The 399541-nt window shown below is 38.2% G+C and carries 361 protein-coding genes, 5 tRNA genes, 1 other RNA gene, 2 pseudogenes and 1 riboswitch; of the genes and pseudogenes, 148 read left to right on the top strand and 221 right to left on the bottom strand.

Translation table 11 applies throughout. The annotated features are described in order from the left end of the window. Positions 1–527 precede the first annotated feature (527 nt). Positions 528–1175 carry a porin family protein gene (locus tag HA632_RS12535; RefSeq protein ID WP_176307534.1) on the top strand — a complete coding sequence of 216 codons (648 nt, stop codon included), beginning with the start codon at positions 528–530 and terminating at the stop codon, positions 1173–1175. 53 nt (positions 1176–1228) lie between these two features. Here HA632_RS12535 and purL read toward each other — a convergent pair whose 3' ends face one another. Both purL and HA632_RS12525 read right to left on the bottom strand, forming a co-directional pair. Beyond that, positions 1229–4906 (bottom strand): phosphoribosylformylglycinamidine synthase, encoded by a 3678-nt coding sequence (gene purL / locus HA632_RS12530; protein WP_176307533.1) that lies wholly within the window; start codon positions 4904–4906, stop codon positions 1229–1231. Positions 4907–4981: 75 nt separating this feature from the next. After that, on the bottom strand, positions 4982–6523 hold the full coding sequence (locus HA632_RS12525; protein ID WP_176307532.1) for a hypothetical protein: 1542 nt from the start codon (positions 6521–6523) through the stop codon (positions 4982–4984). 207 nt (positions 6524–6730) lie between these two features. On the opposite strand from HA632_RS12525, the gene HA632_RS12520 reads away from it, so the two are divergent. The 4 genes from HA632_RS12520 (at position 6731) to HA632_RS12505 (ending at position 9126) form a co-directional block, all read left to right on the top strand. Continuing rightward, positions 6731–7156, top strand: coding sequence for a PaaI family thioesterase (locus HA632_RS12520; RefSeq protein ID WP_176307531.1), 426 nt, complete (start codon positions 6731–6733; stop codon positions 7154–7156). Then, positions 7153–8217 (top strand): isochorismate synthase, encoded by a 1065-nt coding sequence (locus tag HA632_RS12515; protein WP_176307530.1) that lies wholly within the window; start codon positions 7153–7155, stop codon positions 8215–8217. Before HA632_RS12520 ends, HA632_RS12515 begins: the two co-directional genes overlap by 4 nt. A gap of 30 nt (positions 8218–8247) precedes the next feature. Further along, positions 8248–8964, top strand: a complete 717-nt coding sequence (bshB1, locus tag HA632_RS12510) for a bacillithiol biosynthesis deacetylase BshB1 (RefSeq protein ID WP_176307529.1) — start codon at positions 8248–8250, stop codon at positions 8962–8964. An 86-nt stretch (positions 8965–9050) separates the two neighbouring features. Then, positions 9051–9126: transfer RNA gene (locus HA632_RS12505), tRNA-His, on the top strand. A 60-nt stretch (positions 9127–9186) separates the two neighbouring features. On the opposite strand, the gene HA632_RS12500 is transcribed toward HA632_RS12505, so the two are convergent. Both HA632_RS12500 and HA632_RS12495 read right to left on the bottom strand, forming a co-directional pair. Continuing rightward, a complete protein-coding gene (locus tag HA632_RS12500; RefSeq protein ID WP_317174606.1) occupies positions 9187–10218 on the bottom strand; it encodes a M28 family metallopeptidase in 1032 nt (343 codons plus the stop codon). A gap of 5 nt (positions 10219–10223) precedes the next feature. Next, the gene (locus HA632_RS12495; protein ID WP_176307527.1) at positions 10224–11312 is read right to left on the bottom strand and encodes a DUF3667 domain-containing protein; all 1089 of its coding nucleotides are present in this window, start codon (positions 11310–11312) and stop codon (positions 10224–10226) included. A 71-nt stretch (positions 11313–11383) separates the two neighbouring features. Between HA632_RS12495 and HA632_RS12490 the strand changes: the two genes are divergently transcribed. The 3 genes from HA632_RS12490 to HA632_RS12480 are packed head-to-tail and all read left to right on the top strand — an operon-like array spanning position 11384 to position 13309. Next, positions 11384–11839: a DUF1801 domain-containing protein gene (locus HA632_RS12490; RefSeq protein ID WP_176307526.1), complete on the top strand. Its 456-nt coding sequence runs from the start codon at positions 11384–11386 to the stop codon at positions 11837–11839. A 3-nt stretch (positions 11840–11842) separates the two neighbouring features. Beyond that, positions 11843–12343, top strand: a complete 501-nt coding sequence (locus HA632_RS12485; RefSeq protein WP_176307525.1) for a GNAT family N-acetyltransferase — start codon at positions 11843–11845, stop codon at positions 12341–12343. Between the two features lie 9 nt (positions 12344–12352). After that, positions 12353–13309: an ion channel gene (locus tag HA632_RS12480; RefSeq protein ID WP_176307524.1), complete on the top strand. Its 957-nt coding sequence runs from the start codon at positions 12353–12355 to the stop codon at positions 13307–13309. A 31-nt stretch (positions 13310–13340) separates the two neighbouring features. Here HA632_RS12480 and HA632_RS12475 read toward each other — a convergent pair whose 3' ends face one another. Together HA632_RS12475 and HA632_RS12470 are read right to left on the bottom strand one after the other, a co-directional pair. Continuing rightward, entirely contained in the window at positions 13341–13880 is a 540-nt protein-coding gene (locus HA632_RS12475) for a YceI family protein (RefSeq protein ID WP_176307523.1), read from the bottom strand. A 9-nt stretch (positions 13881–13889) separates the two neighbouring features. After that, on the bottom strand, positions 13890–14258 hold the full coding sequence (locus tag HA632_RS12470; RefSeq protein ID WP_176307522.1) for a hypothetical protein: 369 nt from the start codon (positions 14256–14258) through the stop codon (positions 13890–13892). A 78-nt stretch (positions 14259–14336) separates the two neighbouring features. Between HA632_RS12470 and HA632_RS12465 the strand changes: the two genes are divergently transcribed. Continuing rightward, entirely contained in the window at positions 14337–14726 is a 390-nt protein-coding gene (locus HA632_RS12465) for a hypothetical protein (RefSeq protein ID WP_176307521.1), read from the top strand. Between the two features lie 38 nt (positions 14727–14764). Beyond that, positions 14765–15604: a DUF5777 family beta-barrel protein gene (locus HA632_RS12460; RefSeq protein ID WP_176307520.1), complete on the top strand. Its 840-nt coding sequence runs from the start codon at positions 14765–14767 to the stop codon at positions 15602–15604. A 76-nt stretch (positions 15605–15680) separates the two neighbouring features. On the opposite strand, the gene HA632_RS12455 is transcribed toward HA632_RS12460, so the two are convergent. From HA632_RS12455 to rmuC, 4 genes are all read right to left on the bottom strand, one after another. Then, entirely contained in the window at positions 15681–17735 is a 2055-nt protein-coding gene (locus HA632_RS12455; protein ID WP_176307519.1) for a CRTAC1 family protein, read from the bottom strand. A gap of 34 nt (positions 17736–17769) precedes the next feature. Next, positions 17770–18894: a hypothetical protein gene (locus HA632_RS12450; RefSeq protein WP_176307518.1), complete on the bottom strand. Its 1125-nt coding sequence runs from the start codon at positions 18892–18894 to the stop codon at positions 17770–17772. A gap of 112 nt (positions 18895–19006) precedes the next feature. Continuing rightward, positions 19007–19555 carry an acyl-CoA thioesterase gene (locus HA632_RS12445; protein WP_176307517.1) on the bottom strand — a complete coding sequence of 183 codons (549 nt, stop codon included), beginning with the start codon at positions 19553–19555 and terminating at the stop codon, positions 19007–19009. Further along, positions 19548–20870 (bottom strand): DNA recombination protein RmuC, encoded by a 1323-nt coding sequence (gene rmuC, locus HA632_RS12440; RefSeq protein WP_176307516.1) that lies wholly within the window; start codon positions 20868–20870, stop codon positions 19548–19550. Before rmuC ends, HA632_RS12445 begins: the two co-directional genes overlap by 8 nt. Positions 20871–21019: 149 nt before the next feature. Between rmuC and HA632_RS12435 the strand changes: the two genes are divergently transcribed. From HA632_RS12435 to HA632_RS12425, 3 genes are all read left to right on the top strand, one after another. Then, positions 21020–21973, top strand: coding sequence for a DUF4476 domain-containing protein (locus tag HA632_RS12435; protein WP_176307515.1), 954 nt, complete (start codon positions 21020–21022; stop codon positions 21971–21973). A gap of 72 nt (positions 21974–22045) precedes the next feature. Continuing rightward, positions 22046–22609 (top strand): pseudouridine synthase, encoded by a 564-nt coding sequence (locus tag HA632_RS12430; RefSeq protein WP_176307514.1) that lies wholly within the window; start codon positions 22046–22048, stop codon positions 22607–22609. Positions 22610–22644: 35 nt separating this feature from the next. After that, the gene (locus HA632_RS12425) at positions 22645–23106 is read left to right on the top strand and encodes a tRNA (cytidine(34)-2'-O)-methyltransferase (protein WP_176307513.1); all 462 of its coding nucleotides are present in this window, start codon (positions 22645–22647) and stop codon (positions 23104–23106) included. 11 nt (positions 23107–23117) lie between these two features. Here the strand turns inward: HA632_RS12425 and HA632_RS12420 are convergent, their stop codons facing one another. The 3 genes from HA632_RS12420 to HA632_RS12410 all read right to left on the bottom strand — a co-directional run bounded on the left by HA632_RS12420 (position 23118) and on the right by HA632_RS12410 (position 26097). Next, entirely contained in the window at positions 23118–23903 is a 786-nt protein-coding gene (locus tag HA632_RS12420) for an ABC transporter ATP-binding protein (RefSeq protein ID WP_176307512.1), read from the bottom strand. After that, the gene (locus HA632_RS12415; protein ID WP_228778791.1) at positions 23904–24893 is read right to left on the bottom strand and encodes an iron ABC transporter permease; all 990 of its coding nucleotides are present in this window, start codon (positions 24891–24893) and stop codon (positions 23904–23906) included. Positions 24894–24960: 67 nt separating this feature from the next. Next, a complete protein-coding gene (locus tag HA632_RS12410) occupies positions 24961–26097 on the bottom strand; it encodes an ABC transporter substrate-binding protein (protein ID WP_176307510.1) in 1137 nt (378 codons plus the stop codon). A 262-nt stretch (positions 26098–26359) separates the two neighbouring features. Continuing rightward, a riboswitch (cobalamin riboswitch) is annotated at positions 26360–26558 on the top strand. An 81-nt stretch (positions 26559–26639) separates the two neighbouring features. Here HA632_RS12410 and HA632_RS12405 point away from each other — a divergent pair. Together HA632_RS12405 and HA632_RS12400 are read left to right on the top strand one after the other, a co-directional pair. After that, on the top strand, positions 26640–28592 hold the full coding sequence (locus HA632_RS12405) for a TonB-dependent siderophore receptor (protein WP_228778784.1): 1953 nt from the start codon (positions 26640–26642) through the stop codon (positions 28590–28592). A gap of 162 nt (positions 28593–28754) precedes the next feature. Beyond that, positions 28755–28910, top strand: coding sequence for a hypothetical protein (locus HA632_RS12400; protein WP_176307509.1), 156 nt, complete (start codon positions 28755–28757; stop codon positions 28908–28910). Between the two features lie 8 nt (positions 28911–28918). On the opposite strand, the gene HA632_RS12395 is transcribed toward HA632_RS12400, so the two are convergent. Continuing rightward, on the bottom strand, positions 28919–30343 hold the full coding sequence (locus tag HA632_RS12395; RefSeq protein WP_176307508.1) for a S41 family peptidase: 1425 nt from the start codon (positions 30341–30343) through the stop codon (positions 28919–28921). 121 nt (positions 30344–30464) lie between these two features. Here HA632_RS12395 and HA632_RS12390 point away from each other — a divergent pair, with 121 nt between their 5' ends. The 4 genes from HA632_RS12390 to HA632_RS12375 are packed head-to-tail and all read left to right on the top strand — an operon-like array spanning position 30465 to position 32512. After that, positions 30465–30974 carry an RNA polymerase sigma factor gene (locus tag HA632_RS12390; protein ID WP_176307507.1) on the top strand — a complete coding sequence of 170 codons (510 nt, stop codon included), beginning with the start codon at positions 30465–30467 and terminating at the stop codon, positions 30972–30974. Beyond that, complete coding sequence (locus tag HA632_RS12385) at positions 30961–31407, top strand: hypothetical protein (protein ID WP_176307506.1); 447 nt, start codon at positions 30961–30963, stop codon at positions 31405–31407. Before HA632_RS12390 ends, HA632_RS12385 begins: the two co-directional genes overlap by 14 nt. A 16-nt stretch (positions 31408–31423) precedes the next feature. Continuing rightward, positions 31424–31972 carry a DUF4252 domain-containing protein gene (locus HA632_RS12380; protein WP_176307505.1) on the top strand — a complete coding sequence of 183 codons (549 nt, stop codon included), beginning with the start codon at positions 31424–31426 and terminating at the stop codon, positions 31970–31972. A 3-nt stretch (positions 31973–31975) separates the two neighbouring features. Further along, the gene (locus tag HA632_RS12375; protein WP_176307504.1) at positions 31976–32512 is read left to right on the top strand and encodes a DUF4252 domain-containing protein; all 537 of its coding nucleotides are present in this window, start codon (positions 31976–31978) and stop codon (positions 32510–32512) included. Between the two features lie 54 nt (positions 32513–32566). Here the strand turns inward: HA632_RS12375 and HA632_RS12370 are convergent, their stop codons facing one another. The 7 genes from HA632_RS12370 to HA632_RS12340 form a co-directional block, all read right to left on the bottom strand. Further along, on the bottom strand, positions 32567–33010 hold the full coding sequence (locus HA632_RS12370; protein ID WP_176307503.1) for a sterol desaturase family protein: 444 nt from the start codon (positions 33008–33010) through the stop codon (positions 32567–32569). A gap of 4 nt (positions 33011–33014) precedes the next feature. Continuing rightward, positions 33015–33854 carry a phytoene/squalene synthase family protein gene (locus HA632_RS12365; protein ID WP_176307502.1) on the bottom strand — a complete coding sequence of 280 codons (840 nt, stop codon included), beginning with the start codon at positions 33852–33854 and terminating at the stop codon, positions 33015–33017. Positions 33855–33865: 11 nt separating this feature from the next. After that, positions 33866–35326, bottom strand: coding sequence for an NAD(P)/FAD-dependent oxidoreductase (locus HA632_RS12360; protein WP_176307501.1), 1461 nt, complete (start codon positions 35324–35326; stop codon positions 33866–33868). A 50-nt stretch (positions 35327–35376) separates the two neighbouring features. Then, positions 35377–36273: a MerR family transcriptional regulator gene (locus HA632_RS12355; protein WP_176307500.1), complete on the bottom strand. Its 897-nt coding sequence runs from the start codon at positions 36271–36273 to the stop codon at positions 35377–35379. A gap of 224 nt (positions 36274–36497) precedes the next feature. Then, positions 36498–36579: transfer RNA gene (locus HA632_RS12350), tRNA-Leu, on the bottom strand. Between the two features lie 40 nt (positions 36580–36619). Further along, positions 36620–36692, bottom strand: a tRNA-Lys gene (locus HA632_RS12345). A 26-nt stretch (positions 36693–36718) separates the two neighbouring features. After that, a tRNA-Lys gene (locus HA632_RS12340) sits at positions 36719–36791 on the bottom strand. A gap of 127 nt (positions 36792–36918) precedes the next feature. On the opposite strand from HA632_RS12340, the gene HA632_RS12335 reads away from it, so the two are divergent. Then, a complete protein-coding gene (locus HA632_RS12335; RefSeq protein WP_176307499.1) occupies positions 36919–37437 on the top strand; it encodes a shikimate kinase in 519 nt (172 codons plus the stop codon). Here HA632_RS12335 and HA632_RS12330 read toward each other — a convergent pair. Beyond that, on the bottom strand, positions 37429–37926 hold the full coding sequence (locus tag HA632_RS12330) for a phosphoribosyltransferase domain-containing protein (protein ID WP_176307498.1): 498 nt from the start codon (positions 37924–37926) through the stop codon (positions 37429–37431). The genes HA632_RS12335 and HA632_RS12330 overlap by 9 nt on opposite strands. Before the next feature lie 381 nt (positions 37927–38307). Between HA632_RS12330 and HA632_RS12325 the strand changes: the two genes are divergently transcribed. From HA632_RS12325 to HA632_RS12315, 3 genes are all read left to right on the top strand, one after another. Continuing rightward, a complete protein-coding gene (locus HA632_RS12325) occupies positions 38308–44160 on the top strand; it encodes a fibronectin type III domain-containing protein (RefSeq protein WP_176307497.1) in 5853 nt (1950 codons plus the stop codon). Positions 44161–44975: 815 nt separating this feature from the next. Then, positions 44976–50360: a T9SS sorting signal type C domain-containing protein gene (locus HA632_RS12320; protein WP_176307496.1), complete on the top strand. Its 5385-nt coding sequence runs from the start codon at positions 44976–44978 to the stop codon at positions 50358–50360. A gap of 231 nt (positions 50361–50591) precedes the next feature. Continuing rightward, positions 50592–59156 carry a GEVED domain-containing protein gene (locus HA632_RS12315; protein WP_176307495.1) on the top strand — a complete coding sequence of 2855 codons (8565 nt, stop codon included), beginning with the start codon at positions 50592–50594 and terminating at the stop codon, positions 59154–59156. 172 nt (positions 59157–59328) lie between these two features. On the opposite strand, the gene HA632_RS12310 is transcribed toward HA632_RS12315, so the two are convergent. Then, a complete protein-coding gene (locus tag HA632_RS12310) occupies positions 59329–59712 on the bottom strand; it encodes an RNA-binding S4 domain-containing protein (RefSeq protein ID WP_176307494.1) in 384 nt (127 codons plus the stop codon). Between the two features lie 79 nt (positions 59713–59791). Here HA632_RS12310 and HA632_RS12305 point away from each other — a divergent pair, with 79 nt between their 5' ends. Next, the gene (locus HA632_RS12305; RefSeq protein WP_176307493.1) at positions 59792–60802 is read left to right on the top strand and encodes an FKBP-type peptidyl-prolyl cis-trans isomerase; all 1011 of its coding nucleotides are present in this window, start codon (positions 59792–59794) and stop codon (positions 60800–60802) included. A gap of 67 nt (positions 60803–60869) precedes the next feature. Here the strand turns inward: HA632_RS12305 and HA632_RS12300 are convergent, their stop codons facing one another. Continuing rightward, positions 60870–61823, bottom strand: a complete 954-nt coding sequence (locus HA632_RS12300) for a transketolase family protein (protein WP_176307492.1) — start codon at positions 61821–61823, stop codon at positions 60870–60872. Between the two features lie 38 nt (positions 61824–61861). Further along, a complete protein-coding gene (locus HA632_RS12295) occupies positions 61862–62707 on the bottom strand; it encodes a transketolase (RefSeq protein ID WP_176307491.1) in 846 nt (281 codons plus the stop codon). A gap of 232 nt (positions 62708–62939) precedes the next feature. On the opposite strand from HA632_RS12295, the gene HA632_RS12290 reads away from it, so the two are divergent. From HA632_RS12290 to HA632_RS12250, 9 genes are all read left to right on the top strand, one after another. Beyond that, on the top strand, positions 62940–63344 hold the full coding sequence (locus HA632_RS12290; RefSeq protein WP_176307490.1) for a response regulator: 405 nt from the start codon (positions 62940–62942) through the stop codon (positions 63342–63344). A gap of 187 nt (positions 63345–63531) precedes the next feature. Then, the gene (locus tag HA632_RS12285) at positions 63532–63741 is read left to right on the top strand and encodes a hypothetical protein (RefSeq protein WP_176307489.1); all 210 of its coding nucleotides are present in this window, start codon (positions 63532–63534) and stop codon (positions 63739–63741) included. A 164-nt stretch (positions 63742–63905) separates the two neighbouring features. Next, a complete protein-coding gene (locus tag HA632_RS12280; RefSeq protein WP_176307488.1) occupies positions 63906–65570 on the top strand; it encodes a T9SS type A sorting domain-containing protein in 1665 nt (554 codons plus the stop codon). A 366-nt stretch (positions 65571–65936) separates the two neighbouring features. Then, positions 65937–67067, top strand: a complete 1131-nt coding sequence (gene tgt / locus HA632_RS12275) for a tRNA guanosine(34) transglycosylase Tgt (protein ID WP_176307487.1) — start codon at positions 65937–65939, stop codon at positions 67065–67067. 79 nt (positions 67068–67146) lie between these two features. Then, a complete protein-coding gene (locus HA632_RS12270) occupies positions 67147–68232 on the top strand; it encodes an LptF/LptG family permease (protein WP_176307486.1) in 1086 nt (361 codons plus the stop codon). Continuing rightward, on the top strand, positions 68219–69148 hold the full coding sequence (locus tag HA632_RS12265) for a DMT family transporter (protein WP_176307485.1): 930 nt from the start codon (positions 68219–68221) through the stop codon (positions 69146–69148). The genes HA632_RS12270 and HA632_RS12265 overlap by 14 nt, the downstream gene beginning before the upstream one ends. A 107-nt stretch (positions 69149–69255) precedes the next feature. After that, on the top strand, positions 69256–70209 hold the full coding sequence (locus HA632_RS12260; protein WP_176307484.1) for an acetyl-CoA carboxylase carboxyltransferase subunit alpha: 954 nt from the start codon (positions 69256–69258) through the stop codon (positions 70207–70209). 140 nt (positions 70210–70349) lie between these two features. Further along, positions 70350–71897 (top strand): replicative DNA helicase, encoded by a 1548-nt coding sequence (gene dnaB / locus HA632_RS12255; protein ID WP_176307483.1) that lies wholly within the window; start codon positions 70350–70352, stop codon positions 71895–71897. Positions 71898–71985: 88 nt separating this feature from the next. Beyond that, complete coding sequence (locus tag HA632_RS12250) at positions 71986–73245, top strand: asparagine synthetase B (protein ID WP_176307482.1); 1260 nt, start codon at positions 71986–71988, stop codon at positions 73243–73245. 181 nt (positions 73246–73426) lie between these two features. On the opposite strand, the gene HA632_RS12245 is transcribed toward HA632_RS12250, so the two are convergent. The 8 genes from HA632_RS12245 to HA632_RS12210 form a co-directional block, all read right to left on the bottom strand. Continuing rightward, complete coding sequence (locus tag HA632_RS12245) at positions 73427–75559, bottom strand: DPP IV N-terminal domain-containing protein (protein WP_176307481.1); 2133 nt, start codon at positions 75557–75559, stop codon at positions 73427–73429. Positions 75560–75616: 57 nt separating this feature from the next. Further along, the gene (locus HA632_RS12240; RefSeq protein WP_176307480.1) at positions 75617–76078 is read right to left on the bottom strand and encodes a DinB family protein; all 462 of its coding nucleotides are present in this window, start codon (positions 76076–76078) and stop codon (positions 75617–75619) included. A 157-nt stretch (positions 76079–76235) separates the two neighbouring features. Continuing rightward, positions 76236–77396: a GAF domain-containing protein gene (locus HA632_RS12235; protein ID WP_176307479.1), complete on the bottom strand. Its 1161-nt coding sequence runs from the start codon at positions 77394–77396 to the stop codon at positions 76236–76238. Positions 77397–77733: 337 nt separating this feature from the next. Further along, positions 77734–80358 (bottom strand): cyanophycin synthetase, encoded by a 2625-nt coding sequence (gene cphA, locus HA632_RS12230; RefSeq protein ID WP_176307478.1) that lies wholly within the window; start codon positions 80356–80358, stop codon positions 77734–77736. Positions 80359–80754: 396 nt separating this feature from the next. After that, on the bottom strand, positions 80755–81600 hold the full coding sequence (locus HA632_RS12225; protein WP_176307477.1) for an alpha/beta fold hydrolase: 846 nt from the start codon (positions 81598–81600) through the stop codon (positions 80755–80757). 31 nt (positions 81601–81631) lie between these two features. After that, positions 81632–82411: a zinc ribbon domain-containing protein gene (locus HA632_RS12220; protein WP_176307476.1), complete on the bottom strand. Its 780-nt coding sequence runs from the start codon at positions 82409–82411 to the stop codon at positions 81632–81634. Between the two features lie 3 nt (positions 82412–82414). Next, on the bottom strand, positions 82415–83509 hold the full coding sequence (locus HA632_RS12215; RefSeq protein WP_176307475.1) for a Nif3-like dinuclear metal center hexameric protein: 1095 nt from the start codon (positions 83507–83509) through the stop codon (positions 82415–82417). Between the two features lie 24 nt (positions 83510–83533). Further along, positions 83534–84103 (bottom strand): hypothetical protein, encoded by a 570-nt coding sequence (locus HA632_RS12210; RefSeq protein ID WP_176307474.1) that lies wholly within the window; start codon positions 84101–84103, stop codon positions 83534–83536. Positions 84104–84160: 57 nt separating this feature from the next. Between HA632_RS12210 and lpxK the strand changes: the two genes are divergently transcribed. After that, a complete protein-coding gene (gene lpxK, locus HA632_RS12205; protein WP_176307473.1) occupies positions 84161–85180 on the top strand; it encodes a tetraacyldisaccharide 4'-kinase in 1020 nt (339 codons plus the stop codon). After that, on the top strand, positions 85152–85964 hold the full coding sequence (locus HA632_RS12200; RefSeq protein WP_176307472.1) for a purine-nucleoside phosphorylase: 813 nt from the start codon (positions 85152–85154) through the stop codon (positions 85962–85964). The genes lpxK and HA632_RS12200 overlap by 29 nt, the downstream gene beginning before the upstream one ends. On the opposite strand, the gene HA632_RS12195 is transcribed toward HA632_RS12200, so the two are convergent. From HA632_RS12195 to HA632_RS12170, 6 genes are all read right to left on the bottom strand, one after another. Further along, positions 85961–88129, bottom strand: a complete 2169-nt coding sequence (locus HA632_RS12195) for an ATP-binding protein (protein WP_176307471.1) — start codon at positions 88127–88129, stop codon at positions 85961–85963. The genes HA632_RS12200 and HA632_RS12195 overlap by 4 nt on opposite strands. A 46-nt stretch (positions 88130–88175) precedes the next feature. Continuing rightward, entirely contained in the window at positions 88176–89171 is a 996-nt protein-coding gene (gene gap / locus HA632_RS12190; protein ID WP_176307470.1) for a type I glyceraldehyde-3-phosphate dehydrogenase, read from the bottom strand. Next, positions 89164–90039 carry a cation diffusion facilitator family transporter gene (locus HA632_RS12185; RefSeq protein WP_176307469.1) on the bottom strand — a complete coding sequence of 292 codons (876 nt, stop codon included), beginning with the start codon at positions 90037–90039 and terminating at the stop codon, positions 89164–89166. The genes gap and HA632_RS12185 overlap by 8 nt, the downstream gene beginning before the upstream one ends. A 6-nt stretch (positions 90040–90045) precedes the next feature. Further along, positions 90046–90915 (bottom strand): lipoyl synthase, encoded by an 870-nt coding sequence (lipA, locus tag HA632_RS12180; protein ID WP_176307468.1) that lies wholly within the window; start codon positions 90913–90915, stop codon positions 90046–90048. A gap of 93 nt (positions 90916–91008) precedes the next feature. Then, complete coding sequence (locus HA632_RS12175) at positions 91009–91506, bottom strand: hypothetical protein (protein WP_176307467.1); 498 nt, start codon at positions 91504–91506, stop codon at positions 91009–91011. Between the two features lie 25 nt (positions 91507–91531). After that, positions 91532–92776, bottom strand: coding sequence for an MFS transporter (locus tag HA632_RS12170; protein ID WP_176307466.1), 1245 nt, complete (start codon positions 92774–92776; stop codon positions 91532–91534). Positions 92777–92920: 144 nt separating this feature from the next. Between HA632_RS12170 and ygiD the strand changes: the two genes are divergently transcribed. Beyond that, positions 92921–93799, top strand: a complete 879-nt coding sequence (gene ygiD, locus HA632_RS12165) for a 4,5-DOPA dioxygenase extradiol (RefSeq protein ID WP_176307465.1) — start codon at positions 92921–92923, stop codon at positions 93797–93799. Between the two features lie 34 nt (positions 93800–93833). Here ygiD and HA632_RS12160 read toward each other — a convergent pair whose 3' ends face one another. Then, on the bottom strand, positions 93834–94925 hold the full coding sequence (locus HA632_RS12160) for a C1 family peptidase (RefSeq protein WP_176307464.1): 1092 nt from the start codon (positions 94923–94925) through the stop codon (positions 93834–93836). 125 nt (positions 94926–95050) lie between these two features. Between HA632_RS12160 and HA632_RS12155 the strand changes: the two genes are divergently transcribed. From HA632_RS12155 to HA632_RS12125, 7 genes are all read left to right on the top strand, one after another. Then, positions 95051–95893, top strand: a complete 843-nt coding sequence (locus HA632_RS12155; RefSeq protein WP_176307463.1) for a 1,4-dihydroxy-2-naphthoyl-CoA synthase — start codon at positions 95051–95053, stop codon at positions 95891–95893. 75 nt (positions 95894–95968) lie between these two features. Further along, positions 95969–96484: a PH domain-containing protein gene (locus HA632_RS12150; RefSeq protein WP_176307462.1), complete on the top strand. Its 516-nt coding sequence runs from the start codon at positions 95969–95971 to the stop codon at positions 96482–96484. After that, positions 96484–97986 (top strand): PH domain-containing protein, encoded by a 1503-nt coding sequence (locus tag HA632_RS12145; protein WP_176307461.1) that lies wholly within the window; start codon positions 96484–96486, stop codon positions 97984–97986. The genes HA632_RS12150 and HA632_RS12145 overlap by 1 nt, the downstream gene beginning before the upstream one ends. Positions 97987–98002: 16 nt before the next feature. Then, positions 98003–98926 carry a 1,4-dihydroxy-2-naphthoate octaprenyltransferase gene (gene menA / locus HA632_RS12140; protein WP_176307460.1) on the top strand — a complete coding sequence of 308 codons (924 nt, stop codon included), beginning with the start codon at positions 98003–98005 and terminating at the stop codon, positions 98924–98926. Between the two features lie 15 nt (positions 98927–98941). Next, positions 98942–99619 carry a metal-dependent hydrolase gene (locus tag HA632_RS12135; protein WP_176307459.1) on the top strand — a complete coding sequence of 226 codons (678 nt, stop codon included), beginning with the start codon at positions 98942–98944 and terminating at the stop codon, positions 99617–99619. Between the two features lie 68 nt (positions 99620–99687). Then, positions 99688–100887, top strand: a complete 1200-nt coding sequence (locus HA632_RS12130) for a hypothetical protein (RefSeq protein WP_176307458.1) — start codon at positions 99688–99690, stop codon at positions 100885–100887. Positions 100888–100890: 3 nt separating this feature from the next. After that, positions 100891–101937 carry an o-succinylbenzoate synthase gene (locus HA632_RS12125; protein WP_176307457.1) on the top strand — a complete coding sequence of 349 codons (1047 nt, stop codon included), beginning with the start codon at positions 100891–100893 and terminating at the stop codon, positions 101935–101937. A 43-nt stretch (positions 101938–101980) separates the two neighbouring features. Here HA632_RS12125 and creD read toward each other — a convergent pair whose 3' ends face one another. From creD to HA632_RS12095, 6 genes are read right to left on the bottom strand one after another with little or no spacing between them, the layout of a single operon-like run. Beyond that, on the bottom strand, positions 101981–103336 hold the full coding sequence (creD, locus tag HA632_RS12120; protein ID WP_176307456.1) for a cell envelope integrity protein CreD: 1356 nt from the start codon (positions 103334–103336) through the stop codon (positions 101981–101983). Positions 103337–103350: 14 nt separating this feature from the next. Then, positions 103351–103674 carry a hypothetical protein gene (locus tag HA632_RS12115; protein WP_176307455.1) on the bottom strand — a complete coding sequence of 108 codons (324 nt, stop codon included), beginning with the start codon at positions 103672–103674 and terminating at the stop codon, positions 103351–103353. Further along, positions 103655–104332, bottom strand: a complete 678-nt coding sequence (locus HA632_RS12110) for a DUF1361 domain-containing protein (RefSeq protein ID WP_176307454.1) — start codon at positions 104330–104332, stop codon at positions 103655–103657. The genes HA632_RS12115 and HA632_RS12110 overlap by 20 nt, the downstream gene beginning before the upstream one ends. A 1-nt stretch (position 104333) precedes the next feature. Beyond that, on the bottom strand, positions 104334–104789 hold the full coding sequence (locus HA632_RS12105) for a Coq4 family protein (RefSeq protein WP_176307453.1): 456 nt from the start codon (positions 104787–104789) through the stop codon (positions 104334–104336). A gap of 46 nt (positions 104790–104835) precedes the next feature. After that, positions 104836–105132, bottom strand: coding sequence for a transcriptional regulator (locus HA632_RS12100; protein ID WP_176307452.1), 297 nt, complete (start codon positions 105130–105132; stop codon positions 104836–104838). 4 nt (positions 105133–105136) lie between these two features. Continuing rightward, positions 105137–105745 (bottom strand): hypothetical protein, encoded by a 609-nt coding sequence (locus HA632_RS12095; protein ID WP_176307451.1) that lies wholly within the window; start codon positions 105743–105745, stop codon positions 105137–105139. A gap of 86 nt (positions 105746–105831) precedes the next feature. Here HA632_RS12095 and HA632_RS12090 point away from each other — a divergent pair, with 86 nt between their 5' ends. Continuing rightward, on the top strand, positions 105832–107205 hold the full coding sequence (locus HA632_RS12090) for a M28 family peptidase (protein WP_176307450.1): 1374 nt from the start codon (positions 105832–105834) through the stop codon (positions 107203–107205). A gap of 257 nt (positions 107206–107462) precedes the next feature. After that, positions 107463–107813, top strand: a complete 351-nt coding sequence (locus HA632_RS12085) for a DUF1801 domain-containing protein (RefSeq protein WP_176307449.1) — start codon at positions 107463–107465, stop codon at positions 107811–107813. Positions 107814–107850: 37 nt separating this feature from the next. Here HA632_RS12085 and HA632_RS12080 read toward each other — a convergent pair whose 3' ends face one another. The 5 genes from HA632_RS12080 to HA632_RS12060 all read right to left on the bottom strand — a co-directional run bounded on the left by HA632_RS12080 (position 107851) and on the right by HA632_RS12060 (position 117529). Further along, complete coding sequence (locus tag HA632_RS12080) at positions 107851–114753, bottom strand: gliding motility-associated C-terminal domain-containing protein (protein ID WP_176307448.1); 6903 nt, start codon at positions 114751–114753, stop codon at positions 107851–107853. A gap of 33 nt (positions 114754–114786) precedes the next feature. Beyond that, entirely contained in the window at positions 114787–115605 is an 819-nt protein-coding gene (locus HA632_RS12075; RefSeq protein ID WP_176307799.1) for a hypothetical protein, read from the bottom strand. Positions 115606–115652: 47 nt separating this feature from the next. Then, positions 115653–116471 carry a 3-deoxy-8-phosphooctulonate synthase gene (kdsA, locus tag HA632_RS12070; protein ID WP_176307447.1) on the bottom strand — a complete coding sequence of 273 codons (819 nt, stop codon included), beginning with the start codon at positions 116469–116471 and terminating at the stop codon, positions 115653–115655. A 69-nt stretch (positions 116472–116540) separates the two neighbouring features. Then, positions 116541–116996 (bottom strand): 2-dehydro-3-deoxyphosphooctonate aldolase, encoded by a 456-nt coding sequence (locus tag HA632_RS12065; protein WP_176307446.1) that lies wholly within the window; start codon positions 116994–116996, stop codon positions 116541–116543. Positions 116997–117037: 41 nt separating this feature from the next. Next, positions 117038–117529 (bottom strand): DUF4199 domain-containing protein, encoded by a 492-nt coding sequence (locus HA632_RS12060; protein ID WP_176307445.1) that lies wholly within the window; start codon positions 117527–117529, stop codon positions 117038–117040. Positions 117530–117624: 95 nt separating this feature from the next. Between HA632_RS12060 and HA632_RS12055 the strand changes: the two genes are divergently transcribed. The 3 genes from HA632_RS12055 to HA632_RS12045 all read left to right on the top strand — a co-directional run bounded on the left by HA632_RS12055 (position 117625) and on the right by HA632_RS12045 (position 121788). Beyond that, on the top strand, positions 117625–118182 hold the full coding sequence (locus HA632_RS12055; RefSeq protein WP_176307444.1) for a YeeE/YedE family protein: 558 nt from the start codon (positions 117625–117627) through the stop codon (positions 118180–118182). A gap of 3 nt (positions 118183–118185) precedes the next feature. Further along, positions 118186–118599, top strand: coding sequence for a DUF6691 family protein (locus tag HA632_RS12050; RefSeq protein ID WP_176307443.1), 414 nt, complete (start codon positions 118186–118188; stop codon positions 118597–118599). A 363-nt stretch (positions 118600–118962) separates the two neighbouring features. Continuing rightward, positions 118963–121788 carry a T9SS sorting signal type C domain-containing protein gene (locus tag HA632_RS12045; RefSeq protein WP_176307442.1) on the top strand — a complete coding sequence of 942 codons (2826 nt, stop codon included), beginning with the start codon at positions 118963–118965 and terminating at the stop codon, positions 121786–121788. A gap of 75 nt (positions 121789–121863) precedes the next feature. Here HA632_RS12045 and HA632_RS12040 read toward each other — a convergent pair whose 3' ends face one another. After that, positions 121864–122544: a Crp/Fnr family transcriptional regulator gene (locus HA632_RS12040; protein WP_176307441.1), complete on the bottom strand. Its 681-nt coding sequence runs from the start codon at positions 122542–122544 to the stop codon at positions 121864–121866. A gap of 103 nt (positions 122545–122647) precedes the next feature. Here HA632_RS12040 and HA632_RS12035 point away from each other — a divergent pair, with 103 nt between their 5' ends. The 9 genes from HA632_RS12035 (at position 122648) to HA632_RS11995 (ending at position 131578) form a co-directional block, all read left to right on the top strand. Next, complete coding sequence (locus HA632_RS12035) at positions 122648–125023, top strand: heavy metal translocating P-type ATPase metal-binding domain-containing protein (protein WP_176307440.1); 2376 nt, start codon at positions 122648–122650, stop codon at positions 125021–125023. Between the two features lie 73 nt (positions 125024–125096). Continuing rightward, complete coding sequence (gene ccoS / locus HA632_RS12030) at positions 125097–125291, top strand: cbb3-type cytochrome oxidase assembly protein CcoS (protein WP_121313422.1); 195 nt, start codon at positions 125097–125099, stop codon at positions 125289–125291. A 2-nt stretch (positions 125292–125293) separates the two neighbouring features. Further along, positions 125294–127465, top strand: a complete 2172-nt coding sequence (ccoN, locus tag HA632_RS12025; protein WP_176307439.1) for a cytochrome-c oxidase, cbb3-type subunit I — start codon at positions 125294–125296, stop codon at positions 127463–127465. Positions 127466–127470: 5 nt separating this feature from the next. Continuing rightward, complete coding sequence (locus HA632_RS12020; RefSeq protein WP_176307438.1) at positions 127471–127638, top strand: CcoQ/FixQ family Cbb3-type cytochrome c oxidase assembly chaperone; 168 nt, start codon at positions 127471–127473, stop codon at positions 127636–127638. Between the two features lie 24 nt (positions 127639–127662). Next, complete coding sequence (locus HA632_RS12015) at positions 127663–128601, top strand: cbb3-type cytochrome c oxidase N-terminal domain-containing protein (RefSeq protein ID WP_176307437.1); 939 nt, start codon at positions 127663–127665, stop codon at positions 128599–128601. Positions 128602–128677: 76 nt separating this feature from the next. Next, complete coding sequence (gene ccoG, locus HA632_RS12010; RefSeq protein WP_176307436.1) at positions 128678–130099, top strand: cytochrome c oxidase accessory protein CcoG; 1422 nt, start codon at positions 128678–128680, stop codon at positions 130097–130099. 12 nt (positions 130100–130111) lie between these two features. Then, positions 130112–130558: a FixH family protein gene (locus HA632_RS12005; protein WP_176307435.1), complete on the top strand. Its 447-nt coding sequence runs from the start codon at positions 130112–130114 to the stop codon at positions 130556–130558. 20 nt (positions 130559–130578) lie between these two features. Next, the gene (locus HA632_RS12000) at positions 130579–131280 is read left to right on the top strand and encodes a sulfite exporter TauE/SafE family protein (protein ID WP_176307434.1); all 702 of its coding nucleotides are present in this window, start codon (positions 130579–130581) and stop codon (positions 131278–131280) included. 67 nt (positions 131281–131347) lie between these two features. Continuing rightward, entirely contained in the window at positions 131348–131578 is a 231-nt protein-coding gene (locus HA632_RS11995; RefSeq protein WP_176307433.1) for a YdcH family protein, read from the top strand. Between the two features lie 306 nt (positions 131579–131884). On the opposite strand, the gene HA632_RS13920 is transcribed toward HA632_RS11995, so the two are convergent. The 14 genes from HA632_RS13920 to HA632_RS11930 form a co-directional block, all read right to left on the bottom strand. Then, positions 131885–132265 (bottom strand): hypothetical protein, encoded by a 381-nt coding sequence (locus HA632_RS13920; RefSeq protein ID WP_217902857.1) that lies wholly within the window; start codon positions 132263–132265, stop codon positions 131885–131887. Positions 132266–132269: 4 nt separating this feature from the next. Continuing rightward, entirely contained in the window at positions 132270–132566 is a 297-nt protein-coding gene (locus HA632_RS11990; RefSeq protein ID WP_176307432.1) for a hypothetical protein, read from the bottom strand. After that, positions 132567–133028 (bottom strand): hypothetical protein, encoded by a 462-nt coding sequence (locus HA632_RS11985; protein WP_176307431.1) that lies wholly within the window; start codon positions 133026–133028, stop codon positions 132567–132569. A gap of 155 nt (positions 133029–133183) precedes the next feature. After that, entirely contained in the window at positions 133184–134011 is an 828-nt protein-coding gene (locus HA632_RS11980) for a hypothetical protein (RefSeq protein WP_176307430.1), read from the bottom strand. Between the two features lie 296 nt (positions 134012–134307). Beyond that, positions 134308–135027, bottom strand: coding sequence for a LytTR family DNA-binding domain-containing protein (locus tag HA632_RS11975; RefSeq protein ID WP_176307429.1), 720 nt, complete (start codon positions 135025–135027; stop codon positions 134308–134310). 11 nt (positions 135028–135038) lie between these two features. Beyond that, complete coding sequence (locus HA632_RS11970) at positions 135039–135356, bottom strand: Hpt domain-containing protein (protein ID WP_176307428.1); 318 nt, start codon at positions 135354–135356, stop codon at positions 135039–135041. Further along, complete coding sequence (locus HA632_RS11965; RefSeq protein ID WP_176307427.1) at positions 135343–138045, bottom strand: PAS domain-containing protein; 2703 nt, start codon at positions 138043–138045, stop codon at positions 135343–135345. The genes HA632_RS11970 and HA632_RS11965 overlap by 14 nt, the downstream gene beginning before the upstream one ends. A 2-nt stretch (positions 138046–138047) precedes the next feature. After that, a complete protein-coding gene (locus HA632_RS11960) occupies positions 138048–138593 on the bottom strand; it encodes a heme NO-binding domain-containing protein (protein WP_176307426.1) in 546 nt (181 codons plus the stop codon). Between the two features lie 4 nt (positions 138594–138597). Continuing rightward, positions 138598–139011, bottom strand: coding sequence for a response regulator (locus tag HA632_RS11955; protein ID WP_176307425.1), 414 nt, complete (start codon positions 139009–139011; stop codon positions 138598–138600). A 232-nt stretch (positions 139012–139243) separates the two neighbouring features. Then, positions 139244–139975, bottom strand: a complete 732-nt coding sequence (locus HA632_RS11950; protein ID WP_217902856.1) for a sulfite exporter TauE/SafE family protein — start codon at positions 139973–139975, stop codon at positions 139244–139246. A 75-nt stretch (positions 139976–140050) separates the two neighbouring features. Beyond that, positions 140051–140434, bottom strand: a complete 384-nt coding sequence (locus HA632_RS11945; protein WP_217902855.1) for a hypothetical protein — start codon at positions 140432–140434, stop codon at positions 140051–140053. After that, positions 140425–140892: a DUF1572 domain-containing protein gene (locus tag HA632_RS11940; RefSeq protein WP_176307424.1), complete on the bottom strand. Its 468-nt coding sequence runs from the start codon at positions 140890–140892 to the stop codon at positions 140425–140427. Before HA632_RS11940 ends, HA632_RS11945 begins: the two co-directional genes overlap by 10 nt. A 122-nt stretch (positions 140893–141014) precedes the next feature. After that, the gene (gene hemN, locus HA632_RS11935; protein WP_176307423.1) at positions 141015–142379 is read right to left on the bottom strand and encodes an oxygen-independent coproporphyrinogen III oxidase; all 1365 of its coding nucleotides are present in this window, start codon (positions 142377–142379) and stop codon (positions 141015–141017) included. 71 nt (positions 142380–142450) lie between these two features. Next, on the bottom strand, positions 142451–143995 hold the full coding sequence (locus HA632_RS11930; RefSeq protein WP_176307422.1) for a T9SS type A sorting domain-containing protein: 1545 nt from the start codon (positions 143993–143995) through the stop codon (positions 142451–142453). Between the two features lie 233 nt (positions 143996–144228). Between HA632_RS11930 and HA632_RS11925 the strand changes: the two genes are divergently transcribed. Further along, positions 144229–147270, top strand: a complete 3042-nt coding sequence (locus HA632_RS11925) for a choice-of-anchor I family protein (protein ID WP_176307421.1) — start codon at positions 144229–144231, stop codon at positions 147268–147270. Positions 147271–147473: 203 nt separating this feature from the next. Here HA632_RS11925 and HA632_RS14090 read toward each other — a convergent pair whose 3' ends face one another. From HA632_RS14090 to HA632_RS11895, 6 genes are all read right to left on the bottom strand, one after another. Then, positions 147474–148241 carry a T9SS type A sorting domain-containing protein gene (locus HA632_RS14090; protein ID WP_176307420.1) on the bottom strand — a complete coding sequence of 256 codons (768 nt, stop codon included), beginning with the start codon at positions 148239–148241 and terminating at the stop codon, positions 147474–147476. Between the two features lies 1 nt (position 148242). Next, positions 148243–148641 carry a hypothetical protein gene (locus tag HA632_RS11915; protein ID WP_176307419.1) on the bottom strand — a complete coding sequence of 133 codons (399 nt, stop codon included), beginning with the start codon at positions 148639–148641 and terminating at the stop codon, positions 148243–148245. 25 nt (positions 148642–148666) lie between these two features. After that, positions 148667–149026 carry a hypothetical protein gene (locus HA632_RS11910; RefSeq protein ID WP_176307418.1) on the bottom strand — a complete coding sequence of 120 codons (360 nt, stop codon included), beginning with the start codon at positions 149024–149026 and terminating at the stop codon, positions 148667–148669. A 592-nt stretch (positions 149027–149618) separates the two neighbouring features. Continuing rightward, on the bottom strand, positions 149619–150500 hold the full coding sequence (locus HA632_RS11905; RefSeq protein ID WP_176307417.1) for a pirin family protein: 882 nt from the start codon (positions 150498–150500) through the stop codon (positions 149619–149621). A gap of 107 nt (positions 150501–150607) precedes the next feature. After that, on the bottom strand, positions 150608–151138 hold the full coding sequence (locus HA632_RS11900) for a YceI family protein (RefSeq protein WP_176307416.1): 531 nt from the start codon (positions 151136–151138) through the stop codon (positions 150608–150610). A gap of 941 nt (positions 151139–152079) precedes the next feature. Beyond that, positions 152080–152271 carry a cold-shock protein gene (locus tag HA632_RS11895; RefSeq protein WP_176307415.1) on the bottom strand — a complete coding sequence of 64 codons (192 nt, stop codon included), beginning with the start codon at positions 152269–152271 and terminating at the stop codon, positions 152080–152082. A gap of 271 nt (positions 152272–152542) precedes the next feature. Here HA632_RS11895 and HA632_RS11890 point away from each other — a divergent pair, with 271 nt between their 5' ends. Beyond that, positions 152543–152785, top strand: a complete 243-nt coding sequence (locus HA632_RS11890) for a hypothetical protein (RefSeq protein ID WP_176307414.1) — start codon at positions 152543–152545, stop codon at positions 152783–152785. 66 nt (positions 152786–152851) lie between these two features. Here the strand turns inward: HA632_RS11890 and HA632_RS11885 are convergent, their stop codons facing one another. The 12 genes from HA632_RS11885 to HA632_RS11830 all read right to left on the bottom strand — a co-directional run bounded on the left by HA632_RS11885 (position 152852) and on the right by HA632_RS11830 (position 168470). Further along, entirely contained in the window at positions 152852–153451 is a 600-nt protein-coding gene (locus tag HA632_RS11885; protein WP_176307413.1) for an RDD family protein, read from the bottom strand. 619 nt (positions 153452–154070) lie between these two features. After that, on the bottom strand, positions 154071–154907 hold the full coding sequence (locus HA632_RS11880) for a tetratricopeptide repeat protein (RefSeq protein ID WP_176307412.1): 837 nt from the start codon (positions 154905–154907) through the stop codon (positions 154071–154073). A 187-nt stretch (positions 154908–155094) separates the two neighbouring features. Continuing rightward, positions 155095–155877: a hypothetical protein gene (locus tag HA632_RS11875; protein WP_176307411.1), complete on the bottom strand. Its 783-nt coding sequence runs from the start codon at positions 155875–155877 to the stop codon at positions 155095–155097. Positions 155878–155914: 37 nt separating this feature from the next. Next, a complete protein-coding gene (locus tag HA632_RS11870) occupies positions 155915–156523 on the bottom strand; it encodes an RDD family protein (RefSeq protein WP_176307410.1) in 609 nt (202 codons plus the stop codon). Positions 156524–156659: 136 nt separating this feature from the next. Beyond that, positions 156660–157355 carry an endonuclease domain-containing protein gene (locus HA632_RS11865; protein ID WP_176307409.1) on the bottom strand — a complete coding sequence of 232 codons (696 nt, stop codon included), beginning with the start codon at positions 157353–157355 and terminating at the stop codon, positions 156660–156662. A gap of 121 nt (positions 157356–157476) precedes the next feature. After that, on the bottom strand, positions 157477–158958 hold the full coding sequence (locus HA632_RS11860) for a class I SAM-dependent DNA methyltransferase (protein ID WP_176307408.1): 1482 nt from the start codon (positions 158956–158958) through the stop codon (positions 157477–157479). Then, positions 158955–162332 (bottom strand): SMEK domain-containing protein, encoded by a 3378-nt coding sequence (locus HA632_RS11855; protein WP_176307407.1) that lies wholly within the window; start codon positions 162330–162332, stop codon positions 158955–158957. The genes HA632_RS11860 and HA632_RS11855 overlap by 4 nt, the downstream gene beginning before the upstream one ends. A gap of 53 nt (positions 162333–162385) precedes the next feature. Then, a complete protein-coding gene (locus tag HA632_RS11850; protein ID WP_176307406.1) occupies positions 162386–162835 on the bottom strand; it encodes a GIY-YIG nuclease family protein in 450 nt (149 codons plus the stop codon). 10 nt (positions 162836–162845) lie between these two features. Beyond that, positions 162846–164021 carry a restriction endonuclease subunit S gene (locus tag HA632_RS11845; protein WP_217902854.1) on the bottom strand — a complete coding sequence of 392 codons (1176 nt, stop codon included), beginning with the start codon at positions 164019–164021 and terminating at the stop codon, positions 162846–162848. Between the two features lies 1 nt (position 164022). Continuing rightward, complete coding sequence (locus HA632_RS11840; protein WP_176307404.1) at positions 164023–164763, bottom strand: DUF5131 family protein; 741 nt, start codon at positions 164761–164763, stop codon at positions 164023–164025. A gap of 1 nt (position 164764) precedes the next feature. Further along, positions 164765–165670, bottom strand: coding sequence for a three-Cys-motif partner protein TcmP (tcmP, locus tag HA632_RS11835; protein WP_176307403.1), 906 nt, complete (start codon positions 165668–165670; stop codon positions 164765–164767). 13 nt (positions 165671–165683) lie between these two features. After that, entirely contained in the window at positions 165684–168470 is a 2787-nt protein-coding gene (locus HA632_RS11830) for a DEAD/DEAH box helicase family protein (protein WP_176307402.1), read from the bottom strand. 552 nt (positions 168471–169022) lie between these two features. Here HA632_RS11830 and HA632_RS11825 point away from each other — a divergent pair. The 4 genes from HA632_RS11825 to HA632_RS11810 all read left to right on the top strand — a co-directional run bounded on the left by HA632_RS11825 (position 169023) and on the right by HA632_RS11810 (position 171771). Next, on the top strand, positions 169023–169580 hold the full coding sequence (locus HA632_RS11825; protein ID WP_176307401.1) for a hypothetical protein: 558 nt from the start codon (positions 169023–169025) through the stop codon (positions 169578–169580). Between the two features lie 125 nt (positions 169581–169705). Continuing rightward, complete coding sequence (locus HA632_RS11820) at positions 169706–170122, top strand: hypothetical protein (RefSeq protein ID WP_176307400.1); 417 nt, start codon at positions 169706–169708, stop codon at positions 170120–170122. A 71-nt stretch (positions 170123–170193) separates the two neighbouring features. Continuing rightward, a complete protein-coding gene (locus HA632_RS11815; protein WP_176307399.1) occupies positions 170194–170778 on the top strand; it encodes a helix-turn-helix transcriptional regulator in 585 nt (194 codons plus the stop codon). Positions 170779–171480: 702 nt separating this feature from the next. Beyond that, positions 171481–171771 carry a GIY-YIG nuclease family protein gene (locus tag HA632_RS11810; RefSeq protein WP_176307398.1) on the top strand — a complete coding sequence of 97 codons (291 nt, stop codon included), beginning with the start codon at positions 171481–171483 and terminating at the stop codon, positions 171769–171771. A gap of 952 nt (positions 171772–172723) precedes the next feature. Here the strand turns inward: HA632_RS11810 and HA632_RS11805 are convergent. Next, positions 172724–173569, bottom strand: coding sequence for a hypothetical protein (locus HA632_RS11805; protein WP_176307397.1), 846 nt, complete (start codon positions 173567–173569; stop codon positions 172724–172726). Positions 173570–173905: 336 nt separating this feature from the next. On the opposite strand from HA632_RS11805, the gene HA632_RS11800 reads away from it, so the two are divergent. From HA632_RS11800 to HA632_RS11715, 18 genes are all read left to right on the top strand, one after another. After that, positions 173906–174070 carry a hypothetical protein gene (locus HA632_RS11800; RefSeq protein ID WP_171221863.1) on the top strand — a complete coding sequence of 55 codons (165 nt, stop codon included), beginning with the start codon at positions 173906–173908 and terminating at the stop codon, positions 174068–174070. A gap of 50 nt (positions 174071–174120) precedes the next feature. Beyond that, positions 174121–175767: a hypothetical protein gene (locus tag HA632_RS11795; protein WP_176307396.1), complete on the top strand. Its 1647-nt coding sequence runs from the start codon at positions 174121–174123 to the stop codon at positions 175765–175767. A gap of 2 nt (positions 175768–175769) precedes the next feature. Next, positions 175770–176438, top strand: coding sequence for a response regulator (locus tag HA632_RS11790; RefSeq protein ID WP_176307395.1), 669 nt, complete (start codon positions 175770–175772; stop codon positions 176436–176438). 127 nt (positions 176439–176565) lie between these two features. After that, the gene (locus HA632_RS14085; protein ID WP_176307394.1) at positions 176566–176781 is read left to right on the top strand and encodes an HTH domain-containing protein; all 216 of its coding nucleotides are present in this window, start codon (positions 176566–176568) and stop codon (positions 176779–176781) included. A 116-nt stretch (positions 176782–176897) separates the two neighbouring features. Beyond that, a complete protein-coding gene (locus HA632_RS11780; protein WP_176307393.1) occupies positions 176898–184430 on the top strand; it encodes a PKD-like domain-containing protein in 7533 nt (2510 codons plus the stop codon). An 11-nt stretch (positions 184431–184441) separates the two neighbouring features. Further along, a complete protein-coding gene (locus HA632_RS11775; RefSeq protein ID WP_176307392.1) occupies positions 184442–185473 on the top strand; it encodes a PorP/SprF family type IX secretion system membrane protein in 1032 nt (343 codons plus the stop codon). A 116-nt stretch (positions 185474–185589) separates the two neighbouring features. Next, positions 185590–186390: a hypothetical protein gene (locus tag HA632_RS11770; protein ID WP_176307391.1), complete on the top strand. Its 801-nt coding sequence runs from the start codon at positions 185590–185592 to the stop codon at positions 186388–186390. A gap of 7 nt (positions 186391–186397) precedes the next feature. After that, positions 186398–186700 (top strand): HNH endonuclease signature motif containing protein, encoded by a 303-nt coding sequence (locus HA632_RS11765; protein ID WP_176307390.1) that lies wholly within the window; start codon positions 186398–186400, stop codon positions 186698–186700. A gap of 149 nt (positions 186701–186849) precedes the next feature. Next, positions 186850–187095, top strand: a complete 246-nt coding sequence (locus HA632_RS14080) for a DUF4236 domain-containing protein (RefSeq protein WP_176307796.1) — start codon at positions 186850–186852, stop codon at positions 187093–187095. Position 187096: 1 nt separating this feature from the next. Next, on the top strand, positions 187097–187813 hold the full coding sequence (locus HA632_RS11755; RefSeq protein WP_176307389.1) for a VWA domain-containing protein: 717 nt from the start codon (positions 187097–187099) through the stop codon (positions 187811–187813). A 4-nt stretch (positions 187814–187817) separates the two neighbouring features. Further along, the gene (locus HA632_RS11750) at positions 187818–188669 is read left to right on the top strand and encodes a PP2C family serine/threonine-protein phosphatase (protein WP_176307388.1); all 852 of its coding nucleotides are present in this window, start codon (positions 187818–187820) and stop codon (positions 188667–188669) included. Next, complete coding sequence (locus tag HA632_RS11745) at positions 188662–190074, top strand: hypothetical protein (protein WP_176307387.1); 1413 nt, start codon at positions 188662–188664, stop codon at positions 190072–190074. Before HA632_RS11750 ends, HA632_RS11745 begins: the two co-directional genes overlap by 8 nt. Continuing rightward, a complete protein-coding gene (locus HA632_RS11740) occupies positions 190043–191905 on the top strand; it encodes a DUF4407 domain-containing protein (protein ID WP_176307386.1) in 1863 nt (620 codons plus the stop codon). Before HA632_RS11745 ends, HA632_RS11740 begins: the two co-directional genes overlap by 32 nt. After that, a complete protein-coding gene (locus HA632_RS14075; protein WP_176307385.1) occupies positions 191905–192078 on the top strand; it encodes a DUF4236 domain-containing protein in 174 nt (57 codons plus the stop codon). Before HA632_RS11740 ends, HA632_RS14075 begins: the two co-directional genes overlap by 1 nt. A gap of 8 nt (positions 192079–192086) precedes the next feature. Continuing rightward, entirely contained in the window at positions 192087–192389 is a 303-nt protein-coding gene (locus HA632_RS11730) for a DUF6804 family protein (protein WP_176307384.1), read from the top strand. Beyond that, the gene (locus HA632_RS11725) at positions 192386–193195 is read left to right on the top strand and encodes an endonuclease/exonuclease/phosphatase family protein (RefSeq protein WP_176307383.1); all 810 of its coding nucleotides are present in this window, start codon (positions 192386–192388) and stop codon (positions 193193–193195) included. Before HA632_RS11730 ends, HA632_RS11725 begins: the two co-directional genes overlap by 4 nt. A gap of 10 nt (positions 193196–193205) precedes the next feature. Further along, positions 193206–193610: a hypothetical protein gene (locus HA632_RS11720; RefSeq protein WP_217902852.1), complete on the top strand. Its 405-nt coding sequence runs from the start codon at positions 193206–193208 to the stop codon at positions 193608–193610. A 35-nt stretch (positions 193611–193645) separates the two neighbouring features. Then, positions 193646–193858 carry a hypothetical protein gene (locus HA632_RS11715; protein WP_176307382.1) on the top strand — a complete coding sequence of 71 codons (213 nt, stop codon included), beginning with the start codon at positions 193646–193648 and terminating at the stop codon, positions 193856–193858. 249 nt (positions 193859–194107) lie between these two features. Here HA632_RS11715 and HA632_RS11710 read toward each other — a convergent pair whose 3' ends face one another. The 9 genes and pseudogenes from HA632_RS11710 to tpx all read right to left on the bottom strand — a co-directional run bounded on the left by HA632_RS11710 (position 194108) and on the right by tpx (position 205096). Continuing rightward, positions 194108–194509: a response regulator gene (locus HA632_RS11710; RefSeq protein WP_217902851.1), complete on the bottom strand. Its 402-nt coding sequence runs from the start codon at positions 194507–194509 to the stop codon at positions 194108–194110. Beyond that, on the bottom strand, positions 194506–197082 hold the full coding sequence (locus HA632_RS11705; protein WP_176307381.1) for a PAS domain S-box protein: 2577 nt from the start codon (positions 197080–197082) through the stop codon (positions 194506–194508). The genes HA632_RS11710 and HA632_RS11705 overlap by 4 nt, the downstream gene beginning before the upstream one ends. 690 nt (positions 197083–197772) lie before the next feature. Then, positions 197773–197857: transfer RNA gene (locus HA632_RS11700), tRNA-Ser, on the bottom strand. Between the two features lie 170 nt (positions 197858–198027). After that, positions 198028–199164, bottom strand: coding sequence for a 3,4-dihydroxy-2-butanone-4-phosphate synthase (gene ribB / locus HA632_RS11695; RefSeq protein ID WP_176307380.1), 1137 nt, complete (start codon positions 199162–199164; stop codon positions 198028–198030). Between the two features lie 506 nt (positions 199165–199670). Then, positions 199671–201050, bottom strand: a pseudogene (locus HA632_RS11690) (LptF/LptG family permease); the annotation flags it as partial. A 7-nt stretch (positions 201051–201057) separates the two neighbouring features. Then, positions 201058–201699 carry an outer membrane lipoprotein carrier protein LolA gene (locus HA632_RS11685; protein WP_176307378.1) on the bottom strand — a complete coding sequence of 214 codons (642 nt, stop codon included), beginning with the start codon at positions 201697–201699 and terminating at the stop codon, positions 201058–201060. Between the two features lies 1 nt (position 201700). Continuing rightward, positions 201701–204172, bottom strand: coding sequence for a DNA translocase FtsK (locus HA632_RS11680; protein ID WP_176307377.1), 2472 nt, complete (start codon positions 204170–204172; stop codon positions 201701–201703). Between the two features lie 43 nt (positions 204173–204215). Continuing rightward, positions 204216–204590, bottom strand: a complete 375-nt coding sequence (locus HA632_RS11675; RefSeq protein ID WP_176307376.1) for a diacylglycerol kinase family protein — start codon at positions 204588–204590, stop codon at positions 204216–204218. 8 nt (positions 204591–204598) lie between these two features. Next, positions 204599–205096, bottom strand: a complete 498-nt coding sequence (gene tpx / locus HA632_RS11670) for a thiol peroxidase (protein ID WP_176307375.1) — start codon at positions 205094–205096, stop codon at positions 204599–204601. 156 nt (positions 205097–205252) lie between these two features. On the opposite strand from tpx, the gene HA632_RS11665 reads away from it, so the two are divergent. The 6 genes from HA632_RS11665 (at position 205253) to HA632_RS11640 (ending at position 210053) form a co-directional block, all read left to right on the top strand. Then, positions 205253–205576 (top strand): helix-turn-helix transcriptional regulator, encoded by a 324-nt coding sequence (locus tag HA632_RS11665; protein WP_176307374.1) that lies wholly within the window; start codon positions 205253–205255, stop codon positions 205574–205576. 90 nt (positions 205577–205666) lie between these two features. Then, on the top strand, positions 205667–206143 hold the full coding sequence (locus tag HA632_RS11660; protein ID WP_176307373.1) for a DUF6428 family protein: 477 nt from the start codon (positions 205667–205669) through the stop codon (positions 206141–206143). Positions 206144–206162: 19 nt separating this feature from the next. Further along, on the top strand, positions 206163–207203 hold the full coding sequence (arsB, locus tag HA632_RS11655; RefSeq protein WP_176307372.1) for an ACR3 family arsenite efflux transporter: 1041 nt from the start codon (positions 206163–206165) through the stop codon (positions 207201–207203). Between the two features lie 5 nt (positions 207204–207208). Further along, positions 207209–207820 (top strand): class I SAM-dependent methyltransferase, encoded by a 612-nt coding sequence (locus tag HA632_RS11650; protein WP_176307371.1) that lies wholly within the window; start codon positions 207209–207211, stop codon positions 207818–207820. A 2-nt stretch (positions 207821–207822) separates the two neighbouring features. Next, complete coding sequence (locus HA632_RS11645) at positions 207823–208245, top strand: arsenate reductase ArsC (protein ID WP_176307370.1); 423 nt, start codon at positions 207823–207825, stop codon at positions 208243–208245. Between the two features lie 83 nt (positions 208246–208328). Further along, complete coding sequence (locus tag HA632_RS11640; protein WP_176307369.1) at positions 208329–210053, top strand: M48 family metallopeptidase; 1725 nt, start codon at positions 208329–208331, stop codon at positions 210051–210053. A 49-nt stretch (positions 210054–210102) separates the two neighbouring features. Here HA632_RS11640 and lpdA (HA632_RS11635) read toward each other — a convergent pair whose 3' ends face one another. Next, the gene (lpdA, locus tag HA632_RS11635; RefSeq protein WP_176307368.1) at positions 210103–211506 is read right to left on the bottom strand and encodes a dihydrolipoyl dehydrogenase; all 1404 of its coding nucleotides are present in this window, start codon (positions 211504–211506) and stop codon (positions 210103–210105) included. A 101-nt stretch (positions 211507–211607) separates the two neighbouring features. After that, on the bottom strand, positions 211608–212060 hold the full coding sequence (locus HA632_RS11630) for an Lrp/AsnC family transcriptional regulator (RefSeq protein WP_176307367.1): 453 nt from the start codon (positions 212058–212060) through the stop codon (positions 211608–211610). A gap of 184 nt (positions 212061–212244) precedes the next feature. On the opposite strand from HA632_RS11630, the gene HA632_RS11625 reads away from it, so the two are divergent. Continuing rightward, a complete protein-coding gene (locus HA632_RS11625) occupies positions 212245–213495 on the top strand; it encodes an aminotransferase class I/II-fold pyridoxal phosphate-dependent enzyme (RefSeq protein WP_176307366.1) in 1251 nt (416 codons plus the stop codon). Between the two features lie 67 nt (positions 213496–213562). On the opposite strand, the gene HA632_RS11620 is transcribed toward HA632_RS11625, so the two are convergent. From HA632_RS11620 to HA632_RS11605, 4 genes are read right to left on the bottom strand one after another with little or no spacing between them, the layout of a single operon-like run. Then, positions 213563–214006, bottom strand: a complete 444-nt coding sequence (locus HA632_RS11620) for an SRPBCC domain-containing protein (protein WP_176307365.1) — start codon at positions 214004–214006, stop codon at positions 213563–213565. A 1-nt stretch (position 214007) separates the two neighbouring features. Next, positions 214008–214463 (bottom strand): SRPBCC family protein, encoded by a 456-nt coding sequence (locus HA632_RS11615; RefSeq protein ID WP_176307364.1) that lies wholly within the window; start codon positions 214461–214463, stop codon positions 214008–214010. Positions 214464–214470: 7 nt separating this feature from the next. Beyond that, positions 214471–214926, bottom strand: coding sequence for an SRPBCC domain-containing protein (locus HA632_RS11610; RefSeq protein WP_176307363.1), 456 nt, complete (start codon positions 214924–214926; stop codon positions 214471–214473). Next, positions 214910–215245 (bottom strand): helix-turn-helix transcriptional regulator, encoded by a 336-nt coding sequence (locus tag HA632_RS11605; RefSeq protein WP_176307362.1) that lies wholly within the window; start codon positions 215243–215245, stop codon positions 214910–214912. The genes HA632_RS11610 and HA632_RS11605 overlap by 17 nt, the downstream gene beginning before the upstream one ends. A 197-nt stretch (positions 215246–215442) precedes the next feature. On the opposite strand from HA632_RS11605, the gene HA632_RS11600 reads away from it, so the two are divergent. Then, positions 215443–216792 (top strand): M28 family peptidase, encoded by a 1350-nt coding sequence (locus HA632_RS11600; RefSeq protein ID WP_176307361.1) that lies wholly within the window; start codon positions 215443–215445, stop codon positions 216790–216792. A gap of 3 nt (positions 216793–216795) precedes the next feature. On the opposite strand, the gene HA632_RS11595 is transcribed toward HA632_RS11600, so the two are convergent. Beyond that, the gene (locus HA632_RS11595; RefSeq protein ID WP_176307360.1) at positions 216796–217821 is read right to left on the bottom strand and encodes a hypothetical protein; all 1026 of its coding nucleotides are present in this window, start codon (positions 217819–217821) and stop codon (positions 216796–216798) included. Between the two features lie 232 nt (positions 217822–218053). On the opposite strand from HA632_RS11595, the gene HA632_RS11590 reads away from it, so the two are divergent. The 4 genes from HA632_RS11590 (at position 218054) to HA632_RS11575 (ending at position 222101) form a co-directional block, all read left to right on the top strand. Next, a complete protein-coding gene (locus HA632_RS11590; protein ID WP_176307359.1) occupies positions 218054–218326 on the top strand; it encodes a DUF4242 domain-containing protein in 273 nt (90 codons plus the stop codon). 92 nt (positions 218327–218418) lie between these two features. Further along, positions 218419–219453 carry a hypothetical protein gene (locus HA632_RS11585; RefSeq protein WP_176307358.1) on the top strand — a complete coding sequence of 345 codons (1035 nt, stop codon included), beginning with the start codon at positions 218419–218421 and terminating at the stop codon, positions 219451–219453. Positions 219454–219455: 2 nt separating this feature from the next. Further along, the gene (locus HA632_RS11580) at positions 219456–220871 is read left to right on the top strand and encodes an MBOAT family protein (protein WP_176307357.1); all 1416 of its coding nucleotides are present in this window, start codon (positions 219456–219458) and stop codon (positions 220869–220871) included. 129 nt (positions 220872–221000) lie between these two features. Then, entirely contained in the window at positions 221001–222101 is a 1101-nt protein-coding gene (locus tag HA632_RS11575; RefSeq protein WP_217902850.1) for a VIT1/CCC1 transporter family protein, read from the top strand. Between the two features lie 234 nt (positions 222102–222335). On the opposite strand, the gene HA632_RS11570 is transcribed toward HA632_RS11575, so the two are convergent. From HA632_RS11570 to HA632_RS11510, 13 genes are all read right to left on the bottom strand, one after another. Further along, complete coding sequence (locus HA632_RS11570; protein ID WP_176307356.1) at positions 222336–222749, bottom strand: OsmC family protein; 414 nt, start codon at positions 222747–222749, stop codon at positions 222336–222338. Between the two features lie 75 nt (positions 222750–222824). Beyond that, positions 222825–223070, bottom strand: coding sequence for a 4a-hydroxytetrahydrobiopterin dehydratase (locus HA632_RS11565; RefSeq protein WP_176307355.1), 246 nt, complete (start codon positions 223068–223070; stop codon positions 222825–222827). Between the two features lie 217 nt (positions 223071–223287). Continuing rightward, the gene (locus HA632_RS11560; protein WP_303396487.1) at positions 223288–224037 is read right to left on the bottom strand and encodes an Asp/Glu racemase; all 750 of its coding nucleotides are present in this window, start codon (positions 224035–224037) and stop codon (positions 223288–223290) included. A 225-nt stretch (positions 224038–224262) separates the two neighbouring features. Beyond that, positions 224263–225177 carry a fumarylacetoacetate hydrolase family protein gene (locus tag HA632_RS11555; RefSeq protein WP_176307354.1) on the bottom strand — a complete coding sequence of 305 codons (915 nt, stop codon included), beginning with the start codon at positions 225175–225177 and terminating at the stop codon, positions 224263–224265. 37 nt (positions 225178–225214) lie between these two features. Beyond that, entirely contained in the window at positions 225215–226330 is a 1116-nt protein-coding gene (locus tag HA632_RS11550; RefSeq protein ID WP_176307353.1) for a cupin domain-containing protein, read from the bottom strand. 10 nt (positions 226331–226340) lie between these two features. Further along, a complete protein-coding gene (locus HA632_RS11545; protein ID WP_176307352.1) occupies positions 226341–227321 on the bottom strand; it encodes a carbon-nitrogen hydrolase family protein in 981 nt (326 codons plus the stop codon). A gap of 10 nt (positions 227322–227331) precedes the next feature. Then, complete coding sequence (locus tag HA632_RS11540; RefSeq protein ID WP_176307351.1) at positions 227332–227757, bottom strand: thioesterase family protein; 426 nt, start codon at positions 227755–227757, stop codon at positions 227332–227334. Positions 227758–227799: 42 nt separating this feature from the next. Further along, a complete protein-coding gene (locus tag HA632_RS11535; RefSeq protein ID WP_176307350.1) occupies positions 227800–229389 on the bottom strand; it encodes an AMP-binding protein in 1590 nt (529 codons plus the stop codon). A 42-nt stretch (positions 229390–229431) separates the two neighbouring features. Then, entirely contained in the window at positions 229432–231732 is a 2301-nt protein-coding gene (locus tag HA632_RS11530) for a bifunctional salicylyl-CoA 5-hydroxylase/oxidoreductase (protein WP_176307349.1), read from the bottom strand. A gap of 123 nt (positions 231733–231855) precedes the next feature. Next, on the bottom strand, positions 231856–232461 hold the full coding sequence (locus HA632_RS11525; RefSeq protein ID WP_176307348.1) for a flavin reductase family protein: 606 nt from the start codon (positions 232459–232461) through the stop codon (positions 231856–231858). A gap of 167 nt (positions 232462–232628) precedes the next feature. Continuing rightward, positions 232629–233285 carry a DUF2238 domain-containing protein gene (locus tag HA632_RS11520; RefSeq protein WP_176307347.1) on the bottom strand — a complete coding sequence of 219 codons (657 nt, stop codon included), beginning with the start codon at positions 233283–233285 and terminating at the stop codon, positions 232629–232631. Between the two features lie 115 nt (positions 233286–233400). Beyond that, positions 233401–234774 (bottom strand): T9SS type A sorting domain-containing protein, encoded by a 1374-nt coding sequence (locus tag HA632_RS11515; protein ID WP_176307346.1) that lies wholly within the window; start codon positions 234772–234774, stop codon positions 233401–233403. 142 nt (positions 234775–234916) lie between these two features. Further along, positions 234917–235603, bottom strand: coding sequence for a T9SS type A sorting domain-containing protein (locus HA632_RS11510; protein ID WP_176307345.1), 687 nt, complete (start codon positions 235601–235603; stop codon positions 234917–234919). Between the two features lie 498 nt (positions 235604–236101). On the opposite strand from HA632_RS11510, the gene HA632_RS11505 reads away from it, so the two are divergent. The 16 genes from HA632_RS11505 (at position 236102) to HA632_RS11430 (ending at position 252552) form a co-directional block, all read left to right on the top strand. Beyond that, on the top strand, positions 236102–236521 hold the full coding sequence (locus tag HA632_RS11505) for a helix-turn-helix domain-containing protein (protein ID WP_176307344.1): 420 nt from the start codon (positions 236102–236104) through the stop codon (positions 236519–236521). Positions 236522–236619: 98 nt separating this feature from the next. Then, positions 236620–237879 (top strand): DcaP family trimeric outer membrane transporter, encoded by a 1260-nt coding sequence (locus HA632_RS11500; RefSeq protein WP_176307343.1) that lies wholly within the window; start codon positions 236620–236622, stop codon positions 237877–237879. Between the two features lie 21 nt (positions 237880–237900). Beyond that, a complete protein-coding gene (locus HA632_RS11495; protein ID WP_176307342.1) occupies positions 237901–239439 on the top strand; it encodes an MFS transporter in 1539 nt (512 codons plus the stop codon). 10 nt (positions 239440–239449) lie between these two features. Beyond that, complete coding sequence (locus HA632_RS11490; RefSeq protein ID WP_176307341.1) at positions 239450–239665, top strand: DUF6814 family protein; 216 nt, start codon at positions 239450–239452, stop codon at positions 239663–239665. A 74-nt stretch (positions 239666–239739) separates the two neighbouring features. Next, a complete protein-coding gene (locus HA632_RS11485) occupies positions 239740–239934 on the top strand; it encodes a hypothetical protein (protein WP_176307340.1) in 195 nt (64 codons plus the stop codon). Beyond that, entirely contained in the window at positions 239927–242620 is a 2694-nt protein-coding gene (locus tag HA632_RS11480; protein WP_176307339.1) for an ATP-binding protein, read from the top strand. Before HA632_RS11485 ends, HA632_RS11480 begins: the two co-directional genes overlap by 8 nt. After that, complete coding sequence (locus HA632_RS11475) at positions 242617–242982, top strand: response regulator transcription factor (protein WP_176307338.1); 366 nt, start codon at positions 242617–242619, stop codon at positions 242980–242982. Before HA632_RS11480 ends, HA632_RS11475 begins: the two co-directional genes overlap by 4 nt. 81 nt (positions 242983–243063) lie before the next feature. Next, positions 243064–244959 (top strand): acetate--CoA ligase, encoded by a 1896-nt coding sequence (locus tag HA632_RS11470; protein ID WP_176307337.1) that lies wholly within the window; start codon positions 243064–243066, stop codon positions 244957–244959. Between the two features lie 165 nt (positions 244960–245124). Then, positions 245125–247032, top strand: a complete 1908-nt coding sequence (acs, locus tag HA632_RS11465) for an acetate--CoA ligase (RefSeq protein ID WP_176307336.1) — start codon at positions 245125–245127, stop codon at positions 247030–247032. A 113-nt stretch (positions 247033–247145) separates the two neighbouring features. Then, positions 247146–248276, top strand: coding sequence for an NAD(P)/FAD-dependent oxidoreductase (locus HA632_RS11460; RefSeq protein WP_176307335.1), 1131 nt, complete (start codon positions 247146–247148; stop codon positions 248274–248276). Further along, positions 248277–248993 carry a methyltransferase domain-containing protein gene (locus tag HA632_RS11455; RefSeq protein WP_176307334.1) on the top strand — a complete coding sequence of 239 codons (717 nt, stop codon included), beginning with the start codon at positions 248277–248279 and terminating at the stop codon, positions 248991–248993. A gap of 48 nt (positions 248994–249041) precedes the next feature. After that, on the top strand, positions 249042–250094 hold the full coding sequence (locus HA632_RS11450; protein WP_176307333.1) for a type III polyketide synthase: 1053 nt from the start codon (positions 249042–249044) through the stop codon (positions 250092–250094). Positions 250095–250097: 3 nt separating this feature from the next. Further along, positions 250098–250529 (top strand): 3-hydroxyacyl-ACP dehydratase FabZ family protein, encoded by a 432-nt coding sequence (locus HA632_RS11445; RefSeq protein WP_176307332.1) that lies wholly within the window; start codon positions 250098–250100, stop codon positions 250527–250529. 1 nt (position 250530) lies between these two features. Then, positions 250531–251808 carry a beta-ketoacyl synthase gene (locus HA632_RS11440; RefSeq protein WP_176307331.1) on the top strand — a complete coding sequence of 426 codons (1278 nt, stop codon included), beginning with the start codon at positions 250531–250533 and terminating at the stop codon, positions 251806–251808. Next, complete coding sequence (locus HA632_RS11435; protein WP_176307330.1) at positions 251801–252055, top strand: acyl carrier protein; 255 nt, start codon at positions 251801–251803, stop codon at positions 252053–252055. The genes HA632_RS11440 and HA632_RS11435 overlap by 8 nt, the downstream gene beginning before the upstream one ends. Beyond that, positions 252052–252552 (top strand): 4'-phosphopantetheinyl transferase superfamily protein, encoded by a 501-nt coding sequence (locus HA632_RS11430; RefSeq protein ID WP_176307329.1) that lies wholly within the window; start codon positions 252052–252054, stop codon positions 252550–252552. Before HA632_RS11435 ends, HA632_RS11430 begins: the two co-directional genes overlap by 4 nt. On the opposite strand, the gene HA632_RS11425 is transcribed toward HA632_RS11430, so the two are convergent. The 10 genes from HA632_RS11425 to HA632_RS11380 all read right to left on the bottom strand — a co-directional run bounded on the left by HA632_RS11425 (position 252547) and on the right by HA632_RS11380 (position 261194). Next, complete coding sequence (locus HA632_RS11425; protein WP_176307328.1) at positions 252547–253221, bottom strand: SGNH/GDSL hydrolase family protein; 675 nt, start codon at positions 253219–253221, stop codon at positions 252547–252549. The genes HA632_RS11430 and HA632_RS11425 overlap by 6 nt on opposite strands. A 117-nt stretch (positions 253222–253338) precedes the next feature. Continuing rightward, the gene (locus tag HA632_RS11420) at positions 253339–254868 is read right to left on the bottom strand and encodes a flotillin family protein (RefSeq protein ID WP_176307327.1); all 1530 of its coding nucleotides are present in this window, start codon (positions 254866–254868) and stop codon (positions 253339–253341) included. A gap of 11 nt (positions 254869–254879) precedes the next feature. Then, the gene (locus tag HA632_RS11415; RefSeq protein ID WP_176307326.1) at positions 254880–255446 is read right to left on the bottom strand and encodes an NfeD family protein; all 567 of its coding nucleotides are present in this window, start codon (positions 255444–255446) and stop codon (positions 254880–254882) included. Positions 255447–255530: 84 nt separating this feature from the next. Next, positions 255531–257237, bottom strand: coding sequence for a WG repeat-containing protein (locus HA632_RS11410; RefSeq protein ID WP_176307325.1), 1707 nt, complete (start codon positions 257235–257237; stop codon positions 255531–255533). 53 nt (positions 257238–257290) lie between these two features. Beyond that, a complete protein-coding gene (locus HA632_RS11405; protein WP_176307324.1) occupies positions 257291–257683 on the bottom strand; it encodes a DUF1801 domain-containing protein in 393 nt (130 codons plus the stop codon). 79 nt (positions 257684–257762) lie between these two features. Further along, on the bottom strand, positions 257763–258311 hold the full coding sequence (locus HA632_RS11400) for a DUF4199 domain-containing protein (protein WP_176307323.1): 549 nt from the start codon (positions 258309–258311) through the stop codon (positions 257763–257765). Positions 258312–258391: 80 nt separating this feature from the next. Next, complete coding sequence (locus tag HA632_RS11395) at positions 258392–258952, bottom strand: response regulator transcription factor (protein ID WP_255166385.1); 561 nt, start codon at positions 258950–258952, stop codon at positions 258392–258394. 22 nt (positions 258953–258974) lie between these two features. Continuing rightward, positions 258975–259820, bottom strand: a complete 846-nt coding sequence (locus HA632_RS11390; RefSeq protein WP_176307322.1) for a L,D-transpeptidase — start codon at positions 259818–259820, stop codon at positions 258975–258977. 77 nt (positions 259821–259897) lie between these two features. Further along, positions 259898–260314 (bottom strand): DUF5004 domain-containing protein, encoded by a 417-nt coding sequence (locus HA632_RS11385; RefSeq protein ID WP_176307321.1) that lies wholly within the window; start codon positions 260312–260314, stop codon positions 259898–259900. 154 nt (positions 260315–260468) lie between these two features. Next, the gene (locus tag HA632_RS11380) at positions 260469–261194 is read right to left on the bottom strand and encodes a hypothetical protein (protein WP_176307320.1); all 726 of its coding nucleotides are present in this window, start codon (positions 261192–261194) and stop codon (positions 260469–260471) included. Between the two features lie 177 nt (positions 261195–261371). Here HA632_RS11380 and HA632_RS11375 point away from each other — a divergent pair, with 177 nt between their 5' ends. Beyond that, positions 261372–261794 carry a hypothetical protein gene (locus tag HA632_RS11375; protein WP_176307319.1) on the top strand — a complete coding sequence of 141 codons (423 nt, stop codon included), beginning with the start codon at positions 261372–261374 and terminating at the stop codon, positions 261792–261794. A gap of 20 nt (positions 261795–261814) precedes the next feature. Here the strand turns inward: HA632_RS11375 and HA632_RS11370 are convergent, their stop codons facing one another. The 8 genes from HA632_RS11370 to clpB all read right to left on the bottom strand — a co-directional run bounded on the left by HA632_RS11370 (position 261815) and on the right by clpB (position 268436). Beyond that, positions 261815–262609, bottom strand: coding sequence for a hypothetical protein (locus HA632_RS11370; protein ID WP_176307318.1), 795 nt, complete (start codon positions 262607–262609; stop codon positions 261815–261817). Between the two features lie 136 nt (positions 262610–262745). Next, positions 262746–263660, bottom strand: coding sequence for a YihY/virulence factor BrkB family protein (locus tag HA632_RS11365; protein ID WP_176307317.1), 915 nt, complete (start codon positions 263658–263660; stop codon positions 262746–262748). Positions 263661–263678: 18 nt separating this feature from the next. Continuing rightward, entirely contained in the window at positions 263679–264062 is a 384-nt protein-coding gene (locus tag HA632_RS11360; protein WP_176307316.1) for a hypothetical protein, read from the bottom strand. Beyond that, on the bottom strand, positions 264059–264412 hold the full coding sequence (locus HA632_RS11355) for a hypothetical protein (RefSeq protein WP_176307315.1): 354 nt from the start codon (positions 264410–264412) through the stop codon (positions 264059–264061). The genes HA632_RS11360 and HA632_RS11355 overlap by 4 nt, the downstream gene beginning before the upstream one ends. Positions 264413–264423: 11 nt before the next feature. Next, positions 264424–264714 (bottom strand): YtxH domain-containing protein, encoded by a 291-nt coding sequence (locus HA632_RS11350; RefSeq protein WP_176307314.1) that lies wholly within the window; start codon positions 264712–264714, stop codon positions 264424–264426. Positions 264715–264910: 196 nt separating this feature from the next. Continuing rightward, complete coding sequence (locus HA632_RS11345) at positions 264911–265459, bottom strand: ferritin-like domain-containing protein (RefSeq protein ID WP_176307313.1); 549 nt, start codon at positions 265457–265459, stop codon at positions 264911–264913. Between the two features lie 5 nt (positions 265460–265464). Continuing rightward, the gene (locus tag HA632_RS11340; RefSeq protein WP_176307312.1) at positions 265465–265605 is read right to left on the bottom strand and encodes a hypothetical protein; all 141 of its coding nucleotides are present in this window, start codon (positions 265603–265605) and stop codon (positions 265465–265467) included. A 221-nt stretch (positions 265606–265826) separates the two neighbouring features. After that, positions 265827–268436 (bottom strand): ATP-dependent chaperone ClpB, encoded by a 2610-nt coding sequence (gene clpB, locus HA632_RS11335; protein WP_176307311.1) that lies wholly within the window; start codon positions 268434–268436, stop codon positions 265827–265829. 211 nt (positions 268437–268647) lie between these two features. Between clpB and ytxJ the strand changes: the two genes are divergently transcribed. Beyond that, complete coding sequence (gene ytxJ / locus HA632_RS11330) at positions 268648–269034, top strand: bacillithiol system redox-active protein YtxJ (RefSeq protein ID WP_176307310.1); 387 nt, start codon at positions 268648–268650, stop codon at positions 269032–269034. Between the two features lie 31 nt (positions 269035–269065). On the opposite strand, the gene HA632_RS11325 is transcribed toward ytxJ, so the two are convergent. From HA632_RS11325 to thrA, 5 genes are all read right to left on the bottom strand, one after another. Next, on the bottom strand, positions 269066–270250 hold the full coding sequence (locus HA632_RS11325) for a hypothetical protein (protein ID WP_176307309.1): 1185 nt from the start codon (positions 270248–270250) through the stop codon (positions 269066–269068). A gap of 70 nt (positions 270251–270320) precedes the next feature. After that, positions 270321–271085, bottom strand: coding sequence for a hypothetical protein (locus HA632_RS11320; protein ID WP_176307308.1), 765 nt, complete (start codon positions 271083–271085; stop codon positions 270321–270323). A gap of 8 nt (positions 271086–271093) precedes the next feature. Then, positions 271094–272380, bottom strand: a complete 1287-nt coding sequence (thrC, locus tag HA632_RS11315; RefSeq protein ID WP_176307307.1) for a threonine synthase — start codon at positions 272378–272380, stop codon at positions 271094–271096. A gap of 52 nt (positions 272381–272432) precedes the next feature. Beyond that, positions 272433–273359 (bottom strand): homoserine kinase, encoded by a 927-nt coding sequence (locus tag HA632_RS11310; RefSeq protein ID WP_176307306.1) that lies wholly within the window; start codon positions 273357–273359, stop codon positions 272433–272435. An 84-nt stretch (positions 273360–273443) separates the two neighbouring features. Further along, complete coding sequence (gene thrA, locus HA632_RS11305; RefSeq protein WP_176307305.1) at positions 273444–275891, bottom strand: bifunctional aspartate kinase/homoserine dehydrogenase I; 2448 nt, start codon at positions 275889–275891, stop codon at positions 273444–273446. A 401-nt stretch (positions 275892–276292) separates the two neighbouring features. Here thrA and hutH point away from each other — a divergent pair, with 401 nt between their 5' ends. After that, positions 276293–277795, top strand: a complete 1503-nt coding sequence (gene hutH, locus HA632_RS11300) for a histidine ammonia-lyase (protein WP_176307304.1) — start codon at positions 276293–276295, stop codon at positions 277793–277795. 21 nt (positions 277796–277816) lie between these two features. On the opposite strand, the gene HA632_RS11295 is transcribed toward hutH, so the two are convergent. The 5 genes from HA632_RS11295 to HA632_RS11275 form a co-directional block, all read right to left on the bottom strand. After that, positions 277817–278215 (bottom strand): cupin domain-containing protein, encoded by a 399-nt coding sequence (locus HA632_RS11295; RefSeq protein WP_176307303.1) that lies wholly within the window; start codon positions 278213–278215, stop codon positions 277817–277819. Between the two features lie 137 nt (positions 278216–278352). Next, the gene (locus HA632_RS11290; protein WP_176307302.1) at positions 278353–278712 is read right to left on the bottom strand and encodes a DUF1304 domain-containing protein; all 360 of its coding nucleotides are present in this window, start codon (positions 278710–278712) and stop codon (positions 278353–278355) included. Then, on the bottom strand, positions 278709–279296 hold the full coding sequence (locus HA632_RS11285; RefSeq protein WP_176307301.1) for a TMEM175 family protein: 588 nt from the start codon (positions 279294–279296) through the stop codon (positions 278709–278711). The genes HA632_RS11290 and HA632_RS11285 overlap by 4 nt, the downstream gene beginning before the upstream one ends. 17 nt (positions 279297–279313) lie before the next feature. Beyond that, positions 279314–280681 (bottom strand): 30S ribosomal protein S6--L-glutamate ligase, encoded by a 1368-nt coding sequence (rimK, locus tag HA632_RS11280; protein ID WP_176307300.1) that lies wholly within the window; start codon positions 280679–280681, stop codon positions 279314–279316. Positions 280682–280774: 93 nt separating this feature from the next. After that, positions 280775–283318, bottom strand: coding sequence for an ATP-dependent Clp protease ATP-binding subunit (locus HA632_RS11275; RefSeq protein ID WP_176307299.1), 2544 nt, complete (start codon positions 283316–283318; stop codon positions 280775–280777). Positions 283319–283770: 452 nt separating this feature from the next. Between HA632_RS11275 and HA632_RS11270 the strand changes: the two genes are divergently transcribed. The 5 genes from HA632_RS11270 to HA632_RS11250 all read left to right on the top strand — a co-directional run bounded on the left by HA632_RS11270 (position 283771) and on the right by HA632_RS11250 (position 292670). Further along, on the top strand, positions 283771–284445 hold the full coding sequence (locus HA632_RS11270) for an outer membrane beta-barrel protein (protein ID WP_176307298.1): 675 nt from the start codon (positions 283771–283773) through the stop codon (positions 284443–284445). 85 nt (positions 284446–284530) lie between these two features. Beyond that, on the top strand, positions 284531–285133 hold the full coding sequence (locus HA632_RS11265; RefSeq protein ID WP_176307297.1) for a hypothetical protein: 603 nt from the start codon (positions 284531–284533) through the stop codon (positions 285131–285133). Positions 285134–285212: 79 nt separating this feature from the next. Beyond that, entirely contained in the window at positions 285213–288533 is a 3321-nt protein-coding gene (locus HA632_RS11260; protein WP_176307296.1) for a T9SS type A sorting domain-containing protein, read from the top strand. Between the two features lie 236 nt (positions 288534–288769). Then, a complete protein-coding gene (gyrA, locus tag HA632_RS11255) occupies positions 288770–291340 on the top strand; it encodes a DNA gyrase subunit A (RefSeq protein ID WP_176307295.1) in 2571 nt (856 codons plus the stop codon). Positions 291341–291356: 16 nt separating this feature from the next. Beyond that, positions 291357–292670, top strand: a complete 1314-nt coding sequence (locus HA632_RS11250; RefSeq protein ID WP_176307294.1) for a lipopolysaccharide assembly protein LapB — start codon at positions 291357–291359, stop codon at positions 292668–292670. 73 nt (positions 292671–292743) lie between these two features. Here HA632_RS11250 and lpdA (HA632_RS11245) read toward each other — a convergent pair whose 3' ends face one another. The 9 genes from lpdA (HA632_RS11245) to truA are packed head-to-tail and all read right to left on the bottom strand — an operon-like array spanning position 292744 to position 302156. Continuing rightward, the gene (gene lpdA, locus HA632_RS11245) at positions 292744–294132 is read right to left on the bottom strand and encodes a dihydrolipoyl dehydrogenase (RefSeq protein ID WP_176307293.1); all 1389 of its coding nucleotides are present in this window, start codon (positions 294130–294132) and stop codon (positions 292744–292746) included. 38 nt (positions 294133–294170) lie between these two features. Beyond that, entirely contained in the window at positions 294171–295112 is a 942-nt protein-coding gene (locus HA632_RS11240; protein ID WP_176307292.1) for a hypothetical protein, read from the bottom strand. Next, the gene (locus tag HA632_RS11235; protein WP_176307291.1) at positions 295113–296564 is read right to left on the bottom strand and encodes an MBOAT family protein; all 1452 of its coding nucleotides are present in this window, start codon (positions 296562–296564) and stop codon (positions 295113–295115) included. Positions 296565–296572: 8 nt separating this feature from the next. Further along, the gene (locus HA632_RS11230) at positions 296573–297295 is read right to left on the bottom strand and encodes an SDR family NAD(P)-dependent oxidoreductase (protein WP_176307290.1); all 723 of its coding nucleotides are present in this window, start codon (positions 297293–297295) and stop codon (positions 296573–296575) included. Continuing rightward, complete coding sequence (locus HA632_RS11225; protein WP_176307289.1) at positions 297292–297684, bottom strand: MaoC/PaaZ C-terminal domain-containing protein; 393 nt, start codon at positions 297682–297684, stop codon at positions 297292–297294. The genes HA632_RS11230 and HA632_RS11225 overlap by 4 nt, the downstream gene beginning before the upstream one ends. Next, entirely contained in the window at positions 297684–297926 is a 243-nt protein-coding gene (locus HA632_RS11220) for an acyl carrier protein (protein ID WP_171221690.1), read from the bottom strand. The genes HA632_RS11225 and HA632_RS11220 overlap by 1 nt, the downstream gene beginning before the upstream one ends. A 4-nt stretch (positions 297927–297930) precedes the next feature. Continuing rightward, entirely contained in the window at positions 297931–299652 is a 1722-nt protein-coding gene (locus HA632_RS11215; protein WP_176307288.1) for an HAD family hydrolase, read from the bottom strand. Positions 299653–299659: 7 nt separating this feature from the next. Further along, positions 299660–301417: an ABC transporter ATP-binding protein gene (locus HA632_RS11210; protein ID WP_176307287.1), complete on the bottom strand. Its 1758-nt coding sequence runs from the start codon at positions 301415–301417 to the stop codon at positions 299660–299662. Position 301418: 1 nt separating this feature from the next. Further along, on the bottom strand, positions 301419–302156 hold the full coding sequence (gene truA, locus HA632_RS11205; protein WP_176307286.1) for a tRNA pseudouridine(38-40) synthase TruA: 738 nt from the start codon (positions 302154–302156) through the stop codon (positions 301419–301421). Positions 302157–302283: 127 nt separating this feature from the next. Here truA and HA632_RS11200 point away from each other — a divergent pair, with 127 nt between their 5' ends. Next, complete coding sequence (locus tag HA632_RS11200) at positions 302284–302778, top strand: metallophosphoesterase (protein WP_176307285.1); 495 nt, start codon at positions 302284–302286, stop codon at positions 302776–302778. A 342-nt stretch (positions 302779–303120) separates the two neighbouring features. On the opposite strand, the gene HA632_RS11195 is transcribed toward HA632_RS11200, so the two are convergent. Then, positions 303121–303531 (bottom strand): DUF4293 family protein, encoded by a 411-nt coding sequence (locus tag HA632_RS11195; RefSeq protein ID WP_176307790.1) that lies wholly within the window; start codon positions 303529–303531, stop codon positions 303121–303123. A 183-nt stretch (positions 303532–303714) separates the two neighbouring features. On the opposite strand from HA632_RS11195, the gene rho reads away from it, so the two are divergent. The 3 genes from rho to dnaK all read left to right on the top strand — a co-directional run bounded on the left by rho (position 303715) and on the right by dnaK (position 308194). Further along, on the top strand, positions 303715–305463 hold the full coding sequence (gene rho / locus HA632_RS11190; RefSeq protein WP_176307284.1) for a transcription termination factor Rho: 1749 nt from the start codon (positions 303715–303717) through the stop codon (positions 305461–305463). Positions 305464–305560: 97 nt separating this feature from the next. Further along, the gene (locus HA632_RS11185; protein WP_176307283.1) at positions 305561–306121 is read left to right on the top strand and encodes a hypothetical protein; all 561 of its coding nucleotides are present in this window, start codon (positions 305561–305563) and stop codon (positions 306119–306121) included. Between the two features lie 186 nt (positions 306122–306307). Then, entirely contained in the window at positions 306308–308194 is a 1887-nt protein-coding gene (gene dnaK / locus HA632_RS11180) for a molecular chaperone DnaK (RefSeq protein ID WP_176307282.1), read from the top strand. Between the two features lie 55 nt (positions 308195–308249). On the opposite strand, the gene HA632_RS11175 is transcribed toward dnaK, so the two are convergent. Continuing rightward, positions 308250–309158: a Brp/Blh family beta-carotene 15,15'-dioxygenase gene (locus tag HA632_RS11175; protein ID WP_176307281.1), complete on the bottom strand. Its 909-nt coding sequence runs from the start codon at positions 309156–309158 to the stop codon at positions 308250–308252. A 114-nt stretch (positions 309159–309272) separates the two neighbouring features. Here HA632_RS11175 and HA632_RS11170 point away from each other — a divergent pair, with 114 nt between their 5' ends. Both HA632_RS11170 and HA632_RS11165 read left to right on the top strand, forming a co-directional pair. Next, positions 309273–309998 (top strand): bacteriorhodopsin-like, encoded by a 726-nt coding sequence (locus HA632_RS11170; protein WP_176307280.1) that lies wholly within the window; start codon positions 309273–309275, stop codon positions 309996–309998. Positions 309999–310117: 119 nt separating this feature from the next. After that, positions 310118–310699: a hypothetical protein gene (locus tag HA632_RS11165; protein ID WP_176307279.1), complete on the top strand. Its 582-nt coding sequence runs from the start codon at positions 310118–310120 to the stop codon at positions 310697–310699. 36 nt (positions 310700–310735) lie between these two features. Here the strand turns inward: HA632_RS11165 and HA632_RS11160 are convergent, their stop codons facing one another. Next, on the bottom strand, positions 310736–311407 hold the full coding sequence (locus HA632_RS11160; RefSeq protein WP_176307278.1) for a carboxypeptidase-like regulatory domain-containing protein: 672 nt from the start codon (positions 311405–311407) through the stop codon (positions 310736–310738). A 63-nt stretch (positions 311408–311470) separates the two neighbouring features. Further along, the gene (locus tag HA632_RS11155; protein ID WP_176307277.1) at positions 311471–312517 is read right to left on the bottom strand and encodes a glutaminyl-peptide cyclotransferase; all 1047 of its coding nucleotides are present in this window, start codon (positions 312515–312517) and stop codon (positions 311471–311473) included. A gap of 85 nt (positions 312518–312602) precedes the next feature. Between HA632_RS11155 and ffs the strand changes: the two genes are divergently transcribed. The 4 genes from ffs to fsa all read left to right on the top strand — a co-directional run bounded on the left by ffs (position 312603) and on the right by fsa (position 315438). Then, an RNA gene (gene ffs / locus HA632_RS11150) (signal recognition particle sRNA small type) lies at positions 312603–312701 on the top strand. 51 nt (positions 312702–312752) lie between these two features. Beyond that, positions 312753–313751, top strand: a complete 999-nt coding sequence (locus HA632_RS11145; protein WP_176307276.1) for an enolase C-terminal domain-like protein — start codon at positions 312753–312755, stop codon at positions 313749–313751. Positions 313752–313790: 39 nt separating this feature from the next. Further along, the gene (locus HA632_RS11140) at positions 313791–314600 is read left to right on the top strand and encodes an SDR family oxidoreductase (protein WP_176307275.1); all 810 of its coding nucleotides are present in this window, start codon (positions 313791–313793) and stop codon (positions 314598–314600) included. Positions 314601–314781: 181 nt separating this feature from the next. Further along, positions 314782–315438, top strand: a complete 657-nt coding sequence (gene fsa / locus HA632_RS11135; protein WP_176307274.1) for a fructose-6-phosphate aldolase — start codon at positions 314782–314784, stop codon at positions 315436–315438. Between the two features lie 90 nt (positions 315439–315528). Here fsa and HA632_RS11130 read toward each other — a convergent pair whose 3' ends face one another. From HA632_RS11130 to HA632_RS11115, 4 genes are all read right to left on the bottom strand, one after another. Further along, the gene (locus tag HA632_RS11130) at positions 315529–316938 is read right to left on the bottom strand and encodes a thioredoxin-like domain-containing protein (protein WP_176307789.1); all 1410 of its coding nucleotides are present in this window, start codon (positions 316936–316938) and stop codon (positions 315529–315531) included. 66 nt (positions 316939–317004) lie between these two features. Next, complete coding sequence (locus HA632_RS11125) at positions 317005–317196, bottom strand: hypothetical protein (protein ID WP_176307273.1); 192 nt, start codon at positions 317194–317196, stop codon at positions 317005–317007. A 245-nt stretch (positions 317197–317441) separates the two neighbouring features. Next, positions 317442–318830 carry a radical SAM protein gene (locus HA632_RS11120; RefSeq protein ID WP_176307272.1) on the bottom strand — a complete coding sequence of 463 codons (1389 nt, stop codon included), beginning with the start codon at positions 318828–318830 and terminating at the stop codon, positions 317442–317444. After that, the gene (locus tag HA632_RS11115) at positions 318820–319557 is read right to left on the bottom strand and encodes a prolipoprotein diacylglyceryl transferase (RefSeq protein WP_176307271.1); all 738 of its coding nucleotides are present in this window, start codon (positions 319555–319557) and stop codon (positions 318820–318822) included. Before HA632_RS11115 ends, HA632_RS11120 begins: the two co-directional genes overlap by 11 nt. A 124-nt stretch (positions 319558–319681) precedes the next feature. Between HA632_RS11115 and HA632_RS11110 the strand changes: the two genes are divergently transcribed. After that, complete coding sequence (locus HA632_RS11110) at positions 319682–321301, top strand: ABC-F family ATP-binding cassette domain-containing protein (protein WP_176307270.1); 1620 nt, start codon at positions 319682–319684, stop codon at positions 321299–321301. Positions 321302–321502: 201 nt separating this feature from the next. Here the strand turns inward: HA632_RS11110 and HA632_RS11105 are convergent, their stop codons facing one another. The 6 genes from HA632_RS11105 to HA632_RS11080 all read right to left on the bottom strand — a co-directional run bounded on the left by HA632_RS11105 (position 321503) and on the right by HA632_RS11080 (position 330536). Next, entirely contained in the window at positions 321503–323497 is a 1995-nt protein-coding gene (locus HA632_RS11105) for a helix-turn-helix domain-containing protein (RefSeq protein WP_176307269.1), read from the bottom strand. Between the two features lie 248 nt (positions 323498–323745). Further along, entirely contained in the window at positions 323746–324672 is a 927-nt protein-coding gene (locus HA632_RS11100; protein WP_176307268.1) for a hypothetical protein, read from the bottom strand. Between the two features lie 691 nt (positions 324673–325363). Next, positions 325364–327409, bottom strand: coding sequence for a M48 family metallopeptidase (locus HA632_RS11095; protein WP_176307267.1), 2046 nt, complete (start codon positions 327407–327409; stop codon positions 325364–325366). 122 nt (positions 327410–327531) lie between these two features. Beyond that, a complete protein-coding gene (locus HA632_RS11090) occupies positions 327532–328557 on the bottom strand; it encodes an alpha/beta fold hydrolase (protein ID WP_176307266.1) in 1026 nt (341 codons plus the stop codon). Positions 328558–328596: 39 nt separating this feature from the next. After that, on the bottom strand, positions 328597–329988 hold the full coding sequence (locus HA632_RS11085; protein ID WP_176307265.1) for a serine hydrolase: 1392 nt from the start codon (positions 329986–329988) through the stop codon (positions 328597–328599). A 65-nt stretch (positions 329989–330053) separates the two neighbouring features. After that, on the bottom strand, positions 330054–330536 hold the full coding sequence (locus HA632_RS11080) for a glycine zipper family protein (RefSeq protein ID WP_176307264.1): 483 nt from the start codon (positions 330534–330536) through the stop codon (positions 330054–330056). A gap of 459 nt (positions 330537–330995) precedes the next feature. On the opposite strand from HA632_RS11080, the gene pyrR reads away from it, so the two are divergent. Next, a complete protein-coding gene (pyrR, locus tag HA632_RS11075) occupies positions 330996–331529 on the top strand; it encodes a bifunctional pyr operon transcriptional regulator/uracil phosphoribosyltransferase PyrR (protein ID WP_176307263.1) in 534 nt (177 codons plus the stop codon). Between the two features lie 75 nt (positions 331530–331604). Then, a complete protein-coding gene (locus tag HA632_RS11070; protein ID WP_171221662.1) occupies positions 331605–332534 on the top strand; it encodes an aspartate carbamoyltransferase catalytic subunit in 930 nt (309 codons plus the stop codon). Between the two features lie 30 nt (positions 332535–332564). Here the strand turns inward: HA632_RS11070 and HA632_RS11065 are convergent, their stop codons facing one another. The 3 genes from HA632_RS11065 to HA632_RS11055 form a co-directional block, all read right to left on the bottom strand. Continuing rightward, on the bottom strand, positions 332565–334808 hold the full coding sequence (locus HA632_RS11065) for a DUF349 domain-containing protein (RefSeq protein ID WP_176307262.1): 2244 nt from the start codon (positions 334806–334808) through the stop codon (positions 332565–332567). Between the two features lie 182 nt (positions 334809–334990). Continuing rightward, entirely contained in the window at positions 334991–336070 is a 1080-nt protein-coding gene (locus tag HA632_RS11060) for an endonuclease (RefSeq protein ID WP_176307261.1), read from the bottom strand. 5 nt (positions 336071–336075) lie between these two features. After that, entirely contained in the window at positions 336076–337296 is a 1221-nt protein-coding gene (locus tag HA632_RS11055) for an RsmB/NOP family class I SAM-dependent RNA methyltransferase (RefSeq protein ID WP_176307260.1), read from the bottom strand. Between the two features lie 120 nt (positions 337297–337416). Here HA632_RS11055 and HA632_RS11050 point away from each other — a divergent pair, with 120 nt between their 5' ends. Beyond that, a complete protein-coding gene (locus HA632_RS11050; RefSeq protein ID WP_176307259.1) occupies positions 337417–338586 on the top strand; it encodes a T9SS type A sorting domain-containing protein in 1170 nt (389 codons plus the stop codon). Here the strand turns inward: HA632_RS11050 and HA632_RS11045 are convergent. After that, positions 338576–340564, bottom strand: coding sequence for a KUP/HAK/KT family potassium transporter (locus tag HA632_RS11045; RefSeq protein WP_176307258.1), 1989 nt, complete (start codon positions 340562–340564; stop codon positions 338576–338578). The two genes, HA632_RS11050 and HA632_RS11045, sit on opposite strands and share 11 nt — an antisense overlap. Before the next feature lie 130 nt (positions 340565–340694). Further along, positions 340695–341978 (bottom strand): hypothetical protein, encoded by a 1284-nt coding sequence (locus tag HA632_RS11040; protein WP_176307257.1) that lies wholly within the window; start codon positions 341976–341978, stop codon positions 340695–340697. 135 nt (positions 341979–342113) lie between these two features. Between HA632_RS11040 and HA632_RS11035 the strand changes: the two genes are divergently transcribed. Then, entirely contained in the window at positions 342114–343157 is a 1044-nt protein-coding gene (locus HA632_RS11035) for an oxidoreductase (RefSeq protein ID WP_176307256.1), read from the top strand. Positions 343158–343183: 26 nt separating this feature from the next. Here the strand turns inward: HA632_RS11035 and HA632_RS11030 are convergent, their stop codons facing one another. The 4 genes from HA632_RS11030 to HA632_RS11015 all read right to left on the bottom strand — a co-directional run bounded on the left by HA632_RS11030 (position 343184) and on the right by HA632_RS11015 (position 345803). Further along, on the bottom strand, positions 343184–343645 hold the full coding sequence (locus tag HA632_RS11030; RefSeq protein WP_176307255.1) for a sensor of ECF-type sigma factor: 462 nt from the start codon (positions 343643–343645) through the stop codon (positions 343184–343186). A 3-nt stretch (positions 343646–343648) separates the two neighbouring features. Beyond that, a complete protein-coding gene (locus HA632_RS11025; protein WP_176307254.1) occupies positions 343649–344062 on the bottom strand; it encodes a hypothetical protein in 414 nt (137 codons plus the stop codon). 30 nt (positions 344063–344092) lie between these two features. Continuing rightward, positions 344093–344635, bottom strand: coding sequence for an RNA polymerase sigma factor (locus HA632_RS11020; protein WP_176307253.1), 543 nt, complete (start codon positions 344633–344635; stop codon positions 344093–344095). 61 nt (positions 344636–344696) lie between these two features. Then, entirely contained in the window at positions 344697–345803 is a 1107-nt protein-coding gene (locus HA632_RS11015; protein WP_176307252.1) for a GyrI-like domain-containing protein, read from the bottom strand. Between the two features lie 94 nt (positions 345804–345897). Here HA632_RS11015 and HA632_RS11010 point away from each other — a divergent pair, with 94 nt between their 5' ends. Further along, positions 345898–347505, top strand: coding sequence for a class I SAM-dependent methyltransferase (locus tag HA632_RS11010; protein ID WP_176307251.1), 1608 nt, complete (start codon positions 345898–345900; stop codon positions 347503–347505). A 1-nt stretch (position 347506) separates the two neighbouring features. Here the strand turns inward: HA632_RS11010 and HA632_RS11005 are convergent, their stop codons facing one another. Continuing rightward, on the bottom strand, positions 347507–347695 hold the full coding sequence (locus HA632_RS11005) for a hypothetical protein (RefSeq protein ID WP_176307250.1): 189 nt from the start codon (positions 347693–347695) through the stop codon (positions 347507–347509). 78 nt (positions 347696–347773) lie between these two features. Here HA632_RS11005 and HA632_RS11000 point away from each other — a divergent pair, with 78 nt between their 5' ends. Continuing rightward, the gene (locus HA632_RS11000; RefSeq protein ID WP_176307249.1) at positions 347774–348157 is read left to right on the top strand and encodes a nucleoside triphosphate pyrophosphohydrolase family protein; all 384 of its coding nucleotides are present in this window, start codon (positions 347774–347776) and stop codon (positions 348155–348157) included. 1 nt (position 348158) lies between these two features. On the opposite strand, the gene HA632_RS10995 is transcribed toward HA632_RS11000, so the two are convergent. Together HA632_RS10995 and HA632_RS10990 are read right to left on the bottom strand one after the other, a co-directional pair. Further along, positions 348159–348737, bottom strand: a complete 579-nt coding sequence (locus HA632_RS10995; protein WP_176307248.1) for a hypothetical protein — start codon at positions 348735–348737, stop codon at positions 348159–348161. Between the two features lie 183 nt (positions 348738–348920). Continuing rightward, entirely contained in the window at positions 348921–349988 is a 1068-nt protein-coding gene (locus HA632_RS10990; protein WP_176307247.1) for a branched-chain amino acid aminotransferase, read from the bottom strand. A 279-nt stretch (positions 349989–350267) separates the two neighbouring features. On the opposite strand from HA632_RS10990, the gene HA632_RS10985 reads away from it, so the two are divergent. From HA632_RS10985 to HA632_RS10965, 5 genes are all read left to right on the top strand, one after another. Further along, a complete protein-coding gene (locus HA632_RS10985) occupies positions 350268–350768 on the top strand; it encodes a DUF4920 domain-containing protein (protein WP_176307246.1) in 501 nt (166 codons plus the stop codon). A 6-nt stretch (positions 350769–350774) separates the two neighbouring features. Then, the gene (locus HA632_RS10980; RefSeq protein WP_176307245.1) at positions 350775–351233 is read left to right on the top strand and encodes a hypothetical protein; all 459 of its coding nucleotides are present in this window, start codon (positions 350775–350777) and stop codon (positions 351231–351233) included. Positions 351234–351235: 2 nt separating this feature from the next. Further along, positions 351236–351901 carry a tRNA (5-methylaminomethyl-2-thiouridine)(34)-methyltransferase MnmD gene (gene mnmD / locus HA632_RS10975; protein ID WP_176307244.1) on the top strand — a complete coding sequence of 222 codons (666 nt, stop codon included), beginning with the start codon at positions 351236–351238 and terminating at the stop codon, positions 351899–351901. A 126-nt stretch (positions 351902–352027) separates the two neighbouring features. Continuing rightward, positions 352028–352222, top strand: coding sequence for a hypothetical protein (locus HA632_RS10970; RefSeq protein ID WP_176307243.1), 195 nt, complete (start codon positions 352028–352030; stop codon positions 352220–352222). Between the two features lie 210 nt (positions 352223–352432). After that, positions 352433–352627 carry a hypothetical protein gene (locus HA632_RS10965; protein WP_171221641.1) on the top strand — a complete coding sequence of 65 codons (195 nt, stop codon included), beginning with the start codon at positions 352433–352435 and terminating at the stop codon, positions 352625–352627. 35 nt (positions 352628–352662) lie between these two features. Here HA632_RS10965 and HA632_RS10960 read toward each other — a convergent pair whose 3' ends face one another. Next, positions 352663–353604: a LysR substrate-binding domain-containing protein gene (locus HA632_RS10960; RefSeq protein WP_176307242.1), complete on the bottom strand. Its 942-nt coding sequence runs from the start codon at positions 353602–353604 to the stop codon at positions 352663–352665. Between the two features lie 149 nt (positions 353605–353753). On the opposite strand from HA632_RS10960, the gene HA632_RS10955 reads away from it, so the two are divergent. The 4 genes from HA632_RS10955 to can all read left to right on the top strand — a co-directional run bounded on the left by HA632_RS10955 (position 353754) and on the right by can (position 357158). Further along, positions 353754–354038, top strand: coding sequence for a hypothetical protein (locus HA632_RS10955; protein WP_176307241.1), 285 nt, complete (start codon positions 353754–353756; stop codon positions 354036–354038). Positions 354039–354097: 59 nt separating this feature from the next. After that, positions 354098–355735, top strand: a complete 1638-nt coding sequence (locus tag HA632_RS10950; RefSeq protein ID WP_176307240.1) for a SulP family inorganic anion transporter — start codon at positions 354098–354100, stop codon at positions 355733–355735. Positions 355736–355747: 12 nt separating this feature from the next. Then, positions 355748–356431, top strand: a complete 684-nt coding sequence (locus HA632_RS10945) for a carbonic anhydrase family protein (protein WP_176307239.1) — start codon at positions 355748–355750, stop codon at positions 356429–356431. 85 nt (positions 356432–356516) lie between these two features. Next, the gene (gene can, locus HA632_RS10940) at positions 356517–357158 is read left to right on the top strand and encodes a carbonate dehydratase (RefSeq protein WP_176307238.1); all 642 of its coding nucleotides are present in this window, start codon (positions 356517–356519) and stop codon (positions 357156–357158) included. Between the two features lie 55 nt (positions 357159–357213). Here the strand turns inward: can and HA632_RS10935 are convergent, their stop codons facing one another. The 11 genes from HA632_RS10935 to HA632_RS10885 form a co-directional block, all read right to left on the bottom strand. Then, complete coding sequence (locus tag HA632_RS10935; protein ID WP_176307237.1) at positions 357214–358410, bottom strand: LETM1-related biofilm-associated protein; 1197 nt, start codon at positions 358408–358410, stop codon at positions 357214–357216. Positions 358411–358480: 70 nt separating this feature from the next. Beyond that, the gene (locus HA632_RS10930; RefSeq protein WP_228778781.1) at positions 358481–359056 is read right to left on the bottom strand and encodes a YdeI family protein; all 576 of its coding nucleotides are present in this window, start codon (positions 359054–359056) and stop codon (positions 358481–358483) included. Between the two features lie 6 nt (positions 359057–359062). Beyond that, positions 359063–359590 (bottom strand): superoxide dismutase family protein, encoded by a 528-nt coding sequence (locus HA632_RS10925; protein ID WP_176307236.1) that lies wholly within the window; start codon positions 359588–359590, stop codon positions 359063–359065. A gap of 71 nt (positions 359591–359661) precedes the next feature. Next, on the bottom strand, positions 359662–360186 hold the full coding sequence (locus tag HA632_RS10920) for a hypothetical protein (protein ID WP_176307235.1): 525 nt from the start codon (positions 360184–360186) through the stop codon (positions 359662–359664). Positions 360187–360300: 114 nt separating this feature from the next. After that, positions 360301–360699 (bottom strand): response regulator, encoded by a 399-nt coding sequence (locus HA632_RS10915; protein WP_176307234.1) that lies wholly within the window; start codon positions 360697–360699, stop codon positions 360301–360303. After that, on the bottom strand, positions 360696–362207 hold the full coding sequence (locus HA632_RS10910; RefSeq protein ID WP_176307233.1) for a PAS domain-containing sensor histidine kinase: 1512 nt from the start codon (positions 362205–362207) through the stop codon (positions 360696–360698). The genes HA632_RS10915 and HA632_RS10910 overlap by 4 nt, the downstream gene beginning before the upstream one ends. 442 nt (positions 362208–362649) lie before the next feature. Continuing rightward, complete coding sequence (locus tag HA632_RS10905) at positions 362650–364440, bottom strand: acyl-CoA dehydrogenase family protein (protein WP_176307232.1); 1791 nt, start codon at positions 364438–364440, stop codon at positions 362650–362652. A gap of 134 nt (positions 364441–364574) precedes the next feature. Continuing rightward, a complete protein-coding gene (locus HA632_RS10900) occupies positions 364575–365756 on the bottom strand; it encodes an acetyl-CoA C-acyltransferase (RefSeq protein WP_176307231.1) in 1182 nt (393 codons plus the stop codon). Between the two features lie 53 nt (positions 365757–365809). Then, positions 365810–366163 (bottom strand): four helix bundle protein, encoded by a 354-nt coding sequence (locus HA632_RS10895; RefSeq protein ID WP_176307230.1) that lies wholly within the window; start codon positions 366161–366163, stop codon positions 365810–365812. 37 nt (positions 366164–366200) lie between these two features. Further along, the gene (locus HA632_RS10890; protein WP_176307229.1) at positions 366201–368591 is read right to left on the bottom strand and encodes a 3-hydroxyacyl-CoA dehydrogenase/enoyl-CoA hydratase family protein; all 2391 of its coding nucleotides are present in this window, start codon (positions 368589–368591) and stop codon (positions 366201–366203) included. 96 nt (positions 368592–368687) lie between these two features. Then, positions 368688–369119, bottom strand: a complete 432-nt coding sequence (locus tag HA632_RS10885; protein ID WP_176307228.1) for a MarR family winged helix-turn-helix transcriptional regulator — start codon at positions 369117–369119, stop codon at positions 368688–368690. A gap of 255 nt (positions 369120–369374) precedes the next feature. Here HA632_RS10885 and HA632_RS10880 point away from each other — a divergent pair, with 255 nt between their 5' ends. Further along, a complete protein-coding gene (locus HA632_RS10880; protein ID WP_176307227.1) occupies positions 369375–371171 on the top strand; it encodes a glycoside hydrolase family 13 protein in 1797 nt (598 codons plus the stop codon). Positions 371172–371619: 448 nt separating this feature from the next. Then, complete coding sequence (locus tag HA632_RS10875; RefSeq protein WP_176307226.1) at positions 371620–371910, top strand: helix-turn-helix domain-containing protein; 291 nt, start codon at positions 371620–371622, stop codon at positions 371908–371910. Positions 371911–372205: 295 nt separating this feature from the next. On the opposite strand, the gene HA632_RS10870 is transcribed toward HA632_RS10875, so the two are convergent. The 3 genes from HA632_RS10870 to HA632_RS10860 form a co-directional block, all read right to left on the bottom strand. Beyond that, complete coding sequence (locus tag HA632_RS10870) at positions 372206–372895, bottom strand: hypothetical protein (RefSeq protein ID WP_176307225.1); 690 nt, start codon at positions 372893–372895, stop codon at positions 372206–372208. Between the two features lie 3 nt (positions 372896–372898). Beyond that, on the bottom strand, positions 372899–373669 hold the full coding sequence (locus HA632_RS10865; RefSeq protein ID WP_176307224.1) for a carbonic anhydrase: 771 nt from the start codon (positions 373667–373669) through the stop codon (positions 372899–372901). A 704-nt stretch (positions 373670–374373) separates the two neighbouring features. Continuing rightward, a complete protein-coding gene (locus HA632_RS10860) occupies positions 374374–374871 on the bottom strand; it encodes a YcxB family protein (RefSeq protein ID WP_176307223.1) in 498 nt (165 codons plus the stop codon). Positions 374872–375411: 540 nt separating this feature from the next. Between HA632_RS10860 and HA632_RS10855 the strand changes: the two genes are divergently transcribed. Beyond that, a complete protein-coding gene (locus HA632_RS10855) occupies positions 375412–376053 on the top strand; it encodes a DUF6266 family protein (RefSeq protein ID WP_176307222.1) in 642 nt (213 codons plus the stop codon). Positions 376054–376193: 140 nt separating this feature from the next. Then, the gene (locus HA632_RS10850; protein WP_176307221.1) at positions 376194–376544 is read left to right on the top strand and encodes a four helix bundle protein; all 351 of its coding nucleotides are present in this window, start codon (positions 376194–376196) and stop codon (positions 376542–376544) included. Between the two features lie 275 nt (positions 376545–376819). Here HA632_RS10850 and HA632_RS10845 read toward each other — a convergent pair whose 3' ends face one another. From HA632_RS10845 to HA632_RS10705, 29 genes are all read right to left on the bottom strand, one after another. Next, positions 376820–377389: a DUF4256 domain-containing protein gene (locus HA632_RS10845; protein ID WP_176307220.1), complete on the bottom strand. Its 570-nt coding sequence runs from the start codon at positions 377387–377389 to the stop codon at positions 376820–376822. A 6-nt stretch (positions 377390–377395) separates the two neighbouring features. Next, a complete protein-coding gene (locus tag HA632_RS10840) occupies positions 377396–377821 on the bottom strand; it encodes a DUF1801 domain-containing protein (RefSeq protein ID WP_176307219.1) in 426 nt (141 codons plus the stop codon). A 14-nt stretch (positions 377822–377835) separates the two neighbouring features. Beyond that, positions 377836–378453: a peptidylprolyl isomerase gene (locus HA632_RS10835; RefSeq protein WP_176307218.1), complete on the bottom strand. Its 618-nt coding sequence runs from the start codon at positions 378451–378453 to the stop codon at positions 377836–377838. A gap of 132 nt (positions 378454–378585) precedes the next feature. Next, positions 378586–378756: a hypothetical protein gene (locus HA632_RS10830; protein ID WP_176307217.1), complete on the bottom strand. Its 171-nt coding sequence runs from the start codon at positions 378754–378756 to the stop codon at positions 378586–378588. Between the two features lie 7 nt (positions 378757–378763). Then, positions 378764–379057 (bottom strand): hypothetical protein, encoded by a 294-nt coding sequence (locus HA632_RS10825; protein WP_176307216.1) that lies wholly within the window; start codon positions 379055–379057, stop codon positions 378764–378766. Between the two features lie 9 nt (positions 379058–379066). After that, positions 379067–379417, bottom strand: a complete 351-nt coding sequence (locus HA632_RS10820) for a hypothetical protein (RefSeq protein WP_176307215.1) — start codon at positions 379415–379417, stop codon at positions 379067–379069. A gap of 25 nt (positions 379418–379442) precedes the next feature. Continuing rightward, a complete protein-coding gene (locus HA632_RS10815) occupies positions 379443–379682 on the bottom strand; it encodes a YtxH domain-containing protein (protein WP_176307214.1) in 240 nt (79 codons plus the stop codon). A 22-nt stretch (positions 379683–379704) separates the two neighbouring features. Next, positions 379705–379857 (bottom strand): lmo0937 family membrane protein, encoded by a 153-nt coding sequence (locus HA632_RS10810; RefSeq protein WP_176307213.1) that lies wholly within the window; start codon positions 379855–379857, stop codon positions 379705–379707. A 115-nt stretch (positions 379858–379972) separates the two neighbouring features. Beyond that, positions 379973–380395 (bottom strand): low affinity iron permease family protein, encoded by a 423-nt coding sequence (locus tag HA632_RS10805; protein ID WP_176307212.1) that lies wholly within the window; start codon positions 380393–380395, stop codon positions 379973–379975. Further along, positions 380392–380772, bottom strand: coding sequence for a hypothetical protein (locus HA632_RS10800; RefSeq protein ID WP_176307211.1), 381 nt, complete (start codon positions 380770–380772; stop codon positions 380392–380394). Before HA632_RS10800 ends, HA632_RS10805 begins: the two co-directional genes overlap by 4 nt. 14 nt (positions 380773–380786) lie before the next feature. Continuing rightward, positions 380787–380993: a hypothetical protein gene (locus tag HA632_RS10795; protein WP_176307210.1), complete on the bottom strand. Its 207-nt coding sequence runs from the start codon at positions 380991–380993 to the stop codon at positions 380787–380789. A 266-nt stretch (positions 380994–381259) separates the two neighbouring features. After that, positions 381260–382030 (bottom strand): DUF4382 domain-containing protein, encoded by a 771-nt coding sequence (locus tag HA632_RS10790; protein WP_176307209.1) that lies wholly within the window; start codon positions 382028–382030, stop codon positions 381260–381262. 109 nt (positions 382031–382139) lie between these two features. Beyond that, positions 382140–382886 (bottom strand): MlaD family protein, encoded by a 747-nt coding sequence (locus HA632_RS10785; RefSeq protein ID WP_176307208.1) that lies wholly within the window; start codon positions 382884–382886, stop codon positions 382140–382142. Positions 382887–382901: 15 nt separating this feature from the next. Then, on the bottom strand, positions 382902–383639 hold the full coding sequence (locus HA632_RS10780; RefSeq protein ID WP_176307207.1) for an ABC transporter ATP-binding protein: 738 nt from the start codon (positions 383637–383639) through the stop codon (positions 382902–382904). 4 nt (positions 383640–383643) lie between these two features. Then, the gene (locus tag HA632_RS10775; protein WP_176307206.1) at positions 383644–384402 is read right to left on the bottom strand and encodes an ABC transporter permease; all 759 of its coding nucleotides are present in this window, start codon (positions 384400–384402) and stop codon (positions 383644–383646) included. Between the two features lie 11 nt (positions 384403–384413). Next, complete coding sequence (locus HA632_RS10770; RefSeq protein WP_176307205.1) at positions 384414–384887, bottom strand: Dps family protein; 474 nt, start codon at positions 384885–384887, stop codon at positions 384414–384416. 26 nt (positions 384888–384913) lie between these two features. Continuing rightward, positions 384914–385063 (bottom strand): hypothetical protein, encoded by a 150-nt coding sequence (locus HA632_RS10765; protein ID WP_176307204.1) that lies wholly within the window; start codon positions 385061–385063, stop codon positions 384914–384916. A gap of 12 nt (positions 385064–385075) precedes the next feature. Next, on the bottom strand, positions 385076–387397 hold the full coding sequence (locus HA632_RS10760) for a glycosyltransferase (RefSeq protein ID WP_176307203.1): 2322 nt from the start codon (positions 387395–387397) through the stop codon (positions 385076–385078). A 1-nt stretch (position 387398) separates the two neighbouring features. Further along, complete coding sequence (locus HA632_RS10755; protein ID WP_176307202.1) at positions 387399–388433, bottom strand: pesticidal protein Cry7Aa; 1035 nt, start codon at positions 388431–388433, stop codon at positions 387399–387401. A 16-nt stretch (positions 388434–388449) separates the two neighbouring features. Further along, positions 388450–388770: a hypothetical protein gene (locus HA632_RS10750; RefSeq protein WP_176307201.1), complete on the bottom strand. Its 321-nt coding sequence runs from the start codon at positions 388768–388770 to the stop codon at positions 388450–388452. A 183-nt stretch (positions 388771–388953) separates the two neighbouring features. Further along, complete coding sequence (locus tag HA632_RS10745; protein WP_176307200.1) at positions 388954–390408, bottom strand: OmpA family protein; 1455 nt, start codon at positions 390406–390408, stop codon at positions 388954–388956. A gap of 220 nt (positions 390409–390628) precedes the next feature. Beyond that, positions 390629–390967, bottom strand: a complete 339-nt coding sequence (locus HA632_RS10740; RefSeq protein WP_176307199.1) for a hypothetical protein — start codon at positions 390965–390967, stop codon at positions 390629–390631. A 22-nt stretch (positions 390968–390989) separates the two neighbouring features. After that, a complete protein-coding gene (locus HA632_RS10735) occupies positions 390990–391376 on the bottom strand; it encodes a hypothetical protein (protein ID WP_176307198.1) in 387 nt (128 codons plus the stop codon). Between the two features lie 142 nt (positions 391377–391518). Next, on the bottom strand, positions 391519–391953 hold the full coding sequence (locus HA632_RS10730) for a response regulator (protein ID WP_176307197.1): 435 nt from the start codon (positions 391951–391953) through the stop codon (positions 391519–391521). Between the two features lie 3 nt (positions 391954–391956). Beyond that, entirely contained in the window at positions 391957–394680 is a 2724-nt protein-coding gene (locus HA632_RS10725) for a PAS domain S-box protein (protein ID WP_176307196.1), read from the bottom strand. A gap of 11 nt (positions 394681–394691) precedes the next feature. Further along, entirely contained in the window at positions 394692–395243 is a 552-nt protein-coding gene (locus HA632_RS10720) for an AraC family transcriptional regulator (RefSeq protein ID WP_176307787.1), read from the bottom strand. Positions 395244–395346: 103 nt separating this feature from the next. Then, entirely contained in the window at positions 395347–395907 is a 561-nt protein-coding gene (locus HA632_RS10715; RefSeq protein ID WP_176307195.1) for an AraC family transcriptional regulator, read from the bottom strand. Between the two features lie 94 nt (positions 395908–396001). Then, the gene (locus HA632_RS10710; protein ID WP_176307194.1) at positions 396002–396343 is read right to left on the bottom strand and encodes a cupin domain-containing protein; all 342 of its coding nucleotides are present in this window, start codon (positions 396341–396343) and stop codon (positions 396002–396004) included. A 171-nt stretch (positions 396344–396514) separates the two neighbouring features. Then, the gene (locus HA632_RS10705) at positions 396515–396709 is read right to left on the bottom strand and encodes a hypothetical protein (protein ID WP_176307193.1); all 195 of its coding nucleotides are present in this window, start codon (positions 396707–396709) and stop codon (positions 396515–396517) included. A 367-nt stretch (positions 396710–397076) separates the two neighbouring features. Here HA632_RS10705 and HA632_RS10700 point away from each other — a divergent pair. Further along, a pseudogene (locus HA632_RS10700) lies at positions 397077–399541 on the top strand (SprB repeat-containing protein); the annotation flags it as partial.

Raw genomic sequence — 399541 nt, 5'->3', positions numbered from 1 at the left:
CTGTCTTTTAGACAGGCTTTCTTGTTTTTAAGCGGTGCGGCGCAGTCGCAGGCTCGTGTCGCCGCCTTTTTTTTGAAACCCTGTTCATTTATTTGGACAGGGTTTTTTGTTTTAAATGCTCTTCGATAAGCTCAGGGTGACATTGTGCAACTAGATTGTTATTTGCTTGAAGGAGTAAGTTTTCTGATTGCAGTAAGGCATTTTTTTGTACCCGTTATCGGAATGTTGAAGAGAGTTTTCTTTTTGTAGTTCCTTGCGTGAGGGATAGGAGCGGCATCCTTTTGATGGTTTGTCGATGTGTTTCTTTTTAGGATAATGCTCTTAACCATCAAAAGATATAGCGGATAGCCCGGCCCCATTTCATAGGCTCTAGGCTGGGCAAGGGGCACGCCATAATTATGTAAATCATTAGCATAGTTCTGTAAGGAGTATTCAAAGGGTAATGGCGAAATTTACCGTATTGTTATTCTTTTAAACAGAAAATTAATGGAAGTAAATTTTACTTATAAATTTAAATTATTAGAACTATGAAAAGAGTAATTATGGTAATCGCAATGATTACGCTATCAACAACGGGTGCTTTGGCACAAACAGACGAGAAGACAGGAACTGATAACCGTTCTGAAATATCTGTAGGGATAAAAGGAGGTGTCAACTTATCGAATGTATATGACTCTGAAGGGGATGATTTTGTAGCAGATTCTAAAGTGGGTTTTGTACTTGGAGGTTTTGTTTCAATTCCTTTGGGACGGTATTTTGGGCTTCAACCTGAGGTTTTATTTTCTCAAAAGGGTTTCAAGTCTTCAGGAACATTTTTAGGAAGTACTTACGAAATGACCAGAACGTCTAACTATATAGATGTACCACTTTTGGTTTCATTTAGACCGGTTGAGAGTGTTTCTATTTTATTCGGACCTCAGTTTTCTTATTTAACCAAGCAAAAAGATGACTTTGAAGGCGGTACTATTTCGGCTACGCAGGAAGAAGAATTCAGCAATGCCAATCTTCGCAAAAACACTTTTGGTTTAACCGGTGGCGTAGATTTTAATGTTGATCGAATGGTTATTGGTTTGAGAGCCGGTTGGGATGTAAAGAACAATAACGGTGACGGAACTTCGGATACACCGCGATATAAAAATATGTGGTACCAAGCCACGATTGGATACAGATTTTAGAAAGATGATTAATACAAATGAAAAAGCTCCTGAATTTTAGGAGCTTTTTTTATTTATCTGTTTTCAATCCATTCTCTGGCATTGACAAAGGCTTCAATCCATGGCGAAACTTCGTCTTTTTTATCACCAGGATAATATGCCCAATTCCATGGGAAAGTAGAACGCTCGATGTGAGGCATCATCACCAAATGTCTTCCGGTTTTGTCACACAGCATCGCCGTGTTATAATCGGAACCGTTTGGATTGGCAGGATAGCCCTCGTAAGCATATTTGGCTACGATGTTATACTGACTTTCTTCATAAGGCAAATGGAATTTTCCTTCACCATGTGAAACCCAAACACCCAGTGTAGCTCCGGCAAGTGTTTTTAGCATTACCGAATGGTTTTCTTGTACTTTAACCGAAGTAAAAATGCTTTCGTGTTTGTGCGAATCATTGTGTTTCATTTTACCGTGCACTTCGTGTTCCGGATTGATGACTTCTAATTCCATGAACAATTGACAGCCGTTGCAAATTCCGACAGATAAAGTGTCTTCGCGTTTTAGGAAATTCTTTAAAGCGGTGTTGGCTTTTTCATTGTATAAAAACGCTCCGGCCCAACCTTTGGCAGAACCCAAAACATCGGAATTAGAAAAACCACCGACAGCTCCAATAAATTGTATGTCTTCCAGTGTTTCTCTACCAGAGATCAAATCGGTCATGTGAACGTCTTTCACATCAAATCCGGCCAAGTACATCGCATTCGCCATTTCACGCTCAGAATTGCTTCCTTTTTCGCGGATGATGGCTGCTTTCGGACGTGGTTTGCTATTGTCGATTACCGGTTTTAAACCTGTAAAATGACTTGGGAATTGATAGTGTAAAGCTTGTTGGCTGTAATTGTTAAAACGCTCTCTAGCCGTATTGTTTTTGGTTTGTTTTTGGTCTAACAAATATGAAGTTTCAAACCAAACGTCTCTTAAAGCACGAATGTCAAGCACTAAATCTTCAATAGTCAATGATTCTGAATCCTGAACTTGTCCTATTTTGAAGTATTCAATTCCTTCTAAAGCTTTTTCGAATGTAGCGTCGTCTTTGGCTTGCAATACCAATCCGATGTTTTCAGCGAATAGGATTTTGACCAAATTATTTTCTTCCAATGAAGAGAAATCGATTTTGGCTCCTAAATGATTATCGGCAAAACACATTTCCAACAAAGTCGTAATCAAACCACCGCTTCCGATATCATGTCCGGCAACGATTTGTCGGTCTTTGATTAAATCCTGAATGGTGTTGAAGGCTTTTTTGAAGAAAGCCGAGTCTTTAATGGTCGGTGTTTCTGAACCAATTTTATTTTGGGTTTGGGCAAATGAACTTCCGCCCAATTTAAATTCGTCTTGCGACAAATTGATATAATAAATCGAACCGCCATTTCTTTGCAGCACCGGCTCAACGACTTTAGTAATATTGGAACAATTTCCGGCCGCCGAAATAATGACCGTTCCCGGTGCAATCACTTCATCGTTCGGGTATTTCTGCTTCATGGATAGCGAATCTTTTCCGGTGGGAATGTTGATGCCTAATTCGATAGCAAAATCAGAACAAGCCTGAACCGCTTCGTACAAACGGGCATCTTCACCTTCGTTTTTACAAGCCCACATCCAGTTGGCTGACAACGAAACGCTTTTCAAGTTGTCTTTTAACGGCGCAAAAATAATATTGGATAACGCTTCGGCAATGGCGTTTCTGCTTCCGGCTTTCGGATCGATTAAAGCCGAAATAGGAGCGTGACCGATGGAAGTGGCAATTCCTTCTTTTCCGTTGAAATCCAACGCCATTACACCAACATTATTTAAAGGCAACTGTAATGGTCCGGCGCATTGTTGTTTGGCAACTCTTCCGCCTACGCAACGATCCACTTTATTGGTCAACCAATCTTTACAAGCTACCGCTTCTAATTTCAAGACATCTCTTAAATAATCTTGGATGTAATCGCTGCTATATTCTAAATCGGTGTAATTTCTATCGATGGTTTTATCCGCCATGATGGTTTTTGGCGAACTGCCAAACATGTCTTCCAAGGCGAAATCCATTGGTTTGGCACCGGTTGTTTTGCTTTCAAAAGTGAAGCGTTGATTATCGGTTACTTCACCAACTTGATACATCGGAGAACGTTCTCTATCGGCAATGCGTTGTAACGTATCAATATCTTTTTGACCAATGACCAATCCCATTCTTTCCTGAGATTCGTTGCCAATGATTTCTTTAGCAGAAAGCGTTGGATCACCTACTGGCAATTTATCTAAATCAATCAAACCACCGGTTTCTTCCACCAATTCGGAAAGACAATTTAAATGTCCGCCCGCGCCGTGATCGTGAATAGAAACAATCGGATTGTTATCACTTTCTACCAAACCGCGAATGGCATTTGCCGCGCGTTTTTGCATTTCAGGGTTGGAACGTTGGATGGCATTTAATTCAATTCCCGAACCAAAAGCACCCGTGTCAGCTGAGGAAACAGCAGCACCACCCATTCCGATTCGGTAATTTTCACCACCAAGGATTACGATTTTATCTCCGGATGTCGGTCTCTTTTTGATGGATTGATCTAATTTTCCGTAACCAATGCCGCCTGCTTGCATGATGACTTTGTCGTAACCGAGCTTTCTGTTTAGCTTCGCTCCGTTCGACGTTGCCTCGGGTTCTTCTTCGTGTTCAAAAGTCAGAATAGAACCTGTGATTAACGGTTGCCCAAACTTATTCCCGAAATCAGAAGCACCATTGGAAGCTTTGATTAAAATATCCATTGGGGTTTGGTACAACCATTGTCGCTCGTTCATTCCGTTTTCCCAATCGCGATTGGCTGCCAAACGAGAATATGCGGTCATGTAAACAGCAGTTCCGGCTAAGGGTAACGAACCTTGTCCGCCAGCCAATCTATCTCTGATTTCTCCACCCGAACCGGTGGCAGCACCATTGAATGGTTCTACGGTTGTTGGGAAATTATGGGTTTCCGCTTTTAAGGAAATCACCGAATCAAATTCTTTGGTTTCGTAGAAATCAGGCTTGTCGGCACTTTTGGGTGCGAATTGGGTAACTTTTGGACCTTTGACAAAAGCTACGTTATCTTTATAAGCCGAAACAATATCGTTTGGATTTTCGGCTGATGTTTTTTTGATAAGTTTGAATAATGAAGTTTCTTTTTCTTCGCCATCAATGACAAAAGTCCCGTTGAAGATTTTGTGACGACAGTGTTCTGAATTGGCTTGCGAGAAACCAAACACTTCTGAATCAGTCAATTTGCGGCCAATTTTGAGTGCTACTCCATTTAAATAATCAACCTCTTCAGCGCTTAAAGCCAAACCCTCTTGTTGGTTGTAAGCGGCAATGTCCTCAATTTCTAAAATCGGTTCCGGTTCGATATTAATGGTGAAAATATCTTGGGTTAATTCGCTGTATTTTTGCGAAAGCATTGGGTCGAAATCGGTAAATTTTTCGGTTACTTTTTCGAATTCTTCAATTCTGATGATGCCTTCGATGCCCATGTTTTGGGTAATTTCAACGGCATTGGTACTCCAAGGGGTTACCATGGCGGCACGTGGACCAACAAAAAAATCCGTCAGTACGGATTTTTCTATTTTATGTGCGTTGGCAAAAAGCCAGTTTAATTTTGAGATAGTTTCTGCCGAAAGTTCGTTTTGCGCTTGTACGGCAAAAACAGTAGTACTTTCGTTTCCGAAGAAATGAATCATTGTGTTTTTATTAGTTGTTGTTGTAGGTGCAAATTTAGGCTAAAAAAACGAAACCTAAAATCAGTTTTGAAAAAATTAATCCTCCGGAAATACAATTGAATTGTAGGCTCCTAAATCGAACACACCATTGCGTGGATTTCCTAAAATATCATTCGGAACGCCTACGTCTACTCCAAAGTTTTTAGCGTCCGAATCGGCTCCGATAAATAGTTTGTTGTTATAAATATCTAAGAAATCAGGCGTGCCGTTTCTGATTATTTCATTGGTATCGTTTAAGAAAGCATAATCGGGATTGTTGGTAAACTGATTGTTAACGTTGTTGAATTTAATTTGGCACTTGCTGAAAATTGGTGCAGTCCAATTGGTTTCCGGACTAATCGTACTTTTGTCTAAAAACAATTCAATTTGATTGGACCCAAAAATAATACAGTTGTAAAAATTGGCTTGTTCCAAATCGAAAGCCACTTGCTGGTTGGTCGTATTGTCGGTGTAATAATTGTCAATTCTAACTGCCAATTGCCGGGAACTCGACCAATTGTTGTTAAAAGTGCAGTGTTTGAATTCATAACTTCCGCCAAGCGTACACGCCAAAGCATACTGTCCGGCAGTGTTGATTACTAAGTTTTCGCCATATATTTTAGCTGTTTTAGCATAAATTCCCATATTCGAACAATCATAAATTTGACTGTTTTTGATGGTCGTGGTGGTGCCGTCATTGTGGTCGATTAATAAACCAACTACGGCGTTTTTCAACGTCAAATGTTCGATGTAATTATTGGTACTGCCATCGGTCAGCCATATCGTTCCCCATTGTCCGGGAACGTCTGAGAAACCGGGTTCTAATCGATCGCCTTCAAAGATGATTTCGTTTTCCAAAGCTTCTGTAGTAGATAATTGACCGTTGACTCTTAATGAACCGCCATTGCCAACAATCAAACCTGATTCAGCATGAAAATGGACTCTTGCTCCCGGTTGAACATTGAGCGTCTTTCCGGTAGGAACTGCGGCATATCCATAGATAACATATGGTTTGTCATTGCCCCAAACATATTCATTGCCGTTAACAGGGTCATTTTCATCCAAGAAAAAACCATAAACTTCTTCATCACCTATTGGCAAAGTTTCAGTGGTACCATCATCAAATCGCCTTGGATATAAGAAATAAGCGTCTTGTATTAAAGTCACCAAATCCACATCCTGAACTTCTCCATTCCCATGACGGAATTCAATAACATCGGTGTATAAAAAATCCGTCGGATTGGCTAAAGCTACATCAGAAGTCACTTCTATGAAAATGTACAAACTGTCTTTGGCTAATAATTCGACATTGTGAAACACGCGGTTGTTTTCGCCTATCATACCATCAACGGTCATACGGTATTTGGATGCTTGACCACGGCCCAATTGGATGGTGGGAATGCTAATATCTTTATCACTTTTATTATACACTTTCAAAGTATAAGTACTCGAACCAATGTTGGTGAAAACCGTATCTAAATAAACCGTGTCTTTGGAAAAAGTCAAATCGCCGGTACTGGGTTCGAATTGAAAGTCTTCACGACAAGAACTCACGGAGATGGCCAAACCAACAATGAAAAGGATAATAATATTGCGCATGTATGTTGAATTTTTACTTTGTACCGTTCGACCTTATGGTCTCGGGTGGTAAATGTAGGTATTAATTTGAAAATTTGAAATTTGAGATTTGAAATTCTATGTAGGAATAACGTAAAAAATGAGGTTTTAGTATGACTGATTTTTAAAAGTGAAGTTTTGATTTGTTTTCCTTATGCCAAATAAGTAGTATTTTTACAAAAAAAAGCTATGTCCTTTGATAAAGAAAAAGTACTCCAATTATGCAACGAATGGTGTAACAACACTTTGATGCAAACCTTAGAAATAGAATATATCGATGCCGGTGAAGGTTATTTAACTGCTAAAATGCCGGTGAATTCCAGAGTGCACCAACCGATGGGATTGTTGCATGGTGGCGCTACGGTAGCCTTAGCCGAAAGTGTCGGAAGCGCAGCTTCGTTAATGTTCATCAATACCGATAAGCAAGAAGTGCGTGGGATTGAAATATCTGCCAATCATTTGAAAAGCAAGCGTGAAGGCATAGTGTATTGTACCGCCAGAATTATTCACCAAGGGAGAAGTATTCATCTTTGGGAAATAAAAATCACAGATGAGCACGACAAACTCATCTCGCTTTGTAAGTTGACCAATATGATTTTACCCAGAAGATCATGACCGATTTATTCATCAAAGTCAAAACACACCAAGAACAGCAATTGCCTTTTGTGTTGTATGCAAAACCCAATTCGGATAGAATGGTGGGATTGTTCCAAAAGAACGATCATCTGTATTTTCTGGAGGATTATGCTGCAAAAGGATTTGTTTTTGCGCCTTTTGATGGCGACTTGATTCCGTTTGTTCCTCAAAAGCAATCGGATGTTTATGTGGAAAAGATTATTCTAACCGATTATGTAGTAGCCAATACCATTTCTCAAGAGATTGATGAAACCGCTAAAATAGTGTTCGAGAATTTGGTGCAAAGAGGAATTGAGGCAATAGTTAAAGGTACTTTTGAAAAAGTGGTGCTGTCCCGAAAGGAAGAAGTGCTTTTGAGACAATTTGATTTGGAAACCGTATTCAAGAAGTTAATTGCTTTTTATCCGACGGCTTTTAAATATTGTTTTTTTCATCCCAAAATTGGTTTGTGGATGGGAGCCACACCGGAACAGTTTCTCAAAATCAATCGAAGAGCATTGCAAACTGTTGCCTTGGCGGGAACGCAAATAGCAACCAATGCGGAGAATGTCATTTGGCCCCAAAAAGAAACCGAAGAACAACGATTGGTGACCGAATTTATTACCACCAATTTACAGGATAAAGTCAGTGAAATGACAGTTTCCAGTCCGTATTCTGTGAAAGCCGGAAATTTGTGGCATATCAAAACCGATATTTCGGCTACTGCCAAATCCAAAAAAGCAATAGCCAACATCATTTCGGCTTTGCATCCCACTTCGGCGGTTTGCGGTTTGCCCAAAGAAACGGCTAAGGATTTTATTCTTAAAAATGAAAACTACGAACGCGAATATTACTCCGGTTTTTTAGGCGAACTAAATATTGATTTGACCACGTTCCGAACCGAGCAATCCGATTTGTTTGTCAATTTGCGTTGCATGAAAATTGTTGGCGATACAGCAGTACTTTTTATCGGTTGCGGCATCACCAAAGACAGTGTTCCCGAGGATGAATTCCGGGAAACGGTGAATAAATCTATGACAATGAGAAAATCTATAGTGTAAGTTGTATTTTTGTCACTTCAAAATAACAGTATGAAACTAGATATAGTAGCTTTCGGAGCGCATCCCGATGATGTAGAATTGGGTTGCAGCGGTACCATCGCCAAAGAAGTTTCCCGCGGAAAAAAAGTCGGCATCATCGATTTGACCCGTGGTGAACTCGGAACCCGTGGTTCGGTAGAAATCAGAAATAAGGAATCCCAATTGGCAGCGGAGATACTCGGCATTTCCGTTCGTGAGAACTTAGACATGCGCGATGGTTTTTTTGTCAATGATGAAGCCCATCAAATGGAAATCATCAAGAGATTGCGAAAATACCGTCCGGAGATAGTGATTTGCAACGCTATTGAAGACCGACACATTGATCATGCAAAAGGCAGCAAGCTGGTTTCGGATGCATGCTTTTTATCGGGATTGAGAAGGATTGAAACCACACATGAAGGTGTTGTGCAAGAAGCATGGCGACCAAAAGTAGTGTACCATTATATCCAATGGAAAAATATTGAACCCGATTTTGTAGTGGATATAACCGATTTTATAACGCAAAAAACCCAATCGATATTGGCTTACAGTTCGCAGTTTTATTCTGAAAACTCCAACGAGCCCATTACGCCAATTGCAACTAAAAACTTTTTAGAAAGCATCAATTACCGCTCTCAGGACTTTGGAAGATTGGTTGGGGTAGAATATGCCGAAGGTTTCACCACTGAAAGGTATGTGGCAGTCAATAGCTTATCGGATTTGATTTAAAAAAATAAAAAGAATGTTTGCAAAAGATAACTTTTGCAGTATATTTGCACTCGCAAAAGAAGCTACGGCTTTGTAAAGCAGTACATGGTGATTGTAGCTCAGTTGGTTAGAGCGTCGGATTGTGGTTCCGAAGGTCGCGGGTTCGAGACCCGTCTTTCACCCAAAATTATAAAGCCTCCAGATAATGGAGGCTTTTTTTGTTTGTATAACTAACGAGGTTTACTACTTATCCTTCTTATCCACTACTAATTTTTTATGCCTGTTGGCAATTTCCCAAGCAATAGCAAAAGCATATTGCGTTCTTTTAGTTAGTGCATCAAATTCTATTTTGCTTACATCATCTCCGGGTTTGTGGTAATCGGCATGCGTGCCGTTGAACAAAAATACTGACGGGATTCCGTTTTTGGCAAAGTTGTAATGGTCAGAACGATAGTAAAAACGATTAGGGTCATTTTTATCGTTGTATTTGTAATCAATGGTAAGATTGATGTATTCTTTGTTTACGCTTTCGCAAATGTTGTAAAGGTCAGAAGATAAATAATCGGAACCAATTACGTACACATAATTATTACTGTCTTTATGAAAATCATCGCGACGACCAATCATGTCAATATTGACATCGGCTACGGTATTTTTTAAAGGGAATAATGGATTTTCCGAATAGTAACGCGAACCGTGCAAACCGTGTTCTTCACCCGTTACGTGTAAGATTAGGATAGAACGCTTTGGTCCGTGACCTTCGTTTTTGGCCTTTTGAAAAGCTACGGCCATTTCCATCAAAGCCACAGTGCCCGAACCGTCATCATCGGCACCGTTGTATACTTGTCCGTTTTTAACACCAACATGGTCATAGTGAGCAGAAATTACCACTATTTCATTAGGTTTTTCCGAACCTTCGATATAGGCCCAAATGTTCTCCGAATCGGGTAGGTTTTCATTTCTTTTGGCATTTAAAAAGGCAGCCGGAATGGGTTGGTAGTAATCTTTAGCTCCTTTCGGAAAAGATACGCCATGGCTTTTGTAAAAGTCAATCATGTATTGTCCCGCTTTCTTTTGTCCGGCGCTACCGGTTTCTCGCCCTTCCATTTCGTCAGAAGCTATGTAAGTCAGATTCGTGCGCAAACGCTCCGTCGAAATAGAATTGATGTACGTATTGACCACCGTTTTTTTATCGGACTTTGGGCTATTTGATTTTTGAGCGTTACAGCCTGTAAATAACGCAATGAGTAGTGACAGTGTAATTATTTTTTTAATCATAGTTAATGAATGTTAATAAATGAAAAGAAGAAAAGTCCAATCAATATAAATGTTAGAATAATCAGATTGATAAAAAAGATAAAGATACCTTTGATTATGGTTTTAAACCTACTTTGTTCATAAAATCGGTGGTGTGCCGGGAAAAAATAATAAAGCATATACACAATAATCACCGAGTCAACGATATAAACGATAGTGTTTAAAACCCAATGATTACCGAGCATTCCGATAAAGAAATTGAACAACTCGAGAATTAAGGAAGCTAATAATAAAAAGGAAAAGTAATGCAAGGTGAAAATGCCGTGGTCAAAATAGTACCATCGTTTTTTACTTTGAAACAACCAAAGCACAAATGCAAACAAAGGCATGTAAATAAATAAAGCTTTGGGGATGTTTCGGGTAAAGGATTCCATTAACTTTTCATAAACCTCTTCTTTAGTTTTTCCTTTTTTAACCAACAAGATTTTTTTGTTGATCCAATACTCCCAATCAGAAAGTTTTTCATCGGCTTTGCCAAATTTTTGAATCGAGTCTAAATGTTCCACCGAACGGTAACCAAAATTCATATAATCGCTCGCGTCATCGCTTTCCTCTCGTTGACTCACTGCTTTTTGCAACGAATCGGCAGCTTTCTTATCGATATAACCCTTTTTTTCCATATTGGCTATCCATTTCTTTTTTTCGAGATTGTCCTCTGTTTTTGCAATGGGGTCAGTAGTTATGGCTTGCTCTTTGGCTGCGGTTTGGCTTACTTCAACAATTTCCTCACTTGGATTGTCTGGAATAATAGAAATCAAAAAGAAGGTTACAAAACTGATAAAAATATAAAGACGAATAGGAGCTAAGTAAGACATTCGCTTGCCCGAAAGATATTCTTTGGTTAACGCCGAAGGCTTAAAAATCAAGTTTCGGATGGTTTTCCAAAACGAGTTTTCGTAATGGGTTAAGTCTTCAAAAAAATGAATAAATAACTGAACAAAAGTTTTACGGGTATCGGTGTTTTCCTGACCGCAATTGGGACAGAATCGGTTTTCAACAACGTGTCGGCAATTTAAGCACGTTTTGTCTTTTCTTAGCGGATTATTGGACATAACTTTGTAATACTATTCAATACGTAAATCTATAAAATTATTTCTATTTTTGAGAAACAAAATCTAAAACCATGCAATCTAAAGCACTGACTGTCGATGATTATATAAACGAATTGCCATCGGACCGAAAAGAAGTAATTCAAAAACTCCGAAAAGCCATCAATGACAACTTGCCGAAAGGTTTTCAAGAATCAATGGGCTACGGCATGATGGGCTATTGTGTGCCGCATTCTATTTACCCAAACGGTTACCATTGCAATCCCAAAGATCCGCTGCCGTTCATGGGGATGGCTTCGCAAAAAAACTTCGTGGCTTTTTACCACATGGGTATTTATGCCGATAAAAATTTGCACGATTGGTTTGTGGCCGAATACACTAAGCGCTGTAAATACAAACTCGATATGGGAAAAAGCTGTGTGCGTTTCAAAAAGTTTGATGACATCCCGTATGATTTGATAGCCGAATTGACACAAAAAATTTCCGTAGAAGATTGGATTAATACCTACGAATCTGCATTAAAGAGATAATCAATGATCGTTATCGAAAATAATTCAGACACCAATTTTACTGATATCAGAGCGATAGCCGAAGAAGTTTGGCCCAAAACGTACGGAACCATCTTAAGTGAGCAACAACTCAAGTATATGATGGAAATGATGTACAGCGTGGCTTCGCTTCAAACTCAAGCGAATGAAAAACAGCATCATTTTATTGTGGCCAAAGAAAACAATAGAGCAGTAGGTTTTGCATCTTATGAATTTGATTGTAACCAAACCAGCAAAACCAAGATTCACAAAATTTATGTCCTGTCAACCCAACAAGGGAAAGGCATCGGAAACCTTTTGTTGGATTATATTGCCAAGGAAGCTAAAAAGCACAACAACATGGCGTTGTTTCTGAATGTCAACAAATACAATACGGCGCAAGATTTTTATAAAAAACTGGGGTTTGAAATTACAAAAGAAGAAGTAATCGACATCGGCAAAGGCTATGTAATGGACGATTATGTGATGGAAAAAAAGGTAAATTAAATAGCAAGAATGGCATTTTTAAAGAAAATCAACAAAAAAGCCAAAACCGATAGCAATACCGGATTTGGTACCAACGCAACCAGTTATGGCGGTCGATTTATTACCAAAAACGGAAACGCCAATGTAAAGAAAACTGGCATTGGCTTTTTTGACAGCATCAGTTGGTACCATACCATGGTCAACATTCCGCGCTGGAAATTCATGTTGATTATAGTGTTGTTTTATTTTGTGGTGAATTTTTGTTTTGCCAGTTTGTACTATATGATAGGTGTAGAGCATTTAAAAGGTATCATTGCCACTAAACCTTTGGATAAATTTGGACAAGCTTTTTTCTTTAGTATCCAAACCTATACAACCGTTGGTTACGGACATATTAGTCCGAGTGGTTTTTTAACTAGTTTTTTAGCGGCAGTAGAGGCCTTGTTTGGTTTGCTGAGTTTTGCCATTGCTACCGGTTTGTTTTACGGAAGATTCAGTATGCCAAAAGCTTTTTTAATGTTTTCCCAAAATGCTTTAATAGCGCCGTTTGGCAGTGGAACCGCCTTGATGATTCGACTTTCGCCGTATAAAAACACCAATCTAACCGATGCTGAAGCCAAAATGACTTTGGGAATGACCGTGGAAGAAAACGGAAAGTTGATTAATAAATTCTACAATCTAGATTTGGAATTGGCCAAAATAAACGCCTTGACTTTGAGTTGGACTTTGGTGCATCCTATTACAGAAAATAGTCCGTTCTATAATCTAACAGAAGAAGATTATAGAAATACCAATGGTGAAATCCTCGTATATCTCAAAGTTTTTGATGATATGTTTAGCACAACCGTAGTCAAAAGAACTTCTTATTCTTTTAAAGAAATAATTTTTGGAGCCAAATTTCTACCAATGTTTTCCAGAAGCAATGATGACAACAGAACGTTGTTGCACCTTGATAAATTGGATTTGTATGAAAAAGTAATTTTATAAAAAAAATCCCCTGAGCAATCAGGGGATTTTTTTATTTTAGTGTAAAATCTAAATTCACAGCGACCTTTTTAGTTAATTTCTTGCTGACGACACTCGGAATTTCAATATCAAAATCATCAGTGTTGACGGTGAAATTGGAGTCGATTTCTACTCCGGCATCGGTTTTCTTGATTTTTGCGGTTATTGTAATGTCTTTGGTTTTTCCGTGCAATTCCAGTTTACCTTTTATGGTGTAATCTTTAGCCGTTGCAGTGAGTTTGCTTAAGTCGAAACCATCTATCTTTCCTTTAAAAGTAGCTTTCGGATATTTATCACTTTCGACATAATTTTCGTTGAAATGTTCTTCCATCAATGCCACTTTAAAGCGAAATCCCTTCATTAGTGCCAAGCTGGCAATTTCTCCCGTAGCCGGATTAAGAATACAAGTAACCGATTCGTTTTTAGCTTTTACTTCTTCAAAAGCCGGTACCGAAGCTTCGAAAGTAATTTTTCCGGTTTTGGTTACCAACTTGGTCTGGGCAACACTTTGCAGAGTGACCATTAACAAACTGTAAAAAAATATTTTTTTCATAGCAAATACTTATTCGTTTAATCCTTGTGCATTCCAAGCAAACACCTGGTCTATAACCGCTTGCGGTAAACGGGTTCCGCCATTTGGCATCATGCCCGGCTCACCTTGTGCTCGGGATATTCTGTCTAACAATCCTCTGTTTTGAACCGCATCCTTAACATTTTCGTATGTGGTTAAAGACATTGGCGCACCGTTTATGGGTGTAGCGGCATGACAAGAGATACAATTGTTATCGATAATACTTTTTACAGTATTGGTATAAGTTACTTCGTCAAGACCGTCAATGCCTGATAAATCATCAGAAGAATCATTGGAACAACTACTGACAAGAACTGTGCCGATAGCAAAAACTGAAATTAAGAGGATATTCTTTTTCATGATTTTAATTTTTTTTCAATAAATTTAATAAATAAAATGACTTAAGTTTACATTACATAATTATAAATTAACGTTTTTATGAAGAAAAAGGTTTTTATTTTAGCACTTATTATATTGGTAGTTGGCTTTGGTACGTACAAATACATTTACCAAGACCATAGAGATATAGCCTCTGAAGAAGCTAATTTCACGACCACTGTTCAGGATATTTTTACTTCTTTTACGGATAACGACAGTTTAGCAAACGCCAAATATTTAGACAAAACAGTAGCTTTACGCGGCAAAATTTCCAATATTGATGTAGCCAATAAAATTATCACGGTGGATGAAAAGTTGTCTGCCCGTTTTGCCGGCAAACTCCCTGAAAATATTAAAGCCCAAGATTCGATTAATTTAAAAGGACGTTTGGTGGGTTTTGATGATTTACTTGAAGAAATTCAGATGGACCAATGCACCGTGGTCGAATAATACTAAAAAAAATTGTTTAAAAATGTAACTATCAAACTATGAAAAAAGCTTTATTAATGTTTTTGTTTCCCTTGAGCGTTCTGGCTCAAGATGATTTGTTAAATGAAATAGATACCGTTGCAACCGGAAAGAGCAAAGTAGAGGCGGCCTTTAAGGGATTAAAGATTGTCAATATCGAATCTACTAAGTTGGCTGCCAAAGGGGATTTGTATTTTATAGTTGCCCACCGATTCGGTTCGGTAAAAGACGGTTTTGAGGGTTTCTACGGATTGGATAATGCGGTCACCCAATTAAAATTTGTATACGGACTCAATGAATGGTTTACCATCAGTGGCGCGAGAAGTGAAATTGCCTATGACTTTTCGGGTAAGTTTTTGCTCAAATCCCAAGAAACCAATGGATTTCCTTTTGCTATCGCAGGGTTTACCAGTTTGACCATCAACAATACACTAAAGGAAAGTCTTTATCCCGAAATGAAATTCGACAACCGATTGACTTATGTAACACAACTTTTAGTTTCAAGAAAGTTTAACAACAATTTGTCTTTGGAATTGGCGCCTACCTATTTTCACGAAAATTTTGTGATTGATGACAATCAAGATAACAGTCAATATGCTATCGGAATGGGCGGCAGGTATAAGTTTGCTAAGCGTTGGTCTTTAAATGTTGATTATGCGGCTCATTTAAACCGTTCAAGCAGTTCTCCGTTTCGCGATCCTCTTTCTATCGGGGTTGATTTAGAAACCGGAGGACACGTATTCCAAATGCATTTTAGCAATTCTCAAGGAATGCATGAAGCTGGATTTTTAGGGAGTACAGCAGGTGATTGGGGTAAAGGAGATGTTTACTTCGGATTTAATTTGTTGAGAGTGTTCTAAAATAACCAACTGCAATAAATAAAAAGTCCTCTTGTTATAAACGAGAGGACTTTTTTTATGAATAAGGATTAGTGATTTATTCTTTCACGAATTTTTGAGAATAATCTTTTCCTTGTGAGTCTTTCAACATTAAGATGTAAGTTCCGGTGGCCAATTGGTCTACAGTAATGGTTTGGTTTTGAACACCACTTTGTTGAACCATTCTACCATTCAAATCAAATATTTGAGCTGAAGTAAATTCCACAGGATTGGCAGTATTTATGGTGATGTTTATGTTGTTTTTAACCGGGTTAGGATACACGGTGAATACAGAGTTCTCAAAAGAATTTGTGCCTAATGTGGCACCTTCCAATGCAAACAATAATTGATTAGGAGTAACATTGTTGTAAGTGTCAACAATTCCCGAAGGCCATCTGATGATTACTTGGTCAATTACTGTGGCAGTTCCAATACCGAAATGAACATTAAGAGTGCTCATATATCTGAAACCTTCTCCACTTCGAACATCTCTGATTTGTTTACCCCAAGCGCCGTAGATTTCAACTCTGGCACCAATTCCGTTTCGGTTACTTTGAACTCCTTGGAAAGCCAATTTTATCCAATTGTTATTGTTTGGAACAGCATAACGAATAGTACTTCCGTTTTGAATGTCTAAGAAACCATCATTATTCAAATCTCCGATTGCTCCTACACTGATATTTGTGTAAGATATAGGAGCAAAAGTATTATTACCTTGGTTGAACATGATTTTGTTTCCACCACCTAAAACATCTACTTTACCATCGTTATCAAAATCGTAAGATACATTGTCAATGTTGGTTGAAGTATTAGTATCCCAACCTGAACCGGAGGTAATGTTTGTAAATAAACTTAAGGTATTGGTAGTTTCAAAATTGTTTCTGAAAAATTTGTGAGTACCTGAACTGGCTGTAATGATGATATCCATATCACCATCGTTGTCAAAATCAGCGATTCCTGATGACCAAGTTTGTATTGGAGTAATATTTATTCCGGTTTCAGCAGAAACGTTAGTATATACATTGCCTCCATCATATCTAAACATTTGACATGGTGGACCTGAACATTTTGAGATAAACACATCGGTATCTCCATCATTATCAAAGTCAGTGAATAAAGTTGAATAATTTCCGCCTCCTGAACTTAAGTTCATGGCTCCCGCTGTTGTATTTGATTGGTAATAAGTTAAATTACCTGCTCCGTCATTAAGATAGTATACGTTTGGCGCAATATCGTGACAAGAAAATAAGTCTAAATTACCATCATCATTCAAGTCGGCAAAGTTTGTTCTTTGGCAGAAAATATATTGGCCCGGCGTAATACTAGTGTATCCCGTACCAGCGTTTGAACGCCAAATAGAAATACCACTTCCGTTTCCTAAAATCAAATCATTAAAACCGTCTCGGTTATAATCACCGGCCGCCAAACTCCAGTTAGGCATTAAACTAGTTCCTGTAATTGGATAATCTGTTACAGTCAAAGTGCCTCCGGCTCCTTGGTAGTGTACTCTTAAATTATTGTTACTAACACCAACAATGTCATCTAAATTGTCTCCATTCATATCAACTATACAAATGTTGTATCCACTATTTATGGTGTTGATATTTTGGCTTGTATACGTAATTGGAGTTACCGGAGTAACCACAATAGGAGCTTCCGATAATTGGAAGGTAAACCCATTGTTATTTGCAGTAGTTAACCAGCGGTTATCCCAAGCGATGTAGTAAGTGGTACCGGCAGTAGCATTGAATACATCTACTGAAGAATAATTAGAACCACCATCATCATCTCCTCCAAAACAAGTCAAAGCCGCACAAGTTCCTGTGTAAATGTGGAATCGCGTATCAACTCTGGGTGTATTTTGAGCGATGTCTGTTGTTATGGTAACTGTATAGTTTTGAGTTGGGGTATAAGCATACCATTCTCCGGCCGGAACACGATTGGTCGTCGGAACAGCATCACCACCTTCACAAGGCGTAGGAACTTGCGTTCCGTTTATTGGTCCAACCACATGTAAACCAGCGGTAATCGGTAGTGCCGAAGCACAAGTGTCTTGCGCTTTTGTAAATTGAGCCACAAAAAGCAAGGCAATAATTAGAGTAATTTTTTTCATTATTGATAGTTTAGTTGATTTATTAATTTTTTATTTACGGACAAGAAGTGAGGGAATTAATCCATTCTTCTATAAGCGCAACGCCTTCTTCATGTATCAGTGTTCTACCGTGAAGCGGCATTCTGTATGATTCTTCAGTGGTGTTGATTCGATAATATAACATTGATCGATCAACATTTCCCGGTTTGATAATAGAGCTATAGGCCGTCGGAAAATCCTGCATGTCTGCAGTAGGAACGCAAACACCCATATTGGCATGACCATTAGCACTTCCGGTTTCACTGTAAGCAAATCGCATAGGTCGGTAATCACAATGTCTGTCCTGTGCATGACAATGTGCACAGTTGATGTCAAAATAGGCACGAACTCTGGATTCCAAAGGTTTAGAAGTATCATCATAATTAACCACGGTATTCGCTGCGCTTGGGAAAGTAAAATTATCCTCCAAGTAGCCTTGCTCAATCCATTTGGTCAATTGGTTTTTGGAAACAGAACCGTAATTGTAATTGTAATTTAAATTTTGAGGTTTGATACCAATAGGGATATAAGTAGTCACCTCACCACCCGGTATTTCAACTCTTTGCTTATGGCATACGATGCATTGTACTTCCGAAGGAATTCTGTAATTCACATTTCGAATGACATTGTTTTCATCTTTCCAGCTGATAGGAGTATAACTTCCGGCCAAATCTAAGAAAGCTTCGGTCTGTTCAGCATTCCAAACATAATCAGCAAAAATCCATCCTGAATCTTTGCGAATCATGATGCGGGTTTCAATTATTTTGGTGACATTTTCAGGTTGTACATTGTCGTAGTAGAAGTTTTTAATCAAAACGGCACCAACCGGTAAGTTTAAAATTTTAGCATCCCCATCAAATGTTGCTTTTTGACCCGGTGGCATCCAAACAAATCTCTTTTTGTGTGCGTAATCACTAAAAAGCACACTTGAAGGTTCGTATGGAATAACGTTTAAAGCCGGAACCAAATCCTTCATTTCGCCTTCAAAAAATTTATAATCCGATAATTTAGGATAAGGAACTTGTGTCAAGTCTACCACAACCGGAGAGACAGGCGTATATTCATCATCTTTGTCGGAACAAGAGGTAAAAACGGATATAATTAAAATAAGGACAAATGCTTGTATGTAATTCTTTTTCATTATGATTTTTTAAATGCAAACCAAAAATAATAAAAATTTTATAATAACCTATTAATTATCCAATTAGTCCCAAATATTTTTTAATTTTAATAAGAATAGTTCAAGTTTTATTTTAAAATGCTAACAACTTTACATGGTAATTCTTGAGTTTCTCAATGGCTTCTTCCGATTTGTAATCAAATATTTCTTCGTGTTGGTTTTTGTCTTTTTTGAGGGCAATCATTTTAATACAATTGCAAAAACGTCTGACTTCATCATCATTAGCTAAAATCAATCCCGGAACGGCAATGTTGTGACCGTTTTTGTCTTTGGCAACCATCGTAAAGTAACTCGAATTGCAATGTTTGACCACGCCGGTTTGAATGTTTTCAGCTTCTACACGTATGCCGACAATCATCGAACTTTTGCCTACATAATTCACACTGGCTTTCATAGTAACCAATTCACCTACTTCAATAGGATTGAGAAAATCAACAGTATCTACCGAAGCTGTAACGCAGTAATGACCGGAGAATTTCGAAGCACAAGCAAACGCAATTTGGTCGAGCAAAGACAAAATATAACCACCGTGAATTTTACCGCTGAAATTGGTGTGTGAGGGCAACATCAATTCGGCTATCGTAATTTTGGATGCTGCTACAGATTTGAATTCGCTATTCATCTTTTTCGGCTCGGGTTAAGATATTTTCGGGTAATGCTTTTTTGGCTTTGGCACCCATTTTTTTCAATTTTTCGACACTGGTCACTAAGTTTCCTTTACCATCTACTAATTTGTTCATCGCACCTTGGTACTCGACTTTGGCTTCGTCCATTTTCTTGCCAATTTTAACCAAGTCACCCACAAAACCTTCAAATTTGTCATACAAAGCTCCGGCTTGTCGGGCAATTTCCAAAGCGTTTTCCTGTTGTTTTTGATTGGTCCACATGCTGTCGATGGTTCGCAAAGTGGCCAAAAGGGTAGAAGGCGTAACAATTACGATGTTCTTTTCAAAAGCTTTGTTGTAAAGCGATGTGTCTTCATTGAGCGCCAAGGCAAATGCGGATTCAATGGGGATAAATAACAACACAAAATCCGGACTTTCCATTTGGTACAAATCCTGGTAATTTTTCTCGCTCAATTGGTCTACGTGTCTTTTGATAGCAATGACGTGCTCTTTTAGAAATTGGGCTTTTTCGGAATCTTCCTCGGCATTGATATAACGCTCATAAGCCGTTAAGGCTACTTTGGAGTCAACTACCATTTTTTTGCCGTCCGGTAAATTAATGACCACATCGGGAAACACGCGATTACCTTCTTCGGTTACAAAACTTTGCTGTACTTCATATTCGCGCCCTTTTTCCAATCCGGATTTTTCAAGGACACGTTCCAAAATCAATTCTCCCCAATTGCCTTGCATTTTGCTGTCGCCTTTTAAGGCTTTGGTTAAATTCAAAGTTTCTTTGCTCATCTGTTCATTCATCTCACGCAAACCCAAGATTTGTTGACGCAAAGCTGCATGATAATCAATACTTTCTTTGTGTGTGTCTTCTACTTTCTTTTCAAACAATTGAATTTTGTCTTGAAGCGGCGTTAAAATGTTTTTGAGGTTTTCCTTGTTTTGCTCCGTGAATTTTACGGTTTTTTCCTCTAAGATTTTGTTGGCCAAATTTTCAAATTCTTTGGTAAACTTTTCTTGTAGTTTTTCGACTTCTTCTTTTTGCTCTTTGTTTCGTTCCCAAAGATTCTCAAAATCGGTCTCTTTTTTCGACAGTTGAATGGCTAAGGCTTCTTTTTCGGTACGGATATTTTCGCGTTCCTGTGCGGTTTGATTAACTTGATTTTTCAGTTGTTCAATTTGTTGCAGCAAACCGTTGATTTTTTCTTCCAATGAAGCTTTGTCCGATTTTGATTGGGCAGAGAATAGTGTTTTGCCAAGGAAAATTCCAATGGCTAAGGCGATGACAAAGGCGAGGATAATCATAAAACTGTCGTTCATAAATTTTAAAAATAAGAGTCTAAATATACACAGATTTAACTTAAATAAGAGCTGTCTTTTGAAAAATGTTTTTATCTTGGCACCGTTTTTGAAAGAGCCCAATTAAAAGAACAATAAATTATTACAACCAATTTTTAAAGCTTAAAATTATGATTAAAAAAATTACTCTATTAGTGCTTGTGTTGATTTCGGCTTCAACTTTTGCACAATTAAACGGTCCGGTTGGGCATTTGACCATTTTCTCTGAAGACGGTGATAAATTTACTTTAATCCTCAATGGAGAAGTGATTAATGATGTGCCGCAAACCAATTTAAGGGTGGAAGATTTAAACCAACCTTATTACAATGCCAAAATCAGATTTGAAGACAAATCCTTGATGGATATTTCAAAGAATAATTTGATGCTTACCGATGTAGACGGCATTTTTTCTGATGTAACGTATAAAATCAAAAGAGACAAAAACAACAAAACCAAGATGAAACTCAACTATTTTTCATCTATTCCGGTTCGTCCTGATTTTATTCCGCCATCTAATGTACACGTAATCCATTACGGACAGCCAAGACCGGCACCGGTAGTTGTGCAACAAACCACGACAGGTATTGCCCAAACTACCACAACTACCACCACTCAAACCGGTGGAGCTACTATGGGTGTTGGCGTAAATGTAGGCGGAGTTAATATGGGCATTACCATAAATGATTCAATGGGCGGTGGTTCAGTAACTCAAACGACCACAACGACCACAACGCAAGTAGGCGGAACAAGACCGGTTGACGTAATTGAGCCGGTAAGAGGTTGTAACGGAAGAACTTGTATGACTTCAGGTAATTTCAATGCCGCTTTAGCAACTATTAAAAAACAAAGTTTTGAAGATACCCGTTTGAAAACAGCCAAACAAGTGATTACAGCCAATTGTTTGAATGTGGATCAAATCATCCAAATTGCCAATACCTTTAATTTTGAAGACAACAAATTGGATTTTGCTAAATATGCATACGATTATTGTATTGAGCCAAGAAATTATTTCAAACTCAACGGTATATTCTCTTTCAGCAGCAATGTAGATGAATTGTCAGATTACGTACAAAGCAGACAATAATTTATTTTAAACATAATCAAGAAAGACTGTCCTTTTCGGATGGTCTTTTTTTATTTTTGCCAAAATCGTTTTATGAACCATCACTTCTTAATTCACAAGCCACACGGTTATTTGAGCCAATTTATTTACGAAAAAAAGCGACACAAAAAGCTGCTCGGTGAACTGTACGTTTTTCCCGAAGGCACTATGGCTATCGGTCGTTTGGATGAAGATTCCGAAGGCTTGCTTTTATTGACGACCGATGGTATGATGAGCGAAATGGTGAGAAGCAAAACCATTGAGAAAGAATACTACGCCCAAGTAGACGGATTGATCACACCGGAAGCCATTGAACAACTAAAAAAAGGCGTCGAAATTGGTTTCAAAGGCATTCGCTACACCACCAAGAATTGTAAAGCCAAACACATTACCGAATTGCCCGATGCCATCGGCGAAGGCAGAAGAATTCGAGACGAACGCCACGGACCAACCAGTTGGGTTTCGATCACATTAACCGAAGGCAAATTCCGTCAGGTGCGAAAAATGACCGCTGCGGTGGGATTTCCAACTTTGAGATTGGTGAGAATCCGCATCGGAAATATATCTTTGCAACTCAAGGCCGGAGAAGTGTTGGAAGTCGATAAGTTCAACGTCTAACTATCTAAGAAGTCTAACAATCTAACAATCTGAAAATGCTTAATATAGTTCTTGTCGAACCAGAAATCCCCAACAACACCGGAAATATTGGCCGTTTGAGTGTCGGAACCCAAAGTCGGTTGCATCTCGTTCATCCGTTCGGATTTGAAATCAATGATAAAAACTTAAAGCGTTCGGGTTTGGATTATTGGGTGCATCTAGATGTTACAGAATACCAAAATGTAGCCGAATGGGTAGCTCAAATTAAGGATAAATCAAGAGTGTTTCTGATGAGTTCACATGCTTCGAAATCCATCTATGAAGCCGAATTTCAGGATGAAGATTGGTTGGTTTTTGGTAAAGAAAGCGTTGGACTCGGCCAAGAAGTTTTGGCCCAATTCGAAAACCATTTGACCATACCCATGTCAAATTTAATTCGCAGTTATAACATTGCCAATTCTGTTGCTTTTGTAGTCGGCGAAGCGAAAAGACAAATATCAGTGAGCAGTGGTCAGTAGCTAGTACTCCGTTAAGAAATCACAAACTTTCCTTTTTCACCATCAAAAGTGATAGAATCATCTTGGAAAAGCGAACTGAAAACACCTTGCGTAATGAGGTTACAAGGTTGGTCTTGCACCACATTTTCTTCTGTCATGACAATCATTTCATCACTCAATTGAATTGCCAAATCAATATCGTGCGTAGAGAATAAAATGCATTTATCGGTTTCTTGAGACAGTTTTTTTAACAGTTTAAATACCGAGACTTTGTGCAGTAAATCCAAATGCGTTGTGGGTTCATCCAATATAATCAGAGGTGTGTCTTGTGCCAAAGCCCTTGCGATTAACACAATCTGTAACTGTCCGTCACTGATTTCGTGGTGTTTTTTGGCCGCCAAATGTTCGATATGCGTAAGCGCAATAGCTTGATTGATTTTTTCATAATCTTCCCGCGAAAGATTGCCCAACCAATTGGTGTAGGGTTGCCTTCCCAAAGCAATTAATTCAAAAACTGTGAGGTTGCTTTGCGGTAATTTTTCGGTGAGCACCAAGCTTAAATTTTGCGCCAATTCCGAAGACTGATAATCCCGTATGTTTTTTTCGTTAAGAAAGACAGTACCTTTTAAAGGTTTTTGAAGGCCGGTTAACGTTCGCAACAATGTAGATTTCCCAATTCCATTAGCGCCAACCAAAGAAATCAGTTGTCCGGCAGCCAAATTCAAATTCAGATTTTCGGCAATGGCATGATCTTCCTTTTTGGAATGGTATCCAATACTCAAACTGGTTGTGGTTACTATGCTTTTTTTGACGTTCATTTAAGACAGACTTTTTTTTCTGACAATCAACCAAATTACTACCGGTGCACCAATGATAGAAGTTATGGCATTAATAGGCAATGTAAAATCAAAGCCCGGCATTTGTGAAATCGTATCACAAAATAACATAATAATGGCACCAATTACTATGGTACTCAAAAATAAAACTCGGTGATTGCTGGTTTGAAATATCAGTTTCGACAAATGAGGCACCGCTAAGCCCACAAAAGCAATCGGTCCGGCAAAAGCAGTAATGCTTCCGGCCAGAATGCTCGTAGACAATATGATTAAGTAACGCGTTTTCTTGAGGTTCAAGCCCATGCTTCTGGCGTAATTTTCACCCAATAGCAAGGCGTCTAAAGCTTTTAAAGTCAGCAAACTTAAAACCAAACCGATGACTACCGATAAGCTGAGTAAGCTTATATTTTGCCAAGACAAATTGCCAAGACTTCCCATTGACCAAAAGGTGTATTTCTGCAATTGTTCCGCCGTACTGAAATAACTAAACACACTCACTATCGCTCCGGTAAAACTGCTGAACATTAAGCCGACAATTAATATCGACATCGTATCACGCAGTCGTTGGGAAACAATTAAAATCATCAACAAAACCAATAAACTTCCCATACACGAAGCCAAGATGATACCGTAAGAAGACAATAAGAACTGCGAAAAAACCGCAGGAAGCAATCCGGCACCAAGTATCACAAAAGCCACACCTAAACTTGAACCTGAACTCAAACCCAAAACATAAGGTCCGGCCAACGGATTTCGGAATAAGGTTTGCATCAACAAACCACTAACAGACAAGCCAATCCCGACTAAAATTGCGGTGATTGCTTTGGGCAACCTGAAATTGACAATGATGTATTCCCAAGTTTCTTTTTCGGCCACACCGCCAAACAAACTTTTAAAAACTTCCTTTACCGGAATCGCCACTTGGCCAAAGGAAATGTTTAATAGCAAGGCCAATAACAATGTCAATGACAAAAAGGTAAAGAGAAAAGTATTTCGATTGTTGGTTTTCAAATCTGTGATAATCTGTGAAATCTGAGTTTTATTTTAATTTTTCAAAAAAGAAAGTTTGGTAACTCGGCAACAATTCAGGATGTAAAATCTTGACAATGTCTTTCAACACTATATCCGGTCGGTTGGGTGCCAATTCATAATATAAAATCCCGCCGGTTTTTCCTTTTTTTCCGCTAAACGAATATACATTTTTATTTTTAAAAGCGGTAAACTGTGCATAGTGCGGATTCCTATCGGTCATTTCTTTTAATGAAGAAAATTGTCCCGAGGTAATCCAAATATCGGCATTTTTGGCTTTTTCAAAAACCGCTTCAAATGATAGTGACAAACTGCCTGTACCGCTTGTTGCTGCCCATAGATAGTCGCCTTTGGCTTCTTTTAAAAATAAACTTCCCCAGCTGGTTCCTTTGGGCAAATACCAACGGTCTTCAAACATATCACCGGCCAAAATAGTAGGTGTATAGGTGGCATTTTTGGCAATCTCTATGGTTTTTAAATAGTCTTTTTCAATTTTACTAAAGAGTTCATCGGCTTCTTTTTGTTTGCCGTACAAAGCACCAAAAAACTTAATCCATTCGGCTTTGCCTAGTGGCGTTTCTTCGTTCCAATCGCCGTTGAGCATGATTTTCAAACCGCTTTTTTGCAAATTATCCAAAGTCGGATTGTTGTTGTCAATACCGTAACCGATAATCACATCGGGTTGTAAATTGAGAATGACTTCGGTGTTTAAATCGTGGTTGTTTCCCAATTCTTTTACTTTTCCGGCTTCAATTCTGGCTCTCACTTTTTCGGAAGAAATGTAATCTAAATGCGGAAATCCAACCAATGAATTAACTTCATCCAACATTTCCAACGAAGGAATATGAGTGGTTGAGGTCACTACAATATTTTTTATCGGAACCGAAATAATTGTATTTTGCTTTAAGTTGTCGGGAATAATTCCGTTTTTCTCTTTAAGAACGTAAGTATAAGTCTTGGTGGCTTTCGGCCAAGGGTTTTGGACTTTCACAACCGTGTAGCCGTCATAATTTTGGACGGAAAAACCTTTGGCATATTGCACGGTATTTTCTACCGCTGCGGTCGGTGCCGTGTTCGTTTCGTTTTTGCATCCCGTTAGTATGATACAAAAGAGTGCCGACAATAGAACGTTGAAAAAGCTTTTCATGAAAATGTTTTTGCAAAAGTATAAGATTGTGACTTATTATTATCACTCTTGTAACATTTGATGCAAAACCTAACAGCAAGAGATTGTACATTTACTCAAAAATAGAGTCATGAGAGACAGTTCCAATACTTTTATGTACATCGTTGGCGGAATTATTTTACTTCACTTTTTAGTGGGATTTATTTGGTTGATAGTCAAGTTCTCCAAGAAAAAAGACAAATAATTTCTCGGTGTTCTTGTAGAAGTTTCTTTTATTCCTTTACCTTTGTTCCCGAATTAAGGTTGCGATTTGTGTTTTTCAAATCGCATTAAAAGGGAATTTGGTTCAAATCCAAAGCTGTTCCCGCAACTGTAAGCTATCAAGCTTGTTGTTATCTGCAAAACCATTGTTCCGATATCGGAATGAGAAGGTCAACAACAAGACGCAAGCCAGGAGACCTGCCTATTTCATCGAGTAACAAACTTTCGGGACAAAAGGTTTGGGTATGGGTAAATTCTATGCTTTTCTCCCAAGATTATCAAATTATTGTTGAATTTTAAAAATGAAAAAAACAGTTAGAGCAGTAGCTATTTTGGCTATGCTGAACACTTGTGCTTATGCGCAAGAGCAGGATTCTACCAAAGTGAATTCCTTAAAAGAAGTGGTAATATCCGATACCAAATTTGCACAAAGCAAAGAGAAATCAGGAAAAGTAATCGAAGTCATTTCGGCCAAAGAATTGGAGAAAAAGTCGGGGCAAAGTTTGGCCACAGTCTTATCCCAAGTAACGGGAGTTGAAATCAACGGCAACCAATCGGCCAACGGCAAAAACTTAGGCTACTACATTCGCGGCGGAAAAAACAGACAAGTCTTGATTCTCATTGACGGTATTCCGGTTACGGATGCATCAGGGATTAGCTTAGAGTATGATTTGCGATTGCTGCCGGTTGAACAAGTGGAAAGCATCGAGGTGATGAAAGGCGCGGCGAGTACTTTGTATGGAACGGGCGCGGCCACAGGCGTAATCAATATTACTTTAAAAAAGGCATCTAAGAAAGCCATTGAAGGTAATGCTTATGTCAATATTGGCTCCAATAATACTTCGGACAATAAAAAATACAACGGTCAAGATTTTAACCAAGGAATTTCAGTAAACGGAAGCTACAAGAAAGTCAATTACTTCGCCGGTTTCAACAGTACCGAAACCGGAAATATCTCCCAAATTGCTTCTCCAGATGAGTCTGTAAAGTATGAAGAAGATAGATTCTCCAGACAAAATGCCATGGCCAAATTGGGGTTCAAAGCTACTAATAGACTGACTTTAGATTTTTTTGGAAATTATGACAGATTAAAAAACGGTTACGACTTAACCTTTGACAACACCGGTTTTAATGACACCAATATCAATACTACCACTTCAGAGCAAGTTCGTTTTGGATTCTCCCCGAAATTCAAATACAACAAAGGCGAATTTGTTCTGAATTCCGGTTTTACCAAAATTGCCCGTGATTATAATGAGTACAACAGTTTTACAACGGCAACGGATTATTCCTTATATGAATCGCGTAGTGTAGTGGTTGATGCCGTTAACAAATACAGCTTCTCCAACGAGTTTGCCTTGATTATGGGTGTAAATTACCAATTCAATGATATGTTGAGCGAAACGCCTTATGGCAATATCGATAACAAAACCACGAAGTTCAATATTGTAGATGGTTACACCACTTTTGTGTACAATCTTGACTTTGGACTGAATATCAACACCGGTATTCGATTAAACAATCATAGTGCTTATGGCAATAATTTGGTGGCCAATTTTAATCCTTCGTTCAATTTTAAAACCAAAATTCCTTTCAAAGTGTTGGCTTCTTATAGCACTGCCTATATCACACCAAGTTTGTACCAATTGTATTCTGAATATGGTAACACCGATTTAACTCCAGAAAAAAACACGACAATCGAAGCCGGTTTTGAAACGCAATTGTTTAATAAAAAAGTAAAGTTTGACGCCGTAGCTTTTTACCGCGACCAAACTAATTCGTTTGATTTCTTTTTCGATTCAAACACCTTTGAAGCTTATTATATAAACATTAATGGCACCAACAAAGCCAAAGGAGTAGAAACCGAATTGACTTTTGAGGTAATGGATAAATTAAGGGTAAATGCAAACTATACGTTCACGCAGGTTGATAAAGCGTTAGACCGATTGATTCCAAAGCACAAAGTCAATACCGGATTGGATTTTCAGCCAACGCCGAGAACTTTATTCAATGTAAACTACCAGTATTTTGATGCGAGAAACGATGCGTTTTTTGACGGAAATACTTTCGGAACAAGCTTTGTAAAATTGGATTCTTACCAATTGGTTAATGCTTTGGCAAAATATGAATTAATTAAAAACCGCTTAACCGTTTTTGGTTCGGTGACCAATATATTAAACGAAGAATTCGTGGAAAACATCGGTTACTCCACCCGTGGAAGAAATTTCAAGTTGGGGTTAAACATTGTTTTGTAATTGTGTTGAAAAAGGCTAATCGAAAAGATTAGCCTTTTTTTGAGTCTGAAGTCTTTTATCGAGCAATTTCAGATATTAAAATTGTATAACATTAAACTATAAACGTGTAAGGATTAAACGTTTAGGATGAAGTAAATTTACGGTACTTAAAAATGATTGATCATGAAAAATTTATTCAACCTCCGTACAATTTTATTAGTGTTTGTAACATTATTATTGTTTTCATGCGGCTCAAGCTACTATGCGAATCACGGAACCGCTTCTGACAGAACCGGTACTAATGGTGCCACAAATGGCAACGGGAAAGTACCGAGATAATTTCAGAATTAGTTTTTTCTGTTTAAAGATGTACCTTTATTTTCCACATACATCTCACTTCGTAACGGATTAATCGCTTTGGCATCGGTAAAGTCGCGCTCTATTACACTTGGTACTTGAGGTGCTCGTCTACCACTGGCAATGATTTGATTGATGGCAGTGTTAAGCAAAGGTTCGTTAGCGTCTCCCAAAATCCCTAAGTTAGCCATATTTTCCGGTTGTAAAGTGGTTGGAGCAATCCCCGATGTGTAATCGCCAAAACCGTTTTTGTCTACAATTTTCAACACTATAGGCTGCATAGCATATTTGTGAGCCGGATTAACATTTTGCTTGGCAAAGGTCGGAGAGTCGTATAAAGTCACCGAACCCACATTTTTCCCGGTGGTAATGTCGCCAATTTGTACTACAGTGATGTAAGGTTTCAAACAATTAATTACCAATTCGCTGGCAGAAGCAGAAGATTTGGTCGTCAGTATATAAACTTTGTTGAGGTTTAAACTGTTCAAACCACCTATAAAGTTGTTCGTTAAAGTCTGTGGATTGTTGTCTTCAAAATAGGATTGTGCTTTGGCGTTCCATTGTTGTTTGGCAAATAATTGTCCGGTGAATTGTCCGGTAATCATACTGGCTAACTTGGTTGCGGTACTCACCGAACCACCTGAATTGTATCGCAAATCAAGCACCAAATCGGTTACATTTTGGGATTGGAAACTACCAAAAGCGGCATTCAATTGACTGTCAAAATTCGGATAAAACCCGTTGTACATCAAGTAACCTATGTTATGCGCACCTTGGGGAATTACAGTACTGAATAAGATTGGATTTTCAGCCAATTCGGTTTTAGTCAACGTCACCGATTCTCCGTTTGGCGTAATATTCCCACCGTCATAATCGGCTAAGTTTACCGTATAAGTGTCATTGGCTAAAAGCGTTCGATAATTGTCGATGGTCAATGGTGTTCCGTTGATAGCATAAAAAATATCTCCTCGGTTTATGGGTTTAGTGGCGGCATCAGAGTTAGGAATTATATAGCGAACCCAACCGTAAATATCGGTAGTACTGCCCGATTTATAACGCAAACCATAATCCATACCGTTATTCAATGTGTTTCCCGAAAGAATACCTTCTAATACATCATAGTCGCTGTAAATAACACTAAATCGGTCAATAGTGTTGTCAACACGCAAAGCGTTAAAAAGCGTAGTGGGATTATCAAATCCTTTTAAAAAATCATTCAATTCACTTTGTGTAGCAAATCGATTATCGGCTAAATCGGGCACATCTTCTTGCCACAAATAGTACAAATTCATTCCTTTCCATACAAAATCATTCACCTGTAAACCACTCGGAACCGGATTGTCATCCATGTCCTCGCAAGCAAATGGAATGGTAAAGAGGAATAATAGTAAAACACATTTTAATAAATTCTTCATAGCAGCTTTTTATTTAATAAACGTAAATTTACTAAGTTTAGATTAATAATTGAAATTTGTTTGTAACAAATAAAATGTTAGGTCGTCTTGACCATATAACCGCTAACCAAGTTAAGTTAGAATGAACCAAAATGAGTTTATGCAACTGGTAAATCCTTTTAAGGATAAAATCTTTCGAATGGCCAAGCGATTGCTGGTCAGTACGGAAGAAGCCGAAGATGCTACTCAGGAAGTTTTAGTGAAATTGTGGAATAAGAACGAGAACTTAGACGAATACAAAAGTGTTGAAGCTGTGGCGATGACAATGACTAAGAATTATTGTTTAGACCAGTTAAAATCGAAACGGGCGAGTAATATGAAGATTGTGCACAACAACTTTACCGACAGAGAAGCCGGTTTGCAGCAAAAAGTAGAAGACAGAGACACTTGGAATTGGGTAGAAAAAATAATGAATGACTTGCCCGAACAACAAAAACTAATTGTTCAAATGCGTGACATTGAAGAAATGGAGTTTGAAGAAATAGGCAAAGTGTTAGAAATGAACGAGTCTGCAATACGTACGGCTCTCTCAAGAGCACGAAAAACGATAAGAGAAACCATGATAAAAACACACCATTATGGCATTGGATAGAATAGAAAAATTAATAGATAAGTACTTCGAAGCAGAAACCACCATAGCCGAAGAAAAAGAGTTGAAAGACTACTTTGCTTCTTCAGATGTTGCGCAGCATCTGGAACAATACAAACCTATATTCGGTTATGTTACACAAGCAAAACAAGAACAGTTTACCGCAACGATTCCATTAAACACTAAGAAGCGCAAAAGCGCAGTCTGGCTATCAGTTGCAGCGTCTGTGGCAGTTTTATTGAGTGTTGGTTGGTTTGCTTTTAATCATTATAATCAACCTGTATCAGAAGATTTAGGCACTTATGATGATCCTGAGGTGGCATTCAGAGAAACGCAAAAAGCTTTGGCTTTGATTTCAGAAAGTGTCAACAAAGGCATAGGAAGTATGAGTTATATCAATGAATATGAACAATCAAAAAACAAAATTTTTAAATAAAAAAAATCAAGAAATCATGAAGAATTTAATCTTAACATTAGTATTATTAGTATCAGCAAACACCCTTATGGCCCAATCGGTTTTTGATAAGTTCGAAGACCAAGAAAAAATTAAAGCTGTAATTGTCAATAAAAAAATGTTCTCCTTGTTGAGCAAAATGGAGGTAAAAGACAAAGAAACCCAACAGTATGTCAATCTCATTAAAAAATTAGACAACCTTAAAGTATTTGTGACCAATAGTGATTTAAAAGCCGGTGAAATGAAAGCCACTGCCGATAAATACCTTAAAACGGCTTCTATGGAAGAGTTAATGCGTGTAAACGAAGGCGGAAAGAGCGTAAAAATTTATGTAAAGTCGGGCGCTACAGACTCTCAAGTAAAAGAGTTATTGATGTTTATTGACGGTAGCGGAAAAGAAGAAACCGTTTTGATGTCATTGACCGGAGATTTCGATTTGAATGAACTTTCGGTGTTGACTGATAAAATGAGTTTGCCGGGTGGCGATGATTTAAAAAAAGCCTCTAAAGGAAGCAAAGGATCAAAAGGACCAAAAGGCTCAAAATAAGAAATGATGAAACTAATCTATCTCATCGCAATGTCGGCTTCTTTGATGCTGCTGGGTTGCAATAGTGAACCAAGTCTCCAAAAGTATTTTGTAGAGAATTCAGAAAAGAAAGATTTTGTAGCATTAGACGTCTCTCCGAGTATCATCAATGTGGACAAAGCTAAGTTGACGCCGGAACAAAAAACCGCTTTGGCATCTTTTGATAAAATGAACATTCTGGCTTTCAAATTAGATGGTAAAAACCAAGCGTTGTACCAAGCCGAAAGTCAAAAGCTGACCAAAATTTTAAAAGGCGAAGACTACCAACAACTTATGAAAATTGGAGAAGGAAACGATGCTGCTTCTATTAGTTTTGTAGGCGATGAAGATGATATAGATGAGTTTGTCCTGTTTGCCAAAAGAAAAGAAAATGGTTTTGCCGTAGTCCGAATTTTAGGCGACGATATGAATCCGAATAACATCATGAATATGTTGTCTATACTCAAATCAGCCAACATTGACATGGAGCAATTAAAACCGTTAGAAGGTTTGATAAAATAAAAAAAGTCCCGTTTAGGGACTTTTTTTTATGCATAGAGGCGGAATTTATCCGGCTTATTTTTTGAAATATTTAAAAGGTACTACCAACATTCCGAAGCATTCTCCATCTTCCTTACCGATGTGTTTGTGGTGCATTTTGTGTGCTCTTCTTACCGCTTTCGCATAGCGATTGTTCGCATTTCTAAACAATTTAAATCTTTGGTGAATAAAGATGTCATGCACCGTAAAATAAGCCAATCCATAGGCAAAGATGCCTAAGCCAATAGCCAAACCAATTTCGAGTATGTCATTCTGCCAAAGTAAAAAGAAACCAACACTCACTACAGCATAAAAAATAAAGAAGGCATCATTGCGTTCAAACCAAGAGTCGTGGTCTTTTTTGTGGTGATCGGCATGTAAGTTCCAAAGAAAACCGTGCATAATGTATTTGTGGCTAAACCAAGCCATGAATTCCATGATGCAAAAAGTGACGATAAAAACTAGAATATGTAGGAGCATAATATTATAATAAATTTAAACGGTAATTGACATAACATTTGGCAAGCAGTCCGAATTTTTCATAATCAGGTACGCGGATTCGGGTGTTTTTGATTTCCATAGAAGGGGTTTTCTTCAATTTTGAAAGCAATTTTTTGTAATATACATAAGCGGTATAAACGCCAAATTTAGCTTCTAAAGGCAACTTTAAAATACCTTGAAATCCGGCTTCAAAATCGGCTTCAATTTCTTTAATGATTTCATTTTTGGATTGTTCATCCAATTTAGACAAATCGGTATTGGGAAAATAGGTTCGATTCAAATCTTCGTAATCGGCTTTCAAATCGCGCAGGAAATTTACCTTCTGAAAAGCAGAACCCAATCTCATTGCAGAATGTTCCAATTCATTGAATCTAGTGTCATCGCCTTTGACAAATACTTTAAGACACATCAAACCCACTACATCAGCTGAACCATAGATGTATTCGTTGTACTCTTCATAGGATTTATAATGGGTTTTGTGTAAATCCAATTTCATACTTTTCATAAAAGCCGCTATCATGCTGTGAGGTATATCATATTGATGAACAGTATGCTGAAAAGAATTCAACACCGGATTCAAACTGATTTTGTTTTCCAACGCATTGGCCAAATCCTTTTCAAATTGATCAAAAAGTACTTCTTTGTTGTAATCGTGAAAAGTGTCCACAATTTCATCGGCAAAGCGAACAAATCCATAAATGTTATAAATATCCTGTCGAATGCTGGGTGCCAACATCTTTACAGCAGCCGAAAAAGACGTGCTGTAAGACTTAGTCACATTTCTGCTGCAATCGAATGATACGGTGTCAAAAGTTGATTTCATAAATACAATAATTATAGATTTTTGGCAATAAGTTCGGAAACCAGTTTTCCGGAAATCAGCGAAGGCGGTACGCCCGGACCGGGAACTGTTAATTGTCCGGTAAAATAAAGGTTTTTAACCTTTTTACTTTTCAATTTGGGTCTTAAAAAAGCGGTTTGCAATAAGGTATTGGCTAACCCGTATGCATTCCCTTTATACGAATTATAGTCTTTAATGAAATCATTTACACAAAAGGATTCTTTAAAGATAACATTATTTTTTACTGATTGCTGTGTCAGGTTTTCAAAACGGGTAATTATTTTGTCAAAATACAGATTTCTCAGTTCGGGGGTGTCTTTAAGCCCCGGAGCCAATGGAATTAAAAAGATTCCGGCTTCCTTACCTAATGGGGCAGCATTCTCGTCTGTTTTAGAAGGGAAGCTGGCATAAAATAAGGGCTCTTTCGGCCATTGAGGTTTATCGTAAATAGCAGCTGCGTGGAGGTCAAAGTCAACATCAAAAAACAAAGAATGGTGTTCGGTTTTGGCAATCTTCTTATCAAAGCCAACATAAAATAGGAGTGAAGAAGGGGCAAAAGTGCGTTTCTCCCAATATTTTTCCGAATAGACGCGATATTTTTCCTCCAACAAAGTTTCTGAATGATGGTAATCGGCACCACTCAAAATCACATCGCCTTTAACAATTTCGCCATTAACTACAATCGCTGTAGCCGAGCCGTTTTCGACCACAATCTTTTCAATATTGGCATTGGTATGGATAACCACACCAAGTTCTTGGGCTAATTTTTCCATGGCTAAAATAACGCTGTACATTCCGTTTTTCGGATGCCAAGTGCCCAAACCAAAATCCGCAAAATTCATAAAACTGTAAAATGACGGGGTGTCCGAGGGCTTGGCTCCAAGGAAAAGTACGGGGAATTCCAGTATTTGGATTAGCTTGGTATTGGTAAATCGACGGCGAATATCTTTGGAAATATTGCCAAAAAACTGATTGACTTTCTTAGCCGTCTCTAAGGTTACCAATTCTAATGGGGAAACTCCCGGACGATAAACTAGGTCTTTGATGGCGATATCATAATTGCTCTGCGCTTCTTTCATAAAAGCGGCCAATTTTTGACCACTGCCTTTTTCAATATGTTCAAAGGTGTTAATTATTTCGGGAAGATTGTCGGCTATGGTAACGTATTCATTTACCCCAAAATACACCTGATAGGCAGGCGAAAGTTTGATAAGGTCATAATAGTCACTAGTCTTTTTGCCAAAGTCAGCAAAAAACCGATCAAATACATCGGGCATCCAATACCAAGTTGGGCCAATGTCAAAAGTAAAGCCTTCTTTTTTTAGTTGTCTGGCTCTTCCACCAATAGTTGGATTTTTTTCATAAACAGTAACCCCATGTCCTTGTTGGGCAAGATAACAGGCTGCTGCCAATGAGGAAAATCCCGAACCGATAATTTTAATTTCTTTTTTCATATTTTGTTTAACAAAAGTATTAAAAAGTTAAACAATAAAAAAAGATTTCTTTATATAAATTCAACTAATTCTTTTATGGAACTAAAGGTAGTCGTTTTTTGGTTGATTAATTTGGGGTCTATGTGTTCAATCATTCTACCAATAAGCCACAAGTTAGACGATTCCTCTAATATTACTTCATTCAAAGTTTTAATATAAGGGTTGATTTCGTTTTTGTTGGGTTCTACCGTTGTATAACAAATGTAGGTGATGTTGTCAAAGTAACGCTTCATGTCTTTCAAACTATCCGTCGGTACACTTTCTCCAAGATAAATGGTTTTGTAACCTTGACTTAAAATTTCATAATTCAAATACATTAAGCCCAATTCGTGTATCTCATTCATAGGCAAATACAAAACAAAAACTCGGTCGGTTTGCGTTGGCTCTTGTACTTGTACTTTTTCAGTGTTAGTGAGTAATTTCTGTTTGATCAGATAAGAAATAAAATGTTCATGCGCAGGACTAATCGTGTCGGTTTGCCATAGTAAGCCAATTTCACTAATCAAAGGAATAAAAACTTCATAAAATACTTCACGGAATGATTTTTCTGATAATAACTTATTGTAAGTTGAAAAAAACAAAGAGTGGTCAAAGTTCATCATGGCCATTTTGAAGGCACTTATCGCATGATGCTTAGCACTTTTTTCTGAAATGATTTCGTTAACTAATTGTGGGATTCTTTCTGATGATAGTTTCGAAATCTTGGATATTTTATATCCGTAATTGTGTAATAAAGTAATGTTTAGCAGTTTCTGCAGGTTAAGCAAGTCGTACATGCGAATGTTGGTTTCTGTTCGCATAGGTTCTAAAACATTGTACCGTTTTTCCCAAATTCGAATCGTATGTGCTTTAATACCTGAAAGGTTTTCCAGATCTTTTATACTAAAAACACTCTTAACATTGTTCATCTTTTACTTAAATTAGTTAAACAAAATTAGTAAAATAACTTTACGAATGTCTTTTTTTGAAATAAACTTTAAAAAAAAGAGCAAACTCAATTGAATTTGCTCTTTTTTAGTGACCACGATGGGGTTAGCTTCGCTGTTCCCACAAAGCTCCGCTTTGAGAATTCTTTAAATAAAAAAAACACTCAAGCAAGCTTGGTGTTTTTTTTATTTAAAGAATTCATTCGTGACCACGATGGGATTCGAACCCACACGTCCTGCGACACCACCCCCTCAAGATGGCGAGTCTACCAATTTCTCCACGTGGCCTAAAACAAAAAAAGTCAAACAATAGTTGTTCGACTTTTTGTGACCCGACTGGGGCTCGAACCCAGGACCCCAACATTAAAAGTGTTGTGCTCTACCAACTGAGCTATCGAGTCTTTAGCCTCAAATAAAAGAAAAATAGTGACCCGACTGGGGCTCGAACCCAGGACCCCAACATTAAAAGTGTTGTGCTCTACCAACTGAGCTATCGAGTCTTTTTCTTTTCTTGAATGCGGGTGCAAATATAAGACCTTATTATTTATATTTCAAAGCAATTTTATTATAAATTTGCCTTTTTTTAGGAATGGGTCTTAATGGCTTAATTTATAAGGTTTTATTGCGATGCAGAAAATTATTTTAGTAGGGTATATGGCAGTCGGAAAGTCTACCATCGGCAAAATCTTAGCTGAAAAAAGACAGATGAAGTGGGTAGATTTAGACAAAATAATCGAAAACAACGCAAACCTTTCCATAGCAGACATTTTTGCACTCAAAGGGGAAATTTATTTCAGAAAACAAGAACACCTCGAGTTTGAAAAATTGATAAATACTCAGGAGAATCTTGTCATTAGTACCGGTGGCGGTACGCCTTGTTATGCGAACAATCATTTGTTGCTCAATGGAGATGAAGTGGTTTCAATTTACCTTAATGCTACGATTGACCAACTTTACCTCCGACTTAAAAACAATACTGCAGAAAGACCTTTAGTAGCCAATCAAACCGAAGAAGAACTCAAAGAATTTATCGCCAAAAATCTGTTTGACCGAAGCTACTACTACAATCAGGCGACTTTTAAAATAAATACCGACGGTAAAACGCCCGAAGCCATAGCAGCTGAAATCGAAGCCTTACTAAACTAAGTAAGCATAGTTGTTGTTGGTCTCAAACACCAAATGCACGTGCTCTTTCGATGAGGTGGAAAGCGAAATGCCTTTAAAGTCGGCTTTGACCGGATATTTTTTGTGGTTTCGGTCGATTAAAACTACGGTTTTGAATTTCTTAATTGGTACCTCCAAAAAATGTTTTACTCCATAAACCAAAGTGGTTCCCGAGTTCAGTACGTCATCTACCAAAACTAAGTTTTTCTCACTGTAAGCTTCCTTGGCAATAGAAGTTGTAATCGGATTAAACGGTTGCTGTTTATCTATTTTTACCTCACACAAAACAATTTTGATGTCGGAGATATGGTTTAAAACAGCACTGATTTTTTCAGCCAAAATATACCCGTTGTTGGCTATGCCGGCCAATACAATTTCTTGTTCGTCGGCAAAAGTTTCGTATATCTGATAAGCAATACGTCTTATTTTGTGTTCTATTTCCTGATGCTGAAGAATGATATTTTGCCCCATGGTATTATTTTTTTCAAAGATAGAAAACACTTTGTTTTTTTAGGAACTTTATTTTTGAAATTAAGCGCGATGAAATTTATATTTAAATTTCCCGCGACTAAGCCTAATCGACAAGCGGTTGATTTGCGCCGATTAATTAATAATTAGTGGTTATTTGTCGATTATATAAGAATTGTATGAGTATGATATTGTGAGACATCGATACTTTTTAACAGTTTGACGATTTATTTCAAAAATTAGATTTATAAACTTTTTTTTTTAAACTTTTCATATAAATTTACTGATTCCTGAAATGGTAAAATCTCTTTAATTATTTAAAATCAAACAATTAAAACGGAGGTTTCGCCTTTCAAAAATATAGCCTTGAATCAAAACATGTATATGAATACCAACAGTAACAAAGAAAACATTTTCTCTGTAAAAAAGCAGTTATGTGCTTTTTTTACAGCAATGCTTCTTGTGCTGATGTCAATGTCAGGTCATGCCCAAGTTAGCACTTATGGTTTTACTGAAGCGGTTGGGACTTATACAGCACTTACTGCGCCAACGGTTGCTTATACTGTTCCTTGGGACGACCATACTTCAGGTGCGGCACACCAAGCCAATATCGGTTTTAATTTTACTTATAACGGTCTTACACAAACCCAATGTTATATTAGTCCTAACGGTTTTATCTCCTTTGGAGTGCAACCACTGCCAAACACTTATTTACCCTTAAGTGTAGCAACTGTTTTTACCGGTGGCGGAACAATAAGTGCTCTGGGAATGGACTTAATCTCAACTACCGATGATATCGTTTACAAAACCATTGGTAGTGCACCCAACAGAATTTTTGTAGTGCAATGGACCAATGTGCGCAGAAAAGCCCTCACCGGAAACTTCAATTTTCAAATCCGATTGTTAGAAACCTCAAATACAATTGAACTCTCCTATGGTGTTTGTGCACCCGATGACACTACAGTGCTCAATACGCAAATAGGTATAAGAGGCGCAACCAATGACTTTTTACAAGGTGAGGTTAATAACAGATTGCAAACCGGTACCAATGCCAATAGTACTTGGTTGGGAAAAACAACAGTGGGAATTGCTAACTCAAGTACGGTAAGAACGAGTGTTACAGAATATCCCAATAGCGGATTAAAATATACTTATACTCCATCGGCGCCTTGTGTGACTCCAACCGGAACTCCAGCGGCTTTCGTCGTAGGAAGTACGGCCGTCAATGCGACTACTTTTTTAGGAAACAGCTTTACTGCAGCAAGTCCGGCACCTACCAATTATTTGGTGCTGAGAAGTACAGTCAATGTACCGCCTACCAATATCGAAGTGCCCAACCGAACGTATTGGGCGGTCAATAATGTAATAGCCGGAACCTATACTGTGGTGAGTGTTTCAAATGCAACCACTTTTAACCAATCGGCTTTAACTTCGAATACTACTTATTATTACTGGGTTATCCCTTATAATGCCGGTTGTCTCGGTGGCCCTTATTACAATCTAAGTAATATGATTACCACCTCTAAAACCACTTGTATTGCTGCACCAACAGGAGTCAATGCTTCAACCATAGAAGGAAATTCTTTTACCGCTTCTTGGTTATCGGTTGCCGGGGCTACTAACTATTTAATTGATGTTTCAACCAATATTGGTTTTACAGCCATATTACCGGCATACAACGGGGTTTCTACCGGATTAACTACCGATTTTGTAGTGTCAGGATTGAATCCGCTTACTACTTATTATTTTAGGGTTCGTGCCGTTGGAATTTCCTGCTCTATCAATAGTACAGTTGTTACGGTAGCGACCCCATGCGGTGCTTTTTCGATTCCTTACTTCCAAAATTTTGATACTACTCCTGTCAATACCCTTCCCACTTGTTTTGTGATAACTGATGACAATGAAGATGGAGTATATTGGAAAGTACAAAATACTTCCTCGGCTTCCAATCCAAATTCAATGCACTTGGCTACCAACAATATTGAAGATAGTGATGATTGGTTTTTTACAGCCGGATTGAATTTAACCGCCGGAGTTACTTACCGTTTGCGATTTAAATACAACACATTGAGTGCCGGTTCTTATGCCGAAAACTTAAGAGTTCGTTTAGGAACTGGACAATCAGAAGCTGCAATGAACAATACCATCTTGGATTTGTCGAGCATCATCAATACCGTTTACCAAACTGCCACCGTCGATTTTACACCGGTAACTAACAATATTTTTTATATTGGTTTTCAGGGGTATAGTTTTGCCAGCCAAAGCAAAATAATGGTCGACGATATCAGTGTAATCGTGTCACCAACTTGTTTTGAACCGACCAATTTGATTGTAACTTCCGTTGGAAGTACCACGGCCGGGATTTCTTGGAATGCTTCTTCTCCGGAACCAAGCAACGGTTACGAATATTATGTAAGTACCTCTAATGCTACTCCTGGTGGTTCAGTAACCCCAACGGGTTCAGTAGGTGTAGGCATCACTACTGCTACCATTACCGGTTTAACTCCTGCTACCTTATATTATGTGTGGGTTCGAGGAAAATGTAATGGTACTGACCGAAGTGTATGGAGCAATATTGAAACTTTCAGTACCGATTGTGCCACGCCAACCTCATTGACCGTAACCAATGGAACGCTTTGTGGTGGTGGTTCTACGACTTTAAATGCTGTGGGAGCTCCGGGTTCTACTATAGAATGGTATGCTGAGGCTACCGGAGAAACACTTTTATACACCGGCAGCAATTATGTAACCCCAACATTATTTGCCTCGACTACTTATTATGCCCAATCAAGAGCACCGGGCGGATTGGTTTTGGCCGGACCTATTTCACCACTATTACATGGCGGTGCTTTGGGATTACAGCAAACACCTACGTTTATCAGTTTCAATGTGTCGGCAGCCACGACTTTACAATCTTTTGATATTTATCCGCAAACGTCAGGACAAAGCGGTCAGATTGTGATTAGAAATGCTTCGAATGTGCAAATTGCTACTTATAATTTTGTTACCACGGTTTCAGGCGGAAGCACCCCGCAAACGATAAACTTAGCGCTTAATTTAGCCCAAGGCAATTACTTTGTTTATTTCAATACTTTACCGGCTGCCGGATTGGTAGTAAATATCGACAGTGCTTCTTATCCTTATACTTCTTCTATTGCGAATATCGTTGGAAACGGATTTGACAATACTTTTTACTTGTATGCTTACAATTGGAAGTTTTCTAATATTTGTCGCTCTTTATTAACTCCGGTAACGGCAACAGTAACCACAGCACCTGCCATCTCTTTCAGCAGTACTTCGTCTATTATTTGTAAAGGAGAAACTACCGGTTTGGTTACCGTAAGCGGAGCGGCTTCCTATAATAACTTTACCTGGAATACTTCCACCGGATTATCAGGATCTATAGCGGCCGGATTTGCCTTCCAACCGATAACTACCACTACTTATAATTTAACCGCTTCACAAACTTCGGGTAGCTTGTGTACTTCGGTGATTTCTCATACGGTAACGGTGAAGCCCGAACCACCGGCTATCAGCATAGTTCCGTCTTCAGCGACCATTTGTGAAGGCGCAATACAATCTTTAACCGGTAGCTTAGCGGCTGCCACGCCGGTAACCATCTACAGTGAAAACTTTAATAGTGGGACCGATAACTGGATTAAAACCAATGCTTCAACGGGAGGGGTAGTAGCCAATGCCGCTTGGACGTTGCGAACCAGTGTTTACACTTATACCAGCTCTTATTGGAATATTAATGTGAGCAGTAACGATGCTTCTAAGTTTTATTTTTCCAATTCAGATGCGCAGGGAAGTCCGGGTACCAACAGAACGCTGACTTATCTTCAATCACCGGCTATTAGTTTGGTTGGTTATACCACGGCTACCTTGAATTTTTACCATTACCTAAGATACATTGGCGGAAACAAAGCCAGGGTTGAAGTGTCTATCGATGGCGGTAATACTTGGGCGATACTCAGAAGTTTCTTGGCAACCCAAGGAACAGCTTCTAATTTCTCGAATGCAACAGTTGTCATGAACAGTTATGTGGGCAATGCAGATGTTAGAATCCGATTTTTATACGAAGCTACCTGGGATTACGGTTGGGCCATTGACAACGTAAAAATCAGCGGTAATTTGGCGGCTGAAGTTACTTGGGATCCGCCTACAGGATTGTATTTCAATGCCGGAGCTACGGATCCTTATGTTTCAGGAACCCCTACCGGTACCATTTATGCCAAACCTGCCGCAACTACGGTTTATACCGGAAGTGTAGTAGGCGCCAACGGTTGTTCGGCGAGTGCTACTTCAACCATAACAGTTTTATCGGCCCCGGCCCCGGGAATTTTATCGAGTGACCAAATTGTTTGCGCCAATTGGGCAGCCAACGATCTTACCTTAGCCGGTGCAGGCGCATCCATCATTCGATGGGAATATGCTACCAATGCTGCTTTTACAACAGGACTTACCACTATTGCCAATACCAGTACCACCCTTACCGCGGCACAGATAGGCTCCTTTACCGGAAATCGGTATTATCGTGCGGTAGTACAATCCGGAAGCTGTCCTGTGGTTTATTCTAATGGGGTTTTTGTCGGATTCCCTTCAACTACTTGGAATGGCTCGTCTTGGAGCAGTGGCGTGCCTAACATTAGTACCAAGGCCATTTTCAACGGAAATTATACATCAACAGGCAACCTGAGCGTTTGTTCAGTTGAGGTACTTTCGGGGAATGTAATTATCAATTCGGGGCATACTTTAACCGCTCAAAATGATGTGAAAGTAACCGGTGGTACCTTGACTTTCCAAAACAATGCCAGCTTGGTACAGGTGAATAACCTTAACAATACCGGAGCACAATTTGCCAATACCGGAAACATTACTTATAAAAGAAACAGTACACCGGTTAAAATTTTTGATTATATCTATTGGTCAACACCGGTAAGTCCGCAAACCTTATTGGATTTCTCTCCTGATTCGCCTTTGTTCTTCTACTTTGATGCGGCTGCCGGCAATTGGGCTTATGCCAATACCACAGCGCCAATGGTTCCCGGAAAAGGCTATTTGATTAGAGCACCCGAAAATGCGCCTTTCAACGAAACGACGCCTAATACTTTTGCCGGTTCTTTTATTGGAGTTCCTAATACCGGTAATGTTACCATTCCTGTTGTAGGCGGTGCCAATCAGTTTAACTTATTTGGCAATCCGTATCCGAGTGCCTTGAGCGCCGATTTGTTTTTGTCGGATGTTGATAATGTGCCTTTGATTGATGCGACTATTTATTTGTGGACACACAATACACCGATAGCCAACGGCAATTATAACGCGGCTGACTATGCCGTTTACAATTATTCCGGTGGCGTAGGAACGGGCACGGCTGCGCCAAATGTAGGACTGAACAACAGTGTACCTAACGGTAAGATAGCTTCCGGACAAGGATTCTTTGTCAAAGGATTGTCTTCGGGGAATCTTAGTTTTAAAAACAGCATGCGATTGGTGGGCAATAACGACCAATTCTTCAGAATGAATACTCCTCCGGCAAACCATACGGCTAACACCTTGGAACGCCACCGTTTTTGGTTGGATATTTTTAATGAGGAAGGTGCTTTCAAACAATTGCTGATTGCTTATGTTGAAAATGCTACGAATACCGGTATGGACCGTGGTTTCGACGGTGAAATGGTCGACATAGGAAATGCAGTAACGCTATATGCCACTCAGGAAGACAAAAAATTATCAATACAAGGTCGTGCTTTGCCGTTTGCTGTATCAGATGTGATTCCGGTAGGGTATAAATCTTTGGCGGCTGGTACTTATACCGTTAAGTTGTCCAATTTTGACGGTTTGTTTGACCAACAGAACATTTACTTAGAAGATACTTTATTAAACGTGATCCACAACTTAAAACAAAGTGATTACACCTTTACCACCGAAGCCGGTACTTTTGACAATCGCTTTAGCGTGGTCTTTACCGATGCGAGTTTGGGAGTAAATGGCCCAACTTTCAACGCCAATCAAGTGGTGGTTTACAAAAACACCGACCATAACTTTGTGATTCTAAGCGGAAACCAACCGATGCAATCTGTTAAGGTTTTTGATATTCGTGGGCGACTCTTATTGGAACAAAACAATATTAACGCAACACAAACTGTGGTTAGTGGTGGCTTGGCTAATGAAGTGCTATTGCTTCAAATTACTACCGTAAACGGTGAAGTAGTGACCAAGAAAGTCATTCGATAAAAAGACAGAACACCCGCAACTCGGAACCGGCAACAAACTGCTACAACCTTATTCTTACAGTTTCTTCTACAACTTAACTTATTATTGGTTGGCGCAAGAGTGTGTCAAAATAATGCGGTTTGAAAATTTGACACAAAAAATGTGTCAAAATATTTTTCTGTAAAATTTGACACGAAAAAGGGCGTGAAAGTATTTTTTTTGAAAAATTTCATAAAGGGTATGATAAAGGTTTTTTAAAACAAATGTCACCACTCTCAATAGGGCAACAGTAGCTTTTTTTAGTATTTTTTGGTACGAATTGTAAATCCGAGCTTTTGGTTTGGCTATAGTTACAGGTAACTGTTTTTATTTCAGTTTTTTATGGGAAGGATTTGGGTTTTTTAAGTTATTGTTACCACGGTTTACCTTCTCTTAACCTTAGAAGGTTAAAAAATCGTAAGGTATTTTTACATAAAATGCAGACAATTACTTAAAAGAAGTTACAACTTATTAACAATTGTTGCAAAGTATTGACAATTTGTTAATTTAGCGCACCCGAATTTCCCAAAAAGTACTAAGTTTGAACTAGTCAATATTAAGATTTGTTTAACAAATTGTACTACTTTTTTTATTTTTAGTGCTGTGTTTTTACCGATGACCGCTTAATGCCTATCATTGGTCGATTGTATTGACCCTTTATCGAAAAACATGTTTTTTTGGTAAAGACAATGTTAATAGAATGTTTAATATGATGTAATTTTAACATCTTAACCGTAGGGTAACCTTATAATTAAAGGTTACACTATATAATGACAATACCACAAAAAACAACCACTATGGGAAAAACTTTACTTAATGCCTCGGGTAATGCGATTTTATTAAAAACTACTGCTTCTTTCCGATACCTACTGCTAGTCTTGACTTTTTGGTTGGGGGTTTTTCAAGAAACCAACGCGCAATGTATTGGCCCTTATCAAGGGTTTGAGAGTGTGCCTTCATCGGTAGCAATAATGCAAGCAAATGGTTGGACTTTTGCGGGAACAACCAACTTTGTACACAATACAACTACGACTTTGGTAAGAAGTGGAATTTATAGTTTAAGACAGCCTACTAACAGTACGTCAAATGCTTCGGTTACTTCGCCGGTAATAATGACGCCGAGTTCCTTTTCTTTCTATATCAAAGGAGCTACCACTGGTACAACTCTTTATAATTTTGAATTTTCGGATGATGGTGGAACCACTTGGTATGCTATTACAAACGGAACCAACAATGTAACCACTGCATTAAATACAATTAGTGTAACCGGTGTGTTACCATCAATGAATACTACTTGGCAAGAGGTAAAGGTTACAGCCGCTTTTCCTGCTACTGCTCTAGGGTATAAATTTAGAGTAACTGATACCAGAATAAATCCAACAAATGGGGCTGTTTGTTTAGATGATTTTGCATGGACTTCTTCCGTAGCTTCTCAAAATAATATAATAATACCTGCTTTGAATAATGCCACGGCTTGTCCTGTTACTTTAGATGTAACCCGTACATACTATTTGTATGACGTTGGTGGTGAATCAGATAATTATTCAAATACTCAAGCAAATAGTATTTATTTTACACCATCTAATACCACTTACAAAATAAAAGCAACTTACGAAACTTTTGGTACTGAAGCTACTAATGATTATCTACAATTGTTTACTGACAACACTTATGCTACTCAAATAAGTGGGATGAATTTTTCCGGTACAACTGTTCCCTCTACTTATACTTCGGTTGATACAAATGGTGCTTTATTTTATAAATTTACTTCAAACGGTACAGTTTCAAGTACAGGTTTCAGAATTAAATTGGAATGTGTGAACTGTCCGGCACCCACTACATTAGCGTTTGCCGCTACCGGCAGCATTTCTCATGACAGTGCCTATTTGACTTGGGCAGGTTCGGCGAGTAACTATGATATTTACCACAGCACTTCTAATACGGCGCCTACTTCGGGTACAACGCCTACGGCTACCAGTGCTACTACTTCGGCTACCGTAACCGGTTTGTCGGCTTCTACCACTTATTATTTCTGGGTACGTTCCAATTGTGGTGGTAGTACCAGTACTTGGATTGGGCCCATTTCGGCTACTTCATTGTGTACACCGCAAAGTGTGGTGTATTTAGAAAACTTCAATGGTTTAGTAGGAGGGGTTTTGCCGACATGTACTTTTACAGACGGTGCTTTCCAATCAAACTCTGTTAATGGTAATATTTTTAGTAATGGTGTAGGAGATAGTTTCTTTACCCAAGGGGTAACTTTAACCGCGGGTACTTTATACCGTATTACTTATGACTATTCAACCAACTTGAATGGCTACGCCAGTTTGGAGGTCAATATAGGGCGTCCAACGAACAACACAGCAGCTACTGTTTCTAATATCAGCCAGCAGATTGCTTACAACGGCTTTTTCTCGGTGATTAACTCTAATATTGTGAACTATACCCCATCGGTAACCGGAACGTATTATTTGCGTTTCTTCGTAGATGATATTGAAGACACCGGCTTAAATAACGTTCAGTTAAACCTTGACAACATCCGTATTGAGGTAGAAACTTGTTTGCCGCCTACTTATCCGGGTTCACCGGTAACGGGGATTACGGATTTTGGCGCTACTTTAAACTGGAATGCCCCGGCCACCGGAGCTCCTTCAAACGGTTATGCTTATTTTATTTCAACTTCCAATACCCCGCCAAGTTATAACGACGCAGGAACAGGAACGGTAACGTCCAATAGCATTACGTTCTCTACATTATCACCTAACACTACTTATTATGTGTGGGTTCGTGCCAATTGTGGGGCGCAAATCAGTATCTGGTCAACCAACTTTGCCACTTTTACCACTACGAACCTTACTACTCCAACCACCATCAGAATCTCTGACCTTACCACACCGTACAACGTAACTTGTGGTTCTAATATTACTTTTACGGATAGCGGTGGAACCGGTGGAAATTATGCCAATAACGAGAGAACAGGGAATCCGACGTATGCACCTTATTCGTATACTTTCAGACCGGTAACTCCGGGAGCCAAGTTGATGGTAATCTTCAACTCCTTTGCAACCGAAAACAACTGGGATGGTTTAATGATTTACAGCGGACAATCTTCTGCCGGTACTTTGATGCCATCAGGTAGAGCCGCAGGATTCTTGCCGCAAACCTGTCCGGCCGATGCTTGGTCGGGAACAACCTCACCGGGTAGTATTTTATCAACAGCAGCAGACGGTTCATTGACTTTTGAATTCCGTTCAGACAGTTCGGTTTTAGGAGCCGGTTGGACAGCCTCTATTGTTTGTGTAACCAATGTACCTACCATCACCGGATTTACACCTACTGATAATGCTTGTGTGAGCGGTACAACCGTAGTAATTACAGGAACCAACTTTACAGGAATTACAGGTGTTTTCTTTGGAGGTGCTTCGGCTACTTACACCGTGAACAGTACTACTCAAATTACAGCCACTTTACCGGCAGGAGCTACTACCGGAAAAATAAGAATAACTACCAGTGTATTGTCGGTTAGCAGTGCTACAGACTTTACCGTTTTAGGGCCGGCACCGGTAACTACAGGAGCTTCTATCTGTACCGGAGGCGCAGGAACTATTTCAAGCTCAACGGTTTGTGACGGTTACAGCAATGCAGTAACGAGTATTGCAGGTTCTTGGACAGGAGGAAGTCCTCAGGCTCCTAGACCTTTCAGTTCTACAAATTCACCAACTTGTGGTTTTTCAACAATCAATCAAATTTATACTACGGTTAACTTTCAAGTAAGTGTTACCGGTTCTTATACTTTTGATTTCTCTAGTCCGCTTACCATAGATGCTATGGGATACATTACTACAGGAGCATTTACTGCAGGTAGTTGTGCTACCGGTACTTTTGTGATAGGAGATGACGACTCAGGAGCAGGTTTATACCCAAGAATGACGGTTACCTTAACCGCGGGTGTTACTTATACTTTATACACTACTTTCTACTCAGGAAGTACAGCCACTTCTTTTACTTGGAGCGTGACACCACCTTCGGGAGGAAGTGTATTGTTGTTCCAAAATTCTCAAGTACAATGGTATACTGCCGCTTCAGGAGGTTCTCCAATTGGCACAGGCAGTCCGTTCAATCCGGTGGGTGCAGCAGGCTCTGGCTTAGCCAATACCAGCACACCGGGAACATGGACTTACTATGCCGCTTGTTCTTCTAATCCAACTTGTAGAACCGCTACTACCTTTGTAATTGGAGGTGCCGTAGCCGGAACCGCTTCAAGTGACCAAAATGTTTGTTCAGGAGTTGCAGCCGATTTAACCTTAACGGGTAATACCGGTTCGGTTGTGAAATGGCAGTATGCCAGTGACCTTGCGTTTACCGTAGGCGTTACCGATATCGCTGCGAGTGCTTCTACAACGTTGACTTCAGCCCAAATAGGTACTTTCACCGGCGCTCGTTACTTTAGAGCTGTAGTGAACTTGGCCGGTTGTTCTGATGTTTATTCTAATGTGATAACCATTACATTCAACAAAGCGGTTTGGAATGGTTCGGCTTGGTCAAATGGTACCGGTCCGACTTCCACAATCGGAGCTGATTTCCAAGGAAACTATACTTCTTCGGTTCATGCCAGTGCTACTTCGGGTAACTTATCCGCTTGTAGTGTGACGGTAACCAGTGGTGCGGTCTTATTCGACGTGGGAACTTTAACTGTACAAAATGCGGTAGTAGTTTCGGGCGGAACGCTAACTTTTGAAAACAACGCCAGTTTGTATCAAGTAGTAGATGTTGCCAATGCACCGGGTGTTTATTCGGGAGGTAACTCAGGAAATATAACTTACAAAAGAACCACTACGGGTATTCGTCAGTTTGACTATACTTATTGGTCAACTCCGGTAAATCCGCAAACTTTGGTAAACGTTTCTCCCAATACGCCATTTGATGCTTACTATTATTATGATGCCAGTGCCAACAACTGGGCTTATATTTCATCTGCCTCTTTGATGGATGTGGGTAAAGGATACATTATCCGTGCGCCGTATGATTATGATATCAATACACCGGCAACCTATACTGCTTCTTTCTATGGTACACCGAATAACGGTACTATGACAACGCCTATCGTGGGTGGTGCAGCTCAAATGAACTTAATTGGAAATCCATTCACCAGTGCTTTATCGGCCAGTGCTTTTATATTAGACCCGGCCAATGCCAATTTGAACGGAACGCTTTATTTCTGGACACACAATACACCAATCAATGCGACTTACCAATATACCGGAAGTGATTATGCGATTTACAACCTTGTGGGTGGTACCAGTGCCGCTACCAATGCCGGTTTCGGTGGAGGAGGAAGTAATGCAGTGCCTTTAGGGTATATTGCTTCGGGTCAAGGATTCTTTATCAAAGGATTCTCGAGCGGAACCGCTACTTTCAAAAACAGTATGCGTGCGGCCGGTAACAACAGTCAGTTCTACAGATTGTCGCCAAACACGGCCAACAATACAGAAGCAGAATTGAACTTAGAGAAACACAGATATTGGTTAGACATTACCAATACCGAAGGGGCTTACAAACAAGCTTTGATAGGTTATGTTGAGTCGGCTACCAATGGTATTGATCGTTTGTTTGACGGAGAAATGGTAGATATCGGAAATGCGATTACCCTTTACACTATTGTTGACAATACCAAGTTGAGCATCCAAGGAAAACAATTGGCCTTTGATGTGAATGAAATGATTCCTTTGGGATACAAATCAACCATCAACAGTACTTATACGATTAGTCTTCCTGATTTTGACGGTTTATTTGCCTCACAAAACATTTATTTAGAAGACACGCTTTTAAATGTCATTCATGACCTTAAAGCAGCACCTTATACTTTTGCCACTGAAAGCGGAACCTTTGACAATCGCTTTAGAATTCGTTACACAACCAATGCATTAGGAACCAACAATCCGGTATTCAACCAGAATTCGGTGGTGGTTTTCCAGAACAATGCAGGATTGAATATTAACTCGGGAACCGAAAACATGGTAAATGTGACCATTTACGATGTAAGAGGCCGAGAACTTGCTTCCCAAAAGCAAATAGGTAACACAACAACTGTGTTTACCACTTTACCTACTACCCAACAAGTATTACTTGTTAAAATTGAAGGAGAAAACGGTGGAATTGTAACCAAGAAAGTGGTTTACTAATCCCATTAAAATAGATACCTAACTGTTTTTAGTATAAACGGTTAGGTATTTTTTTGTCTCAAATACTTTTATTCTTTTATTGGCCTGTCCGTTTTCTGTAAGAAAATTGGAAGTCGTCGTTTTGTTTGAGCGATGATAAGATACCTTTAATCGATTAAGAAGGTTATTATTTCACAATTAATTAACATTTTATATACATTCACATTTCTTATTAACCCAATTTTATAAATTATGATTAACAACTACACTAACTTGAGTTCAGGTTCACGAACATGGCTCAAAAGACAAACACCGGATGTAGTTGGGAACGCTCCCAACACAGATGGATTGTTTAAACGGTTCTGGGTTTTGAGTCTTATTATTTTATCTGTGTTTACAGGATTTAGTTCTTATGCACAGGTAAATTATTCTCAAAACTTTAATACCGATGCTGGTTCATTTACCGGAGGTTTTACCAGATTTACGGGAGCAACCGCCTGTGGTGGTTCCGGTGGAGCTATGAGGCGAAATTTATACTCTGGTGTCACCACTGGAGAATTGATTTCACCAAACATTGGTACGGCTAATGGAACATCGGCGCATATCATTACTTATGATTACAAAGCCGCAACATGGAGTGCCAATACATCAGGTACAAACCCATGGGGATCATTTGTTGTTCAGTATGGTTCTTCTGCTGCAGGTCCTTGGACTAATATTGCAACGGTGAGTCAAGAAACTCAGAATGGTTCTTGTATCAGTAAGTCGCATACATTTACACCTCCTGCAGGAAGTTTGTTTATTCGTTTTTCTGCTACTTGGTCGTCGGGAGATTATTATTTAAATTTCGACAACATAGCTGTTACTTTGGTACCAACTACACCTCCGTCTTGTACGACAGGATTGCTTCCGGCAACCGGAGCAACACAAATCGCCAGAAATCCAGCTTTGAGTTGGAATAACTTACTTGGTGTTACTGGATATAAAGTATATTTTGGTACTTCTCCTTCACCGGGATTAGCAGCAACTGTTTCAGGATCATCCTATTCTCCTCCAGTTTTAGCAGCTAATACTACTTATTATTGGAAAGTGGTTCCTACTAACGATAATGGTGATGCAGTAGATTGTGTTGAACAATCTTTTACAACAGGAAGTGGTTTTACATATTGTTCTGCCGTTCCAACTTCAATGGATAATAATGGTATTACTAATGTCCAGTTTGAAACCTTTAGTAATCCAAATGTTTCTCCACTGACTTATCAGGATTTTAGGGCTTTGACTCCGGCAACATTGTTAAGAACTTTAACTGTGCCTATAACGGTAAGTTTGGCTACAGGATATACTTATAATGTTAGAGTCTTTATTGATTATAATCAAGATGGTGACTTTAATGATGCGAATGAAAATAATCTTATTGGTTTATCTTCAAATGCTAATCCTACATCAATATCTGGAAACTTAATTATTCCTGCTGATGCTGTTTTAGGCAATACCGTAATGAGAATCGTTGCTACAGATAATGATACTTCTAATGATCCTTGTTATTCTTCTTCTTATGGAAATGTAGAGGATTATACGGTTAACATTGCGCAACCGGTTTTATGTGAAAACACTCCCAATGCAGGAGTGGCCAGTATATCTCAAAGTACTGGATGTGCAGGTGGCTCTTTAAGTTTATCGGCTACAGGTGTATCAGGGGGAGCTTTAGGTCTTTCTTACAAATGGCAGTCTTCTCCGGATGATGTTGTTTGGACAGATATCCCAACAGCTACAAATTTAAATTTTACGGTTCCAACATCTACAGCGGGAACTACCTATTATAGATTATTTACGAGCTGTTCTTACAGTGGTTTATCAAATTTTTCAAACTCAGTGAGCTTCAACGGTCTTTCTTGTGGTTCAAATATTGTTCCTGCTTCAGGAAATACCTTAGTTGATTGTGGTACCAATACCTTTATTTATGATAATGGTGGATCTTCAGCTGACTATGCCAATAACACCAATGGTTATTTGGTGTTGGATAACTCAGGTACAGGGGTAATTACCTTATCAGGTAATGTATTGGGTATGGAGTCTTGTTGTGATGACATTTACATTTATAGTGGTGTTGGAACAGGAGGAACACTTTTGGCTAATTATACAACAGCCGGTGCTATTACGCCTATAGTTTCTGCACCTGGTCAACCAATTACTATTCAGTTTACCTCTGATACTAGTGCAGTTGGGCCCGGATTTGCTTTTCAAGCGGTTTATACCGGTACTTGTTTAACTTGTACAATTCCGGTGGCCGGAACGGCAAGTGCAGCTACTGCCACTTATTGTAACTCAGGCGCAACTACAATTGCTGCAACAGGTTATTCAGAAGGAACCGGAACAAGATACCAATGGGAATCTTCTACCGACAACTTTGCTACTCCTGGTGTTGCCATAGGTTCAGTTTCCAACAGTTATGCTAATTTATCTACAGGAACTTTAACAACGACTACTTCGTATCGTTTAAAAGTATTTTGTATTGCTAACCCAGGTGATGTGTCATATTCATCTGTGGCTACAGTAACAATCAACTTCCCTGGTACAATTGCTCCTATAACTGGTGCTGGAATTTGTGCCGGTCAATCAGCAACTTTGACTGCTGTCTCTGCGGGTGCCTTATCATTTGCCTGGACTGCTTCGGGAGGTTATACCAATACAGGAAGCTCAATTACGGTTAGTCCTGCTGTTACAACTACTTATACAGTAACAGCTACGTACGCTAATAACTGTACTGCTACAGAAAATGTAACAGTAACTATTATAGATACTCCTTCAGCTATCACAGTAACTCCTGTTGGTTTGACCAACTCAACCATTTGTAGCGGTAGTAATTTAAGATTAAATGCTACAGGGGGTAATTACAACAGTACTTATTTTAGTGATAATTTTGATGCTGCTTCATCTCAATTTACGGCAGCTACTCTTTCAGGAACTTCTACTACGACTGCTGAATTAAATACAACTTACCAATCACAAGGTTCAGGCTCTGTTTTATTTAATACAACAGGAACAAACGCTGCGGCAACTTACAGTTTAAATTCAAATGTGAATTTGGTTGGTGCTACTGCAGCTACTTTAACTTTCTCTCACATAGCTTCTATGGAGGGTAATTTTACGGCTTATGATTTTGGTTATGTTGAATATTCTTCTGATGGAGGAGCCACTTGGACTACTTTTACATCTGCTAACTATACAGGTGCAGCCAATAGTGCTTACTTTAGTGGAAGTGATGTAAGATTTTCAACTTTGAGTTACTCAGATTGGAACACTGCATTAACTGGTACCAATGCACCGAACAATTCGCTTTGGAAATCAGAGACGTTCAGTATTCCTGCAGCTGCGTTAACTAGTCAATTTAAATTACGTTTCCGTTATACTACTGATGTTTCAGCTAACTGGTTAGGTTGGTTTATTGATAATGTTAAAATCAGTGCTAATGGAAATGTTCAATATTCTTGGACTGCATCTCCTGCAACTCCATTGTTTACAGATGTAGCATTGTCTAATGTTTATAATCCGGCAACAGATTTTGCTCCAACAGTATATGCTCAACCCAATACAGCTACTCAATTTACTGTAAATGTTTCTTCAGGGTCTTGTAGTAATTCAGGAAGTACTACTGTGAATGTGAATGAGTTACCGTCTTTTTCGGTAAATCCAATCACTATTTGTGAAGGTACTACAGGAACTTTGACCGCTATTTCAGCTGGAAGTAATTCATACAGTTGGACACCGGTTGGTGGAGGTGCTACTTTAACGGGTACTTCTGTTATGGTAAGCCCAAGTGAAACTACGACTTATAATGTAACAGCTACCAGTAACACTACAGTACCGGCTTGTTCTAGTACACAACAAGTTACTGTAACCGTAAATGAGCCTGGAACTATTGTATCAGGAACAGCGTCAAGAACAGTTTCTCCGGGTCAGTTGACTACTTTTGAAGTGGTAACTACCGGTTTAGTTACTTACCAATGGCAATTGAACGACAATGTTAACGGATGGCAAAATATCTTAGCAGCTAACCCTGATTATTCAGGAGAAGACACTGCTGTATTAAGTATTCAAAATATTACTTTAGGATTTGATACTTACCAATACAGATGTTTGGTTACCGGTTTGGCACCATGTGCTACCTTAACACCAATCGAAGCCATCTTAAATGTAACCAATACAGGTTTCGCAACACAACCTGCAGATGTAAACCTTTGTGGTGCTTCTAGTACTTCATTCAGTATTGTAACAACAGGTGATGAGCCTTACAATGTACAATGGCAAATGAGTACCGATGGAGGAGCCAGCTTTAATGACATTTTTGACGGTCCGGATGCTTCTGGTTTAACCTTCTCAGGAGCTAATGAGTTTAGCCCTAAAACGTTATTCGTTTCCGGAATCACTACAGATCATGACGGATACCAATTCAAATGTCAATTAGACTTCTTCTTAGATAGTGGAATTGCTACTTTAACAGTAAATACTCCGGTATCTTTAACCAATAACTTCTCAACAACTCCGGTTGTAAGATGTAGTTCGCCTAGTGCAGCTGCCACTTCTTTCGGAATCTCAACTTCAGGTTCTGTTGAGGATGTTGAATGGAAATATGCTACTTCAGCAAGTGGTCCTTGGAACACTATTGCTGCAGGTACTCCTGTTGGTGCTTCTTATTCAGGAGCTGGTTCAAATACTTTATCAGTAACAACTACTGCAGCTACGCCTGTAGGAAACTATTACTATAAAGCCTTTGTAACCGGTGCAGGTTCTGGAGCTGACAAATGTGCTGATGCTGAGTCAGCTATAGCTACTATATCCGTAGTTAATCCAACAATTACAGTGTCTCCGAGTTCAACAGTTTATTGTACTCCTGGTCCGGCCGTTACTTTAACAGCAGGTGGAAGTGATATCAATAATTACACTTGGACTGCTAGTGGTTTCACTACTACTACAGGAACTTCAATTGCGGTTACGCCTTCAGCGGCTACAACTTATACTGTAACCGGAACTAATTCTAATGGTTGTACCAATACAGCACAAGCTACAGTAACTGTAGGGGGTGCATTCACTGCTTCAGCAAGTGCATCTGCAGCTACGGTATGTCCGGGAACACCAGTTACCTTAACGGGTACTTCTGCATTAATTAATCTTGTGCCGACTCCAATGCCGGTAGGAAGTTATACGTTTGAGAGCACTACAGATACTTATTCTTCAATAGTAGGTGGAGTAGGAACAACAGCTGTGAGTTTATCATCAATGGATGATTCGATTTCAGCTACTCAAACCTTGCCTTTTACCTTTAATTTTGGTGGTAATAACTTTACAACTTTTAAAATTAATTCTAATGGTTGGATTCAATTAGGTGCAACTTCTACATCAACAACCAATTACAGCTCATTGAGTGGAAGTGATAACAATATTATCGCAGCTTTCAACAGAGATTTGGATGGTAATAATACCACTTCAACTAGTTATTATGTACAAACAACAGGTGCGGTTGGAAGTAGAATTACTAAAATCCAATGGACAAACATTAGAAGTTATTCTTCAACAGCAAGTCCTGCAACAGGGAATGTTCAAATATGGTTGTATGAAGGAACCAATAGAGTAGAAATACGCTATGGAAGCTTTACAGTAAACTCGGCGAGAACTTCAACAGGTATTACTTGTCAAGTTGGTTTAAGAGGAGCTAGTTCTGCTGCAGCTAACGTAAAATCTTTGAGCAATACAGGATCATGGGCTACACCAACAGTAGGAACAAGTAGTTCTTCAACGGTAGCTTTGGGTAATTTTGCTTCTCCAATTTTACCGGATAATGGAAGAGTTTATCGTTTCAGTCCATTAGGTAACGGAACGTCAACTTATACTTATGCTTGGTCATCAGTTCCGGCTGGATTTACTGCAAATACTGCAGTGGCAACGGTGAATCCTTCAGTTAACAGCACCTATAATGTTGTTGTGACTTCAAGTACAGGTTGTACAGCTACAGCTTCTACTTCAGTTGTTGTTGATTCAACGCCACCGGTAATCACAACTTCTCCGGTAGCTACACAACAATTATGTCAAGGGACAACTGCTACCTTTACTGTTGCTGCAACGAGCGCAACTGCTCTAACATACCAATGGTTTAAAGATGGTTCTCCGTTAGTAAATGGTTCTGGAATATCTGGTGTAACTACAGCTACATTAACTATAACAGGAACAACTCCTGCAAGTTCAGGAAGTTATACGGTAGCAGTGACCAACTGTTCTACTGTAACTAGTGGAGCTTCTGTATTAACTGTATATCCTACACCTACGGCTGTAGCACCTGCTGCTCAAACGTACTGTATCGATGCTGTTGTGCCGGCTACACCTTTAACAGGAACACCAAGTGGTGTAACCTTCAACATTAGTGGAGGTGCTGCTTTAGGATTGGCTAATCAAACAGGTGTTACTGCAATTCCATCGTTTACACCAACAGCTAGTGGGACGGCAACAATTTCTATCACACCGGTAGCTAATGGTTGTTCAGGTACTGCGGTTACTTATATTTTAAAAATTAACCCGCTACCAGCAGCTCCTGCAATATCATCTAATTCACCTATCTGTCAAGGTAGCGCTTTAGATTTTGCTTCTACAGTGGCGCTTCAACAAGGATATTCATTGAATAGTAACAGTAATGTTCCTTTCATAGATATCAATGCTACTGGAGTATCTGTTGGAACTCTTGGAGATGATACGGAACACAATATTACAATTCCTACCTTTACTTTCAACGGTACACCTTATACTACCGCTAGAATTGGTACCAACGGATTAATAGTATTTGGTTCTACTTCTGGAGAAGTATCTTTATCAAATGGAACTTTACCAAGTACTGCTAACACGGCAGGTAATACTTTCTTGGCACCTTTCTGGGATGATTTAGATATCCAAACTGGAGCAACATGTAAAACCCAAACAGTAGGTAATTTACATATCATACAGTTTACTACCATGGCTCACGATGCCTTTACAACTGGTTCAATTACATTCCAAGTTCAATTGAATTTGACAACAGGAGTAATTAATTTTGTTTATCAGGATGTAATCTTTGGTAGCAGTACTTATGATTCTGGAGCTTCTGCAACTATAGGTGTTCAATACAACAGTAGTTCAGCTCTTCAGTATTCTTCAAATACAGCTAGTTTAATTAATGGACAAAGCTTAACGTTTACACCGGCAGCTTATTCTTATGCATGGTCAGGACCAAACGGATTTACTTCTGCGCTTCCTAACCCAAGTATTGCTAATGCTACACCGGCTGCAACAGGAGACTATACGTTAGAAATTACGAATATGAACGGTTGTAAATCAAGCTCAACTATTGCAGCAGTAGTTCACCCTACGCCAACGGTGGTTGCGCCTGCCAACCAAACATACTATACTGGTTTCGCAACTGCTGCCATTCCGTTAGTAGGTACGCCTTCAAATGTTACTTTCAACATTAGTGGTGGTGCTGCTTCAGGATTGGCCGATGTGAATGGTGTTACAGCTATCCCTTCGTTCATCCCAACGGCTATCCCTTCAACGGTAACGATTACACCGGTTGCTAATGGATGTACAGGAGTTCCTGTGACTTTCCAAATTTCATTTGTTCCGGTTGTAGTTAACATCGAATCTAATGTTTGTGGAAGTATCAATAATGGTTTGAACAATCAAATCAATTGTACTAACATCAGCATCCCGGGTTATACAACAACAGGTTACCAATTTGAAGTGACCAATATGTCTACTGGTGAAGTATCAATTGTATTCAGCAGTCAACACCACTTTAAATTAACCGATGCCAGCAACTATTCTTACGGTACTACTTTCTCTATTAGAGTAGCGGTAGTATTAGATGGTAATGTTCAAGGCTACTACGGTTCTACTTGTTCACTTACAACGACTCAAGTTAGAACTACTAAAGTAATTACTTCTCAATGTGGAGCCACTTTAGTATTCATTAATTCAACTATTAATGCAAACACTGTAAGTTCAACTAACTTATACAGATTTAGAGTAGCATTAGCCAGCGCACCAACAGTTACTTACTTAGTAGAGCGCACAGTGCCTAACTTTAAATTGACCGATGTAATAGGTTTACCTATTCAATTCGATACAGAATACTTAGTTGATGTACAAGTACGTGTTAAATTAGCAGGCTTCGAAGCTTGGTCACAATACGGAGAGCGTTGTTCAGTGTTTACACCGGAAGCGCCTGTATCTTCACTTGTTGATGCTCAATGTGAGGATTTCCAAGTGACTTCAGATACTCAATTGATCAATGCAATTTCTTTCCCTGGAGCAACAGCTTACCGTTTCAGATTAACTGGTTACGATGAGTTTGGAGATGTTAACTATACACAAATTGTAACTAGCACATTGCCTTACTTTACTTTAAGTATGTTTACAGGATTAACACCTGGTATAACTTACACTGTTGGAGTATCTTTGGAATTGTTCGGAGTTTACACCGAATACGGAAAAGATTGTACAATCATCACTCCGGTTCCGGCAAGACAAGCTTCAACTACTGTTGTTGAACCATTCAAAGCTACTGCTTACCCTAACCCGTTTGCAGCTAACTTTATGATTGATGTTAAAACAAGCAGTACTTCAGTAATTGCTATTAAAGTTTACGACATGGTAGGTAGATTAGTTGAGCAGAGAACTGCTACAGTTACCGAATTGGACAAAGCGCCAATAGGTACTAACTATCCGTCTGGAGTTTACAACGTAGTTGTGACTCAAGATGAAACAGTGCAAACTGTTCGTGTAGTTAAACGATAAATAACAAATAACTAAAATGAAAAACCCATCAAGTAATTGATGGGTTTTTTTATTTTCATCCCAATGGGCTATAACTACAAATAAAGTATAATAATATTTTTGGCCAATCACAATCCAAATTAATTGGCGAATCTGTGGTCTAATCAATTCTGCAACAGAGATAAAAAACCTTTTATTCTGCTTCATCCTCAACGTCAAACTCGAAATCCTCTAAATCCCTACGGTCTTTTTTAGTAGGTCTTCCGGTGCCCGTTTTGCGATAATGCTCTTTGGATAGTTTTAATAATTCCAAATGGGCAAAAACCTCAGGAGGTGTTTCATCTTTGCGGTAAATGTCTACTAATTTGGCGCCTACACGATTTGCAGGGATGTCCAATACCGATATCGTATAAGTAATTTGGTCTTTTCGGAAAGTGATTTTATCCATGGGAAAAACCTCTCGCGAAGCCTTAGCCACTTGTCCGTTTACCGTGATTTGATTTTTCCGACAGGCTTCGGTTACCATGTTTCTGGTTTTGTAATAACGAACACACCATAAATATTTGTCAACTCTCATTTTTTTTCCAAAATCAACGTTAAATAGTTTACAAAAATAAATCAATATTGTATCTTGCGTGCTCAAAAATCAAACAAAAATGAATATTTTTTTTAAAACTATAGTTTGCTTTTCCTTAGCGCTACTAGTAGTTTCCTGCTCTAAAGATGATAATAATACTGAGCCTCTTCGCGATTATGCAACACAGTATGAAGCAGATTTGGATAAGATTGAAGAGTTTTTACAAACACACTATATCACCGTTGTTGATAATCCCGGTGGACAAGATGATCAAAGCGTTACCTTTACTAAAATACCTGCCGGAGGAACCCAAACGTCAATTTGGAATAGCCCCGATCTGGTAACCGATTTTACGGTAGATGCCAATGATATCACCTACAAACTTTATTATTTAAAATTAAGAGGTCATATAGACAGACAGTCAGCGACACCTCCTACAGACGCTGAATTGGCCAAAACACCTTGCAATGTAGACAGGGTTTTGTCTTCTTATGTGGGGCAATATCTTTATACGGCAAAAGAAACGGTAGATGGTGTTGAAGTTGATGTTCTGAAGTTAAAACAGTTTGAAGAGAGTGTAAACCCTCAGAGCTTTTTAACATTGTCTTCTACCATTAGAGGTTGGGGTGAAGTTTTCCCTAGATTCAAAGCCGGAGGTTATACCGAAAACCCGGATGGTACAGTATCGTACTCCGATTTTGGTGCCGGTATAATGTTTCTTCCGTCAGGTTTAGGGTATTATGCCAGTAGCTCTACCACAATTCCCGCTTATTCCCCGCTAATTTTTTCTTTCAAATTATATGAAATTCAAAGAGTAGACAATGACGGAGATGGGATTTATTCTTTCTACGAAGATTTAAACAGTGATGGGTATGTTAGAGTTTTAGCAGAAGGAGTAACCAATATTGATGATACTGACGGAGACGGTGTTCCCGATTTCTTAGACATTGATGATGATGGCGACTTTTTTATCACCAAAGAAGAAATCAAAAACCCTTTGACCGGTATGGCCTATCCATTTAATGATATTCCTGTTTGTGCAACTGATGGCAACAAAAAAGTACATTTGAGTGCCGTTTGTCACCCATAAGCAAAACTGATATAAATAAAAAAGTCCCGATTTGCATCGGGACTTTTTTTATAATCAAGAGTGAAATTTATTTTCTTTTAATCACTTTCTCAACGGCAGCCACAATGGCTTGGTTGTTCAATTGGTATTTTTCCATCAATTGTTCCGGAGTACCACTTTCACCAAAGCTGTCATTCACCGCAACAAACTCTTGTGGTGTAGGGTGATTCAAGGCCAAAACTCTGGCAACGCTTTCTCCTAAACCACCTAAAAAGTTGTGCTCTTCAGCGGTAACAATACAACCGGTTTTAGCTACTGATTTTAAAATGGCTTCATCATCCAAAGGTTTAATCGTATGAATGTTGATTACTTCAGCCGAAATTCCTTTAGCTTCTAAAGCTTCTGCAGCAATTAAAGCTTCCCAAACTAAGTGTCCTGTGGCAACAATCGTCACGTCAGTTCCTTCGTTTAGCATAATCGCTTTCCCTATAACAAATGGTTCGTCAGCAGGAGTGAAGTTAGGCACTACCGGACGTCCAAAACGCAAATAAGCCGGACCATGGTGGTCAGCCAAAGCAATAGTAGCGGCTTTGGTTTGGTTGTAATCACAAGTATTGATAACAGTCATGCCCGGTAACATTTTCATCAAACCGATGTCCTCTAAGATTTGGTGAGTGGCACCATCTTCTCCCAAAGTCAATCCGGCATGCGAAGCACATATCTTCACATTCTTATCTGAATAGGCTACTGATTGACGAATTTGGTCATAAACTCTTCCGGTAGAGAAATTGGCAAAAGTTCCTGTAAAAGGAATTTTTCCGCCGATGGTCAAACCGGCAGCAATACCAATCATATTAGCCTCGGCAATTCCTATTTGGAAAAAACGTTCCGGATGGTTCTTTTTAAAGTCGTCAAACTTTAACGAACCGATTAAGTCCGCACAAAGTGCTACTACATTTTCATTCTTTTGTCCCAGTTCGGTCATGCCTGCGCCAAAACCTGAACGGGTATCTTTACTTCCTGTATTTGTATATTTTTTCATAAAAGTCTTAATTCTTAATACTCACGTCTTCTTACTGATTAATAATCTCCTAAAGTCTCTGCATTTTGCGCCAATCCGATAGCTAACTGATCGTTGTTTGGTGCTTTCCCGTGCCAAGCGTGAGTGTGCATCATAAAATCAACACCGTTACCCATCACCGTGTGTAATAAAACACAAACCGGTTTTCCTTTACCGGTTCTGCTTTTAGCATCTTCCATTCCGGCGATGATTGCTTCAATGTTATTGCCTTCTTTGATTTCCAGTACATCCCAGTCAAAAGCTTCAAACTTGGCTTTTAAATTGCCCATGTTCAATACCTCGTCAGTAGAACCATCAATTTGTTGGCCGTTATAATCTACGGTTGCAATTAAATTGTCTACTTTCTTAGCAGAAGCATACATGATAGCTTCCCAGTTTTGACCCTCTTGTAATTCTCCATCACCGTGTAGTGAATAGATAAGATTAGAGTCATTGTTCAATTTTTTGGCTTGCGCTGCTCCTATGGCTACTGACAATCCTTGTCCTAAAGAACCCGAAGCGATTCTTACACCCGGTAATTGGTCATGAGTCGTTGGATGTCCTTGCAAACGCGTGTTCAACTTTCTGAAGGTAGCCAATTCTGACACAGGGAAATAACCCGTGCGGGCCAAAACACTGTAATAAACAGGAGAAATGTGACCATTCGATAAGAAGAATAAATCCTCACCGATGCCATTCATTTCAAATTGAGGGTTTCTTTTCAGTAAGTGTTGGTATAACACCGTGAAAAATTCGGCACAGCCCAATGAACCACCCGGATGTCCCGAGTTTACAGCATGTACCATACGCAAAATGTCTCTGCGAACTTGTGTTGTGAAATCTTGTAAATGTTGTGTGTTAGACATTATAAATAGATATAAATTATTGGGCTCAAAAGTAATTCTATTTTTTGCAAGCCGCAAAAGTTTTATAAATTAGTTATCAAAGGGTTATTAATAATAAATTTAAACACACTAACTTAGCATATAGTACCAAAATAAATAGGGTTTTTAGGTTGAAATTCTATAAAAAAACAAAATTATTATGTAACGCTGCTTTTTTGATTTTCAAGTAGTTTTATAAAAAATCTATTAGGCTATGGAAAAATCACAAACTATCTTCTATTTAGACGACGATGATGAGGATTTAGACTTCTTTAAAGAAGTGGCAGAAGAATTGGGGCACAAGGTTCGAGGCTTCTCCGAAGGGAGAATCATGCTCTTGGTACTCGAGACTGATATGCAAAAACCCGACATCATTTTTTTAGACGTACACATGCCCATCCTTAATGGTCAGGAAATCTTAGAAATTATCAAAAAATCGGATACACTCAAAAAAATACCCATAGTAATGGTTTCGGGTGCTTATCCCAAAAAACTGGTCAAACACTTCAACGACTTAGGGGTTAATTATTTAATGAAAAAACACCATGTTCGCGATTATAAAGAAGCTTTGGAAGAAGTGCTTAATGCCCATTTGACCAACTGTAAAGCCTCGTCTTAAAAAGACTTAATACATTAACCAATTTCAAACCGTTATTGCTAAGCAACCTCGAAGGGATTCGGGGTTGCTTTTTTTATTAATGTGGTAATCCTGTAAAAGCGATACAGAATTGTAAAACACCTGATGACCGGTTTAGACTTACTTTTACTAAGCTACAATTCATGTATCCCATTAAAATTGCATTAAGATGAAAAAGAACCAAAAGGCGGGTGCAACTCACCCGGAGAATGAAACCAAAGGACAAACGCAAAGCAAGTATGATTCCCATTCTGAAGAAATGCCACGCCAAAAAGAGATTGTAAATGACAACGCAAATCCGGATAGAGTCTCTCACAGCAACACTGAAGAGTATTTGGATAAATTGCCGGTTGATCAAAAAAAAACACCTAAGCCTTAGTTTACAATGACTCAATTGAAATTAATAGATTGGTCTTAATAATGGTTTTTATTTGATTTAAGTGTTGTTCGTAGATATTATTGTTAAACTACTACTGATATTTGTATTTTTCTACTGATTAATTGTAAATTAGACCGCAAATTAATCTAACTACTTAATAAATTATGAAAAAAACACTACTATTTGCTATTGCTATTGCCGGCTTTTTAACGGTTTTTCAAAAAACTACCGCACAAAATTTACAAACAATTCCCATTCAAAGTGGTTTTAATGCCGATGTTATTGCCAATGGCGTAGGAACAGCGGTATCTTCTACTAATAATGATGTTGATGGCGTGAATTATGCTTTTATTTCAAGAGATTTTCAATTAACCTCAGGAAGCACTCCATTAACTTATGGATTGCCTGTAAACGGATTGGTGAATAGTGCAGTAGCCTCGCCTGCCGGACTAAGCTATCAATTGGCCTCTTATAGTGGTAATAACGCATTGCGTCTTCAAAATGTTAGTGATTCAGGAACTTTGTTGTTTGCCAATCCTTTAGCAGCAGTTAATTTATATATGTTGGCTACTGGCGGTAGCGGAGCGTGTACTGTAAATGTAACCGTTAACTTTGCCGATGCTACTACCGAAGCCTTTACAAATATTAGTATTTCTGACTGGTACGGCGGAGCTAATTTTGCCATTCAAGGTATCGGAAGAATCAATCGAAACAATGATGTTTTGGAAACCGGTGGCGGAACAAATCCTAGACTTTATCAGATTCCTTTAGCTATAAATGTGGCCAATCAAGCCAAACTTATTGAAAGTGTTACCGTTACCAAAGTGTCAGGAGGAATTCCTAATGTTTTTGGTTTTTCTGCGGATGCTTATACCAGCTGTTCCGGACCAAGTAACATTACTTTTATCTCTTCTAATGATGGAGGTACTTTTAACTGGACAGCACCCACAAGCGCACCATCCTCAGGATATCATTATTATTATAGCAGTTCTTCAACACCTCCAACAGCTTCAACCACTCCAACAGGTACTGTTGGCGCCGGGGTAACCACGGTAACACTTACAGGGCTAAACTTGGGAGAAACTTATTATTTCTGGGTTAGATCTGATTGTGGAACTGTACAAGGTTTTTGGCAAATGAAAATGTTTACGACCGGGCAAATGGAAGCTACTTACACCACCGGAGATATTAATACAGAGTATTCTACCGGACCTACACTAACTAGTACAACGGCATGTCCGGGGACATTAACCATAAATGTTCCGGCAGGCTTTCAAATTGCCTCAACCAATGTGTCTTATGCCATGAGTACAGCAAGCAATGGTTGGATGAGTGAGCAAAGATCTCTTTTGGTATGTACAACCAACAATACGTCAGAAGCAGCAATCTCTTCCGGGGTAGGTGGTACAACAGGAACTTATGCTTATAACAGAACAGGATTAACCCTTGCAAATGGCCTTACAGGGAATGTTACTTTTGACCTAAGAGCTTGGAGAACCTATGGAGGATCTGGCTGTAATGCGACTTATAACAAAGTGGATAATAACACTTGGAAAATAACAGTCACGTTGACACAAGCTTTATCTACTGTTGATGTAGCTGAGCAAAAAATTAAAATATATCCTGTGCCATTTAAAGATATGATTCACCTTGAAAATGCGGAAGGAGTAAAAACCATTTTCGTTTCTGAAGCAACCGGTAAGTTGGTTAAAATTATCGAACAACCGCTACAAGATATTTATCTGGGTGATTTAAACTCGGGACTATACATTCTTACACTGACCATGCAGGATGGTAGTACACAATATACTAAAACAATTAAGCAGTAATATTTACAAAAAAATGGGTCAGTAATGACCCATTTTTTTATAACAGTCGATTGAGAAGAACAGAAACCGCACCCGTGAGTAAGAACACAACACTACGAAGTAAAGACAAAACGCATAAGGTAAACTAAAACCACTACTATACAATCTCAATCATTATTTTTGGACTCCTCAAAGGTATGGATAGTGTATGGATAGTGTATGAAAATAGCATGAATAATGCAAAGTCTAAATAAGTATAAAAAGGGAAAGGAATTATACTTTCGCCATTCAAGAATGCACAGGTTCTATATTAGTGTTAAATAAAATCATAATTCACAATCCACAATTCACAATTCTTTTATCTTTGCCGACTGATTAAAGAAACAAATGAAATTTGATTTACTAGCCAAAGATCCCAATTCAAGCGCCCGTGCCGGTAGTATTACCACCGACCACGGTGTAATCGAAACCCCAATATTTATGCCTGTTGGTACAGTAGCATCAGTAAAAGGAGTACACCAACGCGAACTAAAAGAAGAAATCAACCCTGATATTATTCTCGGGAATACCTACCATTTATACCTTCGTCCACAAACCGATATTCTTGAAAAAGCAGGCGGTTTGCACAAATTCATGAATTGGGATAGAAATATCTTAACGGATAGTGGCGGTTACCAAGTGTACTCGCTTTCGGCCAATAGAAAAATCAAAGAAGAAGGAGTTAAATTCAAGTCGCATATCGATGGTTCCTACCATGTCTTTACACCCGAAAACGTAATGGAAATTCAGCGTACCATTGGTGCCGATATCATTATGGCTTTTGATGAATGTACGCCTTATCCATGTGATTACAGATATGCGCAACGCTCAATGCATATGACCCATCGTTGGTTGGATCGTTGCATCAATCATTTGGAAAAATTGCCATTTAAATATGGTTACGAACAAACCTTCTTTCCCATAGTCCAAGGAAGTACTTATAAAGATTTACGCCAACAATCGGCTGAATATATTGCCAATGCCGGAGCACAAGGTAACGCTATTGGTGGTTTATCAGTGGGTGAACCGGCCGAGGAAATGTACGCCATGACCGAAGTGGTTACCGCTATTTTACCCCAAGACAAACCAAGGTATTTAATGGGAGTAGGAACACCAATTAATATATTGGAAAACATAGCTTTGGGTATAGATATGTTTGATTGTGTGATGCCAACTCGTAATGCTCGAAACGGGATGTTATTCACCGCTAACGGAACAATCAATATCAAAAATAAAAAGTGGGAAGCCGATTTCTCTCCGATAGATGAAATGGGAATCACTTTTGTCGATACCGAATATACCAAAGCTTATTTGCGTCACTTGTTTGCAGCCAATGAATACCTTGGTAAACAAATTGCCACCATTCACAATTTAGGCTTCTATATGTGGTTGGTTCGTGAAGCCAGAAAGCATATCTTAGCCGGAGATTTCAGAACTTGGAAAGAAATGATGGTAAAACAAATGAGCCAACGATTATAGGTGATTCGTGGATATGGTCATTCGGTTATTTGTAAGATGGATACGAATAACCAAATAACCAAATAACCAAATTAACATTATGTTAAAAATAATTGACAAATACATCCTCAAGCGATATTTAGCCACATTCTCGGTAATGTTGCTCATGTTTATTCCTATCGGAATCGTGATTGATGTTTCAGAGAAAGTCAACCGAATGATTGAAAACCAAGCGCCTTTCAAAGAAATTGCCTGGTATTATCTTGACTTTACCATTTATTTTGCCAATTTATTATTTCCCATTTTTCTTTTCCTGTCGGTGATTTGGTTTACCTCAAAACTGGCCAACAATACCGAAATCATAGCCATTTTAAGTTCCGGAATTTCCTTTACAAGATTCATGAGGCCTTATATTGTTGGCGCCACTATCGTTTCTTTTTTCGCTTTGATAATGAGCGTTTATTTGGTGCCAAATGCCAGTGCCGGATTTAAGAATTTCAGGTACAAATACCTTATCGGCAACGGTCAAAACGAAATGCGCGATAACTCGGATGTGTTCCGCCAAATCAGCAAAGACGAATACTTGTTTGTCAGCGGTTTTAATGAAAACAGCCAAATGGCTTTCAATTTCTCTATGGAAAAATTTGAAGGAGACAAATTGAAATACAAATTAATCGCCAGCCGAATCAAATGGAATGAAAAAACCAAAAACTATACACTCTTTAGTTACAGCAAAAGAAAAGTAGGAGAGTTTGGCGACATCATTGAACGCGGAGAAAGAAAAGATACCATCTTCAATTTTGATTTAGAAGATTTAACCCCTTTGGTCTATATCGCAGAAACTTTGCCTTTAAACGATTTGCATAAGTTTATCGACAAAGAAAAAGCCCGTGGTTCCTCCAACATCAACACTTATTTGGTAGTGTTATACAAAAAGTACAGTATACCGGTTTCAGCCTTTATCTTGACCATTATAGCGGTAGCGGTTTCGGCCATGAAAAGGCGTGGCGGAATGGGTGCCAATTTGGCTATCGGAATCGTCTTAGCCTTTGCTTTTGTCTTTTTAGATAAAGTTTTTGGCGTACTCGCCGAGAAGTCAACTGCGCCTCCATTGATAGCGGTTTGGACACCAAATATTGTTTTCGGACTTCTAGCGATCTACCTTTTAAGAAATGCCAAGCGATAATATAAAAAGCTATTTACACCTTCATTTGATTGTGTTCATTTGGGGATTCACAGCCGTATTGGGTGCCTTAATTACACTTGATGCGTTGCCGTTAGTATGGTTCCGGATGCTTTTTGCTGTGGGCTTTATCGCCATTTATATTTATTATAAAAAGTTGCCGTTAAAAGTGCCGATAAAGACACTGATGCAGTTTCTTTTCTCCGGACTAATCATTGCCTTACATTGGTTTACCTTTTTTCATGCCATTAAAATTTCAAATGTGTCCATTACTTTGGCTTGTCTTTCCACCGGTGCTTTATTTGCCTCTATATTAGAACCTGTTTTATACGGTAAAAAAATTGTTTGGTACGAATTGCTTTCCGGCCTTGTTGCCATAATCGGATTGTATTTTGTGGCTGTCTCTGCCGATACCGGAACCGAAGGATTGCTGGATGCTATTTTTAATGGTGGTAATAAATTTTTATTTGGAATCGGATTTGCTTTGATTTCTGCCTTTCTGTCCGCTTTGTTTTCGGTAATCAACAGTCGATTGGTTAAATCTTATGACGCCACTGTAATCTCTTTTTACGAACTCAGCGGTGGCGTAGTTTTTTTCTCTTTTCTGTTGTTGTTCTTCGGAAGTTTTACACCTGAATTCTTTCAGCTTTCTGCCAAAGATTTACTGTATTTATTGGTTTTAAGCTCGGTTTGTACCGCATATGCTTTTATTGCTTCAACCGCTGTGATGAAGTTTTTAAGTCCGTATACTGTTATGCTCACGATTAATTTGGAACCCATTTACGGCATTATTTTGGCCGTATTGATCTTCGAAGAAAAAGAGAAAATGAGTTTCGAATTCTACGTTGGAGCTGCAATTATCTTATTGACGGTGCTGCTCAATGCCATCATAAAAAGCCGAGAGAAGAAATTGAGTTAAGACCAAACAATGGTTCATTTTTGTTTAAAACTAATCCGAAAGATTTGCTTTTTATCACAATTTAAAATTTTATATTTGCTATTCGATTAAACAAAACAAACAACCCTATGGAATATTTAGATTTTGAACTTCCCATCAAGGAATTAGAAGATCAACTCGATAAATGTCAATTAATTGGTGCTGAATCTAATGTAGACGTGACCAATACTTGTAAACAGATTGAAAAAAAATTAGAGGAAACCAAAAGGAAAATCTACAAAAATCTAACGGCTTGGCAACGTGTACAATTGTCTCGTCATCCTAACAGACCTTATACTTTAGAACATATAACCAACCTTACCAAAGGAACTTTCTTAGAAATGTTTGGAGACAGAAACTTCAAAGATGACAAAGCCATGGTAGGTGGTTTAGGAAAAATTGACGGCCAATCGTTTATGTTAATCGGTCAACAAAAAGGAATCAATACCAAAATGCGCCAGTTGCGTAATTTCGGAATGGCCAGTCCTGAAGGTTATCGTAAAGCCTTGCGCTTGATGAAAATGGCAGAAAAATTCAATCTTCCTGTAGTAACGCTTATTGATACTCCGGGAGCATATCCAGGATTGGAAGCAGAAGAACGCGGTCAGGGAGAAGCCATCGCCAGAAATATTTTGGAAATGGTGCGTTTAAAAGTGCCGATTATCTGTGTAATTATAGGTGAAGGTGCATCCGGTGGCGCTTTAGGAATAGGCGTTGGAGATAGGGTTTTAATGATGGAAAACACGTGGTATTCCGTTATTTCTCCGGAATCTTGTTCGTCAATCCTATGGAAAAGCTGGGAATACAAAGAACAAGCGGCCGAAGCCTTGAAATTGACTTCATCCGATATGAAAAAAATGAAACTAGTCGATGACGTAATCCCGGAACCACTTGGAGGCGCTCATTACGATAAAGAAACTACCTTCAAAACCGTTGAACAGTATATCATGAAAGCTTTTAATGAGTTGAAAGATTTATCAACAGAAGAATTAGTTGCGCAGAGGATGGACAAATACAGCAAAATGGGCGAATATAAAGAGTAAATCTTACAAAACATATCTTAAATCCGAAGCCCTATGGTTTCGGATTTTTTTTTGGTTATCAACAAAAAACACAAACTTATAAACAATGGTTTTGAATAACTCAATTCCATAATTTTTACAAAAAGAGCTACTTTCGTCTTATGGAAAATCTCAGAAATATTAACCCTATCAAAGTAGATAAAACTACAATTATCAATTTAGAAAAAGGAAAACTCCCGCCACAAGCGATGGATTTGGAGGAAGCGGTATTGGGCGCGATGATGATTGATAAAAAAGGTGTTGATGAGGTCATTGATATTCTCCAACCCGATGCCTTTTACAAAGACGCTCACAAACACATTTTTGAAGCTATTTTTCAGTTATTCACAGATTCTCAACCTATTGACTTGTTAACAGTTTCAGCTCAGCTTAAAAAGAACGGAAAGTTGGATTTGGCCGGTGGTGATTTTTACTTAATTCAGCTCACGCAAAAGATATCTTCGTCAGCGCACATTGAGTTCCACTCGAGAATTATTTTGCAGAAATACATCCAACGCAGCTTAATCAAAATCTCTTCCGAGATTATCGAAGAATCCTATGACGAATCGACCGATGTATTTGATTTGTTGGACAAAGCCGAATCCAAATTATACGAAGTAACGCAAGGCAATATCAAACGAAGCTCAGAAACAGCCCAAAGTTTGGTCATCCAAGCCAAAAAAAGAATCGAAGAAATCGCCAATAAAGAAGGTTTAAGCGGAATCGCAACCGGTTTCGAAAAACTGGATAAAGTCACTTCCGGTTGGCAACCTTCGGATTTAATCATCATCGCGGCTCGTCCGGGTATGGGTAAAACCGCTTTCGTATTATCGATGGCGCGTAATATGGCCATTGACTTTGGCCATCCGGTGGCCTTGTTTTCTTTGGAGATGTCCTCGGTACAGTTGATCACGCGTTTGATTTCCTCGGAAACCGGTTTGTCTTCAGAAAAACTGAGAACCGGAAAATTAGAAAAACACGAATGGGAGCAACTGTCTACCAAAGTAAAAGACTTAGAAAAAGCCCCATTGTATATTGATGATACGCCATCGCTTTCCATCTTCGATTTAAGAGCCAAAGCAAGACGTCTGTCGTCTCAACACGGCATCAAGATGATTATAGTCGACTACCTTCAATTGATGACCGCAGGTGGCAGCAATGGCAAAGGCGGCGGAAATCGTGAGCAGGAAATCTCCACCATTTCCAGAAACTTAAAAGCTTTGGCCAAAGAGTTGGAAGTGCCGGTAATTGCGTTATCACAGTTATCCCGTGCCGTAGAAACCCGTGGTTCGAGTAAAAGACCTTTATTATCCGACTTGCGTGAATCCGGTGCCATCGAGCAAGATGCCGATATCGTATCGTTTATTTACCGTCCGGAATACTACAAAATTGACGAATGGGATGATGATGAACAATCACCAACTGCCGGTCAGGCCGAGTTTATCATCGCCAAACACCGTAACGGTTCGTTAGAAAATATCCGTCTGAAATTCATCGGAAACCTCGGTAAGTTCGACAACTTAGAAGAATACGGCGGCGGATTTGATGATTTGCCTTCGAAAATGAACCACGATGACAATCCGTTTATGACGAAGAATTTGCCTTCACCTAATGAAGCTTTCGGTAGCAATATTAACCGAGATGACGACGATAGTGATGTGCCGTTTTAATAATATATAATCCCGATTAATCTCGGGATTTTTTTTTATGATTATCTTCACAGTAAATCTGTTATCTTTGGGTAAAATATTGCCACAAATGTTTAAAAAGTCATTCTATATTTTTCTCTTGTTGCTTTCCTTTTCCGTTAAGGCCAATTTCTTATTGTTGCCCATGGATGAAGTGGCGCAGAAGAATCATCTCAAAGCCTACGGGATTACTTATTGGGCTTTAGACAAACAATACAAAGCGAGTTGGTTGCTCAACTACCGCGGCGGTTCTTTTTTATTGCCTGATGCAGCCGAAATTCGCAAAGAATGTCAAATTAGAGGCGTGAGTTTTGAAGTCCTTTCGGATGGAGAAATGCAATCGATTTTAGAAGAAATTTCAAGTCCGTCTCAAAATATGGAAACGGTGGTTTTAGAAAAAGCACCCAAAATTGCGGTCTATTCGCCACCGGGAAAACAACCTTGGGACGATGCCGTAACGATGGTGTTGACGTATGCCGAGATTCCGTTTAAAGTGGTTTATGACGAAGAAGTCTTGAGCGACCAGTTAATTTTATACGATTGGTTACACTTGCATCACGAAGATTTCACCGGTCAATACGGTAAATTTTACGGTGCTTACCGAAATGCACCTTGGTACATCGAGCAAAAGAAAGAAGCCGAAGCTTTGGCGGCCAAATTGGGTTATCCCAAAGTTTCTCAAGAAAAATTGGCGGTGGCCAAAAAAATACGCGACTTCGTGATTGGTGGCGGTTTTATGTTTGCCATGTGCTCGGCTACGGATAGTTTTGATATTGCGCTTGCTGCCGAAGGCGTTGACATTTGTGAGCCAATGTTTGACGGCGACAACAGCGATGCCAATTACCAATCCCAAATAGATTACAATAAAACGTTTGCCTTTAAGAATTTTATTTTAGACCGGAAACCGGAACACTATGAATTCTCGGATATCGATATGACGGAGAAACGCCGTATTCCGTTTGAAAAAGATTATTTCACCTTAATGGAGTTTTCTGCCAAATGGGATGTGATTCCGAGTATGTTGTGCCAAAACCACACGCAATTGGTGAAAGGTTTTATGGGACAAACGACTTCATTTGACAGCAATTTGATTAAATCCAATGTGTTGACGTTGGGTAAAAACGAATTAAATGATGAAGCGCGTTACATTCACGGCCAAAAAGGAAAAGGCTTCTTTACCTTTTACGGAGGTCACGATCCGGAAGATTACCAACATAGAGTAGGCGATGAGCCAACAGTTCTCGACTTGCATCCAACGTCACCTGGTTTCCGTTTGATTTTGAATAATGTTTTATTTCCGGCGGCGAGAAAGAAACCACAGAAAACGTAAAGGTTTTAATTTCCAAATAAAAAAATCCCAAACCTGCCTGCCGGCAGGTTCCAATGATTATTGTTCAGGTTTGGGATTTTTTAGCCCCGATTGAAGCGGCATCCTTTTTCGTGTTCTCGATACGCGGTTGTCACCGCACTCGAACTGACGAAAAAGATATAGCGGAAAGCGGGATTAGCTCCTACTTATTATTATCAATCACGTAGTTCAATACTTTTTCAATCAAATGCACGCGGTCTTTTCCGATAACATTGTGTTTGTGCATAGGGTAAGGAAAATAATCCACCTGTTTGCCCGTTTCGACAAACTTTTTGACTAAAGACAAATTGTGTTGTTCTACCACCACATCATCATTGGTTCCGTGAATTAAAAGCAATTTTCCTTTTAGATTTTTGACATAATTGTACACGGTGTTTTCTTCAAATCCTTTAGGATTTTCAGCAGGTGTATCCATATAGCGTTCGCCATACATTACTTCATACCATTTCCAATCGATTACCGGTCCGCCGGCAACGCCTACTTTAAACGTATCGGCTTTGCGCAACATTAAAGACGTCGTCATGAATCCGCCGTAGCTCCAACCGTGAACCGCCAAGCGATTGCCATCAACATAAGGAAGCGATTTTAAATAATCAACCCCTTTTAACTGGTCGTCCATTTCGTGGGTTCCTAATTTTCCATGGATGATGCTTTCAAAAGCAAAACCTCTGTTGTCAGAACCTCTGTTATCTAGGGTGAAAACCAAATAGCCTTGTTCGGCCATCCAATACATCCATAAATTAGCGCCGTCCAAGTAAGAATTGGTAATCATTTGCGCATGTGGTCCGCCGTAAACGTATACTAAAACCGGATATTTTTTGTTTGGGTCAAAGTTACTCGGCTTAATCAAACGCGTGTATAAATCAGTGGTTCCGTCCGCAGACTTGATGGTTTTGATTTCGGCAGAACCGATTTCGTAACCTTCGTATTTGTTTTTGCTCACCAAAAGCGTTTTGGCTTTCAAACCTTTGTCATACAACAAGGATTTAGATGGTGTATCGTGATTGGAGAATTCGTCAAAGAACCAATTCCCATCGGCACTCGGAATCACATTGTGAACCCCTTGGTCTTTGGTAATTAAAGTTTGTTTGCCTTTTAAATCCACTTTGTAAACCAGCATGTTGGTTGGATTTGGACCGGTGGCTTTGAAATAAATCTCTGTTCCGGCAGTATTGGTGCCAATGATATCGCGAACCACGAATGGGTTATTGGTCAATTGCTTAATTAATTTTCCTTCGATAGTGTAGTAGTATAAGTTAGGGAAACCGTCTTTTTCGCTAAACCAAACAAAGTTGTTGGATTTGGCATTCGGAAAGAAGGCTTCGTGTTCGGGCTCAACCCAACGCGGGTTTTTTTCATTCAAAATAGTTCTCACGAAAGCACCGGTTGTGGCGTCATACACATTCAAATTCATATCATTCTGACCGCGATTCAACTCGGCTATCAAAACATATTTTTCGTCCGGTGTCCAAGATAAGTTGGTTAAGTAGTCGTCTTGGTTGCCTCTTGGTGTGATGAAAACGGTTTTCTGGGTAGCCAAATGGTAAATCCCAACGCGAGGTTTTTCGCTTTTTTGCCCAATCATCGGGTATTTGATATTGACTAATTTTCCCGGAGTTTCGTTGATGTCTAATAAAGGATAATCGGCTACTTCGGTTTCGTCTTTTTGGTAGAATGCCAAATAAGAAGCTTTTGGTGACCAGAAAATACCGTTGCTAATTCCGAATTCATTTCGAGCTATCGACTGTCCGGATACGATACCTTTATTGGTTTCGTTGGTTACCGAAATTTTTTCTCCTTTACTGTTTAGAAAGAACAGATTGTTTTCTTCCGTGAAAGCCAAGTTCACTTTATTGCTGTCAAATGTTGTGTTTTCGGCAGTTTCCGGTGCTTGCAAAGTTAGTTTTCCGGTTTTGGTGGTTAGGTTGTAGCTATAATACTTACCATTTTCAGTGACCATAACGGTATTGGCATCTATCCATTGTAAACCAAAGAAGTTCTTGAGTTTGGTGCCCAAAGCGGAGTTGATATCAGCCAAAGTAACCAATTCTGCAGCGGTATCGTTTGTTGTAGAAGCCGACTTCATTTTGGTCCAACTATCGGTGTAGAATACGTATTTATTGGTGTTTGGAATCCACTGAAAACCGGTTAAGCCATCGGCTCTAAAAGCACGGCCTTGTTGTAAAACCGATTCCTCTAACGTTAATTTTTTTAATTGGGCTTGTGTTGTAAAAGCCACGAATAAGCTAACGAAAAGTATAATCTTTTTATTCATGAAGTAAAGTTTTTGTTGGCCGTAAATGTATAAAAAAAGGACAATCTTTTTTGAATATTATCCTTTGTTTATGATGTCGTTAACGATTTTTAAATGATGCTTGGTGTGCAATTTCAGAAACCAAATAGTAGTTTTCAGATTTAAATCACCAAAAAACGGATGGGTGAAATAACTGTTCGGATGAAGGTTTTGAATCTCGGCAACGCCTGTTCGGGCTTGTTTCAATTTAGATTCCAATTCTTCGATTGTGGCCACGTCTACCGGTTTGACGGATTTTGGGACTCTGACTTTTCCTCTTGGGATTTTGTTGGTGATTTGAATATATAGGCGAATCCATTTAAATTTCCATTTGTAATTTTCGGGATTGGAGTTTTTCAAATGGGCTATAACGCCATTGATGACTAATAAACTATGGTCCAATTGCCAACCGACGGTAGCCTGTGAAATTACAGGATTTGTTTTTTCATGATGAGCAATATGGCTTTCGATTTGGTTTAGGAGTTCGTGTAGCTGTTTCAAATGGATATAATTTATTTTAAATGTACAAAATAACAATAGCTGGTGATATTAAAAGTTTAAGTACCATAGCCATTAATGCCGGGAAAAGAAGAATATAAAACCATCTTCTTTGATTCATTTTGCAAATGATGGTCATTGTTAATAGATAATGGGTGTTTTAATTGGTTCGGATTATGTTGCTTTTTGGTTTACCGGCTTTAGGTAAGTCACGGGTGTGACCGGATAATAATTTGTTTTTAATTATGTACACCTGATTAATTTTTCGGGTAAAATCATCCAATTCATCGGATACCATTTTGAGGTAAGTGGCATATTCTTTAAATAAAACTTCATCAAGTTTCTTTTCGTCCGACATGCATTTGGTTAGCCCTATTAGAGAAGAAATTGGTCTTCTTAAAACATGAGAAATGTCAAATAGGATTTGTTCAATTGTTTTTTCGTATTCAATCAGATTAGTAATGTTTTGTATGGTTCCATACCAAATTACTTTTCCCTTTTTTTCGGTTTCAGGAATCGCCTTTAGCATATGCCATTCGGTTTCATTTTCTTTGTTTTTTACCCGATAGGCAATATTCCACTCGCTTAAATTTTTATATGAATTATCCAGACTTTCTTTTACGAAAGGCAAATCTTCCGGTGAGATGATATCGAATAGCAGTTTAGGTCTTTTTTTTAAAGCGCTCACTTTCAAATCAGGATGAAGGACTTTTATCCCTTTACTCAAAAAATCAAAAGACAAATCACCTTCTTTATTACGATGCAGCTGAAAAATAACACATGGTGCTTCATCGGTAAGTTTTTTCAATCTTAAAGCACTGAGTTCTAAATTGTCTTTTTGTAGTAGAATTAATTTTCGCGCATTGAGATAATCCATAGCTTTTTTGGAAAGTACCTGTAATGCTTTTTTCTGTTCGGCAGTGATCTTTTTAGGGATAGTATCCACGATACACAAACTTCCCAAAACATTCCCTTTAGGGGTGACTAAAGGTGCGCCTGCATAAAATCGTATTCCATTATCTCCTTTGGTATAAGGGTTGTTGATGAATTTATCATCGTTCTGTGCATCTTCAACCACAAAAACTTCTTTGGAGTTGTTCACAACATGTTGGCAAAAAGAATCTTCTCTTCTAACTTCATCCATGTCCATGCCATTTTTAGATTTGTGCCATGTCCGATAGCTATCTACCAAGGTTATCATGGATATAGGGGTATTGCAAATCATGGAGGCAATCTCAGCTAATTCGTCAAGTTCTTTTTCGGGTTTGGTGTCAAGAATATGATATTCGTATAGTTCTTTAAGTCGTAATGCTTCCTTCATGTTGACGAGATTAGAGTTTGTATAAAGGAACTGGATTTGAAATTAATCATATACAGTTATGAAATAGGGGGCAATCTTGTTCATAAAGATACTTAATTAATTTATTCGTTGCTTCTTAAATTTGTGTTTTCTTGTAGTGAAAAGTTTACGTTCAAGCTTTGTAATATATACGATTTAATTTAATTAGGATTCAGATGACTAAAGTTGGTTAACAAAAGACCGTAGAAAGAATTGCTTTATTTTGTGTATTTTAATTATAGAGCGATACTAAACTATCGACCATAAAAAATCCCAAAGACCTGTTGGAATTTGGGATTTGTTTTAGCAAACTTTACTATCATATATTGCCATCTTCATTTTCTTTGTCTAGGTATTCCTGAACAATTTCAATGGCATTGGTGACTACATCGCTCAATGCCGTTATGAAGGTGCCTTCACTGGCACTATTGATGGCGTGTTTGATGGCTTCCACTTCCTTGGCAATGATTTCATGGGTTACATTTCGTCCCGAAGCATTAATCCCTTCCATAATTAAACCGATGATTTCTTCTTCGGTTCGACCTCGCAGGTGTTTTTCCTGGCGAATAATGATGTGGTCAAACATTCGGGCGGCTATTGTAGCACATTCTCGGATGTCTTCGTCTCTTCGGTCTCCAACACCGGCTATGATACCAATTTTTTTAGTGGCTTCGACAGAGGACAAATATTCTTCCACCCCTTTATAACCGGAAGGGTTGTGAGCAAAGTCAATCATTACTTTGAATTTTTTAAACTCAAAAATATTCATTCGACCAGGCGTTTGTGCTGCACTCGGGATAAACGTTTGCAAAGACAAACTAATATCTTCGGTTTTGAATCCCTGTAAATAGGCCGCTAAAGTGGCTGCGAGTGCATTGGCAATCATGAATTTTGCTTTGCCGCCTAAAGTCAATGGCACATGAGTGGCGCGTTCGACTCTGATTTTCCATTCGCCTTTTTTGATAGTGATGTAGCCGTTTTCATAGACTGCAACTGTTTTTCCTTCTTTGGCAAACTGCTGTACTTTCGGGTTGTTTTCGTCCATACTGAAATAGGCGATGTTGCAACTCAATTCATTAGCGATTTTCAGACATTGTTCGTCTTCAGCATTCAAAATGGCCCAACCATCTTTTTTTACGGAACGAACAACCGTTGCTTTTACTCTGGCCAAGTCATCTAAAGTGTGAATGTCGGCCAAACCTAAATGGTCTTCTTGTATGTTGGTGATGATGGCAATATCACAACGACTGAATCCTAAACCGGAGCGTAAAATTCCACCGCGAGCGGTTTCTAAAACGGCAAATTCTACTGTTGGATCTTTTAAAATATATTCTGCGGAAAGCGGTCCTGTGGTGTCGCCTTTTTCCATCATGTGGTTTTGTACATAAATACCGTCTGATGTTGTGAAGCCAACTTTATAACCGTTATTTTTGACAATGTGTGCTAATAATCGGGTAGTGGTGGTTTTTCCATTGGTTCCCGTTACGGCTATAATCGGGATGCGGCTTGGTTTTCCCGGTGGATACAGCATGTCGATTACCGGTGCGGCCACATTTCTTGGTAAGCCTTCACTTGGAGCCAAGTGCATGCGGAATCCCGGTGCGGCATTGACTTCCAAAATACAGCCGCCGTTTTCTTTTAACGGTTGGGTTAAATTTTCCGCCATAATATCGATACCGCAAATGTCTAGGCCTATTACTCTTGAAATACGTTCACAAAGGAAAATATTTTCCGGGTGCATCATGTCGGTTACGTCTATGGAAGTTCCGCCGGTGCTCAAGTTGGCAGTTGATTTTAAATAAACGATTTCCCCGTTTTTGGGAACCGAATCAATTGTGTAGTTTAATTTTTCTAATAAGTCTAATGTATCTCGGTCGACGTCAATTTGGGTTAAGACATTTTCGTGTCCGTAACCGCGTCTTGGGTCTTTGTTGGTTTCTTCGATTAAGGTTTGAATGGTGTCTTTTCCGTTGCCGACTACATGTGCCGGTTCTCTTTTGGCGGCTGCAACCAATTTATTATCGATGACCAAAACCCTGAAGTCAAAACCGGTGATGAATTTTTCAACGATGACTCTTCGGCTGTATTTTTTGGCATATTCTAATCCGGCAACAGCATCTTCCCAGGTGACTACATTAATAGAAGCACCTTTTCCGTGGTTACCGTCTAAAGGTTTAATTACGATTGGGTAACCGATTTTTTTAATGGTATTTTCTAAATCTTCTTCGTCAACACAAATGCTGCCACTGGCTACCGGAATGGAGGCCAAGTCGAGCATGCGTTTGGTTTCTTCTTTGTTGCAGGCGATGTCAACGGCGATGTTGCTGGTTTTACAAGTGATGGTGGCCTGGAAACGCATTTGGTTTACGCCGTAACCCAACTGTACTAAGGAATTGGTGCCCAAACGAATCCAAGGAATATCTCTTGCCACGGCTTCATCAACGATACTTCCGGTGGAAGGACCGAGACGTACTCGCTCGCGGATTTCACGCATTTTTTGGATATCTGCATTCACATCATAGTCGGTTCCGGCGATGAGGGCTTCGGCTATGGCTACGGCACTTTCGGCGGCAAACATTCCCACGTTCTCTTCGGTGTAGCTGAAAACCACATTGTATACACCCGGCGTTTTGGTTTCTCGGGTTCGCCCGAAACCGGTTTCCATACCGGCGAGGGTTTGGATTTCTAAAGCTATGTGTTCAATGACGTGTCCCATCCAAGTGCCGCGTTCGATTCTGGAAAAGAAGCCGCCACGGGTTCCTTCGGAGCAACGGTGTTCAATCATGGTGGGAAACATGGCTTCTATGCGTTCGCGAAATCCTTCGATTTTATTGGTGGGAAATTGCTCCATTTCTTCCAAATCCAATCGCATTTGGATTAATTTTTTGCGTTGTACACTCCAGATATTAGGGCCGCGCAAAGCTTGTATTTTCAGAATCTTCATGATTGGTATTGTTTTCTAATGTTAATAGGTAATGATTTTGTTAAAAATAGGAAATATTTGTTTTTACGCACTATTTTTTTTGCAGAAAAGCTAAAAAGATAACATCGGCTCAAAATTTTACTTTTCGATTGGTTGATTGTCAGGTTTTTAAAGTTTCTGACACAAAAGACAAATACCGATTAGCCCCGATGGAAGCTAGTATCCTTTTTCGTCAGGTCGAGTTTTTTGTTTCGCTTCTCGATACATTCCGATTCCATCGGAACACTCGAAGAGACGACTTGAGCGTAAGCGACAGCCGAAGGAAACAAAAAGTATCGAGAACAAGAAAAAGATACTGCGAAAAGCGGGAATCTGCCAGCCGGCAGGCAGGAATGGACAACAAGTAAGCGCGAGCCTTTACGCTTCGGCAATGAAATCGACTATTTTTTGATACAACTCTTTGTCGTGCATGCTATGACCTAACCCTTGGGTTTCGATATAAGTGGCATTTTTCCAAGCAGAAGCATAATTTCGGCCTTCTTCTACGAGGATTACGTTATCGTGAATATCGTGGGCGATGATGGCTTTTTGGTGAAAGTTTTGGGCAAACAGATGTCCGGCAAAATCATTGATGTGGATATCGAATTTTTCCTGATAATGTTGTTCCAAAAGGTTTTTCATTTTGTTGTTCAGACTCAGAATTTCGACAAAGTTGTCGCTGATTTTTTTGAAGCTTGAGGGCGCGCCGAGCAGTACGATTTTTTCGATGTGGTCGTTGGGGTATTTGTGTAAATAATAGGTAATGGCCGCACCACCGATGGAATGCCCGATGAGTGTTTTAGGGTTGTACTTTTGGGCCAAAGTGTGGATGAATTCGGCATAACGAGGCGCATTGAATTCTTTTCCGGAGCTCAATCCGTGACCCGGTGCATCAATAGCGATGATGGTTTTGCCTAAGGGTTTTAGGTGATTCAATAACTTTTTCCAACGCGAGGCATTGCTTTCCCAGCCGTGGAGCAACAAGATAATCTCTTCGGAACCCTTCCAGATGTAGGTTTGAAAATCTTCACCGTCGTAATGCAAGGTTTCTTGTTGGGCGTTTTGTAAAGTTTTGGGCAGCTTACCGGTTTTGATTTTTCCTTTTCGGGGTTGGCTGAAAATGGCGTAGGCGATTTGTTTGGCCTTTTCCGGATGGAAATAGCTGATGAGGTTGATGTATAAACCAACCGATTTTGTGATCAAGAAGTATTGGATTTTCTTCATAAAAAAATCCCGAGCGAGTCGGGATTCATTATTATAGGTGAGCAAATAATTTTTGCATTTTTTCTCTTTCTTCTTCGGCCAATGAGGCATCTACTAAGATTCTTCCCGAGTGCTCATCGGTGATGATTTTTTTACGGGCTGCAATTTCAACCTGTGTTTGTGGCGGAATCGTAAAGAATGAACCTGCCGAAGCACCACGCTCAATTGATACTACTGCTAAACCGTTGCGAACACTTGAACGGATTCTTTTGTAAGCTGCCAATAATCTCTCTTCGATTTGCGCTTCAAACTCGGCTGATTTTTCCATTAAGAAGTTTTCTTCTTTTTGGGTTTCGGCCATGATGTCGTTCAACTCTGCTTTTTTGTGTTTTAAGTGAGAAGATTTTTGGTCTAATTTTTCTTTAGAACTGGCAATCACTTCTTTTTTGTGTTCGATAGAAGCTTTTAGTTCTTTAATTTGTTTTTCAGCCAATTGGATTTCCAATTCCTGGAACTCTACTTCTTTAGTCAAAGAGTTGAATTCTCTGTTGTTACGAACATTTTTTTGTTGCTCGGTGTATTTTTTGATGGCCGCTTGATGCTCTTCGATGGCACTTTTTTTAGTTTTAATTTGGTCTTCAATGGTAACCAAATCGCTTTTTAATTTATCTAAACGAGTGCTCAAACCAGTAACTTCATCTTCTAAATCTTCCACTTCTAAAGGTAATTCTCCTCTAACGTTTCTGATTTCATCAATTCTTGTATCTATGATTTGTAAGTCGTAGATAGCTCTTAATTTGTCTTCAACACTTAGTTCTTTTGTAGTCGCCATATTTTATAAGTACTTAACTGGATTTGTATTTTCTTCCGAAAAAATGATGGCAAAATTAAGGATTTTTTTCTTAAGAAAATCAACAATATAATTTTTTGTAAATCTTTCGCTTTCAAAGTGCCCGATGTCGGCTAAAACCAGTTGGTTTTCGGCTTCATAAAAGTTATGGTATTTCAAATCAGCCGTAAGGAAAATATCGGCTCCGGCTTGTTTGGCATTTGGGATAGCAAAGCTTCCCGATCCGCCAAGTACGGCTACTTTTTTGATTGATTGGCCTAATAAAGCGCTGTGGCGAATACCGCCGCATTGCATTTTATCTTTGACAAAAGCTAAGAAATCTGCTTCGCTCATGGGTTTATCTAGTTCGCCTATCATTCCCAAGCCTATATTTTGGTGTTGATTTTGGAGCTCGTAAATTTCGTAAGCGACTTCTTCATATACATGATTGGAGAATAGTGCTTTGAGTACTTTGGACTGCAGATGTTTTTCAAAAGTCACTTCGATTTTGATTTCCTCATTCTCTACAAATTCGAAGCGTTCACCAACCTCGGGATTGCTGTCTTCGTTACCCATATAAGTGCCGATACCTTTGGAGTTAAAACTGCAATCTTCATAGTTGCCGATTTTTCCGGCTCCGGCGTCGAACAAGGCGTTGCGTAGGGTTTCTACATTTTCGGGAATTGTATAAGTAACGAGTTTTTGAATAAAGTTTTTCTTGGGCACCAAAATTTTGGTTTGGGTCAAGCCCAAAGCATCGCAGAAGATTTTATTCACCCCGTGTTTGTGATTGTCCAAAGCCGTATGAACCGCATAAATGGCAATATCGTTTTTGATGGCTTTGAGTACGGTGCGCTCGACATAATTTTTGCCCGTAATTTTCTTCAATCCTGAAAAGATAATAGGATGGAAGCAAACGACAAAGTTGCATTTTTTAGCAATGGCTTCTTCGATTACGCTTTCCAAAGCATCGTGGCAAACTAAGATTCCGGTCGCTTCGGCATCGGCATCACCAACCAACAAGCCAACATTGTCAAAATCTTCGGCATAGGCCAAAGGCGCCATTTCTTCTAAAACTGAGAGTATTTCTTTTATTTTCATATTGTTTTTCTAACTGAGCACTAATTAAGTTGCCCATTCGTTTAAGTATTCTTTAATTAACCATTCGTTATTGACTTTTTCGAGCAATAAAAATCGGCCGCTGTTGTGTTCGATGCTTCGGTAGAATGCCACTTTTACTAAAGCGTATTGGTTTTTGGCAAAGTAAATCGGCTTGTTAACGATGAGCAAACGTTGGTTGTTTTCGCCATATTGTTTGGAGACTTTTTGAAATTCTTCGAGCGACAAACAGGTATTGACTTTACTTTTTAAATACTGATTTTGGTTGTCAAATAACAGGTTGTATTCTTTAGACCAATCTTCATTAATGTCGATTACAATTTGTTTTTTGATTTCGGTGTTGTGTTTTTTCAGCAATTCATTTCCCGCAATGACTTCCAAAACTTCTTCGTTGTTGGGCGCTTTGTTGCAATAAAAACTCAGGAGCTGCAATCTGTTTTTGGCGATTACTTTTTCGTTCTTGTAGTATTTGGTAAAAATGATTTTGAGTATAGCCGTATTGTCTGTTTCTTGAGAAAAAGAGAATGAGGTGAGGAACAGAAACCCTAAGAGAAAATGCAGGCTGTGTAGTTTCATTAGTTATTGGAACTGTAATATTTTCATTCAAAGATAAAAAATCGTTACTTTCGTACTATGATTTTGTTGCGAAAATTACTTTTCCCTTTGGCCATACTGTATGGCTTTATCACTGCTGTTAGAAATTATCTTTACGATAAAGGTATACTAAAATCGTATTCTTTCGACATTCCGATTATTGCTGTTGGAAATCTAAGCGTTGGCGGAACCGGTAAAACACCTCAGATTGAGTACTTGATTCGGTTACTTTCTCCTCATTATAAAGTGGCGACTTTGAGTCGCGGCTACAAAAGAAAATCGAAGGGTTTTATTTTGGCGGATGCCAATACCAATGCGGCAATCCTTGGTGATGAACCGTTTCAATATTTCCATAAATTTCCGCAAGTTCAAGTGGCTGTAGATGCTGACAGACGAAACGGAATTACACAATTATTAGCCCAAAAAGACAAACCGGAAGTCATTTTACTGGATGATGCCTATCAACACCGAAAGGTAAAGGCAGGATTTTATATTCTCTTGACGGCTTATGGCGATTTGTTTTGCGATGATTATATGTTGCCAACAGGCAATCTTCGTGAGAGCCGAACCGGTGCCAAAAGAGCTCACATGATAATTGTCACCAAATGTCCGTCTGACATTACCGAACTTGCACAGGAAAATATCAAAAAGAAGATTGGGTTGAATGTGCCTGTTTTCTTTAGCCGTGTAGAGTATGATGGTAAGGTTTATAATGAGTCAGCCAATTTGGAAGTAACTGAAGTAAAATCTAAAGAAAAATTATTATTGGCCGGAATTGCCAAGCCAAAACCGTTTTTTGATTTTTTGCAATCCGGAAGTGATGTAGTGATGACTTTTCCGGACCACCATCATTTTAGCGAAGGCGATATTTCAAACATTAAAAGTCAGGCAAACGAAAAAATTATCGTGACAACCGAAAAGGATTTTGTACGTTTGCAGGCTGCAAATTTAGCAGCACAGTTATATTATTTACCAATAAAAAGTGAGCTGATAAACCACAGCAATACTTTTGACCAAACTATTTTAGACTATGTGGGAACTAGTACAAGAAACCGTTAATTATATAAAGGGGAAAACCAACTTTACGCCGGAATACGGTGTGATTTTAGGTTCCGGATTGGGTAGTTTTACCGATGATATCAAAGTGGAATTCACTTTGCCGTATAACGAAATCCCCAATTTTCCGGTTTCAACCGTTGAAGGACATAAAGGCGCTTTGGTCTTTGGCACCATAGGCAATAAAAAAGTCGTGGCCATGCAAGGCAGATTTCATTATTATGAGGGTTATTCAATGCAGGAAGTTACGTTTCCGGTGAGAGTAATGAAATATATAGGAGTAACCAAATTGGTTGTTTCCAATGCATCTGGTGGTGTGAATCCAAATTATAAAGTAGGTTCTATTGCCATTATTACCGATCACATCAATATGATGCCCGAACATCCTTTAAGAGGGAAAAACGATAGCCGTTTCGGACCGCGTTTTGTCAATATGAGCGAGCCTTACAGCCCGAAAATGATAGCCAAGATTAAAGAAATTGCCAAAGCTTCTGATATTGAAGTGCATGATGGGGTTTATCTTGGTTTACAAGGGCCAACTTTTGAAACCTTACACGAATACAAAATGGTCAAAGTGCTTGGTGCAGATTGTGTCGGAATGTCAACCGTTCCCGAAGTAATTGTAGCGCGTCACATGGAATTAGAGACTTTCGGTATTTCGGTGATTACGGATATTGGCAGTGAAGAACACTTGGAAAGTATTACCCATGAAGAAGTTTTAAAAGCCGCTAGAGGTGCCGAACCTAAAGTCAGACATTTGATTAAAGAACTTATTCTTCAATATTAAACCAAGTTCATCGCAATTACCCGATAGAAATTTTCCGGTTCAAATGGTTTGGTGATGACATCAGTCATTCCGAAGGACAAAAGTATTTCTCTGTTTTCATTTAATGAAATTGCAGTTAAGGCTATAATAGGTGTTTTGGTATTGAATTCGCGAATGTTTTGGGTGGCAATAGTCCCGTTGATTCCCGGTAAATGGACATCCATTAAAACCAAGTCGAAATCATTTGCCGCTTTCATTACCTCAATGGCTTCTTCTCCATTGTCGATAATTTTACACTTCATGCCTTTGTTTTCGAGCATTTTCTTGGTAACCATTTGATTGATTTTGTTGTCTTCCACTACCAAAATATTTTTATCAATCAATACCGCATCGGAGTAAGGTTTTGGCTTTTCAGGTTTTATTTCTTTTGATCCATTGAGCAAGTTGAGTTCAAAGGCAAAACAAGTTCCAACGCCGACTTCACTTTTCAATCCGATTTCTCCGCCTAACAAGTCCACCAGTTTTTTTACGATGGTCAAGCCTAATCCGGTTCCGCCGTACTTTCGGTTGATTTCGATGGAACCTTGTGAAAAACTGTCAAAAATGGTTTCCTGTTTTTCTTCCGGAATTCCGATTCCGGTGTCGTTGATGGCAAAATTTATTCGGGAAAAATCATTGCCACTTTCAACCAATTGAGCTATAACAGTCACTTCACCGTTTTGGGTAAACTTCAAAGCGTTATTGATTAAATTGATAAAGATTTGGGAAAGTTTGGTCGGGTCGCCCAATAAGACTTCCGGTATGTTTTGGTCAATCTCCAAAGTGAATTTGTTGTTGTTTTTGGAAGCAATTTCAGTCATCGAATTTTGAATGTCGAGCAACAATTTTTTCAGATTAAAATCGATGTATTCAATTTCAATATTACTGGAGTCAATACGGTTGATTTCCAGGATTTCATTGATAAAAGTCAACAGGTAATTTCCGGAAAATTTTAACGAATTCAGATAATGCAATTGGGTTTGTTTCGGATTGTCTTCAATGAGTAAATGAGTAATTCCGTTGATTGCATTAAGTGGTGTTCTGAGTTCGTGACTGACGGTGGAAAGGAATTCAGCTCTGGCTTTAGACGCTTTTTCTGCTTTTTCTTTGGCGATTTGTAGTTCCAGATTTTTTTCTTTCAAAAGGTCATTTGACCTTGTTCTGATGATGTTGTTTTTGTACAATGACAAACTCAAGAGCGATAAAATTGAGATTAGAGAAATGGCCAGTATACTAATCAACTTTACGAACCTGTTGGTTCTTTTTTGGGCTTCACTTTCTTTGGTCATTTGTTCGATGGCCTTCATGCGCTCACTTTCCTTGAATTCCTGATAATCATTGGCGTCAAGCTTTTGTTGGCTTGCCTCAAACAGACTGTCTTTTAAGGTTAAATGCTCTTTCAAATATGCATGGGATTTTTTTAAATCTAAAAGTTTCTCATTGGTTCTGCTCAACGATAGTAAAATAGCTGCTTTTTGGTCTAAGTTTTTACTTCGGTTGTTTAATGCCAAGGCGCGATTGTAATAATTTAATGCTAAATTGTTGTGGTTCAGGTTTTCTTCTATGGTACCCAATTGATACAACGCTTCGGCTTTGGTTTTGTAAATGTCTTCAATATCAGGTTTTGAGACAATTTGATTGAATAATTTTGCAGCCAATTCGGTTTTGCCTTTGGCTTTGTACAATATTCCTTTTTGAAGTTTTAATGGTTCAGATGCATCAATTCTTAAAATATTATATACGGCTTGCGCTTTGTTAAAATTGTGTTCGGCTTTTGGAAAATCATCCATATTCATGTAACACATTCCCATGTTATAATAGCAAATGGCTTGTTGGCTGGTTGGTTGAATAGTGCTCAATAAAGCTGCACATTTAGAAAAAAAGTCAACGGCATCTTCGTATTTCTTCAGTTCGAAATAAGTTGAACCCAAAGAATATAAAGCATCAGATTTTTGTTTGGTATTTCCTTTTAATTGGGCATAGTTTATCGCCTTTTGAGAAAAGTAAAGTGACGATTTGTAGTTGTTGATTTTTTTGTTGAAATTGGCTAAGTCAATGTAATACGTTATACTGTCAGAAGAGACAGCAGCTTTTCGTTGTCCGAAACTATAGGTTTGAAATAGTAATAATAGCAATAACCATCTCATAAATTTGCAGGATTTTATAGGATTCAGGGCTATAAATGTAGCGAATTTATTTTTTTAACAAAATTATTAGATCAATAATTCGGGAAGAATAGCCTATTTCGTTGTCGTACCAACCCACGACTTTTACCATTTTATCAATCACAGAGGTCAGTTGCGCATCAAACAGACAAGAGTTTTGGTTGCCTAAAATGTCAACGGAAACAATAGGATCTTCGGTATAAGCCAGAATTCCCTTCAACTTGGTTTCTGAGGCTGTTTTGAAAGCGCTATTGATTTGTTCAATAGTCACTTGTTTTTTGACATAGCAGGTAATGTCTGTTAAGGAACCATCGGGCACCGGGACACGAATGCCACTGCCACCGATTTTGCCTTCCATTTCGGGAAAAATTTTGGTTAGTGCTTTAGCGGCACCGGTTGTGGTTGGGACAATCGACTGACTGGCACCACGTGCCCGCCTCAAATCTTTATGGGGTTGGTCATGCAGACTTTGATCCGTAGTGTAGGAGTGAACAGTGGTAATATAAGCTTGTTCAATGCCACACAATTCGTTGATTACTTTAATCATCGGTGCAGCATTATTGGTGGTACAACTGGCGTTGGAAACGATTAATTCTGTACCGTCAAGAATATTTTCGTTTACTCCTAAAACTACAGTTTTGATCTCCGGCACTTCGCTCGGTGCGGAAAGAATCACTCTTTTGGCTCCGGACAATATATGTTGATTGATGTCTTCAAAGGTTTTGTATTTGCCGGTACATTCCACCACAAAATCAATATCGTTCCACTGGAGTTTGCTGATTTCTTTTTCGTGAAAAAAGACATAATGTGTTCCGTTTACAATAATGGAATCCTCATCAAATGAAACGTCATAAGGCAAAACGCCGTGTATGCTGTCGTATTTGATTAAATGCGCCATCGTGCGATTGTCGGCAATGTCATTGATGGCGACTACTTCAATTGAGGGATGGTTTAAAAGCAAACGGAATACATTTCTCCCGATTCTTCCGAAACCGTTGATGGCAATTTTTGTTTTGTTATTCATTGGGTTCAATATGGATCAAAACATGTCCCAGTTGTGGGATTTCTTTTCGTAAAGTATCTTTAAGTAAATGCGCAATATCGTGTCCTTCTTTTACGGTAATGTTGGCTTCAACCGTCGCATGGAGGTCAACGTGGTATTTCATGCCTGCCTTTCTGATGAAACATTTTTCGGTATCAATCACGCCTTGCACTTGATGGGAAACTTTTCGGATGTCCAGAATTAAATCATCATACAAATGCTCATCCATAATTTCGCCCAAAGCCGGTCTGAAAATCAAATAACTGTTGTATAAAATAAATCCGGAAGCAAAAAGTGCCGCCCAATCATCGGCCGATTCGTATCCTTTACCCAAAACTATCGCAATAGAAATCCCGATAAATGCAGCTATTGAGGTGATGGCATCGCTTCGGTGGTGCCAAGCATCTGCTTTTAGGGAAGAGCTGTTGGTTTCTATGCCTTTTTTCATCACCATTCTAAAAGAGAATTCTTTCCAAAGAATGATGACGCCTAAAACAAGTAACGTCCAAGATTTTGGTGCTTCATGAGGAGTGTTGATATTTATTACACTTTCATAAGCAATAATGGTAGCGGAAGTAATTAAAAAACCAACTACTATAAAAGTGATCAAGGGTTCGGCACGACCATGACCATAGGGATGATTGTCATCGGCGGGTTTGTTGGAATATTTTAAGCCAAAAAGAACCAAAAATGAAGAAAAAATATCGGTAGTCGATTCAATAGCATCAGCAATCAAGGCATAGGAGTTGCCAAAAATACCGGCCAATCCTTTAATTAAAGCCAAACTAATGTTGCCGATAAGGCTAAAATAGGTTGCTTTTACCGCTGATTCTTGATGGGTAAGTTCCATTTGCAATTATAAAATATGTTTTTCCGCATGGTAGGACGAACGCACCAAAGCACCGCTTTCCACATGTCGGAAGCCCATTTCTTTGCCTATTTTTTCGTATTTTTCAAACTGCTCCGGTGTGATGAATTCTTTTACCGGCAAGTGTTTTTTGCTGGGTTGTAAATACTGACCGATAGTAACGATATCGACATCGTTATCTCTTAAGTCACGCATGGTTTGAATAACTTCTTCTTCGGTTTCACCCAAGCCGAGCATGATACCCGATTTGGTTCTGCGGATGCCTTGTTGTTTTAAGTATTTCAATACGGCCAAACTTCGGTCGTATTTGGCTTGAATTCTAACTTCACGAGTTAATCTGCGTACAGTTTCAACATTATGAGAAACTACTTCAGGATTCGCTTCAACGATTCTGTCAATAATTCTTTCTACGCCTTGAAAATCGGGAATTAGGGTTTCTAAAGTGGTTTCCGGATTCATTCTGCGAATGGCTTGCACAGTTTCAAACCAAATAATCGAGCCCATATCCTTCAAATCATCACGGTCAACACTGGTGATTACCGCATGTTTGATTTTCATGATTTTTATCGAGCGCGCTACTTTTTCAGGTTCATCCCAATCTACGGTTTCCGGTCTGCCGGTTTTAACGCCGCAAAAACCACATGACCGTGTACAGATATTCCCCAAAATCATAAAGGTAGCAGTGCCTTCACCCCAACATTCGCCCATATTAGGACAACTGCCCGAAGTACAGATGGTGTTAAGCTTATATTTGTCAACCAAACCGCGAAGTTCGGTGTATTTTTGACCGATAGGCAGTTTGACTTTTAGCCATTTGGGTTTACCGACCGGTTGGTTGCTTTCTAGTAGTGATTCCATAATTGCAATTTGCGAAGTGCAAAGATACAAAGGTTGGATTTAGAATACAGAATTTTAGATTCCAAAATTGTTGTTAAAATGAATTGTTTCGTATTACTTTTTTACCCATACAATTGGTGTTTCTGTTTCTTTGATGCCATTAATCATTACCGATTTAATTTTGTTAAAATCATAATCTTCTTCTCGGGCTAAAAACAATTGATATGTTAACCCAAAGCAGCAACCACAGGAACAATATCCGCCATAGCTGTGGTATATTAAATTTAGAACGTTGTCTTTAGTGACTTCGATTTCCCCTAGAAAGTCAGCACAACAGTTGGCATTAATAGTAATATCAACAACCATAGTAGTGTCATTTTTGACTTCAACAAAATTGATTTTTGTGGGTACTGTCTTCTCTGAACTTGAGTTTAAGCATTCGGATTTCAGCAATTTTTCCAAAAATAGGCCATGCAACCATCTTGATTCCATGTTTTTTTCACTGGCCGTTAAAACAGTTGTGCCAATTAATTTATTTCCGCTTTCGTCTGATTGCGCATTACAGAAAGAAGCGATTAATAGTAAAAAGAGGTTGTAATGTAAAAGCTTCATAGTGTTTTGGGTTAAATAGTTAAAATCACTCCACAAAATCCATGTGTCGGTTATGCGTTTCGCTGATGGTTAAAGTTGAATAAATACCCAAGGCAAAAGCTATCAAACCAACAACAGCAGCCGAAACAATAACCGAATTGGTTTGCTTCAAATAGTCGAATCCTATTAACATGATGGGTACTGTACCTCGAACCATATTGGGCACACTGGTTGTGGCCGTACTTCGCATATTAGTGCCGAATTGTTCTGCAGAAACCGTAACAAACATCGCCCAAAAACCGCAACCTAATCCAATCCAACCACAATAAAAATAATACATGTTTTCGGTTTTATGACCGCTAAAAAGGAGCAAGGCCACGCCAACCAAAGTAAACAACAACATATAAAGGATGGTTTTTTTACGCGAATGCAAAGCGTGTGAAATAAAACCGCTGGAAAAATCACCAACCGAAGTCAATATATAAGCCCACATAATCGCTTTTCCCGGGTCGATGGAAGTAATGCCCATTTCGGGAGCAAATTGATTGGCCATAAAAACTAAAATCCCAATGCAATACCAGATGGGAACGCCAATCAGGATGCATTTCAAATATTTGACAAAAAGTACTTTGTTGGTAAAAAAGGCAAGAAAATCACCCCTTTTCACGGAAGTATTTTTTTTGACAGATTGGTACATACCGCTTTCAGCTACACTGATTCGGAGAACTAATAACATCAAACCCAATCCGCCGCCAATGAAATATGCGGTAGTCCAACTACCGGCTAATTCTACTGTAAATTGCGCTACAACAGCACCTAATACTCCAAATCCGGCTATAATGGAAGTTCCGATGGCTCGCAACTCTTTGGGTAAAGTTTCGGAAACCAAAGTAATTCCGGCACCTAATTCTCCGGCCAATCCGATTCCGGCGATAAAGCGCAACCAAGCGTAAATTAAGCCTTTATCAGCAAAATCCATCTGAGGCAAAAAGCCACAAGCAATATTGGCTAAGGAATAAACGATGATTGAGCCAAACAATACAGAAAGTCTCCCTTTTTTATCCCCAAAAACACCCCAGATAATACCACCCAAGACCAATCCAACCATCTGGTAATTGATAATCATCGTGCCCACCGTATCGGCATCTAAGTTCATATCGTTCAAACTGGGAATGCGAACAATGCCAAAGAGCAACAAATCATAAATATCCACAAAATAGCCTAACGAGGCAATAATTACAGGAAAACCAAGCAGGTGTTTTAACTTCTCTTTTCGGGTAAATTGTTGCATGTACGGGTTTTTAACATTAACAATCAAATATATAAGTTTTTTGTTGTGCACAATCCTTATTTTGTTTTAGCTGTTAAATTTTTTACAATAGGGTTTGTTTGTGAATAAATTGAAGTAAATTTGTATATACAAATGTTGCATGATATGAAGCGCAGTAATTTTATAAAATTAGCAATAGGAGGAACGACAATGATGGCATTAAACCCTTTATACAATTGGTCAAAAGACCTAAAAGAAACCGATACTAAACTTCCGGTTTTGTTCATCGGTCACGGTTCGCCTATGAATGGCATTGAGGATAATGAGTTTTCAAGAACCTGGACACAATACGGAAAAGAAATCCCCAAACCCAAAGCAGTTTTGGTGGTTTCAGCCCATTGGTTAACCAATGGAACGCATATAACCGCTATGGAAAATCCGAAAACCATTCACGATTTTGGAGGGTTTCCACAAGCTTTATTTGATGTGCAATATCCGGCCAAAGGTAGTCCGGAATTGGCGTTTGAAACTTCAAAGTTAATCACATCGGCCCAAGTGGAACTCGACCACGATTGGGGTTTAGACCACGGAACTTGGACAGTCGTGCGACACATGTATCCCGAGGCAGATATTCCGGTGTTACAGTTGAGCATTGATTATAGTAAGCCGCCACAATACCATTACGATTTAGCCAAAGAATTGGCCTCGTTGCGCAAAAAAGGTGTTTTAATCATAGGCAGTGGCAACATGGTGCATAATTTAAGAATGGTGGCTTGGGATAAACTCAACGAACCCGAATTCGGTTACGATTGGGCGCATGAAATTAATGAGGTTTTTAAAAGCAAAATATCCTCAGGCGATGCCGAATCGTTGATTGCCTATGAAAAATTAGGCAGTGCGGCCAAATTGGCGATTCCAACACCGGACCATTATTACCCGTTGCTGTATACTTTGGGATTACAAGACAAAACAGATGTCGTAAGTTTCTTTAATGACAAAGCTGTCGGTGGTTCACTCACAATGACTTCGGTTAAAATAGGATAAATAAAAAAGGAAGCTTTTGGCTTCCTTTTAATTTTTATAATCCTAATGTTTTTTTAGTTTGCGGGAGCAAACCGTCTTTGTGGAGTAAAACTGAGATGGCTTTTAACTTCAAATAAGGAACACTCATGTACACAAAACCGTCTCGTCCTGATTGGGTTCCCCAAGAGTTTTTCACTTTGTAATAGATGTTTCCTTTTTGGTCTTTGGCTTTGCCTACGATGTGCATCAAATGGTCATCCATGGTATTGTAATTCTCAAATTCGGCCTGACGGAAATCCGCGGTAATCTTTTTTTCGGGTTTGATTTCATCTAAAATAGCCATAGCATCTTCTGTTTTTTCAGGAACAACCGCGATGCCTTTGGAACCGGAAAAAGTAGTTTCACTTACATCGCTATCTAAAGCAAGTGTAAAGCCATTGTCGATGGCATAATCAATATTTTGAACAAACTCCTCCAAAGACAAATTGTAAAAAGAGCCATTGGCAAAGTTGTCTGGAATATTCAATATAAATTTAGAATAAAAGGGTTCATGAGTAAAAGAAGTTATCGTAACATAATCATTCAAATCAATCTTATACTCCGCTGAAAATTTTTCAGCACTGATAGGCTTAACAGCATCGGCTTTGCCCATGTAATTGTCTAAAACGGCTTTGTAATCGGCTTTCCAGTTCGGGTATTTTGCCGGTGTTTCGGCTACAGCTTTTTTGAGAATTTCTTCTAATTCCGCCACCATTTTAGAGTGGTCGTATTTGTCATTAGGGTTTACTTTTCCGGAAAAATCACTTTGCAATGCAATACCATATTTTCGAGCACTATTGATGACATCATGATTCAAACCGCCTTCGCCGAATTGGGTTTTACCCTGGCGCATGACGTAATTATCTGCTTTGTCTAAGTAAATATTTCGCACATTGTACATTTCCGAGAGGTCTGCTTTATTGCCTTTCATGCGGATAATTTCGGCTTCCAGAAAAGAAGTGGTGGAAAAACTCCAACAAGTTCCGGTATTTTGTTGGGCAACTACCGGTGTAGCTTCGATGTCTTTAATGATTTGAAAATCATACTTTTGGGAAAAAGTATTTAAACTCAAAAATAATGCAGTAATGGTGATAAAAGTTTTATTCATAAGAATATGTTTGGTGATGAGGTTTAACTCAAAAAATGATTTATTTTTACGCTAAAATAATAGATTTTGTTTGCCGACAACTATTTTTAACTAAAATATAATAATCCCATAAAGCAAGTTTTGACATGAGCACTATCAATTGGATTACTGCCAAAGAATTTGAAGATATCACTTATAAAAAATGTGACGGCGTTGCCCGAATTGCATTCAACCGACCTAATGTACGCAATGCTTTTCGACCAAAAACAACCAGTGAGTTATACAATGCGTTTTACGACGCCATGGAAGATACTTCCATCGGAGTGGTTTTGCTTTCGGCTGAAGGGCCGAGTACCAAAGATGGTATTTGGTCATTTTGCAGCGGTGGCGATCAAAAAGCACGCGGTCATCAAGGTTATGTAGGCGAAGACGGTTACCATCGATTGAATATACTAGAAGTTCAGCGTTTAATTCGTTTTATGCCTAAAGTCGTGATTGCCGTAGTTCCGGGTTGGGCTGTTGGTGGCGGACACAGTTTGCACGTGGTGTGTGACCTGACATTAGCCAGTAAAGAACACGCCATTTTCAAACAAACCGATGCAGATGTAACGAGTTTTGATGGCGGTTACGGTTCGGCTTATTTGGCCAAAATGGTCGGACAGAAAAAAGCCCGTGAGATTTTCTTTTTAGGGCGAAATTATTCAGCACAAGAGGCGCATGATATGGGCATGGTGAACGCAGTGATTCCGCATGAGGAATTAGAAGATACCGCTTACCAATGGGCACAAGAAATTTTAGAGAAATCACCAACCTCTATAAAAATGTTGAAATTCGCGATGAATTTAACCGATGATGGCATGGTGGGTCAACAAGTTTTTGCCGGTGAAGCCACGCGTTTGGCTTATATGACCGATGAAGCTATAGAAGGACGAAATGCCTTTTTGGAAAAAAGAAAACCGAATTTCGGTAAAAACAAATGGATTCCATAAAATTAGTGTTCAGTTCTCAATCAAGTTGGGAATGACAGTTCAAATTTGATTTGTAAAATAATTCTTTAAAAGTATATGGAAAACTTTACCAATGAAACCATTGACACTAAAGCTTTGCCAAGGTTTGAAGCGGTTCAATTGTCACCCATCGATCCTAAATATTGGCAAGTGATTTTGATTAGTATTTTCGGCTTTTTCTTGTTGGGTTTGGCCATTATGGTTACTTTATTTTTTTTGGTGGAGGAAGAAGTGGAGTACAAACCGCTAATTTTTACGGCTTACGTTACAGTGTTTTTAATAGCTTTAATGTTGTCTCGAATCAGCTTCAAGAAAAAAGCCTATGCTTTCAGAAACCATGATGTGATTTTCAGAAGCGGTATTATCGCCACCAATACCATGGTTATTCCCTATAATCGTGTCCAACACGTAGCGCTGCACGAAGGTTTTATTGCGCGTTTTTTCGGCTTAGCCAAAGTGGAAATTTTCACTGCCGGCGGTGTTTCCAGCGATTTAGAGATTCCGGGAATTGCCAAAGAAGAAGCCGAAAACATCAAACAATTGTTGATGGGTAAAATTCAAAAGCAACTCTAATGGAAACCAATTTCAATCAGCCACAACGCCAGTCTTTGGTGGGTATTTTGGTGATTTTCCTCGAGATGATTTTCCAATTGCTCAAAGCCACGTGGCCGATTATAATCATCACTTTATTAAAAGCCGATTTTAAATCTAATTTAGTCGGGTTCCTGATTTTATTAGCTATAGCGGTTTATTTTGGCATTTATTCTTTTTTGAATTACCGAAATTTCACTTTCTACATCGATGAGGTAAACGAGGAGTTTATCATCAGCGAAGGCATTATCAATAAAACTAAAACGACGATTCAGCTCCATAAAATCCAACAGGTTAACATCAAACAAAATTTAATTCAAAGGTTAATTGGTGTTTATGCCTTAGATGTTGACACCGCCGGAAGTGACAAAAAAGAAGGCAATATCAAAGCCGTTTCACACAATTTGGCCTTGGCTTTAAAGTCCAAATTATTGGAGAATGAAGGTAAAAAAGTAGCCGTTTCAGAAGATGATATTGCAGCCGAAAAATCCGAATACAAAGCGATTCCGTTTCTTAAAATCAATTTGAACAGTTTGCTCAAAATCGGCATTACTTCCAACTATGTGAAAAGCGTCGGTTTGATTTTAACGTTCTTTTTTACCATTTATGAAAACCTTCATCAAGCCGGCGCAGAGGATGTAATCAGTACCGAAAAATTGGAAGGTTTTGTCGATAACAATTCGGTTTGGTATTCGGCACTGGTCTTTATCTTGATCATGTTCAGCGTTGTTTTTTTAATCAATATTTTGCGGACCATCATTAAGTTTTTCGATTACACGGTTACCAAGCAAAAAGGCTCGCTAATGTTGACTTACGGCTTAATCAATACCCAAAGTACGATATTGAAACCCGAGAAAGTGCAGATTGTTAAAGTCTCAAGTAACTATTTCCAAAAGAAACTCAACGTATTGGAAATCAAAATCAGACAAGCCATCAGTAACGAAAAGAAAGACAATAAATCGCTGATTGAAATTCCGGGTTGTAATACGACGGAACGCGATGAAATTTTAAAATTATTGTTCAAACAATTGCCTGAAAAAGGGGTGATGATGCAACCTAATTTCCGTAGACTGATTTTTTCCGTATTTATCATTATTGTATTACCTTTAGCAGGTTATTTTTTGTTCGGAAAATATGCGGAACCGATAGTGTTTGATTACGTTAATATTGCCGTTTTTTACACTGTTTTTATGTTGGTTTTGCTGTTTTTCGGATTCCGAAATTACCGTTTGTTTGTCAATGATAACCACATTATCAAACAAAGCGGCGCTTGGGATGTTGATCATGAAATTATTGAAATCGGTAAAATACAAGCCATCACGACTTCGCAGTTGTTTTGGCACAAAAACTTAAATATTGGTTCGCTAACCATGCACACTGCCGGTGGTAATATTACTTTTCATTTGGGCCAATTTGACAAAATAAACGAATATGTAAACCTTTGGCTGTATGAGATAGAAACCTCTAACAGGAATTGGATGTAAATAAATTAAAATTACTATGAAACACTGGATTGAAGCCGCGCGAGTTAGAACCTTACCACTTTCGGTATCGGGTATTATTGTTGGAAGTTTTTACGCCATGTCGCAAGGAATGTTCAACTGGAACATCGTTATTTTTGCGTTGCTGACCACTTTGGGGTTGCAAATTCTGTCCAATTTCGCCAATGATTACGGTGATGGGATAAAAGGAACGGATAACGAGGACAGAGTAGGCCCAAAACGTACCATTCAAAGCGGACTCATAACTCCGCAAGCGATGAAAAAAGCGATGGTGATTACGGCTTTAATTACTTTGACTTTTGCAGTTTTGCTCATCTATTTTGCTTTTAAAGAAAGTTATTTGCTGTATTCTTTTGTCTTTTTGATATTGGGTATTTTGGCGATTGCTTCTGCGATTCGCTATACGGTTGGTAAAGGCGCTTACGGTTACAGAGGTTACGGCGACTTGTTTGTGTTCATCTTCTTCGGATTGGTGAGTGCTTTCGGGGTTTACTTTATGTTCTCGAAAACCATTGATTGGTTGTTATTATTGCCTGCCACAGCCATTGGCTTCTTGAGTGTTGGTGTTTTAAATCTGAACAATATGCGAGATGAGGAAAGCGACAGAAAATCAGGAAAGAATACCATAGTGGTTAAAATGGGTGGTGCTGTCGCTAAAAAGTACCATTTCTTTTTGGTCATTTCGGCCATGATCTTGGTCTTGTTGTTTGCCTTTTTAAACAATTTTCACTTCGACCAATATATCTTTGTTGTAGCTTATTTTCCTTTGATAGGCCATTTGATTACCGTTTACAAAAATAAAAATCCTAAACTTTTAGACCCTGAATTGAAGAAACTAGCCATCAGCACTTTTTTGTTGTCGGTTCTTTTGGCCTTGTGCTTGATTTTCTTTATTTCAGATGTGGTCGTAAATTACGTTTAATTTAAATAGACAGTTATGAAAATTACCTTTTACGGACATGCTAGTATCGGCATTGAAGTCAGCGGAAAACACATTATAATCGATCCTTTTATAACGGGGAATCCCAAGGCAGAGCATATCGATATTAATAGCTTAAAAGCGGATTATATTCTTTTAACCCACGCGCACCAAGACCATATTCTTGATGTGGAAACCATTGCCAAAAACAACAATTCGATTATTGTTTCCAATTGGGAAATCGCGACCCATTACGGCAATAAAGGATTTCAATACCATCCGATGAATCACGGCGGAAGTTGGCAGTTTGATTTCGGTAAAGTAAAATATGTCAGCGCCATCCATTCGAGTTCGTTTCCCGACGGCAGTTACGGCGGAAATCCCGGCGGATTTGTGATTGAAGGTGAACACAAAAACATTTACATCTCAGGCGATACAGCTTTGACCATGGATATGAAACTGATTCCGATGCGTACCAAGTTGGATTTGGCTATATTTCCAATCGGGAACAATTTTACTATGGATGTGGAAGACGCCATTTTAGCCGCCGATTTTGTCGATTGCGATAAGATTTTAGGTTGTCATTATGATACTTTCGGTTTTATTGTCATCAACCACGACGAAGCCAAAAAGAAATTCTTCGACGCCGGAAAAGATTTAATGTTGTTGGACATCGGTCAAAGTATCAAACTCTAATTCAATCAACGCAAAAAAAAGAGTGTCCGTTTTGGCACTCTTCTTGTTTTAGAAACGAAAAACTTAGTATGAAATTTTCAATTTTAGGGTTGCTGTTGGTTTGTACCTCTTTGGCTTTTGCGCAGAGCAACGAAGGCTTTTGGGACAATATCCGAACCACAGACGAAACCCTCATTCTCGAAGCCGGAAAGCGCAAAGTCATCAAAACGAACGATTTTCCAAAAGGCACTACCGAAGTGGTTTATCGCATTTCGCTTTTGGATGACAATCAAAAAATAAGTTCGAGTTTGGTTTCTGTACTGAAAGCCATTCCGGATCCAACGGGAATTAGTCAAGGCGCTGCCGGAACGGTTTTTTTGCTCTCAACTATTTCCGGCGATGACAAGTGTAAGTTTGCCGTATTTACTAATGAAAACGACGCATTACAATACGAAAAAACCGGTGTCGCTAAAAATGCTTGTATTGTTCAAGACGAACCGGTGAATAAAGCGGCCAAACTCCTAACCGAAAAATCCAAATGTATGACTCCCGGTACTCAGAATCTCTGGTTTGGGTTTCAAAGTGACAATTGGGTGATGAAAGAAAAAATCGTTTTAGAAGTTGTGCCTTGGGTAAACTACAACTTGAGAAGCGGTTGGACCAATGAAAACAAGAAAGAAATTTTGGCTTTGGCTGAAAAGTTAGAAATCACTCAAAAAGTGACTAATAAGGACCTGTTTTTAGGGAATTTTTTGGAGGTTTTTATCGCAAAGTATACTTATGCGGAATATAAAAAGCTGTTAACTGCCGAAAAAGCTAAAGCTGTCGATACTATATCAGAAGAGAGTTTAGTCAACTCCGGACAATTAAACAGTTACTTGGAGCGACTCCGAAACGAAGCCCAAAAGCTTAATTTCAGCAGTAAATCGGATGATGCGGTTGCTAAAATTCAGAAAGAAATTATTGAAAAAAACAGAGCCACTGCTGCTGATTATGGTTTGATAGGCAGCTTGTATCTGTCTTCCAAACAGTTTGTAAAAGCGGAAACAGCTTATTTGAAAGCCATTTCCATGAATCCATCAGAGTTGAATTATCGATTGCAATTGGCCCATGTTTACACTTTGACTGATCGAATTGCAAAAGCTAAAGACATTCATAAAATGTATAGAGAGAACAATTTATCCAATAATACGAGTTGGATTGCTCAAACTTTTTACGATTTTCAAAAGTTCGAGGCCAATGGTATTTTGTCAAAAAACTTCATCAAAATTTTACGCTATTTAGATTAAAAAATGACCGCAACTTACCATAAATATGTCCTTCATTTCAAACAACCTTCAGGCACTTCTCGAGGGGTTTTAACCGATAAAGAAACCTGGTTTTTGGTGCTCGAAAAAGAGGGTAAAAAAGGCATAGGCGAGTGCGGAATTTTGCGCGGATTATCGGCTGATGATCGTCCAGATTATGAAGAAAAATTACAATGGGTTTGTCAAAATATTCATCTCGGTGAGGAAAAATTATGGCAAGAATTAATAGAGTTTCCTTCGATTCAATTCGGAGTGGAGATGGCTTTTCTGTCTTTAAAAAGTGAAAATCCGTTTGTTTTATTTCCCTCAAAATTTACTTCGGGCGAAAAATCTATCGTCATTAACGGACTCGTTTGGATGGGTGACGAAGCGTTTATGAAGCGTCAAATTGAGGACAAAATTGCCCAAGGATTTACGTGTATCAAAATGAAGATTGGCGCCATTGATTTCGACAAAGAAATCGAATTATTGCGCTTTATCCGACAGATTTTTGATGAGAAAACCATCGAGATTAGGGTTGATGCCAACGGTGCTTTTTCTGAAAATGAAGCTTTAGATAAACTAAATCAAATCACTGGTTTTAAATTACATAGCGTAGAGCAACCCATCCCAAAAAATCATACTGACATGATGTCAGTTTTGTGTAAAAACACGAATTTGCCCATCGCTTTAGATGAAGAGCTTATCGGTGTGTTTTCTTTTGAAGAAAAAGAACAATTGCTCCAAAAAATCCAGCCGCAATATATCATTTTGAAGCCGAGTTTTATCGGTGGTTTTCGCGGTACTTTAGAATGGATTTCCTTGGCGGAAAAATTGAATATCGGTTGGTGGGTTACTTCCGCTTTAGAAAGTAACGTTGGTTTGAATGCGATTGCCCAATTTACTTTTTTGCAAAATAATTTAATGCCGCAAGGTTTAGGAACAGGAAGTTTGTACACCAATAATTTTGATTGTCCGTTGCAAGTTTCACAAGGCCAACTTTGGTATAGAAATGAGCTCGATTGGAAAATTGATTTAGACCATTTTGAATAAAAAAAAACCTGCTCGAAAGAACAGGTTTTTTTGCTTTAGAAAGTTACTTTCCCCAATCGATTTTTCGGGAGAAATACATCACTGCTCCGAGGATGAAAAATAAGCCAATGCTTCCAACTAAAAGTGCATAATCTTCCATTTGGATAATCACATAAATGAAGGTGTACAAAACGGAAAGTGATGTCGCAATAAACAGCGGGAATTTTCTATTCTTCAAAATTGAAATCGAATAGAGCGTAATCATAATTACCACTGCAATTCCCGAAATAGCATACGCCAAACTAAAACTGCTGTGTTCGGTAATCGATATCAAAAGGGTATAGAACATAATCAATGCAATGCCAATCATGGAATATTGAAAAATGTGGATATTGATTTTGCTGATCGACTGAATCAAGAAGAAAATTAGGAACGTTAAACCGATTACAAGGAAGCCATACTTAGAAACGCGTTCGTTTTGCTGGTATTCGTCCACAGTATCGATTAATGTTACGCCAAAGCGGTAATCCTCCAGATTCGGTAGAACGTTTGCGTATTGCTGCGAAAACGTGCGGTTGATGTCTAAAATTTTCCAATCGACGTGAAAACCGTCTTTATTGATCACTTTGGTAGTGTCGTTGGCTGCAAATGAACCTTCAAAACTTGGTGATTCCCAATCGGAATCAATCCCAACAGAAGTTACTTTTCCAATCGGAATAAAGTTGATGCTATTGCTTCCGTTGTAGGTGATGCCAAAATTGAAATTAATAAGGTTATTACCGGCCAAAGCTTTGTAATCAAAGAGATTGGTGGCTAAAACACTGTAATTGCTTTTGTCATCCGGTTGTGGCTCAAAGGTTAGTTTTTCATTGTTGAGCTGGATTTTCAATTCACTTTTGATGCTTTTTAAATTGGTTGTCTTAACGATAATGGCCGCTTTGTCCCATTGAATGCTCTCTTCGGGAATATTGAGTTTGGCAAAATTAGGTGCTGTGAAGTTTCCTTTAAAACTCATATCCGCAGTAAATACCACCGGATTAAAAATACCGCGTTTTAAAGATTCGTTTTTCTTTACCTTAGAAGTGTTGGTCAATTCATTCGGAAAAAAATAGGCATAATTGGTTGTCGCTCTTCTTTGTAAAGTGGCGGTGCCGGTTTTTTGGTCGATCACGTTGATGTTCTCGTAAGTGTTGTAGGGCAATCGTAAAATAGGGCCGTAAAAAGCAACATCACTACCCCAAAGATTGGAGATTTCATTGACGACTTCCGATTTTCGTTGGGAACGCTCCATAATCAAATTTTGCACAAAAAGTAACGGGATGAGCAGGACAAAGGTGAGCAATCCCACCATCATCATTTTGGCGGTGTTGGATTGGAAGAAGGTTTTTGTTTCGTTTTCTTGAAATTCTTGATTTTCCATGATTTAATTGTTTTTTAGGATGAATAATTTTGATGCATTGCGATAAAAAAGTAAAGAACAGCGATAGGAATATTGGCCAACATGATCAGCATTTTGATGGCTAACGTTTCTCGTTCATTGGGATAAATGCAAAACTGATACAGCAGATTGAGCAAGACTATTCCGTTAAATAATAAAGCAAACAGCACATAAAAGAAGCCTACAACCAGCAACTGCATTGAGTTTGGCACGAGCAAATAAAGAATTAAAATGAGTGTGCCAATGGCAAAGGAACACATGGCCAAATAGGTTGAAAAGCGGCTTGAGTTGTTTCTTTGATTATAAATTTGTGTTTCCATGAGAAGGATGATTTGAAGTTAAATTCTTTTTGATTAAAAAGGAGAAATAAATGAATACGCCAAAGTGTATTGAAAACAATATTGATTTAAGAGAAATGGCCATTTGAAACAAATCAAAAGCCAAATCAATCGGATTGCTAATGATGTCCCAACTATTATAGCGCAGAATTCGCCCGATATAAATGCCGATGCCACAGAGAAAACAAATGGCAGGAATGATGAAGTTGGTGTTTTTTAGCGGTAAAAACTGTTGAACAATTTTTTCAAAATCGAGTAAAGACAGTATTCCAAAGGCAAACCCTATCAAGGCATAAGAACTCAGTATAATCAAATCGAGCCAAAAAACACGATCATCCGAGTTAACCAAATGCACTAAATCGGTGATGATATAAAACGCATTGGGAACAAAAGCCAACCAAACTGCCATAATGGCCAGCACTTTGAATTTGGCTGTTTTCTTTAAGTCTAAAGTCAATAAATGCGATGTAATTGCATAAGGAATGATGGCTAGAAATACGTTCCAAATCAGGAAAAACAAGTAGATGGAGTTGGTGATTTTGGCCCTGACCAATAATAGCGAAAGGCAATACAGACCATAAATAAGCAACAGTTGATTGGCTTTTTTGTTTTGATTGAAAAGTTTTAATACTACGTTCATTTTATTTGATATTAAAAGAGGTTTGGATATTTTGAATCGGTAGATGCAGCATTTTTTCGAAGGCTAAATCGTAAAAATGGTGTGCTGCTTTTCCGCGTTGGTAATAACTTGAAAATAATTTGAATCGGGTAGGATAGAAGAGTGTACCGATTGTGATAACCGCAAATTGATAGGTGCTTTTTTTGCCGTTGCCCAACAAATAGTATTGCATTCCGATTTCTTCCACTACAGAAACGCCGGTATTGGTCAGCACGTGAAATACATCGTGATCTTCGAGTTTGGGTTGCATTTCGAAATTGTATTTCAACAGAAAGCAACCCATGTGAAATCCTAAACTGTCTTGAGGATACAGTATCAATTCCTTTGCAGTGACTTGCCAAGGTTCATTCTTTTTGAAGAATTTTTGGTAGGGCTTTTTGCTCCACTCATACATTTTTTCGATAATTAAATCTCTCATAAATTAAAAGTACTTTGAAATTCAAAGTTAATAGATAAAAAAATAGTTAGCTTTTAGATATTAATTTTTCAAGCGCTTCAATGTGATCCTGAAAGGCTTTTTTTCCGGTTGCCGTGGCGATGTAACGCGTGTTGGGTTTTTTGCCGATAAATTGTTTTTCAATCATGATGTATTCTTCGGTTTCTAAGGCTTTGGTATGGCTGGCTAAATTACCGTCTGTGACACCCAATAGTTCTTTGAGCATGTTAAAATCGGCACTTTCATTAACCATCAATACCGACATAATCCCCAAACGTATTCGGTGATCAAAAGCTTTGTTGATATTTTGGATGAGGTTTTTCACTTAATTAATTCCTGTCGTATTTATAATGCATCACAGCGCCGTAAATGATATGGCAAATTCCGAAACCCACTATCCACACATACAAACCATAACCTGAGTATTCTACGGCGATTAAACCTAAAATGATTTCGGTGATGCCCAAATAGCGTACGTCTCGCAAAGTATATTTACTGGCATTGACACAAGCTAATCCGTAAAATATCAAGGAGATAGGCGCAATGAGACCGTAAATACCGTGTCTCAATAAAAGTAAGCACAAAATGCCTCCGGTAATCAATGGAATGCAAAAATTAATTAACAGTCTTTTTGACGATGGATTCCACACTTTTTCTCCAACTTTTTTCGCTTTTTTGACGGTTAGCAAATAAGCAGTGATTAACGACAAAACCAATACTGCTAAAGCAACAGCTATAATTAGTTTGAAGGTTGTGCTTTCCAAAGTGATGTACTTGGAATGGTGATTGTCGATTAAAAAGTTGACCGCAATGGCACCGCCTAGCGCATACAATCCGGCCAAGATACCCGATAAACCGCTTAGCGAGATAAACTGACTAGATTGCGCCATCATTTGCTTGATGTCTTGAATGTCTTTTAGATAATCTTTTGCTTCCATATAAAAGTACTTTGAAAAACAAAGTAAGTAAATAATTTTTCCGCAACCAAATGTTTTTTCATTTATTTTTGAGAAAAATTACTCCAATGAAGAAATTGCTTTTCGGATCCTTATTTTTCCTGACTTCTTTAACCTTTGGCCAAATCAAAGACGAGCAAATGTTGAAAGACATCTATAAAATGGCTTTGACCAATTCTAAAAGTTATGCGTGGCTCGATGATTTATCAAATAAAATCGGGCATCGTTTGTCCGGTTCGGTTGGTGCAGAGAAAGGCGTAATTTATACCAAACAACAATTGGAGACTTTGGGTTTGGATAGGGTTTATCTTCAAGAAGTGATGGTGCCCAAATGGGTGAGAGGTGAAAAAGAAACCGCTTATATTTTAGATAAAAAACGAAAAATAAGCGTTCCTATTTGTGCCCTTGGCGGTTCAATAGCCACTCCGAAAGAAGGGATTACAGCCGAGATTATCGAAGTGCACAGTCTTCAGGAATTAGAAACTCTAGGAGAAGCCAAGATCAAAGGCAAAATCGTTTTTTACAACCGCCCGATGGAACCCGAAAATATTGATGCGTTTGTGTCTTATGGCCGATGTGGTGACCAAAGACGATCAGGTGCTCAGGAAGCGGCAAAGTTTGGCGCTGTTGGTGCCATTGTTCGCTCGCTCAATTTAAGATTGGACGATTTTCCACACACCGGAGCCACCAGTTATGGCGATTTGCCCAAAGAGAAATATATTCCCACCGCCGCTATCAGTACGAATGGCGCCGAATTGTTAAGCCAAAAATTGAAAGAGAATCCGAAACTTTCCTTTTATTTCAAGCAATCATGCCAAAAATTAGATGATGTACTTTCATACAATGTAATCGGAGAAATTAAAGGAACGGTTTATCCCGAAAAAATTATGGTGGTGAGTGGTCATTTAGATTCTTGGGATTTAGCCGATGGCTCACACGATGATGGCGCCGGTTGTGTACAGAGTATGGCCGTTTTAGAGCTTTTCAAAAAACTCAACTACCAACCTAAAAATACGATACGGGTAGTTTTATACATGAACGAAGAAAACGGTGGAAGAGGCGGACAGCAATATGAAGCAGAATCCAAGCGCAATAATGAAAATCACATTTTTGCCATGGAAAGCGATGCGGGTGGTTTTACGCCCAGAGGTTTTTCTTTGGAATGCGATGAGCCTAATTTTATCAAAGTCAGAAGTTGGACACCGCTTTTTGAGCCTTATTTGATTCATCTTTTTGTAAAAGGACACACGGGTTCGGATATTCATCCGTTAACATCAACTAAAATCGTTAAAGCCGGTTTGCGTCCCGATTCACAACGTTACTTTGATTACCATCATGCCGCCAATGATACTTTTGATGCCATTAACAAGAGAGAATTAGAGCTGGGTACGGCTACTATGGCTTCTTTACTTTATTTGTTTGACCAGTACGGTATCGATTAATTCAGACCTATGAGAAAAAAAATATTTTTCGCTTTGCAAATAGTAAGCATGTTTCTGTTTGTCCTCTTGTTGAGCGGAGTTTATGGCATAATCAACGAGGTCATTAATAGTAAAGAAGACTTTGCTTTTAATCTCGGATATGGTGTCGGAGCAGTTTTAATTTTTTGTCTTTTGTTTTGGCTCAACATAAAATTGTATAAGTACACATCCAAAGCCAATGATAAATAGCGTGTTCAGATTAAAAAAAAGACTATTCATTGAAGCCAACAGAATTATACATACTCAACCAACCTCAAAAGTACAGGGATATACTTCTGCATATTATTGCGGTTGTCGAACATACCTTACCCGAAGTTACTTTGGAATACAAATGGGGTATTCCTTATTTTTATTATAATAAGAAACCGTTTTGTTATCTCAATGCCAGTCACAAACACCAATTTGTAGATGTTGGTTTTGCCAGAGGTTTCAAATTGAAAAACTATCAAGAACATTTAATCGCCGACAATGGAAGAAATACAATTAAGTCATTGCGTTATCATTCTCTAGATAAAATTGACAATGAGGTTTTGGTTGAAGTTATTAAAGAGGCTAAGCATTTATATTAAAAAAAAAACGTCCCGACTATCGGGACGTTTTTTAGTTTTAGTTTTGACCTATTTTATAAATCCAGCCGGTTTTAGTTTCCGTTTCATTATTGAATTCAATTACGTAGTAATAAGTACCGTCAGGTAGTTCTTCTCCTTTGTCGGATTGACCTTTCCATTCGTCACGGTATTGATTTTTACTGTAAACTTTCATTCCGTATCGGTTGTAAATGCTAAGCTTTTTAACATCTAACAAACTCAAATCAAAGAAATCATTGTTGCCGTCATTATTGGCAGAAATTCCTTTTTGAATATCACAATAGATTCTGTCTAACGTAATCGACTCATTTCTAAAACAACCATCAGGAGTAGTAACGGTCACGTTAAATGAGATTGGCAATTCTTCTACAACCGTAGTAGAATTTAGATATTGAGTAACGTCAAATGTATTAGCATTAGAACCTACCAACTGTTGGTTACTGGTGAACCAAGCAAAACTGGCGGCATTTACATCAAAAGTAGCATTGACTGCGGCAACTTCTAAAATGAAATTGTTTCCAATACAACTTCCGGTAATTTCAAAATCAAAACCACTTTGAACGGTTACGGCAAGACTTCCGTTGGTTGCACATTGTCCGGCATTAGAAGTAAAGGTATAGGTTCCGGTAGTGGTATTGTCAATAACTGCTGGTGTCCAAGTTCCACTTATGCCTTCAATAGAAGTCGTAGGAAGTGTTGGTGCAATTTCACCAATACACAATGGCGCAATACTATTAAAGGTAGGATTCACAATCGGATTAACGGTAATGGTCAATGTCGATGTCGGACCACAAACACTTGAATTTAGTGTAAAAGTATAAGTACCGGTTTGGGTATTGTTGGCAGTGGCCGGACTCCAAGTACCGGTGTATCCTTCAATAGAAGAGGTTGGTAAAGCAACGGAATCACCACTACAAATTGTGATCGGATTGAAAGTTGCCGTTACAAACGGTTTCACGACAATTGTGCCGGTGAGATTTACGGTATTACAAATTCCGCTTGCGGTTACTGTATAGTTGAAAGTACCCGATTCAGATGGAGCACCACTAATAGTGAAAGCTCCTGCACCAGTATCAAATGTTCCGGTAACTCCGGCAGGAAGTCCAGAAACAGTAACAGTGGTAGCCTCAGTTGCAGTATAAATGATGTTTGCAATGGCATTATTGATACAAACAGTTTGACTATTGTTGTTTGAAGTTAAAACCAAACCAGTAGAAGGCGTTAAAGAAACTACCCCAGAAGTTGGCAACGAGCTACATTCAACAGAAGTAACGCTAACAGCATCAAGGAAATTCCCAACAGAAGGATTTCCGCCTGCACTAGATACAGACACAAACCGCAAGCTGTAGTTGTTGCCTCCGGTAGCCGGTATAGTATAAGTTAAGTTGTGTAAAACCCAAGCGGTGTTACCATCGGTAAAGTTGCCTAAACTTACATAAGGTCCGCCAACCGGTCCAATTTCTACTCTAACAGTATCATTACCTTGACGACCTCGGTGAGCAAAAGAAATTTGCAATTGTGAACCCGGACTTGTAGTAAAGTCTTGGAAAATAGTTGCAATTGAATTTCCGTTCATTTCAATAAATTGTGTGCCTTGGTAAGCAAAAACATTTTCAAAACCTGCAGCTGGCCAAACTTCTAAAATTCCGTCGGCTGCCGTTGTGTCCCAACACGGAACCACATTTTCATTTAACATATTAGGAAACTGACCTGTAGCGGTTGGGTTTTCAAAACTACCATTACAAAATTGAGTAGCAATTGGTGTGGCCACAACCGTATAGGTTCCCGGAACAGCAGTCACAAAACTGGCAACATTCCCAGGATTAGTAAAGCCTGAAGGAACAGTCCATACATAATTATATGAGCCCGGCACTTGTGGTGTAGCAGTTATAGTAGCGGTTTGGTTATTACAAATAGCAGTACTATTAACCGATACCACTGGAGCTCCCGGATTAATTAAGGTTACCGTATCGCTCGAAGTTACCGTACAATTGGTAGTGCTGAGGGTGAAACCTGCATAAACACCGGCATTTAATCCGGTTAAGATAATTTGACCGTTGGTGTTTGAGGTAATGTTTGTTGGACCAACCAGAACAGTATCATCTGTATAGCTTACAGCATAAGATTGGTTAGGAAGCAAATCACTAATAGTGATTGTTCCGGTATTTCCGTTACAGGTCAAAGGATCTGTACCCGTTACCGGTGCTGTTGAAGGAATGTTAAACGTGATAATATCAGTAGCGCTAAATGGACAACCATTAACCGCAAAATTGAAGTTTGAATAAGTTCCGGCATTCAATCCGGTTAAGGTGTAACTACCTGTATTATCGGTTAATATCGCAATCGGACCAACACTTGTACTATCATCTGCATACATCAAATTATAGGTGGTGTTGGCAACTAAATTCCCTATAGTAATTGTCCCATCATTTGCAGCACAACTCGTTGGAGTAGTAGAAGTAAAGGTTGGGTTGGCTTGTAAAGTATAAGTCGCTATATAATTAGCGCCATTATTATTGATTAGGATAGTATCATCACACTGAGTGGTAGAGTTAACATCTCCGGTTACATCATAATACACTTCCAATATATATTCTCCTGCAGGATAGGCTGTTAAATCAATTGGGAATTCGGCATCTGTAAGTACTCTTTGCCATTTTTGGTCACCGGTAATACATGGTCCGCCACTTGGGAATGTACCACCAGCACAGTCATCTAAAAATGGTAAATTCATCACGGCAAAAGCTCCGGGAGTTCCGGAAGCTGGATAGATTCGATAATTTAAACGGGCACTACAAACATTTGCGGTGGCAATTTTAAACGTTTTTAATTCAGCTCCTCTCAATTTAAAAGTATTGGAGTAGGAAACAAAAGTTCCGAAATCGGTATTAGGGAAAATATTTTGGGCTGGCCCGATAATGGAAGCCCCTGAACCTAAAGTATTGAAAAAGTTTGAGGTTTGACAATTGTTTAACCACACTGCACTGGCATAACTTCCAAAAGAACAATCTTGATAGACAGTAATCGCTAAAGTTGTTGTAGTAGCACATTGGTTGGCATCCGGTGTAAAGGTGTAAGTTGCCGTTTGGGTGTTATCGACTACCGCCGGAGACCATGTTCCAGTAATTCCATTCAAAGAGGTTAATGGCAACACTGGTGCTGCATCTCCGCTACAAATAGGTGCCGGAGATAAGAAAGTTGGCGTAATCAATGGGTTAACAGTTGTAGTGACAACTACAGTTGAAGCACACTGACCGGAATCAGGGGTAAAGGTGTATGTGCCTGATTGGGTATTGTCAATGGTAACAGGATTCCAAACACCGGTTACATTATTGTTTGATATGGTAGACAATACCGGTGCAGTTGTACCATAACATAAAGCCGGAATAGCATCAAAACTTGGATTAATTGTTGGATTAATTGTGATGGAAACCGTAATAGGGGAAGAACAAGCGCTCGTATCCGGCGTAAAAGTATAACTTCCCGATTGCGTATTATTGACTAAAGCAGGTGACCAAGTTCCTGTTACGCCATTGTTGGAGGTTGTAGGTAAAGCAGGAATGGTTTCACCTTCACAATAAGGACCAAAAGTATCAAATACAGGCACGGCATCATTACTCACAGTCACTGTAACAAAATCGGATACATCTTGAGGACAAAGTGTATTACCGTCTGTTGACGCAGCAGTTATGGTGTAAACACCGGCAGCTGTTGGCGTAAAGGTAATGGCACTTCCGGTAGTGGCGCTAAGTCCAGTGGTAGCCGGTGAAGAAGTCCAATTGTATGACCCGTTACCGCCGACAGCATTCAGATTTACAGTATCTCCCAAACAGATAGTGTCGTCTGAAGTTGTTGCATTAACTTGGGTTTGAATACCACTGTTTGCAGCAATAACATAATTACAAACGTCACCACCAAAACCATCAATCATAATGTAATAAGTATTTCCGACAACCAAACCATTCGCTGAAATATTGGTTGACCCTGAAGGAACAATACCCGGACTCCAACAAGTAAAGTTGTTTACTGTACCTGCACAATTGGTAGCGCTAAAAATCATAATCTGAATACCACCATTTTCAAGCGAGCTTGTTACCCAAACATCAAAAGAAATTGTGGTTGAGGTAGCCACAAATGTTAAAAAGGAGTTGTTTTCAATAGAACCACAAAACGCAGTGTTTAATTGAGACCAATAATTGGCTGTGTATGAAGAAGAGGTGCTTCCACAATAGCCATTTAAATTACAAATTGGCGTCGCTGTTTGACATGTATTTCCAGCCGGTTGATTGTTGATACAAGTCGGTGGTGGTACAGGAGTGGTAATACAAATATTAAAGGTTGAATTTTGATTTGGAGTTGAAGTGTATGAATAAATACGAATAAAATATACTTGTCCTACGGTTAAATTACTGGCCGTACTAGAGTTAGGGTCACTACAATACAATTGGTTTAAAGCCCCGCAACTACCGGTGTATAAAACATGGAATAAGTCTTGTGTAGAACCGGCAACATTTAGTAATGAGATGATATGTTGGGTGCTGGTAGCTGTAAATTGGAACCAAACATCATCGTCATCAGTCCCAAAACAAGTATTTCCTTGCGATGAAGCCGTAGCTCCAGATAAGGATCCAGATGCTGTCAAAGTACAAAGAGTAGCTGTATTTACAGGAACTATTACTGCATTGGCACACTCATCATTGGTAATTAAAGTGGTGAAAGTTCCTTTGTTTGACCATAAACTTATATCCGTCGAACTACAAATGGCTCTTACATAAACATCATAAGATGTGGCTGAGGTCAAACCAGTGGCTTGGTATGGATTGTTTGTAGTAATTATCCCTGTAGCTGATGCTAATGGTACAGGCGAACCTGCAGGAAGTAATAAAACCTCCCAAGTTGTTGCTGTTCCAACTTCAGTCCAAGCGATAGTAGCATTGTTTTGTCCAATAGCTGAAATTGCTACTGCTGTTGGTTTAGGACAAGTTGGCTGTGGCAAACACAAGATGGTTGCATCCCAACCGGCTAAAGTTACAGAAGTATCAGAGGTAAATACAAATGTCAAACACCCGTTAACAGCGCTTGAGGTAAATGAAGGGGGAAGTGTAGCTCCCGTAAAATTGCCAAGCAAAGTAGTTCCGGTAGCACTATTTCCATCATAAATTTTTAGGTAGTCAAATCCACTTTCCAAGTTGAAAGTATTGAAAATAACTGTTATTTGATCACCGGGTGTATCAGGGCAAATTACAGTAGTAACATTGGCATTGTTGTTATAAACTCCAGTTGCACCACCCGTATCATAGAAATGATTGCCGGCACAATAGTTGGCCGCGGTTGAAAACAAATACGGACCTGCCCAGGCACTAAAAGTACCATTGCCACAATTTGCTCTAACATAAAATTGGTAATTGGTTCCTGAATTTAAACTCGAGATAGGATTGGTTGTATTACTACTGGTTTGAGTACCTGCCCCAGTCGGTATTGCCGAACCTGCCGTTTGTACTACATACTCCCACGAAGTTGCAGCACCGGGATTTGCCCAACTGATATTGGCTCCGTTTTGACCGATGCCGGTAGCATTTAAAGTTGATGGTGGCGGACAGTTGACGGTTTGCAAGGTTAGAGTGTATCCTGTTGTTTGTGGAGAGGCCCAAGTTGAAATAACTATATAGTAAGTAGTGCCGGCAGTAACTGTTAAGTCAAATGTTCTCACTCCGGTTCCGGAATTACCAACTCCTGCGATACAACTGACACCAATATTGGCACAACTGTTATAAACGAAAATTCCCGAATATGTTGCTGTTGGGGTCATCGTAACATTTACTACTCCATTTGCTGTAGCGGTATAAGCATATACTACATCATTACCATTGAGGTAACCGTTAGCAGCACCACAAGAAGTTCCTGGCACACCTTCTATGGCGGGGTTATCACTATAGTTTGAAGTGTTGTCTGTAGTTGAATAGGGCAGAGTACCAATAACAATCGGAGCAGCACAACTTATCCCCGGAGAAGTAGTCGAAAATGAAAAAGGTCCAACCCATTGACTGCTTCCACCACTGCTACAAAGCGCTCTTACATAATATTTGTAAGCCGTTGTTGGTGTAAATGCTGTTCCGGTTGCTGTAGCGGTTGCATTATAAGGCAATCCTCCATTGTATACAACTCCAATACCTGTAAAAGTCCCTGCAGCCGGTAAGACTTCAATTTCCCATGAAGTGGCTCCGCTAGGATTGCCCCAATTCAAATTAGCTGACGTTTGTGTAATTCCCGAAGCGGTCAGTGTTGTTGGATCTAAACATTGCTCAATGATGCTAACATTATCAACTAACCATCGATCTCCATCCAAAGTAGTTAGCGGTTGGGTGTATACTTTTACAAATGAAACATAGATTTGTTGTCCGGCATAGGCGGATAAATTAACTACTTTTTCTTCATAAATATTGTAGGTAGTCGTCAAATCAACTTCTGTCCATTGTGTTACCAAAGTATAAGCTGCCGGATTGGTTTGTGAAGCACTGGCAGGTGCAACTTTGATTTGATAAATGGTTCCTTGGTTACCGGTGGTAAAACTTCTGGTATAAAAATGAAGCTGTCCGTTGGTCGGAATAGTAACCAATGGTGTAGTCAAATAGTCTTCAGAAGTATTTCCTTGGCCTATATTTTCTCGGTTTACATAAGCAGCATTGGTTCCTTGATAAACAATAGGAGGTGTAGGTGGTGTGGTTACAGAACTGTTGATTCCCCATCGTTGTCCGAGGCCAATCCCATTGTCAAACACTGCCCAGTTTCCTGTGCCCAATGTCCAAGTGGTTGAGGGTAGTCCGGTTGGTCCAGTGGTTGATTCAAATCCTTCTAGCGCTAATTGGGAATGCCCACTTATGGAAAAGAAGATGGTTAATAATAGTAATGTAATTTTTTTCATACGGGTTGGTGTTAGGTTGGGTAAATAAAAAAATTATACTTTAAAAATGCCTCCAAAGGCAATGATTCTTTGTAAAAAATAAAAGTGTTGTGAGGCACTATCAGATTTGCTGCTGGTAGTCCTGATGTCATTCATGTCAATATATCCTCCTTTTAATTCTGCTTGAACAAAAAAGTGTTTGAAAAAAGTGAAGTTTAGGCCCACTTTTGCGGAGACACCATAACCGGCAACGTGAAATTCGTCATACCTTTCTTTTCCCAATAACATGGTGTTGGTTTTTGGATACAAAAATCCGGCTCCTAATCCTTCTGTAATATTGAGTTGGAATTTATCAGTATTGCGAATTTTAAAAAGCTTTGAAATATCATCAACTCTCGAAAATTCAGTATTCACATAATTTAAACCATCGGTGTGTTCAAAAGTTAAGAAATCTTCAGTCAATGTTATGGGCTCGTTATTGTATGTGCCGTCAAACGGAGTTCCTTCGTTGATATTACCGGTGATGTTAACGACCTGATTCTGATTCATGACATATTTCATATGATCAAAACCAATGGAAATATTATAATGGTCATTGATAAAATAACCAATTCGTAAATTGGTTTGCGGTATGGTCATTCGGGCCGGATTTACATAGTCAATTTGCCAACCTTTAGGTTTGTCTCGGGCTGTTACATCATTTAAAGTAAAATTGTAATTGTCTCCTTTAAAATGAATATCTGATTTTGAATAACTTTCTCTATTTCCTCCCCAAAACACATACATTTTACCTTTGTTGTGGGCGGTGTATTTATCAGGATTGGCTGTTTTTTCTTGTGCTGAAACGGTTTGTGTTAAGGCATAAATCGTCAAACATGAAACAAAAAATATTTTTTTCAAGGCTTAGAGGAATTTAAAAATTAAAAAGAATTAATGGTTTTTCTAATGGCTACTAATCTGGTCATTAAGCCCTCAAAATAGTCTAAGTGTAGCATATTAGCACCGTCACTTTTAGCATTAGCAGGATCAAAATGGGTTTCGATAAAAATACCGTCGACGCCAACCGCTATTCCTGCTTTGGCAATGGTTTCAATCATGTCAGGTCTACCGCCGGTTACACCTGTAGTTTGGTTGGGTTGTTGCAAAGAATGGGTAACATCTAGCACTGTCGAAGCATATTGTTGCATCGTCGGAATCCCTCGGAAATCAACAATCATATCCTGATAGCCAAACATGGTACCTCTATCTGTAACCATTACGTTTTGATTATTGCAATCTAACACTTTCTGAACGGCATGTTTCATGCTTTCCGGACTCATGAACTGTCCTTTTTTCAAATTGACGGTTTTTCCGGTTTTGGCAGCAGCTACAACCAAATCGGTTTGGCGAACCAAGAATGCCGGTATTTGTAAAACATCAACATAGGCTGCAGCCATTGCCGCATCTTCATTGGTATGAATATCAGTAACTGTCGGAATATGGAATGTTTCTGAAACTTTTCGAAGAATTTTAAGCGCTTTTTCATCGCCAATGCCCGAAAAACTATCAATTCTGGAGCGGTTGGCTTTTTTAAACGACCCTTTGAAAACGTATGGGATTTGTAATTTATCAGTTATACTAACTAACTTCTCGGCAATTCGCAATGCCATTTCTTCACCTTCAATGGCACATGGACCAGCAAGTACAAAGAAATTTCCACTATCGGTATTCTTGATTTGTGGAATGGTATTTATATTCATAAAATTTCAGGTTTTAAAAACCGCTAAGTTATGAATAATTTGGTTATTTTATATAGTTATTTTGTTAAGTTATTTTTTGATGCTGAGGCCAATGGGAACAAGTAAATATCCTCTTTCATAAATGTTTACATAAAGTTTTATCGGGCTCTTTTGGCCTTCCCATTTCAGCTCGTAAATATCTAAAAAACCTGCGCCTATTTCTGTTCTTTTGGTCGGAAACGGACAACAGCTTTCCAATTTGGTAAAGGTTATTTTTTCACCATTTGGCCCTGCCAAAGCCCTTAGATATCTTTCTGCATTGAGGTTTTCGTCTTTGGTGTTTTTGTAAAAAACATTCACGGGATAATCCGGGTCGTAACCATATTTTTTGTCTTTGCTGTATTCGGTTAAAACAAAGGCATCTCCTTTTAGGGTAGGAATAGGTGCATTGTCATCCACATTTTTCAAAGTGGAACGGGTACTGACACAAGAAGTGAACAGAGAAATCAGAACTACAAAAAGAGAGAATTTGGCAAATATTTTCATGATGGACTGTTTTTTTTCGATTCTACAATAACCGTGCAAATTTATTTTTTGTTTCTAATCATTAGGGCAATAATTGCTCCGGCTATGGTACCCATTGACAATTCAGTATAGATGCTTTCTATGATGAAACTTCTCAAATTGAAATAATTTTTAGCCGCTTCAAGCGTCATGTGATACTTAAGTAAAGGACTTTTTGTTTTGTATTCAATGGCGGTTTCAAAAAAATGAGGTGTAATACTTTTGTAGATGACCAATTGCGCAAAAGGCATTAACAGAGCAATAAAAAAGGACAAAATAATGCCGGTCACAAATCCTTGTGTCCAAGTCATTTGATTGTTAAAAAAGTATTTCTTTTTTTCTCTTAATGCCAAATAAAAAAACAAGAAAGCCGGAATGGCAAAAAGATTGGTATATATGATGTATTTGTCAATATGTTGGTCGTGTAGTCCGATGAATTTTTCACCGATAGCCCAAGCCAATACAAGAAGTATAAAGCGCAGCGTCCATTTTATTTCTATAGAATAGTTTTTCATTTTAGGGTTTGTTTGAACGTCAAAAATACTTTATTTCAATAAATTTTATACCGCTGTACACTTTAATATTTCTATTTTTGTAAAAAAAAAGTCAGATGGAATTTATTACTCACACTTGGCATTGGGCTATTTCGGGTTTTTTAATCGGTATGGTGATGCTGACGCTTAATTATTTCGGCAAAGTATTCGGAATGTCTTCCAATTTGCGTTCTCTTTGCGCGATGACCGGTATTGGTAAAAAAGTGCCTTTCTTCGACTGGGATTGGAAATCACAACGCTGGAATTTGGCTGTGGTTGTAGGCGCTATGATTGGCGGTTATGTGGCAGTAAATTTTTTGAGCGATGCATCCAATGTGGCTATCAATCCACAAACTATTGAGCAATTAGCAGTTATGGGAATTGAGGCGCCCAACGGGAAGTTATTGCCTAGCGCTCTTTTTGGGAGTAATATATTTCAATCACCTAAAATGATTTTGATATTAATTATCGGTGGTGTTTTAATTGGATTTGGTTCTCGTTATGCCGGTGGTTGTACCTCAGGACATGCTATCTCCGGTTTGAGTAATTTGCAATTGCCTTCTCTTAAAGCGGTAATTGGTTTTTTTATTGGCGGCTTGATTATGGCACATTTTATTTTACCTCTAATTTTTTAAGAAATGAATTTATTAAGATACGTTATAGTGGGCTTTATTTTCGGGATAATTTTAACCAAAGCAGAAGCGGTTTCTTGGTACCGAATTTATGAAATGTTCCAATTTCAGTCGATTCATATGTATGGTATCATTACAGTAGCCATCATTACCGGTTTAATTGGAATCCAATGGTTTAAAAGAAAGCAAATCAAAGACATTGAAGGGAATCCCATTTACATTCAGGACAAAGAAAAAGGCAATGTCCGCTATTGGATAGGTGGTATTCTTTTCGGATTGGGTTGGGCTATGGTTGGTGCTTGTCCAGGACCTATTTTTATCCTACTTGGGGCAGGGTTTTTAAGTGTCGGATTGATATTGATAGGTGCAATTTTCGGTACCTTTTTATATGGTTTGCTGAAAGATAAGTTGCCTCATTAATTTCATTTTTAAAAGATACATAAGCGTCCCATTTATTGGGATGTTTTTTTTATCATACAAGATCCGTTTTGACCATCCTTCTTTTAATGTGTTCATTCTAAAAACCGAACTTTTTATAAATGCGTACATTAATCCAATTCCAAATTTGATTTTGTATTTTGTTAAATAATTCTCAAAAAAAAGCTAAAAATCATCTTGCAAAATATATAATCATCCGATAAAAAGCAAAAATCCACCATTAAGCGCAAACAATATGCAGTTCGTAGATTTTTTGTGCTAAACATCGGAAAAAGTGGAGGATTGTTTGGCTAGGGCTTAATTTTGCTAAAGTTTTATAATCCAAATCTAAATAAAACACCATTTATGAAAAAGTTATTATTCTTACTAGCTATTCTTTTAGGTTGCTCTTCTGAGATTTCAGCTCAATGTACTTTAACCGGTTCTCCCAATGTTAATTCAAGTGTAGTTACTTGCAGCACATTTTCGGGCTGTACCACTATTTATATTGGAGATGGTACAAATCCGACTAATGTAGTGATGAATCAGAATTTAAATTTCAGCTGTTACGGAGCCATTCAGTTGGTGATAAGAAATAATGCCACTATTGATTTTTCGAATGGGAACTATGATTTGTCTTTAGCTGCCGGTTCTTCTATTGTAGTGGAAAGTGGTGGTAATATTAGTTCCGGAAGTAATTGTAGTGCCTCTGACTTGATTAAAATCGGTACCATTAAAGTGGCTTCTTGTAACGGAAGTGGCGGTGCTATGACTGATTTTCCTAACTTGGTTTCAAGTGGAGGGTATAATGTGGTTATTGCTTCAGCGACAGCTATCTGCGGTTCAGGAACATCAACCATAAACGCTTCTCAAAACCCGGCACCAACTTCATCAACCACTTTCAATTTTTATACGGTGGCCTCAGGAGGAAGTCCAATTTTTTCAGCAACGACAACTTCAAGTCCCTATACCGTTAGTTATACCACCGGAACATTGTCTGCTTCATCAACTTATTATGTTGAAGCGGTTACCAATGCAACAGGAGTAGTTACACCTAGAAAGGCAGTTCAGGTAACAGTAAATACTATACCAACTGCTCCAACTGTAACAGTAACACATCCCACTTGTAGTATAGCAACAGGAACGATAACTGTTAACAGTCCCACAGCATCTGGTATGACTTATAGCATAAATGGTTCAACTTATACCAATACTACCGGAGTTTTTACATCAGTAGCTACCGGCACTTATAATGTTACCGTAAAAAGTGCAGCCGGCTGTATTTCTTCTGTTACTAGCGCGACTGTTAATGCTCAACCTTTTACACCGGCTCAACCAACGACTGGTGGTTTGACACAACCTTCTTGTACTTTAACCTCAGGAAGTTTTGTCATCACTAATTATAATGCAGCCTACACTTATTCGGTTTCTCCTTCTGCAGGGGTTGCAGTATCTGGCTCTACGGTTACAGCTCCTTCCGGGACTTATACTGTTACAGCCACATCAGGTTCATGTACTTCTGTAGCTTCTAATAATGTTGTTATTTCGCAACAGCCAACCAATACATGGAATGGAACAGTTTGGTCAAATGGCACTCCTACATTGGCACAAAAACTGGTTTTTTCAGGAAACTATTCTTCTACCGGTAATGTATCGGGTTGTACTTGTACTGTGACTTCAGGTAGTGTTGTTTTTAATGCCGGACATACTTTGACTATTGCCAATGAGGTTACGGTTAATCCCGGAGGATCTTTGACCTTTGAAGATACAGCGAGTTTGTTGCAAACCAATGACGCTTCCGTAAATTCGGGAGACATTATTTACAAAAGAAATACAACTCCTATGAAGATGTATGATTATGGTTATTGGTCATCACCGGTGAGTAATGCTACACTAAGTCAATTGGCCGGCGATTCTTATTTTTATTCCTTTAACCCAAGTATCAATAACTATGTTTATCAAACAGCGGGAACTACCATGGCTTTGGGAGTAGGTTATCTTTCAAGAGCTCCTGAAAATTTAGTTTACAATCCGACACTAATCTTGCAGTCTACTTTTGTTGGAACACCAAACAATGGAATTATTTCAACGCCGATAGTAAAATCAACGGCCACAAATAATATGATTGGGAATCCTTATCCTTCGGCTATAGACATTGATTTGTTTATAACGGATCCGGCTAACTCCGGAATTGTAAACGGAACTATTTTTCTTTGGACACACAATACAGCCATTGTCAATAATAATTACTCGGTGAATGATTATGCTAAATACAATTTAACCGGTGGTGTAAAAACGGCAAGTGCTGCTCTTTCAGGAGGTGCAGTTCCAACTGGTAAAGTAGCAGCCGGACAAGGTTTCTTTATTGAAGCCAATACCGCTTTGGCTAACGGAACGTATTCGGCTACTTTTAAGAATTCGATGAGAATTTCAGGAAATAACAATCAGTTTTTCAGAACAAACAACAGTAATACTGTAAATAACAGTGATGGAGGTTCCGTTTCTCAGGCTTTAGAAAAGCACAGAGTATGGCTTTCTATTAGCAATGATGAAGGAGCTTATAACGAAATGTTGGTAGGATACATACAAAATGCAACGAATGATTTTGATGTCCTTTATGATGGGAAAACTACTGTGGTAGGCAATCCGGTTTCGATTTTCACCACAGTCGGGACAACAGATTTGGCTATCCAGGCTAAAGCCTTGCCTTTTTCAACAGACGACGTAGTTCCATTTGGAATTGCCAGTACAATTGATGGAGAATTGACCATTACTTTGGAAAATTTCGACGGCTTATTTGACAATCAAAATGTTTATTTGCTTGACAAAGTAACCGGTCTTTACCATGATTTAAAAGCCGCAAATTATACTTTTTCAACTGCTAACGGGACGTTCAATGACCGATTTGAGTTGAGATATACTACACAAACTTTAGGAATAGACACTCCTACAGTTGCAGACGATGCCATCAAAGTGGTTTCTAATCACAATGGACTATCCGTATATTGTGCTGCTGCAAACATTAGCAAAGTAGAAGTTTTTGATGTTTTAGGAAAACAATTGTACAGTAAAAAAGATTTAGAAACCAATGCGCTGGAAGCAATTCAATTACAAGGCGTTTCACAAATACTTTTGGTAAAAGTTACTTTGGAAAACGGTCAAACTTATACAAAGAAAACGTTGATACAATAACTAACCCTGTTATCTTATCAGCTACCACCTTTATCGCAAGATTGAGGTGGTTTTTTGTTTTAAATCCACAGGAAATTATTCGGCTATACGACGGAGTTTGTTTTTGTCGACTATTATGATTTTTTTGCCTATCAAATCAATCCAGCCGCTTTTCTTTAGCTCGGAAAGCAATCGAATACAGCTTTCAGTAGCAGTTCCAATCATTCCGGCCAACTCTTCACGAGACAATTGTAAACGAAGTGCTCCCTCGGTATCTGTACCGAAGGTTTCTTCTAAATAAATTAAGGTTCCGGCCAGACGCTCCTTTACACTTTTTTGCGCCAAATCGACCATGTGATCATCGGCTTCTTTTAAGTCACCACAAATAGATTTCATCAAATTCATGGAAAATTGATTGTTTTGCGTAAAGAATTGAATGATTTCTGTTTTAGGAATAAAACAAACTTCCATGTCTTCTAAAGCTACAGCACTTAAATTGGCCGGTTCTTCGCTAATCATGGAACGCTGTCCAAGCAATTCGCCCGGCTTAACCAATTTTACAATTTGGTCTTTACCGTTGGAACTCAATTTAGAAAGTTTACAAACCCCATCTTTAACACAGTAAATACCGTTGGTTATTTCTCCTTCTTCAAAAATAGGTTCTCCTTTTTTGATAGTATAAGAGGTTTTGCAATCGGCCATTTTGAGCAACTCATCTTTGGTCAATGACTTTAGAGAGCTAAATTGTCTCACGATACATTGTTCACATTTACTCATACTGTTTTGGGTTTGTTTTTACAAAGATATTCAAAGTATGACAATTATCATATTTTAATTTTAACGCTTGCTCGACCTTTGTCAAAGGTAAAATGAGCAAATTATGAATACATCACAGTGTTTCCATTGTGGTAATGAAATCATAAAAAAAGACGAAATTCTTTTTGATGGTCGGAGTTTTTGTTGCAACGGTTGTAAAACAGTATACGAAATCTTCAGTCAGAATGACTTGTCGTGTTATTATGACTTTCAATCAGCGCCCGGCGCTACACCACTCGATATTAAAGGCAAATATGATTTTTTAGCCAATGAAGAAATTGTCAACAAACTACTCGAATTCCAAGAGCGTACAACACATATTGTTTCACTCTACATTCCTCATATACACTGTAGTTCGTGTATTTGGATTCTGGAAAATCTACAAAGGCTTCAACCGGGAATAGGCGCTTCTCAAGTTAATTTTCCCAACAAAAAAGTCCGCATTACTTACAATCCCGAACAAACCAATCTTAAACAAATTGTTGAGATGCTTTGTTCCATTGGTTACGAACCTTATATCAGCTTAGAAAATTTTGACGAAGGCAAAAAGAAAGTTGATCGTTCCCTGATTTATAAATTGGGCGTGGCATTCTTCTGTTTCGGAAATATCATGCTCTTGTCCTTTCCCGAATACTTTGAAGTCAATGAATTTTGGATAGAGCAATACAAAGGATTCTTCCGTTGGCTGACTTTTGCGTTGTCTCTTCCGGCTTTTATTTATTCTGCTTCCGGGTATTATGTGGCCGCTTGGAAAAGTATTAAACAAGGTATGTTAAACATCGAAGTTCCCATTGCTTTGGGTATAGTGGTGATGTTTATCCGAAGCACAGTAGACATTGTTTTTGGGTATGGACAGGGCTTTTTCGATAGCATGTGCGGGTTGATTTTCTTTATGTTATTAGGAAAGTTGTTCCAACAAAAAACCTATGATTTCCTCTCGTTCGAACGCGATTACAAATCTTATTTTCCGATTGCCATTACAAAGATTTTGTCTAATGGTACAGAAGAAGCCGTTCAAGTTTATGATATTAAAAAAGGGGACAGGCTATTGATTCGCAACCAAGAATTGATTCCGGTAGACGGGATTTTGATTTCCGAAAAAGCTTCTATAGATTATAGTTTTGTTACCGGAGAAGCCGTTGCTATTGATAAAAAATCAGGAGATAAGATTTTTGCCGGCGGTAAGCAACTGGGCAAAGTCATCGAAATGGAAGTTTTGTTTTCAGTTTCCCAAAGTTACTTAACCCAATTGTGGAGCAATGATGTTTTCCAGAAAAAAGTTGACCAAAAACACAAGTCCATCACCGATAAAATTAGCCGTTATTTTACACCGGCGCTATTGCTGTTGTCTGTGGTGTCTTTTGGCTATTGGATTTTTATTGATGTGGCTACGGCATTTAACGTTTTCACGGCTATATTAATTGTGGCTTGTCCGTGTGCCTTGGCTTTGACAGCTCCATTTACTTTGGGGAACGTATTACGCATTTTGGGCAACCGAAAATTATACCTTAAAAATGCTATCGTCATTGAGCAACTGGCCAAAGTAGACACCATCGTTTTTGATAAAACCGGAACAATAACCACCAATAAAAAGACGGCCATCACTTATGAAGGCGAGGTTTTAAATGATTATGATTTAAAGTTATTGAAAAATGCTTTAAGAGGTTCCAACCATCCCTTGAGCCGAAGATTGTACGATTTTATTCCGCCTCAAGATAAAATGGAGGTAAACCATTTCGAGGAAATTATCGGAAAAGGGGTTTTTGCTGAATTGGATGAAGGGACGGTCAAATTAGGTTCTTCTCAGTTTTTGCAGCACATGAGTGAAAACACCCATAAGAAGACCAAAGTCCACGTTGAAATTAACGGGATTTATAAAGGCAGTTATGTTTTCAACAACCAATACCGCAACGGATTGGAGCAATTGTTTGAGAATTTGGCCAAAAAATACAACCTTATAGTATTGTCGGGTGACAATGACGGGGAACGTAAAATTTTGGAGAAAATGCTTCCGTCGAAAACGCTATTGGTGTTCAATCAAAAGCCTGAGCAAAAATTAGCCTACATTGACAATCTTCAAAAAGAAGGGAAGAATGTTCTTATGATAGGTGACGGTTTGAATGATGCCGGTGCTTTGGCCCAAAGTAATATCGGGATTTCCATTTCAGAAAATGTCAATGTGTTTTCACCGGCTTGTGACGGAATTTTAGATGCGAGTCAGTTTTCTAAAATAGATTTCTTTTTGAAATATGCTAAAAACGCTATGATAACCATTTACCTGAGTTTCGGATTGTCATTGCTGTATAATGTAGTCGGCTTGAGTTATGCGGTAAGCGGTAATTTATTGCCTATAGTAGCTGCGATTATCATGCCTTTGAGCACGATAACCATAGTGAGTTTTGTAACCATTATGAGTAATGTTTTTGCCGGTAAGAAATAAAATCCGAAGTATGACAAATGTCATATTTTAAGAATAATCGCAGAAGTAATTTTGTCTAACACAAATTAGAGGTATGAGTGTCATTTATATGTTAATCTCGATAAGTATTGTAGTCGCTGTGTTCTTTCTCTACGCTTTTATCAAAGCGGTAAGAGGCGGACAATATGACGACGATTATACACCATCCGTCAGAATGCTTTTTGACGACGAGCTAGTAAAAGAAACTAACAAAAATCAAATTAATATAACCGAAGAAAAACAATTATAATTATGGAAATGCAACAATTTCAGTATGACAACAAAATTGTAAGGAACTTCATTTACGCCAGTATCGTTTTTGGGATAGTGGGGATGTTGGTTGGGCTAATATTAGCATTTATGTTTTTATTTCCCAATGTGACCAGCGGAGTTTCCTTTCTAAGTTTTGGTAGACTAAGACCTTTACACACCAATGCGGTGATTTTCGCGTTTGTGGGTAATGCCATGTTTGCGGGAGTATATTACTCTATGCAACGTTTGTTAAAAGCCAGAATGTTCAGTGACTTATTAAGTAAACTGCACTTTTGGGGTTGGCAATTAATCATAGTAGCCGCGGCGATTACTTTACCGTTGGGCTATACCACTTCTAAAGAATATGCCGAGTTAGAATGGCCGATTGATATCGCTATTGCTTTGATTTGGGTAGTATTCGGTATCAATATGATTGGTACAATTATCAAAAGAAGAGAGCGTCATATTTATGTAGCGATTTGGTTCTACATCGCGACATTTGTTACCGTTGCTGTACTTCACATATTTAACAGTTTTGAATTACCGGTTTCTGCCCTAAAATCTTATTCGGTATATGCCGGAGTACAAGATGCTTTAGTACAATGGTGGTACGGACACAATGCGGTAGCTTTCTTTTTAACCACGCCGTTCTTAGGAATGATGTATTATTTTGTGCCAAAAGCAGCTAATCGTCCTGTTTATTCTTATAGACTTTCTATTATTCACTTCTGGTCTTTGATCTTTATCTACATCTGGGCCGGACCACACCACTTGTTGTACTCTTCATTACCGGATTGGGCACAAAACCTTGGCGTAGTATTCTCAGTAATGTTAATCGCACCGTCTTGGGGTGGTATGATCAACGGATTGTTAACGCTTCGTGGGGTTTGGGATAAAGTGCGTACTGATGCCGTGTTGAAATTCTTCGTAGTAGCGATTACCGGTTATGGTATGGCTACTTTTGAAGGTCCGATGTTGTCTTTGAAAAACGTAAATGCAATTGCCCACTTTACCGACTGGATTATTGCCCACGTACACGTTGGTGCTTTAGCTTGGAACGGATTCTTATCCTTCGGTATGATTTATTGGTTAATCCCAAGAATGACTAAAACCAAATTATATTCTGAAAAATTGGCCAACTTCCACTTCTGGATTGGGACTTTAGGAATTATTTTATATGCATTGCCTATGTATGTAGCCGGATTTACTCAGGCTTCTATGTGGAAACAATTCAAACCGGATGGAACCTTACAATACGGTAACTTCTTAGAAACAGTAACTCAAATTATGCCAATGTACTGGATGCGTGCCATCGGGGGTACTTTGTATTTGGTTGGGGTGATTGTTTTGGTTTACAACATTGTAAAAACCGTAAAACAAGGATCTGCTATTCAAGACGAACCTGCTGAAGCTCCTGCATTGGCAGTAATCAGTCCAAACCGATTGAAAGGGGAAAAATGGCATGCTTGGTTGGAAAGAAAGCCGGTAAGATTCATGGTTTATACTACCATTGCGATTTTAATTGGTGGTTTGATTCAAATCTTGCCAACGATTTTGGTAAAATCTAATATACCAACTATAGCCGCAGTAAAACCATATACTCCGCTTGAACTACAAGGTAGAGATTTGTATATCCGTGAAGGTTGTGTGAGCTGTCACTCTCAAATGATTCGTCCTTTCCGTTCTGAAGTAGAGCGTTATGGTGAGTATTCTAAATCGGGAGAGAATGTATACGATCATCCATTCCTTTGGGGTTCTAAACGTACCGGACCGGATTTAGCGAGAGAAGGTGTTCCGGGCAAACCATTCAACGGAGGTAGAGATGACGTATGGCATTTCAATCACATGTACGACCCACAAAGTATTTCTCCGGGTTCTATCATGCCAAGATACCAATGGTTGATTAAAGATGAATTAGACAATTCAACATTGCAAGCTAAGATGGAAGCGATGGTGACTTTAGGGGTTCCTTATTCTAAAGAAGAAGTAGCCAATGCGGTTAAAATTTCTGAAGAACAAGCCGCCAAAATTGAAGCCAGATTATTGGCAAATGCCGATATCAAAAAAGCTTTCGGAAACGCAACCGTTCCGTTGAAAGACAGAGAGATTGTAGCCTTGATTGCTTATCTTCAGCGATTAGGAACTGATACTCAAGTAAAATCTAAAAAATAAGTGTCATGTTAAAATATGTCAAACACAATTTAGAAACGATTACAGGAGTAGAAATCTACCCTATCATTTCACTGACGATTTTCTTTACGGCTTTTGTCTTGTTCACGGTTTGGGCGATGACTTATAGCAAAGAAACCATCAAAAAAGTAAGCAGCCTTCCGTTAGAAGACTAATAACGCAACATAAAAAGTATAAAAATGAAAAAATTATTTCCATCATACGTAAGAGTTCCGTTGATTTTCGCCATTGTATTCGGCGCCTTGGAATATTTTATTGACTCAGGTGACCGTCCGGCTTTTATCAAGTTCCCTATGGTAGCCTTGTTTTTGGTAGTCTTCTTGTTTTTGTTGGTAGCCATAGAAATTGTGGTTAGTGCAGTAGACAAAGTGACTTACCACATGTTGACCGATGAGCAACGCAAACAGTTAGAAGAAGCCCAAACAGTATCTTTTACAGAGAGCAAATGGGTTCAAAACTTAATGAAGAGTATGACCCGTTCCAAATCTATCGAGCAAGAAGCCGATGTGATGTTAGATCACGATTATGACGGTATCAAAGAGTTAGACAATGTTTTACCACCATGGTGGGTGAATTTATTCTATGCTACGGTTATTTTCGGAGTAATTTATTTGGTAAGATTCCATGTTATGGATGATTACACACAAGCGCAAGAATATGATCAAGAAGTGGCTGCGGCGAATATCGAAATTGAAAAAAACAAACTCAATTCGCCTAAAGAAGAAATCACTTTTGACAAAGTAACTTTATTGACTGATGCGGAAAGTTTGGCCAAAGGAAAAGAAATTTATGCCAATGCCTGTGCTGCTTGTCACAAAGCTGATGGTGGAGGTGTAGTCGGACCAAATTTAACCGATGACCACTGGATTAACGGTGGAGGTATCAAAAACGTCTTTAAGTTGATTGCCGAAGGAAGTAAAAACAACCCAACGATGGTGGGCTGGGCCAAAACATTAGGCACTAAAGAAGTGCAAAATGTAGCCAGTTATGTTTTAAGTTTACAAGGCACAAAACCTGCCGGAGCTAAAGCAGCAGAAGGAGAAAAATGGGTGGAAGAAGCAGCTCCGAGTGCTGATGCAGCTGCAGTAGTCGATAGTACTAAAGTAGCTGTAAAATAGAGAATAAAGAGAGGTTTTGGCCAACGCTCAAAACCTCTCAAAACAAACCGAATTAAATCATTAATTCAAAAACAAGATGGCAACACACAATCCTGATGAAAGTTTTAGAGATAGTATCGCAACTATAGATGAGAAGGGGAAAAGAGCTTTTATTTATCCAAAAAAACCTTCAGGTCCTTTTTTTGATAAACGAAAAGTACTCAGTTATTTTCTGTTGGCCTTTTTGTTATCAGCGCCGTTTATCAAAATCAACGGCAATCAGTTCTTACTTTTTAATGTAGTCGACAGAAGGTTTAACATTTTCAGCTTTCCGTTTTGGCCCCAAGATTTTCACCTTTTTGTAATCTCTATGATTATTGGAGTAGTGGGATTGGCTTTGTTTACGGTGGCATTCGGCCGTATTTTTTGTGGTTGGTTTTGTCCGCAAACTATTTTTATGGAAATGGTTTTCCGTCGTATCGAGTTTTGGATTGACGGTGACAGAGCACAGCAAATGCGCTTGGCAAAACAAGCTTGGGATGCTGAAAAGATTAGAAAGCGTGTGACTAAATGGGTGGTCTTTTTCATCATCTCCTTTATTATTGCCAATGTGTTTTTGGCCTATTTAATCGGAAGTGATGAACTAATCCAATTTATTAAAGAAGGTCCGGCCCATAATGGCAGTACGCTGGTAGCCTTATTAATTTTTACCGCGGTTTTCTATTTCATTTATGCCTGGTTCAGAGAACAAGTTTGTATTATCGCTTGTCCATATGGCAGAATGCAGGGTGTTTTATTGGACAATAAAACCATCAATGTGGCCTATGACCATGTGCGTGGCGAAGGAGAAACCGGCAGGGCCAAATTCAATAAAAATGAAGACAGACAAGCACTAGGCAAAGGCGATTGTATCGATTGCAAAGTTTGCGTGCATGTTTGCCCTACCGGAATTGACATTAGAAACGGAACACAATTAGAATGTATCAACTGTACCGCCTGTATCGATGAATGTGATTCGATTATGGAAAAAGTCGGTTTGCCAAAAGGATTAATTCGCTATGCCAGTGAAGATGAAATTGTAAAGAAAGAACCGTTCAAGCTAACAACCAGAATGAAAGGTTATATAGCGGTTTTGGCCATTTTGATTGGCGTTTTCATCGGAATGTTGTTCTTGAGAAATGAGGTAGAAGCAACAATTTTACATACGCCCGGACAATTATTCCAACACGATGGTGACAAAATCAGTAATATCTATAATTATGATATTATCAATAAAACCGAGAAGGAATTTGATCACGTGACTTTCAAATTGATCGAGCCCAAAGGGGAAATCAAATTGGTTGGCAGTCCGTTTACCAAAGTACCGAAACAAGGCATCAGCAAAGGAACTTTCTTTGTGAAAATTTTAGAAAGTAACTTAAAAGATGAGAAAGTAGAACTAAAAATTGAAATCTACAATAACGATAAATTAATCGAAACAGCAACCACCAATTTTGTTGGTCCGAGAAGTTTCAACTAAAAGATAGGAATTATGAAAATGAATTGGGGAAAAGGAATTGTCATTGCAATAGCACTATTCATGGGCTTCATTTTATACTTTGTGTTCAAAGTACAATCTGACAGTCAATACGATAACGAAATGGTTACCGAGGATTATTACAGAAAAGAAAAACTAGTGCAAAGCAATATTGAAAGCATGCAAAATGCTAATAATCTCAGCGAGAAAGTAGCCATAAATAAAACCGCAGAAGGTATAGCAGTGAATTTTCCTGCCGAACTCGATGCTGCCAAAATAAAAGGAAAAGTATCCCTTTATAGACCGTCAAACCAAAAGCTGGATTTTGAAATCCCTATTTCATTGTCCGCTTCCGATTTGCTCATACCTAAAAACAATCTGGTTGGCGGTCTTTGGGGTATTACTGTTGCTTGGGAATATGAAGGCAAAACTTACTTGAATAAAGAAGAAATCTATTTCTAAAAGGTCTAACATTCTAGAAAATGCTTTACACTGCGCTCATCTTTGGCTTAGTTTCCAGTTTACATTGCATAGGCATGTGTGGACCCATAGCCATGATGTTACCGGTAGACAGAAACAATCCGACTAAAAAAGCATTGCAAATTTTATTGTATCACTCCGGAAGATTGACTTCCTATGCTACTTTAGGTTTGCTTTTCGGATTATTAGGCAAAGGATTGTATCTCGCCGGAATGCAACAACGATTTTCTATTGTGCTGGGTATTTTGATGATTTTAATAGCCATTATTCCTGAAAGGATTTTTGCCCAATATAATTTCTCCAAACCCATTTACAAAGTCATTACTAGAGTAAAAAGCAGTCTGGGTAACCAATTCAAACGCAAATCACCGGATGCTTTTTTTACAATAGGGATATTTAATGGTTTGTTGCCTTGCGGATTGGTTTACGCTGCACTCTTTGGAGCCATAGCCATGCAGAACGTTCCTTTAGGTGTCACTTATATGTTGCTTTACGGCATAGGCACTATTCCGTTGATGAGCGCCGTGGTTTATGTGAGCGGCATTTTGTCTTTGCCTTTTAGAAACAAATTGCAGAAAGTAGTACCTTTAATAACCGTTATCATCGGATTGTTATTTGTACTTAGAGGCATGGGTTTAGACATCGCTTATGTTTCACCAAGCCATATGAACTTATTTGTGCAGGCTGAAGCCAATTGTCATTAGGATATAACAAGGCTGAAATACAAGGACAAAGTTAATTTTTAAACAAATAATATAAAAAACACTAACCATGGAAAAACACGATTTACTACACGAATTCCCTGAACATAAAGAAAGAATTCACGAACTGAAAATTTCAGATGCTCATTTCAGAACACTTTTTGATGAGTACCATGAGATAGAGCACCAAATTCACCGAATCAACATGGGCTCAGAGATTGCCAATGATAACTTTATGCATGAACTGAAAGCCAAGTTGCTATTCTTGAAAGACGAAATTTACGCCCATTTGAATAAATAAATTAAAGTTAGTTGAGTTAATGACCACGTCGAAAGGCGTGGTTTTTTATTCGGACAGCATTTGGCTTTAATGAAAATGTGAATTTTAACTGGTTTATTAGTTGTCAATAAATATGAATATAAAAACCAAGCCGTCCTATAAAAAGACGGCTTGATAATCTATCAAAAATATGAACTACAATTCCAGCCCAATTATGGAAAGTAGTTTTCCGATCTTATCTTTTAAAATCAGATAAGTATGAAAAAAAAAAAAACAGACTTCCAACAAAGTTAAATTTATTGCTTTAAAATTTTACTAATAGAATGCTCAGGTGAGTTGATTGGAATGTCTGTTTTCTGTATAGTTATTATTTAATTTCTTGTTTATAAACTTAACGATGTCTGTTTTGCTCAATTCCAGATTTATAAGATGTACGTCTTGTAAATTTTGGAAGTGTTCTTTAAATCTATTTTGTGTAATCCCCAGAAATAAATTAATCCCTTTGTTAGAAGAATAAATTTTTGTAAAAAAGTGAACATCTTCCGTTTCGTTTACCATAAAAATTATATAATCAAAGTAGAATAAATCTAATCTATTCAGAATAATATTTTTTGTGGTTATAACTACTTCGTACTCTTTTTTAAAAATTTTATCAAAATATATTCCGTACCCCAACGAACGATCATAAATTAATATTTTTTCCTTCATTGTATTAGGCTGATAATTTTAATTTCCTTTTAATTATTTCTTCTTTTAATTCGAGTGCCAGTGCTAGTTTTTCTTCAGTAAAAGAAAATTCAATTTGCTTATCGTTTTTTAGGAATATTACAAAAGTGTATTTATCTCCAAACAGTGGTTTAAAAAACTTTTGAAAGTTTCTTTTTCTCTTATAAATAGAAACAAAAGTGATATGCTCTAAAAACACAGTTTTTACCTCGGAGCAAAACACAGTCAGATTTCTTCTTTCAAGTAATCCTAATGGAGGGTAATATACACTTACAGCGGTCATTTATACTGCTCTGATTAATGAGTTCTCTTTATTAATGTTATTTCTTATTCTGGTCACAAGTTCCAATCCATCCTCACAGTACTCTGAATTGATGTTGGTTGTGATGATGTTGTTATTTATAGTGGTAATTATGATTTTGTAATTATTGAACTTAATTAAAAAAGCCAGCAACACAGCAACTACAGCAGTTGAGTATCCTATTACCTTAAAGTCTAAAGGAATAATTTTGTCTGTAAGTGCTAGCATGGCAATTAAAAACAATCCAATTGACAATAAGAAAATGTTGCTTGTTAAAGCTTTCTCTTTTTTAAAATATATATTCCTAATTAAGCTTAACTCCAGTCTGACTAAACAATCTTTCTTATTAATGTATATGGAATTGTCATATATTAAACCTACAGCGTTATAATAATCAACAGGTGAATTTTGGTTATGCGATATTAATATTTCATTTGATTTCATAGATATAACAAATGTAAAATTTATTAAATTTTATTTTTTTTTTATTCGACGAATAACGGGTTTGTTGGGTTGAGATGTTTTAAATTACAGATGAATTGTCAACATGTTCTTGTTAATGAAACTTGTATTCAAAACTTAGGGATGAAATACATCTTTTAATTGTAATGCAACCATTTTTTGGAAACCATAATTCCCTCTTTTGTAACGGCTCTAATGATTATCGGTTGATGATTGATTTTCAAATTTGTTACCGTTAATTGTGTAGCATTTACATTGTAATTTTGATAAATAATTTGACCGTTCAAATTGAAGATTGCCACACTTTCCAGTACAGTGTCACCGGTTTTGATAGAGATATTATCCTGGTTTTGTAAAATTACTAAATTATTGGCGGTAAACACATTATTTAGTCCTAAGCTGTTAGTCTCATAAGGGTTGTGGAATACCAATTTGAAACGATCATTAAAAATACCTATGGCACTGCTAAATGTATAATTAGAGGTTTTTAAATTGGTGTAAACATTGGTTTGAGTATCCAAAATATAAACGGGTTGTGAACTGTTTAAAAAGAAACCGTCAACATGGTCCAAAGCAAAAGTAAAGTTACCATTATAATTGGTCATAAAACTCAAAGGAATAATGTCATTCGGGTCGTAATTAAGACCTCTGAATTGAATAGTGTACCTGTCGGCTCCAATTAAAGAAGTCAGAGCTATTGCACCGTCATTAAAATAGGCGCCATCTAAACCCGGATCATATCCATCGGTGGCACCGGTTCTGTATCCAAAAAGGGTTTGAGAAAATGCTCCGGTTGAACTGTCTGTGACATTTATCCAAACACGGTGTCTTTCAATAGTTAGTTTGGAAGTACTTGTAGAGAAGAAATTGGCAGCTTCAAGATTTTTAGTCATAAAAGTCATGACAATCAACAAAAACCACATTGGGGTGGTAGTGTTTACTATGCTGTCTGTTATTTTTTTCATGATACTTGTTTTTGTATTTTTAATAGATTTACGGTATTTATGATACAAATATCAGTAAGGTTTTCCGGCTATTTTTAAAAATTAGATGAACCACCATTCATCTTTAGATAAAGTGTGTTTAAATATAGATAAGCGGTATAAAATACTATCAAATGCATATTTGTTCGACAAAACGCATTATTTTTTTTAAAAACAAAACCATTTATCGATTTGGGTGAATTTCTTTAAATCAAAAAAAAACCTCTTTAGAAATTTAATTCCTAAAGAGGTTTACACCAGTAAATCGGTTTAACGCATCATAGTAAAAGCACACGTTTCATAAGCTCAGGTCTGTTTCTTCGGCTTATCGGAATTACATCTTTTCCTATCAAGACACTGTTGTCTTCTATGTCAATTATTTTTTTAGTATTGATAAGGTAGGAACGATGCCCTTTAAAGAACAAATCTTTAGGTAGTTTGCTTTCGATTCTCTTTAATGTATTGTGTATGGTGTAATTGCTGGTTTCTGTTTTTAAATAAACATAGTCTCCTTTGGCCATAAAATACAAGATTGTATTGACGTCAATCTTAATCAGACGGTTACTTTTGTTGATGTAGAATTCTCTGTAGCTATCAGAATCAACTCTATTCTCGATTTCTTGTTGACTTTTTTGGATTCTTCCATCCAGTTCTTTTAATCTAAGCATGGTCTTTTCAAAACGTTCTTCCGTAATGGGTTTTACCAAATAATCAACAACGCAATCATATTCAAAAGCATCTATGGCAAAGTTCTTGTCCGAGGTGACTAAAATTACTTTTACAGAGTGCTTGATGGTATTGATAAAATCAAACCCATTAAAATCAGGCATGTGAATGTCAAGGAAAATCAAATCCACTTTATTTTTGTTCAGATATTTCAGCGCATCAATGGCATTAGAAAATTCAGCAACTATGTTTAAGTAGGATTTTGTAGAAACCAATTCAGTGATTATGGTTCTAGCCATCATCTCATCGTCAATGATAATACAGTTTTTCATATGTAGTTTTTTTACAATAATTTTATAAATTGGTTGATAGTAGTTAGTGTTTCTTCAAAAGCTGATTGCGATTCTGTCAAACCTTCCCTCAGGTTTTTTTCGTATTCTTCAGCAACATGATACCCTTTTTCCATTCCTAATACGCCTATTTTGTGTTTGAGTTTGTGAACAGATTCGGCTGCTTTTTCCCATTCTTTTAGGGTTATGCAGTTAAAATAAAAATCTATTTCTAAAGGCAACTCATGTTTGATTACCTCAATAAGTTTTTGCTTAAAAGAGTCGTTATTGTTTGATAACTTAATGAAATAATCAATATTAGGTTGTTCCATATTCTTTTGGTAGTTGTATAAAAAAGGTCGTTCCGATGCCTACTTTGCTTTCAATCCATATCTTGCCATTGTATTTTTCTACAATTTTTTTAACAATAGACAACCCAATACCGGTTGATTTGTTATTGGGAGAATAGGATTCAAACAGATGAAAAATTTTACTTTGGTATTTCTCTGATATACCGGGGCCATTGTCTTGTACCGAAAAAATATACGCTTCTTCATTTTCACTGTAATCAATGACAACCATTCCTTCTTTTTTGTCATTGTGAATAATGGCATTACTGATTAAGTTTTGAAACAATTGTTGCATTCTGAAACGGTTCGCTTTTTTAACGGGCAACTTATGGGCAATTGTGACTTTTGTATTTTTGGGAATGTGAATGATTTGAATGATGTTGTCAATGATTTCATTCAAGTCAATTAATTCGTCTGTTTTTTCAAAAGAATCAATTTTAGAATAGGTTAGGATGCCATCGATGAGGTAGTCCATTTTTTCAACCTTCTCTTCAATTAAAGCAATGTACTCGTTGGTTTGATTGCTCAACATGTTCTTTTCTTCGTCTTTTATCCAAGTAATTAAGGTGTGTATACTTCGCAGAGGCGATTTTAAATCGTGGGATACAATTTGGGCATATTCATTGAGGCTTTCGTTTTGTTTTTCCAAACTTTTCAACAAAGCTTCTTTTTGTAATTCTAATTTTTTCTGTTCTGTAATGTCAAAATGAATCCCTATACTACCTACGAGTTCACCGTTTAGATTGTAATTTGGTGCTCCGCTGATCAACCAATATCTTTCTTCATTGGACTTTATTTTAACCTTTATTTCATAAGAATCTGAAATTCCCTTAGCCCGAACTGCTGTTTTAGTATCGATGATTTGTTTGGATTTTGGGTCTAAAAAGAGCTCTGCTGCTTTAACTCCGATGAGTTCTTCTGATGAAAAGCCGCTCATTTCTGAGAATGATTGGTTGACGAATTTGATATTGTCGTTTATATCCACTTCTATCAATCCCATATTCATATTGGTGATGATGTTGCTGTATTTTTCTCTTTCTGCTTCAAGACTTTGCTCGTATTTTTTCTGAATAGTAACATCATCGTAGCTCCACAAGTGTCCATCGTATTTATTACCACGATAAATCGGAATAAAGCTTCGCTGGATGATTCTACCGTCTACCATTTCAATTTCTTCGGCTATGACAGTGCTTTTTTGTCTTAAAATTTCGTCAATTCGTGCTAAAAAACTATCCGGATTTTTAAACAAGAATTTGGATTGTTCTGCCGCTTTTGAGCAATCGATTCCTTTCATTCTTTCAGGTTCAAGGCCAATTCCGAATAAGTCGCAGAATCGCTTGTTGACCAAGAGGATTTTCCGATTAACATCTTCGAGTAAAATGCCCGACTGAAGATTAATAATCAAGGAGTACAAACGGTTTTCAGATTCAATGAGTTGTTGTTTGAATTCCTTCTCTAATGAAATATCTTCTTGTATGGTAAAATATTTCAAGACCTTGCCGTTTTCATCGTTCAGCGCTCTACCTTGAACACGGGACCAATATTTATTTTTGGATTTTTTGTAATTAATGATGTCACAATTAAAAGGAAGACCATTTTTCATTTGCTCTCCTAAATAGGCCACCGTTTTTTTATCGGTTTCCGGACCTTCTAAAATCTTTTTAATTTTTTTACCTATGACTTCTTCTAAGGTGTATTCGGTAATTTCGGTAAAACTGTCATTAATCCATTCAATGCGTCCCTTTTCGTCACAAATAATCACCGCGCTGGTATTCTTTTCTGCTATTGATGACAGTAATCTGAGTTTTTCTTCCTGCTCTTTTTCCAGTGTAACATCTTCAATAATAGCAAAGTAGTGTATTATTTGACCCGCTTCATCTCTAACCGGTTGCTTGGTTGTTTTGTACCAGAAGGTTTTGCGGTCTTTAATAAGGGTGGCTTTTTCGCCTTCAAAAATTTTCCCTTCTTCAAAGCCGCGGAGCACTTCTTTTATCTTGTCTTCCTCAGTTATTTTGCATGGCCCAAAATCTAAGATGAATTGACCAATTACTTCTTCATTGGTGAGCGATACAATTTTTAAATAAGCGTTATTACACCACAAAATTTTACCGCCGGGGGTAAACAAAACCACACCGTTTTTGTTAGCACTCGCTACTAAGGAGAGTTTATTGAGTTCTTCTTTGTCTTTTTTTAGCGTCTTTCGTTGTTCGTTTACGGTTTCTAAAAGCTCTTTGAGTTCTTTATAGTTAATTTCTTGATTCTTGGAAATGTGTAATATATCCAGTATAGGGTCATGATACGCAAAGTCGTTGAGTGTAAGGTTTTTATCTGTAACTTCATTCATCGAGTTAAACCAAGGTGATCCTATAAACAAGAAGTTGTTGTCTAATTTTTCAAATTGACCTCTCAAAGTCACTTTATCCGAATCTTTTGTAGTAATAACGATTAAATGGTCGGTGTTTTTATGAAAGTTTTCCGGAGTAATATTGTCCACATGAGGTCTAACAATAGTGAAAATAGAGTCAAACGGAGTTCCTTCCGTTAACCCTGTAATAATTTTGGGGATATTTTTCCCAAAACTTATAATTTGTAAATGCTCATTTAATAAAATATAAAATGGAAATATTTTATTAAAAAGAGACGTGCTTAAATTGAACCCGTTTTTTTTCACTGTTATTTCCAACTTATTTTAAAAACTTCGTTATTATCACCTTTTTGTCTTGTTTTGAGTAACTCAATTTCTATTTCAGTTTTAAACATAATCCCCAAACCTTGGATCAAACCTCTGACAAATTCTTGTAGACCTTCTCTTTTTGAAAAGTAATGCAATTGCAGGCTGTTTTGTTCAATATCACTGATCTTGAATTCCGGTGGTGTTAATTTTGGAAACAACAACATCACTCTGTTGTGAAACAGCGGTAGATTGATTAAAAAATCCCTAAGATTATTTCCACCGGTCTCCATGAGTCCCGAATATTTGTCTTTGGTCGTTTTAATAATCCACCATTCTCCGAAACTGTACAATACGGATTCCAGACTCATGTCCATTTCCATTGCGATGGCATTGACCAATTTAAAGGTAATGTCATCATCATAGGGTTCGCTGCTGATGAAATAATTATGTTCAATTCCGCTTTTATCCAATATTACATTCCATTTTTCAGCCCCAAAATTACTTTTGACTAAATCTTCAATGGATTTATTTATTATCCCGTACATACAATTAAGCCTTAATTAATACATTCTCACACCAATATTCTAACACTTTTTTTATCCTACTAACATAATCCTCATATTTTAATGGCTTTAAAATGTAACCGGCTATACCAATTTTATAACATTCTGTAATGTCTTTTGGATTGTATGAAGTGGTTAGCACTATGGCGGGAATGTATTTCAATATTTCATCTTCTTTTAGAGATGATAAAAATTCTACTCCGTTTACCTTGGGCATATTTAAATCTAATACAATGATATCCGGAAGTTGTTTGGTAATTTTTAAAATGTCCATGGCTTCTTCACCATTTTTGGATTCAATAATTTGATGTTTTTCCCCAAGTGTTTCAATCACTTTGATAAATTTCATCACTTCTATAGTATCATCTTCAATGAGAAGGATCTTTAGAGTTTTTTTCATAGGAATGTTGAAGTTTAACAAGTACTCAAAATTAATTTAAAATACTTTTTTTGTTGCTTAATTTAGTCAAAATATCAATAACAATAGACAATCGGTTGTTAAAAATATATAATCGGTTGTAAATAATAGTTTAATTGATTTGAATAAAACGCATAAAAACAGTTTTATCTTATAATTTCAGCAAGTGTAGAATTAAGCTATTCTTGCCTTTTTTATCTTATTACACTATGTTCTATAGCTTTTGAATGACACTGAATGCTGTAATCAATCCGGTGATGAGTATCAAAACTAAGACAATTTTTTTGAATTGCGCTTCCGATATTTTTTCCAATATTTTTTTACCAATATAGGTCCCGATGATACTCACTACAAATAATATCGGAATCAGATACAAATCGTCTTTGTGTATAAAACCATTGAGTCCGTAAACCACGGTTCGGCTTCCGTCAATGGCCAAATCGATAACCGCAGAAGTAGCAATAAAGACCTGCATTTTCAGGTTAAAAGCCGCCAAAGTCATGCCGCGAATGGCACCACCGGTCCCTATTAATCCCGCTATGAAACCGGAAGCAATGCCACCGGATACACTATTGAAAGTAGTTGGTTTTATCACTATCGTTTTAAAAATCAAAAAGAAAAGACTCAATCCAATCAGAAAAACAGCCAATCCCATTTCGAGCCATTTGGAATCAATAAACCGACTCAGATAAGCACCCAATACCACAAAAACCACCGCCGGAATTCCCAAACTCACGATGAGTTTCTTATCAACGCCTTGCCTGAAAAAACCAATTTTGGTGAGATTACTCAACACATGAAACATAGCAGTAACCCCTAAAACCGAATGAAAATCAAGAAAATAACTTGCTATTGGTACAAAAAACAGCGAAGAGCCAAAGCCTCCCACAGTGCCCAAGATTTCTGCCAATAGGGCTAAAAGTATAAAGTAAATGAGGTAATCCAAGAGAAGGCGATTTAGTATTTAAAGATACAGAAAAAAACATCCGAATAGCAGGAAAGGAAATAGGGTGTCAGTTTTTTATGGAAACATTTTATAAAAAAGATATGGTGCCACAGTAACCCAAATAGGGATAAGTATCCAAATACGCCCTTTAAAAACGTTATAATCTTGTAGCAATAATTCCCATGATTGACCTCTCATCAGTCCGAGCCCAAATTCAAACAGTAAAGTCAGGACCAACCAAAGCAAGCCAATTTGCATCGATTGGGTGGCGGAGTTTGGCGGGTATTTTTTTAAAACGGCTGTAATGTAAAAACCAAAAAGGATAATGAGTGACACCGTTGAAACTTGGTGCCCTGTCAGCTCTCCGGTATGCTTTTTATACCATAAATCACGCGCACTACCGTTTAAAACCGCTATAAAAATCATTGGCAACCATAAAAGAAAATATTTTAACAACATGTCAATCTCTTTTTGATGAGTGTAATTTGGCCTAAATGATAATAGCTATGCTCAATCATCGCCTCAATATTGCGTTCATAGGTTCCGTATTTTTCCTCGACAAAGGCGCCTTTCAATTGGGCTTCGGGCATTTGTTCAACCAAAGTGGCGAATTCTTCGGCGTCATTCCAAAATTGGACCAAAAATGCATCCCAATCCTTTTGTGAAGTAATCGCAGGAAAATCAAAACTATAGCGGTCTTTGATGTCCAATGTTCCACCCCGAAATACTTGGTTCAATCCCTTTATGTAATAATGAATGTGTTGGGCCAAATCCGCTATGGTATTCAAAGTATCCAACTTAGCGGTGACCATTTGCCAATCGGTATTGTCTAATTGTGCTTTAAAATTGGTATTGGCCACCCAAGTGCCGTTTAAAATGACTTCTTTGAATCTGTTCGAAATTTCTAATGGTTTCATCGTGTGGGTATTTTTTGCCTTAGCTAAAATACTAAAAATGCCTTACAGACTGAATGCAAGAGCACTATTTTATTAAGGGAAAGCAATAAGAAGTAAACAGACTACCTAAAACTCGCAACGACCTAAACCGTCATTGAAAACAATTGTGTCTGTGGCGTTTTGCGCTTCAATCGCAAGTCGAATGCCATACAAATGTTGCGCACAAAAGCTTTGCCTTTTTCGGTTACCACTAAACCGTTGGGTTTGATTTGGAGCAAACCGTCAAGCTCCATTTCGTGGAGTTGTTCCAATACTTCGGGTAGTTCTTCAAAGTACAAATCGTCGTTTTGCCAAGAAGTGTTGAATTGACACATCAAATTCAAAATATGTCGGCGGATGATTAAATCTTCCTCAGTCAAAACATGACCGCGATATACCGGTAATTCGTTTTGCGCCAGGCGCGCGTAATAAGTTTCCAGCTCTTTTTCGTTTTGGGCAAAAGCATACCAACTGTCGCTGATAGAAGAAACACCCAAACCAATCATCAATTGGGTTTTAGAAGCAGTGTAGCCCATAAAATTTCGGTGCAGTTTTCCGGCTTTGAAAGCGTGGTACATGGCATCGTCTTCCAAGGCAAAGTGATCCATTCCAATTTCGTGATAACCTTTTTTGGCTAAAAGGGTTTTCCCAACTTCATATAACTTGCGTTTTTCATCATCTTTTGGTACATCTTCGTCTTTAAAACCGCGTTGGCCGTTGCCTTTAATCCAAGGCACATGCGCATAGCTGTAAAACGCCAATCGGTTAGGGGAGAGCGAATTGGTTTTTTCGATGGTGTCAATAACGTTATCTAAAGTTTGAAACGGCAATCCAAAAACCAAATCATGTGAGATGGAAGTATAGCCTATTTCTTTGGCCCAAAAAGTTACTTTGGCCACATTGTGAAACGGTTGATGTCTGTGAATTGCAATTTGTACTTTTTCGCTGTAATCCTGCACGCCAAAACTCACCCGACGGAATCCTAAATTATAGAGTTTTTGCAAATGTTCTCGTGTAGTATTGTTGGGATGACCTTCAAAACTGAATTCGTATTCAGTTGCTTTTTCGGCTTTGCTGAGAATGCCGGTAATTAATTGCTCTAAATGTTCCGGAGAAAAAAAGGTAGGTGTGCCACCGCCCAAATGAATTTCTTTGATAAGGGGTTTGGCCGGAAACAAATCGCAGTACAGTTGCCATTCTTTTAAAACGGCTTCTATATAGGGATTTTCTACTTCGTGTCGCTTGGTAATTCTTTTGTGGCAACCGCAAAACGTACACAAGCTTTCACAAAACGGCAAGTGAATATACAAACTAATGCCTTCCGTAGCATTACTCTCATTAAAACTTCGAATAAATGTTTCCTTCCATTGATTATCGGAAAAAGAGGCCTCATCCCAATAAGGAACTGTAGGATAGCTGGTGTATCTCGGACCGGGAACGTTATATTTTTGGACTAATGAAACTGACATAATACTACTTTACAAGGACAAAAGTAGTGCTAGTTTTTTCTAATAAAAATGACAATTGTCATATCGCCTCATTAATCCTTTACTATTTTGATTGCTTGTTGGTTGAGTCGCAGCAAATAGGTTCCGATGGCAATATCGCTTACACTGAGTTGTGTTTCATCAGCAGTGATATCAAAGCTTTTCAATTTTTGTCCCAACAGTGTGAACAATTCCGCTTTACCGCGATAACCGGGAGAAGATAACGTCACAAAATCTTGGACAGGATTCGGATAAACCAATGCTGTACGGAATTCGTTTGCGGGAATGGACAAAGTGGTTTGATTTAGTTTGGCCAAAAAAGGATAGTACTGAAAGTTAACCGTTCCGGCTTGCCAAGTGTCAAAAGTAACAATGTTATTAGCCATGCCCGATACAACAACGCTTCCATCCGGCAAAACACTTATGCCATCAGAGCGGTCCTCCGAATTGCCACCGGCAGTTTTGGCCCAAAGCACAGTGCCTTGCGGAGAATATTTTAAAATTAAAACATCACTGTTAAAGCCCATTTGAGGTTGCGAACTAATATTGGCATTCCATTGGATAGCGCCTTGCGTTTTTCCGGCCATATAAATATTGCCTTGCGGGTCTAAAGTTAAGAAGTTACGCAGCCCAATTTCGGCACCACCAGTACCCGGAACTTCTTTTACCCATTGCACGGTACCGGTTGAATTGAACTTCGCCAAAAAGAAATCATAATTGTTAACCGGACCTTCAGTGGTTATGCCATCAATAGAAAAACCATCAAACAAGTGGGAACTGAAATACACTTCATCTGGTGTACGCGCTACAACCATGGGTTCCGGACAAGTAATGTCTTCTACATAATGCATCCATTGCATTTGTCCTGCCGGATTGTATTTTACCAAATAAATATTGTATAAAAAAGGCGCCGGCATATTGGTCCCGTTGAAGTTGGCGCTTATTTCGGCGCAAGAACCGGCAGCATAAATATTGCCTTCAGAATCAACACTGACGGCACTAATGAGTTTTACTTCGGTTTGCGTGATGAGTTGCAGTGTATTGCCATTGGCATCCAGTTTTTCGATAAAGGAATTCTGGTAATCATCATATCCGATATAAACGTTTTGCTGACTGTCGATACTAATCGCATTAAAGTGTTGGGTCCACTCACCCGGAATCACTTTGTGCCATAGCAGTTCTCCATTGGCATTGAATTTTAATAAAAGAGGATTCACGCTTTGCAAATTGGTGGTCAAACTAAAATTATCGATAGTAATAGAAGTCAGATACCCTACAGCCATATAAAGATTTCCGGCATTATCGGTCGCCAATTTATAAGCGTGTACGTTGCCGTTGATATTTTTGGTGGCAACCAAAGTGCCGTTGGTGTCATATTTAAGCAAAGCCAAATTGCCGAAAATATCCGTATAAGGAGTTGCATTGTCTTTAAAACCGCAGAGATAAGTATTGCCTAAATGATCTGAAGCTGTGGGATAACTGATCATGCCCGGATTCATATTAAAAGTGATACTTGGTGTACGCAGCCATCCAAAAGTTTGGGCATGTAATCCCAGTTGACATAAGAGCAAAATTGGGAGTAAATAATTCTTTTTCATGATTTTATTTTTGATGATTGATAGGCCAAAGGTACAGAAAACGTTAAAAAGTTGGTTGTTTTTTAGGTTGACATCTGGTAAACACGGCTAAGTAAATTTAACTTAAACAATACCGAGAATTGCTAACAATTAAGCCACATTGGAACCTCAATACTTAATAAATCATTGATTTTAAATTAATCATGTTGTTAAATCAATGACTGTATTTTGTATCAAAATAAAACTACACTACTATGTCAAAAAATTACACGACCAAAAGCTTGATTTTTATCTTGATGATGGCTTTTTCTTCCGTTTCTTGGGGACAAACTTTAGTTCATTATTGGAACTTTAATGACAACACTTCCGTGGGTGCTATTACAACACCGACTTTTACTTTAGGCGGTGCCGTTTTAAATGCTATTCCGGGTGGAATCAGTACGATTGATTTTGCCGGAGGAACCGGTCAAAATTTCTCCGTTTTGAATTTGAATGCTCGCAATGGAGATGTTTCAGGAACACACTTGCGTTTTAACGATCCTATTGGTGGTGCTTTAGAATTTGCTTTGCCCACCACAGGTTATGAAAATATCATCGTAAAATTTGCCACACGTCGATCAGGCTCGGGTGCAGGAACACAATCTTGGTTTTATACTTTGGATGGAACCAACTATGTAGCATTTACAACGGTGATTCCCAATAATGGCGATCCGGCTTTAGCGACTTTAGATTTTTCGGGTGTTTCGGGTGCGAATAACAATCCGAGTTTTAAATTGAGGGTCGAGTTTGCTCAAGGAAGCGGCGGAACTGTTGGCAATAACCGTTTTGATAATTTCACCCTCGAAGGGACTACCTTTGGCGGAGCCGATACCATTGCGCCGGTAGCAACTTTTGTGCCTGTAAATGCGGCAACCAATGTGGTTACGACGATTAATCCAACCATTAGTTTTAATGAAAATATTCGTTTAATTGACAATTCGACTATCGATAATACCAATGTTGATGGTGTGGTTGAATTGCGTTTGAACGATGCTTCCGGTGCTTTGGTAGCTTTTGACGCGACGATTTCAGGAAGTGTGATTACGGTTGTTCCGAATGCGCTTTTGGCCAACAGCCAATTGTATTATTTGGCTTTGTTGCCCAATACGATTGAAGATGAAAGCGATAATGCAATTGCGACAACGCCATCGGTTACTTTTACAACAGGAAATCCGAGTGTCGCTTTGGCTTCCAATTTTATAACGGTAAATGAAGCCGCTGGTACTTTATCTTTCAACATTACTTTGACCAGTCCGGCGACGAGTTCTGTGGATTTAGTGGTAAAAGGTACGCCTTTCAGCACGGCAGATGACAGCGATTTTACTTTGGCCTCTCAAACTTTAAACTTTACCGGTTCGAGTGCTTTGACCCAAACGATTACCATTCCGATTATTGATGATTTATCGGAAGAACAACAAGCAGAATATTTTGTATTGAGTTTAGAAAATGCGGTGGGTTTGACCATTACCGGAAATTCTTTTGCGACTGTTTATATTGTGGACAATGATAGATTAGCACCGGTTCCGAGTAACCAAATCGAGCTAAATTACATCGGTAGTTTTGATCCTTCGGGAGCAAATACCAGTACCTGCGAAATTGTAGTGCACGACCCGGCTTCTCAACGTTTATTTACTACGAGTGCTGTAGCCGGATTTTTAGATATTATTGATTTCAGTGACCCAACTGCACCAACAGTAGTAAGCTCAATAGATATGAATTCTTATGGTGGTGTAACTTCGGTAGCGGTTAAAAACGGAGTAGTCGCGGTCGCTTCGCCTAATGCCGATGAAACTTTAGAGGGTTCGGTAGTATTTTTTGATACCAATGGCACTTTCTTAAAGCAAGTGACCGTTGGAGCTTTACCGGATATGATTACGTTTTCACCGGATGGTACAAAAGTCATGACAGCCAATGAGGGTCAACCCAATGCGAACTATTCCATTGATCCTGAAGGTTCGGTTAGTGTGATTGACATTTCCGGAGGAATTCCTGCTTTGACACAAGCCAATGTGTCTACTTTATTGTTTACAGCTTTCAATGCTCAAGAAGCTTCTTTGATTGCTTCGGGTGTTAGAAAATTAAAAATGTCGAGCACCATGTCACAAGATTTCGAACCGGAATACATTACCATTAGTGCCGATTCCCAAAAGGCTTGGGTAACCTTACAAGAAAATAATGCCGTGGCGGAAATCAATTTGGCCACAACATCCATAACAGATATTTGGGCTCTAGGAACCAAAGACGTTAGTCTTCCGGGTAATGGTTTTGATATTTCAGATAATAATGGTCAGGTACTAATTGCCAACTGGCCCATAAACGCTTTCTATATACCGGATGCGATTGCCAATTATACTATCGGTGCCAATACTTTTTTGGTTACGGCCAATGAAGGAGACGAAAAAGAATATACCGGTTTTAATGAAAGAACTACGGTTGGTGCTGCAGGGTATGTTTTAGATGCGACTGTTTTTCCCAATGCAAGTGTGTTGAAACAAAGTTACAATATGGGAAGATACCGAGTTACCAATTTAAATGGAAATGCCGATGCCGATGGAGACTTTGAAACGATTAATGCGGTTGGAACGCGTTCGTTCTCTATTTTTAATGCCACAACGCAGCAATTGGTTTATGATAGTGGTGACGACTTTGAAATGTATACTTCGGCTAACTTTCCAACTATTTTCAATGCAGACCACGAAGACAACACGCCCAAAGGAAGAAGTCGTGCCAAAGGCCCGGAAGCAGAAGGCGTAACTGTGGCACAAATTGGTACCGAAACATTTGCTTTTATTTCTTTGGAAAGAGTAGGTGGCGTAATGGTTTATAATGTGACTGATCCAAACAATCCGACTTTTGTAGCGTATAAAAACAGCAGAAGTACTTCAGCTTATGCCGGTGACCATGGTCCGGAAGGCATTACTTATATAGCTCCGGAAAACAGTCCGACAGGTTTACCCTATGTTTTGGTTGCCAATGAAATCAGCGGAACGATAACCATTTTTGAAATCGACAGCAATGGATTGTCGACCAATGATTTTGAAGACAATGTACCAACATTTGCTGTTTTCCCAAATCCATCAGTAGACAATGGTTTGGTTTACTTCAACAGAACTGCAGATATTAAAGTGTATGATTTATCCGGAAAACTGATTTTGGCACAAAATGAAGCCCAAACATTAGATACAAAACATTTCACTTCAGGTGTTTATTTGATTAAAACCGGTGAAGGAATAGTAAAGCGATTGATTATTAAATAATTGTGGGTTAGTTATCAATGGTAAAAGCCTCTGACTTCCGTCAGAGGCTTTTTACTTTTCTATTGAAGACATAAGTAAACCTTGATGCGGTTTCTACAAATTGCCAATAAAAAGGCATTTGGGTCACAATTGATATTGGATTTTTTGAACATAAAAAAAGGCACTCCAAACGGAATGCCTTTCTGGTTTTTAGTTAAATGGTGTTATCGTCTTACTACGCGAAGAGTTTGTACGTTTTCGCCTTGAGAGACAATGACGTTGTAAACACCCGAAGGATATCTTTCCCCAATAGGTGCTTTTTCTAAGTCGCTTGCTTTTACAGTTTTTTGTTCAACCAATCGCCCTACCATATCGTAAACTTTGATGTCAATTAAAGCTGAGTCGGCAGTTTTAACTTCAATCATAAAGTTGTTTGTATAAGGATTTGGATATACAGTAGCTTTGAAAGCAATAGCTTCAATCATTCTGGCAGCCATCGGTGTAGTGATACTACATTCTTTGTCGTAAGGAACAAAAGTACCATACAGTTGCATTGATACCGCAACATTATAAGTAGTATCCGGAAGTAGTCCGGTAAACATGCTAAGCGTAAAGTTAGGTGTCGAACTGTCTTGATATTGCTCATAATCTAAATCACCAAATTCATCATAATGCGTCAACAAGAAACGGTAAAGCGTGGCTCCCGCAAATGGAGTTGCATTAATCACTTGTGTGTAACTAGTGGCTACCAGTTCACATTGCGAGGCGATGACTGAAGAGGTTGGCGGTGCTGGCGTAAAGATGGAACAAACTTGACCAAACTGTGACCAAGCAATGATGTTAGCCAATTTTATTTTGATTTGAACATCCACTTTGTATTCAGTAGCATAAGTTAAGAAGCCTACAGGAACAGTTAGCATGGTCAAATTAAAGTTAGGTAAATTACGCTCACCGGTGTAATAGTAAGTCGTTGGTGCATCAGCACGAGCCACTCTAAAACGATAGGTAATTGCTTACTGCACCGCCAACATTGTAAATGGCCATTAACCAGTAATTCCCAGGGGTTATCACCATGGGTGTAACTGACATAGTAACCGGTCCGGCTACTACATTGCTAATGGTTGAGGTTCTTAAAAGTGCTCCCGGAACTCCTGCATTGTCGGCATATAATGCCATTTGCACCAGTCCGGTTCCCGAAGCAAGTCCATACATTGACAGCCCTGTCAAGTTTCCTCCTGTACTTACGGTCATTTTTGTTCCTAAAATATAATTTGCACCAAAACTTCCGACTGTTGTATACACTTGACCTACGTTTCCTTGTGTACACTGAGCTTCGGAATACTGAACACAAAAGAACAGGATTACAATAATTGTATTTATTATTTTTTTCATGTTTGTTGGTTTGTTTAGTTTATTTTTATTGGTTTATAACGGAACTAGGATTAATATTTAAACGTTCTAATTCCAAATCGCTAACTACTGGAGGTATTTGTCCTTGTTCTATTTTTTGCTTAATTAAGGTAGTTACTTTATCAAAGTCTTCCTTATTTGCGTATGTTCTGCCAAGTATAGTGTACATCATTTTAGGATTAGTAACTACTGAAGTCTGGTTGCTTTCAGCTGGTATGTTTTTCGTAACTAATGCTTCTTTTGATTTCGAATCACTTGTTTGTGATTGTACTAGAACTTTTGAGCTTGTGAGGTTTAATTTTTTATCGGATTGAGCGTTTACTGAAAATCCAATAAGAATTGCAATCGTTAGTACTATTTTTTTCATCCTTACCTAAAAATTTGAATTTACCTACTCTTTGAAGGGATTTTCGGTTTCTTCCCAATGCACAATAGAAAGCGTTTCACTTAAACTAAAGTGAAAGACGACATGAGGAACAATTCAAACACAAAAAGTGCTCAAACAACCATTAGTAGGTAACGCGAAAAAAAATGTAGGTTGAAACGAAATCAAGCATCAATCTATGGAGTAAATTGATTTTCGTATGTGATATAGATAGAATTAAAATAAACTTTGATTTTTGTTTTTTAATTCTGTATTAAATTAACAATACTAAAACTGTTAATTAAAATATATCCGATAAAATGACAATTATAGTCGTTAAAATGTCTGGTATATTGGATTGAAAAGACCAATTTAATCTTCAAGCGTTTTTTACAAATCATAAAAAAACCGCCGCGATCCCTCGCGACGGTTTACCTTTTTATGTCAAAGCATTGCAGTTATCGGTTAGGACCAAATTTGGGCTTTGGTGAATACTTTCTTCTCTTGACCCAATAACATTGCTTTTGTAATAACAAATTTGGTGCTTTTCAAACAAAATTACGTTGCACAATTTTGACTAATTGTTATATAATTTTCATCCGCCAAAAGGCTGAGGCAAAGGAACAAAGTCTGTTTCATTGGGTACTTTCGGGAATTTTTGCGCTGTCCAATCGGCTTTAGCTTGCTCAATCACCGCTTTGTCGGAATGCACAAAGTTCCAATAAATAAAATGCTCTTCCGGAAAAGGTTCCCCACCAAAAAGATATAGTGTTGTATTCTCACTCATTTCAAATTCACAAAGCGAAGTCTCTTTGGCCACCAGTAATTGTTTCGTCCCATAAGTATGACCGTCATTGGTAATGCTGCCTTCTAAAATATACATCGCGCTTTCGCCATAGAGTTCATGACCAATATTGAGCTTGGTTTTAGCAGTGCTTTTAATTTCAATAAAATACAACGGACTGTATACCGGTACCGGAGATTTTTTACCAAAGGCTTCTCCGGCAATCAGTTTAATCGTAACACCATCTTGTTGCCATTCCGGAATGTCTTGGGCTTCAATGTGAGTAAAAGAAGGCTCCATATTTTCCAAAGCTTTGGGCAAAGCCACCCAAATCTGTAAGCCGTGCAAACTTTTTTCGGTATGGCGTAAATGCTCGGGCGTTCGCTCCGAGTGTACAATGCCTTTTCCTGCCGTCATCCAGTTTACCGCTCCGGGTTCAATAACCATTTCGGTGCCCAAACTGTCGCGGTGCATAATCGCACCTTCAAACAAATAGGTTAGGGTAGAAAGGCCAATATGCGGATGTGGCGGCACATCCATATTTTGGTAGTCTTTCAATTGTGCCGGACCCATATGGTCAATGAAAACAAAAGGTCCTACGGCTCGTTTTTCGCGAAAGGGCAACAATCGACCCACCAAAAAATTCCCAATATCCGCAGCGCGTTCCTCTATGATGATTCCAATATTTGACATGTTGTATGCTTTGTTTTAGTTACAACTAAGTTAATTAATTTTAATGCAAAAAAAAACCGCAAGGCTCTATATTGCCCAACGGTTTCCTCATCAATCAAAAACGATTATTATTGTTTTACGAATTGTACTTCGGCGTTTAACTTGATGTCTTCTCCAACCAATACACCACCGGTTTCCAGAGCGGCATTCCAAGTCAATCCGAATTCTTTTCTGTTGATTTTGCCGTTTAAAGAAAGTCCGATTTTAGTATTGCCCCAAGGGTCTTTCATCAAACCGCTGTATTCCGCGTCTAAAGTGATGTTCTTGGTCACGTCTTTTATGGTCAAATCACCGCTGATTTTGTATTCGCCTTCGTTTACTTTTTTTACGTTGCTGCTTTTGAAAGTCAATTTTCCAAAGTTTTCTACGTCAAAGAAATCCGCACTTCTCAAGTGATTATCGCGGTCGTCATTGCCGGTATTAATGGAATTTACCTCGGAAGTGAACTGAATTGCTGAGGTTTCAAAATTTTCCTCTTCGTTTTGTATATCAGCCTCAAATACATTGAATTTGCCGGATACATTAGTAAACATCATGTGTTTTACTTTAAAACCTATTTCTGAATGTGTCGGGTCGATTGCCCATGTTGCTTTTGCCATCGTTTTTTATTTTAATGAGTTAAATTTTAAGTTTTGTTTTCAATACTTCATTTGAACAGGACAAAGTTATAGCGGGTTTCCACCTCGCACACTTAACCTAGATTAAGAAATACAGTTGTATAGGAATTTAGAGTGGGAGTTTATGGTAAAGCATATTGTTATAGGTTATTAATAATGGCATGATAATACTGCAATGACAACTTATCATTCACGTCACTCTGAGTGTTTTGAATGAAATTCAAAATGTATCGAGAAGCTCGCTCAAACAACGGTTCTCGATACAATTTTTGTTCCGTTGCACTCCACAAAAACCACTCGAACTGACGTTTTTTACAACTATATGTTTTCGCTACGTCACTTCGAGTGTCACATACATCTCCAAACCGTCACTTCGAGTGATTTTGCGAACTGAAAACGATAGTTTTTAGTTTGTAAAATAGTATCGAGAAGCCTCGTTCGCACAACTGTTCTAGCTTACGCTCAGTTCGGCTAAAGCCTCGGGTCGATACAATTTTTGTTCCGTTGCACTCCACAAAAACCACTCGAACTGACGATAACTGCTTAAGACTAGATAAGTTTAAAAACCTCAAAACCGTCACTTCGAGTGATTTTTAAAGTTAAAAGCGCCAGCTTTTGAGTTTAAAAATTGTATCGAGAAGCCTCGCTCGCACAACGGTTCTAGCTTACGCTCAGTTCGGCTAAAGCCTCGGGTCGATACAATTTTTGTTCCGTTGCACTCCATAAAAAAACACTCGAACTGACGGTAAGTGCAAAGGACTCTATAAGCGTAAAGACATCATGACCGTCACTTCGATTCATTGCTTCGCAACACCCGAGCTAACGAAGTAATTCCGCGCTAAGGGACTGCATCGCTGTCCTTAAAACAAAAAAAAAGCCAATCAGAAGGATTGGCTTTTTAACAAACACTGGTAAAATATATCTTAGATAACGTTTACATTGGTTGCGGTTGGTCCTTTCTGACCATCCGTTACATCATAAGACACTTTGTCGTTTTCACGCACTTGGCCATTAAGACCGGTTACATGTACAAATAAGTCTGCTCCGCCATTGCTTGGCGTAATAAATCCGAAACCTTTGGCTTCATTGAAAAATTTAATCGTTCCTTCGTTCATAAAAATAAAATATTAAGCTGCGAAGGTAGTCTTTATTATTGATTATTAGGGATTTACTTTGACTTATTACAATATTAGCTTAAATTAACTGAAGCGATGGGTTTTAAAACATCACCTTCCTAATATCTAAACTCACGAGTCAAATTATTGAAAATTACCTTTGTTTTCGATGAATTACCACTTTATTTAACACTTCCGGGCAGTTTAATTAGCACCATTCTACCCGGAATTTCACTAAATTTACAAAGCCCAATTATAACCACATCAACCTATGCCCATTTCTACTGTCTTTGAATATATACAGAGCAAGCAAATCCCTTTAGTGATTGAATATTTTTTCGAAGGCGAAAATATTGCTGACCCTGCCACTTTTTTTGAGAAGAACCCCGGCGTTTTTGAACTTTTTTTCCCGTCAGAAGAAGAAATAGTGGATATGATTAACAAAAAGGTACTCTATTTTCAAACCCACAAACTAGTCATTTCAGAGTACGGGTTTTATTTGATTTATCTATAAAATATCTACTCTCCAAAATCCTAATTCCTAATTCACAACTCATAATTCATAACTCATAATTCAAACTCATAACTCCTTTATCTTCTCCAAACACCTACTATTCACCACGACAGTGCCCGCCAGTAGGTCACTTAGACTTCTCTTTCTGGGATTTAGTAAGACCAAAAGCATAGAGGTAAAATAATATCCTAAAATCACTATTTCCAGTGTCCATTCCGGAATAGGATTAAATGATTCCAAATACTCTAATTGCTCCACCAAACCCATACTATCAAACACTGTTGCATCTGCCAAGGCAATAGACGAGCTCTGAATGTAAAAGTCTAATAAGGCTAAGATAAGCAAGGGCAAGTATTTTAAAAACGACTCTCGATACGTTATAGCCGAACCGTCTGTTTTTAAAATGGTCAACCCCATAATACGCTTACCCGGTGTAGCGCCATAACGCACCGGCAAGTAAATACAATACGCCATAATCACAATTTCTGTAAAGACAAACGCATTGTAGTAATAATACAGATGTAAACTATCAAAAAATAGAGCTACTAGGGCTAAAGGAATAAAAATCAACCCATCCAAAAGCCCGGCAGCGAATCTTGCGCCAAAGTTGCCGTAAAGACTATAATGGGTCTTTTCTAAATGGTGTGAGAGTTTTTGGGTGGGCATAGTGGGTTGGGTTTTGGTTGGTTTATAATTGGAATAGCAATGTTGCACTTACTATTTTATTGTTAACGTCACTTCGAGTGATTTTTAAAGTTAAAAGCGCCAGCTTTTGAGTTTAAAAATTGTATCGAGAAGCCTCGATCAAACAACAGTTCTAGCTTACGCTCAGTTCGGCTAAAGCCTCGGGTCGATACATTTTTTTATTCCGTTATCACTCCATAAAAAACCACTCGAACTGACGAATCGCTATAACAAAAACGTCTTGGTCACGTCACTTCGAGTGATTTTACAAATTAAAAATGCTAATTTTTAGTTTGTAAAATAGTATCGAGAAGTCTCGAGAAGCCTCGCTCAAACAACAGTTCTAGCTTACGCTCAGTTCAGCCAAAGCCTCTGGTCGATACATTTTTTTATTCCGTTATCACTCCATAAAAAACCACTCGAACTGACGTTCTTTACAACTATATGCTTTCACCACGTCACTTCGAGTGATTTTTAAAGTTAAAAGCGCCAGCTTTTGAGTTTAAAAATTGTATCGACCCGAGCGTAGCGAACTGAGCGTAAGCTAGAAGCTCGCTAAAGCTAACAGCCCGTAAAGGGGTAAGCATGATAATTAAATTATTTAATTGCAAAGCTTTTTTACAGCGAGATAATCCTCATCGGCTTCAAAGTGCCGGTTGGTTTCTACCTTGAGTTCTTGTGCTTTTTTAAAGTTTTCACAAGCTTTGGCTTTGTTGCCCATTTTCTGGTAAATTTCTGCACGGTTCAAATAGCCCAAATCATAGTCGGGTTTAATTTCCAGAGCCTTGTTGATGTCGGCAAGGGCTTTGTCTAATTGTTTTAAATCCGTGAACAAATTGGCTCTGTTGTTGTACACTATGTGCAGGTCTTCGGCATCGGGAAAATCCTTTAATAACCTTTCATAATCGGCTAGCGCTTCCTCTTTTAAATCGAGTTGTTTTTTCAAGTTGATGAGATTGGCTAATGATTTAAAATCTTTAGGAGTCAGTTCCAATTGCTTCTCCATGTCGCGCATAGCCTCTTGATATTTTTTTTGCATGATATACGAATAAGCCCTATCAAAATAGATATCACTAAACGATGGTTCTATCTTGATGATGGCGGTATAATCCGCTTGGGCTTTGTCAAACTGTTCCATATCCATATAGGTATTGGCACGGGCATAGAGTAACTGTGTGTTGGGGTACAATTCGTAGGATTTACTATAATCACTAATGGCTAACTCTAATTGCCCTTGTTGTCGGTATACATGACCACGGTTGGAATAAGCACTCGAAAAGTTAGGGTCTGTAACGATGGCTTGGTTAAATAATTCAAAGGCTTTCTTAAGGTCTCCTTTTTGGGCCCATTCAATGCCTTTGGTGTTGAGTTCTGCACTGGTTTGGGCCTGAAACGAAAGGGCAACTAAAAGGAATAAAGCGGTTAGGGTGGTTTTCATAGGGTGGTTGGTTTTAGAGGGTTGGTTTATAATTGGAATAGCAATGTAGCACTTATATTTTATCGTTTACGTCACTTCGAGTGATTTTTAAAGTTAAAAGCGACAGCTTTTGAGTTTTAAAATTGACCCGAGGCTTTAGCCGAATTGAGCGAAGCTAATCGAGAAGCCTTCAAAAAAACAATACTCATTATTTCAGATAATTAATATTTCTCTTAAACTCCGACTGTTTCACCTTTTTCCCGTTCTTGATTTTATAAATAATTTTAAATGTCCAATTTCCTTTTTTGTCGTAGCGATACTCATATTCGTAATCGCTAGTTTTGATAACATCTCCTTTTTCGTTTTTTACAATAGTGGGGTCATTGGCCTCCTCATTAGTAATCTTACCTGTGCTTTCCGAAACAAATTGCCCATTCTGATTATAAACGCGGCTAACAAACTTATTGTTGGGGTAATCATACTCGGCTCTTTCCATACCATAAGCTTTGCCTTGACTGTCAGTAGTAATAACCTCTATGGCATTCCCGCGCTCATCATTTTTGATATACGTTACCATAATTACTTGTTGCTGCTGATTCTTTGCGGTGGTCTTAGTCACATATCCGTTAGCATCATACTCATGACTCGAAGTTTCGCTGCTATAGCCCATCAATTTATGCCAACGTTCTAATTTGCGCCCCAAACTTTTAGTGCCGGTTGAATCAAATTGCCAAGTTAGTCTTGCGGTAAGTACGCCATTTTCATCAAACCGCTGCTCCGAGACAACGCGGTGTTGGGCATTAAGGATAGAGACCTCTTTCTTTTTCTCTATGCTGCCACTAGAGTTGTAAAATGTTATCTCGGTAGTAATTTCACTTACCGGAAAACCGCTTCTCAAATCTTCAGGCTTGTTGAGGTGTAAAGCCGTGCCGACATTTTGTGCCTGGCATACCGTAAGACAGAGGTAGAGGAGGAGTTTGAAATGTTTCATAGTTTTGTTGGCATTAATGGTGAGAGTCCGGGCTGAATTAATGCTTAACTTCTTCCGCTATCTTCTCCAAACATCGGGTATATACCACTACGGTACCGGCCAGTTGGTCGCTGAGACTTCTGTTACGGGGATTGGTTAAGACCATAATTATAGTGGCCAAATAATACCCATAAATCACGACCATCTGAACCCACATGGGAATAGGGCTAAATTCTTTTAAATAGGTTGTTTGCTCCACCCAACCCAATTGGTCAAACACCGCTGCATCTGCCAAGGCAATAGACCAACACTGAACTACAAAGGCAAGCAATGCTATGCTAAGCAAAGGCAAGAATTTTAAAAACGCCTCGCGGTACGTTATAGCCGAACCATCTAGTTTTAAAATGGTCAATCCTATAATGCGCCTACCGGGTGTATTACCATAACGCACCGGTAAATAAATACAATAAAACGCTATGATCAATTGTGTTACCGCAAACGTATAGTAATAATGATACAAATGCAGACTGTTAAAATACAGCGAACCAAGGGTTACCGGAATCAGGAATACCCCATCTAATAACCCGGCAGCGATTCTTTCGCCAAAGTTACCGTATAGACTATAAGGAGTGTTTTCTAAATGTAGTGGGAGTTTTTGGGTGGTCATGGTGGGTTGGTTTAGGTTGGTTTAGGTTGGTTACTTTTTTTTGATTTTGTTATTTCCACACCACGCAAAACGATTGCTACATCAGTCGCTTCGCTCTGGTCTTTCAGTAGCGAGGGTGGTTTACGTTGCTTTTGGTTTAGCTCTTAATCCATTTTTTGATATCGCTAATAATTTTTGACGCATTTTCATTTACATCTTTCCCCGTATAACGGAGAACTATAAAACCTAACTCTTGTAATTTTCTATCTATTTTCCTGTCTCTTTGTGCTTGTTCTTCTGTTCTTTCATGGTAGGTATGACCATCAGTATATACACAAAGTTTGACATCTCCTTTATCAATAAAAAAATCAACGATTGTTAGAACTTCTTTGAAATTATTATTTTGATTATCATAACTTTTGTCTTTAACTGCTATTTTTTCTCCAAAATGATTTATACCATATTGTACAGTAAAATATATATAGTTTCTTTTTAGTTCTAAATAAAGCTTTCTTTCTAGTGGACTTTGTAATGTAAACAAACAGGTTAAACAACTTGGTGAAAATTGATAGGAACAATTTAAACAAAGACTATCGTTTTTGTATTTCTCTTCAATAATCTGTCCTTTTTCTTCAGAGACATTCATTCTTTGTGCGATAGATTCTGAATTTAAAACCTTATCTATTTGATTCCTTAAATACTCCAACTCTTTTCTGTCGGTATATATGTGTTTTATCCAAGTTTTGTTTTTTTCAGTTAGCGTTACCATGTATTTGGTTTCTTGAACTTCAATCTCACTGCGACTATTATTAAATGTTATTATTTTTTCAATTGAAATTGGTAATTTAGGCATGTGTTATTTAATGATTTATTGTGTTTTATATTTTTAAATAATTCTAAAGCGTATTTAATATTGTTGGTGTATTTATTTTAGTTCAAAAGTTTGGTATAAGCTTTTGATTTGTGAAGTATAATTACTTCAAACTCGCCATAATAGCTCTAAAACTATCCAAGCTTGCTTCTATGTTCTCAATGATATCTTGTGCCAATTCATCAGGGTCGGGTAGGTTGTCTAAATCGGCTAGCGATTTGTCTTTTAACCATGTGATATCTAAACTTGTTTTATCTCGGGCGATAATTTCATCATAACCAAACTTTCTCCAACGGCCTTCAGGATTAGTCTCCGCATTATAGGTTTCTTTTCTCTTATGTCGATTTTCAGGATTGTACAAGTCAATAAAATCTTTTAAATCGCTTAGTTTTAAAGGATTCTTTTTTAGGGTATGATGGATGTTGGTTCTGTAATCATACACCCAAACTTCTTTCGTCCAAGGGTCTTTGCTTGACGGTTTGCCGTCAAAGAACAATACATTTGCTTTTACCCCATTGGCATAGAATATCCCTGTTGGTAGTCTTAGTATGGTGTGCAAATCAGTAGTGTCCAACAACTTCTTACGCACCGTTTCCCCAACACCGCCTTCAAACAGTACATTATCCGGCAATACTACTGCCGCTTGTCCTGTGGTTTTAAGCATGGTGCGAATGTGCTGCACAAAGTTCAATTGCTTGTTACTCGTTGTTACCCAAAAGTCCTGACGGTTATAAGTCAAATCTTCTTTCTCTTGTTCACCTTCGGCATTGGTAAAGGTCATGCTACTCTTTTTTCCAAAAGGCGGATTAGCCAAAATATAATCATAACGAGTACCCGAATCCGTAATCAACGAATCATTCGGAGAAATAAAGTTATCCGAATCAATATCGCCTATGTTATGCAAAAACAAATTCATCAACGCTAAGCGACGAGTACTAGCCACAATTTCATTCCCAAAGAACGTTTCATATTTCAGGAATTTAGCAGCATCTTTGTCTAAATCTCTATTGGCCACTATCCAGTCATAAGCAGCAAGGAAAAAACCACCGGTGCCACAAGCCGGGTCGGCTATGGTTTTCATAGGTTCCGGACGCAAGCATTCTACCATGGCTTTAATTAATGGGCGAGGGGTAAAGTACTGACCCGCGCCACTCTTGGTATCCTCAGCATTTTTCTCTAAGATACCTTCATAGATGTCGCCTTTGTCTTTTACACCCATCAATATCCAGTTCTCGGCATTGATAAGCGCTATGAGTTTATACAACTTCGCAGGGTCTTGTATCTTGTTCTGACTCTTGACAAAGATTTGCCCTAAGATGCCTTTCTCTTTGGCCAGTTCACGTAGCATGTTGTTGTAATGCAACTCCAACTCACTACCGCTTTTACTAATCAAGGTATCCCAAGCAAACTCTGTTGGTATTGGCATGCTTCTGTTATGCGGTGGCTTGCTGTACTCGTCTGCCATTTTTAGGAATAACAAGTATGTTAACTGCTCCAAGTAGTCGCCATAGCCCACACCATCGTCTCTAAGGGTTTGACAAAAGGCCCATACTTTACTGACTATTGTTGAGTTATTGTTACTCATGATTTGGTTAAATTATCAATTACTTTTTTTATTTTAATTGAAACACTACCTTCCTTTATAAATTGTAATATTTCTTCTTTAACATTATCATTGAATTCAGCTCGCTTTTCTTTAACGATTCTGTTAAATTCAATATTAATAAAATCATATTTTAATAATGACTCTTCAATATCAAATACTGAAATTATACTTGATGATTTTGAATTATATCTTTTATATATGTGTGATTCTAATTTTTGTGGTTGTAAATATCCATTTACATAAAAAAGTTTAAAATACTTTTCAAGTGAATTTTTAATGTTCTCTTTTTTACTGCTTTCTAAATTATTTCTCCAATTGAAATAGTCATCAAATGTTGAATCTTTTCTAGGGTTTATAAATTGATTAAGGTTTATTTCTTTTGAATTATTATTACCATAATTTGGCATATTTAAAAAAGTACAATTCTCAAATTTGCTATTTGAATTAAAAGTGCAATCCCAGAAACACTCATAACCATCAAAATAACAATCTTTGAAGTGTAAATTTGAAAAATTGAATTTAATATTTCCATCAATTGAGCCAAATTGAACTAAAGAAAGACCATTTATTTCGTTTTCTTTTCCTCCAAATATATTTTTTAATAATTCGGTATTTATTTGGGTTTGAGTATTAACTTTTGCTTGATTAATCATAAGAGCTAAAGCAAACAATGATGAAATTGATTGGTGTACGTAATATAAATTAAAATCTGGTATTTGATAATTATTGTTGCGTATTTCATTAATCAACTCAGATATTCTTAGAATATAATTTTCATCCCAATTTTTCACACACCTTGAAACAATTTCATGTAGTAAGTTTGAACCAAATTTTCCTTCATTAAGCAATATTTTTAATAATGACTCTGTGGGCTTTTCTACATTATCTATTGAAATTAGTTCAGATATATAGATTGATTTAAATAATAATTCAAAAAAATCATATCTAAAAGAGAAAACACCATTCCTTTCTTCCAAAATAGGATGAGATTTTAATGATTCAAGCATTTGCTGTGTTAATTGTCTGTCAAAATGGGTTTTCCAAATTGTTGATAGTTCATCAGAATTTGCATGACCTTTATAAAAAACAGAAAAATATATAAAAAATTTACATTGATCGTTAATTGAAATTTGATTGGTTTTCTTGAATTCTCTAACAAAAATTCTAAATATCACATAATCATTTTTAAGATTTAATTTTAAATATGTGTTGTTTTTTTCTTCATCTTCTAATAATTCATCACCGGATTCAACTATTTTTGATACAACATCCACCACGTACGGCATTATTTTTTTTTCATCTTCATTTAATTCAGTAATGGTTAGCTCTTTTACAAATTTTAATGATTTATCAATTAACTTTTTGTTACCATTAAATTTTGATTCGAAGAATAATTTTGCATGTTTAATAGAAAAAGGCTCTACTTCGATATGATTTACATGTGTTTCTTTAGAGACATTATCTTTCCAAAAATATGTTCTACAAGTAAGTAGAATTTTCCCAATTCCAATATCTTTAACAAAATCACTTGTTATACTTGCAATAAAATTTCGAACATCGAAGTCAGGTATTTTTGAAAAGACTTCATCAAGGCCATCAATTATTAATAAAAAATTACCATTGTCAATATTAATTCTAAACAAATCTCGGCTTATTGGTCTTTCGGAAAGAGATGATGAATAAAAGTCATACAAATCAATATCTTTAGTTTCAGACAATCTAATTAATTGATTCATCACTGCCGTATCAGTAGCTTCTATGAAAATAACATTTGAATTTGTTTTAACTTCCTTGAATTTATCAGCAATTACCCTTGCAAGTGTAGTTTTACCAATACCACCCCCACCAGTAATTACTAAAATTGGATCATGTTCACTATAATACCAATTTTCTATTTGTTCATAGTCTCTTATGTCACCTTCTATTGATTTTATTTCAGGAGTAATAAAATTCTTGGTTAATGAATATTTGATAATCTCATTACTAATACTGTTGTCAATTGAACATATCTGCCAAACAAACTCATCTAAATAATATGATTTTTTTGCTTTGAAATTCTTTTGAGCATTTTGAATTCTTTCACTTAAAAGTTTTTGGTCAGCTTCCTTGGATAAAAATAGGATGAGATTATCATCTTTTTGATATTTAAGATTTTTATGATTCTCAAAGAAAGCAGCAGCAGTTTGTCTTATATTAACACCTTTATATATATATACATAATATGTTGTTATTGATTTAAAAGGATCATGACCTTCAAGTAAAGTATAGCCAATCTTCTTTTTTGATTTTTTATATTTTATCGCTTCTTTAAAAGTTGATTTATCATCAAATAACTTTATTATTGTTTCAAAATCCTCATAATCTTGTATCTCTAAAATTTTATTTTGTTTTCGAAGTTCTAAACTTGATTTGTCAATTATATATTGAAAGTTATCTCTATTTCCAATATGAATTATTGGCTTAATATCTAAGATGTCTGAAAAACTGCTACCTTCTTCTAGCTTAAAAAAGATGTGTGTTATATGCTGATTATTTAATGTTGATAAGATACTTCTGTTGATTGTTTTATTCTTTATCTTATTCTTTAATTCTTTAGTAGCTAATATTACTGTAGATTTAGCATCTATACTAACATCAAATAATAATTGACAGTATTTAGATTCTATATCTCTTTCTTGAACAAGCCTGTCAAGCTTAGTAGAAAAGTGCTTAACTCTAATATCTAGTTGGTTAAGTCCCAAAGATATTTTATAGGCAAGTTCTAAATCATTTTCATCATCAAAAATTAACAAGGTTACCGGGCTAATATTTATTACTTTACTTGATATTTGTCCCAATTCAGACTCTAGTTTTTCTATGACAAATTCTAAATCATTGATTTCTCTATTTGATGATAAATTGTGAATTCTTGAAAAATCATAAAGATTATTACTGTCAAAACTAATTTTAGAATCAAGAATTATATTTAGTTCTTCAATTTGTTTTTTTGATAAAATTAATTTCCCCTTTTCTTTAATAAACAAAAAATTTATTGAATCATATTCTTTATAAAGTTCTTTTTCAATGAATTTTTCTAGAGTGCTTTTTATTTTTTTAAAAGAGTCAGTTGATGTAATCTGAAAACAAATTCTTTTTTCATGATCTCCTAAATCAATTGATGCAAATTGTGAATTTTGCTCAATATTAAAATTCTTAAAGTTTGAGTCAAAAATTAAGTTTAATAACGGTATCATTATATTTTCAGCATGAATATTCCATGATAAATTATTGTTGCTACTTAATATTTCAATTTTTTTACTGAAAATTGCTAAATAATCAGCTAGCTTATCCATTACAATTAAACGATTACTCATACTCTTTTTTTTAAATTTAAACTTTTATAAATCCTATAAATATTAGGGAGTTATTATTTTCTTTTTTTTCTTTTATTTAGAAATTCTATTTCAGTATGATGCTCCTGAAACCATTCTTCAAACTCTTTTCTTCCAATCTTCATTGGTATATAGGAAAAGCTTAAATGTTTTTTCATTTTTTCTTCAAGTAATTTTTCAATATCTGAATGATAATTAGAAGTACTGCTTGCCTTTGTGTATAATTTATCAGATGAAAAATATAGCTCTCCTAATGATCTTCTGAAAGTATGGTTTTTAGTATTAAGTAAATCATTTATTCTTTTTTTTAAACATCCGGATTCCCCAATATATTTCAATTTATTATCAACAAAAAAGCAATAAACACCTGCTTCTATTTCATTGCATTGATTTCTTGTTAAATTAAATTTTACTTTATTCTCTTTGGTTAGAAGATAATCTCTAACTTCTATAAAATAATCTTCAATAACTTTGTCGTCTATCATAAACTATCTTTTAAACCAACTCCCCACTAAAAGCCTTTTTCAATATACTCTGCCTTAAAGCCTCGGCTTGTAACAAGCTTTGAGCAATACTTTCCTCCATTTTATCCGCTACACTCAAACGACTTTCGATTTCTTGAACGATAAAATTTTGTTCTGATGAATCACAAATAACCATTTTTAAGATTTGAAATTTGCCTTTATTTATTATGGGCAGAGTTGTAGCTGATGCATTATCGATTATTTGTTTATTAAAATTTAATCCTATTGCTTGATAGTATACAAATAAAGGGTTAACACCTTTATTTGGCACTATAGCATTAATTTGTTGATTAAATCCGCCACCTGTTTTAATAAATCCTGTTTTTCCTATCGTTGCACCAATACAGGTTACTAGTGTTGAAAATTCAGGAACATACCTAGCCTTTTTTACACCTAATTCTGTTAAACCATCTTTAGATTTAAACACATTATTTCCTGCTTCCAAATCTGTAGGTTTATAAAATGGAAATTCATTTCCATAGAAATCAGGATTATTTTTTGATGGTGTTGTTCCTGTTTCAATTTTAGCTATTTCTGAAATCATTACAACCCTCCATCCCTCCGGCAATTCACCATCCTTAACATTCTCATTTGTCAACTTACCTTCAAAAGCCCATTTCAAAACACTTTGTCTATAGGTTTTAAGTTGCAGTTGTGTGGTTTTTAAATCTTCGATGCCTTTCTCTAACTCGCTAAATAGTTCTTCTATTTTGGAGACAATAGCTTGTTGGGTTTCAGGTGTTGGTATGCCTATAGGTAGTTTTGAAAATACTGAAATCCAATACCTTTTGTGAGTATCAAATGAAATCCGAATAGTTTGTATGTAATAATAAACAAATAATAGATTAACATTTTCATCTTTTGGTTTTAAAATCTTCATTGCTGAAGATTTTACTTTGAACTTAAAATTGACTAGTTTATTGGCTGTTGTGAAGTCATCGAAAATTATAACAGGCAAACTGTCAAAAATCCCATCAGTTTCATCTGTTTTACCTAAAATAAACGTTTTACCCGCCGTTAAAACAGGAGTTTTATAACTATTATCGTAATCAGTTGATTTTACAATGTATTTAGTTGGTTGAATATAATCTAGTAAATCTTCCAACTTTTTTACTTTCCAATCTTTTGGTAATTTAACTTCGCTCATTTTAATATCCTGCATCAGCTAATACACCATCCAAGTCTGGCATGTCATTATATACTTTACCGTTTATTTCTCTTCCGGTTTTCTTTTTATTCGTTCCTCCCCATTGCTTAAAGAAGAAACGAACATCGGCTTTCTCGCATTGTTCCATAATGTCAATAGCCCAATCAGCTTCCATAATTCTTGATTTTGGTCCACTTTCTCCACCAACGATAACCCAATCAATTTTTTTAAGATTCATATTAGGTAACGGTCCAATTAATGGTTCACAAGACAAAAACTTTACTCGCGCTTTGGTTTTTCTTAAGTAATCAATGCGGTCAACAACTCGCATATCTTCAACAGAAACACCCATCCAAACATTATGAGGCCATTTTCCTTTCAAAACATTTTTATCAAAATCTAATAAACGTTCCGCACGCTTAGTTAATATTTGATATACATGTTCTGTGTTTTTCATTACCTCAAACACTTTCAAAATAAACTCATCAGAAACTTGTTCATGAAATAAATCACTCATAGAATTTACAAAAACAACTTTTCTTTTTTTCCATTTATAGGGTTCTTTCAATGAATCAGGGTGTTCAGTTATTTTAAAAACATACTCATATTTTTCTACGCCCATGGCATGTAAACGCTTTGCCATTCTTTCAGCATAACAATTTTTACATCCTTGTGATACTTTATCACATCCGGTAGTAGGATTCCATGTGAGTTCTGTCCATTCTATACTTGATTCTGCCATTTTAAATATTTTTTATTACTTCTTGAGCTATTTTAACTGCATTTTGATTATTTGATGCGAAAACAAAATGAAAGATAGGAGTGCCTACTGAATTATCTAGTCTTAAGGGCACTTCTGTCACGTGTTTCCATACAGTTTTTAGATTGTCTTTATATATTCTTGCTATATGATTTATAGGGTCAAGAACTTTATGGGTTATGTTTTCTTCTTCACCAAACAAATTTAACTTAATTTCATTTTTGTAAAATTGTTTTCTTATTTCTTCTTCAGTCATTCCAAAAAAATCTTGAAGCTTATTTATACTTTTTAATTCACCTTTTCTATCAAGTAAACGATTAACAATTACGCCAGTAGGTATTAAAATCCATACATCTGAACGAGTTCCTTTTAATTCTCTAATAGCATCCCAACTAATTTGCATTCCAAAAGGATCGAGAAATATCAATGAGGCTAAATTTTTTGTTTTATCTTTTGATGCTTTAGCCAATTTTCTTAACTGCAAATCACATTCTGAGTTTCTAAATACAAATGATTCTTTTTTATCTGGAAAACTACTAATTATTTTATCTCTTAATTTATTTGAAGACTCTTCGCTTTTATCAATAAAATAGTAATAATCAAATGAAATTGGAATATCAATTTTAACAACACGTTCAGCAGCTCCTTGATAAACATTTACTTCTTCTAAATCAATTGAAAGCTGAGTAAACAATTCTTCATTTTCAATTTTTCTTTCACCGCTTCCAGCAAACCCATCAAAATAAACAATTTTCCAATAAGGATTTTTGCTCATTATATTTAAGTATGCTTTGACGTATTTTTCAAAAGCATCAAGTTTTGTTTCAGTCCATTTTCCTCCCCAAGACTTCTTTTTATTTGAATTATTGAAACTTTTACTTTTTGCCATAATAAAGAAATTATTAAGCCGCTAACACTTCATTTAACTCTTTAATAATGGCATCCGTTTGGTCACCAAACAATGCCCACATTTTACTCAAGCCGCCTTCTGCATTAAAAGGAGGCAAATCAAAATCGTCTTTTTCTACACAAAAACTATTAGCTACATAGTCTTTCATCATTCTTAACCATTGCATTTGAGCTTCGGTAAACGCATTGTGTTTTCCCGCATTTTTGGTAAAAATCCAATCCTGAAAGTTTTTATCTACTGTTTTGTCATAAGCCGTAAGGGTAGGGTCAATACCCACAACACGACGTATCAAACTTACCAAAGCTATCAACTCATTTTTGGCAGAGCCATTGGTTTTTTCCAGTTGTTCATAGGCCTGCCAAACGGTCAAAGGAGCCAAGAGCGGTTTTTCCGTTTTCAGTTTTTCACAAAGGTCCTTAATCATTTTATAGGTAAACGTTCGATGCTTGTAGTCCTGCGCATAAAACAATTCCAAAGCAGTAATTTCATCCTTGTGGGTTTCAATCCAGTTTTTAAAATCGGTAACTGTAGTAGCTGCTGCGGCTTCCTGGTCTTTTACCCAACCTATATTGGTAATCGTATCAATATTCACAGTATCTATAATCTGGTCATACTTCTTGCGGATATCCACTATAAAGTCACGCAACTCAGGGTTATGAAACACCGCTACCGCTTGCTCAATTAGTTGTTGGTTGGCTTTATCAATAGCTTTCTCAATTTCAAAAGGAGGCATTCCCGCCATACTTCTTTTAACGTTCGCTATTTGGCTTTCCACTACATCCGGGTCGTAAGCGTGCAACAACTGTTTGACCACTTGGTTAATCGTTAACCCATTGGCTTTCTCACTAAATTGTTGTTTGTCTTTGTCTTTAAGTTGTTGGTCTAATCGTATCAATCGGTTAGCCAACGTAGTCAGCATGTCTTCACTGGTATTACCCATAGCCACACTTTGCAAGACATCTTTTAAGGATATGCCGGGTAGTTTCTCTAACGGTCGGCTGTCAGTTTTTTGCGACTGTTCAACGCCTATAGCGTCAATAATCACAAAATGGTCTTTACTGTATTTAGCCGTAGGCGTGCCTTTGGCTTTTAATTCTTCTAATGAGCAAGTACGAGTACCTCGACCTTTCATTTGCTCATAGTAGGAACGGCTTTTTACATCACGCATGAACAACAATACTTCCAAAGGTCGTATGTCGGTTCCGGTGGCAATCATATCTACCGTCACGGCGATGCGTGGGTAATAATCATTTCTAAATTGCTGTAAAACACTTTTCGGGTCCTCTTCAGAGCGGTAGGTTATCTTTTTGCAGAACTTGTTTTCTTCAGCAAATTCTTCTCTTACGATGTCTATAATGTCTTCAGCATGGCTGTCCGTCTTGGCAAAGATTAATAGTTTAGGTACTTCAAAGTTGCCGTTGCTGTCCACACGGTCGGGAAACATCATCGGCAAATTGTCTTTAGTCGCTTTGATGATGGTTCTAATGGTGCTTGGGTTTACAATGTCTTTGTCCAATTGTTTACCGCTATACACTTCGTCTTCATCTAGGGCTTCCCAAAACTTCTTTCGGGTCAGGCGTTCGCGTTTGTCAACCTGTTCACCCATTTTAATCATGTTGCCGTTTTTGGTAATCTCTGTCTCAATGGTAAAGACATTGTAAGGCACCAAAACTCCATCAATAACCGCTTTTTCATAACCATAATCTGAAACTAGGTTTTGGTTAAAGTATCCAAAGGTTCGATTATCAGGTGTTGCGGTTAAACCTATTTGAAACACGTCAAAGTAATCTAAAACCTGTTTCCACAAATTGTATATGCTTCGATGACATTCGTCTATGACAATAAAATCAAAAAACTCAATTGGCACTTTTTCGTTATAGCCTACAGGTATTGGTTCTTTTGGTTCAAATCGGTTTTCATTAGGATTTTCTTCCTCGGCACTTTCATCAAGTTCCGTTTCTTTTAAAATAGAGTACATCCGTTGAATCGTGCTAATGTAAACTTGTGAATCATTAGGAATAAACGAACTGTTCAAACGAGTTACCCCATACAATTCGGTAAACAAACGATTGTCTTCTTGTGCAGTATAGGCTCTGAATTCGCCTTCCGCTTGTTCCCCTAAGTTTTTAGTATCCACCAAAAACAAGATGCGTTTAGCTTTAGCATATTTGAGGAGTCTGTATACAAACGTAATCGCCGTAAACGTTTTCCCTGAACCCGTAGCCATTTGAATCAAGGCTTTAGGTTTCTGGTCTCGGAACGATTGTTCTAAGTTATTAATTGCCGTAATCTGACAATCCCTCAAACCATCAATAGGCAGGGCAGGAGTGTCATGCAATCGTGCACGTAACGTTTTGGGTTGGCTTAGCCATTGAACAAAAGTTTCCGGTCGGTGAAAGGTAAATACATTTCGAGAACGAGGTTTCGGGTCACGGTAATCCGTAAAACGGGTAACTTCACCGGTACTTTCATATACAAAAGGTAAGGGGTCATTATTCAACAAACGCAATTTAGCATTGGCATATTGCGAAGATTGATCTTCCACAGTGGTCAGTCGCACGCCCTCTTCTTCGCGCTTAGCCTCAATAATCCCAACCGGTTTTTTATCCACAAACAAAACATAATCTGCCGGACCAATATCAGTCTGATACTCACGTATGGCGATACCCAAACCTGCTGCCAAATTGAATTTCTTCTTATCCTGTATAAGCCACCCACAGGCAAGCAATTGCTTGTCGATGTTGTCTCGAGCGATTTGTTCAGGGTTTTGGTTGGACATGGTTAGGTATTATTTCTTCAAACTTAGCAATTTTCCCACACACTTGCAATCCCCATCAATGGGGATTATTAACAAGTATTCTAAGCTAAAAATCTTACGATTAGCTTGTTTTGGGTAGGTTGGAAGGTAAATATACTTAGGTAGCCTGTTTGGTTTTTACGGTTTTCCGTATTATGAGTAAATAGTCATGGGGCTATTCACAACTCTCAACCTTGAACCTGCTTTCCATAGTGCAAACTTTTCAGTGACGACAAAAATGCACCACAAAATGTATCATACTTTTCAGTGGCGACAAAAATGTAGCATAAAATGTATCATACTTTTCAGTAGCGACAAAAATGTAGCATAAAATGTATCATACTTTTCAGTAGCGACAAAAATGTAGCATAAAATGTATCATACTTTTCAGTGGCGACAAAAATGTAGCATAAAATGTATCATACTTTTCAATGGCGACAAAAATGTGCACAATAAACTACCCTGTTTTTCCGTTTTAGTAGTCGTACACTTACCCTTTTATGGTTTGACCAATAGGGTATTAACCAATGATCTATGAGGAGAAAATCTCAGGAAATCAAGGGCTTGCTGGGGTTTACCCAGGACGAAATGGCCCAACTTTTAAGGCTTCATCGCTGTACCGTGTCCCGTTTTGAGTTGGGTAACGGTAATATCCCTTACCATTCTAACGTACTGTTGGGCGCCATGCTCACCTACATTCAATCGTCCGAAGCTAAGGCTGATCTGCCCGCAGCGCTGGAAGAACAGGAGACACAGCAGGCGGTAAGGCTTCAAAAACTGATTAAGGAAAACGAATACCAGTATGAGCGGCTGAGCCGGAAGTTGATTAAGGCACAGGCCAATTATGCCTATAACGAAAAAGCCACTAAGCTCTTGTATTTCCTGCGGGAACGCGCAGAAGAACTGCCTGAAGTCTCCCCGGATGTATTGCGGTTGCTGGAGCGTAGGGTGAAAGCTTCGCTCTTAAAACAGAGTAAGGCTGATGTGTTAGCTTTGGAATTGCAGGTCGATTTATTAGTCTACCAAAAAATGCTGTTGGAAAGAAAACAATACCAAATCAGTCCTAAGGTCAATGAGAATAACGCATCATGACAACATAAATGTTGATATATTATCATTAATTATGTTAAAATAATGATAAATAATTCTTAAAATGTATTTTTCGGCACAGTGTTCGTCAATGGGTTTTGCATTATTAATCATTAAATTTTTAAATCATGAATTATTCCATTGCCAATTTAACGTTAGTTGCCGATTGTAACTCGTTATTAGCCTGGGCGGCCAGAGAAAAAGCCGATTTGAATTACAAGAAGATTACTATTGAGCGTGTGTCTCAGAAGTATGCCGAGACCTCGGTAGGACTGGATGCCGAACTCCAGGGGGTCATTGCGGAGATTGCCGCTAACGACACCATCATTTCGGTTTTACCCGAAGGGCCTACTAAGGAAGAAGCGTTAGACAAGAAAGTCAGACTCGAGTACAAAAAGTTTGTATTAGAAAACCGTAGAGAGAATTACGGTACAGTAGCGTTGCTTCAGAAAGAATCAGAATTGGGTCGTATAGACCAGCAAATTCTTGAAGTTGACGCCTTTGTGGCGGCAGTAGAAGCCAGAGTACTTGCCTTAGCGGCTTAAGTTAGAGGAGCGCCCCCCGCGGGGGGCGCTTTTTTTTATGTAAAAAAGTATCCATTGTAAATTATACTATTATGAACCAATTCGTTACCATAAGGCAAACCCTGGGACTTACCCAAAAGGAGTTAGCCGACATTTTGAATATCAGCAGTAAGCTCCTATCACAATATGAAAATGAAGCCGCTGTTGTGCCTTCGGAACTAAAACAGAATTTGAGTCTCTTTTACCGCTACATGAAGATGGCCTTAACCTATGGAATCAATTTAAATACCATAGCCGACTATGTGGCACAACGCAAAATGGTTGAGCAGCTGTTACAGGAAAACAAAAAGCAGCGTGACCAAGTTTCGTCCCAACTGAAAAAAATACAACTCAGTAACAAAGAGGAGCTTGCCAAAAAGAAACTACTTTGGCTATTATCAGAGGATAAAGTAACGTATAGTTTCATTAATTACCAAAAGTTGGAGGACTGCTTTCAGATTCCCTCCGAGTCGCAAGAAACCGTTATCATGGTTTACAAGATTAAATTAAGTACGCTCAACACCGAAAAAGGGAGATTAGAGTCTCAATGGCGGGTGTTACAGTCGAATATAGAGTATTTACAAAGTAATCCTGACGTTAATGCGGCCCGTGAATTGAAGTTGAAAGCAACATTATAATGTTGGGTTAAGATTAAAAGAGGTTGTCCGAGAGGGCGGCCTTTTTTTGTGTTCTCGATACTATTTTTTAAACTAAAAGCTAGCGCTTTCAGTTTAAAAAATCACTCGAACTGACGGGAATCTGCAACGATAGAAACTTCAGTTAAAATCACTCGAACTGACGGGTATGTGCTGCGGAAGGAAGTTCAGTTAAAACCACTCGAACTGACGACTTCTTAATAACAAAACGTCCTCTTTACGTCACTTCGAGTGATTTTGCAAAGTAAAAACGCTAGTTTTTGCTTTGTAAAATAGTATCGAGAAGCCTCGCTCGCACAACGGTTCTCGATACAATTTTTGTTCCGTTGCACTCCACAAAAACCACTCGAACTGACGTTCTTACAACCAAACGTCTTCAACGCGTCACTTCGAGTGATTTTGCAAAGTAAAAACGCTAGTTTTTGCTTTGTAAAATAGTATCGAGAAGCCTCGCTCGTACAACGGTTCTCGATACAATTTTTGTTCCGTTGCACTCCACAAAAAACACTCGAACTGACGGGTAAGTGCTGTGGTAGGAAGTTCTGTTAAAACCACTCGAACTGACGACAAGTGCAAATAACACCATAAGTCTAAAAACCTCATAACCGTCACTTCGAGTGTCCCGATAGCTATCGGGATGTATCTAGAAGCTCGTTAAAATAAATTATTTCTTACTTTTACAATATGCAACAATCCTACGTATACATATTGAAATGTTCCGACGGCACTTATTACACCGGAGTGACAAGTAACCTAACCCAAAGGTTATTCCAACATGAAATAGGCTTTTACCCCGATTGTTATACAGCCAAAAGAAGACCGGTTACTTTAGTTTTTTATGCTGAGTTTACGGATATAAACTTCGCTATAGAAAAAGAAAAGCAAATTAAGAAGTGGTCAAAAGCCAAGAAAGAAGCCTTGATAAATGGGGAGTATGATGCTTTACCTAATTTGGCTAAAAAGAAGTTTGGTTGAAACAACGGTTCTCGATACTATTTTAATAACTGAAAACTATCGTTTTCGGTTATTAAAATCACTCGAACTGACGGGTATGTGCTACGGTAGGAAGTTCAGTTAAAACCACTCGAACTGACGTTCTTAAAAACAAAACGTCCTCTTTACGTCACTTCGAGTGATTTTTAAAGTTAAAAGCGCCAGCTTTTGAGTTTAAAAATAGTATCGAGAAGCCTCGCTCGCACAACGGTTCTCGATATAATTTTTGCTCCGTTGCACTCCATAAAAAACCACTCGAACTGACGTTCTTACAACCAAACGTCTTCAACGCGTCACTTCGAGTGATTTTACAAATTAAAAATGCTAATTTTTAGTTTGTAAAATAGTATCGAGAAGCCTCGCTCGTACAACGGTTCTCGATACATTTTTTGTTCCGTTGCACTCCACAAAAAACACTCGAACTGACGTTCTTTACAACTTTATGTTTTCGCTACGTCACTTCGAGTGATTTTACAAATTAAAAATGCTAATTTTTAGTTTGTAAAATAGTATCGAGAAGCCTCGCTCGCACAACGGTTCTCGATACATTTTTTGTTCCGTTGCACTCCACAAAAAACACTCGAACTGACGGGTAAGTGCTGTGGTAGGAAGTTCTGTTAAAACCACTCGAACTGACGACTTCTTAATAACAAAACGTCCTCTTTACGTCACTTCGAGTGATTTTACAAATTAAAAATGCTAATTTTTAGTTTGTAAAATAGTATCGAGAAGCCTCGTTTAGACAACGGTTCTCGATACACTTTTTGTTCCGTTGCACTCCATAAAAAACACTCGAACTGACGTTCTTTACAACTTTATGTTTTCGCTACGTCACTTCGAGTGATTTATAAATATAAAAACGACAGTTTTTGTATTTGTAAATAGTATCGAGAAGCCTTGTTTAACACAAATGGCTTCCCTCACTAACTGTAATTTATTTTGGTACATATTTATCAATGATGTACTTAGTAATAGGACGTAACGATTTATCTAAGACAGGATGGTACCCGTCTCCACTGCCGTTGAAACAGTCAATTTCAGTATCACTTATTTTGCAATACCAAACAATGGCTTTTCCTTTCTCAAAAAAGGGTGTATGGTTGTTGACTTCAATTTTTTTAAAGTCTAAAAGCTTTTCATTTATCGGTTCAATGCTGTTTGCGGTATAAAGAGCATTCACTTCACTATCACATTCCAATACTTCATAATGATCCTTTTGCCATTGCATGCATTGTTTTTCAGGAAGTACTATATCCTTTGCGGTATAGCCTATAGAAAATAGCGCTGTAAAACCAATTAGGCCTGCCATCCATTTCTTTTTTGAATTGATTCCTTTTTCCGTAAATAAATCGGTAGTAGCTACTGTTTTAGATTCTTCCTTCTTTACATCAACCACTGTTGGTGTGTCTTTTTCTCCGTTAATAGCCCTTACAAACTTCAAAAAAGGTCTTGGTGAAAAATCAACCAATATAGCCGTCAAATTGATAGTATCAAGATCATTACTGTCGGTACTTCCTTTTAAGAAATTCTCAATCGCTCTAAAACGATCTGTTTCCTCTTTTAACCTGTTTTTATGCTCCGGTATGAAGTCAAATCCCATGTGAATTCTGAAAGTGTTCAGATCATCATTTGTAGCATTTTCTTTCAATCGCTCTACACACAGTTTTCTCAAATTGGCCCTACTTGGTTGTAGCAAATAACTCGAGTAATAGCCATTTTTTTCTTTTTCGTAATGCTGTTTTATAGCCTTTTTATAAGCTTCAAAGTCATTTTGTTTCATACTTGGACAGGATTTTTAAGGAAAAGTTGGGAATTATCGGAAATACCGGAATTCCCTATAAACACTGCAACAAAAACCCCATTCCTTTGCTTCAGAATTAGTTCTTGTTCTGTTTCGCGATAAGAACAAATGTACAAAACTAGTTCAAACAAAGTGACGCTATACAGTGCCGAATTTTTATTCGGGAAGTATAAAATGACGGTTCTGTAGCAGCGCACTTCACTTCCCAAAACAGTATTTCAAATACAATGTTTCCGCAATGGCAATTGCCTTTGCCAAGGCTTCGGGCAGCACCCGAACAGCCACACCTATGTCAAATTTTTAATAAACAATATCATGAAAAAAATACTTTTATTTTCGTTTTTTATCGTGTCATCATTGGGAATGACTTCGTGTACAACAGACTCAGTTGCTGAAACCGCACCTGAACTAACTACCACAGCGGATGATACGGGAGGGCAATCCGGAGGATTATTACCACCGCCTCCACCAAAACCGTAATTTTTTAACATAAATTACAACGGTCTGAATTAATTTAATAATTTCGGGAAATGATACTCAAAAGGTTAATTTTCCCGATTTTTTTATGTGGTATGCTGATGCTGTCTTGCGACGGTGGTAATACGGTAGTGCCTAATGAGGAGAAGGAAAGCTATGATCAATTGGTCGAAAAGGCTTTTCTTCAATCAAATGCCCAAAAATACGACAGTGCTTTCTACTATTTTGAAAAAGCCAATGGCGTCGCTACCAGTAAAGAACAAAAGGCCTATGCTTTGTATCAGATGGCAGAATTACAAAGGTTTTTTTGTGATTTCTCCGGTGCCGAGACTACTGCTACAGCAGCCTATGAAAACTGCGATAGTCCAAAGTATCTACCTTATATATACAATACTTTGGGGATAGTGTACCAAGAGTTATACAACTACGATGAAGCCATTAAATATTTCAACAAATGTTACAATGACACTTTGAGTGAAGTCAATAAGTGTATTGTAAAGAATAATATTTCTCTTGTTTATCTCGACAAAAAAGATTTTAAAACAGCCATCAACATCCTAACGCCCATCTCTCAAAACGATTCTCTTGTAAACGAAAAGTGGGTTTATGCCAAAGTACTCGACAATTTGGGATATGCTTATTTTAAGACTAATCATCCCAAAGCCAAAGGTTTGTTAAACCAATCTTTAGCCATTAGAGATAGTTTAAACAATGCCCTTGAGTTGACTTCGTCTTTGATGCACATGGCGGAATATTATCAAAACAGCAATACAGCACTCGCGTTTGATTTTGCCCAAAGAGCGTATGATGCGGCGCAAACAGTTCAAAGTCCGGATGATAAGCTCGAAGCACTAAAGTTTATGATTTCAACCAGTGAACCCAGTAAAGCTAAGGCATTGGCGTTAGAGCAAATTGAGTTGTCCGATAGTTTGACCAAAGTGAGGCAAACCGCTAAAAATCAGTTTGCCAAAATTAAATACGATTCCCAAAAGGCATTAGAGGAGAAAGAAAAATATAAAACCCAGAAAGAGTGGTCTATAGTGATTGCTATGTTTGTAGTGTTGGCATTTATGGGTCTTATTTACTACATCCGAAAACGAAACAAAAAAAGAGTATTGGCTTCTGTACATGAAACCGAAAATAGGATTGCCAAAAAAATTCACGACGAATTGGCCAATGATGTTTTTCAAACCATGACTTTTGCCGAAACCCAGGATTTGCAAAACCCGGAGAAAAAAGAGTTGTTGATAGAAAATTTAGACGCTATTTATGGCAAGGCAAGGGATATTTCGCAAACCAACAGTGAGATTCCAACCGATGAAAGATTTGGAGAGGTTTTACTCGATTTAATAACCGGATTCAACAGTGAAGAAGTCAATATTATTACAAAAAACAGTACGGCAATTGATTGGGGTAAAATCAATCGGGAGTCTAAAAATGCGGTGTACAGAGTGGTTCAAGAGTTGATGGTGAATATGAAAAAACACAGCGAGGCTAGTTTGGTCGTATTGGTTTTTTCGAATGAGCCTAAGAGCATTGAAATAAAATATACCGATAACGGAAAAGGATTGCCCACAGCAGAAATCAACAAAAAAGGATTGCAAAATGCGGAAAACCGTATTCATGCGGTTAAGGGAAACATTATTTTTGACCATGAAATCGATAAAGGTTTCAGAGTTATTATCCAAATACCCAAGTGATTATGTTTAAAAGAGTATTAGTGGCCGAAGATATTGACAGTATTAATATAGCTGTAATGCAAACCTTAACCGATTTGAAAATCGAGCATATTGACCATGTAAAATATTGTGATGATGCGCTACTCAAGATAAAAAAAGGACTCAACAGCGGTGAACCGTATGACCTTTTTATTTCGGATTTATCCTTTGAACCCGACCATCGGGAAGTCCAAATCAAATCGGGCGATGTGGCTATTGAGCAAATCAGGAACTTACAACCCGAACTCAAGATTATTGTTTACTCGATCGAAGACAAAGGGTTTAAGATAAAATCGTTATTAGAACAAAGTAGGGTGAATGCTTATGTTCACAAAGGGCGCTACAGTATTGACCAATTAAAAGCGGCTATTTTGCAAGTCTCAAAAAGTGATGAGATTTATTTGTCACCCCATTTGGCCCATGTTTTAAGAGACAAATCCACCAGAGAAATTGATGATTTTGATGTAGAATTGATCAAGCAACTTTCCATAGGTATCACTCAAGACGAATTGGAAAACCGATTCAAAGAATTAGGCATCACGCCCAACAGTAAGAGCACCATCGAAAAAAGATTGAGCAAACTCAAAGACCACTTCCGAGCCAACAATACGGTTCACTTAATTGCTATTGCTAAAGATTTAGGGATAGCGTAATTACCAAATTTTAATTTAATAGGCTCTTTACGGTAATCCGTAAGGAATGCAATTTTATTGGATTTAATTTTGACAAAAGGCTTAACTGCATTTCGGTTGCAGTCTTATTAGTTAAAATTGTATTGTTTTGGACATAAGAGTTATCATAAAAATACACGAGCTTTTAAAAGCGAATAGGGCAGGGAATACCAATGATATTTCATTGAAGTTGGGCATTTCTGTTCGTTCGGTGTATAATTATATAACGTTCATGAAAACAGAACTTAACGCGCCGATAACATACAATCATCAAGGGAAAAACTATTGTTATGAAAGGGAGTGTGAATTAAATTTCAGGGGGTAGTTTGTAAGATAAATTTAATTATTTTTGTCCGATAAATTAGGTTAATTCTAATTTATGTATTCGTTTTGCTCCCCAAAGCTTTCCAAATTAAAAAAGATAACGCTCATAAATACATTATGAAACAAAAATACTTTGTCATTTTATTATTACTGTTGGTTTGTCAAATAGGGGTAGCTAATCCCCTGGAAATTTTACCGCCGCCATCAGCAACGATAACAGGAACTACAACCGTTTGTCAAAATTCTACTAGTCCAGTAATTACTTTTACGGGTAGTGATGGGACAGCTCCTTATACATTTACTTATAAAATTAACAATGGGGCTCCATTAACAGTAACAACGAATGGTAGCAATAGCTCTGTAACGGTTCCTGCTAGTACAGCAACACCTGGTGTTTTTACATATACATTGGTCAGTGTTGAAGATTCATCACTGCCACCAAATCCTATTAATGTTTCGGGAAGTGTAATTGTAACAGTTAATCCACAAGCAAATGCAGATTTGAATTCATCCGCAAATTCTATTGTCTTCAATGGTTTTACAACTTTTAGAGAATGTTCAAATCAGGCATCCCAGATTGATTTCTTTAATTCTTCAACTACAACTGCAACAAATACAAATTATACAATTAATTGGGGTGATGGTTCTCCTAATTTTACAGGTACATCATGGACAAATTTATCTCATACCTACCAAGTAGGCTTATGGACATTAACATATACAATAACTGCACAAAATGGATGTAATATTGTTAAAATTTACAAGGTCTTCGTGGGAAATAATCCAGCTGTAGGATTGGGAAATCCGGGCAATACAGATATTTGTATTTCTTCTTCTTTAACATTTCCAATAACAGGTACTGATAATAACCCTCCTGGAACAACTTATGTTGTCACATTTAATGATGGTTCTGCTCCAATAAATTTTAATCATCCTCCTCCAGCCTCTGTAACACATAATTTTTTAATTAGTTCATGCGGAACAACAAGTACTTCAGGTACTACAACTTATCAAAATTCTTTTTTTGCAAGTATAGCAGCGATAAATCCTTGTGATCAATCATCAGCTTCAGTTGTGCCTATAAGGATATCAACACCTCCAATAGCAAACTTTAGTTTACCTCAAGCGACGGTATGTATTGGCAACCAAATATGTTTTACGAATACTTCTACAGGAGGCGATTCCGCATCATCTACAAGTTGTTCAACACCTAAACTAATTTGGACAATCTCACCAAATACAGGGTTTACTTTAGCAAGTGGAACATTAGGAAATGATTTTGGTTCAACAAATACCAATTCTTGGTTGAGTGGTAGTTCGTCTATTTGTCCTGTTTTTTCTGTGACAGGAACTTACACAATTACATTAAAAATAGGAAATAGATGTGGTGTTGATGAAATTACAAAGGTTTTATGTGTTCAATCTGTTTTAACTCCCCAATTTAATTTAAATACTAATAACGGCTGTATTCCTCTAGCGGTGACAGCAACCAATGCAACTAATTTAGCAAATCAATGTTCTGCACCAGCTTATTTGTGGCAAGTAACACATACACCTCTTTATTGTGCAGCTTCAACGGTAACTATTCCAAATCAAACAACGGCAAATGCTACATTCAACTTTACAGTACCGGGTACTTACACTATAACCTTAAGTACGATCAATTCTTGTGGGACAACTACAACTTCACAAACAGTAACTGTAAAAAAACCACCAACGGTTACTGTAGCTCCGATTAGTAATTCTTGTGGTACAGCAAATATAACTCCGGTAGGTAATGTTACCAATTGCGCACCTACAGGCGGTACATTGACCTATAGTTGGCTCTTTCCGGGTGGAACACCTTCTAGTTCTAATGCTTTGAATCCCGGAACTATAGCTTACCCTGCAGGAGGTCCTTACACAGTGTCTTTTACAGCTACTAACGAATGTGGTGTTTCTAATACTGCTACCCAAAGTTTCACTGTTAATACCGCACCGGTAATTACTAATTCGGTTTTGAGCCAAACCATTTGTTCGGGTTCATCTACCACAGTAGTCAATTTGACTGCCAACCCAGCTGGTACTACATTTTCATGGACAGCAAGTGCAACTGCGGGCATTACAGGATTTACTTCTTCAGGAACGGGGAATACAATTCCAATACAGACTATAACTACAACAAATACCAACGCCGGGACGGTTACTTATGTAATCACTCCAACCTTTAATGGTTGTGTTGGTCCAACGGTCAATTATGTTGTCAATGTTAATCCGGCTCCATCTATAACTACACAACCGGTTTCAAGTTCGGTATGTTTAGGAGGTGTACCAACAGTTTTGACAGTTGTTTTGAATAGTTCGGCAATAACACCAACTTATCAGTGGTACTCCAATACAACCAGTTCTACCAGTGGTGGAACATTAATTCCGGGAGCTACAAATGCAACCTATAGTCCGCCATCTAGTGCAGTAGGAACATTATATTACTATTGTGTAATTACTTTGTCTTCCGGCGGATGTTCAAGTTTGACCTCTCAATTGGCAACGGTAACAATAAATCCATTACCAACCATAGTCACCCAACCACAGCCAACACAATCGATTTGTGTAGGCGGTGTAATAACCTCACTAACTGCATCCTATACCGGGGGAATAGGTACTGCCGCTTACCAATGGTATAGTAATACTACTAATAGCAATAGTGGTGGCACTTTAATTTCAGGTGCTACTTCAGCAACCTATGCACCACCGGTTTTCAATACAGCTGGAACCTATTACTACTATGCAGTAATCACTTTAAGCGGAAATGGTTGCGGTGTTACGACAAGTAATACTGCTGAGGTAATAGTTTTACCTGATCCTACTATCACAACTCAACCATTAGTTACACAAACGCAATGTCAAAATACACCGGCAAATATTTTAGAAGTTGTAGCCAATGGTGGTAGCGGAACTTTCAGTTATCAATGGTACAGTAACGCAAATAACAACACTACAACAGGATCTGCAATTACAGGAGCAACAAGTAGTACTTATTCACCTCCAACGACAACAATTGGGACAATATATTACTATTGTATAATAACGCAAACCGGTTTAGGATGTTCAGTTATCAGTACGACTGCAGCTGTTGTTACAGTTCCCGCACCATCAATATCAACTCAACCGCTCGTTAGTCAGACGGTTTGTTTGAATGGAGCAACAACTGTTTTGTCTGTTAGTTATATTAATGGAATAGGAACACCAGCGTATCAATGGTATAGTAATATTTTGAACTCCAATTCAGGAGGCACTCTTATTGGAGGAGCAACGAATTCCAATTTTACTCCTCCATCATCATCAGTTGGGACCATTTATTATTATTGTATCGTTACTTTTACTTCCGGTGGTTGTACCAGTGCTTCTTCAAATACAGCTACTGTAATCGTAAATGATTTACCAACCATTGATGTGCAACCACAAACCACTCAGTCCATTTGTGTTGGAGGAACCATAAGTCCATTATTAGTTTCTTATACCGGAGGTGTTGGAACTCCAAATTATCAGTGGTACAGTAACACTTCTAATAGTAACACTGGTGGAACGGCAATTAACGGAGCAACAGCTTCAACTTATACTCCGCCTGTCTTTACTACAGCAGGCTCTTATTATTATTATGTTGTTGTAACGCTAAACGGAAATGGTTGTGGTATCATAAATAGCGATACCGCAGAGGTTATTGTAGTAGCCGACCCAATAGTTACAGCCCAACCATTGGCCAATCAAACACAATGTCAAAGCACAACGGCCACAACATTATCAGTTAGTGTAACCGGAGGAATAGGAACACTTTCCTACCAATGGTATAGCAATACCGCCAACAATACTACAAACGGACAATTAATAACCGGACAAACAACAGATACATTTACACCACCAACCGATACAATTGGTACCACCTATTATTATTGCATTATCACTCAAACAGGTTTGGGATGTAACGTGACCAGTGCTACGGCTTCAGTAGTTGTTGTTCCATCACCAATAATAACTACTCAACCGCAATCAGCAACAGTTTGTGAAGGCTCTGTTTTGTCTCCATTAACGGTGGCTTACACTAACGGTACCGGAACTGCTTCCTATCAATGGTATGATGATAACGGACCCATTTCAGGGGCAATAAATGATACTTATACGCCAAGTAATACCATATCAAATACCTATTACTGTGTTATCACTTTTTCATCCGGGGGGTGTACCAGTATAACCTCCGCTTCAGCTGTTATCACAATTAATCCTTTACCTACGATTAATAGTCAGCCTTTGAGCAGTCAGAGTATTTGTGTTGGCGGCGTAATACCGGCATTAGCTGTTTCTTATAATGGCGGTGTTGGTACTCCAACATATCAGTGGTATAGCAATACAACAAATTCAACAACCGGCGGAATTCCTGTAGGGACTGATTCACCAAATTATACTCCACCTACTTTTAACACCAGCGGAACATTTTATTTCTACGTAACCATTAGTTTGAATGGAGCTGGTTGTGGGATTATAACTAGTGATTTAGCTGCAGTTATAGTTGTTCCTGATCCTGTTTTGACAACCCAACCGTTGGCTCAGCAGACCGTTTGTCAAAATACACCGGCTAGCGTTTTAGAAGTGATAGCTAATGGCGGAATTGGAAGTACTTATTCTTATCAGTGGTATGTTTCATCAGCTAACAATACTACTTCCGGTTCAATAATTGTTGGAGCAACAAATAGTTCTTACACACCACCAACAATTACAGCGGGTACACTTTATTATTATTGTTTAGTAACGCAAAATGCAGGCGATGGGTGTGATGTCACCAGTGCAATAGCCACAGTTACTGTAAACTTAGCCCCTGATTTTACAACACAGCCTATATCAAGTACTATATGTTTGGGTCAGGCTCCAACTGTTTTATCCTTTACTATTATTAATGGCGTTGGCACACCAAATTATCAATGGTATTCCAATGCAATTAATTCGGCCACAGGTGGTATAATTATAACCGGAGCAACCGGAGCAACTTACTCACCTCCTTCAAATACGGCAGGTACAAACTATTATTATTGTGTAGTTACTTTTCCATCAATTACCGGAGGATGTTCGGTAATCACAACAAATACAGCTGAAGTAATTATAAATCCGAACCCTGTTATTGCAGCGGAAAATGTGACTATTTGTAGTAGTACAACTTTTACAGTTACACCAACAAATGCAAACGGAAATGTAGTTCCTGTTGGAACAACTTATGTCTGGTCAACTCCATCAATAAGCCCTCTTGGTTCAGTTACCGGAGCGACAGCTGAGAGTATTCCTCAAAATCAAATCAGTCAGACATTAATTAACACTACCACAAGTCCGGCGACAGTTACGTACACAGTGACACCAACATCTGGGGTTTGTGTTGGAAACAATTTTACCGTTACTGTTGTTGTTAATCCCGCTATTAATCCGAATGTTGTTGTCAACAATAATTTATGTTTTGGTGTAAATACAGCTTCTATTACGACTAATATAACAGGAGGAATTCCATTTTCTACAGGTTCCCCATATCTTTTAGATTGGACTGGACCAAACGGTTATACTTCTACAAACACTTCAATATCCAATTTATCTCCCGGGGTTTATAATGTAACCATTAATGATGCAGGCGGATGTCCTTTTTCAGATACCTATACCATTACTGAACCGGCAGATATTGTGATTACTGTTGATAGTGAAAATGATATCACTTGTTTTAATAGTGCCAATGGTAGTGTCAACATATCTGTTACGGGAGGAACCGGAAGCTATACTTATACTTGGACTCAGAATGGAGGTTTTTATGCCGGTACAGAAGATATTGCTAATCTCAGTCCGGGAACTTATGTAGTATCTGTTACAGATGCCAATAATTGTGGCCCCAAAACCGCCACCTTTACCATAACACAACCACCATTGTTGGTAGTAGGGTTATCAAGTCAAACGAATGTTTTGTGTTACGGAGAGGCTACCGGAGCTATTACCGTGAATGTTTCCGGCGGAACACCAAATCCTATTACTTCTGATTATACTTACTCTTGGACCGGTCCTAACGGATTTACAAGTGCCAACCAAAACTTAAACAATTTAATTGCGGGTGTCTATGACTTAACGGTTACAGACAATCAAGGATGTGTTAAAAATCTCTCTGTGACTATTACACAGTCGAGTGAAATTTTGATTAATTATACTACCACACCTATAACCTGTTATGGAGCCAATAATGCTTCGCTATCAGTTACTATTTCAGGTGGAAATGGACCTTATCAATACCAATGGAATAATTTAGCGACTACTTTAAATCAAACTAATTTATCAGCCGGAACTTATATTATAACTGTAACCGATAATGTAGGTTGTGTTAAAGTTCAAACCATAGTTATCCCTGAAGCACCAATCTTTACCGTAAATCCTATAGTGACCAATGTATCGTGTTATGGTGCCAACAATGGAAGTATCAATTTGAATTTAACCGGAGGTATTGCCCCGGTAGCTTTGACTTGGAGTGATGGCAGTACTGCCGGATTAATTAGAAACAATTTACCTCCCGGAACTTATACCGCCACAATTTCCGATGGAACACCTTGTTTTATAGTGAGAACATTCACCATAATAGAGCCTCAACCATTAGTACTTTCAGCCAATATTACTAACCCTTTGGATTGTAATGTGGCTAATAGCGGAGCAATTAATTTGATTGTATCGGGCGGAACTGGGCCATTTGTTTACAGTTGGACAAACGGTGTAACATCAGAAGACCTAACCAATTTAAATGCCGGGAATTATTTAGTAACCGTAACAGATGCCAATAATTGTACAACTTCAGGACAATATACACTAACCAGACCCGCTCCGATTGTAATCGCAGTAACTACACAAACAGATTTTGACTGTGCCAGTCATGAAGTTACCCAAAATTTTGTAGCGCAAGCTAGTGGTGGTGTTCCCCCTTATCAATACCAATGGTCAAGCGGTAACGTGAGTGGTGCCAATGGTCAAATCATGAGTTCAGACCTTAACGGAACTGTAATCTTAACCGTAACAGATAATGTAGGTTGTAATGCAACTTACACTGTTGATGTGGATAATCCTGAAATTGGTTATGCTTCTTTTGAAGCCACATCTTACGGTTACACTACTTACGGTATTTATTCTATTGGTGATCCAATTCAATTTAACAGTACCATTACAGGAGATTATGTCTCAGTTTCTTGGGATTTTGGAGACGGCACTTTTTCAACAGAATTAAATCCGGTTCACACTTATTTTATTCCCAGAGATTATGTGGTAACCCAAACGGTAACGTACCCTTTTGGATGCGTTTATGTACAAACCATAACACTGATAGTTGAAAAAGGATACTTGTTAGTGGTGCCCACAGCCTTTACCCCAAATGATGATAGTGTAAATGATACTTATAGACCGGTAACCAAAAGACTTAAAAACGTTAGATTGGATATTTATGATACTTGGGGTTCTATAGTGTATACTGAAACCGGGGAAGTTTTAGTAGGATGGGATGGAAAAATTAATGGATTCAATGCCGAAAACGGGAACTATTACAGTAAGGTAACTGCAGAGACTTTTTATGGTACGATAGTGAATGAGAATCAGACTTTTGTTTTAATTAAATAAGCGCCATACAAATGAAATTTAAAATAGTATCCCTAATAGTTTTTACACTTTTTTCAATAAACATAAAGGCACAAGACCCTGTCTTTACCCAGTTTTACTTGGTGCCTGAAATTCTTAATCCTGCTTTTACCGGAATTTCCAATACTTGGAATGCCGGAATCATTCACAGGCGTCAATGGCCCGATGGGAATCGAAAAATAGACACCCAATTTGGCTTTGCCAACAACTTGATTAGTGACGAAATAGGAGTAGGTGTGACGGTTTTAAACCACAGTGAAGTCTTTACCGGCTACAACTATTTCAAGTTCAACGGCGTCTTTTCTTATCGCATAGATTTGGATTATGATTGGCGATTGAGATTAGGTCTCGAGGCAGGTTATGGCAGGAAAGATTATAATTTTAATAACCTATTGTTAGAAGATCAGATTAATATCAATACCGGAGCCATTAGTCCCGGCAGTGTTGATCCCGGTGTGATGAACTACAGCAACAAAATTAACTTCATGGATTTCTCTGCAGGTTTTGTATTCGACCAAGATAATGCTTGGTTTGGGGCAGCGGTAAAACATTTGAACCGACCTGACATTTCCTTCAGAGAGAATGCGAATGTGCCATTAGACTTGTTTTTAACGGTTCATGGTGGATTTTACTTTGAATTTCTAAATTCACCTTCCAAACTCATTCCCGAAGATTCTACTTTGTTAATTACAGCCAATTATATGCGACAAGGGCAATATAATCGATTGGATATTGGCGGGGTAATGGACTACAGCAGATTCAGTTTTGGTGTTATTGCTGTTACAAACCCTGAAGGAAGAGCATCAAATAGTCATTTGGTGACCTCAATAAACCCAGTCCTTTCTTTTAAATCAAGTGAGTTTACTTTTGGCTATTCCTATGATTGGAACATATCTAAGATTGGGAGAACGCAAGGGGTGCATGAGTTGTCTTTAACTTGGCAATCCAGTTACCGCTGTGACCGTTGTGATAATTACAAGGTCAAACTCAAACGCAACGGAGAAGCAGGTTATCAGAAAATGTAATCAGTTTTATAATTCATAAACACTCTCAGGAGTGTTTTTTTATGCCGTTACGGAAATCCGTAAGGAAGGCAATTTCATTAGTCATAAGTTTGATTACTAATTCAAACAATCAAACCATGAAAAAAATTACCTCACTATTATTACTATGCCTTTTGGTATCGTGTAATGCAGTTATTCCTTATTATCAGATTTATGAAACCAAATCAGAAACGGTAAAACCTTCAGGGAACGCCATAGTTTTTGAAGATAACAATTGTAAAATAAGTTACAATCTTTGGTCGGAAAGCGGAAATGCCGGGTTTACTTTTTACAATAAGACTAGTGAAGTTATTTATCTTCAATTAGAGGAAAGCTTCTATGTTATTAATGACAGAGCTTATGATTATTACCAAAACAGAATCTTTAGTAATTCTAGTGATACCGCTTCAAAAACAACCAAAACAACAGGGTTTACGCAATGGGGATGGTTGTCATTGTCAGGATATACCTCAAATACTTTGGCCACAAACAGCACCAGTGGCGTAGAAGTAATTGAAGCAAAAGTAATTGCTGTTCCGTCAAAGACGTCAAAAACTGTTTCAGAGTTTAAGATTAATGAAACCCTCTTTAGAGATTGTGATTTACTACGTTTTCCTTCTTCAAAACAAACAAGCACCAAAACATTTTCGGAACAATCAACCCCAATCCGTTTCTACAATACTATTACATACAAGTTAGGGGATAAACTGAACAAGGTTAAAAATGATTTTTATGTTTCCCAGATCACCAATATAGCTTCAAAAGATGCATTAAAATTAGAGAAGAATGCTTTTTGTAATCAAAAGAATGGCGGAACAGTAAGCGTTTTTAAAGAAAGCGCTCCGGCAAAATTTTATGTTTCTTATACTAAAACCCAAGCGGATACTTGGAAATATTAACTTCTACATGATTAGAAAACCTAACACAGACTGTAATGGTTCCGCTTGGTCCGAGGAGATCAAACAATTGGTTTGGAGCAAAGCCACTATCATCCCGAATTATCCCTCCGAATTATGGCGAAGAGACCTTTGCGGTTTTGCCATCAGATATACAGACCATGGTAATAGAGATTCAATGTATGGTTGGGAAATTGACCATATTTTCCCGGTAGCCATGGGAGGCAATGACAATGTAAACAATCTACAAGTCCTCAATTGGAAAAACAATGCCGATAAAGGAGACAGCCTCATTTGGTCGTGTTCCCGATAATATAATTGTGGTAGTATTTGCGCCGGAACAGTACTCCATAGGCTGTTTCGGTGGCAAATGCTTAAATAAACATTTGTTAATAAAAATGACAAGAGTGCATTTTGGTTGCAGAGGGAAATGTTAAAATTGATAGTTTAAAGGTTAATTATATGGGTTTTCGTTTTAGTAAAAGAATCAACATAGGAAAAGGGTTTGGTTTTAATATAAGTAAATCCGGAATTTCACCAAGTGTACGAACTAAACTAGGCTCTTTTAGTACAAAAGGTTATTCCCTTAAAACCGGTGTTCCCGGACTAACATATAGAAAAACAGCAAATTCCAAAGGATGTCTTTTTCTGATAATCATCCTTATCATTTTTGGAATATCATTTTATCAACTAATTAATATTGAATAGTATGACTCAAATTACACCATTTCAAGGAGAAACACCGGAGAATTTTGACACAAGATGTCTTTGTGTACTTGTATTAGATACCTCGTACTCAATGGAAGGAGGTCCTATTAACGAATTAAATAAAGGACTTCTAGGTTTTGGCGATTATCTAAAATCTAAAAATTCAACTAGATTTTCAGTTGAAGTTTCAATAATCACTTTCAATTCAACAATTGAATGTGTTCAAGAACCTGCCTTAGTTGATAACATGGATACTACTGACAAATTTCCTTTGAAAATAAAAGGCTCTACAAAATTGGTTGATGGAGTTAGAGCAGCAATAAAAATAGTTGAAGACAGGAAACAATGGTATAGAAACAATGGAATTGGATTTTTTAGACCTTGGATAGTTTTAATGACAGACGGCTACCCTGACCAAGGCCAAGACATTGATGGATTAGCAAATGAAATTAATATTGGTCATAAAGGAAAGCACTTTGCGTTTTTGCCAATGGGTGTAGAAGGATCAGACCAAAATATTATGAATAAAATTTCGACTCCTGAATTCCCACCACTACCAATAGATTGGCAAAAGTTTGATAATGTGTTCAAATGGTTAAGTAATAGTCTTGATAAAGTTAGTCAATCTACCGAAGGTGAAGTTGTGAAATTTGAAACTGTACAAGACTTCACAAGGACTGGTTGGGGCGGCGGAGACTTTACACAAACACCTATATAGTTATATGTATGGTAATTGGGTAATTGCTAAGGGAAGTTCAATTGGAGGAAGACATATTGAAGATAATTCACCTTGTCAAGATTCAAATGGTGTGTTTTTCAATCTAGAAATGGATTATGGTATAGCAATTGTTTCTGACGGAGCTGGCTCCGCTAGCCATTCAGATTTAGGTTCCAAAATCGTTGTTGATAAGGGTATCGAATTACTTAATGAGATATTTTCCAAAATTTCTTTTCAAGAATTAATTCAGAAAGAACAAATAGAAGTTGATAGCTTCTTTATTGAGTTTTATAAATTACTTTATAAAAAGTTTGAAGAATATTCTTTGGAAAATAATTTGTCAATCAAATCTTTAGCCGCTACATCTATAATTGTTGTGTTTAGTAAGTCAGGGCTGATTTGCAGTCATATTGGAGATGGTAGAGCAGGTTACCAAGATTTCGACAACAATTGGTATTCGGTTTTAGAACCCTTCAAAGGAGAAGAAGCTAATCAAACCATTTTTATTACCTCGGACATTTGGGAACAGCCCAATGAATTTATTAGAACAATAAAAGTTAACAACCAAATTCAGTCTTTCACTTTAATGTCGGACGGGTGTGAATCTGCTACTTTTGAGTTAAATCGTTTTAATGACGAAACCCAACTATACGAAAGATTAAACAATCCATACCCGAAATTTTTTAACCCCAATGTAGCAATTCTAAGAGAACTTGCTACAAGCGGTAAATCATCAGAAGAAATTGATGATTTATGGTTGAAATTTCTTCATAATGGTAACTCAAAATTTGAATCTGAAATAGATGACAAAACCTTAATTCTAGGAACTTTAATAATCAACGTAAGCAATGCCTAAGAACTTCACTTTACAGAATGGAGCAACTTTGTCTGTTGCCGACAATCCACTCGGTGAAGGTGGAGAAGGTGCAGTATATGAAATTTTAAGCCCTGCTAATTATCGAAATTCAGTTGCCAAAATATTATATCCTGACAAGAGAACAAATGAAAGGCGATATAAAGTAAGATATATGGTGGATAATCCACCTGCAAATATTCAAGATGGAAACGGTCATAATTTTCTTATTTGGCCTCAACAGATACTTTTAGACAATAACGATTTTGTTGGCTTCATAATGCCAAAAGCAGAAGGCATTGATTTAGAAGAATTATGCAGAGTAAAGCTAAAACCCGAATTAGGTTCAGAATGGCAAAAATTCTATAGAGACAATTCTGATTCAATGATTCTTCGGCTAATCTTGTGCAGCAACATTGCTAAAGCGGTAAATGCTCTACACGCCACAGGCCATTATGTTATTGGAGACTTGAAACCAGAAAATATAAGGGTAAAATCAAATGGTTTAGTTTCTATACTTGATTTAGATTCTTGTCAAATTTCAGATGGTGGTCAAATTCGTTTTCAATCAAAAATGAATACGCCAAAATACAATCCACCTGAAACCATAATTGAGCATAAAGAACTTTCGTGGGACTTATTTATTATTGGTGTCATATTTTATGAAATTCTTTGTGGTATTCACCCTTTCATTGGAACTACAAAAGCACCTTACGAAAATTTAAACACACCTGAACAAAAGATACAAGCAGGTTTATTTCCTTTTGGTTCTAAGTCTAATTATTTTGAAGTTATTGCAATTCCGCATTACAATTTCAAAAATCTGCCTGACCGTGTTCAAAAATTATTTTTACGCTGTTTTGACCAAGGAATAACAAATCCTGCAATAAGACCAAACACGACAGATTGGCTCAATAATTTAACAGCTAAACCAAAAATAGTTTACTTCAAAACTGACAGAGAAAATATAATTTCTGGCGTTGAAGTCACTTTAAGTTGGAAAGTAGAAGGAGCTGACGAGATAGTAATAAATGAAGGCATAGGCATAGTAAAAGAAAGTGACTCTATTACAGTAAAACCAAATTCAGAACGCAATTACAAAATTAGTGCAACAAACAAGTTTGGAATAGATGAACAACAAATTCACATTTCAACCTTCCCTACACCTGTTATCGAAACTTTAAAAATTCCAATGCCCGAATTTACGAGCAGAGTTAATTTGAATCCGATACAAATCAGTTCGCCAAAAATTGATGTTTCAATAAATTTCGACTCACTAATTAGTCCTAGACCAATTTACACGGAACAAAGTAATGAATTGAGAACATTGAAACCACAGCATAAACCCAAAAATGAATTAAATCTTTCGAGTATATATGAAAGCATTAGGAGAAAAATATCAAGATAATAATATGAGAAAGCCAAGCGGTTTGCAGAACTTCTTTATACTCTGTTCAGGAGCAGATAAGGAGATAATAAAGGATTGCCCAACGGAATGGAACAAATTTGCTGGAATTGGTGCAACCATTTTTTTAACGGCTTGTCTTGCTTTGCTTAGTGGTGCTTATGCTATGCATTTTGTTTTTGATAACAATATTGTATCAATACTTTTTGGTGTGTTTTGGGCGATAGTAATATTTAACCTTGACAGGTATATTGTTTTAAGTCTTAGGAAAGAAAAAATACCAACTCAAACAGACATAAAAAAAGAAACCGTCCCAAATAAAAAAGAAGAACTGAAATCGGAAAGAAACCGATTGTTTTGGAATCAAATTTATATGGCTTCTCCCCGTTTTATTATCGCCTTGATTATTGCCTTGACAGTTTCAAAACCAATTGAATTAAAAATGTTTGATAAAAGGATAAACAAAGAGTTAGATGCTATACAAAGAGCAGATATTGCTTCCTGCGAAACAGAATTTAATGACAAAATAGAAGAGCAAAACAAGAAGTTAACTGATATTCAGGCACAACAAGATAATGAGAAAGCAAACATATACTCTCAAAATCCAATCTATGTTGGTTTAATTGCAGAGATTCCAAATATCGATTCAAAAATCAGTTCCTTAGAAAAAGAAAAGGCTAATAACGATAAAGAAATTGCTAAAAATCAGTATCAAGACCAAAATGACCTTAGACCTGTTTATAAAACAGAGTTAATTGATGGTAAACCGACAAAAGTTCAAACAGGTTGGCAACCTAAGTGGAAATACAATCAAAAAGCAATTGATTTACAAAAGCGAAATGCAGATATTAATAAAGAATTAGCCCCTCTTAAATTAGATTTGACTAATAAAAACAATGATAAAGGTGAAATACAAAAGACCTTTATTGCTGAAGAAGCTAAAATCAATGCCAAATTTGATACGCTGCGTTCACCTATTTTTGCTGAAATATCAAGGCTTAATTCTGACAAACCAACATTTATAGCAAGATGTCAACAAACAGCACTTGCAAGTGCTGACTTGCCAGCAAGACTTGAAGCCCTCGGTAATATTTCTAAATTTAGTTTAAATCCTCAGAATATTAACTTTCTAGGAAACTCAATTTGGTGGGCAAGTTTGATAATTACTCTTTTATTCATTGTATTAGAAACTGCTCCTGTTGTGGTAAAACTTTTAACAAAGCGGGGGCCTTATGATGAAAAACTTGATGCTATTGAGTACCAAATTTACATTGATGAAAGTAAAAAGGTTGATATGCTTAATCGTGAAATAAATGAGTATATGCGACTCGCAAATGATGCAGCAAAATTAAGTGGTTCTATCAGGCTGGATGCAGAAAAAGATAAATTGGAAGTTGAACTTCGTAACAATAAAGAGCTATTAAATAAACTTGCAGATTATCAAAGAGACCTTGCCAATATTTATGCTGATGCTTGGTATCAAGAAGAAAAAGCAAAGGCATTAATGCAAGCTAAAGGAATGTATAATCAAGCAAACCCCACAAATACTGTAAACGACAAACCTAAAATTGAAGAATCATTTTGGAGACAAAAAGGCTCACCTGATAAAATAGAGTATTTTTTCAGAAACGGCTCTTTGACAGATAATGAATTATTGTACTTCGAAAATGAACAGTTGAATAAGGGTAAATGGAATTACAATTCAATGAAAGATGAAATTGAAATTGATTTACTTGGCAACAAAATAAACTATTCAATTTCAGAAATAACAAAAGACAAATTGAAATTGACGGATAAAATTAATAATGACATTTTAGAATTTGATAGAGTATAATGGCTTGGCGTTTTAGAAAATCAAAGAATATCGGTCCTTTCAGAGCTACAGTTTCCAAAAAAGGTGTTGGAACAAGTTTTGGGTTTTTAGGATTTCGTTTTGGAGTAAGTCCAGACGGTAGAAAGTATTGGAGTTTTGGTATTCCTGGTACTCGCTTATATTATTTAAAATAATATTAATTATGGATAATGTAATTAAAATAGTTCTAGCTATCTTATTATTTCTCTGCCTCGCAGACATGCCCTATGGCTATTTCCAATTCGTTCGATTAGCAGGACTAATCGGTTTTACAATTTTAGCTTATAGAGCCAATCAAGAGGGTAGAAAGACAGAAATGATAATTTATTGTGGACTTGCTTTATTGTTTCAACCGTTTTTCAAAATTGCACTTGGCAGAACATTATGGAATTTAGTAGATTTGATAGTTGGAATTAGTCTTTTAGTCTCTCTCTTTTTCAATAATAACTCAAAACAAACTAAATGATAATTAAAAAGAGTTTAATTCTATTATTTCTTTTCCTAACAGCCACCCTCACCGCCCAACCCAAAATCCTAACTTGGAACGTTGAAAACCTCGGCCAATCCAAATCTGACAGCGTCATTAACTACATTGCCAATACCGTCAAAGGTTATGATATAATCGCCTTGCAAGAGGTAGTTGCCGGATACGGCGGTGCTCAAGCTGTTGCCAAACTAGCCGACGAACTCAACAGAAAAGGTGCTAAGTGGGATTATGCTATTAGCGATCCAACAAGTAGCTCGGCCTACAAAACGGAGCGCTATGCTTTTCTTTGGAAAACCGCTAAAGTTAGATTAGTTAATAAACCTTGGTTGGAAAAAAAATTCAGTTTATTAATTGATCGTGAACCCTATTACGCCACGTTTGAATACCATAAAAAACAATTTACCCTAGCCAACTTCCACGCCATCACCAAAAGTAAGCAGCCCGAAACCGAAATCAAACATTTTAAAAATTTACCTGCTCAGTATCCTTCTCTGAATATTGTTTTTGTTGGAGATTTTAATTGTCCACAAACCCATACAGTTTTTAATCCCTTAAAGAAAATGGGATATAAACCGGCATTTGAAAACCAAAAGACATCATTAAAAAAAAGGTGTGATGATAACAATTGTCTCTCCAACGAATTTGACAATATATGGTACAACAGTAACAAGTTTTTAGTCAAGAATGCTAAGGCGATTTTATTCTATCAGGACTTTACTGATTTTAATAGTGCCAGAGAAGTTTCAGATCACATTCCGCTTGCCATTGAATTAGAATTAAAATAAAGTTTTCGTTATGAAAAGAACATTACTCCTTTCACTGCAGTTATTTACAATATTTAACCTGCTTTTCTTAAGTGCATGTCAGCAAAAAGAGCAAGCGCCACAGCAAAATTTTGTGCCGGCTAACGTCGGGGAATTAACAGAACAGGAATTAAAAAGAGTTCACAGAGACACCAGCTATAAATATGAATACAGAACCGGAAGCAGCGGTGATTATGGCTATAATTATGATGTGTCAGGTGATGATATTGACGGAAACAATGTTACCGGTAATGTAAGCATGGAAGACAAATACGGAACCGGAACAATTACCAAATCAGATGGGGAAGTGGTTGAGGTTGAGGTTGAATGGATTGGTTATGGCAAATTAAAAGCTACTGACCAAGAAGGAAACGAATACGAACTAACTGTTGATTAAAATTCCTATCTTTATAAAACTTTAAAAGTCGTCCAATGAAAAAAGCAGTCTTACTTTTGGTTTTTATAACCTTAACCTCGTTTGTGGATACTGCTGATAATGTCTACATCTGTAATAGCAAAGGAGCCAAGAAATACCATCTCAAAGAATTTTGCCGAGGATTAAGCGCTTGCAAGCATGAAGTTATCAAAGTCACTTTGAAAGAAGCTAAAGAAAAAGGATTGGATTTGTGTGGTTGGGAAGATTAATTACAGACAAAAAAGAAAACAAATCAGGTTCATATTGTATAGTATTACTGTTCATAAAGCATGTCTTGTGTTGTAAATAGGCATATCCCCGGGATAGTAAAGAGACTAAGTTTTCTACAACTGCAATCATAATTCCCTTTTTTGGTAAACGGGCAGAAGTTTATCCAACACTTCCTAATACCATCAAAAATCTTTCTCAACACATTAATTCTCCCAATCCCACCGGCCGTGATATTTTTGACTTCCTTATCAGATTGACTCGCCAAATATCTTCTTCACAATCATTTTGTTCAAAGGCTTTTCAATAAAATCTAAAATGAGCGGATTACCCTTGGCCCGATTAATGTCTGCCGCGTCTATAGAGGACGAAAGCATATAAATCTCGAATAGCTTCTTAAGGCTTTTATCAAGCGCATTGAATTTTTCAACAAACTCCCAACCGCTCATCGTTGGCATATTGATGTCTAAAATAATCGTTATCTTTTTGTCTTCAGTGTTTTGAAATTGGGTCTCAATGTGTTCCAAGGCCAATTCCGGAACCATGAATACAGTCACCTCTGCGGCTTCAAATGATTTCTTTAAAGCCATTTCGGTTAAAAAGTTATTTTGACGGTCATCGTCTACGACCAGAAATTGTTTCACTGCTGTCATCCTTGTGGTTGTTTTTCAAATTCGATAGTAAATGTAGTACCATGGTTGGGTTTGCTGGCCACACTGATTTTTCCGCCTATGGCTTCCACTTGTGTTTTTACCATAAAAAGCCCCAAACCTTTGCCCTCTGTATGGGAGTGAAATCGTTTGTACAACCCGAATATCTTTCCGCCATTTATTTGTAAGTCAATACCCAAGCCGTTGTCTTGGAAAAGAAGGGTTATTTTGTGGCCTTCTTTTTTGCTTTTTATACGGATAATCGGGCGCACATTGGGTTTGCTGTATTTGATACTGTTACTGATTAGATTGTAAAAAATGCTGTGCATATAGCCTTTTAGCGTAATGACTTTATCGACTTCCGAAAAGTCTGCCTTAAGCGCTACTTGGTGCTTCTTCATGATGTGTTCAATACTATTGGCCACATCATCTACTAATTTTGATAACGAAATCAATTCTCTTTTCTCATACGTGTCGCCTTTTATAGCCAGTATGCCGTTGATATCTTTGATGATGGTGTCTAATCCGCTAACGGAAGCGGCCAGGCCATTGACCAATTGTTTTTGCTCCTCGGGCGTATTGTCTTCGTCTTGCAGGCTATCGGCATAGCCAATGATGTTGGCGGTTGGTGCCCGTAAATTATGAGATATGATATAAGTAAACTGCTCCAAATCGAGATTGCGTTGGATTAAGTCATTGGACAACTTCTCGCGCTCTTGCTCGGCTATCTTTCTTTCGGTTATATCTTGAAGTATCCCAAAATGACGAATGGGTTTGTTGTTTTTGTCAAAATCAAATTTCCACTCTGTATAAACATACCTGATGGCACCGTCTTTCTTTTTGATTCGGGCATTGAAAGAGTTGGCTTCAAATGAGGTGCTGGTTTTATCGAGTATTTCTTTGATGTTATCGCGATCTTCTGGATGTATCAGCAACAAAAAAGCCTTAGCCGAGGGCTGCATCTCTTCGGGGCTGAATCCACACAAGTTATAAAATTCGTCAGACCAGTTGTGCGTACCGCTTAACAAGCATACTTCCCAGTTGCTAATGTGTGCTAAGGCCTGTGCTTCTTTTAATCGGGCTTCACTTTGCTTTAGGTTTTCCTCTGCCAATTTGCGTACAGAAATATCGGTATGCGAAACCACAATCATGGGAACATCACTTTTAAATTTGATAGCCCGCATGCCAAACCACCTTGATTCCTCCGGCGAGTTGCAAGGGTATTCCAGGTAAAAATCGTTATCCTTATCTTCTAAAATGGCAATCATGCCTTGTAAAACTTTATCGGCTAAGTCATTTCCGGCTTGGGCCGACATACGACAGACGTCAAAATAGTTGATGCCCTCCGCGGTGTTTTGAAGATTAGGGTCGCCATTCTCTTTGCCGAAATTTTTCCAAGACTCGTTTACGGCTACTATGGCTCCGGTGTTTTCTATAACGGCAATGTTGGAGCTCAGGGAGTCGAGTATTCCGCGGTTGAAAGCCTCTTTTTTTATGAGTTGCTTTTCTATGGCTTTCTTTTCGGTAATATCGCGAAAGTTCGACAACAAGGCATTGATGTCTGCTTTTTCCAAAAGGTTGGTGATGGTGGTTTCGCACCAAATCCACTTGCCTCTTTTGTGCTTTATCCGAATTTGAGTGTAAAAGGATTCACCCGGTGATTCCAACAGTTGGGTTCTTTTTTTTAAAAAATCGGGGAGGTCATCGGGGTGGATAAAATCATTCACTATTGCTTTGGGCACCTCTTCGGTGTCATAGCCAAACAGTTTGGTAACGTTGCTGCTGGCATATAACAATTTGCCTTCTCTTGAAGAAAGCGTTATCATATCGGCACTGTTTTCTATCAAGGCCCGGAATCTTTTTTCGTTTTTTAAAATGAGGTTTTCCACCATTTTGTGCCTTTTTTGTTTTTCAAAAAGACCCAGGGCAAAGGAAATATCGCGGGCTACTTCGGTTACCAACTTCACATCTTCCTCGTCAAAAAAATCAGGTTCGGTAGCATACAGATTAAAGGTGCCGAATATTTTTGCGGTTTTCCGTATGGGGAGTACAATTAGCGAGCGTATTCCTTGTTTGGCGGCATACGGCTTCCAATTTTCTGATGCCAAATTATGCGCTACATCATTGCAAAGGTAAGGTTGACCGGTTTGCAGTACTTGATCCTGTGCGCCATTGAATTGATAGGGAACTCTCGCAAAGAGGGTGAGGTCTTTTTTAGGAATGCCTTCAGAACTCAGGAGGGTAATTTTTTTGCGTCGGGTGTCAAAACGGCCAATCCAGGCTATTTTAAACTGTCCAAATTCAAGCGCAATTTGGCACGCATTCCTAAACAATGTCTTGGCATCTTTTGATTGCACAATGGCCTGATTGATTTGACTGATAAAAGCATATTGCGCAGTACGTCGGATTACTTTTTGTTCTAATGACCGGTTCAGCCGCCGGATTTCAGCTTCTGTTTCTTTTTGTTGTTGGTTGGCCAAGAGAAGGCTTTGTAAGCAGCTGTCCTTTTCCTCGTTTTGCAGAATAAGTTCCTGTATTACAATAGATAAGGATTTGGAAGTAGTTTCTTTATCCATTTTGTAAAAGGTATTTATTTACCATAGGGTGTTTAATCCGATGGATAAATGAGGTTAAATCAAATTATTTGGGGTAATTCAAAAGTAAGGGTGTTTTAGGGTAAGGGTGTTGTATAATAAAAGATATAAGTTACATATTTACTACATCTTATCGTTCCCGTCACCCTGAATGTTTTGAATGTAGTTTAAAATGTATCGAAGGGTAGAACAGACGGCCTCTTAATAACAAAACGTCCTCTTTACGTCACTTCGAGTGGTTTTTAAAGTTAAAAGCGCCAGCTTTTGAGTTTAAAAATTGTATCGAGAAGTCTTGTTCGCATAACAGTTCTCGATACATTTTTTTATTCCGTTATCACTCCATAAAAAACACTCGAACTGACGGCTATGTGCTGCGGTAGGAAGTTCTGTTAAAACCACTCGAACTGACGACCTCTTGATAACAAAACGTCCTCTTTACGTCACTTCGAGTGATTTTTAAAGTTAAAAGCGCCAGCTTTTGAGTTTAAAAATTGTATCGACCCGAGGCTTTAGCCGAACTGAGCAAAGCAAAACCAAAGGCTGTTTCACAGCCTTGTTTTTTTATTTCGTAAAAGCACTCACACGAGCGAAGCGACTGCCGAAGGAAAAGTAAATTTTTGGTACTTTTAGGAAATAAAAAAACCGATTAGTTTCCTAATCGGTTTTCCTTTGCGGAGAAAGAGGGATTCGAACCCCCGGACCTGTTACAGTCAACAGTTTTCAAGACTGCCGCAATCGACCACTCTGCCATTTCTCCAATAAGTCGGTGCCTACTTGCGTAATGCGGTTGCAAATATAACAACCTTTTTCATTTTGCAAAAAGATTTAAGGTAAAAAATACACTTATTTTTTTGCATTAAAGCTATCCCATTCACTAACTGTCATTTAGTCCTTAAAATAACTTCTTCTCACTTCGTACTTCGTACTTTAATATGGAACATACTCCGTAATCTCCAATCCATATCCAATCATCCCCACACGCTTGGTTTGGGTAGTGTTTGAGATTAATCGAATCTTCGCTATGTCAATATCGTGTAGTATTTGGGCACCAATACCAAAGTCTTTGATGTCCATTTTAATTTGCGGGGCTTTTAAGATTCCTTCCGCTTGCAGTTGTTTGAGTTCTGTTAACCTATTCAACAAATCCGAAGAGTCTTTCTCCGGGTTTACAAATAGGATAGCGCCTTTGCCTTCTTGGATGATGCGGTTAAACACATCGTCCAGCTTTTTATCCATACAATCGGTTAAACTGTTTAGGATGTCGTTATTGGCTTGGGTCGAAATGATACGCGTTAAGATAGGTTCGCCGGTATTCCAACTGCCTTTGGTGAGGGCCAAGTGCACTTGTTTGTTGGTCGTTTGCAGGTAAGCTCTCAAACGGAACGAACCAAAGCGGGTTTCTATGTCAAAGTCTTCTTTCTTTACAATCAGACTGTCGTGTTGCATGCGGTAGGCCACCAAGTCTTCTATGGAAACCAATTTCAAATCAAATCGTTTTGCCACTTCTACCAATTCTGGTAAACGCGCCATGGTACCGTCTTCGTTCATAATCTCCACAATCACCCCAGCCGATTTAAAGCCGGCCAGTCTGGCAAAGTCGATAGCGGCTTCGGTATGACCGGTTCTTCTCAAAACACCGCCTTGCTTAGCCGTTAAAGGGAAAATGTGTCCCGGACGCGCTAAATCATACGGTTTGGTGTCTTCATTCACTAGGGCCAAGATGGTTTTCGCCCTGTCGGCTGCCGAGATACCGGTGGTAACGCCATGGCCTTTTAAATCGACCGAAACGGTAAACGCCGTTTCCATGTGGTCGGTGTTGTTTTTTACCATCGAGTGCAGTTCCAATTCGTTGCAACGACGCTCGGTAAGCGGCGCACAAATCAGTCCTCGGCCGTGGGTGGCCATAAAGTTAATCATCTCAGGCGTTACCTTTTCGGCGGCGGCCAAGAAATCGCCTTCATTCTCACGGTCTTCATCATCTACTACGATAATGACTTTGCCTTGGCGAATGTCTTCAATGGCTTCTTCTATAGTGTTGAGTTGTATTTTAGTGGTGGTGTCCATTAGACCGTTGTGTTAGTTGCTGTAATAAGTTGTTTGACTAAAATCCTGTTGTAAACAAAGAACAGGAAGTAAAAAGGAAACCCTGCTGCCAATAATACCAAAAGTGGGATATCCGCTTTTCTGTCAGCTTTTGCGGCCAAAGCAGTTAAGGCTTGTTGGGTTTTATAGAGGCTAAAGAACAACGCAATAGCCAATACTGCGGCAAGGAGTTTTAAAACTAAAGTATCGGGTTTCCCCAAAAAGAAAACGCCAATCAAAAGTAAATTGCTCAATAACCCCACCAAGCTAAACAAGTGGTATTGTTCTGCAATGGTGTGCGCCGGACGAGTATCGGTGGCTAATGCTTGTTGGTCAACCACGGTTTTGGAAGTGCTGTCTCCCGGCAATGTATTCAAATATTGGTGAACTTCTTCGGCGTCTATAGCCAAGTCAGGGGTTACCCCTTGGGTGGCCAATACAGGAACGGTTTTATCCGGGAAAATGCGGTTAAAGAAATTGGTCAACCAATCAAAGTTCATGCTAAAGCCTTTGTCATCGGTAGCCCTTTTGGTCAACAATATCGCCAACGGGGTCAATACAAATGAAGACATCCAACAACCCAAGAAAGGAGTAATTTCATCTTGCTGCGCCACCTTTTTGCCAAAAGTATTGATGAAGTGAAAGATGATAAAGATAAGTACGGCAAACACTATAGGCAATCCCAAACCACCTTTACGGATAATGGCGCCCAATGGTGCTCCGATAAAGAACATCAGCAAACAGGCATAAGCAATCACAAACTTGTCATACAAAGCAATCCAGTGTTGGTTGATGTTTTTCTGTTTGTTTTGCAGTTCATATTTGGAAGATTCCAACGAGAAGTTCATGGCGTCTACATTGCTGTTGGCCACTCTCAAAATATGGGTTTTGTCGCTTTGGGAATAGGTTCTCAGCAAATCGGTATTGTTGAGCACCGGTACCACGGTATCTTTTACCAAATCGGTCAGCGTCATGGCAGAACGCTGGTTGATGTTTTCGGTATACGAAAGCACTTCTTTTTTGTAATTCTTCTGGAGTGAATCGAGGGTATAGGTAAGTTCACCCACATTCAACATGGTGTTGGTATTGGTGATTTTTTCTTCGTTTAAATTGGCGTTATTCAGCTTAGACAAGTCAATGTTGATGACATACCTTTGGAACTCACTCTTGGCAAAAGGCATTTTATCGCGGTCTTCAAATTTCTTTATCGGAATGTCTTCGTAGTAATTACCGTCGTTGAGTACCAATTTTAAAACATTAGAATCTTCACTGCTCACCAATTCCCCTTTTCGGGCTTTGATTACCGTGTTGCTTCCCATGCCCAATTGGGATTTTTTGTGAATGGTAACCTGGCTAAGGTATCGGCCGTTTTCCCCCGATTTCTTTTCCACCTTGATGTTGTAAGCACCTACTTCGCTGAATTGCCCTTCGGCTATCGCCATGGCAGGTTTAACCTGGGCTATGTTTCTGCGGAAGTTAATAAACTTGTATTCGGCAAAAGGAATCACATTATTGGCAAAGAAAAAGGCAACAATACTAAGTAAGAAGATAAAAACGGTAAGACTGCGCATCGCTCTTTGCAGAGAAATCCCCGAAGATTTCATGGCAGCAAACTCATAGTTCTCGGCCAAACTACCAAAGGTCATGATAGAAGCCAATAACACCGAAAGCGGTAAAACTAAAGGAATGATACTCGGCATTTTGAAAAGCAAGAACTTCAGAATCATAAAGATGTCTAAGTCTTTTCCGGCCAATTCAGAGATAAAGAGCCAAACTACTTGGAGTACGAATATAAAAAACAAGATTACAAATACCGTAGTAAATGTAATCAGGAAAGATTTTAATAAGTACCGGTCAAGTATTTTCACCTCGAGCTTAATCTATTTTGTTGATGTAGTAATTGGGATATTTACTCGCTGCAAAGGTAAACTGATTTTTTGATAAAGGTTGATTGGTTTTAAAAGAATTAACAGTCAAAGTGGTTTTAGTACCGTTTTTTCCCATTTCAATCACATTGTAAATGTTTTTCGTTTGAGAATCGATGCCCAATAACACTTCTTTGCGTTGGTCTTTCGGGTTGGTAGGCACCAATTTGATATACTGTATTTTACGTCCTTTTAAGTCTTGTGGAATGTCCCAGTAGTATTTGTAACCACTATTAAAAAAAGTCAGCATTTTTGCCGGTGTAATGGCGTTTTCATCTTTGTCATTTACACTCGAAATAGTGACTTCTTCATCTTCGGGAACAATGGTGTAGCTTTTTTTACCATCGTATATCTTGGTTACGCCTAAGAAGTTCAATACATATTTGTTGCCTTCCAGTAACAAATTGCCTTTGCTTTCTTTGTTGATGTTCTCTTTGCTGTTGTAAAGCGAGTATTTAAAATCGATGGAAATGTTGTCGTAGGTCTTAACTTTAGCGGTAACTTGGTCTAACAAGTCTTTGGCTTTTTTATCTTGTGCATTAGCCGAAAAACTAATGAATAGGAGCAATGCAATAGATAGAATCTTGTTCATTTTAATGGTTGTTTTGTTCATTGTTAAAAAATTGTTCTAAAGAGGCCAAGTCGGTGATGTTGACACTGCGGGCTTTGCTTCCTTCAAACGGACCTACAATTCCGGCGGCTTCGAGCTGATCTATCAGTCTACCGGCACGGTTGTAACCCAGTTTCAATTTTCTTTGCAATAATGATGCCGAACCCTGTTGGGCAGTCACTATTATTTCGGCGGCTTCTCTAAACATGCTGTCTCTTTCGGAGATGTCAAATTCTAAATTTACGCCGCTGCCTTCTTCACCAATATACTCCGGTAAAAGATAAGCACTGGCATAGGCTTTTTGAGAACCAATATAATCTACAATTTTTTCTACTTCAGGCGTATCCACAAAGGCACATTGCACGCGTACCAAATCATTTCCGTTAGAGAACAACAAATCCCCACGACCAATCAATTGGTCAGCACCACCCGAATCTAAAATGGTTCTCGAGTCAATTTTTGAAGTTACTCTAAAGGCAATACGTGCCGGGAAATTGGCCTTAATCATACCCGTAATTACATTTACCGATGGTCTTTGCGTAGCAATAATCAAGTGAATTCCAATCGCACGGGCCAATTGCGCCAAACGGGCAATAGGGGTTTCTACTTCTTTACCGGCGGTCATGATCAAATCGGCAAACTCATCGACTACCAATACTATATAAGGTAAGAAACGGTGACCGTTTTCCGGATTCAGTTTGCGCGCTTTGAACTTCTCGTTGTATTCCTTAATGTTACGCACCATGGCGTCTTTTAGTAACGAATAACGGTTGTCCATTTCCAAGCAAAGCGAATTCAACGTATTGATTACTTTGTTGTTATCGGTGATAATCGCATCTTCGGTATCGGGCAATTTGGCCAAATAATGACGTTCTATTTTGTTGAATAGCGTTAACTCTACTTTCTTCGGGTCGACCAAAACAAACTTCACTTCGGCCGGATGTTTTTTGTATAGCAACGAAGTCAATACAGCATTCAATCCAACCGATTTTCCTTGTCCGGTAGCACCTGCCATCAACAAGTGCGGCATTTTTGCCAAATCGACCACAAAGGTTTCATTCGAAATGGTTTTTCCTAAAGCGATGGGCAATTCCATTTCCGCTTCTTGGAACTTAGCCGAAGAGATGACGCTCTTCATGGGTACCATGGTTGGGTTTTTATTCGGCACCTCAATCCCAATGGTTCCTTTTCCCGGAATAGGCGCGATGATACGAATCCCTAAGGCCGAAAGCGATAAAGCGATATCGTCTTCCAAACTTTTAATCTTGGAGATACGAATCCCGGCTTCGGGTACGATTTCATATAAAGTCACCGATGGCCCAACAGTAGCTTTGATTTGGGCAATATCGATTTTGTAGTTGCGCAAGGTTTCTACAATGCGGTTTTTGTTTTCTTCCAACTCTTCCTGATTGATGGTAATACCAACCGAAGCGTATTCTTTGAGCAAGTCAATTGTTGGGAATTTGTAGTTGGATAATTCTAAAGTAGGGTCAAACAAACCAAAATCAGCTACCAGTTTGGCGGCCAAGTTTTCTTCCATAACATCTTCATCCGCTGCTTGTTCGATTACAAAAGCTTCATCGTTGGTTTCGATGGTTTGTTTGATAGGTTCTACAACAGTCGGTTCTACCGGAGTAGGGGTAACTGCCATTTTAATGGTGGGTTCCAAATTGATTTCAGAAGCGTGTTCGATGGTTGGTTTTAACGCTTCCTTATTGATTTCAAATTGGGAAGTCACTAAGGTTGGTTCTTCTGTTTCCTCTTCGGCTTCTTCGTTTACGGCAAATTCTTCCAAATTATAATCTACGCCTTTGTCGTTGGCACCGGCTATACTGCTGATGTCTTCTTTGAGGTCTTTGTGTTTCTTTTCAAAGAAAGACTTAATGGCATCGGGAGAGATTTTAATTTTGAAGATTAGGTACACAATGATTGACAGTACCAATAATAAAGCAGTACCGGTTTTACCGATATAGTCTTGCAGGAATAAGTTCATTTCATAACCGATGGTTCCGCCTAATTCGGGTAAAGTATAAGCAAAGAAGCCAAACAGTATGGATAAAATCACTAAAGCAAACAAATCCCAAAACCAAGTGTTTTTTAATTTGTGTACCGGTAAATCCAATACCAAGAAAGCACCGCTTAAAAAGAGCAACTTTACAAAAAGGAAGGAAGCAATTCCAAAACCACGGTATATGAATAAATCGGCCAAGTAAGCGCCAAATTTACCCAACCAGTTTTGCACTTCTTCGTTTCTGTCGGTTAAGGCATCCACTGCGCTTTGGTCAACGCGACCATGCAGGAAGAAGGATATAAAGGAAACCAAAAAGGCGATTGATAACAAGACCAAAACAAAGCCAAACAACATTCGGTATTGTTTTTTAGTCTTTAGTATTTTGAGCTCCTGGTTAGGGTCTTTCTCCTTTTCTTTACTTTCTTTCTTTACTGTTTTTGCCATTGGTGATGTATAACGCTATAAAAATAGAAATTAAATCGAATGATTATATAAATTTTGGAACATAAATCAGCAAACCGATAGCAATTGCGGCTAAGGCAGCAAATAGTACAGCACCGGCGGCAATATCTTTGATAAAACCAATTTTATCATGAAACTCCGGATGTACAAAGTCGGCTATTTTTTCTACAGCAGTATTCAAGCTTTCAATGCCTAAAACCAAGCCAAAAGCCAGTATTTGCATCATCCATTCGTAACGGTCGATGTCAAAGTAAAACCCGGCAATGATCATAATAATGGCCAAAGAAAATTGCACCATTACACTGTGTTCCGTAGTGATGAGTTTGAAAGCGCCTTTAAAGGCATAGCCCACACTTTTTAGTCTTCCGGTGATAAAGGAATTGTCTTTTTCAAAGGCCATAAGCTTACTTATAGTGCTGCTAAAGCAGATTCATAGTTAGGTTCGTCGGCAATTTCCGAAACCAATTCGGTGTGTTTTACCGTTCCGTTTTCGTCAATTACCACCACAGCTCTGGCGTGCAATCCTGTGAAAACACCTTCTGCAATTTCCAAACCATAGTCTTTCCCAAAACTTCCGCTATTGAAATCGGAAAGGTTGATGACGTTTTCCAAACCTTCGGCTCCGCAAAAACGTTTTTGGGCAAAAGGCAAGTCGCGGGAAATACACAATACTTTAGTGTTTTCCAAAGTACTCGCTTTGGCATTAAAAGTTCTTACCGAAGTGGCACAAGTGCTGGTATCAATGCTGGGGAATATGTTTAAAACCACTTTGCTTCCGGCAAAATCGGCTAAAGAAGTAGTGCTTAAATCTTGTTTTACTAATTGAAAGTCAGGTGCTTTTGAACCCGGTTTGGGTAACTCACCATTGGTTTTTATTGGGTTTCCGCCCAAAGTAATTGCTGCCATTTATTTGCGTTTTTTGAATGCCAAAAGTAGTGAAAATATTGAGAATTACGAATTGCGAATTAGGAATTACCAATGCAAAGTTGAGATAAATTAAAAAAAGTTTGGTTTGTATGATTGTTTTATCGTAATATTGCAATATAATAATTAAAAGAAACCATGGGCGCTTCAAAAACTGAATCTTTTTCCCTTGAACAAAATGAAATGGCAAGCTTGTTCAAAGCCTTGTCACATCCGGCGCGAATTGCCATTGTTGATTATCTGTTGACTGTTGACAGTTGCATCTGCGGTGATATCGTCAACGAATTACCCTTGGCACAACCAACGATTTCCCAACATTTAAAAGAGTTGAAAAATGCCAATATCATCAAAGGTACCATTGAAGGAACCGCGATTTGTTATTGCATCAACCCGGATACTATTGACAAAATAGAAAATCATTTTGGGATGATTCGTCATAAGTTAAAAAACAAATGTTGTTAATTATAAGGGAAAAGGGATAAGGGATAAGTTCCTTTCTAATTATCTAACAATCTAACAATCTAACAATCTAATAATCTAATAATCTAAATTATGAAACTCTCAGAAATTAAAAACAAACTCAAAAGCTTATCAACCATAGCTTTTCAATTGCCAAACGGCGATTTAGTACCCAATCATTTTCACGTAACCGAAGTAGGCCAAGTGACCAAACATTTTATTGACTGCGGCGGAACGGTTCGCCAAGAAGAAGTAGCCAATTTCCAATTGTGGGAAGCCAATGATTATGACCATCGTTTGCATCCGGAAAAATTGGTCCACATTATTGAACTTTCGGAAAAAGTATTAGGTTTGCCCGATTTAGAAATTGAAGTGGAATACCAAATGAAAGACACCATAGGTAAATTCAGTTTAGATTTTGACGGTACCCATTTCCAATTGAGATCAAAAATGACCGATTGCCTGGCCAAAGACAATTGCGGTATTCCACCGGAAAAAATGAAAGTCAAAATAGGCGAGTGGAAACAAAAGGAAACTGCATGTTGTGCACCTGATTCAGGTTGTTGTTAATGATATTTAAAATAATCGAATGAAAAAAAGACTGGGTTTTTTAGACCGATTTTTAACATTGTGGATTTTTTTAGCGATGTTAGCGGGCGTCGTAATTGGCTATTTTATTCCGAGTTCGGATGATTTGATCAACTCGTATTCTTCGGGAACGACCAATTTGCCTTTGGCGATTGGATTGATTCTGATGATGTATCCGCCACTCACCAAAATCGATTTTTCGAAAGTGCCGCAAATGTTTGAAAAACCTAAATTGCTCACGGCTTCCTTTTTAATCACTTGGATAGTTGGGCCATTTTTGATGTTTTTGTTGGCGACGTTTTTTCTCAAAGACTATCCCGAATACATGACCGGCTTAATCATTATAGGCATTGCGCCTTGTATTGCCATGGTGATTGTATGGAACGAATTGGCCGAGGGCAACCGCGAATTAACCGCCGGTTTGATTGGGATTAACAGTTTACTGCAAGTCTTTTTCTTTAGTTTGTATGCGTATTTTTATTTGAAAATCATGTTGCCGTTGTTTGGTATCAAAGGACTGGAATTGAATATAACAGTAGCCGAAATTGCGAAGACTGTGGGCATTTACCTCGGTATTCCTTTTGCTTTGGCGGTGATCAGTCGCTATTCGATTAAGAAATTGGCGGGTGACAAATGGTTTAACAATAAATTCATTCCTTTCGTTTCACCGATAACGTTGCTGGCATTATTATTCACTATCATAATCATGTTCAGTTTAAAAGGCGAAATGATAGTCGATCTACCAATGGATGTGGTTCGAGTTGCCATTCCGTTGGTTATCTTTTTTGTCGTGATGTTCTTTTTGATGTTTTTTGTCTCAAAAAAGATTGGCGCCAATTATCGCGATGCGACGGCTTTATCGTTTACCGCTGCCGGAAATAATTTTGAGTTGGCGATTGCGGTTTCTATTGGCGTTTTCGGCATCAACAGCGGGCAAGCCTTTGCCGGTGTCATTGGGCCATTGGTAGAAGTGCCGGCCTTAATTATTTTAGTCAATGTGGCCTTTTGGCTCAGAAAAAAATATTTCACCAAAACCACTTAAATTTTATGGAAAGAAAAGCACATTGGGAAAATGTATTTTCCACCAAAACTGAAAAAGAAGTGAGTTGGTACCAAGAATATCCAAAGACTTCCGTCGATTTTATCATGGCCTTGCCTTTGCCTTTAGATGCGAAAATCATCGACATTGGTGGTGGCGACAGCTATTTGATGGATGCTTTATTGGATTTGGGGTACACCAATTTGACTTTACTCGATATATCGGCCAAAGCCATTGAAAGAATTAAGCATAGGCTAGGTGATAAGGGGTTGAAAGTGACTTTTATCGTTTCGGATATTTTGGATTTTGAACCAAGCGAGACCTACGATTTTTGGCATGACCGGGCTTGTTTTCATTTTTTGACTGAGGCGAATCAAATAGAGAAATATGTAAAAATTGTAGAACGATCATTGGCCCGCGAAGGAAAACTATTGGTTGGTACTTTCTCGGAAAGTGGCCCTAAAAAATGCAGTAGTTTGGATATTAAACAGTACAATGAAGAAAGTCTTCGATTGTTGTTTGAAAAAGATTTTAAATTAGACGGATGTTTTAAAGAAGCGCATCAAACGCCATTTGACACTACCCAAGATTTCCTTTTTTGCGGATTTAAAAGAAAATAAAAATGAAAAATATATTAGTTCTTTGTACCGGTAACAGTTGCCGAAGTCAGATGGCACATGGTTATTTAGCGCATTTTGCCAATCCTGATACTGTAAAAATATATTCGGCCGGTGTGGAAACGCATGGTGTGAATCCTTTAGCGGTAGCTATCATGAAAGAAGACGGCGTTGACATTTCGAAACACACTTCGAATAATGTAGACGAGTATTTCGATATTCCTTTTGATTATGTGATTACCGTTTGCGATCATGCCAAAGAGCGTTGCCCGTTTTTTCCAACCCAAGCCGTGAAGTTGCACCACAATTTTCCTGACCCATCGAAAGTAAAAGGATCAACGATGGAAGTTATCGAATCGTTTCGTGAAGTGAGAGGTATGATTAAAGAGTATTGTCATGATTTTATAATAAAAAACGAACTCGACTGAGTTGGTTTTGATATTTTTTTAAAAAAACGAATTGTCATCACAGTCATTTTTTTAGTAAATTTGAATAGGCTAAATGTTTGATTATGAGTTTATTTTTAAGGTTTTCAATCGTGATGGTAGTCTTTCTTTTGGCGTCATGTAAAAAGAATGAAACCGTTCAGCCCAAAGCAAAAGCAGGTCAAGATAGCTATGGGTGTGCGCCGCAAACAACTGATGCCCAATGGTTTAAAACCGATGCTATAGCGCCGTTGTTTGAGGGTATGGATGTACTGCATTATTCCATAACTACCAAGCATCAGAAAGCGCAACAATACTTTAATCAGGGATTAGCCTTGGCTTATGGTTTTAATCATGCCGAAGCTGCGCGTTCGTTCTATTATGCTACAAAACTAGATTCTGAATGTGCCATGGCTTATTGGGGTTATGCTTATGTTTTGGGTCCGAATTACAATGGTGGAATGGAGCCTGACAATTACCAAAGAGCTTACAAAGCCATTCAACAGGCCGTCAAGTTGTCTGAAAGAGCTTCTGATAAAGAAAAAGCTTTAATCAGAGCGATGTCTCAACGTTATGTGGCTAATCCTGTAGAAGACAGAACTTCGCTTGATGTAGCCTATGCTGAAGCCATGAAACAAGTAGCAAAAAAATATCCTGAAGATCTTGATATCAAAGCATTGTATGTAGAATCGATTATGAATTTGCATCCATGGGATTTATACGATAAAAAGGGAAATCCAAAACCATGGACTCCCGAAATTGAAACTCTTTTAGAACAAATACTCAAAAAGAATCCGAAACATGTAGGAGCCAATCACTTTTATATTCACGCTGTTGAATCCTCTAACACACCGGAAAGGGGAAATGCAGCTGCGCAACGTTTTGATGAAGGTTTGGTACCGGGATCCGGACATTTGATTCACATGCCTTCTCACATTTACATCAGAACAGGAGAATACCACAAAGGAACCTTGGCCAATCTTAATGCCGTTAAAAAAGACAGTGTTTATGTTACCATGTGTCATGCACAAGGAGCTTATCCTTTGGCTTATTATCCACACAATTACCATTTTTTGGCCGGAACGGCGACTTTAGAAGGCAATTACAAATGGGCTATGTATGGTGCGCAAGAAACGGCAAAACACGTTCATCCTAAAACCATGACAGAACCCGGTTGGTCTACCTTGCAACATTATTATGTAATACCGTACTATGTAGCGGTTAAGTTTGGCAAATGGGATGAAATTTTAAAAATGAAGTTGGTTTCCGATACTTTAAAATATCCTTCAGCAGTTTCACATTATGCTAAAGGCATGGCTTTTTTGGGTAAAAAAGATTTGAGAAAAGCCAAGAGTGAATTGAAAAAGTTGGAATCTTTGGCCCATGATACCGCTATGAAGCAAATGACTATTTGGGAAATCAATTCGATGTATGATATTTTGCAAATAGCCGTACGGGTTTTAAAAGGTGAAATTTTAGCTTCTGAATTACAATACCAAGAGAGTATTGCCACGCTCAAAGAAGCTGTAAGTATTGAAGATAAACTCAATTACAACGAACCGCCGGATTGGTTTTTCTCGGTGCGCCATCATTTGGGTGCTGTACAAATAGAAGCCGGAAAATACGATGAAGCTATTGCTACTTTTGAAACTGATTTGAAGCAATTTCGCAATAACGGTTGGGCACACCACGGTTTGAAATTAGCCTATCAAAAGCTAAACAATAAGTCAAAAGTAAAAGCGATAGAGGCTTTACTGAACCAAAGTTGGGCTACCGCAGATGTCACCATTCAGACTTCCAGAATCAAATAAAAAAACCGCTTCGGAGAGAAACGGTTTTTTTTATTGTCTAATTATAAGATTAAACGTGTAATGCTCTATTGTCTGTGGCTGCTAAAGCCGCTTCTTTTATCGCTTCCGCGAAAGTTGGATGCGCATGTGACATACGTGAAATATCTTCTGCAGATGCTCTGAATTCCATGGCGGTTACCGCTTCGGCAATCAAATCGGCACAACGCGCACCAATCATATGAATGCCTAAAACTTCGTCTGTTTTGGCATCGGCTAAAATCTTAACAAAACCGTCATTGTCGGCACTTGCACGAGCTCTTCCTAAGGCTTTGAAAGGGAAACTTCCGGCTTTGTAAGCTACTCCGGCTTCTTTTAATTGCTCTTCGGTTTTACCCACAGCGGCAACTTCAGGCCAAGTGTACACTACACCCGGAATTAAGTTGTAATCAATGTGTGGTTTTTGACCGGCCAAGATTTCGGCAACAAGTGTTCCTTCTTCTTCGGCTTTGTGAGCCAACATCGCACCACGAACTACATCACCGATAGCGTAAATGTTTGGTATATTGGTTTGCAAATGGTCATTGACTTCAATCATGCCTCTTTCGGTTACTTTTACTCCGGCTTTATCAGCATTTAATCCGTCAGTATAAGGACGACGACCTACGGCTACTAAACAATAATCGCCTTCAAAGGTTACGGTATTGCCTTTGGCATCATCGGCTAAAACGGTTACATTTTTCCCTTTGCGAGTAACTTCTTTGACTTTGTGAGAAGTGTAGAATTTCATGCCTTGTTTTTTCAAGACTTTGGTCAATTCTTTCGACAAACCGGCGTCCATTCCCGGAATGATTCGGTCTAAGAATTCAATTACTGACACTTGAGCACCCAATCTTAGGTACACTTGTCCTAATTCAATCCCGATAACGCCACCACCAATGATGATTAAGTGTTTCGGAACTTCCGGTAATTTCAAGGCTTCGGTTGAAGTGATTACTCTTTCTTTGTCTAATTTGATAAACGGCAACGTTGAGGGTTTTGAACCCGTTGCAATTACGATATTTTTTCCTTCAATTACTTCTGAGGAACCGTCGGCTTTGGTTACTTTAACATGAGTAGCATCTTCAAAAGAACCTAATCCTTCGAAAACGGTGATTTTATTTTTATCCATTAAAAACTTAACACCACCGCTGGTTTGGTCAACCACCGCTTGCTTGCGGGCAATCATTTTTTCTAAATTCACCTTTACTTCCCCTGAAACCTCGATACCGTGGTCGGCAAAATGTTGCAACTCTTCATAGTGATGAGAAGAAGCTAAAAGTGCTTTGGATGGAATACAACCCACATTCAAGCAAGTGCCTCCCAAAGTACTGTATTTTTCAATGATTGCGGTTTTGAAACCCAATTGGGCACAACGAATAGCTGATACATATCCGCCCGGCCCTGAACCTATGATGACAACGTCAAATGAACTCATGATAGTATATAAATTAGTGTGTTTTATTTTTTTGCGTCACAAAATTACAGTTTTTATTTCACTAAAAAGCGAAATTCTTTGCTTAAAAGCTATAGCTTTTTTTACCAGGTAAATGCTGTAGTGTTTTTGACTTCTCCAATCATAAAAGTACTGTGCGTACTGCCGATGTGTTGAAGCGTTGTGAGTTTGGTCACCATAAATTCGCGGTAGGCTTCCATGTCTTTGACACAAATCTTGAGAATGTAATCGTAGTCACCACTGACGTGAAAACACTCTAAAACTTCGTCGAGCTTTACGACTTGGTGTTCAAAGGTGGTTAAGAATTCTTTGGTGTGCTGAATCAACTTGATATGGCAAAACACCACAAAACTTTTATCAATTTTATTCCGATTCAGTAAGGCTACATATTGATCAATGATGCCTTCGCGTTCGAGTTTCTTGATGCGTTCGTATACGGCAGTAACGGAAAGATTTAGTTTTACCGACAGCTCTTTGGTGGTTTTTTTGGTGTCTTGTTGGAGTAGGGCGAGGAGTTTTTTGTCGATGTTGTCCATGAGTTGTTGGTTGTTGGTTCTGAATAGTTTTAAAAACTAAAATTCTTCTTTTGAAAGTGCAAATTTAATAATATTTTCTATTAATGTTTAATTATACAGTTTTTAAATCTAAATTATATTATTTGTATTGATAATTTAACTGTATTTTATCAATTTTGTAAGTGAATATAATCCATCCCAATTTATGAATAACTACTTAACCCCGACAACTGACAACCGACAACCAACAACTAATTCAAATTTTCATCCTGCCGATAAAATCCAGGATTTGCAATATTTCGGAGAGTTTGGAGGCGTGAATCCTTCTATTTCCGACAGCTCGACTTATACTTTTCTTTCGGCCAAAACCATGTTTGATACTTTTGAAGGCAATGCCGAAGGTTGTTATTTATACTCACGCCATTCTTCGCCCATGAATTTGTATTTAGGGCAAGCTTTGGCGGCCATGGAAGGTACCGAGAGTGCCAATGTGGCTGCCTCAGGAATGGGTGCGATTACGCCTGTTTTGCTCCAGTTGTGTGCTGCCGGAGACGAGATTGTCTCCAGCCGCACTATTTATGGCGGAACGTATGCTTTTATGAAAAACATGTTGCCCAAATGGAACATCAAAACCCGATTTGTTGATATCACAAAGTTAGATTCGGTAGTTGCAGCGATTACTTCGAATACGAAAGTTTTGTACTGTGAGACGGTAAGCAATCCTCTATTAGAAGTAGCCGATATAGAAGCTTTAGCGATTATTGCCAAAGAGCACAATATTAAATTAGTCGTTGACAATACGTTTTCGCCTTTATCTGTTGCGCCGGCGAAATTAGGTGCTGATGTGGTGATTCACAGTTTGACCAAGTTTATCAATGGCAGCAGTGATACCGTTGGCGGTGTGGTTTGTGCTTCGCAGGATTTTATCAATGATTTGAAAAATGTGAATGACGGTGCCAGTATGCTTTTGGGTCCAACCATGGACAGTTTAAGGGCTTCCAGTATTTTGAAGAACTTACGCACATTACATATTCGAATGAAACAGCACAGTCATAATGCGATGTATTTGGCGCAAAAATTTGAACAAGACGGGTTAAAAGTAGTTTATCCCGGATTGCCGAGTCATCCGAGTCACGAATTGTACGCGAGTATGATCAATCCGGAATACGGTTTTGGTGGTATGATGACCATTGATGTTGGTTCTCTAGACAAAGCCAATGAATTGATGGAATTAATGCAACACCGAAACTTAGGCTACTTGGCGGTGAGTTTAGGCTTTTATAAAACACTGTTTAGCGCACCGGGGACTTCTACCTCGAGTGAAATTCCTTTGGAAGAGCAAAAGGAAATGGGGCTTACCGATGGTTTGATTCGTTTCTCCATTGGGTTAGACAATGATATTGAGCGCACGTATCAAATGATGAAACAGTGCATGACCGAACTGAACGTTTTTTAATTTTTTTATAATTTTAATTGTTGAAAGTCCGTTGGTACGCCATTCCAACGGACTTTTTTATTTCAAATTAAAGATTGTCAACGTATTCAACCAAAGAAATGTTGAGGATATGTGTCCAGCCCATTTCAAAGTTTTCTCTTTTCAGAGCCGGTTTGGTAACGTCAAACGGAACAGTGAAGACGTGGCTGAAATGCAGTTCGGTTGTGTTGGCATCAATAGGGTGTAATTCCCAAGTCACAACAGAAGTTCCCGAATAACCCGGATATTCCCAGCTGTGCACTAATTTTTGATTGGGAATGATCTCCAGCATTACGCCTCGATGCAACCACTGTTTGTTTTCGGTATCGCCGGCGGACCATTCAAATGTTTGTCCAATATTTAATTGCCAGTCTTCGGCAAAATCAAAATACCAATGTTTTAAATGGGCTCTTTCAGTGATTACTTTCCAGAGTGTTGCTGCTGATGCCTTGTAGGTTTTTTTGAAGCTAAGGCTGTTGTTTGTCTTTTCCATATTACATTTTTTTATAATTGTCTAAATAGGCTTGCAACTTTTCTACGTTTTGTTTTAAGCCTTCGGCGGCGTTGAATTTTTTTACCACCTGTATGAGTTGTTCTTTGTCTTCAAAGAGCATCAGCCAATCCAATTGTGTTTGGTTGCCGAGGCTTTCAAAAGTTATGGTAGAAGTAAATTTGGGGATAGAAATGTGTTCGTAAACAATTTTATGGTGTTTGATAACTTCTTTAAAAATGCTTTCATTGATGTAATCGGTGCCATCAGGTCCGTGCATGATTAGGTTCCATTCACCTTCGGGTTGAACATCCATTTTGGAAATGGTGTTGGTAAAGCCGTTTGGTCCCCACCAGTTTTTTATATGTTCGGGATTGGTCCAAACTTCCCAAACTAATTCGATGGGTGCGTTGAGCAGGCGAGAGAATCTAATTTCTCTATCGGTGGTGTCATTTTCCATGGTAGTTTTATTTAGTTTGTTTTAAATACACTTCTAATCTGTTTATGTTTTGTTTTAGGCCTTCATTAATGTCAAAAAGAGCCATGATGCGCAGTAACTCTTCATTGGTTTCAAATAACATTTGCCAATGCAAATACGTTTGATGGTCTCTTTCTTCGAATTGAATAGTGGCCATGAATTCATGACCGGAGAAGTGGTGGTAAGCAATTTTTTTATTTTTTTCAACTTCCGTAAAGATACTTTCGTTGTCATAATCGGTGCCGTCGGGTCCGTGCATGATTAGTTTCCATTGGCCTCCCGGGATTACGTCCATTTTGGTGATGGTATTGGTAAAATCATTGGGTCCCCACCAGTTTTTGATATGGTCAGGATTGGTCCAAGTTTCCCAAACTAAATCAATGGGAGCATTGAGCAAACGTGAAACTATAATTTCTCTGTCGGCGGTGTTAGCTAAGGCTGTCATTATTCTTATCTTTTTGAAGTTGGTCTAAATAGGTTTCTAAAGCATCGAGTTTGGTTTCCCAGAATTGTTTGTATTGTTCAATCCATACCGAAACTTCGTTGAGTTTTTCTAGTTTGGCTTCGCAATAGCGTTCGCGGCCTTTGTCGGTGATTTCGATTAAGCCACATTCGTTAAGGATTTTGATGTGTTTGGAAATGGCCGGTCGACTGATGTCAAAATTTTCGGCAACCGCATTGAGTGTTAAAGTTTGTGCTGCGAGCAAACTTAAAATTGCTCTCCGGGTTGGATCGGCAATGGCTTGAAATACATCTCTTCTCATAAGTACAGGATTTAATAGGTAACTATTCGGTTACAAATGTATGCGTAACTATTCGGTTACACAAGTAGATTAACGATTATTTTTGATTTTACCTATTAATCTTGACTTTCTAATCAATTACTTGTGGTTATTTTATAAATTTATGAACTGTAAATAATTAGGTCTTGATAGAAAATCAAATTAGCAAAACAACAGCCATGAAAAAGTATTTTGTATTCTTAACAGTTATAACAACTTTGACTGTAACTGCCCAAACTGACAGTCGATTGTATGATATTATTGAGGCGGTTTCAGCGCAGCGTTTAGAGAACGACATCCGCACTTTAGCCAATTTTGGTACCCGAAATACTTTTAGCGACACCATATCCAATACAAGAGGTATTGGTGCAGCACGACGTTGGATCAAAGCCGAGTTTGATAAGATTGATAAAGACTGTAAAAATTGTTTAGATGTCTTTTACCAAAAGGATTTGGTCACGCCTAAAGACGGCAACAGAATTCCTAAAGAAGCTTATGTTGTTAATGTGGTGGCTATTCAAAAAGGGACTAAATATCCCAATCGATTCATCATCATGACCGGCGATATTGACAGTCGCAACTCTGATACGATGGATTATACCAATGATGCGCCGGGTGCTAACGACAATGCCTCGGGTATGGCGGGAACTATTGAAGCGGCCAGAGTGTTGTCTAAATACACTTTTGAAAATAGTATTGTTTATTTGGGACTATCAGGAGAGGAGCAAGGTTTATTTGGCGGAAAAGGCTTTGCCGAATATGCCAAAAAGAACAATTGGGAAATCATAGGTGTACTTAACAACGACATGATAGGCAATATTGAAGGGGTTGATGGCGTTATTGACAACAGAACCTTTCGCATATTTTCAGAACCAACTCCCGTAACCGAAACCGAAAAAGAACGAAACCAACGCCGCTTTTATGGTGGTGAAGTGGATGGGATTTCGCGTCAATTGGCGCGTTACATCCATAAATCGGTATCGACTTATATGCCCGAAATGAATCCGATGATGGTGTACCGCTTGGACCGATTTGGACGTGGTGGTCATCACCGTCCGTTTAACGATTTGGGTTATGCCGGTGTTCGCATCATGGAAGCCCATGAGAATTACAACCGTCAGCACCAAAATACCCGAGAGGAAAACGGAATTCAATATGGCGATGTAATCGAAGGCGTTAATTTTGAGTATGCCAAAAAACTCACGGCTGTCAATGCTATTATATTGGCCGGTTTGGGTTGGTCACCACCGGAACCTAAAAATGTCACCATTGGTGGCGTTGTAGAACCTAATACCAAACTCAAATGGGACAAAGTAGCGGATGATTCCATTATAGGATATAAAATTTATTGGCGACTGACCACTTCGCCACAATGGGAAAACAGCCGGTTTGTGGGGAATGTTGATGCCTTTGAACTGAAAGGGATTGTAATTGATAACTATTACTTTGGCGTAGCCAGTGTGCACAAAAACGGACAAGAAAGCATAGTGGTTTTCCCTTCGACAGTAATGCGAAGTACCAGCAAGTAAAGCTTATTGGTTTAAATAAAATTCAAGTCTTTCTTTAATGTTGTGCAACGGTGTTGCCAATGCATTTACATATTGGAAATTTCCATCGCGTTTGTGGTCAATAGACAATTGAATCGGGCAGGCTTCGCTTTGAATGGCATTGACTTTAAACTCATTTTGCAATTCATCATAAACCAAATAAGGCGCGCCCGAAGAACCAAATCGGAAATAACCTTTAATCAGATACCGCAAACCTTCGAGTATATAATTTCCGCCAACACGTTCGGGAAAAATGGCAAAATGCTCCGTGAAACCTTCAATTTGGGCTTTGTTGAGCAATTTACCCACTTCACTCGTTGGGGAACTTTGCAGGCAATAATACTGGGCTTGCTCATCGCTTAAAACAGTGTAATCTATAGCAATACTAGGCATTGCATCTATGACTTCACTTGGCGTATTTACCATCCGATACAACGCAATATCATCGCTGTAAAAAGCTTCTATTAATTCTACCTCGACCAAATAAGTATGCCTGTTAATGGCAGGTTCCGCAAAATAGTCAGCGGAAGAAAAATGAGCGGAAAGTTCGGGTTTATTATAAAAATGTCGGTCTTTGAATTGGACAATCAAATGTGCCCGACAAATCTTCTTCTGTAAAAAGGTGACCCAACGTGTATCAAAATTGATTTGTTTTAAGGCCTCAATAGCAAACTGATAATCGCTGGGATTACTGCTGTTCCAATATCTTTTTTGGACGGTTTGGTCTAAAAGAAAACAATTCAGGAACAACTGTTTTTGAGCCTCATTCAAATTGGGCAAAATGTCATTGGTAAAAATGGTTTCGTCAATCGACTTAAAGATCTTGGCTTCTGTCTTTAAATTGTGAGCCACCGAAAGGATGTAGCCGTTACCAATGTGAAACGCACAAATGTTATTTTCAAAGTGTCTCCTGTTGGGCTCATGGCTGTTTTGGGTAAACATGACCCTAAACAAAGGCGACGTTTGTTCGTGAGTAAGGTCGAGTTGTTTTAAGAGTTTTTGATTCTTCATAAGATAGCGATTCGATTGCGATAACTCAAATATACCAAACATATTCACTTAGCCGATTTTTTGACCGATTATCTTATAAATAGCTGATTAATAGTGTTTAAATAAACATATTAGAAAAAAAAGTGGTAAATTGCCATTGCCTCAGATTGCCAGTGGAGTCCAGAAACCACTCAAATCAACGGGGCAATACCGAAAAGCCATAAGAGTAGGAGTTTATTTAAATTAGAATCTTATGCCTAAATTTATTATCGAAAGAGAAATCCCCGGTGCCGGAGATTTAACCGCAGACCAGTTAAAAGGAATTTCACAAACTTCCTGTAGTGTTTTAAGCAAAATGGGGCCCGATATCCAATGGGTAGAAAGTTTTGTAACGGGAGATAAGATTTATTGTGTTTATTTGGCGCCAGATGAGCGACTAATCTTAGAGCACGCCAAGCAAGGCGGTTTCCCCGCTAATAAAATTTCAAAAGTGGTAAATACCATAAGTCCGGTAACCGCTGAATAATCGGAGAACAGCAACTTTAAATTATAAAGTTGCTGTTTTTTTTATGCTCTCGAGTATTCTATATTTTTCAAACCAACCAATAACTATATAAAATGAATTTAAAACAATCACTACTCATTGCTGTGCTGATTAGTGCAGTAAGTTTGGGCGCTTGGGAAGGCTACTGGCGGTCACAAGGTTTCTACCCCAATATTGATGACAACAAAGATCTCTGGGCTGTGCAAAGGGGCAAGGTCAAAAGTTTAACCAATGACGATGTCATCTTAATTGGTTCATCTCGTGTTCTTTTTGATGTTCAAGTGGACGAATGGGAAAAAAGTACAGGAAGAAAACCCCTTCAGTTGGCTTCACCCGGTTCATCACCACTGCCTATCTTTCACGATTTGGTGGAAAAGACCGATTTTAAAGGAACTATTCTCGTAGGTGTTACACCAGGGCTGTTCTTTTCTACCACTTTTCCGGAAGCTTTTCCTTGGAGAAGACCACAAACCAAGGTTGATTATTTTCACAACCGTACGTATGCCCAACAATTGAATCACTACGTTTCGTTACCGCTGCAAAGTAGTTTAGCCATGATGTCGGGCAGCGAAGAAGAATGGTCTGATGATATAGATTTAAAAGCTTTATTGAGCCGAATTAAAATTGGAAATCGTACCGGCGAAACCGATTTTCCGCCTTTTTATAATTTTAATGATACCCGTGTCGACAGAAATACAACCATGACCGAGCGTACTGCCAAAGACACTGCTTTTGCCAATTCTATTAAGAGGGTTTGGGGATTTTTCGGTAAAAGTGCGCCACCACCGGATAAAAAAAGTACTATGGCTTTCTTTTTAAAAGATTTAGAAAAGTTTAAAGCCAAAGGCGGAAAGGTAATTTTAGTCAGATGTCCATCTAGTGGAATGCTCAAAAAAGGCGAAGATATGGCTTTTCCGAGGGCCACTTTCTGGGATGAATTGGTAAAACAAGCGCAGGTTAAAAGCTACTATTTTGAAGATTACAAACAGCTGCAATTCGACTGTCCGGAGTGGTCTCATTTATCGGCACCCGATGCTCGTAAGTTTACGCTGTCGCTCCTTGAAATTATAAAAGCCGATAATGGATTGTCTAACCCTAAAACCAATTAACTATGTTATTTAATTCCTTGAGTTTTGTCGTTTTTTTGGTGATAGTGTTAGTGCTTTATTATGCCAAATTTTTTAACTGGACGTTTAAAAAGCGAATGTTGCTTTTTGCCAGTTATGTTTTTTACGGATTGTGGAATCCGCCTTTGGTCATCTTATTATGGATTTCTACCATAATCGATTGGATTACCGGAAAAGAATTGGCGGTAGAAGAAAATAAGAGAAAGCGGCTTTTATGGTTGCTGCTTAGTATGTTTGTCAATTTGGGCTTCTTGTTCTTTTTTAAATACGGCAATTTTTTACTTGAAAACTTTACGTTGTTGATGAGTTCTGTTGGAATAGAATACAAGCCTTTACCGATGGATATTATCTTGCCGATGGGTATTTCGTTTTATACTTTTCAAACGATGTCTTACACCATTGATATGTATTGGCGCAAAACCGAAAGGGCAAAAACATTTTTAGATTTTGCGTTGTATGTGACCTTCTTTCCACAATTGGTGGCCGGTCCTATTGTTAGAGCAGGTGATTTGATTACGCAGTTTTATGAAGAAAAAAGAGCTACAGTCAACCAATTTATTTGGGGTTTGTTTTTATTAACGATAGGCTTGTTTCAAAAAGTAGTCTTAGCCGATACCTTATTGTCTAAAACCTCGGATACGGTTTTTGATTCAGACAAAGTGCTGAATACTTGGGATGCTTGGACGGGAACGCTTGCTTTTTCGGGACAGATATTTTTTGATTTTGCCGGGTATTCTACTTGTGCTATCGGATTGGCTTTGATGCTTGGTTTTCATCTTACGGATAATTTCCGATACCCTTATGCGGCCATTGGTTTCTCTGATTTATGGCGAAGATGGCATATCTCTTTGTCGACTTGGCTAAGAGATTATTTGTACATTCCGCTTGGCGGTAATCAAAAAGGCTTAGTGCGTATGTATGTTGCTTTAATGCTGACCATGCTATTAGGCGGTTTGTGGCACGGGGCCGCATGGACATTTGTGATTTGGGGTGCTTTGCATGGTCTTTTCTTGGTGGTTGAACGTTTGTTGAAGAATGTAATTACTATTAAAATTAACTTTTGGAACGGAATCATTTTGGCTTTAGGAACTTACACTTGTGTCAATTTTACCTGGGTGTTTTTCAGAGCCAGAAAGTTTGAAACCGCACAAAATATGATAGAGTCGATGTTGTTTATGCATGCTGATGGTGCTAAAGTTTTGGATACGTTTTCGATTGTGAAAGTTTTTGTTTTGATAACGCTGACTTTTATTTGTCATTGGACGATGAGAAATACTTCTATGGAAGCGGTTGCCCAAAAGAAATCGCCAATAGTTTTAGGACTGGTTTGGGCGGTAATGTTTTTCTTAATTGCCATTGCGCAGGGAAATGGGGAACAATTTATTTACTTTCAGTTTTAATTTATGATTTTAAGGAGAAGCCGCTGAATAGCGGCTTTTTTTTGTTTTATTAAGGCCTTGAGGCTGTGTAATTTTGATTCATTCTTTGAGGGTTTTTAGGTACCTTTAACTAGTTTAAATTCGAAGCCAATGATAAGTTTGAAAAGTATCCAAACCGAAGTAGATGTTTGTTATCTCTACAAAATTTTAGCGGAACACGAAGAAGATGAAAATGTAGCTCATGTTTTCAGGCAAATGAGCGAGATAGAGCACAGTCATGCTCTGGCTTTTTTGGCCAAAAACAATTTAGAGGCATCCCAATTGCCTAAACCATCCGGGAGAGCGCGGACGTTGCATTTTATCGGTAAGGTGTTTGGCTATGATTATATCTTAGGCGTTTTATTGGATACCGAAAAAAGTGTTTCTTCCTCTATAATCAAGGCGCGTAAACAAACCGGTTCCACAGCATCTCTGTCAGATACAGCCCATGTGACCATTTTAAAAAACATCCTTAACAATAATAGTCAAGTGTCCGGTGCCAACTTGGCCCGATTTGAAAAACGCCATCGTTCGGTAGGCGGAAATGCTTTGCGAGCTGCTGTCATGGGTGGCAATGACGGTTTGGTGTCTAATTTTAGTTTGGTTATGGGAATTGCCGGTGCAACCAGTGGCCAAGAAGAAGTTTTGTTGGCGGGTATGGCCGGATTATTGGCGGGTGCGCTTTCGATGGCTTTAGGCGAATGGATTTCGGTGAAGAGTTCGCAGGAACTTTATGAAAATCAAATGCAATTGGAATTGGAGGAACTCGAAACCAATCCGGAAGGAGAACAAAAAGAATTAGCACTCATTTATATGACCAAAGGTATTCCGGAAGCACAAGCCCAACAAATGGCTGCCGATATCATGAAAAATAAAGGGAATGCTCATGAAATGCTCATTAAAGAGGAACTGGGTATCAACCCGGAAGATTTAAAAGGTTCGGCGATGGAAGCAGCACTGACATCTTTTTTCTTGTTTGCGGTCGGCGCTATTATTCCGGTATTTCCGTTTTTCTTTTGGGGTGGTATGCAAGCGGTTATTATCAGTACTGTTATGAGTGCAGCAGGGTTATTTTTAATTGGCGCTGCTATTACTTTATTCACAGGGAAAAGTGTATGGTTTTCCGGTTTTCGCCAAGTTGTTTTCGGACTGATGGCGGCCGCCATTACTTTCGGAATCGGAAAATGGATTGGAGTTTCGGTAATGGGTTAAAATAAAAAAGGAGGTCTGTTACCGACCTCCCTTTTCTTATGATTTTGATTTATCATTATTAACTTGCACCACTTGATGCATTCAACTATTGAATTCTCTCTTCGAGACCTTCAAGTAATTAATCAAAATCATATTCAAATTTACTTTTTTCTGAAATACAACACTGTTAAAATTAGCAGTTTAACACTAGTTTAACTTTGCTTTAGTAGTGCAAATTGGATGCTTTTTTTCAGCTTATGCGTTGAGCGTATAGTTGACGCTGATTTTCGTGTTCAATAGCTTTGAAATCGGACAGTTGGCTTCGGCATCTTTGACCAGTTCATCGAATTTTGCATTGTCAATTCCGTCTACTTTTGCCGTCAGCGTAAGATTGGAAGCTACAATAGTACCGTCTTCAAACACAATTTCAGCATCGGTTTTTAATTCGGTTGCTGTAAATCCGGCGGCTTGTAAATTGAAAGCTAATTTCATAGAGAAACAGCCGGCATGTGCCGCGCCTACTAATTCTTCCGGGTTGGTTCCGACACCTTCTTCAAAACGGGAACCAAAGGAGTATTGTGTCTGATTTAAAACGGTGCTTTGTGTGGTTAAATGTCCTTTGCCGTCTTTTCCTGAGCCGTTCCAAACGGCAGTTGCTCTTCTTTTCATACCTAAATTGTTTATGATGTTATTTTGAAAGCCCTAATTTACAAAAAAATGACATGAACAGTGGTTAGTTTTAACTTAATTGTTATTTAGATAGAGGGCAGAAATGTAATCGGCCAACTCATGGTCTAATTGGGTAATGGCTTTCTTGCTATAGGTGAATAAGGTAATTTCAACCGAGAAGGCTTTGAAAATTTTATAGTCGGGATGATGGTCTATGGCATCAGCTTTTTGCGCTATAGTCAAAATAAATTGAGCCAAAGCGGTTTGGGATTCAAACTCAAAAGTATTGAGCAGTTTACCGTCTTTTGTTATCCATTCCATAGTTTTCTGTTTTATAAGTAGCCCAACAAGAAGTAAATAATTACGAACACAATGATGGCACCTAAACAACCGCCGCCTAATTTTTTTGCGCTATAACCCGCAATTAATGTTTTGAATATCCCATTCATAAGTTTTACAGTTTACTTTTATATTGAGATAAAGGTAAATAAGCTTAGGATGAATGGGTTATACAATTTTCACAAATGTTTTTATAATTCTAGTACTTTCCGCTCAGCAATTCACCACCAATGGCTGATTGGGTTTCGATGCCGAGTTTTTTCATCATTTCGTAGGTCGTACAAACCGCAGCAGAAGTCACTGGGATACCGCATTCCGCCTGAATCAAATCTATCGCTTCCAATGATGGCATTTGCACACAAGCTGAAGCCACTAAAACATCTACATCCGTCAAGTCTAATTGTTTGTAGATTTCCAATAAGTTCATCGGGTTTTGTGCCGCTACTTCTAAGTTGTCCGGAATTTCAAGTGCGATACTTTGCTTGACTTTGATGCCTTGGTGTTCAATGTAATCCACCACCATATCGGTTAATGGCCGCATGTAAGGCGTAATGATTGAAATCTGTTTGGCACCCAAAACTTTCAAACCATTAATCAAAGCGCCGGCCGAAGTCACGATGGGTGTTGGGAAATCATTGGCTACTGTTTCCTGGTGCAAATTCACTTCTGATACACAATGATACCCGCGTCCCATACTCATAATGGCTACCAAACACGCATAACCCATCACGTCAACGTGCGCGTCTGACAATTCCTGAGCACATTTCAAACTCATCGCATCCATGGCTTCGAGCTCTTCTTTGGTCACTTTTTTCATCCGCATGCGGCTGCTGTGAAACGTAAAACGCTCCGGCAGTATGGTTTCTCTGGCCCTGAAAATGGCCGGTATTTCGGTTTCCATCGTCACATTCGAAGATGGCACTATTTGTCCTATTCTATATTTCTTCATATTTATTTTATCTTGGGCGTTTACCTTCGGTCAGTCGGCTTGCGCCTCGTGTCCCTATCGGGTCGGGCTTTCCGTTACAATCTTTTTAGGATTTTATTTCCCTTCCGCTTTGCTCCGGGGCTATCCTAAAAAGGATTTTCACTTCAATCCCTAACGCAGCTTTTATTTATACCTGACAGCCACTGGCTGTCCTCCTCTTAATATCAAATCTAACGCAGTCTGTCTTTATTTAGAAATCTCTTTAACTGTATTTACTATCGTTCCAATACCTTCTACAGTGGCTTCTACCACATCGCCATCATACAACCATTCTTGCGGATCACGACCGGCGCCAACGCCTGCCGGAGTTCCGGTGGCAATGATATCGCCCGGTTCTAAAGTAAAGACAATACTCAAATCTTCAATCAAATCGTTAATGTTGAACAGTAAAAATTGGGTGTTAGAGTTTTGTTTCTCCACACCGTTGACTTTTAAAGACAAGTTCAAATTGTGCGGGTTTTCGATTTCGTCTTTGGTTACTAAGATTGGACCCATAGGCGCAAAAGTATCTTGTCCTTTGGAAACAATCCATTGGCCTTCTCGGCGACAATCACGAGCCGAAATATCATTAATGACGGTATAACCAAACACATAATCCAAAGCGTCTGCTTTAGGAACGTATTTTCCTTTTTTGCCAATGACTACCGCTAATTCAACTTCCCAATCCAATTGAGAAGTCAGTTTGGTGTTCTTAATAATTTCGGTATTGGTTCCGGTAACCGTTGTGGGCGGTTTCGAAAAGATAATCGGTTTTTGAGGTAATTTTCCTGTAGTGTCCAAGGTTCGCGCGCTTTCGGCTACGTGTTCGGTATAATTCAGACCAATCCCAATAATATTTTTCCTTGGTTTTTGGATCGGTGCAAGGAACGTTACTTCGTCTAATGAATAAGCAATTTCTTCAAAGAAATTCTCCGGGGTATCGGCTACCATATCGTTTAATTCTTCTACGATTTCAATGCCCATATCAATCAAATCGAGCATATCACTTGGCAGCGGAAAATTGGAAATCTCGCCAAAGTCTTCCATATCGATGACTTGGTTGTTGTGGAGGAATCCTAAACGGGGTTCGGTGTCGGCAGTTTGGTAGGTAAGTAGTTTCATTTGTTTTATGTTGCTGAGGAACTGAGTTCCTGAGTTTTTATTTAGTAATTAATTGATGTCCGTTGTTTTCCTCATATTCTCTTCCTTGAAATAATCCGAGACTTTCAATGACCGGCAAATCGTTGAAGTTGAACAAGCAAGCATCTTCACTGTCCGACGCATTATGGTGTTCGTGCCAAGCCCAAGAAGGAACACAGAAAATATCTCTTTCTTTCCAATCAAAACGTTGGCCGTTGATGATGGTGTATCCGCGACCTTTGGCACATTGGTACACAAACGATCCGGTATGTTTGTGGGCTTTCCCGTGGAAACCGGCAGGCAACAATTGCATAGCTGCACCCATAGTTTGCATCACATGACCACCGGTTAACGGATTGGAATATTGCATCAAAATTCCGTCAAAAGGATCAGGATGGTTCACAATTTGGGCGTCTAACAAAGCCGGATAGACTTTGCTCCAAGAATATTTGAATAAGGGTGAATAAGGTTTGTCCCAAGTCTTATCGGCCGGAATTAAGCCCGCACAGCTGTAACTCAACGGCAAATGGTTGATAGGCGCTACCAAAGGTTGTTTGCCGTCATACACCTCATAATCATTGGCTTCCAAGGCATTTACCAGTGGAATGTCCAATCCGTCTTGCCAAATGCAGGTTTGACCATCGGGTTCAACACCGTGTTCGTGCCAGGCAGAGTTGGGAGTAATCACAAAGTCATTGACTTCCAACATAATTTTATTGCCATCCACTACCGTGTAACCCTTAGAACCTTCCATGATAAAACGCAGGGCAGAGGCGCGGTGTCGGTGAGCCGAAGTGCTTTCGCCCGGACGCGTAACCTGGATTCCGGTGTATAACCAACCTACAGCGGCAGAAACGTCTTTGCGTTTGTCGTTGACCAAATACACTACGCGTCTTCCGGCTTGTTCGGGTGTTACGAGTTCGGAGGATTTTAAAACCAAACTTCTTAAATCTTCATATTTCCAAAGCATTGGGACCGAATTGGCTCGGGGTTCCCAAGGTTCGATGTCGTTGGCTACTGTCCAAAGTGCACCGGCACCAAGGGCTTCGAGTTCTTTATAATAAGCTTCGAGTTCGGGTGTGTCTTGTACTCGAGCACGACCGATAACGTCGTCTGAATAGTTGTTTGTTTCCATAGTTTTACTACTATCTTTTATTAAACTCCTCGTGGTTGTCTACAAAGGTAATCTTTCTGGTTGGAGCGGTATTGACTCTTAAATCAAAAATGTCAAAGCGGTTGTAATGTCCGAGAATGTCGTGCATTTGTTTCGGTTGGATGCATTTTTCCAAATCGATATCAGCATATACAATGCCTTCATCATCAATCAGCGGTGTGCCTATCACAGCGCCGTTTGGTCCAATAAATCCGGAGAAAGCAGAGCTTTTTCGGGATAACAATTCATCTACATTTGGCACATCTTCTCGTAAAGCGTCTTTAATTTCTTGGGAAATGGTAGAACACGAAACGATGGTGAATAATTTCCCTTCGAAGGAATGTGCGGCTGCACGAATCTTAATTGCTTCTGCCATATCATAATCAGGTGGTGCAACCGGTAGCGAAATATAGTTGGCAATGTGAATCAATTCGCCTTGCGAAAGCAGAGTGAATCGTGCTAAAGTATTGGTGTTTTCACCACAAGCCAAAGTTCCGATGGGACCAACTTCAGTATCATAAACTTTTAGCGAAGAACCATCACCGGATGTCCATGTGAGTTTTTCGGCCCAAGTTGGCACGAGCTTTCTGTGTTTACCGATTAGATTTCCTTTATTGTCAATGATGAGATTGGTATTGTAAATTTCGCCATAGCTATCGCCGCGTTCGTTGATTCCGATGACGATGTGCATGTTGTGGTCTTTCGCGGCTTGGAACAACGGTTGCATGCTTTCATCGGTAACGGCTACCGAGTTTTTATACAATTGCTCGTACCATTTGCTGCCTTGCACCGGAGTCATAATCCAGTTCCAATAAGGATAACCGGCAATGAATACTTCGGGGAAAGCGATGAGTTGAGCACCATTATCGCTGGCTTCTTTGACGAAGGAAATTACCTTATCTATCGTTTTTTCTACATTGAGAAAAACGGGTGATGTTTGTACAGTGGCGGCTTTGAATTTTTTAAAGTCCATAGTTTGAGTATTAAGACAGTTGGTAATTTGCTATTTTGTTTTTCATCTCCTCGTTAAAAGGTTCCGCTTTGATAGCATCTCTACCGTTGCTGATGGCGACGTTGACCAACGTTACTTCTCCTTCCAAACAAGTGTTGCCTTGTTCGTCTTCAAAACGGAAACCGCAATTTACCGAGGCACCGCCGAGTTTGATTACCCAAAGTTTTTTGGTTAAGACTTCGCCTAAGCGTGCCGCTTTTTTGAATTGGACTTTTAAATCTACGGTTGGAATACCATTCGTTTCATGGATTTTGGAGAATGGTCGATCTAAGGCTTCTTCAAACCAATCTTCGACTAAATCATTGAGCATTTCCAGGAATCTTGGATAGAAAACAATTCCGGCGTAATCGACGTGTTTGAAACGTATTTTTTCTGTTTTGGTAAAATAGTTGTTCATCTTTTCTATTTTCTTTTCTCTTTATTCTTTTTTCTAAAAAGGCTATTTCAATTTAAAGCGTTGTATTTTTCCGGTCTCTGTTTTAGGCAAAGCTTCGGTAAAATAAATCACTCTCGGATATTTATACGGTGCTGCTACTTCCTTGAACCAGTGTTGTATATGGTTTTTCATATTATCGGTAGCTTTACTTTGTTCTTTCAGTACAATGTGGGCGCAAACCAGCATGCCTCGTTCTTCATCGGGTAAACCGACTACAGCACATTCTAAAATTTCTTCATGGGTCAAAAGCACGCTTTCGACTTCAATTGCCGCAATATTATAGCCCGAAGAAATTATCATATCATCACCACGCGCTACAAACCAAAAATAACCTTCTTCATCTTGCCGGAAAATATCGCCGGTAAAGTTCCAACCGTTTTGCACGTATTCTCTTTGCTTGTCTTCTCGGTTTAAATATTTACAACCGGTAATACCCCGAACCATCAATTTCCCGGGTTCATTAACAGCCACTTCATTTCCTTCCGAATCCACTACTTTGGCTTCGTATCCGGTAATTGCCACGCCCGTAGCGCCGGGTTTCATATTCGCTTCATTCGAAGAGATAAAGATATGCAACATTTCGGTTGCACCAATGCCATCGATTATTTTTAGTCCGGTCACATCGTACCAATCTTGCCAGACTTTTAATGGTAAAGTCTCACCGGCGGAAACACATTTGCGCAAGCTGGAAATGTCGAAATCTGTTACTTTGGTCGTGATGATTCGCCAGGCTGTTGGCGCGGTAAAACAAATGGTAATTTTATAATCCTGAATCGCTTGCAAAAGCATATCCGGTGTTGGTTTTTCAATTAAGAAAGTCGAAGCACCGAAATACATTGGAAACAAAACCAAGCCGCCGAGACCAAAGGTAAAGCCAAGAGGCGGACTTCCGGTAAAGATGTCGTCAGCTGTCGGTTGGAGTGAATATTGCGGAAACGCTTCGCAAATGTTGACAATGTCTTTGTGAAAGTGCGACGTCATTTTAGGCAAACCTGTCGTTCCCGAAGTAAAGCCGATTAAGGCGATGCTATCGGATTTGGTGTGGTAATTGGTGAAAGTTGTTGGTTTGTTTGCCATCAAAGCTTCCAATGTGGAATTACCGTAAAAGCAAACCGATTGTAAATGCTCTGTTTTAACCAAATGCATTTCGTCAGCTAAACTATGGTCGCAGATGGCATGAGAGATTTCGGCACAATCGATTATGGTGGTTAATTCTTTGGCACGCAACAAAGGCATAGTGGCTACCACGATTCCTCCGGCTTTTAAAATGGCAAACCAACAAGCCACCATCATTGGGTTGTTAGCAGAACGAATCAATACTCTGTTGCCTGATTTTAATCCTAAATCTTCGACTAAAACATGCGCAATCTGATTGGCTTTTTCGTATAAATCTTGGTAAGTCCAAGTGGTTTCAAAAGTACGGATGCAGATATTGTTTCCACGACCTTCTTTAATGTGGTTGTCCAAAAGTACTTCAACACAATTCAGCATTTCCGGACGGTTGAACTGCGGTAAGTCTAAGAAAACATAGTCGGGCTGTAATTCCGGGCTAGGCAAGTGGTGATGGGTAAAGTTGTCGTCGTAGTATTTCATTTTTTTAGGTTCTAAGGCGCTGAGGTGCTAAGGTTCTAAGGTTTATTCTTTTTTATTGCTTTTGGGTTTTAGCGCTTTTTTCATGCCTTCCGTTTGCTTTCTTTCGGCGGCTTTTAACGGATATAAATGCGAACTTCCGGCTTTGTATTGGTTTGGAATGTCGCTAGCTTCAAATTGCTCATAGGCTTGAGCGTTCCGAACAAAATGAGCATCGGCTAATAACGGTCGGCCCAATGCCACCAAATCAGCTCTGCCGTTTAATATAATCGTATTAATTTGGTCAATGTCTTGAATGTAACCGGTGGTTATGGTTGGGATGTGAACTGTATTTCTTACCGCATCGGCAAAAGGTGTTTGCCACATTCGGCCGACTTGTGGTTTTTGATTCGCCACAGTATTTCCGGTAGAAACGTTGATGATATCGGCGCCGGCGTTTTTGAAAGCGGTTGCTATGGTGATAACCTCTTCTTCTGAAATTCCGTTTTGTGCCCAATCCGAAGCAGAGATTCTTACTGACATGGGTTTGTGTGGCGGAAAAGCCTTTCGCATTTCGTTGAAAACCCTTAACGGAAATTTTAATCGGTTTTCGATGGTACCGCCAAATTCGTCTGTTCTGATGTTGGTCAAAGGCGATAGGAAAGAGGCTAATAAGAAACCGTGGTGGGCTTGTAATTCGATTAAATCAAATCCGGCTTGGTCGGCATTTTTGGTCGCTTGGACAAATTGGGAAACGATTAAATCCATATCCTCGGAAGTCATTTCTTTCGGAATAGGGAACTTTTCATTGAATGCTATTGGCGAAGCCGAAATCAAATCCCAAGGCAACTCTATGGGTTCGTTTTGACCTTCCCAAGGTTTTTTCGTTGCGCCTTTTCGACCGGAATGGCCTAACTGAATTCCGATTTTGGCTTGGCTGTTTTGATGGATAAAATCGGTTATCTTTTTCCAGTCAACTAATTGTTCCTGAGTGTAAATACCAGCACAACCTAAAGTGATTCGTCCTGTTTCTGAAACGGCGGTCATTTCGGTAATGATTAGTCCGACACCGCCGGTTGCTCTGCTTCCGTAATGCACCAAATGCCAATCGGAAACTTTGCCATCAACCGCTGAGTATTGTCCCATGGGAGACATGACAATTCGGTTTTCTAATGTTAAATCACGGAGTTTGAATTGGGTGAATGCCGCAGGCAAAATTTGATTATTACCATTGCTATTATAATTGAACTCTTGAAGTACTTTATCAGTAAATGATTTGTCTCTTAGTCTTAAGTTTTCAAAGGTTACTTTTTTCGAACGGGTCATGCAGCCAAAGGCAAATTGATAGAACGGATGTTGGTTATTTCTATCCATGTGTTCAAACCAATCGAGCGAAACCAAAGCGGCATACTGAATCATTTCTACCGTATTTCTGCGGGTTTTATCGTATTGTTCGAATGCGGCTTGCACATTGTTCGGGTTAGCAATTACGGCGTCTGATAAACCTATGGCACAATCCATGGCCAACTTAGTGCCTGAACCGATGGAGTAATGTGCGGTAGCTTTGGCATCGCCTAATAAAACGATATTCTTGTGGAACCATTTTTCATTGGTCACATGCGGAAACTGACGCCAATGCGATTTGTTAGAAATCAATGGATGTCCGTCGAGTTCTTCTTTGAAGATTTCCGCAATTTTGGCCATCGTATCGGCTTCATTGGTCACTTCAAAGCCGTGTTTTTGCCAAGTTTCGTCGCTGCATTCAAATATCCAAGTGCTCATGCCGGCTTCGTATTGGTAGGTATGCGCCACCATTACACCGTGAGGTGTCGTTCTGAAGAAATAAGTAAAGGCGTCTAATGGTTTGGTAGATCCCAACCAAACAAAACGGTTTTTCTTTAACGTGATTTTGGTGCCGAATGCTGATTCGTATTGCGTTCTGATGCCACTGGCAATTCCGTCGGAAGCCAAGATGATGTCGGCGTCTTGGTATTGACTTAAGTCGTCAATATTCTGTTCAAAATGAAGATTGACCCCTTCTTCGCGACAGCGTTGGTGTAATAATTTGAGTAATGTTTTTCGGGAACAACCACAAAAACCGTTTCCTGCGATGCTGACTTCTTGCCCGTCACGCGCCACGATGATGTCATCCCAATAGGCAAATTGACTGCGGATTAACTCATACGATTGCATATCGCGTTTCAGGAATTCGCCAAGGGTTTCATCAGAGAACACTACGCCAAAACCAAAACTATCGTCGGGTTTGTTGCGTTCGTACACATCTATTTGGCAATGCGGCATTGCTTTTTTGGTTAGTATGGAAAAGTAAAGTCCGCCCGGACCACCGCCTATAACTGCTATTTTCATTTTTTAAAGTTTCTGAGTTTCTGAGTCACTAAGCAACTGAGTGTTTGATTTTTCATTTTTAAACATTAAGGAGTTAAGTTTAGGTTTAATGCCTCTTTTTTTAAAAACTTCTTAATGGTGAATTTACCCTCTTTTGATGGAGAACAACTCTCCTAATTTGGCATAATTAGAACCGGCTAATCTTGAGATTGGTTTATAGGTTTCTAAATTGATTTTGTAATTGTCTAACAGTACATCATCTTCAAAATGCATCATGACGATGCGTCCAATGACCACACAAGCGCCTCCGTTTTTATGGTCTTCGAGGAAGTAATGGTGAACCAATTCGCATTCGAAAGTGATTTTACTTTCTTTCACTCTCATGGGTTTTACTTTGACAGCTGCAACAGGAGTAACGCCGGCCAATGCAAATTCGTCGACTTCTGCAGGAACTGATTGTGCCGTGGTATTCATTTGCTCGGCCAAATCTTCAGTGACCATGTTGACCACAAACTGTTTGGTAGCCAGTACATTGTTTAAAGTGTCTTTGTTGGTATTGTTGCCTCTTCCTGCGGCAAACATGACGTGAGGCGGATCTTCGCCAACGGCATTAAAATAGGAGAAAGGCGCTAAGTTGTTGATGCCTTCTTCGCTAATCGAAGAAATCCATCCGATTGGTCTTGGGACAATAGCGCCGGTTAGTAGTTTGTAAACAGCCGAATACTCGAGCTCGTTAGGATCAAATAGCATGTTGTTGTTTGTTTACTACAAATTAAAGCTATTTTTTTGATAATTTTTAGCTGATTCTCATTTTCGAAACTGAAAATTTAGGAATCTCTTATTTTTAAATATAAAAGATTACAAAGGATGATTTAATGAGTTGCTAAATCAATCTTTACGAAATAATGTGATTCCAATCAATCCTTCTTGCTTTCGTGAATTTTAAAAGCTTTTTTGACCAATGACACGATAGTAGTAGCGAGAATAGCGCCCAGAAATGCCAAGAAAATATCTTTTTGTGCATCCCAAATATCGCCTTGAGTACCTAGGTAAGCATCTCCTTGCGCCGGGAAGAACAAATCGGCTACGGCCCATTCTATCAATTCATAAAAACCGCTAATGGAAAGGGTAATTTCAATAGGCAAGACCCACGCCACCATATTAGGATATTTAACCCATTTTAAGAATAATTCTCTCATGGGATAAGCCAATAAAAAACCAAAACTGAAGTGGACGATACGGTCATAGTGGTTGCGTTCCCAACCCATGTAATCTTTTAGCCAATAACCAAAAGGGTTTTCGGCATAAGTATATTTCGCACCATAAACATGCAAACACAAATACACACAAATCAGTAGATAGGATAGGTCGCTGAATTGGTATTTTTTAAAAGAAATGATAAGAAAGACAAAGAACAAAACGGTCAAGGTATTTTCGAGCAGCCAGTTATTCATATCGTTGGTTCCGATCAAAGTGCTGATCCAGATGATAGTAAATACGCTTAGAAAAGCCCACAGCCATGGGTTTTTGTTAAACGGAGTTCTCGTGGGCGAAATAGCGATGGTAAATGACATGATGAAGTGGTTTAGAAAACGAATGTAGAAAAAAAATGGAAACAGTTGGTAAAAACAACAAAAGCCAACACCAGGCCGACTTTTTTCAGTTGTTTATTATTCAGGATACAAATGACTAAGATTTAATGAATTTCTTGGTAAAAATATTATTCCCCGATTGGCATTGGATAAAGTACAAACCAGATTTTAAATGTGATACATCAATAGTTCTTGGGTTGTTTTTTTCGTTTAGTATTTCTTTTCCTAGTGCATCGGTTATGATGATGACATCAAGTGTGAGTGCGTCACAAGAGATGTTTAAAGTGTCAGTTACCGGATTGGGATAAATACTAATGATTTCTGTTGCAAAAGACTCCATCTCTAAAAACTGGCAATCGGTGTTGGCCACACGGGTAGGTGCAGTTCTTGGGATATTGGTGTAAATAGCCCCAATTCCCAATTGGTTGTACAGATTATTACCCCAAACCCATATTGAACCGTCACTTTTTAGTCCCATACTATGACTGACTCCCGCGTTAACGGTTTGCCAGTTGGAAGCTGTGCCTACACGGGTAGGTGTATTCACATTGATGTAATTTCCAAGTCCTAATGTTCCGTTGCTATTATTGCCCCAAGCCCATAAGCTGCCATCAGTTTTAATGGCCAGCGAAAAACCTGCCCCACAAGACACACTTTGCCAATTGGTATCGGTACCGATTTGAACAAAGGTGTTTTTGCTAGTATTGGTTCCGTCGCCCAGTTCTCCCGAAATATTACGACCGGTACCCCATAAAGTGCCATTAGATTTTATCCCCACAGAGTGAGTATAACCTGCTGATATGGCCAACCAAGTATCGCTGCCAATAGGTCCGGGTGTCGTTCGCATAGCGCCGGTGCCCAGGCCTAATTGTCCGTCAGTGTTGTATCCCCAACCCCATAATCTTCCGTTGTTTTTAAGCGCTAGTACATGATGCATGCCTGTGGAGATATAATTCCAATCGGTGCCGGTAGTAATTTGAATAGGGGTATAGCTGGGTGCGATTCCGCCGGTTCCTAATTCACCTTCGCTGTTGTCGCCCCAGCCCCATAGCGTGCCATCGGTTTTAAGAGCAAAACACTGATTGGTACCTGCGAATGCTTTGTTCCAGTCGTTAGCTGTTCCAATTCTGACAAAGCCAAATTGGTAAAAAGAAAGATTAGCATTCCCCAACTGACCGTATTGATTGCTACCGGTAGCCCACATAGAGCCGTTGCTTTTTATACCTAAGGTAACCAATTGACCTGCCGATACTACATTCCAAACCGAACCGGTACCAATTGCGGTAGGTACAGCATAAGTGCTGCTGGAGGCGGTGGCCAGTTGACCATTGTAACTATTGCCCCAGCCAAAAAGATTGCCGTCGGATTTAAAAACCAAACAATGGTTTCCGTCTGCACTTATTTGCCAGCATTGGCTGTTTGCAGCACAAAAGTGGATTAGCAGGGTTATGAATAGGTATTTTTTAATCATAGTTTGTTATTATGACAATTTATTACTGATGATTTCAAATTTAAAATTCTTTTTTGAATTTAGAAAGCAATCATCTTATAAACTCATCCTCACTATGGTTACATACTAGTCACAGTTGCTTTTAGTTGCTAGGTATTGTATTCTATTTTTTTGTAATTTTTTTTAGAACGGTTTTGTCTTCTAAATAGATTTTAATGGAATAAACCCCTGAGGTAAAATCAGACATATCTATGACCTCAAAATTATTGTTTAAGGTTTTAACTGTTTGGCCAATCGAATTAAAGATTTCAATTTTGTCGATCACATTGTTTTGAGAATTAACAAAGAATTTATAATCAGTGGGATTAGGATAGACTGTAACTTGTTTTGCGTCAAAACTTGAAGTACTCAGTTGAGAATTTCTAAAGGCATAATTTATGAATATGGGATTAGAAATCATTAGATGCATATTATTTCCTTCTCCGGATAAGTAAAATTGTCCACCGTACTGCATGAAGGAGAAAAAGGCTTCTTCAAAAGATATGTGTTCCGGAGAACCGCAACTAAGTAGTGTGCTTGAAAAATCATTGGGTGCCAATACACCTTCAGCCGGGGTATCAATAATTCCGCTAAATGAATTACAAGCGCCCATCCCATCAAAAATCATTGTGTCAAAAAAAGTAACATAAGGCGATATAGAAGGTGTTACTGCTGTAATAGGGTGATGAATATTGTCATCAGTAGAATAATAATCGTATAAATACCAAGTTTGAAATAAATCCGGATTAGGGCTTTGAGCAAGACAGTTTACACTGTAAATCATCGAAATTAAAGTCAATAAATGCTTCATCTTTTTGTTGGGTTAAGTTAATAAATTTGGGGAGGAATAAACTTTGCTGCAAACTTCTAGAGAGAAGAAGACGGCAACCTTGCTAATATAATAAAAATAGCACAGTTCTCAAATTTAAATGTGTTTTTTTTGAGTTTTGTTTTTACCGATGCTCGTGCAAAGCACCAATTCTGCGAACATGACCTCAAAACACCCCAAGAGCGATTTATAAATTACGATTTGAAAGGTCATTAGTAACCATCAATAGTCATCTTTAAGCAAAACTATTGATTGAAGGAAAAGTATTTTGAAAATAGTATGTCGGATCATAGGGTGGTAAATGTTGGTTAAAGCTATTAACCAAAAAAACTAACCTTAAAAGAGTAATTCCGGTATAATTACCAATTCCATAATAAAAACCTAATAAAATTAATGGTTGTGTAATTTTTAACTAAAAAAATTATCAAAAACACTTTTGTATATTTGCTAAATAAGTATATTTATGCAAAATTTATATATATGGAGATTTTATCTTGTCCCAAATGCCAAAGTGATGCCATAGTCAAAAGTGGTGTTATCAAAGACAGACAAAGGTTTTTATGCAAAAAATGCAATTACTATTTCACCGTTAACAAACTAGGTAAAAAGATTGACAGTTACTATGTCACCAAAGCTTTGCAGTTGTATTTGGAAGGTTTAAGCTACCGAGAAATAGAGCGTATTATAGGCGTTTCGCACGTTACCGTAAGCAACTGGGTCAAGGAGTTCAAAATCTCCAAGCCTAATCATACTGATTACCATCCAACCTATAAGATATACAACCATCTAGAGTTGGTTGAATTCCTCAAAAATAAAGAAGTTCTCAAAGGAGCCGGCATGATTATAACCGAGCTGGGCGACAAGTTTATGCTTATAAAATGGGAGCGCTTTAAAGATTAGCTATAGTAATTTACAATAATATATATCACAATTTTTTTCATTCACAAATTGTTAGAATTTGGTCGAACAAAATATAACCAAAACCAACAATTCAAATTATGAAAAAACTATTATTATTAACCTTTGCCATTGGTTCTCTCTCAGGCCATGCGCAAACGACTCCGGCACCGGCAGCGACGCCTGCGACGCCCGCCAAAGAATGGGATGTAAGTATGTACGGTTTCATTAGAACCGATTACATTTGGGATACCCGACGTTCTGCACAAGTACGTGAATACAACTTAAATCTGTACCCGTTAGATGAGCAATTAGATGCAAATGGTGACGATTTGAATGATGCCGGTGCTTCCAACTTCTTATCGGTAGTCTCTCGTTTAGGAGTAAAAGCCAAAGGACCAAATGTTTGGGGTGCCAAAACTTCAGGAACTTTAGAGGGTGATTTCTTCGGTAACACGGAAGCTACTATTGGTTTATTCCGTTTACGTCACGCTTATGTAACCCTTGATTGGGAGAAAACCAGCTTAACCTTGGGGCAAACTTGGTATCCAACTTTTATCCCTGAGGTATTTCCGGGCGTAGCTAACTTTAGTACCGGGATTATGTTCAATCCTTTTGGTTGGGTTTCTCAAGCCCGCATTAAACAAAACTTTACCAAAGAATTGTCTTTTGCCTTAACCGCCTACAAAGAAAGAGAGTTCACCACAGCTACAGCTACCGGTGGTACACAAAACTCGGCTTCATTTAATTCACCGTTGCCAACGCTACACGGGCAATTCCAATTCAAAAACACCAACTGGATAGCCGGTTTGGGATTTGAATACAAATCATTGCAACCCTTAACGGTAAGCAATGGACTAGCCACTTCTGAGAAAGTCAATACCACTTCAGTTGTAGGTTACTTCAAATACAACAATGACAAATTCCACATCAAAGCTTACGGAATCAGCGGTAAAAATATGTACAACCTAGTAATGTTGGGCGGTTTTGCCGGATATACTGTTCCGGGAGAAGTGGAAACTTATGAAGGAATCAAAACCACCGCTATGTGGGTAGACATTGCGAGCAACGGTAAAAGTGTTGCCCCGGGATTATTCTTTGGGTACACTAAAACAGACGGTGTGAGCAAAGACAATCCAACTACACTTTATGGTAGAGGTTTTGCCGGAACTCGCGGCGTTGATAACGTTATGAGGGTTTCGGGCAGAGTAGATTTCAAACAAAACAAATTTAGAATCACGCCGGAAATTGAATACACAGGAGCTACTTGGGGCGATATTAAACCCGACGCTACCTTTGACGGCAACAATAAGAAAGTAGGCAATTTCAGAGCCATGATTTCTTGTGCTTACAGTTTTTAATAACCAACCAATTTATATAGTATGAGCGATAAAAAAACAAAAGGAATTTGGAAAGTGATTTCCGCTTCCTCTATGGGAACCATGATTGAATGGTATGATTTTTACATCTTCGGTAGTTTGGCCGTAGTATTATCAACCAAATTTTTCCCTACAGACAATCCAACAGCTGCATTTTTGTCCACTTTGGCAACTTTTGCCGCCGGTTTCGTAGTGCGTCCTTTCGGAGCCTTATTCTTCGGACGATTAGGTGATCTTATCGGAAGAAAGTACACTTTTATGGTGACCTTGATGTTAATGGGTGGAGCGACCTTCGTAATTGGGTGTATCCCAAGTTATGAAACCATTGGTTTTGCTGCACCGATTTTAGTCTTAATCCTTCGTTTGTTACAAGGTTTAGCCCTTGGAGGAGAATACGGAGGCGCTGCAACTTATGTGGCGGAACATGCTCCTAAAGGTGAAAAAGGTTATTGGACTTCATGGATTCAAACCACTGCCACCGTTGGATTATTCATTTCGTTAATGGTAATTTTATTAACCAAAAGCTTATTGTCTAAAGAAGCCTTTGACGAATGGGGTTGGAGAGTACCGTTTTGGGTTTCTATCCTAATGGTTTATGTATCTTACCTTATCCGTAAAAACATGGAAGAATCTCCGGTGTTTGCTAAAGCCAAATCAGAAGGAAAAACATCAACCAATCCGTTAAAAGAAAGTTTTGGTAACAAATACAATTTAAAGTTTGTCTTGTTGGCTTTGTTCGGAGCCACAATGGGTCAAGGAGTAGTTTGGTATACTGGACAATTCTATGCGATGAACTTCTTAAAAACAGTACAAAGCATCGACTCTTCTCAAGTAGATATGCTATTGGGAATCGCCTTAATCTTAGGCACACCTTTCTTCGTAGTCTTTGGTTGGTTGAGTGACAAATGGGGTAGAAAATCAATCATGATGACAGGTATGTTATTGGCTATTTTCCTTTACCGACCGATATACAGAGCCATGTATGACAGTACCGATTTGAGTAAGAAAACGGAAATTGCTGCCAATACCAAAGTGGTGCCATCGATGAAAGAAGTTGATGCTACTAAAATGGATTCTATTTATACTACTACAAGAGAGTACACTGACGGAACGAAAGTAGAGGAAATCAAAACCCTTCATTTTGAAGCCGGTAAGTTAATGGTGGATGACAAAGGCAAAGATAAAATCGAAACCAAAGTAACTAAAACCATCAACAGCACCGACAAATGGTTCTTAGTGCTTATGGTCTTCATTCAAGTAATATTTGTAACGATGGTTTACGGTCCAATCGCGGCTTTCTTAGTAGAAATGTTCCCGGTGAAAATCAGATATACTTCAATGTCATTGCCTTATCACGTTGGAAATGGTATCTTTGGAGGATTGCTTCCGGCTATCTCTACTTATTTTGTTACACAAGCCAAAGATGCCGGTGATGCCGAGTTCTATCTCGAAGGATTATGGTATCCGATTGGAATTGCAGCCGTATGTTTTGTCATCGGTATGATTTACATCGACAGAAAAATTAATACACTTCACGACTAAAACAGAAACTATGAACACAGTAAAGAAGATTTTAGGAATAGTTTGGATTGCTTTAGCGATAGCTGTAGCGTACTATGCCATCGGTATTTTCGGAGGAAAGTTAACCTCAGGAAAACAAGACGATTTGGTTTTCGGGATAATTATATTTTTTGTATTATTACCTTTGATTGTAACCGGATTAACCATCTTCGGGTGGTATGCCTTAACAAATGAATATGAAGATTAATTCAAAATAGTTAATTGGTTGCCTCAAGCTCTTAATTCGTTAAGGGCTTTTGGCTTTTTATATTTGAAAAATAAATGAAGCAAAGACACCAACAAAAATTAGTAATCATCTCGATGGTACTGCTTATCGGATTAAATCTTCCGATACTATTGCTGTTTGATAGTGCCGAGAGTGTTATGGGGTTTCCCGTAATTTATATTTACATTTTTTCGGTGTGGTTGTTTTCCATTTTATTGTCTTTTATCATCATAAAGCGCTACCATGAATAGTATAGTCTTATTAATCATATTGGCACTTTACTTGGGAATTCTTTTTTTTATTGCCCATTGGGCAGAAAAAAAAGGAAACTCAAAATGGACTAACAATCCCTATATCTATTCGCTTTCCCTGGCGGTTTATTGTACGGCATGGACGTATTACGGCAGTATTGGTGTGGCCGCCAATTCGGGGCTGAACTATTTACCGATTTATCTCGGGCCCATCATCGTCATTCCGGCATGGATGATTATCTTGAAGAAGATTATCCGAATTTCGAGAGTCAATAAAGTGTCCAGCATCGCCGATTTTATTTCCCTTCGTTATGGCAACAGCCGATTTTTAGGAGCAGTCGTTACCATTGTCTGCTTGTTTGGTATTTTGCCCTACATCGCTTTACAACTCAAAGCAATTTCAGAAACTTTTCACATTGTAACCCAAACCGAATCGAGTTCCAATATCTTTGACGACAGTACAACTTACGTGGCTTTTGCCTTAGCCATATTTGCTTCCATCTACGGAACGCGCTACGTTGATGCTTCCGAAAAACGTAAAGGAATTGTAACTGCTGTGGCTTTAGAAAGCGTATTGAAATTGGTTTTCTTTATTATCATCGGTGTGTATGTGACGTTCTTTGTCTTTGACGGTTTTGATGATATTTATGCCAAAGCTTCTTTGCTGGAACACTTCCAACAAAAAAACACCATCGGCGGATTACCGCAAGCCATCAATTGGTTTTTCCTGTGCATACTTTCATTATTCGCCATCTTTTTGTTACCAAGACAGTTTCAGGTTTCGGTGATAGAAAATACCAGAGAGAATCACGTAAATACTGCAGTTTGGTTGTTTCCGTTGTATTTGTTATTGTTCAACATTTTTGTGTATCCAATTGCTTGGGGCGGCAATATTTTATTCGATGGACAAAGTGTGAATTCCGACACGTATTCGTTATTAATTCCGCAGTTTTTTGACAATAAGACTTTGACCGTTATGGTTTTTCTGGGCGGATTTTCGGCGGCGATTTCGATGATAGTCGTTTCTTCTATCGGATTGTCAACGATGGTGAGTAACAACTTGATTATTCCTTATGGTTTGTTGGGAAGACTAAAACACAACGAACAAACTACAATCAACAAAAAGATTGTCAACATTCGTAAGATTGGGATTTTCTCGCTCATTATCATTTCTTATTTCCTCTACCGTTACTTCGCTCTAGATTACAGTTTGTTCTCTATCGGATTAGTCGCTTTTGTCATTATTGCCCAATTGGCACCCTCGTTTTTCGGCGCTCTATTCTGGCGAAGAGGTTCACGAACCGGAGCGGTTTCGGGCTTAATTGTGGGTTTTGTGATTTGCTTGTACACTTTGTTAGTGCCTTACGCTTTAGGCATAACATCCTCCGATACTTCCTTTATCACCGAAGGTTTATTTGGCATCAAATTGCTAAAACCCTTACAGCTTTTCGGATTAGATTATTTGCAACCCGTACCGCATGCGTTGTTTTGGAGTTTGTTGTTCAACTTCATGATTTACATCGCCGTTTCGGTGAGTTTCAAAGGCAATTACCGCGAGCGCAATTATGCCGAAATGTTCCTCGACATCAACAAATACATCACTATGCATGAAAATGCGTTTGTATGGAAAGGTACGGCTTATCGAACCGATATTGAAAAAGTGCTGATTAAATTCTTAGGCGAAGAGCGAACTAAACGTGCAATGAACATTTTCAACGTAAAATACAACGTAGACAAAAACGAAGAACTGGCCGATGCGCGTTTGATTAAATTCTCCGAAAACCTATTGACCGGTCACATCGGTACGGCTTCCGCCAAAATATTGATTTCCAGCGTGGTCAAAGAAGAAAAGATAACTTTACCCGAAGTTTTAAAGATTTTGGAAGAATCCAAAGAGAATATCATCATCAATAAAAAATTGACAGAAACCTCTAATGAGCTTAAAGAAATCTCTGCCAAACTCCACGAAGCCAACGTTTCGTTGATGGAAAAAGACAAACAAAAAGACGAATTCTTAGATACGGTTACCCACGAATTGCGAACGCCAATTACCGCTATTCGGGCTTCGAGCGAGATTTTATACGACGATGATGAAATTCCGGAAGAACTGCGCAAACAGTTTTTGCAAAACATTATTTCAGAATCAGACCGATTGAATCGCTTGATTGATAAAATTCTCGACTTAGAAAAGTTTGAAACCGGCCGTCAAAAAGTTAACTTTGCTACACACAAGGTTTTGGAAACGATTGAAAATGCTATTGAACCTCTGCAACAGCTCATCAACAATAAGTACATTCACGTACATGTGGAAGGCAACGGTAATCTGAAAGCCGATTTTGATGAGGATAGAATTGTGCAAGTGGTGACCAATTTGGTGTCGAATGCGATTAAGTTTTGTCCGGATCACAATGGTTTAATTACTTTAGCGGTTTATGACAAGCACGATTTTGTGCAAGTGGAAGTGAGTGACAATGGTAAAGGAATCGCTCCGAATGATTTTGAAAACATATTTGACAAGTTCTATCAATCGACCAATCAGAATTTTAAAAAGCCTATTGGCAGCGGATTAGGATTAGCGATTTGCAAACAAATTATCGAACACCACAAAGGGAAAATTTGGGCCACCAATAATGCTACCGGCGGTGCGTGTTTGAGTTTTACAATACCCAAAAAACAGCAGCCATGAAAAAGATTTTAATAGTAGACGACGAACCCAACATTGTAATGTCATTGGAATACACTTTCAAAAAGAACAACTTTGAAGTGTTTATTGCCCGCGACGGTCAGGAAGCTTTGGATATTTTAAAAACTCAGTTTCCCGATATTATCATCCTCGATATCATGATGCCTCTGGTGGATGGATTTGAAACTTTGGAACAAATCAAAAAGAACGAACAGCTCAACCACTGCAAAGTGATTTTCCTTTCTGCCAAAAACAAAGAAAGCGATATCGAAAAAGGAATGGCACTCGGTGCCGATGCCTATTTAACCAAGCCTTTTTCCATCAAAAAAGTAGTAGAACAAGTCAACGAACTATTGGAAAACTAAGCTTTTAAACAACTATTTATTGAACAATACCTTGTCTTTTTCAAACGAAAAGGATGTCATAACTACATTCAAAACCCAACCATGAAATACCAAGAACTATACAACCAAAGCATTGAAAATCCTGAAAAATTCTGGGCAGCACAAGCCCATGAAATCGATTGGTTTACACAACCGCAAAATATACTATCCGCAGACGAAACCGGTTATCCGTTATGGTACAAAGATGGCAGTTTGAACGCTTGTTATTTGGCTTTAGACAAACACATCAATGATGGTTTCGGAGACCAAATTGCCATCATTTACGATTCGCCTGTAACCCAAACGGTAAAAAAATATACGTATAACGAAGTCAAATCAGAGGTTGCAAGATTGGCCGGTGGTTTATTGTCTTTGGGATTAAAAAAAGGACACACCGCCATTATTTACATGCCCATGATTCCGCAAGCCACTTTTGCCATGTTGGCTTGCGCCCGAATAGGTGTTACGCATTCCGTGGTTTTTGGTGGTTTTGCGCCACACGAATTAGCCATTCGAATTGATGATTGTAAACCAAGAGTTATCATCACCGCTTCATCAGGAATTGAAATTGACCGATTGATTGCCTACAAACCTTTGGTAGACGAAGCGATTGAATTGGCCGAACATAAACCTAAAAAAGTGGTAGTTCTGAACAGAAAACTCGGAGCCAGAATCCCGTTTAAGAAATACGATGTTGATTACGACGCTTTAGTATACGGTTCAGAAGAAGCCGATTGTGTGCCGGTAGAAACTACGCATCCGTTGTATGTTTTGTACACTTCGGGCACGACAGGGAAACCCAAAGGCATCGTTCGCGATACCGGCGGTTATGCGGTAGCACTTAAATTCTCTATGCAAAAAATCTATGGTGTTAAACCCGGCGAAGTCTTTTGGGCGGCGTCTGATGTGGGTTGGGTTGTAGGCCATAGCTTTATTGTTTACGGACCGTTAATCAACAGAAATACTACTATAGTTTTCGAAGGAAAACCCATCAAAACACCTGATGCGAGTACGTTTTGGCGTGTGATTGCCGAGCATAAAGTTAGTGTCATGTTTACGGCACCAACAGCCATTCGCGCCATCAAAAAAGAAGATCCTAATGGGGAATTCATCAAGCAATATGATTTATCCAGTTTGCGAACGCAATTCCTAGCCGGTGAACGTTGTGATGTGGCGACCTTAGAATGGTACCGCGAGCACATTCCGATTCCGGCGATTGACCACTGGTGGCAAACCGAATCGGGTTGGCCGATGATTGCCAATATGATGGGAGTAGAATATTTACCCATAAAACCGGGTTCGTCAGGCAAAGCGGTTTCGGGTTATAACATTATGATCTTAGGCGAAAACGGTCAAGAGTTAGGCCCAAATGATGAAGGTTATGTAGTCATCAAATTGCCTTTGCCACCGGGAACTTTATTAGATATTTGGAATGACAACCATCGTTTCCAAGCGGGTTATTTGCAGAAATTCCCAGGATATTATTTCTCAGGGGATGGCGGATTTAAAGATGAAAGCGATTATATTTTTATCACGGGTCGCGTAGACGATGTGATTAATGTTGCCGGTCACAGATTATCAACTGCTGAAATGGAAGAAATTGTGGCATCTCATCATTCCGTTGCCGAATGTGCGGTGATTGGAATAAATGATGAATTGAAAGGACAAATTCCGTTGGCTTTGGTGGTAACCAAATTGGGAGAGGCGATAGAACACTTCCAACTCCAACACGAAATTGTAAAATTGGTCAGAGAGCAAATCGGTGCCGTCGCTTCCCTTAGAGATGTGGTTATTGTAAATCGTTTGCCTAAAACGCGTTCCGGTAAAATATTGCGCAAATTATTGCGAAGCATTGCCGATGGTGATCATTTCCAAATTCCATCCACCATTGATGATGAAGCCATTATTGACGAAATTAAAGAAGTGTTGGAACTAGCCAAAATAGGTAGTTTTAAATAAGCAATAAGGGAAAAGAAGAAAGAGATAAGATGCTGTTATTTGACAACAAACAGACAACCAATAACCGACAACCGACAACTATACTTATTTAGCAAGAAATTTTAACGCCACACCAATAGAATATTTATATTTACATAACAAAACGATAATAAAAGAAGATTTACAATGAGTTATTACAAAATACTGAATTTGGAGCACTACTTCAAAATGTATAAAAAATCGATTCGTGAACCTCGCAAATTTTGGGATCGTATAGCCGATGAGAATTTTACTTGGTACCAAAAATGGGATAAGGTGTTCGAATTTGATTTCCAGCAAGCCAAGTTCAAATGGTTTGTAGATGCTAAAGTCAACATTACCAAAAACTGTATCGACCGACACTTAGCCCGAAGAGGTGATAAAACCGCTATCATTTTCGAACCCAATAATCCTGATGAAGAAGCACAACACATTTCGTATAACGAACTGTATGCTCGTGTGTCTAAATTGGCTAACGTGCTTCGCGACCAAGGTGTACAAAAAGGTGACCGGGTTTGCATTTATTTACCCATGATTCCGGAATTGGCCGTTGCGGTTTTGGCATGCGCCCGAATCGGAGCCATACACTCCGTGGTTTTTGCGGGATTCTCGGCTTCGGCCGTTGCAGCTCGAATTAATGACTGCGAATGTAAAATGGTCATCACTTCTGATGGTAGTTACCGCGGTAACAAATCCATCGACTTAAAAGGAATTGTTGATGAAGCACTGGAAAAATGCCCAACGGTAGAAAAAGTTTTGGTGGTAAAAAGAACCAATACCGAAGTGGCGATGAAAGAAGGTCGAGATATTTGGTTACAACCGTTATTAGACGAAGCGATTCCAAACAACGTAGCAGAAATTATGGATGCTGAAGATCCGCTGTTTATCCTTTATACTTCGGGCTCAACCGGAAAACCAAAAGGAATGGTGCATACTACCGCCGGTTACATGGTTTACACTGCTTATACTTTTAAAAATATTTTTAACTACGAAGAAAACGATGTGTATTGGTGTACCGCCGATATCGGTTGGATTACCGGACATTCTTATATTTTGTACGGACCATTATTAAACGGTGCCACTACGGTGATTTTTGAAGGTGTTCCGTCGTATCCAAACTTTAGTCGTTTTTGGGAAGTGATTGAAAAACACAAAGTAACCCAATTCTACACGGCACCAACTGCCATCCGAGCCTTAGCCAAAGAGAGTTTGGATTATGTACAAAAATACCCTTTGAGTTCCTTAAAAGTAATCGGTTCCGTAGGCGAACCCATTAACGAAGAAGCTTGGCACTGGTACAACGACCATGTAGGCGGAAAGCGATGCCCATTGGTAGATACTTGGTGGCAAACCGAAACCGGAGGTATCATGATTTCACCAATTCCTTTCGTAACACCAACCAAACCAACGTATGCTTCGCTACCATTACCGGGAATCCAACCGGTGTTGATGGACGAACTTCGCAACGAAATTGAAGGCAACCAAGTGACCGGAAGTTTGTGCATCAAATTTCCATGGCCATCCATTGCGAGAACGATTTGGGGTGATCACCAGCGTTATAAAGAAACTTATTTCACCGCATTTCCGGGGAAATATTTTACCGGCGACGGTGCTTTGCGCGATGAAGTTGGGTATTACCGAATTACAGGTAGAGTCGATGATGTAATTATCGTTTCGGGACACAATTTAGGAACCGCTCCGATTGAAGATGCTATCAATGAGCATCCGGCTGTGGCAGAAAGTGCCATTGTTGGTTTCCCACATGACATCAAAGGAAACGCCTTGTATGGTTTTGTAATCTTGAAAGAAGTAGGCGAAAGCCGTAACCAAGAAAATTTGGCCAAAGAAATCAACCAATTAATCTCTGACCAAATCGGACCGATTGCTAAACTGGATAAAATTCAATTCGTTTCGGGCTTGCCTAAAACGCGTTCGGGTAAAATCATGCGCCGTATTTTAAGAAAAATAGCAGAAGGCGATTACTCTAATTTCGGAGATATATCAACACTCTTAAATCCGGAAATAGTCGAAGAGATTAAAGAAGGAAAACTTTAAAAAGAAGACGCCAATTCAATTCGAGTTGGCGTTTTTTATACACTTTCGCTTCAAATCACTTTAACAGAATTATATAACAGTAGTTGCAATCATTTCGCTAAATTTACTTTGTTATGAATCAGAGTAAAGTAGTCATTATTGGTGGTGGTTTAGCAGGCTTAACAGCCGCAATTCACCTTAGAAAGCTGAACATTCCTGTCGCGCTGATAGAAAAAAACAGTTATCCCAAACACAAAGTCTGCGGCGAATACCTCTCCAATGAAGTGTTGCCTTATTGGCAATGGTTAAACATTTCTATAGAAGAGTTGAAACCAACACACATCAACCAATTACAATTCTCAACCGTTTCCGGAAAAACGATTAACACCAATTTGCCTTTGGGTGGATTTGGCGTAAGTCGCTATGCTTTAGATTATTATTTGTACCAAAAAGCAATTGCTGATGGCTGCGAAATCGTTCACGAAAGTATAGAAAAAATCCATTTTACCGATGATGTTTTCACTATCACCACTGCTACAGAAACAATTATTAAATCCAAAATTGTCCTCGGTGCTTTTGGCAAACGCTCCAATATCGACATTCAATTGAACCGGAATTTTATCCAAAAAAAATCACCTTGGTTGGCTGTGAAAGCACATTATAATGGCGATTTTCCCAATGAGGTTGTCGGTTTGCACAATTTCAAAGGCGGTTATTGCGGCGTTTCTAAAGTGGAAGACAACCGAATCAATATTTGTTACTTGGCGAGCTATGAAACCTTCAAAAAACATAGGGATAGTGATTTATACCAAAAAGAAGTTCTCGAGCAAAATCCGCATTTAAAAAACATTTTTCAGTCAACCAAACTACTTTTCGAAAAACCGTTGACCATCAGCCAAATTTCTTTTGAGCAAAAGCGTCCGGTTGAAAGCCACATTTTGATGATAGGCGACACCGCAGGATTAATCCATCCGTTATGTGGCAACGGCATGGCGATGGCGATTCACAGTGCCAAAATAGCCGCCGAAGTAATCGATGACTTTTTAAAAGAAAAAATAAAAAGCAGAACAGCTTTGGAACAAATTTATGCCCAACATTGGAACAAAAATTTCAAAAGACGATTGAGAATAGGTAGGCTTTTGTCCAATATTTTGTTGCGGCCTAAACTATCGAATATGGCTTTTCGTATAGTTATGATAGCGCCATTTTTGTTGCCCATGATTATCAAAAAAACACATGGTAAACCGATAAAAATTTCAGCCTAAATGATGATTGATACTAAATACCGAACCAATGAATCCGAAATCATGGACGACTTTGCTTTAGAAGGCGAAACGTTGCGCGATGCGTTGGATAAAATCGCCAAAATCAATCGGCTTTTAGGTGGTAACCAATTGACTTTACAAGGCGTTCAACAATTGCTGAAAGGCATTCCAAAAGACCGAGAAATAACCATAGTCGATATCGGTTGTGGCAATGGCGATATGCTACGGTCGTTAGCCGACTATGGAAAACAAAACAATTATCGTTTCAAATTAATCGGAATTGATGCCAATGCGTTTACGGTTAGTCATGCGAAAACCTTGTCGAAAGCACAGGAAAACATCAGTTACCAATGTCAAGATATTTTTGAAAACAAATTCAAGGCGTTGCAGTATGACATTGTCCTGTGCACCTTGACTTTACACCATTTTAAAGACGAAGAAATTCTTAGTTTGGTAAAAGTGTTTTATGAAAATGCAAGTATCGGAATCGTCATTAATGATTTACATCGAAGCGCCATGGCATATCGATTATTTCAGGCGTTGTGTTTTGTTTTTCGATTAAATGAGATGTCACGAGAAGACGGTTTGGTGTCCATTTTACGCGGATTTAAAAAAGCCGAATTAGAAAACTATTCCAAAGCATTACAATTAAAAAAATATACCATCCAATGGAAATGGGCATTTCGCTACCAATGGATTATTAATAAAACAAATTAAGTATTTACTATTGTCATTGACATTGATATTGACATTGAAATCAAACCCATGAGTGTAAAAATCAAAACGGTGGCCAAAGAATTGCCTCAATTCTCTAGAACTACAGCCGAAATTCTGCCGTATCTCGACGCATGGCTTTTCGGTCAGGACGAACGATTTATTCGAAAAGTGAAAAAGATTTTCGAAGGCGCGATGGTCGACAAACGCTATTCTATCATGGATCCGATTGAGGTTTTTACCAATACTTCTTTTGAATCACGGAACGATATTTACGTACGCGAAATGATTGATTTGGGCGAAAAGGTTTTGGTCAAAGCTTTAGCGAAAGCCAACTGGAAGCCAACTGATTTAGACTATATCATCACAGTCAGTTGTACCGGAATCATGATTCCGTCACTAGATGCTTATTTGATTAACAAAGTAAAATTACGCCAAGACATCATGCGTTTGCCGGTTACCGAAATGGGTTGCGCCGCAGGAATCTCCGGAATGATTTATGCCAAAAACTTCCTCAAAGCCAATCCCGGAAAACGAGCTGCTGTGATTGCTGTCGAAAGTCCAACTGCGACTTTTCAACTGAATGATTATTCGATGGCGAATGTTGTTAGTGCGGCTATTTTTGGTGACGGCGCCGCTTGTGTTTTATTGTCGTCACACGATTCAGATGAAGGTCCGGAAATCCTGGATGAATCGATGTATCATTTCTATGACAACATTCACATGATGGGTTTCAAACTCACCAATATGGGTTTGCAAATGGTTTTAGACATTGAAGTACCTGAAACGATATCGGCTCATTTTCCGGATATTATTCATCCTTTTTTGGAGAAAAATAATTTAAAAATGGAAGAAGTTGACCATTTAATTTTTCATCCCGGTGGCAAAAAGATAGTACAAACGGTTGAAGATTTATTTGGCAATTTGGGCAAAAATATAGACGATACGAAAGAAGTGTTGCGATTATACGGTAACATGTCGAGCGCGACGGTATTGTACGTTTTAGAACGCATTATGGACAATAAACCATCAAAAGGAGAAAAAGGATTGATGCTGAGTTTCGGTCCGGGATTTTCGGCGCAACGCATTTTATTAGCATTTTAAAATATGACAATAGCAGAAATCATATCGAGTTTGCCATATTCTCAACCATTTTTGTTTGTGGATAAAATCATTCACATAGATGAAAATGGAGTAGAAGGCAGTTATACTTTTGACGAAAACTTAGATTTTTACAAAGGTCATTTCAAAGATAATCCGGTAACGCCTGGCGTGATTTTAACCGAAGTCATGGCGCAAATCGGCGTCGTTTGTTTGGGGGTTTTTTTACTGAATAATCAATTCACTAAAAGCAGCATAATTGCTTTAACCTCAAGCGAAATAGAATTTTTAAAACCCGTTTATCCAAAGGAGAAAGTAACTGTAGTTTCAGAGAAAGTGTATTTCCGTTTCGGTAAATTAAAATGTCAAGTAAAGATGGTAAATGAAGCCGGAGCAACAGTTTGCCAAGGTACCATTGCCGGCATAATCAAAACATAAAATGAACAAAAGAGTCGTTATCACCGGTCTGGGAATAGTCGCTCCAAACGGAGTCGGACTTCCTGCATTTACTCATGCGATTCAAAACGGCATTTCGGGGATTAAGCATGACGCTGAATTGAAACGCTTGCAATTCTCTTGTCAAATAGCCGGCAAACCTGAAATCTCGACAGAATTGTCATTGCAATATTTCACCGAGTTGGAACTTCGAAATTTCAATTCATCCGGAATTTTATACGGTGTCATTGCCGGAATAGATGCTTGGAAAGACGCCGGTTTGTCTATGGGAATTAGCGAAGAACCCGACTGGGACAGCGGAACGATTTTCGGCACCGGAACTTCGGGGATTGATAAATTTCGCGAAAGCATTTATAAAATTGACGAACTCCAAACCCGAAGATTAGGCAGCACTGCCGTAGCCCAAACGATGAACAGTGGCGTTAGTGCTTATCTCGGTGGAAAATTGGGTTTGGGTAATCAAGTCACAACCAACTCTTCCGCTTGTACGACCGGAACCGAAAGCATTTTGATGGGGTATGAACGAATCAAGTTGGGACAAGCCAAACGCATTTTGGCAGGAAGTACCAGTGATTCCGGACCTTACATTTGGGGCGGATTTGATGCGATGAAAGTTTGTACTTTTAAACACAACGATACGCCCGAAAAAGGCTCGAGACCTATGTCGGCAACCGCTTCAGGATTTGTTCCCGGAAGTGGCGCCGGTGCTTTGGTTTTAGAAGATTTAGATTCGGCTTTAGCTCGCGGTGCCAAGATTTATGCGGAAGTTTTGGGTGGTAATATTAATTCGGGCGGACAACGCGGTGGCGGAACCATGACTGCACCCAATGCGACAGCCGTAAAGCGATGTATTACAGAAGCGTTGAAAAATTCAGCCGTAAAAGCATCGGATATTGATACAATTAACGGACATTTGACAGCCACCGCCAAAGACGGTTTGGAGATTGAGAATTGGAGTGAAGCTTTGCAGTTAAGAGGTGATAATTTTCCCTACATCAATTCGTTGAAATCGATGGTAGGTCATTGTTTGTCGGCTTCCGGCAGTGTGGAAAGCGTAGCTTCGGTGTTGCAATTGCACCATGATTTTATTTTTCCTAATATCAATTGTGAAGATTTGCATCCTGAAATTACGGCGATAATTGGCGAAAAGTGTATTCCGCAACAACTCATTAAAAAAGAATTAAATATAGTAGCCAAAGCGAGTTTTGGTTTTGGCGATGTTAACGCCTGTGTACTCTTTAAAAAATACCACTATGACTAGAGAAGAAATTATCGAAAGATTAAAAAATATTGTAAAGCCGTTTGTAAACAACCAGGAAGCGTTTGACAATTTGACGGAAGACACCGATTTCATAACCGATTTGCAAATCAATTCTGCGAATTTGGTTGATATTGTTTTGGATGTCGAAGATGCTTTTGAAATTAGTATTGACAATTTGGCGATGGAGAAAATGATCAGTATCAAAGCGACGATTGAAATCATTGAAACTAAATTGGCCGAGAAATGATTGGGAACGACATAGTAGATTTGGCGAAAGCCCAAAAAGAAAGCAATTGGCAACGCAAGGGTTTTTTAGACAAACTTTTTACTGAAAACGAGCAAAGACTTATCACCACTTCAGAGTATCCCGAACAAATGGTTTGGAATTTATGGAGTAGAAAAGAAGCGGCTTATAAAATTTACAACCGCCAAACCGGAGAGCGTTTTTTTAACCCGAAGCGCTTTGTTTGTGAAGGAGATGAAGTTGTTTATGGCACAAACCATTATTTTACGCAAACGCAAATCACGCCTGATTTTGTTTATACCATTGCAGTTACCTCGAGAGATAGATTTGAACTCATTCAGCATTTGGAAAGTAGAGATGCAGTTCAAAAGAAAAACGGCATTCCCGATTGGTTTGATTTGGTTGAAGGCAAATTACATCCTGCATCCATCACGCACCACGGTAGATTTGCTCGAATTGCTTATTTGGAATCAGCAGAAAAGCAGTTTAGCGTTTTATAAAGCCTTGAGCAGTATACTTTCCATTGTTTTATAGCCTTCTAAATTAGGATGTACACCGTCTTCTCCATATTTGTGTAGCAAACCTTTTTTGGAGTCAACCATAGCTGAGTAATAATCGACATACGTGATTTTGTTTTTTTGAGCGTAGTCTTTAATCATTTTGTTTAAGGCAATGACCTTGTCTGCAGGCATGATTTTAGTGTTCCAATAAAAATGATTGGCAGGCAGAACTGAGCATAACACCACTTTTATCTTATTGGCTTTGGCCGATTTTGTCATCGATTTTATATTGTTGAAAATGGCTTCTAGGGTCATGGGTCCGGTGTTTTCGGCTATGTCGTTGATTCCGGCTAGGATGACTACGGTGTTCGGTTTTAAATTGATGACATCTTGCTCAAAGCGCAATACCATTTGTGAGGTAGTCTGTCCGCTGATACCACGATCAATAAAAGGATTAGAGGCAAAGAAACTTGGACTGGTTGTTTTCCAAAATTCGGTTATGGAGTCACCCATGAATACGATAGATTTACCGTTGGGTTTCACCGTTTTATTTTCCATTTCGTATTTTTTTAAATTGGCCCAATCGTTATCAGAATCGTTTTGGCTTATTACATTTTGAGTATCGATAAGCAAGGTTATTGAAAAGAGAACCTTCAGAAGAGATTTCATTAATTAGTAGGTTTACAGTTTTACAATTCTATATTCATAAAAAACTTCATTCATTTAATTAAAAACCTCTATTCATAGGGTATTTAAAAAAATGAATGAAGTAAAGATTTATTATTTTTATTTTTTTTCAGTGTCGTTTGGTTTTTCCTCAACAACTTCTGATTTTACTTCTTCAGCCCTATCTTCCCCTTTTAAATAGGTTGGGAGATTTAATCCTGCCATGTTGAATAAGTCATTTAGTGGCGGAACGGTTTTCATCATGCCCGAAACAAAATTAGCCGTAGAACCGTTTCCGTTCTCACCATTATTTCCTGAATCCCAAACGGTAATTTTGTCAATTTTAATATTCTTAACGGCTTCTACTTGGGTTTTAACCAATTCCGGTAATTTTTCAATTAACAATAATTGGAAAGCTTTCGTAGGATCGCCACCGGCAGCTTCAACCACTTCTTTGTAACCTTCGGCTTGTTTGGTTAAGATTTCGTATAAACCTTTAGCTTCGGCTTCCATTTTGGCAAAAATCGCGTCGGCTTCACCTTTGGCTTGCTCACGAATTCTTTCGGCTTCCGCTTGCGCGTCAATGATGGCTTTTTGCTTGGCTATTTCGGCCGGAATTACAATATTGGCATTTTGTGTCGCACGCTCTCTGTCGGCACGCGCATCTTCTGCTTTTTGTTCTGCCAAATAAGATTCTTCTAACGCTTTGGCTTGTTGCACTTTTTCAGAAGCTAAGGCGATACGCAAAGCTTCGGCTTCTTTTTCACGTCGCGCTGCTTCCGATTGCGCAATGGCGATTTTGGCTTCGTTTTCCCCTTGAATCGCAATAGCATTCGCTTCAGAAGTAGCTACACGCGTATCTCTTTCGGCTTCAGCCTTACCGATACTTTCATCTTTAAACGCCGACGCAATACTTACTTCACGATCTTTATTGGTAATCGCAATTTTAACGTCACGATCTCTGTGCGTTTCGGCAATTTGAACGTCTTTTTCACGATCGGCCATCGCTTTACCGGTTTCCCCGATTTTTTCTTGCTCAGCAACGGAAATTTTAGCTTCGTTAATCGCTTTAGCCGCGGCTTCTTTTCCTAATGCTTCGATATAACCTGATTCGTCTTTGATGTCGGTAACGTTTACGTTAATCAATTTCAAACCGATTTTTTTCAATTCAGAATCGACGTTTTTAGAAATATTGTCTAAGAATTTATCACGGTCAGAGTTGATTTCTTCAATGGTCATTGTAGCAATTACCAAACGCAATTGCCCAAAAAGGATGTCTTTGGCTAATTCCTGAATTTGTTCCGGCGCTAATCCTAACAAACGCTCAGCAGCGGTATTCATACTATCCGTTTCAGTTGAAATGGCAATCGTAAATCGGCAAGGAACGTCAACGCGAATGTTCTGTCTGGATAACGCATTAGTCAAATTGGCTTCAATAGAAATAGGTTTTAAATCCAAGAAGGCATAGTCCTGAATTACCGGCCAAATGAAAGCACCACCACCGTGAACACATCGGGCAGAAGTACCGCCGGTTTTTCCGTAGATGACTAATATTTTGTCGGAAGGACAACGTTTGTAACGAGAAATTAAGGTCGTAATGGTTACAAAAAGCACTACGACTAAGACAACAATGATAATAATCTGTGACATATATAAAAGGATTAGATTTTTTCTACAATAAGGACTGCGTTGTTTTCTGCTTTGATAACTTTTACCATAGCTCCGGTTTCAATTCGGTCATTTTCAGTTATGGCATCGAGCTCGTGAAACGAACCGTTAATACTGATTTGGATTTTGCCTTTACCCGATTTTTTTTCAGGAATCGATAAATAAACTGTTCCCGTTTGGTTAATGGTTTTGTCTAAAGTGAAGGAGTTGTTTTCATTTAAACGCATCATTTGTTTGATGGTAAAAAAGAACAAGGCTACGAAGGCCACACCTACTAAAAAAGCCACTATGATTAAAATAGTTTTGTTCGCAATTGAATTGTAAAAAGAAATCCCCGACCAGCTAAATCCTAAAAGGAAATTTATCAGGTTTCTAAGGGTAAATAATTCGAATGGTGCGTCAGTGCTGTCATGACCTTCGGTTTCTAATTCGGTTTCTATATCGTCTCCGCCAACACCCATAAAGGTCATTACGGTTTGTAATATAAAAAACAAACTAACCGGAAGTGCGATGTACCAAAATGCTCTAAGCAATGGGTCGTAGTTTTCTAAAAAGTTCATGGATTTTTTTTTGAGATTATGCTGATTATACGCACAAATTATTAAAAGGTTACAAATTCTGTTTTATACATAAATATCTCCCGGTTATTTATTTGAAAGATCAATCATAGTGCCTTGATAATCTATTATAAAATAGCTTTTTCGGCCATCAATTTTATTTAACCCTTGATAAATATAGTTGTAATAATAGCGATCAGACAAATCTCTGCAATTGCCCATAGGAATAATTAGCTTTCCTTCAAAGTCGCAAACACCCATCAGTGATTTTTGGTAAATCATGAAATAAGTACCGCCTAAATATTTAAAATAGTCATATTCATAAGGAAGAATAGCAGTATTGTTTTTGATTTTTAAAAGACTTAAGGTTGTACTATTACGATTTGCTGCTTTCTTTCCTGTAATTACAAAATCTTTATGAAAACTTTTTCTCAATATATCATGTTCAATAGGGATTAAAGGCCTGAAACTATTGTCTAACAAGCCAAATAAGTTGTCTTTTTTTATGATGAAAAATTGGTTGTTTTTTTTGTCATAATCATGGTCTATCGGCATAGTAGGTTCAGAATGAAAACTAGGTTCTTCAATAGTGCACTCAGGGATGATTTCGTCATAGATAATTTCGGTCAGCAGTTCCCCTTTGGTAGATATAATACCTTTATTTTTGTTTTTAGTCACTTTAAAAAAAGCCATACCAGAGCCATAACGGTTAAAATAGGCTTCAATTTCATCATAAATAAATGGGATAGTTTCGTTTCCGTATGTATCAATTACACCCACGGTTTCTCCTTTTCGGGCTACCATAAAATCAGGTCCCGAAGAGCTGAAGGAATCGTAAATAAAATCGGTTTTCTGATTCAAGTCTAAGTCAAAAATAGCCGTTTTACCTTCTTTTTTAATTCTGTAAATTTTATTAAAGCTTTCAATACCTTCATAAGTTTCTTTTAAAATCAGTTCGCCTTTTGTATTATAAAGATTGTATTTTTTGTCTTTTACAGCAATTAGTCTGTCTTTTTGACTAACAATTAATGAACTGTGGACAATCGGTAAAACCAACTTGTTGCCGGCCAATTCAACCAGACCTTGATAATAATATTTGTTTTCGACCTTGGCTTCAACTATGACATAGCCATTGTCTAATTTTTTGATAATATTGCCGTGTGAGGTAATTTCTTTTGGAGTTGTGTTTTTTTCTGTAAGCGTTCGACTTGGATAATTATATTCTCGATATTCTTCAACCGTTTCTTGGCTTTTATTTGGTTCTTGCACAATTTTTTTTATCAATTTTCCTTGGGGTGAAAAAAGATATTTTTCATTTCCTTTATCGGCTACAACTACAGAATCGATGACAACCTCTTTTTTGTGTTTTCTTTTTATACTTCTTTTTTGTTCACAATAAATATAGTCGTATTCTACCGGCAATATCGATTTTCCTTTATTGGAAATCAAACCGTATTTTTTGCCAATTTTGACCGGGAAATTTTCATGAAATCCGAACATTACTGTAGTATAACTAATATTCATCCCTTCAATACCTTCATATATGGCAGGAGTTATCTCTTTAGCAGTATCATCGATAATACCGAATTTATTGTTTTTAAGGAAAATTGCGTAGACCAACAAGGGCTTAGTTGAAACCGTATCAAAAGCAGAAAGCACTTGGTACTTTTTGGCATCTAATAGTTGTTGATACTCTTGCTTAGACAATTCACCTTTGTGGTTATAGTTTAGTTTTTTCTGTGCCAAAAGCGTAGTAACACAAAGAATACAGAAGAAGGTATATTTCAATTTCATAGCTTGGTAATATTTTTTTAAATATAGTGGAGACAATTGGTATACCAATCGTTTTATTTCAAACGTTCTAAAACGCCTTTTCGTTTCACTATATTTTTATAATCCCATTGAATGTCCTTTGCTTTTTGAAGCCAGCGCTCTACATCTTCAGTGTTTATTTGATTCAAAGAAGTATACATAATGGAGGCGTCTTTGAATTTACCGCTTCCGGGTTTTAAATGGGGTTCCTCAAAAGTTACACCACTCCAAAACATCAAGCGCAAACCATTTTTTAATTTGTCATAACCTACAATCGGATTACCGTCTAAAAACCAAACCGGATGAGCATGCCAAACTTTATGTTCCGCTTCGGGCATATTTTTGAGTATTATTGCTGCCAGTTTATTGCAGATAACCTGGTATTCGGACTCTTGAGCGTTATTGTACTTTTGAATGTCTAGGTTCATTTTTTGATTTTTTGAAATATAAATATATAAAAAATCCTCATACAGCGATGAGGATTATTTTACTTTAACTAAAGCATTATTACTCCGATTGCGGAGGTGTTTCTTCGGCCAATGGTTTTCTTTTTAAAATGGCCGCACTGATCACCGGAACGAGTAGACCTATAGGAACCATGATTTCCATGTAGGTAAATAAGATTATCCAGAGCGTATTTTTATAAAGCCCTTGGAAATATAAAATTCGGTCTTTTTGCACTTTAAATTCTGCAGCTGATAATCCTTCCTTTTCCAATTTCTGCAATGAAGTTTCTGTGTATTTTTCCATAAAATCAGGGAATAAATAGCGGTGTTCTACTACCCAAGTGGCTACATAAATGGTTGCGGTTATCAGCGACATGAGCATACCGACTTTAAAAGCCTTTCCGAAAGTAATGAACCCACCGTTTTGCTTGTCTCTAAAATTTTTGACTCCCAAAAAAACAAAAGTATAAGCAACTAACATTCCGGCAAAACCGAAAACCATGCCCAAATCATACTCCGGATTGTACATAAAGACTGCTGCTCCGATTCCCATAAATGCGGTTACGATAAGACCGCCTATTAGTCCGTATTTGATAATTGTGTTTTTCATAAATATAAGTTTTGATTAGGTTACAAAGGTTGTTGTTTGTGTGGTTATTTCGCTCATCCTTTTGGGTGAATTTTGCAAAATCATCCTAAAGTAGGAGGCAAGAGGTTTAGTTTTTTGGCGGTTGCTATGGCCTGAGTTCTGCGCTTAACTTCTAGTTTTTCGAAAAGTTTGGCACTGTGGGTTTTGATGGTGTTGAGGGAAACAAACAGTCGTTCGGCTATTTCCTGATTGCTCATGCCTTGAGCCATTAAAGTCAAAACCTCGAGTTCGCGTTTGCTGATGTTTCTTTGCTGTAACTCAGTTTCGTTTAAAATGAAGTTTGTGGTTGGTACGGGTATTTCCTTTTCGATGACTATGGTTTTAATTTTGGGTTTGGTAACTTTATTAGAGAGCCAAATTCCGAAAAGTAAAAAGAAGACGGAGATGATACCGATGTAGATTTCGTATTGGTTTTCCGAAATCAAAAAGCGAAATTCCAACCAGCGTAGGACTATTAGTAGGATTACCATCACAACGGCATAACTGATGATTTCTTTGTATGGTTTTAGTTTGAGCAAAATGGTTGGTATTGGTAATTCAAAAATAGGGAAAAATAATTTTAAAAATAAAAAAGACATTCCATTTCGGAATGCCTTTTTCATCATTGTGGTATTTGATTTTGACTTATTTTTTCCCTTGGTATTGAACTCTTTTTTGTTGTTGTGCCAAAATGTTTTTTAAAAATGGCTTTACTTGTTTGGTGATTTCATCTTCGGCGATGTTTAACGCTTTGGGATTGTTCACCAATTGTAGCCAGGGCTTTTTAGCTTCAAAATCATAAGCCCCAAAAATTACTACCGGTGTTCCTTTAACCGAAACCGTTTCATCATCGAGTAAAACCCATTGGTCCGCCCAATCATAAAGATACTTGGCATCTTTTTCCAAAAGGCGCAGACAAGAGTGCGAAGCCGGATAACCGGGCAATTCATATTGGTGCCAACCAACACCTAATTTGTTGGCGATATTAAAATTCCATTTCAAATCCCACTCATCGTTGAAAGTGCTGGTGGTTTCTTCAGCTTTCCAATTGGTAAAGAAAAGGCCTGTGGGTGTTTGGTCTTTTTTTCTCCCCATATTGGTCGGACCGGTATGAACTAATTGACCGTTTTCGTAGGTGGCAAAAGTTTGTGTCGGATAGGAAAAGAAAATGATTTTGTTGACTTCTTCTAAGGCTTTTACTTCAAAAGGAAACGGAAAATAGTAAGCAATATGTCCGGTTAAATCGGTTGGAATCACTACCGAATCCATTTTGACGAAGTTAGCTTTGTCGATACGGTTCACCGCTAAAGCGATATCAATCGCACTGCTGTCCGAGGTTTTGGCCAACCAATCTTTGGCGTTTTGCCATTGGTATGTTATGGTTTTGGGTTGGCGTCTTTCGGGGATCACTTTTTTGACCGCGATAGTTTTTTCCTGTTGGCACGCCCAAAACGAAAAACAGAACATTACGACTATGAGAAACTTTTTCATAGTAGTAAAATTCGGTTAAGAATGGAAATAAAGTGTTATATAATTTTGGTGAATAGTTATGATATTATCAGACGGGCTTATTGCTTTTTCATAACCATTTCAATTTGGGCATCATCAATGAGAAAGATGATTTTCTTATCCTTAACACTTATTATAAAAGTGATATTGGAATAGCCTTCTTTTTTGAGCCCGACTTTGATTTGCTTTTTCTTTTTATCGAATATCCATTGGTTTTTTTGGAACAGTTTTTCAAGTTGCTGCATCATTTTGGAATTGCTTTTGGTTTCAAAGGCAAAGCTGTGGTCGGCATTGAAATGATAAGTAGCTTTTTGAAAACCGGCAACCAGTTCTTTGGTTTCGGGCTTGTCGGCATCTTTGAGGGCTATGGCTTTTTTTACTTTCCATTGGCCGGTAATTAAGGTTTCGTCGATGGTTTGACTTTGTGTGGTTGTCATCGCCAATAAAAAGGCTAATAGTAGGAATGGGGTTTTCATACAGTATGGTTTTTAGTGATAGCTAATATAATAAAATGTTGGAAAGTTTTAGGGGTGAAGTTTTCCTTTAGAATTTTGAGTTCTTTCACAAAAAAAAAGCCCCAACGCATTTCAATACGTTGGGACCATACTTAACTTTAATCTCAAAAAAACATTAATCGTCTAAGTCGCATGAATCTTCTATGCTGTTTTCTATAAGGTTCGCCAAAGCTTGGTTGCCGTCGGCATCATTTGGGCCAATTTCAATAACTCCATCACCATCACCGTCAACAGCACTACTTAAGTCAACTTGGCTCAATACTTGGTTTAAATCGAAATTGAAAACTAAATCATAGGAATTGTTGCTCACTATCAAATTTTGATTGGCATCTTCGTAGTCAATTTCGAAGTCTTCGTCTATGTCGTGCCAAAAAATAAATGGAGTGCCATTAATTGTTCCGGTAATTTCAATTGATTTGTTATACATGGCAGAAGCACTGTTGGTGCTTTTGTGCAATTTGAATTCTACTTCTTCATAAGTACCATTCGGAATAGTCACTGTAGTTACAGGGGCATTTTGGTTTAAAAGGTCTAGTTCAAACGGACCGTATAATTCAAACTCATCATCGCTATCATAAAATCCGTCATCGTCAGAATCACCATTGGAGTTATCATCATCGTCATTGCTGTTCTCCGCGAACTCAAATTCAATCTCTCTTAAATTAATTTTAAAACTGGTCAAAACTACATCTCCGTTCAAAGCAGATCTGTTGGCTGATGGCGAGTAGGTTGCTCGGGCTATAATATTCACTGTGTTTTCTGCACTGCCGCTGTCATTTGAACACGAAGCCAGTACAATTAACAAAGTCATAATTCCTAATAAATTTTTTAATTTTTTCATACCATATAAATTTAGAGTTTGGTGTAAAACAAGCCCAAGACTAAATACCCTATTTCAAAATCTACTTTTTTGAAGAAATAAACATTTGTTTCCCTAAACTGTTCATAACTAATTGGAAAGCAACGATGAACAACTTTGAATAGTTTTTATTTTTATTTCAAAGTAAATTGATAACATATGAAGTCAAAAAATGCACTCCTAGTTGTTTGGTTGGTGTTTGCGTCCAACAGTTTTGCTCAAACTAAAATCGAAGCCAAAGACGGCATTCATTATCTTACCACCGATATTGGTTATCCCATTACCGGTACTTATTTTTTTAATGGAGCTGAACCTACAGTAGAATTAAACGGTAACGGGACCGGCTTGTACCAATTGCACGAACAACCAAAAAAAGCAGTCACCTGGGGCATAGAGTGCAATGAAGTCGGTGAACCTTTGTTTAAAAAAGGTTTTGACAATGCAGCCTACATACTTTGGTACTTATACACCAACCCCGAAAACGAAGAAGAGCGCTATTGGAAGACTGTTCCGTTTACCATTCATTTCAATAGTTTGAAAATGTTTATACAAGGGGAAAGGTGTAAAGCGTTTACACAATAATTCGTTTTGCACCGATTTATCTATTCAGCGATATCTTGTTGTAAAAGTATGGTTGCGCATAAGTTGGCTAATAAAAAACGTTCTTCCGGGTTGGTAGCAGCGAGGTAAACGAGTCCGTTATCCATTAAGGAAACAGCAGCTACGGCTTGGTTGGCCGGATTGCATATTTCGTAGCCTACTGAACCCATCCAAATGGGTTTTGGACCTTTACTGGTTTGTAATTCGGTAATGGGTTTTAGACTGTAGTATCGGGTTTGGTCATAACCAAAGTAGCCCACATATTGCTTGGCATCCTTTTGCGATGCTGTATTGTCAAGCACCAATTCCCAAGGTTTGTTGTCTTGGTTTACAAATACTTGTGCGTAAAACATATAAGACTGGTCAATTCCTTTGCCGGTAATGTCTTTAATGATATTAACGATACTATTCGGATTGTTACCTACCAAAAGTTGTTCAGAAGCAAAGTCGGTAGCTGCATATACATCGGTACTGTTTTGCAGGCCGTCTTTCATTTGGAAACCAAAAGTTTGGTAACGGTCTTTGTTTTCTACCGTAAGAATCTCGGGGTAAAGAAAATCGACAACCGGCGAAACCGATACAGGTACACGGGTATTGCCGCCTTTGGTCCAAGAGCGTTTTACTTTAGAAGTAGTATACTCGCCAAAACTTAGTTTCTGATTGATTAAAATACCTTGCCGGCCTTTGACTTTATATTCGGTTAGGGTATTGATGTCGGCATTGCTAATAGCCGGTTTGAATGGAGTACAGCTCATGACGATTAGGCATAGCGCTGAGAGCGAAATGTAGTTTTTCATGTGATTGATTTTGATTGATGATTTTGGGGATTAGTAGGGAAAAGGAGGAAATTGTTACAAGTAATAGTAATTAGCCAATAGCCATTAGTTTAACATAGGCTTAGCGATTGCGAATAGTTATTATTGCTTAATTGCACTATTCCTTAACCACTTTCGTTTTTACCTCCACCACCTTAACCGCATGTTCGTCGGGCGGGATTTTGCCGTCTGTTTTTTCGGCATAGATGTGGGTAAATTCGGCCCCAAAAAAAACAATCATAGATGAATAGGATGCCCAAAGAAGGATCAAGATGATAGAACCGGCAGCACCATAACCCGAACCGGGATTGGCTTGACCAAAGTAAAGGCCTAAACCAAATTTGCCTATTTCAAACAATAGTGCGGTTACAAGCGAACCTACCCAAACATGTCTCCATTTTATTTTGGCATCGGGAAAGAATTTAAACATTACGGCGAACAGTAAAGCCAATACACCAAGCGAAACCATAAAATTAATGAATTGAAGTACCACTAAAAATAGGGTAGAGAAGTAATGGGTAATCAAATTGCTCAGTGCCGCAAGTGCCGCTGAGATGACCAAAGAGATGATAAGGATAAAAGCCATAGCTATAATAACGCCAAAGGAGAATAGCCTTGTTTTAAGAAAACTTTCTATGCCCGATTTGGAGACATCGGCTTGAACGTTCCAAATTTTATTTAGAGATTTCTGGAACTCTACAAAGACTCCGGTAGCGCCCACTAAAATGGTAGTAATACCAATGACAGTATTCCAAACGGTGTTTCTGGATTGGGTCGCTTTAGTAATGATGTCTTGAATTTGAAGAGCCGTATCGGAACCCATAACGGCAGTAAACTGTCCGGTTATTTGCCCGTTTACAGCTTCTTGTCCAAAAAAATAACCAGCCAGCGTTATGATTACAACCAGTAATCCCGGCAAGGCAAAGATGGCATAATAAGCGATGACAGCACTTTCTTTAAAAGGATCTCTTTCCCACCATTTTTGAAAAGTGATTTTTAGTATGGTAAAGAAATTATTGAATCGGGTAGTCATTCCTTTTTGAGGTTGGTTTTACTGCTTTTGTTTGTCGAAGAAACTTTTAAACAGATTGCCGGCAATAGTTGAAAAGCCTATGCTATATTTGGAAACCCAGTTGGTTACCGCAAATTGAAGTACTGTTCCAAGTACTTTTCTAGCCGGACTGTTAGAACTTCCTACAATGAGTTTTTTGCCCACGATTCCGGAAGTCAGACCAATAGCAGCGCTTACCAAATTGTCTTTGATATCGGGAGTGTTAATAACACTTTGGAAGACGTTTTTGATAATGTTAGAGGGTTTCAAACTATCATACGTCAGTTGAAATTGCGCTTTGAGTTCTCTCAGGTCGCTTTCGTTTTGTTCTTGGGCAACAAGAATCAGTTGGTTTAATTCTTCGGTTTCGTTATTGGTTTTCACAACATTTTTTCTTTCATCATTTTTTTAACAATCGAATTGCTGATAGGATGTTTAATCCATTGGTATCGGTAAATGTGGAGCATCAATGCTAAAAGCGCATAGAATCCACCGATGATAAAAAAGCCATAAAATATTTCGCCAAGTAACTTACCCAACCAAATAGATATGCCTATATTAATAATTATAACCGACAATACAACGGTCATGACAACAGCAAGACGAGCTAACAAGGAAGATACAACATCTGCCGACTTGTCTATAGCATTGAGCTTAAGCAGTTTGATGGTAGATTTACTGTAATCTTGAGCGCGCTCAAAAAGTGTTTCTATGGGTGTTGCATTGTCAGTCATAATAGGCCTATTTATGATTTATAACTAGATATCGCATTACCGGCATCTTTTTTTAAATCTTCAAATTTGGCTTTTCCATTTTCGGCCAGTCCTTGTGCCTCATTTTTGGCGCTTTGAAACTTTTCTGATATAGAATCTGCAAACTCTTTGTATTTTGATTTTACATCATCAGCATAATCATTTCCTTTGTCCATAATTTGCTTGCGCGTAACTGAACCTTTTTCGGGAGCAAACAAGATTCCCAAAACTGCACCAACGGCAAGACCTGCCAATGTTCCTAATACTACTTTTCCTGTACTCATAATTGTTTTTATTTAATTGTTATTATTCATTGTAAAGCTTTACCAAAGCTTTATTCAGTAATGCTACTGTTCTGTAAATTTAAGCCTGTTATCTGTAAAATGCTTTATATGAATTTTGTTTAAACTTGTAAGATTCACATGTTTAAGTTTTTACTTAAAGCTGCCTACTAGCGGTTTGAATTTGGCGTCGATGTTTTTATACTTCTTCAGAAGCGGCTTCAACATTAACGGCACCAATGGCTACGCTGGACAGTTTTTCGTCAGCTGCTTTTTCTTCCTGAAGTGTGGCGGCCAACAAGACAACCACTCGGGTCAAACTCAGGGTTTCTCCAAACTGACGCAATGTTCCATAGGTGGCCATTTCGTAATGTTCCACTTTTTGTGCGGCCGAAATAATTCCGGCATCTCTCATTGGTCCTTCTTCACAGGATTTCATGATGTCGGTTGCTTCCTCTATTAAGCCTTGCATGGCTTTACAAGTTTTGGCTTCCGGCTTTTTTCCGATAAGTTCAAAAACTTGTCTCAAACGCTCCACTTGGTTGTGGGTTTCTTCGAGATGGTCGGTTAACGCCTCAATCAATTCAAAAGAGGACGCGTTTTGAATCATTATAGGAATGGCTTTAGTCAAAGCTTTTTCTGCCCAATAAATATCCTTCAATTCATCAACAAACAATTTCATCAGTTGTGAAGACTTCATCGGTGGGTGAGATTGCTTTTGCCTTGTAGTTATTGCACTGTCTTTCATATGGATTATTTTTTAGCCTTTACTGTTTTTTTTGAATTCTCACCAGTCTCTTTGGCTGTTGTTGTTTCGTTTACATTCTTGTTTGATCTCTCATTTGACTTGTCATCGCTTTTTGGATGGCTAGTGTTTTTTTGATTTTTTTCCATTTTACTTAAAATTTATTTACAACTTATTTGTTGTAGTGTAAAATTGAACATATTAGAAATGAAAGGCTTGTAAAATTTTTTTTTTAAATTTTGAAATTCACATGTTGACCCGAAAAGGAGATAAATTGCTATGAAAAACCCCAACAGTTTTTACAACCATTGGGGTTTTCAATCAAACTAACCTCTATATCTTTCAAGCTTTAAAATTCAAACTCTGCCACTCAGTTGCTCAGCGATTCAACGACTTGATTCCTAAATACCAACTTTCCGTCAAAACTATCCAGCAGTATAATACTATCCGTAGTGATTTTGCCGGCTAGGATTTCTTTAGACAATTGGTTCAAGACTTCGCGTTGTATTACTCGCTTCACCGGTCTTGCTCCAAATTGTGGGTCATAACCTTTTTCAGCCAAATAAGCAATCGCTTCCGGTGTGGCATCCATCGTAATGTTTTGTTGCGCCAGCATTTTGGTCACACTTTGCAACTGTAAGCCCACAATCTGTTTGATATTAGCCTCCGTTAATGGTGTAAACATTACAATCTCATCAATACGGTTGATAAACTCCGGTCGAACCGTTTGTTTCAGTAAACCCAAAACTTCTGTTTTAGCCGCTTCGGTAGCTGCTTCAATACCTCCTTTTAGATTCTCAAATTTTTCTTGTATGATATGGCTTCCCATGTTGGAAGTCATGATGATAATGGTATTTTTAAAGTCGGCCAAACGTCCTTTGTTATCTGTTAATCGACCTTCATCTAACACTTGCAATAAGATGTTAAACGTATCCGGATGTGCTTTTTCAATTTCATCTAACAAGATAACTGAATATGGTTTTCTGCGCACGGCTTCGGTCAATTGTCCACCTTCGTCATAACCTACGTATCCCGGAGGCGCACCGACTAATCGACTCACACTATGGCGTTCTTGGTATTCACTCATGTCAATACGCGTCATGGCGTTTTCATCGTCGAATAAATATTCGGCTAAAGCTTTAGCCAATTCGGTTTTACCAACACCGGTCGTTCCAAGGAATAGGAAAGTACCAATAGGTTTCTTCATGTCTTGTAATCCGGCACGGCTTCGACGCACCGCATCGCTAATGGCTTCAATGGCTTCTTCCTGACCTACAACACGATGGTGCAATTCATCTTCCAAACGCAGTAGTTTTTCTCTTTCGCCTTGGAGCATTTTGGTTACGGGAACTCCGGTCCACTTAGCTACCACTTCAGCGATGTCTTCACGGGTCACTTCTTCTTTGATTAAGGAAGTACCGGCTTGGTTTTCGGCCAATTGGGTTTGCAATGCATCTAAACGTTCCTGAGCGTCTTTGATTTTTCCATAACGGATTTCGGCGACTTTACCATAATCACCATCGCGTTCGGCTCGTTCGGCCTCCAGTTTGAAGTCTTCAATCTCTTGTTTTACTGCTTGGATGTTATCGACTACATCTTTCTCCGATTTCCAGCGGGTAAAGATTTCATTGCGTTCTTCTTTTAAGTTGGCTAAGTCTAAGCCTAAGCCTTTTAATTTAGTTTCGTCATTCTCGCGTTTTATGGCTTCAATCTCGATTTCCAACTGCATAATCTTTCTATCCAATACGTCGAGTTCTTCGGGTTTGGAATTGATTTCCATGCGCAATTTCGAAGCCGCTTCGTCCATCAAGTCAATGGCTTTGTCGGGCAGGAAACGATTGGTAATATAACGTTGCGATAATTCCACCGCCGCAATAATCGCATCGTCTTTGATGCGCACTTTGTGATGGGTTTCATATTTCTCCTTGATACCACGTAGGATGGAAATAGCGCTCTCGGTATCCGGTTCATCAACCATTACCTTTTGGAAGCGACGTTCTAAAGCTTTGTCTTTCTCAAAGTATTTTTGGTACTCATCCAAAGTAGTTGCTCCGATAGCTCTCAATTCTCCACGAGCCAACGCGGGTTTTAAAATATTAGCTGCATCCATTGCACCTTCGCCACCTCCGGCACCAACCAAAGTATGGATTTCGTCAATAAACAGTACGATATCGCCTTCAGCAGAAGTTACTTCTTTTACTACGGATTTTAGACGCTCCTCGAATTCACCTTTGTATTTGGCACCGGCTATCAGCGCACCCATATCTAAGGAGTAAACGATTTTGTCTTTTAAATTTTCGGGTACGTCGCCGTCTACAATTCGGTGCGCTAATCCTTCGGCTATGGCTGTTTTACCTACGCCGGGTTCACCCACAAGCATTGGGTTGTTTTTAGTACGACGCGTCAAGATTTGCAATACTCTTCGAATTTCTTCATCGCGACCAATCACCGGATCAAGCTTACCGTTTCGGGCCAGTTCGTTGAGGTTTTTAGCATATTTGTTTAGCGCATTATACGTTTCTTCAGCAGAAGCAGAAGTTACTCTTTCTCCTTTTCTGATTTCGGCTATCGCTGCTTCCAATCCTTTTTCGGTCACACCTTGGTCTTTTAAGATTTGGGCGACTTTGCTTTTCGACTTAAAAATAGCCAGTAATAAATGTTCAATAGAAACGTATTCGTCGTTCCTTTTTTTGGCAATAATATTGGCTTCATTCAAAGCTGTATTGGCTTCACGAGACAGCATAATATCGCCGCCGGAAACTTTAGGGAAGCTTTGTAGCGTACTGTCGAGTATCTTTTTAAATAAATCAACATTGACGTTGAGTTTCTTTAATATAAAAGGCGTCACATTTTCATCGACTTCCAAGATACCTTTGACAAGGTGCTCGTTTTCGATTTGTTGGTGACCGAAGCTTTGGGCGATAAGTTGCGCCTGTTGAATAGCTTCTTGGGATTTGATTGTTAAGTTGTTGATGTTCATGTTTGTTTTGTGTTGTATTGTATTTTTCTTTTCGTACTTCGTACTTTGTATGTTGTTTAAAAGTTAAAACGAATATTTATTCAGCATAAATTAATTAGCTTTGAAAACAGGTCGACAATATGTGTTCCAAAACCTATAACGAGACAAAATGACGGGTTTAGTTGTGAATTCATACTAATTTCAAGTCAAAATGTCCTAAATCAAGACAAAAATGAACTTATTTAAAAATATTTTCGGTTCAACTGAGCCAGAGCGTGCTAACAGTAAAGTCAATTGGAGAGCACTGACGGATATAGGCCAGCTGAATGAAATTGTTAACGAATCATCAGCCAAACCGGTGATTATTTTTAAGCACAGCACACGCTGCGGTATTAGCCGAATGACGTTGAAGCAGTTTGAGAATGAGTATGAATTGGAGGATTTGGTGACGCCTTATTTTCTTGATCTGCTCGAAAATCGTGATATTTCTAATGAAGTAGCCAAGCGATTTGATATAGAGCACCAATCGCCTCAGTTGATTCTTATCAAGAACGGAAGGGCTACTTATAATGCTTCACACAGCGATATTTACGCTGATGCTTTGAAAAGATATATCTAAAAAAAGCGTCCCGATTTTTGGGACACTTTTTTTATCTTCTAAACTTATTTCGCGTAATGATTTCTTTCAGTTTGTTTTTCAAATCATTCCCGGTATCATAAACCATTTGCTCGTTACTCGGAAACGGTACGGCTCTGCGGTCAAAGTATTGATAGTACTCTTGTTCGCAAGCGCGTTTGTCGCCACGGTATTTGGCATACATATAATTAAAAATAAATTCACTCGCCAATGGGAACGTTTGTAATAATTGGTTGTTGTTAAAGTCAATATAATCCACTTTGGCTGTTACCTGGCAGGCTTTGAATTGGGAAAACTCATAAATAGTAGCGCGTACGGTTCGCATGTCGTCGACTTTAATAGGATTGCCCAAACTGTCTTTTACCACTTGACCATTGGCGTCTAATAGATTTTTGAGTCCCACTTTAATCAGTCTTTCTTTTTGAATTTCTTTCTCTTTGATTTGCTCCGGTGAAATCTTAATGTCTCGGAAGTTGACCACTAAGCCATAATCGTAAGTAATGCCTTTGATACGATTGCTGTGGTAAACGGTCCATTTGTCGTTTAGTCCCAATGTGCTAAAGTCTAACAAATCATTCTCCAAACGCACCGGAATAACCATATTGGTTTCGTTTTTGGTATAAACACTCACGTAATCTGTGCCTTTGGTACGCGCTTCTTCAATGAGTTTGTCGGTGTCTTTGAATCCCGGACTCAAATTTTGCAAATACACTAAGTCATTATACGCGCGGCGTACGACCATTTTGTCTTTGTTGGCCAAAAGCGCTTTGGAATTGTCGTATAAATATTTGGCCAAAGCATTTTTACTGCTCACAATCTGATCGGAGTAATCGTCAAAAGGGAAAATGGCTTCTCGACCTTCTTTCAGCAAACGTACCGGTAATATCGGTCTAATGCGTTCCTGGCGTGCATTGAGTTGCACATAAGTCTCATAAATCTTTTCCAAGTTCTGCGGATTGGCATCTTTAAACCACACTTCGATGTTGCGCAAATCGCGCTCTTTGGCTTTGGCAAAAGCTTCTTCGAGCATATAAACGTAATCTTGTTTGCCTTTGGCGTTTTTGTTTCCGCGCAAACCTTCCACCGCATTTTGAATGGCACCGTCATAATCGCCGGAAGTTAACATGTCGCGGGTTTGGCGAACACCACAAGCGGTAACCACAAGAAGCAGCGCTACCAGAGAAGTAATTTTTTTCATTGTATGGATTTTGAACAAATATAAGAGAAATCACTTTGTTTTGAAAGTGGATGTAAGGCCTAAAAAGAATTTATGGAATAGGCTTGATCCTGAGGTATTGCCATTGATCATTCAAACTTCCGTCGGGTTTCCAATAATGGCTTGTGGTTACAACGGGCAAATAGAAATAACCGTCAGTGCTCCAAAACATATCGGTAATTTCACCAGCCGGCATCCAATATTTGAAAACGGCGTTCATTTTTTGAAGTATCTTTTTGTTATCGATGACAAAGAAATCCAAATCAGCGGTATTTTCATAAACATTCGCTCCAAGACAAAGGATAGTTTTTTTATCGGTAGAAATGTTGGGATAGTCTACAAAAGATGCGGTTGTTTCACCACTGGTTTTGTCAATGAGTGTGAAGTCGTAATCCTCCCAATACATACCATAAACCACATAAGCATTAAGTAAGTTGATTTGCCCAACGTATTCATAAATACGATTGGTTTCCTCTTCTGAGGGAAGATCTGTAAAGGTGACGGTTTTCTTTTGACAAGGTAATGTAATAATACCTTTGGTCTTTTTATGGGCTAAAGTATCTGCAGTCAAAAATGAAACTGCCTTTTTCTTTTTGGCCAGATAAAGCTTTTCGTCAATCAATTCAAAACGGAAATACTTTGTTAACGAGTCATCCTCATGGTAATATGTGGTGCTGTCGTTTTCAGTAAGATAAGCGATGATAGGTAAATCCGACTCATCCAATACCTTTTTGGCCGCTCTAATACTATCATTTTGAGATGTTACATCAAAGGTTACAAAAAAGAGCAATAGAATTGAATACACTTTTGGGTTCATCTTGTGATTTATTGTAAAAAATCTTTCAAATCCTCATAAGTCTTAATCTTAACCGTAACCTTCTCTTTGTCTAACACACTTTCTATTTGGGTTGGAATCGGCAATTGTAAGTCCAATAAGGGTTCCACCACATCCAAGAATTTAATCGGATGTGCGGTTTCCAGGAATACACCGAGGCTTTCCGGTTGTTTTGCCATTTCTTTTTTCAAACCCAAATATCCCACAGCGCCATGAGGTTCAGCAATATATTGTGTCCGGTTGTATAGGTCTTTGATGGCCATTTCGGTCTCGGCATCGGTAAAAGCGTAGGAGGAAAAGTCTTTTTCAAACTCGCTCAAATCATAGTGATACAATTCCTGAATGCGTATAAAATTAGACGGATTCCCAACATCCATTGCATTCGAAATAGTAGCAACTGAAGGTTTTGGTTCGTAGTTTCCGGCTTCTAAAAATCTTGGCACCGTATCATTGGCATTGGTTGAAGCTACAAAATGGGCGATAGGAAGACCTAATCGTTTAGCCATAATCCCGGCACAAATATTTCCAAAATTGCCGCTCGGACACGAAAGGATAATTGGCTTGTCGTACTTTTTCAATTGTTTGTATGCAAAGAAAATATAAAACATTTGCGGCAACCAACGGGCAATATTAATTGAGTTGGCTGAAGTTAAGTTTTTATGGTTTAGGGTATGATCTAAGAAAGCTTGCTTTACCATGTCCTGACAATCGTCAAACACGCCGTCAACTTCTAATGCTTTTATATTTTTTTCAAGCGTAGTCAATTGACGTTCTTGTATTTCACTCACTTTGCCGGAAGGATAAAGTATGATGACTTCCACACCTTTTACATCCAAAAAACCGCTCGCCACAGCACCGCCGGTATCGCCGGAAGTAGCGACCAAAACAGTTATTTTTTTATCATCATTGCGGTTGAAATAGCCCAAGCATCTCGACATGAATCGGGCACCAACATCCTTAAACGCCATGGTTGGTCCGTGAAAAAGTTCTAATGAAAAGACATCGTTTTCCACCGGTACGCAAGGAAAATCAAAACATAAAGTCTCAGCGATAATGCGTTTGAGTTCGGCTTCCGGAATTTCGTCGCCAACGAATTGCTTGATGGCTTCAAAAGCGATTTCTTCTTGCGTAAGGTTTTCTATATTTTGAAAGAATGAATGGGGAAGCGGCGTGATGCTTTCCGGAAAGTACAAACCTCTATCAGGTGCCAAACCCAACACTACAGCTTGTTCGAAACTAACTCTTGGCGCATTTTTATTTAAACTGAAATACTGCATAATTCGTAATTTATTGCGCTTCGCTCGATACAATTCGGCTGCGCCTCGGGTTCTAATTCGTAATTATTTTCACTCCTTCATCATTTACCTTTGAAATATGAATATCAAAAGCAATTCCGGTATTAAGATAGCTATCACTCATCGCGTAGGCTACTTTTTCGGCGGATTCTTGTCCTTTGCACAAAGCGAATATTGATGGTCCGGCACCTGAAATTCCGGAACCTAATGCACCGTATTGTAACGCTGCGTTTTTGACATTCTCAAAGTTAGGTATTAATTGTTTGCGTAAAGGTTCGATTATCACATCTTGTAACGAGCGACCAATTAGCTCGTAATCTTTGGTATACAATCCGGCGATTAATCCGCCTACATTTCCCCATTGGGTGATGGCGTCTTTTAATAAAACGGTTGGAGAAAGCACTGCTCTGGAGTCGGAAGTCTTTACTTCTATTTGTGGATGCAATACTACAGCATATAACTCACTCGGACTTTCGATCTTAATTACGTCTAACGGATTGTAACCACGAACCAAAGTAAAACCTCCCAAAACACAAGGTGCCACGTTATCAGCATGTTCGCAACCACTGGCCAAAGCTTCGCCTTTCATGGCAAAATCGACCAATTCGTGACGAGAAAAAGGTTTGCCTAACAATTCATTAATACCAAAAACCGCTCCGGCCGCACTGGCAGAAGAACTTCCAATACCGCTTCCGGCTTTGATTTTTTTGTGGATTTCGATTTCGAAACCGCAATCCGGATTAGCTGCGGCTACTATAGCTAAGGCTGCCACACCGGCTACATTTTTTTCGATTTCCAACGGCAAATCGGCACCGGTTATTTTAGTAATGCGAATGCCTTTTTCACGGGTCTTTCGGATAATCATTTCGTCACCAATGCCTTCAAGGCAAAGGCCTAACACATCAAATCCGCAATTCAGATTGGCGATAGTGGCAGGGCAGAATATTTTTATTTCGTTCATTTTTTTTGAGATGCTGAGATGCTGAGTCGCTAAGTTTCTGAGTTTTTCTTAGTTACTCAGGCACTCAGAAACTAAGTAACTTAGTTAAACATTTCCAATTCGAATCACATCGGCAAAAATCCCCGAAGCGGTTACCGCAGCACCGGCACCGGCACCTTTGATGATTAACGGTTGGTCGACGTAACGATTGGTATAAAACTCGACGATATTGTCTTTTCCTTCTAAGTTGTAAAACGGACTGTCAGATGGAATAAATTGTAAACCAACGCTGGCTTTACCATTTTCGAAAGAGGCTACAAATTTCAAGCGACTGTCTTTGGATTTAGCTTCTGCCAAAAGATTATCAAAATGACTCGCGTGTTTGTTTAATGATTTGAAAAAATCCTCGTTGTTCGTTGTGTCCATGCATTCTTTAGGCAGAAATGAATTGTTGGTAATGTTTTCCATTTCCATTTCGTAACCGCTTTCGCGAATGAGGATTAGTATCTTTCTGGCGACATCAACACCACTTAAATCAATTTTTGGGTCAGGTTCTGTAAAACCTTGAACACCTGCTTCTTTTACTACATCGTGAAAGCTGTAAGTGTCGCTGAAATTATTGAAAATAAAATTCAAACTTCCCGACAATACTGCATTGATTCTATTCACTTTATCACCCGACGCAATTAAGTGTTTTAGCGTATCAATGATAGGCAAACCGGCTCCGACATTCGTTTCAAATAAGAATGGCGCGTTGTATTTTCGGGATAAGTTTTTAAGGTTTTTATAGTGGTTGTATTCCGAGGAACAGGCTATTTTGTTACAAGTGACTACAGCTATATTCTGGCCTAAGAATTGGTCGTAAATGCCCGCGATATCTTGATTCGCAGTAATGTCTACGAAAATGCTGTTGCGTAAATTTAACTCTTTGGTTCGTGCGATGAATCCACTTGGATTCGCTTTTTCACCATTTTCTAAAGTCTCTTTCCAGTCTTTCAAGTTGATGCCTTCTTCATCGAAAACCATTTTGCGGGAATTCGATAAAGCGATGACGCGCACATTAATTTTGAGGTTTTCTTTGAGGAATTTCTTTTGCTGACTGATTTGGTCAATGAATTTTTCGCCTACGTTACCAACGCCCATGACAAACAAATTCAACTGTTTGGTATTGTCTTCAAAAAAGCGTTCGTGTAACGTATTCAGTGCTTTTTTCACGTCTTTCTCATTAATCACCACCGAGATATTTCTTTCCGAAGCGCCTTGTGCTATCGCGCGAATGTTGACATTGTTTTTGCCTAATGTGCTAAACATTTTGCCGCTGATGCCTTGGTGGTTTTTCATGCTTTCACCTACTAATGCTACGATGCATAAATCTTTTTCGACGATAGTTGGGTCGACTTTGCCTTGGGCAATTTCCATTTCGAATGCTTTGTCGATAGCGGTTTTGGCTTTGTCGGCATCAGTATTTAGAATTCCGACACAAATCGAATGTTCCGAAGAAGCTTGAGTTATAAAAATCACGTTGATGTTTTCATTAGACAAAACTTCGAACAAACGCTTGGACGAGCCCGCAACGCCTATCATACCTGAACCTTCTAAGGTTAATAAAGCAATATTGTCAATGTGGGTTATTCCCTTTATGGGGTTGCTTGATGCTTCCGGGTTATTGGAAATCAATGTTCCGTAAGCTTCAGGCTCGAAAGTATTTTTGATAAAAATCGGAATGTTGTCTTTCAACACCGGCTGAATGGTTGGCGGATATAATACTTTGGCGCCAAAATGCGACAACTCCATTGCTTCCTGATAGGAGATGGTTTCTATGGGTTGGGCTTGTTTTACGCTTTTCGGATTGGCAGTGAACATTCCGTTTACGTCGGTCCAAATTTCCAAGACTTCGGCTTTTACCGCTGCGGCAATAATCGCTGCCGTGTAATCGGAACCGCCTCGGCCTAAAGTAGTGGTATTTCCATCAAATGAGGACGCAATAAATCCGGGAAACAAGGTTACTTGAGTAGTATTGTTTTTGAAATAATCTACTATTAATTGATTGGTTGCCTCAAAATCTACGGCTGCTTTTCCGAAGTTGGAATTGGTTTTAATCACTTCGCGACTGTCTTTAAAAGCTGAGTTGCTTACTTTTTGCTTTAGCGCTACCGCAATAATCTGTGACGACAACAGTTCGCCAAAACCGGCCACTATATCCGCCGTTCTGCTTGATAATTCTCCCAAAAGGTAACAACCGTCCAATAGCGTTTTTAAATGGTTGATGTCATGGTTAATGGTATCAATAATCTCGCTTTGTTCGCTGAGCGGAATCAATTCGTCTATGGCGTCTTTGTGTTTTTTCTCGATTTGATTAACGATGTCTTTGTATCCTTTGTCTTTCGCACCGGCAGTTTTTCCGGCCAAAATCAATAAATCGGTTACGCCGCTAAAGGCAGAAACAACTACGGCGAGTTGGTTTTCTTTGCTTTTGTTGGCAACTATCGTTATGGTTTTTGAAATATTTTCAGCATTGGCAACCGAAGTACCGCCGAATTTTAATACTATCATGACTTTTTTAGTTATGAGTTATTAATGATGAGTTATGAGTGATTTGCTTTCTTGCGAAAGGACATGTCAAGTGGATTATATGTGAAAATTATACCCCAAACGGGGTTGTAGTTGTTGATGTGGTTGTAGCCGAAGAAGCAACCAAAGTTTTGGTTGTAAAAGAGAATTGATATTGAGCTAGCATTGACATCATGTTTTTCAAATGTATGACTTTTTAAGAATTAAAAAAGGTTTCCTTAAATTTTTAAGAATATCGCAATAATTATTTGTAACCAATGTGATTTTGTTGGTATCAATATTCTAAAGCCGACTTTTTTAATAAATTCTCAAAAAATACTCGACCAATTTGTTGCTTTTTAACAATCGTTTGCGGAATTTTGGGGTTTTAATCCTCACCAAAAATGGAGCATTCGCATTACATCAGTACGGAAGTATTGACTTTAGAGACTTTACAAGAGATCATTTCGGAACATAAAACTTTAGCCCTTTCGGAAGAAGCCAAAATCAACATTCAACAATGTCGTGATTATTTAGATCAAAAGATGGCGGCTAATGAAACACCGATTTATGGAATTAATACCGGTTTTGGTTCGCTGTGTAATGTGAAAATTTCGAATGAGAATTTGTCTCAGCTTCAGGAAAACTTGGTGAAATCGCATGCTTGCGGCACCGGTGAAGAAGTACCTTCAGAGATAGTGAAGATCATGTTGTTGCTTAAAATTCAGTCTTTGAGTTACGGACATTCAGGCGTTCAATTGCAAACAGTAGAGCGTTTGGTTGATTTTTATAATAATGATATTTTACCCGTTATTTATACACAAGGTTCACTAGGCGCAAGCGGTGATTTAGCACCGTTGGCCCATTTGTCATTGCCCTTATTGGGCGAAGGCGAAGTGTATTACGACGGATTCCGTCAACCGGCGAAAAAGGTATTGGAAAAAATGGGTTGGCAACCGATTGTATTACAGTCTAAAGAAGGTTTGGCGCTCTTAAACGGCACCCAATTCATGAGTGCTTACGGCAGTTACATTTTGCTGAAAGCGATGAAATATTCCTATTTGGCCGATTTGATTTCGGCAATTTCTTTAGAGGGATTTGATGGCAGAATTGAACCGTTTGACGAATTGATTCATTATGTTCGACCGCACAAAGGGCAAATTGTAACGGCCAAGAGAATGAGAGAACTGTTGGAGGATAGTCAAATTATTGCCCAACCTAAAGCACACGTACAAGATCCGTATTCTTTCCGATGTATTCCTCAGGTTCACGGTGCTTCGAAAGACACGATTGATTATGTAAAGAAAGTATTCAAAACCGAAATCAATTCGGTTACCGATAACCCTAATATCTTTAAAAACGAAGACGTAATCATTTCCGGAGGAAATTTCCACGGGCAGCCTTTGGCTTTAGCCTTAGACTTTTTAGGTTTGGCTTTGGCCGAATTGGGAAGCATCTCCGAAAGAAGAACGTACCAACTGATTTCAGGTTTGCGCGGTTTACCGGCATTCTTGGTCGACAATCCGGGCTTGAATTCAGGGTTTATGATTCCGCAATATACCGCGGCGAGTATTGCCAGTCAGAACAAACAATTGGCTACTCCTGCAAGTGTGGATAGCATCGTTTCTTCAAACGGACAGGAAGACCATGTAAGTATGGGTGCCAATGCAGCGACGAAAACGCTGCGTATTATGGAAAACTTGGAACGCATTTTAGCCATTGAGTTGATGAATGCATCTCAGGCCATTGCTTTCCGACAGCCTTTGAAATCAAGTGAGTTTATTGAATCGTTTTTGAAATCGTACAGAGCTGAAGTGCCTTTGGTCAAAGAAGACCGCATTCTGCACTACGACATTGAAAACTCAGTGGCGTTCTTGAATAGCTTTATGATTGACTTGGAGGATTAGGGCATAGCAGTAAAAGGATGTTTAGGAGCTTTTAGTTGCTAAAGCCGTTCTTTTAAGACTGTGTTTTATAATGGTAGTTATCATTTTGAATTCATTGTTGGCTTTAAAACAATGTGCAGTGTTTATGGGGATAATTATGCTTTCTCCTAAATGTAGTATGCAATGTTTATTACCGATGGTTACTTCTGCTTCTCCATCAATGATTTGAACAAAGGTGTCATATTGGGTTGTTTTTTCACAAAATTTTTCACCTTCATCAAAAGCAACCGCAGATAATTTTCCGCCAATATTTTTTATAATTGTTTTGCAAACAATCGTATCGGGGACATATTCTACGATTTCAAGAATGATATGCGTTTTGGACTTGGGCAATCCTGTGGTGCTATTTTTTTCTGAGTTTTTGGTGTTTTTTGGTAGCATCTTATCTTTTAATCAAAGTTCATTCAATCCTTTAGATTAATGCTTATACCAAAACCGAAATGATTTCTATAATTCCTAGGTGAGCGATGGCGAAGTTTTTAAAGAAGAGAGTATACTTTTCTGATAGTTTTAGTAGCTTAAAAGAGCAAGCTCAATAATCCCAAAATTGCAGGAACCGCTTGTACAAAGAATATTCTTTTAGAAGCGGTCAGCGCACCGTAAATTCCGGCCACAAGAACGCAACTTAAGAAAAATAACGCTACGTTTTGACTCCAAGTCACATCGCAAATCAGTAGCGACCAAATCAAACCTGCAGCCAAAAAACCGTTGTACAAACCTTGATTGGCCGCCATGACTTTGGTCTTTTCAAATTGGTCTGCCGGAATGGATTTAAACACTTTGCGTCCGCGAGTCGTCCAAGCGAACATTTCGAGCCACAGAATGTATATGTGCAATACTGCAATAAATCCGATGATAATTTGAGAGAGTAAGTTCATGACTTTTCGTTTTCGTTTAAGATTTTTTCAATCCTTTTATCGGGTACCAACCACATTAGCGCAACTAAAATATAAATGGCGCCGGAAATTTCGGTGTAATAGTTGGAAGCAAAAACCGCAATTAAGTATAAAACAACCGACGCTTTGCCTTTAAAATCTTTCCCGATTGCTTTAGACAGTATAGAATCTTCACCATGGTGTTTTAAAATCACACTTTGCAGTATAAAATAAGCAATGGCATTCATCAATAAAATAAACCCATATAACATCATCGGAAATGGAGCAAAGTGATGCTCGCCAATCCAAGCAGTGGCAAACGGTATCAATGACAACCAAAAAAGTAAATGTAAATTGGCCCAAAGAATAGTTCCGTTAACGCGTTTCACAGTATGCATCATGTGATGGTGGTTATTCCAATAAATGCCAACATAAATAAAACTCAAAATATAACTCAAAAACTTGTGAAACAACGGAATTACCGCTTCAAAAGTAGTTTCCGTTGGGACTTTAAATTCCAACACCATGATGGTAATGATAATCGCTAAAACACCATCGCTGAAGGCTTCGAGTCGGTTTTTATTCATGCTGTTTGTTTTCTTTATTATTTTTTAAAATTCTTCTCAATCGCCTTAATCATTTCTCCGGCGATGTCTTTGTTGGTGGCGCCTTCGATGCCTTCTAATCCTGGTGAAGAGTTGACTTCTAACAATAGCGGACCTTTGGAAGAACGAATGATATCGACACCGGCCACTTTTAAGTCCATGGCTTTGGCGGCCTTGATGGCGATTTTCTTTTCTTCCGGAGTGGGTTTGATTACCGAAGCGGTTCCGCCCATGTGGATGTTGGCTCTGAATTCACCCGCCGCAGCTTCGCGTTGGATGGCCGCAACGACTTTTCCATCTACAACAAAAAGACGTAAATCTTTTCCGTTAGCCTCTTTGATAAATTCTTGTACCAGAATATTGGCATTCAGACTTTTGAAGGCATTGATTACCGATTCCGCTGCTTTTTTGGTTTCTGCCAAAACCACGCCTTTTCCTTGTGTACCTTCTAAAAGTTTTACAATTAGTGGAGAACCGCCAACCATTTTAATCAAATCATCAGTATCCAAAGGTGAATTGGCAAATCCGGTAGTTGGAATGTCAACGCCGTGGTGTAACAGTAATTGTAGTGAAAACAGCTTGTCGCGGGATTGGGTTATTGCTGCCGCGGAATTCAAACAAAAAACTTTCATCGCTTCAAACTGACGCGTTAAAGCACAACCGTAAAAGGTAATGCTCGGACGAATTCTCGGAATAATCGCATCGAAATTGTCTAGTATTTTTCCACCGCGGTAATGAATTTCGGGTTTGTCGGCATCGAGTTTCATATAACATTCCTTGATGTTCAAAAAATGCATTTCGTGCCCACGCATTTCGCCGGCTTCCATGATGCGTTTGTTGCTGTACAATTCGGGATTACTGGCCAAAACACCGATGCGCAAACCGGATTTAATGGTTATAGAATTTTGGTATAAATCTTTTAAACTTTCCGTGGAAGTTTGTCCCAATAAGTATTTCTGTTCCGGGTCAACCAAAATTCTCCCACTCATGGCTTCACGACCCAATAACATGCGGAAACCCATGGAATCTCGGTTCGTCAAGGTCATTTCAATTTCCCATGTATCCGTACCAATGCACAAATTGGTTTTAATCACATAACGTTGCTCACGAAAACCGCTCGAACTTTTAACAATGCGTTTGTCCACCAATCTGGCTTCGCAATGAATGACGGTTTTGAGGTTATTTTGAATGGGATTAATGTCGAATTTGACCCAGTTTTCGGAATCTTTTACAAACGGAGCAATGTTAATGGCATGCAATGCCGAAGTTTTGGCTCCCGAATCTACGCGGGCTTTGATGGCAGGAATTCCGAGTTCTGGAAACGAACACCATTCTTCGGAACCTAGGATGATTTTGTTTAGTGGCATTTTATAAAAATTTTAAGCCACAAATTACACGAATTCTCACTAATTAATTGGCGGGAATCTGTGTGATTTGTGGCTTATTAAGATTAAACTATCTTATTTTGTTGGCTTTTCTGCTTTCTGAATGGTAACAGTCAACTCTTGAGCTGTTTCGTCTAAATCCATAAAGATTTCATCGCCTGAGGCTATTTTCGAAGTGATAATCTCTTCGGCTAAAGCATCTTCTACATATTTTTGAATGGCACGTTTTAACGGTCGTGCACCAAATTGTTTGTCGAAACCTTTGTCGGCAATAAACGCTTTGGCTGTATCAGAAAGGTTCAATTTATAGCCTAACTCTTCCACACGAGCGTACAATTTTTTCAATTCGATTTCAATAATCAAATCGATGTCGTGTTTTTCCAACGGGTTGAATACGATAACGTCGTCAATTCGGTTTAAGAATTCAGGCGCAAAGGTTTTTTTCAACGCATTTTCTACCACACTTTTCGAATGATCATCGGCTTGTGCTACTTTGGCAGCGGTGCCAAAACCTACACCTTGACCGAAGTCTTTCAGTTGACGCGCTCCCACATTGGAAGTCATGATGATAATTGTGTTTTTGAAATCGATTTTTCGACCCAAACTGTCAGTCAAATAACCGTCATCCAACACTTGTAACATCATATTGAACACATCCGGATGCGCTTTTTCGATTTCGTCCAAAAGCACCACACAGTATGGTTTTCTTCTAACTTTCTCCGTCAATTGTCCGCCTTCTTCATAACCCACGTAGCCCGGAGGCGCACCGATTAATCTGGAGATGGCGAATTTTTCCATGTATTCACTCATGTCGATGCGAATCAAAGCATCTTCAGAGTCGAATAATTCTTTAGCCAAAACTTTCGCCAATTGTGTTTTACCAACACCGGTTTGTCCTAAGAAAATAAACGAACCAATTGGGCGATTTGGGTCTTTTAACCCGGCACGATTGCGTTGAATAGAACGAGAAATTTTAAGCACCGCTTCATTTTGACCAATTACTTTTCCTTGAATCAATTCAGGTAAGTGAGCCAATTTGTTGCTTTCGGTTTGGGCAATACGATTCACCGGAATTCCGGTCATCATGGATACCACATCGGCTACGTTGTCTTCTGTTACTCGGATTCGGTTGTTTTTAGAATCTTCTTCCCATTGTTCTTGGGCAATGGCTAAGTCTTTTTCTAAGCGTTTTTCGTCGTCGCGTAATTTGGCTGCTTCTTCATATTTCTGTTTTTTAACCACAGAATTTTTCAAGTCGCGTACTTCTTCCAATTGGCGTTCCAAATCCAAAATTTGTTTTGGCACATCAATATTGGTAATGTGAACTCTCGAACCCGCTTCGTCTAAAGCATCAATTGCTTTGTCCGGAAGGAAACGCTCTGACATGTATCTGTTCGTCAATTTTACACATGCTTCAATTGCTTCGTCGGTGTAAATTACGTTGTGATGGTCTTCGTATTTGTTTTTGATGTTGTTCAAAATGGTAATCGTTTCTTCTACCGAAGTAGGTTCTACAATTACTTTTTGGAAACGTCTTTCTAACGCGCCGTCTTTTTCAATGTATTGACGGTATTCGTCGAGCGTTGTGGCACCGATACATTGTATTTCGCCACGCGCTAACGCCGGTTTAAACATATTCGATGCATCTAAAGAACCTGTGGCACCACCGGCACCCACTATGGTATGGATTTCGTCTATGAACAAAATGATGTCATCGTTTTTCTCCAATTCGTTCATTACGGCTTTCATTCTTTCTTCAAATTGTCCGCGGTATTTGGTACCGGCAACCAAGGAAGCTAAATCAAGGGTTACGACTCTTTTATTGAAAAGAATACGCGATACTTTCTTTTGAATGATGCGTAAGGCCAAACCTTCGGCGATGGCAGATTTACCAACACCCGGTTCACCGATTAGTAACGGATTGTTTTTCTTTCTTCGGCTTAAGATTTGAGATACACGCTCAATTTCTTTCTCGCGACCCACAACAGGATCGAGTTTGCCTTCTTCAGCCAATTCGGTTAAGTCACGTCCAAAGTTATCCAAAACCGGAGTTTTCGATTTTTTATTGGTTTTGTTTGCCGGATTGTTAAAGCTGCCTTCTTTCAAACTGTCATCTTGACCGGAATCGTCGTTATATGACTCGTTTCGGGGCAAGTTATCTGTAAAATCTTCTTCGTTTGGTGTCATATTCAAATACTGTTCTTTAACTACATTATAGTCTATTTTGAGACGGTGTAGCAGTTTGGTTGTTGGATCATTTTCATTTCTTAGTATACACAAAAGCAGGTGGGCTGTACTTATTGAAGTAGCCTGGAATACTTTGGCTTCTAAGAACGTTGTTTTTAAGGCGCGTTCCGCTTGACGGGTCAAGTGTAAATTCTTCTTTTCGTTGCTGATTTCTATATTAGGATTGGCCGGACTTAAGATTTCGACCTTTTTTCTCAAATGATCTAAATCTATAGACAGGTTATTTAAAATAGCAATCGCTTTACCATTTCCATCTCTCAGGATACCAAGCATCAAATGTTCTGTCCCAATAAAATCATGGCCTAAGCGCAATGCTTCTTCCTTGCTGTAGGTTATAACATCTTTGACTCTTGGTGAAAAATTATCATCCATATAAATATATTATTGGTATTGTAAATTTAGTTATTATGAATGGTTCTAACAAAAATCATTCCGTCTAAAAGTACTGTCAGCTAATTGACAAAAAAAAAGCCAATAATAAAAGCAGTTGGGTTACTATTTTATTAACTAAAAAAATAGACTGTTTTGTTAATAAAATGTCTTGAGTCAGTCTAGTTTTAAATGCGACAAAATAATAGTATACAGAGATTGTATGTCTTAATGGATTTTGTATAGTGCTGATTATTAGTTTTTAAAATTGTAATACTTTTCAAAAAATACGCTTTTTCTTATTTTTTCTTTATATATTTAGTTTGATAAAAATTTAAACTGGGGAAATAAATAAGAACTTTAATCTATTTTTTAGAAATGTACACTTAAAGTAGACCTGTAATATATTTTAGTTTAATAATTTTGATAGTATAATCTTAATAAATTTTAAAAAAATGTTAAAGATTAATTGCTTAGTAATATTGTTAGTGTGTTTTTCAACCGGTTTATTTGCTCAAGAAAAAGACAGCATTGTAAATCCAAAAGGTAAACTATATTTTGGAATTGAAGTCGGGAGTAATACCATTAGTTCTTTTGAGTTTAATGAACCAACGACATCTTTTCAAGGTGGTTTATTAGCGGAATATTATTTTGCCAGACATTGGAGTGTATCCGGGAGAATAAAATATTACAAAATAGGGGCTTCATTTTCAGATGATGGCAGTTCAATAAATTTTTCAAATAAAACAGCCTATAATTCCGGAAGATTTATGGGAGAAGCTATTATGATTCCAATGGATATAAAATGGGAATTTAGACTGTATAAAAATTTTGCCGGATTTCTAAAACTCGGATATGCTTTGAGTATAGAAACTAAAAGTGAATACAGTGATTATTCACCCGCTATTACTGAAAACTTCTCAAATTATAGCTATAGTTTATTTGCCGGTTATGGATTGAATTATTTTATCAATGATAAAGATGCAGTGTTTATTAGTGTTGAAAGTTTTATTGGTGGCAACAAAGGAAAACAAAATGGAGGATTAAATATTTTTGATGATGGGAGAAAATATTTAACTAATACACTTGTAAATGTTGGTTATAAGCGTTGCTTTTTTAGTGTGATTTAAGAAATAACCAGCCATCTTTTAGTTGCCATTTCTTATAAGAATTCAGGAATATTTAAAATTAATTATTAACCAAAAACATAATGACATGAAAAAAACTGTATTAATGTTGATTACAACAATGCTACTCATTGCCTGCAGTGGCGACAGCAATCCGGGAGACGGTTTACCGCCGGAAACGCAAACGGGCGCTAACACTTTTGGGTGTTTAATTGATGGGAAATTATTAGTACCTAGAAGCGGAAATAATAGTTTGGTTTTTCCATTGTGGGGAGCCATTTTATGGGGAGGTATTCCTAACTCTAGTTACTACAGAGAACTCGAAATAAGAGATTACAAAAGTTCTACAAGTGCTACCTTATTGTTACACATGGATGAAGTTAACAGTATTGGAAATTATGTTTTAAATGAGTCTAACGGTATGAATAGTATTGATGGTCTTGATCAAAACTACTTGCATTGTACAATTTTTGACGACAAAACCAATTCGTATCAGCAATACATATCATATGAAAATTCAGGTAATTTCACAATTAAAAGACTAACTCAGAGTACTGCTGAAGGGACAATTATATCAGGAAGTTTTGATTGCAAATTGCGAAACATAAATAACCCTAATGATGAAATTGAAATAACAAAAGGAAGATTTGATGTGAACAGTCTGACGTTAATGCAAACTTATTTTCCATAATAAAAAAGGATTGTCTCGGCAAAGACAATCCCTTATTGATGATTAACAAATATATTATTAACCAAAAGCAAACAAATTTATGAAAAAATTATTTTTTCTGGCTTTCTGTATGTTGTTTTTTTTACATGCAAAAGCACAAGACGATGACGCTGCTGCGCCAAAACCACTCGATTCACTTTTAGTGAATATAGATAAATCACTAGTTACCAGTGGTATTATCTATGAACGAACTACTCCTTTTGCTAACCTTTACAATTTCAACAGTAAAGACACATGCAATACTGCCAACTTCAGTTATTTTAAACAAAGTTTATTAGAATTGTACCGTGCCAGTAATGCTCAAAAATTCATTTCGTTGGATTCACTTACTATTAGTTTAAGAAATGATTACCTTAATGATAACGTTGTAAATGTGGGAATATTGAATACTCAATTCAATGTTTTGAACTATCATGAGGAATCTCCCGAAAATGGTGGATTAAAGTTGGACAGTATTGCTCGAAAGTTTATGCAAATTCCTGACAGAGTTCCGTTTTATATGATGCATAATACGATTATTGCTCCATTAAAAAATGCTGTTAATGGTAAGAACCTCGTTTTTCGATTTAATAAAGATTTCTATTTTACCAATGGTAACAAGCTCATTAAAAATTTGACGATTGACTTTGGGGAAGGCATTATAAAAAACATAATAGTAGGAGGTGAATTTATGACGCAAGAAGTTGTTATTGCTTACACAATTAATGGTACTAAAACTATAAAATGCAACCTACAATACAATGACAATACTACTTTAGAAACAAATGGAGAAATTTATTTTAGGAATACCGATTTAGACACTTTTAGTCTTTCCAGTTGTGGCGGAATCGATGCTTTACGTGAAGATTTTAATTTCGTTCCTGCCGATGAGACTTCTATGGGTTACCTAAATAGCGACCCGAAAATAAAAAACCAGATAAGTTACAGGGTGTACTATTCTCAAAATAATACTCAAAAATTAATACAAAAGCCCATTGTTATTATTGATGGTTTTGATCCGGGTGACAAAAGAAGAATTGAAGACTGCGATTGTGAACAAGATGCCGAATGTGCCAACAAATATAAAACCAATGGTGTTTTTGACCCACTTAAGCATAAGTCTATAGTGGATATGATGGTATATTATGAAAACAATGAGCCAAATCCTTTACTTGATATTCTTCGTAATGAAGGCTACGATGTCATCATCGTTAATTTTCCAAATTACCAAACTACTAATTTAGTCAATGGTCAACCTGTAACTATTGATGGCGGGGCCTATTACATTGAGAGCAATGCTACGTCTGTTGTTAAACTACTGAAAGATGTTAAACAAAAATTAATTGCCAATTCGAGTATCCATCAAATAGCGATTATTGCGCCAAGTATGGCTGGTCAAATCTCACGCTATGCGTTAAGCTACATGGAGAAAAAGTTTCAAGAAACGGCTTTACCCGAGTGGCAGCATCATGTATATTTATGGGTAAGTGTTGATAGTCCCCATCTTGGGGCTAATATTCCGCTAGGTGACCAAGCCTTATTAAGTTTGGTTAAATCAAGTTCAAATGTAGCCAATGAGTTTTATGTAAATCAACTTAATTCTCCTGCAGCAAAACAACAACTTATAGAGTTTCATGGGAAAAAACAAGAACCAAATCCTTTATATCCTTCGCTTTCACCTAATCCCTATAATTATAATTATCATATTGCTGAACCAAGTTTGCTTAATGCACAAACAATATCACAAGGCATGTCTTTTGACAGGGGTAATGATTACTTTAAAATGCATTATGATAATCAAAATAATAACGGGAGTATCGGTTCTGGAGGTTGGCCGATAAATTTAAGAAAAATTGCGGTAGTCAATGGTTCGTTATCAGGTTCAAAAGAAGTTAGAGGTATAAATGGACAGCCCTTGATTAACAATAATGGAAATGAAATTAAATTTGCCGAAGATGGAGAAAAAGTATTAAACATAAGAGGTTTTCAAAGAGTTCGTGTTTCTTTGCCTGTTGGATCAATAACATGGTATATTCATATTGCTTCATTGGAGAGTCAATTCATGGGTTCAATCGGTTCAACAACCAGGGTGAGTAGATTTAAGAAATTTGTTGATGATAAAACTACTATTGCGACAAATTTAAATACAAGAGGAGTAATGGATAATGTACCCGGAGGTTTTTTTGATGCGCAAGGACAAATCGCATATCCAACTTTAGCGACAAACACTATACCAGGTAATTCTATAAATAGTTTTGGTGATTGGAGTTTTGAAAATTTTATTTATGAATTAAGTCAGCACCTTGGAGGTAGCAAATGGTCATTAAGAGAATTCAACCCAATTCATTCTTTCATCCCTACTTTTTCTGCTTTGGCACATAAATTCCCAAATCAAAATTGGGCCCATCCGTTAGAATACAATTTAATTTGTGCAGAAGAAACACCCTTTGATAGTTATTTTGGGACTTCAAAAAACACACCTCATACTTCGTTTACAAAAGAATGTGTTGACTGGTTGCTGCAAGAACTCGCAGGAAATCCTCAAATACCGGTTTATCCTTTGCCGTTAGAGGACGCTATTTCAGGCTCTGATGAATTGTGTATAGGCCAAACCAAAACATTCCTGCTAAACAATGGTGAATGTCGTTTTCCATCCGGAGCAACTTGGACAGCCTCTAATGTCATGGTGAATGCCCAAACACCTTATAGTATTACGGTAACCGGCGTTAGTGATGATGAAGCATCAATCACGGCTACTTTTGAAAATGGTATGCAATCAACAAAATATTTACATGCAGGCGGACCAAGCTTGAATTATTTTACTTGTAATACTGTTGGTGGTCTTGATTTTTGTTCCGGACAAGTTTATGCGAATGTGCCACGAAATAATGTCGACGACAGAATAACAGCTCACTTCAACGGAATGTCTAGTGCAGATGCAGCCGATCAAAGTAATTGGCAATGGGAAGTAATCAACTCAAAAATTCAAATACGAGAGCCAAGTATTCGCAATAATTGCATTCTGAAATTATTAGGCTACGGATCAACTGGTGTAAGAGTAAGAGCTCGAAATAGTAGTTGTGGCTGGGGAAGATGGGAATATTTGACTTTTAATATAAGCCCCGGACAATCAATTTATAAAGTCTTTCCCAATCCATCATCAAGCATCGTGAATGTTGATTTAGAAAATGCAGAAGTTGTGCCAAGCGCAACAGATATTATTACCGGAGAACTTTTTGATTTAATGGGACTTTCTAAAGGGGAAATAAGTATCGTTAATAATCAAGCCACTTTTTCAGTTAGTGGTTTAAATACAGGAATTTATGTGCTTAAAATTTACATTAACGGAGTGCCCGAAAGTCATCAAATAGCAGTTCCTTAGAATATAAATAAGTATGATTTTAAATCCGTCTCGTGTCCAAAAAACTCGAAACGGATTTTTTTATTTCTACACCATAAATTTTGTAAAAATTGCGTAAAAAGAATGTTTGTAAAAAGCCTCTGTTTTGTTAATAAATCATTGAAATTTGTGGACTAATTTTAGCACTAAAAGCTATAAATATCCTATATTAGCACGTTTTGAATTTAAACTAATTTTTTATTAATAATTTATAAAATATGTCTGACGGAGAAAAGTTAATTCCTATTAACATCGAAGATGAAATGAAATCAGCTTACATCGATTATTCGATGTCTGTAATTGTCTCAAGAGCGCTACCTGACGTGCGTGACGGTTTAAAACCGGTACACCGAAGAGTGTTATATGGAATGTATGATTTAGGCGTTTTTTCAAACAGAGCGCACAAGAAATCCGCGAGAATTGTTGGAGAAGTATTGGGTAAATACCACCCGCACGGCGATACTTCTGTTTATGATGCCATGGTTCGTATGGCTCAAGAATGGAGTTTGCGCTATTTATTAATTGACGGTCAAGGTAACTTCGGTTCTGTGGATGGCGATAGTCCGGCTGCAATGCGTTATACCGAAGCCAGAATGAAAAAAATGTCGGAAGACATTATGGCAGATATAGACAAAGAGACAGTGGATTTCCAATTGAACTTTGACGATACCTTGTATGAGCCTAAAGTAATGCCGACCAGAGTTCCGAATTTGTTAATCAACGGAGCGTCGGGAATTGCCGTGGGTATGGCCACCAATATGCCGCCACATAACTTAACAGAAGTCGTTGACGGTACTTTAGCCTACATCGATAATAATGACATAGAGATTGACGAATTAATCACGCACATCAAAGCACCCGATTTTCCAACCGGTGGTGTGATTTATGGTTATGAAGGCGTTCGTGAAGCATTCAAAACAGGCCGTGGTAGAATTGTCATTCGTGCCAAAGTAGCGTTTGAAGAATCCAACGGAAGAGAAGCGATTATTGTTTCCGAAATACCATACCAAGTGAATAAAGCCGAGATGATTAAGAAAACGGCTGACTTAATTAATGAAAAGAAAATCGAAGGTATTTCCAATATACGTGACGAATCGGACAGAAGCGGAATGCGTATCGTATATGAATTAAAGCGTGATGCGGTGCCAAATGTGGTATTGAATACACTTTATAAATACACCCAATTACAGTCTTCTTTCAGCGTGAATAATATTGCCTTGGTGAATGGAAGACCGCAAATGCTGAATCTGAAAGATTTGATCCACTATTTCGTTGAACACCGTCACGATGTAGTAGTAAGAAGAACCCAATTCGAATTGCGCAAAGCAGAAGAAAGAGCACACATCTTAGAAGGTTTGATCATTGCTTCCGACAATATTGATGAAGTAATTGCTTTAATCCGTTCTTCCAAAGACGGAGACGAAGCGCGTTCCAAATTGATTGAACGTTTTACGTTATCCGATATTCAAGCCCGTGCTATTGTTGAAATGCGTTTGCGTCAATTAACCGGTCTGGAACAAGACAAGTTAAGAGCGGAATACGAAGAAATCATGAAGTTAATCCAGCACTTGAAAGATTTATTAGCCAGCAAAGAATTGAGAATGCAATTGATCAAAGACGAGTTGGTTGAAATCAAAGATAAATATGGAGATGCTCGTCGTTCTACTATTGAATACAGTGGTGGTGATGTGAGTATCGAAGACTTAATTGCCGATGAAAATGTGGTGATTACGATTTCACATGCGGGTTATATCAAACGTACCAATTTATCTGAATACAAAACTCAGAACAGAGGTGGTGTCGGACAAAAAAGTGCCGGTACTCGTGACCAAGACTTCTTAGAGCATTTATTTGTAGCGACCAATCACCAATATTTATTGTTCTTTACCCAAAAAGGAAAATGTTTCTGGATGCGTGTCTACGAAATTCCGGAAGGCAGCAAAACGAGCAAAGGTCGTGCGATTCAAAACTTAATCAACATCGAAAGTGATGATAAGGTAAAAGCGTTCATTTGTACCCAAGACTTAAAAGACGAAGAGTACATCAACAGTCATTATGTAATCATGGCGACCAAACAAGGTCAAGTGAAAAAAACGCCTTTAGAACAATATTCTCGTCCGCGTCAAAATGGTATCAACGCGATTACCATCAGAGAAGATGATGAGCTATTAGAAGCGAAATTGACCAACGGTGAAAGCCAAGTTTTAGTAGCCGTGAAATCCGGAAAGTTGGTGCGTTTCGAAGAAGAAAAAACCCGTCCTATGGGAAGAACCGCTTCAGGAGTGCGTGGAATTACGTTGGCCGATGATAAAGACGAAGTAATTGGTATGGTTTCTGTAAACAAGGATGATATCAATGACACCCAGCTTTTAGTTGTTACCGAAAACGGTTACGGAAAAAGAACCAAGTTGGTTGATGAAGACGGAGAAGATGTTTACCGTATCACTAACCGTGGAGGAAAAGGGGTTAAAACTTTGAATATCACAGAAAAAACCGGAGCATTGATTTCGATTAATGCCGTAACAGATGAAGACGATTTGATGATTATCAACAAATCGGGATTAACCATCAGAATGGAAGTGTCTGATTTAAGAGTAATGGGAAGAGCTACACAAGGCGTTCGATTGATTAATATCAAAGGAAACGATTCGATTGCAGCGGTAACCAAAGTAATGAAAGAGGATGAAGAAGAAGTAGTAGAAGGCGAATTCGAAAGCAGCGGTGACATTACAGATGTTAGCAATGCCGAAACAACTTCGGAAGATACTACAGAAGAAACCCAAGAATAATTTAAAATAATACCACATGAAAATTAAACACATTGTATTGGCTTCAACAATACTAGTTTCTGTTTCTACTTTTGCTCAAAAAGATGAGTTAAAAGTTTTGAAGAAAATTTATACCAAAGAAGCACCTAAACCTGCCGATGTATCGGAGTATAAAGCCAATTTGACCAAGTTAGAAGGTTTGGCTACCGAGGAATCGGATAAGGTTTATGCCGGTTTTTTCAAAGCCATGTTGCCTTTAGTAGAGATTTCTGCTTTGGGGCCATTGGCCACAGAGGATCAAAAATCTCAAATTGTTACTGCCAAAACAGTAGAACAAATAGAGAAAGGATTAAACGCTACTTTGGAGTTTGAGAAAAAATCAGGTAAAAAAGTATACACAGACGACATTTTAGCGAAAGTCCAGTTGTACAAAAATGAAATTATCAATCTTGCGATTAATTTGGCCAACCAACAAAAATTCCAAGAGGCTTCAAATGTATTGTATTCGTCTTACTTAATGGATAAAAAGGACCAGGACAATTTGTTTTTTGCTGCGAGTTACGCCATCAATGCCGTAAATTATGACTTGGCTTTAGAGCATTACTATGAACTAAAAAAGCTGAACTACACCGGAGAAACTACAGTATATTTTGCTTCTACTAAATCCGACAATAAAGAAGAATCTTTTGGAGGCAGTAAAGTTTTAAGAGATGCAGCGGTAAAATCAGGGACTCATATCAAACCTAGAGAAGAAAAGACACCGTCAAGAAGAGGGGAAATTTTCAAGAATATAGCCCTTATCTTAGTAGACAAAGGAAGAGTAGAAGAAGCTAAAGCCGCAGTAGCTGAGGCACGTCAAGCCAATCCGGAAGATCCATCTTTGATCTTAACTGAAGCCGATTTGTATTTAAAAATGAATGATTTTGTAACCTATACTAAATTGGTTAATGAAGCATTGGATAAAAATCCAAACAATGTGGATTTGATATATAATTTGGGTGTGATTGCCGGAAATGCGAATAAGATTGATGAAGCAGAGAAGTACTATAAAAAAGCACTTGAACTTAATCCAAATTATTTCAACGCTAACTTAAACTTAGCCGAATTAAGACTTAGAGCTGATGATAAATTTGTAACTGAAATCAATAAGTTAGGAACTTCAGAAAAAGACAACAAACGTTATGAAGTGCTTAAAGCTGAACGTGAGAAAAATTTCAAATCTGTTTTGCCATATCTTGAAAAAGCAGTAGAATTGGAACCGCAAAATGAACCGGCAAAGAAAACACTATTGAGCGTATACAACGCATTAGAAATGACTGACAAGTACAAAGCTTTAAAAGCTAAAATGTAATTTCATTACATTTAAATTTTGCATAAAAAAACCATCCTTTTCGGATGGTTTTTTTATGCTTTATTTTTTAATATTACAAGTGAATCACTTCTCCGTAAGCTTCTGCGACAGCTTCCATCACCGCTTCACTCATCGTTGGATGCGGGTGAACCGCTTTTAAGATTTCGTGTCCTGTGGTTTCTAATTTACGCGCTACAACAGCTTCCGCAATCATATCGGTAACTCCGGCGCCAATCATGTGACAACCCAACCATTCACCGTATTTGGCATCAAAAATCACTTTGACAAATCCATCCGGAGTTCCGGCGGCTTTGGCTTTACCTGAAGCCGTGAACGGGAATTTCCCGATTTTTAATTCGTATCCTTTTTCTTTGGCTTGTTTTTCGGTCATCCCAACCGAAGCAATCTCAGGCGTAGCATAAGTACAACCCGGAATGTTGCCGTAATCCAGAGGCTCAACATGTAAACCTTTGATTTTTTCCACACAAAGAATACCTTCCGCAGAAGCTACGTGTGCCAAAGCTTGTCCCGGTGTAACATCACCAATAGCATAGTAACCCGGAACATTCGTTTGGTAGAAATCGTTTACCAAAATTTTATCTTTATCCGTTTTAATTCCGGTTTCTTCTAAGCCAATGTTTTCAATGTTGGTTTTGATACCCACAGCCGAAAGCAAAATATCCGCTTCCAAAACTTCTTCGCCTTTAGCGGTTTTTACAAAGGCTTTAACGCCATTTCCTGAGGTGTCAATTCTTTCTACTGAGGAATTGGTCATTACGGTAATACCCGATTTTTTCAACGAACGCTCAAATTGTTTTGAGATGTCTTCGTCTTCTACCGGAACTACATTCGGCATAAACTCAACAATAGTGACTTCAGTTCCCATTGAATTATAAAAATGAGCAAACTCAACACCAATAGCACCTGAACCCACGACAATCATCTTTTTCGGCTGACTTGGTAAAGTCATCGCTTGTCTGTAGCCAATTACTTTTACACCATCTTGCGGCAAATTAGGCAATTCTCTCGAACGCGCACCGGTAGCTATGATGATATGGTCGGCAGTGTATTCCGTTACTTTTCCGTCAGCGGCAGTTACCGCTACTTTTTTTCCGGGTTTTACTTTTCCGAAACCATCAATCACATCGATTTTATTTTTCTTCATCAAGAATTGAACACCTTTACTCATACCGTCAGCTACACCGCGTGAACGGGCGATAACCGCATTGAAATCTTTGTCAAATTCTTTTACGGTCAAACCGTAATCTGATGCATGTTTTAGGTAATCAAAAACCTGAGCCGATTTTAAAAGGGCTTTTGTTGGTATACAACCCCAATTCAAACAAATCCCACCAAGGTTTTCTTTTTCAATTACGGCAACTTTAAAGCCTAATTGTGACGCGCGGATTGCCGTAACATAACCGCCCGGACCACTTCCTAAAACAATAATATCGTATTTCATTATTTTAAAATTTTCTTTGATTATTTGTGACTGCGAATTTATGGATTTATTTTGAGAATTGTATTCAATTCTTTTTCATTCTTGAGACGTTTATTCATTTCTTGAACCCCTTTTTTATTGAGGTGAATGGCATTGTAAAAATAGTCGGTTTTGTTTCGGATAGATTCGTAGTTGGCGTCAATAAACGGAATGTCAAGCTTTTGACAAATGGTTTTCGGTCTTTCAAAAGCAAGGGCATCATAGGTAATTTGGTAAACCGGTGTTTGTATGGCCATCAAACGAATGTTATTTTTTTGACACAAATCATTCAGTTCTTTCATCGCTTGGGTTATACCCGGCAGGTCTTTCGGCTTGAAAAAATACTTTTTATTGATATCCGAAATCGGGTATTTTAGGGTATCCCATTGCTCATCATTGAGCTCAAAACCTTTCGGAAAGGCGTTTGATTTTTGCAATGTCACACAATCGATAAACATTTGGTATTTGAACAAAGCATATAACGGTATGTAACGTTCGGCCGCATCAAACTGGAAATAATCCATAAAGGGTTGGTCTTCTTCTTTGGGGAAGAACGCAAATCGGGCATAGTCGTTTTTGTTGACCATTTTGGTGTTGTGTTCCAAACTTCCCGCGCTGATAAACGGGTCAATGTTAAGCAAGACAAACTTCGGCGCTTTGTTTTGGGCCAAATAGTTTTGCAATCGCAATCTCGAAGCCATCAAATCGGAATGGCCATTCATCCCGATATTAACCGATTTTAATTGGTACGTTTCTTCAAAAAATTTTGGGTCAAAATGCGCCCAACATCTCGAACTTCCCATAAAAACCAAATCGGCATTCACGTTTGAAGTCAGTTCCAAAGTATCGTAACCCGTAACCGTTTTGCCTTTGATTCTGAAGGAAACTGCTATTTGGATGAGCAGTAAAATTCCTGTCAACAGCAAAGCAAATAAGGCACTATTTTTAAAAAACTGTTTCATTTAAAATTGCAGATAAATAAAATCCTGATTCGAAACCGCACTCGAAAAATAATAAATTACCATAATGAGCACACAATAGCTTAACCAACGCACTATTTTGGGTTGGTTTGTACCAAAGTGTTCCAGCGCATGCTCACTCATTTTGGCTTTCCATTCCATCACCAACATAAAAAGGATGTAGGTCAAAATCGAACCAAAGTAAAGCAAAGAAACGCCATTCAAAACCGGTATTTGTAAAAGCGATTTGGAACCTAAATGGCTGTAAAAATCAAACGCTTCGGTAACGCTTGTGGCTCTAAAAATGACAAAAGTCAGCATCACCAAAGTAAAAGTTTTGACCATATTAAACAGTTCCTTCCATCCGGTATTGGTTAACTTTTTCTTCTTGTTCATCGTTCCTTTCAAAATCAAAGGAATGTAATAAACACCGTGAAGAAACCCGAATAGGATGTAAGTCCAATTGGCACCGTGCCAAATTCCAATAAGTGTGAAATTGATAACAATCGCCAGTATCAAACCGTAATTAGCATAATCTCGGAAGTAAATGCTGAGCGGTGTAAACACATATTCGGTCAGCCAACTCGTTAACGATATGTGCCATCTTCTCCAAAAGTCGGCTATGTTTTGGGCAAAGAACGGAAAGTCGAAATTCTTAGTGATTTTAAACCCAAGCAAGCGCGCGACACCAATCGCCATATCGGAATAACCCGAAAAATCAGCATAGATTTGAATCGTATACAAAAACATGCCAATCACAAGCGAACTCGCAGGCAAACTTTGATAGTTAGCAAAAACGTCATTGGTAATCACCGCACAATTGTTAGCAATCACCACTTTTTTAAACAAACCCCAAAGTATTTGTCGCAAGCCATCGACGACATTGTGATAGTTAAACTCTCTTTTACTTTCTAACTGTGGGATAAAAGTTTTAGCCTTGTCAATCGGTCCCGAAAGTATCGAAGGAAAGAACGCAACGTAGTTAAAAAACACCAGCCAATCCTTTGAAGCTTCGGCTTTTCCTTTGTCGATATCCAATAAATAACTAATCGTTCTGAACGTGAAAAAGCTGATGCCTAAAGGCACAATCAAGTTCAAAGTAGTCAAACTAAGCGAAATCCCAATCGAATGAAAAGCTTCGGTAAACGATGTGACAAAAAAATTGTAGTATTTGAAAAATAATAAACCGCCAATGCCTTGCAGTAAGCCAAGGTAAAGGTAAATACGTCTGGTTTTTTCGTGGGTTGCGTTTTCTATTTTGAGTCCCAAAAAGTAATTCAACCCCGAAAAGGCTATCAAAAACGACAACAACCGCCAATCGGTCCAAGCGTAGAAGAAATAGCTTCCGAGTAATAAAAGTAAGTTTTGGGCTTTCAGATTTCTATTGACCACCAACCAATAAAGCAAGAAGAAAGCGGTAAAAAATAAAACGAATGGAATAGAATTAAAAACCATAAGCGTTGTTATTTTAGTTTATCGCCGGCGTTAATCACAAAATCTTTTCCGTTGATTTGGGTTGTGTCATTGACCAAAAATGCAACTGCTTCCGCGACTTCTTCCGTAGTCAATAATCGCTTCGCCGGATTGCTTTCGATCATTTGTTCTTTGATGCGCTCATCCGTTCCCGAGGTCATGGCGGTTTCCATAAAAGCCGGCGAAACCGAATTGGAAGTAATGTTGAACTTTGCATTTTCATGGGCCCAAACTTCCGTCAGTTTAGCCAAATAAGCTTTGTTCGAGGTATACACTGCCGAACCAACCGGTGGAACATCTGCTAATGCCGAAGTCAAAACCGTAATGATTTTACCGCTTTTTTGCTTTCGGAAACTATTGATAGCGGCTTGAGTCAATGCAACGACAGGCATGACATTGACTTTAAAATCGGTCAAGAAATTACCAGTTTCTATCTTGTGAAAATGGGTTTTGAGATAATCCCCCGAATACGCGTTGTGAACGAGAACATCCAATTTGAGTTCGGCTATTTTTTGGGCCAAAGTTTCCACTGCTTTTTCATCAGCAAAATCACAAGCGAGGGCAATGGTATTGTTGAATTCAGCTTCCAATTGTTGGGCTTTCGCCGAAGATTGGCTGAAGGTGAAGTAAACCGTGTTGCTACTATTTTTCGCTAAAGTTCGGGTAATGGATTCGCCCAAACCCGAGGCACCACCTGTAATAAGTATTTTCATAGCAAACCGATTTGAATTTTACCTTTGGCCACAACTTTGGCTTCCGAATTTTTGAACTCAAATTTGAATTCCACCGCATTCACCGATTCGTAAAAACCAACGACAGTAGCTTTAAAGTATAAAGCATCATGGAGATAAACCGGGTTTTTATATTGAATTTCCTGCGAATGAATAATCACATTTTTGGTAGGCAAACCTTCGCCAATAAAATAGGAGAGGAAACCGTTTAAAATATTTCCGTGCATCACTTCGGCCTTGAAACCTTTTTCGGTGGCAAATGTCGCGTCGGTATGCAATGGATTTTGGTCTTTAAATAAAGTGATGAACCCATGATAAATTTCATCGGTAACGGTAAAACTATCGGTAAAGGTGTCCTCAATTGTATACATTAAATTCCTTTTTCTTGGATACAAGTAATCATTTCGCCCACATTTTTCCAGCTTTGAATTTCTTTGGAAGTAAACCTGATTTTGAAGTGTTTTTCAATCCCAACAACCAATTGAATATGATTCAACGAATCCCAATCGTCAACATCAGTCGCCTGAGTTTCATCGGTCAAAACAATGTCTTCGTTGTCTAACACATCGATAAATACGTCGGTTACTTCTTTTAAAATGGTCGGTCTGTCCATGTTTTTATTTTTTCGAAATATAAGTTTTTTTGGGAATATAATCGGATGTTTTTAAGATCCAAAAAGGAGCAGCTTGTTCAAACCCTAAATTGGCATAATGATCAGCCACCATTTCGTTCTTAGCCGTTGGAAGGTATTCGCCTTTGAGTGTTGCGAAACCTTTTTGGTTACAAAAATCGACAATCGTGTTTAAGACAAAATTCTCCATGCTGCGCTTTAATACGCGACAACTCATGAACCAAGTGTCGATAAAAGCGGTTTGCTCATTTTCTTTTTTCAAAATAATCACGCAAATCAAACCGTTATCACCAAATTTATCCTCCAACGTGAAGGTAAACGTAAAATGGTTTTCCGAAGTGCCAATTTTCTCAATACCAGCATCCGTGTAGCGAACAGTTCTCAAATTGAATTGGTTGGAGCGCTGCGACAATTGCGCTACTCGCGGTTGGTTGAATTTATTAAAAGGCTCTACCAACGAAACCATGTTGAGGCTTTGCAAAAAATCTTCTTCGTTGGTGAATTTTTGTTGGACCTTCGCTCTTTGGGCTTCAATTTGGTACATTTTGGTGCGCTCCGAATCTTCTTCTGAAAAGGAAACCGTTTCAAAAAGATTCAAAGTGTATAAATATTCTAAGTATTCCGCCGGATCTTCAGGCAATTCGGGCACAGTGACTTCGGGTAGATTCTCTCGAACGATGTTGCGTTCAAACGGATTGTCATCCAAAAAAACCATGCTGTCAAACCCAATATTCAGAATGCTTTGGATGTGGCGAATGTTGTCGGCTTTGTTTTCCCAATTGGCGACAAAAACCGAAATGTCTTCCAGTCGCAACACCATGTCGGGATGTTTTTCAAAAGGTTCTTTGGCGACCGATTCGGTGTTCTTGCTGCAAACGGCGACAATAATTCCGCGGTTTTTTAATTTTTTTATCCAATATTGAAATTCCGAAAACGCTTTGCCGATACCCAAACTTCCGATTTGGATATTTTCAATCCCGTCATCACCGATGATGCCGCCCCAAGTGGTGTTGTCTAAATCTAAAATCACACATTTTTTGAACTTGCCTTGGAGCGATTCGATAATGTCTAATGTTCGTGAAGCTACGATTGGTAAGGCATCCAAACTCAACACCATTTCGGTATTGACATAAATCGAACTCTGAAAGAAATTGCTTTTGCCAATCTGGTTCTGAATCGAAGACAAGTCACACAAATAAAAATTAGAATGTTGCGTGGCAAATGTCATTAACTCAAAGTTCAATTTTCGCAATTGGAACAAGAAAGAAGATTCAATTTTTTGAGCATAATTACCAAAAACAGCATCGTCAATTTCGGTGTAATTGTAATAGATGATTTTGCAATCTAACTGTGAGTTTAGGGTGGAAATCATAAAGTCAATCGACTCTAACTCTTGTAAAGCCAACACGGCATGAGCTTCCGGTTTGAGCTTATTGTATTTGGCTAATAATTTATGCGAAGATTGAAAAATCAAAACCAGTTCGGGTTGAAAGGCATACAATTCCGATTCACTGTCGCTGATTTGAAGTGCAATCTGATCGAAATCGGCTTCCCAAATTTGAATATCAAAACCTTTATCATACCCCAAACCTCTGATGGCTTGCGTTAGAAATTGCGTAGCCGTATCTCCTAAAACTGCCAACTTGATGGTTTTTAGCGAGGAGAAATCCTGTTTTAGGTTTTTTTTCAGCTGTTGGAAAGTCTTCATGGTTTATTTATTCCACTTCGGTGGCAAACTGTGAATCGTATAAATTTTTATAATATCCTTTTTCTTTGGTAAGCAGTTCTTGGTGTGTACCTTCTTCTACGATTTGACCTTTGTCCATCACAATGATTTTATCGGCATTCATAATCGTTGCCAAACGGTGAGCAATGATGATAGAGGTACGACCTTGGGTGATTCTATCCGTGGCTTTTTGGATTAATTCTTCACTGTAGGTGTCAATGGATGAAGTCGCTTCATCTAAAATTAAAATACTCGGATTACTCACATAAGCTCTCAGAAAAGCAATCAATTGACGTTGGCCGGAAGACAACATTACGCCGCGTTCTTTCACATCATACTCATAACCGCCGGGTAGCGTTTTAATGAATTTATGCACGCCGATTTTCTTTGCGGCTTCAATCACTTCTTCTCTGGAAATATTCGGATTGTTGAGCGTAATATTGTTGTGAATGGTATCGGCAAAAAGGAAAACGTCTTGTAAAACGATGGCAATTTGTTGGCGTAAACTTTCCAATTCGAAAGCATTAATGTTTTGATCGTCGACATAAATCACGCCCGAATTGATTTCGTAAAAACGATTCAATAAGTTGATGATGGTAGATTTTCCGGCGCCTGTGGCACCTACGATGGCGATGGTTTCTCCGGCCTTAACATTCAAGTTGATGCCTTTTAAGACTTCTTCTTTGTCGTTGTAGCTAAAGCGGACATTTTCAAAACGGATGTTGCCTTTGAAGTGATTGGCGACTACGGTTCCGTCTTCTTGTACATCTTTGTTGGTATCTAAAATATCAAAAACACGATTAGCAGCAATCATACCCATTTGCATCTCGTTGAACTTATCCGCAATTTGACGCAATGGGTTGAACAACATTCCGATGAACATCGTATACGAAAACAAATCGCCAAACGTGGTAAATTTATCGCCATCTAAAATATGAAAACCACCATAAAGCACTACGGCACCTAGTGTTAGCGACGAAATAATATCGGCGATAGGGAAGAAGATAGAGTTGTATAAAATGGTTTTAATCCAAGCCTTATTGTGTTTTTGGTTGATTTCTTTGAACTTTTCGTATTCAATTTGTTCTCGGTTGAAAAGCTGAACGATTTTCATACCCGTCACGCGTTCTTGCACAAACGTATTCATATTGGCTACCTGATTTCGCACTTCTTCAAAAGCCACTTGCATTTTTCGTTGAAAGATTCGGGTGACGTAAACCAAAATCGGCATCGCCAAAATCACTATCCAAGTCAGACGCCAATTCATGTAGAACATAAAAATCAGCACTACTATCATTTTCAGCAAATCACTGATAATCATGAACAAACCTTGGCTAAAAATGCGGGCAATTTGTTCAATATCAGAAACCGAACGCGTGACCAATTGCCCAACAGGTGCATGGTCAAAATACTTCATTCGGAAACTCAGCATGTGCTTGAATAATTTGGTGCGGATATCTTTGATAATATCTTGTCCGAGCCAATTGGCCCAATACACAAAATAGAATTGTGACAACGTTTCCAAAAGCAATACGATACCCATGATGGTAACATAAAACAGCAGTCCGTGTTCGTCTTTAGGCTTGATGTATTCGTCAACGGTTTGCTTTAACAAGTAAGGGCGAAGTGCGGCAAATACCGAAAGCGAAACGGCAAATAAAATCACTCCGTAATACCTTGCTTTATAAGGTTTGGTGTATTTTAAAATGCGTTTGAATAAATTAGTATCGAATGCTTTTGCCTGCATATTATTTTATATAGTCGTAATCAATTTGGGTTAAATATAAACCGTGTGCCGGTACCGAAAATCCGGCTTTGCCACGGTCTTTGCTTTCAATTATTTTTTCAAAATCGGCTAAGGTTATTTTGCCCAAGCCAATATTAATCATGGTTCCTACGATGGCGCGAACCATATTGCGTAAAAATCGATCGGCAGCTATGGTGAAAACCAATTTATTGCCTTCTTGTTGCCAATGGGCTTCAAAAATAACACAATTAAACGTTCTGACATCGGAATGCGTTTTAGAAAAACATTCGAAGTCACGGTGTTTGAAAAGAATTTGACAAGCTTCATTCATTTTGTCAACATTCAAAGGCAACTGGTGCAGCCAACTGCCATCGGTTTCAAAAGCATCTTTGAAAGTATGAATATGGTATTCATAGGTTCTTTTGGTAGCATCGAAGCGAGCGTGTGCTTCATCGTGCACTTTTATGATATTGAAAATGACGATGTCTTTGGGTAGAAAAGAGTTGAGTTTGTGGACCAAATTTTGGCTGTCTATCTCGGTTTCGTAATCAAAGTGGGCATACATTTTTTTGGCATGAACACCGGTGTCTGTTCGGCCTGCACCTACAATATCAATCTCTTTTTTTAGCAATAAAGATAAAGCTTTATTGAGTGTTTCTTGCACGGAAACGGCATCGGGTTGGTATTGCCAGCCGTGGTAATGGGTTCCTTTATAAGCTAATTCGATAAAATATCTCAATGTGAAAGTTCCAGAGTTTCAAAATGCCAAAGTTACAAAGTTTTTGGGTTGGGAGAAGCTTAAAGTTTTCTCAAAAAATATACTAATTTTACTTTGTAACTTTGCTACGATGCCACTTTGCAACTCTATGAAAAAAATCCTACTGCTTTCCGATACCCATAGTCACTTGGATGAGTCAATTTTGAAATACGTCCGTCAAGCCGATGAAGTATGGCATGCCGGAGATATTGGGGATTTAATAGTGACCGATACCATCAAAGCGATAAAACCGCTGCGCTGTGTATACGGAAATATTGATGATGATAAAGCGCGTATGGAATTTCCGTTGCACAATCGTTTTCTTTGTGAAGAGGTAGATGTTTGGATTACCCATATTGGCGGTTATCCCGGTAAATACAACCAGGCCATTCGCGCAGAAATTCAAAATAATCCACCGAAGTTATTTATTTGCGGCCATTCGCATATTCTGAAAGTGCAGTTTGATAAAAAGCTCAATTTGTTACACATGAATCCGGGCGCTTGTGGTATTTATGGATTCCATCAGGTACGGACAATGCTACGTTTTGAAATTGAGGGTTTCAAAATTCAGAATTTAGAAATAGTAGAATTGGGAAAAAAATAGTTGTTCAGTGTTCAGAAATAAGTGTTCAGTCTTTGTTATTAGTTTAGCCACAAATTAGAACGGATTAAACGGATTTGCACAGATTTGTTTTAATCTATGTTAATTAGTCAAATCAGTGTTATCTGTATGCCATATAAAATTCACTTCGTTATTTTTCGCAAACACCACTGAAAAATTGGGAGTGGGTAAAAATAAAAAACCTTTGATATTAAGAGGAGAATGCCTAGTGGATATTAGTTGTAAACCTTATAGTTTGGTTGTGTAAACTTCGCTTTGTGAAAAATAAAAAACCCAAACTTTCGTTCGGGTTTTTCGCAGCACTAAAAAACTAAGTTTATAGGTTTATCGCAATCGATCCACAGATTTTACGAGATCTTCATCCTTTTTGATGGCTTTGTTGGCCAAAACCAAAAGTACGATAGAAAGAATAGGTAGGAACATCCCAACACCTTTCTCAGAAACCGCGGCTTCTCCAGATGCGCTTAGTGTTCGATACACAAATAATCCTAATAAAATTAAATTCAATATCATATTCAATCTGCCCATGACAAATTGTTGTTGTCTTTTTGCGTGAGATAAGATGCTCAATAAGGACAGCGTACTACTCAATCCGAACAGTGCAGTGTAAGCAATATCCATCATAAAATAGAATGATTTACCCGATGCATCTTTCCATAAAGGAAACACAAAAGGTAAAACTCCTGTAACGATTAGACAAGCTATCAAATAATAAGTCTGTACTCTAAACATAATTATCAAAAAATGTTGGACAAAAATATAGTTTCTTTTTAAAAAATACTATTGCATGGTAAAATTTTATTTGTATTATTGCATAACAAATCCGCAAGTACTTCATCTTCGGACTTTTCTATACCAATATTTTCTACCCACATTTGTAGTATTTTCCAAAACAAAAATTAAATCAAAACAATATCCATGTTTGATATTTCCGCCTTAAAAGAAATGAAGCTTTCTGAGCTTCAAGATATTGCTAAATTAGCCAAAACCATTAAAGTTACCGGTGCCAAAAAAGACACGCTGATTGCGCAAATTTTGGAACACCAAAGCAAAGCTGTTGCCGAAACGCCACCCAAAGCCACTACAGACCCGAAGGAAAGTGAACCGGCAAAGCAAAAACCAACTGATAATAAAACCAAAAGAGCCCGAATTATACCTGAAACTAAGAAATCCCAGGAAAACAATCAAAGTGATTTGTTTGCTAATGAAGAACCAACCGCTCTAGCAGTAGAAGACCCAAGCGATAGCGAACGGGCAGAGCAAAAACCGGCTTTTGAAAATAAAAACCCTAAGTTCAAAAAACCTTTCGATAAAAAGAAGAATAATACTCCGATAGCTTCACAGCAACCAACCGATAGTGAAGTAGAAGTTGCCGAAAAACTCGCTGTTGAACAGACAGAATCTAATCCAAACCAAAATACCGACGGCAATCGCGAGCCAAAACATAAAAACCAAAATCAAAATGGAAACGGTAACGGTAACGGTGCCAACAATAATAATCCCAATTTTAAAGGAAAAAAACACCCCAATTTCCGCGATTCAGATTATGAATTTGATGGAATTATAGAAAGTGAAGGCGTTTTAGAAATGATGCCTGACGGTTACGGTTTCTTACGTTCTTCCGATTACAACTACTTAGCTTCTCCGGATGATATTTACTTGTCAACTTCTCAAATCAGATTGTTTGGTTTGAAAACCGGTGATACAGTAAAAGGAGTGGTACGTCCGCCTAAAGAAGGAGAGAAATTCTTCCCTTTGGTAAAAGTTTTAAAAATCAACGGGCATGACCCGCAAGTGGTTCGTGACCGAGTTTCTTTCGAACACTTAACCCCGATTTTTCCAAAAGAAAAATTCAACATCGCCGATAAACAAGCCAGTGTTTCTACCCGAGTTATGGATTTGTTTTCACCCATCGGTAAAGGTCAGCGTGGTATGATTGTGGCCCAACCCAAAACGGGTAAAACCATGTTGTTAAAAGACATTGCCAATGCCATTGCCGCCAATCATCCAGAAGTATATTTAATTGTATTGCTGATTGATGAAAGACCGGAAGAGGTAACCGATATGCAACGCAGCGTTCGTGGAGAAGTAATTGCTTCCACTTTCGACAGAGAGCCGATGGAACACGTAAAAATTGCCAATATCGTTTTAGAGAAATCAAAACGTTTGGTAGAATGTGGTCACGATGTGGTGATTTTGTTAGATTCGATTACGCGTTTGGCCAGAGCTTACAATACGGTGCAACCGGCATCCGGTAAAGTATTATCGGGTGGAGTTGATGCCAATGCTTTGCAAAAACCAAAACGTTTCTTTGGTGCAGCTCGTAACGTAGAAAACGGAGGTTCACTAAGTATTATTGCCACAGCCTTAACCGAAACCGGTTCAAAAATGGACGAGGTAATCTTCGAAGAATTTAAAGGAACAGGTAACATGGAGTTGCAATTGGACAGAAAAATAGCCAACCGCAGAATTTTCCCGGCTATCGATTTGACTTCGTCAAGCACGCGTCGTGATGACTTATTATTAGATGAGAAAACACTCCAAAGAATGTGGATTTTGCGCAAGTTCTTAGCCGATATGAATCCGGTTGAAGCAATGGATACCATTAATGATAAAATCAAGAAAACCAGAAACAACGATGAGTTCCTCATTTCGATGAACGATTAACGATAGATTCCCAACTCACAAGGTTGGGAATTTTTTTTGGCATGTACTTTGTAAAGTTTTCTTAAGATTGGCTTAAGAACCCCAATTGCATTCTCTTATGAAAAGTACCAGAACACTCAGAATTTTGACCTTACTTGGTTTTTTATTATTGTTGGCACCGTTTTATGATTCGTGTGATGGAAAATATGGGTTCGTTAGAGTTAATAATGATGGAAGTCCAATACAAAGAGAAAATACCTTTTCAGAAGATGTTTACGATTTTGTAATAAATGATGTGGCATTTACTGGTTTCGAAATCGCCAGCTTTACCATTGGAGGAATAATTGATACTACTTTTGATGAATTTAAAACAGAATGCTCAAAATTTTTCCAGAATCAAAATTGGTATAAAGAATTGTATATTCTTATTTCTTTACTTTTCGACTTTATAGTTTTGATTTCACTTTCAATAATAATAATATCGTTTACAAAAAAAACTAAACTGTTGCATAAATTGGCATTGACAAATAGCATTCTGATTGTATTAACTTTATTCTACATTATATTTTTAGAAAGTTCCTTCGACCATATCCGCCAAATCAAATGGGGATATTACGCTTTCATCATTACCAGTCTCCTCATTTTCTATTATTCCAAACCCAATAAAATCAGGACATAACTTCGTACTTCACACTTCTAACTTCGTACTTAAAATGTCATCTTGTCAGCCTAATTTACCCAAAACTGACAATTTATTCCTGATGACTGCTTGGCACAATAGTTGACATTTTCGAAAACGTACAACACAAAGTACTATTCACTCGTAGAGGAATAATCAAAAATAAATTAAAAGGAGAAAATAAAAATGGGAAAAATTATTGGTATCGACTTAGGTACAACCAACTCTTGTGTGGCCGTTATGGAAGGTGGAGAACCAGTTGTAATTGCTAACGCAGAAGGTAAAAGAACAACACCCTCTGTAATTGCTTTTGTAGAAGGTGGCGAAATTAAAGTAGGAGATCCTGCGAAAAGACAAGCGGTGACAAACCCAACCAAAACCATAGCGTCTATCAAACGTTTTATGGGAAACAAGTACACTGAAAGTGCTAAAGAAGCTTCAACTGTAGCTTATAAAGTGGTAAAAGGTGACAATGACACACCACGTGTGGATATTGACGGAAGATTATACACACCACAAGAATTGTCAGCCATGACACTTCAAAAAATGAAGAAAACTGCTGAAGACTATTTAGGTCACGCTGTTACCGAAGCGGTAATTACCGTTCCGGCTTACTTTAACGATGCGCAACGTCAAGCTACGAAAGAAGCCGGTGAAATCGCAGGTCTTAAAGTAATGCGTATCATCAACGAGCCAACTGCTGCGGCCTTGGCTTACGGATTAGACAAAGCAGGTAAAGACCAAAAAATTGCCGTATACGATTTAGGTGGAGGAACTTTTGATATCTCTGTCCTTGAATTAGGTGACGGTGTTTTCGAAGTATTGTCTACTAATGGAGATACACACTTAGGTGGTGACGACTTTGACCAGGTAATCATCGATTGGATGGCTAACGAATTCAACAGCGAAGAAGGTGTTGATTTGCGTAAAGATCCAATGGCATTACAACGTTTAAAAGAAGCTGCTGAAAAAGCAAAAATCGAGTTGTCATCTTCAACACAAACTGAAATCAACTTGCCTTATGTTACGGCTACCGCTTCAGGTCCGAAACACTTAGTGAAAACATTAACGCGTGCTAAATTTGAGCAATTGGCTGAAAGCTTAGTAAAACGTTCTATGGAACCTGTAATTAAAGCTTTGAAAGATGCAGGTTTATCCACTTCTGATATCGACGAAGTAATCTTGGTAGGTGGTTCTACAAGAATCCCGGTAATCCAAGAACAAGTAGAGAAATTCTTTGGCAAAAAACCATCTAAAGGAGTTAATCCGGATGAAGTAGTAGCGATTGGTGCTGCCATTCAAGGTGGTGTTTTAACAGGAGATGTAAAAGATGTATTGTTGCTTGACGTTACGCCTTTATCGCTAGGAATTGAAACTATGGGGAATGTAATGACTAAATTAATCGAGTCAAATACTACCATTCCAACCAAAAAATCACAAGTATTCTCAACTGCCGCTGACAACCAGCCAAGCGTTGAAATCCACGTGATCCAAGGAGAAAGAACCATGGCTGCGGACAATAAAACAATCGGTCGTTTCCACTTAGACGGTATTCCGCCTGCACCAAGAGGTGTGCCTCAAATTGAAGTAACTTTCGACATCGATGCCAACGGTATCATTAAAGTGTCGGCTACAGATAAAGGAACCGGAAAATCGCACGACATTCGTATCGAAGCTTCTTCAGGATTGACACCGGAAGAAATCGAAAGAATGAAAAAAGATGCGGAAATGAACGCTGAGTCAGACAGACAAGCCAAAGAAAAAGCAGATAAATTAAACGAAGCTGACAGCATGATTTTCCAAACGGAAAAACAATTGGGTGAGTTTGGCGATAAATTGTCTGAAGGAAACAAAACGGCTATCCAATCCGCTTTAGACGAATTGAAAGTAGCTTTCGAATCCAAAGATGTGGCGACTATCCAACCTGCTTTAGACAAAATCAACGAAGCGTGGAAAAATGCTTCCGAAGAAATGTACAAAGCACAAGGTGAAGGTCAAGCGCAAGAAGCCCAACCGCAAGCAGAAGCTCAAGGCGATAACACTCAAGATGTAGAATTCGAAGAAGTGAAATAAGTATTAAAACATTAGTACTAAGTATTAAAACCGTTCCATTTTTGGAACGGTTTTTTTATTTTAAAACCTTACCTTCATCTTTAGCAGTGTTTGGCATCTTCATGATAACAAGAGTATGGGGAAATGTTATGGCGGCTAAAAAGGAAAAAAACAGCGCTTTGAAAATTTCCTGATCTTTAAAAAAAATATAAAGTAGCATTATACCAATTAATGAAAAGAGCCAATAACCAAAGGCTGCTTTAAAGTAACGCATAAAGTTTTTCAAGGAATATTGTCCATACAAAAAAACAATCTGCTCTTTAATTGAAGGTAAGCTATGCCAAACAACAAAGTAGATGGCAAATGCCCAAATTAAATTTGAATTTCGGAATAGAATACCAAACAAAATTAAATAAACGATATTGGCTAAGATTTCACTTCGAAAATTTGAATTGTTTTTAAATAGGACAAAGCTGCTCACCAACAAAAGAACTCCAATCACAAAAAGACAGTTAGTATAGTTGACAAACTGAATGGATTCTTTTATAATCTGCTCCATGATCTTATTTACTTCGCCTTGATGAAAATAAAATAAAAGGAACAGAATAAATAATCCATATAATGTCTGAAAAACAACCTCTACTGAGAGCGTTTTTTTTGTACTCAACTTATTCCAATGTTGCTCTCCAAAATGATAAGCACTTATTAAAATGAATAACAGCAAAGCTATTTTTGGCAAACTGTAGAATAGCACAATCCCCGATAATACAAATGCAATATAGTAAGTCAGTATTTTTTTACCAATAGTAGCTGAACTATCGTTGTTAATTTTTGAAATTAATTGCAAATCATTGGATCCATGTAGTATTCCGAATAAGAAAATTATTGCAAATCCTATAATTTGTTGATATTCAATAGAAAAATAAGTGGTTATCCATAACCCAAAAAAACTCAACACAATGCCGAAATTGTTAGAATTTGTCATTCCGATAGATATTTATTTTGTTTAAAGTTAAATAAAAAAGGTTAAACATAATTATTTTTTTTGTTTAAAGTTTTATAGATTTGATTAAACAAATAATCCTAATTCTTTTTAATCATGACAAATTTATTTTTATCCACACCGCTCATTGCGAAAATGTTGCCAACTGATTATGTTGGTTTTACTTTCTTTATTGGATGTATGGCTATGATGGCTGCATCCGCTTTTTTCTTTTTATCCTTAAGCCAATTTGATAAAAAATGGCGTGTTTCTGTTCTAGTTTCAGGTTTAATTACTTTTATTGCTGCTGTTCACTATTTCTATATGAGAGATTATTGGGCAAGCTTTGGTGAATCACCAACATTCTTTCGTTATGTTGACTGGGTTTTAACCGTGCCACTGATGTGTTTAGAATTCTATTTAATTTTAAAAATTGCAGGCGCAAAACAGTCCTTGCTTTGGAAAATGATTGTCTACTCATTAGTGATGTTGGTAACCGGTTACTTTGGTGAAGCGGTTGATCCAACCAACGCTTGGGTTTGGGGATTGGTTTCAGGGATTGCTTACTTTGCTATTGTTTATGAAATCTGGATGGGAGAAGCTTCTAAATTGGCTAAAGCTGCCGGTGGTGAAGTTCTAGCTTCTCACAAAATTTTATGTTGGTTTGTATTAGTAGGCTGGGCAATCTATCCTTTAGGTTATATGTTAGGTACCGATGGTTGGTATACCGGCATCATAGGAAAAGGCAATGTAGATGTTGCTTACAACATAGCGGATGCTATCAACAAAATCGGATTCGGTTTAGTGATTTATAACTTGGCCGTAAAATCAACAAAAGACTAAATTTTAAGTTAATTGGTTGGAGCCGTCTTGCTGTTACAGTAAGGCGGCTTTATTATTTAGCACAGTTCCTATCAATTATTTTGTATATTCGATTCCAGTTTAACCCAAAATTGTAACCCATGAAGAGAATCTTTGTATTGGTATTAATTGCTTTGTTAAGTGTCAATGCCTACAGTCAAAAAAAGAAACCTGTTACCAAGAAAACTGGCGCTACTTCAGGTTTAGCCAAAGTAGATAACTTGGTCGCCGAAGTCAAAAAAGGAAACTTTCAGGTGACGATTAATGAAAACGGCAAAGAGAAAGATGCCATGATTGTTAAGGCAGCTGATGCCAAATTTGCGCCAACCAATTGTAAACTGACTGCTTTTACCGCAAACGGAACCAAATTGTATTTACTGACGTGGACCGAAATGGTACAAATCAAAACCAATAAAAAAACAGAAGACATTACCAATGTCTATTCGGTGATTTATGAAATTGCCAATAAAAAACAAGTGTTTTCCAATACACAAACGACCAATCATATTACTGAAATAGTTTCTTTAGGCGGAACAGCCGCTACAGAAACCCAGGAGAAAATCAGAAGAGACGGTTTTGAGTTTATTCTGAATCCAGATGGTTCAGTGACCCAAAAGAGTAAAAACCAACAAAACAGATGGGTTTATGATGTCGCTAAAATGGAGTTTGTAGCCAAAAAATAGTAAATAAAAAATCCCGAAGTACTCGGGATTTTTTATTTATCGGAACCAATTGCCAATAGAGTGGAAGATGCGTCCGAAGAATGTACGTTTAATTTCTATTAATCCCGTATATGCTTCTAGTATTTTGATTTCAATAATTTCGGTTTCAGTATTATTTACTATTATTTCTTCTGATCCATAGCCTACATAATTAAAAACCAAAGTATCTCCTTTCTTAGCTTTAATGGTAAACTTTCCGTCAATATCTGTTTGAGTGAAAGTATTACTTCCTTTTATTAGGACGACAGCACCTGGTAAAGGTCCGGTACTATCTTTTACAATTCCTGATACTTTAACTTCTTCTGATTTTGGTGTAATGATAAATTTCCCCAACATTCTGTTGTCGGTTTGTTCTGTTTTTACCGGTTCCTGAGCAGTAACCTCATGGGTTCCGATACCAATCAAGCTAACAATAGTAGCCGTAGTAGCCAACCAAATTGGGCTTTTTTCTTTGGGTTTTACCAAATCACGGTCGAGTTGAGAATTTAAAAACCGACCGCAAAGATTTTGGTTTTGTTGAAATGCGGTTACAATTTCACGGTCGCTGGCTTTGGTAAAATCGTGAACTTTTTTTTGACAAGAAGCACAGAATCTTCCTTTGTCAACAGCAGTCATTCGGTCCCAATTTTCATGGCAAGGCTGCGGAATAGAAATATTTATTTTGGTCATAATGATAGTCTTTTTATTTAAAGAGTATCATTGGAACCAAAAGGTTGGAAAGTGATTTAAAATTTATTCACTAACCTTAATTTCAAAAGTCTTATTCCAATTTTTACCGGTGACAAAAATCGTGTTGGTTGCTTTGCGATAAGCGATTCCGTTTAACACTTCCGCTTCTTTGTTGGTTACTTTAGCGCGCAAAGCCGATAAATCCAATACGGCTTCCACAGCACCGCTTTGTGGATTGATAACCGCTATGGCATCTTTTTGCCAAATGTTGCCATAGATTTTTCCGTTAATCCATTCCAATTCGTTGACACTTTTGATCTTGCTGTCATTGGTGTATACATTTACAAAGTCAACTAATTTAAGGGTTTCCGGATCCATGGTCCAAATTTTTTCGGTACCGTCGGAATGGTAAATCATTTTGCCGTCATTGGTCATGCCCCAACCTTCAACGGTCTTGTCGTATTTGAACGACTTTATTTTTTTCATCGTTTTGGCATCGTATACAAATCCTTCTCCATTTTGCCAAGTTAATTGATAAACTTTATCATTAATGATGGTGATACCTTCTCCAAAGTACTGTTGGTCAAGATCAACTTTTTTATAAGCTTTTCCGGTTTTGTAATCTACTTTAGCAAAATATGATTTTCCGTTTTGTCCGGTGCTTTCCACTAAAGTATCTCTATAAAATTCATAACCTTCTGTAAAGGCATCAACATCATGGTCATAAGTATTAACCACAGTATATTTTAGTAATTTAGGAGCAACAGCTGCTGCTACTTCTACGCGAGTCTTGGTGGAAACGGTATCGCCTTCAAAATAGACCAAGGCTTTGATATTTTGGTAACCCAATTTTTTTCCGGTTAAATCCAACGTGAATTTCCCGCCGCCTTTTACCGAACTTACTCTTTTATTGTTGGCAAAATAAACCACACTATCGATGGCTTTATTATGGGTATTTACCAAAGTAAAATCAACTTTTTCATTGGCTTGATACATCGCCTTTAAAGTGTTTTCATCAAAGCTGAAATAGCTTTCCTTGTCTTTTTGGTTGTCACAACCAATGATGTTTAGGGCTAAAAAAGTGGTTATGAATAGGTTATAAGCTTTCATTTTTCGGATTTAATTTTTCACTCACAAATATATTTATATTGCTCTTAAATTCTTGCAAAAAAATAAAAAGATTGTATATTTGCAGCGGCAAGTCCTACACGACCAGCTCCTGCAAAATCCTCCAGGATGGGAACATAGCAAAGGTATGTGGTTGTAGCGGTGCGATGTAGGTCGCTTGCCATTTTTTTTCAAAAAGTATCCCGAAGTTTGTCGGGATTTTTTATTTTTACTCGATATGGTTTTATCATGGCAAATAGTAAAATTCAATCTCAAAGAAACCTTTGCCATAGCCTATGGGAATTATACTTTCAGAGAAGCCTTAATCGTAACATTGCAAAGTCACGGTGAAAAGGGCTACGGCGAATGTACTTCAATCGATTATTACGATATTAATTTGGGCGATTTTGAACAATTATTGGCCAAAGTTAAAACCCAAATTGAAAGCCAAAAAACAATTCATCCCACCGGGTTTTATGCTTTTCTCTTGTCTTTGAATTTACCAAGTTTTCTGCGTTCCGCCTTAGATTGTGCGTATTGGGATTTGTTTGGTAAACTCGAGCGACAAAGCTTTTTGCAACTCAATCAAATCCATGACCATCAATTGCCGGAATCGTCGATTACCATTAGTGTGGATTCGGCTGAAAATCAAATTAAAAAAATAAATCAATCGGCTTGGTCTAAGTTTAAAGTGAAGTGCAACCATTTTAGCGAAAGCGATATCACACAATTGCTTCAACTGAATAAAAACATCGCTTTAGATTCCAACGGCAGTTTTACAGCTGAAGAATGTCTTTGGCTTGAGAACAATCAAAAAGTTTCTGAATTCACCTATTTGGAACAACCCATGAAAATAGGAGTAGAGCACTATTCCCATTTGCACGCTGACCAATTTGCCAATTGGATGGCTGATGAAGATTGCCAAGACATCACGGTTTTGAATGATTTGGTGCCGCATTATAAAAGCATCAATATCAAACTGGTTAAATGCGGCGGATTGACACCGGCGTTGGAAATGATTTCAAAAGCCCGAGCATTAGGCTTCAACATTATGATTGGTTGTATGACCGAATCCACCATAGGCATTTCAGCCGGAGCGGTTTTAGCGCCCTGGTGTGATTATGCCGATTTAGACGGCGCCAATTTAATTGCCAACGACATCGCCAAAGGAAGTCAGATTGTCAATGGTAAAATCCATCTGAGTGAAAATCACGGTTTGGGTATCAGAATACACTAAAAGAATTTTATCTTTAACCCATAAAATGACAAGCGTAACATGAGTAAAGTGGTACTGATTACAGGAGCTTCTTCCGGAATTGGAAAGGCGATAGGCGAGTTTTTATTTCACAAAGGCTTCACGGTTTACGGCACTAGTCGCAACCCTGAAAAAATCACCAATTCATTATTTCCCTTAATTGCTTTGGATGTTCGCAATGCCGAAAGCATTAAACATGCCGTGGATAAAGTAATTTCCGTTTCAAAAAGAATTGATGTGGTCATCAATAATGCCGGCGTGGGTATCACCGGACCCTTAGAAGAAATTCCAACGGAGGAAATCAAAAATAATTTTGAAACCAATTTTTTTGGCCCAATAGAAGTCATCAAAGCCGTTTTACCGCAAATGCGCGAACAAAAATCGGGTTTAATCATCAATATTACTTCTATAGCCGGTTATATGGGTTTGCCTTACCGCAGCGTGTATTCGGCCTCTAAAGGCGCTCTGGAAATCATTACCGAAGCGATTAGTATGGAAGTAAAATCGTTTGGAATCAACGTAGTGAATGTTGCCCCGGGCGATTTTGCTACGAATATTGCCTCAGGAAGATACCATGCGCCGTTACTTGCCGGTTCTGCCTATGAAACCACTTATGGCGATACGCTAAAACAAATGGACGAACACGTAGACAGCGGCAGCAATCCCGACGAAATGGCGATGGCAATTTACCAAATCATCAACGATAAGAATCCTAAATTGCACTATAAAGTTGGGGCGTTTATGCAAAAGTTCTCTATCGTTTTGAAAAGGATTTTACCCGATAGGGTTTATGAAAAAATGCTGATGAATCATTATAAATTAAACGGATAAGCTAAAATAGATAAGGGATAAGTTATTAGCAGAAAATAAGTTTCCTTTTTCAAATTAGGTGTTGTACTTTTGCACTGATTTTGCGTTAAGGATAGGAGCAAGTGCCATGCACTGCGGATAGCCTGACCCGAAGGGGAACGCCCAACATTTAAAAACACAACTTTTTACAAAACATTACACTATGAAATTTTTTATCGACACAGCCAACTTAAACGAGATTAAAGAAGCACAAGGACTTGGCGTTCTTGATGGCGTAACTACTAATCCGTCGTTGATGGCTAAAGAAGGCATTACCGGAAAAAACAACATCTTAAAGCATTATGTTGACATTTGTAACATCGTTGACGGTGACGTAAGTGCCGAAGTAATCGCTACTGATTATGAAGGTATGGTTAGAGAAGGTGAGGAATTGGCTGAATTGCACGAGCAAATCGTGGTCAAAATTCCAATGACCAAAGACGGTGTGAGAGCTTGTAAATATTTCTCTGATAAAGGTATCAAAACCAATGTTACTTTAGTATTCTCTGCCGGACAAGCTTTATTGGCTGCCAAAGCCGGAGCAACTTATGTATCACCTTTCTTAGGAAGATTGGATGATATCTCTACTGACGGTTTGGGCTTGATCCAAGAAATTCGCGATATTTATGACAACTACGGATTTGAAACGCAAATCTTAGCGGCTTCCATTCGTCACACCATGCACGTGGTTAACTGTGCTAAAATTGGTGCTGATGTGATGACCGGACCATTATCGTCTATCACAGGATTATTAAAACACCCATTAACAGATATCGGTTTGGCACAATTCTTAGCCGATTATGCTAAAGGGAATCAATAAGTTCAAGTTGTCGGTTGTCGGCAACTATGATTATAAAAAAAAGCGTCTCGAAAATCGAGACGCTTTTTTTATACTGAACACTGAGCACTATTATTTAAGTTCTTCTTCAAAGTTCAACTCAAACACATTGGTGAATGCATTTTTAACCAAGCCGTTGTCGCCTAAAACAATGGTTCGGTGAATTTTAGTTATAACCCATTTGGCTTTAATGTCTTCAAAATCATCGCAACGCAATTCGGTGATGCTGTCAAATTTATATTTTCTCAAAAATGTTTTCCATTCGTCTTGGGTATCGTTGATGTTAATCCCCACAAATTGATACTCGGGGTGCGCTTTTTGAATGGCTAATATTTTTTTGTGTACCGCTTCTAAATGCGAAACCGCATTGGCTGTCCAAAAGAAAATCACCGTCTTTTTGTTGGCAAAAGTTGAAGCTTTTATTTTGTTTCCCTTACGGTCTAACAGGGTAACTTCGGGAAGTTTACCACCGGCTTTGAGCAATTGTATGGCATCGCCGATTTTGGTGATTTCATTTTTCTGACTCTTATCAGTAGAGAATTTGTGGTAAGTAGCCAAAAACGTTTGGTTGTTCACCATGTTTTGGTCTTCCAGCAAGTAGGTGAAGGCGATATTGTTGAGTATGGTGTTTTTTACCTTTTCGTTTTTAATCAACGTATCGGCTATATTCATCTTGTTGATGTTGGTTTTTAGCGCCAAATCCACTTCCGAAAAATGGTTGTGGTAATTGATGGAACCCATGTTGTTCAACATGTGCGACAAATACATCACAAAAGGCGAAAAGGTCGAAAGTGCCACATTGTTGCAATCGATGTCTTTTCTGAAATTGTAATAGTCTGCCGGTATTTTTTCATACACATCGTTTCCGGTTCTGATTTTGTGAACCATCGGATACAATTCTCTTCGGGAATAGTAAGGAAAATCTAAAGCAGCTTTGGCATATTCATCAAATTCTTCGCTCCATTTGATTTCCTCTTTTTTGGCAGTATAAAACTTAGTGGCCAACTGGTAGGAGGAATCAATGGCTTTGGTGAATTGGTCTATATCATAATCAAAGGCTTCAAACAATCTGTTTTTGTCTTTCTCATTTTTCAAATATTGCTCCATGAGGAAGTTGTTTTTTTGATCGCCACGACCACAAAATACAACCGAATTGTCAAAGTCTCGGGTGTTTACACGCACCATCAAACTGTCGTTCTTGTCAAAATAAACGTATTGGTATTCCGGTTCGTGTTTAAACGTATACAAACCCGGTGCTAAAGAATCAAATTGCACAAAAAAGCGGTTGTTTTTGTCTAATTTAATCGAGTCAATTACTTCATTGTCTTTGCAGAAAAGCACATACGGACTGTTGGGATTGACTATTTCTCCGCCAAAATAGGCAACATAGTCACTTCCTTTAAATTCGTTTTTACACGAACTCAAAAGCGTGATTAAAGGGATAAGTAAAGCAAAAACTTTTAAATTTCTGTAATTGTGCATTGAATAGAAACTAGTAAACAAAAATATTCAGTTGGATTGGATTTAACTGTTAATCTATCGTTAAAGTTAAATGGCTCCGGATTCAAGCAAAGCAGTACAACTTCCAAAACCGATAATCATTGTGATTACCGAATAGGTCAGCAGCTTTATCCCGAATGCTCGGTCTTCTTTATCAAAGAGCACTTTGTACAATCCTATTAAAAAAGCAATAATGCTCATGAATATTATAATGACCAGTAGAAATAGTACAATCAGCATCTTTTATTATAATTTAGTTCTTCGAAAATTATTTTCAACCTATATATTCATACTGGCCAAACATGTTCCAAAGCCAATGATGAAAGTTATTACCGAACCAATGAGTAACTTAATTCCGAATTTCCGAGTGTCTTTTGAAACGGCTATTAAAATTATACCTATAACAAACGCAATCGGACTGGCAAACAGCAAAAACAGGATTATCCAATTTAAAAAATCCGACATCAAAAATAGATTCCCCATGACTAATAATTTAATTCTTTTCTGATGTCGTCTATCTTGTTGTCTCGGTAAAACAGGTTCATCGTTTCAAAAGGGACAATTTTCCCTCTTTTGTCCACGATGTGAACACAGGATTTTTTCACCGCTCTGACATCAAAATCATGCGCATCCATAAAATTCATGATAATAATACGAAAAAGATTTTCATAATGTAAACTGTCCGATTTTACCCTTGGCAAACAACACATCAATTCGCCAAACTCTTCTTCGGCACAATCAACTGAAATGCCCGTACTGAACAAGTTGAGCATGTGGGTTTTCAATTTTTCATCGTTTTCAAAAACAATGGTGTTTTTTGAATTGTTCAACAAATCTTCGGGATTAATCAAATTGGTCATCGGCATAATCTCGCCGTCTATTTTTAACGCATACGCCATACACAAAGCATCGGGATTACACGGCACCGGAATCAAATCCTGTGGCGTGAATATCGGGTATTGCTCATAGATTTTTCGACGCACTTCGGTTAAGGTGATTCTGCCTTGGTGGTCGTTGTAATTGTCGTTTCTTCCGGCTACTTGGGTAGGTTGGAACGTTACGCCACGCACACATTTTTGTTGCACAGCATACTCTAATATCTTCCCGATTTCATCATCGTTTTCGCCTTTTTGGAGCGTGATGACTAACGTGGTCGATAGGTTGAACTGATTCAAATTAGCTATCGCTTTTTTACGAACTTCCGTCAAATCTTCGCCGCGGAGTTTCTCTAAAACCTCAGGTTTGAAACTGTCAAACTGCAAGTAGATTTCAAAGTCGGGCATGTAACTCGCCAGTTTTTCTACAAACGAAATGTCTTTAGCAATGCGAATCCCATTGGTATTCAACATCAAATGGCGTATCGGTTTGCTTTTCGCCATGTCCATAATTTCAAAGAATTGCGGATGCACCGTGGGTTCACCACCCGAAATCTGCACCACATCGGGTTCGCCTTCATTGGCCACAATAATGTCAAACATCTTTTCGATTTCTTCCAAGGTGCGGTGTCGACCGTAATTGGGTCCCGAACTCGCGTAACACGTTGGGCAAGCCAAATTACATCGGTCAGTGACTTCTACGATTGACAAACATGAATGTTGCTCATGGTCGGTGCACAAACCACAATCATACGGACAGCCGTAATGCACTTTGGTATTGAATTTCAAAGGCACTTCCGATTGCTTGTTGTAGTTTCTGATTTGTCGGTAGTATTCCACATCATCGGCGATCATCACCTTGGTATCACCGTGGGTTTTGCAGTGTTTGAGCATCCAAACCTTATCGTCCTGAAAGACAATTTTGGCATCAATGGTATGCAAACATTCCGGACAAAGGCTCTTGGTGTAGTCGTAGTAAATATAATCTCTATTGGGCATAGCGAAGGAGTCTTAAAATAAATTGGTAATAATAAGCAAAAAGAAAAAGCGCACTCCAATGAATACTGCTCATTCCTAAAAATAACGGATGATACGGTTTGATAAATTCGACTAAAAAACGGTACAAAAAGTACAAAACCATAAACAATTTGAATCGGTCACCGTTGCGCATTTCTTTGAGTTTGATCTTTTGGAACAACCCCAACAGCAACACCATATAGGCCATTTCATAAAGCGCTACCGGATGTCGGAGCTTGCCGTCGCCCAAATCCATCCCAAAGATGAAATTGGTTGCTATGCCATAGGTGTTTTCGGTAACGCCCATGCTAAAACAACCGATTCTGCCTATAAAAACCGCCACTATAATCGGAATGACATAAATATCACCCGAAGCGGTTTTCACGCCTATGATTTTTTTCATCAGTTCTACGCCAAACAAGCCGCCCAAAAAACCACCGGCAACCGTTTTGTTTTGGTAAAAGGTCAACCAGGTTTGGTGCATGATTTCGGTCGGATTTTCCAACATTGCAATCACTCTCGAGCCTATGAGCGCGCCTATCATAGCGCCCAGCATAATCCACAGCCGATTGATGTCGGAAATCTGGTCGGCTATACCTTTCTTTAAATGATAGTAAAGGCGAACGCCTATAAAAAAAGCCAGTGTTTCAAATACAATATGATAATTCACCGCATCGCCAAAAAGATTGAACTGAAAAGGAAAGGTCATGAATTGCGGTTTAACAGGTGTCTAATATAATAAAAAAACGGAACACTAAAATTGTCATTCCCAACTTGATTGGGAACTGAACACTTTTCACTACTTTTGCACCGAATTTAATAAAACACATTTCATGCTTACAGTTTCTAATTTATCGGTTCAATTTGGTAAAAGAATTTTATTCGACGAAGTAAATACCACTTTCACCCAAGGCAATTGCTACGGTGTGATTGGTGCCAATGGTGCCGGAAAATCTACGTTCCTTAAAATCTTAGCCGGCGATATCGACCCCACTTCAGGAAGAGTATTCCTCGAGCCGGGCAAACGTATGTCGGTGTTGAACCAAAACCACAACATGTTCGATGAGCATACCGTGTTGGAAACCGTAATGATGGGAAACAAAGTATTGTTTGCCGTTAAATCAGAAATGGATGCCTTGTATGCTGATTATGATGATAAAAATGCCGATAGAATAGGCGAGTTGCAAGTGCAGTTTGAAGAAATGAACGGTTGGAATGCAGAGTCAGATGCGGGTGCGATGTTGTCTAACTTAGGCATTGGTGCCGATATGCATTATACGTTGATGGGCGAGATGGAAGGGAAGATGAAAGTGCGTGTCTTATTGGCCCAAGCGCTTTTCGGAAACCCGGATGTGTTGGTGATGGATGAGCCTACGAACGACTTGGATTTTGAAACCATTTCCTGGTTAGAGAATTTCTTAGCCAATTATGAAAACACGGTAATCGTGGTATCGCACGACCGTCACTTCTTGGATGCCGTGTGTACGCACATTTCGGATATCGATTTTTCTAAGATCAATCACTACTCCGGAAACTATACTTTTTGGTATGAGTCGAGCCAGTTAGCGGCCCGCCAAAAAGCACAACAGAACAAAAAAGCGGAAGAAAAGAAAGCCGAGTTGGAAGAATTTATCCGTCGTTTTAGTGCGAATGTGGCGAAGTCTAAGCAAGCGACTTCCCGTAAAAAGATGATTGAAAAATTGAACCTTGACGAAATCAAACCGTCGAGTAGAAGATACCCTGCGATTATTTTTGATGTAGAAAGAGAAGCCGGAGACCAAATTCTGCACGTGCAAAACCTTGCCGCTTCAGTAGATGGCGAAGTATTGTTTAAGAATGTCGATTTGAATATGGCCAAAGGCGATAAAGTAGTGGTGTTCTCTAAAGACTCCCGTGCTACGACAGCTTTCTACGAAATCTTAAACGGCAACCAAAAAGCCGATGCCGGAACGTTTGATTGGGGAATCACCACAACACAATCCTATTTGCCAAATGACAACAGTTCGTTCTTTACCGATGGCAGTTTAAACTTGGTAGATTGGTTACGCCAGTTCGTAAAAACCGAAGAAGAGCGCGACGAAGTTTACGTTCGTGGGTTCTTAGGAAAAATGATTTTCTCGGGCGAAGAAGCGTTAAAGAAATGTACGGTATTATCCGGAGGCGAAAAAGTTCGTTGCATGCTCTCGCGCATGATGATGATTCGTGCCAATGTGTTGATGTTAGACGAACCCACGAATCACTTAGATTTGGAATCGATCACAGCTTTTAACAACTCGTTGAAAAACTTTAAAGGTTCCGTACTATTCACCACGCATGACCACGAGTTTGCGCAAACCGTTGCCAACCGAGTGTTAGAAATTACACCCAATGGGGTTATTGATAGATACATGACTTTTGATGAGTATTTGGATGATGAGAAGGTACAAGAGTTGAGAAAGAAGATGTATAATTAAGATAGAAAAACCGCCTGATAGGGCGGTTTTTTGTTTTAAGAATAAGTTACAATAATTTGTTTTGACTTATAGTGGTCATTAGTCTTTTTTGCGATTCAAATGCAACTACGTAGTTTCTGGTTGATTAATTTTTATATGAAAAATAGGTATAACTCAAAAAAAACCTTCCATAGCGGATAATAGCTGTTAGTGGCAGTTTTACTAAAGAACTGTGTAAATACTATTTTGATCACTAGGTTGAAGTCCCCATCTAAAAGCCATGTGAACTTCCCAATCATATCCAAAATCTTCAAATTTAGGGACAAGATATCGGTTTTCTTCAAAATCTTTCCGTTCGATAAACCCATCGTCCTTTAATTTTGTTGCCGTTAGAAAATTGATTTTATATAAAAATGCAGCAAGCTGTCTAGCGTCAGCAGGTTTCCCATTGGAGAATCTAAATTCTCCACGTTCTCTAATTTTATTAATTTTTGAAAGCAAGCCTTGTGTTGTATAGTAAAAACTATCAGATGTTTTTGCAGTTTTACGATCTGGTTTCATACCAAAAATTAACCGCTCAATTCCGGGTAATTCTGATTTATATTCGTTAATAGTATCTTGAATTCTATCAAGCGAATACTCATCGAAAATAGCTTTTAAGTCTTGAGTTGCAATAATTGGAGATTTTCTGTTCTCGGCATTTCTTGCGGCAAGTGTCAAGAGCTTTACTAAATCTCTCGGTCTTTTTCGTATGACTGAAAGAAGAACTCGATATGTTTCGCGACTTTCCCATTTACCTTGGCCAGAAAATATTGGTTCAATAATGCCCGATAAATTTTTTGCGAGATCTGCTTGATGTGAGCTTCTTAAAAGTCCTTCATCAACCGGTTTCTTAAAATAAGTTCTTACCCGTTTAACTAGTAAAGCAAGAATTTCATGGTATGACCATTTATACCAGATAACCGAACTTTGTGTTTTATCTGTACTTTCATCTGAGGTTCTGTATAAAAAATATACATCGGATCTTAATGAAATTTTGAAATGTAATCTTCGATTTTCTTCACTAATTATATCTCTTACAGCATTTAGTAGGGCGGATATTTTAGTAATATCGGATTTTGTACCTTCCCAGCCACGATCTAAGTCATCAATATAAATGTTGATGGAAGGATTAGACAAGAAATTTTCCAATGAATCGAGATTTTTTTCAGGAACATATCCACCATCTATTGATTCTTCAAGTCTTTCAACAATTAAATCTACAAAATTCCCTTCAAAGTTTTCAAAATTAAATAGGTCTTCTTGTTTGATATTAATACCAAAGTAGGAAAATGTTTTTTTAAAAAGAATTGTAAATAATCCCGCTCTCCAATTTCTGATAATATCTGAAAAGTCGGTCAAACCTTTTCCTATTTGTGCTACATCATTAGGTTTAATTTTTATTGGAAGTTTGTCAGCGTCTTTGTCTTCAGACATTGCCACGTTGAATAGAGCAGATTTGCCTATTCCCTTATGTCCCACCAAAATTCTAAGCGGTAAGTCAACTGCTATTTTGTTGAAAATCTCGTTCTTGAAATAATACTCTTTTAATCTTTCCACATCTTCGTCTTCTGCTGCTTCGTTTCCAAACAGTTGTTGAATTGTTATTTCATCAAATTGAAACGAATTATCTTGGTTTTTAGCAATTGTATTAGCTTTTGAATTTGAACTTGCTTTAGCAGGAATTGTTTTCAACCATTCCGAAAGTCTAACAATTTCATCATATCCAGCTTTTTCATTACTAGTATTTCTCCTGATATACACACTGTTTCTCTCAAGTGTGGTACCGATAGCAACAGTTGGTTGGCAAGGACTTGAGTATTTTTCAATAGGAATTTCTATAATCTGAAATTTTAACCCATTATCATCAACGAAAGGATATGTGTTAAACTTAGGTATTGGTAATATTTTATCTTTAATTTTTGATTGAAGAACAGCTCCGTCTGTAAATTCATTATCTGCAATACCAACTTTCTCTCCATTGTCCTTAACACCTATCAAAATATATGCGTTTTCTTCTCTAACTGTATTGGTAAATGAAACGAGATCCTTTATAAACTCTGCATCTTTATCTTTTTTTGAAGCGCTTGGAGATTCAGTAAAATATCCTATTTCTTTGAAATCTACGATGTCATTTTCACCTTTTTTTAGTAGCTGATTAAATAAAGTTGTTGTCATGTTTTGTTGTTTTTATTGTAAGAGTTTCTGAAAATTGCCACTAACTTCCATATAGTCGCTATAAAAATTTACTAGCGATACTCTTTATTTTAGTCTATCTCCCCAAATATAAATAATCCCCACCAATCCCTTTCATTTCTTGTAAAAAAAATCCGCTTATCGGGTTTTTTGGTTTATTGGTCGGGAGTAGGTGGTTATTGGTGTTTTGCTATTGCAAAAAAACAAGTGATGAAGTCGGTTAATGGTTTTTATTCTGTTTCGTTATAGGAATTAATTTTGAAAAGCATTTGAAATTGGATAGGGTCTTTTTTAGAGTGGGGAAACTTCTCTGCATTGATTTGCTTTTCAAATTCTTTCATGATATCAAGGTCAACATCATCTTTAATACTAAAGGTTATGAATGTTTCTTTTTTAGTGAGTTCAAATTGAAGCATTATTTTTCCTTCTTTGGTCGAGTCTTTAAATAGGGTATTAAAAATATTGCTGCATTTTTCAAGAATCAAAGACAAGTCTTTAACACTAGTGTTCTTCTTTAATGTTTCATCATCATTTAAAAAAACAATGCTTTCCAGTTTGGTTTCTTTTTCACCTTTCGAAATGGTTGTTTTTTCTTCTCCATTTTCATAAATGGTGTACCCTTTTGTTCTGGGCGCTTCGTCTAACCACATGAGCTTTAAATCCTTTTTCAATAAGTTTAAAATATAATTGTGTTCCTTCGTTTCAATAATTAATAAAGGCTCATCTATATCAAAAGAAATAACCGACCAATAGTATTTTAATTCCTGTTCATTGGCTTTTCTAATCGTGTACTCTTGGGCAACTTCTTTTTTAAACTCATCCCAAATAATTTTGGAATCATTAATATCTTGACTCATTTTTCCATCCAAAACCAAATTGTCAACATGGAATTCGACTCTTCCTTTTTGAATTTTTTGGATGTTTTCATTATTTCTGAATCGCTTCCATAACTCAGGACCAATAATCAAGTTTTGTTGAAGAATTTCATAATTAGCAGTATTGGATAAATTGTTTGTGATTAGATTTTTAGCTTCTTCAATTTTTTTCGGATCACAGTAATTGTATACGATGCCGTTTGGGATTTTTATGGTTTCTTTCTTTTGCGCAAAGCAATGGTTTACAAATACTGTAAAAAGGATTAGGTTGATATATTTCATAGAAGCCATGTTTATCATTTTTTTAAAATCACAATAGGGTAAAGATAGCAAATACTTACACATTGGCAGTTTTTTTATTCTTACAAATTTAACATATCGCAATTTACCCCGAAACGGCATTTTACCCCTCGGGAGCCCCAGTAAATACAAGGCCTCAGAAAGTACCTGATGAGTTGATCAATTCAGCAGGATGATTTTGTCAATTCATCAGGCTCAGTTGATTAATTCGTCCTGATGATTTTGAGGATTCGTCAGGGTGCGTTTTTTAGAGGGGAAGGAAGAGGGATTTTTTTGTAGGAATTGGGAAGAGAAGGGAAGTACGAAGTTGGAAGTACGAGGCACGAAGGGAAAAACGAAAAGTACGAAGTTGGAAGTACGAGGCACGAAGGGAGAAGAAATTACGAATTATGAATTACGAATTATGAATTACGGATAAGGGATAAGGGATAAGGGATAAGGGATAAGGGATAAGGAGTTAGGGTGGAGAAATTACGAATTGAGTGCATAATTTTCAAAACCGAAAAGTATGCACTTTGAACAAGAAGTTTTCTTCAATTACGCCTTTCGGAACTTTGTAACGCTATGTGATGCAACGGTTCTCGATTAGCTTCGCTCAATTCGGCTGAAGCCTCGGGTCATTTTTTGTTCTGTTGCACGCCACAAAAAACACTCGAACTGACGAATCCATAACCTACAACAACGAAATCTGAAAATCTAAAATGGCTTTGTGGTTGAGAAAATAACTCCTTTGCAACACCGAGAAATAAGCAAAGAGAATGTTGTTCTTGGTTATGATGGCTTCATTGTCATATTGGGCGCCGTCAAAATAAGACAAGTCTTTGTCTAAATACGCCTCAAATTGGGTTTTGAATTCGGGTGTAATGGCTTTTTGGTAAAGTTCGTCTGCTATCGTTTCCTTTAATTCCGCTTTGAATTTTGATTCAAAAACATAATAATTGCTCATGCGGTTGTTGATGTCTTCTATTTGGTTTTGCTCATAACTAAACGAAAACTTTTCAAACATATCAATGTAGAACTGAACCTTTTTCTCATGCAGACCTTCTACTTTAAAAAAGTCTTTATAGCATTGAAGCAGTTTGAAATCGGCTGCTTTTGGTAGCGCTTTAGCATAAAAAAACTTAAAGATTTCAATGTCATTGGCTTTGATTTTTTCCTTCATTGCTGTCAGTTCTCTTTCGAGATTGTCTACGAGCAATTGGGCATCCGCCGCTTTGTATTTTTTTCCGTCGTAATCAAAAGTTTTGATTTTAAATTCTTTACGGGCAATTTGTTGTAAGGTTTCTAAATCGTTGGTCAATCCATTCTTGCTGTAAACCAGTTCTACCATAGTGTTGTTATACAGCTCGTCAAAAGTCGCGTCAGTGGCCGGATTTTGTAAAATAGTATCCAAGTCCAAAAGGGTCACCGAATGGTTGTCATAATAACCATTGTACAACTCAGGATACTTGTTGTCCTCATAGTCTTTTTTGATGGAGGTTTCAAAGTGGCTGATGTCCTCCTCAGTAGGGGGTTCCGGGTATACTATTGCTTCAAACATCTTTTTGGTGACTTTTTCCTGCGTCTGACCCGCATTGTGAAACAACACATTGGCCGGTCTGTTGTCGGTGTGTTTCAAAGAAACATTCAGTTTTTTAAACGCCATAACCCTTTCGTCCGTGGCCGGATGGGATTCCCACTGGTTCTTAACCACGAGTTTCGACTTGTTAAAACGCTCATAGAAATCGCTTTCTACTTTGGGTAAATTGTGCTCTATGGCGATCTTGTTGCTGTTGGCCATGAAGTTCATCGCCAAAGTATGTTGGGGAAAAATATTCGAAGTAGTCACCGACTTTTCTATGTTTCGATTGTAATAATCAAGCACATTATCAAAGGAGTTGGAAGCCAAATCCATTCTCAACATAGAGTTAATCATAGGTTCAGAACCCACAGTGTTGGCCGCAATCTCATCGGCGTGAAACTCCATTTCTCTCGACAATCCCATATAATTCACATTCACAATTTTGTACATGAATTGAAGCACGTATTGTATCATTCGGTTAAAGGCAAAAGCAATGTGAATTAAAAAGGCAAAATAGCCGCTCTTGTTGGCCCAAGAAGAAACAACGTTGCCATAATCATCATTCTCATAAAGAAGGTTGTAAATGATTTTATTTACATTATAAACATAGCTGCCCACTTTCATCGATTTTTGTGAAAAATGGCCAAACTCGTGCGCCAAAATTCCTTTGAGTTCCGTTACTGTTGTGGCATTGACCAAGCCCATTCCGATGTGCAGGTTTTTTTTAACCGGAAAGAACATGCTCCAAAAACCTGAATCATAGAATACAGAAGCGTTGACTTGTGGCGAAATGTATATTTTCTTGGGAAAATCAGTGCCAATTTCATCTACGAGTTCCTGAATCATGTTGTACAATTCGGGTTCATCTTTAAGGTTAATCTCGGTCAGATAGGAGTAATCCGTTTTGTTTTTGGCAAATAAAAATTTCACCATAAAAAAGAGGATAAAAAAGCCTACGCCAATGATGCCGATACCCAACATCAAAGTGATAAACGAAGGTTTGAATCCAATCATGGTGATGGCACCATAACCACAACCCACAAATATACCAACGGCCAAAACAAGCAGCAGCATATAAACAATAATGAATAGCACTATGGAAAAGATAGCTTTATAGGCTTGTGACTTAAATTTAGGCGAAATTTTAACGGTTGGCATAAATAAGGATTTTTAGACATTCCAAAAATATCAGAATTATGGTAATCTAAAAATTATTTTTAAAAATTATTCTTACTTATGTCAATTCTCCCTATTATTTTTTACCACTAGTCTTTGCAGCGCTACGGCTTTATAAAATCAATGATTTCGTTCTGAAGCTTTGTTGGTTCTTGAAAAATGACACCGTGTGTGGCATTGGGGTATTTTGAAATGGTGACCAAATGGGGATGGAGTGCTTTAATTTTTTCATATTCCTCAGCATAAGCAAAGAAACCAGCGGCATCGTCTTTGGTGGGATCGATAATCAGCATTTTGGTTTTCAAATTCCGATAGATAATTTCGGGCAGCATCAAGGTGGTCGACTGGTTGAACAAACTGCTGTTGGTGGGTTGGTAAAACTGTCGTTTTTGCAATTCAACCGTGTCGTCCTGCAGCCACTCTTGCAGATAAGGATTGCGGGTCCAACCTTTTTTTTCTTTGCCGAAAAAGCTGAAATTGTACACGTTCCATAACGGATAATCCGCACTGTAATTGGCTTGGTATAGCTCCCGCAGCGAAGAAAAGTAGTCTTTGTTGCTTTGTTCAAAGGCGGCGTTTAGGGTTTCCTCGCTCAACAGTTGTCTTTTTCTGATCCAGTTGGCGGCACCGCCGTCTATCAAGATGATTCCTTTGACCCTTTCGGGATAAGCATCATAAAAAGCTGTGGCAATAGAACCACCTCTTGACCATCCGGCGATGTAGGTTGAGGGTATCTTTTTGGCGTCTAGCAACCATTTGATATCATCGGCTACGTGGTAGAGTGAGACTTCTTTTTGCGGAATGGGTGTTTTGCCATGGCCGTAATAATCAATGGCAATAACGTGCAAATTGTTTTTTACAAAAGCCTCTATCATACCAATAATTTCAGTGCCGTTGGAATAGCTGCCGTGCACCCAAACCAAGGTGGGATGTTTTGGATTGCCCCATTCTAAATAGTGCAGGTTTACATTAGGGGTTTGAATGTACTTTCCGTGTTCTTTTTCAAAAGTTGCGTAGGCCAGAGAATCTTTGACGAATTGTGCACTCAGCTCGGGCGATAATACTGTATGAGCCTCTTTATGTTGGGCTACTAAAGAAAACGAGATAAAAAGGAGAAAGATATATTTCATAAAGTAGTTCGCTAATTAGGTTTACCATACTTGCGGTTATCACTGAATTCGCTTGGCTTCAATTTTATTCCCATTCTGCAATAAAACCAAACCGGTGATGGCGCCTGTTTCGTTGGGAACGAAGTGAATTTGGGCGTCGACTACTTTTAGAAAAAACTGGGTTTCATTTTCGGCAAAAATAGGAAACGCATTCTGTCCGGTCAATTGCGCGAATAACTGGTCTTTGTCGGTGGAGATTTTCATTTCAAAACCCGGTTGTAATTCATAGGTGCCAATAAATTTCTGAAGTTGTTCGTTGGTCAGCGTGATTTCTTTTCTTTCTTTTTTTACCGGCAAAGGCTTGTTGTAAAGAATGTTTCTGATAGAGTTGACAGGGTTTTTTGCGTCTTCATGATTGAGCAACATGATGATGGTTTTGTCATTGTCAAGGTGACGGTCGATATAGGTTTTATAGCCCGGCCAACCACCGCCATGGTTTGCCGTCTTACCAAAATCAGGATGGTTATCTAACATCCAACCGAATCCGTATTTTGTGGCAGTACCGTTTGCCAATGTACCCGCCGTGAACACTTGCTCCATGCCGCTTTTAGACAGTAGTTTGTTGGTATACAAAGCGCGGTCCCATAGTAACAAATCATTGGCGGTGGAGTTGACCGTTCCGTCACCCACAATGCCATCCATCCACACTACCATTTTGGTTTCGGGCAAGTCATCGGGAAGAATGTGCTTTTTTAATTCTTCTGAATACACATAACCATAGGCATAATTGGTTACCTTTTTGGGCGCAAACCTGCGGGTGTACACAAAAGTGTTGGTCATTTTTAAAGGGGTGAAAATGGCTTTTTGCAAATAGTCGGCATAAGACATCCCGGAAGCTTTTTCAATAATGGTAGCCAACAAGGCATAACCGGTATTGCTGTATTCCCATTTGGTGTTGGTGTCAAATACTAATTTGGGCTGTTCTTTGGCAAAGAGTGCAACAATATCTTTATTGGTGGCTATTTTGCTTTTGTCAAATCGGGTTTCCATAAGCTCCATATAATCGGGAAGCCCGCTGGTGTGGTACACTAGGTTTTTTATGGTGATATTGTTATAAAAGGCCAACTCGGGTATGAATTTCGACATCTTATCGTCAAGGTTCAACTTGCCTTTTTCTTGCAATAGGGCAATGGCCATAGCGGTAAACTGTTTGGAAACCGAGGCCAATTCAAAAATCGAGTTTTCGTTGAGTGGTTCTTTGGTTTCTTCATTGGCTAAGCCAAAGGATTTCTTGTAAATCACCTTGCCTTGTTCCGCAATGAGAAAATTACCGTTTATTTTTTTATCGGCATACATAGCATGGAGCAAACTGTCTATCTTTTGAACTCGGTCTTGCCCGAAGGTCAACTCAACCATTAAAAGGAGTGCGATGGTGATTTTTAGTTTTATCATTGTTGATTTGGTTTTAAATGGTTGGTATCCATAAAAATATAAAAAAATACCATACCCGTTTTTGTTTATTTAGGTTTTTTCTCGACCAGATGTTCCAAGAATACCTTCCATTTCTCTAAATCACCATCGATAATAAAAGTTTTAGGTTTCTTAAAGACAGTAGTCATCAGACCAACCGCAGCACCCGCAGGAGCACCAATAAAAGCACCTATTATCGCGCCTTCGGCCGGGGTGTAATCCAAAATCCAATTGTCAGGATCAGCGGAAGCCGCAACGATTCCGCCCATGACAATGGCCCCGGATATGGTGCCAATTAAAACATTGTTACCGGTTGAGCGTTTGGTTTTAATCATTCCGATGGTTTTTACCCGAATCTCTAGGGGACTTTTGTTTTTTTCGAGGATTAATAAAGAGTCGTTAACCGCAAGGATATAACCTTTGTTTACTTTATGGCCTTCAAGGTCATAGACTCTGACAAACAATTTGTTTTGGGCACTCATTTCCCAACAAACCAGTAGAACAATGCAAAAGGACAGTAGTTTTTTCATGACTTAAGGTTTAAAGTTAATAGTAAAACTGTGTCTTCAAGCCACAGCCAATTACAACATTTATATAAATGCTGCCATTAGCTTCAGTAGTGTAATGGTTTGGCAGTCATAAAGGTAGGAATTAATTAGATGTGAAAGTATTTGCAATAGTCAATAAGTTGCACATTTTTTTCACTACTGAAAAGTATGCACTATGAACAAGAAGTTTTCTTCAATAACGCCTTTCGGAACTTTGTAACGCTATGTGATGCAACGGTTCTCGATTAGCTTCGCTCAATTCGGCTGAAACCTCGGGTCATTTTTTGTTCTGTTGCACGCCACAAAAAACACTCGAACTGACGAATCCATAACCAACAACTGACAACCGACAACAGACAACGGACAACGCACAACCGACAACCAAACAAATTTGCCTCGCTTAAAAAAAATCCCTACTTTTACCACCCAAACAACACTACCATGAGTCAAAAAGTATTGCTCACTTCCAAAGAAGTCAATATCATACTCCATCGTTTGGCTTGTCAGTTAATCGAAAACCACCTCGATTTTTCCAACACTGTTTTAATAGGCATACAACCTCGAGGCACTTATTTGGCCAATCGTATCAAGGCTTTATTGGAAAATGATTACCAAATCAAGGACGTTCAATTAGGATTCTTAGACATCACTTTTTTCCGCGATGATTTCCGTCGGGGCGAAAAGCAATTGGAAGCCAACAAGACCCAAATTGATTTTTTGGTAGAAGACCAAAAAGTGGTTTTTATTGACGATGTGCTATTCACCGGAAGAAGTATCAATGCGGCCTTAACCGCCGTGCAGTCCTTTGGCCGACCGTCAGAAGTAGAACTTTTGGTCCTCATCGACCGAAGATTCAGCCGCCATTTGCCGATACAACCCGATTACCGTGGCCGTCAGGTGGATGCGATAAATAATGAAAAAGTAATCGTGTCCTGGAAAGAAAAGGATGGAGAAGATGCGGTGTACTTGGTTTAAAGTACTAAGGTAGAAGTACGAGGTACGAAGTTTAAAAGAAACAACAACATTTAAAATACAACTTACAACTAAAAAATGTCCGAACTGTCAGTCAACCATTTACTAGGGATTAAATACCTGCAAAAGCAAGACATCGACTTGATTTTTGAGACGGCCGATCATTTCAAAGAAGTGATTAACCGCCCGATTAAGAAAGTGCCTTCGCTGCGCGACATTACCATTGCCAATATCTTTTTTGAGAACAGTACACGTACCAAACTCTCTTTTGAATTGGCACAAAAAAGATTGTCTGCGGATGTCATCAGTTTTTCAGCAGCGCAATCTTCTGTGAAAAAAGGAGAAACATTGATTGATACGGTCAACAACATCTTATCGATGAAAGTCGATATGGTCGTGATGCGTCACGCCAATCCGGGTGCGGCTTACTTCTTGTCCCAAAATGTAAAAGCCAGTATCATCAACGCCGGAGACGGTGCCCACGAACACCCAACGCAAGGCTTGCTCGACAGTTATTCTATCCGAGAAAGACTGGGCGAAGTAGGCGGGAAAAAGGTGGTCATCGTAGGCGATATATTGCACTCGAGAGTAGCCTTATCCAACATCTACGCGCTACAAATGCAAGGTGCCGAAGTGAAAGTGTGTGGCCCGAAAACTTTGATTCCAAAATACATCGAAAGTCTTGGCGTAACGGTTGAGCCCAATTTGAGAAAAGCGTTAGAATGGTGCGATGTGGCGAACATGCTTCGCGTGCAAAACGAACGTATGGATGTGAACTATTTCCCATCGACTCGAGAATATGCCCAACAATACGGAGTGGACAAAGCTTTATTGGATTCGCTCAACAAAGAAATTGTCATCATGCACCCCGGACCGATTAACCGTGGGGTCGAAATCACTTCAGACGTAGCCGATTCCCAACAATCGGTGATCCTGGACCAGGTGGAAAACGGTGTGGCCATACGAATGGCGGTGATTTATCTCTTAGCTTCTAAAATACAACAATAAAAAAAGCCTCGATAATTCGAGGCTTTTTTGTTATTCTGTTTTCAAATTTCTCAGTTGTTTCAGCTTTTCTTTCAGCGTGGCCAACTCTTCTTTTTTGAAGTCTATGTTTTTCTTCACTTCTTTCACCATCGGGTTATCCGCTTTGGCATTGGCAAAGAATTGGATGTTGTTTTCCAATTGGAAAATTTCCCCTTGTACTTCGTCAATCTTACGCATCAAGAATACTTTCTCGTTGTCGAGTTTGCGGGTATCGCTACCGGCTAAGTTATCCAAGCGATTGGCATAACGCGTCATCTCGTTTTCTTTTTTGCTCAAGCTTAGTTTTTCGAATAATGCATCCAATATTTTATTGAACTTCCCTTCAATATGACGACGGGCAAATGGCACTTTACCAAAACTTTTCCAAGTTTCGATGTGGGCTTTGATGGCGTCTAAGTCGGTTTTGTGGTCGCCAATTAATTCAAAAGCTCTCAAAGTTTCTAAGTAGGCTTTTTTCTTTTCAAAGGCTTCTACTTCTTCTACATTCACTTCTGATTTTTGCTCTTTCAGTTTCTCGAAATACTCGTTACAAGCGGCTCTGAATTCGGCCCAAAGTTTGTCGGAGAATTTTCTCGGTACGTGACCAATGGTTTTCCACTCTTCCTGAATTTGTTTCATTAATGGCGTAGTGGCTGCAAAATCGGTGCTCTCTTTTAACTCATTGGCTTTGGCCACCAACGCTTGTTTTTTGGAAAGGTTATCGTTTTGGTCTTTTTTGATGTCTTTGTAGAATGAGTTTTTCAACACGTTGAAACTTCTCACGGCATTTTTAAAGGCGGTCCAAGTTTCTTCATTCACTTCAGAAGGCACTTTTCCGGCGGCGAAGAACTGATTTCTCAACGCTTCCACTTTTTCAATTTGGCCTAACCAAGCCGAATGAGAGTTCACTTTTTCTTGGGCCAAGACTTCAATCTGAGCGATGATGTCTTTTTTCTTTTCTAAATTGGCCGTTTCTCCTTCGCGAAGTTTTTCATATAGACTTTCGCGTTTGTCGTGCATTTGTTTGGTCAATTCGCTGAATCGGTTCCAAATTTCCTCACGTTGGTCGCGGGAAACCGGACCGATATCTTCTTTCCAAATGCGGTGTAAGTCTTGCAATTCACGGAAAGCCTTGTTGATGTCTTCCTCGTGAACCAATTCTTCTACACGCGCAATGATTTTTTGTTTTTGTTCTAAGTTGTGTTTGAAATCCAAATCACGGGCTTCTCTGTCTAAGTGTAAAAAGTCATAGAAGTTTTCAACGTGGAAGTGGTAATTGTTCCAAACGTGGTTGTATTTGTCTTTCGGAATCGGACCAGCCGTTTTCCAACGCTCTCTGATTTCGTTGAATTGCTTTAACGCAGACGAAATACTATCTTGAGAATTGATTAATTGTTTTAACTCTTCAACGATAGCCAAACGGTTGTCTAAATTGGTTTTCAGACTGTTTTGCAAGCTTTTGAAGTGCGTGTTTTTCTTCTCTCTATATTGGGTATATAATTGGTCGAATTTTATTTTAAGCGGAAAATGATAATGGAAATCTTCTGTAGTATCCGGATTTTCGGCGTGGAATTCGTCTTTTTTCTCCTCAATAAAGTGGTGGTATTTTGACAAGAATGCTTTTTTCAATTCTTCCACATGGTCTTTAACCGACATCACTTTTTCTACCACGACTAAATCACCCAACTCGTCCACCAATTGCTCCATGGATAAAGTTTCGTAATCCAACATCGGGATATCGTGACGCTCTTTTAAAGATTCATCTTCACCTTCTTCAGCATTCACTTCCTGAATGGCATCCATTACAGCATCACCTTTGGTTTCCAAAACAGGTGTATCATCGGCTACTTCTTCGGCAGTCAATTCTACTTCGGTTTGCGGAGCTTCTTCAGCCACAGTTTCGGCCACTTCAACGGTTTCTTCCACTAGAGCTTCTTTTTCAGCCGCTACTTCCAATTCGTCTTCAGTAAGCGCTTCGGTTAAAACCGCTACTTCTACAGTTGGTTCTTCAGCCACAGCTTCCGGTTCTGAAACGACTTCTGTCGTTTCTTCCACAGCTACTTCAGCTACTTCAACAACTTCTGTCACTTCGGAGACTTCTTCGGTAGTTGCTTCAACAGCAGTACTTCCAGCTTCCAACTCCTGACTTGCATCTTCGGCTATAGTTTCCTGATTTTCAGTAGTGGTCACTTCCAATGACTCGTTTACTACATTTCCATCTGCATCTTGCAGGTTATCATTCTTTTCTTCTAACATTTGTATAAATGTTTTAAGGGTTACACATTTGAGGGCGAAAGATAGTAAAGAAGCGTTAAAGTTCAAAGGAAATCAACGTTTTCTGTACTTTTTTGTACGGATTTTAATAAATTAATAAAGAGTCTAATAAAAAAACGCCGTTGAAATTCAACAGCGTTTCTTTTAAATATTTCAGTTTAAACTTAGTTAACCAATACTTTTTTGGTTACTGAATCCGAACCCGATGCTATTTTTAAAAAGTAAAATCCTTTTGGCAAATTACTGATGGAGTAGGTGTTATTGTCCAAAGTCGGGTTTTTGATTTGCTGTAATACCTGACCGTTGATGGTGATAATTTCAATTTTATCCAATACAATCGAAGACTCAATATTGAGGATATCAGTTGTTGGATTTGGGTATATCGTAACGGCATTTAAATCTTCAAAAGTGTTAGTTGCTAATGGTAAACCCCAAATTTGCGTTACGTAATTGTTGTTGTCAATGAATGGATTTCGGTTGTTTTGACGAGCATAAATTGCATTGTTGCGGTCAATTTCTCTCTGACTCACCGGATCTTGCGCGTTCCATGTCAGCAACACGTTTAATGATTGATTCGTAAACACTTGAGTGCTGGTGCCGTTGAACATGGTATAAGTCCATCCGGCAACCTGATCTTCGTATCTTGTGGCAAAATAAAGAATCATTCGGGCAATATCGCCTTTAAATTCATTTATGGGTTCAAACACGGTTCCGTTGTATCCGGAAGAGTAGCCTGAGTTTAAATTAGAGCCTCTTTTGCCGCCATTAGAGTAAGTGTTGTTGGCAACATTCACTTTACTAAAAGGCAAATCACCTCTTTGTGCATTGACATATTTATCAGACGGCACAACAAAATGCGCATCGGAATACATAGGCGTAGCAGAACCAAATACCGATTGCGGAATGATGTGCTCTCGGTTGTATCTTTCACATTCGTTATTCCCTAAAGTTCCGTCGTCTTGTAAACCGCCACCATAAATAAATTCACATTCGGATCCGGTTGGATTTTCGGTATACATATCGAGCATCGAACCGTTGTTTTCGTAGTAAATATCGATGTCAGACGTAGTATAGGTAACGTATAAACCTGCATAACCTCTATCGTTGTGATCGTTAATGATATTGAAAAGTTGTGTTTTTAAAGTGTACCCGGTTCCTGTTGCGGTATTGTAATATCCTGCCGGTATTTGGGCAAACCCCAAAAAAACACTGCTTAATAATAAAAGGGTAAAGATTTTTTTCATAGGGTTTATGCTTCTTTTTTTCGTTCTAATAAGGCCATGTAGAAACCATCGAATCCGGTGTCTTGGGCTAAAATTTTGGTATCTTTTACAAAGGTAAATGATTTCCCGATTTCGGTAGTCAAGAAATGCTTAACTTGTTCCTGATTTTCAGAAGGTAAGACCGAGCAAGTGGCGTAAACCAATTTGCCGCCGGGCTTTACGATTTTAGAGTAATTTTCTAAAACTTCGGCTTGTACTTTTTTGATGTTGTCAATGAATTCCGGTTGGAGTTTCCACTTGGCATCCGGATTTCTTTTTAAAACACCCAATCCGCTGCAGGGTGCATCGATTAAGACTCTATCGGCTTTTTCGTGGAGCTTTTTGATGACTTTGGTCGAGTCGATAATGCGGTATTCTATATTGAAAGCGCCGTTTCTTTTGGCTCTTAATTTTAATTGTTTGAGTTTGCTTTCATACAAATCCATGGCAATCAATTGCCCTTTGTTTTGCATTAGCGAAGCCATGTGTAATGTTTTACCACCGGCACCGGCACAAGTATCTACCACTCTCATTCCGGGTTGAACGTCGAGGAAAGCAGCGACTAACTGAGAAGAGGCGTCTTGTACTTCAAACAAACCTTCTTTGAAGGCATCGGTTAAAAATACATTAGCTCTTTCTTTAAGCACTAAAGCATCGGGTTGGTCTTTTAAAAACTCGGTTTCGATGTTTAAATCCATTAAAATGGCGCGAAGTTTTTCTTTGGTCGTTTTTAAAGTATTTACTCGAAGAATTACTTGTGCTTGTTTGTTTTGCGCCGCAATTTCTTTGGTCCAAACCTCTTCGCCTAATTCTTTTACACCCAATTCATCCATCCAATCCGGAATAGACTCCCGCATCTTTCTGATTTTGGACAATTCATCAAATCGGCCTTTGATTTTGCGTTCCGGTGTGCCTTCGAGTTGTCTCCAATCGGGAATCGGATAACCGCGCAACACAGCCCAAACGGCAAATAATCGCCATAATTGGTCACGGTCGAAAGGTTCTTTTACGCCGGCAATTTCCATATAAAGTCTTTTCCAACGGACGATTTCGTAGATGGTTTCGGCCACAAATTTACGGTCAGAGCTTCCCCAACGTTTGTCTTTTTTTAAGGCACGAGCTACCACTTTATCGGCATATTCGCCTTCGTTGAAAATAGCGTTTAAGGAATCAATGGTGGTGTAAACTAAATTTCGATGTAATCGCATGTTGTAAAAAAAATAAGCGTGCAAAGATATTCCTTTTTTGTTATCCAAGCTTAAAATTAACAAGCTAAAAACAGTTTGGAATCAGAATTCCCTATATTTGATTTGATTAATTCTCTCAAAATGAAACCTGTTAAGTTGTTTGTTGCTCTTTTTCTTATAGGTATTACTCCAATCGGTTGGGCTCAACCGTTTCAAATTGGCCATACCACGATTAACTTTACCGATCCTACCAGAAACAATCGTGTGATTGCTACGGAAATTTATTATCCCTCGGATGTCGCCGGTGATAATGTGGTGATGACGGCTACTAGTGGAACTTTTCCGGTGTTGAGTTTTGGTCATGGCTTTGTGATGACTTGGGATGCTTATCAAAATTTTTGGAATGCTTTGGTGCCCAATGGTTATATCATGATGTTCCCCAAAACCGAAGGCACTATTTCTCCTTCTCATTTAGATTTTGGAAAAGATTTGGCTTTTGTTTTAGAGCAAATGACGGTTTTGAATAATAATGCGACCTCTGTTTTTTACAACAGAATCAGTACCATGAATGCGGTGATGGGTCACAGTATGGGTGGTGGCGCTTCTTTTTTGGCGGCCCAACTCAGCAGTACCATTAAAACTATAGTCAATTTTGCGCCTGCAGAAACCAATCCTTCTGCTGTAAACGCTGCAGCTTCTATTGGTATTCCGGCTTTGATTTTCTCCGGTGCCAATGATTGTGTTACACCGCCTAATGCGCATCAAATTCCTATGTATAATGCATTGTCAAGCACTTGCAAAACGTTACTCAGTATTGTTGGTGGAAGTCATTGTCAAATGGCCAATAATAATTTTTTATGTAATGTAGGGGAAAGTTCTTGTTCGCCACAACCCACCATTAGCAGAGCGGTTCAGCAAACCATTATCAATTCTTATCTTTTGCTTTGGTTGGACTATCAGTTAAAAGGAAATTGCAGTCAGGGTAATTTGTTTGACAATCAAATCACTACAGATAACACGATTACCTATCAAAAAAATTGTTTGCAATGTAATGGGTTGAGTGTAGCAGTTACCCTAACTGATAATGTTATCAAGGTTTACCCCAATCCTGCGAGTGATTTTGTGAATATTACCGGAATGCCTGGGATGATTTATCATATAAAAATATACGACAGTAATGCCAAAATAATTTCGGACAAATCATTTACAGGATTAACTTCAATTGAAACCTCCGACTTAGCACAAGGCACTTACTTTTATTCAATTGTCCATGCCGGGAAGGTTATTGGTAACGGTAAAATTATAAAATAGTCCGATCGCCGTCAATTCTGCGCATTTCGATTTTTTCGGGTGCGTGGATTACCAGTGGGAATTGCTCAATTTTCACCGAACTACTGTCTAAACCAAAGCCTTTTTCTTCTGATAAACTCATTTTTTTCATGGTGAAATAAGTGTTCATCACAATTTTTTCAAAGAAAGTCAAGTCACTATCATTGGATAAGAATTTTTCAGACAGCACGAATTTGAAGTCACCAATGATGTGGTTTTTGCTCAAAGATTCGTATCGGCTGGTAATATCTACTTCGCCACGTTCAACCATGTCTTTGATTACTTGTTTGAACATCAGATTGATTTTAGTTGGTTCTCTAAAGCCAAGGTAAAAATCGATGCGATAGATATCGTCTTTGATAATTTCGGTAACGCGGTACTCTTTTTTATAAGGTTCGCTCAAGATATTGACGTGGATAAACCAATATAAATCGGCGCGTTTAGGTCTTTTTTGAAGAATAGAGTACATTACTTTTTCTTCAATTTCATCGCTTCGATTGGAGTTGGTCATGTATACTAAGTGCGTAGCATATTTTGGAATCGATAAGTCAACGCTTAGTTCTGCCAGTACTTTTTTGTAGTCGTTGATTTTGACAATTTTAGTATAACTTTTGCTGATTTTTTTGGCCAAAAACCAAGTCGACATGATCCCAATTAAGAAGATGGCGATGGCTAAGGTGACATAACCACCTTCCATGAATTTAGTCACATTGGCAATCAAGAAGCTCATTTCAATAACACCGTAAGCGGTAATAATCGCGCCAATAAAATACCATTTGACCCTTTTCATAATCAAATAGAAGTTCAATAAAGTCGTAGTCATCATCATTCCTAAAATAATGGAAAGCCCATAGGCGTGTTCCATGTATTTGGATTCTTTGAAGTATAAAATGATACCTACACAACCAATGAATAACAACCAGTTGATAGACGGAATATACAATTGTCCTTTAACATCAGTTGGATAATTGATTTTTACTTTTGGCCAGAAATTTAATCTCATGGCTTCATTAATCAGAGTAAATGAACCGCTGATTAACGCTTGTGATGCAATGATTGCGGCTAAGGTTGCTACTACAATTCCAATAGGTTGGAACCATTCGGCCATAATTAGATAAAACGGATTCGGATTGTGGTCGTTTAACTGGGATAAAGTGCTACCGTTGTGTTGTAACAAATAAGCCCCTTGTCCGAAGTAATTCAGCACCAAAGTAGTTTTTACAAAAATCCAACTCACACGGATATTTCTTCTTCCGCAATGTCCCATATCCGAATACAATGATTCTGCTCCGGTAGTACAAAGAAAGACAGCACCTAATATAAAGAAACCATGACCTGAGGCATCCGAAGTCAATAACTTATATGCATAATAAGGATTAACAGCTTTTAAGACTTCAAAGTTTTGGGTAATTTGTATAATTCCTAAAACGCCTAACATGGTGAACCAAACGAGCATTACAGGAGAGAAAAACTTGGTTACAATTTTGGCCCCGAATTGTTGTATGGTAAACAATACAAACAAAATTGCAATTACAATCGGAATGGTTGGAATATCCGGTTTAAAGATGAGTAAACCTTCGACAGCTGAGGAAACGGAAATAGGAGGTGTGATGATTCCTTCGGCTAAGAGCAAACTTCCACCGATGATGGCCGGAACGATAAGCCATTGTATTTTGGTTCTTTTGACCAATGAATACAAGGAGAAAATACCGCCTTCCCCGTGATTATCAGCATTTAGTGTGATGATTACGTACTTTAATGTGGTTTGCATGGTTAAGGTCCAAAGGATACAAGACAAACCGCCGAGAACTAAATCGGGGCTTATTCTATTTTCATCTATAATGGATTTCATTACATACAAAGGCGAAGTACCAATGTCTCCATAGATGATTCCTAATGTTAAAAGTAATCCTGCTGCTGAGAGTCTTGAATGTAAATTTTGATGGCTGTGAGAGCTCATAATAAAATGTTAAAGAGAGCAAATTTATATCTTTTTGCCATATCTCATTCTCTAACGGTCAATTATTTTTAAAAACAAAAGACATCGCCTAAGCGATGTCCTTTTCCAACAACAAAACTATATGTACAAATTAACTTCTTCTGTTTCCTCTTGAGCCACTTTCATTTCTTTGTGACCCACCTCTTTGGCTCGACATTTCTCTTTGTCCTCCGCCATTTCCTCTAGGGCTTGCGACTTCTCTTTGTCCACCGGAGTTGCCTCTCGGACTTGACATTTCTCTTGGGGCATTTGCTCTCGGTGATTCAGCGCGAGGAGATTGATTCCCTTGATTGGCATAACCTCTGGATGGTGTTTCATAACTTTGGGTATTGCCTCTTGGTGCTGTACTTCTGGGTGATTCATAACCTTGATTGGAGTTTACTCTTGGAGAAACTTGTTCATTTCTGACCGATCTAGGTGATTCGCTTATTGGATTGCCATTTGCAACAACGGTTCTCGGTGATTCGCTTCTCGGATTGCCATTAGTTCTGGGTGAAGAGGCTTGGGTATTAGCGCTCCTTGGCGATTCAGCTCTGGTATATGGATTTACTCTGGGAGAAATGCCTGTGGTATTGTTATTTCTTGGACTATTGTTAGTGAATTCTCTGGTACCGACTGTTCTGATATTTCTGTTTCTGTCTAACTCGTGACGGTTGGCATAACCGGTATTTCTAACTTGGAAGGAACGATTCGGATAACGAACTTCATATGCATTTCCTCTTCGACCAGCTCTGTAATAACTATTGTATGCGACGCCACATCTTCTGTAGTTTACGTAGTTGTAATGGTGATTGAAATTGATGGTTATACCAATATGACTTCTGTATCTGAAAATTGGACAAGGGGACCAAGCGTAGTAATAACTTGGATAATATCCCCAATACCATGAAGAATAATACGGTCTGTAATTACCTACCCAAAATGTAGTATATATTACTGGTGTATAGGTATAAACAGGTTCGTAGATATAATTAGGACCATACATATAAACATCACCTACAACTTGAACCTGAACTCGATTGTTTCTATCTCGCTCTACTTCAACGGTAGCCACATCTTGATAGGTATCGCGCCCAAGTACTGATTGGATAACAATTAAGTGGGCATTGCCTTCCACAGTTTCAATTACACGCAAATAATCTACTTGATTGTCTTCGTTTAGATCCAAATTGGAGATTTGAATTTTCGGGTCATTTAACCTTCTTTCAAAATCGGCTAAATCTCTGGAATCACCAAAAATTGAAGCCACGGCTCTTAAATCAAGGTTATCACTGATTTCAGAGTTGTAGGCTGAAACCGTAGTCCTGTCTTGGGCAAAAAGGGTAGAGATGCTCAACAACGACAGCACCGACAATGTTATAACTTTAGCTTTCATAATATAATATTTTAAGATGGAATAGTTTTGATAGCGAACATCCAATTACTATGCCATAGGATTTTTTTTAATGGTTTTAACTAAATCTTAACTGAATCAAAATTTGTATATTCGCTTCAAATCCCTGTATTTGCAATGAAAAATCAACTATTCCTTTCCACAATATTTTTTTTTGTTTTGGTGACTAATACAAAAGCGCAAACTTTTCATTCGGTTGAAATAGACACTGTTTTGAAGGATAAAATCAGTATTAGAGCGATTTCGATAGTAGCCGATAAAATCTATTTCGCCGGAGATAAAAGTAAGGTAGGCTTTATTCGCCTTTCGAAACAAAACAATAACATTAATCAAGCGATAGTTACCGATACCATACCATACGAATACAGGAGTTTGGCCAATAACGGTAAAAATTTCTTTGCTTTATCAATAGGGAATCCGGTCAGATTGTACAAGTTTTCTAATGATTTAGCCGATAAGACTTTGGTTTACCAAGAAAATCACGAAAAAGTATTCTACGATAGCATGCAGTTTTGGAATGAAAAAGAAGGTATTGCCATTGGTGATCCTACAGCCGATTGCCTTTCCGTGATTATAACGCGTGACGGAGGCAATCATTGGGCAAAAATTTCTTGTGATAATCTTCCCAAAGTGGTTGATGGTGAAGCCGCATTTGCAGCCAGCAACACCAATATAGTTCTTAAAGGAAATAGCGTTTGGATAGTTTCCGGAGGCAAGAAGTCAAGGGTTTTTCACTCAGATGATAAAGGTAAATCTTGGCAAGTGTATGAAACACCAATAGTGCAAGGCGAATCAATGACCGGAATTTTCACAGCCGATTTCTATAATAAAAACATCGGATTTATTGCAGGAGGCGATTATGAAAAACCAACTCAAAATTTCCAAAACAAAGCTATTACAAACGATGGTGGTAAAACATGGAGATTGATAGGCGAAAACACCGGTTTTGGTTATGCTTCCTGTGTGCAATTTGTACCAAAATCTAAAGGCAAAGGTATAGTTTCAGTAGGAGCAAGCGGTTTACAATATTCATCGGATGGCGGTCATACTTGGCAACAATTTTTATCTGATCCAACTTTATACACCATACGATTTTTGGACAGTGATACAGCTTTTGCTGCGGGAAAGAATAAGATTATTAAAATAGAATTCAAAAGATAAGAGAGCCAATTGGCTCTCTTATCTTTTTATCTTCCGAGTTTTTTATCACGGTATTGTTGCAGTAGTTTTCGGTTGAAACCTTCTTCCGCTTTTTTGAGTTTTAGGATTTTGGTAGAAGGAATTATGCCTTTCAAACTGGCGATAAACTTTTTCTTGGCCTGGTACAATTCATCTTCGGTGCTTTCCATTTGGCTTAAAATAGTTGAAGCTTCTTTTTCAGATAAGTTGTCAAAAGATTCATCATCAATGCGGTCCAGATAGCCTTTGAGTTTTTGCTTTCTGATTTCTTGCTGCTTGTCATCAAAAGCATTGTATAATGGCCAAAATTTAGCGGCTTCATCGGGTGTCAATGATAATTCATTGGTGATGTAAGCTACTTTCATAGCCTTAATTTGCTCTTTCTTTTCTCTCATTAAACGACCGCCTTGGCCAAAAGTGTTAATCGAAAACAGTAAAATGATTGCAAGTAGTATTTTATGGGTTCTCATATCTTAGTCTATAATATATTGTTCTAAATCGTTGTTGTTTATTAAGATGTCTTCCATTGCTTCCTCTCCCAGATTTAATTCTAACTTCATTTTCTCTAAATCTTCTTGGTCTAATAAGTTAGCAATTTCTTCATCAGAAATAGTAGCTTGATTGGTAACATAATCTTCTAAGGCAACGGCATCAACTTCATTCGACTGAGTGGTGAAATTATTGTAAATCGGAACAAACAACAGCATCACAATTACGGCAGCAGCGACATAATACCAAGTTTTTCTTCGGCTGAAAAATGAAATTACTTTCGGTTCTTCTTTCGGAATTCGGGCTAACACCTTGTCTGTAAACGAATCAAAGTAATCATCAGGCATTGTAAATCCTGAAGTGATTTTGGGTTCGTTATCTAGTTTAAATGATTTCATAAAGCTTTGACAAAAATAAGTTTATAAGGTTTAATTGGTATTCATAAAATCTTCAATTTTTTTAACGGCGTGATGGTAGGACGCTTTCAATGCACCAACCGAAGTACCTAAAATCTCCGACATCTCTTCGTATTTAATTTCTTCGTAATATTTCATTTTAAAAACCAATTGTTGTTTTTCGGGTAACAAGGTAATGGCTTTTTGCAATTTTATCTGAATTTCATTACCGTCAAAATAATCATCGGCTTTTAAGTTTTCCACTATTTTGGTTTGCATTGCTTCGCTGGTTGTTCCATTGCGCTTGGCTTTTTGATTGATGAACGTAATGGCTTCATTAGTTGCAATTCGGTACATCCAGGAAAATAATTTACTGTCGCCTTTGAAATTTTTCAGATGCTGAAAGACTTTCACAAAAGTATTTTGCAACACATCGTCAGCATCATCATGGTTTAAAACAATGTTGCGTATGTGATGGTATAAAGGTCTTTGGTAATCCCGCAAGAGCTTTTGAAACGCCATATTGTGCGTTTTCGGATCTAATAATTCCCGAATAAAATCCTTTTCTTCTTGCAAAGCGATAATTTAACTGTTGGAATAAAGATAAAAGAAAAGGTTTAATCCCATTCAAAAAAAATTATGGCGTTTCAGTCGGAGTACTATTCGTTACAGCAGGTTCAGTTGTCTGCGCTGTTGGCAAAACAAAGGTTGGGGCAACTACCGGTGCTTTTGGAAATACCGGTATGTGAATTTCAGTCACCCATTTAGACGGTTGTTTGATGTCATCTATGGTTTTGATGTAAACTTCGGTATATTTTCCGGCGAAGTTTTCTTTGAAACCGTTATCGGTTATATATTTTCTGGCTTTTGTCCAAGCTTCTTGTGTATGGGAATAGTCTCCGGTCAAAGTTGTTTTCAAACAAGTAAAAGGTACAATTTCACCCGAAATCACATCGCTACCCGAGGCCACAAATATTTGTTTGGTCGTTGGTACACAAACGGAAAACGTCACAAAATCATTGGCCACATCATAGCGCTCGTATTGTACAAAAGGTTTTCCCGCCATGGTCAATTGGTTCTTTTTAAAGAAATGAACCATACGAGGCATCATAATTTTGATGTTTTTAGACAGATTTTTAATCTTACATGAAACCGTTTGTTTCAAGCAAAAACCAGAATTACGTTGGGTAATGCCATTGACTTTAATCGAATACGTTTTCATTTCATAGTCTAAAGTCTTGTCGAGGTTTCTCAGACTCTTTTCAAAGACATCCGATACTAATCCGGACATCCCGCCATTGAAAAACGTATTGATTTTGGTCAACAAATCCATTTTTCCTTTGCAGTGAATCGTAATCTTGGTGCCGCCAATTGTGTCTTTAAATTTCCAATGGAAAGTAGCGGTTGTTCCGTTTAGGTTACCTTTTTGAACTAAACTGTCATTTTCTTTGGCGTAATACGTTTTGATAAACCCTTCATCTCCGTCTTTTTGCCAAGAAAAATTGGCACCTGAGCCCATGGTTTTAGCCGGATAATTAAAGGTAATACCGTGATTTTTGGTCATCCACGCGCCAAAGGTTTCCCAGTTTTTATAGTCATTCACAAAATCAAAAACAATGCCTTTCGGACTGTGAATTACGGTGCTTTTAGAGACTTCAAAATCGCCTTTTTGAGTAGCTACATAAACAGTAACGCCTATAAAAGCTAATAATATCAGTAGGAATATGTATTTCAGAATTCTCATCGGTCGATTTTTAGGTGACACAAAGTTAAGATAAAACATTTAACTTTTGATATTTCCCAATTGAGTATATTTGTTTGTAATCAAATCACTATCTATGAAAACCAAAAGCGAACTTCGAGGGATTTTATTCAGGCATTTAGACGGTATTACAACTGTTCCGGTTGCTTATTCTCTGCATAAAAAAGGGGTTTTGAAATTTATCCTGCAAGCGCAAACCGTATCGCTTTTAGAGTTGACCGAAAAGTTTAAAGCCAATGCAGGTTATCTCAATGTCGCTCTTCGGGTTTTAGCTTCACAAGGATGGTTGAACCAAAAGGTAGATAACGTTAAGGATGAAGTTACTTTTAGCATCAATGATAAAAGTGCTGAAGCATTTGCTTTGGTTCCGCTTTATGAAGGCGTTTTTGAATTACTTCAATTTACAGAGCATTTTCACCCGCGTAAATTTGAAGTTGAGCCCTTTGAAATGCTCAATGAATTGTTCCAAAAATACAAGACTAATTTTGGTCTAAAATTATCGGATGATGCAAAAGTGCGTTCTCTTCAAGAACAGGTTTTGTATCATATCGAAGGCAATTTGGTGGGTCCAACCATTGTAATGCTGGGCATGACGGGCATGTTTCATAAGTATTTTATGGAAACTTCCTTTCGTCCGGAAGAGTTCCACAAAAAGCCGGAATGTTTTAAAGAGATTTTGGATTTTCTGGCTCATTTAAATTGGTTTACCAAAAAAGGCGATAACTATCAATTCACGGAAACGGGTTTGTTTTATGCCAAAAGAGCTGCGGCTTACGGTGTAACGGTTTCTTATATTCCAACGCTTCGCAAAATGGACGAACTGCTTTTTGGCAATGCTTCAATTCTCCGCAATATTGGCGAACACGAAACCGAGTTGCATGTTGATCGTGAAATGAATGTTTGGGGTAGTGGCGGCGCGCATGCCGAATATTTTAAAATCGTAGACGAGATTATAATAGAATTATTCAACCGACCGATTGCTGAACAACCCAAGGGAATCTTGGATATGGGTTGCGGTAACGGCGCTTTTTTGGAACATATTTTTGATGTAATTGAGCGCCAAACCAAACGTGGCAAAATGCTCGACGAATATCCGCTGTTTTTGGTAGGGGTTGATTATAACGAAGCCGCGTTGAAAGTCACCCGCGCCAATTTAATCAAAGCCGATATTTGGGCGAAAGTGATTTGGGGTGACATCGGAAGACCGCAATTATTGGCCGATACTTTAAAAGAAGATTACAGCATCGATTTAAAAGAGTTACTGAATGTGAGAACTTTTCTTGACCACAACCGCATTTGGGAAGAACCAAAAACCAAAACGCCAAACCGCGTCAGTTCTTCAACAGGAGCATTTGCACATCGTGGCAGAAGAATCAGTAATAATGAAGTTGAAGACAATTTATTGGAACACTTATTAAAATGGTCGCCGTTTGTGGAAAAATTTGGTTTGCTTTTAATCGAGTTGCATACTGTAGCACCGGAATTAACCGCAAATAATATAGGCAGAACAGCCGCAACCGCTTATGATGCTACACACGGATTTTCAGACCAATACATAGTAGAGATTGACGTTTTACACAAAATAGCCGCGGAAGCCGGTTTGTTTTCAGATGACAAAGTCTTCACCCGATTCCCAAATTCAGATTTGGCGACGGTGAGTGTCAATCTTTTTAAAGGGAAATAGACTAGTGTTTCATAAACACTTTTATCACAAACAACATCAAGATAAAAAGTATGAACGCAATGAGAACTTTATAACTTCCCTTATAAAACTTGTTGTGTAAGGCTTTGTCTTTGCCATAGGCAAAATAGGCTGCAATTACGAAAGCGACAAAGAACAAAGCGGCGAAAATCCATTGACCAGTTGTGAACATTTATTCCAAATTTTCAACAAAAATACTCAAATGTATTGTAAAGTTATAACTTGCAGTATCATTTAATTTAGTTAAAAAATGCAAAAACAAATCAACGCAGTAAAAGAATTTCACACTGCATTCGGATTGGGCGTAAGCCACGAAATGAAAGGTCATTTGGGTGAACAAAAGAATATGTTGCGCTTCAATTTGATGAAAGAAGAAAACGAAGAATATTTAGAAGCAGTGCAGAATGACGACTTAGTTGAAATTGCCGATGCGCTCGGTGACATGCTTTATATTCTGTGCGGAACGATTTTGGAACACGGGTTGCAACACAAAATAGAAGAGGTGTTTGACGAAATACAACGCAGCAATATGAGTAAACTGGGTGAAGACGGCAAACCTATTTACCGAGAAGACGGTAAAGTAATGAAAGGCCCGAATTACTTTAAGCCTAGTTTTGAGGAGATTTTGCGTTAAACTAAACTTTGATATGACCCCAATTTTCACCGGTTTTAATTCGGTAAATTTGCATTTCGCTGATGCCGAATAGTTTGGCTAATATTTTGATGCGGGTTTTGCGGTTTGGTTTGTTTAGAATTTTTTTCAGGCGAATGACATCTGTAGAGGTTAATTTTCTGCCGTCCGATTTAATATTGTGCTCTATGAGTTTTAGTTTAGATTTGATTACGGCGGGACTTTTCCTGTAATGAGCCATTTTTTCCTCATAGTTAACCCATTTCAAATTAGAAACTACGTCATTGTCTCTGCTGTGGTCCAAATGGATTACATACAGTTGGTCTTCTGAAGTTTTCGGGATAAACAATTCGGCAACCAATTTATAAATACAAATCGACTTATTGAGAAGCTTGCCGTCTTTACGCATTTTGTATCGCAAGGTTCTATAGCCGTCAACCACTCCGCCTTTCAAGACTTTGCCGTCTTTAAAATCATTAGTAAAACTTATCAATCTTCCTCTGTTGGATACAGCATAACGCAATTGCAAAGGATAATCTATTTCGACTTCTCGAAAGACTTCTTGTGGGTAAAAACGGATCATAAATGTGGTATTTATTGAGCAAAATTAGTTCAAAAATGATGATTTAAAATACTTTCTTTTCAATAATATTCTTTTTTTAAGGGTTATAAAATTTATTTGAAAGATTATCTTACAGTCCTAAGACAATAAGTAAAAAAAACTCCCGATTTCTCGAGAGTTTTTATTCGTAAAGTTTGGTTAAATCTATACTTTTACAGTCCAGCCAAAAGTATCTTCAGCCAATTTGTATTGAATTTTCGTCAGTTTGTCTTTTAATTCTAAAGCAAATGAGTTTTCTAGTTTTGGCAGCTCATAATACACGTCTTTGTATTGAAACCCAACGATAGGATTAACTACGGCTGCTGTTCCGGCACCAAAGATTTCTTTTAAGCTTCCGTCTTTGGCAGCGTTTACTAATTCGTCTACCAATACCGAACGAACTTCTACTTTAATACCTTCTCGTTTGGCCAATTCAATTAAGCTTTTACGGGTTACACCATCCAAAATTCTTTCACTGGTTGGTGCGGTATATAAAGTATCGTTGATTCTGAAAAATACGTTCATCGTTCCGGCTTCTTCCAGTTTGGTGTGCGTGGCATCATCAGTCCAAATGATTTGTTGGAACCCTTTTTCTTGAGCCAATTTTTGTGGGTAAAATTGAGCCGAATAATTTCCGGCTGCTTTGGCTGCACCGATTCCGCCATTGGCAGCACGACTGAAATGTTCTGCAATAATCACTTTCACTTCACCCGAATAATAAGAACGAGCAGGGGAAAGGATAATCATAAATCGGTATTGAGTGGATGGCTGTGCAATAACGCCCGAACCTATCGCAATCATAAATGGTCTGATGTATAAAGTGTTGCCCAAACCTTTCTTAACCCAATCTCTTTCCAAATCAAGGATGGCATTTAAACCGCCCAGGAAAATATCTTCAGGAACTTCGGGCATGGCCATTCTTTTGGCTGATTTATTGAAACGGTGTAAATTTTCATCCGGTCTAAACAACCAAACGTCATCGTTTTCATCCTTATAAGCTTTCATTCCTTCAAAGATGGCCTGACCATAATGAAACACTTTAGCAGATGGATCAATCAAAAACGGTTCGTATGGTTTTATAATAGGTTTTTGCCATTGACCTTCTCTAAAGTCACAAACCAACATGTGGTCAGTAAAGGTGTTTCCAAAGGCAAGGTTTTCAAAATCGACATCTTTAATTTTAGACGCTGAAGCTCTAACTATATCGATTTCGGAAGGTGTTTTTAACATCATTTAGTATCAAGTTTAACGAGGAAACTAACTTTATGTAGCTATTAATCAAATAGTTGTGTGGTATTCCTCAAAATTATAAGTTGTGTTGTTAGTTTTTTGTAAAACTAATAAAAAAATATTAGCCATTTGCACCCTTAAAAAATATTGAATGCTTTTTTCCAAATTCTCTTTGGCTCCCTATTTTTTGTCTTAATATTTCATTAAAACGAGAAATTAATTGCCATAATTGTATGTGAAATTGTTAATCTGTTTACTTTTGTAATTCTAAAACCGTAAAACATGAAAAAAATAAATTTACTTCTTATTGTTATTGCGCTATTTGTAGGCAATATTGTTATGGCGCAATCCAAAGCAAAGGCAGCCGCTTTTGATGCCAAAAATTATGCTTTGTTTGGAGAAAAATTCAAAGTGACCAAGATTTTGACCAAAGACCAAATGCTTAAAAAATACAAGAGCCTTAAGAAGGGAGATACGATTACCGTACAATTTCAATCCAATATCAAATCGGTTTGTAAAAAGAAAGGTTGTTGGATGAAGATGGAAATGGCCGGCGATGATACTTCATTTGTAAAATTTAAAGACTACGCATTTTTTGTACCGTTGAATGCAGATAACAGCACGGCGATTGTTAATGGCAAAGCTTTTGTCGATGTGGTTTCGGTAGATGAATTGAAGCATTATGCCAAAGATGGCGGAAAATCGGCAGCAGAGATTGCAAAAATCACTAAACCAGAAGTTACCTATTCCTTCTTGGCTGATGGTGTTTACATCAAAAAATAAACTTCGATGAAGAAAGTTATAGTAGTTGTTTTGGTGCTTCTTTTTTTAGTGCTGTCGGTGCTTTCTTGCCAGAAGGCAGCAGAAAAAACAGCGGAAGAAAAGTGCGAACCCAAAACCGAAAATAAGTTAGAAATGTACCAAATGTCAGAAATGGCCGCTTTGATGGAACAAATGTATGTGGATAACAAGCGTTTAAAGGAACGCATTCAAAAAGGCGATACCATTGGACAGTTTCCGCAACATTTTTTAAGAATTCATGAAGCGGTGATGACCGATGAGTCGGACAACGATGCTTTCTTTAAAGAGCAAGCAGCGAAGTTTATCAAAGCACAGGAAATGATTTATAAAGATCCTAAAAATGCCAAAGAGCATTTTAATACCGGTGTTGATGCTTGTATCCAATGCCACCAACAAAAATGTGGCGGGCCGATTCCGAGGATAAAAAAATTATACATTAAAGAGTAATTTTGAAACGCGAAATTATTCAAACCCAAGATGGTTCTACCACCATTTATTTGCCCGATTGGAATGAAAGTTATCATTCAAAGCACGGCGCCGTTCAAGAAGCTTATCACGTATTTATAAAGAATGGGTTTTCACTTTTCGAAGGAAAATCCATTTCTATTTTAGAGATTGGTTTCGGTACCGGATTGAATGCCTTTATCACTTATTTGGAAGCCCAAAAAAACACCAATCAAAAGATACATTATGTTGGCGTTGAAGCTTATCCAATAGCTTTAGAGGAAGCTTTACAGATGAATTATGCCCAAGAAATTGAGGCTAAGGAAAGTCATGTCTTTCAACTTTTACACCAAGTTGATTGGGAAGAAGAGAATATGATTCCACCCGAATTTACCCTTACCAAACGCCAACAATATTTTCAGGATATCAATGACAGCAATGCTTTTGACCTGATTTACTTTGATGCATTTGGTTTCAGAGTACAACCCGAATTGTGGTCAGAAGCTATATTTGCAGCCATGTTTAAGGCATTGAAAGCGAATGGCGTCTTGGTTACTTATGCTTGTCGCACTTCGATTAAAAAAGCGATGATATCAGCAGGATTTTCTGTAGAAAAGTTGCCGGGCGCTCCGGGCAAAAGAGAAATGTTGCGCGCCACTAAAGGAGTTTGAAAAAATTAACTTTTTTTGAAGTTATTTTTAACGATGATTTTTACCGACGGTATATTTTTTTCAATAAATTTGATGAAATAATTATTCGTTCTTACTAATTTTCAAACCTAAAATTTATAACTCTCTATGTCTAAAACAATGTTAGACCACACTAAGTCTGTGTTAAAAAGAGTAAGTTTTGATGTTGACCTTTTTTGCAAAGAGCTTTCTAAAGCCTATAAGTTCTTATTGCCATACGAACTTGAAGAGTTAACAAACTGGTTGCTAAAATTTACCGAAGAAAAACCGGAACTTAGACAATGTATCTTAAATGTTAATTAATAAAAACTAAAGGAATTTAAACGATTCCTTTTTTTATGCTATCATCTTGATCTTGTAATATTTAACGTATTAAAATTTATTAAAAATGCATTTTGTCGACTTTTAAGGTACTTAAACGATGTTTTTTAACATTTTTTATTGCGGTGAAACAAATTTTATTTTACTTTTACCAAACGTTCTTACAATAAGATAACCCCAAATCTTAAGATTATGCCTAGAATGATTTACGATTACACTAAATCGGTACTCGAGAGAGTAAGTTTTGACCCGATTCTTTTTGCTAAAGAATTAAAGAAAGCAGTAAAAAATTTACTGCCTTATGAGATAGAACAATTAAAAAGATGGCTTCAATTCTTTACCAAAGAGCACCCGGAATTAAAAGACTGTTTATCTGTAGTTAGTTAGAACAGAATGAAATAAGGAGTTGGTGCAACAACTCCTTATTTTTTTTGTAACGGACTGATGATTTCCACATTTTGAAAAGTAATCGCCCCCTTGATTACACCCGAAATAGTACTTCTTAGTGCATCAATGATATGTATCTTCAATTCATTTTTGGGAAAAATCAAACTCACTTCCCGCGCCGGTTTCGGCTCTACAAAATGTTTGAGCTTTAGTACATCTTTGGCCGGCAAATCTAAGGTATGCAAATAGGGCAATAGTGTAGTGCCCAAACCTTCATCGGCCAATTTTATCAAGGTTTCAAAACTGCCGCTCTCTATTTGGAAATGCGTTTTTTCTTCGTTGTTCAAGTTTTTGCACAAGTTCAAAATACCATCTCTGAAGCAGTGTCCGTCTTGAAGCAGTAAAATTTCATTCATATTTAAGTCCCCAACTTCTATTTCTTTTTTGTGAAACGATTGGTGGTTCTCAGGAATATAAGCCACAAACGGCTCGTAATACAATACAATTTCTTTGATTTTCTCATCTTCCAATGGCGTAACGGCGATGGCGGCATCTAAATGACCGTTTTTCAACTTGGTGATGATTTCCGCAGTGTTTAGCTCTTCAATGATGAGCTTGACTTTTGGGTATTTTTTGATGAAATTATTCAAAAACATCGGAAGCAATGTCGGCATTACTGTTGGGATGATAGCCAAACGGAATTCTCCTCCTATAAATCCTTTTTGTTGGTCGACTATATCCTGAATTCGGTCAGCTTCGTTGACAATGTTTTTGGATTGATTGACAATTTTTTGTCCAATTTCCGTAAGCTGAATAGGTTTCTTGGTGCGGTCAAAAATTTGAACGGCTAATTCTTCTTCAATCTTTTGAATTTGCATGCTCAGTGTAGGTTGTGTTACAAAGCATTTTTCTGCAGCCAGCGTGAAGTTTTTGTGTTCGGCAACTGCCAAAACATATTTCAATTGAGTGATGGTCATGATATAATCAAATTTGATGCAAAGATAAAAACTATAAATTAAACCTATAGTATTGAAGCCTTGATATTTCCTAAATTTGGGGTCTAAAATTCTGTTAAAATTTTTATAATAACCAATTTTAACCTTAATTGAATAACTACTTTTGTGATATGAAATTTATAGCAGGCTTCATATTAGTAATATTTGTTACTTTTCTTTCAACTCCAACAGTGGTTACGTTGATAAAGAAGAGTGCTGATATGTCTGTTTTTTATAGTTTTGCTGAAGAAGAAATTCACAAGGATATCAAAGAAATCAAGGCTTTAAAGCAATGTTTTGATTACCCTTTTACTGAGTCTGAGCTTAACCCAGATTCCAAAATCATTTCTGAGAACCTATCACGTCATGATAACGTTTCTGAAGAAATATTTTCTCCACCGCCCGAATTGGTTTAATACATCCGTTATGGTTTCGCCTTAGCGAAGCTTTTTTATGTATTAAATTAATTATTGGTATGACAAAAAAAATCAATCTTTTTGCAAACCTTAAATCTGATTTCGCATCAGGTTTAGTGGTTTTCTTGGTGGCATTGCCATTGTGTTTAGGTATTGCATTGGCCTCAGGCGCGCCACTATTTTCAGGTATTATTTCCGGCGTTGTTGGCGGAATTGTAGTGGGCTATTTAAGTACTTCCCATTTGAGTGTTTCGGGACCGGCAGCCGGTTTAACGGCTATAGTTTTAACCGCTATTACCGATTTGGGTGCCTTCAATATCTTTCTGATGGCTGTTTTTATAGCCGGCTTGATTCAATTGACTTTAGGGTTTCTAAAAGCGGGAACCATTTCAAATTTTTTCCCCAACAATGTTATTGAAGGAATGTTAGCCGGTATTGGAGTGATCATTTTCTTGAAACAAATTCCGCACGCCTTTGGTTATGATAAGGATTTTGAAGGAGATGAATCTTTTGTACAAGCAGATGGTCAAAATACTTTTTCTGAACTGTTTTCAGTGATTGACCACATACAATTAGGTTCATTGGTTATTACTTTGATTTCACTGGCTATTTTAATTGGATGGAATAAAGTTGAATTTCTTAAAAAAATAAAGTTAGTTCCTGCGGCATTGGTAGCTGTTATTGTTGGAATTATCTTAAATGAAGTATTTATTCAAACCGGAAGTTCATTAGCAATCTCCGGAGATCACTTGGTGGCATTACCGGTGCCGACCAGTCTTGAAGAGTTTCAGAGTATTTTTGTAATTCCGGATTTTTCAGCCATTACCAATTTCAAAGTTTGGGGAATCGGAGCAACCATCGCGGTTGTGGCTTCTATTGAAACGCTATTGTGTATTGAAGCAGCCGATCGAATGGACACTCAAAAACGTTACACTAATACGAATGTTGAGCTAAAAGCTCAAGGAATTGGTAATATGGTAAGTTCATTATTGGGTGGTTTGCCTATGACTTCTGTTGTGGTGCGAACTTCTGCTAATAATGCGGCGGGTGCCAAATCAAAGATGTCGGCCATTATTCACGGCTTTCTTTTGTTGATAAGTGTTTTGACCATTCCGGTGTTGTTGAACAAAATTCCATTAGCCACTTTGGCCGCAGTATTGTTGTTGGTTGGTTACAAATTGGCCAATCCAAAAACCATCAAGCATTTTTGGAAAAAAGACAAAATTTACCAGTTTATTCCTTTTATCTTAACTTTTGTAGCCGTGGTATTTACCGACTTGCTCAAAGGAGTGGCATTGGGAATGATTGTCAATATCATTTTTGTACTCATCGGAAATTCTAAACGGGCCTTTAAATTCAGAAAGGAAGAATATCATGAAGGAGATATCATTCATATCGAGTTGGCTCAAGAAGTTTCTTTTTTGAATAAAGCCGCTATCAAATCAACTTTGAATGATTTGCCTGAAAATTCAAAAGTGGTTATCAACGCTACTGATACAGTATACATTGCCCACGATATTTTAGATTTGATTCGTGAATTCAAGGCTACTCGAGCCGTTGACGAAAATATCAAGGTAAAATTGAAAGGCTTCAAAAAAGCTTATCAACTTGAAGACAGTGATAATTTTAAGAATACGGTTACTGTTGAGCAAAAGTATGACGCCATGAAACGTAAAATGATTAACGTAGAAAATTAAAAATAAAACAAAATGAAAACGCTAAATAAAGAACTACAAGCTTCTATATCGCCCAGAAAAGCTCTTGAATTATTAAAGAATGGTAATAACCGATTTGTTAGTAATCTTCAAGCGCATCGCAATCTATTGGAGCAAGTCAATGATACCCGCGACGGGCAATGGCCTTTTGCCACTATATTGAGTTGTATTGACAGCCGAACTTCGGCCGAACTTATTTTTGACCAAGGGCTTGGTGATGTTTTTTCGGTACGTATTGCCGGAAACATTGTGAATACCGACATCTTGGGCAGTATGGAGTTCGCTTGTAAAGTAGCCGGTTCCAAATTGATTGTGGTATTGGGTCACTCTAAATGCGGTGCCGTAAAAGGTGCTTGTGACCACGTAGAAATGGGTAATCTTACCGAACTGCTTTCTAAAATACAACCTGCGGTTTACCAAGAGAAAGAAACCAAGGATAACCGCAATGCTTCTAACGCTGTATTCGTTGAGAATGTAGCTGAAATTAACGTTAAACGCAATGTCAAAAACATCATTGAACGCAGTTTTATTTTAGAACAAATGATTGAAAATGGAGAAATAGGTATAGTGGGTGCCATGCACAATATAGAAACCGGTGAAGTTACTTTTTATGAAGACAGTCAATATATCAAAGACGAATTGAATCCGGATTTTTCAGTGGTAGAATTAAGACATTAATTCCTTTAGCGCAACCCTATAAACATCTATTTTACCTGTATGTAGTTCAAGTTTTTTATTTACTATATTTGACTAAATTTATTATATGAGCAATTTTTATAAAAAAATACTTGATAACAACAAAAAATGGGTAGAATCTCAGTTAGCCATTGACCCTGATTATTTTAAAGATTTGTCTAAAGGCCAACAGCCACCTTTGTTGTGGATAGGTTGTTCTGACAGCAGAGTTCCTGCCAATGAAATTATTGGTGCCAAACCCGGTGAAGTATTTGTACACAGAAACATAGCCAATATGGTTATCCATAGTGATATGAATATGTTAAGTGTTTTGGATTATGCTGTCAATGTTCTAAAAGTGAAACACGTTATTGTATGTGGTCATTATGGCTGCGGAGGTGTAAAAGCCGCCATGGGTAACCAATCCATCGGATTGATTGACAATTGGATCAGACACATCAAAGACGTTTACCGTTTGCACGAACATTACCTGAATTCATTTACTAACGAAGAAGAACGTTTTAACAAGTTTGTGGAAATCAATGCTCAAGAACAAGTCTTTGATTTGGCCAAAACTTCTATAGTACAAAATGCTTGGAAAAACGGTCAGGAATTAACACTCCACGGTTGGGCTTACGGATTGAACTCCGGCTACGTGACCGACTTAGGAGTTAACATGACTTCCAATGATAACTTGGATGAAGTTTACCGCTTAAAGTTCAGTAACTAAGCAATATTTTATTTAATACATAAAAAAAAGCAATCAATTATTTGGTTGTTTTTTTTTAATCTTCAATATTCTCATTGAATGCAGAAGGCATCATTTTTGGGATAAACTTGATCAATATCGGTAGGAGCAAACCACCGCCCGGCAATAGGAATATCGTCAGTGACGGAATCGTTTTGCAGATGTCGAGGAGCTGTTTTTTAATTTTTTTCTTTTCTTCTTTGTCTAAATCTTTGTGGGTTGATTTGGCCAAAAGTTGCATCAATTCTTTACTCTGAGAAATCTCTTTTAACAGCCGTGATTTATTTCTGTTGATTAATACCGCAACACTTTCGGTGGTTTGGTCATAAAAGTGTTTCACCGGATTGGAGAAGTTGAAATACGGAATTTCCTTTTTGTATTTTACAATAAATTCGTTGATGAAATCAATGCTTTCTAAAATAACAGCATCGGTAATGTTAACCAATTCACCTAACTTGAAAAGAAAGTAGCGCTCTTCGTTTTCGACCTTTTCATCGCTCCACAAACTTATTCCGGCCAAATCGATAACATAGTATTTTTCAAGGTTATTGGATAAGTAACTTAAATCTAAATCTTCAATAGAAGTAGAGGTAGTAGTGGCAAATTTATTGTAACGAACGGAAGATTCAAACAGCTTCAACAACAAATCATCATGTTGTGAAATACCGGTTTTGGCTTTTAGCGAAAGCGAAATAATACCGATGACTATGTCTTCAATTTTGGTAGAATACTTTTCGGAGATGCTGCCATTTTCAAGATGCTGTTTGAAAGCCAAAACATCTATAAACAACAAAGCATTTGTAATCACATGAGAGAAGTTTTTGCTAAACATATCCTCATTAGTCTGTACTCTGTCGTGGATGATTTTTTCCAATTTGCTCGATGGCGAACTTGATTCTAATACTTTTTTTAGAGGATTAAATCCTTTTGGAATCATGGTGCTGTAAAAGGCTACCGCTTCGTTTATAAAGCTAGCAGCATTGTCATTTTGCTTCGTCAAACGGTACATCTGATAAAGCGTATTGAGCATGCCTATCTTTGACAATTCTTGCGGAAGTCGGTCTTTAGTTTCTATAGTTATAGAAGCATCAAAACTTACCACATGGCCAAATATAAATCCGGTAGCTCTGGTTCGGATGTAGAAGTCCGTTTCGTTTTGAGGAAACGAATGCACTGACAAACTTTGCTCTGCAAAAAACTTGTCTATCCAACCGTGAACTGAAGGGTTAATCATTTAGCTGTTAATTATTGGCACAAAACTAAATCATTTTTGCTTGTGCTAAGTAATGAATTTGTTACCAAATTTAAAATGTGCCTCGTGACTTGATATTTTGCGCACATAGAGAAACGATTTCAGCAATACGGGCTTTGCGGGTTTCCGCTCTTTTGGCTTGGTTGAGCCAATATAAGTAGCTTTTTCGATACGAAGGACTAAACTTATTGTAGTTTTCTAAAGCAGTTTTGTTTTGTTCAAAAGCCAAGGCCAAATCATCGGGTATAATATGATTTTCCACATGGTCTAATGATTCCCAGGAGCCGTTTTGCTTGGCAATTTCAATTTTGCGCAAACCACTTTCGTGCATCAAATTATCGGCGATGAGTTTCTCGATATAGGTTTTGTTGAGTTTGCTCCAAACACTCTTGTCTTTGCGTGGTGTAAACATTTGACGTCGGCGTTCATTGTCTAATCGCTTTACGGTTGAATCTATCCAGCCATAACAAATGGCGACCTGAACGGCTTCTTCCCAACGCATGCTCTCATATTCGCTGGTTACTTTGTAAAAAATGAGATAAACTCCCATTGACGTATGGTGATTGTGATGCAACCATTCTCGCCATTCTTGCGCATTCCTGAAGTATAGATGTTCTTTATCTTCCAAAAACTACTACTTTATGATAGCTGAACAAGCCAATCTTGCACCGGCATTTCCGGTAGGTTGTGTTACATAATCATCGGCTTTTTCATGAACGATTACGGCTTTACCAAGAATATCTCTGGTTTCATCACCACAGCCCACACACCATTCGTTTGTTTTAAACAATACTGTAGCATTACCATCCGCATTGGCGTAAAAGTTATCCATATCGCCTTTGTGGTGTTCGTAATCAGTCCATCTTCCGTGTTTTTTAAAAGTTGGGTTCCAATGTCCACCGGTTGAAGTGGCATCGGCTGCAGAGCAATCTGATTTTTCATGAATGTGAATAGCATGTTCTCCCGGCTTTAATCCTGTGAAATTAGCAGTGAAAGTGACTTCCCCGTCTTTTTCTATAAAGGAGGCGGTTCCGTTTACATTGCTTCCGCTTTTAGATTGGAATGTGATGTTAACCGATTTACTTTTTTCTTTTGAAGACGAGCTTTTACAACCGAATATCAGCAAACCTATCGCCAAAATCCCTAAGACTATTTTTTTCATGAGTAAATTCTTTTTAGATTTATAAAAGTACACAATTCGGCAAAGCAATTACTTTAAAATTAGGTTAAAGTTTACTTGGTTTTTTCGCCTACAAAATAGTCGGTTTGTGATTTGAATAAGACATTGAAAGTCGTTAAACTACCGTAAATACGGGTAATGTATTGTTGTAATTCCACTTTTTCAATTTCTTCTAAGTTGCTGGAGTTAATCTTTTGTTCCATTACGCGTAACCGATCACGGAGCATTACGATTTTGTGGAAGAAAGTATCAATCGGTACGTCTTTAGCAGCCAATCCGGCTTGACCTGGAGTAAGTTTCATGTTACCACCTTTCCATTTGTCGCCAATGGCAACCGGTTCCCCTAAACCGTTCCATTTTTTTAGAATGGATAATAAACTTTGCTCTACATCGTAAAAGCTCACGGTATCTACTTCGTTCTCGGCGTGTTCTATGACTTCAAATTCACTGTCGATAGCGATGGTTTCTAATCCGTTTTCTATAAAAGTGACCCAATATTCTTTCGATGATACATTGGTTACTACGCCTTTGCCATATTCGGCATGGTTGATTCTGGAGCCTATTCCTAATAGTTTCATAAGAGCTGTTTTTATTGTGACTAAAATAGTAATTTGTTTGGAAAAAAAAAATGCCGCCCAGAAAAGGCAGCATAGGTTTTTTAATTATTTATAGCGGAATAAAAAAATAACGATTTATAAGGTTAATATGATTTCACTGAACTTGTCTTTTGTCACCGGTTTTATGATAAAGTCTGACACAGCACTCATTTTTTTTGCCTTCATAATATCATGAGGTGAGATAGAGGAGGAACAAACATAAATAATGATTTTACTTGTTTTTTGGCTTTCTAAAGAAGTAAATTCATCTAAAAACTGCCAACCGTCCATGATAGGCATAGACAAGTCAAGAAATATTACATCTGGTAATTTGTATTCAGAGTTTAAATTTTCTTTCAAATAGTTTAAAGCATCTAATCCGTTGCCAAATACTTTGATTTCTTTGACATGATTTGTTTTTTCGATGATTCTTTTGGTAATAAATACAAAAGTATCATCATCGTCAACTAGGGCTAATAGTTCAATTTTTTTCATGATGGTTGGGGTTTAAATTGTATGTAAAAGGTACTTCCTTTGTTAGGAGTGCTATCAACCCATATGTGTCCGCCCATGGCTTCCACTTGGGTTTTTGTCATGAATAAACCAAAACCTTTGGACTCGGGATGTTTGTGAAAGACTTTTCGAATCTTAAACATATTGTGTTTGTGAAGTTCTAAATCTATTCCCAAACCATTATCGGCAATAGAAAGAACAACGCCATCGGGCTCGTTGCGAGTTTTGATTGTAATGGTGATATTGCGATCAGGTGATTTGTATTTTAAAGCGTTGCTGATTAAATTGGTTAAAATACTATCAATGTAGCGTTGCGGATAGAAAATAGTATTAACTTCACTAAAATCCATACGTATCTTAGCTTTATAAAGCTTGATTTGGCCTTCAAAAGCGACTAGAGTTTTTTCTGTAGTTTCTTTTAAATTAATAATATTTGATTCGATTTCGGAATCTTGTCTAACTTGTAATGACTCAACAAGTTCATCAAGTATGCCGTTAAGATGATTAATTACCGGTTTGACTCTTTTTAACACTTCAGTTTTTTCGTCTTGGTCTTCCGTAGATTCTGCATAATCCAGTAGCATCGATATGTTTACGAGTGGCGCTCTGAGGTTATGGGAAACGATGTTGCAAAAGTCAACCAACTGTTTGTTTTGGTATTCGGTATTGATAAGCATTTTGGCAATTTTTTCCTCGCCTTTTTTTCTTTCAGAAATATCAGATCGAATGGCTACATACTGATAGGGTTTTCCATGTTCGTTTAAAAAGGGTACAATTGTGGTGTCCACCCAATAGGCAGTTCCATCCTTGGCTTTGTTTTTCAATTCTCCTTTCCATACTTTTCCGTTGGCTATCGTCTGCCATAACTCTTTAATGAATTCAGAAGAGTGATAGGCAGAATTGATAATTCGGTGATCTTGACCCAGCAATTCCTCCCGACTGTATTTTGATATTTTACAGAAATTATCGTTCACGTGTGTTATGATTCCTTTTTGGTCCGTAATCGCTACAATGGAAGACTCGTCCAAGGCGTATTTGTAATCGGATATTTCTTTAATTTTTTTTAATAACTCCTCCTCAGCTTTTTTTCGTTCGGTGATATCGGAACGAATGGCTACATACTGATAGGGTTTACCCTTGTTGTCAAGAAAAGGAACAATAGTGGTATCCACCCAATAGGCAGTACCGTCTTTGGCTCTGTTCTTTAGCTCTCCTTTCCAAATTTTGCCTTGCGCAATCGTCCTCCAAAGGTATTTTATAAACTCTTTTTTATGATAGCCTGAGTTAATGATTCTGTGGTCTTTCCCTAAAAGTTCCTCACGAGAATATTTTGATATTTTACAGAAGTTATCATTGACATGGTTTATAATTCCCTTTTGATCTGTTATAGCTATTATGGACGACTCATCAAGCGCGTATCTGTAATAGGAAAGTTCTTTTATCTTTCCCAGAAGTTCATCTTCAACTTCTTCTTTTACTTTTTTGCTCATACCTAAGAATAAAATTGCTTGATTTCTTTATACCATTTTAATATAAATTTTGAAGAGATTATCAAATTTAGGTAACTTTTCTCATTTATTTTTTTTTAAAATGTTAAATTGTTTAACAAATTTTAATATTTGTTTTTATGAATTAGCCTAATAAACTGATTATCATAAAAAAAAACAGCTTCCTTTTTAATGTCTTAAGCGTCGATATTAGTGGGTTTATTGAGAGTGTTTTTTATAATCTCATCTTAAATTGTTCCTAAGCATTCAATGGAACTTAAACACCTTGCAAGATTGGATTATGGAATTTTTATGTCATTTTGTTTTTCAATATTTTATTGTCTTTTGTTTAAAAGCGGTGTGATTCTTTAGTTTTTTTAACTACAAAAAAAGACCGACTAATTTGATCAGCCGGTCTTTTAACACAATTAACTTAACTAAAAATCTAAAAACAATAACTATTTTCCGCCACTAACTTGGTGGTAATAGTTTCTCTCAAGCCAACTATATTTGGCATGTTGGTGTATTTTGTAAATCGGCGTAATCCCATGAGCATCATGCGTTGTTCATCGCCTTCTGCAAAAGAGATAATGCTTTCTTTTCCTTTTTGAGTGACCACATCTACGGCTTTGTACAAGTATAATTTGGCCATAGCTATTTGTTCGGTAACAGTAGCTTCGCCTTCTTTTTTTGCTAATTTTTCTGTTCTTAAAATGGTGCTTTCCGCGATATAGATTTCAATCAGCATATCGGCTGCAGCCATTAATAATTGTTGGTGCGCGTCTAAGTCCATACCATATTTTTGAACGGCTGCTCCGGCTACCATTAAGAAGGCTTTTTTCAATTTGGCCACCATTTCTTTTTCTTCCGAAAACAACTCTGAATAATCAGGGGTTTCGAAGGATGGAATACCCATTAATTCTTCTTGTACTTTCATGGCCGGACCTAATAAATCCACATGACCTTTCATTGCTTTCTTAATTAGCATTCCTACTGATAACATTCGATTGATTTCGTTCGTTCCTTCGTAAATACGAGCGATACGAGCATCACGCCAAGCACTTTCCATAGGCGTATCTTCGGAGAATCCCATTCCGCCATAAATTTGAATGCCTTCATCAGCACAATTTTGAACATCCTCAGAAACGGCTACTTTTAGAATTGAACATTCGATAGCAAATTCTTCAACGCCTTTTAATTCGGCTTCTTGATGGCTTGCACCTTCTGCTTCGCGTAGTTTGATTCGGTTTTCAATGTCTTTGGCTGCGCGATAAGTCGCACTTTCTCCGGCATAAGCAGAAGTGGCCATTTCGGCTAGTTTATATCTAATAGCTCCAAAACTTGAGATTGGTGTATTGAACTGAATTCTTTCATTGGCATAATTCACCGCATTGGAAGTCACTCGACGTTGCGCGTCTAAACAAGCAGCAGCCAATTTGATACGACCAACATTCAATGCATTCATTGCAATTTTGAAACCTTCGCCACGTCCGGCCAACATGTTTTCCACCGGCACTTTAGTATCCGCAAAGAAAACCTGACGGGTAGAAGAGGCGCGAATACCGAGTTTGTGTTCTTCTTCGTTCATTGTGATGCCGTTGCTTGGATCGTTTTCAACGATGAAACCGGTAATGTTTTTATCATCTTCAATACGAGCGAATACAATAAATACCGAACAAAAACCTGCATTAGAAATCCACATTTTTTGTCCGGTGATGTTATAATATTTTCCGTCTGCGGATAAAACTGCTTTTGTTTTTCCGGAGTTGGCATCAGAACCGGCGCCCGGTTCGGTCAAACAGTACGCGCCAAACCATTCGCCTGAAGCTAGTTTAGGTACGTATTTTTGCTTTTGCTCTTCGGTTCCGTATAAAGTAATGGGCATAGTTCCGATTCCGGTATGCGCGCCAAAAGCGGTTGAAAACGAACCGGTAGCTCCCGATATGTAATCACACACCAAACAAGTATCTACGAATCCCATTCCCATTCCACCATAAGCCTCAGGAACAGCTACGCTTAGGAAGCCCATTTCACCGGCTTTACGCATTACTTCTTCGGTAAAGGCGTAGTCTTTCTTTTCGAAACGGTCTTTATTAGGCCAAATTTCTTTGTCGACGAATTCCTTAACAGAATCGCGCATCATGATTTGTTCTTCGCTGAAGTCTTCGGGTGTAAAAACGTTTTCGCATTTGGTTTCCTTTACCAAAAACTGTCCACCTCTTGTTATATCTTCCATTGTATATGCTTTTTAGTTTTAATAGTTTTATTTACAATCTTGTCATTCCGACGAAGGAGGAATCTCATCAAATTGTTCCTCAGTTTATTAGATTCCTCCTTCGTCGGAATGACAAAAGGAAGAATAAGTTTTACTTATAACACTTCATAAACTCCTGCCGCACCTTGTCCGGTTCCGACGCACATAGAAACTATTCCATACTTGTCACCGCGGCGTTTCATTTCGTCAAATAGTTGCACGGAAAGTTTCGCTCCGGTACAACCTAACGGATGTCCTAAAGCAATTGCACCACCATTTACATTAACGATATCAGGATTGATACCTAATTCGCGAGTAACCGCTAAAGCCTGAGAAGCAAAGGCTTCGTTTAATTCAATTAAATTAATATCGTTTAATGTCAATCCTGCTTGTTTTAATGCTTTCGGAATGGCTTTCACTGGTCCGATTCCCATGATTCTTGGTTCTACACCGGCAGCAGCATAACTTACTATTCTGGCGATAGGCGTGAGGTTGAGTTCTTTGACCATTTCCTCGCTCATGATTAAGACAAAAGCAGCTCCGTCGCTCATTTGTGAAGAGTTTCCGGCCGTTACACTACCATCGGCAGCGAAAACCGGACGCAATTTGCTTAAAGCAGCCGCATTGGTATCGGCTCTTGGTCCTTCGTCTTTGGTTACAGTGTATGATTTGGTCTCTTTTTTACCATTTTCATTGATAAAGGTTTGTTCGATAGTAATCGGTACAATTTGTTTGTCGAATTTGCCTTCTGCTTGCGCTTTGATGGCTTTTAAATGTGAATTCAATGCAAATTCATCTTGGTCTTCACGAGATACGTTGAATTGTTTGGCTACCGCTTCAGCCGTTAAACCCATTCCCCAGTAGTAATCTTCGTTTCCTTCTTTGGCCACTGCATAATCAGGTGTAGGTTTATAACCGCCCATTGGAATAAAACTCATACTTTCGGCACCGCCGGCGATGATGCAATCTGCCATACCACTTTGGATTTTTGAAGTAGCCATGGCAATGGTTTCTACTCCGGAAGCGCAATAACGGTTTACAGTTACGCCAGGAACATCGGTTACTTTTAATCCCATTAACGAAATCAAACGCGCCACGTTTAATCCTTGCTCCGCCTCAGGCATGGCATTTCCTACCATGACGTCATCTATTCTTGTTTTGTCGAAATCAGGTAGTTCATTCATCATGTACTGAATGGTTTCGGCAGCCAACTCATCGGGACGTTTGAAACGGAAAACTCCTTTTGGGGCTTTGCCGACGGCGGTTCTGTATGCTTTTACTATGTATGCTGTTTTCATATTTTTTGTATTAAGATTGGAGTATTAAGTATTAAGACTTTCCAATCGCTTGATTATGATTTTAATGTTTTTTGAAAGGAGAAATTCATATTTGAAACTTCTACCAATTGATTAATTATGGGTTGTGCTGTTTCTTCGTTTATAAGTTTTAATCTTTTAGCTAGAATTAATTGCGTTATTAATTCGAATGTTGAGCCATTTGCAATTCCTAAAAATTGAACAAATTCCTTGTCATGATTTCTTCCGGAACCTTCAGCAATATTAGAGGGAATAGATACTGCACATTTTTTAATTTGATGAATTAAATTAAATTTTTCATCATTGGGCAAAAGCAATGAAACTTCATAAACTTCAACAGCAATATCCATTGCTTTTTGCCATATTTTTAATTTCTCGAAATTGTGCATACTCTATGTCTTAATACTTAATACTGTAGTCTTAATACTAATTTCTCAACGGTTTTCCTTTGGTTAACATAAACTGAATTCTCTCCAATGTTTTTCTTTCGGTACAAAGGGATAAGAACGCTTCTCTTTCGATATCTAACAAATATTGTTCAGACACTAAAGTTGGTTCAGACAAATCACCACCTGCCATAACGTATGCCAGTTTGTTAGCGATTTTTTGATCGTGTTCTGAAATGTATTTTCCGGCGACCATTTGGTCGGTTCCGACTAAGAACATCCCTAAGGCTTGTTTGCCTAGAACTTTCACATCTTTTCTTTGGATGGGTTGCGTATAACCGGCTTCTGCCATTAACAAAGCGTGTTTCTTGGCTTCGGCTATTTGACGGTCTTTATTAACCACCACGATGTCTTTTCCTTTTTGTAATACGCCCATGTCAAAAGCTTCGTAAGCTGAAGTAGCCACTTTTGCCATTGCCACTGTCAGAAAGTATTCTTGAAGAACATTTAGCTCTACATCGTTTTTACGGAATAGGTCAGAAGCTCTTAAAGTCATTTCTTTTGAACCGCCGCCGCCCGGAATTACACCGACACCGAATTCAACCAAACCGATATACGTTTCTGCTGCAGCTACCACTTTATCGGCATGCATCGTCATTTCGCAACCACCGCCTAAAGTCATGCCATGTGGCGCAACGATGACCGGAATAGAAGAGTAGCGGCAACGCATCATGGTGTCTTGGAACATTTTTATGGCCATATTCAGTTCGTCATATTCTTGCTCGACTGCCATCATGAAAATCATTCCGATATTGGCACCGACAGAGAAATTAGCGCCTTGGTTTCCTATCACTAATCCGTTGTATTGTTTTTCGGCTAAGTCGATGGCTTTGTTGATTCCGACCAAAACGTCACCACCTATGGTATTCATTTTTGACTGGAATTCAAGGTTTAAGATACCATCACCTAAATCATGAATTACAGCACCACTGTTGCTCCAAACTTTCTTACTTTCACGAATATTGTTTAGAATAATGAAACTGTCTTGTCCCGGAACTTTGGTTTGCGATTTGGTTTGAATGTTGTAATAATAAGTAGCGCCTTCTTTCACGGTGTAGAAACTAGTGCTTCCTGAAGCAAACATTTCGTTTACCCAAGCGGCAGGTTGATACCCTTCGGCTTGCATTAATTCGATTCCTTTGGCTACGCCGATAGCGTCCCATATTTCGAATGGTCCGTTTTCCCAACCGAAGCCGGCTTTCATGGCGTCGTCTATTTTGTAGAAGTCGTCTGTGATTTCCGGAACTCTGTTGGACACATAAGCAAACATGGCTGAGAAGTTTTTTCTGTAGAATTCGCCGGCTTTGTCTTTGCCTTTTACTAAAACCTTGAATCTATCAATAGGTTTATCAATGGTTTTAGTCAATTCTAAAGTACCGAATGACGCTTTTTTAGCGGCTCTGTACTCTAGTGTATTTAAATCTAAAGACAAGATGTCTTTGTCTACTTTTTTATAAAAACCCTGACCGGTTTTGCTGCCTAGCCATTTGTTTTCCATCATTTTGTTGATGAAATCAGGCAGTTTGAATAGGTCGTGCGCTTCGTCGGTTGGGCAGTTTTCATAGATACCGTTCGCTACGTGTACCAAAGTATCTAAACCAACGACATCAACCGTTCTGAACGTAGCCGACTTTGGACGCCCGATTACCGGACCGGTTAACTTGTCTACTTCTTCTATGGTCAAATCCATTTCTTTGACCAAATGGAATAAGCTTTGGATTCCGAAAATACCGATGCGGTTGCCTATGAACGCCGGAGTATCTTTGGCCACGACCGAAGTTTTGCCTAAATATTTAGAACCATAGTCAAACAAGAAGTCTAGTACTTCACTAGATGTTTTTGGTCCCGGAATGATTTCGAATAACTTTAAATAGCGCGCCGGATTAAAGAAGTGCGTTCCGCAAAAATGCGCCTGGAAATCTTCGCTTCGGCCTTCACTCATAAACTTAATCGGAATACCTGAAGTGTTTGAAGTTACTAAAGTTCCCGGTTTTCTGTATTGGTCGATTTGCTCGAATACTAATTTCTTGATGTCTAAACGCTCAACAACTACTTCGATTATCCAATCGTAGTTGACAATCTTAGCCATGTCGTCAGTGGTATTACCGGTTGTGATTCGGGAAGCAAACTTCTGACTGTAAATAGGCGATGGGTTTGACTTTAAGGCATTAGCCAAGTGATCGTTGACCAAACGGTTGCGAACAACTTTACTCTCTAGTGTCAATCCTTTCTTTTCTTCGGCTTCGGTTAGGGCATTTGGAATAATATCCAAAAGCAAAACTTCCACACCAATGTTAGCAAAATGACATGCAATTCCGGAACCCATGATTCCTGAACCTACTACTGCCACTTTTTTAATGGTTCGTTTCATATGTTTTTTGTTAATGAAAATAGATGATAGACTTTGTTTTTACGGATTTGATCTATAATCTCTCTGTCTATTATCTTTTGTCTGTTTTTTATTCATTTAAAAAATCTTCTTCTCTGCGATTAAATCATTGATAGTATCCGCTACTTCTATGAAGTGCTGTAACTTTTCTTCTGAAATATTTTGCTTCACCACTTCATTAAATTTTAATACGGTAATTTTAGACTGTTCTCTCATTTGTTTGCCTAAATCAGTTAGGTAAATGAGTACACCACGACCGTCTTCGGGGTTTTTCTTGCGAATGATTAAACCTTTTTCTTCTAAAGTTCTAAGAGTTCTGGTTAGGCTGGTGGCTTCCATGCCCATGCGCGAACTGATAAAAGTAGAAGGAGTTCCTTCTTCTTTATCGATGCTCAGCAGTGCAAACCCTATTGCCATTGAACCTTCAAACTTGGAGGCTTCTTCATTGTACATGCGGGCAACGGCTTGCCAAGTAGCGCGGAGTATATAATCTATAGTTTTGTCTTTCATACCTAAAATTTTACTATAACGATTTCAAAGATAATAAAAATATATTATGCATGCATACTATATAGTAAAAAATATTAATTTTTTTTAATAAAGAAACAAAAGATAAAAGGAGGAATGTGTGTGACAAGAGGTGTAAAGAATTAGACAAGAGGTTTTAGTTGCGAGGTACTGTTTGTCTTTTTGCTTCCCTCTGAAAAAGGTAATACGAAACAGCCGCTCAAATACTGTATATTTGGAAAGATAAAAATAAATCCAATGAAATCTTTTTACTTCTCACTTGTAATTCTCTTTTCAATAGTTGCCAACTCGCAGTCAAAATTTACACCCGAGTGGAGTAAAGGAATCATTTGGTACCAAATATTCCCGGAGCGCTTTAACAACGGTGATCCAACCAATGATCCTAAAGTAACCGACCAAAATGGCGCCTATCCTTTTGATGATACTTCAGCGTTTCAAATTCATCCTTGGACAAGTGATTGGTATCAGCTACAGCCATATGAGCAACAGAATGGGAAAGACCTATACTATAATCTTCAGCGTCGTCGCTACGGTGGTGACTTGCAAGGCATCATCAATAAATTAGACTATATCAAATCACTTGGGGTTAATGCAATCTATCTGACTCCAATTTTTTGGTCGCCTTCTTCACATAAATACGATGCACTTTGTTACCATCACGTTGATCCTACCTTTGGGCCTGATCCTGAAGGTGATGTGGCGATGATGAAAAACGAAAATCCACTAGATGTTAAAAGCTGGGTATGGACCAAAGCCGATCTCTTGGCATTAAAACTGATTAAGGAAGTTCACGCCCGCAATATGCGTATCATCTTTGATGGTGTATTTAACCACATGGGAATGAAAAGTTTTGCTTTTGAGGATGTTCAAAAAAACCAACAGGCTTCTGCCTATAGTGACTGGTTTTCTATCGATAGTTGGGACGATCCCGCAAAAGGAACTACCTTTCAATACAAAGGGTGGTTTGGTGTAAAAACCTTACCCGAGTTCAAAGAGGATGAGAAAGGCATAGTAGCCGGACCCAAAGCGTATATCTTCAACGCCACCAAACGCTGGATGAATCCTATGGATAAAGGAATTCAAGATGGTATTGACGGTTGGCGCTTGGATGTTGCTTATGATGTTGGACATCCTTTTTGGAAAGACTGGCGTCGATGGGTACGCAGTATCAACCCTACAGCTTATATGACTGCCGAACTGGTGTCTCCAATAGAAAAAACAAGACCTTATCTTGAAGGTGATGAGTTTGATGCCACCATGAATTACAATTTTGCTTTTATAGTACATGATTTTTTTATTCAAGATAAATTGGCTTCTACCGTAACACAATTTGATGCCCAATTGGCAACACTAAGGGAAGCTTTTGGAAACGATGTAGCGCTGAATATGCAAAACCTGATGAACAGTCACGATGCTACCCGATTAGCCAGCGCTGTCGCCAATCCTGACGGTAAGAAGTTTGGGGATTGGGGCGCTTATTTTAATTGGAGTCAAAAAAGCAATAACAAAGAGTACAATGCCAGAAAACCAACCGCAGCCCAGGTTCAAAAACAAAAACTAATTGCTGCTTTCCAAATGTTGTATTTGGGATCGCCTATGATTTTTTATGGAGACGAAGCCGGAATTTGGGGAGGCAATGATCCTGACTGTCGCAAACCAATGGTATGGGACGACAAAACCTATGATGCCGAAACTTACAACCCTGACCAAAGTACTCATGAACCCGATGCTGTAGCTTTTAATAAGGATTTGTATAACTGGTATCAAAAGTTTATGGTGTTGCGCAATAACTACAAGTCTATCCAACTAGGCAACTACACTACCATTGCAAAAGATGATGCCCAAAAACTCTATGTTTTTAGCCGAAAATACCAAGGCGAAGAAGTGCTTGTATGCATCAATCGTTCAGATAAGCCCGTGAACTTTACAAATGAACTTTTGAAAACTAATAAATTTAAAGAGGTTTTTTCTAATAAAGTAATGAAAACAGTTACTATTGAGCCGATGAATTTAGTGGTGCTTAGTAGGAGGTAGAGGTGAGAAGCGAGAGGTGAGAAGCGAGAGGCGAGAGGCGAGAAGCAAGAGGCGAGAAGCAAGAGGCGAGAGGCGAGAAGCAAGAGGCGAGAGGCGAGAAGCAAGAGGCGAGAAGCAAGAGGCGAGAGGCGAGAGGCGAGAGGCGAGAAGCAAGAGGCGAGAAGCAAGAGGCGAGAAGCAAGAGGCGAGAGGCGAGAAGCAAGAGGCGAGAAGCAAGAGGCGAGAGGCGAGAGGTGAGAGGCGAGAGGCAAGAAGCGGTTTAGTGGTGTTTGTCTTTTTTTTCCTCTTGCTTCTTGCTTCTTGTTTCTTGCTTTCCTCTTTCCTCTTCTTAGACTTTAAAGTAGTTAAGAAAAAAATTACACCTATTTTCTTGCATATTATATTTACTTTGTATAGATTAGCTTACAAATTATGTATTACTGCCCAAGTCTAACTTAAAACGTAACCTATGAGCAGCAAGGAATTTCAAATTTTATTAAAGGCCATACTCGACTTAAGGGCTTTGCTAGAAGTATCAAAGCCTGTAGTAGAAGAGGACTTTTTAGACAGCCATGCCATGGAGAAACTGCTTAGGTGCAGTCCTGCTAAGTTGTACCGATTGCGTAAAAACGGTTCGGTACCTTGTGTACTGGTAGGGCGGAGCTATCTTTATCCTAAACACTTTTTTACCCAAGAGGTACTCAATAGTATTACAAAACCCGACGACCCTTCAAAACGGTTTGACGACAAAACCAATTAATTTTTTTATCAAATACCACTAGACACAGCCTCGGAAACGGGGCTGTTGTTTTTTAATACAGGGGTATGTAGTCGCAGATTGCCAATACGCGCTCTAGGGTGTGTAGTGAAGTATAGGGTATAAAAAAAAGCGACTTATTTGATGGTACATAGGCTACAATTGCCGTAGGTTCAAATAAATCGCCGGATATTTTAATAAAATTCTAAAAAAATAGATATAAGTTCAATATGATGCTTAGCAAAAACATTACTGAACAAGCAGTACGGTTTTGCACCTTTGTGTTAGCTTACTTACGCTATAACTTATAGGTGAGTTGCAGGCCTGTAGACATGCTGTTTAATTTTTGCTTAATTGAACTGTTTTCTATTTCAAAGGTAGGGTTTGTTTCGTAATAGCTGGTATACAATCCTATTGCCAAAGGGGTATTGATGTTGTAGTTTACTGAAACTTTACCTTGATAAGCGAGTGCATTTACTGTTCCTGCTGATTTAAGTTCTTCAAATGGTGAAGCGCTACTGACCGTTATTTCATTTTCGGGTCCTTTGATAGTAGCCAAGCCTAAAGCCAGCTGACCTTGAATAAAAAAATGTGAACTTAAATTGATGGTGTAATTGCCCCCGACTAATAGAGATAAAACGGAATAGTTACCACTTTTAACTTCTACGCTGTTGTAGGAAGGATTAGCGTCTAAAATGGATTTGGCTATTTTATCTGCATCGGTTCCTAGCGTCGTATAATCAACAATCATAACGGCTGCAAAATTGTTTTTGAATTTATAGGCAAAGTCTATTGTAGCTTTGTATCCTGTTTTTGCCATACCAAATGATTCGTTTTGTGAGGATTTAATATCACCAAGGGGAAATACTAACCCGCTTGAAAATCTTAGCTCAATATTGCTTGTTTCGGTATTGCTTTGTGGTGTGTCCTGAGCCATTACTACAGTTGTTGAACAAATGAAGCAAATTAGAAAAAATAACTTTTTCATAAATTATATTTTTTCTAATACAATTCTACCGTTTAGTGGTTGAATTGGTCTTGCATTGATATCATGTCGTTCTTGAAAGGCATTGAGTTGACTAGAAGAAACGGCCATTTTTTCTTTGAGAATAATCCATTTTAAACCTTGGCTACATGGAGGTGTTGTAAGTGAACCCGTGTATGTATAATAATTTTTGTTTGCCGGTAATATGGCATTTAGGTTTAAACTTGTAGATGTGGCTACCTCTATATCTTCTTCGCTTGGGAAGTTTTGCAAATAAGATTGTATAAAGGTATTATCAGTTGCACTGGTTGCATTAAGCATGATAGCAATAACCGCAAGATTACTGGTTACAGGGTCTTGGTGTACTAAGTGAATCTCCATTTGATCGGTATTTCCATCAATTTCGTGTTCACTATGTGTATGGTAGTGAAATTGTAAAAAATTATAAGTAACCCCGTCAATGCTTATATTGTTTGTGATTGCATTGTCGGTATTTACTTGTACAGTGTGACCATTATCAACAATTTTCATGTTGAAAGGGTTGTAATTAAACATTACTTCTGATAATTGTGAAGACTGAATGGTGCTACCGGTTTGGATATTAATGGGTGTTTGCACTGTTCCACCACAATCTGTATAACCAACGTTTTGCCAAATGGGGTTTTCATAATCCCAGTGAGGAGAATGTTTTTCAATTTTTCCTTCTTCGGTACAACCTAGTAAGAGAACAGCAAAAAGTAACGCTGTAACGCTTTTTGTAAAATATTTTTTTTTCATTTTTCTTGTTTTGTTTTTGTTTTGGCGAAAATATAAATTTAATATTTAGTTTTTAAATAAATACATTCATCATGATGGCAGAAATTTTTACAGCTTTAGTGTTTACTGAGTTGCACGCTGATTATTTATGTTTTTTTTATATTTTGTTTAAGCTGTGTTTCTATTTTTACAAAACATGTTGTAAAAATTTGATGTTATCTTATGATGTTAGGTTGAAATACGCGCTCTAGGGTGTGTGGTGAAGGTATAGGGTAAAAAAAAGCGACTTATTTGATTACCACAGGCTCCAATTGCCGTAGGTTCAAATAAATCGCTGAAAAAATATTGAAAGAATTTTTAAATTGACAAGGTTTTTTATTTATTTCTTCAAAAAGCCGTATTCGTATACCTTAGGCTCTATTTTTTTGCCAAAACTTTCAAACCATCTCTAAGATCAATAATTAGTTGTGTATAAGTAACATCCTCACTTTTGTTATTCATTTTAGCCTTGTCGTTTTTTACTTGAAAATATTCGCGGAAGTCATATAAACTTGCGATAGATTATTGAACTGACGGGAAGATTGGTAATAACGTGCCGCGGCTTGCAACAGCTGCGACGATTTATTACTGATGATTCCAAGTACAAACTTGGCTTTGAATTTTCGAAGAAAATTCGGTGAGAAACCCAAGCCTAGCAGTTGTTGCAAACTGCTGTTATGAGCAGTTTATTTTAGCTCTAATTTTACGCTAGTTTGATTTTTAAAAATTTCACGCAAAATATTTACTTCATTATCATTCAGATTTTCTGTTGGAATTAGATTAGCTACTTGCTCACTTTGATATATTAAAAACCAGTTTTTCAACTCAACAATTTTATGAGCTTTGTTTAATTCAAGCTCAGAATTGAAACTTTCTCCAATGATTTTCATTTTTTCATTGGTAAATTCATATTCTATGGTTTCTTGAATTCTTTTATTTGATAAAAAATTCTTTTTAAAACTTTTATATAATGAAATCGGAATCATAAAAGTCATGATAAAACCAAAAATCAATGGAATTAAAGGTATTTCTTCCAAGATAATAATGCCTAAAAAATACAATAAAGAATAAATAAACATTCCGACTCCAATTAAATGCATCAATATTATTAATGGTTTTTTGTAAGTCAAGGAAAACATCAGTTTTAGATATTTTTTAGCGTCTATTTTAGTTTTAATATGCATGTTCTTTTTTAGCACAAAGGTTTAATAAATTGCTCATAACTAACAGATAATAATGACATAAAATTCAATCATTACTTATCTATTCCAAACATACCAAATTTCTCACACATATACAATCTCCATTAGTAAGGAATTATTACACTAATTAATTGTAAAAATTCTTAACAAAATGGGGGGTACATAAAAAATGATGGGATAAAAATACCGAGCCCGGAGAGCGAAAGTTTATGGTTTTCCGTAAAAAAGGTGTTTTTTATTGGTGCTTTGTTTGATTACTGTTCGCAAAAAGCACCTGTTTTGCGAACGAAACCCAAGTTATACCCCAGTAACTTCCAAAGCCGATGGTAAAAATAGGCTATTTGACTAGTCAGTAATAGTCAATGATATTCATTACCAGTCATATACAGTCATCAATAATCAATACAGGTTAATACCCGTCAGCCTATTGCACAGCATGTAAGACCGGTATAGCTTTGCTTTTAATCAGTAACCATAATGGGCTGATAAATTGATTACTAATCCCTAAAAAATTTAGAAACTATGGGAACATACAACAAGGGCATCTTAGGCCCATTTTCAGGAAAAGTTGGTACCGTTGTAGGTGCCAGTTGGAGAGGTAAAGACATATTGCGTTCGTTACCCAAAAAAACAAATCGTACCCCAACCGAGGTGCAAATGCTACAAAGGCAAAAGTTTGCCACAGTAAGCGAATTTTTAACGCCTATAGGCGATGTGATTTCACGTTACTATGGGTCGGGTAGTGGTGAGCTCACCCGTCGCAACCAAGCCATGTCTTACCACATGAAAGAAGCAGTAACTTATGTAGATCCTAATTTTGAGATGATTTACAACAAAGTGCAAATTGCTAAAGGTGATTTACTGGGCTTGCAAAATCCTACAGTATCGGTAGTGGGCTCTAACGAAATAAAATATAACTGGACAGATAACTCCGGGCAGGGCTCTGCCAAAGCTACTGACCAACTGGTAGTTGTAATTTATGCCCCTTCGGCAAACTTGTACTATTATATGCTTAACGCCGGCTTGCGCAATAGCGGCAATGGTGTAATTACCTTACCAACATATTTTGCAGGCCTAGAAGTACAAAGCTGGATAACCTTTGCTGCTGCCGACGAAAAAAGTTATGCTACTAGTGTGTACATGGGAGCAGTGACGGTGAGTTAGAGGCGAGAAGTGAGAAGTGAGAAGTGAGAAGTGAGAAGTGAGAAGCAAGAAGCAAGAAACAAGAAGCAAGAAGCAAGAAGCAAGAAGCAAGAAGCAAGAGGTGAGAAGCGAGAGGAGAGAGGTGAGATAAAATAGAAATTATGAAGCATAACTTTAAGAATCTTAAAATTTGGATATTGTCGATGGAGATTGCTTCTGATATCCACACCATTAGTCTTGGTTTTCCTAAGAACGAGGTTTTTGGTTTAGTGAGTCAAATGAATAGAGCTGCGGTTTCTATGGCTTCTAATATTGCTGAGGGTTCTAACCGTGGAAATGTTCATTTTAAGCATTACTTGAATATTAGTCTGGGTTCGTCCTTTGAATTGCAAACTCAATTGTTAATAGCCAATCAAAACAAATACATAACCCATGAAATAACTTTGGAAATTGAAAATAAGATTATTGAGTTTCAAAAGATGATTTATGGGTTTATTGTTAAGTTAGGTTAGAAGTAAGAAGTAAGAAGCGAGAAGCGAGAAGTGAGAGGCGAGAGGCGAGAAGTGAGAAGCGAGAAGCGAGAAGCGAGAAGCGAGAGGCAAGAAGCGAGAAGCAAGAAGCAAGAAGCAAGAAGCGAGAGGTGAGAGGTGAGATTTAGTTCATTGCAGTTAGTCTTTCCTCTTGCTTCTTTCCTCTTTTTCCCCACCTTATATTTCCTCTTGCTTCTTGCTTCTTGCTTCTTGCTTCTTTCTTCTTTCTTCTTTCCTTTTTTTCCCCACCTCCCAACTCACACTCTCAGCATCCCTCTAAAACCTCGGGCAGCATAATACGACTGTGCGCCGTTGTGGTAAGTAAAAACGTGGTTGTATCGGAAATCGGCAAAGAGGGCACCGCCTAGTTTTCTTATGTTGGGTGGGGTTTGTATCCAACTGGAGGTTTTGCTGTCAAAGTTGCCCAGTTCCTGCAAGGCGCGGTATTGTTCTTCGGTTAAAAGGCTTATGCCCATAGTGGCAGCCATATCCTGAGCGTTGTGTTGCGGCGGAAAGTCTTTTCGGTTTACTTGTGCTTCGCGGTCATAACAGGCGCTGCGACGGCCTTTGGGACTTTCGGGTGCGCAGTCTACAAAAAGATACTCGCTGGTTTCTTTGTCATAACCCACCACATCAGGTTCGCCACCCGTATTTTCCATTTCATGTAGCGACCATAGTTTTTGGGGTTGGGCCAACAGTTTGGTTTGTACCGCTGCCCAATCCAGTTTAGGGTGGCGGTTTTTGTTTTTCTCAAAACGGGTTTTTAGGGTATTGAGCAATAGTTCCGTTTGCTCTGATGACAATTGGTTGGAGGTATCCGTTTTCATAGTGTTTTATTTTTGTTTTAACGAAGTGGCTATCATTCTTTCCAGTACTTTGAGGTCAACGTCGTCAAGCTTGTTAATGTATAAACAGCCCACGCCGGTTTTGTGTTTTCCCAGTTTTTCGAGTGCCACTGCCTGTTCTTTTATGGCTATGCTGAGGTACAAAGACAGATTGGCCTTTCGGGGTGAAAAACCTATAAGAAGCCAATCGACCTCTCGGCCGGTGGTAGGACTCTTGTAGCGCTTGTTGCCAAACCCAATGATAGAACTGCTCCACAACACCGGTTCTTCTCCGGTGGCGGCCTTCATCATTTCTAAAAGGACAAAACTGTCCTTGCGTTTTTGCTCATCAGGAACCGCATTGATAAAATCGGTTACGCTGGCCTCGGTGGGTTTGGTTTTGATTTCGACGAGTTTTGATTTTTTTTCTCCCATGTCTTCAGGTTGTTTTAGTCAATCAGGTAGGCTTTTCTAATTAAATCCAGTTTAGGATACATTTGGTAAAAAAGGTCACGGTTCAAATACAAATTGGAATTGTTCATAGGCTCTTCGCCATAGCCCGAGTATAAACCGTCGACTACTTCCATGCCTTTGCTTACTTTGCCCAAAGGGGTGAATCCTTTTACGCCATCAAAGGTTAAGGTATCAAGAACGGTATTGTCTACCAAATTTATAAAAATTTCTAAATCGCGAGAGTCTTTTCCGCTACGGGCAAAACTTACAGTGCCTCGGGTGTTAGAGTGTTGTGCAGGTTCATCGGGTATAGTAACCGATTTCCATAGTTTCATTTGGGCAGTATCGGTATTGCCAAACTGGGCTACAAAATTGGGGACAACGCGGTAAAAAATGGCATTGTCATAATAACCGTGTTTAAGGAGTTGGTAGAGTCTGTCGGCTGCTTTAGGCGACCAGTTTCGGTTGATTTGCATTTCAAAGTCGCCTTTGGTGGTTTCAAACTTGGCTTTGAAAATTTCGGGAGCTTGTTCTTGTGTCCAGGCAGTGTTGAAAGGTTCTTTCTTGCAGCCGGTTAACAGCAGTGATACAAATATAAACAGCGCTATTCGCATGGATAATAACTATGATTGGTATAGGCGTAAAGTTATTATAAAAATTTGAGTTTTGTGTTGTAATTAGAAGAGGTTACTGACTACAAATAATGATTTTTGTGAAATAAAAAAACTCCTCAGCAATGGGGAGTTTTATGTTTTTTGATGGTAGGGTGAAATGATGAACAGATGGATATAATCTGTGATACCTCTGATGGTGAGATAAGACACTAAGTAAAGCACACTGTAAATCAGTCTTAGCAGGGTTTGTTTGTTTTCAATGTTGCTGCCTTTGGATAAATGGTTTTTGGTGATGGTTTCCATAAGACTATTATTTGTTTAAAAAATTTTGAAGCCAGTTCCCAAGTATTCTTTTAATGGGTTGTTGGAATCGACTTAAGAGGTTGTTTTTGAATAAAAATTGGGACGTAATGTTCACTGCAGTGCCTACTAAATCAGTTTTTATTTCGGACGTGTCATTTCTGCCAAAAAAAGACGCCAACGGATTCAAATGCTCCATAGCTCCGTGAACTTGTGATTTGAGCTGACGCAGTTCTATGGCTTGTTTTAACTGAAGGTGTATGATATGTTCTTTCAAAAGCTGGGCTTCGGTAATGGTTTTCATGTTGGTTGCTTAGGGGTTTTGTTTTAACATGCTTTTGATGACAGTATTGTTCATTTGGGTTTTAATCCAAGGTTTTCTAAAAAGGAAAAGCAATATTCCAATCAAGACATACATTAAAGCTACCGCAAAGTAACCGTAATAAGTTTTTGTCATCATTTCACCAAACCACAAAGCCAACCCTATGGAAGCAAATAAGGAAACCAAAGCAACAACAATAGATAGTATAAATCTAACAGCCAATGAAGAAGTGAGTGCGGCAATTTCAAAAATAGCTTTATGTTTATAAAGTTCAAATGAGGTTTTGCTGTACTGTTCTACGTTTTCAAATAGACTTTCCAGTGTGGTGGTTTTGGCTTCCATAAATGATTTTAATAAAGCTTAAAGCTTATTTTGGTTGGTGATCAGTTGCAAATTCTTTGGTTTGTTCTACAGCGCTGTCATATTGGTTAGCCGCGTTATGGTACATCTCTTCAAATTTGGTTTTAAGCTCATTGGTGTAGTTGTTTCCTTTTTTCATGATTCTTTTTCTGGTCTTAGAACCTTTTGCAGGAGCAAATAAGATTCCGGCCACTGCACCTATAGCAATACCACTGATAACACCTAATACTATTTTGTTTGTGTTCATAATGTTTGTTTAATTTTTAAGTTTATAATCTTCTTCCTTGAATAACTCTCAAGATTATAGCAATGATGGCAATCACTAACAGTATGTGAATGATGTTTCCGGCACTGTAGGCAAAGAAACCTATGGCCCATAAAATGAGTAATACTACGGCTATGGTATAAAGTAAATTGTTCATAATGTTTTAGTTTTAATTGTTAATTGGATATAGTATAAAGGTAATCTGTTAAGAGTCAAATGACTTACAGAATTCGAAGTATGAGTTGTATTATTCACACTTCTCCCGTTTGAACCTATTTGTTTTGAGAATCGGTATCAGGATTGTTTAACAGTTCCTGTATGCCTTCTATGCTTTCTTCTTGTTCCATGTATTTTTTGGATAGGTTTAGGATATCATGCTCTGTCTTGGTACTGTCATCCATTACGGCATTATTGGCTGTTTCATGTGAGGATATCAATTCGTTCATTTTTAAATGAACTAAGGCCGAATAGCGGTTCGATGATTTTTGAATGATAAACAAGCAAAGAAATGTCGTGCCAAAAATAAAATCGCCTATGTTATCATGAAAATTATCTCCTTTGAACAAACCGGTTGTCCACCAAAACAAAACCAACAGCAGTGCAAAAAGAAACGTTATGGAACTTCCCAATACTTTGGTCGCTAAAGAGGTTAGCTTCTCAAAATAGTGCTCAGTGCGGTTGTATATGCTATTCATAATTTGGCTAATAAAAAATAATCAGAAACAAAATTGTTTTGCTCGTTAAATGTCATAGTTCCGGTTTGTTTTATCGTAATGTTGATTTTATAAAACCGATTGTCATAAGCCATCAAATCAAAAAGCTGATCGGTTGTGGTCGATTTTCCAAACAACAACACATCATTGTAGTAAAGGATATACTCGCTAAGTTTATTGAGAAAGTGATTTTGCAAATAAGCTTCTTGGTATTCTATAAGATTTAGATTTTTTTCTTTGGGATGCTTTTCATCAAAATAGTCAAAACAAGCCAAGTCCGACTTTGTTTTTAAAATATCAATCGTAAACTCAATTAATCGGGCAGACGACTGTTCCATGTATATACCGAGTTTTTTCATGATACTTGTTGGTGTTAAGAATGATTAGGAATGTACTCTTTAAGCATAGACTCTAACGACTTATAGTATTCAAATAATATTTTATTTGTCATTTCGGGTGTGGCGACATCAGGAATGGTTACCTGCATTTCATTCAAATATTTCGACAATTCCGGATAATCGGCTCTAATAGTCATGGTGATTTTGAGGATGTCTGCATTGATTTCTTCTTCAATTTTCATGATAAGGGTTTTTATAGGGTTAAAAAAAAAGCACCAAAAACTTTGGTGCTTTTCACTGCTGTTGTTTTGAGGCAAACAGTCTTATTATTAAGTAGATTTGTCTGAACAATGAAAAGAGGTTGTTACAATATCAGTTGAATAACTAACTCCAAATAAAACCACTTTGCAATAGTAGATTCTTGAGGACAATATTTCTTGCGGATGATTATTGAAGGGTCACTAAAATGAACAACCTCTTTTCAAAATTCAAGAACAAAAATTATTCTTTATTCTAGGGCAACCACACCAATGTTGGTATTTACACCTGCAGTAACTACTACATCTGTTTGTGTTACAGGAAGTAAAGGAGATACCGGTGTAATCGTTATGGAATAAGTTCCCGGTGGCAAACCTGTTATTTTAAAATTACCTTCAGCATCTACATTACTGGTATATACCAATAGGGTAGAAGTTGATGTTGCGGTTACCATCGCCAAACTTCCGATAGGTGTGATACTTCCGATGATATTACCGGATATGGCAGTTAATACCGGTCTAAGTACCGGTTTTAATTTAAATGTTCCGTTACCGGTTTCAATGATTGAGGCATTGGCATCAAAATCTAATAGGATACTATTGTCAATATCAGCATATAGTGTCTGGTTTACCAATAGTTTTAAGCCTGATTGCTCAGCACTTGGGGTGCTCAAAGGGTATGTTACACCATCTAAAACTACAGTATTATTAGAACCCAATATCAATCGGATTTGATTTACTCTAGAATCGCTCAAAGTACTTGTAGCAATTAGTGTATCAGCACCATTGGTAAAGTCTAAAAGATTGTAGATTCCAGCATTGGTATTCAAGAGTACAGTTTGACCGTTGCTTCCTGTTACTTCAACTGCTTCTATATCTACATTAACTTCACTAAAAGGTCCCGGAGCATCGGTCATTCGAACTTTGTAAGCATAGCTGTTGGAGTCCGAGCTATCACTACTACATGAGTTTAATGTGATTGCAATCACCATAAATGCCATTGTTAAAATTGTCTTTTTCATTTTCTGAGTATTTTAAGTTACTATTATTAAAGACAAATTTCCAATATTTAAAGCGTAATTGTGTTACAAAATCTTATTCTAAAGTTTCAAGATTCACATGTAGGATGGCTTACTGCGTCTTTTGCACTTCTTTTTGCACTTCTTTTTTCTTTTTGGTTTTTTCCAGTTCCTTGAGCCTTTTTTCCTCAGCTTTTTTCTTTTTGTTGAAGTAACCTCGGAGCAGGAAATTGTGTTTGGCTGCTTCCATATTTTCATTAAGCCCTTTTGTAGCATCTTCAATATTGCTCAAGGAAGCATCAAGGGATTTACCCATTTTATCATCGTTGACCAATTTAGAAAGCATGCTGTTCTCATTGTTCATTTTTGAAGTAAATTCCGCCAGTTCATAAGTAATCACTTGAGCATTATCAACGCTGACTTTTACACTTTTCATGATGTCTTCTATTTCAATAGCATTGGTAGAACCTATTTTATCGTTGTTTTTGACTATTTTTTTAGAAGAATTGCCATGGGAAATGGTCAAGACTTTATCACCCATCAAACCGTCTGAGCCAATACTGGCCAAGGCATCTGTTTTGATGTATTTTTGGACTTTCTGTTGCACCACAATAACTACGACCACAGCCGAATCTGAAAGGAATTCGATTTCTTTTACCGTTCCGATGTTGATGCCCGAAAAACGAACGTTGTTGCCAATTTTCAATCCACTGACATTTTTAAATTCCGACTTCAATTGGAAAGTATCTCCAAACAAATTTTTGGTTTTGCCGATAAAATAAATGGTCACTATAAAAAGAAAAATACCGATGATGATAAACATCCCTAATTTCCATACGTATCCTGAATTCTTAATCATAATTGTTGAATTAAATTATACAAAAAAGGACCGAACCCAAGGATCATTGCTTTTCTTGAGTGCGGCATAAGTGCCCTCGGCATTGATTATGCCGTCTTTTAAAATCATGATGCGGTCACCCGTTAGTTTGGCGCAAGCCATATCATGCGTTATTACTATAGAGGTCGTTTTAAATTTCTTTTGAATAGACAAAATCAACTCGCTGATTTCTCGTGCAGTAATAGTATCCAAGCCCGAAGTAGGTTCGTCATACAAAATAATTTCGGGTTTGATGATCAAAGTACGCGCCATTCCAATGCGCTTTCGCATACCGCCCGATAACTCCGAAGGCATTTTATCTATGGCTTCGAGCAATCCTACATTTTCTAATGCTTCGGTTACTTTTTGCTCTATGTCATCTTTCGAAATGTCTTTGGTGTGGTGCTTTAACGTAAAGATGAGGTTTTGTCTCACCGACATCGAGTCGTATAAAGCGCCGTTTTGGAACATAAAACCCACACGGACTCTGATTTTGTTCAGGTCATGTTCATTCAAAGCTTTGATATTGGTACCAAAAACTTTGATATTACCTTTGTCGGCTTGAACCAAACCTACCAAACATTTAATCGTTACCGATTTTCCCGAACCCGAACGGCCGAGTATCACTAAGTTCTCACCCGATTTGACTTTTAGAGTTACGCCTTCAAGGACTTTATGGTCACCAAAGGTTTTGTGTAAATTCGATATTTCTATAAGCGCAATTTCTTTTCCCATAGCGTTAAAAAAGTAAATCGGTTAATTGTACCGCCAGCATATCGATGATAAAAATGGATAGGGAAGCAGAAACCACAGCAGAGTTGGCTGCAATTCCTACACTGGCTGTTCCGTTAGAAGCATTGAAACCTTTATAACAACCAATTAAGCCGATAAAAAAGCCAAAAAAGAAGGTTTTCACAATGGCCGGAAGCACATCTAAAAATTCTAAATGTTCAAACACATCCGAAAAATAGCGGTACAAACTGATGTTTCCATGAATGTTGTAGCCAATGTAGCCACCATATATACCAATCAAATCGGCATACAAGACCAAAATCGGAACCATTAATGTAGTGGCCAAAATTCTCGTAACTACTAAGTATTTATAAGGATTGATAGCCGAAACTTCCATGGCGTCAATTTGTTCGGTTACTTTCATCGAACCTAGTTCGGCACCAATACCCGAAGCAATTTTCCCGGCACAGATTAGGGCGGTAATCACCGGAGCAATTTCTCTGATAATTGATAGCGATACCATACTGGGCAACCAAGTTTCGGCACCAAACTTTGCCATCGTCGGACGAGATTGAATGGTGAGCACTAATCCCATGATAAAACCGGTGATGGTAACCAATGGTAACGATTTATTGCCTACCGCATAACATTGCCGCAAAAACTCATTGATTTGAAATGGCGGTTTGAAAAGTTCTCTAAAGAATCTTGCCGTAAACAGCGCCATGTTTCCCGTGTCGGTAAAAATATTTTTTAAGGTTGTGGTCATGAATTATAAAACTAACTTAAATAACGCCTTAAAACCCAAGCCATAGTTTCGTGTTGTTGCAAAATTTTGGTGAGTAAATCGGCTGTTCCTGCATCGTGGTTTTCGTTGGTGCACAAATCAATATCTTTTCGTATTTCAACAATCAGCATTTCGTTATCGTTCAAGAGTTCCAGGATCATGTCTTTTTGCAAAGGATATTTATTTTCATGTTCAGTCAATCGGGTAAGATTTGTAAACTCCTTCATGGTTCCAATTGTCTTACTGCCTAATTTGTTGATGCGCTCAGCGACTTCATCAATAATTTTTTCAAATTCGGTGTATTGCGCTTCCAATAGTTTGTGGAGTTCCATAAAACTATTACCCACAATATTCCAGTGGAATTTTCTGGTTTTGACATATAGGGTCATCTCATCTGATAATACTACAGACAACAGTTGGGTGCTTTTTTTTAAATTGGTTTCAGAGATGCCAATTTTAGGAGTCATAATCATTGGATTGAATTTTATTGTTTTTATATGGAATCGTTATCGCCAAACTCATTAAACTTTTTTTTGATGTTTTGTTTTGAGTAAGGTGATTTGTTACTGGTATCAGCAATAGTCGAATTTTTGTTGGCCACTGTTTTTTTGGCGGTTGGTTTTTGTTTTTTAAAGGTGCTCATCTTTTGGTCTTTTTAAAGTGATATGTTCTGCCATTGTTTGGCTGTTTTTTGGTATTTGAGGGGTTGCATTTTTTTGGTTTCGGAAACCTTTTTTTCCTTGATTTCAAAATACTTTTTAATGGTAAGTCTTGCCATCAAATAACTCACCGTAGATTCGGCTCCTTGATTAAGGTTGATGTAATCTTCTTCTAAGCCATCATAACAACCTCCGGTACAGGGATTATAGAGGATTTGGTTCAAATGATTTTTGCCCAAAAACCAATTGAAAGCCATATTCATTTTATCCTTGTAATCCTCGTCTTTAAAAGTGTCGTAGAATTTGCTTAAGGCCAAAATGGTATAAGCCACATCAATGGGTTGTTCGCCTCCGATAACCTCTTCCGATGATTCGTAACCGTTGTGTAACCAACCTTTATTAGAAATCACCTTGATGCTGTTGGTGGTAAAAATTTTAGACAGTAAAAAGTCAAAAGTGATGATCGCAATTTCCTTGTAAATGGTGGTTCCCAAAGTCAAATAAGCGCAGAGCATGGCTTCGGGCAGGATGCTGTTGCCATATGTTAAATAGCTTTCGTACCATTGCCAATTTTCTTTGGTTTCATGCTTGTACATTTGGGCTAGTTTGTCTGCTAAATGTTTGGTTAATAAGGTGTAAGAAGGTGTTTTGTTGTTGCGATTGCTGTAGAATATCCCTTTGATTATAAAAGCCATGGCTCTTGGCGAATGTATGTTTAGCACATTAGACAAGGCTAATTTCATAGTGGCTTTTGCTTCGTCAATCAAAGCATCGGGCAAAAGGTCGCTGTTCGAAATTAAATAGCCCAATGCCCAAATGGCTCTTCCGTTGGAATCCGACAGATTGGTCTCGCTATTTTGTTTGGTAAATTTTTTGTTTTTATCTAAGTAGTTTAAAAAATAACCCTCATCCTGCAGACAGTTTTTGATAAAGTTGAAATAGAGAGTAATGTATATTAAATCTTCTTCGTTTTTGGTGATTTCATAATGTTGGCACATCGCCACTAAAGCCCTGGCGTTGTCGTCTAAAGTATAACCGGATTCGATGTCGGGTTGGTTGATAATTGAGAATTGAATCATGCCATAATCTGTGGTCATTTTTTTTAGGTGATTCAAATTGATTTCGGGTATTTTGTATTGCAAGTCTAATTCACTTTCGGAGACTTTTTCAAAAAGCAGCGCATGGGCAATTGCTGAGTTTTCCCAAGCAGTTGGAGCCAATTTGTGAATACCGTTAGCCGAAATAGTGGCACACAATGTATCATTGTCGATGAGGTCGATAATCTTTTTGGCCAATTGCTTTGGGTTTTCAAAATCTACGATTATCCCTGTTTCGTTTTGCAAAACTTCTGTAGCATGAGGAATAGGCGTTGAAATGATGGGACAACCGCAACTCAAAGCATAAGAAAATGTGCCGCTAACCGCTTGGTTTCGGTCTTTGGAAGTAAAGAGGTAAATATCGGTGAGTTGCAAATATTCCAGCAGTACCTCAAGAGGTAAATATTGGTTGATAAATTTTACATTGTGCTGTAAATGCAGCGATTCGATTTTTTCTATAAGGATTGCTCGATACTGTTCGCCTTCTTCTTTGATTACCGTAGGATGTGTTTTTCCAATGACTAAGAACAATACATCCGGATATCTTTTGACCACAATTCGCAGCGCGTTTATGGTTGTTTCAATGCATTTTCCTGAGCTCAATAAGCCAAAGGTGGCCAAAACTTTTCTGCCGCTTAAAAGGTGTTTTTCTTTTAAAATTGCTTTGTCTAAATGCGCTACCAAATGGGTTCCGTGTGGAATCACTTCAATCTTGGTACTGCTTATTCCGTAGTCCTCAATTAGGATTTTGGCTGAGGTTTTGGTCATTGCTATGATCGATTGCGCAACGCTTTCTATGTTTTTTACCAATTGTTTTAAAGCCTCGTCGGGTTTGGGTAAAACGGTATGGAAAGCCACTATAACCGGTTTGTTGATTTGCTTTAGAAAATGAATAAAATCGGATTCATTGTTTTTGAATAGGCCAAACTCATGTTGCAACAAAACGATATCAATGTTGGTGTTTTGATTGATTTTAGTCGCGGTTTCAGCGTAGGATTCGGTACTGTCGGTTTCGAGAGTATAAGCTACTTCTTTGGGATATAGTTGTTTTTCATCGGCTAATTCTAAGGCACAAATGCTGATTTTAAATGTTTTCTTGAATTTGTTTTTCAAGGCAAAAATTAAATCTTGGGAATAGGTAGCAATGCCGCATTCTCTTGGCGGATAGGAAGAAATAAATACAATTTCACGGTGTGTTTTATCAGCCATATTATTTTTCATTTTAAACTTTGTTAAGCATTAATTCATTAAGCAAATCGGATAAACTCATAGAGGCACAAGCGATTCTCTCGTCGGCGGCACCATAATAGATGAACAATCTGTCATCAAAAACTACTGCACCTGTTGGAAAGCAAACATTGTTAACTTCTCCTTTCAGTTCCCAATGAAACTCCGGCACAAAGAGCGGATAAGGCAATCGGGCCAATTCTTTTTGCGGATTTTCTAAATCCAATAGTGCGGCACAGGCTGAATAAACATACCCTTGTAACGAATCGTGTACACCGTGGTAAATCAGTAACCAACCGTGTTCGGTTTCAATTGGAGGACAGCCGCCACCGATATAACTGACTTCATGTTCATATTTAGGTTGGAGTACTATATATTCATCAAAATGAAGAAAGTAGTTTTGCCAAAACACATCATTCAATTCGGCTAGGTTTTCAGTAGCCACGACCAATTGAATTTCGGGCCGTATGCGGTGCAAGAACAGAAGCTTTCCATTAATTTTTCGAGGAAAGAAAATGAGGTTTTTATCCCAAATAAGCATCTCTTTACCGTCTTTTTCGAGTATACTGTCGTGTTGGTTGTACCTGAAATATTTATCGTTTATAATCCCTTTGGTTTTAGCCAAATGATTGAACTCTTCATAAGTAATTTGAGGTACAATAATGCCTCTTTTTTCAAAATGCACTAAGTCTTTGGAGGTTGCCAAACAACCTAGTGCATTTACACCATCATAGGCTGTAAAAGTGAGATAATAGGTGTCTTCAATTTTAACCAGCCTGGGATCTTCAATGCCATGACATTCATAATCAAATTCGGGAGACAGTAGTGCTTTATCATTTCGGGTTTCAATAAATAAGGGTCCTTTGAGTTTGCAATAGCCTATGCTGGAATGATTGCCTTGACTCACCGCTCTGTACAAAAGGTGCACATCGTCTCCTTCTCTAATGGCTGCCGGATTTAAAACACCTTCGTTTTCGAAGACATTATTGGTTTTTTGAAGCAATATGCCTTCTTTGATTACTTTTATCATGGAACTTTTAAGTTGTTTATAAAATTAAAATCAACAATAGAATGATGATTAAAATGGCACCTACAGAAAGATAGACTCCGTTGTTGCTGGCTTTCAGTGTCGCTTTGATGTCTCTGACCTCTTTGCGAAGCGCTTTTCTTTCCACGCGAGACAAATCAGATTTGTCCATGTCTCGTATTTCTTTAATACGCTTGACCATGACATCTACTTTGGCTTTTTCTTCGGCTGTGTTGGTGATTGGCGTTTTTTCATGGGTACCATTAGTAGCAAAAGCAGGAGCTGTTGTTGCTATGGATAGTACTAGTAATAGAATTTGAAATTTGGTAATTGTTTTCATGATTTACTATTTATTGTGAATAATAAATTTCACGCTATTTCCCTAAAAATCTGTTATAGAAATCTTTCAAATAATTATATTATTCACACTTTTATAGTTTTGTATTTCAGTAGTTTACAATAAATAAAAGGCTACCTCAATGAGATAGCCTTTTTATTAATAGGAGGTAAATGAGCTTATGCTTTAATAGGCCGTTCTCAATTCAACTCTTCTGTTTTTGGCACGACCTAAAGAGGTTGCATTGGTAGCTATAGGTTTGCTTTCGCCAAATCCTGTTGCAGTTAAACGGCTGTCGGCAATTCCTTTTTCAATAAGATAAGCTCTTACGGAATTGGTACGTTTTTGCGACAACACCTGATTGAATTCATCCGAACCGTTGCTATCAGTGTGACCATCTATGAAAAGATTGGCACCTTCGTATTTGTTTAAAATTTTAACCAATTCATCCAGTAAAACCAATGACGCTACTTTTAGTTTGTCGCTATTGTTTTCAAAGAAAATTTTACTTCCGATGTAAGTGATTCTTACAGCATCTTGCTTGGCTATTTCAGGACAACCTTTGTTTTCTAAGCTGCCTTTCGCATTGGGACAACGGTCGTCTATATCGGCTACGCCATCACCATCGGTATCAGGACAACCTCTTAAACTCTCCGGACCGAAAGCATTCGGACAACGGTCTACATCATTCATCACACCATCTTTATCATCATCCATCGGACAACCATTAACATCTACTTTACTTCCGGATGGAGAATTAGGGCATTTATCATCCAAATCGGCAACTCCGTCACCATCCGTATCGGGACAACCTTTTAAGGCAATTGTTCCTCTGGTATCAGGACAACGGTCGCTCAAATCGGTTACGCCGTCATTGTCTCTATCGGGACAACCATTCATTATTGCGTTTCCGGCTACATCGGGACAAGTGTCTAAATAATCGGCCACACCGTCACTGTCTTTGTCTAAAGGACAGCCTTTTTTGTCAACGGCAACACCAGCCGGTGTGTCGGGACATTTGTCATTGCTATCGGAAACACCGTCATTATCGGCATCTTTTTTCTCACCGAAATTGAAAGTCAAACCGGCCATGTGCATCAAGAAATCATCTTTTTTACCCGAAACAACCCCATCTCTGCGATCATTGTTGGTAAACATAAAAGTTTCCTGAAGATTAAGGGATAATACGGGCGTTAATCGGAAGTTAATACCACCACCAACTACCGGAAAAGTAGTATCGATTTTCTCTTTGTGGAAATTGAGTTGTCGGTCAAAAAGAATGGCGCCAATTCCACCAAAGACATAAGGTCTAACGGCAAATTCGGGTCCGATAAGGTTCAATCTTAAATTAATGGCCGCTGAACTGTAATCACTTTTAAACCCGGTTACGCTACTGTCATAGCCCAATGTACCTCGGGTGTACAATAAATTCAAATCCAAATACTTCCACAAATACCTTGAAACTGTAATCCCGGCAAAACCATAAGCGGTTTTATCGGTTTTGTACCAATCTCTTCCTAAATCACCATGGTATTGGATCAGTCCACCATGCAGTCCGAAGTTCCATTTCTTGTCTTCGGTTTGTGCTTTTGTTGCTAGTGTAGATGCCAGGCATATACAGAATAGTAGTACTTTTTTCATATTATAATTATTTAATTATTTACGTCAAAGGTCATATACATTGGCGGTAAAAGAGTTATACAACTATTGTTATAGTTTGTGTTATTCACACATTTAAAGGCACAAAAAAAAGCCCTGCTGCATGGGAGCAACAGGACTTCCAATAAATGGTCTCACATTTATTAAACTAACCAAAACAAACCTTATTACGCTTAACGCATAGTTATATTTTTGAAATATTTTAGGGTATCGCAATCCTATTTATTTGATTATTTTCCGGGGTATTTTTATTGATTTCCAATTGGTTGATAAAGGGAAATTTCTTTTCTAATTCTTTAGTATGCTTTCTTAAATAGATGATGTGAACGGTTAGCATTTCGACCAATTCAAAAGTAGTCGCATTGCTGATTAACATCGGAATGACAACCAAGAGTTCTTTTTCGTGCCAATAGATTTCCTTTAGTTCTTTCATTGACTTTTCGCATAAAAGCACATTCTCAGCAAAATCTTTTCTGTCGGTTACACTTTTGATTTGGTTGTGGGAAACCTTAGTCAAATAGTTTGATACTCTATTCTTCATCTTCTTTTCTTTTAGGGGTCAATTATTTGTTGGAAAAGAACTCCTTGACAAAATTATGTTTTTGTTGAGCAGTCATTTTATCCGTTTGTTTGACTTGTATTTTGATATTTTGAAAGCGATTATCAGCAGTAATGACGTTAAAGAGTTCTTCCTTAGCATCAGTTGGGCCAAAGAGAATGACTTCTTTGTACTTTTTGACTACGGCCATCAGTTTTTTGTAATACTTAGATTGTAACTGTTGCTCTTTGCTGTGTAAATGTGCTTCACCTTTCAATAAGCTGTCGATTTTTTCCTGTTGGGTAAAGTCAGATTCAATGGTTTTAACTTCGAAGGGATGGTTTGAATATTCCATCAGATGTGCGATGGAGTGATCCATCCAAATGCCGATTTTATTTCTTGTAGTTGCCATGGCTTTCTTTGTATTGATTAGACCTACTATTGCAATGATGAGCTTTAGTGATGATACAAAGTTGAGACGAATAAATAAAATGGCAGTTATAAGATTGCCTGAATTTTTTTTATAATTCACACATTATAAGCGATGTAATGCTTTACATTCGGTCCATATACCAACTCAGCTCTTTTTCCATTTTTTGGTATTTGAAAATCGTAGAGATTACTTTTTGCAAACGAACAAATGCCGTTTCGCTTTTTACCACATAGTCAAACGCTTTGTGGTGCATGCAAGTTACTGCAATTTCAATACGGTCTTGGCTGGACAACATTATTACCGGAATGCCACCATTGGTATTTTTGATTTTATCTAAAGTTTGCAGACCGTTGATGGCATTTTTAACCACGCCGTCAAGGTGATAGTCAAGGACGACAATATCCGGTTTTTTGTTTAAGTTTTGGAGGCACAATTCCCCTGTAGCATAAGTTTCTATCTCAAAATCACCTTGCTCCATAAATTGGATTTCCAATGATTTTAAAAAAACGGCATCATCATCAACCAGGAAAAGTTTTATTTTAGACTCAATTTTCATAATTTATAGTTTTAGGTGGAGTAGTTCCTGTTTTAATTCGATAAGTGATTCATTGCAAACTTTTTCTAATTGTTCAACTAAATCATTCAGTTCAATAGAACGTTCTAATTTCTCGGCATATTCCTGAACTTTTTGGGCCAATTCCGTAAATTCCGGATGAATTCCCATGATGGCAAATGACGGCATCATTTTGTGGGCTGTTGCTTTTAACAAACTCCAGTCTTTGTCTTTAAAACTCTGTTTCATTAAATCGACCAATGGAGGAGTTTGCTTGATGTAAGCATTGATCATTTCACCCATCAGTATCGGATTGGCTTTGGTTAGTTTGGTCAAATAACTCAAATCCACGTACTTGATGGTCTGTGTATGTTTGTTACCGATGCTTTTGTTTTCAATGATAGCGACCGGTTTTTTGATAAAACTAATTAATTTGCTGTATAACAAGCGTTCGTCTACAGGTTTTGAAATATAATCATTCATGCCGACGGCTTTGCATTTGGCCACATCAACTGTCGTGACATCAGCGGTTAGGGCAATAATCGGCAAGCTTAATTTCAAGGTTTTCCGGATGTATTCTGTGGCTTCAAAACCATTCATTTCAGGCATTTGCAAATCCATCAAAATAATATCGTAAGTGTTTTTCTCGAGCTTGTCAATGGCAATTTTTCCATTGCCGGCAATTTCACATTCAAAACCAAAGTCATCCAATACCGTTTTCATCAACAGTTGGTTGAGTTCCATGTCTTCCACGACTAAGATTTTGGTGTCTTTAATATCGGTGTCTATTTCGGTAATTTCAGGGTCTAAAACCGCTTCCGCATCGGTTTTGTCAAAGTAAAGGATAAAGCTAAAAGTGGAGCCTTCTCCAAGAGTACTTTCCACATTTATAGTTCCGTTTTGGGCTTCGACCAATTGTTTTACGATGGCCAAGCCTAAACCGGTTCCGCCAAAAATTCGGGAAGTTCCGCTGGTAGCTTGTTGGAAATTTTCAAAGATGGTTTCGGTTTTGGTGTCATTTATTCCGATGCCGGTATCGGTTACCGAAAATTGTAGGGCAACATCGTCATCCGTTTCGGAAACCAATTTTACGCTAACGGTAATTTGGCCAACATTGGTGAACTTGACCGCATTGCTCACCAGGTTTAGAATGATTTGATGCAAACGCACCGGATCGCCTACTAAAACATCGGGAATCGAGGCGTCATAATGGGTTATTAATTTTAAATTTTTCTCTTGAATTTTGGTTTCAAACAAATGCAGCATGGCTTTGATAGACAATTTCAGTTTGAAAGGTGTTTTTTCAAAAGTCATTTTTCCGGCATCCACTTTGGCCAAATCGAGTATGTCATTGATTAATACAATCAGCGCATCGCCACTCATTTTAATGGCCATTAAGTATTCTTTTTGTTTGGCGGTCAATTCGGTTTTGAGGACGACTTTGGTGAATCCGATAATGGCGTTCATCGGTGTTCGTATTTCGTGACTCATGTTTGACAGAAATTGTTGTTTTGATTTTACGGCTTCATTGGCTTCTTTGGTCGCCTTTTCGGCCATAATTTTGGTTTTTTCGGCAATAGAAGAGGCCAATTCAGCAAATGTTTTGGCCTCAATTAATTCCTGTTCCGCTCTTTTTTGTTCGGTAATGTCACGAGCTACAACCACTGCACCAATCACATTGCCGTTTTGGTCTTTATAAACTGAGCCATTAAATAAGACAGGAACCAATTCACCATCAGTAATCACCAATGGATAGTCGATGACGAATCCTTTTTCAAAGACTTCCTCGTAAATTTTTTTGGCCTGTTGGGGTTCGGTAAAATAATTGAAGAAATCGGAGCCTATCAGTTTCTCTTTGGAAACGCCGGTTACCCTAACCGATGCTTGATTGGTATCTGTAATTTTGCCTTTAGGGCTAATGGTAAATAACGGATCTCGGCTGGCTTCTATTAGGCTTAACGAATATTGAGAAGCGGCTTTCAGCGAGTAATTATAGGCTTCGAGTTCTTTGTTTTCAGAGACGCGTTTTTCTTTTTCTTCGTTTTGAAAGTTCAATTCTTTATCGGCGATGACCAATTCATTGGCGCGATTTTGTTTTTCTCCGGTTTGAAACTCAAGTTCTTTATTGGCGATGACCAATTCATCGGCGCGTTTTTCTTTGATTTTGTTTTGGTATTCCAGCTCTTTGTTGGCAACCAACAATTCATCGGCACGTTTTTCTTTTTCGCTGTTTTGGTGTTCGAGTTCTATATTGGCAATAACCAGTTCGGCCGCACGTTTTTCTTTTTCTTTGTTCTGAAATGCCAGTTCTTTGTTGGCTATAACCAATTGGGCAGTAGTTTTCTTTTGTTGGGTAATATCGATGAATGAAATCAGTGAACAGTCATTTCCCATATACTTCATAGCCTGTATGGAAACTAAGAACCAAAACGGAACGCCTTTTTTGTTCTTGAGGATGATTTCTATGGTATTGATGGTTTCGTTATTTTTGAATTCTAATGCCAATTTTTCCTGAAACTCCGGGTTTACAATGCCTAATTCTGTTGCTGTTTTGCCGATAATTTCCTCTTTAGTAAAACCAAAACATTTTAGGAATGATTTATTGACATACTTAAACTGTGCTGTTTTAGTATCTATAAAAATCATTCCGATAGCGCTGTTTTCAAACATGTCGAAAAACAGATCTTGGGATTTGTTTTTTTGGTCTTCTGATGTTTGGGTTTGGCTCATAGATTTTTAGTTTAAGAGTAAACGCCCAATTCTTCAATTGGATTTCGTCTTTTGTCTTTTAGTAATTTGAAGTGCGAAGGCGATAAGCCGGTGACTTTTTTGAATTGGGTTGATAAATGAGCAACACTGCTGTAATTCATTTTCCAGGCGATTTCGGTAATGTTGAGTTCGTCGTAGATGATAAGCTCTTTGATGCGTTCCACTTTGTGCAAAATCATGAATTGTTCAATGGTTATGCCTTGAACTTCCGAAAAAAGATTGGCAAGATAGGTGTAGTTTTGGTTTAGCTTTTCACTTAAATATTCTGAAAAGGTCACTTTGATAGGTTCTTCGGCATAATGAATCATTTCGATAATGACATTTTTTACTTTTTCAATCAAGATGGCTCTTTTGTCGTCCATTAGTTCCAATCCTGATTCTAATAAATTGACTTTCAGTAACTCTCTTTGTGTTGCAGAGATATTTTCCATGATGTCAACCACGCCCAAATCAACGATGATAAAATGCAGCCCTAATTTTTTCAGTTCCTCTTTCACCATCATTTTGCAACGATTGCTGACCATGTATTTAATATAGAGTTTCAAAATAAGTGGTTTATACAGTTAAGCAAAGGTTTGTTATTAAAACAAATCTCAGTTATACAATAATGGAATTAAATGATATAATTCACAGATTATCGAGTGTATTGCGCTTTTTTTCTTGAAGATTTTTAAAGAAGGTAGGGGTCAGTCCTGTTACCTTTTTAAATTGAGTAGATAAGTGGGAAACACTGCTGTAGTTCATGCGATAGGATATCTCGGTAAGATTGAGTTCGTCGTAGAGCAGCAGTTCTTTTACCTTTTCGATTTTGTGTGCAATGATATAGTGTTCTATGGTGATTCCTTTTACTTCGGAGAAGATATTCGCCAAATAAGTGTAATCGTATCCCATTATTTTACTGATGTAATCGGAGTAGTTTACTTTGGGTAATTCATCGTTGTAATGAATCATTTCGGTAATGACAATTTTTATTTTTTCAATGAGCATGGCTTTCTTATCATCCATCAGTTCGAGTCCGGAAGCCAAAAGTGCTGTTTTTAATTTTTCGCGTTTCTCAGCCGTGATATTCTCCATGATTTCAACAATACCAAGCTCAACAGTTGTATAGTGTAGTCCTAAATTTTTCAACTCTGCTTTGACTAGCAACTTGCAACGCAAACTGACCATATATTTAATGTATAGCTTCATTTTCAAGTGTCATTTTTTAAGTACTTTGTTGTACTGATTAAAAAGGTTATGTTTTGATAAAATGAAGCTTTACGCTTTAAATAAAACTTATTTTCTAATCTTCATAACCACTTTTAATAATGGTAGAGATCATTTTAAATTGTTCATTGGCATTAAAACTATGTCGGGCATGCGCCGGTATAATGATTCCTTCACCCAAAGTAAGTTTGTGTTTTAGGTCTTTGATGGTAATTTCAGCTGCACCGTGAATAATTTGAATGTAATTATCGTAAGGTGATGTCTTTTCCTGTAGTTCTTCACCGGCATCAAAAGAAGAAGCGGTAATGTTTCCGGTAGTTTTCCTAATGATGGTTTTGCTTACCACAGCATTGGGTATGTATTGAATGATTTCAACAATTATATGTGATTTTGCTTTTTCGAGTTCAATGATGTCCATGATTTTGTTTAGATAAGTATTGGTTAAATAATAATTTCACAAAAATGGTTAGTCATGAAATAATTCTGTTAAAGGTAGTCACTTTATACCGGTTACTTGCAAGTAATTCAATAAATGATTGTTTTCAGGATTAAGAATTGATTTTTCTTTCACCCACATCATGCCATTTTGTTATGACTCGTCTTTAGTAGTTTTCACCAAACTGATTCCGGACACAAAGAAAATTAAGCCCAAGACACCATATATAGCCAGTGTTTTAATATCTCTGGTGCTTTCTGTTGCAGTTAAAAAAACTTGAGCGGCATAGATGAGACTGGCAATTCCAAGTAAGGTAAGTATGGCTCCGAAAATTCGTTTGAGATTCATGGTTTAGGATTGTTTAATAATTCCATACAAATATGAATCATTTTACGGTGAAGTTTATTACACAATAAGAAATTTAAATTGCATAATTCACAGATTTATAACGATATAAACAATTGACAATCAATATTTTGAGGGTGTGAATTATAAAACATAATAAATTAATTCTAAAAGGCTATCCCTATAATTTTGTCAAGTAATCCTCTTAAAGCCTTGTTGCTTAGAAGCCTAATTACGGGTTTTTCAAAAACATGTTGATTAACAGATTTATGATGTATTTAAACGATAATATGTCCTTTTTCCTTTAAAAAAGAGCTTGCAAATTAAAATACCGATAGTCGGTATTTTGTGTAATTCTAAATCATTAATTATGAAAAGAAAATTAATTTACTACTTATTCGTAAGTATGTTTTTTGGGGTTTTTCAAATTTCAGCTCAAGATTGTTCAGGCTTCAAAACCTTTTCACAGGGCGGATGGGGAACCCAATGCCATGGTGGCAATGCAGGCTGTTATCGAGATGCTAATTTCGACGCAGCCTTTTTAGATGGTATCCGAATTGGGAATGAAACCAATTCTATTACTTTGACTTCCTCTTTGGCAGTTAAAAATTTTTTGCCGTCTGGCACTACCGCTAGAGCTTTAGATACTGGTGCTTTAGTTGACCCGGGTAATACTTATAAAAATATTTTGGCCGGTCAATTAGTTGCATTAACACTATCCATAGGATTTGATGCTTATGATGCCGATTTTTCATCGAATTCACAATCTTTAGCAAGCTTGGAAATTGCCGGTGGAACTTTTGCGGGTATGACCGTTGGGGAATTTTTAATTTTAGCCAATGCTGCTATTGGCGGGGATGTTACCGGATATTCTTATTCGGAATTTAACGCAGCAGCAGCGGCAATCAACCTCAATTTTCATGAAGGTACGGTAGATAATGGTTATTTAATTTGTGATGCCGTACAATTACCGCCTCTAACATTGATTTTAACAACGCTTTGTAGTAACTCAACAACTGCACAAGTTAGCGTAAATGTTACTGATGGAACTGCACCTTATACTTTTACCTTGTCTAATGGCACTTTCATTGTAAGTCCACTTCAAACAGTTACTTTTAGTGGTTTGGCTCCGGGAACTTATTCAGTGGTGGTCACTGATGCTAATGGTGCTACTTCAGTCGGCTCCAATACCTTTACCATTTCGTTGCCTAATCCAATTATTCCAACTACGACTATTACCAATGTTATATGTTTTGGACAAAGTAATGGTAGTATATCAGTCACCACTACGGGAGGAACTTTGCCCCATACTATTCTATGGTCTAACGGAAGTACCAGTTTTAGCATTGACAACTTAACAGCAGGTACTTATACGGCGGTTATAATTGGAGCGCATGGCTGTACTGTTGATGTAACGGCAATTGTGACACAACCTTTGTTACTGTCAAGTACCAATGTTCCGGTCAACGCCACTTGTTGTACCGGAGATAATGGAAGTATAGCAGTAACGCCAATAGGAGGAACTGCTCCATATACTATTTTATGGTCTAATGGAAGTACAGCCCTGTCAATTGATGCTTTAACCGGCGGAACGTATACTTATGTTCTAACGGATGCAAACGGTTGTATTACAAATGGTTCTGTGATTATTCTTTCAGTACCGGTTTTAGCAAGTACATATGTTGTTACTCCGGCCACTTGTGAAGGAGATAATGCTCAAGCAATAGTAACGGCCACCGGAGGTACTTCCCCTTATATTATTTTATGGTCGAATGGAAGTGCTGCTTTCACAAACTCTAATTTAGTAACCGGTACTTACACTTACACTGTAACTGATGCTAATGGATGTCAGGTTGTCGGAACAGTGAGTATTGTAAATATTCCAGCTTTAATAGCTACTACTACACAAACCAATATCTCTTGTTTTGCAGGAACCAACGGAAGTGTAACAGTAACCGCTACCGGTGGAACGGCTCCTTATACCATTTTATGGTCTAATGGTGGCACAACCTTTACCGCTAACAATTTTGCAGCTGGTACTTATACAGCGGTTATCACCGATGCTAATGGATGTACTTCAAACGTAAGTGTAACCATCACGCAACCGACAACAGCTTTGGCTTCTACTAATACTACTACCAATGTATCTTGTTTTGCAGGAAACAATGGAAGTGTAACAGTAACGGCTACAGGTGGAACTTCTCCATATACTATTTTATGGTCTAATGGTGGCACTACATTTACTGCTAACAATTTAGCAGCTGGTACTTATACAGCGGTTATCACCGATGCTAACGGATGTACTTCAAACGTAAGTGTAACCATCACGCAACCGGCAACGGCTTTGGCTTCTACTAACACAACTACCAACGTTTCTTGTTTTGCAGGAAACAATGGAAGTGTAACAGTAACGGCTACAGGTGGAACTTCTCCATATACTATTTTATGGTCTAATGGTGGCACAACCTTTACCGCTAACAATTTTGCAGCTGGTACTTATACCGCCGTTATCACCGATGCTAATGGATGTACTTCCAACGTAAGTGTAACCATCACGCAACCGGCAACAGCTTTGGCTTCTTCTAATACTACTACCAACGTATCTTGTTATGCAGGAACCAACGGAAGTGTAACAGTAATGGCTACCGGTGGAACTTCGCCTTATACTATTTTATGGTCTAATGGCGGCACTACCTTTACCGCTAACAATTTTGCAGCAGGTACTTATACCGCAGTGGTAACCGATGCTAACGGATGTACTTCCAATGTAAGTGTAACCATCACGCAACCGGCAACAGCTTTGGCTTCTACTAATACCACTACCAACGTATCTTG

Source organism: Flavobacterium sp. J49 (assembly GCF_011742145.1).
GTDB lineage: Bacteria > Bacteroidota > Bacteroidia > Flavobacteriales > Flavobacteriaceae > Flavobacterium.
The sequence above is the reverse complement of the archived record's forward strand: the minus strand, read 5'-3'. Positions and strand labels throughout refer to the sequence as shown.

Excerpts from the sequence above, each read along its gene's own strand:
- HA632_RS12535 (WP_176307534.1), top strand. The coding sequence starts at position 528 with ATGAAAAGAGTAATTATGGTAATCGCAATGATTACGCTATCAACAACG.
- purL (WP_176307533.1), bottom strand. The coding sequence starts at position 4,906 with ATGATTCATTTCTTCGGAAACGAAAGTACTACTGTTTTTGCCGTACAA.
- HA632_RS12525 (WP_176307532.1), bottom strand. The coding sequence starts at position 6,523 with ATGCGCAATATTATTATCCTTTTCATTGTTGGTTTGGCCATCTCCGTG.
- HA632_RS12520 (WP_176307531.1), top strand. The coding sequence starts at position 6,731 with ATGTCCTTTGATAAAGAAAAAGTACTCCAATTATGCAACGAATGGTGT.
- HA632_RS12515 (WP_176307530.1), top strand. The coding sequence starts at position 7,153 with ATGACCGATTTATTCATCAAAGTCAAAACACACCAAGAACAGCAATTG.
- bshB1 (WP_176307529.1), top strand. The coding sequence starts at position 8,248 with ATGAAACTAGATATAGTAGCTTTCGGAGCGCATCCCGATGATGTAGAA.
- HA632_RS12495 (WP_176307527.1), bottom strand. The coding sequence starts at position 11,312 with ATGTCCAATAATCCGCTAAGAAAAGACAAAACGTGCTTAAATTGCCGA.
- HA632_RS12490 (WP_176307526.1), top strand. The coding sequence starts at position 11,384 with ATGCAATCTAAAGCACTGACTGTCGATGATTATATAAACGAATTGCCA.
- HA632_RS12485 (WP_176307525.1), top strand. The coding sequence starts at position 11,843 with ATGATCGTTATCGAAAATAATTCAGACACCAATTTTACTGATATCAGA.
- HA632_RS12480 (WP_176307524.1), top strand. The coding sequence starts at position 12,353 with ATGGCATTTTTAAAGAAAATCAACAAAAAAGCCAAAACCGATAGCAAT.
- HA632_RS12475 (WP_176307523.1), bottom strand. The coding sequence starts at position 13,880 with ATGAAAAAAATATTTTTTTACAGTTTGTTAATGGTCACTCTGCAAAGT.
- HA632_RS12470 (WP_176307522.1), bottom strand. The coding sequence starts at position 14,258 with ATGAAAAAGAATATCCTCTTAATTTCAGTTTTTGCTATCGGCACAGTT.
- HA632_RS12465 (WP_176307521.1), top strand. The coding sequence starts at position 14,337 with ATGAAGAAAAAGGTTTTTATTTTAGCACTTATTATATTGGTAGTTGGC.
- HA632_RS12460 (WP_176307520.1), top strand. The coding sequence starts at position 14,765 with ATGAAAAAAGCTTTATTAATGTTTTTGTTTCCCTTGAGCGTTCTGGCT.
- HA632_RS12455 (WP_176307519.1), bottom strand. The coding sequence starts at position 17,735 with ATGAAAAAAATTACTCTAATTATTGCCTTGCTTTTTGTGGCTCAATTT.
- HA632_RS12450 (WP_176307518.1), bottom strand. The coding sequence starts at position 18,894 with ATGAAAAAGAATTACATACAAGCATTTGTCCTTATTTTAATTATATCC.
- HA632_RS12445 (WP_176307517.1), bottom strand. The coding sequence starts at position 19,555 with ATGAATAGCGAATTCAAATCTGTAGCAGCATCCAAAATTACGATAGCC.
- rmuC (WP_176307516.1), bottom strand. The coding sequence starts at position 20,870 with ATGAACGACAGTTTTATGATTATCCTCGCCTTTGTCATCGCCTTAGCC.
- HA632_RS12435 (WP_176307515.1), top strand. The coding sequence starts at position 21,020 with ATGATTAAAAAAATTACTCTATTAGTGCTTGTGTTGATTTCGGCTTCA.
- HA632_RS12430 (WP_176307514.1), top strand. The coding sequence starts at position 22,046 with ATGAACCATCACTTCTTAATTCACAAGCCACACGGTTATTTGAGCCAA.
- HA632_RS12425 (WP_176307513.1), top strand. The coding sequence starts at position 22,645 with ATGCTTAATATAGTTCTTGTCGAACCAGAAATCCCCAACAACACCGGA.
- HA632_RS12420 (WP_176307512.1), bottom strand. The coding sequence starts at position 23,903 with ATGAACGTCAAAAAAAGCATAGTAACCACAACCAGTTTGAGTATTGGA.
- HA632_RS12410 (WP_176307510.1), bottom strand. The coding sequence starts at position 26,097 with ATGAAAAGCTTTTTCAACGTTCTATTGTCGGCACTCTTTTGTATCATA.
- HA632_RS12405 (WP_228778784.1), top strand. The coding sequence starts at position 26,640 with ATGAAAAAAACAGTTAGAGCAGTAGCTATTTTGGCTATGCTGAACACT.
- HA632_RS12400 (WP_176307509.1), top strand. The coding sequence starts at position 28,755 with ATGAAAAATTTATTCAACCTCCGTACAATTTTATTAGTGTTTGTAACA.
- HA632_RS12395 (WP_176307508.1), bottom strand. The coding sequence starts at position 30,343 with ATGAAGAATTTATTAAAATGTGTTTTACTATTATTCCTCTTTACCATT.
- HA632_RS12390 (WP_176307507.1), top strand. The coding sequence starts at position 30,465 with ATGAACCAAAATGAGTTTATGCAACTGGTAAATCCTTTTAAGGATAAA.
- HA632_RS12385 (WP_176307506.1), top strand. The coding sequence starts at position 30,961 with ATGGCATTGGATAGAATAGAAAAATTAATAGATAAGTACTTCGAAGCA.
- HA632_RS12380 (WP_176307505.1), top strand. The coding sequence starts at position 31,424 with ATGAAGAATTTAATCTTAACATTAGTATTATTAGTATCAGCAAACACC.
- HA632_RS12375 (WP_176307504.1), top strand. The coding sequence starts at position 31,976 with ATGATGAAACTAATCTATCTCATCGCAATGTCGGCTTCTTTGATGCTG.
- HA632_RS12370 (WP_176307503.1), bottom strand. The coding sequence starts at position 33,010 with ATGCTCCTACATATTCTAGTTTTTATCGTCACTTTTTGCATCATGGAA.
- HA632_RS12365 (WP_176307502.1), bottom strand. The coding sequence starts at position 33,854 with ATGAAATCAACTTTTGACACCGTATCATTCGATTGCAGCAGAAATGTG.
- HA632_RS12360 (WP_176307501.1), bottom strand. The coding sequence starts at position 35,326 with ATGAAAAAAGAAATTAAAATTATCGGTTCGGGATTTTCCTCATTGGCA.
- HA632_RS12355 (WP_176307500.1), bottom strand. The coding sequence starts at position 36,273 with ATGAACAATGTTAAGAGTGTTTTTAGTATAAAAGATCTGGAAAACCTT.
- HA632_RS12335 (WP_176307499.1), top strand. The coding sequence starts at position 36,919 with ATGCAGAAAATTATTTTAGTAGGGTATATGGCAGTCGGAAAGTCTACC.
- HA632_RS12330 (WP_176307498.1), bottom strand. The coding sequence starts at position 37,926 with ATGGGGCAAAATATCATTCTTCAGCATCAGGAAATAGAACACAAAATA.
- HA632_RS12325 (WP_176307497.1), top strand. The coding sequence starts at position 38,308 with ATGAATACCAACAGTAACAAAGAAAACATTTTCTCTGTAAAAAAGCAG.
- HA632_RS12320 (WP_176307496.1), top strand. The coding sequence starts at position 44,976 with ATGGGAAAAACTTTACTTAATGCCTCGGGTAATGCGATTTTATTAAAA.
- HA632_RS12315 (WP_176307495.1), top strand. The coding sequence starts at position 50,592 with ATGATTAACAACTACACTAACTTGAGTTCAGGTTCACGAACATGGCTC.
- HA632_RS12310 (WP_176307494.1), bottom strand. The coding sequence starts at position 59,712 with ATGAGAGTTGACAAATATTTATGGTGTGTTCGTTATTACAAAACCAGA.
- HA632_RS12305 (WP_176307493.1), top strand. The coding sequence starts at position 59,792 with ATGAATATTTTTTTTAAAACTATAGTTTGCTTTTCCTTAGCGCTACTA.
- HA632_RS12300 (WP_176307492.1), bottom strand. The coding sequence starts at position 61,823 with ATGAAAAAATATACAAATACAGGAAGTAAAGATACCCGTTCAGGTTTT.
- HA632_RS12295 (WP_176307491.1), bottom strand. The coding sequence starts at position 62,707 with ATGTCTAACACACAACATTTACAAGATTTCACAACACAAGTTCGCAGA.
- HA632_RS12290 (WP_176307490.1), top strand. The coding sequence starts at position 62,940 with ATGGAAAAATCACAAACTATCTTCTATTTAGACGACGATGATGAGGAT.
- HA632_RS12285 (WP_176307489.1), top strand. The coding sequence starts at position 63,532 with ATGAAAAAGAACCAAAAGGCGGGTGCAACTCACCCGGAGAATGAAACC.
- HA632_RS12280 (WP_176307488.1), top strand. The coding sequence starts at position 63,906 with ATGAAAAAAACACTACTATTTGCTATTGCTATTGCCGGCTTTTTAACG.
- tgt (WP_176307487.1), top strand. The coding sequence starts at position 65,937 with ATGAAATTTGATTTACTAGCCAAAGATCCCAATTCAAGCGCCCGTGCC.
- HA632_RS12270 (WP_176307486.1), top strand. The coding sequence starts at position 67,147 with ATGTTAAAAATAATTGACAAATACATCCTCAAGCGATATTTAGCCACA.
- HA632_RS12265 (WP_176307485.1), top strand. The coding sequence starts at position 68,219 with ATGCCAAGCGATAATATAAAAAGCTATTTACACCTTCATTTGATTGTG.
- HA632_RS12260 (WP_176307484.1), top strand. The coding sequence starts at position 69,256 with ATGGAATATTTAGATTTTGAACTTCCCATCAAGGAATTAGAAGATCAA.
- dnaB (WP_176307483.1), top strand. The coding sequence starts at position 70,350 with ATGGAAAATCTCAGAAATATTAACCCTATCAAAGTAGATAAAACTACA.
- HA632_RS12250 (WP_176307482.1), top strand. The coding sequence starts at position 71,986 with ATGTTTAAAAAGTCATTCTATATTTTTCTCTTGTTGCTTTCCTTTTCC.
- HA632_RS12245 (WP_176307481.1), bottom strand. The coding sequence starts at position 75,559 with ATGAATAAAAAGATTATACTTTTCGTTAGCTTATTCGTGGCTTTTACA.
- HA632_RS12235 (WP_176307479.1), bottom strand. The coding sequence starts at position 77,396 with ATGAAGGAAGCATTACGACTTAAAGAACTATACGAATATCATATTCTT.
- cphA (WP_176307478.1), bottom strand. The coding sequence starts at position 80,358 with ATGAAGATTCTGAAAATACAAGCTTTGCGCGGCCCTAATATCTGGAGT.
- HA632_RS12225 (WP_176307477.1), bottom strand. The coding sequence starts at position 81,600 with ATGAAGAAAATCCAATACTTCTTGATCACAAAATCGGTTGGTTTATAC.
- HA632_RS12220 (WP_176307476.1), bottom strand. The coding sequence starts at position 82,411 with ATGGCGACTACAAAAGAACTAAGTGTTGAAGACAAATTAAGAGCTATC.
- HA632_RS12215 (WP_176307475.1), bottom strand. The coding sequence starts at position 83,509 with ATGAAAATAAAAGAAATACTCTCAGTTTTAGAAGAAATGGCGCCTTTG.
- HA632_RS12210 (WP_176307474.1), bottom strand. The coding sequence starts at position 84,103 with ATGAAACTACACAGCCTGCATTTTCTCTTAGGGTTTCTGTTCCTCACC.
- lpxK (WP_176307473.1), top strand. The coding sequence starts at position 84,161 with ATGATTTTGTTGCGAAAATTACTTTTCCCTTTGGCCATACTGTATGGC.
- HA632_RS12200 (WP_176307472.1), top strand. The coding sequence starts at position 85,152 with ATGTGGGAACTAGTACAAGAAACCGTTAATTATATAAAGGGGAAAACC.
- HA632_RS12195 (WP_176307471.1), bottom strand. The coding sequence starts at position 88,129 with ATGAGATGGTTATTGCTATTATTACTATTTCAAACCTATAGTTTCGGA.
- gap (WP_176307470.1), bottom strand. The coding sequence starts at position 89,171 with ATGAATAACAAAACAAAAATTGCCATCAACGGTTTCGGAAGAATCGGG.
- HA632_RS12185 (WP_176307469.1), bottom strand. The coding sequence starts at position 90,039 with ATGGAACTTACCCATCAAGAATCAGCGGTAAAAGCAACCTATTTTAGC.
- lipA (WP_176307468.1), bottom strand. The coding sequence starts at position 90,915 with ATGGAATCACTACTAGAAAGCAACCAACCGGTCGGTAAACCCAAATGG.
- HA632_RS12175 (WP_176307467.1), bottom strand. The coding sequence starts at position 91,506 with ATGAAGCTTTTACATTACAACCTCTTTTTACTATTAATCGCTTCTTTC.
- HA632_RS12170 (WP_176307466.1), bottom strand. The coding sequence starts at position 92,776 with ATGCAACAATTTACCCGAAAAGAGAAGTTAAAACACCTGCTTGGTTTT.
- ygiD (WP_176307465.1), top strand. The coding sequence starts at position 92,921 with ATGAAGCGCAGTAATTTTATAAAATTAGCAATAGGAGGAACGACAATG.
- HA632_RS12160 (WP_176307464.1), bottom strand. The coding sequence starts at position 94,925 with ATGAATAAAACTTTTATCACCATTACTGCATTATTTTTGAGTTTAAAT.
- HA632_RS12155 (WP_176307463.1), top strand. The coding sequence starts at position 95,051 with ATGAGCACTATCAATTGGATTACTGCCAAAGAATTTGAAGATATCACT.
- HA632_RS12150 (WP_176307462.1), top strand. The coding sequence starts at position 95,969 with ATGGAAAACTTTACCAATGAAACCATTGACACTAAAGCTTTGCCAAGG.
- HA632_RS12145 (WP_176307461.1), top strand. The coding sequence starts at position 96,484 with ATGGAAACCAATTTCAATCAGCCACAACGCCAGTCTTTGGTGGGTATT.
- menA (WP_176307460.1), top strand. The coding sequence starts at position 98,003 with ATGAAACACTGGATTGAAGCCGCGCGAGTTAGAACCTTACCACTTTCG.
- HA632_RS12135 (WP_176307459.1), top strand. The coding sequence starts at position 98,942 with ATGAAAATTACCTTTTACGGACATGCTAGTATCGGCATTGAAGTCAGC.
- HA632_RS12130 (WP_176307458.1), top strand. The coding sequence starts at position 99,688 with ATGAAATTTTCAATTTTAGGGTTGCTGTTGGTTTGTACCTCTTTGGCT.
- HA632_RS12125 (WP_176307457.1), top strand. The coding sequence starts at position 100,891 with ATGACCGCAACTTACCATAAATATGTCCTTCATTTCAAACAACCTTCA.
- creD (WP_176307456.1), bottom strand. The coding sequence starts at position 103,336 with ATGGAAAATCAAGAATTTCAAGAAAACGAAACAAAAACCTTCTTCCAA.
- HA632_RS12115 (WP_176307455.1), bottom strand. The coding sequence starts at position 103,674 with ATGGAAACACAAATTTATAATCAAAGAAACAACTCAAGCCGCTTTTCA.
- HA632_RS12110 (WP_176307454.1), bottom strand. The coding sequence starts at position 104,332 with ATGAACGTAGTATTAAAACTTTTCAATCAAAACAAAAAAGCCAATCAA.
- HA632_RS12105 (WP_176307453.1), bottom strand. The coding sequence starts at position 104,789 with ATGAGAGATTTAATTATCGAAAAAATGTATGAGTGGAGCAAAAAGCCC.
- HA632_RS12095 (WP_176307451.1), bottom strand. The coding sequence starts at position 105,745 with ATGGAAGCAAAAGATTATCTAAAAGACATTCAAGACATCAAGCAAATG.
- HA632_RS12090 (WP_176307450.1), top strand. The coding sequence starts at position 105,832 with ATGAAGAAATTGCTTTTCGGATCCTTATTTTTCCTGACTTCTTTAACC.
- HA632_RS12080 (WP_176307448.1), bottom strand. The coding sequence starts at position 114,753 with ATGAAAAAAATTACATTACTATTATTAACCATCTTCTTTTCCATAAGT.
- kdsA (WP_176307447.1), bottom strand. The coding sequence starts at position 116,471 with ATGAATATAAATACCATTCCACAAATCAAGAATACCGATAGTGGAAAT.
- HA632_RS12065 (WP_176307446.1), bottom strand. The coding sequence starts at position 116,996 with ATGAAAATATTTGCCAAATTCTCTCTTTTTGTAGTTCTGATTTCTCTG.
- HA632_RS12060 (WP_176307445.1), bottom strand. The coding sequence starts at position 117,529 with ATGAAAAACTATTCTATAGAAATAAAATGGACGCTGCGCTTTATACTT.
- HA632_RS12055 (WP_176307444.1), top strand. The coding sequence starts at position 117,625 with ATGGAATTTATTACTCACACTTGGCATTGGGCTATTTCGGGTTTTTTA.
- HA632_RS12050 (WP_176307443.1), top strand. The coding sequence starts at position 118,186 with ATGAATTTATTAAGATACGTTATAGTGGGCTTTATTTTCGGGATAATT.
- HA632_RS12045 (WP_176307442.1), top strand. The coding sequence starts at position 118,963 with ATGAAAAAGTTATTATTCTTACTAGCTATTCTTTTAGGTTGCTCTTCT.
- HA632_RS12040 (WP_176307441.1), bottom strand. The coding sequence starts at position 122,544 with ATGAGTAAATGTGAACAATGTATCGTGAGACAATTTAGCTCTCTAAAG.
- HA632_RS12035 (WP_176307440.1), top strand. The coding sequence starts at position 122,648 with ATGAATACATCACAGTGTTTCCATTGTGGTAATGAAATCATAAAAAAA.
- ccoS (WP_121313422.1), top strand. The coding sequence starts at position 125,097 with ATGAGTGTCATTTATATGTTAATCTCGATAAGTATTGTAGTCGCTGTG.
- ccoN (WP_176307439.1), top strand. The coding sequence starts at position 125,294 with ATGGAAATGCAACAATTTCAGTATGACAACAAAATTGTAAGGAACTTC.
- HA632_RS12020 (WP_176307438.1), top strand. The coding sequence starts at position 127,471 with ATGTTAAAATATGTCAAACACAATTTAGAAACGATTACAGGAGTAGAA.
- HA632_RS12015 (WP_176307437.1), top strand. The coding sequence starts at position 127,663 with ATGAAAAAATTATTTCCATCATACGTAAGAGTTCCGTTGATTTTCGCC.
- ccoG (WP_176307436.1), top strand. The coding sequence starts at position 128,678 with ATGGCAACACACAATCCTGATGAAAGTTTTAGAGATAGTATCGCAACT.
- HA632_RS12005 (WP_176307435.1), top strand. The coding sequence starts at position 130,112 with ATGAAAATGAATTGGGGAAAAGGAATTGTCATTGCAATAGCACTATTC.
- HA632_RS12000 (WP_176307434.1), top strand. The coding sequence starts at position 130,579 with ATGCTTTACACTGCGCTCATCTTTGGCTTAGTTTCCAGTTTACATTGC.
- HA632_RS11995 (WP_176307433.1), top strand. The coding sequence starts at position 131,348 with ATGGAAAAACACGATTTACTACACGAATTCCCTGAACATAAAGAAAGA.
- HA632_RS13920 (WP_217902857.1), bottom strand. The coding sequence starts at position 132,265 with ATGAAGGAAAAAATATTAATTTATGATCGTTCGTTGGGGTACGGAATA.
- HA632_RS11990 (WP_176307432.1), bottom strand. The coding sequence starts at position 132,566 with ATGACCGCTGTAAGTGTATATTACCCTCCATTAGGATTACTTGAAAGA.
- HA632_RS11985 (WP_176307431.1), bottom strand. The coding sequence starts at position 133,028 with ATGAAATCAAATGAAATATTAATATCGCATAACCAAAATTCACCTGTT.
- HA632_RS11980 (WP_176307430.1), bottom strand. The coding sequence starts at position 134,011 with ATGAAAAAAATAACAGACAGCATAGTAAACACTACCACCCCAATGTGG.
- HA632_RS11975 (WP_176307429.1), bottom strand. The coding sequence starts at position 135,027 with ATGAAAAACTGTATTATCATTGACGATGAGATGATGGCTAGAACCATA.
- HA632_RS11970 (WP_176307428.1), bottom strand. The coding sequence starts at position 135,356 with ATGGAACAACCTAATATTGATTATTTCATTAAGTTATCAAACAATAAC.
- HA632_RS11960 (WP_176307426.1), bottom strand. The coding sequence starts at position 138,593 with ATGTACGGGATAATAAATAAATCCATTGAAGATTTAGTCAAAAGTAAT.
- HA632_RS11955 (WP_176307425.1), bottom strand. The coding sequence starts at position 139,011 with ATGAAAAAAACTCTAAAGATCCTTCTCATTGAAGATGATACTATAGAA.
- HA632_RS11945 (WP_217902855.1), bottom strand. The coding sequence starts at position 140,434 with ATGTTGTTAAAATATTTTCTTTTATGGTTGCCAATGATTTTTATAGCG.
- HA632_RS11940 (WP_176307424.1), bottom strand. The coding sequence starts at position 140,892 with ATGAAACCATTAGAAATTTCGAACAGATTCAAAGAAGTCATTTTAAAC.
- hemN (WP_176307423.1), bottom strand. The coding sequence starts at position 142,379 with ATGTCAGTTTCATTAGTCCAAAAATATAACGTTCCCGGTCCGAGATAC.
- HA632_RS11930 (WP_176307422.1), bottom strand. The coding sequence starts at position 143,995 with ATGAAAAAGAATTATTTACTCCCAATTTTGCTCTTATGTCAACTGGGA.
- HA632_RS11925 (WP_176307421.1), top strand. The coding sequence starts at position 144,229 with ATGTCAAAAAATTACACGACCAAAAGCTTGATTTTTATCTTGATGATG.
- HA632_RS11915 (WP_176307419.1), bottom strand. The coding sequence starts at position 148,641 with ATGAAAAAAATAATAAATACAATTATTGTAATCCTGTTCTTTTGTGTT.
- HA632_RS11910 (WP_176307418.1), bottom strand. The coding sequence starts at position 149,026 with ATGAAAAAAATAGTACTAACGATTGCAATTCTTATTGGATTTTCAGTA.
- HA632_RS11905 (WP_176307417.1), bottom strand. The coding sequence starts at position 150,500 with ATGTCAAATATTGGAATCATCATAGAGGAACGCGCTGCGGATATTGGG.
- HA632_RS11900 (WP_176307416.1), bottom strand. The coding sequence starts at position 151,138 with ATGGCAAAAGCAACATGGGCAATCGACCCGACACATTCAGAAATAGGT.
- HA632_RS11895 (WP_176307415.1), bottom strand. The coding sequence starts at position 152,271 with ATGAACGAAGGAACGATTAAATTTTTCAATGAAGCCAAAGGTTTCGGA.
- HA632_RS11890 (WP_176307414.1), top strand. The coding sequence starts at position 152,543 with ATGCCCATTTCTACTGTCTTTGAATATATACAGAGCAAGCAAATCCCT.
- HA632_RS11885 (WP_176307413.1), bottom strand. The coding sequence starts at position 153,451 with ATGCCCACCCAAAAACTCTCACACCATTTAGAAAAGACCCATTATAGT.
- HA632_RS11880 (WP_176307412.1), bottom strand. The coding sequence starts at position 154,907 with ATGAAAACCACCCTAACCGCTTTATTCCTTTTAGTTGCCCTTTCGTTT.
- HA632_RS11875 (WP_176307411.1), bottom strand. The coding sequence starts at position 155,877 with ATGAAACATTTCAAACTCCTCCTCTACCTCTGTCTTACGGTATGCCAG.
- HA632_RS11870 (WP_176307410.1), bottom strand. The coding sequence starts at position 156,523 with ATGACCACCCAAAAACTCCCACTACATTTAGAAAACACTCCTTATAGT.
- HA632_RS11865 (WP_176307409.1), bottom strand. The coding sequence starts at position 157,355 with ATGCCTAAATTACCAATTTCAATTGAAAAAATAATAACATTTAATAAT.
- HA632_RS11860 (WP_176307408.1), bottom strand. The coding sequence starts at position 158,958 with ATGAGTAACAATAACTCAACAATAGTCAGTAAAGTATGGGCCTTTTGT.
- HA632_RS11855 (WP_176307407.1), bottom strand. The coding sequence starts at position 162,332 with ATGAGTAATCGTTTAATTGTAATGGATAAGCTAGCTGATTATTTAGCA.
- HA632_RS11850 (WP_176307406.1), bottom strand. The coding sequence starts at position 162,835 with ATGATAGACGACAAAGTTATTGAAGATTATTTTATAGAAGTTAGAGAT.
- HA632_RS11845 (WP_217902854.1), bottom strand. The coding sequence starts at position 164,021 with ATGAGCGAAGTTAAATTACCAAAAGATTGGAAAGTAAAAAAGTTGGAA.
- HA632_RS11840 (WP_176307404.1), bottom strand. The coding sequence starts at position 164,763 with ATGGCAGAATCAAGTATAGAATGGACAGAACTCACATGGAATCCTACT.
- tcmP (WP_176307403.1), bottom strand. The coding sequence starts at position 165,670 with ATGGCAAAAAGTAAAAGTTTCAATAATTCAAATAAAAAGAAGTCTTGG.
- HA632_RS11830 (WP_176307402.1), bottom strand. The coding sequence starts at position 168,470 with ATGTCCAACCAAAACCCTGAACAAATCGCTCGAGACAACATCGACAAG.
- HA632_RS11825 (WP_176307401.1), top strand. The coding sequence starts at position 169,023 with ATGAGGAGAAAATCTCAGGAAATCAAGGGCTTGCTGGGGTTTACCCAG.
- HA632_RS11820 (WP_176307400.1), top strand. The coding sequence starts at position 169,706 with ATGAATTATTCCATTGCCAATTTAACGTTAGTTGCCGATTGTAACTCG.
- HA632_RS11815 (WP_176307399.1), top strand. The coding sequence starts at position 170,194 with ATGAACCAATTCGTTACCATAAGGCAAACCCTGGGACTTACCCAAAAG.
- HA632_RS11810 (WP_176307398.1), top strand. The coding sequence starts at position 171,481 with ATGCAACAATCCTACGTATACATATTGAAATGTTCCGACGGCACTTAT.
- HA632_RS11805 (WP_176307397.1), bottom strand. The coding sequence starts at position 173,569 with ATGAAACAAAATGACTTTGAAGCTTATAAAAAGGCTATAAAACAGCAT.
- HA632_RS11800 (WP_171221863.1), top strand. The coding sequence starts at position 173,906 with ATGAAAAAAATACTTTTATTTTCGTTTTTTATCGTGTCATCATTGGGA.
- HA632_RS11795 (WP_176307396.1), top strand. The coding sequence starts at position 174,121 with ATGATACTCAAAAGGTTAATTTTCCCGATTTTTTTATGTGGTATGCTG.
- HA632_RS11790 (WP_176307395.1), top strand. The coding sequence starts at position 175,770 with ATGTTTAAAAGAGTATTAGTGGCCGAAGATATTGACAGTATTAATATA.
- HA632_RS11780 (WP_176307393.1), top strand. The coding sequence starts at position 176,898 with ATGAAACAAAAATACTTTGTCATTTTATTATTACTGTTGGTTTGTCAA.
- HA632_RS11775 (WP_176307392.1), top strand. The coding sequence starts at position 184,442 with ATGAAATTTAAAATAGTATCCCTAATAGTTTTTACACTTTTTTCAATA.
- HA632_RS11770 (WP_176307391.1), top strand. The coding sequence starts at position 185,590 with ATGAAAAAAATTACCTCACTATTATTACTATGCCTTTTGGTATCGTGT.
- HA632_RS11765 (WP_176307390.1), top strand. The coding sequence starts at position 186,398 with ATGATTAGAAAACCTAACACAGACTGTAATGGTTCCGCTTGGTCCGAG.
- HA632_RS14080 (WP_176307796.1), top strand. The coding sequence starts at position 186,850 with ATGGGTTTTCGTTTTAGTAAAAGAATCAACATAGGAAAAGGGTTTGGT.
- HA632_RS11755 (WP_176307389.1), top strand. The coding sequence starts at position 187,097 with ATGACTCAAATTACACCATTTCAAGGAGAAACACCGGAGAATTTTGAC.
- HA632_RS11750 (WP_176307388.1), top strand. The coding sequence starts at position 187,818 with ATGTATGGTAATTGGGTAATTGCTAAGGGAAGTTCAATTGGAGGAAGA.
- HA632_RS11745 (WP_176307387.1), top strand. The coding sequence starts at position 188,662 with ATGCCTAAGAACTTCACTTTACAGAATGGAGCAACTTTGTCTGTTGCC.
- HA632_RS11740 (WP_176307386.1), top strand. The coding sequence starts at position 190,043 with ATGAAAGCATTAGGAGAAAAATATCAAGATAATAATATGAGAAAGCCA.
- HA632_RS14075 (WP_176307385.1), top strand. The coding sequence starts at position 191,905 with ATGGCTTGGCGTTTTAGAAAATCAAAGAATATCGGTCCTTTCAGAGCT.
- HA632_RS11730 (WP_176307384.1), top strand. The coding sequence starts at position 192,087 with ATGGATAATGTAATTAAAATAGTTCTAGCTATCTTATTATTTCTCTGC.
- HA632_RS11725 (WP_176307383.1), top strand. The coding sequence starts at position 192,386 with ATGATAATTAAAAAGAGTTTAATTCTATTATTTCTTTTCCTAACAGCC.
- HA632_RS11720 (WP_217902852.1), top strand. The coding sequence starts at position 193,206 with ATGAAAAGAACATTACTCCTTTCACTGCAGTTATTTACAATATTTAAC.
- HA632_RS11715 (WP_176307382.1), top strand. The coding sequence starts at position 193,646 with ATGAAAAAAGCAGTCTTACTTTTGGTTTTTATAACCTTAACCTCGTTT.
- HA632_RS11710 (WP_217902851.1), bottom strand. The coding sequence starts at position 194,509 with ATGACAGCAGTGAAACAATTTCTGGTCGTAGACGATGACCGTCAAAAT.
- HA632_RS11705 (WP_176307381.1), bottom strand. The coding sequence starts at position 197,082 with ATGGATAAAGAAACTACTTCCAAATCCTTATCTATTGTAATACAGGAA.
- ribB (WP_176307380.1), bottom strand. The coding sequence starts at position 199,164 with ATGGACACCACCACTAAAATACAACTCAACACTATAGAAGAAGCCATT.
- HA632_RS11685 (WP_176307378.1), bottom strand. The coding sequence starts at position 201,699 with ATGAACAAGATTCTATCTATTGCATTGCTCCTATTCATTAGTTTTTCG.
- HA632_RS11680 (WP_176307377.1), bottom strand. The coding sequence starts at position 204,172 with ATGGCAAAAACAGTAAAGAAAGAAAGTAAAGAAAAGGAGAAAGACCCT.
- HA632_RS11675 (WP_176307376.1), bottom strand. The coding sequence starts at position 204,590 with ATGGCCTTTGAAAAAGACAATTCCTTTATCACCGGAAGACTAAAAAGT.
- tpx (WP_176307375.1), bottom strand. The coding sequence starts at position 205,096 with ATGGCAGCAATTACTTTGGGCGGAAACCCAATAAAAACCAATGGTGAG.
- HA632_RS11665 (WP_176307374.1), top strand. The coding sequence starts at position 205,253 with ATGGGCGCTTCAAAAACTGAATCTTTTTCCCTTGAACAAAATGAAATG.
- HA632_RS11660 (WP_176307373.1), top strand. The coding sequence starts at position 205,667 with ATGAAACTCTCAGAAATTAAAAACAAACTCAAAAGCTTATCAACCATA.
- arsB (WP_176307372.1), top strand. The coding sequence starts at position 206,163 with ATGAAAAAAAGACTGGGTTTTTTAGACCGATTTTTAACATTGTGGATT.
- HA632_RS11650 (WP_176307371.1), top strand. The coding sequence starts at position 207,209 with ATGGAAAGAAAAGCACATTGGGAAAATGTATTTTCCACCAAAACTGAA.
- HA632_RS11645 (WP_176307370.1), top strand. The coding sequence starts at position 207,823 with ATGAAAAATATATTAGTTCTTTGTACCGGTAACAGTTGCCGAAGTCAG.
- HA632_RS11640 (WP_176307369.1), top strand. The coding sequence starts at position 208,329 with ATGAGTTTATTTTTAAGGTTTTCAATCGTGATGGTAGTCTTTCTTTTG.
- lpdA (WP_176307368.1), bottom strand. The coding sequence starts at position 211,506 with ATGAGTTCATTTGACGTTGTCATCATAGGTTCAGGGCCGGGCGGATAT.
- HA632_RS11630 (WP_176307367.1), bottom strand. The coding sequence starts at position 212,060 with ATGGACAACATCGACAAAAAACTCCTCGCCCTACTCCAACAAGACACC.
- HA632_RS11625 (WP_176307366.1), top strand. The coding sequence starts at position 212,245 with ATGAATAACTACTTAACCCCGACAACTGACAACCGACAACCAACAACT.
- HA632_RS11620 (WP_176307365.1), bottom strand. The coding sequence starts at position 214,006 with ATGGAAAAGACAAACAACAGCCTTAGCTTCAAAAAAACCTACAAGGCA.
- HA632_RS11615 (WP_176307364.1), bottom strand. The coding sequence starts at position 214,463 with ATGGAAAATGACACCACCGATAGAGAAATTAGATTCTCTCGCCTGCTC.
- HA632_RS11610 (WP_176307363.1), bottom strand. The coding sequence starts at position 214,926 with ATGACAGCCTTAGCTAACACCGCCGACAGAGAAATTATAGTTTCACGT.
- HA632_RS11605 (WP_176307362.1), bottom strand. The coding sequence starts at position 215,245 with ATGAGAAGAGATGTATTTCAAGCCATTGCCGATCCAACCCGGAGAGCA.
- HA632_RS11600 (WP_176307361.1), top strand. The coding sequence starts at position 215,443 with ATGAAAAAGTATTTTGTATTCTTAACAGTTATAACAACTTTGACTGTA.
- HA632_RS11595 (WP_176307360.1), bottom strand. The coding sequence starts at position 217,821 with ATGAAGAATCAAAAACTCTTAAAACAACTCGACCTTACTCACGAACAA.
- HA632_RS11590 (WP_176307359.1), top strand. The coding sequence starts at position 218,054 with ATGCCTAAATTTATTATCGAAAGAGAAATCCCCGGTGCCGGAGATTTA.
- HA632_RS11585 (WP_176307358.1), top strand. The coding sequence starts at position 218,419 with ATGAATTTAAAACAATCACTACTCATTGCTGTGCTGATTAGTGCAGTA.
- HA632_RS11580 (WP_176307357.1), top strand. The coding sequence starts at position 219,456 with ATGTTATTTAATTCCTTGAGTTTTGTCGTTTTTTTGGTGATAGTGTTA.
- HA632_RS11575 (WP_217902850.1), top strand. The coding sequence starts at position 221,001 with ATGATAAGTTTGAAAAGTATCCAAACCGAAGTAGATGTTTGTTATCTC.
- HA632_RS11570 (WP_176307356.1), bottom strand. The coding sequence starts at position 222,749 with ATGAAAAGAAGAGCAACTGCCGTTTGGAACGGCTCAGGAAAAGACGGC.
- HA632_RS11565 (WP_176307355.1), bottom strand. The coding sequence starts at position 223,070 with ATGGAATGGATAACAAAAGACGGTAAACTGCTCAATACTTTTGAGTTT.
- HA632_RS11560 (WP_303396487.1), bottom strand. The coding sequence starts at position 224,037 with ATGAAGAAATATAGAATAGGACAAATAGTGCCATCTTCGAATGTGACG.
- HA632_RS11555 (WP_176307354.1), bottom strand. The coding sequence starts at position 225,177 with ATGAAACTACTTACCTACCAAACTGCCGACACCGAACCCCGTTTAGGA.
- HA632_RS11550 (WP_176307353.1), bottom strand. The coding sequence starts at position 226,330 with ATGGAAACAAACAACTATTCAGACGACGTTATCGGTCGTGCTCGAGTA.
- HA632_RS11545 (WP_176307352.1), bottom strand. The coding sequence starts at position 227,321 with ATGGACTTTAAAAAATTCAAAGCCGCCACTGTACAAACATCACCCGTT.
- HA632_RS11540 (WP_176307351.1), bottom strand. The coding sequence starts at position 227,757 with ATGAACAACTATTTTACCAAAACAGAAAAAATACGTTTCAAACACGTC.
- HA632_RS11535 (WP_176307350.1), bottom strand. The coding sequence starts at position 229,389 with ATGAAATACTACGACGACAACTTTACCCATCACCACTTGCCTAGCCCG.
- HA632_RS11530 (WP_176307349.1), bottom strand. The coding sequence starts at position 231,732 with ATGAAAATAGCAGTTATAGGCGGTGGTCCGGGCGGACTTTACTTTTCC.
- HA632_RS11525 (WP_176307348.1), bottom strand. The coding sequence starts at position 232,461 with ATGCTATTTGATCCTAACGAGCTCGAGTATTCGGCTGTTTACAAACTA.
- HA632_RS11520 (WP_176307347.1), bottom strand. The coding sequence starts at position 233,285 with ATGTCATTTACCATCGCTATTTCGCCCACGAGAACTCCGTTTAACAAA.
- HA632_RS11515 (WP_176307346.1), bottom strand. The coding sequence starts at position 234,774 with ATGATTAAAAAATACCTATTCATAACCCTGCTAATCCACTTTTGTGCT.
- HA632_RS11510 (WP_176307345.1), bottom strand. The coding sequence starts at position 235,603 with ATGAAGCATTTATTGACTTTAATTTCGATGATTTACAGTGTAAACTGT.
- HA632_RS11505 (WP_176307344.1), top strand. The coding sequence starts at position 236,102 with ATGGAGATTTTATCTTGTCCCAAATGCCAAAGTGATGCCATAGTCAAA.
- HA632_RS11500 (WP_176307343.1), top strand. The coding sequence starts at position 236,620 with ATGAAAAAACTATTATTATTAACCTTTGCCATTGGTTCTCTCTCAGGC.
- HA632_RS11495 (WP_176307342.1), top strand. The coding sequence starts at position 237,901 with ATGAGCGATAAAAAAACAAAAGGAATTTGGAAAGTGATTTCCGCTTCC.
- HA632_RS11490 (WP_176307341.1), top strand. The coding sequence starts at position 239,450 with ATGAACACAGTAAAGAAGATTTTAGGAATAGTTTGGATTGCTTTAGCG.
- HA632_RS11485 (WP_176307340.1), top strand. The coding sequence starts at position 239,740 with ATGAAGCAAAGACACCAACAAAAATTAGTAATCATCTCGATGGTACTG.
- HA632_RS11480 (WP_176307339.1), top strand. The coding sequence starts at position 239,927 with ATGAATAGTATAGTCTTATTAATCATATTGGCACTTTACTTGGGAATT.
- HA632_RS11475 (WP_176307338.1), top strand. The coding sequence starts at position 242,617 with ATGAAAAAGATTTTAATAGTAGACGACGAACCCAACATTGTAATGTCA.
- HA632_RS11470 (WP_176307337.1), top strand. The coding sequence starts at position 243,064 with ATGAAATACCAAGAACTATACAACCAAAGCATTGAAAATCCTGAAAAA.
- acs (WP_176307336.1), top strand. The coding sequence starts at position 245,125 with ATGAGTTATTACAAAATACTGAATTTGGAGCACTACTTCAAAATGTAT.
- HA632_RS11460 (WP_176307335.1), top strand. The coding sequence starts at position 247,146 with ATGAATCAGAGTAAAGTAGTCATTATTGGTGGTGGTTTAGCAGGCTTA.
- HA632_RS11455 (WP_176307334.1), top strand. The coding sequence starts at position 248,277 with ATGATGATTGATACTAAATACCGAACCAATGAATCCGAAATCATGGAC.
- HA632_RS11450 (WP_176307333.1), top strand. The coding sequence starts at position 249,042 with ATGAGTGTAAAAATCAAAACGGTGGCCAAAGAATTGCCTCAATTCTCT.
- HA632_RS11445 (WP_176307332.1), top strand. The coding sequence starts at position 250,098 with ATGACAATAGCAGAAATCATATCGAGTTTGCCATATTCTCAACCATTT.
- HA632_RS11440 (WP_176307331.1), top strand. The coding sequence starts at position 250,531 with ATGAACAAAAGAGTCGTTATCACCGGTCTGGGAATAGTCGCTCCAAAC.
- HA632_RS11435 (WP_176307330.1), top strand. The coding sequence starts at position 251,801 with ATGACTAGAGAAGAAATTATCGAAAGATTAAAAAATATTGTAAAGCCG.
- HA632_RS11430 (WP_176307329.1), top strand. The coding sequence starts at position 252,052 with ATGATTGGGAACGACATAGTAGATTTGGCGAAAGCCCAAAAAGAAAGC.
- HA632_RS11425 (WP_176307328.1), bottom strand. The coding sequence starts at position 253,221 with ATGAAATCTCTTCTGAAGGTTCTCTTTTCAATAACCTTGCTTATCGAT.
- HA632_RS11420 (WP_176307327.1), bottom strand. The coding sequence starts at position 254,868 with ATGTCACAGATTATTATCATTGTTGTCTTAGTCGTAGTGCTTTTTGTA.
- HA632_RS11415 (WP_176307326.1), bottom strand. The coding sequence starts at position 255,446 with ATGAACTTTTTAGAAAACTACGACCCATTGCTTAGAGCATTTTGGTAC.
- HA632_RS11410 (WP_176307325.1), bottom strand. The coding sequence starts at position 257,237 with ATGAAATTGAAATATACCTTCTTCTGTATTCTTTGTGTTACTACGCTT.
- HA632_RS11405 (WP_176307324.1), bottom strand. The coding sequence starts at position 257,683 with ATGAACCTAGACATTCAAAAGTACAATAACGCTCAAGAGTCCGAATAC.
- HA632_RS11400 (WP_176307323.1), bottom strand. The coding sequence starts at position 258,311 with ATGAAAAACACAATTATCAAATACGGACTAATAGGCGGTCTTATCGTA.
- HA632_RS11395 (WP_255166385.1), bottom strand. The coding sequence starts at position 258,952 with ATGAAAAAGGCATTCCGAAATGGAATGTCTTTTTTATTTTTAAAATTA.
- HA632_RS11390 (WP_176307322.1), bottom strand. The coding sequence starts at position 259,820 with ATGAAAAAGTTTCTCATAGTCGTAATGTTCTGTTTTTCGTTTTGGGCG.
- HA632_RS11385 (WP_176307321.1), bottom strand. The coding sequence starts at position 260,314 with ATGAAAACCCCATTCCTACTATTAGCCTTTTTATTGGCGATGACAACC.
- HA632_RS11380 (WP_176307320.1), bottom strand. The coding sequence starts at position 261,194 with ATGAAAAAATTAAAAAATTTATTAGGAATTATGACTTTGTTAATTGTA.
- HA632_RS11375 (WP_176307319.1), top strand. The coding sequence starts at position 261,372 with ATGAAGTCAAAAAATGCACTCCTAGTTGTTTGGTTGGTGTTTGCGTCC.
- HA632_RS11370 (WP_176307318.1), bottom strand. The coding sequence starts at position 262,609 with ATGAAAAACTACATTTCGCTCTCAGCGCTATGCCTAATCGTCATGAGC.
- HA632_RS11365 (WP_176307317.1), bottom strand. The coding sequence starts at position 263,660 with ATGACTACCCGATTCAATAATTTCTTTACCATACTAAAAATCACTTTT.
- HA632_RS11355 (WP_176307315.1), bottom strand. The coding sequence starts at position 264,412 with ATGACTGACAATGCAACACCCATAGAAACACTTTTTGAGCGCGCTCAA.
- HA632_RS11350 (WP_176307314.1), bottom strand. The coding sequence starts at position 264,714 with ATGAGTACAGGAAAAGTAGTATTAGGAACATTGGCAGGTCTTGCCGTT.
- HA632_RS11345 (WP_176307313.1), bottom strand. The coding sequence starts at position 265,459 with ATGAAAGACAGTGCAATAACTACAAGGCAAAAGCAATCTCACCCACCG.
- HA632_RS11340 (WP_176307312.1), bottom strand. The coding sequence starts at position 265,605 with ATGGAAAAAAATCAAAAAAACACTAGCCATCCAAAAAGCGATGACAAG.
- clpB (WP_176307311.1), bottom strand. The coding sequence starts at position 268,436 with ATGAACATCAACAACTTAACAATCAAATCCCAAGAAGCTATTCAACAG.
- ytxJ (WP_176307310.1), top strand. The coding sequence starts at position 268,648 with ATGAACTTATTTAAAAATATTTTCGGTTCAACTGAGCCAGAGCGTGCT.
- HA632_RS11325 (WP_176307309.1), bottom strand. The coding sequence starts at position 270,250 with ATGAAAAAAATTACTTCTCTGGTAGCGCTGCTTCTTGTGGTTACCGCT.
- HA632_RS11320 (WP_176307308.1), bottom strand. The coding sequence starts at position 271,085 with ATGAACCCAAAAGTGTATTCAATTCTATTGCTCTTTTTTGTAACCTTT.
- thrC (WP_176307307.1), bottom strand. The coding sequence starts at position 272,380 with ATGCAGTATTTCAGTTTAAATAAAAATGCGCCAAGAGTTAGTTTCGAA.
- HA632_RS11310 (WP_176307306.1), bottom strand. The coding sequence starts at position 273,359 with ATGAACGAAATAAAAATATTCTGCCCTGCCACTATCGCCAATCTGAAT.
- thrA (WP_176307305.1), bottom strand. The coding sequence starts at position 275,891 with ATGATAGTATTAAAATTCGGCGGTACTTCGGTTGCCAATGCTGAAAAT.
- hutH (WP_176307304.1), top strand. The coding sequence starts at position 276,293 with ATGGAGCATTCGCATTACATCAGTACGGAAGTATTGACTTTAGAGACT.
- HA632_RS11295 (WP_176307303.1), bottom strand. The coding sequence starts at position 278,215 with ATGCTACCAAAAAACACCAAAAACTCAGAAAAAAATAGCACCACAGGA.
- HA632_RS11290 (WP_176307302.1), bottom strand. The coding sequence starts at position 278,712 with ATGAACTTACTCTCTCAAATTATCATCGGATTTATTGCAGTATTGCAC.
- HA632_RS11285 (WP_176307301.1), bottom strand. The coding sequence starts at position 279,296 with ATGAATAAAAACCGACTCGAAGCCTTCAGCGATGGTGTTTTAGCGATT.
- rimK (WP_176307300.1), bottom strand. The coding sequence starts at position 280,681 with ATGCCACTAAACAAAATCATCCTAGGTTCCGAAGAATGGTGTTCGTTT.
- HA632_RS11275 (WP_176307299.1), bottom strand. The coding sequence starts at position 283,318 with ATGGATGATAATTTTTCACCAAGAGTCAAAGATGTTATAACCTACAGC.
- HA632_RS11270 (WP_176307298.1), top strand. The coding sequence starts at position 283,771 with ATGTTAAAGATTAATTGCTTAGTAATATTGTTAGTGTGTTTTTCAACC.
- HA632_RS11265 (WP_176307297.1), top strand. The coding sequence starts at position 284,531 with ATGAAAAAAACTGTATTAATGTTGATTACAACAATGCTACTCATTGCC.
- HA632_RS11260 (WP_176307296.1), top strand. The coding sequence starts at position 285,213 with ATGAAAAAATTATTTTTTCTGGCTTTCTGTATGTTGTTTTTTTTACAT.
- gyrA (WP_176307295.1), top strand. The coding sequence starts at position 288,770 with ATGTCTGACGGAGAAAAGTTAATTCCTATTAACATCGAAGATGAAATG.
- HA632_RS11250 (WP_176307294.1), top strand. The coding sequence starts at position 291,357 with ATGAAAATTAAACACATTGTATTGGCTTCAACAATACTAGTTTCTGTT.
- lpdA (WP_176307293.1), bottom strand. The coding sequence starts at position 294,132 with ATGAAATACGATATTATTGTTTTAGGAAGTGGTCCGGGCGGTTATGTT.
- HA632_RS11240 (WP_176307292.1), bottom strand. The coding sequence starts at position 295,112 with ATGAAACAGTTTTTTAAAAATAGTGCCTTATTTGCTTTGCTGTTGACA.
- HA632_RS11235 (WP_176307291.1), bottom strand. The coding sequence starts at position 296,564 with ATGGTTTTTAATTCTATTCCATTCGTTTTATTTTTTACCGCTTTCTTC.
- HA632_RS11230 (WP_176307290.1), bottom strand. The coding sequence starts at position 297,295 with ATGAAAATACTTATTACAGGTGGTGCCTCGGGTTTGGGCGAATCCATT.
- HA632_RS11225 (WP_176307289.1), bottom strand. The coding sequence starts at position 297,684 with ATGTATACAATTGAGGACACCTTTACCGATAGTTTTACCGTTACCGAT.
- HA632_RS11220 (WP_171221690.1), bottom strand. The coding sequence starts at position 297,926 with ATGGACAGACCGACCATTTTAAAAGAAGTAACCGACGTATTTATCGAT.
- HA632_RS11215 (WP_176307288.1), bottom strand. The coding sequence starts at position 299,652 with ATGAAGACTTTCCAACAGCTGAAAAAAAACCTAAAACAGGATTTCTCC.
- HA632_RS11210 (WP_176307287.1), bottom strand. The coding sequence starts at position 301,417 with ATGCAGGCAAAAGCATTCGATACTAATTTATTCAAACGCATTTTAAAA.
- HA632_RS11200 (WP_176307285.1), top strand. The coding sequence starts at position 302,284 with ATGAAAAAAATCCTACTGCTTTCCGATACCCATAGTCACTTGGATGAG.
- rho (WP_176307284.1), top strand. The coding sequence starts at position 303,715 with ATGTTTGATATTTCCGCCTTAAAAGAAATGAAGCTTTCTGAGCTTCAA.
- HA632_RS11185 (WP_176307283.1), top strand. The coding sequence starts at position 305,561 with ATGAAAAGTACCAGAACACTCAGAATTTTGACCTTACTTGGTTTTTTA.
- dnaK (WP_176307282.1), top strand. The coding sequence starts at position 306,308 with ATGGGAAAAATTATTGGTATCGACTTAGGTACAACCAACTCTTGTGTG.
- HA632_RS11175 (WP_176307281.1), bottom strand. The coding sequence starts at position 309,158 with ATGACAAATTCTAACAATTTCGGCATTGTGTTGAGTTTTTTTGGGTTA.
- HA632_RS11170 (WP_176307280.1), top strand. The coding sequence starts at position 309,273 with ATGACAAATTTATTTTTATCCACACCGCTCATTGCGAAAATGTTGCCA.
- HA632_RS11165 (WP_176307279.1), top strand. The coding sequence starts at position 310,118 with ATGAAGAGAATCTTTGTATTGGTATTAATTGCTTTGTTAAGTGTCAAT.
- HA632_RS11160 (WP_176307278.1), bottom strand. The coding sequence starts at position 311,407 with ATGACCAAAATAAATATTTCTATTCCGCAGCCTTGCCATGAAAATTGG.
- HA632_RS11155 (WP_176307277.1), bottom strand. The coding sequence starts at position 312,517 with ATGAAAGCTTATAACCTATTCATAACCACTTTTTTAGCCCTAAACATC.
- HA632_RS11145 (WP_176307276.1), top strand. The coding sequence starts at position 312,753 with ATGGTTTTATCATGGCAAATAGTAAAATTCAATCTCAAAGAAACCTTT.
- HA632_RS11140 (WP_176307275.1), top strand. The coding sequence starts at position 313,791 with ATGAGTAAAGTGGTACTGATTACAGGAGCTTCTTCCGGAATTGGAAAG.
- fsa (WP_176307274.1), top strand. The coding sequence starts at position 314,782 with ATGAAATTTTTTATCGACACAGCCAACTTAAACGAGATTAAAGAAGCA.
- HA632_RS11130 (WP_176307789.1), bottom strand. The coding sequence starts at position 316,938 with ATGCACAATTACAGAAATTTAAAAGTTTTTGCTTTACTTATCCCTTTA.
- HA632_RS11125 (WP_176307273.1), bottom strand. The coding sequence starts at position 317,196 with ATGCTGATTGTACTATTTCTACTGGTCATTATAATATTCATGAGCATT.
- HA632_RS11120 (WP_176307272.1), bottom strand. The coding sequence starts at position 318,830 with ATGCCCAATAGAGATTATATTTACTACGACTACACCAAGAGCCTTTGT.
- HA632_RS11115 (WP_176307271.1), bottom strand. The coding sequence starts at position 319,557 with ATGACCTTTCCTTTTCAGTTCAATCTTTTTGGCGATGCGGTGAATTAT.
- HA632_RS11110 (WP_176307270.1), top strand. The coding sequence starts at position 319,682 with ATGCTTACAGTTTCTAATTTATCGGTTCAATTTGGTAAAAGAATTTTA.
- HA632_RS11105 (WP_176307269.1), bottom strand. The coding sequence starts at position 323,497 with ATGACAACAACTTTATTTAATCAGCTACTAAAAAAAGGTGAAAATGAC.
- HA632_RS11100 (WP_176307268.1), bottom strand. The coding sequence starts at position 324,672 with ATGAAATATATCAACCTAATCCTTTTTACAGTATTTGTAAACCATTGC.
- HA632_RS11095 (WP_176307267.1), bottom strand. The coding sequence starts at position 327,409 with ATGCCAACCGTTAAAATTTCGCCTAAATTTAAGTCACAAGCCTATAAA.
- HA632_RS11090 (WP_176307266.1), bottom strand. The coding sequence starts at position 328,557 with ATGAAATATATCTTTCTCCTTTTTATCTCGTTTTCTTTAGTAGCCCAA.
- HA632_RS11085 (WP_176307265.1), bottom strand. The coding sequence starts at position 329,988 with ATGATAAAACTAAAAATCACCATCGCACTCCTTTTAATGGTTGAGTTG.
- HA632_RS11080 (WP_176307264.1), bottom strand. The coding sequence starts at position 330,536 with ATGAAAAAACTACTGTCCTTTTGCATTGTTCTACTGGTTTGTTGGGAA.
- pyrR (WP_176307263.1), top strand. The coding sequence starts at position 330,996 with ATGAGTCAAAAAGTATTGCTCACTTCCAAAGAAGTCAATATCATACTC.
- HA632_RS11070 (WP_171221662.1), top strand. The coding sequence starts at position 331,605 with ATGTCCGAACTGTCAGTCAACCATTTACTAGGGATTAAATACCTGCAA.
- HA632_RS11065 (WP_176307262.1), bottom strand. The coding sequence starts at position 334,808 with ATGTTAGAAGAAAAGAATGATAACCTGCAAGATGCAGATGGAAATGTA.
- HA632_RS11060 (WP_176307261.1), bottom strand. The coding sequence starts at position 336,070 with ATGAAAAAAATCTTTACCCTTTTATTATTAAGCAGTGTTTTTTTGGGG.
- HA632_RS11055 (WP_176307260.1), bottom strand. The coding sequence starts at position 337,296 with ATGCGATTACATCGAAATTTAGTTTACACCACCATTGATTCCTTAAAC.
- HA632_RS11050 (WP_176307259.1), top strand. The coding sequence starts at position 337,417 with ATGAAACCTGTTAAGTTGTTTGTTGCTCTTTTTCTTATAGGTATTACT.
- HA632_RS11045 (WP_176307258.1), bottom strand. The coding sequence starts at position 340,564 with ATGAGCTCTCACAGCCATCAAAATTTACATTCAAGACTCTCAGCAGCA.
- HA632_RS11040 (WP_176307257.1), bottom strand. The coding sequence starts at position 341,978 with ATGAAAGCTAAAGTTATAACATTGTCGGTGCTGTCGTTGTTGAGCATC.
- HA632_RS11035 (WP_176307256.1), top strand. The coding sequence starts at position 342,114 with ATGAAAAATCAACTATTCCTTTCCACAATATTTTTTTTTGTTTTGGTG.
- HA632_RS11030 (WP_176307255.1), bottom strand. The coding sequence starts at position 343,645 with ATGAGAACCCATAAAATACTACTTGCAATCATTTTACTGTTTTCGATT.
- HA632_RS11025 (WP_176307254.1), bottom strand. The coding sequence starts at position 344,062 with ATGAAATCATTTAAACTAGATAACGAACCCAAAATCACTTCAGGATTT.
- HA632_RS11015 (WP_176307252.1), bottom strand. The coding sequence starts at position 345,803 with ATGAGAATTCTGAAATACATATTCCTACTGATATTATTAGCTTTTATA.
- HA632_RS11010 (WP_176307251.1), top strand. The coding sequence starts at position 345,898 with ATGAAAACCAAAAGCGAACTTCGAGGGATTTTATTCAGGCATTTAGAC.
- HA632_RS11005 (WP_176307250.1), bottom strand. The coding sequence starts at position 347,695 with ATGTTCACAACTGGTCAATGGATTTTCGCCGCTTTGTTCTTTGTCGCT.
- HA632_RS11000 (WP_176307249.1), top strand. The coding sequence starts at position 347,774 with ATGCAAAAACAAATCAACGCAGTAAAAGAATTTCACACTGCATTCGGA.
- HA632_RS10995 (WP_176307248.1), bottom strand. The coding sequence starts at position 348,737 with ATGATCCGTTTTTACCCACAAGAAGTCTTTCGAGAAGTCGAAATAGAT.
- HA632_RS10990 (WP_176307247.1), bottom strand. The coding sequence starts at position 349,988 with ATGATGTTAAAAACACCTTCCGAAATCGATATAGTTAGAGCTTCAGCG.
- HA632_RS10985 (WP_176307246.1), top strand. The coding sequence starts at position 350,268 with ATGAAAAAAATAAATTTACTTCTTATTGTTATTGCGCTATTTGTAGGC.
- HA632_RS10980 (WP_176307245.1), top strand. The coding sequence starts at position 350,775 with ATGAAGAAAGTTATAGTAGTTGTTTTGGTGCTTCTTTTTTTAGTGCTG.
- HA632_RS10970 (WP_176307243.1), top strand. The coding sequence starts at position 352,028 with ATGTCTAAAACAATGTTAGACCACACTAAGTCTGTGTTAAAAAGAGTA.
- HA632_RS10965 (WP_171221641.1), top strand. The coding sequence starts at position 352,433 with ATGCCTAGAATGATTTACGATTACACTAAATCGGTACTCGAGAGAGTA.
- HA632_RS10960 (WP_176307242.1), bottom strand. The coding sequence starts at position 353,604 with ATGACCATCACTCAATTGAAATATGTTTTGGCAGTTGCCGAACACAAA.
- HA632_RS10955 (WP_176307241.1), top strand. The coding sequence starts at position 353,754 with ATGAAATTTATAGCAGGCTTCATATTAGTAATATTTGTTACTTTTCTT.
- HA632_RS10950 (WP_176307240.1), top strand. The coding sequence starts at position 354,098 with ATGACAAAAAAAATCAATCTTTTTGCAAACCTTAAATCTGATTTCGCA.
- HA632_RS10945 (WP_176307239.1), top strand. The coding sequence starts at position 355,748 with ATGAAAACGCTAAATAAAGAACTACAAGCTTCTATATCGCCCAGAAAA.
- can (WP_176307238.1), top strand. The coding sequence starts at position 356,517 with ATGAGCAATTTTTATAAAAAAATACTTGATAACAACAAAAAATGGGTA.
- HA632_RS10935 (WP_176307237.1), bottom strand. The coding sequence starts at position 358,410 with ATGATTAACCCTTCAGTTCACGGTTGGATAGACAAGTTTTTTGCAGAG.
- HA632_RS10925 (WP_176307236.1), bottom strand. The coding sequence starts at position 359,590 with ATGAAAAAAATAGTCTTAGGGATTTTGGCGATAGGTTTGCTGATATTC.
- HA632_RS10920 (WP_176307235.1), bottom strand. The coding sequence starts at position 360,186 with ATGAAACTATTAGGAATAGGCTCCAGAATCAACCATGCCGAATATGGC.
- HA632_RS10915 (WP_176307234.1), bottom strand. The coding sequence starts at position 360,699 with ATGAAAAAAATTGAACTATTAGCCCTAGTTGACGATGATGATACTTTT.
- HA632_RS10910 (WP_176307233.1), bottom strand. The coding sequence starts at position 362,207 with ATGAGCAAAAAAGTAAAAGAAGAAGTTGAAGATGAACTTCTGGGAAAG.
- HA632_RS10905 (WP_176307232.1), bottom strand. The coding sequence starts at position 364,440 with ATGGAAGATATAACAAGAGGTGGACAGTTTTTGGTAAAGGAAACCAAA.
- HA632_RS10900 (WP_176307231.1), bottom strand. The coding sequence starts at position 365,756 with ATGAAAACAGCATACATAGTAAAAGCATACAGAACCGCCGTCGGCAAA.
- HA632_RS10895 (WP_176307230.1), bottom strand. The coding sequence starts at position 366,163 with ATGCACAATTTCGAGAAATTAAAAATATGGCAAAAAGCAATGGATATT.
- HA632_RS10890 (WP_176307229.1), bottom strand. The coding sequence starts at position 368,591 with ATGAAACGAACCATTAAAAAAGTGGCAGTAGTAGGTTCAGGAATCATG.
- HA632_RS10885 (WP_176307228.1), bottom strand. The coding sequence starts at position 369,119 with ATGAAAGACAAAACTATAGATTATATACTCCGCGCTACTTGGCAAGCC.
- HA632_RS10880 (WP_176307227.1), top strand. The coding sequence starts at position 369,375 with ATGAAATCTTTTTACTTCTCACTTGTAATTCTCTTTTCAATAGTTGCC.
- HA632_RS10875 (WP_176307226.1), top strand. The coding sequence starts at position 371,620 with ATGAGCAGCAAGGAATTTCAAATTTTATTAAAGGCCATACTCGACTTA.
- HA632_RS10870 (WP_176307225.1), bottom strand. The coding sequence starts at position 372,895 with ATGAAAAAGTTATTTTTTCTAATTTGCTTCATTTGTTCAACAACTGTA.
- HA632_RS10865 (WP_176307224.1), bottom strand. The coding sequence starts at position 373,669 with ATGAAAAAAAAATATTTTACAAAAAGCGTTACAGCGTTACTTTTTGCT.
- HA632_RS10860 (WP_176307223.1), bottom strand. The coding sequence starts at position 374,871 with ATGCATATTAAAACTAAAATAGACGCTAAAAAATATCTAAAACTGATG.
- HA632_RS10855 (WP_176307222.1), top strand. The coding sequence starts at position 375,412 with ATGGGAACATACAACAAGGGCATCTTAGGCCCATTTTCAGGAAAAGTT.
- HA632_RS10850 (WP_176307221.1), top strand. The coding sequence starts at position 376,194 with ATGAAGCATAACTTTAAGAATCTTAAAATTTGGATATTGTCGATGGAG.
- HA632_RS10845 (WP_176307220.1), bottom strand. The coding sequence starts at position 377,389 with ATGAAAACGGATACCTCCAACCAATTGTCATCAGAGCAAACGGAACTA.
- HA632_RS10840 (WP_176307219.1), bottom strand. The coding sequence starts at position 377,821 with ATGGGAGAAAAAAAATCAAAACTCGTCGAAATCAAAACCAAACCCACC.
- HA632_RS10835 (WP_176307218.1), bottom strand. The coding sequence starts at position 378,453 with ATGCGAATAGCGCTGTTTATATTTGTATCACTGCTGTTAACCGGCTGC.
- HA632_RS10830 (WP_176307217.1), bottom strand. The coding sequence starts at position 378,756 with ATGGAAACCATCACCAAAAACCATTTATCCAAAGGCAGCAACATTGAA.
- HA632_RS10825 (WP_176307216.1), bottom strand. The coding sequence starts at position 379,057 with ATGAAAACCATTACCGAAGCCCAGCTTTTGAAAGAACATATCATACAC.
- HA632_RS10820 (WP_176307215.1), bottom strand. The coding sequence starts at position 379,417 with ATGGAAGCCAAAACCACCACACTGGAAAGTCTATTTGAAAACGTAGAA.
- HA632_RS10815 (WP_176307214.1), bottom strand. The coding sequence starts at position 379,682 with ATGAACACAAACAAAATAGTATTAGGTGTTATCAGTGGTATTGCTATA.
- HA632_RS10810 (WP_176307213.1), bottom strand. The coding sequence starts at position 379,857 with ATGAACAATTTACTTTATACCATAGCCGTAGTATTACTCATTTTATGG.
- HA632_RS10805 (WP_176307212.1), bottom strand. The coding sequence starts at position 380,395 with ATGAATAGCATATACAACCGCACTGAGCACTATTTTGAGAAGCTAACC.
- HA632_RS10800 (WP_176307211.1), bottom strand. The coding sequence starts at position 380,772 with ATGAAAAAACTCGGTATATACATGGAACAGTCGTCTGCCCGATTAATT.
- HA632_RS10795 (WP_176307210.1), bottom strand. The coding sequence starts at position 380,993 with ATGAAAATTGAAGAAGAAATCAATGCAGACATCCTCAAAATCACCATG.
- HA632_RS10790 (WP_176307209.1), bottom strand. The coding sequence starts at position 382,030 with ATGAAAAAGACAATTTTAACAATGGCATTTATGGTGATTGCAATCACA.
- HA632_RS10785 (WP_176307208.1), bottom strand. The coding sequence starts at position 382,886 with ATGATTAAGAATTCAGGATACGTATGGAAATTAGGGATGTTTATCATC.
- HA632_RS10780 (WP_176307207.1), bottom strand. The coding sequence starts at position 383,639 with ATGGGAAAAGAAATTGCGCTTATAGAAATATCGAATTTACACAAAACC.
- HA632_RS10775 (WP_176307206.1), bottom strand. The coding sequence starts at position 384,402 with ATGACCACAACCTTAAAAAATATTTTTACCGACACGGGAAACATGGCG.
- HA632_RS10770 (WP_176307205.1), bottom strand. The coding sequence starts at position 384,887 with ATGACTCCTAAAATTGGCATCTCTGAAACCAATTTAAAAAAAAGCACC.
- HA632_RS10765 (WP_176307204.1), bottom strand. The coding sequence starts at position 385,063 with ATGAGCACCTTTAAAAAACAAAAACCAACCGCCAAAAAAACAGTGGCC.
- HA632_RS10760 (WP_176307203.1), bottom strand. The coding sequence starts at position 387,397 with ATGAAAAATAATATGGCTGATAAAACACACCGTGAAATTGTATTTATT.
- HA632_RS10755 (WP_176307202.1), bottom strand. The coding sequence starts at position 388,433 with ATGATAAAAGTAATCAAAGAAGGCATATTGCTTCAAAAAACCAATAAT.
- HA632_RS10750 (WP_176307201.1), bottom strand. The coding sequence starts at position 388,770 with ATGAAAACAATTACCAAATTTCAAATTCTATTACTAGTACTATCCATA.
- HA632_RS10745 (WP_176307200.1), bottom strand. The coding sequence starts at position 390,408 with ATGAAAAAAGTACTACTATTCTGTATATGCCTGGCATCTACACTAGCA.
- HA632_RS10740 (WP_176307199.1), bottom strand. The coding sequence starts at position 390,967 with ATGAAGAATAGAGTATCAAACTATTTGACTAAGGTTTCCCACAACCAA.
- HA632_RS10735 (WP_176307198.1), bottom strand. The coding sequence starts at position 391,376 with ATGGCAACTACAAGAAATAAAATCGGCATTTGGATGGATCACTCCATC.
- HA632_RS10730 (WP_176307197.1), bottom strand. The coding sequence starts at position 391,953 with ATGAAAATTGAGTCTAAAATAAAACTTTTCCTGGTTGATGATGATGCC.
- HA632_RS10725 (WP_176307196.1), bottom strand. The coding sequence starts at position 394,680 with ATGAGCCAAACCCAAACATCAGAAGACCAAAAAAACAAATCCCAAGAT.
- HA632_RS10720 (WP_176307787.1), bottom strand. The coding sequence starts at position 395,243 with ATGGTCAGCAATCGTTGCAAAATGATGGTGAAAGAGGAACTGAAAAAA.
- HA632_RS10715 (WP_176307195.1), bottom strand. The coding sequence starts at position 395,907 with ATGAAGCTATACATTAAATATATGGTCAGTTTGCGTTGCAAGTTGCTA.
- HA632_RS10710 (WP_176307194.1), bottom strand. The coding sequence starts at position 396,343 with ATGGACATCATTGAACTCGAAAAAGCAAAATCACATATAATTGTTGAA.
- HA632_RS10705 (WP_176307193.1), bottom strand. The coding sequence starts at position 396,709 with ATGAATCTCAAACGAATTTTCGGAGCCATACTTACCTTACTTGGAATT.